The organism is Pseudolysinimonas kribbensis (genome assembly GCF_039531715.1).
In the GTDB taxonomy this organism is placed as follows: domain Bacteria; phylum Actinomycetota; class Actinomycetes; order Actinomycetales; family Microbacteriaceae; genus Pseudolysinimonas; species Pseudolysinimonas kribbensis.
In genome coordinates, this window is record NZ_BAAAQO010000004.1 from 758,669 (window position 1) to 1,146,127 (window position 387,459).

A 387,459-nucleotide genomic window follows, 5' to 3' on the forward strand; every position below is an offset into this window, starting at 1 on the left:
GTCACGCGGCCGGCCCGGCCAGCAGGCGCTCGAGCTCCGGCCGCGGGTCGTCCGAGCCGCGGAACGCCGCGAGCGAGGCCGTGAAGTCGGCGACGAATCCGTCGTCGTCCGGGAGGCCGCCGAACCAGTCCGGGTTGCGGAGGAAGCCGAGCGGATCGCCGGCCATCCGGGCGACGGCATCCCGCACCGCGTCCTCCTGCCGGTCGCGGAACGGCAGCGCTTCGCCCGCGACGACGCGCTCCGCGTACCGGGCCCAGCCCGCCACGATCGACGCCGACAGCGGCGCTCGCCGCCCGGACGCGCGCAGCTCGCGGATCACGGGCACGAGCCACTTCGGGATCCGGTCCGAGGCGTCCGTCGCGAGCCGCCCGAGGGTGTCGCGCACGTACTCGTTCGAGAACCGCTCGATGAGCTTCGACTTGTACGCGTCGAGGTCGACCCCCGGCACCGGCTCGAGCGTCGGCGTGCCCTCGCGATCCATGTACGCCCGCAGGTACCGGGCGATCACCGGATCCCGGGTCGCGTCGTGCGCGAACTCGTACCCGGCCAGGATCCCGGCATAGGCGAGCGCCTGGTGGCTCGCGTTCAGCAGCCGCAGCTTCATGAGCTCGTACGGCCGCACGTCCTCGACCAGCTGCACGCCGGCCCGCTCCCACGGCGGACGCCCGCCGCCCGCCTCCGGGTCGCCGAACTCGTCCTCGAGCACCCACTGCACGAAGTCCTCGCACAGCACGGGCCAGGCATCCTGCACCCCGAACGTCTCGGCGACCCATGCCCGGTCGGCGTCGCTCGTGACCGGGGTGATCCGGTCGACCATGCAGTTGGGGAACCGCACCCCGCGCTCGATCCAGGCGGCCAGCTCCGGGTCGACGAGCCGCGCGAACGCCGCGAACGTGCGCCGCGCGACGTCGCCGTTGCCCTCGATGTTGTCGCACGACATGAGCGTGAACGGCGGGATGCCGCGCTCGCGCCGCCTCGCCAGGCCGGCCACGATGATCCCGAACACGGTCGCCGGAGCGGCGCCGGGGCGCGCGTCGGCGACGATCGCGGGATTCGCGACGTCGAACTCCCCCGTCACGTCGCTGATGTTGTAGCCGCCCTCGGTGATCGTGAGCGAGACGATCCGCGTCGTGGGCGCGGCGAGCAGCTCGAGCACCTCCTCGAGCTGGTCCGGGGCGTACAGGTAGTCGACGAGGGAGCCGATCCGGGTCGCCGGGGCCGTGCCGTCGGGATGCCGCTCCACGAGCGTGTACTCGAAGTCCTGTCCCCCGAGCGCGTCGCGCATCGCGCGGTCGCCCGGCAGCACGCCGATGCCGCAGATGCCCCACGTGCGGGCGGCCTCGAAGGTCGCCGGATCGCGCAGCAGCCGGTCGAGGTACATCGCCTGGTGCGAGCGATGGAAGTTGCCCACCCCGAAGTGCACGATGCCGACCGACACGGCGCTCCGGTCGTAGTCGATCCCGGCGACCGGCGTCACGCTCGCCCCGTTCACGCGAGCACCGGGGCCCGGTTCAGCAGCGGACCGCCCCAGGCATCCACGAGCGCCTGCTCGAGCGCCGCACCGACCGTGTACAGCCGCGCGTCCTGCCGCGCGGGCGCCATGAACTGGATGCCGACCGGCAGTCCGTCCTCGGGCGCGAGCCCCGACGGCAGCGAGATGCCCGGCACGCCGGCGAGGTTCGCGGGGATGGTCGTGAGGTCGTTGAGGTACATCGCCAGCGGGTCGTCGACCTTCTCGCCGATCTTGAACGCCGTGGTCGGCGCCGACGGGGTCGCGAGCACGTCGCAGCGCTCGAACGCGGAGCCGAAGTCGCGCTGGATGAGCGTGCGCACCTTCTGCGCGCTGCCGTAGTAGGCGTCGTAGTAGCCCGCCGACAGGGCGTAGGTGCCGAGGATCACGCGGCGCTTCACCTCGGGGCCGAAGCCGGCCTCGCGGGTGGCCGCCATCACCTCCTCGACCGTGCCGCCGCCGGGCGGGGTCACCCGCATCCCGAAGCGCACCGAGTCGAACTTGGCGAGGTTGCTCGAGGCCTCCGCGGGCAGGATCAGGTAGTACGCCGCGATCGCGTAGCGGAAGTGCGGCGCGTTGACCTCGACGAGCTCCGCGCCCTGGCGTTCCAGCAGCTCGAGCGACTCGCGGAACCGCTGCAGCACGCCCGGCTGGAAGCCCTGCTCCTCCCGCGACATCTCCTCGACCACGCCGATCCGCAGTCCCTTCACGGAGCCCTCGCGGGTGCCGGCGCGCGCCGCCTCGGCGAACGAGGGCCAGGCATCCGGGATGCTGGTCGAGTCACGGGGGTCGTGCCCGCCGATCACGTCGTGCAGCAGGCCCGCGTCGAGCACGGTGCGCGTCACCGGCCCGACCTGGTCGAGTGACGAGGCGAGCGCGATGGCGCCGTAGCGCGACACCCCGCCGTAGGTCGGCTTCACCCCGACGGTTCCCGTCACGGCGCCGGGCTGCCGGATGCTGCCCCCGGTGTCCGAACCGAGCGCGATCGGCGCCTCGAAGGCCGCGACCGCCGCCGCGGACCCGCCGCCGGATCCGCCGGGGATCCGCTCGAGGTCCCACGGGTTGTGCGTGGGGCCCCACGCCGAGTACTCGGTCGAGGAGCCCATCGCGAACTCGTCCATGTTGGTCTTGCCGAGCGGCACCATCCCGGCGGCGCGCACCCGCGCCACCGTGGTCGCGTCGTACGGCGGCACCCAGCCCTCGAGGATCTTCGACCCCGCCGTCGAGGGCATGTCGATCGTGCAGAGCACGTCCTTGATCGCGATCGGCACGCCGGTCAGCGGGTGCACGCCGTCGCCGGCCGCCCGCCGGGCGTCCGCGGCGGCCGCCGCCTCGAGCGCCGCCGCGTTGACGTGCAGGTAGGCGTGCACGTCGCCGTCCACCGCGGCGATCCGGTCGAGGTGCGCCTGGGTCAGCTCGACGCTCGTCACCTCGCCCGCGGCGAGCGCGTCGGCCATGGCCGATGCCGAGGCGGTCAGGCCGACCCCGCTCACTGCTCCTCCCCCAGGATCGAGCTGACCTTGAAGAAGTCGCCGTCGCGCTCGGGGGCGCCCGCCAGCGCCTGCTCGGGCGTCAGCGTCGCGCCGGGCACGTCCTCGCGGGTGACGGTGCCGAGCGGGATCGGATGGCTCGTCGCGGGCACGTCGGGCGTCGCGACCTCGCTGACGGTTGCGACGGCATCCACGATCGCGCCCAGCTGACCGGTCAGCCGCTCGACCTCCTGCTCGTCGAGGCCGATGAGCGCGAGCGACGCCAGATGGCGCACCACGTCGGGGGTGATCTCGGACATGCGTCCAGCCTAGGGAACGCGCGAGGGTCTCTCGTCGCCGTTACTTGGCGCGATCGAGACCGAGCACGAGGTCGGCGCGGTCGATGCCGATCAGCTCGATGTTGCGCAGCGACTCGGTGCCGGGCACGAAGTAGTCGTTGTGGCTCACAGCCGCGGTCAGCCACCCGCCGGTCAGCGGATCGGTCGCGCCCGCCGTGCCGAACAGGTGGGCACCGTAGGCCGGGTCGGTCGGCCGGCTGCCGAACAGGCCGGTCGCGGGCACCGGATCCATGGATGCCGCCTGCCCCACCCACACGTTGCCGTCGGTGACCGACAGCTCGGACGCGCTCTGCGCGGGGCTGCCGGGCGAGCCGACGATCGCGAGCGCATCGACGGAGAGCCCGCCGCTCTGCACCGCGAGCAGCGACGCGGTCGACCCGTACGAGTGCGCCATGACGGAGATGAACGGCTGGTGGGGGCCGCGGATCGCGCGCAGTCCCTGCACCGAGGACGTCAACGCCGCCTCCGCCTGCTTCGCGAGGTCGAGCGTCTCGACGTTCGCCAGCCCCGGAGAGTGGTACCCGAGCCAGGCGACCACCGCCACCGTCGGGGTCGGACGGGTCGCGGTCGCGGGCTCGAGGCGGTCGAGCATCGCCTGCTGGTCGCTCGCGATCTGCTGCGAGCTCGCGGCGAACTTCACGATCTGGGTGTCGACGCTCGAGAACATGCCCGGCACGAGGTAGCCCACGTAGTCGGCCGTGGTGACGTCGCCGACCGTGATCACCGCGGTGCCCTCGCCGCTGGGGTCGAGACCGATGAGCGCGCGCGGCTCGCTCGACGAGCCGTCCTGCAGCGAGGTGCGCACCTGCTCCAGCATGTGCAGCCGGCGGGTCAGGTCGTCGCCCGCCGCACGTCCGGTGCCGGCGCGCATCTGGTCACGGATGCCCCGGATCGAGTCGCTGAGGTACGTGCGGTTCGCGCGGTCGCGCATCGCGTACGGCACACCCTCGAGGTTGCCGACGACCCCGGGGGCGGCCGTCGCGAGGTCGCGCTGCTTCGCGGCGGGGATCCCGGTCCACCACGCGTCGACGACGGTCGCGGCCGGCGGACGGCTCGCCAGGGTCTTCAGAACGCCCGGGTGATCCGACGCGAATCGCGACATGTCGGACCGATCCAGCAGCGCCAGCTGCTGCAGCAGGCTCAGGCCGCGCAGCGAGGGCAGCTCCGACAGCGGCACGCGCTGGGTGACGTGCGTGATCGCGGCCGGCTGGGTGAGCGAGATGGGGCCCGACGTGCCCGGATCGCCGACGCCGCCCGCCATCCGGTCCAGCGTCGCGTGGAAGGCCGTCTGGTCGGCGCTCAGGGTCGCGGGTGCCGAGATCACGGTGCGCGACCCGTTCTCGAGCGCGCCGAAGGCCTCGAGCACCGGATTCGGGTGCGTCGAGGCGAATGCCGTGACGTCCAACAGCACGTGGGGGATCCCGTCGATAGGGCCGTGCGCACCCGGAGCCACCGCCCAGTCGGAGCCTGTCGGGTACGTCCCCCAATATAGGGGCAATTGCGCCCCGAATGGGGGACGTGGTACCCGTGGAGTTCGAATCCCGTATGTTTTCAGGCTTGTGCGTCGCCGATCGCGTCCGGTCCGCCCGCCAGAAGTGCCGCGAATTCTGCCGCGTCGAGGATCCGCAGCCCCAGCTCCTCGGCCTTGGTGAGCTTCGATCCGGCCCCCGGCCCGGCGGCGACGTAGTCGGTCTTCTTGCTCACACTGGATGCCGCCTTGCCCCCCGCCTTCAGGATCGCCTCGAGCGCGCCCTCCCGGCTGAACCCCTCGATCGCACCCGTGACGACGACGGTCAGCCCGGCGAGCGGTCCGCCGGCGGCCGCGGCATGCCCCGGCCCCGGATGCCCCGGCACCGAGAACGGCACTCCCGCCGCGGCCCAGCGCTCCACGATCTCGCGGTGCCAGTCGACCTCGAACCACTCGAGCAGCGCGTCGGCGATGATCGGCCCGACCCCCTCGACGGCGGCGAGCTCGTCCCGGCTCGCGGCGCGGATTGCATCGAGCGATCCGAAGTAGGAGGCGAGCGCCCGCGCGGCGACCGGCCCGACGTGCCGGATGCTGAGCGCGACCAGGAAGCGCCACAGCTCCTTCTGCTTCGCCTTCTCGAGCTCGTCGATGAGCTTCACGGCGACCTCGCTCGGCCCGTACTCCGCGGGCTGCCCCTTGCGCGCCGGACGCACGATCTTACGGAACGGCGCGCGACGATCGGGCGCCCCGTCGGCGCCGATGCGCACCAGGCCGGTCTCGACATCCCGCACCACGACCTCGATCGGCATGAGCTCGTCGAGCGTGAGGTCGAACAGGCCCGCCTCGGTCACGAGCGGCGGCGTCGCGGGCACCTCGGGCGAGGTGAGGGCGGCAGCGCCGACCTCGCCGAGGCCCTCGATGTCGAGCGCGCCGCGCGATCCGATGTGCTCCACGCGCCCCCGCACCTGCGCCGCGCAGGCGCGCGCGTTCGGGCAGCGCAGGTCGATGTCGCCCTCCTTGGCGGGCGCGAGCCGGGTGCCGCACACGGGGCAGAACTCGGGCATCACGAACTCGCGCTCGCTGCCGTCGCGCAGCTCGACGACCGGGCCCAGCACCTCGGGGATCACGTCGCCCGCCTTGCGCAGCACCACCGTGTCGCCGATGAGCACGCCCTTGGCCTTGACCTGGTCCTGGTTGTGCAGGGTCGCCTGGCGCACGGTCGAACCCGCGACGCGCGCCGGCTCCATGACGGCGAAGGGCGTCGCGCGGCCCGTGCGGCCGATCGAGACGACGATGTCGAGCAGCTTCGTGTTGACCTGCTCCGGCGGGTACTTGTACGCGATCGCCCAGCGCGGCGCCCGGCTCGTGGCCCCGAGCTCGGAGTGCAGGGCGAGCTCGTCGACCTTGATCACGATGCCGTCGATCTCGTGCTCCGGCCCGCCCTGCGCGGGCGAGCGGTGCGCGCCGTAGTACTCGATGAACGCCGCCGCGTCCTCGGCGGTCGGCACCACCTTGTAGTACGGGCTCGTCGGCAGACCCCACGACTTCAGCAGCTCGTACACCCCCGACTGCGACGCGGCCGGCGGATCCGCCCACGCGCCGATGCCGTGCACGAGCAGCTGCAGCCGCGCGATGCGGTCGCGCATCCGGGCCAGCGCCTCCGGGCTCTTGCCCTCCTCCTTCTGGCGCAGCGATCCGGATGCCGCATTCCGCGGGTTCGCGAACACGCGGTCGCCCGCCGCCACCTGGCGCTCGTTGAGCTCCTCGAACGCCTTCACGGGGAAGTACACCTCGCCGCGCACCTCGACCAGCGGCGGCGGCGTGCCGCCGGCGGGCACCGCGAGCCGCTGCGGGATCGCGCGGATGAGGCGCACGTTGTTCGTCACGTCCTCGCCGGTGATGCCGTCGCCGCGCGTCGCCGCGCTCACGAGCACGCCGTTCTCGTAGCGCAGGTTCATGGCGAGGCCGTCGATCTTGAGCTCGCACAGGTAATCGACGCGACGACCCGCGTCACGCTCCACCTTCGCCCCCCAGGCGAGGAACTCGTCGCGGCTGAAGACGTTGTCGAGGCTCAGCATCGGCTCGGCGTGCCGCACGGGCGTGAAGAGCGTGTTGCGGGCGGCGCCGACGGTCTGGGTCGGCGAATCCTGGCTCTGCAGCTCGGGGAAGAACCGCTCGAGCTGCTCCAGCCGGTGCATCCAGCCGTCGTATTCGGCGTCGTCGACGATCAGGGTGTCGCGCCCGTAGTAGGCGTCGCGCGCCTCGAGGATGCGCGTGGTCAGCTCGTCGGCCTGGATCTTCGCGGCGGCGAGATCGGGCGGCGTCGACTCGGGCACCTGCTCCGGTTCGGGGGCTGCTGCGCGTCCGCGGGCCATGCGCTCAGTCTAAGAAGCACCTCTGACGCCCTCGGGGGCGAAGGCGGCGCGCCATCTGGCGAGCAGCTCCTCCTCCGAGTCGAGGTGATCCGGCCGGATGATGCGGTCGTCCGCCACGAAGTAGAACGCCGCGTCGATCCGGTCGATCGGGATGCCGGCCCACCGCGCGTAGGCGAGCCGGTACAGCGCCAGCTGCAGCTGCTTGCGCTCGAGGTCGTCGGCATCCCGGGGCGCCTTGCCGGTCTTCCAGTCGACGATCTCGAACCGCTCCGGCTCCCCCGCCGGCACGTCCTGCCGGTACACGGCGTCGATCTTGCAGATGACGATCCGGTCGTCGAACGGCAGGTGGATCTCGCGCTCCACCTCGACGGGACGCCGGCTCGCCCACGGCGACGCCTCGAACGTCGACTGCAACCGCGCGAGCTCCTCCGCGGCCGGCGGCACGCCGATGCTCTGCCCACCCGCACCGGCGGCATCGTCGCCGAGGTCGTCGAGCTCGTCCGCGCTCGCGTCCAGCTCGTCCGCCCCCGCCCCGATCCCGTAGCGCTCCTCGACCCAGGCGTGGAACAGCGTGCCCAGCCGGGTCGCGCGGTAGGGCCGCTCCGGCATCGGCCGCAGCGTCACCGCGGCCACGTCGCCCGGCTCCGACACGAAGTCCTTGAACCGGGAGGCCGCCACCCGCACCGGCAGCGTCACCCGCCCGTGCCCCGCGGCCCGCGCCGCCCGCTCCGCCAGCAGCAGCTGCAGCTCACCGGCCCAGCGCCCCGCGATCCGCGGTGCGGCCGCGCGCACGGCGGCGGCCGCGGCCTCGACTGCGGCGCGACGCCCGCCGAGCGGGTCGCGAGGCCAGGTGAACATCTCGAGGTCCTCGCCGAGCGGGTTGCTCTCGCTCTCGGGCACCTCGGGGGGCGCCGGCACGACCCCGGCGTCCGCGATGTCGGCGACGAACACGCTCGCCGCGCGCGGCTTCTGCGGTGTCGACCAGAACGAGCCCGACAGCATGAGCTCGTGCCGGGCGCGCGTGACCGCGACGTAGGCAAGGCGGCGCTCCTCGTCGTCGAACCGGGCGCCGACCGCGGCGCGGAACTCCTTGCGCGCCGCCGCCACCTCCTTGCGCGTCGTCGCCGAACGCCACGCGAACTCGGGCAGGTCGTCGCGGTCGCCCCGGAACGGCCACGGCAGCTGCCCGAACGCGAGCCAGCCGTTGACGCCGTCGACGGGCTTCATCGGCAGCTCGTCGGCCACCAGCCGGGGCACCGCGACGATGTCCCACTCCAGGCCCTTCGCGCCGTGGATCGTGAGCACCTGCACCGTGCCGGGCTCCGGATCCTCGGGGCGGGGCGCCAGGTCTTCGCGCTCCTCGGCCGCGCGCAGCCAGGCCAGGAATCCGCGCAGGCTCGCGCCGTCGCCGACGCCGGCATCCAGCGCGAGGTAGCCGTCGACCGCGTCGAGCAGCGCCTCCATCGCGGCGCCGCCGAGCGTCCGGCGGTCGTTGGCGACCACCTCGATGTCGAGCCGCAGCTCCTGCTCGACGAGGGTCACGAGGTCGGGCAGCGGCAGGCCGATGCGCGCGCGGAGCCGGCGCACGACCTCGCCCGCGTCGCGCATCCGGGCCAGGCCCGCCTCGGTGAACCGGGCGAGCGCACCGTGCCCCTCCCTGGCCGTCGCGATGAAGTCGAGCGCGTCGACGATCGACCCCGATTCGCCCTCGGTGAGACTCGCGCGGAGCTTCGCGCGCAGCTCCGGGTCGTACTCGTGCTGGGTGTGATCGCGGTCGCGCAGCCACGAGGCGAGCCGGTTGAGCGCGTGCAGGTCCTGGACGCCGATGCGCCAGCGCGATCCGGCCAGCACCCGGATGAGCTCGAGCCCGGCGCCGGCGTCGTCGAGCACGGCGAGCATCGCGACGACGTCCGCGACCTCGGGCTCGGCCATGAGCCCGCCGATGCCGAGCACGTGGTACTTCACGCCGCGCGCGCGCAGCGCCGAGAGGAACACCGACTGCGTCGCCCGCGCCCGGAACAGCAGCGCCGCCGACGGAGACTCCGCGACGGGCCGGTCGGCCGTGCCGACCCGCTCGGCGAACCAGTCGGCGACGCGTGCGGCCTCCTGCTCGATGTCCTGCTCGAACGCCAGCCGCACCGGCCGCGCGCTCGCCACGGGCGAGGGCGTCAACCGTTCGACGGGCACGCGCGAGCGGGCGGTGAGCGGGGCGACGAGCGCGTTGGCGGCGTCCAGGATGCGGTGGCCGTTGCGCCAGCTCGTCGACAGGGCGAAGGGGCGGCCCGTCGCGCCGAACTGGGCCGCGAACTGCTCGAGGTTCGAGGCGGACGCACCGCGCCATCCGTAGATCGACTGGTTCGGGTCGCCGACCGCCATGACCGGATGCCCCGCGAACAGCTCCGCGAGCAGCCAGGTCTGCACGACCGAGGTGTCCTGGTACTCGTCGAGCAGCACGACCTTCGCGCTGGCCCGCAGCTCCTCGCGCACCCGCGGCTGCTTGCGCACGATGCGCAGGGCGAGCGCGACCTGGTCGGAGTACTCGACCGCGCTGCGGGCGAACTTCGCCTGCTCGTACTCGGCGACGAGGTCGACCAGCACGTCGAGAGCGCCGACCTGCCGCGCGAACGCGATGTCGCCCTCCCGGGCATACCGGTCACCGAGGGGCAGGTCTTCGAGGGCGGCGATCCGACGGGCGAGCTCGCGCACCTCCTCGGGCTCGGCGAGGTTCTCGGCCATGGCGCGGCTGAGGTTCAGCACGGCGTTGGTGACCGGGTCGAGGTTCTTGTCGAGGTCGGGCAGCCGCGGGTCGGCCGAGCGCGTCACGACCTGGCGCACCAGCTGCCAGGCCCCGGCCTCCCCCAGCACCGGGCCGTCGCCGTCGCGGCCGACGAGCACGGCGTTGTCGCGGAAGATGCCGTTCGCGAACGAGTTGTAGGTCGCCACCACGGGCGCCTCGAACGAGTCGTGCTCGCCGGGCACGAGTCCCGCCGCCGCGAGCTGGTCGATGCGGGTGCGGATGCGCACCGCGAGCTCGCCGGCCGCCTTGCGCGTGAAGGTCAGCCCGAGCACCTCGCTCGGGCGCACGTGGCCGTTGGCGAGCAGCCAGAGCACCCGGTTCGCCATCGTCTCGGTCTTGCCGCTGCCGGCGCCCGCCACGACGAGGGCGGGCTCCAGGGGGGCCTGGATGACGGCCTCCTGCTGCGCGGTCGGCGGCGGCAGCTGCAGGGCCGCCGCGATGTCGGCAGCGCTCACGGCATCCGAGCGCACGGCATCCCCGCTCACGACGCCCCCTCGTCGCTCGACACCGCGGGCACCCGGTGCAGCCGCAGCCGCGGGATCGTCGGCAACCCGCCGTACTGCTCCAGCTCGAGCCGACCCTCGTACGCGGCGGCCGCGATCAGCACCGCGGCGCGCCGGATCCGCTCACGCACCCCCTCGAGCCCCTCGTCATCGAGCACGGCCTGAACGCCCTCGCGGTAGCGCCGGTCGCCCTTGCCCTCCCGCACGTAGAGCAGCTTCGCGCCGCCCGCGCGGTGCGACGCGACGTCGGCGAGGTGCTCGCCGAAGTGCCCCTCGGCGTACGCCAGCTGGTACGCGCCCAGCTGCGGCAGCGCGTCGATCGCGGACTGCGAGGTGATCGGCCGGCCGGTCTTGAGGTCGACGATGACGACCGAGCCGTCCGGCCCCACCTCGACCCGGTCGATCGAGCCGTGCACCTCGACGCGCGGCCGCGGCGCCGTCTCACCCTCCGCCGGCGGCAGGTCGTCGAGGTCGTCGGCCGAGTACTGCAGCAGGAAGCGCCCCTCGGCCGCGACGAGCGACTTGCCGTCCTGAGCGAAGTCGCCGAGGTAGTCGGCGAGCGCCTGCGTGAACCCGCGCGCCAGCCGCTGCTGCCGCTCGGCGAACCACGGCGACTCGAACACGAGCTCCGCCCAGCGCGCCTCGACCGCCTGCCAGAGCGCCTCGAAGCTGGGTTCGGGGGTGGTCTCCATCGCCCAGTGGATGATCGTGCCCACGTTCGCGACGACGCCCGAGTCGCCGCCCGCCATCTGCTCGAGGAACCAGTCCAGCGGCGACTCCTCGAGCCGCTCGATGCGCGAGGGCGACACCCGGATCGGCTCACCGTCGTAGAGCGGACCGGTCGAGGAGATCGGCTCGAGCCCGTGCCAGTCGGCGGGATCCGCGCCCGGCAGGCCGAGCCGGCCGAGCTCGGCGAGCGATGCCGCCGCCGCCTCCACCTCAGCACGCGGTGCCCGCGTCTCGGTGAGCGTGCGCCGCAGCCGCCCGGTCACCCCGCGGAGGGTGAGCGGCACCGCGCCGGCCGCCTCGACGAGCGGCGTCGACTCGGGCAGCAGGGAGAAGAACACGCTGCGCGCCTCGTCGTCGTTGACGACCGCCGCGAACACCACGCGCTCCCGGGCGCGCGAGACCGCGAGGGCCAGCATCCGGAGCTCGTCGTCGAGCACGAGCTTGCGCTCGTCGAGCGTCTGGACGGCAGAGCCGCCGGTCGCCAGACGCACCAGGTGCTGCGGGCCGAGCAGCGAGCCGCGCGGGCGCAGGTTCGGCCACGCGCCGTCTTGCAGCCCGGCCACCACGACCGTGCGGAACTCGAGCCCCACGACCCCCGACGGCGTCGTCACGAGCACCGCGTCGTCGATCCGGCGCGGGGCCAGAACGTCCTCGGGCACGTCGGGGCGCAGCGTCTCCTCGATGAACGAGGTCGCGATCCCGCGCGCGTCGACGCCCTCCTGGGTTCGTCGTTCGACGTAGTCCTTCGCGGCGGCGAAGAGGGCGACGACCGCGTCCAGGTCGCGGTTGGCCTCCGCCGCCGGGATGCCGCTCCCGAGCGCGAGCTGTCGCCACGGCTGGGCGAGGCGCGAGCGCTCCCACGCGAGCCAGAGCAGCTCCTCGATCGTGGCGTCGGCCGTGCGCAGCTGCGCGAGGGTCTCGGCCAGCCGCGCCGCCGCGCGCGCGGGCGCGCTGTCGATCGTCGCGAAGCCGCCCGGCGCCTGCAGCGCCTCGACGAGCAGCTCACCGCTCGGCCGGATGCCGCCCGCCGCGAGCTCCTCGGCCCGCAGACTCAGCCGCAGCCGGCGCAGCGCGATGATGTCGAGCCCGCCGAACGGGCCGCTCAGCACCTCGACCGCGAGCTCGGGCGTGAGGTCGACGGCGCCGATGCCGACCTCGACGAGGGTCAGCAGGGCGCGCGCCGCCTTCTCGTCGCGCAGGGCCACGCCGCCGCTCGAGGTGCGCGTGGGCACCTCGGCGAGGGCGAGCGCGCGCGAGAGCGCGGGCGCCTGCGCGCCGCTGCGCACGACCACGGCCAGCTCCGACCACGGGACGCCGCGCATCAGATGCTCCTCGCGCAGCTGTCGTGCGACGGCCGCCCACGCCCGTGCGGGCGACGGCGCCTCGATGCGCAGCAGCGGCTCCGCCGGCTCGGACGCCCCGGCGCTCGCCCGGCGCTGCGGCCCGGCGGCGGCCGCCCCGATCCGCTGGGTCGTCGCGACCGTGAGCGCCCGCAGGGCGGCGCCCTGCCGGTGCGCCGTGGAGAGCACGAGCTGCCGCGCGGGCACGCCGAGCTCGGCGCTCAGCCGGCCGAGGGCATCCGGTTCGCCGCCGCGGAACGCGTTCGCCGCCACGTCGGGATCGCCGAACGCGACGACCGCGACGCCGCGCGATGCGATCGCCCGCAGCATCGCGAGCGCGCCCTCGGTCGCCTCCTGCAGGTCGTCGACCACCACGAGACGCAGCCGCGACACCCGGGCCGTGCCGTCGGCCGAGGACCGGTCGGCGTCGATGGCTGTCACGGCGTATCTCGTGAGCTCCGCCGCGTCGTACTGCGCGGGGCGCGCGGAGCTCACGATCCGCAAGTAGCCCTCGATGAAATCGGCCGCCGCGACCCACTCGGGCCGGCCGGTCGCGCGACCCAGCTCCCGCAGCCGCGCGGGCGGGAAGTCGTACTCGGTGGCGCGCGCCATGAGCTCGCGCAGCTCGCTGCGGAAGCCGCGCAGCCGCCGCACCGACGCGTCGAGCGGGTCCGGCCAGTCCGGTCCCGTGCCGTCGGCCTCCTGGCCGGCGAGGATGTCGGCGATGTCGGCGTCCTGCTCGGCACCGGTCAGCAGCCGCGGCGGCGCCGAGCCCGCGACCCGGGCGGCCGAGCGGGCCAGCTCGAACGCGAGCGAGCTGAACGTGCGCGCCAGCGGACCGTCGGTGGGGCGTCCGATCCGGAGGGCGAGCAGGTCGCGCAGCCGGGTCGCCGCCGCGCGGGAGGTGGTCAGCGCGAGCACCTCGTCGGTTCCGTAGCCGCCGCGAAGCACCCGGTCGGCGAGCAGCTCGACGAGCACCGTCGTCTTGCCCGTGCCGGGCGCCCCGATGACCGCCGCCGGCTCGCCCTCGGCGAGCGCGAGCACCGCGCGCTGCGACGGGTCGAGCGCCACGGCCGCGCGCGCAGCGGCGTCCGGGCGCACGAAACCGACGGAGCTCACGCGGCCACGCTATCCACCCGGTCGGACATGCCCATGTCTGCCCTGAGAGAACCGCCCGACGGTGCCGGCACGGCATCGCCTAGCCTCTGTCACGTGGACATTCGCATCGGTATCGTCAACAGCCCGCGCGAGCTGAGCTTCGAGTCGTCGCAGACCGCGGCCCAGATCGAGAAGACGGTGGCCGACGCGCTCGGCTCCGACGCGAAGTTCATCAAGCTCGCCGACGACAAGGGCAAGGTCTACATCGTCCCGGTCGCCTCGTTCGCCTACCTCGAGGTCGGCAGCGAGGAGTCGCGCCGGATCGGCTTCGTCGCCTGACCCGCGGCCGATAGTCTTCACGGCGTGGAGCTGCTGTTCGTCCTCGTGATCGCGGCCGCCATCGGCGGGATCGTGCGGTACGCGCTGCCCGGCCGGCACAGCTACGGCATGCTGCTGCTGCCCGCCGTGGATGTCGTGGCCACCGCGATCCTGTGGGTCGCGTTCACCTGGATCGGCTGGAAGTTCGACGGCGGCTGGATCTGGGTCGTCGCGATCGGCGGCGGCGCCCTCATCACGATCGCGGTCGAGCTGCTGGTCTGGCGCGGCCGGCACCGCGGCGACCGTCACCTGCTGCACGAGCTCAGCGGCGGTCGCGTCTAGCCTCCGCGCCCGCGTGCAGCCACCAGGTGGTCCCCTCGCCGATGCGCGCGAACCCGCGCCGGGCGTAGAGCTCGAACCCCATCGGGGTCGCGTTCAGGACCATCGCCTGGGCGCCCCACCAGCGCGCCGGCCGCTGCGCCGCGGCGAGCAGGGCCGTGCCGATCCCGCGCCGCCGCCACGCCGCATCCACCTCGACGTCGAACAGCCCGGACAGCCTGCCGTGCACGAACGACCACGCGCGACCGACCTCACGAGCGTCGGCCCGGGCCGTCGCGAGGAAGGCGATGCCCGGCATCCGGGTGTGAACCTCGACCTCGACGCCCGGGATGACCTCCGGCGACGCGAGCTCGGGGAGAGCGGCCGTCATCCACCACGGCCGCCACCCGCGCTCGAACCCCGCCTCGGCCAGCGCGGTCGCGTCGACGCCGGGCGAGAGCCACGCGCCGACCGGCCGGTGCTCGAGCTGGGCGATGCCGCGGGTGAGCGCATCGGCGGGGATCGCGGCGGGGAACATGAGGTGGGCGCCGTCGGGGCCGTCCGACCAGTGCAGCGGACCGTCGTCCCAGACCCGACCGGATGCCGCCCACGCCCGGGCGTCGAACCACGCCGACTGCACCCGCTCGCAGTCGCGCACGGTGACCCTCACGCGACCCGGCCCGTCACGCCGTCAGGCCGAGCGCATCCATCCGCCGGGTGTGCGCCCCGATGAGCTCCGTGAACACCGGCTCGATCCGGTCCAGCTGCGGGCCGTCGGCGCCGGGCGCGGCGACGAGGGCCGACCGCGCGACGAGCATGGTGTCGCCGATGAGCCGCCGCCCCCACATCGCGAGCCGCGACGCCATGCGCGGGTTCTGTTCGATGAGCGATCGCAGCTCGCCCTCGAGCACCTGCTCCGCACGGTCGACGTCGAGCAGCAGGGCGACCCGGTCGGCCAGGCCGGGCGGCAGTCCGCCCGCGACCCCGACGAAGAAGTCGGTGAGGAATCCGGTGGTCAGGTAGCAGGTGACCAGGATCTCGGCCCAGTCGTTCCCTTCGATGCGGCGCTGGTACTCGTCCAGCGGCTGCCGGAACGGATCCATCGCCGCGACCGGGTCGGCTCCGCTGGAGAGCAGCTCGGTCACGAGCCCCTCGTGCGCCTCCAGCACCTGCGCCGCGGCGCGACTCAGCGTCGTCTTCGCGGCCGTCGTCGGTGCGAGGGCGACCGCGCGGCCCAGGTTCTCGAACAGCACGAGCAGGAGATAGCCGGCCTGGCCGAGGAAGGGCTCGGCCGCGGGGGTGAGCTCGGCGAGCTCGACCCGAACGGCGGCAAGGCCCTCCGAACGGGGCGTGATCGTGGGAGCTGCCGTCCGGGAGCGCCGACGGCGGCGGCGGAACAGCCTCAGCACCGCGCCAGCCTAGCGGCGCCGCCCCGCGCGGCGGCGGCGGGCCGCCCCGGCTCGGTAGACTGGCCTCCTCTCATATTCCAGACAGGCATTCCTTGACTTTCAGCGATCTCAACATCGACCAGGACATGGTCGACGCGCTCGCGGCGAAGGGCATCATCGAGCCCTTCCCGATCCAGAGCCAGACCATCCCCCTCGGCCTCTCCGGCCAGGACATCATCGGCCAGGCCAAGACCGGCACCGGTAAGACCTTCGGCTTCGGCCTCCCGATCATCCAGCGCCTCGGCCCCGACCCGGAGCCCGGCGTCAAGGTGCTCGTCGTCGTGCCCACGCGCGAGCTGTGCGTGCAGGTCGCCGAGGACCTCGAGCTGGCCACCTCCAACCGCCCCACCAAGGTCACCGCCATCTACGGCGGCAAGGCCTACGAGGGGCAGATCGAGGAGCTCAAGGCGGGCGCGCAGATCGTCGTCGGCACCCCCGGGCGCCTGCTCGACCTCGCCAGCCAGCGGCTGCTCTCGCTCGCGAACGTCAGCGAGATGGTGCTCGACGAGGCCGACAAGATGCTCGACCTGGGCTTCCTGCCGGATGTCGAGAAGCTCTTCGCGCAGACGCCCGCGACCCGGCACACCATGCTGTTCTCGGCCACGATGCCCGGCCCGGTCGTCGCCCTCGCCCGCCGCTTCATGAACCGGCCGATCCACATCCGGGCGACCGACCCCGACGAGGGCCAGGTGCAGGCGAACATCAAGCACCTCGTCTACCGGGCGCACTCGCTCGACAAGGACGAGGTGATCGCCCGCATCCTGCAGGCGGAGGGGCGCGGCAAGACGGTCGTCTTCACGCGCACGAAGCGCGCGGCGGCCAAGCTCGTCGAGGAGCTCAACGACCGCGGCTTCAACGCCGGCTCGGTGCACGGCGACATGAGCCAGGAGGCGCGCGAGCGCTCGATGGCGCGCTTCAAGGCCGGCAAGCTCGACGTGCTCATCGCGACCGACGTCGCGGCCCGCGGCATCGATGTCGACGACGTGACGCACGTCATCAACCACACGATCCCCGAGGACGAGAAGACCTACCTGCACCGCGCGGGCCGCACCGGCCGTGCCGGGAAGACCGGCATCGCGGTGACCTTCGTCGACTGGGACGACATGCACAAGTGGGCCCTCATCAACCGCGCGCTCGAGATGGGCATCCCGGAGCCGGCGGAGACCTACTCGTCGTCGCCGCACCTCTACAGCGACCTCGACATCCCGGAGGGGTCGAAGGGGCGCCTCAAGACGACCCCGGCGGCCCCGCACACCGATCGCCCGCCGCGCGCGGAGGCGTCCGGCGAGGGCGGCAGCCGCCCGCCGCGTCGCCGCAGCCGCGGTCACGGCGGATCGGGCGCACCCGCGACCGACCGGCCCCGTCAGGCGGCGTCCGAGTCGGCACGCGCGGAGGGCGGCGGCACCCACGACGGCGAGACGCCGGCGCGGCGCCGGCGCACCCGTCGCCGTCGCGGCGGCTCCGCCGGCGGCGCCGCGACGCCCCCCGCTCCCACCGCCTGATCGCGGGTCAGTCCTCGCCCGCGTCGGCGAGGAGGCGCCCCAGGTCCTTCACCAGCTCGCGCAGCCGATCCGGCCTCTCCACGATGACCGGACGGCCGAGCGTCGCGAGCACGCCGGGGATCCACTCGAGCGCCTCGGCGCGCAGCCGCACCCGGAAGCTCTCGTCGTCGACCCGCTCCAGCACGGCGACGCCCTCCGCGAACCGCCCCCGGATCGCCTCCTCCGGCGCGGTGATCCGCAGCACGACCTCGTGCGCCCACGGTGTGGCGGCGAGGCTCTCCTGCACGGTGCGGACGGCGTCGACGTCCGCCGGCGGCTCGAACGTGCCGGGCAGCACCCGCGGCAGGCCGATGCGATCCAGCCGGAAGGTGCGGACCTCGCCGCTCAGCGAGTCCGCCGCGGCCAGGTACCAGCGACCGGCCCGCGCCACCACTCCGTAGGGCAGCACGGTGCGACTGCTGCGGCGGCCCGTGCGATCGGCGTAGCGCAGGGCGACCGGATGCCGCTCCCGGGCCGCCTCGGCGAGCATCACGAGCGTGCGGGCGGGCACGTCGCCGGCATCGGCCGCGTCACCATCCGCGGAGTCGCCCGGCACGAACGAGACCGCGCCGAGCAGCGCGTCGATGCGCCGTGCCAGCTCCCGCGGCATCGCGCGGCGCAGCTTCGCCAGGGCGGTCGCGACGGCGGGCTGCGCCGGCTCGTCCCGCGACCGCGACGCGAGGGCCAGCACCGTCGCGACGGCCTCGTCCTCGGTGAGCATGAGGGGCGGCATCCGGTATCCGGGCGCGAGGCGATAGCCGCCGAGCCGGCCGCGCACCGCCTCCACCGGCACGTCGAGCTCGCGCAGGTGATCGACGTAGCGGCGCACGGTGCGCTCGTCCACCCCGAGCAGCTGTGCGAGCCCGGGCACGGGGTGGATGCCGCCCGCCTGCAAGGCCTCGAGCATCGCCAGCACGCGCGCGGTGGGTCGGATCACGGGGCCGCCTCATCGATACCGGACCGTTTCTGTCCGGTATCGACCCTAGCGTGGGCGTCGTCCGTCCACCGCAGGAGACCCTCATGCCGTTCGCGTCCATCCGCATCATCACCGAGGACGTCGCCCGCCTCGCCGACTTCTACGAGCTCGTCACCGGCGCGACCGCCGTGCGCGCGGGCGAGGTGTTCGCGCAGCTGTCCGGCCCCGGCGCGACCCTCGCGATCGGCAGCAGCCGCACGGTCGCCGCGGTGCCCGGAGCCGCGGAGGCCGGCGCGAACCGCAGCGTCATCGTCGAGTTCCGGGTCGACGACGTCGATGCGGAGTTCGAGCGGTTGCGCGACGCCGCGCCCGCGGTGGTGCTGCCGCCCACGGACATGCCGTGGGGCAACCGGTCGGCCCTGCTGCGCGACCCGGACGGCAACCTCGTGAACCTCTTCGCCCCGATCCCCGGGGCGGCGCCCGCGGCGGGATGAGCGCCGCTCCTAGGCTGACCGCATGACGACCGCCGACTCCGGACGCCTCGACCAGCCGCTCTACGGAGCCGGGTTCGTGCAGTCCGTCCAGCGCTTCTACCGCAACTACGCCACCTTCTCGGGGCGGGCGAGCCGCAGCGAGTACTGGTGGACCGTGCTGTTCTTCGCGATCGTCTACGCGGTGCTCTACGTGCTGACGCTCGTGCTGGGGCTCAGCCTCGGGAGCGCGGACCAGACGGCCGCGGTCGTCATCATCAGCGTCTTCGGCGGGATCGCCGGCGTCGTCTTCCTGGGGTCGATCGTGCCCACCATCGCGATCCAGTGGCGCCGGCTGCACGACGCGAACCTCAGCGGCGGCTTCTGGTTCCTGCACCTCATCCCCTGGGTCGGGGCGCTCATCGTGCTGATCCTCACGATCCTGCCGAGCAACCCGTACGGGGTGCGGTTCGACGCGGGAGCGGGCGGGTACGCCCCGTACCCGCCGAGCGCTCCCCTCACGCCGCCGACGAGCGAGGACCGGCGCATCTAGCCGAGGAACGGCGCCGAACCGGTCCCCGCGGCGAGGATCCGCGCGTACGCGGCGGGATCGGTGGTGTTCTCCCCGAGCCGGTTCGGCTTGCCGGCGCCGTGGTAGTCGCTCGACCCCGTCGTGAGCAGGCCGTAGCGCTTCGCGATGCGGGTCAGGCGGGCGCGCGACGCGGGGGGATTGTCGCGGTGCGCGATCTCGAGGCCGGCCAGGCCGGCATCCACCAGCTCCCGCATGCGCGGGCCGTTCAGCACCCGCTCCGGCCCGCGGGCGCCCGGGTGCGCGATCACCGGCACCCCGCCTGCCGCGACGATGAGCCGCACACCCTCGAGCGGCGGGGGTGCGTCGTGCGGGCGGTAGTAGCCGCCCTGCCAGTGCAGGATGCTCTGGAACGCGGCCGAGCGGTTCGGCACGTAGCCGAGCTCGACGAGCGCGTCGGCGATGTGCGGGCGGCCGACCGTGGCATCCGGGGTCGTGTGCTCGAGCACGCGGTCCCAGGTGAGGGTCGGGTAGTCGACGGCGATGCGCTGCACCATCGACTGCGCGCGGCTGAGCCGCTCCGCCCGGATGCGCTCGGTCTCGGCGACGAGGCCGGGATCGTCGGGGTCGACGAGGTAGCCGAGCACGTGCACGCTCGCGTAGTCGAGCTGGGTGCTGAGCTCGAGGCCGGGCACGACCGTGAGACCGGCGCCGCGGGCGGCGTCGAACGCGTGCTGCCATCCGGTGGTCGCGTCGTGGTCGGTGATCCCGACGACCTCGAGGCCGGCGTCGACGGCGGCGGCGACCAGCTCGGCGGGGGTCTCGGTGCCGTCGCTCACGCTCGTGTGGGCGTGCAGATCGATACCGCCGGGCATCCGTTCATCGTAGAGTCAGGCGTCGCGCGGCCGCCGGGCGTGATCGCCGCGTTAGGCTCCCGGGATGCTCGGTCGGGTGCTCGCGGCGATCCTCACCGTGGCCGTCGCGGTCGGCCTGCTCGTCATCGCCTGGCCGCAGCTGTTCGGCCTCGCGCAGACCCCTGTGATCGCCCAGATCGTCTCGCTGCGCGGGATCGCGGTGTGCGTCGCACTGCTCGTGCTCGTGCTGCTGCTGCTCGCGACCGTCATGTCGCCGCGCGCGCGACGGTTCGCCGGCGTGATCGCGGTCGTCGTGCTCGCCTTCGGCGGCGTGCAGCTCGCGGTGCTGGCCACCCGCGGAGCCGCGACCGCGGCGCTGCCGGACGCGGCATCCGGCGACATCACGGTGCTCAGCTGGAACACCCTCGGCGACTCCCCCGGCACCGAGGCGATCGCGAAGCTCGCCGAGGCGCAGCACGCCGACGTCATCGTGCTGGCCGAGACGAGCCTCGCCACCGCGCAGGCCGTCGCGCAGCAGCTCGGCGCGGCGGGCATGCCGATGCAGGTGCTGCACGTCAGCTACGACCAGGTCTCCAAGGCCCGCACGACCGACCTGCTCATCAGCACCCGGCTCGGTGACTACCGCGACGCATCCGGCTTGCACACGACCGACACCCTGCCCACCGTCTATGCCCTGCCGGTCGACGGCTCCGGGCCGACCTTCATCGCGACGCACGTCGTGTCGCCCGTGCCCGGCGAGATGGCCGGATGGCGCCAGGGCCTGCGCTGGGACGCCGACCACTGCGTCGGCGACACCATCGCCGCCGGCGACTTCAACTCGACCCTCGACCACTGGTCGGGGCTCGGCGCGAACGGCGGCGACCTCGGCGCGTGCCACGACGCCGCGAAGGCGACCGGCTCGGCCGCGGTCGGCAGCTGGCCGACGAAGCTGCCGACCCTGCTCGGCGCGCCCATCGACCACGTGCTCGCGACGCCGCAGTGGACGATCGCCGGATTCCGGGTGATCGACACCGAGGACGGCGCGGGCAGCGACCACCGGCCGGTCGTCGCGCGCCTCACCCCTGCCGGCTGACGCCCGAGATCGCGACGCCCGAACCCGGCGCTCAGCGGAGGTACGCGTCGACGAACATCGGCCCCCGGATGTCGCGCAGCGCGTCGAGGATCCGCGGATACAGCCGCCGGGTCACCCCGCTCGCGACGATGTCGTGCGCCCCGAGCGGCAGGAGCCGTCCGGTGCGCACCCGCACGACCTCCCATCCGGCCGACCGCAGGGCGCGGTCCTTGCGGCGGTCGGCCTCCTCGCGCGGCCCGACATGCTCCAGCCCGTGCCGCCCGGTCGAGTCGTACTCGATCGCGACCCGCAGGTCGGGCAGCAGGATGTCGGGCCACGCCTCGAGGTGGTCGAAGAATGCACGCGCGAGGCGCACGGCGTTCGGCGCCGGGTCGAACTCGATCAGCTCCGTGAGCCCGAGACGCAGCTCCGCCTCCACCGCCGACGCGGGAACGGGAGCGCACTCGCTCACGAACGCCTCCCCCGGTGGCAGGTCGGGCGTGCGATCGCACAGCCGCGGCCCGCGCGCCGGGCGGCGGGTCGCCGGCGGGCGCCATCCGGCCGGCCGCGGCGCCCTGAGCACGGCCCCGGTCGCGCACTCGGGGCACCAGGTCGAGCGCCGCCGCTCGCGCCCGGGCCGCCCGCGCTGCTCCCGCGGCGTCGCCGCGAACACGTGGCCGACGTCGCACTGCCAGAGCACCAGCACCTCGGCCACCGGCGGGATCTGGCTGAGCGCGATCCCGGCGTTGAGGTCCGGGTGGTACTGCCGCTGCAGCACCGGATAGCGTGCCCACTCGTCGCGGTAGCGCCCCACCTCGTAGGGCACGGCGTCGCCGGTGACGCGCTGGCGCCGCGACCACCATGCCTGCAGCGACTCGGACACGCGCCAACGCTACGTCCGGCATCCGACACGCCTCGCACCTTCTCGATTCGTGCCGTCCGGTCGGTCGTAGCTGCGGAAGCGACCGGACCGCACGAATCGCGGGCGGGTGGCGACGAGCGTGCGGTGCGACACTGGTCTGATGGCAGACGCGACCTCCAACCGCTCGACGACGCCCGTGTCGGACACGTTCCGCGACTACATCTCGTCGCAGTGGGCCGAGCGCACCGAGCCGACGCCGGCGCCGCGCGCGGCCGCCCCGTACGCGGCCGAGCGTCGTCGGCGGGTCTCGGCGCTGCATCCGGGTGAGCGCCTCATCGTGCCGGCCGGGCCCGCCGCGGTGCGCTCGAACGACACCGAGTACCTGTACCGCGCGCACTCCGCGTTCTCGCATCTCACCGGGTGGGGCTCCGATGCGGTGGCGGGGAGCGTGCTCGTCCTCGAGCCGACCGGCGACGGCCACGACGCGACGCTCTACTTCCGCCCGACGGCCGGGCGCGACTCCGACGAGTTCTACGCGAACCCCGCGATCGGCGAGTTCTGGACGGGTCCCCGCCCCTCCCTCGCCCACGTCGCCGCGGACCTCGGCATCGCCACCCGCGACCTCGCCGAGCTCGATGCCGTGCTCGACGCGGTCGACGCTTCCACGCTCATCGTGCGCGAGGCCGACCGCGAGCTGACCGACCGCGTCGACGGGCGTCGTCTGCTGGATGCCGACCCGTCCGCCGCCGACGTCGACGAGGGCGGCGACGACCAGCTCGCCCGCGACCTGAGCGAGCTGCGGCTGGTCAAGGACCCGTGGGAGGTCGAGCAGCTGCGGGGAGCCGTCGCGGCGACGAAGCAGGGCTTCGACGACGTCATCGCCGAGCGTGACGCGATCCGTGCGCACCACCGCGGCGAGCGCCTCGTCGAGGGCACCTTCAACCGCCGCGCCCGCGCCGAGGGCAACGCGACTGGCTATGAGACGATCGCCGCCAGCGGGCCGCACGCGTGCATCCTGCACTGGACCCGCAACGACGGCGCGGTGCGCGACGGCGACCTCATCCTGATCGACGCCGGCGTCGAGCTCGACAGCCTCTACACCGCCGACATCACGCGCACCCTGCCCGTGAACGGCCGCTTCACCGACGTGCAGCGCCGGGTGTACGAGGCCGTGCGGGAGGCCGCCGACGCGGCGTTCGCGATCGTGCGGCCCGGCATCCGCTTCCGCGAGATCCACGCGACGGCGATGCAGGTCATCGCGGCGAAGACCGCGGAGTGGGGCTTCCTTCCCGGCAGCGCCGAGGAGTCGCTCGAGGAGGGCGCGCAGTACCACCGGCGGTACATGGTGCACGGCACATCGCATCACCTCGGCCTCGACGTGCACGACTGCGCCGCCGCCCGCCGCGAGCTCTACCTGGACGGCGTGCTCGAGCCCGGCATGGTGTTCACGATCGAGCCGGGCCTGTACTTCCAGCCCGACGACCTGACCGTGCCCGAGGAGTACCGCGGCGTCGGCGTGCGGATCGAGGACAACATCCTCGTCACGGCCGACGGCGCCGAGAATCTGTCCATCGGCATCCCGCGTACGGCCGACGACGTCGAGGCCTGGCTCGCCTGATCCAGCCCGCGAGCGGCGCTACTCGGCCCGCTTGCGCGCGCGCTCGCGCGCGTTCTTCAGCTGCTCGCGCTCCCGCTTGCGGGCCTCGCGGAGCGCCTTCTCGGCCTCCCGGCGCGCCTTGACGGCCTCCTTGACCTTGGGATCGCGGCTCGCCGCCTGGTCCGCCGGATCCGGCCGGTGCGGCGCGGCGGCCTCGATCGCGCGTCCCTGCAGCACCGCCTCCACTCCGTCGAGCACGCGGGCGCGGCCGAAACTGAACGGGTCGGGATCGTCGTCCTGGTCGGAGAAGGCGCCCGCCGCGAACGCAGCGTGCACGTGCGGGAACTGCTCCGGCGTCACCAGCTGGGCCATGAGCGCCGCGTCGCGTGACTCGACCTCGCCCGATCCGTCGTAGCCGCGGCTCACGATCCCCTCGAAACGGCCCTGGGCCAGCAGGGCGAGCACGACCGACAGCTTCGCGTTCGGGTGGAGTGGCACGCCGTCGAGGATCGCCAGCGCTGTGTCGAGCCAGGCCAGGTTGTTCGGCGTCACGCCGACGCCCGTGATCGGGATGTCGAGCAGCCACGGGTGCTCGACGTACAGCCCCGCCATCGCCCGGGTCCACGCCTCGAGCCCGGCGCGCCAGTCCCCCGCGTCGGCGCGGTCGTCGGCGCCGGCCAGGTCGTCCGGCGGTACGCCGATCCCGCGCTCCTGCATGAGCAGCACGAGGTCGTCCTTGGCCGACACGTAGCGGTACAGGGACATGGGCGTGAAGCCGAGCCGGGTGGCGACGGCGTTCATCGACACGGCCGCGAGCCCGCCCTCGTCGGCGAGCTCGATCGCGGCGTCGACGATGCGTTCGATGCTCAGCTCGCGCTTGGGTCCGCGGGTGGGATGCGCGGCGACGCCCCAGGCGAGCGCGACGGCGCGTGGCAGATCGCCGTCGGCCTCGACGTCCTCGGTCATGTCGTCCATCCTGCTTGACACCCCTCTGCGTATGGTCTACACAATAACGTATAGGGCATAAACAGTTTACGTCGTATCGGAAAGGAACACCATGACCAGCACCGCCCCTGCCGTCGCCCTGCGCGGCGTGCGCAAGGCGTTCGGCAAGACCGTCGTGCTCGACGGACTCGATCTCGCCGTCGACCGCGGCACGATCGTCGCCCTCCTCGGGCCCAACGGCGCCGGCAAGACCACGACCGTCAACATCCTGAGCACCCTCGTCGCCCCCGACGCCGGCACCGCCACCGTCAACGGCTTCGATGTCGCGCGGCAGCCCGAGCAGGTCAAGGCGAGCATCAGCGTCACCGGCCAGTCGGCCGCCGTCGACGAGGTGCTCTCCGGCGAGGAGAACCTCCGGATGATGGGCCGGCTCTCCGGGCTCACCGCGCACCAGGCGCGGCGCCGGGCCGCCGAGCTGCTCGACCGCTTCGACCTGCGAGCCGCCGGCCGCAAGCGGGTCAAGACGTGGTCGGGCGGCATGCGCCGCAAGCTCGACATCGCGATCAGCCTGCTGCGCACCCCGCCCGTCATCTTCCTCGACGAGCCGACCACCGGCCTCGACACCCGCAGCCGTCAGGACCTGTGGGCCATGATCCGCCGGCTCGCCGACGACGGCACGACCGTCGTGCTCACGACGCAGTACCTCGAGGAGGCCGACGTGCTCGCCGATCGGGTCGCCGTCATCGACCACGGCCGCGTCGTGGCCGAGGGCACGCCGGCCGAGCTCAAGGCGCGGGTGGGCGGCGAGGTGCTGGCCCTGCACGACGCCGACGGGGCCGTCGTGCGCGAGGTGCCGACCGACGGCACCCTCACCGGCCTGCGCCGCGCCCTCGCGCTCGTCGGCGACGACGCGCTCGACGGGGTGAGCCTGCGCGCGCCCAGCCTCGACGACGTCTTCCTCGCCGTCACCGGCTCACCGGCCGCGGCATCCACCCACGACCAGAGCACCGAGAACCAGAAGGAGATCGCATGACCGCCACCCTGCCCATCACCACGGGCCTCGCCGCCACCTCTCCGCGAGTGCGGCAGCGCCCCCTCACCGAGGAGGCCGTCTTCATCCGCCGCAGCATCATCCACTCGCTGCGCACGCCCGACCAGCTGATCATGGCGATCGTGCTGCCCACGATCCTCATGCTGCTGTTCACCTACGTGTTCGGCGGTGCGATCCAGTCCGATGGCGGCTACGTCGACTACGTCGTGCCGGGCATCATCCTGCTCTGCGCCGGGTATGGCGCGGCGTCGACCGCCGTCGATGTGGCGAACGACATGACCGCGGGGATCATCGACCGGTTCCGCACCATGCCGATGCGGGCATCCGCCGTGATCACGGGACACGTCGTGGCCAGCCTGCTGCGCAACCTCGTCGCGACCGCCGTCGTCATCGGTGTCGGCATCGCGGTCGGGTTCCGCCCCGAGGCGAGCCTCGGCGGCTGGATCGGCGTCGCCGGTCTCGTCGCGCTCTACATCCTCGTGATCACGTTCCTGTTCGCCGCGATCGGCCTCGCCGCCTCGAGCCCCGACTCCGCGAACGGGTACGGGTTCATCCTGATGTTCCTTCCGTACGTGTCGAGTGCGTTCGTGCCGGTCGACACGATGCCGACCTGGCTGCGCTGGATCGCCGAGCACCAGCCGCTCACGCCCATCATCGAGACGATCCGCGGCCTGCTGCTCGGGACCGGCATCCACGGCACCGACAGCTGGTGGGCGCTGGGCTGGTGCGCGCTCATCCTGGCGGCCGGCGTCGTGTGGTCGGGATGGCTCTTCCGCCGCAAGGCGGGCCGCCGCTAGCCCCGCGCCCCCCTAGCCGAAAACGCCCAGTGCCACTCCGTTGCACTGGGCGTTTTTGGCTGGTGGACGAGCTACTCGGCGGGCTGGCGGGCGAGCGCGGCCTGGGCGGCGGCCAGCTGACCGTCGGTCACGATCACCTGGTAGTTCGCGGCCAGCATCTGCCGCGTCGAGTCGAAGTCACGGCTGCGCCGGGAGAAGCCGTACGCCCCGATCCGGAACAGCAGGCCGGCCGCCGCGCCGATGAGGATCGCCGCGATGAAGAGCTCCCAGTTCACGCCGCCGGTGCTCGTCGGGAACAGCGTGAACAGCAGCCCGATGAAGAGGCCGAACCAGGCACCGCTCAGTGCACCCTCCAGCGCGGCACGGCTCCACGAGAGCTTGCGCGTCACCCGCTCGACGGTCTTCAGGTCGTTGCCGACGATCGAGACGTTGGCGACGGCGAAGTCCGCCTTGGCGAGACGGTCCACGACGGACTGCGCCTCCGGATAGGTGTCGTAGGTGCCCAGGATGTCGCCGCGCGGCACGCGCTGGAGATCGGCTGCACGGGCGAGAGGGTCGGTCATGCGGGCATCATCCCACGAGAGGCCGCGAGTAGGGTTTCAGCGTGAGCGCCACCAGGGTCTTCGTCGCCCGGTTGGCCGGCTGCAGCGTCTTCGACCCGGCCGGTGACCGGGTCGGCCGCGTGCGCGACGTGCTGGTGGTCTACCGCCGCGGCAAGTCGCCGACCGTCGTGGGGCTCATCGTCGAGATCCCCGGCAAGCGCACCGTCTTCGTGGGGATCGGCCGGGTCACGAGCATCGGCGCGGGCCAGGTCATCACGACCGGCCTCATCAATCTGCGCCGCTTCGTCCAGCGCGGCGGCGAGGTGCGCGTGATCGCCGAGCTCCTGGGTCGCCGTGTCGTCGTGCGGGACGGCTCCGGCGACGCCACGATCGAGGACGTCGCGATCGAGGAGACCGCGCCCGGCGAGTGGGACGTCACCGACCTGTTCCTGCGCCGCCCGAAGACGGGCGCGTTCGGCCGCGGGTCGACCGTCTTCGCGGCCTGGGATGCCGTGCGCGAGAAGACGGAGAAGGGCGAGCCGCAGTCCGCCGAGCAGCTCATCGCCACGTACTCCGATCTGCTGCCCGCCGACCTCGCCTCGACCCTGCTCGAGCTGCCGGAGGGCCGGCGCGCCGAGGTGGCGGCCGAGCTGCCGGACGCCCGGCTCGCCGACGCCCTCGAGGAGATGGACGAGGACGACCAGATCGACCTCATCGGCACCCTGCCCAACGAGCGTGCCGCCGACGTGCTCGACGCCATGCAGCCGGATGACGCGGCCGACCTCATCGCGCAGCTGCCCGAGAAGCAGGGCGAGGCCCTTCTCGACCTCATGGAGCCCGAGGAGGCGGAGGACGTGCGCTTCCTGCTGACCTACGCGCCCGACACGGCGGGCGGACTCATGACGACCGAGCCGATCATCGTGTCGGCCGATGCGACCGTCGCCGAGGGGCTCGCGCTCATCCGGCGTCACGAGCTCGCCCCGGCCCTCGGCGCCGCGGTCTGCGTGACCCTGCCGCCGTACGAGCCGCCGACTGGACGCTTCCTCGGCATGGTGCACTTCCAGCGGATGCTGCGCTACCCGCCGAACGAGCGCCTCGGCACCCTGCTCGACACGAGCCTCGAGCCGGTGCGCGCCGACACGAGCGCGGCCGAGGTGTCGCGCATCCTCGCCAGCTACAACCTGGTCTCGCTCCCCGTCGTGGATGAGAACCATCGACTCGTCGGGGTGGTGACCATTGACGACGTCCTCGACTATCTGCTCCCCGATGATTGGCGAAGTACCGAGAACCGGCGCGGCCCGGTGAGCACCTCGACCGCAGCGATCCCGATCCCACGAAGGAGGACGTCTCATGGCACGCGCCGCTAGCGACTTCGACGCCCCCAAGGGCCTGCGCTCGTCCTTCGTGCCGTTCCGGGCGACCGGCACCGACCGATTCGGCCGGTTCTCCGAGGCGTTCGCCCGCGCGATGGGCACGAGCGCGTTCCTCATCGCGATGACGGTCATCGTCGTCGTCTGGCTGGTGTGGAACACCGCCCTCCCGGCGACCTGGCAGTTCGACTCGCACCTGCACAACTTCACGCTGCTGACGCTGATCCTGTCGCTGCAGGCCTCGTACGCCGCGCCCCTCATCCTGTTGGCACAGAACCGGCAGGACGACCGGGATCGGGTGCAGATCGAGCAGGACCGTCAGCGCGCCGAGCGCAACCTCGCCGACACCGAATACCTGGCCAGGGAGGTCGTGTCGCTGCGGCTCGCGATGCAGGATGTGGCGACGAAGGACTTCATCCGCGCCGAGCTGCGCTCGCTGCTCGAGGAGCTCGACCGGCAGCCCGAGGAGCCGGCCGCCAAGAAGGTGCGCCCGTGACCGATGCCCGCGTCTGATCCGCTCTGGTCCGCGCTCGCGCGGGTGCAGGACCCCGAGATCCGCCGCCCGATCACGGAACTCGACATGGTGCGGGATGCCGTGGTCGACGAGGGCGTCGCCCGCATCGACCTGCGGCTGACGATCGTGGGATGTCCCGCGGCCGACCGCATCGAGCGCGATGTGCGGGCGGCGGCATCCGGTGTCGACGGCGTCACCGCGGTCGACCTCACGATCGGGGTCATGACCCCGGTCGAGCGGGAGGCGCTCGTGACGAGGCTGCGCGGCGTCCGGCCGCAGCAGTTCGGTCCCGACACGCTGACGAAGATCTTCGCGATCACGAGCGGCAAGGGCGGCGTCGGCAAGTCGACGCTCACCGCCAACCTCGCGGTCGCGCTGGCGGCGCCCGCTCCCGGCGGTCCGGGGCTGCGGGTGGGTCTCGTGGATGCCGACGTCTTCGGGTTCTCGATCCCCGGCATCCTGGGGGTCACCGGCGCGGTCCCGACGCGGGTCGGTGACATGATCCTGCCGCCCATCGCGCACGGGGTGAAGGTCATCTCGATCGGGATGTTCGTGGAGCCCTCGACCGCCGTCTCCTGGCGCGGGCCGCTCCTGCACCGCACGCTGCAGCAGTTCCTCACCGACGTGTGGTTCGGCGACCTCGACGTGCTGCTGCTCGATCTGCCGCCCGGCACCGGCGACATCGCGATCTCGCTCGGGCAGCTGCTGCCGCACGCGGAGGTCGTGGTGGTGACGACGCCGCAGCCCGCGGCCGCCGAGGTCGCCGAGCGCAGCGGCCTCGTCGCGCGGCAGACCGGGCAGACCGTGATCGGCGTGGTCGAGAACATGTCGGGCGGGGTGTTCGGGTCGGGCGGCGGCGAACGGCTGGCCGAGCGCCTCGGCGTGCCGATGCTCGCGACCGTGCCGCTGAGCGGCGCGCTGCGCGAGGACGGGGATGCCGGCTCCCCCGCCGTGCTGGCCCACCCGTCCGACCCGGCATCACTGGCGATCGCGCAGCTGGCCGCCTCTCTCGCGACCCGCGCCCGCGGCCTCGCCGGCCGCCCCCTCCCCTTCCGCCCGCGCTGACGGACGCCGCGCGGTCGATCCGACGCACATGCCCTATCGCGCGCGGCGCAGACCGGGCATGTGCGTCAGATCGATGGTTCGACGAGGCGCGCGAGCAGCTCGATGAGCAGGCGCTCGGCGACGGGGACCGGGACCGCTTCGATCAGAGCCAGGAGCGGGGCCTGACGATCCGGGAGGCCCGCGCCCCCGCCCAGACCGAGACCCGCGAGAATTACCGCCGCCGTCGCGCTGTCGAGCGGCGCGTCGAGCAGCGGCAGGGTTCCGAGCAGCGGCGCGGGGTCGAATGGCGCCTCCCCACGCACGGCGTCGGCACCCGCCTCGAGCGCCGGCACCAGCTCGGACAGTCCGCGCTCGGTGACCGGGGTGATCGTGAGGTGCGTCGTCGGCGGCAGCCGCACCCCGTCGTCCTGGGTCAGCCCGGGCTGCAGCTGCAGCACCCAGCCCGAGCCGCGCACGGCGTCCGCCCAGTGGTGGGGGTCGACCCGGCGGTCGACGGGCACGGTCTCGTCGGTCGCGACGGCGAGCAGCGGTCCGGTGGGCTCACCCAGGACCCGCAGCCCCTCGATCCCGTCGACCGTCGCGCGCAGGGTCTCGGTGGAGCGGCGGCACGAATCGGCGAGCTCCGCGAACCCGTCGGCACCCAGCGCGTGGATGATCGCCCAGGCGGCGGCGAGCGGTCCGGCCGACTTCGACCCGAGCACCGTCGGGTTGACGACCGGATACCCCGGCCAGCGCGTCGTCGCGAAGTACTGCGCGCGCTGCCGGTCGCGTCCGCGCTGCAGCAGCACCGAGACGCCCTTGGGCGCGTAGCCGAACTTGTGCAGGTCGGCGCTCACGCTGCTCACCCCGGGCACCGCGAAGTCCCAGTCCGGCAGACCGGCGCCGTCGGGCCGGCGCCAGAACGGCAGCACGAGCCCGCCGATGCACGCGTCGACATGCAGCGCGACGCCGCGGTCCGCGCACGCGGCGGCGACCTCTTCGACCGGGTCGAGCGCCGCGACCGGATACGACGGCGCCGACACCACCACGAGCGCGACGTCGTCGCCCAGCCGCGCAGCGATGGCATCCGGCGACACCCGTCCGTCGCGGTCGACCGGCACCGGGTCGAGCGTCAGGTCGAGGTAGTGCGCGGCCTTCTGAAACGCGGCGTGCACGGTCGTGGGCGCGATCAGGCGCGGGCGTCCGGCATCCGGATGCCCCGCCCGCCACACGTCGCGCGCCGTCTTGACCGCGAGCAGGCAGCTCTCGGTCCCGCCCGTGGTGACCGACCCGACGACGTCGTCGTCTCCGTGCAGCAGCCCGCGCACGAAGCCGACGACCTCGCGCTCGAGCGCGGCGACGGAGGTGAACGTCGTCGGGTCGAGCCCGTTGACCGGCTGCATCTCGCGGATGGCGGCCGCGGCGAGGTCGTCGAGCGCGTCGTCGCCGGGGTCGTAGACGTAGCTGAGCACCCGGCCGCCGTGGGTGGGCGCGTCCGCGGCGCGCAGCGCGCGGAGCCGGTCGAGGATCTCGCCGGGCTCCTCGACGAATCCGAGGCTCACGCGAGCGGACCCGTCTCGAGCGGGGTGCCGTCGACCGCCCCCGCGGCCTCGGCATCGGGCAAGTCGGAGTCGGCGTCGGGCGCGTCGGAGTCGGCTTCGACGTCCGCCCGTCGCAGCGGGTAGCGCGCGAGGGTGAGCAGGCTCAGCGCCACGATCACGGCGGGCACGATGCTGAAGCTCAGCACGATGCCGAGCACGGCGGTGCCCGACTGGGTGGTGTGCTCGCCGGCCACCGACGCCTGGTAGCCGGTGACGGCGAGCACGATGGTGAGCACGGTCGTGCCGAGCGCGAGTCCCGCGGTCTCGCCCGCCGTCCACACCCCGCCGAACGTGCCGGCGCGGTTCTCGCCGTGCCGCCGCGCATCATGGCCGATGACGTCGGGCAGCATCGCGAGCGGCAGGGTCTGCAGTCCCGCGTAGGCGGCGCCCGCGACGGCGACCGACGCGTAGAGCCACGCGCCCGGCGCGAACGCCAGCACGACGAGGGAGAGGGCGGCGAGCCCGAAGAGCGCCGACGCGAACGCGAAGGCGCGTTCCTTGCCCGTGCGCCGTGCGATCACGCCCCAGAGCGGCGCGCACACCAGCGCAGGGGCGATGAGTGCGACGAACAGCAGGTCGACGGCGTTCTCGTCGTGGAGCACCCAGCGTGCGACGTACTGCGCGCCGGCCAGCATCATCCCGGTCGCGAGCGCCTGCAGCACGAACGTGCCGAGCAGGGCGCGGAACGGCGCACTGCGACGCAGCGCCCGCCAGCCTCGCCGGTAGGTCTCGGCCACCGAGGCGCGCGCCTCCTCGAACGGCTCGCCCTTCCCGGCAGCGGTCATCGACACGATGAGCCCGGCGAAGAGCACGACCGCCGCGACGACGCCCATGAGCAGGTAGCCGAGGTGCTCGTCGTCGCCGCCGAGCGAGCGCAGGGCCGGCCCGCCCGCGCCGAACAGCAGGATCGCGAAGGTCAGCACGACCACGCGCGCCGACAGCAGCCGGGTGCGGGCGTCGTAGCCGGATGCCAGCTCGGCCGGCAGCGCGATGTACGGCACCTGGAACAGGCTGAACGCGGTCGCCGCGAGCACGAACGCCACGAACACCCACACGCCCGACAGCAGCGGCGACAGGCCCGCCGGCACCGCGAACGTGATCACGAAGAACAGCGGCAGCAGGATCGCGCCGAGCAGCATGAAGCGCCGCCGCGATCCGGTGCGGGCGAGGCTCCGATCACTTTGGGCGCCGATGAACGGGTCGATGATGACGTCCCACACCTTCGCGAGCGTCACGAGCAGCCCGGCCGCGATGGCGGCGACCCCGAGGGTGTCGGTGAGGAAGTAGACGAGCACGAGCCCGGGCAGCGTCGAGAAGCCGCCGGTGCCGATCGAGCCCACGGCGTAGCGGACGAGGGTGCCGGTGCCGAGAACGCTGGGGGCGGCCGTGACGGGCGGTGGCTGCGCTGCCATGCCGTCACCGTATCCGAAGAACTAGGCTCGCCCCCATGTCCGGATCGATGCTGCAACGGGCCGAGACCGACGCGCTCACGGCGGGGCTCACCGCGACCTCCGGGCGCACGGCGAGCGTCATCGCCCCGTTCACGGGCGATGTGCTGCACGAGCTGCCGCTCTCGAGCGCGCAGGACGTGCAGGACGCCGCGGCCGCCGCCCGCGTCGCGCAGGCCTCGTGGTGGGCGGCCGGCTGGCGGCACCGCCGGGCCGTGCTGCTGCGCGCGCACGACCTGCTGCTGGAGCGGCGCGAGCTGCTGCTCGACGCCGTGCAGACCGAGACCGGCAAGACCCGCGGGCAGGCGTTCGAGGAGGTCTTCAACTCGGCGGGCGCGACGCGCTACAACGCGCTGGCCGCGCGCCGGGTGCTCGCGGGCGGTGCGCGCCGAGCCGGCATCCCGCTCGTGCTGCGCACCCGCGTGCACTATCGGCCGAAGGGCATCGTCGGCGTCATCACGCCGTGGAACTACCCGCTGAGCCTCGCCGTCATGGACATCGCGCCGGCCCTCGCCGCCGGCAACGGCATCGTGCAGAAGGCCGACAACCAGGGCGCGCTGTCGATCCTCGCGGCGCGCCGCTGCTTCACCGACGCGGGCCTGCCGGAGGCCCTGTGGGCCGTCGTCGCGGGTGACGGCGACGAGATCGGCAACGCCGTCGTCGACGCGGGCGACTACGTGAGCTTCACCGGGTCGACCGCCACCGGCGCGCGGGTCGCGCAGCGCGCGGCGGGCCGGCTGATCCCCGCCTCGATGGAACTCGGCGGCAAGAACCCGCTCATCGTGCTCGACGACGTCGACCCCGCGAAGGCGGCCGCGGATGCGGCGTACGCGTGCTTCTCCGCGGCCGGGCAGTTGTGCGTGTCGATGGAGCGCGTCTTCGTGCTGCGCGGCGTCGCCGACCGGTTCATCCCCGCCTTCGCCGAGCGCGTCGCGTCGCTGCGGCTCGGCTCCGACCTCGCGTACACGACCGACGTCGGCTCGCTCGCCACGAAGGCGCAGCTCGAGCGCGTCCTGGCGCACCTCGACGACGCCGTCGCTCACGGCGCGACGGTGCTCGCCGGCGGCCACGCCCGCCCCGAGCTCGGGCCGTACTTCGTCGAACCGACCGTGCTCACCGACGTCACGAGCGAGATGCAGTGCTTCGCCCACGAGACCTTCGGCCCGCTCGTCGCCGTGACCGTCGTCGAGGGCGAGGATGCCGCGATCGCCGCCGCGAACGACTCCGAGTTCGGCCTGAACGCGTCGGTGTTCGCCGGATCCCGCGCACGCGGCCTGCGCGTCGCGGCTCGGCTGAAGGCAGGCAGCGTGAACGTCAACGAGGGCTACCGCGCCACCTTCTCGAGCGTCGACGCGCCGATGGGCGGCGTGAAGCGCTCGGGGCTCGGACGCCGCAACGGGCCCGAGGGGCTGCTGCGCTACGCCGAGTCGACCACCATCGCGAGCGCGACGGGACTGCTGCAGCTGCCGCGCACGGCATCCGAGTTCCGGCGTCTCGCCCCCGCGATGCTGCTCCTGCTGCGCACGCTCAAGGCCGTCCGGCGCCGGTAGAGCCGAGCACCGTCAGTGCGACGCAGGTCGCCTCGACGTAGGTCGCCTCGACGTCAGGTCGCCTCGATGTCGTACGGGGCGGGGAGGGCCTTGTCGGCGGTGCGGCGACGGCGCTCCTTCGCGGGAGTCTCCGCGACCTCCTCCGCGTCGAGCGGCGACGTCACGGCCTTCGCCGCGGCGATCGTCTCGGCCACGGCATCCGAGGTGCCGTCGTCGGTGAGGGCCTCGCGGATGATGCGGCGCGGGTCGTACTGCCGCGGGTCGAGCTTGCGCCAGTCGACCTCGTCGAAGTCCTCGCCCATCTCCTCGCGCATCCGGTCCTTCGCGTTGTCGGCGTAGGAGCGCACCTGCCGCACCAGGTTCGCGAGCTTGCCGGCGTAGGTGGGCAGACGCGTCGGGCCGATCAGGAACACCGCGATGAGCGCGATGATGATCAGCTTGTCGGGCGTCAGTCCGAACGACATGCCCATAGGGTAGCCCCGAGGAGGGCACGGGTGGCCGACAAGGAGCTGAGCTGGCGCTACGCCGAGGACTTCGCGGTGGAGACACCGGCGATCCAGGCGGCTCGACGGCACGCGCTGGAACTCGGCATCGATCCCGTCAGCCCCGGGGTGGGTGCCCAGCTGGCCGTGCTGGCGGCGGCGAGCGGAACGCAGACGATCCTCGAGATCGGCACCGGCACGGGCGTGAGCGGCCTCTGGCTGCTGAGCGGCGCCCCGGATGCCGTGCTCACCTCGATCGATCGCGAGGTCGAGCATCAGCAGCTGGCCCGCGCCGCCTTCGCCGAGGCGGAGGTGCCCGCCAACCGGGTGCGCCTCATCACGGGGCGCGCGGGTGAGGTGCTGCCGCGGATGAACGACGGCGCCTACGACCTGGTGCTCGTCGACGGCGACCCGGCCGACCTGCTCGACCACGTCGAGCACGCCCTGCGGATCGTGCGCCGTGGCGGGCTCGTGCTCGTCGCCCACGCCCTGTGGCGCGGCCGTGTCGCGGACCCCGCGCAGCGCGACGACACCGTCGCCGACTTCCGTGCGCTCCTGCGCACGATCGCCGAGTCGACCGCCGTCACGGCGGCGCTCAGCACCCCCGGCGACGGGCTCCTCCAGCTGGTGAAGACCGCGGAGTAGCCGCGGCTGCTAGGCGCCGGTGCCGACGACTCCCACGAGCGCGTCGCGCAATTCGGCTGCCTCCGCGTCGTTCACCGACACGACGAGGCGTCCGCCTCCCTCGAGAGGAACCCGCACGATGATGAGCCGACCCTCCTTGACAGCCTCCATCGGTCCGTCACCGGTCCTCGGCTTCATGGCCGCCATGCGTGGTCCCCTTTCGCCTGGATCCATTCCATTATCCCGTACGGGGGGAACCGACGAGAAATCAGCGACATCCCAGAGTGCGCGATCGGTGCGCGGAGCCCTCTACGGCGGCGTCCAGTCGTAGCCATCGACCCACCAGGCGATGTAGATCCAGCCCGCCTGGCCGGCGATCCCGAGCACCACGAGCGCGACCCGCCAGACCCGGTTGCGCGGCACGGCGAGCGCCCCGAGCCCCGGCGCCATCGGCACCAGGATGCGGAACGTGCTCGACTGCGGGAAGAACACGGCGAGCACGTACAGCCCGTAGCCGACGATCCACAACCGCAGGTCGACGCCGATCCGACGCGCCCACGGCGACAGCAGGGCGACCGCCACGATCGCGATCAGCAGGACGAGACCGATGCAGCCCAGCACGAGCGACGCGGGCGAGGGCACGCCGATCCAGTGCAGCCACCACTCGGCTCCCTCGATCCATCCCTGGAACGGCACGAGCTCGTCGTAGTGGCCGAGGTAGAGCACCCGCCACGACAGCTCGGTGTCGGTGTAGGCGGTGGCGTCGCCCGTGACGAGCGCCGCGATGACCGGCCACGCGATCCCGGCCGCGAAGGAGGCGATCCCGGCGACCACGACCGCGAGCCGCTCCCGCCACGGGAAGGGGTCGCGCGCGCGGATGACGAACCGGTGGATGAGGTGGAACAGCAGCAGCGCCGCGAACGCGACCCCGCTCGGGCGGGTGAACGACATCACCACGACGACCGGGATCAGCAGCAGGTAGCGCCGATCCAGCAACAGGATCAGCGCCAGGAACAGGAAGAACAGCTGCATCGACTCGGCGTAGGCGACCTGCAGGATCGGCGACAGCGGCGCCGTGCAGAACAGCACGGTCGCGAACAGGGCCGTCCCGGCCGGCAGCACCCGCCGCATGAGCCGGAAGAACAGCAGCGCCGCCCCGCAGGCGAACGCGACCGACACGATCACGGCGACGACGTTCCACGACTCCCATGACGGCATGAGCACCCGCACGAGCGCCGGGTATGCCGGCAGGAACGCCCAGGCGTTCTGCGCGACGTGGCCGTCGGCGCCGATCGGGAGGGTCGTCGGATACCCCGACACCGCGACGATGTAGTACCAGTGGCCGTCCCAGATGCCGGCGAAGTCGACGTAGTCCGGGTGCGCGCCGGTCCAGGAGTTCTGCTGCTGCGCGGCGGCGAACGCGAGCATGATCGCGGTCGTCACGATCCGGGAGGCCGCGAAGACGACCAGCACCTGGGCCCACCACGGCGCGCCCAGGAACCGCCGCCGCAGCGTGGGGCGCTCGGGCGCGGATGCCGCCGTCACACCCCGGTCAGCCACGCTCGCAGTCCCCGCTCGCAGCGCTCGAGCTGCTCGAGCGGCACGCGCTCGTCGTCGGCGTGCGCGAGCGCGGCGTCGCCCGGCCCGTAGTTGACCGCCGGGATGCCCAGGGCCGAGAAGCGCGCGACGTCCGTCCAGCCGTACTTCGGCCTCGCCTCGCCCCCGACCGCCGCGACGAACGCCTGGGCGAGCGGGGCATCCAGACCCGGACGCGCACCCTCGGCGAGGTCAACGAGCGCCACCTCGGCCTGCGGAGCCGCGGTCGCGACGACGTCGCGCACGTGCTGCTCCGCCTCGGCGCCCGAGCGGCTCGGGGCGAATCGGTAGTTGACCTCGATGACGCACTCGTCCGGGATGACGTTGCCCGCGATGCCGCCACGGATCCGCACGGCGTTCAGCGCCTCGCGGTACACCAGCCCGTCCACCTCGATCTGCTGCGGCTCGTAGGCGGCGAGCGCCGCCAGCACGGGCGCCGCCGCGTGGATCGCGTTCGACCCGGCCCAGGCGCGGGCGGAGTGCGCGCGCACTCCGCGCACGGTGACCTCCGCGCGCAGCGTGCCGTTGCATCCGCCCTCGACGCCCGCGTCGGACGGCTCGCAGAGCACCGCGAAGTCGGCCGCGAGCAGCTCCGGTCGGGTGCGGGCGATGCGACCGAGGCCGTTCAGGGCCGAGTCGACCTCCTCGTGGTCGTACCAGACCCACGTGATGTCGACCATCGGGTCGGTCAGCGCCGCCGCGAGCCGCAGCATCACCGCGTCGCCGCCCTTCATGTCCACGGTGCCACGGCCGACCAGTTCGTCGCCGTCGAGCACCGCCGGCACGTTGCCGTTGATCGGCACCGTGTCGAGGTGACCGGCGATCACCACGCGGCGATCGCGACGAAGCGTTGTGCGGGCGAGCACGGCATCCCCGTCGCGGATCACCTCGAGGTGCGCACGCCCCCGCAGCGCCGCCTCGACCGCGTCGGCGATCCCCGCCTCATCGCCGGAGACCGACGGGATGTCGACGAGCGCGCGGGTGAGCGCAGCCACCGGGGACGAGAGGTCGAGGGCGGCCATCGGGCCATGCTATCGGCGCTCCCCCGGTAGCCTGGCGAGCATGACCGCCGCCTGGGGCCACGGCCTCGCCACCGTCGCGTCCGACGGCACCGTGCTCGACACCTGGTACCCGGAGCCGCGCCTCGGCGACGCACCCGACGGCTTCCCCGCCGACCTCGCGGCCGAGACCGGAGCCGACGACCTGCGCGACGTGCGCATCGAGCCCATGACGCTGTCCATCGATCCGGATGCCGCCCCCGCCTCGACCTCCGACACCTACCTGCGCCTGCACCTGCTCTCGCATCGCCTGGTCGCGCCCAACACGATCAACCTCGACGGGATGATGAGCCACCTGCCGATCGTCATCTGGACGAGCCACGGTCCCGTGCTGCCGGCGGTGTTCCGCGCACGGCGCCGGAGGATGCTGCGGGCGGGGGTCGTGGTGCGCGGCTACGACCGGATCCCGTTCATGCTCGACTACGTCGTGCCGGAGCGGGTGCGCATCGCCGACGCGTCGCGCGTGCGGCTGGGTGCGCACCTCGCGCCCGGCACCACGGTCATGCAGGCGGGCTTCGTCAACTTCAATGCGGGCACCCTCGGCACCTCGATGGTCGAGGGGCGCATCTCGGCGGGCGTGGTCGTCGGCGAGGGCTCGGATGTCGGCGGCGGCGCCTCGATCATGGGCACGATGTCCGGCGGCGGCACGCAGCGCGTCGTGATCGGCGAACGCGTCCTGCTCGGCGCCAACTCGGGCGTCGGCATCTCGATCGGCGACGACGGGATCGTGGAGTCGGGTCTCTACGTGACGGCCGGCACCAAGGTCACTCTGCTCGGCGATGGCGCTCCGCGCACGGTCAAGGCGCTCGACCTGAGCGGGGTCCCCGGCCTCCTGTTCCGCCGCAACTCCGCCACCGGCGCCGTGGAGGCCCTCCCCCGCACCGGCGCGCCCGTCACGCTCAACCCCACGCTGCACCCGTAGCGCGCGGCCGCGCTGAGCGGCAACGGCGCCCAGCTCCAGCCCCCGCGCGCACCCTTCCGAAATGCAGGATCGCGCCCTGTCGTTCTCGAGCGGGTAGTAGGAGCGCCCTGGCGACGCCCTCCACCACTCCTGCACTTCGGAAGGGGTGCGTGCGTCATCCACCGTTCCGCGGCCACCGGTTCGATGGGAACCGCAGGCGCGGTGGGATGCCGGCATGCTCGAAGTCGACGGTGTACGACGACGCGGCGGCCTCGCCGCGACCTGGGAACTGCTCCGTGCCGGGAGCACATCGCATCGGCTGACGGCCGCAGTGCGGTCCGGGATGATCGTCCGCATTCGACAGGGCTGGTATGGGCTTCCCGACACCGACGGCGGTCTCGAATCGGCGGTCAGAGTCGGCGGCAGGGCCACGTCGATCACGGCCGCTCGATCGCTGGGCGTGGCGGCGATGCCGGACGGTCGCCTCCACGTGCGTGTCAAGGCGCATGCAGCGCGACTTCGTGACCCCTCAGATCGCACTCGCCGACTTCATTCCGACCCGGACGTGTGCGTCCACTGGCGACCGGGCGGATCCGGCACACGGCACGCGATGTCGGCCATCGACGCGCTCGATGACATGACGATGTGCCAGCCTGTCGAGCGTGTGGTCGCTGCGGCGGACAGCGCGATCCGCCTCGGGTTGGTCTCCGAGGCGAGCTGGTTGCGCCGAATCGCCAGACAGCCTCCTCGGCTACGAGAGCTCCTCGCCGACGTGGACAGACGATCGGAGTCCTACCTCGAGTCGATCATGCGCTTCCGCTTGCGGCGGCTCGGATTCTTCCCGGCGCTGCAGGTGACCATTCCCGCGGTGGGCCGCATCGATCTGCGGCTCGGTCGGCTTGTGATCGAGCTGGACGGCTGGGAGCACCATCGCGACCGCGACGCCTTCGAGCGGGATCGCCGCCGCGACGCGGAATGCCTGCGGCAGGGGCTGATCCCCCTGCGATTCACGTCGCGCCAGCTCTTGCGCGATTGGGCCTGGGTGCGCGGGGTGGTCGAGTCGTGCGCGCGCCTGTAGCGGCCTTCCGAAATGCAGGATCGCAGGCGGCCACGGTCAGGCGCCACCGCGGCATTCGCGTTCGGCGACCCGAGCCGATCCTTCATTTCGGTAGGGGCACGGGAGGCTGGCTCCCGGTGGGCAGTACCCGCCGCGAGAGCGGGCGGTGCGCGAGGGCGCGGAGGTCAGCGGGAGGTGGGCCAGGGGCGGGCCGGAGGACCGGTGTACACCTGCTGCGGGCGGCCGATCTTCGTTCCGGGGTCGGTGTTCGCCTCGCGCCACTGGGCGATCCAGCCGGGAAGCCGGCCGATCGCGAACAGCACCGTGAACATCCGGGTCGGAAAACCCATGGCCTTGTAGATGACGCCCGTGTAGAAGTCGATGTTCGGGTAGAGCTTGCGCTCGACGAAGTAGTCGTCGGCGAGCGCCGCCTGCTCGAGCTCCCGCGCGATGTCGAGCAGCGGGTCGCTCACGCCGAGGTCCTTGAGCACCTCGTCGGCGCTCTCCTTGACCACGCGCGCCCGCGGATCGAAGTTCTTGTACACGCGATGCCCGAAGCCCATGAGCTTCACCCCGCGCTCCTTGTTCTTCACGCGCTCGATGAACTTCTGCACGCTCTCGCCCGACCCGCGGATGTCGCCGAGCATGTTGAGCACCGCCTCGTTGGCGCCGCCGTGCAGCGGTCCCGACAGCGCGTGGATGCCGGCCGAGATCGACGCGAAGATGTTCGCCTCCGTCGATCCCACGAGCCGCACCGTCGAGGTCGACGCGTTCTGCTCGTGGTCCTCGTGCAGGATCAGCAGCCGGTCGAGCGCCTGCACGAGCACGGGGTTGACCTCGTAGGGCTCCGCGAAGGTGCCGAAGTTGAGCTTGAGGAAGTTCTCGACGAACGACAGCGAGTTGTCGGGGAACATGAACGCCTGCCCGATCGCCTTCTTGTGCGCGTAGGCGGCGATCACGGGGAGCTTCGCGAGGAGGCGGATCGTCGAGATCTCGACCGCCTCGGGGTCGTGCGGGTCGAGCGAGTCCTCGTAGTACGTCGACAGCGCCGACACGGCGGCCGAGAGCATCGACATCGGGTGCGCGGTGTGCGGCAGCGCGGAGAAGAACTGCTTGAGGTCTTCGTGCAGCAGCGTGTGACGCCGGATCTTCTCGTCGAACTCCGCGAGCTCCGCCGGCGTCGGCAGCTCACCGTAGATCAGCAGCCATGCGACCTCGAGATAGGTCGAGTTCTTCGCGAGATCGGCGATGTCGTACCCGCGGTAGCGCAGGATGCCCGCATCGCCGTCGATGTAGGTGATCGCGCTCCGGGTCGCCGCGGTGTTCACGAACCCGGGGTCGTAGAAGGTCAGACCTGTCTGCCGGGTGAAGCTCGAGCCGTCGGCGGCGCTCCTGCCGTCGACCGCGGGGATGATCGGGAACTCGGCCGCGGTCTCCTCGTGGGAGAACCTGACCGAGCCGGTGTCTCCGGATTCGCTCACGACTACAGCCTAAAGTGCCTCACAGAACACCGTGGCACCCGCCAAGACCCTCGATCAGCGGTTGGAGGATGCCGACAGCCGCCGGGCCGCCGCCGCGACCCGCTCGTCGGTGCCGGTCAGCGCCATCCGGATGTGCCGCCGCCCCGCCGCCCCGTAGAACGCCCCGGGTGCCACGACGATGCCGAGCCCGGCGAGCCAGCCGACGGTGTCCCAGGAGTCCTCACCGCGGGTCGCCCAGAGGTAGAGACCGGCGGTGCTCTCGTCGATGCGGAATCCGGCCCGCTCGAGTGCCGGCACGAGCAGGGCGCGGCGGGCGCGGTAGCGCTCCTTCTGCGCGGCGACGTCGGCGTCCGACTCGGGCGACAGCGCCGCGACCATCGCGAGCTGCACCGGCAGCGGCGGGATGAGGCCCGCGTGCTTGCGCACCTCGAGCAGCTCGGCGATCAGGTCGCCGCAGCCCGCGACGAACGCCGCGCGGTAGCCGGCGAGGTTGGACTGCTTCGAGAGCGAGTAGACCGAGAGCACGAGGCGGCGCGAGTCGCCGATGACCTCGGCATCCAGGATGCTCGGCACCGGAGCGTCGGACCCCCAGTTCAGCTCGGCGTAGCACTCGTCGTTCGCGATGACGGCGCCGAGCTCACGCGCGCGCTGCACCGCCCGGCGCAGGAACGGGATGCCGAGCACCTGCCCGTCGGGATTGCGCGGGCTGTTGAGCCAGACCAGTCGCGTCGTGTCGGGCCAGGCGTCGGGGTCGTCCGAGGCGAGCGGCGTCGCACGGGCGATGCGGGCGCCGACCTCGTAGGTCGGGTACGCGGCGGTCGGGTGCACGACGACGTCGCCCTCGCCGATCCCGAGGAGCGTCGGCAGCAGCCCGACCAGCTCCTTCGAGCCGATCGTCGGCAGGGTGTTGCGCGCCTCGAGCGCGACGCCGCGGCGCCGGCCGTACCAGTCGGCGATCGCCTGCCGGAGTGCCGGGGTGCCGGATGTCTGCGGGTACGCGGGCGCGTCGGTCGCGACCGCGAGGGCCTGCCTCACGCGCTCCGGCGTCGGATCGACCGGCGAGCCGACGGCCAGGTCGACCACGCCGTCGGGATGCGCGGCGGCGCGTTCGCGGTACGGCTCCAGCCGGTCCCACGGGAAGTCGGGAAGCGTGAGGCCCATGACGCCGGGGCTCAGTGGCTCTGCGGCGGCAGGGCGCTGACGACCGGGTGGTCGCCGGCGATCACACCGATCTTCGCGGCCCCGCCCGGGGAGCCGACGCCGACCTCGTCGAAGAACTCGACGTTGGCCTTGTAGTAGTCGGACCACTGCTCGGGCAGGTCGTCCTCGTAGAAGATCGCCTCGACGGGGCAGACCGGTTCGCATGCACCGCAGTCGACGCACTCGTCGGGGTGGATGTAGAGCATCCGGTCGCCCTCGTAGATGCAGTCGACGGGGCACTCGTCGATGCAGGCGCGGTCCTTGACATCCACGCAGGGGAGGGCGATGACGTAGGTCACGTCATCGATTCTATGGCCGTCTCGTGAGTGTTCCGGGCCAGGGGACGACGATCGCGACGAGCGCCAGCACGGCCGGTCCGAGGGCCCAGACCCACCCGATCGCGTCGGTCAGCGCGAACATCGGCGAGCCGGCGGCGGGGAACGCGAGCAGCACGGTGCCCGCCACGAATCCGAGCCCGGCGGCCGCGCCGACGACGCGGCTGTCGAACACCAGCCGGAGCCCGAGCACCAGCACGAGGGCGACCGCCAGCCCCGCGATGAGGCCCCAGGGTGCCAGCTGGGCGTGGGTGAAGGTCGTCACGACGCCCGCGATCCCGGCGATGACGAGCGCGAAGACGCAGGAGACGATGACCGCACCCGCCCCCGGCGCCGTGCTCCGCACGTGGCCTGCCTGCTCGCTCATCCGACCTCCGCTGGACACCATAGCCGCGGCCGTCTACAGTCGAATTGTTGGTAAGGATAGCCTTACCGAACTCCCGAACCGATCTCAGGACTGCTCCGCGTGCTCGCTACCCTCGTCATCGGCCTGCGTGAGGGCCTCGAGGCGGCGCTCATCGTCGGCATCATCGCCGCGTTCCTGAAGCGCAACGGCAAATCGCTCCTGCCGATGTGGATCGGGGTCGCCGCCGCCCTCGTCGCGAGCGTCGCCGTGGGCGTCGTGCTCACCGTGATCGAGCAGTCGCTCCCCCAGGCCGCGCAGGAGGGGATGGAGTCGATCATCGGCCTCGTCGCCGTCTTCTTCGTCACGTCGATGATCGTGTGGATGGCGCATCACGCCCGCGGCATGAAGAAGGAGCTCGAGGCGGAGGCCGGCCAGGCGCTGCGCGAGGGCACGGCGTGGGCCCTCGCGGGTATGGCGTTCCTGGCCGTGCTCAAGGAGGGCTTCGAGACGAGCGTCTTCCTGCTCGCGACGTTCCAGGCCTCCACCGACGCCTCGCTCGCCGCCGTCGGCGCCGTCATCGGCGTGCTCGTCTCCGCGGGTATCGGCGTCGGCATCTATCAGGGCGGCATCCGGCTCGATCTGGGTCGGTTCTTCCGCTACACGGGCGTCTTCCTCATCCTCGTCGCCGCCGGTCTCGTGCTCACGATGCTGCGCACGGCGCACGAGGCGGGCTGGATCGTCGCCGGTCAGCAGCGCACCCTCGACCTCGGCTGGCTCGCCCCCAACGGGTCGATCCAGGCGGCGCTCATTACCGGGGTGCTCGGCATCCCGGCCGACCCGCGACTCATCGAGGTCGTCGGCTGGGTCGCCTACCTCGTGCCCATGGCGTTGTTCATGTTCTGGCCGGCAGCGCTCCGGCCGCGCAGCGGCGGCGCCCGTCGCCTGCAGCTCGGCATCGCGATCGCGGCGATCGCGATCGCCGCCGGCGCGGCCGTCGTAGCGCCGCTCGCACTCCAGCCTGCGAATCGTCCGCTCGCGCTGGCGCAGGGCGGCGAGGTCCGGATGTCGGGCGACTCGATCGTCGAGACGTCCGGTGGCCACGAGCGACGGGTCACCCTCCCCGCGTCGGCATCGGTCACCCGGGACGGCGTCACCACGTGGACCCTGAGGTCCACCGATCCGGCGGCGGGGCCGGCCACGCTCAGCCGCACCGCCCTCGCGACGCAGAACGGCGGTCGCCTCCCGGTCGGCGTCGACGCGAACCGCGCGCCCGGGCCGTACCGGGCGACCTGGAGCGCCGCGACGACGCGGTCGGTGCGCGCGGCGGACGGCGCCCTGCTCGACGCATCGCAGCAGCAGACCCGCGTCGTGACGCTCTCGGGCGGGGGTCTCAGCACGCCCCGCACGTTCTCGGTCTCCGGCGGCGAGAACTGGCGCGCCTCCGACGCCGCCGTCGCCGCCGCCGGCGCCTCCCGGACCGCCGCGATCGCCGAGCAGCGCCTGTGGGGCGCCCAGGTGCCCGCCGCGCTCGTCGTCGCGGCCCTCGTGCTCGCGGCGTTCGCGCTGCGCTCGTTCCGACGCGACCGGCGCGAGGCCGCGACCCCGGCATCCGGTCGCCCGCCCGCCTCTCCCCTGACCGCCGCACAGAACAGGACCAGCCTCCATGCGACCCACTAAGGCCATCGTCTCGACCGCGGCCGGCATCGTCGGCCTCGCGATCGCCCTGGCCGGCTGTTCGGCCGCCACCCCGGGCGGCGCCTCCAGGTCGCACGGTGCCGCGCAGGTGACGATCACGCTGACCAGCGGCGGGTCGGGCGACGCCTGCATGCTCGACGCGAGCACCGCCGCCGCCGGCCCCGTGACCTTCACGATCAAGAACTCCAGCTCGACGGCGATCACCGAGGTCGAGCTGCTGAGCGATCAGCGCATCATCGGCGAGAAGGAGAACCTCGCCCCGGGTCTCAAGCCCACGAGCCTCACGCTGACCCTCGGTGGCGGCACCTACCAGGTGTACTGCCCCGGCGCGGAGAAGGAGCTGCAGGACTTCCGGGTCACCGGCAAGGCCGCGTCGACCCCCGGCGGCAGCGCCTCCGCGCTGCTCACGAAGGGCACCCAGGGCTACGCGCGGTACGTCGCGGGCGTGCTCTCCGACATGACCACGGCGGTCGCGGCGCTGCAGAAGGCCGTCGATTCGGGCGACGTGGACGCGGCCAAGGCGGCGTACGCCCTGGCGCGCCCGTTCTACGAGAAGGTCGAGTCGGATGTCGACGGCTTCCTGCTGCCCGGCACCGGCCCGACCGACAACACGGGCAACCTCGACTACCTCATCGACATGCGCGCATCGAACCTCGACCCCGCGGTCGGCTGGCACGGATTCCACGCCGTCGAGCGCGACCTCTGGACCACGGGCATCACCGCGAACACGCGGGCGCAGGCCGCGGAGCTCACCGCCAACGTCACGAAGCTCGCCGCGCTCGCCAAGGGTCTCACGTACAAGCCCGAGGACCTCGCCAACGGCGCCGCCGACCTCCTCGACGAGGTGCAGGCGAACAAGATCACGGGCGAGGAGGAGCTCTACAGCCACCTCGACATCGTCGACTTCGCCGCCAACGTCGAGGGCGCGCAGCAGGCGTTCGCCTACCTCCGGCCGGGTCTGACGAAGATCGACGCGGGCCTGACGAAGCAGGTCGCCGCCCAGTTCGACAAGGTGAACGCGGCGCTGGACGCCTACCGCGACCCGGGCCAGGCGGGCGGCTACAAGGTCTACGACGCGGCCACCAGGGCCGCGGATGCGGGGCAGCTGAGCCGGCTGGTGCAGTCGCTGCAGACCCCCCTCTCCAAGATCGCCGAGAAGGTCGCCACCGCGTGACGTCGAGCGATCGCGACCGGTCCTCCGGCCTGTCCCGCCGCGGGCTGCTCCTCGGGGCGGCCGGCGGCGGTCTCGTCGTCGGCGCCGCGGCGGGCGTCGGGGGGATGGCGATCGCGAACGCCGTGCAGAACCACGACGAGGAGGTCATCGACCTCACCCGCAGCTTCCCCTTCTACGACCAGGCGCATCAGGCCGGCATCCAGACGCCGCCGCAGCGCTACACGGTCTTCATGACGTTCGACCTGGCCAGCGACGCGCGCCAGGACCTGCAGGTGCTGCTCGCGCGCTGGTCCGGCGCGATCGCGCAGGTCATGGCGGGGCGCACGGTCGGGGCCGTCGAGCCGGCGCGACCGGATGCCGTGGCACCCGACACCGGCGAGGCCCTCGACCTCGCACCGGCGGGGCTCACGGTGACGGTCGGACTCGGACCGGGCGTCTTCGACGAGCGGTTCGGCCTCGGCGACCGGAGGCCGCGGCATCTGCGGCCGCTGCCCGACCTGCCGAGCGACCGCCTCCAGTCGGGGATCAGCGGGGGCGACCTGAGCGTCCAGGCGTGCGCCGACGACCCGCAGGTGGCGTATCACGCCGTGCGCGACCTCGCGCGGATGGCGCAGCCCACGGCATCCACCCGTTGGACGGTGCTCGGATTCGGGCGCGCGTCGGCGGGCACCGGCCAGAAGACGCCGCGCAACCTCCTGGGCTTCAAGGACGGCACCCGCAACATCACCGACGACCCCGACTTCGAGCGATTCGTCTGGGCCCGCGACGACGAGCCGGGCTGGGCGCGCGGCGGCAGCTACCAGGTGGTGCGCAAGATCCAGATGAACATCGAGAACTGGGACTCCGACGAGATCCGCGACCAGCAGCGCGTCTTCGGCCGCGGGAAGGTCGAGGGACAGCCGCTCACCGGGCACGCCGAGCACGACACGCCCGACTTCGGGAAGAAGGACGCGGCGGGCGAGCTCGTGATCTCCGACACGTCGCACGTGGCGCTCGCGGCGCACGAGAACAACGGGGGGCTGAAGATCCTGCGTCGCGGCTACAACTACACCGACGGCATCAACCAGTTCGGCGTGCTCGACGCCGGCCTGCTGTTCATCTCGTATCAGAACGACCCGGAGCACTTCCTCGCGCTGCAGCGCCGGCTCGGCTCATCGGACCGGCTCAACGAGTACATCGCCCACATCGGCTCGGGGCTGTTCTTCACGCCGGCCGCGCCCCAGCGGGGCGGCTACCTCGCCGAGAAGCTGTTCTGATCAACACCCGTGCCGTCCGAGACGGTCACCGGGATCCCTGCGACTCGGTGACCGTGTAATTCGCGACCCAGCCGGTCTTGTCGTCGGCTTTGGTGACGACGACGAGCACCGCGTCGGGATCCTTGAGGAACGTGCCCGTGCCTCCCTCGGCATCGCCGGGATCCGGCTCGGTGTCGACGGCGAAGCCCGCACCCTTCAGCTGCGACGAGATCTTGCCGTAGTCGCCGGCGCCCGAGACCTTGATCGTCGCGTTCCAGATGCGTCCATCGGTCGTCTTGGCGTTGCCGGCCGCGGCGCCGAAGAGCACGTCGCCGTGGATGACGGGCACCGATGCCGGCCAGTCCGACGGCAGCTTGCCGGTGCCGATCGAGCCGACGCCGGGGATCGAGATGCCGCCGCTCTTGCCGTCGGAACCGGGGAGGGAGCCGCCGCCCGGATGCGGGATGAGGCTGCAGCCGGAGAGGACGAGCGCCGCAAGGACCAGGGCGCCCGCCGCCGCTGGTGTGCGCCCGGTGCGCGAGATGATCGTCATGCGACCAGTGAAGCGACGGCGCGTAATGGCCGCGTAACAGCTATGCCGGCCGGGCGGTCGAGACGACCACCCGCGCAACCGGCGCGAAGGTCAGAAATGACCTTCGCCGCTATGCCGGTTGCGCTCGCTTGGCACGGGCGGTCGCGCGCGCGCGCTGCGACTGGTCGAGCTCCACCTTGCGGATGCGCACCATCTCGGGCGTCACCTCGACGCACTCGTCCTCGCGCGCGAACTCGAGGCACTCCTCGAGCGTCAGCTGACGCGGCGGGGTGAGCTTCTCGAAGTTGTCGGCGGTCGACTGCCGCATGTTGGTGAGCTGCTTCTCCTTGGTGATGTTGACGTCCATGTCGTCGGCGCGCGAGTTCTCGCCCACCACCATGCCCTCGTAGACCTCCTGCGTCGGCTCGACGAAGAAGCTCATGCGCTCCTGCAGTGCGACCATCGCGAACGGGGTCGCGACGCCGGAGCGGTCGGCCACGATCGAGCCGTTGACCCGGGTCGTGATCTGCCCCGCCCACGGACCGTACCCGTGCGAGATCGCGTTGGCGATGCCGGTGCCGCGCGTGACGGTGAGGAATTCGGTGCGGAATCCGATGAGACCGCGCGAGGGCACCGTGAACTCCATCCGCACCCAGCCGGTGCCGTGGTTCGACATGACGCCCATCTGGCCCTTGCGCGCCGCCATGAGCTGCGTGATCGCCCCCAGGAACTCCTCGGGCGCGTCGATCGTCAGGTGCTCGAACGGCTCGTGCAGCTTGCCGTCGATCTGCCGGGTCACGACCTGCGGCTTGCCGACGGTGAGCTCGAAGCCCTCGCGGCGCATGTTCTCGACCAGGATGGCGAGGGCCAGCTCGCCGCGGCCCTGCACCTCCCACGCGTCCGGGCGTCCGATGTCGACCACGCGGATCGACACGTTGCCGACGAGCTCGCGGTCGAGCCGGTCCTTGACCATGCGCGCGGTGAGCTTGTGGCCCTTCACCTTGCCCATGAGGGGCGACGTGTTGGTGCCGATCGTCATCGAGATGGCGGGCTCGTCCACCGAGATCGCCGGCAGCGGCCGGATGTCGTCGGGGTCGGCGATCGTCTCGCCGATCATGATGTCCTCGACGCCCGCGATCGCGACGATGTCGCCCGCGTGCGCCTCCTCGGCCGGGTAGCGCTCCAGCGCGCGGGTCTTCATGAGCTCCGTGATGCGCACGTTGGCGGTGCCGCCGTCGAGATGCACGCGCGCGACGGTCTGGCCCTTCTTGAGCGTGCCGGCGAAGACGCGCAGCAGCGCGATGCGGCCGAGGAACGGCGACGCGTCGAGGTTGGTCACCCACGCCTGCAGCGGAGCCTCGTCGTCGTAGGTGGGAGCGGGCACGTGGGTGAGGATCGCGTCGAACAGCGGCTCGAGATCGTCGTTATCGGGAAGCGACCCGTCGGCGGGGCGGTTCCAGCTCGCGGCGCCGTTGCGGCCCGACGCGTAGATCACGGGCACGTCCAGCAGCGCGTCGACGTCGAGGTCCGGCACGTCGTCGACGAGGTCGCTCGCGATGCCCAGCAGCAGATCGTGGCTCTCCTCCACGACCTCGGCGATGCGCGCATCCGGACGGTCGGTCTTGTTGACCGCCAGGATGACGGGCAGCTTCGCCTCGAGCGCCTTACGCAGCACGAACCGGGTCTGCGGCAGCGGGCCCTCGCTCGCGTCGACGAGCAGCACCACGCCGTCCACCATCGACAGCCCGCGCTCGACCTCGCCGCCGAAGTCGGCGTGGCCGGGGGTGTCGATGACGTTGATCGTCACGGGGCCGTTCTGGGCGTGGACGCCCTTGTACGTGATCGCCGTGTTCTTGGCGAGGATCGTGATGCCCTTCTCGCGCTCGAGATCGTTCGAGTCCATCGCGCGTTCCTCGACGTGCGCATGCTCGCCGAACGATCCGGTCTGGCGGAGCATGGCGTCGACGAGCGTCGTCTTGCCGTGGTCGACGTGGGCGACGATCGCGACGTTGCGCAGGTCGTCACGAGTGGCCTGAGCCATGGCAGCACCTCGGAAGGGAAGATAAGGGGATCGGCGATCGGAAGGCGACGCCGACGGCGATTCTACCGGGAGCGGCGGAGTTCAGCCGGTGCGGGTCGGCTCGGGGCTCGGCGAGGCCGGCTTCCAGGCCCAGGCGTTCCAGAACACGCCGGCCCTCAGCGGCGAGCGGGTCACCCCCGTGACGGTGCCGTCCACGGCCGTCACGATCGGGTAGGCGAAGAGCGGCAGACCGTACGCGGCCGCCCACAGTCGGGTGTCGAGCCGGGCCAGCAGCTTGCGATGCTCGGCCGGATCGTCGCTCGCCCGCGCGGCGTCGATGAGGGCGTCGCTCTGCGGATCGGAGTACCCGCTGAAGTTCGCCAGCTGCGAACCGGTGCGGTAGACGGCGCCGACAGCGGCGGCCCCGAGCCGCGTCGTGTCCCAGGCGAACAGGGAGGCGTCGTAGCTGCCCGGCACCCCGAGGAGGTCGGCCCAATCGCTGCTCGAGCAGTCGGTCACCTGGAACCCCGCCTTCGCGGCGGACGCCCGGATGAGCTGGAACTCCGTGACCCGGCGCGGGTTGGCCGGGTCGTAGAGCACGCACACCGCCGGGTTCGGCGTGCCGGCCTGCGCGAGCAGCGTGCGGGCGGCATCCGGATGCATGGTGCGGTGCTCCTTCGACCCGTTCGTCGCGATCGCCGCGTCGTACCCGTCCGAGCCGGGGCGCAGCACGAAGGAGTCCAGCACCCCCGCGCCCTGCTGCACGGGCGCGACGAGCCGGTCGACGATCTCCTGCCGCGGCACCACGTCGAGGAAGGCCCGGCGCACGCGCTCATCCGCGAACACGCCGTTGCGCGATCCCGCGAGCTGCAGGTCGAGGTGCTCGAAGATCGCCTCGCTGCCCGGCGTGACGGTGACACCCGGCACGTCGAGGAGCGTCTTCAGCACGGATGCCGTCGGCGTCGGCGAGACGATGTCGACCGTTCCGGCCTCCAGCGCCTTCGCCTGCTCGAGCGGATCCGGGATGACGCGCAGCACGATCCGCTGCACCGAGGGCGCTCGGCTGCCGCGGTATCTCGGGTTCGCCTCGAGCGTGATCGCCTGCGCGGCGACGCTGCGCACCCGGTACGGCCCCGACGACACGAGCAGGGCGCGGTCCCGTGGCGTCGCGCCGAGGTCGTACGCGGTGTCCCAGGTGCGCGCGATGCGGGCGAGCCGGTCGACGTCCTTCTTCTGCACGGCCTCGACGACGCGCTTGTCGGCGGAGGCGGCGGAGGTGGAAGCCGGCAGCCCGAGCGCCCGCCGTGCGACCACGTGCGCCGGCAGCCCCGGTGCCAGCAGTGTCCTCCAGTCCGGCGCGAACGCGTCGAACTGCACGGTGATCGAGCGGTGGTCGGAGCCGAGCACCGGCGTGCGCGAGACGCGTTCGAGTCCGGCTCCGACGGCACCGTCGAACCAGACGGTGCCGTCGGGGAACGGCCGGGTGATGCGTCCCGTCGCGGCATCGACGTAGGGCGTCACGTCGAACTTCGGGGTGTTGAGCGCCCCGGAGTTCGCGGCCCAGTCCAGGAGCAGGTCGGCGGGGGTGACCGGGGCGCCATCCGACCAATGGGCATCGGGCGAGATGCTGTAGGTCACGGTGAGCGGATCCCGCTTCACGACGGACGCCGTGCCGAACGAGGTGTCGTCGACCTCGTGGTACGCGTCGTCGGTGTAGCCGAAGCCCGTGCTCGTCAGCGCCGCGACGGCCGCGTTGGTGTCGGACTGCCGCCCGTACGAGGTCTCCGCGTTGAGCGAGGTCAGCGGATCGGTGACCGCGATCGACACGGCCGAGCCGCGCACGAGCGGTGACGGGGTGGCCGTGCAGCCGCCGAGCAGCAGTACCGCCGCAGCGGCGACGACCAGCAGGCCGGATGCGGGCTTGACCACGGGGCTCCACCCTACCGACGGGATCCCGGGATCCCGCGGGGAGCGGCCGGCTCTCAGGCGACGCGACGCGACTCGCGGCGCTCCCGCTGCTCGGTCGGGTCGGGCACCGGCACCGCGGCGATGAGCCGCTGCGTGTACGGGTCCTTCGGGTGCCGCAGGATCTGGTCCGGCGTGCCCACCTCGACGAGGTGCCCCTTGTTCATGACCGCGATGCGGTGCGCGAGCATGTCGACGACCGCCAGGTCGTGACTGATGAACAGGCACGCGAACTGGAGCTCCCGCTGCAGACCCTGCAGCAGGTCCAGGAAGCGCGCCTGCACCGAGACGTCGAGCGCGGAGGTGGGCTCGTCGGCGACGAGCAGTGATGGTTTCAGCGCGAGCGCGCGAGCGATGCCGACGCGCTGCCGCTGCCCGCCGGAGAGTTCGTGCGGGTACCGGTTGCGGAAGCTGCGCGGCAACTCGACCTGGTCGAGCAGCTCCTCGACGCGGTGGGCGAGTTGCGAACCCTCGGCCGTCTTCGACAGCAGCAGCGGCTCGCCGATCGACTGGCCGATCGGGAAGCGCGGGTTGAGCGAGGACCCCGGGTCCTGGAACACGATGCCGATCGAACGCCGGACCTCCCGCAGCTTCGAGCGCGACACCGTCGCCAGGTCGACGCCCTGCACGACGAGCGAGCCCTCCTTGACCGGCAGCAGTCCGACGGATGCCCGCCCGACCGTCGTCTTGCCCGAGCCCGACTCGCCCACCAGCCCGACGACCTCGCCGGGGTGGATGTCGAGGGTGAACCCCTCCACCGCACGGAACGCGGGCACCCGCCCGTGCTTCGGGTACTCGATCGCGACATCGGTGAGCTGCAGCACCGGGGCATCGGACCCACGGCTCAGGGTGACGGCCTCCCGGTCGCTCAGCTGCAGACGCGGCACCGCCGCGAGGAGCTGCTGCGTGTAGGGGTGGGTCGGCCGCGCGAAGATCTGGTCGACCGTGCCGTTCTCGACGATCGCGCCGTCCTTCATGACGATGACCTTGTCGGCCAGGTCGGCGACGACCCCCATGTCGTGCGTGATCAGGATGATCGCGCTGTTCAGCCGCGAACGGAGGTTGCGCATCAGGTCGAGGATCTCGGCCTGCACGGTCACGTCGAGCGCGGTGGTCGGCTCGTCGGCGATGAGCAGCAGCGGGTCGCACGAGATCGCCATCGCGATCATCGCGCGCTGGCGCTGGCCGCCGGAGAGCTGGTGCGGGTACTTCTTGACCGTCGTCTCGGGCGTGGGCATCTCGACCATGGTCAGGAGCTCGATGGCCCGGGCCTCCGCCTCGACCGGTGTCATGTCGAGGTGCGTGCGCAGGCTCTCGCCGATCTGGAACCCGATCGTGTACACGGGGTTCAGGGCCGTCATGGGCTCCTGGAAGATCACCGCGACGTCCTTGCCCCGGATGGAGCGCAGCCGGCCGTCCGGGATGCCGATCAGCTCCTTGCCGCCCAGCTTCGCGCTGCCCGCCACACGGCCGTTCTGCGGGGTCAGGCCGAGCAGCGCCATCGAGCTCGAGCTCTTGCCCGAGCCGGACTCGCCCACGATCGCGAGCACCTCGCCCGCCTTGACGTCGTAGCTGAGGCCCTTCGCCGCGGGATACCAGACGCCGTCGACCCAGAAGTCCAGGTCGAGGCGCTCGACCTGGAGGATCGGCGTCGCGGCGTCCGCGGTCGGGGCCGGGTTCGGCGTGCTCATCGGGTGGTTCCCCTCGGGTGGTCGGGTCGCCGGGTGGCGGGGACGAGAATGTGGGGGTGGCGATCGGACCCCAGGAGACCGTGCTCTATCCCGTCGGCTCCCGCGTCCTCGCGGGGCTCGTGGTGGCGATCTGCGCCGTGGTCGAGGTGTCGCTGGTGGTCTACGGACACGGTGACGTGCTGCTGCGGGGAACGCCCGCGGTCCTGCTCGTCGCCGTCGCGGCCGTCGTGGTGTTCTGGATGCCGCGGCTCGAGCTGGATCCGGCGGAGCTGCGCGTCGTCAATCCGCTGCGCACGCACGACGTGTCGTGGGCCGCGATCCGCGACATCGACTCGCGCTGGTCGCTGACCCTCGACACGGAGCGCGGGCGCATCACGGCGTGGGCGGCGCCCTCCCCCGGCCCGTTCAGTCAGCTCGGACGGGCGCGCCGCAGCCTGCTGTCGCTGTCGCTCAGCCGGCGTCGCGAGGAGGGCGGCGCGGAGCAGTCCCGCTCCCTCGTCGTGCGCCAGTGGAGCAGCTACCGCGACCGGGGACTGCTCGGCGCGGTCGAGGGCCCGGGCGTGCGGACGCGGTGGAACATCGTGCCGGTGAGCGCACTCGCCGTGCTCGTGCTGGCGACGGTCCTCGGCGCGGCCTGGCCCTGATCCGACGCGCTGGCGCGTCGTCACGACGCGACGACGCATCGTCACGAGGCGCTCCCCGCGGCCGCCGCCGTGGCCCGCTCGACCTCCATCGCCCGCTCGCGGCGCGCGCGGCGGGTGAGCCCGCGACGCTGCCGCGGGTCGAACGCGTCGCGCAGCCCGTCGCCGATGAAGTTGATCGTCAGCGCGATGACGACGATGAACAGGCCGGGCCACCAGAACAGCCAGGGCCGGGTCGAGAACGCCGCCTGGTACTGACTGATGATGAGGCCGAGCGAGGTGTCGGGCGACCGGACGCCGAAGCCGAGGAAGCTGATCGCGGCCTCGGTGAGGATCGTCGCCGACATGGTGAGCGTCGCGGAGACGATGATGACGCCGACCGTGTTCGGCAGGATGTGCCGGAAGATGATGCGGGCATCCGACGCTCCGGCGACCTTCGCCGCTTCGACGAACTCGCGCTCGCGCAGGGCGAGCACCTCGCCGCGCACGAGCCGGGCGAGCGTGGTCCAGAGCAGCGCACCGAGGAAGATGCCGAGGAAGGCCGGCCCGGCGCCGCCGACCGTCTGCCCGACGATCGCGGCGATCAGGTAGAACGGCACGATGATCGTGATGTCGGTCAGGCGCATGAGCACAGCGTCGATCCAGCCGCCGAAGTAGCCGGCGATCGACCCGAGCGTGACGCCGATGAACGTCGAGACGATGCCCGCGAGGAAGACGATCATGAGGGACTGCTGGGTTCCCCGCATGACCTGCGCGAACATGTCGTGCCCCACGGTGTCCTGCCCGAGCGGGTGGATGCCGATGTTGAACGGCACGAGCGAGAGCGTCGGCTCGCCGCCGTTGATCACGTCGGGCACCTGGGCGTAGGTCCACATCCACCAGCCGTGGATCTGCACGCCGAACGCATCGATGCCCTGCGACGTGAACGCGAGCACGACGACGATGGCCAGGATGATCAGACAGATCATCGCGGCGCGATGCCGGAAAAAGCGCCGGGTCACGATGCGGCCGAGGCTCAGGCCTTCGACCTCGTGCATCTCGATCGAGGCCTCGTCGTTCTGCTCGAGCAGGCCGTCCGCGCTCTGGAGCGCGAGGTTGCGCGGGTCCTCGCCGCCGGGCGTGCCGACGTCGCTGGAACCGGCGTTGAGCTGTCCGAAGGTCATGCGGTCACCCGGATCCTGGGGTCGAGCGCCGAGTACACGATGTCGGCGAGGAAGTTGAACACGATGACGGTGATCGCGGTCACGAGGAAGAAGCCCATGATCGGGTTCACATCCACCTTGCGCAGCGCCTGAACGAACAGGGCCCCCATGCCCGACCAGGCGAAGACGGTCTCCGTGAGCACGGCGCCGCTGATGAGCGCGCCGAGGTCGAGCGCGATGATCGTCGTGATCGGGATGAGCGCGTTGCGGAACGCGTGCCGCATCACGACGGTGCGCTCCGTGAGGCCCTTGGCCCGCGCCGTTCGGATGTAATCCTGGTTCAGCACGTCGAGCAGGCTGGCCCGCGCGTAGCGGCTGTAGCTCGCGACCGAGATCAGGATGAGCGCGGTCGTCGGCAGGATGAGATGCGAGAACGTGTCGAGCCCGTTGATCCAGAACACCGCGTCGAGGTCGGGGGTGTTCGCCCCGACGGTGGAGATCGGCCGGCCGTTGGTGACCTGATCGGAGTAGATGCCCCACGACTCCATGAACCGGTCGATCAGCACGATGAGGATCGTCGCGAACGCCGTGATGGCGCCGGTGCGGATCTGCGGCCGCCGGTCGTTCCCGCCCCAGAGCCATCCGCCGACACCGCCCAGCACGATCATCACGGCGATGAGCAGCAGCACCGTGCCGATGTTGATGACGCCGAACTGGTTGAACAGCAGGTGCAGGGGGTAGTAGAGCGCGAGGCCGATGCCGAGCGCGACGCTGAGTGCCGTGTACCGGGAGCGCTTGTTCGCCCAGCCGGTGGAGAGCACCGTGACGATGACGGCCGCCCCGATCGCGAGCGCGGGCGTGACGACCGGGCCGAGCGAGGGGGTCTTGAACCAGCCGGTGAGGTTCGTGAAGGTCAGCACGGCGATCGGCGCGAGGACGGCGACGCCGAACACGATGAGCCGCCGGCGCCAGCCGCCCCCGACGATGCCCATCCAGACCACGCCCGAGACCACGGCGATGATGCCGATCCAGAGCGGTGGGATCACTGGACTCGACAGGAAGTCGTTGAAGTTGATGGCCGCGAACTGCTTGAGCATGACCGCGACCCAGAACACCGGGAGCGAGAAGAACAGGAACGCGATGAACGTGGTGATGTAGTCGAACGTCGAGTAGATACGCAGGGCGGTCGCGATGCCGATCGTCACGCCGATGATCAGGCCGATGACGAATGCGGTGGTGACCAGCTGCAGGGTCGCGCCCATCGCGGAGCCGAGCGCGTCGGTCACGTGCTGGCCGTCGATCGTGTCGCCGAGCGTGAACTTGCCGACGAAGCCGGCGAGGATGCCGCCGAACCAGATGAAGTACCGCAGATACGGCGGGATGTCGAGCTGCAGCGCAGCGATGCGCTGCTCCATGAGGGCGTGCTTCTGGGCGGTGGGAAGCGTCGAGCTGCGGAGGTCGGCGAGGGGGTCCGAGGAGTTCGCCGCGAGGTTGTAGACGAGATAGGAGGCGACGAAGAGCACCACGAGGGATGCCAGGATCCGTCGGACGATGAACGAGACCACGGTGGGACTTCCTTGTTCTGGTGAGCGGGACGATACCCGCGACGGGGGGCGGTCGCGAGTCGGGGCCGTGCGTTTGCGGCACGACCCCGACCCGCTGCGACGGCTAGGCCGTCACGCGACTACTTCTTCTCCGTCCACTCCCAGAAGTTCCAGAAGATGTTCGGGCTGTACGGCGCGTCGGAGACGTTGGAGATCTTCGACGACCAGGCCGAGACATCCGGCAGCTGGAACAGCGGCATGGTGACCGCGTTCTTGAAGAGCAGGCCGTCGATCTTCTTGAGGTCCGGGATCGCCGCGGCATCCGTGGTCTGTCCCTCGATCGACTCCCACAGCTTGTCCACGTCGGCGTTCGAGAAGCCCTGGAAGTTGCTGCCGCCCTTGGTCTTGAACGCACCCTCGTTGCCGGTCACGGCGCCGGAGGTCGACTGCCACGCGAACACGGTCGCGTCGTAGTCGTACTTGCCCGAGCCGAGGCCGTTGGCGCCGAAGTACTCGTCACCGGACTTGCCGACATCCACGACCTTGAACCCGGCCTGCGCAGCCGAGGCCTGCGTGAGCTGGAACTCGCTGGCACGACGCGGGTTGTCGTTCGCGTAGGCGAACTTGACGACCGGGTTGGTCACGCCGGCCTTCGCGAGCAGCGCCTTGGCACCCTCCACATCGACCTTGTCGTAGTCCGACGAGCCGTTCGACTTGATGACGTCGTCGTAGCCGGGCTGTCCGGGCAGGAAGAGCGCCGAGTCGTCGAGCTTCGCCGAGGACGAGAGCGGCGTGATGAGGCGGGTCAGCATCTCCTGACGGGGAAGGACCTTCAAGAACGCCTGACGCACCCAGAGCGCCTTCTGCTCGTCGCCGCCGTAGGCCGCGGGCGAGAAGACGCCGTGGTCCATCGTGAGGTCGATGTGCTCGTAGGTGGCCGTCGGGGTGGTCGTGGACTCGATACCCTTCTGCCCCTGAAGCGCCTTCACCGTGTCGGCGGTGGCCTGGCCGTACAGGACGCTGAGCTCGCCGTTCAGGAGGGCCTGCACCTGTGCGGTCTGGTCCGCGATGAAGCGGATCGTGACCTTCGCGATCTTCGGCTTCGGACCCCAGTTGTAGTCCGGGTTCGCCACGAGCGTCACGTACTGCTTGGTGAGCGACTGCACCTTGTACGGACCGAAGGTCGTCAGCAGCTTCTTGTCCTTCGGCGTCGACGTCATGTCGAAGCCGTTCTTCCAGACCTTGGCCAGCTTCTTCAGTGTCGCGGTGTCGTTGTCCTTGATCGCCTTCACGACCGCGTTCTGGGCGTCCTTGCCGGTCTTCTTGTCGATACCGGCCTCCTCCCAGACGACCGCCGAGGGCACGTTCGGCGCGATGGAGGGCAGGATCTCCCAGTCCACCCAGGGGCTGTCGAACGTGATGGTGATCGACCGTCCGTCGTCGCCGATCGTCGGGGTCTTGGTGACCTTGTCGAGACCCGAGCCCGCGGCGACACCGCCGAAGTTCACGCCCTTGGGGTCGTTGTACTTCGAGATGCTCGAGGCCCACGCCAGGATCATGTCCGCGGCGTCGACGGGCGCGCCGTCGGTCCACTTGACGCCGTCGTTGATCGTGTACTTCACCTTGAGCGGGTCGTTCGAGAGCTTCTTGTACGTGCCGAACGCCGTGTTCTTGGTGAGCTTGGTCTGCTCGTAGTAGTTGAACAGGAGCCCCTGGTACAGGTACGCGGGGTTCGAGTTGTACGTCGAGTAGTTGGTCGCGGTGAACGCGTTCATCGTCGTCATGGCCGAGTTCTGAGCCACGCTGATCGAGGTGCCGCTGACGACCTCCGAGCCGCCTCCCGCCGAGCAGCCGGTCAGGACCAGCGCGGCTGCCGCGACGGCCGCTGTGATGGCGGCCAATCGTTTGATATGCAATTTTCCTCCTGTGCAGAAAACCGACGCGGCGCACACCAGTGGTCCGGGGCGTCCGCGCTGACACCATGACCCTAGGTGGGGGCCGACGGTTGCCAAAACCGTAAGGGGAATCGTTACATCTCGGAAATGCAGAGTGCAAATTCTTGCGCGATTAGCGCATTCGTGCAGCGATATGGCGCGCAACGACGGAATCATGCGCGTGGAATCGGCGCCGTGGCGGATATGCGTCCCCGAGGATGCCTACGATCGGTGACGTGACCGCCCCCGTCTTGTCGAGGTCCGACAAGGGGCGTATCTGGTGGCAGATCGTCCTCGTGCTGGGGCTCGGCCTCGGACAGTCGGCGATCTACGCGATCGTGTCGCTGATCGACTACGCCACCCGGCCCGGCGGTCTCGCCGGCCAGACCACGACGCTGAACCCCACCCAGAGCGCACGGCAGTACATCGATCTCACCTATCAGCTGCTCGACATCGCCTTCTCGCTGGCGCCGGTCGTGCTTGCCGGCTACTTCGTGTGGAGCTCGGCCCGGCCGCACCTCGGTCGGCTCGGCGTCGTACGACCGCGCGCATCCGATCCCCTGTGGGCGCTCGGCCTCGCCCTGGTGATCGGCGCGGGCGGGATCGGCGTCTACGTCCTCGCGCGGCAACTCGGCTTCGCGGTGGGCGTCGACGCATCCGGTCTCGCGCCCTACTGGTGGACGGTGCCCGTCCTGCTGCTGTCCGCCCTGCGATCGGGACTGCAGGAGGAGCTCGTGGTGCTGGGCTTCCTCTACGACCGACTCGGCAGCCTCGGCTGGAACCGGTGGGCCATCATCCTGACCGCGGCCCTCGTGCGCGGCAGCTACCACCTGTACCAGGGGTGGGGCGGGTTCGCGGGCAACCTCGTCATGGGCCTGATCTTCGGGTGGCTCTACACGCGGGTGAAGCGGGTGCTGCCGTTCGTCGTCGCGCACTTCCTCATCGACGCGGTGGTCTTCGTGGGTTACGCGTGGGCGGCGACGACGTTCCCATCGCTGTTCGGTGTGAGCGGCCACTGAACGCGCACCGGTCAGCACGTAGGATTTCGGCATGGGGGCCGTGGACATCGGGGACGTCGCGCCCGATTTCGTGCTCCCCGGCATCCAGGTCGTCGACGGCGAGGTGCACCGGATGCCCTTCCGCCTCTCGAAGGAGCGCGGGCATCCGATCGTGCTGGCCTTCTACCCCCTCGACCAGAGCAAGGTCTGCACGGAGCAGCTGTGCAGCTACCAGGACAACTTCTCCGGCTTCGACGCGCTCGGCGCGCAGGTGTGGGGCATCAGCCTGCAGGGCGTCGAGAGCCACGAGGAGTTCGCGCGCAAGCAGGGCCTGACCTTCCCGCTGCTGGCCGACTCCCGTGACGGGGTCGCGAAGACCTACGGCGTCTCGACCCTCGGCGGCATGCTGACGCGCCGCTCCATCTTCATCGTCGATGCGGGCGGCGTGGTGCAGTGGAAGCACGTCGCCATGATGGGGCTGAGCTTCCGCAAGGCCGACGAGATCCGCGAGCAGATCCTCCGACTCTTCCCCGCGCCCTCAGGCGGCGCGTTCGCCCTCCCCGCCCCCGCCTGACCCGCGGCTAAGCGAACGCCTCCACCGGGGGGCAGGCGCAGAACAGGTTGCGGTCGCCGTAGGCCTGGTCGATCCGGCGCACCGGCGGCCAGTACTTGCGATGCACGAGCCCGGGCACCGGGTACACCGCGGTCTCCCGCGCGTACGGGTGGGTCCACTCGGTCGCCACGGCGACCTCCGCCGTATGCGGCGCGTTGACGAGCGGGTTGTCGGAGGCCGGCCACTCCCCCGCGGCCACGGCATCCGCCTCGGCCCGGATGGCGATCATGGCCTCGATGAAGCGGTCGAGCTCCGCGAGGTCCTCGCTCTCGGTCGGCTCCACCATGAGCGTGCCCGCGACCGGGAACGACATCGTGGGCGCGTGGAAGCCGTAGTCGATGAGGCGCTTGGCCACGTCATCCACCGTTACTCCGGAGTTCTCGCGCAGCGGCCGCAGATCCAGGATGCACTCGTGCGCGACGAGGCCGTGTTCTCCGGAGAAGAGGATCGGGTAGTGCTCGCGCAGCCGGGCCGCGACGTAGTTGGCGGCGAGCACCGCGGCGCCGGTCGCGGACTTCAGCCCGTCCGACCCCATCATCCGGATGTACGACCAGGTGATGGGCAGGATGCCGGGGCTGCCGTACGGCGCCGCGCTGACGGGGTTCGCGTGGGGGTCTCGATACGCGGCTCCGCCGCTACTCGACCCGCTCATGCCCGGGAGGTACGGGGCGAGGTGCGCCTTCGCGGCGACGGGGCCCACGCCGGGGCCGCCGCCGCCGTGGGGGATGCAGAACGTCTTGTGCAGGTTGAGGTGCGAGACGTCGCCGCCGAAGTCGCCGAACCGGGCGTAGCCGAGCAGCGCATTGAGGTTGGCGCCGTCGACGTAGACCTGCCCGCCGGCGTCGTGCACGGCATCCGCGATGCGTGCGATCTCGTGCTCGTACACCCCGTGCGTCGACGGGTAGGTGACCATGAGCGCCGCGAGGTCGTCGGCGTGCTCCGCGACCTTCGCCCGCAGGTCGTCGAGGTCGACGTTGCCGAGCTCGTCGGTGGCGACCACGACCACGCGCATGCCGGCCAGCACGGCGCTCGCCGCGTTGGTGCCGTGGGCGCTCTGCGGGATGAGGCACACCGTGCGCCCGTCGTCGCCGTTGGCGCGGTGGTAGCCCCGGATCGCGAGCAGCCCGGCCAGCTCGCCCTGCGATCCGGCGTTCGGCTGCAGCGACACCTCGTCGTAGCCGGTCACCTGGGCGAGCCAGTCCTCGAGCTGGTGGATGAGGTCGAGGTAGCCGCGCGTGGAGTCCTCGGGCGCGAACGGGTGGATGTCGGCGAACTCCGGCCACGTGATCGCGGCCATCTCGGTGGCCGCGTTGAGTTTCATGGTGCAGGAGCCCAGCGGGATCATGCCGCGGTCGAGCGCGTAGTCCTTGTCCGCGAGGTACTTCAGGTAGCGCATCATCGCCGTCTCGGAGCGGTGGGTCTGGAAGACCGGATGCGTCAGGTACGCGCTCGTGCGGGCGAGCTCCGGCGGGATGCCGCGGGCGACCGGCTTGAACCCGAGGCCGTCGGGCGCGTCGTCGCCGAGCACCGCCGCGAGCACGGCGAGCACGTCGTGCTCGGTCGTCGTCTCGTCGAGGGTGACGCCGACCACGTCGCCGTCGACGCGGCGCAGGTCGATGCCGAGCTCCGCCGCATTGGCGACGACGGCGTCGGCATGCCCCGGGACCGCGAGGGTGAGCGTGTCGAAGTAGGCGCCGTGCACGGGCTCGAGGCCGGCGGCGGCGAGCGCGTCGGCGAGCAACCGGGCGAGCCGGTTGACGCGGTGCGCGATCGCCCTGAGGCCCTGCGGGCCGTGGTACACCGCGTACATCGACGCCATCACGGCGAGCAGCACCTGCGCCGTGCAGATGTTGCTCGTCGCCTTCTCGCGCCGGATGTGCTGCTCGCGGGTCTGCAGACTGAGCCGGTATGCCGGATAGCCGTCGGCATCCTGGCTCACGCCGACCAGCCGGCCGGGCAGCTGCCGCTCCAGACCGGCGCGCACGGCCAGGTACCCGGCGTGCGGGCCGCCGAAGCCGAGCGGCACGCCGAAGCGCTGGCTCGTGCCCACGGCGACGTCGGCGCCGAGCTCGCCCGGGCTCGTGAGAAGGGTGAGCGCGAGCAGGTCGGCGGCGACGACCGCGAGGCCGCCCTGGGCGTGCACCGCCTCGATGACGCGTGAGGGATCCCACACCCGCCCCGAGGCGCCGGGGTACTGGATGAAGGCGCCGAACACGTCCAGATCGGCGGGCGGCGGGTCGAGGTCGAAGGGGGTCTCGTGCAGCACGATGCCGACGGCCTCGGCGCGGTGGGCGAGGAGCCGCTTGGTCTGCGGGAGGGCGTCGGCATCGACCAGGAAGACGTTCGAGGCCGAGCCGGACGCGCGGCGGGCCAGCAGCATCCCCTCGACGACCGCGGTCGACTCGTCGAGCATCGAGGCGTTCGCCGTGGCGAGCCCCGTCAGGTCGGCGACCATCGTCTGGAAGTTGAGCAGCGCCTCGAGGCGCCCCTGCGAGATCTCGGGCTGGTACGGCGTGTACGCCGTGTACCAGCTCGGATTCTCGAGCACGCCCCGCTGGATGACGCTCGGCGTGATCGTGCCGTGGTATCCGAGCCCGATCATCGGCGTGCGCACGCGGTTGCGGGAGGCCAGCTCGCGCAGCTCGGCGAGCGTCTCGCGCTCGGTCGCGGCCGGCGGGAGGGTCGTGTCGTCCTCGGTGATCCGGATGCCGGGCGGCACCGCGGCATCCATGAGCGCCTCGATGCTGTCGTACCCGATGGCGGCGAGCATGGTGCGCTGCGCCGCCGCATCCGTTCCGATGTGGCGGTCGGCGAACAAATCAGTCAATCTCTTCTCCCGTTTTCCCGACGCCCGAGACGGGCGTCGGCGCTGGCGTCGCGGCGAAGGCCAGAAATGGCCTTCGCTTTCAGCTCCAGCGCGCGATGTGGCGGTCGGCGAATCCGGTCATTCGGCGGTCAGCTCCGCGTACTGGTCGGCGGAGAGCAGCTCCGGCAGCGACGTGAACCGCACCCGGATGAGCCAGGCCGCGTCGGCATCCGCGTTGATCGAGCCGGGGTCGTCGACGACGGCCTGGTTGGCCTCGACGACCTCACCGTCGACGGGCGCGAAGAGCTCGCCCACCGACTTGGTCGACTCGATCTCGCCCACGACGGTGCTCGCCGTGACGGTCGCGCCCGGCTTCGGCAGGTCGACGTAGACGACATCGCCGAGCTTGTCGGCGGCGTAGCGGGTGATGCCGACGGTCGCGATGTCGCCGTCGACCTCCACCCACTCGTGATCGGAGGTGTACTGGCGGGTCATGCGTGCTCCTTCGGGCGGCGGTAGAACGGCAGGTCGACGACGGTGACGGGCAGCTCCGTACCCCGCACGTCGACGGCGAGGACGGTGCCGGGTTCGGCGAGCGCGGCGTCGACGTAGGCCATCGCGATCGGATGCCCGAGCGTCGGCGACAGCGCGCCCGACGTGATCCCGCCGACGGGATCCCCCTCGCGGACGACGGCGTAGCCCGCACGGGCGGCGCGACGCCCCTCGCCGGTGAGGCCCACGAGCACGCGCCCGTCGCGGACGAGGCGCGCGGCGCGACCGATGCCCTCGCGACGCGTGGTGCGGTCGAGTTCGTGCCCGTACAGCGGCATCCCGGCCTCGAGGCGCAGCGAGTCGCGTGCGGCGAGCCCGGCCGGTTTGAGCCCCGACCCCTCCCCGGTCTCGAGAAGCGCCGTCCACAGCGACTCGGCTGCCTCCGGCGCGAGGTAGAACTCGAAGCCGTCCTCGCCGGTGTAGCCCGTGCGGGCGACGAAGACGCCGTGGCCGAGGAAGTCGCCGGACGTGCTGCGGTAGTAGCCGAGGCCGTCGAGCTCGGGGATCTCGAATCCCTCGACGTTGCGCAGGATCTCCTCCGCGAGCGGCCCCTGCAAGGCGATGAGCGCGACGTCGTCGGTCTCGTCCTCGACCAGCGCCTCCGAGGGCGACGCGTGCGCCCCGATGCGCTCCCGGAGGGCGTCCGCGACGACGTGCCGGTTGCCGGCGTTGGCGACGACGAGGAACCGGTCATCCCCCGTGCGGTAGACGATGAGGTCGTCGAGGATGCCGCCGTCGGCGTCCTCGAGCAGCGTGTACTTCGCGCGGCCGTTCGCGATCCCGGAGACCGGATCGGCGAGCGCCGCATCGAGCGCGGGCGCCGCCTGCGGGCCGAGCACCGCGATCTCGGCCATGTGGCTCAGATCGAACAGGCCGGCCGCCGTGCGGACGGCCGCGTGCTCGGCGAGGTCGGAGCTGTACGACACCGGCATGCGCCATCCGGCGAAGTCGGTGAAGCTCGCGCCGAGCTCGGCGTGCACGGCGTCGAGCGGGCTGCGAAGCGCCGGGCTGTCGGCGTTCTGGGTCATGGGAGTCCTCTCGGAACGAGCGCGGACTCCCCCTCTGTCATGGTGCCTGAGAGCTTCGCGCGACGCGCTTTCACCGTGGGCGGGGTCGACGAACGACCCTCTCTTCAGAGTGGCCTGGCGGTGCGGTACGCGGACCTGAGAGTTTGGCGGGGAGGCTTGCTCCTTCGGTGCCGTCCGGACGGATCCGGAACGGGCTCTCCCGCATCGCCTGCGGCCGATGTTCGGTTGTGCGGCCAGCCTAGCGGGACGGGGGCCGCGATCCAGGTGTATGCCGCATGTGAATCGCGCGCTCTCGCGTCGACGGCGCGCACCGTGGGGTGATGAGTTCCCTCAAGGCAGACACCATGAAGGCCGCGGACCGCGTCAGGCGCGAGGCCAAGAACCGTGCGCAGGCGGCCCAGCAGGCCGGTCTCCAGAACCCCGTCCGAGCCCTCAGCGAGGCCGGATTCCGCAGCGAGTGGGCCTACCTCGGCGGCTTCGCGTCGATCGGCCTGAGCTTCGTCAGCTGGGTGCTGTCGCAGGCGAACCGCAAGACGGACCGCGCCCAGTCCGACCGGTGGGGCATCTTCATCGGGCACTGGGCGCCGACGTTCTTCGTGCTCGGGCTCGCGCTCAAGCACGAGGAGAAGGATCGCGAGTTCGGCCGGTAGCCGCTCGCTAGGACGTCGGCGTCGACGCGGTGGCGACGGCGATGGACGAGGTCGCGAGCGCCTTCGCGGACTCGTGGTGCTGGCGGCGCCCCCGGATGACGACGATGCCCACGCACACGACCCAGACCAGCCACGGGAACGTCGCGAGCAGGGCCGTGCCCCAGCCGCCGACGGCGTGGAAGCTGTCGTCGGTGCCGCCGAACACCGTGGCGACCGCCACCAGATTGGCGCCGGCGACCACGAGGGCGAGCCGGCCGGTCCAGCGCGGCAGCGCGCCCGCGATGATCGTCACATAGCCGGATGCGGCGGCGACGAGCGCGGTCAGCACGCATCCGATCGCGCCGAACAGCAGCGAGTGCCCGAGCGTGAGCGTGCGGATGAGGTGCGGGTCCGGGTGGAGCGCGCCGGCATCCAGGGCCGCTCCCCCTTCGAGCCCGTCGCCGACGAGCGTGATCGCGACCCAGACGATGCCCGCACCGTAGGCGAGCGCGCTGACCCAGTCCAGGTCCGGCCGCACCTGCGTGATGAGCTGCCGGAACGCCGCCAGGAACACGACGAGCGACGCCATCAGGAAGGTGTCGATGAGGATCACCCCGAGGGTGCCCGCGGCCGTGCGCTGCGCGAAGTCGATGAGCGCGGGCGCGTCGTCGAGCGGTGGCCGTGCGCCGACGAAGATCTGACGGATCGTGAACTCGAGCACCGTGAAGACGGCGACCGCGATCGCCGCGACGCCGGTCCAGGCGCCGACGTTGGGGGTGCGGGGGGCATCGACCATCGTCCGATTCTGCCCCTCCCGCTACGTCCCCGGGGGTGGGTCGGCGAGCAGGGCCACCCGATCGCGCAGGTAGTCGGCCAGCGGCACGAGCGTGGCGGGATCGCCCGAGCCGTCCCAGCTCACCTCGCGCGCGTCCGCGACATCCACCGGCTCGGCACCGAGGACGACGGTCTCGCCCGGCGCGATGCCGGCCCGCTGGATCGCGACCCGTAGCGCACGACGGGCGGCAGCGCGATCCGACTGGTGATTGTCGAAGCGCACCGGCTGAGCATGGATGACCTCGCCGGTGCGGTAGAGGCGGCCCTCGACATCCAGGAGGAGCACCCCGAGGCGCCAGACCCGGCCGAGCGGCACGACGACATCCGGGCGGCGAACGGGACCGAACCGCCTGCCGGCACGCACCTCCGCGCGCAGCTCCGTGCGCGCGCCCGTCGCGACGAGCCGGTCGACGGCCTCGGCGATCCCCGCGTGTCCCTGCACCCGACGATTGTGCGCCGAGCCGCGCTCAGCGGGCCGGAGGCCGCCTCCGTTAGCGTGAACCCATGCCCACGACCGTCGCCGCCTACGCCGCCCCCTCCGCCACCGAGCCGCTCGTGCGCACCACGATCGAGCGCCGCGACGTCGGTCCGCACGACGTGCTCATCGAGATCCGGTACGCGGGCATCTGCCACTCCGACATCCACACCGTGCGCGGCGACTGGCGCAGCATCGCCTATCCGCAGGTCGTCGGCCACGAGATCGCCGGGATCGTCACCGAGGTCGGCTCCGCGGTCACGCGGCACGCGGTCGGCGACCGGGTCGGCGTCGGCTGCATGGTGAACTCCTGCGGCGAGTGCGAGAACTGCCGCGCCGGCGAGGAGCAGTACTGCCTGAACGGCAACGTCGGCACGTACGCGTCCGTCGACCGCGACGGCACGATCACGCAGGGCGGGTACTCGACCCACGTCGTTGTGACCGAGGACTTCGTGCTCAGCATCCCCGACGCGCTCGACCTCGCGACGGCAGCGCCGCTGCTCTGCGCCGGCATCACGACCTACTCGCCGCTGCGGCACTGGAACGCCGGACCCGGCATGCGCGTGGCCGTCGTCGGTCTCGGCGGGCTCGGCCACATGGCGGTGAAGTTCGCGCATGCGTTCGGCGCCCACGTCACGGTGCTCTCGCAGAGCCTCTCGAAGAAGGACGACGGCATCGCGATGGGAGCGGACGACTACCGCGCGACGTCCGACGACGCCACCTTCGCCGAGCTGCGCAGCTCGTTCGACCTCATCGTCAACACGGTCTCCGCGGTCATCCCGATGAACCGGTACCTGTCGCTGCTGCGCCTGAACGGCACGTTCGTGAGCGTCGGCGCCCCCGGCGAGCCGCTGCCCGTGCCGGTGTTCTCGCTGTTCAACCAGCGCCGCTCGTTCGCCGGGTCGAGCATCGGCGGCATCCGGGAGACGCAGGAGATGCTCGACTACTGCGCCGAGCACGGCATCGCACCCGAGACCGAGCTCATCCGTGCCGACCGGGTGAACGAGGCGTGGGAGCGGGTGCTCGCCTCCGACGTGCGCTACCGCTTCGTCATCGACGCGTCGACGATCTAGGTCAGCGCGCGACGCGGACCTCGCGGTAGTCGGCGATCCGGGTGAGACCGTTCGTCGAGGCGGCGACGTGCTCGCCGACGACGATGACGCGGGAGCCGGCGGCGATCCCCGCCTTGATGCCGGCCTCGGCATCCTCGAACACGACGCAGCGTGCGGGGTCGGCCCCGAGCCGCCGGGCCGCCTCGAGATACCCGTCGGGGGCCGGCTTGCCGCGGTCGATGTCCTCGGCCGTCACGACGACGTCCGGCACCGGGATGCCCGCCGCACCCAGCCGCGCGAGGGCGAGGTCGCGCGGCGCGGACGTGACGATCGCGACCGGGATGCCGGCATCCGGCAGCGCGCGCAGCACCTCCGCGGCGCCCGGGATCTCCACGATCCCGTCGAGCAGCCCGAGCTCCCGCTCGATCAGCCGCTGCGTCTCGGCCTCCACGCGGTCCGCCGGCAGGTAGCGCGCGATCGAGTCCCCGGCCCGCACCCCGTGGATCGAGGCGAGCACCTCGGCGGTGTCGAGCTCGTGCTCCTTCGCGAAGAGGGTCCACGACGCGACGACCGCGGCGCTCGAATCGAGAAGGGTGCCGTCCATGTCGAAGAGGGCGGCATCCACCCCGCGCGGGTCGAGGGCGAGAGTCACATGCTTGACGCTATCGGCCCCGCGGGCCGAGACCCCGCGGGCCGAGGCCGCGCGGGTCAGCGCGGGCCGAACGGGTGGGAGTCGTCGGCGAGAATGCGACGTAGACCAGCCGTCCCACCCGGAACTTCAGCCGCCCGCCGACCCGGACGGCGTACGAGCGTTCCAGCTCCGAGCCGAGTGCTCGGACATCGTCGACGATCGCCGCGTAGGCGCGGGAGACCTTCGCCCGCGCGACCATGCGCCACGCGTCGACGACGAGGGTGCGCGCCTCGACCTGGTCCAGCGCGGCGAGATCCGCGTGCACCCAGTTGAAGCGCATGTCCGACGCCGAGGGCCGCTGGAACGCCCGGCTCGGTCAGGACCAGCGCCTCCCGTTCCTCCCTCGGGAACGCGAAGCCCATCACGGTCTCGTCCACGGCGACGTCCGGACCGGGGTCCCACTTCAGGTCCTCGATCGTGCCCCAGAAGTCGAACAGCACGTCATACGTTCGCCGGCCGAACAGGAACGCGTCGGCGCGCTGGAAGGTCGCGGCGATGTGGTCGCGGGTGCTGTCGTCACCCGCACCCCTCGCCCAGCCGCCGCGGTCGAATCCGTTCCTCAGATCCTCTTCCGTCGAGCCGCCGTTGCCCTGGGTGACTCCGTCCAGCGTGATCTGGGTGATCGTCGTGAGTTTCATTCGTCGCACTCCTGCCATGGGCGACCATCCGTTGGACGCCTCAGGTATGCAACGAACGGCCCGGCACGAATCGGACGTGAAGGACGACGAACCTGCCGCGATTCGAAGCGACCGCGCGGGCCGCTACCGACGCTGTCGAGAGTTCGGGTCGGCGCTTCGCCCGTTCCGGCGCGCGGTGGCCGTTCCGAGGCCGCCCGCCAGGGCGCATCCGATCGCGACACCGATGGCGATGCCCACCCCCACGTTGCCCATCGCCACGCCGATGGCCACCCCAATCACGATGCCGATCGCGAGGCCCGATCCCCAGCCGGCCGACGACGCGGACCACCGCGACCGATTTGCGCTGCCGTCGGACACCGGATGCTCGTGGTCGTCCATGCCGTCCACGCTACGTCGATCGCGGCGGGTGCGCGACGGGTCCGGGCGTGCCCCGGTCAGTTGTTGAAGCGGAATTCCACGACGTCGCCGTCCTGCATCACGTAGTCCTTGCCCTCGATGCGGGCCTTGCCGTGGGCCCGCGCCTCGGCGATCGAGCCGGTGGCGACGAGGTCGGCGAACGACACGATCTCCGCCTTGATGAAGCCCTTCTCGAAGTCGGTGTGGATCACGCCCGCGGCCTGCGGCGCCTTCCAGCCCTTGCCGATCGTCCAGGCGCGCGACTCCTTCGGGCCCGCCGTCAGGAAGGTCTGCAGGCCGAGCGTGTCGAAGCCGATGCGGGCCAGCTGATCCAGGCCCGACTCCTCCTGGCCGGTGGATGCCAGCAGCTCGGCCGCGTCGGCCGGGTCGAGGTCGATGAGCTCCGACTCGATCTTCGCGTCGAGGAACACGGCCTGAGCCGGCGCGACGAGCGCGGCCAGCTCGGCCTTGCGGGCGGCATCCATCAGCACGCCCTCGTCGACGTTGAAGACGTAGATGATCGGCTTCGCGGTCATCAGCCCCAGCTCGCGCAGCAGCGGCAGCTCGACGCCGGTCGCCCGGGAGAGCGGGACGCCGCGGTTCAACGATTCCTGCGCGGCGAGGGCGGCATCCAGCACCGCCGGGTCGGCCTTCTTGCCCCGCACCTCCTTCTCGAGGCGGGTGATCGCCTTCTCGAGGGTCTGCAGGTCGGCGAGAGCGAGCTCCGCGGTGATGACCTCGAGGTCGGCCTGCGGGTCGACGGCGCCCGCGACGTGGACGACGTCGGCGTCGGCGAACCCCCGCACGACCTGCGCGATCGCGTCGGCCTCGCGGATGTTGGCGAGGAACTGGTTGCCGAGGCCCTCGCCCTCGCTCGCCCCCTTCACGATGCCGGCGATGTCGACGAAGCTCACCGCGGCGGGCACGATGCGCTCGCTGTGGAAGAGGTCGCTCAGCACCTGCAGCCGTGCATCGGGCAGGTCGACGACGCCCACGTTCGGATCGATCGTCGCGAACGGATAGTTGGCGGCGAGGACCGTGTTCTTCGTCAGCGCGTTGAAGAGGGTCGACTTGCCGACGTTCGGGAGTCCGACGATGCCGATGGTGAGAGCCACGGGCGTCGAGCCTATCGGCGAGCGCCGAGCGCCGCCCCGCACGCTCCGGATGTCACGAACGCATCACGACGACGCGCGACACGCCCGGTCGGCTTGCCCGAAGTGGACGGTGTTCACTACGTTCGTTGAGCACCCCGCCGAGACACACAGAAAGGAGTCGGCACGTGGCATTCGCAATGAGCCGCGGAATCGCATTCCGCACCGCCGGCTTCGTCGGCGTCCTCTCCGTCCGGAACGGCTAGCAGCGTCTTCTGCGCCGCCGTCGACGACGGTGGCGACGCTCACGAAGCCCAGGTCCCCGGCCCCGCCCGATCGCGGCGGCATCCGGCGACCGCCACCGCTGTCCACGATCCCGCCCTGCGCGGTGATCGGCACCCCGCCGCCCCGCGCGGCGGCATCGACGTCGCGTCCCGCGCGGACGCGACGCCTCGGCGACGCGTCCGACCGGGCGCGCGCAGCATCCACGGTGAGGACACCAGCATGAACAGCACCCTGACGGCCCCGCGCCGCCACGGCCACCCGCCCGATACGCACGCGGACCTGCGTCCGCTCACCCCCCTCGATCGCGCCGCCCTGCATCTGGGTCTCGCGCTGATCCGCTGGGGGCGGCGATCCGGTCCGCGACCGGAGGCCGAGCGCCGGGCCAACCGCCTGGAGCGCGCCCTCGCGCTGCAGGAGCGCAACCGCCTCGCGCAGGAGGCGCAGCAGACGCTGCTGCCGTACACCTTCTCGCGATGAGCGGGCGAGGCATCACCACCGAGGACCCGCGTCCCCTCCGGGGCGCGGGTCCTCGGCATTCGGCGCGTCCGACCGAGGGATGTCGGAGCCCGGTGCCAGAGTCGGAGACGTGCCCCTCGACTTCACCGCGATCGACTTCGAGACGGCCAACGGCTCCGCGGCGAGCGCCTGCTCCGTCGGACTCGTGAAGGTGCGCGACGGGCAGGTCGTCGATCGCATCGGGTGGTACATCCGGCCGCCGCTCGGGCACGACCACTTCGTCGACTGGAACATCCGCATCCACGGCATCACGCCTGAGATGGTCGCCGACGCTCCGGGCTGGGTCGAGCAGCTCGCCGACCTGGTCGAGTACTGCGACGGCGACATCCTCGTCGCCCACAACGCCGGGTTCGACATGGGCGTCATCAAGGCCGCGTGCCTCGCGACCGGCATCACGGTGCCGCAGTACCGCTACATGTGCAGCCTGCAGCTGGCCCGCAAGACCTACCACCTCGACTCCTACCGCCTGCCGTCGGTCGCGATGGCCGCGGGCTTCGAGGACTTCGCCCACCACGACGCCGTCGCCGACTCCGAGGCGTGCGCCGCGATCATGATCCACGCGGCCGACCGCTACGGCGCGATCGACCTCGTCGAGCTGTCGGAGCTCGCCAGCGTGCGCCTCTCGCTCCTGCAGCATCCGGTCGCGCTCGCGGGCTGAGCACCGCCTACCCTTGACCGGGTGACCGGGCGCTGGGATGTCGTGGTCGTCGGCGCCGGGCCGGCCGGTTCGGCGGCGGCCCGATTCGCCGCCCAGGCCGGCGCCCGCGTGCTCCTGATCGATCGCGCCCGGTTCCCGCGGTACAAGACCTGCGGCGGCGGCATCACCGGGTGGTCGCGGCGCGAGCTGCCGGCGGGCATCGAGTCGACGTTGGAGGACGCGACGACGCGGCTCGGCATCGGGCACGACGACCGCGATCGGCACTGGATCGAGCGCGACGAGCCGTTCCTCGGCATGGTGCGCCGCGCCGACTTCGACCAGGCCCTCGTGGATGCGGCGGTGGAGGCGGGCGCCGAGTTCCGCGACGGCGTCGCCGTGCGCGCGATCGGGGAGGACGCCGACGGCGTGCACCTGCGCACCGACGGCGACGAGCTCCTCGCCGCGACGGTCATCGGCGCCGACGGCACGGGTGGCCGCACGGCGAGCCACGTCGGCGTGCGCTACGGCGGCACCGACCTGGGTCTCGAGCTGGAGCTCGCGGCCCCCGACCACGACTGGGCCGGCCGCGCGCTCTTCGACTGGGGGCCGGATGCGGGCAGCTACGCGTGGCTGTTCCCGAAGCGCGACACGCTCACGGTCGGCGTCATCCAGCGCACGGGCGTGCCGGACCGCACCCGGGCCTACCTCGATCGCTGGGTCGGGCAGCTCGGGCTGGCGGGCGCGGAGCGCATCCACGACTCCGGGCACCTCACCCGCTGGCGCACCAGCTCGTCGCCGCTGCGCCGCGGACGCGTGCTCGTCGCGGGCGACGCCGCCGGCATGCTCGACCCGTGGACGCGGGAGGGCATCTCGTTCGCGCTCCGATCGGGGCGGATGGCCGGGCAGGCGGCGGGCTCCTTCACCACGACCGGGGGCGATCTCGACGCGTACGCGCGCGCGGTGGATGCCGAACTCGCGCCTCAGCAGCGGGCGGGCGCGACGGCCCTTCGGATCTGGGAGCGGATGCCGCGCGCCTACCACTGGAGTCTCGCGCACACGCGTGCGGGACGGCGGCTCTTCCTCGACCTGTGCAGCGCCGACGCCCGTGTCGACCGGATGCTCGAACGGCCGGTGGTGCGCGCGCTCGCCCGGCGCGGTGGCCGGCGCTTCGACGCCGACTGACGGAGCGGCAACCCGGCGATGTCCGCGGCCCTTGCGACACTGACGGCATGGACGTGGTCTGGCTTCTCATCGGTCTCGTGGTCGGCATCGCGCTCGGCGGCGTGATCGGCGCGCTCGTGATGCGCTCCCGGCGGGAGGCCACGGCATCCGGAGCGGACCCCGCCGTGCTCGAGGCGCGGCACCAGGTCGCCCTCGCCGAGGCCCGGCAGGAGCTCGGCACCCGCCTTGCGGCCGCCACCGCCGGGCTCGACGAGCTGCGGGAGCGGCTCGCCGACGCGCAGAGCCAGTACCGCGAGCTGGTCGAGCGCACGCGCGAGGAGGCCGAGCGGCGTGCGGCCGCCGAACGCGAGGAGAGCCGGGTGCTGCAGGCCCTCGCCCCGGTGAAGGAGTCGCTGACCTCGATGCAGTCGAAGGTCGCCGAGCTCGAGACCCAGCGCACGCAGCAGCACACGGAGCTGAGCGAGCAGCTGCGCGCCGCGCAGGCGTCGGAGGAGCGGCTGCGTTCGACCGCCGAGTCGCTGAACGCCGCGCTGCGGAACAACTCGACCCGCGGCGTCTGGGGCGAGACGCAGCTGCGTGCGGTCGTGGAGGCCGCCGGCATGCTCGAGAACGTCAACTTCGACGTGCAGACCAGCATCCGGGTCGAGGAGCGCACGGCCCGGCCCGACATGATCGTGCACCTCCCCGGCGGCAAGAGCATCGCCGTCGACGCGAAGGTGCCGTTCACCTCCTACCTGGAGGCGGCCGCGATCCCGGCGACCGCCGAGCCCGGCGAGCTCGCCCGGCGCGACGCGCTGCTCAAGCAGCACGTCAAGGTCGTGCGCGACCACATCTCGGCGCTCGGCGCCCGCAGCTACTGGGACGGCCTCGACTCGAGCCCGGAGCTCGTCGTCGCCTTCATCCCGAGCGAGTCGCTGCTCTCCGCCGCGGTGGAGGCAGACCCGTCGATCATGGAGTTCGCGTTCGCCAAGAACGTCGTGCTCGGCTCGCCGGTGAACCTGTACCTGCTGCTGAAGACCGTGGCGGTCAGCTGGCGGCACGAGGTCGTGACGCAGGAGGCGCGGGCGCTGTTCGACGTGAGCCGCGAGCTGTACGGCCGCCTCACCAAGCTGGCCGAGCACGTCGACAAGCTGGGCCGCTCGATCGAGCGCAGCGTCAAGGACTACAACAGCTTCGTCGGTTCGCTCGAGCGTCAGGTGCTGCCGAGCGCGCGCCGGCTGAGCCAGCTCGACGAGGCGAAGGTGCTGCCGCCGCTCGGCGAGATCGAGGAGGACACCCGGCAGATCTCGGCGTCGGATCTGACTCAGGAGCTCGCGGCGCTCGACGCGCTCGATGGCGTCGGTCGCCCCGAGCTCGACCTCGGGCTGCCGCACGACGGGTCCGCGGAGGATCGCCGCACCGCCTGAGCGGGTCTACGGCGCCTCGAGGTCGCCCGACTCCGCTGCCTCCTCGAGCCCCTCGCGCACGATCTGCCCGGCGGTCGGCGGGCCGGCGGGAGCTCCGACGAGCGCGGGCACGGGAGCCTGCTCCTCGGCATCCACCGGTGCTGCGAACTGCGCCTCGTAGAGCCGCGCGTACGCGCCGCCCGCGGCGAGCAGCTCGTCGTGCGTGCCCTGCTCGACGATGGCGCCCGCCTCCATGACCAGGATGAGGTCGGCATCCCGGATCGTGGAGAGCCGGTGCGCGATCACGAAGCTGGTCCTGTCCTTGCGCAGCTCGCTCATCGCCCGTTGCACGAGCAGCTCGGTGCGGGTGTCGACCGAGCTGGTCGCCTCATCCAGGATCAGCACGCTCGGCTTGGCGATGAACGCGCGCGCGATCGTGATGAGCTGCTTCTCGCCCGCCGAGACGTTGCCGCCCTCGTCGTCGAGCACCGTGTCGTAGCCGTCGGGCAGCGAGTGCACGAAGCGGTCGACGTAGGCGGCCTCGGCCGCGGCGGTGATCTCGTCGTCGGTGGCACCGGGCTTGCCGTATGCGATGTTCTCCCGGATCGTGCCCTGGAAGAGCCAGGTGTCCTGCAGCACCATGCCGGTGCGTGCGCGCAGGTCGGCCCGGGTCATCGCCGAGGTGTCGACCCCGTCGACCGTGATCCGGCCGCCGTCGAGCTCGTAGAAGCGCATGATGAGATTCACGAGCGTCGTCTTGCCCGCACCGGTCGGGCCGACGACCGCGATCGTGTGCCCCGGCTCGGCCACGAGCGACAGGTCGTCGATGAGCGGCTTCTCCGGCTCGTAGCGGAAGGCGACGTGGTCGAACTCGAGCCGGCCGGTGCGCCCCGCGGGGCTCTGCGCGGGCTCCGGGTCGGGCACCTCCTCGTCGGCGTCGAGCAGCTCGAAAACGCGCTCGGCGCTCGCGACCCCGGACTGCAGCAGGTTGGCCATCGACCCGAGCTGCGCGAGCGGCTGGGTGAACTGCCGGGTGTACTGGATGAAGGCCTGCACGTCGCCGATCTTCATCGAGCCGCTCGCGACGAGAAGCCCGCCGATGACCGCGATCGCGACGTAGATCAGGTTGCCGACGAACATCGTGGCCGGCATGATCAGCCCGCTCACGAACTGACCGCCGAAGCTCGCCCCGTACAGCTCCTGGTTCTTCTGCGCGAAGCGCTCCTCGACCTCCTTGTGACGGCCGAACACCTTGACCAGCGCGTGGCCGGTGTAGCCCTCCTCGATCTGCGCGTTGAGGGCGCCGGTGTGCGCCCACTGGGCCACGAACTGCTTCTGCGCGCGCTTGCCGATCATGGCCGTGATCCCGATCGTGAGCGGGACCGTGATGAGCGCGATGAGCGCGAGCAGCCACGAGATCGTGAACATCATCACGAGCACGCCGATGACGGTCAGCACCGAGATGACGAGCTGGCTGATCGTCTGCTGCAGCGACTGCGAGATGTTGTCGATGTCGTTGGTGACGCGGCTGAGCAGCTCGCCGCGCGGCGTGCGGTCGAAGTAGGTCAGGGGCAGGCGGTGCACCTTGGCCTCCACATCGCGCCGGAGCCGGTACACGGTGCGCTGCGTGACCCCGTTCAGCAGGTAGCCCTGCAGCCAGCTGAAGACGCTCGAGGCGACGTAGAGCACGAGCACGATGCCGAGCGTCATCTCGAGCGCCGGGAAGTCGATCCCGTGGCCCGGGTGGATGCCCGCGCCCCGTAGCACGCCGGCGATCTGGTCGCCGTACTTCTGCCGCGCCGCTTCGACCGCCTGATCCACGGTCATGCCCGCCGGCAGCTTCTTCGACAGGAAGCCGCTGAAGATGATGTTGGTCGCGTTGCCGAGGATCTTCGGCCCCAGCACGCTCAGCACGACGCTCACGACGCCGAGCAGCACGACGCCGGTCAGCCACCCGCGCTCGGACTTCAACCGCCCGAACAGGCGCTTCACCGACGGCCCGAAGTTCTGCGCCTTCTCGCCGCTGCCCATGCCGCCGAAGGGGCCGCCGCCGATCGGACGGCGTGCGCCGGCCGCCTGGAAGCCCTGGGTCTTCTTCTGCTGGGGAGCCGCGGCTCCCGTCCCCGCGCTCACGCGGCCTCCTCGATCGAGAGCTGGCTGGCGACGATCTCCGCGTACTCCTCGGAGGAGTGCAGGAGCTCGTCGTGGGTTCCGATGCCGACGATGCGGCCGTGCTCGAGCACGACGATCTGGTCGGCGTCGAGGATCGTCGACACGCGCTGCGCGACCACGATCCGGGTGGCGTCGCCCACCTCACGGTCGAGCGCGGCACGCAGCCGGGCATCGGTCGCGGTGTCGAGTGCCGAGAACGAGTCGTCGAAGACGTAGATCTCGGGCCGCTTCACGAGCGCCCGGGCGATCGCGATCCGCTGTCGCTGGCCGCCCGAGACGTTGGTGCCGCCCTGCGCGATCGGCGCCTGCAGCTGCTCCGGCATCGCGCGCACGAACTCGGCGCCCTGCGCGATCTCGAGCGCCTCCCAGAGCTCGTCGTCGGTGGCATCCGGATTGCCGTAGCGCAGGTTCGATGCGACCGTGCCCGAGAACAGGTAGGCCTTCTGCGGGATGAGCCCGATCCGGCTCCACAGCAGGTCCGGCTCGATGTCGCGCACGTCCTCGCCGTCGACGAGCACCTCTCCCGCCGTGGCGTCGAAAAGGCGGGGCAGCAGGTTGACGAGGGTCGACTTGCCCGACCCCGTCGAGCCGATGATCGCGGTGACGGTGCCGGGCCGCGCGGTGAACGAGATCGCGTGCAGCACCGGCTGGTCGGCGCCGGGGTAGGAGAAGCCGGCGGCGCGCAGCTCGACCTGGCCGTGCATGCGCAGCGTCGTGACCGGCGCCTGCGGCGGACGCACGCTCGGCTCGGTCTCGAGCACCTCGCCGATGCGATCGGCCGAGACGGAGGCGCGCGGCAGGATCACGGCCATGAAGGTCGCCATCATGACGGCCATCAGGATCTGCGCGAGGTAGAGCAGGAACGCCGTGAGCGATCCCACCTCGAGGTCGCCGTCGTCCACGCGCACCGCGCCGAACCAGAGCACGGCGACGCTCGAGAGGTTGAGCACGAGCATCACGAACGGGAACATGAGCGCGAACAGCCGACCGGCCTTGAGCGCCGTCTCGGTCACCGCGGCGTTCGCGTCATCGAAGCGCGCGACCTCGACCGGCTCGCGCACGAAGGCGCGCACCACCCGGATGCCGGTGAGCTGCTCGCGCAGCACCCGGTTCACCGCGTCGATGCGCTTCTGCATCTTGCGGAACTGGGGCACCATCCGGGTGATGATCAGGCCCACCCCGATGAGCAGCGCGGGCACGGCGACGACGATGATCCACGACAGCGTCGCGTCCTCGTTGACGGCCGCGATGATCCCGCCGATCGAGAGGATGGGCGCCGAGACGAGCAGGGTGCACGTCATCAGCACGAGCATCTGCACCTGCTGCACGTCGTTGGTCGTGCGGGTGATGAGCGACGGGGCGCCGAACTTGGCGACCTCGCGCTCCGAGAACTCGCCGACGCGGTGGAAGATCGCCCCGCGCAGGTCGCGGCCGAACGACATCGCGGTGCGGGCGCCGAAGTACACCGCCATGATCGAGCAGGCCGCCTGGCCGAGCGTGATGAGCAGCATGAGCAGGCCGCGGCCGAGGATGTAGCCGGCGTCGCCCTTCGCCACGCCGTTGTTGATGATGTCGCCGTTGATGTTCGGCAGGAGCAGCGATGCGATCGACTGCAGCACCTGGAACACGACGACGCCGAGCAGCAGCAGCCAGTACGGCCGCAGAAAGCGCGTGAGGATCTTGCGCAGCATGGTCAGCCTTTCGTGCGGGGAGGGTTCGTGCGGGGAGGGACGGGGAGGACTCCCCGGAGGATGAGGTCGGAGAGCTCGTCGGTCGTGAAGGCGTGCGGGCCCGTGAAGGCGGGGATCGCGTTGCCGAAGGCGACGAGGCGCACGAAGAATGCGAACGTCTCCTTCGACACGGCGAGCTCGCCTGGCCGGAAGATCTGGTCGATGAGGCCGTACCAGGCGCTGTTGCGCACGTCCTCGCCGTTCGGCGGCTGCGGCGGCTCGATCGCCATCGCCGACATGAAGCCGACGACGCCCTGGAACCGCTCCAGGAACGTCGAGACGAACTGCCGCACCTTGTCCTCGGTCGGGTCGTCGGGATCGATGCCGCGCAGTCGGTTGCGGAACGGCTCCGGGTCGAAGTACCGCTCGATCGCGGCGGCGATGAGGCTCTCCTTGTCGCCGAAGGCCCGGAACAGGGTACCTTCGGCGATGCCCGCGGCCTCGGCCATCTGCCGCGTCGACACAGTGCGGCCCTGCTCCTTGAGGAGCGGGATGACGGCGTCGAGGATCGCAGCTCGGCGCTCTTCCGGGGCCAACGGCCGGGCGCGTTCGCGCGCCACGACGAAGCCGGTGGGAAGGGTCACCGGGCTACCGTAGTGAGTGAGCACTCACTCAGTCAAGCGCCTCCGCCTCGAAGCCTCCTCCACTGGCCAAAAACGCCCTGTGCGCGCGGAGCGCACTGGGCGTTTTTGGCCAGTGGGAGTGCGGGCGGCGTCAGTCGAGCCACTTCGAGGCGAGGTGATCGGCCGCGATGCGACGGATCGTGCCGGACTTCGCCCGCAGCACGATGCTCTCGGTGCGGATGATCGGGCCCTTGCGCTGCACGCCGCGCACGAGCATCCCGTCGGTCACGCCGGTCGCCACGAAGAACGTGTTGTCGCTCGTGACAAGCTCATCGGCCTCGTAGACGTGGTCGAACTTGAGTCCGGCATCGAGCCCCTTCTGCCGCTCCTCGTCGGTCTTCGGCGCGAGCACCGTCTGGATCAGCCCCCCGAGCGCCTTGATCGCGCACGCCGTGGCGACCCCCTCGGGGCTCCCGCCCGTGCCGACGCACATGTCGAGGCGCCCCTCGTAGCTGGCCGAGTTGATCCCGCCGGCGACGTCGCCGTCGAGCATCAGCCGGGTGCCCGCTCCGGCCGCCCGGATGTCGGCGATCAGCTGCTCGTGACGCGGGCGATCGAGCACCCCGATGAGCATCTCCCCCACCTCCTTGCCCTTCGCCTTCGCGAGCGCGCGGATGTTCTCCCCCACCGGCTTGCGGATGTCGACGACCCCGATGCCCTCCGGTCCGGTGACGATCTTGCGCATGTAGAACACCGTGTGCGCGTCGAGCATCGAACCGCGATCGGAGGCCGCGATCATCGAGATCGCGTTCTGGCGTCCCGCCGCCGTGAGCGAGGTGCCGTCGATCGGGTCGACGGCGATGTCGGTCGCCGGCCCGTGCCCCGTGCCGACGTGCTCGCCGTTGAACAGCATGGGCGCCTTGTCCTTCTCGCCCTCGCCGATCACGATCACGCCGTCGAACTCGACCGTGGCCAGGAACGTGCGCATCGCGTTGACCGCCGCGCCGTCGGCACCGTTCTTGTCGCCGCGGCCGATGAACGGGACGGCCCGGATGGCGGCCGCCTCCGTCGCGCGCACCAGCTCGAGAGCCAGGTTGCGGTCGGGGTTCTGGAAGTGCGTCGCCGCACCGGTGTCGGACGAGGCCATCTCGGCATCCTGTCGATCGTGAGGGAACGGGAGCTGCGACGAGGTGGCGTTCGCGCGCGATCAGCCTATCGAGCGTCCTCGGTAGAATCGCGGGGTTCCCCTCTGGCCCAAGGAGTGTCATGCCTGTCGCAACGCCCGAGCAGTACGCCGAGATGCTCGATACCGCGAAGAAGTCGGGATTCGCCTTCCCCGCCGTCAACGTCTCGTCGTCGCAGACGATCAACGCCGCCCTGCAGGGGCTGGCCGAGGCCGGGTCGGACGGGATCATCCAGGTGTCGACCGGGGGCGCGGACTACTTCGCCGGCCAGACGGTGAAGGCCCGTGCCACCGGCGCGCTCGCCTTCGCGAAGTTCGCGACCGAGGTCGCCAAGAACTACCCGATCACGGTCGCCCTGCACACCGACCACTGCCCCAAGGACGCGCTGCCCGGGTTCGTCGAACCGCTCATCGCGGCCTCCGAGGAGGAGGTCAAGGCCGGGCGCAACCCGATCTTCCAGTCGCACATGTGGGACGGCTCGGCCGTGCCGCTCGCCGAGAACATCGAGATCGCGACCCGGCTGCTGCCGCGCATGAAGGCGATCCACGCCATTCTCGAGGTCGAGATCGGCGTGGTCGGCGGGGAGGAGGACGGTGTCAAGCACGAGGGCACCAACGAGGCCCTCTACACGACCACGGGCGACGTGATCCAGGCCGTCGAGGCCCTCGGCCTCGGCGAGAACGGGCGGTACATCGCGGCCCTCACGTTCGGCAACGTGCACGGCGTCTACAAGCCGGGCAACGTCAAGCTGCGACCCGGGCTGCTGGGCGAGATCCAGCGCGGCGTCGCCGAGCGTTTCGGCACCGCCGAGAAGCCGCTCGACCTGGTCTTCCACGGCGGATCGGGGTCATCGGATGCCGAGATCGCCGAGGCCGTCGCGAACGGCGTCATCAAGATGAACATCGACACCGACACGCAGTACGCGTTCACGCGATCGATCGTCGGCACGATGTTCACCAACTACGACGGCGTGCTCAAGGTGGATGGCGAGGTCGGCAACAAGAAGATCTACGACCCGCGCGCGTGGGGCAAGATCGCCGAGACCGCGATGGCCGCGCGCGTCATCGAGGCGACGCGGCAGCTCGGCTCGGCGGGGCACTCGATCAGCGCGACGTAGCCTCATTCCGGCGGCACCTCGAAACGAAGGTGGCGCACGTCGTCCCAGCGCAGTCCGCGCACCGCCGTGTCCAGCGTCAGGTAGTAGGGCGACAGGTGCATGATGCGCCGGCCTTCGGGCAGGTCGACATCCAGGCTCACCGCCACCGCGGTGGCGCCGTCGGGCTGCCCGCGCAGCTCGACGAGCACCGATCCGGCGTCGGCGCCGGGCGTCTCGAGGATCGCACGCAGCAGCCCGCGCAACGCCGTGCGCTGCGCCGGACGCATCCGGTTCGCCCGTCGCTCCGGGTCGACCACGACGATCGGTTCGGTCTCGGCGACCGAGTCGAGCCAGCTGAGGTTCGAGCGGGCGACGAGGTCGTCGCGCAGCTGGCGGGCGAGTTGCCCGGCGAGTCCGCGATCCCGCAGGGTGACCTCTCCCGTCTCGGCGACGCCCTCCAGGAAGGGGACGACCCGCGCACTCAGCTCGGCGAGCCGGCGACGCTCGGCGCGTTCGACATCCTCGCTGCGGGCCGCGTCGAGCGAGACGAGCAACTGCGAGCGCCGCTCGAGCATCGGCACCATCCGGTGCACCACGACCGCCGAGAAGGTCGCGGCGCCGGCCACGCCCAGCAGCTGCGGTCCCGCGATCATGAGCGCGATCGACACCGGACCCCACAGCGGCACCTGCGGCGCGATCGCGAGATAGGCGAACGGGGTGCCCACGATCGTCGCACCGAGACCGAGCGCGAGGATGCGGCGCACGGAGAGGTAGGGCGCGAGCGACGCGATGACCATCGCGACCCCGATCGGCGCCCACCACGTCTCGATCGTGAACCGCGCCCCGACATATCCGAGAGCCGAGAGCACGAGCCCCGACGCGGCGATGAGCATCGCGATCACCCCCGCGGCCCAGCCGATCTGCGGTCGCATCGGACGGGTCGCCAGGTGCACGAAGAGGCACGCGGCCGCGCAGATGCCCGCCGCGACGAACTGGGCCCCGGGATGCCGCACGTCGGGCAGGGTGATGGCCCCCATCACGGACCCATAGGCGAGCACCAGCAGCCCGAGCACCAGCGGGACGAACGGACCGGAGACCCAGCTGAGCGGGTCGACCTGCTGGGCGGAGAGGGTGCCGCGGGGGCGTTCGAGCAGCGTCATCGCACGTCCCCTCGGTGCGACGACTCCGGCTGCGGCGAGAGCACGGCCTCGATCGGGATGGTCAGCAGCACCGAGGTGCCCTCCCCCGGCGCCGACCAGACGCGGGCCGTGCCGCCGACCGCCGCCAGGCGGTGCTCGACCGACATCCGCAGGCCCAGCCGGTCGGGCGGCACCTCACCGGGGTCGAACCCGTGCCCCTGGTCGGTCACCATGACGGTGAGCGCGTCGGGGCCCTCCACCAGCTCGAGCTCGGCGACCGTGGCGCCCGCGTGCCGCAGCACGTTCTCGAAGCACGCGCGCACGCTCGCGACCAGCGCCCGCGCCGCCTCGGGGCGGAACCGGTAGACGCCCATCGTCGATCCGGTGACCTGCACCGTCAGGCCCCGCCACTGGAATTCGCTCACGAGCACCGACAGCTCGTTGCGCAGGCCGGCATCCTGCCGGTCGACCGACGGCAGACTCTCGCCGGCCGAGAGCCACTCACCGCTGCGCAGCGCGGCGAGGTCGACGCGCAGCCGCTCGCGGGCTCGGGGATCCAGACGGTCGGGAGCGTTCATGACGATCGCGAGGTCGTTCAGCACCGTGTCGTGGACCATGGCGGTCGTGCGCCGGGCGAGGTCGTCGCCCAGCGCCATCCGGCGCGTCTCGCGTTCGAGCTCGTCGAAGTTGGGCAGTCGGCGGCGCTGGGTCGCCTGGATCGCGCCGAACGTCGCGTAGCCGACGGCGGCGACCACGACGACCATCGTCGGCCCGAGACCCGGATCGAAGGGCACCTGCCCGAGGACCGCCACGGCGAGCGCGACGCCGCCGGCCACCGCGTAGCCGAGCAGGACCCACGCCATGCCGACCAGCGGCGAGGTCGCCGTGACGCCGACCGCGACGAGCGCCAGCGTCGGGCGGTTCAGCACGAAGAGCGCGTCCCGCAGGATGCCGGGGTCGCCGTGCAGCAACGCCAGCTCGTAAACGGTGCTAGCGACCGCGCCGAGGGCGAGGTACGTCAGCACCGTCCAGCGCCGTTGCCATCGCGCGACGAGCGCGATGCCCGCCAGCAGCACCGCGAGCATGACGAGCGGCAGCGGCAGCTCGTCGGCCCGGCCCCGGCGCACGAGGGTCTCGATGAGCATCGGCACCGTCACGACGATCGTGGTCGCGCCGATGGCCCAGCCCATCATGGCGATCGTGCCGGTGATGATGCCGCCGGCGATGTCGCGGGGCAGGACGCGCACCCTCATGCCGCCTCCGCTCCCCTGCGCCGAATGGGCTGCTCAGCCCCGATTCTGGGGCACATCGAAGCCCGTGGCGGCGCTCAACACGATCAGGCATGTGATCGAGGCGATCGAGAGCGCGACGACGCCGACGAGCAGCGGCACCCAGAACGCGGTCCGGCCGTGCCGCAGGCGCTGCATCGACCAGACGATCGCGACGACGAACAGCACCGCCCAGACGCCGACCAGGCCGTACCCGATGCCCTGCGCGGGCGCGGGCGCCCGGATGTCGTCCACGCCCGCGGAGCGAGCCGCTTCGGCGATCAGGCCGGGCATGTCGAGGAAGCTCACGATGCCGGCCACGACGTTGTACGCGCCGAAGGCGAGCAGCGCGATCGTGGCGATGCCGTCCCATCCGGCCGCGCGCGTGTGGCCGGGCGGAGGGGGGCCCGGGATCGCACGCCCGGTGGGCGGGGGCGGCGGGAGGGCCGGGGCGGGAGGGGCGGCATCCGGACCCCGGAGCGCGGCCACCTCCTCGGGCGTGGCGTACTCGCCGTACCGGGGCGCCTGCCGGCGGCGGCGCTCCGCCTCGGAATCCGGCGCGTGCGGGTCGGGCGCGGGGGCGGCGTCGGCACTCATGCGCGAACCCGCCCGCCGAGTGCACGCTCGTCCGCCGTGCCGCTCGTGTCGTGACGCAGCTCCTTCGGCAGCGAGAACATCAGGTCCTCCTCCGCGGTGCGGACCTCCTCGATGTCGCGGTAGCCGGCATCGGCGAGCTGCTCGAGCACCTCCTGCACGAGCACCTCCGGCACGCTCGCGCCGCTGGACACCCCGACCGTGCGCACGCCGTCGAGCCAGGCCTGCTGGATCTCGTCGGCGTAGTCGATGCGGTGCGCGGTCCTCGCGCCGCGCTCGAGCGCGACCTCGACGAGCCGGACGCTGTTGGAGCTGTTGGCCGAGCCGACGACGATGACGAGGTCGGCATCCGGCGCGACCTTCTTGATGGCGACCTGGCGGTTCTGGGTGGCGTAGCAGATGTCGTCGGAGGGCGGGTCCTGCAGGTGCGGGAAGCGCTCGCGCAGGCGCCGCACGGTCTCCATCGTCTCGTCCACGCTGAGCGTGGTCTGCGAGATCCAGACCAGGTTCTCGGGGTCGTCGACCTCGAGGAGGTCGACGTCGGCGGGCGAGTTCACGAGGATCGTGCGCTCGGGTGCCTGGCCCATCGTGCCCTCGACCTCCTCGTGGCCGGCGTGGCCGATGAGCAGGATCTGGCGGCCCTGCCCGGCGAACCGGGTCGCCTCCCGGTGCACCTTGGTCACGAGCGGGCAGGTGGCGTCGATCGCCTGCAGGCCGCGGGCCGCGGCGCCGGCGACGACGGCGGGGCTCACGCCGTGCGCGCTGAACACGAGGTGCGCGCCCTCCGGCACCTCGTCGACCTCGTCGACGAAGATCGCGCCGCGCTGCTCGAGCTCGCTCACGACGTGGACGTTGTGGACGATCTGCTTGCGCACGTAGACCGGCTCGCCGAAGTGCTCGAGCGCCTTCTCGACGGCGACGACCGCGCGGTCGACCCCGGCGCAGTATCCGCGCGGCGCGGCGAGCAGCACGCGCTTGGCGCCGGCGACGGGTTCGTCGCGCAGTCGCCCGCGCGCGGGACGCACGCGCGGCGAGGCAATCGGGAGGACCCCGTTGGTGATGCCGGACACCCCTGAATTCTACGGAGGCGCCCCGTGCCCGGGCTGGGCGGCGCGAATGACCACTTTGTGCAGCTCGCCTCGACGCAGAGTGGTCAAAATCGGTCAGTCGGGCGTCCCGTCTAGGGTGCGAACGTGAGGTTGGACCGGGAGACGGCGCGGCGGATCGCGGTGCGCGCGGCGGGGCTCGACGAGCATCGGCCCCCGGATGCCGTGGCCATGGTGCGCGAGCTGGTCTCGCTGCGGGTCGAGCTCACCTCGATCCTGTGCCCGTCGGCCGACCACATCGCCTACACGCGGCTCGGTCCGTCGCACCGGCCGGTGCACCTGGAGCGCGCCCTCACCGACGGCCGCCTGTTCGAGCGCGGCTGGCTGCTGCATCCCATGGAGGACCTGCCGCTGTTCCTCGCCGGGATGCGCACCTGGCTCGACCGCGACGGCGGGCGGCGCTGGGTCGACGCGAACGCGGCGTTCCGGCAGGGCATCCTGGACCGGATCGCCGACGAGGGTCCGCTGACGTCGCGCGAGATCCCCGACGAGGCGATCGTGCCGTGGGAGTCCAGCGGCTGGACCCAGGACCGCAACGTCACCACGATGCTCGACATCATGCACATGACCGGCGATCTCGCCGTGGTGGGCCGGGTCGGGCGGTTCCGCGTGTGGGACCTCGCCGAGCGCGTCTACCCCGCGGACGCGGTCGAGGTGCCGTGGGACGAGGCGCGCCGCCGCCGGGCCGAGCAGGTGCTGCGGGCGAGCGGCGTCATCCGGGACAGCGTCACGAGCGCGCCGGGCGAGCTGCACACGATGCCCACCGTCGGCGAGCCGGTGGAGATCGAGGGCGTGCCCGGACGGTGGCGCGTGGATGCCGAGGCCCTCGCGAGCGCTCACGAGCCGTTCGCGGGGCGCACCGCGATCCTCTCCCCCTTCGACCGGCTGGTCTTCGACCGCACCCGCGCGGAGGCGCTGTGGGGATTCGAGTACGGCGTCGACATGTACAAGCCGGCGTCCCGGCGGCGCTGGGGTCCCTTCGCGCTCGCGGTGCTGCACGAGGAGCGGCTCGTGGGCAAGGTCGACGCGCGGGCCGACCGGGCATCCGGCGAGTTCGTCGTGAACGCCGTGCACGAGGACGAGCCCTTCACCGCGTCGATGACCGAGGCCGTCCACGACGAGCTCGATGGGTTCGCCGCGTGGCTCGGGCTGCGGATAGCGTGACCGGGATGAGCGACAGCACGACCTCCGGCGCGGCACCGGCCGACGGTTCCGTCCCCGCGACGCCGGAGGCGCCGTGGCCGGTCAGCGTGCTCGCCGGCAAGCTCAAGGGCTACATCGACCGGCTCGGCACGGTCTGGGTCGAGGGCGAGCTCACGCAGTGGGGCGAGCGCGCGGGGAACGTCTACGCGAAGCTCCGCGACCTCGAGCAGGACGTCACGCTCGACCTGCGGATCTGGTCGTCGACGCGGGCGCGCTTCACGGAGGAGTTCCGGCAGGGCGACCGGGTGGTCGCGCTCGTCAAGCCCGACTACTGGCTCAAGGGCGGCACGCTGTCGATGCAGGTGTACCAGCTGCGCCACCTCGGCCTCGGCGACATGCTCGAGCGCCTCGAGCGCCTGCGCCGGCAGCTCGCCGAGGAGGGGCTGTTCGATCCGGATCGCAAGGTGCGGCTGCCCTTCCTGCCCGGCTGCATCGGTCTCATCACGGGCAAGGACTCCGACGCCGAGAAGGACGTCGTGCGCAACGCGCAGCTGCGCTGGCCGGAGGTGCGCTTCCGGCTCCGGTACGCGGCCGTGCAGGGAGACCGGGCGGCCGCCGACGTCGCGGCGGGCATCCGGGAGCTGGATGCCGATCCCCAGGTCGACGTCATCATCGTCGCCCGCGGCGGCGGCGACTTCCAGAACCTGCTGCCGTTCAGCGACGACACCCTGCTGCGCACCGCGGCCGCCTGCGTCACCCCGCTCGTGAGCGCGATCGGGCACGAGGCCGACCGGCCGCTGCTCGACGAGATCGCGGATCTGCGCGCCTCGACCCCCACCGACGCCGCCAAGCGGGTGGTGCCGGACGTCGCGGAGGAGCTCGCCCGCGTGCAGCAGGCGCGCGCCCGGATCACCGGTCGCGTCACCGCCCTCGTGACCGGGGAGATCGACCGGATCGCCGTCATCCGGAGCCGGCCGGCGCTCGCCGACTCGGGCTGGCTGGTCGACGCCCGCGCCGAGGAGCTCACGCGGTGGATCGCGCGCGGCTCCGAGCTCATGGACCACTGCGTCGACCGGCACGAGCGGAGAGTCGGCGAGCTGCGCGGTCAGCTACGCGCGCTCTCGCCGCGGCGCACCCTGGAGCGCGGGTACGCCATCGCGCACCGGGCGGACGGTCGCATCCTGCGCTCGGCGACGGATGCCGCGACCGGCGATGCGCTCCTCCTCACCCTGGCCGACGGCGAGGTGTCCACGACGGTCAGCGCCCCCGGCGCCTCGTCAGGGGCCCGCGGTTAGACTGACGGCCGTGTCCGACACCGCCCCGACCGACGTCGCCGACCTCAGCTACGAGCAGGCGCGCGACGAGCTCGTGCGGGTCGTGACCGACCTCGAGCAGGGCTCGGCGACCCTCGAGGAGTCGCTCGCGCTGTGGGAGCGCGGCGAGGCGCTCGCCCGCCGGTGCGAGGAGTGGCTGCTCGGCGCGAAGCAGCGGCTCGACGCCGCGCGCACGGCGGCCGCGAGCGGCGGCTCGGGCGGCGATCAGGGCCTGCCGGGCACCGACTCGTGAGCCCCCGGTTCCGCGCGACCGACGAGCAGGGGCGGCCGATCGTCGCCGAGCTCGGTCGTCCGGAGACGCCGGAGGAGCTCGCCGATCGCCGCGCCGACTCGAGCCGGCGGCATCGGGCGAACCAGACCCTCATCAACCTCGTGATCGCCATCGGCGCGTCGCTCGCGGTCGTCGTGGTGCTCGTGCTCGTCGTCGTGCGGCCCGGCCCGGGCGCCGACGCCAACCGGGTCGACTACCCGCAGACCGCCGCGCAGGCGCAGTCCGCCGTCTCGACGCCGCTGACCGCGCCGGTGCTGCCCGCGAAATGGTGGGCGAACCGCGCGGAGCTCGACCAGCCGAGCGATCAGGTCGCCAGCTGGCAGATCGGCCTCATCAGCCCGGCATCACGCTACGTCGGCGTCGTGCAGGGCATCGACGCCGACGCCACCTGGACGGCCGACCAGGTCGGCAAGCTGCAACCGACCGGGTCGCACCGGTACGGCGGCCTGAGCTGGCGCGTCTACGACCACCGCGAGGCGGGCGGCGACGTCGACTATGCGCTCGTGGCGGCATCCGGCCGCTCGACCATCGTGCTCACCGGGTCGACCGCGACCGACGCCGAGTTCGCGACCGTCGCGACGGCCATCGGAAAGGACCTGACATGACCCCACCCGCGATGACCCCGACGCAGGCCTGGGCGGAGATGGTCAGCGGCAACGAACGGTTCATCGGCGGGGCACCACGGCATCCCCGCCAGGACGTGGAGCGGCGCGAGGAGCTCGCCCTGGGGCAGGCGCCGCACGCGGTGCTCTTCGGATGCAGCGACTCACGGCTCGCCGCGGAGATCATCTTCGACCGCGGGCTCGGCGATCTCTTCGTCGTGCGCAACGCCGGGCAGGTCGTCTCCAGCTCGGTGCTCGGCTCGATCGAGTACGGGGTCGAGGTGCTGAACGCGCCCCTGCTGGTGGTGCTCGGGCACGACTCGTGCGGTGCGGTCGCGGCAGCCATCGACCAGGCGGAGCCGGACGCGGCGCCGCTGCCGCCGCACATCCGGGATCTGATCGCCCCGATCGCGCCGGCCGTCGCGGCGACGCCCATCGTCGAGGGCCATCGCGACCCGGCCGAGGTCGGCAGAGCGCACCTGCGCGACACCGTCAGCGAGCTGCTGGCCGAGTCCGAGCTCATCTCCGACGCCGTCGCCGCCGGTAGGTTGGGGATCGTCGGCGCGAACTACCGCCTCCTCGAAGGCCGCGTGGTCCCCGACGTCCTCCTCGGCCTCACGTCCGACTGACGACCCGACTTCGAAAGGCGATCCGTGGCCACGACCGCGTCCTCCGACAGCACCGAGTACCGCATCGAGCACGACACCATGGGTGAGGTGCGGGTGCCCGCCGCCGCCCTGTACGGCGCGCAGACGCAGCGCGCGGTCGAGAACTTCCCGATCTCCGGCGTCGGCCTCGAGCCGAGCCAGATCATCGCCCTCGCCCGCATCAAGCGCGCGGCGGCGCTGACCAACAAGCAGATCGGCATCCTGCCGGCCGAGATCGCCGACGCGATCGTCGCGGCCGCCGACGAGGTGATCGCCGGATCGCATCACGAGCACTTCCCCATCGACACGTTCCAGACCGGGTCGGGCACGAGTTCGAACATGAACATGAACGAGGTGCTCGCCACCCTGGCGACGCGCTCGCTCGGCTCGCCCGTGCACCCCAATGACCACGTCAACATGTCGCAGTCGTCGAACGACGTCTTCCCGACGTCGGTGCACGTCGCCGTCACGGGCGCCCTCACCCATGACCTCGTGCCGGCGCTGGACCGGCTCGCGATCGCACTGGAGAAGAAGGCGGGAGAGTGGGCCGGCGTCGTCAAATCGGGCCGCACCCACCTCATGGATGCCACCCCCGTGACCCTCGGGCAGGAGTTCGGCGGCTACGCGCGACAGGTGCGCCTCGCGATCGAGCGCATCGAGGCGGCATTGCCCCGCGTGGCCGAGGTGCCGCTCGGCGGAACCGCGACCGGCACGGGCATCAACACGCCGACGGGGTTCTCCGAGCGGGTCATCCAGATCCTCGCCGAGTCGACCGGCCTGCCGATCACCGAGGCGCGCGACCACTTCGAGGCGCAGGGAGCGCGCGACGGCCTCGTCGAGGCGTCGGGCGCCCTGCGCGTGCTCGCCGTGTCGCTCATCAAGATCTGCAACGACATCCGGTGGATGGGCTCGGGCCCCAACACCGGGCTCAACGAGATCCACATCCCCGACCTGCAGCCGGGCTCCTCGATCATGCCGGGCAAGGTCAACCCGGTCATCCCCGAGGCGACGATCATGGTCGCCACCCGTGTCATGGGCAACGACGCCACGATCGCCTGGGCGGGAGCCTCCGGCAACTTCGAACTCAACGTGGCCATCCCGGTCATGGGCACGGCGCTGCTCGAGTCGATCCGGCTGCTCGCGAACGCGACGCGGCTGCTGGCCGACACGACCGTCGACGGCCTCGTGGCCAACGTGGATCGCGACCGCGCGCTGGCGGAGTCGTCGCCGTCGATCGTCACGCCGCTGAACAAGCTCATCGGGTACGAGAACGCCGCCAAGATCGCCAAGCACGCCGTCGCGACCGGCCGCACGATCCGCGAGGCCACCATCGATCTCGGTTTCGTCGAGCGCGGCGAGCTGACCACCGAGCAGCTGGATGCGGCGCTCGACGTGCTGTCGATGACCCACCCGAGCTGATGACGCACCGCGCCGTCCTCGCAGCGACCGTGATCGCGGCGGCCCTGCTGCTGGCGGCCTGCACCGCAGCACCGACCCCGACGTCGACACCCGTGCACACGCCGACCGCGTCGCCGACGCCGACCCTGGCGGCATCCGCCTGCACGTGGACGGGCGTGCGCGAGCCGGTCGACGGGGGCACCCTCGGCCAGTTCGCGGTCGCGCTCACGAACACGAGCACCGGCACCTGTCTTCTGAACGGAGCCCCCGCGGCCTCGCTGACCGGCGGTCGGCGCGGCACCGAGGGCGTCGCGGCCGGCACCTCGAGCAAGTTCCCGGCCGGTCCCGTCGTCGTGCCCGCCGGAGCGACCGCGTACGCGCCGGTCGTGCTGTCGACCACCACCGACGGCGGGATCACCGGCCACTGCACCGACTCGAAGCACACGACGCTGCAGGTGACGCCCGCGGGCTCACCGTCGACGATCGCGCTGGACGTCTCGCTGCTGCACCCCTGCGCGCCGCAGCCGGGGTTCGGATGGGCGGTCTACCCCGTGCAGTCGACGATGCCGACCGTGGACGCCTTCAGCGGCTGACGAGAAGGCTCGCCGCCAGCGCGACGACGTAGCCGGCGAGCAGGAACGGTCCGAACGGGATCCGTGCGCCGCGTCCGTGGCGAACCAGCACCACGGCGCTCACGACGCCGCCCAGCAGGAACGCGGCGAGGGGCGCGAGAACCGCGATGGTCAGCGTCGGCGAGGCGAGACCGAGCACGGCGACGAGCTTGACGTCGCCGAGCCCCATGCCGCCCCCCAGCGCGAGCCCGAGGAACACGACCGTCAGGATCGCCGCCGCGAGGATCGGCCCCCAGGGCACCACGCGCGTCGCGCACCCCTGGATCACGATCGCGACCGCGCCGACCGCGATGCCCGGCAGCGTCATCCGGTCGGGCAGGCGCCGGTGCACGAGATCGAACCGGGCCAGCTCGGGCGCCGTCGCGGCCAGATACAGGCCGGGCAGTGTCGCCGCGGCGGGGCCGATCGCGACGACCGCGAGCACCGCCAGGGCGAGTGCCAGGGGCAGCTGCCATCCCAGGGCACGGGCGTCGGGGGTCGGCACAGCGGGAGGGTAGCGCGGCCGCGTCGGGCGCCGCGGAGACGATCCCCCGGCGGGCCCCGGCCGCTGCGCCCGGTCTGCTACGGTCCGAGCGTCCGCCCGATCGAAGGAGCCCCCGTGCCCGTCGTCACCCTCGCCCGCGCCGAGGCCATCCTCGACGCGGCCCTGGCCGAGGCCGCCCGGCACGACCTCGCCGTGAGCGCGGCCGTGGTCGACGCGGGCGGTCACCTGGTCGCGTTCCGCCGGATGGACGGGGCCGAGATCGCCGGCCCCGCGCTCGCGGTGGACAAGGCCTACACGGCAATCGCACTCAGCGGCTCGACGGCCGACCTCGCCGCGGAGGCGCAGCCGGGGGGTGCGCTGTTCGGCATCCAGAGCACCGGCGGCGGTCGCTTCGTCGTCTTCGGCGGCGGGGTGCCGGTGCGCGACGGCGACCTCATCGTGGGCGGCGTCGGCGTGAGCGGCGCTCCCGATCCTGCCGTCGACGACGCCTGCGCCCGGGCGGGCGCGGCCGCGTTCGGCTGAGCCCGCCGGGCCCTCCCGGCGTCACCGCCGCCACCGGGATGTCGACCGGTCAGCCGAGCTCGTTGGACTCCAGCAGCTCGGTCACGAGCGCCGCGATCGCGGAGCGCTCCGAGCGGGTGAGCGTGATGTGCCCGAACAGCGCGTTGCCCTTGAGCGTCTCGATGACGCTCGCGACGCCGTCGTGCCGGCCGACCCGCAGGTTGTCGCGCTGCGCCACGTCGTGGGTCAGCACCACCCGCGAGTTCTGGCCGATGCGCGAGAGCACCGTCAGCAGCACGTTGCGCTCGAGCGACTGCGCCTCGTCGACGATCACGAACGCGTCGTGCAGCGAGCGGCCGCGGATGTGGGTGAGCGGCAGCACCTCGAGGATGCCGCGCTCCACGACCTCCTCGAGCACGTTCTCGGAGACGAGGGCGCCGAGCGTGTCGAAGACCGCCTGGCCCCAGGGGTTCATCTTCTCGTCCTTGTCGCCGGGCAGGTAGCCGAGCTCCTGCCCGCCGACCGCGTACAGGGGGCGGAAGACCATGATCTTGCGGTGCTGCTGCTTCTCGAGCACGGCCTCGAGGCCGGCGCACAGCGCCAGGGCGCTCTTGCCGGTGCCGGCGCGGCCGCCGAGGGAGACGATCCCGATCTCCGGGTCGAGCAGCATGTCGATGGCGAGACGCTGCTCCGCGCTGCGACCGTGCAGTCCGAAGACGTCGCGGTCGCCGCGGACCACCCGCAGCATCCCGCGATCCACGACCCGGCCGAGCGCCGAGCCGCGGTCGGAGTGGATGACGAGGTTCGTGTTGATCGGCAGCTCGGCCACCGCGCGCGAGGCGATGGTCTCGTTGTCGTAGAGCTCGGCCATCTGCTCGCTCGACAGGTCCAGCTCGGCGACGCCGGTCCAGCCGGAGTCCACGGCGAGCTCGGCGAGGTACTCCTCGGCGGCCAGGCCGATCGACGCGGCCTTCACCCGCAGCGGCAGGTCCTTCGAGACGACGACGACGTCGAGACCGTCGTTGGCGAGGTTCATCGCGACCGCGAGAATGCGCGAGTCGTTGTCGCCCAGCTGCAGGCCGGAGGGCAGCACCGACATGTTGGTGTGGTTGAGCTCGACCCGCAGCGTGCCGCCGTCGTCGCCGATGGCGATCGGGAAGTCGAGACGCTCGTGCTCGACACGCAGGTCGTCGAGCTTGCGCAGCGCCTGCCGTGCGAAGTAGCCGATCTCGGGGTCGTGCCGCTTGCCCTCGAGCTCGGTCACGACCACGACGGGCAGCACCACCGAGTGCTCCGCGAACCGGAACATCGCGCTCGGATCGCTCAGCAGAACGGAGGTGTCGAGCACGTACGTGCGCTCCCCCTGCCGAGGGACCGACCGCGTGTCGCGAGTCTGGGTGGATTCGGGCGAGGGCTTGTCGAGCGCGGGCACTGCCACTCCATCCCCGGGAGCCCTCTCGGCGCTCCCGGACTCTCATCTGCGGAGCGGCCGGGGCTCGCGGAGCGAACGTGTGTGGCCGCCCCGATCGGACGCCGTGTCCGATGGGGCGAACGTAACCCCCGCCCGGCTACCGCCTCCCGCGACACGCGCGCGCGGCGGCTAAGACTGAGCTCAGACGGTCGTCAGGGTCGCGAACGACTGCAGGGCCGAACGCAGCATCGAGAACGTCTCCTCGTCGGTCGACGCGTGCGTCGACACGCGCACGGTGCCCGCCCGGACGGTGACGCTCACCCCGTGGTTGTGCAGGGATGCCGCGAGCGCCGTGAGCTGATCCTCCGCGGGCTGCAGCACCACGATCCCCGCCCGCTCCGACTCGGTGCGCGGGGAGCTCACCGGCACGGCGAACTCGTCGGCGAGCTCGATGATCCGGCTCACGTGCGTCGCGATCCGCGCGTTGATGGATCCCACCCCCACCTCCGCGATCTCCTCGAGGGCCGCCGACAGCCGAGCCTGCGCGATGGGGTCGGGGTTGGTCAGCAGGAACTTCGAGGCGTCGGCCGCCGGCTCGCGCACCTCGTCCATCGGCATGGTCGCGCCGTCGTCGCCTGCGAAGCCCGACCAGACCGGCGTCAGGTGCTCGAGCGCCCGCTCGCTGAGCGCCATGAAGCCGGTGCCCCAACCGGCGCGCGGCCACTTCTGGCCCCCCGCGACCACGACATCCGCGAGCTGCCACGGGGCGTCGACGACGCCGAAGCACTGGGTCGCATCGATCACGAGCAGGCGGTCGCCCACGACCTGGCGCAGGCCCTCGAGGTCGGCGAGGAACCCGGTGCGGAAGTCGACGAGGCTGAGCGCGACGGCGACGATCGACGGTGTGAGCTGGTCGCGCAGGTTACCCGGGGTGACCCGACCGTGGTCGGTCTCGACCCAGGCGGGCACGAGCACGCCCAGGGCGCGCGCCGCCCGGTCGGCCGCGTAGCTGAGCGACGGGAACTCGGCGGGCGAGAGCGCGACGCCGCCCGTGATCCCGAACATCGCGTGCATGAGTCCGGTGCTGGTGTTCGGCTGGAAGACCACCTGGTCCGCGGGGAACCCGGTCAGCGCCGCCACGGCGGAGCGCAGCCGGGCGCCCTGCTCCAGGAAGACCCCGAACCCGCCGAAGCGCGCTCGGGCGAGCGACTCGGTCATGCCGGCGAGCTCGCCGCGCACCGTGCGGCCGATCGGGCCGACGCCGGCGAAGTCGAGATATCCCGGCTCCTCGTCGAACCCGCCGGCGTAGTCGTCGATGTCCATGCGTCGTCCCCCGCTCTATTGCCCGTACCGGCGCTCGCGGCTCGCGAACGCACGGATCGCCCGCAGGAAGTCCACCTCGCGCATGTCGGGGCCCAGCGCCTCGACGAAGTAGAACTCGCTGTGTGCGCTCTGCCAGAGCATGAAGTCCGACAGCCGCTGCTCCCCGGAGGTCCGGATGATCAGGTCGGGGTCGGGCTGACCCTGGGTGTAGAGGTTCTCGGCGATGAGCTCCGGGGTCAGGATGTCGGCGAGATCGTCGATCGTGCCGCCGCCGAGGCCATGGGTGCGCACGATCTTGCGCATGGCATCCGCGATCTCGCGCCGGCCGCCGTAGCCGACCGCGAGGTTGACGTGCAGCCCGGTGTTCTCGGCCGTCATCGTCTGCGCGTTCCGGAGGTCGTCGACGAGACTCTCCGGCAGGCCGTCGACGGTGCCGACGTGCTGGATGCGCCACTCGCCCTCCTCGGCGAGGTCGCGCGCGAGGTCGCCGATGATCACGAACAGCTGCTCGAGCTCGTCCCCGGGACGCCCGGTCAGGTTGTCGGCGGAGAGCAGATACAGGGTGACCACGCGGACGCCCAGGTCGTCGCACCATTCGAGGAACTCGCGCATCTTCGCCGCTCCGGCCCGATGCCCGTGGGCGGCGGTCTCGAGGGCGCGCTGCCGGGCCCAGCGACGGTTGCCGTCGATGATCATCGCGACGTGGTGCGGCAGGGACGCGTCGGTGAGCGAGCGCCGCAGCCGGGCCTGGTACAGGCGGTAGAGGATCCCCCCGCTCGCCAGGTCCGATCGCTCACGCGCCACGACCCATACGCTAGCCGGGGCGGCTGCCAGGTTGCTCCTCCTAGGCTCGGCGCATGCGCTCATCGCTCGACACGCCGGCCGACGGCGGGCGCGTTCTCGACGTGGAGGCCAAGCCGCGCTGGCGGGGATGGATCCACCTCGCGACCACGCCGGTCGCGGTCGTGCTCGGCATCGTGCTGATCGTCGTGGCGCACGGTGCGGCGGCGAAGGCCGGCTCCGCGATCTTCATGGCGACGGCCCTGCTGCTCTTCGGCGTCTCGGCGATCTACCACCTGCTCCCGGCGCCGTACGCCGCGAAGCCGCGGCTGCGCCGCTTCGACCACGCCAACATCTTCCTGCTCATCGCGGGCACCTACACGCCCCTCTCGCTCACCGCCCTGGTCGCGCCGGAGAGCACCATCCTGCTCGTCGTGGTCTGGGGCGGCGCCCTCCTCGGGATCGCATTCCGCGTCTTCTGGCTGAGTGCGCCCCGCTGGCTCTACGTGCCCATCTACCTCGCGCTGGGGTGGGCAGCGGTGCTCTACGCCGGCGACCTGATCGCGTTCGACGCGATCGCGATGCTGCTCGTTCTCGCGGGCGGGGTCGCCTATTCGCTCGGCGCGGTGTTCTACGCGCTCAAGCGGCCGAACCCCGTGCCGGGGGTCTTCGGGTTCCACGAGCTGTTCCACGCCTGCACGAGCGTCGCGTTCCTGGCGCAGTGGGTCGGCATCCTGCTCGTCGTGCAGCACCCGGTCGGTTAGCCGCGCGGGTCGTCGCCCCCGGCCGCGTCGCCCGTCGTGCCGCTCGCCTTCGCGGCTTCCTCCGCCTCGAGCCGTTCGCGGATCTGCGCCCGGTAGTTCACCCGCCGCAGGCGACGGACCATGTCGAGGATCAGCAGGATCACCACGACGCCGATCGCGGCCATCACCGCGAACCCCCAGGGACCGGGCGTGACGGCGTCGGCGTCGAACCCCGGCGACGGCGAGGGAGACGGGGCGGCGCCGAGCACGGCGGCGAGGGTCCAGAGCACGGTCGGCCTCTCAGAGTCGGGCGGATAGCCTCATCTCAGAGTAAGGGAGCCCCGCCGTGTCCATCACCCACCGGCCCGCCGCCGCCGCGGTGGACATCGACGCGCGCTACGGTCGCACCCCCCAGCGTCGACGGCGTGCCGTGGTCGTCGCCGTGCTCGTCGGCGTCGCCGTCGTCGCCACGGCCGTCGTCTGGGTCATCTGGGTGGGGTTGTTCACCCCCGGGGCCGCGATCGACAACCAGGACATCGGCTACCGCCACGTGAACGCCTCGACCCTGCAGGTCACGGAGCAGATCTCGGCGGACCCCGGCACGCGCGTCACCTGCAGCTTCGAGGGCGTGGACGAGAAGTTCGCGATCGTGGGCTGGAAGATCGTCGACATCCCGCCGTCGACGCAGCGCACGTTCCGGCACAGCGTGACCGTGCGTATCTCGCAGCCGGCTGTGAACGGCACCGTGGGCGCTTGCTGGCTGACGAAGCCGTGACCTAGTCTTGACCGACCGCTGAATTGGATGTACCCGAGACCGGCCCCGGCCGGTCTTCTTGTTTATCCGGCGGTGTCCCGATATTCCGAGGAGCATCATGTCCGACACCACGGCCACGACGTGGCTGACCCAGGAGTCCTACGACCGGCTGAAGGCCGAGCTCGAGGAGCTCAGCGGGCCCGGGCGCGCCGGCATCGTCGAGCGGATCGCCGCCGCGCGCGAGGAGGGCGACCTCAAGGAGAACGGCGGCTACCACGCCGCGAAGGACGAGCAGGGCCACATCGAGGCGCGCATCCGCCAGCTCACCGAGCTGCTGCGCCACGCGAGCGTCGGCGAGCCGCCGCAGAGCCACGGCGTCGTCGAGGTCGGCACGGTCGTGACCGCGAAGATCGCGGGCGACGACACCAAGTTCCTGCTCGGCAGCCGTGAGGTCGCGGGCGACACCGAGCTCGACGTCTACCCGGCGACGAGCCCGCTCGGGCAGGCGATCCTCGGCATGAAGGTCGGAGCCAAGGGGACGTACACCGCGCCGAACGGCCGCGAGATCCCCGTCGAGGTCGTCGACGTCGAGACCTACCGCGCCTAGGGCGTCGCGGCCGGCGGCGCCGGCGGGAACACGAAACGAGTCGCGTCGGTGGGGAAGCTGAACCACGCCAGCACGGTGTCCGGTCGGAGCACACGGAGCCCGCCCCCGTCGTCGCCGGCCCAGGCGTCGGCCGCGGGCGCATACCCGGCGGCGTGGTATTTGCCGAAGGCCGCGGCGAGCCGCGCGCCGACGTCGTCCGGCTCGGCGCGGGCCGCCTCGCTGCGTCCCTCGACGATCACCGCCTCGCTGCCGCTCTCGAGCGAGAGCGAGCACGCCGGGTTGCGTTCGAGGTTGCGGGCGTGGCGGGTCTCGGCCGAGCCGTCGTACCAGAACGCGTCGTCGACCCACACGCCCCAGCGCGGGATGAGGTGGGGCCGCCCGTCGGGACGGACCGACGCGAGCCAGTAGTGCTGCGATCGCTCCAGGCGCCCCCGCACGTCGGCCCACGCGAGCAGGCCGGAGTCGTCGTCGGGCAGGCCGTAGCCGGCGGGGAGGATCGGGCGTTCGCGGCGGGGTCCGGTCATTCCCCCGACCGTAGGGCCCACCGCCGACGTCGCGGTGCTCAGCCGCCGACGCGCGGGCGGTAGCCGGCGGCGCGGAGCTGGTCGAGCACGTGCTCCGCGTGAGTGGGGCCGCGGGTCTCCATGTGGATCTCGATCTCGACCTCGGTGATCTGCAGGCCGTTGCCGTGCCGTGTGTGCAGCACCTCGACGACGTTCGCGTTCGCATCGGCGATCAGGTCCGCGATCGTCGCGAGCTGGCCCGGGCGGTCGGGCAGCGGGATGCCGACGATGAGATACCGGCCGGACGCGGCGAGGCCGCGGCTGACGATCCGCTCCATGACCATCGGGTCGATGTTGCCGCCCGAGAGCAGGAACACGGTCGGACCGGTCACCGCGAGCTTGCCGGTGATCGCGGCCGCGACCCCCACAGCCCCGGCGGGCTCGACCACGAGCTTGGTGCGCTCGAGCAGCACGACGAGGGCGGCGGCGGTCTCGTCGTCGGTGACCGTCACGATCTCGTCGACCGTGCGCCGGATGATCTCGAAGTTGAGCGAGCCGGGGCGCCCGACCGCGATGCCGTCCGAGATCGTGGGCGCCGTCGTGATCGACACCGGCTCCCCCGCGGCGAGGGAGGGCGGGTAGGACGCGGCGTTGGCGGCCTGCACGCCGATGATCCGCACCTCGCGCCCGAGTTCCGGCGCGAGCTGGGCGAACGCCGATGCGACCCCCGAGATCAGGCCGCCGCCGCCGACGGGCACGACCACGTTCTCGACATCCGGAACCTGATCGAGGATCTCGAAGGCGAGCGTGCCCTGGCCGGCCACGACATCCGGATGGTCGTACGGCGGGATCATGACGGCCCCGGTGCGCTCGGCGAACTCGAGCGCCGCGAGCAGCGTCTCGTCGAACACGGTGCCGTGCAGCACGACCTCCGCGCCGTAGCCGCTGGTCGCCTCGAGCTTGGGCAGCGCGGCGCCGATCGGCATGTAGATGGTCGCGTGGATGCCGAGCTCCCGCGCCGCGAGCGCGACGCCCTGGGCATGATTGCCGGCGGAGGCCGCCACCACCCCCCGCGCCTTCTCCTCGGGGCTCAGCTGCGAGATCCGGTTGTAGGCGCCGCGGATCTTGTACGAGCCGGTGCGCTGCAGGTTCTCGGCCTTCAGGTGCACCGGATGCGCGAGCAGGTCGGTCAGGAAGCGCGACTCCTCCATGGGCGTCACGGTGGCGACCTCGCGCACCCGCTCCCGTGCGGCGCGGATCTCCTCCAGCGCGGGGCCCGGCATCACATCTGCCGGGCGCGCGCTCGTGTCACTGGACAACGCCGTGCGGTCCTCTCGTCGGTTCGGTGACGTCGCTCTCGTCGGGGTGCGGGTCGATGCGCCACTCGCCTCGGGCGATGTACCCGATCATGACATTCAGCACGGCCACGATCGGCACCGCGAAGAACGCCCCCGGGATGCCGGCGATGAAGCCCGCCGCCGCGACCGAGAGCACGACGGCGACCGGATGCACCTTGACCGCGGTGCCCATGACGAAGGGCTGCAGCACGTGGCCCTCGATCTGCTGCACGAGGATCACGATCGCGAGCATGATCACCGCCGGCAGCGGCCCGAGGTAGACCAGCGCCACGAAGACGGCGAGCACGCCCGTCAGCACCGCGCCGACGACCGGGATGAACGACCCCAGGAACACGGCGATGGCGATCGGCAGCACCAGCGGGAATCCGCCGAACACGAGACCGAGGATCCAGGCGCCCAGCCCGATCCCGACGGCGTCGATGAAGGCCACGAAGATCTGCACCCGCACGAAGCTCGTGAGGGTCGACCATCCCGCCTCCCCCGCACCGCGCACCGCGACCCGCGCCCGCTTCGGGAACAGGCGCACGATCCAGGCGAAGATGCCGCGCCCGTCGATGAGGATGAAGACCGTCGAGAACAGCGTGATCAGCAGGCCGGCGAGCACGTGCCCGAACGTCGAGCCGATCGACAGGGCGCCCGAGAGCACGCCGCTCGAGTCCTTCTGGATCGCGGCCCAGGCGTCCTGGACGTAGCCGTCGATGTCCTTCGCCGACAGGTCGAACGGATCCTGCGCCAGGAACGCCCGGAGGTCGCCGATGCGCTGCATGGTCTGCTTCTGCAGGTCGGGGAACCCGCTGCGCACCTGGAGCACGATGAGCGTCACGAGGCCGCCGACGACCACGATGACCGCGACCAGGCACACGACGACGGCGAGCCATTTGGGCCAGCGGTGGCGCTGGAGGAAGTTCGAGAACGGCACGAGGAGGGCCGAGAGCACGACCGCGACCATGAACGGGATCGCGACGATGTGCAGGGCGACGAAGAGATAGCAGAACAGCGCGACGACGGCCGCGACCACCAGCACCCGCCACGACCAGGCCGCCGCGATGCGCATGCCGGGCGCGACGGTCTCGTCGGCCGTCGCCGACACGACGGGGCGCACGGCCTCGCCTCGCCGGTCGCCGCGCTCGGAGCGCTTGCGGAACACCATCCGGTCAGTCTGCCAGCCCGCCCTGTTCGCTCCGGACCTCGCACCGGGTCCGCGTGCGGCTCACACCCGGCTCGGATGCGACGATCAGCCGTTCCGGTGCGGCCGGGTCATACTGACTCGATGGCAGACGCCCAGCCGGAGCAGCCCCGGCCGACCCGCATCGACATGAACCTCCAGCCGACCGAGGAGGTCGGGGTCTTCGCCGACTTCGCGAACGTCTGGAACACGCCGAACACCTTCGTGCTCGACTTCCTGTCGGTGAAGGAGCCACCGCATCCGGCCATGACACCCGAGGGTCCGGATCCCGACGGCCCGACGGTGGTGGATGCCCGCGTCGCGGCGAGGGTGCGGATCCCCTCGGAGCAGGTCGGGCCGCTGATCCAGGCGCTGCAGACGCAGCTCAACGGCTGGCTGGCCGCGCAGGGGCGCAACGACCCGCCCGACAACTGGCTCGGCGCCTGACCCCGCGACCTGCTCGCCGGTGTCGGCCGCTCCGGCGAGGATGAAGGGATGCCGGACTCGCTCTCGCCCGCGGCCGCGCGCCGCGTGCTCCTCGCGGCACAGGGATTCGGATCGCGTCCGTCGACCACCGGCACGCGCCAGCTGAACCTGCTGCTGACGCGACTGCGTCTGCTGCAGCTGGACTCGGTCAACGTCTACGAGCGCAGCCACTACCAGCCCGCGTTCGCGCGTCTGGGCGCCTACGACCGCGGGCTGCTCGACCGGTTGACGTTCGCCCGGCGTTCGGCCTACACGGAGCAGTGGGCCCACGAGGCCGCGATCGTGCCGATCGAGGACTGGCCGCTGTTCGCCTGGCGGCGCGAGGCGTTCCGCGCCAAGTACGACGAGTGGTTCCGCGAGAACGCCGGCATCGTCGACTGGCTGCGCGCCGAACTGGCCGCCCAGGGGCCGCGCACGTCCGGCGACGTCGAGCACGAGGAGAACGTGCGCGGCGGCCCGTGGTGGGGGTGGTCGTCGACGAAGCGGGGCCTCGAGATGCTCTTCCGCAGCGGCGACGTCGCGATCGCCGGCCGCACCCGCTTTCAGCGCGAATACGCGCTCGCCCCGACCGTCCTGCCGCCGGAGGTCCTCGACGTGCGCATCGCGAAGGCCGACGCGCTTCGCGAACTCGTGCGCCGCGCTGCGGTCGCGCTCGGCATCGGCACGATCGCCGACCTCGCGGACTACTACCGGCTGTACATCGACGACACGAAGCAGGCGGTGCGCGACCTCGTCGACGCGGGCGAGCTGCGGCAGGTGCGCGTCGACGGCTGGAAGCAGGACGCCTACCTGCACCGCGACGCGCGCATCCCGCGGCGCATCGAGGCCGCCGCCCTGCTCTCGCCCTTCGACCCGGTCGTGTGGGATCGCGACCGTGCGCTGCGCATGTTCGGGTTCCACTACCGGATCGAGCTCTACACACCCGCCCCGAAGCGCGTGTACGGCTATTACACGCTGCCCGTGCTGGTCGACGAGGCGATCGTCGGCCGTGTCGACCTGAAGAGCGACCGGCAGCGCGGCGCCCTGCGCGTGCAGTCCGCCTGGACCGAAGAGGGGGCGCCGGCGTCCGCGGTCGAGCGGACCGCCCTCGCCGTGCGCGAGGCGGCCGGATGGCAGGGCCTGCCCGACATCGAGGTGGTCGACCGCGGCGACGCGGCCCGCGCCCTCGCATCGGAGCTGGGCACCTCGCCGGTCAAGTAGCGCCGCAGGGCGGCGGCGCGCCTAGAGGCGCTGGGCGTTCTGCTCGAGGCGGGCGATCCGGTCCGGGATCGGCGGATGGGTCGAGAACAGGCGGGACATGAACCCGGGCTTGTCGGGCTGAGAGATCCACAGGTGCGACATGCTCGAGGTGGTGCGCCGCACGGGCTGGAAGCCGGCCTGCAGCTTCGCCAGCGCCGACTCGAGGCCCTCGGGGTCGCGGGTGGTCAGCGCACTCGACGCGTCGGCGAGGTACTCGCGCTGGCGCGAGATCGCGGCCTGCACCAGCGCCGCGGCGATGGGCGCGAGGATCGCCGCGACGATCCCGATGGCGAGCACGATCAGCAGCGCCGGGCCGCCGAGGTTGTTGTTGCGGCTGCGCCCGCCGCCGAACAGCACGAACCGGAACACGATGTCCGAGATCAGGCCGATCGCGACGACCAGGCCGAACACGATGAGCGAGACCCGGATGTCGTAGTTCTTGACGTGCCCCATCTCGTGGGCCATGACGCCCTCGAGCTCCCGGTCGGTCATCATGTCGAGCAGGCCGGTGGTCGCGGCGACGGATGCGGTCTGCGGGTTGCGACCGGTGGCGAACGCGTTCGGCGCCGGGTCGGCGATCACGTAGACCTTCGGCATCGGCAGCCCCTCGGTGATCGCGAGGTTCTCGACGATCCGGTACAGCCGCGGGTTGTCCGCCTTCTGGATGGGGCGGGCGCCACTGATCATGAGTGCCTGCGCCGACGCGAAGAAGTACTGGAACACCGCGTAGAGCGCCGCGATCACGAACACGACGATCGCGATCGACCAGCTGTTGAGGAGCCACGCGGCGAGCACGCCCAGGCCGCCGATGATCAGCAGGAACACCGCGATGATGAACACGGTGTTGCGCTTGTTGGCGGCGATCGCGGAATACATGCGATCAACCTCTCCGGTGCTGCGGTGTCAGTGTCGGGAAGACGTCGGTCAGAACTGCACGCGCGGCGGCTCGGCGATGGCCGACGGCTCGTCGACCTCGAAGAACTCGCGCTCCGTGAATCCGAGCCCCCGCACGAACAGCGTGTTCGGGAAGACCTTGATCTTGGTGTTGAGCTCGCGCACGCCGCCGTTGTAGAACCGGCGCGAGGCCTGGATCTTGTCCTCGGTGTCGACGAGCTCCGCCTGGAGCTGCAGGAAGTTCTGACTGGCCTGCAGCTGCGGGTACGCCTCGGCGACGGCGAAGATCGACTTCAGGGCCGACTGCATCTGGTTCTCGGCCTTGCCGGCCTCGGCCGGGCCCTGCGCGGAGAGGGTCGCGGCGCGCGCCTCGGTGACCTTCTGGAACACGCCGGACTCGTGCGCGGCGTAGCCCTTCACGGTCTCGATGAGGTTCGGGATCAGGTCGGCTCGGCGCTTGAGCTGCACCGTGATGTCGCTCCACGCCTCGTCGACGCGGACGTTCATCTTGACCAGTCCGTTGTAGGTGGCCCAGAGGTAGATGCCGATGATGAGCACGAGGGCCACGATCACGACGATCAGGATGATGAGTCCGGTGAGCATGGGCTCATGGTAGGGGACGCGACCCCCGGCCGCCTATGAGCGCGCCTAGCCTTGACCGGGTGAGCGCTGCGAGCGAGGCCCTGGATCGACTGATCGCGACCGTGCCCGGCTTCCCCGAGCCCGGCATCCTGTTCCGCGATCTGACGCCGGTGCTGGCCGATCCGGATGCCCTGCGCGCGGTCGCGTCGGAGCTCGCGGCCTCCGCGCACGGACCCTACGACGCGATCGCCGGGGTCGAGGCGCGCGGGTTCGCGCTGGCGGCGGCCGCCGCGGCGGTGAGCGGCACCGGTCTCGTGCTCATCCGCAAGGCGGGCAAGCTCCCGCGCGCGGTGTACCGGCGCGAGTACGCGCTCGAGTACGGCACCGCGGCGCTGGAGCTGCACCGCGACGAGCTGCCGCGCGGCTCGCGCGTGCTGCTGGTGGATGACGTGCTCGCCACCGGCGGCACCCTCGAGGCGGCGCTGGGGCTGCTCGCCGACGCGGGGCTCCAGGTCGCGGGCGTGTCGGTCGCGCTCGAGCTCGCGGCGCTCGGCGGCCGCGCGCGGCTCGCGCGCGACGACGTGCGGGCGATCGCCGTCGTCTAGCTCAGCACGCGGTCGAGGTACGGGTTCGTGAAGACGTGCTCCGGGTCGAGACGCCCGCGCACAGCGAGGAAGTCCGCGAAGCGCGGGTAGCGCGGCTCGAGCTCCGCTCGCCCCAGCGTGTGCATCTTGCCCCAATGGGGCCGGCCGTCGTGCGCGAGGAAGATCCGCTCGGCGGCCGCGAAGTAGGCGGCCGGGTCCTCGCGGATCGAGCGGTGCACCGCGATGTAGCCGGAGTCGCGGCCGTACGAGGTCGACAGCCACGTGTCGTCGCGCGCGGCCACCCGCACCTCCACCGGAAACTCGATGCGCCATCCGGCATCGTCGATCGCCCGCCGCAGCTCGCGCAGCGCCGAGGGCACGGCTGCGCGCGGCAGCGCGTACTCCAGCTCACGGAACCGCACATCGCGCGGCGCCGTGAACACCTCGTGCGAGTGGTCGACGTACTCGCGGTCGCCGTAGACCCGGGTCGCGAGCCGGTTGATCGGCGGCGTGAGCGCCGGCACGACGCGGCCGACCGCGCACTTGGCGGCCAGCACCACGTTGGACAGCAGCCGCTCCTCGATCCAGTTGGCGAGCGGTCCGACGGGGCGGCGCTCGGCATCCGCGGGCAGGCGGGTGTTCTGCTTGGTCATGACGCGCTCGGTGTGCGGCCACCAGTAGAACTCGACGTGGTCGGCGGCGGTCATGCGCGGCTCGAAGTCGTCGAGCACCTCCTCGAGCCCGGCGGGCCGCTCGATCGCGTGCAGCAGGAAAGCGGGCACCGCGCGCACGGTGATGTCGGTCAGGATGCCCAGGGCCCCGAGGCCGAGCTGCACCGCCCCCAGCAGCTCGGCGTTCTCGCGCTCGGAGACGGTCAGGATGCCGCCGCCGGCCGTCACGAGCGTCGCCCCCGCGATCCGGGTCGCCAGCCCGCCGAAGCGCGCACCCGTGCCGTGCGTGCCGGTGCTCGTCGCTCCGGCGAGCGTCTGCCGGTCGATGTCGCCCATGTTCTCGAGCGCGAGGCCGTGCGTGTGGAGCATCCGGGTGAGGTCGTGGAGGCGGGTGCCCGCGCCGATCGTGACGAGGTCGCCGTCGATGCGCCGGATGCCGCCCAGCGCCGAGACGTCGACCTGCACGCCGTCGGCGGCGGCGATCGCGGTGAAGCTGTGGCCGGCGCCGATCGCCTTGACGGTCAGTCCGCGCTCGCGTGCTTCCCGCACGACGGCCGCGACCTCCTCCGCGCTTCCCGGTCGCGCGATCTCCACCGGATGCGCGACCGCCGACCGCCCCCAGTTGCGCCAGGTCGGGCTCACAGGAAGGTCTTCCGCTCTCCGCGGTAGGTGGGCAGGGTGCCGACGACGCGGCCGTCCTCGACGACGGCGAAGGCATCCAGGTGCTCGCTGATCTCGCCCGCCTTGGTGTGCCGCAGCCAGACCCGGTCGCCGACGTGCAGGGTGCGGGCGGCCTCGCCGAGCAGCGGCGTCTGCACCTCGCCGGCGCCCTCGCGCGCGAGCATGGTGAGCCCCTGCGGCCACACCACCTGCGGCAGGCGGTCGGCCGCCGCCGGCCCGGAGGCGATCCAGCCGCCGCCGAGCACCGTCGCGATGTCGATGGTCGGCCGGCGCACGACGTCGAGCGCGAAGGCGGCCGCGGGCGCGGGCGCGAAGCGCGTGTATCCGTCGAACAGGTGCGGGCCGAACAGCCCGGAGCCTGCGGCCACCTCCGTCACAGACTCGTCGAGCCGGGTCGACTCGATCGACCCGGTGCCGCCCCCGTTGACGAACTCCAGCTCGGCGAGGCGGCGCACGCCCGCGACGGCGCGGCCACGGCGCTCCGCGAGCTCCGTCGCCGACGACGCCTGCATGCGGCGGATGACGGGGTGACCCTTGTTCACGACGCCGGCGATCTGCGCCTCGTACGCCATCATCCCGACCAGCCGGAAGCCCGGCCGGCGCACCACCTCGGTCGCGAGCGCGACGACCGCCTCGGGTTCGTGCAGCGGCGAGCGCCGCACGCCGATATGCCCGAGCAGCGGCGCACGGTACGACGCGTCGAGCTCGACCGCGATCCGGAGTTCATTGCGCGCATTCGGGGGTGCCACGGCGTCGACGAGGACCAATTGGGCGATGTCATCGACCATGAGGGTGATGCGGGCGGCGAGCTTCTCGTCGGAGGCGAGGCGTGCGATCGCGGTGCGGTCGGCGGTCGGGTAGCCGACCAGGATGTCCTCGTAGCGCTCGTCGCCCGTGTCGGCGAGCCAGATCGCCTCGGCGAGCGTGTACGCCATGACGCCCCGGAATCCGGGCAGCGCGAGCACGGCATCCAGCACGCCGCGCACGCGAACCGACTTCGACGCGACCCGGATCGGCGTGCCCTGCGCCCGCTCCAGCAGGTCGTGCGCGTTCGACGCGAGCGCCTCGAGCCCGATGACGCCGACGGGCGCCGAGCGCTTCAGGGTGGCCGCGGTCAGCGCGGGCCAATAGGTCTCCGGATGCCGCCACGGCGCCGACTCGGGCCGCGTCTCGAGATTCAGTTTCATCGCACGCTCCTGATCGGGAGGATGGCGAGCGCGCCGAGGATCGTGGCGAGCCCGGAGAGCAGGAACAGCGTCACGAATCCGCCGAGGCTCACGACCACGAAGGCGCCGAGCAGGGGGGCGAGAGCCTGCGGCACGGCGAGCGCGATGTTCATGATGCCGAGGTCCTTGCCGCGGTCGGCGGGATCCGGCAGCACCTGGGTGGCGAGCGCCTGGTCGACGGCGAGGAAGCTGCCGTAGCCGAGGCCGAGCAGCGCCCCGCCGACCATCGCGACCCCGAAGACGGGCACCAGCCCGAGCAGGAGGGCGGCGACCGCCTGCAGGATCGCGGCGACGATCACGAACGGCTTGCGCCGCCCGATCCGGTCGGAGAGCCGCCCGCCGACCAGCGACGCGATCACGATGAACACCATGTAGACGAGCACGAGCTCGAGCAGGGCGTCGTTGGCGTCCGCGGCCTTCAGGTGCAGGCCGAACTCGAGGAAGTACAGCAGCAGCCCGGTGCCGAGGGCGTTGCCGATGTTGACGAGGATGCGGCCGAGCAGCGTCCAGCCGAAGTCCGGATGCGCGCGGGGCGACACCCACATGCCCTCGATGAGGGCGGCGAGCGTGAACGGCGGGCGGTCGGCGCGGGCGAGGCGGGCATCCGGGGCGAGCACCAGGAACGGGATGACGAGCAGCACGAGCAGCACGGCGAGCGCCGTGTAGCCGGCCACGTCGCCCACGAAGACGAACGTGACGAGCACGATGCCGAGGATGATGCCGACCGCCTGCGGCGCCGAGATGAACGCGGCCACCACCCCGCGCTGACCGACCGGCACCTGGTCGGAGATCGTGGCGGTCAGCGCCGCGGTGAGCACGCAGAATCCGACGATCGCGAGGGCCCAGCAGATGCCGAGGCCGACCAGCTCGTTCTGGAAGCCGAGCACGAACACCGCGAGGGCGAACAGCAGCGCTCCCCCGGCGATCCACGGGCGGCGGCGCCCGAATCGCGAGGTCGTGCGGTCGCTCAGCGCGCCGGTGAGCGGGTAGGCGACGATCGCGCACACCCCCGCGATACCGGAGATCACGCCGAACGCGAGCACCGAGTCCTGCCACGGGGTGTCGCCGACTTGTCGCTCGACCTGGAGCGGCAGAAGCTGCTGGAACGGTGCGAGCTGCGCCATCCAGACGCCGAGCCACGCGGCGGCGAACGCGGCGATCCACCTCCCGCCGACGCGGCGCCGTGGTTCGGCGAGGGCGGCGGGGGTTCCGGCGGCGGAAGCGGTCTCGGTCATCGGGTCTCCTTCGATCCGGTGTCGGGTGCTGCGAAGACGGCGAGGGCATCGGCGGCCAGGTCGAGCACGCGCTCGGCGGCCGCATCGTCGCGGTCGGCGAGCCACGCGAGCGTGGCGCCGTCGGTGATCCCGACGACGAGCCGCGCGAGGTCGGCCACGGGGACCGCCCAGCGGATACCGAGCCGGGCCGCGCCGGTCTCGAGCAGCGCCGCCGCGACCGCGTGATAGCGCGCATACTGCTCGGCCGGCAGATCGTGCAAACCGGGCGTGCGGAGCGCGTGCTGGGTCAGCTCGAACATCGCCTGCTCGCGACCGGGATCGCGGCGCACGAGCGCGAGATAGCCGCCGAGGGCGTCGCGCAGCGCGCCGCGCACGTCGGCGGCGTCGCCGAGCAGGGCGCCCGCCGCGTCGCCCTCCTGCGCGACGACGAGCCCCACGACGTCGCGCAGCAGCTCGTCGCGCGACGGGACGGCGTAGTGGAAGCTCGCGAGCGGCATCCCGGCCTCGGCCACGATCGCCCGCGTGGATGCCGCGGCCAGCCCGTCGCGCGCCGCGACCGTCAGCGCCGCCTCGGCGAGACGGGCACGACGGTCGGCGGCGGCGATGCGGGCCATAGTGGGACGAGTGTCCCAGACAGGTGTCCGGTACGCAATGCCCGGCTTCACCGCATCCGATCGCCTGTTTGCCATCCGATCGGCACCGCGGACGGCGCATTGGATGGCAAACGGTGGATCGGACGCGCGGGGCGGGTCAGTCCTTCGTCGAGAACGCCGCGTCGAAGGAGGTGGTCGGCAGCTCCCACAGCAGCGAGCGGATGAAGCCGACGGCCTCGGCCGCGCCGCGCAGGCGGTCCATGCCGGAGTCCTCCCACTCGACCGAGATCGGGCCGGTGTAGCCGATCTTGCGCAGCGCCCGGAAGCAGTCCTCCCACGGCACGTCGCCGTGCCCGGTCGAGACGAAGTCCCAACCGCGCCGCGGGTCGCCCCACGGCAGGTGCGACGACAGCGCGCCGTAGCGACCGTTGCGCGGCTTCAGGCGGGTGTCCTTGCAGTCGACGTGGAAGATCAGGTCGGCGAAGTCGAGGATGAAGGTCACCGGGTCGATGTACTGCCACATCATGTGCGACGGGTCCCAGTTGAACCCGAAGCTCTTCCGGTGGTCGATCGCCTCGAGGGTGCGCAGCGACGTGTAGTAGTCGTACGCGATCTCCGACGGGTGCACCTCGTGCGCGTAGCGCACGCCCTCGGAATCGAACACGTCGAGGATCGGGTTCCAGCGCTTCGCGAAGTCCTCGTAGCCCTTGTCGATCACCTCGCCCGGCACCGGCGGGAACATCGCCACGTACTGCCAGATCGACGAGCCCGTGAAGCCGATCACCGTGTCGACGTCGAGCCGGCGCGCGGCGCGCGCCGTGAGCTTCATCTCCTCGGCCGCACGCTGCCGCACGCCCTCCTGCTCGCCGTCGCCCCACACGCGCTTCGGCACGATCGCCTCGTGCCGGAAGTCGATCGGGTCGTCGCACGTCGCCTGGCCCGACAGGTGGTTCGAGATCGCGAACAGCTTCAGCTCGTGCCGGTCGAGCACGGCACGGAACTCGGCGAGGTACGCGTCGTCCTCGACGGCGCGCTGCACGTCGAGGTGCGACCCGCACGCGACCTCGAGGCCGTCGTAGCCCCACTCCTGCGCGTGCGCCGCCACCTCCTCGAGCGACAGGTCGGCCCACTGGCCGGTGAACAGGGTGACCGGATGCGTGCTCATGGCTTCCTCCTCGAGCTGCGGCTAGAGCGTCCTACAGGGTGGCGACCGTCGGGTCCCAGTCCTCGGGCATGCGCGGCGAGCGCGCGGTGGTGCTGGCGACCTCGACCACGGCCCCGGAGGTCGCGGCCTCGCCGAGCGAGAGCATGACGTCGAGCACGTGGTAGGCCAGCGCTCCGGATGCCCGCTCCGGCACGTCGGCCCGGATGGCGCGGGCGAGCTCCAGCACACCCGTACCGCGGCCGGGCTGCTCGCCGACCTTCTTGGTCACCGGCGTCCCGCCCCACGGGAACACCTCCGTGTCGCCGTGGAACTGGTTCGGATCGGGCAGCACCATGGCGCCCTGGTCGCCGAGCACCTCGAGCACCGGGGTGTAGGCGAACGCGCTGTCGAAGCTGAACTCGACCTGGGCGACCGCCCCCTCCTCGAACTCGAGGATCCCGTACACCTGGGTGTCGACGTCCACCTGCAGCACCGCGCCCTCGCGGGGGCCGGAGCCGATGACGCGCTCCGTGCGCGCCCGGGTGGCCCGGCCCTGCACCCGCGCGACCGGCCCGAGGGCCTGCACGAGCGAGGTGAGGTAGTAGGGCCCCATGTCCAGCAGCGGTCCGCCGCCGGGCTGGTAGTAGAAGTCCGGGTTCGGGTGCCACGGCTCCGGCCCGGAGCTGCGGAACACCGCCCGCGCGGTGACCGGCGTTCCGATCTCGCCCGCGTCGATCGCGCGCAGGGAGGTCTGGATGCCGCGCCCGAGCACGGTGTCCGGCGCGCTCGCGACGCGCAGGCCCTTCTCCCGCCCTCGGGCGAGCAGCTGCTGCCCCGACTCGCGGTCGAGCGCGAACGGCTTCTCGGCCCAGATGTGCTTGCCGGCGTCGAGGATCTGCAGCCCCACCGGCACGTGCGCCGCCGGGATCGTCAGGTTGACGACGATCTCGATGCCGTCATCCGCCAGCAGCTCGTCGACCGTGCCGGAGCCCGCGACGCCGTACTTCTCGGCCTGCTCCTGCGCCCGGTCCAGCGCGATGTCGGCGATGAACCGCACGTCGAGGTCCGGGAACGTCGTCATGTAGTCCAGGTACTGCCTGCTGATGACGCCGGCTCCGATGATGCCGACGCCGACCCTGCCCGTTCCGCTCACGCGCGGTCCCCCTCGGTCTTCGTCACGAATGCGAGGCCCTCGGCGAGGCCCTCGAACAGATCGCCCGCGTAGGCGTCGAACTCCAGCACGCGCACGGCGCCGGGCGCCGCGGCCAGGATGTCGGCCACCGGCACCTTGCCGCTGCCGACCGGCAGCTGCTCGGTCGGGTCCTCGCTGAGCGACCCGTCCTTCACGTGCAGGAACCCGACCCGATCGCCCAGGCGGCGCAGCAGCTCCGGCGCGTCCTGTCCGCCGACCGTCGCCCAGTAGGTGTCGACCTCGAGCACGACCTCGGGCGCGAGCTCGCTCACGAACAGGTCGTACGCGGTGCCCTCGCCGAGCGGCTCGAACTCCCACCAGTGGTTGTGGTAGCCGACCTTGAGGCCGCGGCCGGCGGCCTGTGCGGCGAGGTCGTTGAGGCGGGCGGCGACGCGCTTGACCTCGTCGGCGTCGGTCCAGACGTCGCGCACGGCGGGCTCGATGGCGACCGGGATGCCGAGCAGAGCCGCGGCGTCGAGCGCGGCATCCGCGTCGGCGTCGACGAGCGAGGTGTGCCCCGACGAGACGCCGAGACCGGCGGCCTCCAGGTCGGCGTGCAGCGCGTCCGGGCCGTTCGCGAACCCGAAGGGCTCCACCTGTGTGAAGCCCAGCTCGCGCAGGCGAGCCAGGGTTCCCGGCCGGTCCGCGGCGAGCGCGTCGCGCACGCTGTAGAGCTGGACGGAGATGGGGGCGCTCACTGTTCCTCCTTGGTTGACCGGCTGCCGAGACGGCGGCCGGCGCTGGGGTCGCGGTGAAGGCCAGAAATGGCCTTCACTTACAGCTCCACCGCGCGGGCGGCCCACAGGAGGCCGCGCTCGATGATGGTCTTCACGTTGGGGTCCTGCAGGATCTCGACCCGGTGGCCCGGGGTCGAGACGAAGATGCGGCCCTCGCCCCACAGTCGGGTCCAGATCGCCGGCGAGACGATCGGCCGGTGCCACGGGTGGTAGGGCTGCACCGGGTGGGTCGTCGTGGCGAGCACGTCGTTGAGGTCGTCGTGCAGCACCCAGTACTGCTCGGTCTCGAGCTCGAAGTCGTCGATCCCGGCCATGATCTCGTGCGAGCGGCCGAGGTCGGTCAGGTTCACGGTGTAGCGCAGGTAGTTGTCGTCCATGTCGCCGTGCACCTGGTCCGGGGCCTTCGAGGGATGCACCGCGAACTGCCCGCCGATCATCTGCAGGTACCACTCGCTGTTGCGGTACGAGTCGGCGATGCCGCCGTGCCACCCGGCCATGCCGGTCCCGCCCTGCTCGACGGCGCGACGGAGCCCGGCGAGGGCCTCGCGCGAGATCGTCGACATCGTCACGAGCTGCAGCACGAGGTCGGTCTCGTCCATCACCGCCTCGTCGGTGTAGATCTCGTTGGACTCCTCGATCCGCACCTCGAAGCCGTTCTGCTCGAGGAACGGGATGAACAGGTTGGTCGCCTCGACGGGCTGATGCCCGTCCCAGCCGCCTCGGACGACCAGCGCCTTGCGCTCGCTCACTTCTTCTCCACCTTCGTCAGCCGGCTCTCGTCGCCGGCACTGGTCTCCACCGCCGCGAGCACACGCTGAACCTGCGCGGCGTCGTCGAACGTGGGATGGATCTCGGAACCCGCGTCGATCGCGCGCACCAGGTCGACGACCTCGTGCACGAACGCGTGCTCGTAGCCGAGTCCGTGCCCGGCCGGCCACCAGGCCTCCAGGTACGGGTGCTCCGGCTCGGTGACCTGGATGCGACGGAAGCCCTGCAGGCCCGTCTCGTCGTCGGCGCTGAAGTACTCGAGCTCGTTCATGCGCTCGAAGTCGAACGCGATCGACGCCTTCGAGCCGTTCAGCTCGATGCGGTTCGCGTTCTTGCGGCCGAGCGCCATCCGGGTCGCCTCGAAGACGCCGAGGGCGCCGTTGTCGAAGTCGGCCGTGAACACGGCGGCGTCGTCGACGGTGACCGGCCCGCGCTCCGCGCCCGACGCGCCGCGGCCGCCGAGACCCACGCTCTCGCCCTGCACCGGGCGGGAGGTGACGAAGGTGCGCAGCTGGGCCGAGACGGCCGTGATCAGGGAGGCCGAGATCCACTGCGCCGAGTCGATGATGTGCGCGCCGATGTCGCCGAGCGCGCCGGAGCCCGCCTTCTCCTTGTCGAGGCGCCAGGTGAGCGGGGCGTCGGGGTCGCTGATCCAGTCCTGCAGGTACTGGGCGCGCACGTGCCGGATGTCGCCGAGCCGGCCCTGGGCGACGATGCGCTGCATGAGCGCGACAGCCGGGGTGCGGCGGTAGCTGAAGCCGCACATCGCCAGCACGCCGCGGGTGGCCGCGTCGCGGGCGGCGTCGGCCATGCGCTCGGCCTCGGCGACGGTGTTGGCGAGCGGCTTCTCGCACAGCACGTGCTTGCCCGCCGCGAGCGCGGCGAGCGCGATCTCCTCGTGGCTGTCGCCCGGGGTGCAGATGTCGACGACGTCGATGTCGTCGCGCTCGACGACCTGCTTCCAGTCGGTCGCGGCCTCGTGCCAACCCTGCTGCCGGGCGGCCGCCTCGGTGCGACCGGCGTCGCGCCCGACGATGACCGACATCTCCACGTCGCGGGGCAGCTCGAACATGCGCGGGGCGACCCGCCAGGCCTGGGAGTGCGCGCGTCCCATGAACGCGGTGCCGATCAGGGCGACCCGCAGCGGGGTGGTCGACATGTCTTCTCCTCGTCGAGATCGAAGCGGGGGTGGTGGCGCAGAGAAAAGTCGCGCAGGATCCACAATAGTTTCGCGAACCGGTCGGGCGGAACGCCTCCCGATGACGGATTTCGATGTCTAGGGTCGAAGTATGGCCTCACCGGGACGGCCCGAGGAACCGGAGCCGATCGACCACGAGGGCGCGGCCGCGCGCGAATCGATGAACCGGCGTGCCCACTTCGTCGAGATCAGCATCCAGCAGGCGATGCGCCGGCGTGAATTCGACGACCTTCCGGGCGCCGGCAAGCCCCTCCGGATGCGCCACACGCACGATCCGGACTGGTGGATCCGCAGCAAGATCGAGCGCGAACGCCTGAGCGGACTCGGCCCGCCGGCCCTGACGCTGCGGACCGAGGATGCGCAGCTCGACGAGCGGCTCGACGCCCTCGCCTCCGAGTCGGCGGTGCGCGAGCACCTGGATGACTTCAACCGACGGGTGGTGGAGGCCCGACGCCAGCTGCAGGGCGGTCCCCCGGTCATCACGCCCACGCGTGACCTCGACGCCGAGGTGCAACGCTGGGCGGCTCGCCGCACGACGCGGCTGCGCGAGGCGTCCGAGCGACGAGAACGCGAGGCGGCCGAGGAGGCTGAGTCGCGTCGCGCCCGCGGCTGGCGCCGCTGGCTCGGCGTCCGCTGAGGCGGCGCAGGCACGCGCGACTCACTGCCCGCGGCGGTACCGCTGCGCACGCCGGGGAGCACGCAGCGACCACGGCTCGTCCGCGGCCTCCGCGAGCGCCGCCGAGACCGCACGCACGAGGTCGCGCGAGAACGTCGCAACATCCGGCGACTCGGGCACGATCAGGTCCACGACCCCGGCCTCCTGCAGTCGGGCGACCGCGACGCCCTGGGCCGCGGCCAGTTCCGGCGCGAACGAGATGTCGCCGCCGTGCAGGATCGCGCTCGCGCCCTCGGGCGGGAGCGGCGCGAGCCACGAGTGCTCGGCCGCGACGACCCGATCGGCGGGGAGGAGGGCGAGCGCGGCTCCTCCCGCCCCCTCGCCGAGCAGGAGCGACACGGTCGGCGACGGGAGCCGGAGCAGGTCGCTCAGGCACCGCGCGATCTCCCCCGCCAGACCACCCTCCTCCGCTTCGCGGGAGAGCGCCGCGCCCGGGGTGTCGATGACGGTGACGAGCGGCAGCCGCAGCTCGCTCGCGAGAGCGATGCAGCGTCGCACCTGCCGCAGGGCTCCGGGGCCGATCGGTTCGCGACGACGCTGCGTCGCGCGATCCTGCGCCACCACGACGCAGGCGGTGTCCGCGAGACGCGCGAGGGCGGTCAGCACGCCGGGGTGCTGCTCCCCCTCCGCCGTGCCGGAGAGCGGGAGGACGTTCGAGGCGGCGTATCGCAGCAGCTGCCGGATGCCCGGGCGGCGGGGGTCCCGGGTGCGGAGGACGTCGTCCCACACGGAATCCGCTGGTCGGGCGGCCGGCTCTGTCCGCGTGTCGAGAACACGGCCGGACGAGGACGTGGTTTCGACACGCGCCTGCGGCGCTCCTCGACCACCGATCAGGCGCAGGGCCCGCGCGGCGAGGGCACCGAGCGCCTCCGGCGGCACGACGGCGTCGATGATGCCGTGCGCGGCGAGGTTCTCGGCGCGCTGCACGCCGTCGGGAAAGGCCTCCCCCGTGATCGCCTCGCTCACCCGGGGGCCGAGGAAGCCGATGAGCGCGCCGGGCTCGGCCACGGTCACGTGCCCGAGCGACGCCCACGACGCCAGCACGCCTCCGGTGGTCGGATCACGCAGATAGACGAGATATGGCAGTCCCGCGGTCTTGTGGTCCAGGATCGCCGCCGAGATCCGCACCATCTGCAGGAACGCGATCGTGCCCTCCTGCATCCGGGTGCCGCCGGACGCCGGCGCCGCGAGCAGCGGCAGCGCCTCGCGCGTCGCGCGACGGGCCGCGGCCTCGATGCGGTCCGCACAGGCCACCCCCACCGAGCCGCCCAGGAATCCGAATTCGCTCACCACCACGGCAACGGATACCCCGCCGATGGTTCCGCGGCCGGTCAGCACTGCCTCGTCGAGACCGGTGCGCTCGCGGGCTCGGGCGAGCGAGGCGCGGTAGGCGGGGACGGCATCCACCGGATCCGCGACGGGCACGTCCCATGAGACGAAGCTGTCGGCATCCAGCACCAGATGGAGCAATTCCCGCGCGCTCCGCCGATCGCTCATGACCCTGTGAACTCCTCCCGCACCGCGTCGGTGTGCTGCCCGTACGGCGGCGGCGCCGTGTGCTGCCGCCGCCACTCGGATCCGTCCGCAGCGAAGTGCCGCAGCGGCGGTCCCGGCAGCTCGATGGGGCCGAGCACCGGATGCTCGACCTCGACGACGAGCCCCTGGCTGCGGGTCTGCTCCCACTCGTAGGTCTGCCGGAGGTCGCGCACCCGTCCCGCGGGGATGCCGAGACGGGCGAGCTCGGCGAGCAACTCCTCGGCCCGCCACGATGCGAACGTGGCGTCGACCGCTCGACGGACCTCCGGGGCGTTCCGCACCCGGTCGGCGTTGGTCGCGAAGCCCGGCGCGTCCACCGGCAGGCCGAACGCCGGCGCGAACGCGCGCCACAGGGCTTCCGAGCCGACCGCGATCTGCACAGGCCCGTCGGAGGCGTGGAAGAGGCCGTAGGGGCAGATCGACGGATGGTGAGCACCCTGGGCGACCGGCACCTCGTGCGCGACCGTCCACACCGTGCCCTGGAACGCGTGCACCCCGACGAGTGACGCCAGCAGCGACGTGCGCACGACCGACCCGCGGCCGGTGCGCTCGCGCTCGTGGAGCGCCGCGAGCACGCCGTATGCGCCGTACATGCCGGCGACGACATCCCCGATCGGCACACCGACCTTGGTGGGGTCGCCCGGGCCGGGTCCGGTGACCGACATGATGCCGGCCTCCCCCTGGGCGATCTGGTCGTACCCGGCGCGCGCGCCCTCGGGCCCGTCGTGCCCGAACCCGGAGATCGACAGCGTCACGAGCCGCGGGTTGAGCTCGGCCAGCCGCTCGATCGAGAACCCCAGCCGGTCGAGCACGCCCGGGCGGAAGTTCTCCAGCAGCACATCCGCCCGGCGGATCATCGAGGTCAGCACGGCGAGATCGCTCGGGTCCTTGAGGTCGAGGATCACCGACTCCTTGTTGCGGTTCGCCGAGAGGTAGTACGTGGAGATCGACTCGCCCGGACCCACGAACGGCGGCCCCCACGACCGGGTGTCGTCGCCGCCGCCCGGGTTCTCGATCTTGATGACGCGGGCACCGAGGTCGGCGAGCATCATCGCGGCGTGCGGACCGGCGAGCGCGCGCGTCAGGTCGACGACGAGCAGGTCGTCCAGCGGGCCACCGACTCGCCCCGTCGCCTCGTGGCCGACCCCGGCATCCATCACTTGATCGCGAGTGGGTTCAGCGGCGACGCGACGGCGTTCGTGAACGGCAGGGCCGGACCGACGAAGAAGAACTCGTAGACGCCGTCATCGGCGCAGTCGGCCGCGAGCGCGTCGAGGTCCCAGATCTCCCCCACGAGCAGTCCCATCTGCACGATGAGCACGAGGTGCAGCGGCTGGAACACGTCCGGCGTCTGGTTCGGCAGCACCTCCATGCCCCACGTGTCGGTCGCGACCGCCGCGATCTCGTGACGGGCGATCCAGTCGATGGCCTCGAGGCCGAGACCGGCCGCCGCTCCTCCGGCGTACTCGCCCCACGACCCGCGCGCGCGCACCTCGGTCATGGCACCCGTCCGGATGAGCACGAAGTCGCCCGTCTGCACCGTGATGCCCTGCTTCTCGAGCGCCGCGTCGAGATCGTCGCCGGTGATCGCCGTGCCGCCCTCGAGCCAGTCGACGCCCTTGAGCCGGGCGATGTCGAGCAGGATGCCGCGGCCCGCCGGTTCGACAGCCGCGTGCGTGATGTCGTTGCGCAGGGCGCCCTTGCTTGAGACCTGGTCCGCGCTGTACCCGTTATAGATCTGCCCCTGGTAGATGACGTGGGCGAGCGAGTCCCACTGGGTCCCGGCCTGCAGCGGCAGGATCACGAGGTCGTCGGTCGCGCCGAAGTGGCGGTCGTGGTTGCCGTAGAAGTCGCGGACGAGCGTGCCGGCGATCGCGTCGGCTCCGTCGCGGGTCATGAGATGGATCGGGTTGAACCGGTTGAAGGTGCCGCGCTGCGGCCCGTTCTCGTCGAACGGCAACGCCAGGGAGAACGGCCTGCCGGACTTGACGAGTGACGCCGCGCGCGCCCGGATCTCCGGCGTCACGTGGTTGAGCGTGCCGAGTTCGTCGTCGTCGCCCCAGCGGCCCCAGTTGCTGTACTTCGTCATGTAGTCGCGGACGGTGGAGATATCGGGCACGGAGAGTCCTCTCGTTCGGCGGCCGCAGGTCGGCTTCTTCTATTATGTTGCAACGCTGTCTCGTAATTCGAGCGGAGTGGAAGGCGGTCTCGATGTCCCGAGTGCCCATGGCGAGCCCCCGCGGCGAGGAGGAGCGTGCTCGGCGCGCGCTCGCCGCGGGCGCGATCGCCTTCCAGGTCTGCGAGGAGTGCGGGGCGGCGATCTGGTACCCGCGCACCGTGTGCCCCGCGTGCATGAGCGGCGCGCTGCGATGGGCGCGCTCGGCCGGACGCGGCGCGGTGCACAGCCTCACGACCCTGCACCGCGCGGGGCATCCGGACCGGGAGGCCGAGCTGCCGTACACCGTCGCCCTCGTCGACCTGGACGAGGGCATCCGGATCATCGGCGACCTCGCTGACGGCCTCCGGATCGGCGATCGCGTCGGCGCAGAGGTCGCAGCCGACGGCGTGCGCTTCGTCTCCGCCGACGGCGAGCCGGCCGGCGGGGCGGACGCGCGATGAGCGGGGCGCACCGCCTGCGGGGCGAGATCGCGATCGTCGGCATCGCCGAGCTCGCGGAGCCCGCCGGCGACCGCTCGCCCGCCGGGTTCATGGCCGAGGCCGCCCGGGCCGCCATCCTCGATGCGGGCGTGCGGAAAGACCAGATCGACGGCCTGTTCACGACGACGCCCTATTACTACGCGCCGAGTCTCACCTTCGCCGAGTACTTCGGCCTCACGCCGCGCTACAGCGACTCGACCGTGATCGGCGGATGCTCGTTCGAGGCGTACCTCGGGCATGCGGCGGCGGCGATCACGGCCGGGCTGTGCGATTACGCGCTCATCGCCTATGGCTCGACCCAGCGCACGGACCGGGGTGCCCTCATGAGCGGCTCCGAGTGGCTCGAGTACGAGCGGCCCTACGGCATGCTGCATCCGATCAGCCCGATCGGGCTCATCGCGAACCGCCACATGCACGAGTTCGGCACCACGCCGGAGCAGTTCGCGCAGGTGGCCGTCGCCGCGCGGGAGTGGTCGGCGCGCAATCCCCGGGCGCCGCACCGGGATCGCGTGCTCACCGTCGACGACGTGCTCGGCTCGCCGATGATCTCCACGCCCGTCCATCGCCTCGACTGCTGCCTCGTGACCGACGGCGCCGCGGCCCTGGTCGTGACGAGCGCCGAGCGCGCGCGCGACCTCCCGAACGACCCCGTCTACGTGCTCGGCGCCGGCGAGGCGGCCGATCACCGCAACATCACCGGGATGCCCGACCTCACGACGACCCGGGCCCGCGACAGCGCGCGACGGGCGTACGAGATGGCGGGACTCGGGCCGGACGACATCGACGTCGCCGAGGTGTACGACGCCTTCACGATGAGCCTGCTCGTGCTCCTGGAGGACCTCGGCTTCTGCGCCAAGGGTGAGGGCGGCGCGTTCGTCGAGTCCGGAGCGATCCGTCCCGGGGGGGCGCTGCCGCTCAACACGAACGGCGGCGGTCTGTCGTTCGTGCATCCGGGAATGCTCGGCGCGTTCCTGCTCACGGAGGCGGTGCAGCAGCTGCGCGGCAGCGCCGGGGATCGCCAGGTCGCCGGCGCGCGCACCGCGCTCGCCCACGGCATGGGCTTCACGCTCGGCGGACACGCGAGCGTCGTGCTCGGCGGCGCGGACGCGCTGTAAGGGCTCGCCCGCGCTCGCGACTAATGTTCTGCTAGCGATCAAGGAGGCGGATGACTCTCGAGGAGACCCGCGACGCCGACGAGGCGAGCGCCGTTCGTCGCCGGAACCGCCACAACACCGCGGACAAGGTCGTCATGCTGCTGCGCGCCCTCGCCGATCGCCCCGAGGGCATAGGCGTGCGCGAGCTCGCGCGCGAACTGGGCATCGACAAGAGCGCCGTCTCGCGGCTGTTCGAGCAGCTGGCCGATCTCGACATCGCCCAGCAGGACGAGTTCTCGGGACGGTTCCGGGTCGGGCCCGAGCTCTTCGCGCTGGCGGCCACCATCCACAGCCGTGACACGCTCTGGCAGGCGGCGGAGCCGATCCTGCGCGAACTCGCGGCGACGTTCAACGAGACCTGCTACCTCGCGGTGCGCGAGGGCGACGAGATCATCTTCCGCGACAAGATCGACACGACGCATCCGCTTCGCTACGTCATCGACGCCGGGGAACGGGCCCCGCTGCACGCCGGCGCCGGCGGGCGCGCGGTGCTCATGACGATGTCCGACGAGGAGATCCGCGCGTTCGCGAAGCGCACCGGCCTGCCGGAGATGACCGAGCACACGATCTCGGACCCGGAGGAGCTCGTCGCCGCCGCTCACGCGGATCGCTCACGCGGCTACGCCGTGAGCCACGGGGAGCGCGTGCTCACGGGCGGGGCGATCGCGGCGCCCTTCTTCGACGGCACGGGCGCCTGCCGCGGCACGATCGCGTTCACCTCGCCGGCGCAGCGCTTCGACGCGGCGCAGGAGCCCGACATCGCGGCCGCGGTCATCGCGGCGGCCCACCAGCTCTCGGTGCGGCTCGGTCACGCGTGACCGCGGGGTGAGGAGCGCCGCCGCCGGCGGTCGCTCCTCACCCCGCGTGGTTCGCTAGAGCCTGAGCTCCTGCTTGTGCGTCTCCCGGGCGAAGAGCACCGCGACGAAGGTCAGGATGCACACCGCCGCGACGTACACCGCGACGCCCCAGAACGCACCGCCGCTGGCGGCGACGAGCGCGGTCGCGATGAGCGGCGAGAGCCCGCCGAAGATCGCGGCCGAGATCTCGCGTCCGAGCGCGAACCCGGAGTAGCGGATCTTCGTGGAGAACACCTCGCCGAACAGCGACCCCTGCACGCCGGCCATCATCTGGATGGTGCCGCCGCCGACCAGGCAGACGGCGAACGCCGCGGCGACCGGGTTGCCGGTGTTGATGAGCAGGAAGTACGGCAGCACGAGGATCGCCGAGAGCAGCGCGGCGCCGCCGAACACGACCTTGCGGCCGAGCTTGTCGGAGAGCAGACCCCACAGCGGGGTGCCGATGACCGAGCACACGCCCGCGAGGAACACGAAGAACGTGCTCTCCTGCGGCTGGAAGAACAGCGCGCCGGCCGGGCTCTTGACGCCGTTGAGGTACGACAGGATCCAGGTGAGGAACACGTAGGTGCCCATCTGCACGCCCGCCGCGAGGCAGAACACGAGGATGAGCGAGCGCCACTCGGTGCGGAACACCGTCGCCAGCGGCACCTTCTGCACGAGCTCCTTCTCGACGACCTTCTGGAACAGCGGGGACTCGTTGACCCGGTAGCGGATCCACAGGCCCACGATCACCAGGATCGCGCTGAAGAAGAACGGAATGCGCCAGCCCCATGCGATCAGATCGTCGTGCGGCATGTACTGCAGCAGGAAGAAGACGAGGGTGCCCAGCATGAGGCCCGACGACGATCCGACGGTTCCCACCGAGCCGAACAGCCCGCGACGGTTCCTCGGCGCGTACTCGAGCATGATGATCGACGCGCCCGCGAACTCCGCTCCGGCCCCGAAGCCCTGCGCCACGCGCAGGATGGTGAGCAGGATCGGCGCCGCGACGCCCACGACCGCGTAGGTCGGCAGGAAGCCCATGAGCAGGGTGGAGATGCCCATGAGCAGGAAGGTCGCGACGAGCACCGGCTTGCGGCCGTACTTGTCGCCGAGGTTCCCGAAGATGAGCGCACCGATCGGCCGGGCGAACTGCCCGACCGCGAAGCCGCCGAACGACAGCAGGACGCCGACGATGGGGCTCTGGTTCGGGAAGAAGATCGTCGGGAAGACGAGCGCGGCGGCCTGCGCGTAGATGAAGTAGTCGAACCATTCGATGATGCCGCCGAAGATGCCGCTCACCACGACGCGGCGCAGCGCGCCCCTGTCGACGGTGGGGGTGGGCGCCGTCTCGCCGGTCGCGGCGACGCCTCTGCCGACAGTCGCCGTCTCGGCGGCCTTGTCGGCCTGTGCTCTGGTCTCGGACATATCGGGTCTTCTCCTTTGAATCGATTCCCGGATTGATGCGAGGGGTGCGATGTTGAGTTATCGGACCGTGGCCAGGTCGGCGTCGGTCGCAGGCCCGACGCCGCCCGATGCGGCCCAGCCGCCGTCGATGCGCAGGTCGGATCCCGTGATCCAGGACGCCTCGTCGGACACGAGGAAGAGGACGCCGTTCGCGATGTCCTGCGGACGGCCGATGCGCTGCGGCAGCAGCGCCGGGCGGGTGGCGAGCTCGCGGCGTGGGCTACCCGGATCGCCGTAGGTCCGGCGGGTCGCGGTGGTCTCGACGACACCCGGCGAGATCGTGTTGACCCGAACGCCCGCGGAGCCGAGCTCGTTGGCGAGCGCGACGCTGAGCCGCAGGACGCCTGCCTTGGCGGTGGAGTATGCGACGAGGTTGGTGGTGTTGCCGGGGTAGCCGGTGCCGAACAAGGCGCCCGACACCGACGCGATGAAGACGATCGAGCCCTGCGCCGCGCGGATCGCGGGGATCGCCGCACGGGTCGCGAGCCACGGCATCGTCAGGTTGCGGTCGATGGTGAAGCGCCAGGCGTCGGGCGAGGTGGACTCCCCCGAGCCGGCCCTGGCCGCCTTGGCGTTGTTCACGATCGCGTCGATGCGCCCGTAGCGCTCGAGCGCGAAGCGGGAGAACTCCTGCGCGCCCGCGTCGTCGGAGAGGTCCAGGGCGATGGATGCCGCCTCGCCCCCGGCATTCCGCACCGCCGTCGTGGTGGCCTCCGCCAGCGCGGCGTCGATGTCGGTGCCGACGATCCGCGCCCCTTCGCGGGCGAGCGTGAGCGCCGTCGCCTTCGCGATGTCGCCACCGCTGCCCGTGATGAGCACCACGCGGTCCTGCAGACGGCCGGTCATCTTCGTCGCCCTCTCCTCATCGAGTCGGCTGGGGATCGCTTTATTTGAATACAGTGTCTCGTTCTAGCACATGTGCGCGAGGGCCGACATCATCCCCGCGCGTAATCGAGCACGACGCCGAGCACGTTGGCCGGGTCGCGGTCGACCATGTCGTAGGCGTCGGCCGCATCGTCGAATCCGACGGTGCGGCTCACCATGTCGTCGACCGGCAGGCGTCGCAGCAGCTCGAAGGAGGCCTCGGTGCGGCGCGCCCAGTCCCAGCGCGGCTGGTCGGTCATCTGCGAGCTCGTGATGCGCAGCCGGCGGAAGTGGAACTCCGGCGCCAGGCGCAGCGGCACCAGGTGGCTGCCATAGAGCGAGATCGCCACGATCTCGCCACGATCGGCGGCGATCTCGATCGCCGACTGCAGCGCCGGCGGGGCCCCGCTCGCCTCGTAGACGATGTCGGCGCCACGGCCGTGCGAGAGCTCCGCGACGACGGAGGCGACGTCCTGCGGCTCGACGGCCGCGGCCATCCCGTAGCGGAGGGCCAGCTCGCGGCGCTTCTCGAACCGGTCGACGACGATCGTCGCGGCGGCGCCCAGGTTCGCGATCCGCGCGCACATCATGCCGACGATCCCCTGGCCGAACACGACGGCGGTCTCGCCGGGCTTCACCGGGACGTCGAGCACGCCGGTGAGCGCCACGCGCGTCAGGTTGAGGAATGTCGCCGCCGCGTCGCCGACGCCGTCGGGCACACGCACGACGTACGCGGGGCGCGCGTCGATGGTGAACAGATCCTGATGGGGATGCCGGCAGAACACCCGGTCGCCGACCGCGTACCCGCTCTCCGCCCCCGCGTCGACGACCTCCCCGACGATCTGGTAGCCGTACTTCGTCGGAAAGGGGAGCGTGCCCTCCGAGTTCGGCGGCATCCGGTCGCCCGGCGTGGTGTCGCCGCGGTAGACGAGCATCTCGGTGCCGGCGCTGATGAGCGAACGCGTCGCGCGCACGGTGATCTCGGTGGGACCGGCGCTGCGCACGTCCGTCTCGCGCAACTCGATGTGCCGGGGGCCGGTGAACCAGACCGCGCGGCCCGACCTCCCGGCCATCACCTTTCCCCCTCGGCGCTGAGCGCCGCGTAGACGACCTCGCGGGTGTGCTCGAGATGACGGCGCACGAGGGCCGCGACCGCTTCGGCGTCGCCGAGCCGGCAGGCGTCGGCGATCGCGCGGTGCTCTTCGATGCGCTGCTCCGCCGATCCGCGGATGCCCGTCGACAGGCGCTGGTAGCGCTGGCTGTTCTCCCAGAGCATCGCCTGGATGTCGAGCAGCCAGCGCGATCCGCACTGGTTGTAGATCGAGAAGTGGAAGGCGCGGTGATCGTGGTCGTAGCTCTCGGTGTCGCCCGAGCGGATCGTGTCGGCGAGCGCCTCGAATGCGCGGTCCATGGCGGCGAGCGAGGCCTCGTCCATGAGCGGCACGGCGAGCAGGGCCGCGTGCGGATCGAGCATGAGACGCAGATCGTAGGTCTCGGCGAAGTCGTCGCGATCGGCGGGGCGCACGCGGAAGCCGCGCTGCGGGATCGCTTCCACGAGACCCCGCGACGCGAGAGTTCTCAGCGCCTCGCGCACCGGGATCGCGCTCATCCCGAGCTTCTCGGCCGTCTCGTCCGCGTAGATGCGGACTCCCGGTTGCAGTTCGCCCGAGAAGATCATCTCGCGCAGCACGCTCTCCGCGTGTCCGGCGAGGGTCAGGATCTTCGACGCGTCCTGGCGTCCTCTGGGCATCTTCGCTCCTCAGGTCAGACGGAGCATCTGCTCCTTGACATCAGAACAATAATTTATAGATTTACCCCTATGTCAAGCACTTCCCCGCGGGCGCCGATGAGGGCGGCCCGTCTCTACGGCCCTGGCGACATCCGAATCGACGAGGTTCCGGCTCCCGGCGATCCCGGCCCGCTCCAGGCCATCGTCTCGCCGCTCTGGAGCGGCATTTGCGGGACGGACATCAAGGAGTACACCGGTCACGGCGGCTCCGCGGACAGCAAGCCGCATCCGCTCACCGGGTACGCGGGCCTTCCGATCACGCTCGGCCACGAGTTCTCGGCGCGGGTCGACGCGGTCGGCTCCGGCATCCAGGGCGTCGAGGTCGGAGACGAGGTCGCGGTGTACCCGCTGCTGCACTGCGGGAAGTGCGCGGCGTGCCTGCGCGGCGAATACCAGATCTGCGACATCAAGGCCTGGAACGGACTGAGCTCCCCCTGGGGCGGCTTCGGTCAGCAGGTGCTGGTCGAGCACTACCAACTCGCCCCCCTGCGCGGCATCTCGACCGTCGCGGGCGCCGTGATCGAGCCCGCGGCCGTTGCTCTCAACGCCGTGCAGCACGCTCGCGTCGCCCCGGGCGACACGGTGCTCGTCGTCGGGGCGGGGGCGATCGGGATGCTGTGCATGCTCGCCGCCAAGGCGCTCGGCGCGGCGGCCGTCCACGTCTTCGAGCCCAACCCCTCCCGTGCGGCGCTCATCGAGCGTCTCGGCGGGATCGCGGTGCCGGCCGCGGCTGCGGGCGACATCCCGGGCTACCTCGCCGACCTGACCGACGGTCTCGGCGTCGACGTCGCCATCGACGCGGCCGGCAAGCCCGCTTCGAACGAGGCGGCCATCGCGTCGGTGCGCGCGGGCGGCACCGTCGGCGTGCCGTCGGTGCACCCGGGGCCCATCACCGTCGATGTCCGCCGGCTCACGCGCTTCGACCTCACGATGGTCGGCACCGTCGGCTACACCCGCAAGGCGTGGGACGAGACGGTCGAGCTCACGCGCGCAGGGCAACTGCCGCTCGAGAACATCGTGACGGCGAAGATCGGGCTCGACGATATCGCCGCGCAGGGCTTCGACGTGCTGTCGACCCCAAGCGACCAACTCAAGATCCTCATCCAGGTCAACGAGTAGGGCGCGACCATGACCGATCAGCCGAGATTCGCCGCGAGCGACGGCACCACCTACCACGCGCCCTTCGTCGACGAGCTCGATGCCTACCCCGCCGCGGGCGTGCATGGGCTCGGGCTCTGGGAGTTCAAGCTCGAGGGCGACCGCGACGCCGAGCGCGCCGCGGCCATGAAGGACGCCGGCCTGCACGCGACCTTCTGCTTCCCGCTCACCCCCGGCATCTTCACCGGCAACGCGCACTTCGCCCATCCGAAGGACCCGGACGCCCGGCTGCAGATCCTGCGCGAGTCGGTGCGGCGCTTCGCCGTGTACGAGCCCGAGGCCGTGTGCATCCTCGCGGGCGCGCCGCAGGGCGGCGACGTCGCGGAGTCGCGGCGCCGGGTCGTCGCGGCCTTCACGGAGCTCGTCGAGATCGCACGCGACGCCGGCGTGAAGCTCGCTCTCGAGGTCATCAGCCCCGGCAGCGCGGGGAGCCTGTGCCAGAGCATCCCGGAGGCCGCCGATCTGATCACCGATGCCGGCGGCGAGGGCACGATCGGCATCCTGCTGGACAACTGGCACATCGCCGACGAGCCCCTGCAGAACATCGCCGACTACATCGACGCGATCGCCGGCATCCAGGTGTGCGATCGCGCGGCCGATTCGGGCGGCCGATTCGATCGCGCGCTGCCGGGCAGGGGGGTGCTCGATGTCGAGGGCGTCATCCGAACCGCCCACGCGGCCGGCTACCGCGGCTGGTACGAGCTCGAGATCTTCTCAGACGACGGCACCTTCGGCGAGCCGGTCGCCGACCCGATGTGGCAGTGGCCGACGTCGCGGCTGCTGACCGAGGGCAGGGCCGCGTTCGAGACGGTCTACGCGCGGGCGACCGCCGCGGTGCAGGGATAGGGAGAGCCACGTGCGACTGATCGGATACCGGCACGGCCGCAGCGTCACGGTGGGGCGTGCGCTCGCCGGCGGCCTCGTGCAGCCCATCGCGGACGTCGAGGAGTTCTGGGAGGATCCGTTCCGCTGGGGCGAGGCCCCGAGTGGCGCCGATCCGCTGCCCACGGCGGACCTGGAACTCGCCGTGCCCGTGCGGCCGTCGGCCCGGGTGCTCTGCGTCGGCCTGAACTATGCCGAGCACGCGGAGGAGGGCAACTGGGCGCCGCCCACCTACCCCACCGTGTTCGCCCGCTGGACCGCGTCGCTCGCGTTGCCCGGCAGAGCGGTGACGGTGCCGCCGTCCGAGCAGGGCCTCGACTGGGAAGCCGAGCTCCTGGCCGTCGTCGGACGGCCGGCCTACCGGGTCAAGGCCGCCGACGCCGAGGGGATCGTCTACGGCTACGCCGCGTTCAACGACCTCACGGCGCGCACCCTGCAGAAGCTGACGAGCCAGTGGACGCTCGGCAAGAACGCGGACGGCAGCGGGCCGATCGGCGAGATCGTGACCGCGGCCGAGCTCGGCGACATCAGCGGCGGATTGCGAATCTCGTCCCGGGTCAACGGCGAGGTCGTGCAGTCGGACACGACCGACAACATGATCTTCGGCATCCCGCAGCTGCTCGAGTTCCTCAGCCAGGGCATGACGCTTCAGCCGGGGGACCTCATCGCGACCGGCACGCCCTCGGGCGTCGGCTACGTGCGCACGCCGCCGCGGTTCCTGACACCGGGTGACGTCGTCGAAGTCGAGATCGAGCGCATCGGAACGGTGTCGACCCCCGTCGTCGCTTCGGAGCGGGTCGAGTAGCCGCCTCCGAGCGGCGTATCGAGATCTCACCGTCGTCGGGGGTGAGGTCTCGATATGCGGCCGCTGACCGCTACTCGACCCCCTCCGCCGCGAGCCGCAGTACGAAGAGCCCGTAGTTCTTGTCGGTGCAGAAGATGGTGCCGCGGTCGTCGACGAGCACGTCCTCGAACGAGGTCGTGAGCTGCGCGGGCTTCGGACCGCGCCGCACCGTCGGATCCACCGGCACGTAGAACGCGATCTCCTCCGGCCGCAGGGGCTCGGAGACGTCGTAGACCCGCAATCCGCCGTTGAAGTGGGTGAGATAGACCCGGGTCGGATCGTTCAGGGTTCCCGGCTGCCCCTGGTACTGGTGCTGGTTGTGCGGACCGTGCCGGCCGCCCTTCTGCTGATAAGTGCGATGGCCGGTCTCGGGCGACGGCAGCGGGGTCGGGAACCAGGCCGCGATCCGCGGAGCCGCGGGGTCCCGCACGTCGATCGCGACGGCGTACGGCAGCCCCTCGGAATCGCCCTCGCCGAGCGCCTCGCTGTTGGCCACGACGTAGTCGCCGTAGGAGTATGCCGTGTGGACGCCGAGCGGACTGCCGAAGTCGCCGAAGCCCAGCCGCGACACCAGGCGCGGGGCGCTCGGGTCCGAGACGTCGAGCACGACGAAGCCGTACTGGCCCCAGCTGCAATAGGCGAGGTCGCCGACGACGTGCGCGGGACCGTGCAGGCCCCATTTGGTGGCGCCTTCCTCCCCCGCCGCGACGTTCTGGCCGGGCGCCCACCAGCGGCCCACCTCGGTGACGTTCGCGGGATCGGAGACGTCGACGATCGAGAGGATGTTGCCGGCGAATCCCTCCGCCTCGGTCGCGAGATACGCGTAGCGGCCGCCGGCCCAGTAGTTGCGGTGCGTGCCGCGTCCGCCGGTGTCGTAATGCGAGACGAGAGCCGGGTGCGCGGGATCGGTCGCGACGTCGAACAGCAGGATGCCGACCTCCTCGGCGAGCTCCGGCTCGTAGCCCCAGCCGGGCGTCGGTCGCTCGAGCGCGCCGATCATGAGGCCGTCGGCCACTTGCACCTGATAGCACCAGCTCGTCGCCGCCCCGTCGACCTGACCGACCAGCTCGGGGTTCGCGGGATCGGTGACATCGAGCACGGACCAGCGCGAGACCCAGAAGTGACTGAGATAGAGGTAGTAGCGCTCGCCGACCTTCTGCAACGCGATCTTGAACGCCGGGTCGCCACCGAGGTCGTGGTAGCCGACGAGGTCGATCCCGCGCGACTCGGCGGCGGCGGGTGCGTGGTCGAGCGTCATCGCTCATCCCTTCTGTCGGGCTCCCGGACGATGCGGCCGGCCGGATCGTCGGCATCCATCGCTCTGAGCCTCTCCTTCTGCACCTTCGCAGTCGCGGTCTTCGGCAGCGCGTCGGCGAATCGGAGATAGCGCGGCACCTTGAACGGAGCGAGGTGCTCGGCGGCCCACGCGAAGACGTCGCCCGCGGAGAGCGGCGCGGCGTCCACACCGTCGCGCGGCACGACGAAGACCAGCAGCTCCTCGTCGGAGAGCTCGGCCGGCACGCCGATGACGGCCGCCTCGGCGATCGAGGGATGCCGTGCGATCACCCGCTCGACCTCGAGCGACGACACGTTCTCGCCGCGGCGTCGCACGATGTCCTTCATGCGGTCGACGAAGAAGAAGAACCCGTCGTCGTCCTGGTAGGCGCTGTCACCGGTGTGCAGCCAGCCCTCGACGAGCGTCTCGGCGGTCTTCTCCGCAAGACCGAAGTACCCGCTCATCATCGCGGCGTTCCTCAGGAGCAGCTCCCCCCGCGTGCCGCGCAGCACCTCGGCGCCCGACTCGTCGACGATCTTCGCCTCGGTGGGCGGCACGCTCGGGTCGGGGTGGTGACGCGGCAGCCCCATCGTGCCGGGATGCCGCGGTCCGTCGAGGGGCTCGAGCAGGCCGAACGTCGTCTCGCTCATCCCGAAGCCCGAGATGCAGCGCAGGCCGAAGCGGGCCTCGATCTCGTCGACGACCTCGACGGCGAGCGCGGGCACGCCGTAGGCGATGCGCACGTGGTTGTCGGCGTCGTCGGGGCTCGCCTGCGACTTGGTGAGGATCATCGCCATCGCGCCGATGAAGTTGAAGACGCTCACGCGGTGCCGCCGCACGTCCGGCCAGAACCGGCTCGCGCTGAACCGCGGAGCGAGCACGAGAGCGCCGCGCGCGGCGATCGCCGCCATCGTCGAGTAGGCCTGCGAGTTGATGTGGAACAGCGGCAGGCAGGCGTAGATGCGCTCACCCGGCTCCATGCGCATCCAGTCGATGTAGGCCTGCCCGGTCAGCACGAAGTTGCGATGCGTCTGCATGACGCCCTTCGGATCCCCGGTGGTCCCCGAGGTGTAGATGAGCGAGATGAGGTCATCGCCCGCGAGATCGACGGCCGGCGCCGGGTCAAGGCCGGACCGGGCGGCGAGGGCGCCGAACTCGGCGGGGGTGAGGACGGGACGGCCCGCGGGGGCGAGCATCCCGGCGAATTCATCGTCGGCGAGCGCGATCCGCGCCCCGGAGTCGCGCACGAGGTAGCCGGCCTCGGCCTCCCGGAAGCCGGTGTTGATCGCGACCAGGACACCGCCGATGCGCGCGAGGCCGAGCCACGCCCACAGGAACTCCGGGGTGTTGCCGAGCATGAACGCGACCCGGTCGCCGTGGCGCACGCCGAGCTCGTGCCACGCCGCCGCGGCGCGGTCGATGAACCCGCCCGCCTCGCGGAACGAGTAGGCGCGGTCGTCGGTCGTGAAGATCACGAACGGCGCCTCCGGGGATGCGGCGCGCGCCTCATCGAAGAAGTCGCGGACGTTGAGACGCGCGAGATCGATCACTCCCATATCGTAAGACGCCGTATCGGTATAACGCGACATGGTCGCGGATCGGATGCCACGGATATCGTGACCGGGTGCCTCCCGCCATGCCGCCGCATCCCGCCGACAGCCACGACGTCATCCGGGTGCAGGGCGCCCGGGAGCACAACCTCAAGGACGTGAGCGTCGAGCTGCCGAAGCGCCGGCTCACCGTGTTCACGGGGGTGTCCGGCTCCGGCAAGAGCTCCCTCGTCTTCGGCACGATCGCGGCCGAGTCGCAGCGGATGATCAACGAGACCTACCCCGCGTTCGTGCAGGGCTTCATGCCCTCGCTCGACCGGCCCGACGTCGACGTGCTCGAGGGGCTGACGACGGCGATCATCGTCGACCAGGAGCGGATGGGCGCCAACGCCCGCTCGACCGTCGGCACCGCGACCGACGCGAACGCCATGCTCCGGATCCTGTTCAGCCGGCTCGGTGAACCGCACATCGGATCGCCCCAGGCGTTCTCGTTCAACATCGCGTCGGTCACCGGATCCGGTAGCGCCGCCACCTCGAGCGGCAAGCAGATCGAGCGGGAGTTCTCCCTCCTCGGTGGCATGTGCCCGCGCTGCGAGGGCATGGGCACGGTCTCCGACATCGACCTGACCCAGCTCTACGACGACAGCAGGTCGCTCGCCGGGGGCGCTCTGACGATCCCCGGGTACACGGTCGACGGATGGCAGACCCGCATCTACGCGGAGTCCGGCTTCGTCCCCGCCGACGTGCCGATCCGCGACTTCACCGCGCAGCAGCTCGACGACTTCCTGTACAAGGAGGCGACCAAGGTCAAGATCAACGGCATCAACCTCACCTACGAGGGCTTGATCCCGAAGATCCAGAAGTCGATGCTCTCCAAGGACGTCGACGCGATGCAGCCGCACATCCGCGCATTCGTCGAGCGCGCCGTCGCCTTCGCGCCGTGCCCGGAGTGCGAGGGCACCCGGCTCAGTGCCGCGGCGCGTTCGTCGAAGATCGCCGGCGTCTCGATCGCCGACGCGTGCGCGATGCAGATCAGCGACCTCGCCGCCTGGGTGCACGGGCTGGACGACCCCTCGGTCGCACCGCTGCGGCACAACCTCGGCGCGCTCCTCGACTCCTTCGTGCGGATCGGCCTCGGCTACCTCTCCCTCGACCGGTCGTCGGGCACGCTCTCCGGCGGCGAGGCGCAGCGCACCAAGATGATCCGGCACCTCGGCTCCTCGCTCACCGACGTGACCTACGTCTTCGACGAGCCGACGATCGGGTTGCATCCGCACGACATCCAGCGCATGAACGAGCTGCTGCTGCAGCTGCGCGACAAGGGCAACACGGTGCTCGTCGTCGAGCACAAGCCCGAGGCGATCGCGATCGCCGACCACGTCGTCGATCTCGGGCCGGGCGCCGGCACGGAGGGCGGCCGGATCATGTTCGAGGGCACGGTCGAGGACCTCCGCGCGAGCGGCACGCTGACCGGGCGCCACCTCGACGACCGCGCCCGGCTCAAGGAGACGGTGCGCACGTCGTCGGGGTCGATGCAGGTGCGGGGCGCGCGCGAGCACAACCTGCGGGGCGTCGACATCGACATCCCGCTCGGCGTCCTCACGGTCGTGACGGGCGTGGCCGGGTCGGGCAAGAGCTCGCTCATCCACGGCTCGGTCTCGCCGCGCGAGGGTGTGGTGACCATCGACCAGGGCGGGATCCGCGGGTCGCGGCGCAGCAATCCGGCCACCTACACCGGGCTGCTCGACCCGATCCGCTCGGCGTTCGCCAAGGCGAACGGCGTCAAGCCCGCACTGTTCAGCGCGAACTCCGAGGGCGCCTGCCCGGTGTGCAAGGGCGCCGGCGTGATCTACACCGACCTCGGCCCCATGGCCGGCGTCGCCACCACGTGCGAGGAGTGCGGCGGCATCGGCTTCCGCGCGGCCGTGCTCGAGTACACGCTCGGCGGGCGCGACATCAGCCAGGTGCTCCGGATGCCGGTGACCGATGCGGAGGCCTTCTTCGGCTCGGGCGAGGCGCGTCTGCCCGCCGCGCACGCCATCCTGAACCGGCTCGCCGACGTCGGCCTCGGCTACCTGACGATCGGCCAGCCGCTCACCACCCTCTCCGGCGGCGAGCGCCAGCGGCTGAAGCTCGCGGTGCACATGGGCTCGCCCGGCGAGGTCTATGTGCTCGACGAGCCGACCACCGGCCTGCATCTCGCCGACGTCGAGAACCTGCTCGGCCTGCTCGACCGGCTCGTCGACGCGGGCCGCTCGGTCATCGTGATCGAGCACCACCAGGCCGTGATGGCGCACGCCGACTGGATCATCGACCTCGGCCCGGGCGCCGGGCACGACGGAGGCCGCGTCGTGTTCGAGGGCACGCCCGCCGAGCTGGTGGCGTCGCGCTCGACGCTCACCGGGCAGCATCTGGCGCAATACGTCGGGGCGTGATCGGGTGGAGGCATGAGCATCCACCCGACGGGAGTCACCGCCAATCTGCGCGTGCCGGAGGGCGCCGCGGCCAGGGAGTTCTACACCGGGTTCCTCGGGCTGACCGAGACCGCATTCGACCTCGGCTGGGTCATCAGGCTGCAGTCCCCCGACGGCCGTGCCGAGCTCCAGCTCGTCACGCGGGACGCGGGCTCCCCCGTCGACTCGGTCATCTCGGTGCACGTCGGCGACGAGGTCGAGGCCGCGTACGCCGAGGCCCAGGCGCGCGGGCTCGATATCGTGCATCCGCTGACGCAGGAGGAGTGGGGCGTGCGCCGTTTCATGGTGCGCGCCCCCGACGGGAACGTCGTCAACATCGTCAGCCACGTCGACTAGGGCGAATTCACAGATCCTGCAGTTGACGCAGGAATGCAGACGTGTAATATTGCAGCCGCTGCAAATCACAGCCCGCCAGTGTCGGCGTCCGGCCGTCGGCGTTCTCCGGTGGTTGCGGGCGCCCCGCCCATCCACCGAAGGACATTCGCTTGTCAACTGCCACCGCGCCGGTCGCGACGCAACCGGCCGCACCTGCACCCCAGGCGTCGAAGCCGATCATGTCCCACCGGCAGATCCTGCTGGTCATCTACGGCCTCATGGCCGGCATGTTCCTCTCCTCGCTCGACCAGACCGTCGTGGGCACCGCGATCCGCACGATCGGCGACGACCTCCACGGCCTCGATCAGCAGGCGTGGGTCACGACCGCCTACCTGATCACCTCCACGATCTCGGTGCCGATCTACGGCAAGCTCTCCGACATCTTCGGTCGGCGACCGCTGTTCATCTTCGGCATCGCGGTGTTCCTGCTCGGGTCGCTCGCGTCGTCGTTCTCGACGTCGATGTTCATGCTCGCCGGCTTCCGCGCGATCCAGGGCATCGGGGCCGGCGCGCTCATGTCGCTGCCGCTCGCGATCATGGGCGACATCCTCGCCCCGCGCGAGCGCGCGAAGTACCAGGGCTACTTCTTCGCCGTGTTCGGCGTCTCGTCGGTGGTCGGCCCGCTCGTCGGCGGCCTGTTCGCCGGAGCGGACTCGATCCTGTTCATCTCCGGATGGCGCTGGGTCTTCCTGATCAACGTGCCCATCGGGATCATCGCCCTGCTCATGGTGATCGCGTTCCTGCACCTGCCGAAGTTCGCGCACCACCGGGCGCCGCGCATCGACTGGTGGGGCGCGACGACCGTGATCATCGCCCTGGTGCCGCTGCTGCTGGTGGCGGAGAAGGGCCAGGACTGGGGCTGGACCTCGCCGGGCTCGATCGCCTGCTACATCGTCGGCGGAGTCGGCGTGCTCGCGTTCGTGATCGTGGAGCGCCTCATGAAGGAGGACGCGATCATCCCGCTGCGGCTGTTCCGGTCGCGCGTGTTCTCGATGGCGACGATCCTCGGCGTGCTCGTCGGATTCGGGATGTTCGGCGCCATGCTGACGATCCCGCTCTACCTGCAGATCGTCACGGGTCTCACCCCGACCGAGTCGGGCTTCGCGATGATCCCCATGGTCGTCGGCCTCATGATCGCGTCGATCGGCTCCGGCCAGATCCTCGCGAGGACCGGGCACTACCGGATCTTCCCCATCACCGGCACCTTCGTGACCGCGCTCGGATTCTTCCTGCTGACGTTCATCTCGATCGACAAGCCGCTGTGGTTCCTCATGCTCGCGATGTTCTGCATCGGACTCGGCCTCGGCCAGCTCATGCAGACCCTCACGCTGGCCAGCCAGATGTCCGTCGCCCCGCACCAGATGGGTGTCGCCACCAGCGCGGCGACCTTCTTCCGCCAGATCGGCGGCACACTCGGCGTCGCGATCCTGATCTCGGTGCTGTTCACGACGCTCCCGCTGAACTTCACGCACACGCTCGAGAACAAGGCCACGCTCACCACGACGCTCGACGCGGCCCTGAATCCCGCGGTCGCCGGGGCGAAGAAGAACGCGAAGGTGATGTCGCAGCTCTGGAACCCGATCGTCGACCCGATCAAGTCGAAGGTGCAGGAGCAGCTCGACAGCGCCACGACCGCCGCCCAGAAGGGCGCCGACGCCGCCGTGACGCAGCAGGTGACCGCGGCGGTCCAGGCGCAGGTCGCAGCCGGCGCCATCCCGGCAGCCGCCGCACCGGCGATCGTCGCGCAGAACGTCGAGGCCGCGAAGCCCGCGGCCGAGCAGCAGGCGCTCGAGGCCGTGGCGTCGAAGGCGCACGCGAGCCTGCACGACGGCAGGGTCGCGGTCGACTGGTCGAACGCGGGCCAGCGCACGCACTGGGTCAACCAGCTGGCGCCGGCCATCCAGAAGAAGGTCAAGAACGCCACGAAGTCCTCGAGCGGTTCGGGTGCCTCCGGCAGCGACACCTCGTTCGTCAACGGCGCCGACAAGCGCCTGACGACTCCGTTCCTCACCGGGTTCAACAACGCGGTGGTAACGGTCTACTGGATCGCGCTGGCCGACATCGTGGTGGCGTTCCTGCTCAGCCTCTTCTTCAAGGTGCCGCCGCTGCGCAAGGTGTCGGCCCTGCAGGAGCGCGCCGACGCCAACGGGATGTCCGAGACCGGAACGATCCAGACCCAGCCGGTCTGACCGGATGCCGGGGCGGGCCCGCGAGGACCCGTCCCGGCACCGGTGCGCACCGCACGGAACCGCAGATGACCACGACAACCGATGCCGAGCGCGCCGAGGGCACCCTCCGCGAGCGCAAGAAGAGCCAGACCCGGCACGCGATCCACGCCGCCGCGGTGCGGCTCGTCGACGAGCAGGGGCTCGAGCAGGCGACGGTGGAGCAGATCTGCCGCGACGCCGACATCTCCTCGCGCACCTTCTTCAACTACTTCCCGTCCAAGGCGGCGGCCGCTCTCGGTCTGCCCGACACGATGATCGACGAGGCGGCGGCGGCCGGGTTCCGTGCCGCGGACGGCCTGCTCGTCGACGCGCTCTGCGACGTCTTCGCGGCGACCGCCGACGTGCAGGCTGAGCGGGTGCGCATGAAGGAGCTCATCTCGCGATGCCCCGAGCTCATGCCGGCGCTCACCCAGTGGATGGCGGGCATGCGCGAGCAGGTCCTGGCCCTCGCCGAGGAGCGGGCCGCCGATGCGCGCGAGGCGCAGCTCGCGATGACCCTCGTCATGGCGGCGTTCAGCAGCATCGTCCACGACCGGGAGGCCGACGACGGCCGGCCGATGGCCGAGCGGCTGCGCGAGCGCGTCCGCGATCTCATGACGGTGCGCGCGGCGAAGCTGCACTGAGCTCCGCCGCGCGCCGGCCGCGGGCTACGCGGTCGCGGACTCCTTCTTCGGCAGCTTCCAGTTCGGCCGCACGTAGTGGCACGTGTAGCCGTTCGGGATCTTGCGCAGGTAGTCCTGGTGCTCCTCCTCGGCCTCCCAGAAGTCGCCCGCCGGAACGACCTCGGTGACGACCTTGCCGCGGTGGATGCCGGCGGCGTCGATCTCCGCGATCACCTCGCGGGCCGTGGCCTCCTGCTCCGGGGTCGTGAAGAAGATCGCGGAGCGGTAGCTGCGGCCGACATCGTTGCCCTGTCGGTTCAGCGTGGTCGGGTCGTGCAGCTGGAAGAAGAACTCCAGCAGCTCCCGGTAGCTGAACTTCTCGGGGTCGAAGATGACCTCGACCGACTCGGCGTGGTCGCCGTGGCGGTAGTAGGTGGCGTTCTTCGTGCTGTCGTCGCCCGAATAGCCGGTGCGGGTGGAGATGACGCCCGGGGCGGAGCGGAGGAGCTCCTGGGCTCCCCAGAAGCAGCCGCCCGCGAGGATCGCGCGCTCGGTGGTTGTCATGATGCGACCTCCTGGGTCGTGTCGGTGGTGAAGAGGGATGCGAACTCGCCGTAGCCGGCGGGCTCGAGCTCGTCGACGGGCACGAAGCGCATCGCCGCCGAGTTGATGCAGTAACGCAGGCCGCCCTGGTCGGCGGGGCCGTCGTCGAACACGTGGCCGAGGTGGCTGTCGCCGTGGGCCGAGCGCACCTCGGTGCGCCGCATCCCGTAGCTGTTGTCCGACTTCAGCACCACGTTGGCCGGGTCGACCGGCACGGTGAAGCTCGGCCATCCGGATCGGCTGTCGTACTTGTGGATCGAGGCGAACAGCGGCTCGCCCGACACGATGTCGACGTAGAGCCCGGCGTCGTGGTTGTCGACGTACTCGCCGGTGAACGCGGGCTCGGTCGCGGCGTTCTGCGTCACCGCGAACTGCTCGCGGGTGAGCTTCTGAATGGCTGCGGGGTCCTTGCGGTACTCCGTCATGCTGGCCTCCTGTGGTCCTGGGCTCCGATCGCGGGGCCCGATGAGTACAACACCGGAGCGCCTCGCGACGTTCCCGGATGGCGCGACCCCCTACCGCGGTAGGGGGCGAAGTGCGCTCCGCAGCGGGACGCGCCCCGGCATCCCGAAATCTACCGTCGGAGTATGTCCACCCTCGTCGCCCCCGAACGCCCCGCGGATCGCCCCATCCGCACGACCGGCTCACGCCAGGAGCGCAACGCCAGCGACTACAAGGAGCTGATGGCGCTCGTCAAGGCGGAGGGTCTGCTGAAGCGCCGCCCGATCTGGTACGCCGGCCGGGCCGCACTCATGATCGGCCTGTTCGCTGCCGCCTTCGCGGGGCTCTTCGCCCTGGGCTCCTCGCCGTGGGTGCTGCTGCTCGCCGCCGGCTTCGGCCTGCTCTTCACCCAGTCGGCCTTCTTCGCGCACGACGGCGCGCATCGGCAGATCTTCAGCTCCAACAACCGCAACGAGTGGTTCTCGCGGATCGTCGGCAACGGCGTCGTCGGACTCAGCTACGGCTGGTGGATGAACAAGCACACCAAGCACCACACCAACCCGAACAAGCTGGGCAAGGACGGCGACATCGACTCCAACGCGATCGTCTTCACGCCGGAGGCCGCCGCGGAGCGCGCGGAGCGGGACGGGCTGTCCGCCCTGCTCATGCGCTATCAGCACCTGTTCTTCGTGCCCGTCCTGCTGCTGGCCGGTCTCGAGCTGCACCGCAACGCGATCCTCGGTGTGCTCGGCCGCACCCAGATGAAGCACCGCTGGGTCGAGGGTGCACTCCTGGTGCTGCGCCTCGCCGGCTTCCCGACCATCGTCTTCATCGCCTGCGGCCCCCTCATGGGACTCGCGTTCCTCGGTATCCAGGTCGCCGTGTTCGGGCTGACGATGGGCGGCAGCTTCGCGCCGAATCACAAGGGCATGGCCATCATCCCCGCTGGCCTGGAGATCGACTTCCTCCGCCGTCAGACCCTCACCTCCCGCAACATCACGGGCGGACCCGCCGTCGCGATCGGCATGGGCGGGCTCAACTTCCAGATCGAGCACCACCTGTTCCCGAACATGCCGAGCATCAACCTCGGCCGCGCCCGACGGATCGTGCGCGCCTACTGCGCCGAGAAGAACGTCAGCTACACGGAGACCACGTTCATCGGCTCGTACCGCATCGTGCTGCGCTATCTGAAGCGCGTCGGCATCCGGCACGCCGACCCGTTCGAGTGCCCCCTCGCGGCGCAGCTCCGGTGACCGTCCCGCCGCTCATGCGTATCGTGGTGCGCATGGCGGGAGCCGCGGGAGGCCCTCAGGCCGGCGGCGATCGCGACGGCGGCGCCGTCGGCGAGCGGGTGGCCCGTCGCTCGACGCAGCGCGACGCCTGGATGCGCGTGGGAGCGGTCGCCGCCGGCGTCGCGCTGCTCGTCGTCGGCAGCATTCTGGGCTCCAGCATCTATCGCGGCCCCCTGCTGTTCGTCTTCCTGTTCACCGCGGCGCAGGCCGGAGCGCTCGTGCTCGCGACGGTCCGACCGCGCACGGCGGCCATCGCCGCGCTCGTGGCCTCCGCCGGCATCATGGTCGTCGCGCACGGGGGGTTGTCGCCCTGGCCGTGGTCGGTCACGACCCTGATCACGCAGGCGCTGATCGTGGGCACCATCGCGTACCGCGTCCGCTGGGTCGAGGCCGTGATCGGCGTCGTCGCGAACCTGCTCGTCTCCGGTACGATCGCGATGCTCTTGCCGACGGCTCGCAGCGCCGAGTCGGTCGGCGTCGACCTGGTGGTCTTCACATCGACCGCGGGAACACTGCTCGCAACCGGGATCGTGCTGCAGCAGCGGCGTGCCATCCGCGTCCAGTTGGCTCGCGAGCGGCGGGTCAGCGAAGAGGAACGGGCCAGGCGGCTGGTCGCCGAGGAGAAGACTCGGATCGCGCGCGAGCTGCACGACGTCATCGCCCACAGCATGTCGGTCATCAACGTGCAGGCGTCGAGCGCGCCCTATCGGCTCGCCGACGTCGGGCCCGATGTGCGCCAGGAGTTCGAGCAGATGGCCGCCTCGAGCCGGCGGGCGCTCGCGGAGATGCGGTCGCTGCTGAGCGTGCTGCGCGAGGATGATCGACCGAACGAGCTCGCGCCGCAGCCCGGACTCGCGGCGATCCCCGGCCTGATCGCCGCCGTCGACCGCTCGGGCACCTGGATCAACCTGGAGTGGGTCGGCGAGTTCGGCGATGAGGGGGTCCGCCAGATCGTCGGCCTCGCCGCGTATCGCATCGTGCAGGAGGCGGTGAGCAACGCGCTGCGCCATTCCCCGGGCTCGCACATCGACGTCCGATGCACACGGGAACCCCAGGGGCTCTCGCTTCTGATCACCAACGGGCCCGCTCGACGACGCGGCGTGCCGGTGCCCGGCGGAGCAGGCAACGGCCTGGTCGGCATGCGCGAACGCGCCACGAGTCTCGGCGGCACTCTCGAGCATCACGGGCTGCCGGCCGGCGGATACGTGGTGCGCGCGTGGTTGCCGCTGGACCCGAAGGCGCCCGTCGACCACTCCGACGAGCGGACCGATGCCGCATGAGCATCCGCATCGTCATCGCGGACGACCAGGCCATGGTCCGTGCCGGGTTCAGCGCCCTGCTGCACGCCGACCCCGGCCTCGAGGTCGTCGGCGAGGCGGCCGACGGCGCCGAGGCGGTCGCGATCGTGCGGCAGACGCATCCGGATGTCGTGCTCATGGACGTGCGGATGCCCCACCTCGACGGCATCGCCGCGACCCGCGCCCTCCTGCAGAGCGGCGACCCGGGGATCGCGCCCGTGCCGCGGGTGCTCATGCTGACGACGTTCGACATCGACGAGTACGTCTACGAGGCGGTCCGGGCGGGCGCGAGCGGCTTCCTGCTGAAGGACGCGCTCCCCGAGGAGCTGACCGCGGCGGTGCACGTCGTCGCCCGAGGTGACGCGCTGCTCGCCCCGAGCGTCACGCGTCGCATGATCGAGCATTTCGTCGCCGCAGCGGCACCGCGCTCCGAGCCGCCGGCTCTCGACGAGCTCACGGATCGCGAGCGGGATGTGCTGAGCCTGGTGGCGACAGGCCGCTCCAATCGCGAGATCGCGGCCGACCTCGTCATCGCGGAGCAGACGGTCAAGACCCACGTCAGCCGCATCCTGGGCAAACTGGGCCTGCGGGATCGCGCTCAGGCCGTGATCGCGGCGTACGAGTCGGGCCTCGTGGTCGCGCAACCGCGCGAGGGGCGCGAACCGCCGTGATGGCGCCGCACCGGCTCACGCGCGATGACGCGCGGCGGATCGTCGTGCGTGCGCAGCTGCTCGACGCGGAGCGGCCGGGCGACGTCGTGGAGGTCGCCGAGCAGCTCGGCGCGATCAAGATCGATCCGACGCGGATCATCGCCCCGTGCGAGCACACCGTGCTGTGGAGCCGCATCGGCTACGCCTACGAGCCCGGGCAGCTGAGCAAGGCGGTCGAGCGCGATCGGCTGCTGTTCGAGTTCGACGGCGCGTTCCGCGCGATGAGCCTGCTGCCGCTGATGCTGCCGGCGATGCGCGTCTGGCCTCGGCGCGAGAGCACCCGGCAGTGGCTGGAGGCCAACGACCGGTTCCGCCGGGATGTGCTCGCCCGCCTGCGCGCGGACGGCCCGCTGCTCGCGAGCGAGATCGATGACACTGCGCAGGTGAGCCGGGCGCCGGACGGGTGGTCGGGATCCAACCAGGTGCCGATCATGCTCGACGTCCTCAGCCGTCAGGGCGTGGTCGCGATCGTCGGCCGGGAGGGGCGGCACCGCCGCTGGGATCTCGCCGAACGGGTGTACCCGGGCGACCTGCCGGAGCTCGATCCGGATGAGGCGGCGCGGCAGCTGGCCGAGCGGCGCCTGCAGGCGGCCGGCATCGCGAAGCAGAAGTCGCCGTGGTCGGGTGTCGGCACGGCGGGCGAGGCCGCGACCATCGACGGGCTCGCCGGCACCTGGCGGGTCGACCCCCGCCAGCTCGCCGCGCTCGAGGACGACGCCGGCGGGCGGGTCGCATTCCTGAACCCCTACGACGGGATGCTGTTCGACCGTCCACGGCTGCGTGACGTGTTCGAGTTCGACTACGTGCTCGAGCAGTTCAAGCCCAAGCCGCAGCGCAGGTACGGGCTGTTCGCGCATCCGATCCTGCTCGGCGACCGCTTCGTCGGCATGCTCGAGGCCGAACTCGACCGCGCCGAGGGGCTGCTGCGGGTGCAGGCGGTGCACGAGTTCCTGCCGTTCGAGGTCGAGGAGCTCGACATGGTCCGCGCCGAGATCTCCGAACTCGCGCAGTGGCTGGGCGCCGCGGTCGCCGAGGGGCGCCGCGAGCGCTGACCGCGCAGACTGAACGGGTGGATGCCGAGACCGCCCGCGCGCTCATGGCGCGCCGCCGCGACGACATCCGCGGTCGCCTCGACGAGGTCGACCGCCGCCTCGCCGCGGTGCGCGAGGCCCGCGGCGACTGGACCGACGAGGAGCACGACCCGGAGGGTTTCGCCCTGACCCACGAGTGGTCGCAGGCCGAGGGAGCCCGCGTGCGCCTCGGGGCGACGCTGCGCGAGCTGGAACGCGCCGGGGATCGCGTCAGCGAGGGCAGCTACGGCCGCTGCGCCGTCTGCGACGCCGAGATCCCCACGGCTCAGCTGGAGCTGCAGCCGGAGCGCACGGCGTGCGTCGCGTGCGTCGACCGGCGCCGCCGCTGACGCGCGCTCATCGGTGAGCGCGCCGCCGCGGCGGATCGTGATGAACCGCGGGTCGCGCGGATTCGGGAGGATCGGCACTAATCCGCGACGCGGATGATCGTCTTGCCCGGCACGCGGCGCCCGGCGGCGAAGGCGTCCGGCGCCTCGGCGAGCGGGCGCACCTCGCCCACGATCGGCCTCAGCCGGCCGTCGCGCACCCGCTGGGCGAGATCGGCGAGCCGGGCACGGTCGGGCTCGACGACGAAGAAGATCGCACGGCCGCCGGCCGGCTGCTCGCGCGGGGGCGCCGCGATGGTGACGAACGTGCCGCCGGGGCGCACCAGCGCGAGCGATCGGGATCCGATCTCCCGGCCGATCACGTCGAGCACCACGTCGACCGGGCCGACCGCGTCGAGGTCGTCGCCGTCGAGGTCGACGAATTCGTCGGCACCCAGGCCGAGCACCGTGTCGCGGTCGCGGGCGCGACCCGTGCCGATCACGTACGCCCCGGCGTCGTGCGCGAGCTGCACGGCGATCGAGCCGACCCCGCCGGCCGCACCGTGGATGAGCGCCGACTGCCCGATCTCGAGCCGCCCGTGGTCGAACAGCGCCTGCCACGCCGTCAGCCCCGAGATCGGCAACGCCGCCGCGACGGTGTGGTCGATGCCCGCGGGAAGCGGGGCGAGGTTGCGCGCCTCGACCGCGACGAGCTCGGCCAGCGAGCCGTCGCGCGCCCAGTCGGTGAGGCCGAACACCCGCTGCCCGACGGTCAGGCCGGTCGTGCCGAAGCCCAGCCCGACCACGACGCCCGAGACCTCATGCCCCGGGACGCTCGGCGTGCGGTCGCGTCCGGCGCGATCCGTCCAGGTGGCGGGCCAGTCGAGCTCGCCGGGCGTGAAGCCCGCCGCGTGCACGCACACGACGACATCGTTCTCCGCGGCGTGCGGCTCCGGGAGCTCGGCGAGCGTCAGGCCGGCGACGCCGGCCTCGCGATCGCTGACGGTGACGGCTTTCATCATGCGCTGCGTGTCCATGCCTCCAGGATCCTCCGGAAGCGCGCTCAGAGCACCTTTGACAGGAACGCCTTCGTGCGCTCATGCTGCGGGTTCGCCAGCAGCTCGCGCGGTGCACCCGACTCCACGACGACCCCGCCGTCCAGGAACACCATCGCGTCGCCGACCTCGCGTGCGAACCCCATCTCGTGCGTGACGACCACCATCGTCATGCCCGTGTCCGCGAGCTCGCGCATGACGTCGAGCACCTCCCCCACGAGCTCGGGGTCGAGCGCGCTCGTCGGCTCGTCGAACAGCATGAGCTTCGGATCCATGGCGAGCGCCCGGGCGATCGCCACCCGCTGCTGCTGACCGCCCGAGAGCTGCGACGGATAGTGGCCCGCGTGGGATGCCAACCCCACCCGCGCGAGCAGGTCGCGCCCGCGCTCCAGCGCGTCGCGTCGCGACATCCCCTTCACCGTGGTCGGCGCCTCGGCGATGTTCTCGAGCGCCGTCATGTGCGGGAAGAGGTTGAAGTGCTGGAAGACCATGCCGATGTCGCGCCGCTGCCGCGCCGCCTCCGCCGGCTTGAGCTCGTAGAGCTTGTCGCCCCTCTCGCGGTACCCGACCAGCTCGCCGTCGACGTAGAGCCGCCCGGCGTCGACCACCTCGAGATGGTTGATGCAGCGCAGGAACGTCGACTTGCCCGAGCCGCTCGGCCCGATGACGCACATGACCTGCCCGCGCTCGACCCGCAGCGAGATCGACGTGAGCACCTCGTTGCCACCGAAGCGCTTCGAGACCGCGACCGCCTCGACCATCGGCCGCGCGGCATCCGGGGTCGTCGCGCGCTGGACCGGGGTCATCGCACACCCCCGACGCCGCCGACGATGACGGGGGCATCCGGATCGTTCTCGATCGCCGGGCGGCCGCGCCCGATGCCGCGGGAGAACCGCTTCTCGAGGAAGTACTGCCCGACCATGAGGATCGAGGTGAAGAAGAGGTACCACAGCGACGCGACGATCAGCAGCGGGATCGGCACGAACGTCTCGGCGGAGATGTCGCGCGCGCGCCCGAACAGGTCGAGCGAGAACGGCACCGCCGCGACGAGCGTGGTCGTCTTGAGCATCGAGATGACCTCGTTGCCGGTCGGCGGGATGATCACCCGCATCGACTGCGGGATCACGATGCGGCGCATGGTCTGGCCCCACGACATCCCGAGCGCCTTCGCCGCCTCCTCCTGGCCGGCATCGACCGAGAGCAGTCCGGCGCGCACGATCTCGGCCATGTAGGCCGCCTCGTTGAGCGACAGCCCGACCACCGAGATGAAGAACAGCGGCGGCACCCAGTCGATCTTGATGACGTCCCAGGTGTGCACGAACGGGATGCCGATGATGATCGAGTTGTAGATCAGCGTGATCAGACCCCAGAACACGAGCTGCACGTAGACCGGGGTGCCGCGGAAGATCCACAGGTACACCCACGAGACGGCCTTCACGACCGGGTTCGGCGAGAGCCGCATGATCGCCAGGATCAGGCCGAGCACGATGCCGATGACCATCGAGTAGACGGTCAGCTGCAGCGTGATGAGCGCCGCCTGGCTGATGCGCTGATCGAAGAGGTACTTGCCCACGTCCGGCCAGTCGAACGCCGTGCGCTGCGCGGCGTCGAGCACGAACAGCACGACGAGGAGGATCAGGATCACGGCGACGGTGATCCGCCCGGGATGGCGCAGCCGCACCGCCCGGATCGCCTCGCCCGAGGGGACGGCGCTGTCCCCCCGGGCGCCCTGCGAGTCGGTCATGACCGACTTACTGCTTCGAGGCGGCGTTGACGTCGGCCGCGGTCACGGCTCCGTCGTCGACGCCCCACTTCTGCAGGATCTTCGTGTAGGTGCCGTCGTCGATGAGCGCCTGCAACGCGTTCTTGATCACGTCGGTCAGCTTCGAGCCCTTGTCGACCGCGAACCCGTAGGGCGCCACGTCGAACGTCGTGCCGGCCGCCTGGATCTTGTCCTTCTGCTTGCTGATCGCGTACTCCGTGATCGGCGAGTCGGCGCTCATCGCGTCGACCTGGCCGAGCACGAGCGCGTTGGTCGCCTGGTCCTGGCCGTCGAACTTGAGCACCTGGATGGCGGCCTTGCCGGCATCCGTGCACTTCTTCGACTTCGCGGGCACCTCCTCGGTGTCCTCGTACGTGCCCGCCTCGACGGCGACCTTCAGCCCGCACGCGTTGTCGGGGTCGACGTTCTTGCCCTTGGCCGAGGCCCACAGCACGCCCGCGCTGTAGTAGTTGACGAAGTCGACCTGCTTCTCGCGCTCGGTGGTGTCGGTGAACGACGAGACGCCCAGGTCGTACCGCCCGCCCGTGATGCTCGGGATGATGTTGTCGAACTTGGAGATCGTGTAGTCGGTCGTCACGCCGAGCTTCGCGGCGATCGCATCGGCGAGGTCGACGTCCCAGCCGATGACCTTGCCGTCGCTGTCCTTGTACTCGTTCGGCGCGTACGTGGCGTCGATGCCGATCGTGAGCTTGCCGGCCTTGGCGATGTCGCCGGGCAGGGTCTTGGCGAGAGCCGCGTCCTTCGTGACGCCGTAGGCGTTCTTCTGGCCGGTGTCGCCGCCCGAGCCGCCGCTGCCACCGCCGCTGTTGTCGACGCACCCGGCCAGCAGCAGCGCTGCCGCGACCGCCGCAACCGGGAGAATCAGTGCCTTGCGCATGTGAGGACCTTCCTGATGGGGGATATCTGCCGCGCGTGTGCGCGACCGCTGTCGATTCCGCACGCTCGTGGCATGCGGCACCATGACCACTGAATCTATCCGCCCTGCGATCCCAGCTGGGCGACCAGTCGCCTCGTCGACTCGTCGATCTCGGCCTGCGGGACGCGGCTGTGCGGTCCCGGCACGGCGCGCAGCACCTTGTCGGCGGAGCCGAACGCGTCGAACAGCGCGAACCCCGACTCGCGGTCGATCTCGGGGTCGTCCCACGACAGCACGTACTGCACGGGCACCGTGACCCGTCGCGCCGCCTCGACGAGCCCCGGGCGCGCGAACGCGGCGCCGAACACGGCGGCCGCGATGCGCCGGTCGGCGGCAGCGAGCCGGATGCCGATCTCGGTCGCGAGCGTCATGCCCGTGTAGCCGGCTCCCCCGGTCAGATCGATCCCGGGCATCCGCTCGAGCGCGTCGAGCACCGACCGCCACTCGGGCACCGCGCGCTCCGCGATGGAGGCGTTGAAGTCGGCCACGAGGTCGCCGAGGGGCTGCCCCGCCGCGCGGGCCACCTGCATCCGGTCGACCCAGGCCTCGTCCTCGGGCGAGCGCGCGCGATCGCCGTGGCCGGGCGCGTCGATCGCGACGACGTGGATGCCGTACCCGGCGGCGAGCACGCGGGCACGCGCGACGAGGCCGCCCGCGCTCTTGTGGAGTCCGCCCGGATGACCGGACAGCACCACGGGGGCGGGCTCGCCGACGTGCGCCGGTGACCAGAGGATGCCGGGGACGTCGCCCTGGACGAACCCGCGTTCGATGACGCCGTCGAGCGTCGATTCGGAGATGAGATGCATGAGAGTGCCTTTCGGGAATCACCATTCGGTGCTCCCGGTGACCCTCAGATCACGCGACGGCCCGTGCTGGCGACGGAGCACCCGACTTCTCGTTCATCGGGCATCACCTCCTCGGCCTGCGACACGGACCCGGGAACGTTACCGCATGTCGGTCCGCACCGGGCTCGTCGGACGCTGAGATGGGACATCGACGGACATCGAAATGCGAGGAGGACCTCATGCCGGACCTGACGGACATCGATCGCATCGTGGGCGGCATCCGCTACCTCGTGCTGGCTACCGCCGACGCGGACGGCACCCCGTGGGCCACGCCCGTGTTCTTCGCACCGCTCGGCCGCGACGGCGTGTGCTGGGTCTCGTCGGCCGATGCGCGGCACTCCCGCAACATCGCAAAGCGCACCTCCGTGGCGATCACGGTCTTCGACTCCACCGTGGCGATCGGCCACGCGGAGGCCGCCTACTTCGAGGCGGACGCGGCGGCGCTTCCGGCCGGGGAGACCGGCCAGGCGCTGGAGGCGCTCAACGCCCGGCTCCCCGAACCGAAGCGGATGACGGCCGACGACCTGCTGCCGGTGGGCCCGCTGACTGTCTACCGGGCGACGCTGCGGCGCCGGTACCTGCTCGTGCGCGGCGGGAACCAGGAGTTCCGCAACGTGCTCGACATGACCGTCGAGGTCTGATCGTCGTCCCGACGTGCCGGATCAGGCGTCGCGCACGACCTCGTAGGTGAGTGCGCTGAGGTTGCGGCCGATGGGCCTCGCCCCCTGCAGGCGCAGCGCGGTGGCGGTGCCGGCGTCGTCGAAGAGCCGCTTGCCGGTGCCGATCACGAGCGGGAAGACGATGAGCCGGAACTCGTCGACCAGCCCGTTGTGCAGGAGCGTCTGCACGAGCTGCCGGCTGGCGTAGACGACGATGTCGCCCGCGATCCGCTGCTTGAGCCTCGACGCCTCCTCGACCACGTCGCCGCCCAGCACCGTCGAGTTGACCCAGATCGGGTCGGTGAGGGTCGACGAGACGACGTACTTCGGCAGGGCCCGCAGGCGCTCGGCCCAGTCGCCGGGGGCGACGTTCCAGCGCGGACCGAAGTAGGCATCGGTGCGCCGTCCGATCAGCAGCGCGTCGGCGGCGATGGCCTCGGAGTACTCCAGCTCCGCCCACGCCGCGCGGTCCTCGGCCATGCACCGGTCGAACCAGCCGCCGTATGCGGAGCCCTCCTCGCCGGTGGGGTCCTCGACGACGCCGTCGAGCGTGACGTTCTGGCTGATGACGATCTTTCCCATGGTGTTCTCCCTGTGCGGGTACGCCCTCGTGACGTACAGAGGTGCAGACACCGCGGGTCGGCGGAATCGGGCGCCGGCACCGCCCGATTTCCGCCGCCGGCGGTGTCACCACCGGTGGACACCACTCACGACCGACGAGGAGCGATGCGACAATGACGACGGTGATGCCGGAGGAGCTGCTGTCGCGGGCCCGTGCCGGCGACGATCGGGCCTTCCGTGAGATGACCCAGCCGCATCTGCGTGAGCTGCAGGTGCACTGCTACCGGATGCTGGGCTCGTTCCACGACGCCGAGGACGCGGTGCAGGAGACCCTGCTCACCGCGTGGCGGGGCCTCGGCGGCTTCGAGGGGCGCTCGTCGCTGCGCACCTGGCTGTACGCGATCGCGACCAACCGCTGCCTCAACGTGCGGCGTGCGGCCGGCCGGCGCCGTGCGCGGGAGTGGGACATCCCCGGAGTGCAGCCGCCCGAACCGACGCAGCTGGGAGAGGTGCCCTGGCTCGAGCCCTACCCGGACGCGCTGCTGGACGGCACCGCTCGCGAGCCCGGTCCGGAGGAGAGCTCCGAGCGGACCGAGTCCATCTCGCTCGCCTTCATCACCGCGCTCCAGCTGCTGCCGCCGCGGCAGGTCGCCGTGCTCATCCTGCGCGACGTGCTCGGCTTCCCCGCGAAGCAGGTCGCCGACATGCTCGGCGGCACGGTGGAATCGGTCGCGAGCGCGTTGAAGCGGGCGCGGGCGAACCTGCGGCGCACCCTGCCGGGCGAGGGGGCGCGCGAGGAGCGGGCGGCATCCGCATCGTCCGCCGAGACAGTCGTCGTGTCGAGGTTCGTCGCCGCCTACGAGGCCGGCGACCTCGACGCGCTCGTGGCGCTGCTCACGGACGACGTGTTCATGTCGATGCCGCCCATGGCGCTCGAGTACGTCGGCCGCGAGCTCGTCGGCCGGTTCTGCGCGCTGCTGTTCGCCGCCGGACGCCGCTACCGCCTGATCGCGACCCGCGCCAACGGGCAGCCCGCGTTCGGCATCTACGTGCACACGCCCGACGGCCTCGTCACCTCCGGCCTGATGACGATCACGATCGCCGGCGACCGGATCGCCGCGATGAGCCGCTTCGAGAACACGGTCATTCCCGCGTTCGGGCTCGCGCCCACGCTGCCCGCGTAGCGACCCCGCCCGCTCTTGCGTTTTCGCGGGTTAGGTGGCCTTCCGGGCACCTCGGTAGCGTTGCGCGCCCGACGCACGCCGAGCATCCCGGAGGTCCTCATCCGCACGCTGCCCCATGCCACCCGGCCCCACGCCACCCAGCCCCCCGCCACCCTGCTCCAGGCCACCTACGTCCCCGCCGAGAACGGCCTCGCCTGGTGGGGCGTCGCCGACATCGACGCCGCCCTCGAGCACGCCGGGCTCCCGCCCGGGCGCCGCGCCGCGCTGCGCCTCGCCGGGATCGTCGGTGATCGGGTCGGCCCCATCGATGTCGAGGCCCGCATCACCGCCGTCGCCGAGGCGGCATCCGCCCTCACGGCCACGACCCGGGTCGGTGCGCTCGGGATGTCGGCGCGGGCCTGGCGGCAGGCGAGCCGCATCGTCCTCCGCTCGGCGCGCTCCGGGTCGGAGGAGGACGCCTTCGCCGCCGTGGTCGCGGCGATGCCGCCGGCCGGTCACGCCGTTCTCAACGCCGACGAGTCGGCGATCGCCGCCCCCGGGGCGCTCGTCCGGGAGTACGCGCGTGCGCTGTCGACGCTCAAGGCCCTCCGGGCGGCCAACGTCACGGCGACCCTCCGGCCGTACCAGGTGCACGGGGTCTCCTGGTTGCTGCAGAAGGTCGACGCCGGCCAGGGAGGTGTGCTGGCCGACGAGATGGGGCTCGGCAAGACGCTCCAGGTCATCGCCGTGCTCGCGACCCGGCAGCCCCAGAGCCTGCAGCTCGTGGTGTGCCCGACATCGTTGCTGGCGAATTGGCGACGCGAGATCCAGCACTTCGCACCCGGCCTGAACGTGCTCGAGTACCACGGACCCGACCGGCGCCTGCCGGCTCGCCCGGAACCGCGGACCGTCGTCGTCACCAGCTACGCGCTGCTGCGATCGGACGAGGCGGTGCGGAGCCGGCACTGGGATGTCGCCGTCTTCGATGAGGCCCAGCAGCTCAAGAACACCGACACGCAGGTGACCAGGGCGGCATCCGCGCTCCCGTCCACCAGCAGGATCGCGTTGACGGGGACGCCGGTCGAGAACGACCTCGACGAGCTGTGGTCGATCCTCTCGGTCACCAACCCCGGCGCGCTCGGCGCCCGCGGCCGGTTCCGGCAGCGGTTCGTGAACCCGATCCGGCAACGCCGCTCCGCGTCGGCCGCCGCGACGCTCGCAACCGTCGTCGCGCCCCACCTCCTCCGGCGCAGGAAGGCGGATGTCGCGCAGGACCTGCCGCCTCGCATCGACGCCACGGTCGTCTGCACGCTCAGCCCGGAGCAGGTCGCGCTCTATCGCGAGGCCGTGGAGCGCGCGTTCTCCGCCGGATTGGGCTCGGGATTCGGCCGCAGCGGACGCGTGCTCGCCCTGCTGACGGAGCTCAAGCAGATCTGCAACCATCCCGCCCTCGAGGCCGGGGAGCCCGCACTCGAACCCGGGAGGTCCGGAAAGTTCGACCGCACGTGCGAGATGCTGGGCGAGGTCGTGGCGGACGGGGAGCGCGCCCTCGTGTTCACGCAGTACCGCCGGACGGGCGAGCTCCTGTCGTCCGGGCTCGCGTCGGCGCTCCGGATCGACGCCGTGCCCTTCCTGCACGGTGGGCTCGCGCCGGCGCAGCGTGACGAGCTCATCCGCGCGTTCCAGGAGGACGACCACGCCTCGCCCCTCCTGATCCTGAGCCTGCGCGCCGCCGGGTTCGGGCTGAACCTGACGCGTGCCTCGAACGTCGTGCACTTCGATCGCTGGTGGAATCCCGCCGTCGAGGAGCAGGCGACCGCTCGGGCGCACCGGATCGGACAGCGGCGCACGCTCAACGTCTACAAGCTGGTCACCGAGGGAACCGTGGAGGACTACATCGACCGCATGCACCAGGAGAAGCAGGGTCTCGCCGAGCTGATCTCCGGCGACCCCACGGCGGCGCTCACGAAGTTGCCGGATCGCGAGCTGCGCGAGGTGCTCGACCTCCGGATGCGGCCATGACGGCCCGGCCGAAGCTCGGTGCGACCGCTTGGGGGTACGCGTGGCTGCGCACGGTCGAACCGACCGCGGGGCGGCCCGACCCACGGCTGCCCCGTGCCCGGGCGATCGCGCATCGCCAGGAGAGCGCGCTCGCCGTCGACGCGTCGACGATCACCGCGACGATCGCCGACGGCCGTCGGGAGCACTCCGTGCGGCTGCGCGTGCCCCCGTGGACGGATGCCGAGGCCGCGACCGCCGAGGCCCTCCTCGCGTCGGAGCGCGAGCACCTGACGACGGGCGACATCCCCGACCACGTCCACCGCCGACTGACCGCCGCCGGCCTGACCGTCGCCGTGCCGCCGGACGAGATCGAGGCGATCTGCACCTGCCGCACCCGCGAAGCGCCCTGCATGCACGTCCTGGCGACGCTGTACGGCCTGGTGCTGAGCGTCGACGAGCGCCCCCTGACGGCGTGGGAGCTCCGGATGCCGCACGCCGCATCCGGCCGACGCCGTGATCCGGACTGGCTGGCCCTGTCGGAGTTGGAGCCCGGCACCTTCTTCACCGGCCCGGCCTGAACGCCCGGGCCACCGGTACCCGGGTAGCAGTCGCAGTACCAGGAGAACCGCTGCCTTCTGGAGCCGGGGCGGGCCGCCCTACGGTGAGCTCATCCGTTCCGACCCGGAGGGGGCCGCGTGGACCTGCACCTCGCCGACCGCGTCGCGATCGTCACCGGTGCGGGCCGGGGCATCGGGCTCGCGGCGACCCGCGCCCTCGCCGGGGAGGGCGCCCACGTGGTCGCGGGCTCCCGCACGGTCACGCCGCAGCTGCTGGCCCTCGAGGCGGAGGGCCGGGTGCATCCGGTGCAGGTCGACCTGACCGCCGAGGCGGCCCCGGCGGCCCTCGTGGAGCGGGCCGACGCGCTCGGCGGCGCGACGATCCTCGTCAACAACGTCGGCGGCGTGAAGCTGCGCACCGAGGGCTTCCTGGCGCTCGGCGACGACGAGTGGATGGCGACCCTCACCCTCGATTTCCTCGCGGCGGTGCGCATGACGCGGGCCGCGATCCCGGCGATGGTGCGTGCGCAGGTCGGCAACGTCGTGACGATCGCGTCGGTCAACGCGTTCCTGCCGGACCCGGGCGTGATCGACTACTCGGCGGCCAAGGCGGCGCTCTGGAACGTCTCCAAGGCCCTGTCGAAGGAGTTCGGTCCGGCCGGTCTGCGTTTCAACACGATCAGCCCGGGGCCGGTGGCGACCGACCTCTGGCTCGGCGAGCACGGCGTCGCCGCCACCATCGCCGCGTCGCGGGGCGTCGACGTCGACACGGCGCGGTCCGAGGCCATCGCCGAGCAGGGCGGCTTCTCGACCGGCCGCTTCACCACCGCCGAGGAGGTCGCCGATCTCGTGCTCCTCCTCGCGAGCGACCGAGCGGGCAACGTGACCGGTGCCGACATCCTGATCGACGGCGGATTCGTCAAGACCCTGTAGGCCCCCACCCACCCCCGACGAAAGGGAAAGACATGTCGAAGCCGCACGTGCTGTTCATCCACGGGCTCTGGATCCACTCGAGCGCCTGGGCGCCGTGGGCCGCCCTGTTCGCCGAGCGCGGGTACACCTCGAGTGCGCCGGGCTGGCCGGGCGACCGCGACACGGTGGCCGAGACCCGGGACGACCCGTCGGGCATGAACGACGTCGGCATCGAGGCGATCTGCCGGCACTACGCCGACCTGATCGAGGCGATGCCCGAGAAGCCGTTCGTCGTCGGCCACTCCTTCGGCGGCCTCATCGCGCAGGAGCTGCTCGCCAACAACTACGTGGTCGGCGCCGTCGCGATCGACCCGGCGCCGATCAAGGGCGTGACGAAGCTGCCGTTCTCGCAGCTGCGATCGGGGCTGCCGGTGCTCGGCAATCCCGCCAACCGATCGCGCACGGTCGCCCTCACGGCCAAGCAGTTCCACTACAGCTTCGGCAATGCGATCACGGAGGAGGAGTCGGACGCGCTGTTCGAGCAGTGGACGATCCCCGGCCCCGGCCGGCCGCTGTTCGAGGATGCCACCGCGAACTTCTCGCGCACGTCGCCCGCCGCCGTCGACACCCACGTCGCGGATCGCGGCCCGCTGCTGCTGACATCCGGCACCGAGGACCACACCGTGCCCCTCACGGTCACGCGTGCCGTCGTCGAGCTCTACGCCTCAGGACCGTCGGTCACGGACTTCCACGAGTTCCCGGGCAAGGGTCACTCGCTGACCATGGACGCCGGCTGGCGCGAGGTGGCGGAGGTCTGCCTCGACTGGATGTCGTCCAAGGGGTTCTGAGCGGACGGCAGCGGCGCGCCGAGCCGCGCGAGTTCGCGCAGTGCGGTCTCGCCCGGCGTGCCCGGCGCGGCGTGGTAGATGACGAGCACGGGGTCGTCGCTGCCGGCGAAGCACAACCGCTCGAAACGCAGCTCGAAGTCGCCGACCAGCCGATGGTGGATCCGGTTCACCCCCGAGGACGCCGGTGTGACGTCGTGCCTCGCCCACAGCGCCGCGAAGTCCGGGCTCGCGTCGCTCAGCTCGGCGACGAGGGGCGCCAGCCGTGGATCCTGCGGAGGCGCCGCCGCCTGGAGGCGCAGATAGGCGACCAGCCGCATCCGCATCTCGTCGAGGTTCAGATAGAGCTCGCCGAGCCGGCTGTCGAGGAAGACGGCTCGCATGAGGTTCACCCCGGGCGAGAACACCGGCGACAGGGCCCGCGCGAGCGGATTCGACTCGATCACCTCGAGCACTCGGTCATGCGCGAACGCCGGGGTGCCGGCGAGCGAGCCGACGAGCGCGGCCATGTCGGCGGATGTCGTGAGCGGCCGCCCCTGCGGGTCGCGCGACAGACCGGCGAGCAGGCGCAGGTAGTCCTCCGCCGCGTGGTCGAGGAGCAGCGCACGCGCGAGCGCCGCGACGACCCGCGGCGACGGGCGGCGCTCCCTCCCCTGCTCCAGCCGGATGTAGTACTCGGCGCTGATCCCGGAGCGCAGCGCCACCTCTTCGCGTCGCAGCCCCGGCACCCGGCGACGGCGCACGCCGGTCTCGAGCCCGACGTCGGCGGGATGGACGGCCTCGCGCCGCGCGCGCAGGAACTCTCCCAGCTGGCCATCCACCATGCGCACACAGTAGCGACGGCCGGCGCGACGGGGGGGCCGAGGTCATAGCATCAAGTACTCATCACCTTCCTGATGCTCCGCGCCACGGTGCTGTCCAGCGTCCCCGTCATCCGGGTGCTCGGGGACATCGCGGTCAGTGCGGACGACGGCACGATCTACGGAAGCCCGATCGACGGCTCCGGAACCGTCCTCTCGATCGACCCGACGACCGGCACGGTGACGCGTGCCTTCACCGTCACCGGGCCGGGCGCTTCGGCCAGCTACAACAGCCTGACCGCGCTCCCCGCCGGGGAGCTGCTGCAGGGGGATCTCGACATCCTGAACGACGGCGGCGTGATCGCGCTCGTGGCCGTCTCGGGCGACGACACGATCGGTCACCTCCTGCGGCTGCATCCGGACGGCACGAGCACGACCGTCGGCACCGTGCCCGCGGGGTTCGGGGTGGCGCGCATCGGCGACGCCGTCTACCTGTCGGATGCCGTCACCGGCGTGATCCGGAAGATCGCCGCAGTGCCGGCGACCTCCTCGACCGATCCGCTCCCGACGACCGACGTCGCCGAACTGCAGAACGGCCCGGTCTACGGCCTCGCAGCCGGGGCCGACTCGGGAGCCTGCACGACGACGGCCGACCCGGCCCCGCCGAGCCGCCCCGAGTTGGCCGCAACGGGAATCGATGCGTGGGGCGCGATGCTCACCGCGCTCGGCCTGCTGGCCGCCGGATCGGGACTCGCGTCGATCCGGATGCGCCGGCGGTCCCCCGCCCGCCCCTGATCGGCGCGTCGGCACCAGCCGGCGACACGACGAATCGCCACGAGCCGGCTGCGGCCCGGCGCGCGGGCGTGCCGATAGCGTCATGCCTCAGCACGAGGAGGACGCATGGCGAAGACGCCTGACGCGGGTGACCCGACGCGTACCGCGCGAGCGCTGCTGGCGAGGGTTCCCGTCGTGACGTGGGTCGGCATCGGCGTGATGGGCGTGCTCGCGATCCCGTTCGTCGCGACCGGTGGATTCCCGGGACTGCTCGTGTTCCTCGGGCTCGCCGTGCTCGTCACCGCGATCTACGTCGTCGCGACGCGGCGGAGGTCGTGGCTGCGGCTGCCGACGCGGACGGTCGGCGTGCTCGTGCTCGTCGGCGGCGTCGTGCTCACGTCGATCGGCGCGGTCACGCTTCCGCGTCAGCCGGTGTCGCCGAGTGCGGCGGGGTCGAGCGTGTCGGAGCGGCCCGAGCCGGGCGCGACGCGGCATCCCACGCCCACTCCGTCGGCGACCTTCAGCGACGAATCCCCCGCCGACCCGGATGCCGTCACCACCCCCGCCATGAGCGGCGCCGCCGCCGTCGACCGGTCGGTGACGAGCAACACGACGGCTCTCGCTCTGCTGGCGAAGCTGCCGGTCAAGGGGCGCGCCCCGATGACCGGCTACAACCGTACGGCCGACTTCGGCGCCGCCTGGCTGGATGTCGATCGCAACGGGTGCGACACCCGCAACGACGTGCTCGCGCGCGACCTCGCGGGCATCGCGCGCTCGGGGGCGTGCCGGGTGATGTCGGGCACGCTGGTCTCGCCGTACACGAACGGCATCATCCACTTCGTGCGCGGCGTGACCACGTCGGCCGAGGTGCAGATCGACCACGTCGTCTCGCTCGGGGATGCCTGGCAGACCGGCGCCCAGCAGCTCACCACCGCGCAGCGCACCTCGCTCGCGAACGACCCGCTCAACCTGCTCGCGGTCGACGCCCACTCGAACGAGCAGAAGCGCGACGGCGATGCCGCGACCTGGCTGCCGGCGGCGACGTCGTTCCGCTGCAGCTACGTCGCGCGGCAGATCTCGGTGAAGGTCAGCTACCGCCTGTGGGTGACGCAGGCCGAGCGCGACGCGATGGCCCGCGTCCTGAGCGCATGCCCCGGCGAGGCGGCCGGCACCTCGCCGTTCGCGACCGCGCCGGTGCCGGTGCCGACCCGGGCACCCGCGACGGCGCCGGCGCCCCGGCCCGCGGCGCCCGCTCCCGCCCCGAAACCCGCGGCACCGAAGCCGGCCGCGCCGCGCGTGGTCACCCCGGGGGCGTTCTGCTCCCCCGAGGGAGCGCGCGGAGTCACCAGCAAGGGCACCCCGATGGTCTGCTCCCACAAGGTCGGCGACCCGCGGCTGCGCTGGCGGTCGGCGGGCTGACCCGGCCGTCCGGCGCGGGCCGGGGCGCGGTGCCTACGATCAAGACGTGACTGTCGCCGCCTCGGATGCCCGTGCCGGTCTGGCCGATGACGAAGTCCTGGCGCTGCGCCGGGACTTCCCCCTCCTCGGGAGCGCGGTCAACGGGCATCCGCTCGCCTACCTGGATTCCGGGGCGACCTCCCAGCGCCCGCGTGCGGTGCTGGATGCCGAGCGCGAGTTCCTCGAGACCGAGAACGCGGCCGTGCACCGCGGTGCTCACAAGCTCGCCGCCTTCGCGACGGAGCGCTTCGAGGACGCCCGCGAGACGGTCGCCTCCTTCATCGGCGCCGCGACCGACGAGGTCGTCTGGACCCCGGGGGCGACCGCGGCCGCCAACCTGCTCGCGTACGCCATGGGCAACGCGCGGGCCGGATCCCGATTCGCGCTCGGGCCCGGCGACGAGATCGTCGCGACCGAGGCCGAGCACCACGCGAACCTCATCCCGTGGCAGGAGCTCGCCGCGCGCACCGGCGCGACGTTCCGCTACGTCCCCCTCGACGACCGCGGCGCGCTCGACCTGAGCCGCCTCGACGAGGTCGTCACGCCACGCACCCGCGTGCTCGCGTTCGCGCACGTGTCGAACGTGCTCGGCACCGTGGCGCCCGTGGCGGAGCTGGTGGCCGCCGCGCGTCGGGTGGGCGCGCTGGTCGTGCTCGACGCGTGCCAGTCGGCGCCGCACCTCCCCATGGATGTCACCTCGCTCGACGTGGACTTCCTCTTCTTCTCGGCCCACAAGATGCTCGGGCCGACCGGCGTCGGCGTGCTGTGGGGACGCCGCGAGCTGCTCGCCGACCTGCCGCCGTTCCTCACCGGCGGGTCGATGATCACGACCGTCACCATGGAGCGCGCGGAGTTCCTGGCACCGCCGCAGCGCTTCGAAGCCGGCACGCAACCCGTCTCGCAGGCGATCGGCCTCGCGGCGGCGATCGGCTACCTCAGCGCGATCGGCATGGATCGCATCGCGGCCCGGGAGCGCGAGCTCGGCACCGAGATGGTCGAGCGGCTGTCGGCGATCGACCAGGTGACCGTGCTCGGCTCCGACTCCGGCGCCCCGCGCACGGGGATCGCGTCGTTCGTCGTCGACGGCATCCACGCTCACGACGTGGGCCAGCTCCTCGACGACCGCGGCATCGCCGTGCGGGTCGGCCACCACTGCGCGCAGCCGCTGCACCGCCGCTACGGCGTGACCGCGACGACCCGGGCGAGCGCCTACCTCTACACCACCCGCGACGAGATCGACCGGCTGGTCGACGGCGTGCGCGACGCCGTCGCCTTCTTCGGGGGGACGGCATGAGCACCGAGCTGGAGCAGCTGTACCAGGAGGTCATCCTCGACCACGCGAAGCACCCGCACGGCCGGGGGCTGCGCGGCGGCACCGCGGCCAGCTCGCACCAGATCAACCCCACGTGCGGCGACGAGGTCACCTTCGAGCTGCACCTCGGCACCGACGGCCGCGTCGCGGACGGCCGGTGGGGGGGCCACGGCTGCGCGATCTCGCAGGCCTCCGCCTCGCTGCTCAGCGTCGTCGTGCCGGGTCTGTCGCCGGCGGAGCTGCGCGAGCGCATCGACGGCTTCCGCACCGCGCTGCGCTCCCGCGGCGCGATCGCACCCGACGAGGATCTCGTGGGCGACGCCGCCGCGCTCGCGGGCGTCTCGCGCTACCCGGCGCGCGTCAAGTGCGCGATGCTCGCGTGGGTCGCGGCGGAGGATGCGCTGAACCGCGGGGCGGTCGGCTGACCCCCGGAACGTCACCGCCCGCGCTCATCGGATACCGCACCGCGACATCATCCGGGTCGGGGGCTACTGTGACGGCCATGGGATGGCTGGACAGGCTCCGCGCTAAACAGCACAAGACCGATGCCGAGATCGCGGCTCAACGCGCGGGCGGCCGCTGGGAGAACGAGGGCGGCGCGCTCGCCCCGGATGAGGGGAAGCCTCAGGGCGCATCGGACCCGGACGACGCCCACGACGACAGCGACGGCCGCGCGAAATAGCCGACCTGCGCCGGCGGCGTCAGGCCCGTCGACGCCGCAGCGCCACGAACGCGACGCCGGCACCCATCAGCAACACCGCGAGCGCGAGCAGCGCCGCGACGTCGTCGACGCCCGTTGCGGGCAGGGTCTTCGCACCGGTGCTCGCCGGCTGCACGGCGACGGTGACGGCGAACGGGTCGCTCGTTGCGACGGTCGAACCGCCGACGACGAGCTCGAGCGTGTAGTCGCCCGCCGGAACCGACGGCATCGTGAACGTCACCGTGGCGGGGTCGCCGGCGACGTCGATGGTGCCGGTACCCAGCTGGGCCTGCGTCTGTGCGAGCCGGATTGCGAACTCCGTGCCCGGGGCAAGAGTTCCGACCGTCGTGGTCGCCTTCGACCCCGTCACGACCGTGGTCGAGGGGGCGCTGATCGTCGGTTGAAGCGAGTAGGTGATCGTGATCGACCCGGCGCCCGCGTTCGCGGCGGTCGACACGGCATCCAGCCCCGCGGCTAGGTAGCCCGACCCTCCGCCGCCGGCTCCGGCTTCTTCGTCGGGGTACTGGGCGAGGTTGTTGGAGGATCCGCCGCCACCGCCGCCGGCATAGCCCCCGCCGCCCTGAGCCGCGGGGTAAGCGGCAGACGGGCTGCCGCCGACGCCCGGCGTGATCGTGCCGTCGGACGCGACCGATGCGACAGTGCCCGCGGAGCCCCGGACGATCACGTCGGGAGTCGTGCTGGGCTGACCCGGGGTCGAGCCGACGGCACCGGTGCCGGCCGCGTGGAATCCGGGCGCGTCGGTCCCGTCGAGGCCATTCGCCGAAGCGGTCGAGTATCCGCCTGCGCCGCCCAGCGGCGAGCTGCCTCCGTCGACGGTCGCGCCACCGCCGCCACCACCACCGGCGACTACCACGAACCCGGCAGCCGTTGCGATGTAACTACCGCCACCGCCGCTTCCGATGTCACCGTCGGATCGCTGCCCATGATCACCCGCGAGCAGGTGAAGGGTGTCGCCGTTGTAGAGCGTTCCCAGGTCGACGGTGATCTGCCCTCCGGCGCCCCCGTTGGCTGCGCCCCAGGTGCTGTCACCGCCCGCACCTGCCGCAACGACCACCGACACGTCGGACGCGTTGGCGGGCACGGCCCAGGTCGATTCCGCCCCCGGCGACACGGTCACCGTGCACGAACTCACGCAGGCCGGTGCCGCCGACGCGGGCGCAGACAGCGCCAGCACCCCCACCGCGACCGCTGAGACACCGACCAAGGGGAAAAGCAGAGACTTCAACAAGGGACGGGCTCCAAGCACAAAGGGGGGCGGTCCAAGAACCCTACCGGCGGATCGGAGCCCGTCCGGGCCTTGCCGCGGATCCGCCTGCCCCCCAAGTGGGGGCGATCCGATGTCCGGGCGCGCCCCGCGTCGAGGCTCTACCGGCCCGCGCCGGGACCTGGCGGTTCCTGCGGGATCCCGGCGGCGCGCACCGTGATGTAGAGGCGGTGCGCCGTCACGACGAGAGCGAGCCAGGCGAGCCCGAGCGCCCATCCGGCCAGTACGTCGGTGAACCAGTGATGCCCGAGGTAGACGCGGCTGAGCCCGATCGACACGGCGAACACCGCGGCGACCGCGATCGTCAGAGTCCTCGCGGCGAGTGTCTGCTGCCGCAGCACGAGCAGGTAGGCGACGACGCCCGCGATCACCGTGGCGTTCAGCGTGTGACCGCTCGGAAACGACGGCGAGAACTCGAAGGGCCGCACCGCGTCGATCAGGGGCGGCCGGTCGCGGTCGATGATGTCCTTGCCCCCGATCGTCATCGCGAGCGACCCCAGCCCCGCGGCCGCGATGAGGATCGCCGGAGTCCACGACCTCCGGCGCAGCGACAGCACGAGGATCGCGACGACGGCGATCACCGGCATCCCGATCGGCCCGGCGATGTCGGTGTAGCCCGTCACGATCGAGTTCGCCAGCGGCGATCTCAGGCGGATCGCGACGTCGAGCAGCGGACGATCGAGCCCGGCGACCCCGTCGGACTCGGTGACGGCGTCGTAGATCCGCGACGCGATGAAGCTGAGCAGGATGGCGATGGCGACGCCGATCACCAGGATCGCGACGAGCGCCCGACGCGCACCGATCCCCCGAGCGACCCGGGCAACGAACGCCGCCAGGGCCCTACCGAGCGGCGTGTACCAGTGCGTCAGGTCGAGCGAGCCGACCGTGCGGTCGCGCTGGGGTTCCTCAGCGTCGCCGGCTGATCCGCGGCGCGTTGGGTCGGAACTCCCTCCGCTGCCCGGCCTGTGCACCATCCACTGACCGTAGATGGCGGCCGCTGGGAATCACTTCGGGGTTCGGTTCTGACCCCCGAACGCGGTCTCGACGAAGCAGATCGGCTCCCGGCCCCACCCGAACCGCGTCGCGCGTGCGAAGGCAACGCAATGGCGGCTACCCTCCGAGCAACGCTCAACGACTTGGAGCAACGCATGGCCGAAGAGAAGCCCTAGAACGCCGCCCGCCTCATCCCGACTTCTGGAATCAATGGAGCCGAGGAGCAAGAACGGCGAGGGACGTCGGCACTGCTGGCCGTGATGAACTCCGTTCGCGAATACGGGCGAGCCGTGACCACGCCCTTCGGGGCACCGGCCGGCGCGATGGAGACGTTCATCGAGGTGCCGTTCGAGCTGGGCGGGAAGAAGGTCTTTCCCGACGGCCTGATCCGGGTCAAGTGGGGCAAGAAGGTCTGGGTAGCCCTCGTCGAGGTGAAGACCGGCACCAACGAGCTCCAGCGCGAACAGCTCGAGAACTACCTCGACGTGGCACGTGAACACCACTTCGACGCCCTCATCACGATCTCGAACGAGATCGCGCCCGCGCCCGGCGTGCACCCGACGGTGGTCGATGGCCGCAAGCTCCGGTCCGTTGCGATGTACCACCTTTCGTGGTCCGAGGTGCTCACGCTCGCCGTGATGCAACGGGAGTTCCGCGGGGTGGCCGACCCGGACCAGGCCTGGATCCTCGGCGAACTGATCCGCTATCTCGAGCATCCGAAATCCGGGGCTCTGGAGTTCTCGGACATGGGCGCGAGTTGGGTCCCCGTTCGGGATGCGGTGACCTCGGGCACTCTCCGCAAGGCCGACAAGGACGCGGCCGAGGTCGCGGGCCGATTCGACGCGCTTCTTCGGTTCGCGTCCCTGAAACTCGGGCAGCGCCTCGGCGCGGAGGTCACCCAGGTGCTCTCGCGAGCCGAAACGACGGACCCTGTGCTGCGGACGACGGCGCTGACGAACATGCTCGTAACCGACGGCGTCCTGCGCGGCCAGGTCCGCATCCCGAACACCGTCTCGCCGCTCACCGTGACCGCCGATCTTCGCGCGGGACAGGTGACCTGCTCCTTCGACCTCACAGCACCGACCGACGGGAGGGCGACGACACGGGTCAATTGGATGCTGCGACAGCTGAAGGACTCGCCCGACTCCCTCCGCGTCGAGGCGTTCGTCGCCCGTCAGCGAGCCGGAACTGCGGAATTGCTCGGCGTCGCACGGGCGAACCCTGCGACGCTGATCGCCGACCCGACGAAGGAGCTGAAGTCCTTCACGGTCACCTACCTGGGCAAGATGGGCACCGCACGCTCCTCCGGCCGGAACGGGTTCATCGACTCCGTGGTGGACGCGGTCATGTCGAGCTACGAAATGATCGGTCAACGCCTCAAGGACTGGTCGGCCGCACCGCCCCGGTTGCGTCGACCGGACGAGGTCGAAATCGAGAAGAAGGTCAGGAGCGATCTGCCCTCGGCCGCGCTGTCTTCCCAGGACGAAGGGAACGAGCCGATGGCCACTCGATCAAGCGAGCTGGGGCCGGCCTGACGCCAACTCCTCGTCCGGTTCGCAGCACACGTCGGCCGGCGCGCGGGGGTCGCGGACGTGCCCCCGCTGGGATTCGAACCCAGACTGTGCCGATTTTAAGTCGGCTGCCTCTGCCGGTTGGGCTACGGGGGCGGTCGACGTGACGCTACCGCGCTCGGGAGGCGTGGAATCCCATCGGCACGCGCGAAGCTAGGGCACTCCCCCGGCCGCCACATCCACCTCCGCGTCCGGAGCGGCGGCTCGGCGGCGGCGGCGTGCGGCGCCCACCAGGAGGGCGGCGGCCACGACGGTCAGGCCGCCGGCGACGGCCGTGGTGACGCGCGGTCCGGTCAGCTGCACCGCCGTGCCCGCGCCGATCCCTGCGAGGAGGGAGCCGACCGCGAGGGCGTTCGCGAACGCGGCTGCGGCCGCCGCCACGCGGGGCGCCATCAGTTCGCGCAGGGCCTCGATGCCCGCGACGCCCGTCACGGCGAGTGCGACGCCGCGCAGCAGCTGTGCGGCGACGATCACCCCGATGCTCGGGGTCGCGGCCAGCACCACGAAGTAGAGCGTGAAGAGGAGGGAGCAGGCGACGAGGATCCACGACGTGCCCCGGTTGCGGATCAGCCGGCTGCCGAGGAACGCGGCCGGCACCTCGACGGCGGCGCAGACGCCGAACGTGACGCCGACCCACACCGGATCGGCGTGAGCCGGTCCGGTGAGCAGCAGCGGCAGCGCGAACGACCCCACGAACATCGCGAGGTGGAAGACGGCGACGGCCGCGATCGTCAGGCGCGTTCCCGGTCGGCGGATGGACGCACCGGATGCCGCCCCGCCCACGGCCGGCCGCGCATCCGGGTTCTGCGCAGCGCTCGGACGGCGCAACCTCAGCCCGACCGTCACGAGGGCGCCGACCCCGAGGAGGATGCCGCCGACGATGAACAGCCAGCGGTAGCCGACCGCGGCGACGATGACGCTCGCGGCGAGCGGGCCGAGCGCCCACGCCAGCGACCATCCCGCTCGGAGCGCGCCGGTCGCCATCCCGCTTCCGGGCGAGGTCGCCGACGCGCGCTCGAGGGCGAAGACCTGCGGAAAGCCCACGGCGCTGGCGCCCGCCAGCAGCACCCCGAGCAGCACCGGCACGAAGCCCGATGCTGCGGCCAGCGCGATGAAGCCCGCCGCCGCGATCAGCAGCGCGACGACGAGCGGGACGCGGCTGACGCGGCGGTCGACGATCCGCCCCGCCAGCAGCGTCAGCGCGATCCCGCTCAGGGTCGAGGCCGACGTCGCCACTCCGGTCTCGATCGACGAGAGACCGAGGCCCGACGTGAAGTACAGCACCAGGAACGACGCCGTGACGGAGTCCGCCAGGCCGAGCACGACCAGCAGGCCGACGAACGGCGCCAGCCGGGCGGTCACGCTCTGCGTTCCGGCCATGGTCACCGACGGTACGCACCGCCGGTGACATCGCGCGGGCTACACCTCCGGCAGCCACACCCGCATCGTCGAGGGACCGCGGCGGGCCCAGCGGTAGTACGGGATCAGCTTCACCGACCGGGCGTCCCCGGCCGAGCGTGACGGGGCCGGGTTCGCGTACGGCCAGGGCGCGTCGGCCACGGCCTCCGGCACCACCGTCACCGAGACCTCGCCGTCGAACTGGGCCGGGTGGTCGACGAGCGGCTGGTCCGAGCGGACGATCACGTCGTTGACCGACGTGCCGAGGTCGACCGACTCGAGGGCCATCACGAGCGGACCGCGCTCCACGGCGACGGAGCCGCGGACGGCATCCACGCGCGGGTCGGGGCGCGTCCAGCGCGGCTGCATCGGCAGCTCGAGCTCGACGACGTCGCCGGCGGCCCACGACCGCTCGACGACGTGCGCCCCGGTCGGCACCGCGACCGCGTCCGAGCCGGCGACCGCGACGGTCGCGCCCTCGGCCCACGCCGGCACCCGCAGGGTCAGCGCCCACGGCTCCTCGCGGGTCTCGTCGACGGTCACGCGGATCGATCCCGTGCGCGGGTAGTCCGTGTCGACGTGCAGCGCCACGGCCGAGCCATCGCCGAGGGCGGTCGCGATCATCGCGGGGGCGTACTGGTGCAGCTGGATGCCGTCGTCCGTCACCGAGGCGAGGTACGCGCCGAGCGAGGCGAACGTGCGCGCGACGTTCGTCGGGCAGCACGAGACGTTGAACCACGGAGCCCGGAGGCTCGACGACGCGCGCGGCGACGCGACGTCGGGCGGCGGCACGGCGCCGGGCTCGCGCTGGTGCAGCGTGTTCGTGTAGAAGAACGAGCGGCCGTCCTCGGCGGGCGACGCGGCCACGACGTTGAAGAGCATGCGCTCGACCAGGTCGCCGTAGCCCTCCTCGCCCGTCGCCAGCAGCATCCGGTGATGCACCATGATCGACGCGATGCCGGCGCAGGTCTCGGAGTAGGAGCGGTCCGGCGGCAGCTCGTGGTCGAGGCCGAACGACTCGCCCTCGTGGTGCGCGCCCATGCCGCCCGTCAGGTAGGTGCGGCGGGCGACCGTGGTCGACATCTGGGAGCGCAGGATGTCGAGCAGCTCCGCGTCGTCGTCCTCGACCGCGACATCCACCGCTCCGGCCGTCAGATACAGGGCCCGCACCGCGTGCCCGCGCAGCACGGTCGCCTCCCGCACCGGAACGTCGTCCTGGAAGTAGCTGCGGCCGAACTCGATGTCGCCCAGCACCCCGTGACCGCGGCGCTCGATGAACAGCCGCGCCTGCGCGAGGTACTTCGGGTCGCCCGTGTAGCGCGACCACTCGGCGAGCGCGACCTCGATCTCGGGGTGCCCGTCGACGCTCTGGATGCCGTCCGGCCCGAACGCCTCGCACACGTGATCGGCGACCCGGCGCACGATCTGCACGAACTCGTCCTCGCCGGTGGTGCGGGCGCGCGCGATGCCGGCCTGGATCAGGTGGCCGTAGCTGTAGAGCTCGTGCCCCCACTCGAGGTCGCTGTACCGCGGGGCCTGTCCGGGGCGGCCGAAATTGGTGTTGAGGTAGCCGTCCGGCTCCTGCGCGCGGGCGATGCGGGCGGTCAGCGCGCGGAAGCGGCCGTCCATCTCCGCGTCGCCGGTGCGGCCGATCTCCCAGGCCATGGCCTCCATCAGCTTGTAGACGTCGGAGTCGGCGAACGACTTGCCGGTGTGCGCCCCCGGCATCCGGCCCTCGACGGCCGCGTCGAAGTTGCCCGCCCAGCCGATGCGCTCGACCCACTCCTCGCAGTGCTGGATGAGCGCCGTGCCGTTCACCCGCTGCCGGTCGCCCCAGAAGCCGCCGGTGATCGTCACCTCATCGAGGCCGAGCGGGCGCAGGACGCCGCGCGACGGCGCGATGGGGCGGCCGTGGCCGGCGAGAGTGGTGGCAGAAGTGTCGGTCATTCGCAGTTCTCTGATCGTTCGGGCAGAAGGCGTCGCGGTCAGCGCCGGGTCACTTCACCGCGCCGACCGTGAGCCCCTCGCGGAGCAGGCGGTAGGTGGCGGCGAAGAGGATGAGGATCGGGATCGACGTGATGACCGACAGCGCCATGAGCGCCGGCCAGTCGATGCCGAACGCCGAGACCTGCTGCGCGAGCAGCGCGCTCAGCGGGTAGGTGCCCGGCGAGAGCAGGAAGTTGATCGCGTAGAGGAACTCGCCCCAGCAGATGAGGAACACCAGGGTCGCCGTCGTCGCGACGCCGTTCCGCGCCACCGGCAGCACGATCGAGAAGAACCGGCGCACGATGCCGGCGCCGTCGATGGATGCCGACTCCTCGAGCGCGATCGGCACCGCGCGGAAGAACGGCCGCAGCAGCACGATCGCGAACGGCGTCAGCAGCGCGGCATCCGCGAGCACGAGCCCGGACGTGCTGTCGAGCAGCCCCCACGAGCCGAAGATCTGGAAGAGCGGGATGACGGTGGCGGTCTGCGGCATCATCTGCAGCACGATCAGCAGCGCGAGCGCGATCGTCACCCACCGCCCGCCGACCCGCGCCAGCGCGTACGCGCACGGGATCGCGACGGCCAGCACGAGCACCATCGTGGATGTCGAGATGATGAGCGACTGCGCGAGAGCCGGCCACAGATCCTGACCCTCGAACGCCCGCACGTAGGCGTCGAGCGTGGGCGTGAAGATGATCGAGGCCTGGGTGCCGATGACCTCGTCGGAGCTCTTGATCGAGGTGAGCAGGATCCACAGGATCGGGATGCCGTACATCACGAACAGCAGCACCTGCAGGATGATCGCGACCGGCCCCGAGCGACCCCGCGGGTTGCGCGGCCGGCGACGGGTGGCGGTGGCGGTCTCGGTGACGCGCGACACGGCGACGGCGCTCATGACTCGAGCTCCTCTCGGCGCACACTGCGCGCGTAGACGATGGCCAGAACCAGCACGAAGATCGCCGCGAGCACCGCGGTCGAGGATCCGAGCCCGTAGTCGTTGCGCACGAACGCCTGCAGGTAGCCGAGGAACGGCAGTGTGTTCGTGGCCTTGCCCGGCCCGCCGTAGGTCATGACGTAGATGAAGTCGAAGCTGCGGAACGCGTACACGATCGTCAGCACCGCGAGCACGAGGCTCGTCGGCCGCACGGCGGGCAGCAACACGTAGCGCAGCTCCTGCCACGGGCGGGCGCCGTCGATCTGGGCGGCCTCGAAGATCTCATCCGGGATGCCGAGGATCGAGGCGCGGAACACGAGCGCGTTGAACGGGATGATCGCCCACGAGTTCACGAGCGCGATCGAGACGAGCGCGAAGTGCTCGTCGAACAGGAAGGGGATCGACGGCAGGCCGACCGTGTGCAGCATCGTGTTGAACAGCCCGGCGTCGCCGAGAAGGAACTTCCAGACGCTGCCGTTGACGACCGGCGGCAGGGCCCACACGAAGACCATGAGGCCCAGCAGGATGCCGCCCAGCCTCCCGGAGCGGCGCAGCGCCACCGCCGCGACGAGCCCGCCCACGAGGCCGAGCACGGTGACGATGACGACGAACAGCAGCGTGTTGGTGATGCCGATCTGCAGGTCGCCCTGCTGCCATCCGGTGACGATGTTGCCGAACCCGATAAAAGGCCAGTCGGCGTCGAGCGTCGCCGTCGTCACCGCGCTCACGCTCATCCGCACCAGTTGGCTGAGCGGGTAGAACGAGAGCACCCCGAGCAGGATCACCGCGGGGATGACCCCGAGCCAGCGCCGGTCGAATCGGCGGCGGCGCCTCGGGAGGGGCACGCGACCCCGCGACGGTGTGCGCGCCTGCGCGGCACGCGCATCGATCGTGGTCATGTGCCCCTCCTCGGCCCTACTGTCTGGTGCTGACTAGTGGACGGTCAGTTCACGTAGCCCTTGAGCTTGGCGGCTAGCTGGTCGGCCGCATCCTTCGGGCTCGTCGTGCCGCCGATGACACCGCTCCAGGTCTGCCCGACGGCGAGCTGGAGGTCGGCGATCGAGGCGGGCTTGACCGCGTCGTCGGGGTAGTTGGCCCCGAACTCCTTGATCGAGTCGGCGAACGGCTTCAGCATCGGGTCGGACGCGATCGACGGGTCGGCCGCGGCATCCGCACGCGACGGGATGCTGCCCACGGCCTTCAGCGAGTCGAGCTGACCCTGCTTGGAGAGGAAAGTCTCGGCGAGGTACTTCCACGCCATGTCGGGGTTCTTGCTGTACTTGCCGATCCCCTGACCCTCGCCACCGAGGTAGGTCTTGCCGTGCGCGCCGAGCGGCAGCGGCGCGACGCCGTACTGGAACTTCGCGTCGGTCTTGGCGCCGCCGATCTGCCAGTTGCCGTTCTCGGCGAACAGCGTGCCGCCCGCCTCCCACTTCTGGAAGGGCACGGTCTGATCCCAGGTCACGGCCTCCTTGGAGAGCCAGCCCTTGTTCACCCAGTTCTGCACGGTGGTGAAGGCCTTGGTGAGGTCGGCCGCGCTGGGGTTCTTATAGCTGAACCCGGCGTCGGTCAGCCACGGGTAGGCCTGCCACTCGCCCTGACCCTGCGGCAGGCCGCAGACGGTGATGCCGGCGTAGCCGGCCGCCTTCGCCTTGGCCATGTCGGCCTCGAGCTCGGACATCGACGTCGGCGGGGCGCTGATGCCCACCTTCTTCATGAGGTCGGCGTTGTACCAGAGGCCGAGCAGGTTGACGTAGCCCTGCACGGCGTAGGTGGTGCCGTCGACCTTGTGGATGACGGACTTCGAGATCTGCGACGCGTCTTTGAACTTCGACAGGTACTTGTCGATCGGCAGCAGCGTGTCGCCGAGCGCGTAGGTGCCGGCCTCGGCGCCGTTGAAGACGACGATGTCCGGACCCTTGTGGGCGCGGGCCGCGTTGATGGTCTTCTGCTGGATCTGGTCGTACGGCACGTAGACGTTGTCGACGGTGTACCCGGGGTGGTTCTTCTCGAACGTCTTCGCGTAGGTGCTCATGAGGCCGCGCTGCGCGGTCTCGGCGGCGGAGAAGTAGCTCCAGACCGTGATCGTCTTGCTCGAGCCGCTGCCGGAGCCGCCGGAGCCGCCGCCGGAGCACGCGGCGAGGCCGAGTGCCGCGGTCGCGACCGCCGCGGTGACGGCGACGGTCCGCAGGATCCGGGCGGAACGACGAAGAGACGGCCGGGAGGGCCGCGGTTCTGCGCTGAACTGCATGGTGGACGTCCTTCTGGTTGCGAGGAAGCGCCGTCAGGGCGACGGTGCCCGACCCTCCCGATACGAAAATACCGAAAAGGTTTTCTGTGACTGTAGCCTTCCATGCTCCGACGGGTCAAGCCCCTAGGATGTGCCTACCCGGATCGCGCTGCGGAAGGAGGCGATGCGCAGTGGCCACCAGCAATCCCGGCTTCGACGGGCGACGCGCCGCCACCCTCCGCGACGTCGCCGCCCTCGCCGGGGTGTCGATCGCGACCGCCTCGAAAGCGCTCAACGGCCGCGATCAGGTGCATCCCGAAACACGCGAAAGGGTCATTGCGGCGGCGGCGAAGGTCGCGTTCCGTCCCAACCCGATGGCGCAGGGCCTGCTGCGCGGGCAGACCGGAACCGTCGGCCTGCTCACCGACGACCTCGTCGGCCGATTCAGCCTGCCGATCCTGATGGGCGCCGAAGACGAGTTCGGCAGCGGCAGCGTCTCGGTCTTCCTCGCCGACGCGCGCGGGGACGCGATCCGCCAGCGGCACCACCTGCACGCGTTCCTCGACCGGCGCGTCGACGGCCTCATCGCCGTGGCCTCCAACACCGACCCCCGGGCGACCCTCGGGCGCGAGCTGCCGATCCCGGTCATCTACGCCTACGGCCCCTCACTCGACCCGGACGACACCTCGCTCGTGCCCGACAACGTCAGCGCGGGCGAGATCGCCGTGGAGCACCTGGTGACCACCGGGCGCCGGCACCTGGCGCTGATCTCGGGCGACGAGGCCTACCTCGCGGCGCGCGACCGCACCGAGGGCGTGCAGCGCGCGGTCGCCGCCGCCGGCCTCTCGCTGGTCGAGCAGGTCATGTACGGCTCGTGGAGCGAGGCGTGGGGTCGCACGGCCACCCGCGCGCTCGTCGACCGGGTGCCGGAGCTCGACGGGATCATCTGCGCGAGCGATCAGATCGCGCGCGGCTCGCTCGACGCGCTCCGCGATCTCGGAGTGCCGGTACCGGAGCGCGTGGCGGTGCTCGGCTTCGACAACTGGGAGGCGGTCGTCGCCGACTCGCGCCCGCCGCTCACGAGCGTCGATATGAACTTCGAGGCGCTCGGTCGCGCCGCCGCCCGCCGCCTGACCCAGGCGATGTCGGGCGAGCGGCACGCCGGCGGCGTCGAGAAGCTGCCGGTGCGGCTCGTGGCGCGCGCGTCGACCGCGCGCGTCTGAGCGCGCGCGTCTGAGCGAGGGCGTCCCGCGGCTACGCCTTCGGGCGCGAGGCGAACTCCCGGAAGTACGCGGCCGGAGTGTCGCGCGCCGGAAGACCGACGAGGTCGCGCCGCACCAGGAAGTTGATGATCCAGTTGCCGAACACCCGCGTCTTGCGCTCCCACGACGGGATCGCGAGGCCATGGTATCCGCGGTGCATGAACCAGCCGATGAGGCCCTTGATCGCGAGCCGCCCGCTCTGGAACACCCCGTCGTACAGGCCGATGCCCGCGACCGCGCCGAGACCCTTGTGGTAATAGTCCACCGGGTCCTCACCGCGGATCATGCCGGTGATGTTCTTGGCGAGCCGCTTGGCCTGGCGCACCGCGTGCTGCGCGTTCGGCACGCAGAAGCCGCCGACACCGCCGCCCGTGAGATCCGGGACCGCGCACACGTCGCCCGCGCCCCACGCGTCCTCGACGATGTCGTCGCCGTTCGTGATGCGCAGGTCGGCGCGCACCGTGACGCGACCGCGATCGTCGAGCGGCAGGTCGCTGTTGCGCATGTTCGGCGTGGCCATGACGCCCGCGGTCCACACGATGAGGTCCGACTCGAAGGTCTCGCCCGTCGAGAGCTCGATCTTGCCGCCGACCGCGCTTGCGAGCTGCGTGTTCAGGTGCACCTCGGCACCGCGCTGGGCGAGCCGCTTGACCACCCACTCGGCGGTCTTCAGCGAGACCTCGGGCATGATCCGGCCCATCGCCTCGATGAGGTGGAACTGCGTGTCGTCCATCGAGACCTCGGGGTACGCGCCGACGAGCGAGCTCGCGAAGCTGCGCAGCTCACCGAACAGCTCGATGCCCGCGAAGCCCCCGCCGACCACGACGACGGTCAGCAGCCGGTCGCGCTCGGGGCCGGGCTTCATGGTCGAGGCCTTGATGAAGTTCTCGGTGAGCCGGTCGCGGATCCACATGGCCTCCTCGATCGACTTCAGGCCGATCGCCTGGTCGGCGACGCCCGGGATCGGGAAGGTGCGCGACACGGAGCCCGCGGTGATGACGATCGTGTCGTACTGCTCGGTCCACGCCTCGCCCTCGGCCGGAGTGATCTCGGCGGTCTTGGTCGCGTGATCGATCTTCGTGACGCGCGCCGTGACGATGCGGGTCGACTTGAGGTGGCGCCGGTGGGCGACGACCGCATGCCGGGGCTCGATCGAGCCCGCCGCGACCTCGGGCAGGAAGGGCTGGTAGGTGAGGTACGGCAACGGGTCGACCATGGTCACCTGGGCCTCGCCGCGGCGGAGCCGCTTCTCGAGTTTCCAGGCGGTGTAGAACCCGGCGTAGCCGCCGCCGACGATCAGGATCTTGCGCACAGTGAAGGGGCTCCTCGCAGGAAAAAAGTCGCCTCCGAGCCTACCGGCTGCGCCGACCGCCGAAGTACCGCACGGTTCCCACGACGAACCCGACCGCGACGAACAGCGCGAGAAGCACGACGAGCGCCGGGATGCCGACCAGTCGCAGCGTGGTCGGGCTCGGCAGCAGCACCCCCACCGGGTCGCGCACGTGCGGGGCGGGGGCGGTGCTCGGCATCGGAACGCGCGAGGTCCACACCGGACCGGTGGCGGCATCCGCGGGGCGATGCAGGGCGACCCAGTCCTTCAGGCTGCCGAGCGGATTGGCCTTCACGGTGGGCACGTCGGCGTTGACGGCGGCGTTCGCGTCGAGCAGGCCGTACCCGTAGATCGGGTCGTCGCCGCGCGCGCCGCGGTCCCGCGCGGTGGCGATGATGCGCTGGATGACGTCGGCCGCGCTCAGCTCCGGGTGCGCCGCGCGCACCAGGGCGACGGCACCGGCGACGATGGGAGTCGATCCCGACGTCCCGTCCCACAGGACGTAGCCGCCGCCCGGCACGACGCTCACGAGGTCGACGCTCGGCGCGGCGACGCCGATCGTGACTCCCTGGCTCGACGCGTCGTCGCTCGCGCGACCGCTCTCGTCCACACCGGCGACCGTGAGCACGCCCGGCATCGTCGCGGGGGCGCCGACCTCGTCGGTGCCGCTGCCGCGGTTGCCGGCCGCGGCGACGACGACGACGTCGTGCTGCTCCGCATAGAGGAACGCCTTGTCCCAGCTGGGGGGCCAGCTGAGCGTGTTGCGGGTCAGCGACATGTTGATGACCCGGGCGCCGTGATCGACGGCCCACGTGACGGCGTCGGCGATCTGGTCGTCGGAGTCCGGTGCCTGCGCGCCGAAGCCGATCGAGATCGACAGCAGCGATGCCTGCGGCGCGACGCCGATCGCGCCCGTGCCGGGGCCGGTGCCGCGGCCGGCGAGCAGCGAGGCGACCATCGTGCCGTGGTCGGAGTCCTCTCCGGAGCCGACCGGCGTCTGACCGTTCGACGCCCCGTGGTGAGAGAAGTCCGTGCCGCCGACGACGGCGCCGCGCAGCTCCGGCACCGAGCCGTCGACACCGGTGTCGATGATGGCGACCGTCACGCCCCTGCCCTGCGTCGTGTTCCAGGCCTGCAGGATGCCGTAGGAGCTGAGCCAGTACTCCTTGGAGCGCACGAGGTCGCTCGCCGCGGTCCGGACGGCGGGCGTGCTCGGGGTGCCCGGCGCCGCCGAGGCCGCCACGGGCGCGACGAGCAGGAGCGCGAACGCCGCCCCCGTCACGGCGAGCGTGCGCCTCACGACGCGACGTCCCGTCGTTCCGGGTCCCGGTGCGCCGCGCCCGGATCCGCGCACGCGCAGCGCGCCGGCGACCAGCTCGAGAGGGCGAGCGCGCGATCGCCGATCGGGTTGACGCCCGGACCGGCCGCGAGAGCGTGGGCGGCCAGCGCGTGCAGGCACTTGACGCGCTCCGGCATCCCGCCCGCCGAGAAGCCGGCGATCTCGGGCACGTCGGCGATGGCGGCCCGGTCGGCGAGGTAGCTCTCGTGGGCCGCCCGGTAGGCGGCGGCCGTCGCGGGATCCTCGAGCTCGACGCCCAGCTCGGCCATGACGCCGGTCGCCTCGAGGGTCGAGATGGCCGCCGTCGCGGCCGGGTGGCTGAGGTAATAGAGCGTCGGGAACGGCGTGCCGTCGTCGAGTCGCGGGGCCGTCGCGACGACCACGGGGTTGCCGCAGGCGCAGCGGGCAGCGATCCCGATCACCCCGCGCGCGGGGCGACCGAGCTGCGCGGTGACGACCGCCACCTCGGCGGCGGTCGGCGGCGCGAACGGCGGCGTCGTCACGGCCGGGTCACTTCTGCGTCGGGCTCGGGATCGTGCCCGAGTCGAGCTGGCTCGGGGTGGCGTCGGTCAGTCCGGCGGCGAAGGTCGTCTGCAGCAGCGAATGCACCCAGTCGACGTCGGCGGTCTGGATCCGGTCGCTGACCGGGAGTCCGTCGGGGGTCGTGGGGGTGGTCGGCGTGTTCACGACGAAGTAGCTCACATCGCCCGGCATCACGTAGTAGAGCTTCGTGCGGGCCTGCGCGGCGACGTAGGCGGGGTCCTTCCAGCGATCGACCTGGGCGCGCAGATCCTTCACGTCCTTCTTGCTCTGCGCGACCTCCTGCTGCAGCTGCGCGATCTGCTGGCGCTGCTCGACGAGGGTCTTGAGGTTCGGCGCGAGCACGACGAGCGCCGCGACGATGAGCAGCAGGCTCGAGAGCGCGAAGCCCGAGAGCCGGAATCCGCGCAGCCACGCGGCCGGGCGCGACTCGTCGGGCATGGCGACGGCCACCCTCTCGGTGCGCCCCGGTCGTGCCATGCGACCAGGGTAAGCGGGCGAGTATGCAAAAACGGCTAGTGCCGCGTGCGCGGCACTAGCCGTTTTTGAGCACGGGCGTTCGGCTACTGGAAACGGGGGAACGCGGCGCGGCCCGCGTAGACCGCGGCCTCGCCGAGCTCCTCCTCGATGCGCAGCAGCTGGTTGTACTTCGCGACGCGCTCCGAGCGGGCCGGGGCGCCGGTCTTGATCTGGCCGGCGTCCGTCGCGACCGCGAGGTCGGCGATCGTGGTGTCCTCGGTCTCGCCCGACCGGTGCGACAGGATCGCGGTGTAGCCGTGGCGCTGGGCGAGGCTCACGGCATCCAGGGTCTCGGTCAGCGTGCCGATCTGGTTGACCTTGATCAGGATCGAGTTGGCCGCGCGCACGTCGAGGCCCTTCCGCAGGCGCACCGGGTTGGTCACGAACAGGTCGTCGCCGACGAGCTGCACCCTGTCGCCGAGGTCGGCGTTGAGCGCGGTCCAGGCCTCCCAGTCGTCCTCGGCCAGCGGGTCCTCGATCGTGACGATGGGGTAGTCGGCGACGAGCTTGTCGTAGTACGCGCTCAGCTCGGCGGCCGACATGTCCTTGCCCTCGTAGCGGTAGACGCCGTCGTGGAAGAACTCGGTGGATGCCACATCCATCCCGAGCGCGATCTGCTCGCCGACCGTGAACCCGGCCTTCTCGATCGCCCCGACGATGAAGTCGAGCGCCGCGCGCGCGTTGTCGATCTCGGGCGCGAAGCCGCCCTCGTCGCCGAGGCCGGTGCCGAGGCCCTTCGCATGCAGCTCCGCCTTGAGGGCGTGATAGACCTCGGCGCCCCAGCGGAGGGCCTCCCGGAAGGTCGGCGCCCCGATCGGCAGCACCATGATCTCCTGCGCGTCGAGGCCGTTGTCGGCGTGCGCACCGCCGTTGATGATGTTCATGAGCGGCACCGGCAGGGTGTGCGCGTTGGGGCCGCCGAGGTAGCGGAACAGAGCGAGGTCCGACGAGTCGGCGGCGGCCTTGGCGACGGCGAGGCTCACGCCGAGGATCGCGTTGGCGCCGAGCTTGGACTTGTTGTCGGTGCCGTCGGCGGCGATCAGCTCGGCATCCACGAGGCGCTGGTCGCTGGCCTCGAAGCCCTCGATCGCCGGTCCGAGCACGTCGAGCACGGCATCCACGGCCTTCTCGACGCCCTTGCCGCCGTAGCGGCCCTTGTCGCCGTCGCGCAGCTCGTACGCCTCGAATGCTCCGGTCGACGCGCCCGAGGGCACGGCGGCGCGCGAGACGGTGCCGTCGTCGAGCAGCACCTCGACCTCGACGGTCGGGTTGCCTCGGGAATCGAGGATCTCGCGGGCGCCGACGGCTTCGATATCGGACATGAGGGTGCTCCTTGAAAGATGCGGGTGGTGGCGCCCCCGAGCCTACCGAGCGCGGGGAGGCACATCCGATCGGCCCTTTGCCATCCGTTGTGCGCCGCGCGGGGTGCATCGGATGGCGAATCCCGAATCGGATCGGGGCGCCGCGCGGCGAGCGCGCTGCGAGGCTACGCGAGGGGGCGCAGGTCGAGCGCCTCGGGGGTGGCGGCTCCGGCGGCGACGAACGCGAAGTGGGTGAAGCCGTCGGCCGCGAGCGCATCGAGGGCGGGCTTGACGTTCCTGGGGCGCACGAGCAGCCGAACGCGGGCTCCGGATGCCACGAGCGCCGCCTTGAGCGCCACCAGATCGGCGAGCGGCACGTCCGCGTCGTGCAGCAGCGCGATCGCCCGCTCCCCCGCGGCACCCGAGCGTTCGAGCAGGTCGACGAGCCGCTCGAAGCCGAGCGAGAACCCGGTGGCCGGCACGTCGGTGCCGAGGAACCGGCCGATCATGCCGTCGTAGCGGCCGCCGCCGCCGAGCGAGTACGGCACGCTCGGGTGCGCCAGCTCGAAAATCGGGCCCGTGTAGTAGCCCATGCCGCGCACCAGGAACGGGTCGAACTGCAGGAGCGCGTCGGCGGGATCGGCGCCGCGCGCCCGCGCGACCGCCTCGCCGAGCTCCGCGAGCTCCGCGATGACGGCGTCGTCCGCACCCTCGGGCAGCGCCCGCCGGATCGCGCGCTCGCCGAAGGTCAGGTGCTCCATCGTCTGCGGGCGTCCGAAGAACGCGTCGAGCGCCTCGACGGCGGCGGAGGTGAGACCGCGCTCGCGCAGCTCCTCGACGACGCCGTCCTGCCCGACCTTGTCGAGCTTGTCGATCGTGACGAGCGCCTGCTCGTGCTCGGAGGCCGGGAAGCCGAGCGTCTCGAGCATCCCGATCAGCAGCCGCCGGTCGTTGACGCGCACGAACGCGCCCTCGAGCCCCAGCCGGTCGACCGTGTCGAGCGACGCGACGAGCAGCTCGGCCTCGGCGCGCACCGACGGCTCCCCGATGATGTCGATGTCGCACTGCACGAACTGGCGGTAGCGGCCCTTCTGCGGGCGCTCGGCCCGCCACACCGGAGCGACCTGGATGCTGCGGAACACCGCCGGCAGTTCCGCGCGGTGGCTCGCGTAGAACCGCGCGAGCGGCACGGTCAGGTCGAACCGCAGGCCGAGGTCGACGAGGTCGAGCGGCTCGGCGGCGGCCTGCAGGTCGTCGTGCGTCAACCCGCGCTTCTGGATGCCGAAGGCGAGCTTCTCGTTGTCACCCCCGAGCCCCGCGTGCAGGCGCGCACTGTCCTCCGCGACGGGCGTCTCGATCTCGTCGAAGCCGTGGGCGCGATAGCCGTCCCGGATGATCGCGAGCAGCCGTTCGCGATGCGCCTTCTCCGCCGGCAGGAAGTCGCGCATTCCCCGGGGCGGATTGACGGCGTTCGGCACCCGTCCAGTCTGTCAGGCCGGCTCGCTCACCGGGATCGGGAGCGTGTCGGGTGAGACCGGCAGGTCGGGGCGCTCCGAGCGCACGAAGACGATGCCCGCGAGGATCAGCACACCGCCCACGAGCTGCAGCGGCGACAGCGCCTGCCCCAGCAGGAGCCACGCGAACGCGCACGAGAACAGCACCTCGGCCAGGCCCAGGAACGAGGCGACCCGGGTGCCGAGCCGCCGGGCGCCCGTGACGCCGAGCACGTAGGCGAGCGCCGTGGCCAGCAGGGCGACTCCCGCGGCCGGCAGCCACCACGGCACGTCGCCGCCGAGGAACCGGACGTCGGCGAAACCGACCGTGACCGGCAGCAGCCCGGTCGCCGCCACGCCCGCCAGCAGCACACCGCCGACCAGGAGCGAGAACCCGGCGAACGCGATGGGCGGGATGTCGCCGTCGGGCCGCGCGCCCAGGACGAAGTAGATCCCGAGTCCCACGGCGGCCAGCAGTGCCCAGAGCACGCCGACCGGGTCGAGCGACCCGCCCGCGGCGGTGCCGCCCACGATGCCGATGACGAGCAGCAGGCCGGCCAGCGACAGGGCGCTGCCGACCAGGACGACCGGCTTCGGCATCCGGCGCGTGCGCACCCAGGTGAGACCCACCAGCAGGAGCGGCGCCAGGTACTGGATGAGCAGTGCGAGCCCGACCGGGATCGTGCGGATCGCCGCGAAGTACGCGAGCTGCGTGCCGACGACGCCGAGCCCGCCGTACGCGATCACACGCCACCGCGCCCGCCAGAGCGGGCGGAGGTCGCCGCGTAGGGCGACGAGCGCCGGCGCGAGCAGCACGAGTCCCGCGACGAACGCCCGCAGCAGCACCGCGGCCGTGGGCGACCATCCCGACTCGAGCAGCGGGGTGGCGAGCGTGCCGCTCGTCGAGAAACACAGCGACGACCCCACAGCGATCGCGAGCGAGAGGGCGCCGGAGCGCGGAACGGCCATGCACGCTCCTCTCCCGCCACGGCGTCAGGGTCTATCGGGGGTTATGCTCCTGACGCTAGCGGTCGCCACCGTCAGGAGTCAAAGTGCGTTTCAGTGATGACACGGAGGCCTCGCTCGCGTTCGTCGTGGCGCTGGCCAACACCGTGCCGACGGCCTCCGCGAGCGGCGCCGACGAGCTCGAGACCCCGGAGCAGCTCGCCTGGCTGCTCGACGAGTACGGGTACTCGGGGCGGCACGACGCCGACGAGGCGGAGCTCGAGGAGGTGCGCGCGGCGCGGGCGCAGCTGCGCAGCCTCTGGCGGCTGCGCAAGGACGAGGCGGTGGCCGAGGTCAACCGGATGCTCGTGGATGCCGGCGCCCTCCCCCAGCTCGTGCGGCACGACCACCTCGACTGGCACATCCACGCGACGAGCCTCGACGCGCCGCTCGCCGAGCGCATCCGGGTGGAGGCCGCGATGGGGTTCGTCGACGTCATCCGCGCGGCTGCCACGTCGCAGCTGCGCACGTGCGAGGCGCACGACTGCGAGGGCGTGTTCGTCGACCTCTCGCGCAACGGATCGAAGCGATTCTGCAGCCTGCGCTGCGGCAACCGGATGAACGTCAGCGCCTATCGCGAGCGCCTCGCGGAACAGAGCGACTGAGCCGCTCGATCGCGCGGCTGTACCGCTCCGTGAGCTGCACCATGGCATCCGGGGCATTGCGATCGACGCCGAACACGGTGCCGGGGAAGTCGAGGGGCTCCTGCGCCGCCCAGATCTCGTCGTGGCGATCCGGCGGCAGGATGGGGGCGGGATCCCCGACCGCGACCCAGCCGATCGGCACCGTGGCGCCGGCCTCCAGCCGCGTGCGCACCTGGACGACGCCGTTGACGCGCACCTCGGCGCCACGGCCCAGCACCGCACCCGGGAAGATCGCCGCGTTCGTCGCGACGAACACCTCGTCGTCGATCCAGGCGCCCGACACCGATGCGTGGGGGCCGATGAGCACGTGATCTCCGACGGTCAGCGCGAAGCGTGCGCTGGCGCGCAGCACCGCCTGTTCCATGACGATCACCGATTCGCCCACGGCGAGCACCCCGTCGCCCGCATCGAGGATCGCGCCCGCGAGCACCCGGCTGCGCGCGCCGATCCGCACGTCGCCCCGGACGATCGCGGAGGGATCGACGGAGGCGTCCGGCGCCACCGCGGTCATCCGGCGGCCTCCGCGGCGCGCACCTCGGACTGCAACCCGCGGATCGCGGATCGCAGCGCGCGCTCCGGGTCGAGCCCGGCATCCCGCGCCCCGGTCACGATCGCGAGCAGGTGCGCGCCCAGCTCGTCCTCGGTCGCGGGCACCGGAGCGGCATCCGGCACGACGCCCACCTTCGCCGCACGGCCGACGACCTTCTCGGCGAGCGCCAGCGCGGGCATGCCGGGCGGGATGCCGTCGAGCACCGAGGTGCGGTGCGCCTTCTCGACCGCCTTGAGCTTCTCCCAGGTGACCGCCACTGCCTCCGGGGTGTCGGCCACCACGTCGCCGAACACGTGCGGATGCCGGCCCACCATCTTGCGGGTCATGTGCTCGGCGACGTCGTCGATCGTGAACTCCCCCGCTTCGCGCGCGATGTCCGCGTGGAACAGCACCTGGTAGAGCACGTCGCCGAGCTCCTCGATCCGCTCGTCGCGGTCGCCCGCCTCGATCGCCTCGACGAGCTCGGCGCTCTCCTCGACGAGGTAGCGCACCAGCGACTCGTGGGTCTGCGCGCGGTCCCACGCGCAGCCGCCCGGCGCGCGCAGGCGCTCGAGCGTCGCGATCAGCCCGTCCAGCTGCGGATGCGGGGCGAGCTGCGGATCCGGCGCGGTCATGCGCGCCACGTTACGCGGGCTATGCGGCCGGTTCGATCGTCTGGATCGACCCCGTGATCGGGTCGCGCTTCGGCGGTGGGAGCCGCGGCATCCTGAGCACCGTGGCGATCGTGAGGGCGACGAAGACGGCGACCGCGACGAACACCCACGTCGACGCGACCGTCACGGCGTGCGGGTCGCTCGAACCGCGGCCGGAGATCGCGATCACCGCGTTGGCGACCGCGCCGAGCACCGCCGCACCGACCGCGCTCCCGATCGACCGGCCGAAGGCCTGCACACCGGTCACGACGCCGCGCTCATTCCACATCACGCTGGACTGCGCCGCCACCAGCGCCGGCGAGACGCACCAGCCGAAGCCCCAGCCCGTCACGAAGCAGGCGATCATCACCGCGATCAGCGAGGGCGTCATGCCGACGGCGGCGAGCGTGATCGCACCCGTCGTGGAGACCAGGATGCCGACCAGGCACGTCGTGCGGAATCCGTAGCGAAGGTAGAGCCGCCCGGCGAGCGCGGCGGCGATCGGCCAGCCGAGCGTCAGGGCGGCCACCGCGAGCCCCGAGACGATCGGCGATGTGCCGAGCGTGCGCTGGAGGTAGGTGGGCACGTAGGAGCTGAGTCCGATGGTCGCGGCGCCGACGGCGCCGGCCACGAGCGCCGCGGTCAGCACCACCCGACGACTCAGCACCTCGAGCGAGAGCACCGGTTCGGCCGCGCGGCGTTCGACGAGCACGAACCCGACGAGGGCGAGGATGCCGACGACGAAGACGGCGACGCCCGGCACCGAGAGCCACGGCCATCCCTCGCCGCCCTCGAGCAGTCCGAGGATGACCGAGCTCGACCCGACCGTGAGCAGCACCGCGCCCGGCACGTCGATGCGGTGCCGCCGGTGCGCGACCGTCTCGTGATAGCCGCGCGCGATGAGCACGAGGGCCAGGATGCAGACGGGCACGTTGACGAAGAAGATCCACCGCCAGGTGAGGAACTGCGAGAAGACACCGCCGAGCGCCGGCCCGACCACCGAGGCCATGCCCCAGATGCTCGCCACGTAGCCCTGCACGCGGGCGCGCTCCTCGACCGTGTAGATGTCGCCGATGATCGTCATCGACATCGGCTGCACCGCGCCGGCGCCGAGGCCCTGCACCGCGCGGAAGACGATGAGCGCGGTCATGTTCCAGGCGGCGCCGCACAGCACCGACCCGACCAGGAACAGCAGGATGCCGAAGATCATGATCGGCTTGCGGCCGACCATGTCGGCGAGCTTGGAGTACACCGGCACGAGCACGGCCTGGGCGAGCAGGTAGATCGAGAACAGCCACGGGAACTGCGAGAAGCCGCCGAGGTCCTTCACGACCGACGGGACCGCCGTGGCGAGGATCGTCGAGTCGATGGCGATGAGCGCCGTCGAGGTCATCGCGCCGAGCAGGATGGGGCCGCGCTCCGACCGCAGTCCGACCTCGCTTCGAGCCACCCGCATTCCTTCCGTCGGGCAAGGATCCCCCGGATGCAAGTCGGGCGCCAATCGGCGCATTCCCGCACGGGAGGATGGTGACGTGCGCCTCGCCCTGCTCGCCCTGCTCGTGCTCGTGCTGGCGTTCCTCCTCGCGCGAGCGGTGCGCCGGGAACGGCGGGAGTGGGCCCGGTTCCGGCGACTGCGCGCGACCCGCAGCCGGCAGCGCGTCTATCGGCGCTGGCTGATCGAGTCGGTCGTCGTCATGGGCGGGATGTCGGCCGTCGTGCTGCTGGCGACCTGGACGATCCTGGGCCCCACCCTCCGCGACGCGCAGCGCTGGGCGCCGATGGCCTGGCTGCGCGCGCAGCTCGACTCCGGATTCGGTGCGGGCCTCGCGATCGGACTGCCGATCGCGTTCGTCGTGGGGATCGTGCTGCCGCTGGTGCTGCTGCGCGGGCGGATCGACGAGATCCCGGCGATCGGTGACATCCGGGCGCTGCTGCCGCGCAACCGCGACGAGCTGCCGTACGGGCTCGGCCTCGGGCTGTCGGCGGGGGTGTTCGAGGAGACGATGTTCCGGCTCGCGATGCCGGCACTGATCTTCGGGATCGTGCCGAACGGGCCGGTCGCGTTCCTCGCCGCGTCGCTGGTGTTCGGCCTGCTGCACGTCTATCAGCGGTGGACCGGCGTGCTGTTCGCGACCGTGCTGGGGCTCGTGCTGTCGGCGCTCTATGTGGTGACGGGGCTCATCGTCGTGCCGATCCTGCTGCACGCGCTCATCGACCTGCGCTCGCTCGTGCTGATCCCGGTGCTGCTGGGCACGGCCCGCGAGCGGGTCGAGTAGGCGGTCGAGCGCGCTACTCCCGTTCCAGGTGGGTGCGAAGGGCGTCGAGTGCGGCCTGCAGCTCGTCGGGCGCGCGCAACGCCCGGCGCGCAGCGCCCAGGAGCTTCCGCGCCTCGGCATCGGCTCCGTGGCGACCGAGGTCGACGCAGTCGCGCGTCGTCGCGATCCAGCGCGCGGCGCGCGGACGCCGGGCGCGACGCGCGATCCGCAGCCAGGCGTCGTACGGCTTCGACGCCCTCGCGAGATCGGCCAGCGCGCCGCGCAGGTCGTGGGCGGTCGCGTCGTCCTGCACCGCCATCCGCTCCTGCAGCGCCGCGAGCACCGCCCCGAGCCGGCGCCGGATCGTTCCCTCCGATCGGATCGGCAGCACGAGCCAGGCGACGGCGAGCGCGAGGACCGAGCCGATGAGGATCTCCTCGAGCCGCTCCCCCAGCAGGAACCCGCCGCCCCCGCCGCCCACCGCGCCGCCGAACGCCTGCACGAGCGCGATCGCGAGGGTGAAGAACAGAGCCCACCAGACGTAGGCGAACTCGCGCAGCAGCACCGCGAGGAACACGATCGCGATGAGCGCAGCCGTCGTGCCGACGGTCGGAGGCCCCAGGTGCGCGGCCGGCGCGAGCGCGAGCAGCGTGCCGACCGCGGCGCCGCCCAGGCGCTGGATGCCCTTGTAGAGGACGTCGGCACGCCCGGCGTTGCCGATCGTGACGACGACGACGGTGAGCACGATCCAGGCCCAGCGGTCGCCGAAGAACACGAAACCGATCACGAAGGCCAGGGCGAGCGAGATCCCCATCTGCAGCGCGAGCTTGTCGGTCGGCGTCACCCGCACGCGCGGAGCGTCGGCGGCGCGCGGAGCCGGGTCGGGGCGCTCCCAGGTCGGCTGCCGCGGCGGCAGCAGCCGGATCGCCCGCGCACCCACCTGCAGCAGCGTCACCCACGCGAACGCCACGAGCGCGACGACCGGCGGCACCAGCCACGCCACGCCGGCGAGCGGCCCGACCGGATGCTGCGGCACCGGCACCGGTGTGACCAGCAGGGCGACGAAGGGCAGCACGAGCAGGGCGCCGATCCGGCGCGGAACGGCGCCGAACCGGCGCAGCCAGATCGAGAGCATCATGCCGAGCACGTAGACGACGGCGCCCACGATCGGCGCGCGCAGCAGCAGGGTGCCGATGCCCGCCGCGGCGAGGCCGATGACCGGGAGGGCGACCGCCGCCTCGATGCGGCCGCGGGCATCCTTCTCCAGCTGGCTGCGCGCCAGGGTCAGGGTCAGCATCGCCCCGAGCACCGCGGGGCCGAGCTCCGGCACGAGCGCGAACGTCGACAGCAGCGTGAGCACCATCGCGAGGATCGTCACGACGGCGGTGCCGACGGCGAGCCGGATGCGGGGGCGGTTGGCGTCGAGCCAGGCGCGCACGGTCGTCATGGGCGTCTCGATACGCCGGGCCGCGGCTACTCGACCGGCTCGGTGGCGGGCACGGGGATCGGGAAGATCGCGTCGAGGAGGTCGCCGACCCAGGCGACGAGGGCGGCATCCTCGAGATCCTTCGGCAGCGGCACGCTCAGCGCCTTCGCCTGCCCGAACAGCCGCGCCCCCGGGTAGAGCCGCTGCAGCCGCACCTGGAGGGAGTCGGGCAGCTCGGCCGGGGCGATCCGCAGGTTGCCGCCCATCGCCACGACGTCCGACAGCCCGGCCTTCTGCGCCCGGCGCCGCAGCCGCGAGACGTCGATCAGGTTGGCCACCTGCTCGGGCGGCTCGCCGTACCGGTCGCGCAGCTCCTCGAGCACCGCGTCGATGGCGTCGTCGGCGCTCGTCGCCGCCGCGGCGGTGGACAGCTTCTGATAGGCCTCGAGGCGCAGCCGCTCCGACTCGATGTAGTCCTCGGGCAGGTGCGCGTCGACCGGCAGCTCGAGCCGCAGCTCGGTCTGCCCCTCGACGACGTCGCCGCGGAAGGCGCTCACGGCCTCCCCGATCATCCGCAGGTAGAGGTCGAACCCCACCCCGGCGATGTGCCCGGACTGCTCGCCGCCGAGCAGGTTGCCGGCGCCGCGGATCTCGAGGTCCTTGAGGGCGATCTGCATGCCGCCGCCGAGCTCGTTGTTCGCCGCGATGGTCTCGAGCCGGTCGGTCGCCGTCTCGCTCAGCGGCTTGTCGTCGTCGTAGAGGAAGTACGCGTACGCGCGCTCCCGGCCGCGCCCGACCCGGCCGCGGATCTGGTGCAGCTGGCTGAGGCCGTACTTGTCGGCACGATCGATGATGAGCGTGTTCGCGTTGGCGATGTCGATGCCCGTCTCGATGATCGTCGTCGTCACGAGCACGTCGAACCGGCGCTCCCAGAAGTCGACGATGACCTGCTCGAGCACGTGCTCGCTGAGCTGCCCGTGCGCGACCGCGATGCGCGCCTCGGGCACGAGCTCCGCCAGCTGCGCCGCGACCCGGTTGATCGACGACACCCGGTTGTGCACGAAGAACACCTGCCCCTCGCGCAGCAGCTCGCGCCGGACCGCCGCCGCGACCGTCTTGTCGTTGTAGGCGCCGACATAGGTGAGGATCGGGTGCCGGTCCTCCGGCGGCGTCGCGAGCGTCGACATCTCGCGGATGCCCGTCACCGCCATCTCGAGCGTGCGCGGGATCGGCGTGGCCGACATCGCGAGGATGTCGACGTTGGTCTTGAGCTTCTTCAGGGCGTCCTTGTGCTCCACCCCGAAGCGCTGCTCCTCGTCGATGATGACGAGCCCCAGGTCTTTGAACCGGATGCCGTCCGACAGCAGCCGGTGCGTGCCGATCACGACATCCACCTCGCCCGACGCGAGGCCGGCGATCGTGTCCTTGGCCTCCTTGTCGGTCTGGAACCGGGACAGCGCGCGCAGATGTACCGGGAATCCCGCGAACCGCTCGGCGAAGGTCTCCATGTGCTGGCGCACGAGCAAGGTGGTCGGCACGAGCATCGCGACCTGCTTGCCCTCCTGCACGGCCTTGAACGCGGCACGCACCGCGACCTCGGTCTTGCCGTAGCCGACGTCGCCCGAGATGAGGCGGTCCATCGGGATCGGCCGCTGCATGTCGGCCTTGACCTCGTCGATCGTCTGCAGCTGGTCGGGCGTCTCGACGAACGGGAACGCCTCCTCGAGCTCGCGCTGCCACGGGGTGTCGGGACCGAACGCGTGGCCGACGCTCGCCATCCGGGCGGAGTAGAGCTTGACGAGCTCGACCGCGATGTCGCGCACCGCCTTGCGTGCGCGGCCCTTCGCGGCCGCCCAGTCGGAGCCGCCCATCTTGCTGAGCGTGGGCGCCTCGCCGCCGACGTACCGGGTCAGCAGGTCGAGCTGGTCCATCGGCACGAACAGCCGGTCGCCCGGCATGCCGCGCTTGGACGGCGCGTACTCCAGCACGAGGTACTCGCGCTCCACCTTCGCCGTCGTGACGCTCGTGCCGAGCGGGCCGCGCGCCGTGCGCTCGCCCGAGGCGACCTCGCGCTTGACGAGCTCGACGAACCGCCCGATGCCGTGCGTCTGGTGCACGACGATGTCGCCCGGCCGCAGCTGGAGCGGATCGACGACGTTGCGGCGACGGCTGGCGAGCCGCTTGACCTGGCGCGAGTCGACGCCCGCGGTGCGGCCGTAGAACTCCGCCTCGCTCAGCACCGCGAACCGCGCCTCGGGCAGCTCGAAGCCCGCCTCGAGCGCACCCTTCACCAGGTAGGCGACTCCCGGCTCGGGATCGGCGGGGAAGGTCTCGACCGGACGACCCGCCGCCTCGCGCCCGGCGAGCACGTCGGCCGCGCGCTCGACCAGGCCGGTTCCCGCGGTCGCGACCGCGACGGTCCAGCCGTCGCGCAGCAGCTCGACGACGTGGTCGGCGGCGCCCTCCGCGCGGCCCGCGAACGCCGGGACGGGCTCGGCGTCGACGCGGATGCCCTCCTCGTCGCCCGCGTCGAACGGGCTGAACGTCCACCACGTGCGGTCGCCGGCGGCCGTGCGCAGCCCGTTCACGGAGAGGAAGTCGCCCGCGCCGAGGTCGATCGGCGCCTGCGCACCCGCCGTCGCGGCGCTCCACGCGGCGTCGAGGAACTCGCGGTTGGTCTCGCCGAGATGCAGGGCCCGGGTCGCGACGCGCTCGGGACCGAGCACGGCGATCGCGGCATCCGGAGGCAGGTAGTCGGTGAGCGGCACGAGCCGGTCGAGCAGCGCGGGCGCGAGCGACTCCATGCCCTCGACCGGGATGCCCTCCGCGATCTTCGCGAGCATCTGCTGCAGCGTCGGGAACTCGCTCTGCATCTCGGCCGCCCGTTGGCGCACCGCGTCGGTCAGCAGCAGCTCGCGGGCCGGTCCGAGCTCCGCGTGCCCGACGGTCTCGGGCAGCGAGCGCTGATCCGCGACCGAGAACGCCCGCAGCGCCTCGAGCTCGTCGCCGAAGAACTCGGCTCGCAGCGGGTGCTCGGCCGCGGGCGGGAACACGTCGAGGATGCCGCCGCGCACCGCGAACTCGCCCCGGCGGGTGACGAGGTCGACGCGCGTGTAGGCGATCTCGACGAGCCGGCCCGCGAGCGCCGCGAGGTCGTAGCCGCGGCCGCCGGCGCGCAGCTCGAGCGGCTCGAGGTCCGCCAGGCCGGGGGCGAGCGGCTGCAGCGCGGATCGCACGCTCGCGACGAGCACGAACGGTGCCGCGCGATCCCACTGCTTCGCGGCACGCAACGCGTGCAGCCGGCGCCCGACGGTCTCGGCGCTCGGCGACAGACGCTCGTGCGGCAGCGTCTCCCAGGCGGGCAGTTCGAGCACCGTCGCATCCGGCGCGTAGCAGTGCAGGGCATCGAGCACCGCCTGCGCCTCGCGACTGGTCGCGGTCACCGCGAGCAGCGCGGACGCCGTTCCCCGCGCCCGCAGCAGCGCTGCCAGCAGCGGAACGCGGAGCCCCTCGATGAGCGAGAAGTCGGCGTCGCGATGTGCGGACTCGAGGGCCGCATCCAGCACGTGGGCGCGCTCCAGCGCCGTGATCATCCGCTCGAGTGCCACTCGTTCGATGTTACGGGCGGCCGCCGACCACCGCGTCCACCCGCGGGTGGAGCGCCGCTCAGACGGCCTTCTCGAACCAGAGCCCCGCGTAGGGATTGTCGTTGTAGCGCGGGATCTCCCGATAGCCCGCGCGCCGGTACATGGCGATCGCCTCGGCGAGCACCGGGTTCGTGTCGAGCCGCACGACGTCGAAGCCGTCGGCGGCGGCGGTGCGCTCCAGGTGGGTCAGCAGGCGCGTCGCGATGCCGCGGCCCCGCCAGGCGGGATCGACCCACATCCGCTTGATCTCGGCCACCCGGTCGCCGAGGCGCTGGATGCCGCCGCAGGCGATCGCGACCCCGTCCGAGGCGGCGACGAAGAACCGGCCGTTCGGCGGGGCGTACACGGCCGGATCGGCGGGCGGGCCGGGATCGAATCCGGCGGGGAACCGCTCGGCGAGCTCGGCGAAGTAGGCGTCCATCGCCGCTCGCGCCTGCTGCTGCCCCGCGTCCACCTCCGCGAACCGCACGGTCGCGGCGCGGACCAGTGCGTCGGCGGTGCGCAACGCGTCGGCCAGCCGGGCGCGGCTCGAACCGGACAGCGGCGCCAGGATGTCGTGCGCGACCCGGTCGGAGCGCTCCTCCAGGTCGCGCCACGCCCGCGAGCCCGCCGCGGTGAGCCGGGCGATCCGACGGCGTGCGTCATCCGGATCGGCGGTCGTGGTCACCAGGCCGTCGCCCTCCAGGCGGCGCAGGAGGCGGCTGAGGTGCCCGGCGTCGAGGCCGAGCCGATCGCGCAGCTCACGCACCCCGATGGCCCCGCCCGGCGCGTCGCCGATCTCGAACAGCACGCGCGAGGGGCCGAGCGGTCGCCCGGAGTCGAGGAACGACTCGTCGAGCACGCCGACGCGCTGCGACCACGCCCGGTTGAACCGGCGCAGCACATCCATCTCGTCACGCATTCTCTGACTTTAGTCAGAGAATCGCGAGCGCGTCACGCGACGGCGCGCCAGCCCTCGCGCGCCGACGGATACCGCGGCGTCCAGCCCAGGTCGCGGTGCGCCCGCTCCGACGAGACCCGCAGATCGAGCGAGGTCATGAGCCGTGCCGCGTACGGCGCCACCACCCGACCCGGGCTCCAAACCGATCGCTGGTTCGCCATCCGATCCACGTCGCGCGAGCGCGATCGGATGGCAAAGGCGCGATCGGTTGCTAGCGCGGCGCGTGGAAGCGCTGCTGCGCCGGGAGCAGACCCTCGGCGATGACCTGCTCGACCGCATCCGCGGCATCCGAGAGCAGCGACGGCAGCACCTCGCGCTCGGCCTTCGTGAACGGGGTGAGCACGAAATCCGCGGGATCCTGGCGTCCGGGCGGGCGGCCGATGCCGATCCGCACCCGCGCGAAGTCGGGCGTGCCGATCGCGGCCTGGATGTCGCGCAGCCCGTTGTGGCCGCCGTGGCCGCCGCCGACCTTGAGCTTGATCGTGTCGAACGGGATGTCGAGCTCGTCGTGCAGCACGATCAGCCGGTCGGGAGTCAGCGAGTAGAAGCGCATCAGCTGCGCCACCGGACCGCCCGACAGGTTCATGAACGACGCCGGCTTCGCGAGCACGAGCCGCGCCCCGCCGGGGCCGAGACGGCCCTCGGCGACGGTCGCGTTCGTCTTGTGGCGCTTGAACGGCGCCCCGATGCGGGATGCCAGCTGGTCGAGCGCCATCTGCCCGACGTTGTGACGGTGCGACGCGTAGCCGGGCCCGGGGTTGCCGAGCCCAACGACGAGCCACTGTCCGTCGGCCATCGGGCGAGCGGACTACTCCGCCGACTCTTCGGCGGCGTCGGCCGGGGCCTCCGCCTGCGACTCGCCGGCCTCGGCACCCGCCTCGTCGGCGGCGAGGTCATCCGCCGTCGGCGCGGCCGGCGTGGTCACCGCGAGGATGAGCAGCTCGGGGTCGCCCTGCAGCGTCGCGCCCGCCGGCAGCTCCAGGTCGGCCGCCGTGATGTGCGTGCCCTCCTCGGCGCCCTCGACGTTCACGACGATGCGCTCCGGGATGTGCGTGGCCTCCACCTCGAGCGACACGGTATTCGCGTCCTGCACGACGATCGTGCCCGAGAACGACTCGCCCTCGATGTGCACCGGTACGTCGACGACGACCTTCTCGCCACGGCGCACGACGATGAGGTCGAGGTGCTCGATGACCTGGTGAACCGGGTCCTTCTGCACGTCCTTGACCAGTGCGAGCTGGCTCTTGCCGGCGATGTCGAGGTCGAGCACCTGGTTCGCCTTGCGGATGATGAGGGCGACCTCGTGGCCCGGCAGCGTCACGTGCTGCGGGTCGGTGCCGTGGCCGTAGATGACCGCCGGGATCTTGCCGAGCGCACGGATCTTGCGGGCCGCGCCCTTGCCGAACTGGGTGCGGGGTTCCGCGGTGAGCTTGTTGTCGTCAGCCATGGCCGGTACGTCTCTTCCTTGTGTCTGGGTGTCGGCATTGCGCACGCCGGACGATTCAGATCTGCCAGACCGAAGGCCGCCCACCGCGTCGATCACGGATGCGTCGCATCCCTCGCCGAAGTTCGGTCGCTGAGTCTACACGCGGTCGGGGGGCCGTTCGCCCGGCGGGGTCGCCCGCCCGGTCGACGCGGGCCCCGTGCGGATCGGTCCGGTGGGGGTGTCGTCGCCCGCGGCACCGAACGGGAACAGGCTGCCGACGCCGTCCTCCGGCTGGTATCCGATGCGTTCGTCGACGTCCTCGACCGGCTCCATCGCGCGCCGGCGGCGGGCGCGCACGACGCCGGCGATCCCGGCGACGAGCACGAGCACGCCCAGCACGAGGTAGCCGCCCCCGTCGCCCGCGTAGCGCAGGCCGTCGGTGAGCGCCCGGTTCGACGCGATCGGGCGCAGCACGAGCTGCGGCGACCAGATCAGCAGGCCGCCCAGAGCGCCGAGCAGGACGCCCAGCACGATCGCTCCGAGCGACGAGAACCGCACGCCTGCGATGACGATCACGACGAGCACCGCGGCCGCGAGCACGAGCAGCACGCCGAGCAGCTCGATCCCGCCGGAGCGCTGCTGGATCGACTGGATGAGGCGTGCCCCACCGAGGGCGACCAGCAGCACGGCGCCGGCGCCGAGCACGAGCGAGAGGACCGTGGTGACCACCCGGCCCGCCGCGGTCGAGCGGGGGCGGCGGGCGGCCGTCGCCATCCCCGCGACCAGGAAGAGCAGGCCCACGAGGAGTCCCAGCCCACTCGCCCACCAGGCGAACAGCCCGTCGCCGACGGGTCGGTAGATGCGCTCGGCCGAGATGAGCGTGCCGGCCCAGATCGCGGCCGGGAGGATGATGATGCCGAGCCCGGTGAGCGTCTGCACGAGCCCGATGATGACGACCCCGACCGACGACCACGCCACGGTGAGCATCGCGCCGGCGAGGCAGAGCACCCCCAGGCCGAGCACCACGCTCGGCAGGAGCGCGTCGGCCGTCTGCTCCCGCAGCTGCGCCGAGAGCCGATGCAGCGTCCATCCCCCGCCCCAGACCAGCAGGTGACCGGCGACCGAGAGGACGACTGCGATCACGAGGCTCACGAATGCCCGCATGTCCCGACGCTAGCCAGCGCCGCCGGACGCCGCCAGGGCGTCAGTAGAACTCGTGGGGATCCACGACGTTCAGGAGCGGCTCGCCGTCGAGCAGCCGGCGCGCGTTCTCGGCGAACAGCTCCGCCACGACGCGCGGCTCATGGCCGTCGACGCCGGCGGTGTGCGGCGCGATGACCACCTGCGGCATGTCCCAGAGCGGGCTGTCGGCGGCGAGCGGCTCGGCGGAGAACACGTCGAGGGCGGCGAACCCGACCCGGCCGTCCTGCAGCGCCTCGATCAGCGCGGGCTCGTCGACCGTCGTGCCACGGCCGACGTTGACGACCGTCGCCCCCGGCTTGACGCGGGCGAGCACCTCGCGGCTCAGCAGCTTCTCGGTCGCCGGCGTCCCGGGCAGGGCGAGCACGATCGCGTCGGCCTGCGCGGCGACGTCGGCCAGCCGCTCGACGGGCTCGATGCGCTCGACGCCCTCGGCATCCACCTGTCGGCGGTGCACGCCGACCACGTGGTAGCCGAGCAGGGCGAGCTTCTGCGCGCTCGCCCGGCCGATGCTGCCGAGACCCACCACGGCGACGGTCTGATCGGCGGCCGCGGGCATGACCAGTCGCGGCGCCCACTCGTGCCGGCGCTGCGCGGCCGTCAGGATGCCGAGCCGCCGTCCGCCGGCCAGCACGCCGAACAGCGCGAACTCGGCCAGCGGCTGGGAGTACGCCCCTGCGGAGGTCGTGAAGACGATCCGCTCCCGGGCCTCGTCGGGCAGACGTGCGGCCCGCACGATCTGCCCGCCCCCGGCCTGGATCGTCTGCACCCAGCGGAGCCGGGGATTGGCGGCCACGGTGCGGGCGAGCCCCTTGCCCGACGAGTCGGGCGCCCCGAGCAGCGCATCCGCCGTGTCGACGAGCGCCTCGAAGCGCGCCTGCTCGGCGGGTTCGCGCCGCTTCGCCTGCTGCCATTCCACGCCCGGGGCATGCAGGAGCTCGGGCTCGTACACCAGATCCACGCGCGGCTCCCGGCGACGCAGCTCGGTCAGATCGTCCTCGGGGAAGGGCGCGGCGACCACCACGCGGAGACGGTCGGTCATGCGGCTCACAGTAGCCTGGAGGCATGGCTTCAGTTGACGTCCCCCAGGCCAACATCGGCGTCGTCGGGCTGGCGGTGATGGGCTCCAACCTCGCGCGCAACCTCGCCAGCAGGGAGGGCAACACCGTCGCCGTCTTCAACCGCACGGCGGCGAAGACCGACGAGCTCGTCGCCGAGCACCCGGAGGCCGGATTCATCGCGACGAAGAGCTATCAGGAGTTCGCCGACCGCCTCTCGACGCCGCGCACCGCGATCATCATGGTGCAGGCCGGCCGGGGCACCGACGCGGTCATCGACGAGCTCGTGAAGGTCTTCGAGCCGGGCGACATCATCGTCGACGGCGGCAACGCGAACTTCCGCGACACCATCGCGCGCGAGAAGCGGATCAGCGAGACGGGCATCCACTTCGTCGGCACCGGCATCTCGGGCGGCGAGGAGGGCGCGCTGAACGGTCCGTCGATCATGCCCGGCGGCTCGGACGAGTCGTGGCAGACGCTCGGGCCGATCTTCCGGTCGATCGCGGCGGTCGCCGAGGGCGAGCCGTGCGTGACGCACATCGGCCACGACGGCGCCGGCCACTTCGTGAAGATGGTGCACAACGGCATCGAGTACGCCGACATGCAGCTCATCGCGGAAGGCTACGACCTGATCCGTCGCGGCACCGGCAAGAGCCCGGCCGAGATCGCCGACGTCTTCGACGAGTGGAACAGGGGCGAGCTCGAGAGCTACCTGATCGAGATCACCGCGCAGGTGCTGCGTCAGGTGGATGCGGCCACCGGCAAGCCGCTCGTCGACGTCATCCTCGATCAGGCCGGCGCGAAGGGCACGGGCGCCTGGACCGTGCAGAACGCGCTCGACCTGGGCGTGCCGGTCTCCGGGATCGCCGAGGCCGTCTTCGCGCGCAGCCTCTCGTCGAAGCCCGGCCAGCGGGCGGTCGCGCAGAAGGTGCTCCCCGGCCCGAGCGACCGCTGGACCATCGAGAGCCCGGAGGACTTCATCGAGGACGTGCGCCAGGCGCTCTACGCCTCGAAGGTCATCGCGTACTCGCAGGGTTTCGACGAGATCATCGCGGGCGCCGAGGAGTTCGGCTGGGACATCGACAAGGGCGACATCGCGAAGATCTGGCGCGGCGGCTGCATCATCCGCGCCCGGTTCCTCAACCGGATCACCGACGCCTACGCCGCCGATCCCGACCTGACCTCGCTGGTCACGGCCCCCTTCTTCGTGGATGTCGTGACGGCCGCCCAGGGTCCGTGGCGTCGCGTCGTGTCGATGGCCGCGCACGCGGGCGTGCCCGCCCCGGCGTTCGCGTCGTCGCTCGCCTATTACGACGGGCTGCGCGCCGACCGCCTGCCGGCCGCGCTCATCCAGGGGCAGCGCGACTTCTTCGGCGCGCACACGTACAAGCGCGTCGACAAGGACGGCATCTTCCACACGCTGTGGTCGGGCGACCGCTCCGAGGTCGAGTCGGAGGGCTCGTCGCACTAGAGCCGCTACTCGACCCACTCCGGGGCGTCGCTCCCGAGGGGGCGCGACCCGCGGTCCCAGCGCAGCACCGCCGCGCCCACGGTGAGCGGCGGCGCCACGAGCCGCGCCGCGCCCCATCCCGTCCGAATCGCCGTCGACGCGGGCTCCCCCGCCTCGCCGAGCGGTCCGCGCTCGACGTCGGCCGAGGTGAGCTCGAGCGCCGTGCGGGCGAGCGAGAGCCGCGACGCCGTCCCGACACCGTCGCGCACGCGGCGCGCGAGCCCGTGCAGCACGGCCGCCGCCTCCAGATAGCCGGTCGCGTGGTCCAGCGCCTGCACGGGGAGCGGGGTCGGGCGCGCGTCGGGGTCGGGCTCCGTCGCGGCAGCACCCGGCCACGCGATCCCGCTCGACATCTGCACGACGCTGTCGAAGCCGCGTCGCATCGCCCACGGCCCGGTCCACCCGTACGCGTCGTGGCTCACGTCGACCAGGCCCGGACGCAGCCGCCGTCGCTCCTGCGCACCGAGCCCGAGCCGCTCGAGAGCATCGGCACGGTAGCCGTGCACGAGCACGTCGGCACCCGCGAGCAGCTCGCGCAGCCTCGCGAGGCCGTCGTCGGTGCGCAGGTCGAGCCGCGCGAGCCGCTTGCCGAGAGTGACCTCGAGCTCGGCGCCGGGCTCCGACCAGTCCGGCGGATCGATGCGCAGCACCTCGGCACCGAGGCCGGCCAACAGCCGCGTCGCGACCGGTCCGGCGAGCACGCGTGTCAGGTCGAGCACCCGCAGTCCGGTGAGCGGACGATCCGGCACCGGCCGCCAGCGTCGCGCTTCGGCGGGCCCGGGATCGGTGCTCCGGATGCCGGCGAGCGGCTCGCGCGCGACCGCCGCGCCCTGCGGGTGCCCGGCCCACGCCCCCGGTGAGCGCAACGCGCCCGCCACGCCGCCGGCCGCGACGACCGCGGTCTCGAGCGCCTCCGCATCCCATCCGGCGACGGCCTCCCGCACCGCGGCGGCGGGATCGTTCGCGACGCCGAGCACGGCGAGCGCGGCATCCCGGTGCCGGGGCGCGTTGGTGTGCAGCCGGATCCAGCCGTCGCGCGCACGGTAGTCGCCCGCGATCGCGTCCCACACCTGCGGGCGCTCCCACCCGTCGGGACGCACCGCCCACCCGAACCAGACGTCGGCGAGGCCGCGGTCCACGTGCACGGGCGCGGACGGCATCCCGAGCGCCCGCAGCAGTTCGGCGAGCGCGAGCCCGGCCGTCGCGATCGAGGCGGCGGCGAACTCCGAGACGGGATACCGCGAGCGCAGCACCGCCGTTCCGTCGATGCCGACCTCCGCGTCCGGGATGCCGAGGCCCGTCGTCATCCCGTCGATCAGCCGCCGCTCGAAGGTGGTCGCACCCATGCGCCGAGGGTACGTCTGCGACACTGTTGGCGGCATGACCGACGACGACGAGCACCCCGAGCTCGCGGGCTACGAGCCCGGATCCGGCGCGAGCCTCAGCCGGCCCGGCGTGCGCCGCGTGCTGCGGATCGGCGTTCTGATCGCGGTGGCCGCCCTCATCATCCCGGGCATCATCGCGACCGTTCAGATGCAGATCCGCACGGCGCAGGCGGCGTGCCGCATCGTCGTCCGCACGGTCGACACGAGCGCGATCGGTGCCGTCGCGCGGTTCGAGCCGGCGGGACCGGCGGGCCCGTCGTGGTACTGCTACAGCCGGAGTTTCGACGGGTCGGAGCTGCTGCGCGCGACGCTCGGACTGATCCCGGGGCTCGAGCCGGCGCCGCGGCCGCCGCACCCGGCCGTGCAGAGCTGAGAGCCCGATCCAGCGGGGTTTGCTACCCTGGCCGACGCGTGCCGATCCCCCGGGCACTGAAACGACACCATGCGCCTTCTTCGACGACTGACCCGATTCCCGTCTGCCCGACCCCGTGACCGAGCTCACGGGCGTCGCCGCCAGCCGCACCATCTGCGGCGCTGGGAGCTCGCGCTCGGCGGAACGGTCGGTGTCGGCGCCCTCGCCCTCGCGGGCGCGATCTTCGCGACGCAGCTCGCGGCGCCGAGCAACGCGCAGAAGCTGAGCGCATACATCTCGACGCACGCTCAGAAGCTCGACGTGGCCTCCCAGGCGGCTCCCGCCCCGCTCGTCTCACCGGCGCCCACGTCGACCGGAGCCGCCGCCATCGTCACGCCGGACGCCGGCCCCGCCCCGGATCTCACGCGCGACGGATACGGGGCGACCCCGGGGCTGCAGACCCTCTCGGCCAGCGGCACCAATTACGACTGGGCCAAGATCGTGCTGCTCGACGGCGGCTGGCCGCAGACCGACGCGAACGTGACGGTCATGACCCGCTGGATGCGCCAGGAGAACGGCGTCGACGACTGGTGGAACCGCAACAACCCGCTGAACATGGGCAACGGCGGCTTCGCCTCCTTCCCGAGTCTGCTCGCCTCGGCGCAGGGTGTGGCGCACCTCATCCACTCGAACCCCGGGATGTCGGGGATCGCCGCCGGGCTCGCCGCCGGTGACGACGCCGCGGCCACCGAGTCGGCGATCTGGAACAGCAACTGGGCCGGCGGGCACTACGCGTACGGCGCCCACTGGCACTACACACCGGTCGAGCGCATCAAGGCGCCGGCGGGCGCCTGGTGACCCGGGCGGCCTGAGGCTGTCGCCCTACGCGGCGCCGTCAAACATCGAGGTGACGGACCCGTCGTCGAACACCTCGTGGATCGCGCGCGCGATGAGCGGCGCGATCGGCAGGACCGTCAGGCGATCCCACCGCTTGGCCTCGGGCACCGGAAGGGTGTCCGTGACGACGACGGAGTCGATCATCGTGCTCTGCAGGAGCTCGACGGCGGGATCGGAGAACACCGCGTGCGTCGCCGCCACCACCACGGTGGTGGCCCCTTGCTCCTTGAGCGCCTCGGCGGCCTTGACGATCGTGCGACCGGTGTCGATGAGGTCGTCGACGATGAGGCAGACCCGCCCCTCCACCGGTCCGATGATCTCGTGCACGCTGATCTGGTTCGGCACCAGCGGGTCGCGACGCTTGTGGATGATCGCCAGGGGTGCGCCGAGCTTGTCGCTCCACACGTCGGCGACGCGCACACGGCCCATGTCGGGGCTCACGACCGTCAGTGTCGACGGGTCGAGCTGCTGCTGGAAGTGCTCGAGGAGGACGGGCATGGCGAACAGGTGGTCGACCGGTCCGTCGAAGAAGCCCTGGATCTGGGCGGCGTGCAGGTCGACGCTCATGATGCGGTCGGCTCCGGCCGCCTTGAACAGGTCGGCGACCAGGCGGGCCGAGATCGGCTCGCGACCGCGGCCCTTCTTGTCCTGCCGGGCGTAGGGGTAGAACGGCGCGACGACGGTGATCCGCTTCGCGCTCGCCCGCTTGGCCGCGTCGAGCATGATGAGCTGCTCCATGAGCCACTCGTTGATCGGCGAGGTGTGCGACTGGATGACGAACATGTCCGCACCGCGGACGCTCTCCTGGAACCGGGCGTAGATCTCCCCGTTCGCGAAGGTGCGCGCGTCGGTCGGCAGCAGCTCCGTATCGAGCTCGGTCGCGATGTCCTCGGCCAACTGAGGATGCGCTCGTCCGGAGACCAGGACGAGTCGCTTGCCGCCCGAGGAGGTGATCGCCGACACGTTCCGCCCTTCGCCGCCGCCGGATTGCAGCCTATCGGTTCCGCCGCCGCTCCCGGATGCCGGGACGGGGTCCCCGATCCGCCGGCGCGAGGGGCGAGCGCCCACGTTCGCATCATCCGGGCGCGGTCGACCGCGCCGACGTGATGCAGACGTGGGCGGTCGCGGCGGTCAGGGCGGTCGGGGCGGTCGGGGCGGTCGCGGCGGTCGCGGCGGCGGGGGTCAGTCCGACGCGTCGGTGGCGGCGCGCGCGGCGTCGGTGCCGGCCCGGTTCTTCTCGGTCCACCCTTCGACGTTGCGCTGCGGCGCGACGCTGATCGCGAGTGCGCCGGGCGGCACGTCCTTGCGCACGACGGCGCCGGCGCCGACCTTCGCTCCGTCGCCCACGGTGACGGGCGCGACGAACACGTTGTGCGCCCCGGTGTGCACGTGCGACCCGATCGTCGTCGGGTGCTTGTCGAGGTCGTCGTAGTTCGCAGTGATCGCGCCGGCGCCGATGTTGGTGTGCTCGCCGATCGTCGTGTCGCCGACGTAGCTCAGGTGCGGCACCTTGCTGCCGGCGCCGATCTTCGCGTTCTTGGTCTCGACGTAGGTGCCGATCTTGCCGCCCTCGCCCAGCTCGGTGCCGGGGCGCAGGTACGCGAACGGTCCGACCGAGGCGCCGGGACCGATCAGTGCCAGGGTGGCATCCGCGCGCTTCACGGTCGCGCCCGCGCCGACCTCGCAGTCGACGAGGGTCGTGTCCGGTCCGATCACGGCGTCGCGGTCGATCGTCGTGGCACCCGCGAGGCGGGTGTTGGGCCAGACGACGGTGTCCTCGCCGATGGAGACGTTCAGGTCGATCCAGGTCGTGGCGGGGTCGACGACCGTCACGCCGTTCACCTGATGGCGGTGCACGATCATCGCGTTCAGGCGGGCCGCCTGACGCGCGAGCTGCACGCGATCGTTGACGCCCTCGACGATCCACGGCTCGGCGACCGGGATCGCGGCGACCTCCGCCCCGGATGCGCGCAGCAGCGCGATCACGTCGGTCAGGTACTTCTCGCCCTGGGCGTTGTCACTGCCCAGGCGCGGCAGCTCGTCGCGCAGCCGCGCGGCGGCGAAGACGTAGGTCGCCGAGTTGATCTCGGTGATCGCGCGCTCCTCCGGCGTCGCGTCCTTCTGCTCGACGATGCGGGCCAGCCGCCCATCGGCGTCGCGCACGATGCGGCCGTAGCCCGTCGGATCGTCGACGATGGTGCTGAGCAGGGTGGCGGCCGCGGATGCAGACCGGTGCCCGGCGAGGAGCTGACCCAGCGTCCCCGCGTCGAGCAGCGGCACGTCGGCGCTCACGACGACGATGTCGCCGTCGAACTGGGCGGGCAGCGCGGCCAGCCCGATCTCCGCGGCGCGGCCGGTGCCGGGCACCTCGTCCTGATCGGCGACGATCGCCTCGGGCAGGTACTCGGCGACGGCGGCGGCGACGGCATCCCGCTGATGCCGCAGCACGGTGACGACGTGCGCGGCGCCGAGCTCGCGGGCGGCGGCGAGCACGTGCCCGATCATCGGGATGCCGGCGATCGGATGCAGCACCTTCGCCGTACGCGAGCGCATGCGGGTTCCCTCGCCGGCGGCGAGGACGATGACGGCCAAGCGGGGGTCGGTCATGCCCCCATTCTCCCGGAAGGTCAGGCCTTGAGCGCGTCGATCGTGAGATCGAGCACGCGTCGGCGCTGGCTCTCGTCCTCGTAGGCGACGCCGGCGACGGCGGAGACGAGGCGGACGATGTCGGAGATCGAGGTGTCGGGGCGCACGACGCCGGCATCCTGCCCGCGCTCGACGACCGGGCCGCCTGCGTCGTACAGCATCGTGCGGCAGGCCAGCATGACCTCGCTGTGACGATTGAGCACCTCGATGAGCGCCTTCTTGGTGCCCACGTACTCGATGTAGCGGTCGAGCCAGGTGCGCAGCGCCTGCCACGGCTCGAGCTTCTCGGTCTCGATCGCGGCCTGCTGCAGCGCGACGACCTCGTCGACGTAGACCGCCTCGATGAGCGCCTCGCGCGTCGGGAAGTTGCGGTACAGCGTGCCCACCCCGACGCCGGCGCGGCGAGCGATGTCCTCCAGCGACGCCGAGGCGCCGTGCTGCGTGAACGCCTCCCGCGCGGCCGCCAGCAGTGCGTCGAAGTTGCGGCGGGCATCCGCCCGCTGCGGACGCTGCACGATCGAATCGATCGACATGGCGCCCTCCTTCACGGGCTTGCAAAGCGGAGGCAGCCTCCGCTACACTCTAACCGGAGGCAGCCTCCGAACGGAGACTCCTTCCGATTCTAGCCGCCGATGTCGCGGCGCGCTCCCTCACACCCCAGGAACGGATGCATTCCGCCATGCCTTCATCCACCCCGATGCGCACGTTCGCCGCTCTCGGTCTCAGCGTCGCCTCCTTCTCCACCCTCCAATCGCTCATCGTGCCGGTGCTGCCCGCCATCCAGGCGGACCTGCACACCGGCACCGCGGGCGTCACCTGGGCCATGACCGCGTGGCTCATCTCCGCCGCGGTCGCGACCCCGCTGCTCGGCCGGGTCGGCGACCTCGTCGGGCGCCGACGCACCTTCCTCGTCACCGTGGCCGCCGTCGCACTCGGCTCCCTCATCGCGGCGACCGCGCCGACGCTCGGGGTGCTGCTCATCGCTCGCGTGATCCAGGGCCTCGGCGGCGCGATGTTCCCGCTGGCCTTCGGCCTGCTGCGGGAGGCGTTCCCGGCGCGCCGGGTGCCCTCCGCGATCGGCGGGATGTCGGCGATCCTGGCCATCGGATCCGGGCTCGGCACCGTGCTGGCCGGCCCGCTCGTGGGCGTGCTCGGCTGGCGCGGCCTGTTCCTGGTACCGCTGGTGCTCACCGTGGCGGGGGGCGTGCTCACGGCGCTCACCGTGCCCGAATCGCGCGAACGATCGACGGGCGGCATCAACGTGCCGGCGGCGCTGCTGCTCTCCGGATGGCTGGTCGCGCTGCTCCTGCCGCTCAGCCAGGGCTCGAGCTGGAGCTGGACCTCGCCCGTCATCCTCGGCCTGCTCGCGCTGGCGGTCGTGCTGATCGCCGCCTGGGTCGTGGTCGAGGTGCGCTCCCGCACCCCGCTCGTCGACATGCGCATGATGCGCTCCCCCGCGATCTGGCCGATGAACGCCGCCGCCGTGCTCATGGGCGCCGCGATGTTCGGCACCTTCGCCTTCTTCCCGCGCTTCGTGCAGACGCCGACCTCCACCGGCTGGGGTCTCGGCGCCACCGTCGGCGAGTCGGGGCTGCTCATGCTGCCCATGCTCGTGACGATGGGCGCGGCCGGATTCCTGAGCGGCCCGCTCGCCCGGCTCGTGCCCTTCCGGGTGCAGGTCACCATCGCGAGCGCCGTCATCGCCGCGTCGACGATCGCGATCGCGCTGTTCCACAGCGCCGCCTGGCAGCTGCTGGTCGAGGCGGGCGCGTTCGGGCTCGGGCTCGGCGTCGCCTACGCGGCGATCACGAGTGTCGTCGTGCAGGCCGTGCGCCCCACCGAGACCGGCGTCGCGAGCGGCATGAACGCGAACCTCCGCACGATCGGCGTGACGCTCATGACCGTCATCGTGACGGGCAGCGCGGCACCCGGTCGGCTGCCCGCGGAGTCCGGTTACACCGTCGGGTTCCTCACGGTCGGGATCATCGGCGCGGGCGCGGCTGTCGTGTCGCTGGTCGCGGGCCTCGCCCTGCGCCGTGGGACCCGTCTCGAGCCCGTGCCGACCGGCACCCTCGAGACGACGGCCATCACGCCGTTCGCCGAGGAGCAGGTCGTCGACGCGGCCTGACCGACACCTCCCGCACGCGCCGGCGCGGCGCTGCCCGGATCCCGGAGCAGCGCCGCGTCGGCGTCGCCGGCCGCGGTCAGCGGCCGGTCGAGCGCCGCTTGTTGTAGACGTCGAACGCGACGGCCGCCAGGAGCACGAGGCCCTTGATCAGCTGCTGCACGTCGCTGTCGATGCCGAGGATCGACATCCCGTTGTTGAGCACGCCGATGATGAGGCCGCCGACGATCGCGCCGGGCACTGTGCCGATGCCGCCCGTGACGGCCGCGCCGCCGATGAAGACGGCCGAGATGGCATCCAGCTCGAACCCGTCGCCGGCGCTCGGGCTCGCGAGGTTGAGCCCCGCCGTGAACACGAGGCCGGCGATCGCCGAGATGACGCCCATGTTGATGAACAGCAGGAACGTCACGCGCTGGGTCTTGATGCCCGAGAGGTGGGCGGCCGCGAGGTTGCCCCCGATGGCGTAGATGTGCCGGCCGAAGACCGTGCGGCTCATGACGACCGTGTACCCCACGACGAGCAGGCCCAGGATGATCAGAACGATCGGCGTGCCGTCGTAGCTCGCGAGCAGCACCGTCACGATGAGCACGAGCGCCACCATGAAGACGAGCTTCACGACGAACCACCACAGCGGCTCGTCCTCGAGCTCGTAACGGCGACGCACCACGCGCTGCCGCAGCGACAGCACGAGGATCGCGAGCGCCGTGAGCAGACCGAGCACCATCGTGAGCGGTTCGTACCCCGTCGAGCCGAAGGTGGGCAGGAATCCGGAGCCGATCGCCCGGAAGCCCTTCGGGAAGAAGGAGATCTGCTCGTTGCCGAGCACGATCTCGGCGGCGCCGCGGAATGCGAGCATGCCGGCGAGCGTGACGATGAAGGCCGGGATGCCGAAGTAGGCGATCCAGAACCCCTGCCACGCGCCCACCAGGGCTCCGAGCACGAGGCACAGCACGATCGCCAGGAGCCAGGGCATGTGCCATTTGCCGATCATCACGCCGGCCACGGCGCCGATGAACGCCACGACGCTGCCGACCGACAGGTCGATGTGCCCCGCGATGATCACCATGACCATGCCGACGGCCAGGATCAGGATGTAGCTGTTCTGCACGACCAGGTTCGAGACGTTGATCGGCGCGAGCGTGATCCCGCCGGTCGTGATCTGGAAGAAGACGACGATGACGATGAGCGCGATGAACAGCCCGACCTGACGCAGCTGGCCGGCGAGGTAGTTGATGGCGGATGTCAGCGGCTTCATGCGCGCGTCTTCTCCCGTTCCTTGGTCATGAACTGCATGAGGTGCTCGGCCGTCGCCTCGGCGCGCGGCACGTTGGCGGTGATGCGCCCCGCCGAGAGCGTGTAGATGCGGTCGCAGATGCCGAGCAGCTCGGGCAGTTCGGAGGAGATGACGATGACGCCCTTCCCCTGGTCCGCGAGCCGGTCGATGATCGTGTAGATCTCGTACTTCGCGCCGACGTCGATGCCGCGGGTCGGCTCGTCGAGGATCAGCACGTCGGGGTCGGAGTACATCCACTTCGACAGCACGACCTTCTGCTGGTTGCCGCCGGACAGCTTGCCGGTGAGCACGCCGACGCCGGGCGCCTTGATGTTCATCGTGCGGCGGTAGCCGTCGGCGACGATCCGCTCCTTGGCCTCGCTCACGAACGCGAACCAGGAGACGAGCTTGTCGAGCGCGGCGATCGAGATGTTGCGCTGGATGGTATCGATGAGGTTGAGGCCGTACTTCTTGCGATCCTCCGTCGAGTAGGCGATGCCGTTGGCGATCGCCTTCGGCACCGTGCTCACCGAGATGGGCACGCCCCGCTTGTAGACGCGGCCCGAGATGTTGGTGCCGTAGCTGCGGCCGAACAGGCTCATGGCGAGCTCGGTGCGGCCGGCGCCCATGAGCCCGGCGATGCCGACGATCTCGCCCTCGTTGACCACGATGTTCGCGTCGTCGACGACCTTGCGCTCGCGATCCAGCGGGTGGTGCACGGTCCAGTTCTCGACCCGCAGCAGCTCGCCGCCGATGTGCGACGCGTGGTCGGGGAAGCGGTGGTCGACGTCGCGCCCGACCATGCCCTTGATGATCCGGTCCTCGCTGGCGTCGCGATCGCCCATCTCGAGCGTTTCGATGGTGTGCCCGTCGCGCAGGATCGTCACGCGATCGGCGATCGCCTTGATCTCGTTGAGCTTGTGGCTGATGATGATCGCCGTCATGCCCTGGTCGCGCAGCGACCGGATGAGGTCGAGCAGGTGCTCCGAGTCGCTGTCGTTGAGCGCGGCGGTGGGCTCGTCGAGGATCAGCAGTTTGACGTCCTTGGAGAGCGCTTTCGCGATCTCGACCAGCTGCTGCTTGCCCACGCCGATGTCGGCGATCTTCGTGATCGGGTTCTCCTGCAGCCCCACCTGCTGCAGGAGCTTCGCCGCCTCCAGGTTGGTGGCGTTCCAGTCGATGAATCCGGCCCGCTGCTTCTCGTTGCCGAGGTAGATGTTCTCGGCGATGGAGAGGTACGGGCTGAGCGCGAGCTCCTGGTGGATGATCGCGATCCCCGCGCCCTCCGAGTCGCCGATCGACCGGAACTCCACGGGCTCGCCGTCGAGCAGGATGTCACCCTCGAAGCTCCCGTGCGGGTAGACGCCGGAGAGCACCTTCATGAGCGTGGACTTGCCGGCACCGTTCTCGCCGCAGATCGCGTGCACCGATCCCCGCTCGACGGAGATGGAGACGTCCTGCAGCGCCTTGACGCCGGGGAACTCCTTGTAGATGCTGCGCATCTCGAGGATGGTGTCGGTCATTCGTCCTCCGGATGAGGGGAGCGCGGGGCGGCCGCTGGAAGACCGCCCCGCGCCGTGGGGGGAGGGGGGTCGCGCTATTGCAGGTCGGCGTCGGTGTAGTACCCGCTGTCGACGAGGACCTTCTTGTAGTTGTCCTTGGTGACCACGACGGGCTGGAAGAGGTACGCCGGCACGACCTTGACCTTGTTGTCGTAGCTCTTGGTGTCGTTGACCTTCGGCTTCTGACCCTTCAGCAGCTGGTCGGACATCGTGGCCGCCTCACGGGCGAGCTCACGGGTGTCCTTGTAGATCGTGGAGTACTGCGTGCCCGCGATGATCTGCTTGACGCTCGCGACCTCGGCATCCTGCCCGGTGATGATCGGAAGCGCCTTGCCCGCGCTGCCGTACCCGGCGCCCTGCAGCGCGCTCAGGATGCCGTCCGAGAGCCCGTCGTACGGCGACAGGACGCCCTGGACGCTCGACCCGTCGGAGTACGACTTGGCGATGAGGTTCTGCATGCGCGCCTTGGCGCGCGCCGGGTCCCAGCCCTGGATCGCGACCTGCTTGAAGTCGGTCTGGCCGCTCTTGACGACGAGGGTGCCGTCCTCGATGTAGGGCTTCAGAGTGTCCATGCCGCCGTTGTAGAAGAACGTCGCGTTGTTGTCGTCGGGGCTGCCCGCGAACACCTCGATGTTGAACGGGCCCTTCTTGCCGGTCTTCTTGCCGTCGGCGTCGAGGACGCCGAGGCCGGTAAGCAGCGAGTTCGCCTGGTAGACGCCGACCTTGTAGTTGTCGAACGACACGTAGTAGTCGACGTTCTTGTCCCCGGTGAGCAGGCGGTCGTAGGCGATCACCTTGATGCCGGACTTGGCCGCCGCGTCGAGCTGGTCGCTCAGCGATCCGCCGTTGATCGAGGCGAGGATGAGCACCTTCGCGCCCTTCGTGATCATCGTGTTGATCTGCTGCACCTGGGTCGGGATGTCGTTGTTCGCGTACTCGAGGTCGACCTTGTAGCCGTCCTTCTCGAGGTTCTGCTTCACCGCCGCGCCGTCGCGGATCCAGCGCTGGTCCACCTTGGTGGGCATCGCGACGCCGACCAGGGCGCCCTTGTTGCTGTGAGCCTTCGAGTCGGTCGACGTGTCGCCACGACCGCCCGAGCATGCGGCGAGTGCCACCGCGACGCCGATGGCGGCGGCGGCCATCGCGATCCTTCTGATCTTCACGATGCTTCCTTTCATCGACGTCCACGACGTCGTCGTCATGTGCAAGTGGAGGTGCTCACCCCGCAGGGCGATCGTCGGAAGCCGGATGTCCGCGACGCGCAAGGCCGCCTCCTCGCGCATGCCTCGGCGCGCGATTCCGACCTCGTCGTCGTTCAGACTGTGACCGGTCACAACGAACGCTGCGAAAGTATCGACTTCGTCCGCGTCCGTCAAGTGCATCGCCTACGCGGGCCGGGACGCGCTGGCGCGCACGATGAGCTCCGGCGTCGTCACCATCGGGTATCCCGTGTCGGCGGACCCCTCGATCTCGGCGACCAGGATGCCGATCGCGCGCCGGCCCAGCTCGTCGAAGTCCTGCCGCACGGTCGTCAGCGGCGGCGTGAAGTGCTTGGCCTCGGGGATGTCGTCGAACCCCACGATGCTGAGGTCCTGCGGCACGCGCAGTCCCGCCTCGGCGGCCGCGTGCACGAAGCCCAGCGCCATCTGGTCGTTCGACGAGAACACCGCGCTGAAGTCGCGGAAGCGCAGCAGGCGCCGACCGAGCTCGAACGCCGTGTCGGCGGTCCAGTCCCCCAGCACCGGCGGCATGGGCGTGAGGTCGCGATCGGACATCTCGGCGAGGTAGCCGCGCATACGGTCCTCGGCCTCGCTCCAGTCCTGCGGGCCGGCCAGGTGCAGGATCTCGCGGTGCCCGAGGTCGATCAGGTAACGGGTCGCGGCCCGTGCCCCGGCCTGCTGGTCGAAGGCGACGGAGCGCCCCTCGGGCCCGTCTCGCCACTGCAGCGTGATCGACGGCACGCCGATCGCGACCCGTTGCAGGGCCTCGTGCGCCCGCTCCTGGGGCGCGATGACCACGAGCGCCTCGACGCCCTGACGCACGAGCGCGTCGAGGGCGTCGGCGATCTCCGTCTCGTCGGATCCCGCCATCGTCGCGGAGACGATCGTGTATCCGCGCGCCCGGGCCGCGTCGTCGACCCCGCCCGCCGCGGAGAACGGGCCGTAGTGCGAGCGCGCGGAGACGAGCAGGCCGATCGAGTGGGTGCGCGAGGTCGCCAGGGCACGCGCCATGCTGTTGGGCCGCCAGGCGAGCTGCTCCATCGCGGCCCGCACCCGGCTCTCGGTGCCCGCGCTGATGTTGGGATGCCGGTTGATGACCCGCGATACGGTCTGCCGGGAGACGCCCGCGATGCGGGCGACGTCGCGGATCGAGGGAGGGCGCGCCGATACCGACTCGTCGCCCATGACCCCTCCGTCCCAGCACCGGATTGGGACCGGTCACTCGGGATCATAGCGGCACGATGCGGCGCGCCCGGGGTGTGCCGATCAGCGTTGCAGGATGTCGCGCAGACGCGTCAGGTCGGCCTCGACAGCCGCGGCGTCGGCGTCGAATGCGGCCGCATCCGCGCCGTCGCGGCGGAAGACCGTGAACACCACCTCGCTGCCGTCGCCGTTCGGCATGACCCGGAACGGGTTGTGCACGACGGTGCCGTCGGGCAGCGACACGTCGTGATCGAGCACGCCCAGGTCGTTGCCGGGTGCGAAGCGCACCACGACCTCCCCCATCGGCGAGTCGGCCACCCAGCTCGCGCCGTCGTCGTCCGGCCGGATCCCGGCCGCGAGACCGGCGGCCCACTCGGGCAGTCGGCGGGGGTCTCCGGCATAGCGGACGACCTCCGCGACCGGCCGGTCGATCGAGACGGAGACGTGCCGCGCTTCCCAGATCATGGCGCCACCGTACGCTCGGGGGGGTGACCTCCCTGCCGTCTGCACGTCCGCCGATCATCGTCATGGGCGTCTCCGGCAGCGGCAAGTCGACGATCGGCGAGCTGCTCGCGACGCGGCTCGGCATGCCCTTCGTGGATGCCGACGGCCTGCATCCCGCGGCGAACAAGGCGAAGATGGCGGCCGGCATCCCCCTCGACGACGAGGATCGCTGGCCCTGGCTCGACGCGGTCGGCGCCCGGCTCGCGGGGGCCCCGACCCCCGTCGTGGCGTGCTCGGCGCTGCGCCGCCGCTATCGCGACCGACTGCGCGCCACCGCGCCGGACTCGGTGTTCGTGCACCTCGCCGGCAGCGAGTCGCTCATCGCCCAGCGGCTGGCCCACCGGCACCACGAGTACATGCCCGCATCGCTGCTCGACTCGCAGTACGCCACCCTCGAGCCCCTGGACCCCGACGAACGCGGCTTCGCGGTCGACATCGGCGCGGGCGCGGACGCCCTGGTCGACCGGATCGTGGCCGGCCTGAGCGGCCTCCCCGCCTAGCCTCCGGCGCCCGCCGCCGCGTCGTCGACGGCGCGCTGGATCTCGTGCCGAAGGCCGGCATCGTCCGCGAGCCGCGGATCGATCAGGCGCAGGAGGCCGGCGGTCGATCGGTCCTCGATCCTCGGCAGCGCGGCATCCGGCAGCTCCACGCCGCGCTGCTGCAGGGCGACCCACGCGGCGATCGCCGCCATGCTCGCCGCGCCCGGGCGACCCGCGGCCCGCTCGGCCACGAGCGTGGGCACGATCCGGAGCCGGAGCTTCGTCGAACCGTCGGCGGCGATCCGGACGAGCCGGTCGCCCAGTCGCCGGTTCGAGAAGCGCTCGAGCAGCGCAGCGCGGTATCGGTCGAGCTCGAGCTCGTCCGCCCTCGGGAGATGGCGCTCGGCCTCGTCCCACGCGGCGGCCACGCGGCGGGCGAGCACCTCGTCGGCGATGGCGTCGGGCACCGTCTCGTGCCCGCGCAGCAGGCCGCCGTAGGCGAGCAGGCTGTGCGCGCCGTTCAGCAGGCGCAGCTTGCGCAGCTCGAACGGCTCGATGTCGTCGACGAACCGGGCCCCGGCGCGTTCCCATGCCGGTCGACCGACGGGGAAGTCACCGCTCAGCACCCAGTCGCGGAAGGGCTCCGCGACCACCGTGGCCTCGTCGCGGAGGCCGATCAGCCGGCTCGCGATCTCGCGGTCGTCGTCGGTCGGGGCGGGCGCGATCCGGTCGACCGAGGTGGACACCACGGCGACCGATGCGAGGATCCACGCCGCGAGCCGCGGGTCGACCCGATCGGCGAGTGCGACGAGGGCGTTGCGGACGAGGGCGCCGTTGCCCGGCATGTTGTCGCACGGCACGATCGCGAGCGGACCGGACCCGGCGCGCCGCCGGGCGCGGAGCCCCGCCAGGATCCGGCCGAGCGCCGTGACGGGTGGCAGCTCGGCTTCGGTCTGCGCGGCGAGCGTCGCGAGGTCGGCCGCGACGCCCGGATCCTCGAGGTCGGGGGCGCCGTCGGCACGCAGCCGGTAGCCCGCCTCGGTGATCGTGATGGTGATGAGCGCCGTCGCCGGTGCGGCGACGAGCTCGATGAAGCGCGCGAGGTCGGCGCCGTCCGCGGCCTCGACGATGCTGCGGACCACCGTCGCACGGTCGCCGGCCGCCGAGCGCTCGAGCAGCGTGTACAGGCCGTCCTGCTCGGCCAGCACGGTCGCCTGCCGCGGTCCCCGGCCGGTGAACGCGGCGATCCCCCACTCCCCCGCCGGGTCGGCCTCGTGGGTATACCAGGCCTGGTGCGCGCGGTGGAAGGAGCCGAGCCCGACATGCACGATCCGGATCGGCGCGGTCGGCCTCCCTGGGAGGGTCGCGCGGCTCAGACGGGCCGTCACAGCTTGAACACCCGCCGCGGCTGGTCGCGCACGAGGTCGACGATGATCCGCTCGGCGAGCTCGCGCGGCATCCGGCCCTCCCCGACGAGCCGCGCGAGGTGGGCGGCGTCGAGCCGGCGCGACATGTCGTGCCGCGCGGGGATCGAGAGGAACGCCCGGGTGTCGTCGATGAAACCCGAGCCGCGCGAGAAGCCGGCCGTCTCGGTGACGGCCGCACGGAAGCGCAGCACGGCATCCGGCGCGTCGAGGAACCACCACGGCGCGCCGATGTAGACGCTCGGGTAGTAGCCGGCGAGCGGGGCGAGCTCCCGCGAGAACGTCGACTCGTCGACCGTGAACAGCACGAGATGGAAGCCCGGCTCGTTGCCGTAGCGCTCGAGCAGCGGGCGCAGCGGCTCGACGTAGGAGACCGGCACGGGGATGTCGTGCCCCATGTCGGGCCCGAAGCGCTCGAGCGTGGGTCGGTCGTGGCCGCGCAGGATGCCCGGATGGATCGTCATGACGAGCCCGTCGTCGACGCTCATGCGCGCCATCTGCAGCAGCATGTGCCCGGAGAACACGCGTGCCTCATCGGCCTCCAGCGCCCCCGCGCGACCGCGCTCGAACAGGGCCGCCGCGTCCGCGTCGTCGAGCTGCACCGTCAGCGGCCGCGCGACGCCGTGGTCCGCGGAGACGGCGCCGTGCTCGACGAAGTGGGCTCGGCGGGCCGCGAGCGCCGCGAGGTAGCCCGCGTAGGTCTCGCGCTCGCCGGTGAGCTCGGCGAGCCGGGCCACGCGCTCGGCCCACCCGGGTGCGGTCGGGTCCAGGTACGCGTCGGGACGGAAGGTCGGCACGACGCGGCCCCGGAATCCGGCGTCCGCGGCGAGCGCCGCGTGCGGCGCCAGGTCGTCGAGCGGATCGTCGGTGGTGGCGAGCACCTCGATGCGGAAGCGGTCGAACAGCGCCCGCGGCCGGAACGCGTCCGTCGCGAGGGCGCTGCCGATGAGGTCGAACAGCCGGTCGGCGTCGGCGGCGTCCGGGTGCTCGGTCACCCCGAACACCTCGCCGAGGGTCGTCTGCAGCCAGTAACCGGATGCCGTGCCGGCGAACAGCTCCCAGTGCGCGCAGAACGTGCGCCACACCTCGCGCGGCGCCGCGACCGCACCGCCGCCCGGGATGCCGAGCTCGCCGAACGGCACTCCCGCGGCGTGCAGCAGCCGCGTCACGTAGTGGTCGTACCGGATGAACAGCTCGGCGGCGTCGTCGAAGGGCCGGTCGTCGACGAGGATGCGCGGGTCGACATGCCCGTGCGGCGAGACGATGGGCAGTTCGGCCACGCTCGCGTAGAGCTCCCGCGCCACCGCACGGGTGGCTGGGTCGACGGGGAGCAGCCGGTCGGGGTGGTTCACGAGTCGCACGGTGAGAGCCTCCTCCGGTCCGGTCGGCGGCGCACGTCGACCGCGGCACGCGCTCCGCACGCGGGCACTGATATACTAGTATTGATTTCGTGGCCACCCGCACGCGCTTCGCGATCATCGGCACCGGATTCCGTGCCCGCGCCTTCCTGCGACTCTCGGCCGCCCTCCCCGAGAGCCTCGAGGCGGTCGCGGTGCTGAGCCGGCATCCGGCCGCGGCTCGTCACGACCCGGAGCTCGCCGGCCTCGTGGTCCACGACCTCGACGCCCTGCTCGCACGCGAGCCGGCGTTCGTCCTCACCGCCGTGGCGGCGCAGCACAACGTCGAGACCGCCGCCGCCCTCCTCGAACGCGGCGCGCCCGTGCTCGCGGAGACGCCCGCGTCCCCCGACATCGCCGGCCTGCACCGGCTCTGGCGGCTCCCGGGTGCGGCGCGCATCCAGGTCGCCGAGCAGTACCCGCGCCACCCCATGACGGCGGCCCGGCTCGCGGCGATCCGCGCGGGCCGCATCGGCACGCCCACCTCCGCCGTCGTCTCGATCGCGCAGACCTACCACGCCATCGCCGTGCTGCGCGCTGCGCTCGATGCGGGTTTCGGCGAGGCGGAGGTGTGCGCGCACGTGCAGCACGCTCCCCTCGTGGCGCCGCGCACCCGCGCCGGGTGGACGCACGACGACGCCGAGCACGACACCGCGTCCGTGCTCGCGACGCTCGACTTCGGCGGCGCCGTGGGCGTCTACGACTTCACCGACGGGCAGACCCGCAACCCGCTGCGTTCATCCCGTTTCCTGGCCCGCGGCAGTCGCGGGGAGATCGCCGACGACCGGGTGACCACGCTGGTCGACGCCACCACGGTCGTCGAGTCGACCCTCGTGCGTCGCGTCACCGGGGCCGATCGCGACTTCGAGGCGCCCGACCTCGAGCACATCGCGCTGGACGGGGAGGTCGTCGTGCGCAACGCCGCCTCCGGGGCCCGGCTCTCCGACGACGAGATCGCGATGGCCGAGCTGCTCACGGCGATGGGACGGTTCGCCACGGATGCCGGACCGGCGCCGTACCCGCTCGCCGAGGCGGCGCAGGATCAGCTCCTGGGACTCGCGGTCGAGAGCGCGGCTGCGACCGGCGAGCCCGTGCGGGTCGACCGCGCCCCCTGGGCGAGCTGACCGCCCCGGCCGTTCACCGCACGCGCGTGCGTCCTCCCGCGGCCGCGGTCGTGGGATCGACGAAGCGCAGCGAGATCATCAGCAGGATGAGCGTGGTCAACGCGTAGACCACCGCCATCGTCTCGATCTCCTGCAGCGAGACGATGCCCGATTGGGTCGCCGCCGCATACAGGGCGATGACCAGCGTCTGGCTGTCGGGGCCGGCGACGAGGAACGTGAGCTCGAACTGGCCGACGACCCGCACGAGGATCAGCACGCCCGCGGCGAGGAGTCCCGGCACCATGAGCGGGGCGAGGATCCGGCCGAAGACCTGGATCGTGCCCGCCCCCGACATGCGCGCCGCCTGCTCGACGCGCGGGTCGATCTGCTCGACGAACGGGATGAGCACGAGCACGGCGAACGGGATGCTCGGCACGAGGTTGACGATGATCACCCCGACGAGCGTGTTGTTCAGCTGCAGCGCGTAGACGAGCGTCGCGAGCGGGATCGCGTAGGTGAACGTCGGGATCACCTGCGGGAGCAGGAAGAGACCCAGCAGCAACCGCTTGCCCGCGAACGACTGGCGCGCCAGCACGTACGCGGTCGGGATGCCGATGGCGAGCGAGATCACGACCACCACGATCGCGACGACCACCGTGTTGCCGAGCAGCCCGCCGACGCCGAAGTCCTGCCAGGCGGCCGCGTACCACTTGGCCGTGTACGAGGCCGGCAGCCAGCCGCTGCCCGTGCGATCGGCGAACGAGCCGATGACCACCACGGCGACCGACGCGACGAGCACGACGATGAACAGCCACAGCACCACCCAGGTGAGGCTGCCCATGAGGCTCGCCCGGCGGCGCGGACGGCGATCGTCCGGCGCCGACATGGGCGCCCGGGGCAGGACCGTCGAGGTCGTCATCCCTTGCCTCCTGCGGTCGATCCGCGGTACAGCCGTCCGCGGATGAGGAACACGATCGCGAGCACGATGAGCTGGGCGACCGCCATGATCACGGCCGTCGCCGAGGCGTTGGCGTAGTTGCCGTTCGAGTACTCCTGGTAGGCGACCTTGGAGAGCACGCGCGTCGGACCGGCGTCGTTGCCGAGCAGGGTCGCCGACGGGAACACGGCGAAGGCGAGCACGAACGACAGCGCGAACGTGATCGTGATGCCGGGCAGCAGCAGGGGAAGGTCGATGCGCCAGAACCGCTGCGTCGGCCCCGCGCCGAGGATCGACGCGGCCCGGTCGAGCGACGGGTCGATGCCGGCGGCGAAGCCGAGCATGAGGAGGAAGGAGAACGGGAATCCGGTGAGCACGAGGGCGATGAGCACGCCGGTGAAGTTGCCCGTGAGGCGCAGCGGCTCGTGGATCAGGTTGAGCATCAGCAGCAGCCGGTTGAGCCAGCCGGCCGGGCCGAGCAGGGTGTTGAGCGCCTCGGCGACGAAGACGCTGCCGAGCGTCATCGGGATCATCACGATCGCCGTGAGCACCCGCACCCCGCGCACCCCGCGGCGCAGCCGCCAGGCGATCGGCACCGCGAGCACGAGGCAGATGAGCGCCGAGGGCAGGGCGAGGGCGAGCGTCGTCCAGAGCGTCTGGAAGCTCCCGGAGTCGTGCGGGAACTGGTTCGTGAAGAAGTCGAGGTAGGCCGAGATACCACCGCTTCGCCCCTGGAACGAGAGATTCAGGCCGTAGATCACCGGGTAGATGAAGAAGACCACCATGAAGAGCACGCCCGGCAGCACGAGCCAGACCGTCGGGGTGTAGCCGCGCGCGCGGATCCAGGAGCCGAGATCCCGGCGCTCGGCCGCCGAGGTCGTCACGCCGGCACTCCACTCGCGGCGAGCTCGGCCTCCGCGGCGGCGGCGCGCGCGGCGCCGTGCGGCGCGTCCTCGCCGTAGACCCGGATGCTCTCCGCCGCGATCGAGGCGACCGCGGCGGTGCCCGGCTGCAGCAGGGTCTCGGAGTATCCGAAGACCGTCGTGCCGCCCGCGGTCTGCGCCTCGACCGCGAACACCCTGCCCTGGTACTCGCTCACTCGCACGGTGACCGGGATGGCGTTGGCGCGCGCCTCACCCGGCGCCGCGTCCGCTGCCGCGATGGTCACGTCGTCGGGTCGCACCATCGCGACCGCGTGCGGGGCACCGCCGAGGCGGTCTCCGGCATCCGCGACCACGAGCGAGGCGTCGCCGATGTCGATCCGGCCGTCGCGGCCCACCCTGCCGTCGATCGCGTTGCGGTAGCCCACGAACGCGGCCACGTAGATGTTGTCCGGGCTCTCGTAGACCTCCTGCGGGGCCCCGGTCTGCTGCACGACGCCCTCGCGCATCACGACCAGCCGGTCGGCGAGCGAGAGCGCCTCGGCCTGGTCATGGGTGACGTAGATCGTCGTGAGGCCGAGATCCTGGTGCAGCAGGCGCACCTCGGTGCGCATGTCGATGCGCAGCTTGGCATCGAGGTTCGACAACGGCTCGTCCATGAGCACGAGCCGGGGCTCGGTCACGATCGCGCGGGCGATCGCGACGCGCTGCTGCTGGCCGCCGGAGAGCTGCGAGGGGCGCTTGGCGGCCTGCGATCCGAGCTGCACCATGTCGAGCGCCTTCTGCACGCGCTCACGCCGCTCGGCCTTGCCGACGCGGCGCAACGACAGACCGAACCCCACGTTGTCGGCGACGCTCATGTGCGGGAAGAGGGCGTAGTTCTGGAAGACCATGCCGAAGTCGCGCTTCTCGGGCGGCACGTGGTCGAGGCGGACGTCGTCGAGCCAGATCGAGCCGGCGGTGGGCTCGAGAAGGCCGGCGATGAGGTTCAACGCGGTGGACTTGCCGCACCCGGAGGGGCCGAGGAGGGCGACGAACTCGCCCCCCTCGATAGACAGGTTCAGGTCGTCCAGGGCGGCGAAGTCGCCGAACCGCCGCGACAGCCGCTCGAGCCGCAGCTCGCGGAACCGGCCGCCTCCGGAGCTCACTTCTGCGACCCGATCAGCTGGTTCCACTTGTCGTACATGGCCTGCACCTTGTCGCCGTTGAGCGGCAGGGTGGTCCTGGCCTTGTCGAGCTTGCTGAACAGGCTGAGGCCGTAGTAGCTCTTCGCCGCGGCCTGCACGTCGGGAGCGGCCATGCTGAGCTCGACCCCCTTCGCCGGGAAGACGTTCGACGTGGCGTAGCCCTGGGCGGCGTGCTGCGGCTTCAGCAGCCAGCTCGCGAGCGCCAGGTCGACCGTGATGTGGCTGGCGGGCACCCCCTTGGGCACGGCGATGAAGTGACCATCGCTGCTCAGGATCGGGTGGTCGAACGCGTAGATGCCGTACGAGCTGCCGAGCACCTTGGTGCTGTGCTCCAGCAGGTCCCAGCCGGCCTCGGACGCTGCGAGGTCATAGGTGCCGTCGCCGAGCCCGACGAACGTCGGGCTGGTGCTCGAGGGGTAGCGGGCGATGTACTGGTTGAGCTCCTTGAGGTAGGCCCAGGTCTTGTCCCAGCCGTTGATGGGGTCGCCCGGATCCTTGTCCTTGAGCATGTACGGCAGCGCGTCGATGAACGCGTTCGCCGGTCCGGATCCGCTCGTGGGGTTCGCGTAGACGAACTTGCCGGGGTTCGCCTTCGCCCACGCGAGCAGTGCCTGCGGCGTCTTGGGCGGATCGGTCACCTTCGCCTTGTTGTACGCCCAGATCGGGCCGGCCCATCCGCCGCCGCTGGTGATGACGCCGTAGCCGTTCGCGAGCGTCGAGAAGTCCTTCGCGGCCGGGGTGAGCGTCTTGTCGAGGTCCGGCAGGTGGGAGCTGTAGGTCGGGAGCACCTTCACGAGCTGCTTCTGACCGGCCATCTGCGCGAGCGCGAGCGGGCCGGTGAGGATCATGTCGATGTCGACCCGGCCCGCCTGCTGCTCGGCCTGGACCTTGCCCACGACATCCGGAGCGGAGCCCGTCTCGAACTGGATGCTGTCGACGAGCTTGGGGTTGGCCTTCGCGAACGCCTGGATGATCGGCTTGCTCGTGTTCAGGTCGCCCGAGACGTCGAGGATGTGCAGGGTGATCGGGCTCGAGGGCTTCGGAAGCGAGGTGCTGGTCGGGCCGGCGGCGGTGCGGTGGCTGGGCGCGCTGCAGCCCGCGAGCGCGGTGACGAGGAGCGCTGCTGCCGCGAGGATCGCGGCGGATTTGATCTTCATTGATGGCCTCTTCCTGGGTACTGCGGCGTACGGGGGGTCGGAATCGCGTACTACCATACATGCATATTTGAAGCCGTCAACAAGCAGGGCGACATGACCGCATCAGGCGCGAGGGCGTCGGGCGAGGACGATCGGCGTCTCGCCATCGTCGAACATCTCCGGATGCTCCGTGCGGATGGTCTTGATGTCGCTGAAGACGAGTCGGAGATGATCGCGGAGCGCATCGTCGGCGCCCGACACGTCGTGGGCGGCGAGCCGGTCGATCACCGAGCTGTGCTGATCGATGAGGATCCGCAACTGCTGCGTGAGCGTGAGCGACAGGCGCCGCGCCCGGTCGAGCTGCGACTTCGCCTGACCCACCAGGGGCCACGCCGCCTCGTGCCCGCTGGCTTTCATGAGCGCGGCATGGAAGGCATCGTCGAGCCGGAAGAACGTCTCGTGATCGTTGCCGGCCTCCGCCTGGTTCTGGGCGTCGATCATGCCGCGCAGCTCTCCGAGCGCGGCGGGCGAGATGGCGTCTCCGCCGTTCACGAGGGCGGCCCGCTCGAGCGCCTCGCGGACGAACTGCGCCGAGGCGGTGTCGGACTCGCGGATGCGCGAGACGAACGTGCCGACCTGCGGAACGACATCGACGAGACCCTCCTCCGCGAGGAGGATGAGGCTCTCGCGAACGGGCGTGCGGGACACGCCGAGCTTGCCGGCGAGGTCGCTCTCCGACAGGGGCTCCCCCGGAGCGAACTCGAGCTCGATGATCCGCTGCCGCAGGATCTCGTGGACGATCGCCCGCGCGCTGCGCGAATTCGCGCGCATCGCGTGCACATTTCCGGTGGCCATCATCTCCGGCATTATCCGGGCTCCGTCCGGGTTGGTACAACACTTGGATGGTAGTATGGTGCCTCGCATGAAGATCGTCGACGCCCGCGTCGTCGTCAGTTCTCCGGGCCGCAACTACGTGACGCTCGTGATCGAGACCGCCGACGGCACGATCGGCGTGGGCGACGCGACCCTGAACGGCCGCGAGCTGGCGGTCGCGTCCTACCTGCGCGACCACGTGTGTCCCCTGCTGATCGGGCGCGACGCCCGCCGCATCACCGACACGTGGAGCTACCTGTACCAGGGCGCGTACTGGCGCCGGGGCGGGGTGGGCATGGCCGCGATCTCGGCGGTCGACATCGCCCTGTGGGACCTCAAGGGCAAGGAGGCCGGCCTGCCCGTCTACCAGCTCCTGGGCGGCGCGGCGCGCGACGGCGTCATGGTCTACGGGCACGCGAGCGGCCAGAACCTCGACGACCTCGACGCCTCCATCCAGCTCTTCCTGGACCGCGGCTACCGTGCCGTCCGCGCGCAGGCGGCGGTGCCCGGCCTCGACCACACCTACGGGATCGGCCCCGCGCACGACGGCGCCTACGAACCCGCGAACGCGGAGCTGCCCGAGGAGGAGGTGTGGGACACCGCGCGCTACCTGGAGTTCGCACCGCGGATGCTCGCCCACGTGCGCGAGCAGTTCGGCTTCGGCTTCCACCTGCTGCACGACACCCACCATCGCCTGTCGCCCATCGAGGTGGCGCGACTCGGACGCGATCTCGAGCCCATGCGCCTCTGGTGGCTCGAGGACCCGACCCGCGGTGAGGACCCGACGGCGTTCCGGCTGATCCGCTCCCACACGACGACGCCGATCGCCGTGGGTGAGGTCTTCAACACGATCTGGGACTTCCAGCAGCTGATCACGGAACGGCTCATCGACTACGTGCGCGCCTCGGTCTCGCACGCGGGCGGGATCACGCACCTGCTGCGGATCTTCTCGCTGGCCGACCTGTACGGGGTCCGCACCGGATCGCACGGCCCGACCGACCTGTCGCCGATCTCGCTCTCCGCGGCCCTCCACGTCGACCTCGCGGTGCCGAACTTCGGCATCCAGGAGTACATGCCGTTCCCGTCGCCGGCCGACGAGGTGTTCCGGTGGAGCTACACCTTCGCCGACGGCTACCTGCACCCCGGCGACGCCCCGGGGCTGGGCGTCGAGTTCGACGAGGAAGCCGCCGCACGCCATCCGTACCGCCCGCGCTACCTGCCCGTCAACCGGCTGGCCGACGGCTCGATGCACGACTGGTGACCCGCTCCCCGCAGAAAGGACGACGATGACCCTGTCATCCGGCGCCCCGGTCCGCTTCGCGGCCGTGGGCTTGGACCATGCCCACGTCTTCGCGCAGATCGAGGGGCTCCTCGCGGCGGGCGGCGAGCTCGTCGGGATCGCGAGCGACGACCTCGAGAGCGACGTCTCCCGGGAGGTGCGCCGCCGGCATCCGGAGGTGTCGGTCGCCTCGAGCCCGTCGGAGCTGCTCGCGCGCGACGACGTCGAACTCGTCGTGACGGCCGCCGTGCCGGATCGACGTGCGCCGATCGCGCTCGAGGCCATGCGATCCGGCAAGGACGTCGTCACCGACAAGCCGGGGTGCGTCACGCTCGACGAGCTCGACCGGCTCCGGACCGCGGTGGCGCAGACCGGCCGATTCTGGTCGGTGACGTTCTCGGAGCGCTTTGAGGTGCGCGCGGTCGCCCGTGCCGGCGAGCTCGTGCGCGCCGGACGGATCGGTACGGTCGTGCAGACGCTCGGGCTCGGCCCGCATCGGATCGGCGACCGCGGCCACCTCGCCGGCGGGAGCGGACGACCCGCCTGGTTCTTCGATCCCGCCCGGTACGGCGGCATCATCACCGACATCGCCTCGCACCAGATCGATCAGTTCCTCTGGTTCACGGGATCGACGACGGCCGAGGTCGTGGCGAGCACGGTCGGCAACTTCGGCAGCCCCGAGCACCCGGCGTTCCAGGACTTCGGAGAGGTGCTGCTCCGCAGCGACCACGCGCAGGGCTACGTGCGCGTGGACTGGTTCACGCCGCAGGGGCTGCCGACCTGGGGCGACGGCCGGCTGGTGATCCTCGGAACCGAGGGCTACCTGGAGCTGCGCAAATACGTCGACATCGCCGGTCGCGACGGCGGTGACCACCTGTTCCTGGTCGACGACGAGCAGACCACGCGCGTCGACTGCTCGGACGTCGAGCTGACCTACTATCCCGACCTGCTGCGCGATGTGCGCGATCGCACCGAGACCGCCGCGCCGCAGGAGCACACCTTCGAGACGATGCGTCTCGCCCTGACGGCCCAGGAGCGGGCCGCCGTCCGAGGAGGAGCACGATGACCCCCGAGTCCCGCACCGACCGCCTGCCGGTCGCCGTCGTCGGCGGCGGCGCGATCGGCCCGCGCCACGCGCAGGCCTACGCCGCCACGGGCCGCACCGACCTGGTCGGGGTCGTCGACACCGTCGCCGAGAGGGCGCGCGCCTTCGCCGCCGAGTACGACACGGCCGCCTTCACCTCGGTCGACGAGCTGCTCTCGGCCACCGCGCCACGGCTCGTCTCGGTCGCCACCCCGCCCGGGTCGCATCTCGACGTCGCCCGGGAGCTGCTCGACGCCGGCACGTCGATCATCGTGGAGAAGCCGCCCGTGCTGAGTCTCGCGCAGCTCGACCGGCTCGCGGATCTCGACGAGCGCAGCGCCGGGTCGGTCAGCGTGGTGTTCCAGCACCGGTTCGGCTCGGGTGCCGTGCGGGCACGGGAGCTCCTGCGCGGCGGCGAACTGGGCACCCCGTACTTCGTGCTCTGCGAGACATCGTGGTACCGGGCCCGGAGCTACTTCGACCCGGAGTGGCGCGGCACCTGGAGCGGCGAGGGCGGCGGACCGACGCTCGGCCACGGCATCCACCAGATCGACCTGATGCTGCACCTGCTCGGACCGTGGCGCACGGTCGACGCGAGCACCTTCCGGCTGGACCGCCCGGTCGAGTTCGAGGACGTGTCGCTCGCGACGGTCGTGTTCGAGAACGGGGCCGTGGGATCCGTCATCAACAGCCTGCTCTCACCGCGTGAACTCACCCGGGTGCGCATCGACACCTCGGAGGGCAGCCTCGAGGTGAACCACCTGTACGGGTACTCGGATCGCGACTGGACCTTTTATCCGGTACCCGGGGGCGCGCAGTCGCTCACGCCGGGGGCCGACGCCGGGCGTGACTCGGCGGCGTCCGGCGACCTGTGGTCGCGGACCGCCGGGGAGGACCTGCCCAGCAATCACGAGGCGCAGCTCGCCCGGCTGGTCGACGACGTGCTCGCCGGCCGGACGCACGAGGCGACGGTGGCGAGCAGCCGGCCCACGATGGAGTTCGTGACCGCCCTGTACGCGTCGGCCTTCACGGGACGTCCCGTCGACCGGGCCGAGCTCGTGCCCGGGCATCCGTTCTACGACCGGCTGGACGGCGGACTGGCGCAGCCGGAGATCGACGAGATCGTCGTGAGCGGGCGCCGGCCGAGCTGAGCCCGTCGCCTACCGGAGGACGGAGCTCAGCAGCAGGCTCGTCTCGCTGTTGACGACGCCCTCGATCGACCGGATCCCGCCCAGCACCCGGTCGAACTCCGCGAGATTCGCGACCCGCAGCTCGGCGACGAGGTCCCACCCGCCGTTGGTCGTGTGCAGCGCGGTGATCTCGGGAAAGCCCCTCAGGCGCCGGATGACGGCGTCCGTCGTGCGTCCCTCCACCTCGATGAGCGACATCGCCCGGATCGCGTCGAGCTCGGTCTCGTCGCGCACCTGCACGGTGAAGCCGACGATCACCCCGTCGGCCGTGAGGCGGTCGATGCGCGCGGTGACCGTGGCCCGCGCGACGCCGAGCCGGCGCGCGAGCTCGGCCAGCGGCATCCGGCCGTCCTCGCGGAGCGCGGCGAGGAGGCGGCGATCGAGTTCGGTCAGCGCGGCCATGTGCAGATCGTACAATCTGGATGCGCAGATCGTCATGTCATGCGCGTTCCGGTGCCCGGTGTGGTCGTGGCGGTCGCAGATCGCCCGGCCTACCGTTGATCCATGACCGACTTCGTCGACGTGCGCAGCATGGTGCGCTGGATGCTCGAGAGCGGCGTCGAGCGGCTCATCACGCGGATGTCGGCGTACGTCGAGGACGACTTCCGGCGCTGGGAGACCTTCGACAAGACCCCGCGGATCGCCAGCCACACCCCCTACGGGGTCATCGAGCTCATGCCGACGAGCGACTACGAGACCTACTCGTTCAAGTACGTCAACGGCCATCCTTCGAACCCGGCTCGCGGCTTCCAGACCGTCACCGCGTTCGGCGTGCTCTCGCAGGTGCACAACGGCTACCCCGTGCTGCTGGCCGAGATGACGCTGCTCACGGCGATGCGCACCGCCGCGACCTCGGCGATGGCGGCACGCCACCTGGCGCGGCCCGACGCGAGCCGGATGGCGCTCATCGGCGCCGGCAGCCAGTCCGAGTTCCAGGCGCTCGCCTTCCGGGGCGCCCTCGGCATCGAAGACCTGGCGGTGTGGGACACCGACCCGGATGCCGTGTCGAAGCTCGAGCGCAACCTCGCGCCGCTCGGCTTCCGCATCGAGCGGGCGGCATCCGGACGCGACGCCGTGCGCGGCGCCGATGTCGTGACGACCTGCACGGCCGACAAGGCGCTCGCCCGCGTGCTGGAAGACGCCTGGATCGAGCCGGGCATGCACCTCAACGCGATCGGCGGCGACTGCCCCGGCAAGACCGAGCTCGACCCGGCGATCCTGGAGCGCGGCGACGTCTTCGTCGAGTACACGCCGCAGACGCGGATCGAGGGCGAGATCCAGCAGCTGGGCCCGGACTCCCCCGTGACCGAGCTCTGGGAGGTCGTGGCCGGTCGCCGCCCCGGCCGCACCTCGCGCGATCAGCTGACGATCTTCGACTCGGTGGGCTTCGCGATCGAGGACTTCTCCGCACTGCGGTTCCTGCGCGACGAGGTGACCGGCACCTCCTACACGGCGGCGCTCGACCTCGTCGCGGAGCCCGACGACCCGAAGGACCTGTTCGGCCTCGTCGCCGCGATGGCGCCGGTGGGCTGAGCCGCTCCGCCCGCTAGCGTGGACCCGCCGACGACGACGGGAGACACCGGATGACCAGCACGGCCGAAGATCTGACCGGACGGGTGGCGGTGGTCACCGGCGCCTCACGCGGGATCGGACGCTCCGTCGCGCTCGAGCTCGCCCGACGCGGGGCCGACATCGGACTCGGGCTGCGCGACGCCGCCGACGACAATGGCGTCGCCGACGAGGTCCGGGCGCTGGGGCGGCGGGTGGCGAGCGTCGCGATGGACGTCACCGACCTCGCGCAGAGCCGGGCCGGGCTCGACGCCGTGATCGGCGAGCTGGGCGGCCTCGACATCCTGGTCAACAACGCCGGCGGCGGCGTCATGGGCGACGCGATCGACCTCACCGAGGAGCAGTTCGAGTCGGTCTGGGCGTTCAACACCCGCTCGACGTTCTTCCTCTCCCAGCACGCCGCGCGGCACTTCCGCGACAACGGCGGCGGGGCGATCGTCAACATCGCCTCCCAGGCGGGGCTGGTGGCGCTGCCGGGCGAGTCCGCCTACTGCACCGCGAAGGCGGGCGTGATCCACCTCACCCGGTGCCTCGCGGTCGAGTGGGGCGTGCTCGGCATCCGGGTGAACGCCGTCGCGCCGACGTTCGTCGAGACGGACGGAACCGAGCCCGCGCTCTCCGACCCCCACTTCCGCGCCGATGTCGTCGAGCGCATCGCCGCGCTGCATCGCATCGGCTCGCCCGACGAGGTCGCGACGGCGGTCGCCTTCCTCGCCTCTCCCGCGGCGTCGCTGATCACGGGCGAGACCATCGCCGTCGACGGGGGCTGGACCGCTCGCTGAGCATCCTCGCAAGCGGGGTCAGTGCCGACCCGCGACGAGATCGGCGACCCGCGCGAGCGGCGACGTCGTCGCGCGACCGCGCAGCTCGGCCCGGTCGGCCGCGCCGTACGCCCCGTAGATCGCCTGCACCGCGAGCCAGCGCAGCGGTTCGAACTCCCACCGTCGCGCCCGATGATTCACCCACGGCAGGCGGGTGATCGCGGTGTCACGGCCGGTGATGAGATCCGCGAGGGTGCCCCCCGCGAGGTTGGTCGTCGTGACGCCGGTGCCGACGTACCCGCCGGCCCAGGCGAGCCCCGACGAGCGATCGAAGGAGACCGTCGCGGCCCAGTCCCGGGGCACGCCGAGCACGCCCGACCAGGCGTGCTCGATCCGGGCACCGCGCGTCGCGGGGAAGAACCGGGTGAGGACCTCGGTCAGATGCCGCACCGTGCGCTCGGCCGTGCCGCCGTCGTGGTCGACGCGTGACCCGTAGCGATAGGGAACGCCGCGGCCGCCGATCGCGATCCGGTCATCCGCCGTGCGCTGGGCGTACATGTAGACGTGCGCCATGTCGCCGAGCGTCTCGCGACCCTCCCAGCCGATCTCATCCCAGACCTCGGGGCCGAGCGGCTCGGTCACCACGAGCGACGAGTTCATCGGCAGCCAGGTGCGGTGCTCACGCCGGAGCCCGGCCGTGAACCCCTCGGTCGCGCGCACCACGACCGGTGCCGAGACGGTGCCGCGCGGGGTGACCGCCGTGCCCGGCCGGATCTCGTCGACGCGGGTGCCCTCGTGGATCGTCACGCCGAGGCGTTCGACCGCGGCGGCGAGGCCCCGCGCGAGCTTCGCCGGCTGGATGCGGGCGCAGTGCGGATGCCACCATCCGCCGAGCGTGCCGCTCACCCCGACGCGCGCCGAGCTCTCCGCCGCCGTCAGCAGCACCGAATCGTCGCTGGACCAGGTCTGCGCCTCGCGCGCGGCCGCCACCAGCCGCGCCTGCTGCGCCGGCGTGTACGCGACCTCGAGCTCCCCGCCCTTCTGGATGTCGGCGTCGATCCCCTCGGCCGCCGCGACGCGGATGACCTCGTCCACGGTGACGTCCATCGCCCGCTGGAAGTCCTCGACCGCCGCGCGACCGTGGCTCGCCGCCCACGTCTGGCGACCGCCCGTGATGTCGTGCGTGAGCCATCCGCCGTTGCGCCCCGACGCACCGAATCCCGCGAACCGCGACTCGAGCACCATGATGTCGAGAGAGGGGTCGATCTTCTTGAGCGCGTACGCGGTCCAGAGGCCCGTGTATCCGGCGCCCACGATGCAGACGTCGGCACGGCGCGAACCGTCGAGGGGCGCGCGCTGCGGCCCGGGGCCGCCGATCGACGACCACCAGAACGAGACGCCGCCGTTGACCGGAGTGCTCATGCGTCCACAGTGGACCATGACCCTCGCGTGCGGGTACTCACCCTAGAGTCGGGGCATGCCGTACGAGCTCCCGCACGCCGGCCAGACGCTCCTCCTCGGCCGGCACGCGCGGACCGCGCTGAACGCGGCCGGACGCATCCGGGGGCGGAGCGACCCGGCTCTCGACGAGACCGGGCTCGCGGAGGCGGCGGCCATGGCCGAGCGGCTCTCCGGCAGCGGAGTCGAGGCCGTGGTCACGAGCCCGTTGCAACGCGCGAGGGTCACCGCCGAGACCGTGGCCGCGCGGCTCGCCATCCCGGTCCGTGTGGACGAGCGTTTCACGGACCGCGACTTCGGCGAATGGACCGGGCACCTCATCTCCGAGGTCGAAACGCGGTGGGGATCCCTCGGTGCGGCGCCGGGCGTGGAACCGGAGGCCGACGTGCTCGACCGGACTCTGCCGGCGCTCGACGACGCCCTCCGCTGGAGCGCCCCGATTCTCGTCGTCACGCACGATGTCGTGATCGAGCCCCTGACCGAGCGGCTGACCGAGGGCGGCGGGCGCCTCACGGTGCCGACGGGCGGGTGGGTCGAACTGCGCCGTGCGGACCGCGGGCCCTGGCGTCACATCGCGCGATAGGCGATCGGCGGCATCCGGGACGGACCCGGGCCTGCGAGGATCCCCACGCAGGTCCGGGTCGATCCGGATGCGGTCAGGCCCTCCGGCGACGCAGGACGAGAAGCAGCACGCCGGCCGCGATCCCGAGCAGCGCCAGGTCGCCGAACCCCCAGCCGATCTCCAAGCCGGTGGCGGCCAGAGGCGCCGTCGGCCCGGCGGGCAGCACCTCGGCGATCCGGACCGTCGACGGATCGGACTCGACCGGGTCGCCCCCGGTCAGGGTCGCGGCCGCCGTGGCCGTGTTGCTGAGCGCCTTGCCCGTCAGGTCGGCGTCGACCACCGTGTAGCTCGCGGTGCACACGATCACCTGCCCGGGCAGCAGCTCCGAGGCGCCCGAGGGGCAGTCCGGAGTCGACAGATGCCCGGTGCCGGTGAAGGCGCCCTCCTTGATGGCGGCGTCGAACAGCGTGACGTTGCCGTCGTTGGTCACCGTGAAGGTGTAGACGATCGGCTCCCCCGCGCGGGTGATGGTCGAGACGTCCGCCGTCTTCTTCAGGGTGAGCACCGCGTCGATCGGCTCGGGCACCGAGACGGTCGAGGGGTCGGAGTCGACCGGCGTCTGCGAACCGGGCGGCGTTCCGAAGGCGGTGGCGGTGTTCGAGAGCGAGCCCGCGTCGACGTCCTCCTGGGTGACCGCATAGTCGGTGCTGCAGACGAGCTGCGCCCCGGGTGCCAGCGACGTCGCCGGGCAGGTGGGGGCCGTCAGCGGGTCATGTCCCGTGAAGACGCCCTCCTGGATCCCGATGTCCGACATCGTGACGTTGCCCGTGTTGGTCACCACGAAGTGGTAGTGCACGACCTCGTCGACGGCGGGAGCCGACGGCGGGTCCGCGCTCTTGACCAGTGAGAGCGCGGGGCTCTGCGTCGCGGTCACGGTCGCGCTCGACGGGTCGGAGGCGACCTCGGCGTCGTTCGGGTCGAGGGCCGTCGCGTGAGCCGTGTTGCCGATCGTGCCGTCGTCGATGTTCGCCTGCGACACCGAGTAGGTGGCCGAACACGTCATCTGCGCCGTCGGCGCGAGCGGCGTCGCCGGGCACGACACCGTCGGCGGGGTGGCGGCGCCCGTGAAGGCATCCTCCTGGATGCCGACGCCGTGCATCGTCACGTTGCCGATGTTGACGACGACGAACGAATAGCTCACCGTGTCACCCGCGCGGCTGACGGTGGTGGGCGACGCCGACTTCGTCATGGTGATGGCTGCCGTCTGCGTCGCCGTGACGGTCGCCGTGGCGGGCGCCGACACCAGAGGGCTGCCCGACGTGGGCGTGCCCGACGCGGTCGCCGCATCGGTGATGCTGCCCTTGTCGAGGTCCTTCTGGGTCACGACGTAGGTGGCGGTGCAGTCCTCGCTGGCACCCGGGGCCAGGGTCGGCGACGGACAGGTGGGCCCGCTGGTGAGGGCCCCGGCCGGCGCGGCCTGAGTGTCCTGCACCGTGATGCCGCTCAGCGGGATCGCCGTGCCGTTGGTCACCGTGAAGGTGTACGTCACGGTCTGCCCGACCGTGTCGACCGTGGTCGGCGACGCGACCTTGACCAGCTGCAGGCCCGCCTGCGCCTTGAGCCCGGTGCGCGACGACTCGGCAGCGGTCAGCGCCGGCTGGTCGAGGCCCGGCGTCGCCGTCGTGCCGACCGTGTTCCACGCGGTCTTGCCGGCGATGTCGGCCGGGGTCGACACGGTGTACGGGATCGCGAAGCTGTTGATCCCGTCGGCGTCGGCCACGGAGACGGTGCCGTCGTAAGCGAACCGCAGGGCGGTCACGGAGGCGAGCGACGCGGGCGGGGTCGTACTCCAGTCGTCGACGCAGCCAGCGTTGCCCGCGTTCGGCAGCACCTCCGGACGACAGGGGTCGGTCGCCTGCGAGTAGGAGACCGTGACCCCAGCGGGCACGGGGCCCACGTGGGTCAGGGTGACGCCGAACTCCGATCCACGGGCGGCAGTCGATGTGGTGTTCGTGTCGCCGACGGCCGGGAGCAGGTCGTACATGACCGGGTCGAGGAGATTGGTCTCACCCGTATTGGTGAACGTCACCTTGTACGCGGCGGTGCCGCCATCCGGGCTCACATTGCCGACGCCACCGCCGGTGACCGGATCGGCGTCGAGGTTGCCCTGCACTGATTTGTCCACCGAGAAGCCGGGGTTGATCGGGGCGACGGTGATGTTCTGCGACTCGCCGCAGTAGTTCGTCGCGTCCGGTGCGTTGGTGGTGTTCAGGGCGTCGTTGATGCCGTTCGACGGTGTCGACACGCCACCGGGGTCGTTGCACCCGGTGATGGGTGCACCGTATCCGATCGTGATGTCGTTCTGGTAGCTGCCGGCGCATCCGGCCCCGAGGTCGACGAGCAGGTTGTTCGCGCCGAATTGGTAGTCGCCCGGGACGGTGATGGTGTCGGCGGGGATGACCCACTGCAGCAGCGGGCGTCCGGTGCCGTTGTAGTCGGCCGTCACGGTCGCGTCGATCGTGGCGGTCGTCGCCGAGGCGCCGCCCGGCGTGCTGGGCTGCCCGAAGCTCAGCGGCGTGAAGACGAATGTCTCGGACGTGCCGGATGTCACCGTCGCGCCCGCCGGAGCGAGGTAGGACAGATAGATCGCTCGGGACGGAGCGTCGGCGATCTCGATGTAGTTGGACTGCGGGCCGTTGCCCCCGAATCCTCCGATCGAGACGGTCTCGGTGCAGGTCGCCCCCCCGCTGTAGCGCGGCCAGATCCCCGGCTGGACGACCGTGCCCGACGGTTCGTCGGCCGGCGCGACCATCAGGATCGCGCTCGCCGTCTCCTGCGGCGCGAGCGGCTCGTCCGAGCCGACCAGATAGGCATTCGCGGTCGCGGTGTTGGTCATGATCGAGGGCACCGCGAGGTCCGCCGCCGCGTAGCCCAAGATCGTCAGCTGCATGCGTGCCGCCGAGTTCTGTCCCTCCTCCGCGAACGCGGGGAAGTCGATCTCGGAGACTGCGGGGGCGGCGGGGATCACCCAGCCGGTACCGGACGTGTAGGCGATCGACGCGGTGCTGCCGTCGGCATGGATCACCGTGACCTCGTCCGATACGGTCGGGGTGAATCCGGTGGCCGTGATCACGGTGGGGATGAAGGCGGGATCCGTGCAGAGCGTGCCGGGCGCGTTCGACGCGTAGTTCGGGTTGGCGCTCGTGCCGGGGCTGGCATTGTTCGTTGCGCACGGCAGCGGGTCCTGTACCGCAAAGGATGCGCCGGCCTGCGTGCCGTTCGTGGTCAGGTAGATCGTGTACTGGGCGGACTGGCCGCTCCCGTTCCAGTCACCTGGATAGGTGTACCGATAGGCGCCGTTGTTCGGCGGGTACCGGTACTCGCCGAGGTTGCCGAGCGCCTGACTCGTGGAGCCCTTCACCTCGAACGGCGTCGGAACCACGGCCACGACGTTGCTCGCGGTCGATGCCGGGATCGACCCGCTCGTGCCGTCCAGGTAGTCGAACGTCGCGGTCGCGGTGTTGGAGATGGTCTCGCCGATCCCGTCCGGGACGCCCGCGGTCGAGGCGGTGCCCGTGATCCGGATGTCGCGGCCGGGGCTGTTGTTGGCGCCGGCGCAGATCGTCCCGTCGGGGTCCGAGTACGTGAGCGTGTTGCTCTCGGCGTCGAACGTGATCGTGCCCGGGAACACGCCGACCCCGTAGTTGCCGTTGTTCGCGTTGTACCAGGTCTCGTAGCTCTGGTAGGTGAAGTTCGCCGGGAGCGGGTCGACGACGGTGAACGACGACGTGCCGATCGCACCCGTGAGGTTGTTTGCCGTGCAGTTGAAGTGGAGGTCGTACACGAACTGCCCGCCCTGCCCCACGTTGGAATTCACCAGCGTGGTGGTCTTCGTGAACGTCACCGACGGCGCGGCCGTCGTCGTGATCGTCGCGGCGTCGCCGGTGGAGGACGTGAAGTTCGAGCCATTGATCGTCGGCACGACCGAGAACGCCTGCCCGTTGGGAGTCGTGTAGTTCTTGGTGCCGTAGACGAACGTGCACTGCTGGGTGCCGGTGGCGAGCGTGCCCGCTGGTGTGCCGCCCGTGTAGGTGTAGGTGACCACGGTCGCCGTGACCGTCCTCGTCCACCCGGTGCACGAGAGGACGCCGAACCGGGTGGAGTCGTTCACGGTCGCGCCCGTCAGATCGGTGTAGGACGTGACCGGGAAGGTGAGGGTCGTGTCGGCGCAGCCGCCGGTGACGCTGCAGGAGATGGACAGCGTCATCGTGGTCGACGCGCCCGCCGCCACCGTCGTGGTGGCGGGGCTGATGCTCACACTCGCGGTGCCCGCGGCCGACGCCGCCTGGCTCGGGAGGGTCACGCCGATCGCCACCATGGCCAGGCTCACGAGCGCGACGAGAACGCCCTTCGCCACGCGCCGCCGGCGACGGCGGGGGCCGGACATCTCAGGGCCGAAGGGACTCGGGGACATCGGTGCTCCTCTGCGGTCACGCCACGATTCAGAGGAGAGCAGCACGACCGCAGCGCAGCCGTCGAGACGGCGCCAGGCGCCGACCGCATCGTTCCCCCGAGCCCAGACCCCCCGGGCACGACGTGCATTTCCATCATGCACGGTCGCCTGCTTGTTGTGAAGCATTTTCGAGATGAACAGGCGTGTCGCGTTCGCGCCTTGCCACCCCTCGCCCGCTCCGCCGCCAGGATTCGAACCTGGACCTAACGGCTCCAAAGGCCGTCGTGCTGCCGTTACACCACAGCGGATCGCCGCCCCATCCTCTCAGAGGGTCGGTGAGCGAGCGGCCCGGCTGAGAAGATGGGTGGATGCCAGAGCCCGGTGCCGACGAGGTCGATCGCATCGTCGCCGACTGGTCGCGGGAGCGCCCCGACGTCGACTTCTCTCCGTTGCAGATCCTGTCGCGAGTGGGCCGGCTCTCCAAGCATCTCGACAGGTCGCGGCGGACGGCGTTCACGGCATCCGGTCTCGAGTCATGGGAGTTCGATGTGCTCGCCGCGCTCCGGCGGGCGGGCTCGCCGTATCAGCTGAGCCCGAAGGCGCTGCTGCAGCAGACGCTGGTCTCGAGCGGCACGATGACCAACCGCATCGACCGGCTCGTCGAGCGGCACCTCGTCGAGCGGCGCACCGACCCGCACGACGGCCGCGGCGTGCTGGTCGTCATGACGACGACCGGGCGTGAGCGAGTGGATGCCGCCATCAGCGGCCTGCTCGCCGTCGAGGCGGAGCTGCTCGAGGGTCTCTCGCGCGCCGATCAGGAGCGCCTGGCCATGCTGCTGCGCAAGCTGAGTCTCGACTTCGACGAGCCGCCCGGCGGCTAGTCGACCGCGGCGCCACGCGGGCCGACACGGGTGTCTCCCCGCAGACGCGTCCACGCGATCCCGCCGAGCGAGTTGAACAGCCAGAACCACATCGCCCACGCCGGGTCCACGTCGAGCGCCTGCAGCACATAGGCCAGCGGGATGGACAGCCCGAACACCAGCGGCGAGACGAGGTTGTTGCCGAGGATGTAGAGGAACAGCGGACGATCGATCGTCTCGCTCATGAGGCCCGCGCGGTACGCGTACGACCACGTCGCCGCGCCGAGCAGGCCGAGGATCGCGACCATCCCCGCGTACAGCGTGATGACCTGGGGGTTCGGCGCCCGGTCCGCGAGCAGGCTCGTGGGGAACGGCACGAGCGCGATGAAGAGCAGGAAGACCAGGTTGAGCCACACGAGCGTCGTGTCGTAGCGCACGATGACCCGGAAGCGCCGATGGTGGAACATCCAGTTGATCCCGATGACGAGGAAGCTCAGGGCGTAGGCGAAGAACTGCTCCCAGTCCCGCCCCACCGCCTCGAAGACGTTCTCGCCGGCCTTCACCTCGACGTGGATGTCGAGCACCAGCAGGGTCATGGCGATCGCGATGACGGCATCGCTGAAGTACTCGATCCTGCCGGTGTCGCGGCCGCGCGCGAACAGCCGCCGTTGCTTGTGAGCGACAGTCTCGTCGGCCGGCGCCGCGCGGTCCTCCGGCTCGTCCACGAGGGCACCATACCGAGATCGGGATGTCGGGGGCGCGACGCACGCTGGAGCGATGCGTGTGCGCACCGTCTCGCCCATCGCCGCCATGATCGCCGTCGCGTTCATGGGCAGCGTCGTCGTCACCCCGCTCTATCCGCTCTATGAGAAGGACTTCGGCTTCTCCCCGCTCGTGCTGACGCTCGTCTACGCCGTCTACGCGGTGGGCAACCTGCTCGCACTGCTGATCTTCGGCCAGCTCGCCGATCAGCTCGGGCGCAAGCGGGTCGCGCTGCCCGCGATGGGCGTCGCGGCGCTCGGCGCGGTCTGCTTCCTCCTCGCGAACGGGCCGGCGCTGCTCGCCGTCGGGCGGCTGCTCGTCGGGATCGCGGTCGGCATCCTGTCGAGCGCGGGCACGGCGTGGATCGCGGAGCGCTACGGTCCCCGGCGTCGTGCGAGTGCGAGTGTCGTCTCCGCGAGCGCCAACATGGCGGGCATCGCTCTCGGACCGCTGCTGGGAGGTGTGCTCGCCCAGTACGCGGCGCTGCCGCTCCGGCTGCCGCTCATCGCGTACCTCGTGGTGCTCGCATTGGTCGCGGTGTTCCTCGTGTTCGCGCACGACGACCGGCCCGTGCAGGTGCAGCGGGTCTCGGAGCTGCGGCTGGCGCCCCGGATCGGCCTGCCCCGCGACCGGCTCGGGGCGTTCGCGGCACCCGCCCTCACCGCGTTCATCACCTTCGCGCTCGGCGGGCTGTTCTTCGCGCTGATCCCGGGAATCGTGCGGCACGACCTGCATATCGCCAACGTCGCACTCGCAGGGCTGCCCGTCGTCGAACTCGGGGCGGTCGCGGCGGTGGTCATCGTCGTCGCGCGCCGCCTCGCGCCCGACGCGGCCATGCGCACGGGCCTGGTCCTGCTCATCCCCGCCGTCGTGCTCGTCGTCGTCGCGCAGGGCGTGCGCTCCCTCGTGCTGCTGCTGATCGCCTCAGCCGTCTGCGGCGCGGCGCTCGCCCTCGGCTACCGCGGCGGCCTGCAGGTGGTCAACGACATCGCGGGCGACGAACGCCGCGGTCAGGTGACGTCGAGCTACATGATCTGCTTCTTCGTCGGCAACTCGGTGCCGGTGATCGGGATCGGCCTGCTCACGACCGTCGCCGATCCGCTCGTCGCGAGCATCTCGTTCGCAGTGCTGCTGGTCGTGCTCGCGTCGTCGCGCTGCTGCTGCGCTCTCACCAGTCCTCGGCGCCCGCGAGCGAGGTCGGCGCGGGGCGGTAGTCCAGCAGCTCGCGCGCACGGGCGATGTCGAGGGTGCGCTCGCGGCCGAGCTGGCTCACCGCGTACCGGGTGGTCAGCGGGCGTCCGCGCGCGATCCGGGCGGCGTTCTCGAGCGTGCCGGCGAGCGCGAACGCGGCCGCATACGGGATGCCGAAGATGCGCGCGTCGATGCGCCGCCGCTCCAGCACCTCCCGCAGCACCGCGCTCAGCAGCACGGGCGTGTCGTCGGCGATGTTGAACGTGCCGCGCGGCGTCGACGGATCGAGGGCGCGACGCACCGCCAGCACCAGATTGTCGATGTGAGTGAGCGAATGCCGCACCTCCGCCGCCTCGGGCAGCACGAGCCGACGACCGCGCACCATCGCGATCAGCCGCGGCAGAAGGGCACGGTCGCCCGGCCCGTAGACCGCGTGCGGCCGCAGGATGACGGCGTCGGTACCCGCCAGCTCGAACTCGGCGAACGCCTTGGACTCCGAGTACGTGGAGAGGAACCGCCGGGCGGGACCGTCCTCCTCGCGCACGTCGACGTTCGGCACGAACGCGTCGTAGACGCTCGAGGTCGACAGGTGCACGATGCGCGCGCCCGGGAACGAGCGCACCACCGTGCGGGTGCCGTCGCGGTTGACGGCCATGGCCGCGTCGCGCGGTGCCCAGTCGTCGGCCAGCCCCGCGCAGTGCACCACGGCGTCGAACTCCCGATCGCCGCGCAGCGCGCCCGTCGTGAGATCCCAGACCCGGTAGGCCGCGCGCGGATGCGACCACCCCGGCAGGCTGCGACCGAAGCCGACGACCTCGTGGTCGGCATCCGCGAGCGCGGAGGCGACGGCCCCGCCGACGAAGCCGGTCGCGCCGGTGACCGCGATCCTCACCGCGCGCTCGGCCCGGCGTCGGCCACGCGCAGCTGAGTCACGATGCGATCGTCTCCTATCGCGTCTGGGAGTCGGGCCATCGCGGCATCCGTCACGCTCGATGTTAGGGCTCCCGCGGGTGGGCGACGTGCGGCCGAGGTCGTCGCGCCGGCGTCGCCGCGGCCGGCGCCATGGCGGCCGTCACGGCACGTCGATACGCTGTGCGCCGATGCTCACGACCCGGATCCTGCAGGCCGCCACCGTGCTCGGCACCGCCGCCGTCCTCCTCGGGGCGCCCGCCGCCGCCGCACCGCTCGCGCCGCTCGCCGCGCCGCACGAGACCACCCGCCCCGCCGCGGCGATCGGCGTGCACGGCGACACGAGCGACTTCAGCTTCGACTCGTTCGACGGGCGCTACGTGCTGGGGCGCTCGGACGACAAGCGGTCCACCCTGCGGGTGACCGAGACGCTCGTGGCCGAGTTCCCGGACTTCGACCAGAACCACGGCATCGTGCGCGACATCCCGTCGAGGTACGACGGGCACTCCGTGCACGTGCACATCGTGTCGGTCACCGACGGCGCCGGCATCGCGCGCGACTACGACCAGACCTTCGTCAGCGACGACGACGGCGACTTCCTCGAGCTCAAGATCGGCGATCCGGGCGGCATCGACCGATATCTGCATGGCCGGCAGACGTTCCGGATCGTCTACACCGCCACCGACGTCACGAGGTATTTCGCGGACACCCACGACGACGAGTTCTACTGGGACACCAACGGCACCGGGTGGGACCAGACCTTCGGCAGGGTGTCGGCCCGGGTCGCGCTCCGCGACGGGATCGCGTCCCGGCTGACCGGCACGGCATCCTGCTACCAGGGTGCCGCGGGGTCGACGCAGTCCTGCGCCATCACGGGCGACGCCACCGCCGGCTTCCGCGCCGTCGTGCACGACGTCGGCCCGCGCCAGAACATGACGGTGGCGGTCGGGTTCGCGAAGGGCACCTTCGCGGCCCCGCCGTTCAGCATCTTCGATTACGTGCCGGTGCTGGCGATTCTGGCCGTGCTGGGCGTACTCGCCTCGCTCGTGCTCGCGATCGTCTTCCGCTTCGTGATCTGGCGGCCGCGCACCGGCGATCCGATCATCGCGCAATACACCCCGCCGGACGGCGTGAGCGCGATGCTCGCCGCCAACGTCGTGCGCCGAACCAAGCGCGGCATGGCGGCGTCGATCGTCGACCTCGCCGTGCGCAAGAAGCTCCGGATCGTCGAGCGGCAGCAGGGGAGCTGGATCAAGAGCGAGGTCTACGGCGTCCAGAAGCTCGACGACCAGGGCCTGCTTCCGGACGAGCAGCAGGTCATGGATGCGCTGTTCGGCTTCGCGGAGGGTCCCGTGCGCTGGCTGCAGAAGGGCGACACGGTGCTCGGGCGGTCGGTGCGGCAGATCGTGAAGCAGGTCGACGCCGAGGCGCTCGCGACCGGTGTGCGTCGCGGGCGGCCGCACGGCATCCTGCTCCTGTGCGCCCTGCTCGGCATCGGCGGGCTGGCGTGCTTCCTGCTGCTGGCCTTCACGAGCGGCGACAACGGCGCCGGCACCGCGTGGGGCGTCGTCGGCATCAACGCCGGCATCTGGATCGAGATCTTCGCCCTCGGCGCCGTGGCGAGCATCAAACCGCTCACACCGGCCGGCTCGAAGCTCTGGGATCAGCTCGAGGGGCTCAAGCTCTACATCCGGCTCGCCGAGGCCGACCGGCTCCGGATGCTGCAGTCGGTCACCGGCGCGGAGCGCGTCGACACGAGCGACGGCACGCAGATCGTGAAGATCTACGAGCGGCTGCTGCCCTATGCCGTGCTGTTCGGGCTCGAGAACGAGTGGGCGGCGGAGCTCGCGAAGTACTACGCCGACGCGGCGCCGGACTGGTACGACGGCGACATCGGCACGTTCAGCGCGCTCGGCTTCGCGAGCGCGATCGGCTCGTTCGCGTCGAGCACCTCGAGCTCGCTGTCGGGATCGTCGAGCTCGTCGTCGTCCGGCGGCTCGGGCGGGGGCGGCTCGTCCGGAGGCGGAGGAGGCGGCGGCGGAGGCGGCGGCTTCTAGCCCTCGGAGCGGTTGACACGCCCGCCTCTCGCCCCTAACGTACAACCAAATGGTTGTGCAATCTGAACTCAGTGACGCCGAAGTCGATCGCGTCTTCCACGCGCTCGCCGACGCGACCCGACGCGACATCCTCCGGCGCACGCTGACCGGCAAGGCGACCGTGAGCGACCTCGCCGCCGCCTACGCGATGTCGTTCGCCGCCGTGCAGAAGCACGTCGCCGTGCTGGAGGGGGCCGGGCTCGTGACCAAGGAGCAGCGGGGCCGCGCGCGGATCGTCCGCGGCGATCCGGAGACGATCGCGCGCGCACAGCGGCTGCTCGACGCCTACGCCGACCTGTGGCGCTCGCGCATCGACCGCCTCGGCGAGCTGCTCGATGCCGACTGAACCGACGCCCGCCCTCGACCGCGCTCGAACTCGACCGCCCCGACAGAAGGAGCAGAACCGATGCCCGTGACCTCCGTCACCACCGACCCCGAGGCGCTCACACTGACCCTCGTGGCCGACTTCCCCGCCCCCGTCGAGCGCGTCTGGGACGCCTTCGCCGACCCGCGCAAGCTCGAGCGCTTCTGGGGCCCTCCCGGGTATCCGGCGACGTTCGACCGCTACGACCTGCGCCCCGGCGGCCTGGCGCACTACTGGATGACGAGCCCCGAGGGCGAGCGCTTCCACGGCCGATGGGAGTTCGTCGAGGTCGCGGCACCGCACCGCATCGTCGTGCTCGATTCCTTCGCCGACAGCCGGGGCGAGGTCGACCCGTCGGTGCCGACCGGCCGGATGACGCTGACGATCGAGAGCACCGCCACCGGATCGCGCCTGGCGATCGTCTCCGCCTCCCCCACCGCGGAAGCGCTCGAGCAGGTGCTCGCGATGGGTCAGGCCGAGGGGATGCGGCAGGCGTTCGGGCAGCTCGACGCGGTTCTCGCGGACCTGCGCGAGTACGCCCTCGGCGCCGGAACCCGCACGGAGGTGCTCGACGACACGCACGTGCGCATCACGCGGGCGTTCGAGGCACCGCGCCACCTCCTCTGGCGCGCCCACACCGAGCCGGACCTGATGAAGAAGTGGCTGCTCGGGCCGGACGGCTGGGAGATGACCGTCTGCGAGAACGATCTCGTCGTCGGCGGGTCCTACCGCAACGCCTGGGCGCCGGTCGGCGACACCGCCGGAGAGCCGTTCGGATTCGAGGGTGAGAACCTCGTCATCGAGCCGGAGCGGCGCATCGTGACGACGGAGCGGATGACCGGGGCACCGTTCCCGCCGAACGTCAACGACCTCACGATGGACGAGGACGACGGGGTCACGCTGCTCACGATGATCATCGCCTACCCCGACGTGACCCAGCGCGACATGATCCTCGCCACCGGGATGACCGACGGGATGGAGGCCTCGTACCAGCGGCTCGAGCGCGGGATCCTCGCGGACGCCTGACCCGCGGGCCCACGCTCGCTACGCCTCGAGGGCCTCGCTGAGCTCGAGCCAGCGCTCCTCGAGGCTCGCCGTCTCGGACTCGAGTTCGGCCAGCCGGGACTGCAGGGCGCCGAGGCCGACGTAGTCGCTCTGGTCGTGCTCCGCGAACGCGGTGTGCTGCGCGGCGATCAGCTCGCCGAGCTTCGCGAGCCGGCGGTCGATCGCGGCGCGCTCCTTCTCGGCATCGCGTCGCGCTGCGCCCGCGAGAGCTCCCGATGTCCTGGGTGAGGCGATTTCGGCAGGCTCGATCCCGGGCTCGATACGCCGCTCCGCGGCCCCTCGACCCGCGGACAGACCGAGGTACTCGTCGACCCCGCCCGGCAGGTGCCGCAGGTGCCCGTCGAGCACCGCGTATTGCTGGTCGGTCACCCGCTCGAGCAGGTAACGGTCGTGCGACACCACGAGCAGCGTGCCCGGCCACGAGTCGAGCAGGTCCTCCATCGCGGTGAGCATGTCGGTGTCGAGGTCGTTGGTCGGCTCATCGAGGATCAGCACGTTCGGTTCGTCGAGCAGGATCAGCAGCAGCTGGAGGCGGCGCTTCTGCCCGCCGGAGAGGTCCTTGACCGGGGTCGAGAGCTGCGCGCTCGAGAAGCCGAGCCGCTCGAGCAGCTGGCCGGGCGTCAGCTCCTGCCCGCCGCTCGTGTACGACGCGCGCTGCTGCGCGATGACGGCGCTCACCCGCTCGTCCGCGATCTCGTCGAGATCGGCGAGACGCTGGTCGAGCTGGGCGATGCGCACGGTCTTGCCGCGCTTCACCCGGCCGCTGGTCGGCTGCACCGTGCCGGCGACGAGCCCGAGCAGCGTCGACTTGCCCGCCCCGTTCACGCCCAGGATGCCGGTGCGCTCCCCCGGCGCGATCCGCCACTCGACGTCGCGCAGCACCACCCGCTCGCCGACGGTGCCATCCGCTTCCTGTGCCGGGAACGAGACCCCGGCATCCAGCAGGTCGACGACGTCCTTACCCAGCCGCGCGACCGCGAGCCGCGCGAGCGACACCGAGTCGCGCACCGGCGGCACGTCCTCGATGAGCTGGTTCGCGGCGTCGATGCGGAACTTCGGCTTCGACGTGCGCGCCGGCGGTCCGCGCCGCAGCCAGGCGAGCTCCTTGCGCAGCAGGTTCTGCCGGCGCGCCTCGATGGATGCCGTCTGCCGGTCGCGCTCGACGCGCTGCAGGACGTAGGCCGCGTATCCGCCTTCGAAGGGCTCGATGACGCGGTCGTGCACCTCCCACGTGTCGGTCGACACGGCATCCAGGAACCACCGGTCGTGCGTGACGACCACCAGGCCGCCGCGGTTCTTCGGCCAGCGGCTGGTGAGGTGCTGCGCGAGCCAGGCGACGCCCTCGACGTCGAGGTGGTTGGTCGGCTCGTCGAGCAGCAGCACGTCCCAATCGCGGCTCAGCAGCGCGGCGAGGGCGACCCGGCGGCGCTGGCCGCCGCTCAGCTCGCCGATCGTCGCGGTCCACGGGATCTCGCGCACGAGGCCGGCGAGCACGTCGCGCACCTTCGCGTCGCCGGCCCACTCGTGCTCGGCGCGGTCGCCGACGATGAGGTGCTCGACCGTCTCGTCCTCGGGCAGCAGGTCGCCCTGATCGAGCATCCCGAGCGTGACGCCGCCGCGGCGGGTGACCCGGCCGGAGTCGGGCTGCTGACGGCCGGCGAGCAACCGCAGCAGGGTCGACTTGCCGTCGCCGTTGCGGCCGACCACGCCGATCCGGTCGCCCTCCTCGATGCCGACGGTGACGTCGTCGAAGACGACGCGCGTGGGGTACTCGAGCGCGATGCGCTCGGCGCCGAGGAGGTGGGCCATCCTTCCGAGCCTAGGCGCGCGCGCCGTCGACGAGCCGCGGTGCGCGCGTCAAGAGTTCAGGATGCCGGCGGCGCGTCGGGCTCGAAGGAGGACGGAACGCCGTGCACGTCCTCCACTTTTGACGCGGCTGGGGCGGGTGGGGCGGGTGCGTCGCGGGCGCACGCACGGCGGGTGGGCGCGGGGCGGGCGCACGCGCCGCGGCCTCGCCGCCGGATGCCGGCGCTACTCGATGACGCGGGCGCCGTGTACGGGGCCGGTGGCCCGCACGACGTTGAGCTGGGCGGCCGAGAGGGCGACCTGCAGCTCGAGGGCCGCGTCGAGGTCCGCGGCGAGGAACGCGACCGTCGGGCCCGAACCCGACACGATCCCCGCGAGCGCGCCGCTGGCCTCGCCCAGCTCGAGCGTGCGGGTCAGCTGGGGCGAGAGGTGCAGGGCGGCGGCCTGCAGGTCGTTGCGCATCGCCTCCGCGAGCATGCGAGGGTTGCCGGCCCGCAACGCCTGCAGCACGTCGGCCTCGACGGTCGGTGCGTCGTCGGCGGGCGTGATCTCCGTGGCGTGCCGAGCACGGTGGGCGTCGAGTTCCGCGTACACCTCGGGGGTCGGGAGGCCGAAGTCGGCGAGCGCGAACACCCAGTGGAAGATGCCCTGCGCCAGGGCCGGCGACAGCTCGTCGCCGCGGCCGGTGCCGATCGCCGTGCCGCCGGTGAGCGCGAACGGCACGTCGGCGCCGAGGGCGCGTGCGAGCTCGAGCATCTCGTCGCGCGGCAGGCCGGTCTCCCAGAGCGTGTCGCACGCGAGCAGGGTCGCCGCGGCGTCGGCCGAACCGCCGCCCATGCCGCCGGTCACCGGCACGTGCTTCTCGATCGAGATGCGCGCGCCCCCGCGATAGCCGGTGCGCTCGGCGAGCAGCTTGGCCGCCCGGATCGCGATGTTGCGATCGTCCGACGGCACGCGGCTGAGCTCCACCGAGCCCGTCACCTCGACCGCGAACTCGTCGGCGGGGACGACCCGCACCCGCTCGCACAACGAGACGGCCTGGTAGGCGATCGCGACGTCGTGGTACCCGTCGGCCTGCTGCGAACCGACGCGAAGGAACACGTTGACCTTGCCGGGCGCCTTCACCTGCACCTCGCGGTGCCCGATGCGGCCTCCCATGCGACGAGCCTAGTCACCCGGCTCGCGGGCACCGGGCGGGTGGCGATCTGGATTCAGCCGGCTCGGACGATGCTCAGGAACTGCTCGACGCCGAGCACCTCGCCCCGCGCGGTCGGAGCCACACCGGCACGCTCGAGCCGCTCGGATGCCGGCCCCGCCCCGCCGAGCACCTCGCCGAGCGCCTGCCGCAGCATTTTGCGGCGCTGGCCGAAGGCGGCATCCACGAGCCGGAACACCTCGCGCCGCTCCGCCTCGGTCCCCGGCGCGGGGCGGCGGCGGAAGGCCACCAGGATCGAGTCGACGTTCGGCACCGGCCAGAACACCTGCCGGCTCACCATCCCCGCCGCCGACCACTCGCCGTACCACGCGGCCTTGACGCTCGGCGAGCCGTAGATCTTGCTGCCGGGGGGTGCCACGAGCCGCTGCCCGACCTCGGCCTGCACCATGACGAGCGCCGACTCGAGCCCGTCGAAGCGCTCGAGCAGGTGCAGGAGCACGGGCACCGAGACGTTGTAGGGCAGGTTCGCGACGAGGCGCTTCGGCGGCGTCGGGAGCGCGTCGAGTCGCAGCGCGTCCTCGGTGATCACGGTGAGCGCGGCATCCGGAGCGAACTCGGCCACGGTCTCGGGCAGCCGGGTCGCGAGCCGGGTATCGATCTCGACCGCGGTGACGCGGGCGCCGGTCTCGAGCAGGCCGAGTGTGAGCGACCCGAGCCCGGGACCCACCTCGAGCACCTCGTCGCCGGGCTGCACGCCGGCCGTGCGCACGATGCGTCGCACGGTGTTGGCGTCGATGACGAAGTTCTGGCCGAGCTTCTTCGTGGGCTGCAGGTCGAGCTCGTCGGCGAGCGCGCGGATCTCGGCGGGGCCGAGCAATGCGTTCAGCGCGCTGGAGCTGGGAGCGGAGGCCATTTCTGGCCTCCGCCGCGACGCCAGCGCCGACGGCCGTCTCGGCCGTCGGTCGTCACTCATGCTCGTCGAACGGTCCCGGCGGGGCGTCGACGGGGTCGGAGTCCCACGCGCCGTAGACGAGCTCGGTGTTGGACGAGATCTGCGCCGCGAGCATCGACACGTCGGTGCCGAGCGTGTCGGCCATCGAGCGGAGGGTGTGCGGGATCAGGTACGCCGAGTTCGGCCGGCCGCGGAACGGCATCGGCGTCAGGTACGGCGCGTCGGTCTCCACCAGCAGAGACGAACGCGGCACCGCCTCGAGCGCCTCGCGCAGCGCCGGGGCGTTCTTGAAGGTCACCGTGCCGGCGAAGGAGAGGAACCAGCCGTGCTCGGCGACCAGCTGCGCGAACTCGGCGTCGCCCGAGAAGCAGTGGAACACCGTCCGCTCAGGCGCCCCGACCCGCTCGAGCACCTCGACCACCTCGCGATGGGCGTCGCGGTCGTGGATCTGCAGCGCGAGCCCGCTCTGCTTGGCGATCTCGATGTGCGCCTCGAAGGAGCGGATCTGCGCGGCGCGGCCGTCCTCACCGGTGCGGAAGAAATCCAGCCCCGTCTCGCCGACCGCCCGCACCCGGGGCCGGGATGCCAGCTCCGCGATCCCCGCGAGCTGGTCATCGAGCGCTCCCCGGCGCTCGATCTCGGGCGCCTCGTTCGGATGCAGCGCGACCGCGGCGAGCACGCGCGGCTCGCGCGCCGCGATCTCCGCGCTCCACTGCGATGTCGCCAGGTCGGTGCCGACCTGCACGACGCCGCGCACGCCGACGCTGGAGGCGCGATCGAGCTGCTCGCGGTAATCGAGCCCGTGCTCGCCGTCCCGGATGTCGAGGTGGGTGTGGTTGTCGTACACCGGCACGACGAGCGCCTCGGGCAGAGGCGGGTACTCGGCCGGCTGGTCAGCCGGCCGCTCTCGTGCGCGGAGGAACGCCTCGTCGCCCAGGTTGCTCACGCGGCGCCGGCCTCCTGCTCCTCGATCCGTGGGAAGAGAGCCTCGAGCGCCTGCACGCTCCCGGTCGTCTGCGCCTTCCACTCGGTCGCGTGCTGCAACCGGACGTCCTGTACGGCGCCCTCGCCGCCGAGCGCCGTCCAGAGCTTCGCGGTCGCCTTCGGCATGACCGGCGAGAGCAGCACGGCGAGCGTGCCGAGCCCGTGTGCCGCAGTCGCGAGCACCTGGTCGAGTCGGGCGGACTGCGCCTCGTCCTTCGCGAGCACCCACGGCTCCTGCTCCGTGATGTACAGGTTCAGGGCGTCGACGAGCCGCCAGACGTGCGCGATGGCCTCGTGGATCGCGAGACGGCCGATGGCGTCGTCGGCATCCGCGGTCACCCGCGCGGCGAGTTCGGCGATCTCGACGTCCACCGACGCCTCGGGGAACGCCGAGCCGCGGTACCGGGCGATCATCGCGATGACGCGCGACGCGAGGTTGCCGAAGCCGTTGGCGAGCTCGGCCTGGTACCGGGCCGCGAGGTCCTCCCACGAGAACGAGCCGTCCTGGCCGAAGGTGATCGCGCGCAGGAAGTAGTAGCGGAAGGCGTCGGAGCCGAACACGTCCGTGATCTGCTGGGGCGCGATCCCGGTCAGCTTCGACTTCGACATCTTCTCGCCGCCGACCAGCAGCCAGCCGTGCCCGAAGACGCGCTGCGGCACGGGGAGGCCCGCCGCCATGAGCATGGCGGGCCAGATGACGGCGTGGAAGCGCGCGATGTCCTTGCCGACGAGGTGCACCGCGGGCCAGCGCCGACGGAACTCCCCGGTGCCGGCCGGCCCCGAGCGTTCCGGGTCGCCGTAGCCGACGGCGGTCACGTAGTTCAGCAGCGCGTCGAACCACACGTAGATGACGTGCGACTCGTCCCACGGCACCTTGACGCCCCAGTCGAACGTCGAGCGCGAGATCGAGAGGTCCTCGAGGCCCTGCGAGACGAACGAGATGATCTCGTTGCGCAGGCTCTCCGGCTGGATGAAGTCGGGCTGCGAGCCGTACAGGTTCAGCAGCTCCTGCTGGAAGTCGCTCATGCGGAAGAAGTAGTTCTTCTCCTTGAGCACCTCGACCGGGCGCGAGTGGATGGCGCACACGAGCTCGCCGGCGTAGTCGCCGTCCTTGGTCTCGATCAGCTCGTCGCGGGTCTTGTACTCCTCGCAGCCGACGCAGTAGTAGCCCTCGTAGATGCCCTCGTAGATGTGACCGTCGTCGTAGAGCTGCTGGATGAACGCCTGCACCCCGCGCTCGTGCTCGGGGTCGGTGGTGCGGATGTACTGGTCATTGGCGATGTCGACCGTGTCGAGCAGCGGCTTCCACGCCGACTCGACGAGGCGATCGGCCCATTCCTTCGGGCCGACGCCGTTGGCCGTCGCGGTACGCAGGATCTTCTGGCCGTGCTCGTCGGTGCCGGTGAGCGACCACGTGTCGTCGCCGCGCTGCCGGTGCCAGCGGGCGAGCACGTCAGCCGCGACCTCGGTGTAGGCGTGGCCGATGTGCGGCACGTCGTTGACATAGAAGATCGGCGTCGTGATGAAGAACGACTCGCCGGGCATCCGTGCAGTCTACCGAGCCCCCCTCGGCGGTTACCGGCCGGGGCTCTGCTCGCGAATGACCACTTTTGGCAGGTCGCGCGGCGTCAGACCTGCCAATTTCGGTCATTCGCGCACTGCGAGGTCGTCGAGGGTGGTGTGGATGCCGAAACGGTCGTGGAGGGCGAGGCGCGCCGCGTACCAGCCGTTCATGCCGTGCACGGAGGGGCCGGGCGTCGTCGCGGACGAGCAGAGGTAGAGGCCCTCGATCGGCGTGCGCCACGGCTGCGGCGAGAGCACCGGGCGGCGCACGAGCTGACGCAGTGTCGCGGCGCCGCCGCTGATGTCGCCCCCGACGTCGTTCGGGTTGTCGCGCGCGACCTCGGGCGCCGTGCGCGCGGACACCGCGAGGATCGTGTCGCGGAACCCGGGCGCGAAACGCTCCACCTGGCGCAGCACGAGCTCGGTCGGGTCGATCGTCGAGCCGTTCGGCACGTGGATGTACGCCCACAGCACGTGCCGCCCGGCCGGCGCCCTGCTCGGGTCGGCGATCGTCGGCTGCACGACGAGCACGTAGGGCGCGTCGGAGACGGTGCCGCGCGCGACCGCCCGCTCCGAGGCGATGATCTCGGCACGCGTGCCGCCGAGGTGCACGGTCGGCGACGACGCGACGGCCGGGTCGGCCCACGGCACGGGAGCCGACAGCGCGAGGTCGACCTTCGCCACCCCCGCACCGTGGCGCAGCCCCCGCAGCGCGCGCCGGTATCCCGCGGGCAGGCGATCCCCGCCGAACCGGTCGAGGAACCCCGCCGACGTGTCGAGCAGGGTCACGGTCGAGGGGTCGAGGTCCGCGGGCGACCCGATGTCGGCTCCGGTCTCGATGTCGCCGCCGTGGGCGCGGAGGTCGTCGGCGAGCGCGTCGGCGATCCGCTGCGTGCCGCCGGTCGGCAGGCCCCAGCCGGCGGCGTGTCCATGCGCCGCGAGCAGCAGGCCGGCACCGGCGCCGGCGAGCGAGGGCAGCGGGATGTTCGCGTGCGCGGCGACGCCGAACAGGAGCGCCGGCGCCGCGTCGTCGCGGAACCGCGCCGCGCCCCACGCTCCGCCCTGCTCGAGCGCCCGCAGCCCGTACCGCACGGCGGTGACCGGATGCGGCGGCACGCGGACGAGCGTCGAGCCGGTGAAGTCGGTGACCTCGTCGATCCGGCGCACGAGCGGGCCGAGCAGCCCGCGCCAGGCGCGGCCGTCGCGCCCGAGCCCGTCGACGGTGCGGTCGAGGTCGCGGTACGCGATCGCCGCGGTCCCGCCGTCGAGCGGATGCGCGTATGAGGCCTTCGGGACCACGAACGGCACGCGCTCGGTCAGACCCCAGGCGCGGAAGAACGGCGACGCGAGGGCCGCCGGGTGCACGGCCGAGCAGATGTCGTGCACGAAGCCCGGAAGCGTCAGCGGGGCCGACCGGATGCCGCCCCCGATCGTGTCGTTGCGCTCGAGCAGGCGCACCTTGAGACCCGCGCGCGCGAGCGTCACGGCCGCGGCGAGGCCGTTCGGCCCCGACCCCACCACGGTCGCGTCGATCACGTATGCGACGCTAGCGCGACCTCTGCACGGATCCGATGAGCGTGTCGCCATCCGATGCGGCCCGCGCGGGGACAATCGGATGGCGAAACGTCGATCGGATCCCGGTCTGCGCCCGCGACCTCGAGCAGCACGGCCGCGCCGTCCGGGTCAGATGCCGGTGCCGACCTGCAGCACGATCTTGCCGAGGCCGTGCCGCTCCGCGAGCCGGTCGTAGGCCGTCGCGACGTCGTCGATCGCGTACCGGGCCTTGATCGGCAACGTGATCGCGCCCTCCGCGAGGAGCTGCGCCACGAGCGCGACGGCGGCTCGCGGGTCGGCGACCGACGACATCCCGACGGTGTGCACCCCCCGGCTCGCCGCGGCGAAGTCGGCGATCGTCTCGATCCGCCCCGGGTCGACGCCCAGGTCGAGCGCGAGGTCGACGTTGCCGCGGCCGTGGGTGTCGATGAACGCGTCGACGCCGTCGGTCGCGAGCAGACGGATCCGCCCCTGGGCGCCGTCGCCGTAGGCGACCGGCTCGATGCCGAGCCCGCGCAGCGCCTCGTGATTCTGCTCGGATGCCGTGCCGATCACCCGCGCCCCCGCGCGGGCGGCGAGCTGGGCGGCGAGCACGCCGACCCCTCCCGCGGCACCCGCGACGACGACGCGATCGCCCGGGTGCGGGGCGATCGTGTCGACCGCGGCGACCGCGGTCGTGGCGGCGACGTAGAGGGCGCCCGCGACGTCCCAGCCGAGACCCGCGGGCTTCGGGATCACCCGGTCGGCCGGGAGCACGACGTAGTCGGCCTGCGCGGAACGCTGGTCGGACATCCCGATCACGTCCGACCCGATCCGCCAGCCGGTGACCCCCTCGCCGAGGCCGACGATCTCGCCGGCGAAGTCGCTGCCCTGCCCGAACGGCGGCTCCCCGCCGAATCGGCCCTCGCGGATCGGGATCTCGCCCGGATTGATGCCGGCGTAGCGCACGGCGACCCTGACCTCCCCGGGACCCGGTTCCGGCTCGGGGACCTGCACGAGCTCCAGGACGCTGCTGTCACCGAATCGAGGGATGCGGACCGCGTTCATCACGCCCTCCGGCTTACGCTCCCCGGCGATCCGCCGCACGTGACAGCGGCGGATCGCCGGGGAACTTTCAAGAAGCGCCGGTCAGTGACGACCCTGCGCGAGCAACCCGAGCAGCGTGAACGAGATGCCGCCCAGGCCCGTGACGTCGTCGTAGCGGCGCTGGGTCGTGAGAGTGGTGTCCCTGTCCAGGGTGATCAGGTAGCTGTTGCCGCTCGTCGCGCTGGTGTATGCGAGGGCGCGCGGCGGGTTCTGCGGCACGACGTCACGGTAGGCCGACGGCAGCACGCGGTCGATCGCGTACAGCGTCGGGTTCGCGAACCCGATCGTCGCGCGCGTCTGCTGCTGCACGAGAGCCACCTGCGCCGCGACGATCGGCGAGGCCAGCGACGTGCCGCCCCACGTCTCGTCGACGAAGTCGCCGGTCTCGAGCGTCGTGTCGTCGACGATCGGCCGGTAGCCGATCTGGAACCCGGTGTACGGGTCGGCGAGCGCCGCCACGTCGGGGGCGACCCGCTTGCCCCTGGCGAGCGACCCCGGCACGATGCCCCGCTGGTACGACGGCTGCGCGAACACCGTGCTGGTGCCGCCGCCGGCTCCGCCGAGGAACCGCGGCCCGGGCAGCGGCCCGAGGTAGCCGAGCGATCCGTCGTCGTTCTTCACGATCTGGTCGGCGGTGTCGCCCCAGCCGGTCTCGAACGAGATGCGGTTGCTCTGGTCGATGCCGACCGAGGTGCCGCCGACCGCGGTCACCCACGGACTGGATGCGGGGAACGACGGCTGGATCACGCCGTCGTTGAGGTCGGCGTCATCCCCGTCGTCACCGCTGGAGAAGTAGAGACCGATGCCCTCGGCCGCGGCCTGCAGGTACAGGTTCTGCTCCCCGGTCAGCACATCGGCCGGAAGGGCCTCGGTGCCGTCGCCGTAGCTGTTGCTCACGATGTTCGCGAGCTTGCCGTCGAGGATCTTCGAGAGCGCGAGGTCCAGGCCGCCGCCGCAGTTGTAGCCGCCGACGTAGAGGATGTTCGCGGCGGGCGCGATGCCGTGCACCGCCTCGACGTCGATCGTCTGCTCGGTCTGCCAGCCGCTGGGCTCCTGGCACAGCGCCTGGTCGGAGAACTGCGACGGGGCCGGCACGATCTGCCGGTACTGGCCGGGACGCAGCGTCGGCTCCCCGGCGTCCGTCGCCCAGGTGTTCACGTCCTGTTCGATGGTGGGGGATGCGTAGGCGTCGATGAGGGCGACGGTCTGGCCCGCGCCGGTGATGCCCTTCTGGTTCAGGGTCTGCAGCCCGTACGCGCCCCGCACCTGCGCCGGCGTGTAGCCGCACACATAGGTCGGGTACGAGGTCTGGCCGCGGTAGGCGGGCGGCACCGTGACGACGTGCTCACCGGCGTAGGTCGAGCACGGCGTCGTGATGAGCGGAGTCGTCGCGACCTTCTTGCCGAACGCCTGCGGTGCGGCGGCATCCGGATCCTGCGCCACGTCGGTCGGACGGGTCAGCAGCTTCGACTGGTCGAGTCCGATGCCGGCGACCTTGCCGGCGAGCGCCGCGGGCACCGACGGCGCCGACGACGGGGCCAGCAGCGAGCGTCCGCTGTAGGAGTAGGAGTGCAGCGCCGTGCCGAACGCGTCGCCGAGCTGCTCGGCGGTGCCGCGGAAGATGATGTACAGGCGCGACTGCGGGTACGCCGTGATCGTCAGATCCTGGCTCTTGAGGTAGTCCAGCACGGCGTCGAAGTCCGCCTGCGTCGGCGAGAACCGCGCGATCCACTGCTGCGCCGTGACACCGTGGCGGAAGGTCGTCACGCCGGGGGTCGACACGGTCGACGCGAGTCGCTCGGCGCCCTTCGGGTCGCGCAGCGGCAGGTAGATCTCCGCCTCCTCCGTCGCGTCGTCCGCGGCGGCGCCCTCGTCGTTCGCCGACGTCGCCCAGCTCGGCACCGATCCGCTGAAGGTCTGGCGATCGGCGGCGGATGCCGCACCCGCCCCGGCGATCCCGATCCCGGCCGCCGTCGCGACGGCCGCGATCACCGCGACCGTCCTCCTCGTCCATGCACGCACGTGCATCCCCTCGCTTCCCCGATGAAGTGATTCCGATGCGGAAACATCGGCGCACTGACCGTAAGCGTGCGATGACACCCCCCGCAAGGGGGTCGACAGATCCGTCTATGCCGACGGCGTGCTCCGGGCGGCGAGCGCCGCATCGTAGAGCTCGCGGCGGGGCAGGCCGGTCTCGGCGGCGACCTCCGCGCTCGCGTCCTTGAGGCGCGCGCCCGCGGCCACGAGCTCGAGCACACGAGCGACCGCCTGGGCCGGATCGGCGGCGCGATCCGGCGCCCCCGCGACCACCAGCACGATCTCCCCCCGCACCCCCTGCGATGCCCACACGGCGAGCTCGGCGGCGGTGCCGCGCCGCACCTCCTCGTGCAGCTTGGTGAGCTCGCGGCAGACGACGACGCGGCGACCGTCGCCGAACTCGGCGGCCACGTCGGCGAGCGCGGCCGCGATGCGGTGCGGCGACTCGAAGAACACGAGGGTCCGCCGTTCGGCGGCGAGCGACGCGAGATGCGCGCGACGTCCCGTGCGCGGCAGGAACCCCTCGAAGGCGAACCGGTCGGTCGGCAGGCCGGAGACGGCGAGCGCGGCCAGCACGGCGCTCGGCCCGGGCAGCACCGTGACCCGCACCCCGAGGGCGACGGCCGCCTCGACGAGCCGATATCCCGGGTCGCTCACGGTCGGCATCCCGGCGTCGGTGAGCACGAGCACGTCCTCGTCGCGCGCGTGCTCGGCCAGCTCCGCTGCGCGGCGGGTCTCGTTGTGCTCGTGCAGGGCGATCAACCTCGGCCGGTTCTCGACGCCGAGCGCCCGCATGAGTTGCACGGCGGTGCGGGTGTCCTCCGCGGCGATCACCGTCACGGAGCCGAGCGCCTCCACCAACCGTCGCGTGGCGTCGCCGAGGTTCCCGATCGGTGTGGCGCCCAGGATGATCATGCAACCGAGTCTCCTAGAGTTGCGCCGTGACCGTCGTCGAGCTGACCGGGTCGCGCCTCGACGACTGGTGGCAGGACCTCATGGTGCGCCCGATCGCGCGGCGCATCGCGATCTGGGGCGGGCCGGTGATCGTGCTCGTCGTCGCGACCCTCACGCGTCTCGTCGGGCTCGGTCAGCCGCACGAGCTCGTCTTCGACGAGACCTACTACGTCAAGGACGCCTGGACGATCTGGCACCTCGGCTACGAGGGCAGCTGGCCCTCCGACCCGAACCCCGGGTTCCAGCAGGGACGTGTCGACACGTTCACGAGCGCCCCCGAGTTCATCGCGCACCCGCCGCTCGGCAAGTGGATCATCGCGCTCGGCGAGGTCGCATCCGGCGGGGCGGCCAGCTCGTGGGGGTGGCGGATCTCGACGGCGGTCGTCGGCATCCTGCTCGTCGCGCTCGTCATGGTGCTCGCCCACCTGCTGTTCCGCTCGACGCTGCTGACCACGATCGCGGGCGGCCTCATGGCGATCGACGGCAATGCGATCGTCATGAGCCGCGTCGCGCTGCTCGACGACATCGTCGCGTTCTGGGGGCTCGTGGGCGTCATCCTCGTGCTCCTGGATCGCGGGTGGACCCTGCGACGACTGACGGAGTGGGTCGCGCACCGAGGGGAGGCCGGGCAGCCGACCGACTGGGGACCGATCCTGTGGTGGCGGCCGTGGCTCCTGCTCGCGGCGGTCTCGTTCGGCCTCATGGCGGGCACCAAGTGGAGCGGCTTCTACTTCCTGGCCGGGTTCGGCGTCTTCGTCGTGCTCAGCGAGATCGTGCTGCGCAAGCGCGCGGGCATCGGCTTCTACTCCTCGAGCAGCTTCCTGCAGCAGTCGTGGGCGACCTTCCTGCTCGTGGTGCCGCTCGGCCTCGCGACCTACCTCGCGACCTGGACCGGCTGGTTCGCCACCTCGGGCGGTTACGACCGCACGTGGATCCAGAACGGCGGTTCGCCCGCGACCGGTCTGCTCAGCGGGGTGCCGGTCGCGGTGCAGAACTGGTGGCACTACCAGGGCGAGATCTGGAACTACAACATCCACGAGAGCACGCCGCACGCCTACCAGGCCAACCCCTTCACCTGGCTGTTCCTGGTGCGGCCGACGTCGATGTACTACCACGACAACGGCAACGGCACGGCGGCCGAGATCCTCGAGCTCGCGAACCCGCTCATCTGGTGGGCCGCCACGGCGGCGGCGTTCTTTCTCGTCGTGCGCGTCGTCTGGGGTGCCGTGCGCCGGCGGAGCGTGTGGCGCGAGGCGCTCGTGCTGGCGGGGCTCGGTGCCGGATACCTGCCCTGGCTGCTCTACGTGGACCGCACGATCTTCCAGTTCTATTCGATCGCGTTCGAGCCCTACCTGCTGCTGTGCCTGGTCGCGACGATCCGGGTGCTCGTCGGCACCCGGGACGACCCGGCGCCCCAGCGGGTGCGCGGGCTCGCCCTCGTCGGCGTCTTCCTCGGCCTGTGCGCCGTGTTGAGCGTCTTCTTCTGGCCGCTGTGGATCGGGCAGACCATCCCCCTGGACTATCTCCGGCTGCATTACTGGTTCCCGACCTGGATCTGAGGGGCGCCGCTGGCGCTCTAGGAGATTGCGTCGTCAACCCGTAGAGTCTCAGCAATTCTTCAGGCTCCTCCGGCGAACCCCCCGGCGTCGGCAGCCCTGAGGCGGGAGCACCCGTGCGCAGACCGATCGTCCTCGCCACCGCCCTCGTGGCGGGTCTGGGTGCTGCCCTCGTGCTGGCGGTGCCGGTGAACGCCGCGGGCATCTTCACGTCGCAGATCGACACCGCGGGCACGCTCTACCCGGGCGGCCCGCTGACCTGGAGCGGCCAGCACGACGCCGACGGAACGCTTACGTGGAACGCCATCGCCGACGGCGGCGATCCGGAGGGCATCGACCTCGCGCCGGACTGCGCCCCGACATCCGGAACCGATCCGGTGTCGTACTCGTGCACGCTCGACCCGATCGCGCTCGCGCCGGGCGGCTACACGCTCGTCGGCCAGCTCACCGGCCCGAGCTCGCAGATCGCGAATTATCCGCAGCCGCACTTCACCGTCGCGGAGCCGGCCACGCTCTCGACCGACGCGTCGATCCGCGCCGGCGACGTGCTGCATTTCGGCGGCACCCGGATCGCGACCGGCGGGATGTCGAACTTCCGCGTCGACGGCGACCTCATCGCCCAGGATTCCTGCGTCGGCGCCTTCGACGCCTCGACGAGCTGGTCGTGCATGTGGACGTCACCGGTGACCCTCGGCCTCGGATCGCACGCGCTCACCGTCACCTTCACCGACTCCCGCAGCGAGGAGTCGACCGACCTCGCGACCACGTTCGACGTGGATGCCGCCCCGCCGCCCGCCACGACGCCCCCGACGATCGCGCTGTCGTTCGCGCCCGCCTCGATCACCGCGACCGTGACGCCGACCGACGGTGCGACCGTGGCCGACATCCGGATCGCGCGCCGGAACGGCTCGACGTTCGGGACCGTCGCCGACTGCGCGGCGGCGACCGTGTGCACGGCGAGCGGGCTGGCGCCGGGCCTGTACGCCGTCGAGGCGACGACGCAGGGCACGCACAGCGCCGGCGTCTACGCGGTGGTGCACGACGCCCCGGTCATCACGAGCGCCGACATCACGCAGAGCGAGGGCGTCAACACCGTCGTCAGCGGCACCGGCGAGCCCGGCGACACGATCCTCCTCGGCGACGGCGAGAGCACCTACTGCGACGGCTACTACTCCACGCCCACCGTCGACGACGACGGCCAGTGGATCTGCGACACCGGCGAGGTGGGCGGCCCCCTGACCGCGGTGCAGACCGACGTCGGCGCCGGCGAGCAGGACGGTCAGATCTCCGACGACGGGCTCGTGCTCGGCTACCGCTCGGGAGCGCAGTCGCCTCCGAGCGCGCCCGTCGCTCCGACCGCCGACATCCCGGCGGTGTCGTACCGGCACGCCCCCGGCAGCATCACGGTGACCGCGACCCCCACACACGACCAGCCGCTGGACGCGGTCGGCGTCGTGCTGTACTCGTGGGACGCGACGAACGACTTCTCCGCCCAGGCGCGCTGCGGCAACGCGCTCAGCACGGAGGCGGCGCCCGAGATCCCCGTCGACGTCGCGCAGAGCGACGACGGCGTCGCGCTCACCTGCGTCTTCAGCGGACTGACCCCGGGGATCTGGAACCCCTACTCCGACCAGGGCACGGGCGCCTGGGCCGATGACTACTTCGTGATCCCGGTCGCCCCCACGATCGACTCGGTCACCGATCGCGGCAGCGGAGCCGCGAGCATCGCGGGCGCCGGCACGGACGGCGATCTCATCACGGTGACCGACGGCGGCACCGCGGCGTGCACCGCCACCGTGGCCGCCGGACGATGGAGCTGCGAGGCGCGCCCCGGCGTCGGGTCGCACACCTTCCGCGCGTCCCAGGTCGATCAGGGCGCGGGGCGCGACGACGCGATCCTCGAGACCGACAGCCGGATCGTGTACCGCACCGGCGGCACCTCGGCGCTCAGCACCGCGCGCGCCGTGATCCTCGCCGCACCCGCGACGACGCCCGGCACGACGCTCACCACCCCGGTCTGGACCTTCTCGATCGACGGCATCGACACGTCGAACCTGCACCCGGGCGACACGTTCACCGCGAGCGGATCGGGGCTCCCGGCCGGCTCGACCGTCACGTTCGTGCTGCACTCGACGCCGGTCACCCTCGGCCGGGCGCTCGTCGATCGGACCGGCGCCTTCGCCTTCCAGGGCACCATCCCGCTCGACACGACGCCCGGCGCGCACCAGATCATCGCGACCCTCAGCGGCACGGGCCTGACCTCGACCACGAACGCGAAGGACGTCACGGTCGTCGGCGCCGTGCCGGCCAGCGACGAGCAGCAGGAGTCGTCCGAACAGAGCGAGCAGACCGGCTCGGGCGCGGGATCCGGCTCGGGTGACAAGCGCGACGTCGGCATCGAACCCGACGTCGCGCCCAACGTGCTCACGAACGGCCTGTATTCGATCGGCGACGTCGTCAACCACCCGGAGAAGGTGCCCGCCGCGATCGCGATCGGGCTCGTGCTGCTGGTGCTCGGCATCCTGCCCGCGCACCTTCTCGACGCGACGCTGTCCGAGCAGTGGGAGCACCTCGGCCGGCGCAACCCGCGCCTCGGCCGCAACCCCGGATGGCTCGCACGGCTGCACGCCCTCCTCGCCCGCGCGCCCGCGATCGGCGGCCTGGCGGTGACCGCGGCGACGGCGGTGCTGTTCTGCTTCGCCGACCCGCGCTTCGGGTTCAACCCCGAGTCGCTGCGCCTCGTCATCGCCCTGGCGGTGGCCCTGTTCATCGTGACCTACGTCGTCGATTGGTTCACCAAGCTCATCGTGCGCGGCGCCTGGGGTGCCGAGGTCACCATCCGCCTGCGTCCGCTCGGTCTCGTGCTCGCCCTGCTCGGCGTCATCGCCTCGCGGATGCTGCACTTCTCGCCCGGGTTCCTCATCGGACTGGTGCTCGGGCTCTCCATCGCCGGGCACGCCGTCGGCAGATACGCCTGGCGGGCCGTGCTCGTGCGATCGGGGCTCATCATCGGCCTCGCCATCGCCGCCTGGCTGGGCTTCAGCGCCTTCTCGGGCGAGTCCGCCGAGCACGACTTCACGAGCGCGCTGCTGCTCGAGCTGCTCGTCGCGATCGCGACCGAGGGCATCGTCGCCCTGCTCGTCGAGCTGCTGCCGTTCCACCTGCTCGAGGGCGAGCACGTGTTCCGGCGGTCCAAGGTGCTGTGGGGCCTCGCGTACCTCGTGGCGCTCGTCGTCTTCATCGTCGCCGTCGTGCCGTGGGAGGGCAACTGGGCGACCCTCGGCTCCGGGCTGTGGGGCTGGCTGGCGGTCCTGGCCGGCTTCGCCCTCATCGCCCTCACCGTCTACGTCGTCTTCCGTGTGCGTTCGCGCCGGCACCACGAGGTCGAGGCCGACGAGGAGGCCGACGCGGTCGTCTCGCTCAACGAGGACTGATCGCAACACGGCGAAACACCGCACGGAGCGCGGTTAGCCTCGGACAATGGCCGATCCCGCTCGCCCCGACCGGACCGTCTCCGACCGGCCCGCCTCCGACCGGCACTACGGGTTCCGCACCCGCGCCATCCACGCGGGCAACATCCCGGATGCCGTGACCGGGTCCCGCGCCCTGCCCATCTACCAGACCAGCGCCTTCGTCTTCGACGACACCGCGGATGCCGCCGCCCGCTTCGCCCTGCAGAAGTACGGCAACATCTACTCCCGCCTCGCCAACCCGACCGTGGCGAGCTTCGAGGAGCGCGTCGCCTCGCTCGAGGGCGGCCTCGGGGCGGTGGCCACGGCATCCGGTCTCGGCGCCGAGTTCATCACCTTCGCCGCGCTCGCGGGGGCGGGCGACCACATCGTGGCGTCGTCGCAGCTCTACGGCGGCACGGTCACCCAACTCGACGTGACGCTGCGCCGGTTCGGCGTCGACACGACGTTCGTGGCCGGCACCGACCCGGCCGACTACGCCGCGGCGATCACCGAGAAGACCAAGCTCGTGTTCGCGGAGACGATCGCGAACCCGTCGGGCGAGATCGCCGACATCGAGGGGCTCGCCGGGGTCGCGCACGCCGCGGGGGTGCCTCTGATCATCGACTCGACCGTGGCGACCCCGTACCTCAACCGGCCGATCGAGTGGGGGGCCGACATCGTCATCCACTCGGCCACCAAGTTCCTCGGCGGGCACGGCACCACCCTCGGCGGCGTCGTCGTCGAGTCGGGCCGGTTCCCGTGGGGCAGTCACCGCTTCCCGCTGTTCGAGGCCGGGACGCCGACCTACGGGGGCCTGAGCTGGGAGGGCAACTTCGGCGAGTACGGGTTCCTCACCCGGCTGCGCGCCGAGCAGCTACGCGACATCGGGCCGACGCTCGCGCCGCACTCCGCCTGGCTGCTCGCGCAGGGCGTGGAGACGCTGCCGTTCCGGATGCAGGCGCACGTCGAGAACGCCCGCGCCGTCGCCGAATGGCTGGATGCCGACGACCGCATCGAGTTCGTCAACTGGGCGGGGCTCCCGGGCCACCCGCACCACGCGCGCGCCGCGAAGTACCTGCCGCTCGGCCCGGGATCGGTGTTCAGCTTCGGGGTCGCGGGCGGTCGCGGGGTCGGGCAGCGCTTCATCGAGAGCGTGAACCTGGCCAGCCACCTGGCGAACATCGGCGATGCGAAGACGCTCGTCATCCATCCGGCGTCGACCACCCACGCGCAGCTGAGCGAGCAGCAGCTGCTCGCTGCGGGCGTGCTGCCCGGCCTCGTGCGGATCAGCGTGGGCATCGAGGACGTCGACGACATCATCGACGACCTCGACCGGGCGCTGGCCGCCGCGGTGCGGGGAGAATGAGGCCATGAGCACCGACACCCTCGAGACCGTCGACCTGCAGAACGGGCTCACCTGCTCGATCCCGGCGAGCTCGCCGCTCGCGAAACTGCTGAAGTCGCAGCGCACCTGGCACGGCCCGGATGCCCTGCAGCGTCAGCGGATCCTGCGCGACGCGAAGACGGTCGCCATCGTGGGCGCCTCGCCGAACCCGGCGCGCTCGAGCTACTTCGTGGCCACCTACCTGGCGCAATCGAGCGACTACGAGCTGTACTTCGTGAACCCGAACGCGACCGAGATCCTCGGCCGCCCGGTCTACAAGAGCCTCGCCGACCTGCCGGTCGTGCCCGACATCGTCGACGTGTTCCGCAAGGGCAGCGACATCCCGTCGGTCATCGACGAGGCGCTCGCGATCGGGGCGAAGACCGTCTGGGTGCAGCTCGGCATCTGGAATCAGGAGGCCGCCGAGTACGGCGAGTCGAAGGGCCTCACCGTCGTCATGGACCGCTGCATGAAGGTCGAGCACGCGCGCTTCCACGGGGGTCTGCACCTGCTCGGCTTCGACACCGGCGTCATCTCGTCCCGCAAGGGCGCGCTCCGCTAGCCCTACGGCTGGGCGCCGACCGAGTTGCGCGCCCCCTCGTCATCGATGCGGCCGACGCCCGCCGCGGCCTTGACCGCGTTGTCGTTGCCGACGATGCGCCCCGATCCGATGCGTCCCTGGCCGTCGATCTCGTTGCGATCACCGTGGATCTCGATGCCGCCGACGTCGCCGCCCACGACGATCTGGTCGTCCTGGCCCTCGATCTGCACGCTGGCGCCCGCGTCGGCGAGCACCTGGTTGCGATCGCCGTGGATCTCGATGGCGCCCGCGCGGCCGGCCGTCACGGTGATCCCATCGCCGTTGACGATGAGCGCGGGGCAGTCCGGCGCCTGATACGCGCCCGGCGCGTTGATCGTGCATGAGGCCGCGCCCACCGTCGGCCGCGGCGGCGAGACCGGTGTTCCGGAGGGCCGCGGCGCGGCGGACGACGTCGTCTCGGGGCGCTCGGACGCTCCGCCGCCGAGCGCGGTCGACAGCGGCGTGCACGCCGTCAGCGCCCCGACGAGGAGAACGAGCGGCGCCAGCAGCAGCACGCGGCGGATCACGCGGCGAGCCTATGCGCGCCCGGCGACGAACGTCGAGGGCCCTCGGGAGAAGCAGGACGCGCATCCGATGAGACGGATCTCATCGGACGAGGCTGGCTCGCGACGCGGCTGCGCTGCCATACTCCGCTTACCTGAAATCAAACCGCCTCGGAAGTTGTCCCCCCATGCCTGTCCGAAGGTGGTGGCGCTCGTTGCTGCGCGCCGCCGTGACCCTGGTCGCCGCCCTCGGCCTGGGGCTGTGCCTGGCGTCGCCCGCGCAGGCCGCCGTGTCGCTCGGGATCGGCCCGCAGATGATCCACCCGGGCACCGTCGTCGAGATCGCCGGGGCGAAGAACGCCGACGCGGCGGTCCGGGTCACCGTCCAGCCTCCTGGCCACGTCGTGACCGATGTGAGCACCGCCTGCACCGGAACCGGCTCCGGATCGACGGCCTGGTCGTGCGCGGTCGCACCGCCGGGCGCATGGGCGCTCGGCGACACCCGGGTCGTCGCGATCTCGACGGGTCCGTCCGGCACCGAAGAGGCCATGGGCAGGTTCGTCGTGGTGCCGGATGCGGTGCGCAATGCGCATCCCACACCGACGCCGCCGCTGTCGACGCCGGTCCCGACTCCGACGCCCACCCCCACTCCGACACTCACGCCGACTCCCACCCCGACGCCGACTCGAGGCCCGGGCCCGCCCCCGCGCGTGGTGCCTGCGGCCGTCCCCGCGCCGCGCGCGACCTCGGTTCCCGCGGTCGCCGTCTCGCAGCTCCCGACCCTCGCGCAACCCGTCGAGCCGGCCCCCGCACGGGCGCCGAGCGTGCGTCACGCCGCCGCGAGCCCGCGGACCGCACCGCCCGCACCGCGCGTGGTGCTCGGCGATCGGGTGCCGACCCTCCAGCAGATCCTGGCGCATCCGGAGTCGTTCGCCGCCGCCGGCGGGCTCGGGTCGCTCCTCCTGCTGCTCATCGCGATCCCGGCGCACTTCCTCGACGACACGGTCGGCTCGAACGCATGGCGATTCCACCGCGCGCGGGCCGGCCTCGCCGCCCTGCTCGCGCCGCTCACCGCCGTGCTCGCCCCCGTGCGCACCCTCTGGCGGCGGCTGCCCCACCTGCACATCTCCGTGCCGATCGTCATCGTGCTCGCAAGCGTCGCCTTCGGATTCGCCGACCCCGAGTACGGGGCGGACGCCGACTCCCTGCGGTCCACGCTCTCGCTCATCATCGGCCTCGGCCTCGTCCTGCCGCTGCCGGCGATCCTGACCGCGCGGATCGCCCTGCGGCGCTGGCATGCCCCGGCGCACCTCGTCGCCCAGCCGGCGGCGCTCGCGCTCTCGATCATCGGCGTGCTCGCCTCACGGACCTTCGGCTTCGAACCGGGGCTGCTGATCGGCCTGGTCATGGGACTCGAACTGGCCGTCGGCGCTCGCGAGAGCCACCATCGCTGGGCCACGACGCTGCGCCTCTCGCTGGTCGCCGCGGTCTCCGTGCTCTGCTGGATGGTCTACTCGCTCGTGCATGCCCTCGGCGAGCAGGCCATCGGCTTCGGCTGGGACCTGGCGCGGGAATCCCTCGGCGCCGCAGCCGACGAGGGGCTCACGGGGCTCGTCGTGGCGCTGCTGCCGATCACCTTCATGGAGGGCAAGGAGCTGTTCGGCGGGAGCCGGCGGACCTGGGCGGCGCTCGCCATCCCCTCGGCGTTCCTGTTCGCCCTCATCGTGGTGCCGACGTCGCTCGAGGACACCACGCGCGAGCCCCCGCTCTGGCTGATCGCGACGGTGCTCGCCGGCTTCGGCGTGCTCGCGATGACCGTCTGGCTGATCTTCCGCGAGCTCGCGCGGCACGATCCGGCGCCGGTGGAGGCGCCCGAGGAGGAGCCCGCGGTCACCCGCTAGGCGCCGCGCCGCTCGATCCCGACCCGGCGAGGAGCGTGGCGAGCTCCGCGGCGTCCGAGACCGGGAGTCGGCACACGAACTGCTCGCACCAGTAGGCGGCGGGTCGCCCGTCGCGCGGCGCCCGCCCGGCGAAGAGCTCGAAGCCGGCGTCCTCGAAGGCCACGGCCTGCGAAGCGGTGACGAGCGCGACCGCGTCGGCGACGGCCGTGCGCGCGACACCGGCCAGCGGCGCCCGATCGGCCTCGTCCCCCACCACCACGAGCTGCCGAGCAGGCCGAGCCAGCCGCGCCGCCAGCTCGAGCGCTGCCCCGTACGCGCTCGCGCGGCCCGCGGACTCGGCGATCGCCGGCGCGATCGAGGCCGCCGCGAGCTCGCGATACCCGTCCTCGCCAGTGACCGCCCAGAGCAGCAGGGCGGCGTCGGCGAGCAGCGCAGGGCCGGACGGCGTCGCGCCGTCGGCGAGGTCGGGCGCGAGCGCGAGCCCCTGCGCCGACAGCACCGGATCCGCCCCCTCGGGCGGACCGCTGCCCGCCGCGTCGACGAGCTCCCGGGCGCGGATCGCGTGCCGCACGTCGCCGCTCGCGAGCGCGAGGCGCAGCAGGCCGCCGGCCAGGCCGCCGTAGTCCTCCAGGGTCGCCACGGCATCCGATGCACGTCCATCGAGCGAGGACCGCACCAGCCGCCCGCCGTCGCGCACGGGCAGCGCGTCGGCCGCGACGGCGGCGGCCGCGACCCACTCGGGGCGGTCGAACCGCGCACCGGCCTCGGCGAGCGCCCCGATCGCGAGCCCGTTGAGACCCGTGAGCACCTTGCGGTCGAGCGCCGGCGCCGGATGCCGCGCCCGCTCTCCCGCGTCGAGCCGGTACCAGCCGCCCTCGCTGCGCTGCCCCCCGAGGTCGCTCTCGGAATCCTGCGCCGACGCGAACGCGCGCGACGGCAGCCGCAGCGTGTCGAGCAGGAAGCCCGCGATCCCGGTCGCGATGCGCTCGGCGCCGGGATCGAACGGGGCCAGCCGCGCCGCGAGCGCGAGCAGCTGCGCGTTGTCGCCGAGCATGCGCTCGTAGTGCGGCTCGGTCCAGTCGCGCTGTGTCGCGTAGCGGAAGAAGCCGCCGTCGACCGGATCGCGCAGCGGCGATGCCGCCATGATCGCGAGCGTGCGGCGGGCGAGCTCGCGCGGGCCGTGCTCGGCGAAGAACGCGAGGACGGGGGCGTTGGGGAACTTGGGTCCGCGGCCGAGGCCGCCGAACTCGGGATCGTCGAGGGCCGCGATCGCATCGGCCGCGGCATCCAGGTCGACGGCTTCGGCATCCGGAGCCGGTCGCCGCTCGGCGAGCGCCCCGACGAGCGCCGAGGCGATCGCGCCCACCTCATCGCGCCGCTGGGTCCACGCATCCGTGATCGCCTCGAGCACCTCGCGGAACGCCGGCACACCCTGCCCCGCGCGCGGCGGGAAGTAGGTGCCCGCGTAGAAGGCGCCGCCCTCGGGCGTCGTGAAGACGCTCAGCGGCCACCCGAGGTTCTGCGTGAACGCGCCCGCCTGCGCGAGCATGGCCGCGTCGACATCCGGATGCTCCTCCCGGTCGACCTTGATCGCGACGAACCGCTCGTTGAGGTACGCCGCGAGCTCCGGGTCGGAGAAGCTCTCGCGCGCCATGACGTGGCACCAGTGGCAGGTCGCGTAGCCGACCGACACGAACACCGGCACATCGCGGCGCCGGGCCTCGGCGAAGGCCTCCTCGCCCCACGGCCACCAGTCGACCGGGTTGCCCGCATGGGCGAGCAGGTACGGACTGGTGGAGTCCGCCAGCCTCGAGGAGCCCTGCCGGGAGGCCACGAGGGCCTCAGTTCAGCGTGTCGGGATCCGCACCCGAGCGCACACCGGTGTCCAGGGCGTCGATCGCCGCCATCTCGTCGGCCGTCAGCTCGAAGCCGAAGACGTCGAAATTCTGACGCATGCGGTCGCGGTTGTTCGACTTCGGGATCACGACCAGGCCGTGCTGCAGGTGCCACCGGATGACGACCTGGGCGGGCGCGACGCCGTGCGCGCCGGCGATCTCGGCGAGCGGTCCCGAACCGAGCACGTCGACGACGGCATGGCCGAGCGGGCCCCACGACTCGGTGAGGATGCCGTGCGCGGCGTCGTAGTCGCGCAGCTCCTGCTGCACGAAGAAGGGGTGCAGCTCGATCTGGTTGATCGCGGGCACTGTCCCGGTCTCGGCCGCGAGGCGATCGAGGTCCTGGGTGCGGAAGTTGGAGACGCCGATCGATGTCGCCTTGCCGGCATCCCGGATCTTCTCGAAGGTCTGCCAGGTCTCGACGAACAGGTTCTTGCCCGGCGCCGGCCAGTGGATGAGGTACAGGTCGACGTGGTCGAGTCCGAGCTTGCGCAGGCTGTCGTCGATGCCGGCGAGCGCGGTCGCCTCGCCGTGCTCGGTGTTCCAGAGCTTCGTCGTGATGAAGAGCTCGTCGCGCGGGATGCCGGACTTCGCGATCGCCGCGCCCACGCCCTCCTCGTTGCCGTAGAGGGCGGCCGTGTCGATGTGCCGGTAGCCGACCTCGAGGGCGTCGGTGACGATCCGCTCGGTCTCGGCGGGATCGACCCGGAAGACGCCGAAACCGAGCTGCGGGATGGAGTGGCCGTCGTTGAACTGCAGGCTGGGCACCGTCATGCCTCCAGCCTGGCACGTCGCGACTAGGCTCGCCGACCGTGACCGCGTTGCACGACGTCGCCGAGATCTACGCCCCGGCGATCATCGCCGCCGTGCGCCGCGAGTACCCGAACGGACCGCGGCACACGATGCACGGACCGGACGATCAGGTCACCCCTCGCGGCGCGCATCCGGCCTTCTACGGCTGCTTCGACTGGCACTCCGCGGTCGAGATGCACTGGGCGCTCGCGGTGCTCGTGCGCAGCTTCCCGAGCGCACCGTTCGTCGGCGACGCCCGCGCGGTGCTGGGCGAGCACTTGACCGCGGCGAACCTCCGCGCGGAGGCCGCCTACGTCGAGGCCGCGCCGTCGTGGGAGCGGCCGTACGGCTGGGGATGGGCCCTGCAGCTCGCGGCCGAGCTCGCCGAGTGGGGCGCCGACGGGGAGGCCGACGCGCGGGCCTGGGCGGCGGACCTCGCGCCCCTCGCCGAGCGGCTCGCGGACGGGTTCGTGCGCTGGCTGCCGCTGCTCGCCTACCCCGAGCGGGTCGGGATGCACTCGAACACCGCCTGGGCGCTCACCCGGTCGTTGCCGTACGCGCGCCAGCAGGCCGCCGCGGGCGATCCGGCGCTGTTCGATGCGATCGGCACGGCGGCGCGCCGCCTGTACGCGGCGGACCGCGACTACCCGTTCGGCTATGAGCCGTCGGGCGCCGACTTCCTCTCCGGCGGCCTCGCCGAGGCCGGCCTCATGCGCGAGGTGCTCGGCGACGGGTTCGGGGCGTGGTGGGGCGGGTTCGGCGGGGCGGTGGATGCGATCGCGACGCCCGCGGTCATCCTGAACCCCACCGACGGGCAGGGCGCGCACCTCATCGGCCTCAACCTGCACCGCGCGCACGGCTTCCGCGCGCTCGGCATGACCGCGGCCGCCGACGCGCACCTGACCGCCTCGCTGCCGCTCGTCACGGGCGGCGACTGGATGGCGCAGCATTGGCTGGCCGCGTTCGCGGTGCTCGCCCTGCGCTGAGCGCCGCGGCCCCGGCGCCGTATCCTGAAGGGCTCATGTCCCCGCCGTCCGGCACCGCGCCCCTGCGCATCTCCTACCCGCCCGAGCTGCCCGTCAGCGCCGCTCGGGACGAGCTGGCGCGCGCCATCGCCGGCAACCAGGTGGTCATCGTGGCCGGTGCCACCGGGTCGGGGAAGACGACGCAACTTCCCAAGATCTGCCTCGAGCTGGGGCGCGAGCGCATCGCGCACACCCAGCCGCGCCGGATCGCCGCCCGCTCGATCGCGGAGCGCATCGCCGAGGAGCTCGGGGTCGACCTGGGCGGGGTCGTCGGGTACCAGGTGCGCTTCGACGACCGGTCGGCGCGCGACACCCGCATCAAGCTCATGACCGACGGGGTGCTGCTGGCCGAGATCAACCGCGACCGGGAGCTGCGCCGCTACGACACGATCATCCTCGACGAGGCGCACGAGCGGTCCCTCACGATCGACTTCCTGCTCGGGTACCTGCGCGAGCTGCTGCCGAAGCGGCCCGACCTCAAGGTGATCGTCACGAGCGCGACGATCGACCCGCAGAGCTTCGCGGCGCACTTCGCCGGCCCGGATGGCGTCCCCGCTCCGATCGTCGAGGTGAGCGGGCGCACCTACCCCGTCGACATCCGCTACCGCCCGCTCGTCGCGGAGGCGTCGGAGGACGAGGAGGGGGAGGCGAGCGACGACCGCGACGTGCAGCAGGGGATCGTCGACGCTCTCGCGGAGCTGAGGCGCGAGGCGCCGGGCGACGTGCTCGTGTTCTTGTCGGGCGAGCAGGAGATCCGGGATGCCGCGGACGCCGTGGCGGGACGGTTTCCGGAAACGGAGGTCCTCCCCCTCTACGGCCGGCTGAGCGCGGCCGACCAGCACCGGGTCTTCTCCCGCGGCACGAGACCGCGGGTCGTGCTCGCGACCAACGTGGCCGAGACCTCGCTGACGGTGCCCGGCATCCGGTACGTCGTCGACGCCGGCACCGCCCGCATCTCGCGCTACAGCCCGCGCGCGAAGGTGCAACGGCTGCCGATCGAGGCGATCAGCCAGGCGAGCGCGAACCAGCGCTCCGGGCGCGCGGGTCGCACGGCGCCGGGCATCGCGATCCGGCTGTACGCCGAGGAGGACTTCGAGCGTCGCCCGGAGTACACCGACGCCGAGATCCTGCGCACCAATCTCGCGGCCGTGATCCTGCAGATGATCTCGCTCGGGCTCGGCGACATCGCGTCGTTCCCGTTCCTCACCCCGCCCGACCCGCGCGGCATCCAGGACGGCCTCGACCTCCTCCTCGAGCTCGGCGCGGTCGCACCCTCCCCCATGGCCCCGCCCCCCGTAGCCAAAAACGCCCACTCCGCGGCGCGAGGAGTGGGCGCTTTTGGCAAGGGAACGCAGGCGATGGCCATCACGGCGGTCGGGCGGGAGCTCGCTCGGCTGCCGGTGGACCCGCGGTTCGGGCGCATGCTCGTCGAGGCCAAGCGCAACGGCGTCGCGCGCGAGGTCGCGGCCATCGTCGCGGGACTCTCGATCCAGGACGTGCGCGAGCGGCCGCTCGAGAAGCGCCCGCAGGCGGACCAGGCGCACGCCCGCTTCGCCGACCCGACCTCCGACTTCCTCGGGCTCCTGAAGCTCTGGGATCACCTCGACGAGCAGCGCCGCGAGCTCTCGAGCAGCGCGTTCCGGCGGATGTGCAAGGCCGAGTTCTTGAACTACCTGCGGGTGCGCGAGTGGCAGGACCTGTACCGCCAGATCCTGTCGCAGAGCGGTCTCAAAGCGGGGCCGCCGAAGGTCGACCCGGATGCCGTCCACCGCTCGCTGCTGAGCGGCCTGCTGTCGCGCATCGGCCTCCGCGACGACCGCACGAAGGGTCGCGCCACGGAATTCCTCGGCTCCCGCCAGCAGCGCTTCGCGATCTTCCCGGGGTCATCCCTCGCGAAGAAGCCGCCGGCCGCCGTCATGGCGGGCGAGCTCGTCGAGACCAGCCGCCTGTTCGCCCGGACCGTCGCCGCGATCGATCCGGCGTGGGCCGAGTCCCTCGCGGGCGACCTCGTCGAGCGCACCTATTCCGAGCCGCGCTGGGAGAAGCGGCAGGGCTCGGCCGTCGCCGACGAGCGGGTGACGCTGTTCGGGGTGCCGATCGTGTCGAAGCGCCGCATCCAGCTCGCCCGCATCGAGCCCGAGCGGGCGCGCGAGCTGCTGATCCGGCACGCCCTCGTCGAGGGCGAGTGGCCGTACGACATCCGCCGCAACGCCCTCTACGCCTTCGACCGTGACAACCGGGCGCTGCGGGCCGAGCTCGGCGAGCTGGAGGAGCGCGCCCGGAGGCGCGACATCCTGTCGGGCGACGAGGCGCTCGTCGAGTTCTACGACGCCCGCGTCCCGGCCGACGTCACCGATGTGCGCCGCTTCGAGCGCTGGTGGAAGGCGGCCCGCGCCGAGCAGCCGGACCTCCTCACGATGACCCGTGCCGACCTGCTCGAGCAGGAGCACGACGAGGAGTACCCCGACGAGCTCGGCGGGTTCCGCCTCGACTACCGGTTCGAGCCCGGGGCCGCCGACGACGGGATCACCGTCGAGATCCCGCTGGCACGGCTCCCCGCGGTCGGTCCGGCGGGCTTCGATCGCCTCGTGCCGGCCCTGCGCGAGGAGCTCGTCACCGCCCTCCTGCGCACGCTGCCCAAGGCGATCCGCCGCGACCTCGTGCCGGCCGGCGACTGGGCGCGCCGGCTGCTGCCCACCCTGTCCGGCGATCCCGGGATCCCCCTCACGCAGGCGCTCGCCGACGCCGCCCGCGCGATGGCGCACGTGGTCGTGCGGCCCGAGGACTTCGACCTCGAGCGCCTTCCCCCGCACCTGCGGGTGAACTTCGCCGCCGTCGACGAACGCGGCCGCCGGGTGGGTGCCTCGAAGGACCTCGGTGAGCTGCAGGCGCGGCTCGCGGATCGCACTCGCACCTCGGTCGCGAAAGCCGTCGCGCCGCCGCGCTCGGCCCTCGAACGCGACCGGATCGAGCGCTGGGACCTCGGCGATCTCCCGGCGGTCGTGGAGAACGGCCCGGTGCGCGGCTACCCGGCCCTGACCGTCGAGACCACGCGCGAGGGCGACCACGTCGCGCTGCGGGTGCTAGCGAACGCCGGCGAGCAGGCGGTGGCCCACCGCGCGGGCGTACGCCGCCTCATCGCGCTGACCCTGCCGAGCCCCGCCTCGTACGTGCAGGAGCACCTCACGACGACCGAGAAGCTGCACCTGGCCGCGAGCCCCTACCGGTCGGTCGCGGCGCTCATCGAGGATGCCGTGCTCGCGGTCGTCGACGACGTCGCCGGCGAGCGCGCGCCCTTCGACGCGGCGGGATTCGAGGCGCTCCGGCAGGAGGCGTCGGCGGCGCTGATCGACCGCACCTTCGCGCTCGTCGGCCTCGCCGCCAGGACGCTCGCCGCGGCGCGCGACGCCGACAAGGCGATCTCGGCCGCGTCGGGTCTGGCGCTCATGTCGCCGCTCAGCGACGCCCGCGCCCAGCTCGAGGCGCTCATCCACCCCGGCTTCGTGCGGATCACCGGTGCCGCGCAGCTGCCGCGCGTGCCCGTCTACCTTGCGGGCATCGTGCACCGCGTGCAGCGGATGGCGGAGAACCTGGGGCGCGATCGGGTCTGGCAGAGCGAGACCGAGCAGGCGCTCGCGCTCTATCGCGACGCGGGCGGTCCGCTCCCGCTCGAGCTCGCGACCCCGCAGCGGCTCGTGGAGGTGCGGTGGATGCTCGAGGAGCTCCGCCTGTCGCTGTTCGCCCAGCCGCTCGGTGCGCGCGGTCCGGTGAGCGTGCAGCGCATCCGCAAGGCACTCGCCGGCTGAGCCCCGTCGATACGGCCCCGGACTAGTCCTCCACAGGCGTCGAGAGTGATTGCGCCGTCCCGGTCACCCCGCGTGCGATCCGGAGCGACCCGCTCGCCTCGCTATCGTCCCCGCATGATCGTCGAGTCGGGTTACGACCTGTTCCTGCTGTTGTCGGCGCAGCCGGGAACCGAGTTGGCGATGGTGACCCTCGACGCCGACCTTCGACCGATTCACCGGTCGATCGTGGAACGGGACTACGACGGGGTCCTCGACGAAGGGATCCTCGCCCGGGTCGATGCGCTGGTCGAGAAGGAGGATGGCGCGTGCTTCGCCGTGCTCGGACACCGCGTCAGCGACGCCACGGGATTCCTCCAGCACCTGGATTGGGACGCGGAGAAGGCGTTGCTCGACATCCTCCGCTGCCGGTCGATCGACCTTCTGGGTTACATGGGCTACGACAGCGAGCGGTGGGCGACCACCGGCCCCGTCTATCGGTTCACCGACTATCCGCTCGCCGACCACGTGCCGCGGACTCTCGTGGTGCGCGGTCCGCATCCCTTCCTCGAGTGCCGGTGCATCGCCTGCCAGAACCGGGGTGGATGTACATGATCAAGTACAATCCTGGAATGAAGACGATCTCGTTCTCCGAGTCGCGCGCGAACTACGCCGCCACGCTCGACGCGGTGGTCAACGATCGCGAGGAGGTCGTGGTCACCCGTGCCGGACACGACCCGGTCGTGATCGTCAGCCTCGCCGACTACGAGTCGCTCAAGGAGACGGCGTATCTGCTCCGAAGCCCCCGCAACGCCGCGCGGCTGCTGCGATCCATCGAACGGCTCGAGCACGGCGACGGGCTCGAGCACGACCTCGTCGAGTGAGGCTCGTCTGGGATGAGGATGCCTGGTCCGACTACGTCTTCTGGCAGGGCGCCGATCGCGCCATCGTGCGACGCATCAACGCGCTGCTGCGCGACATCGAGCGCACCGGTCACGAGGGGATCGGCAAGCCCGAGCCCCTGAAGCACGGGTTCCGCGGCTACTGGTCGCGACGCATCACCGACGAGCATCGCCTGGTCTACCGGATCGAGCGCGACGAGATCCGGATCGCGGCCTGCCGATACCACTACTGAGGGCGTCAGTCCTTGACCGACCCCGCCGCCAACCCCGCCGTGATGAAGCGCTGGAAGACGATGAACAGCACGACGATCGGGATCGCGACCACGGTCGACGCCGCCATGAGCGGCCCCCACTGCGTGCCGTACTGCCCGATGAACGAGTTGAGCGCGACCGTCACCGGCTGCGCCTCCTGCCGCGGGTTCAGCGTGATGCCGAGCGTGAACTCGCCCCAGGTCATGACGAAGGTGAAGGCCATGACGGTCACGAGCCCCGGCCGCACCACCGGCAGCACGATCCGCCAGAACGCCTGCCAGCGGTTGCAGCCGTCGACCTCCGCCGCCTCCTCGAGCTCTCGCGGGATCCCGAGGTAGAACGGCCGCAGCACGATGACGGCGAACGGCAGCGCGATGACGGTGTCGCCGAGGATCAGGCCCCAGGGCGAGTTCGTGAGCCCCGCCTGAGCGAACAGGGCGAACATCGGCAGCGCGAGGTTGATCGTCGGCAGCAGCTGCGCGAGCAGGAACGGCAGCAGCAGCAGGCTCGTCCATCGCAGCTTCAGCCGCGCGAAGCCGTACGCGGCGGGCGCGGCGATGACGAGCGTCACGAGTGTCGTGCCGATCGACACGATGAAGCTGTTGCTGAGCGCCCGCAGCATCTGGGCGTTGCCGAAGACCGCCGTCACGTAGTTGCCGAAGTCGAACGACGTCGGGAACCAGGTCGGCGGCGAGGTGAAGAGCTGCGACTGCGGCTTGATCGAGGTCGTGACCATCCAGTACAGCGGGAAGATGTAGATCGCGACCAGGACGACGCCGATGATCGTCAGAACCCAGCGGCGGCGATGCAGCATCACAGCGAAGTCTCCTCACGGCGCCGGAAGAACAGGTAGACGATCGAGAGCAGCAGCGGGATGACGAGCAGCACGTTCGCCGCCGCCGCCCCGTCGCCGAGACGGAAGTACTCGAACGAGAGCTTGTAGACCGCGATGGACAGCACGTTGGTGGCGTTGGCGGGCCCGCCCGACGTCATCACGTAGATGATGTCGAACACCTTGAACGTGTGCACGAAGCCCAGCAGCAACGCCGTGAGGATCACCGGCCGCATGAGCGGGGCGGTGATGCTCCAGAACCGGCGCCAGGCGCTCGCGCCGTCGATCGCCGCGGCCTCGTAGAGCGTCGTCGGGATCGTCTGCAGACCGGCGAACACGAGCATCATGTGGAACGGGATGCCGATCCAGATGTTCGAGATGATCACGGCTGGCAGGGCGGTCGACGGGTCGGTGAGCCAGGCCTGGGTGGTGTGGATGCCGAACAGCCCCAGGAAGGCGTTGATGACGCCGTAGCTGCCGGCGTACATCCACCGCCACAGGCTCGCCGACACGACGGCCGGCAGGACCCAGACGACCATCATGATCGCGCGCAGCAGGCCCGACAGCGGGAAGCCCGTGTTGAAGAACAGCGCGAAGCAGAATCCGATGACGTGCTGGAAGACGAGCGACCCGACGGTGAAGATCAGCGTGATGGCGAGCGAGCTGAGGAAGTCGGGCGACGAGATGAAGTCGAGGTAGTTCTGGAGGCCGACGAACGCGGCCCCACCCCGGAGGAAGTTGCCCGCGTTCACGTCGAACACGCTGAGGTTGAACGTGTACGCCAGCGGATAGAACATCAGCAGCAGCAGGTAGAACAGCGCCGGTGCGACGAAGAGGTAGCGCGCCGAGCGGCGCGCCAGGCGCCGGCCGGCCGTCCCGCGAGGGACGGTCGGCCGGGTCTGGGCGATGGCGGTCATACGGTGGCTGATCTCCGGATCAGGGCAGGAGCGGCTTGACCGTCGCGGCCGCCTTGTCGAGAGCGTCCTTCGCCGTCGCCGAGCCCGAGATGGTCGACTGGATGGCGATCACCACCGCGTCGGCGATCTCGGCGTAGTTCGAGCCGTAGGCCCGCGGTCGCGCGACCTGCAGCTGCTTCGTGAACGTCTTGATCGCATCCGAGTCGCTGAAGGGCTGGGTGTCGGAGCGGGTCGGCAGGCTGCCGTTCTGCTTCGCGAGGTACTCGAGGTTCGCCGGCTGCTGCAGCCACTTCACGAGATCCCACGAGGCCTGCTCGTTGGGCCCATCGGTGATGAGGTAGTTCTCGCCACCGAGCGCCGACGCCGACTCCTTGTCCTTCGGCAGGAGCGCCACCCCGTAGTCGAGGTTCGGCGCGTCCTTCGCGAGCGTCGGGATCTGCCACGGTCCGTTGATCATCATCGCGGCGCGGCCCTGAGCGAACTCCACCTCGGCGGCGGTCTGGTCCCAGTTGAGCGCCTCCTTGGAGACGCTGCCGTCCTTGACGAGGCCGGCCCAGAAGTCGAGGGCACGCACCGAGTCGGGCGAGGTGAGCTTGTTCAGGTCGCCGCCGGCCTGCCACAGCGTCGGCAGCCACTGGAACACCGCCTGCTGGTTGTTGATGGCCGAGAACGAGAGGCCGTACCGGCTGCCCGACTTGAGCTTGAGGGCGTCCTCCTTCAGCTCGTCCCAGGTGGTCGGGGGCTTCAGGCCCGCGTCGGCGAGCGCCTTCTTGTCGTAGAACAGGGCGAGGCAGTTCGCCGTGATCGGCAGGCCGTAGACCTTGCCCTTGTAGGTCGCCGACGCGATGAGGCCCTTGGGGTACTTGGAGAGCTGGCCCCAGTCCTTGAGCTGCTTCGTGAGGTCGGCCGCGATGCCGGTCTCGGCGAACTGCTGGTGGTCCGGGCTGTTGATGATCACGATGTCGGGCACCGAGGCGGCGCCCGCCGACTGCAGGAGCGTCTGCTTGAGCTGGTCGTAGGCGACGTACTGCCGGTCGACGGTGACGTTCGGGTGCGACTTCTCGTACTTCTTGATCATCGTGTCCAGCCCGTCGCTGGCCGTGGTGCCCGGCTGGTAGTAGTCCCACCAGGTGAGCTTGACAGGACCGTCCGAGTGGCTCGGCTTCGCGGCGCCGCCGCCGCCGGGTGCGCAGGCTGCGAGGCCGGTGACGGCGACGGCCGCCACCGCCAGCGCCGCGAGCCGCGACCGCATGCGGCCGTGTCGTGATGCGGACATCTGTTCTCTCCTTCGTCGTTGAATGCGAGTGGTGCGGGGCCCGGCCGGAGCCGGGACGTCAGGTACGTGCGGGTGGGTGGGAGTCCAGCCAGTCGCGGGACACGCGCAGGCCGTCCTCGAGCGACGCCGATGACTCCTCGTCGACGCAGATCCAGCCCGGATAGCCCACGTCGCGCAGGGCGCTCAGGATGCCGACGAGATCGAGGTCGCCCTGGCCGAACAGCCGCCACTGGCCGTCGGCGTAGTCCTTCAGGTGGATGTTGTCGATGACGCCCGCGAACTCAGCGATGAAGCCCGGGATGTCCTCGACGCCCGACTTGGCCAGGTGCGCCGTGTCGACCGTGAGCCCCACGAGCGGCGACCCGTCGGCCGTCTGCACCGCGCCGAAGAACGCGCGCACGTCATCCGGGGTCATGACGGGCTGGTCGAAATGGTGGTGCAACGAGAGCGCGACGCCCAGCTCGCGGGCGCGGCGGCCGTGCCCCGAGAGGCTCGTCGCGTATGCCTCGAGCAGCGCGCGGTCCACGCCCTCGTGGGTGCGGTTCTGGCAGTAGACGACGCGTTCGGACCCGACCGCGCCGGCGAACTCGATGACCCGCGCGAGGCGTTCCTCGCCGGCGGCATCCGGCACGTCGAAGAAGATCACGGCCGAGGCGACGCCGGGCTCCGGGTAGCGCGCTCGGAAGGCGCCGGCGTCATCAAGCCACGGCGTGAACTGGTTCATCTTGAGCTGCAGGCCGTCGTAACCGGCCGCGCGGAATCCGCCGAGCAGGGCCTCGGTGTCGGCGTCGGTGCGGGTGGGCTTGCTGAAGGCGATCCGGTTGCCGGCGCTCACGGCAGGAGCCCGTTCTCGAGTGCGACCGGCTGCTCGGTCCGCGCCGACTCGTAGGCAGCGAACAGGAGGGAGAGCGTCTTGAGGTTGTCCTCACCCGAGTTGCCGGGCTGCGTGCCGCTGTCGAGGGCGTCGAGCAGGCGCTCCAGACTGCGGTAGGCCGAGATCGGCTTGCCGTCGCCGGCGCACGGGTTCGAGGTGGTCTCCACGCCGTCGGCGGTGTGGACCTCCAGGGCGTCGTAGGTGAGTCGCAGCGTGCCGGTCTCGCCCAGCACGATCGTCTCGACGCGGTTCACCCGGGAGGCGAAGCTCTGCGTGTAGTTCACCGGGATGCCGCCGAAGTGCACCTGGATGAAGGCGTCGGTCTCCCCCGCGGTGTGCATCGCCGGGTGGGTGAAGGTGCGCGCGACGATCCAGTCGGCGTCGCGGCGGTCCGCGGCGTCCGGCTGGGCGTCGATGAGGTAGCGGAACCCGTCGAACCAGTGCACCCCCATGACCGCGAGCGCGTGGTGCCGCGCCTCGGCGCGCCAGCCGACGACCTCGCGCCACATGAGCTCGCTCTGGTCGATGCCGAGCACCCGGCCGATGCGTCCGGCGGCGATCGCGTCGCGGGCGAGCCCGAAGGCGTAGTGGTCGCGGAAGTTCTGGTCGACGGCCAGCAGCACGCCGGCGTCCCCGGCGGTGCGGACGATCTCCCGCGCCTCCGTCATGTCGTCGGCCATCGGCTTCTCGACCAGCAGGTGCTTGCCGCCCTCGGCGAGCTCCCGCACGGCCTCCAGCCGCACCGTGCTGGGGGTGCACACCGACGCGACCTCGAAGTCGGCACCGGCCAGCAGCTCACCGATGCTCGCGTAGGTGTCGGTCACGCCGAAGTTCTCGGCCGCCCAGGCGCGGCGCGCCGGGTCCGGGTCGACCGCCGCGACGATCTCGACGCGGTCCGGCCGATCGAGGTAGCCGCGGAAGTGCATGTCGCTGACGTTGCCGCAGCCGACGATGGCGACACGATGACGGCTCATTCGCCGACCACCTGCCGCTTCGCGTTCGGATAGCAGATGGCGAGCTCGGCGACCTCGTCGCCGATGTTCTCGGCGTTGTGCACCGCGCCCTGCGGGATCGAGATCGTGTCTCCCGGCCCCATCTGCACGTACTCGTCGTCGACCCGGTGCCGGATCGTGCCGCGCACGACCCGCAGCACCTCGTCGCAGTTCGGGTGGTGGTGCACCGGGTTCTGCTGGCCCGGGTCGATGAAGCAGGTGCCGACCGTCATCGTGTCGGAGTTGCCGATGGCATCGGAGACGGCCCACTCGAGCCGGCCCCAGGACTGCGGCTCGACGACGACCTCGCTCGCGCGGGTGAGGCCGCCGCGGCCGCGGGAGATGGGGGTGTCGGGCATGGGGAACGCGCCTCTCGCTGGATCGGTCGGGCCGGCGCGTGCCGACCCCGCTGTCGGGTGGCGATCAGCAGTCGCCACCCGAACATCCTGAAGGGAGCGCGAGGACAGGGAGAGGGCCAATTCCGGTCAGGTGGCACCCGCTCGCTGAGCAGCGGTCACGACCGCGGGTCAGCCGAACTCGCTCCACACCTGCGCGAGCAGGTCGATGCCGCGCGCGACGGCCCCCTGATCGGCGGCGTAGGAGAGCCGCACGTGGTCGTCGAGCCGGTCCTCCGCCGAGAAGGTGGGACCCGGGAGGATCTGCACGCCGACGCGCTCCGCGCGCTGCGCGAACGCCGTGGCACCCGGACCGGGGAGCCGGATCCAGAGGGATCCCCCGCCGGCCGGCACCTGCGGCGTCCAGTCCGGCAGTTGCTCGGCCAGTTGCTCGAGCGCGAGTCGGCGCCCCTCGGTCAGCGTGCGGAACCGCTCGTCGCGAGCCCGCTCGATCTGCGGCAGCAGCTGCGCGGCGAGCAGTTGCGCGAGCACCGACGTGCCGAGGTCCTCGCCGCCCTTGACCGCGATGAGCTCGTCGATCGTCTCGGGCTGCGCGCGCACCCAGCCCAGCCGCAGCCCGCCCCAGAACGACTTGCTCATCGACCCGACGGTCAGCACCAGGTCGCTTCCCGCGGCGAGCGGAATCGGCCGGCGCTCGCCATCGATGATGGTGTCGGAGAGGGTCGCGTCGTCGATGACCGGCACGCCCGAGCGTTCCGCGATGGCCGTGATCCTGCTGCGGTGGAACCGGTCGAGGACGGACCCGGTCGGGTTGTGCACCGTCGACTGCAGCACGATGAGCGCGGGCTTGCGGGCCGCGACGGCCGCCGCGAGCTCGTCGACGTCGATGCCGTCGCCGCCCGAGGACACGCCCACGAGTCGCGCGCCGAGAGCCTGGAGCGACTCGATGGCGCCGCGGAACGACGGCTCCTCGATCAGCACCGTCGCCCCGGGGGTGATGAACGACGACGCGACGAGCCGCAGCGCCTGCTGCGCCCCGGAGCACACCAGGATGTGCTCCGGCCCGGTGGGCAGCCCGAGACCCCGGTAGTACGCGGCGATCGCCTCGCGCAGCTCGGGCAGGCCCGAGGGGATGTAGCCGTGGCTCGCGACGAGCTCGCGCATGCGCGAGCCGTCGAGCAGGTTGACCTCGTCGGCGACCATGGCCAGCCCCGGCATCGCAGCGCTGCGCAGGTCGATCCGGTCCAGCTGCACCGGATCCTCCGCCACGAAGGAGCGCAACCGGTCGTCGCCGCGGACCGGCCCGCTGTGCCGTCGGCTCACGGTCACGTAGGTGCCGTCGCCCTGCCGGCTCGAGAGCAGCCCCTCGCCGCGCAGCAGGTCCAGCGACTTCGTCACGGTGTTGCGACTGAGGTTCAGGGCGAGCCCCAGCGATCGCTCGGAGGGCAGTCGGGTGCCCGAGGTCATGGCCCCGGTGCGGATCAGATGCCGCATCTGGTCGGCGAGCTGCTCGTGCAACGGGCCGTCGCCGCGGGCCCAGTCCCCGAGCAGACGCACGAGCCGGCTCGCGCCGATCGCAGCCAATCGGAACGAATTGGCACTCGCCCTCTCCAACGTCATCCGCACATCATGTGAGCGACGCAGCGTCGCGGTCAACCGGGGCGCGGAAGGGACGGTCCCCCGATGCCGCACACGGTGGCCCTGGTCGGGGCGCTCGACACCAAGTCGGACGAGTACGCCTTCGTGCGCGATCGGCTGCGGGATGCCGGGGTCGACACGCTCGTCGTCGACACCGGCGTGCTCGGCGAGCCCGGGTTCACCCCGGACATCGCACGGGACCGCGTCGCCGCCGCCGGTGGAGGCGACATCGAGGCCCTCGTGCGCGCCGGCGACCGCGGTGCCGCGATGGCGATCATGGCGGCCGGAGCGACGCGGGTCGTCGCCGACCTGCAGGAGCGGGGCGAGATCCAGGGCGCCATGGCGCTCGGCGGCACCGGGGGCACATCGCTCGCCGCGACCGCGTTCCGTCCGCTCCCGCTCGGGTTCCCCAAGCTGATCGTCTCGACCGCGGCATCCGGCAACACCGAGATGTACATCGAGGAGACCGACCTCATCCTCGTGCCGAGCATCGTCGACATCGCGGGGCTGAACCGCATCTCGATCCGCATCCTCGCCAATGCCGCCGCGGCCATGGCGGGCATGGTCGGCGCTCCGGCACCGCAGGAGTCCGGCGGCAAGCCCATGGTGGCGGCCTCGATGTTCGGCGTGACCACCCCGTGCGTGACGCGCGCCCGGGCACGGCTCGAGGCGCTCGGCTACGAGGTGCTCGTCTTCCACATGACCGGCTCCGGCGGCCGTTCGCTCGAGTCGCTGTGCCGGCAGGGCTTCTTCGCCGGCGTGCTCGACGTCACCACCACCGAGCTCGCCGACCACCTCGTCGGCGGCGTCTTCGACGCGGGCGAGGACCGCCTCACCGCCGCCGGCGCGACGGGCACACCGCAGGTGATCTCGGTCGGCGCGCTCGACATGGTCAACTTCGGGCCGATGGACACGGTGCCCCCGCAGTTCCGCGGGCGCACCCTGTACGAGCACAACTCGAGCGTGACGCTCATGCGCACGACGCCCGACGAGTGCGCGCAGCTCGGCGCCGAGGTCGCCCGCAAGGCCGCCGCCGCGACCGGGCCGACCACGGTCTTCCTCCCCGTGCGCGGCGTCTCCGCCATCGCGGTGGAGGGCGGCCCGTTCTTCGACGCCGAGGCCGACGAGCGGTTGTTCGGCGCCATCCGAGAGGGCCTCGCCGGATCGAGCATCCCCCTCGTCGAGCTCGAGCTCGACGTCAACGACCCGGCCTTCGCCGACGCGATGGTCGACACCCTGCACGCCGCGATCGCCGCCGCCCACTGAACCCCGCCCGCCCCACGACACCCAGGACTCACCCATGCCGTTCATCCCGCGAGCCGAGCTGCTCGCCCGCTTCACCCGCAAGATCGCCGAGCGCCGACCGATCGTCGGCGCCGGGGCCGGCACCGGTCTCTCGGCGAAATGCGAGGAGGACGGCGGCGCCGACCTCATCGTGATCTACAACTCGGGCCGGTTCCGGATGGCCGGCCGCGGTTCGCTCTCCGGCCTCCTGGCGTACGGCAACGCCAACGATCTCGTGGTCGAGATGGGGCGCGAGGTGCTCCCGGTGCCGAAGCACACGCCCGTGCTCGCCGGCGTCAACGGAACCGATCCGTTCCTGAACCCCGACCACTTCCTGAAGCAGCTGAAGGAGCTCGGCTTCTCCGGCATCCAGAACTTCCCCACGGTGGGTCTCATCGACGGCGTCTTCCGCGCCAACCTCGAGGAGACCGGCATGAGCTACCAGCTCGAGGTCGACATCGTGCGTCGTGCCCACGACCACGACCTGCTGACCACGCCCTACGTGTTCTCGGTCGAGGACGCCGAGGCGATGACGCGGGCCGGTGCCGACATCGTGGTGTGCCACATGGGACTGACCACCGGCGGCAGCATCGGCGCGGAGACCGCCAAGACCCTCGACGACTGCGTCGCGCTGGCCAGCGAGTGGGCGGCCGCCGCGAAGGCGGTCCGCGACGACGTCGTCGTGCTCGTGCACGGCGGTCCGGTCGCCGAACCGTCCGACGCGCAGTACGTGCTCGCGAATGCGACCGGCCTGCACGGCTTCTACGGCGCGTCCTCGATGGAGCGGCTGCCCACCGAGCGGGCGCTCACCGAGACGGTGCGCAGCTTCACCCGGATGACCTTCTAGGCGGCCACCGCCGGCTCGGAGACCTCCGCCCGCTCCGCCTCGTGGATCGCCTCCGCGGTCGCGCCGCCCGTCTGCCGGAAGTGCCCGACCAGCCCGAGCAGCGCACCGGCCGCCGCCCATCCTGCGAGCACGAGCCAGGGGAACGTCGTGTCCGCGTGCGGGAAGTACGAGGCGTCGCGCAGCAGCGTCGCGGCCGCGCCCGGCGGGAACCACTGGCCGACCGCTCCCCACGGGGCCGGGAGGAACTCGAGCGGCTGCGCCGCCGCCGAGATCGGATTGGCGATCAGGAGGAAGGTCGCGGGGCCGATCGCGACGCCGATCCGGCCGACGAGCGCGGCGAACCCGATGATGGGCGCACCGATCCCCAGGAGAGCCAGGGTGAAGATGCTCGCGTTGAGCGGGAAGGACCCCTGCAGCACGCCGAACCATCCCTGCAGCACGCTCGTGAGCGCGATGCCTCCCACGACCGCGTAGACGGCGAGGGCGGCGAGCCGACGGACCGAACCGACGAGCGCGATCGTGAGGGCGACACCGCCGATCAGTCCGCCGATCACGAGCGGCAGCGCCGCCGCGATGAGCCCCGTGCCGCGCGCGTCGGCCTCGGCGAGCGGCACCACATCGGCGACCTCGACGCTGATGGCCGGTACTGGAGCTCCCGCCGGCAGCTGCGCGGCGACGGCCTTCTGCAGCTGCGCCTGCAGCACGGGTGCGATCGCCGCCAGCTGCTGGGCGACGATCGGCGACGCGGCGGATGAGGTGAGCACGGCGGGGCGGTCGCCGAGGAGGATGGCGCCGTAGTCCGCGCGGCGCTCGATCGCCCGCACGGCAGCGGTGCGACCGGCGACCGGATGGACGTCGAACGCATCACCCGCCTGCTGACGCAGGGCGGTCTCGAACCGGCCCACCGCGGCATCCGGGCCCGCCACGGCGATCGGGACGCCCTTCGGAGCCGACGTGACGCTCGGCCATGCGAAGGCCAGGACGACGATCGTGACGAGGGCGGCCAGGGCGACGCCGATCCCGATGGCGCGACGCCACGGCGAATGCGGCTCGGGTGCCGATGTCGGCATGAGGGGCTCCGATCTATTAAAAACGAACGCTCGTTCTTTATACTCTCCATGCCAGGATGAGGTCAAGATGCCCAAGGTCAGCGACGCGCACCGCGAATCCCGCCGCGCTCGGATCGTCGCCGCTGCGCTGGAGTGCTTCGGCGAGAAGGGCTTTCAGCGCACCTCGATGGCGGACATCATCGCCCGCTCCGGGTTGTCGGCCGGCGCGATCTACCTGCACTTCTCCGGCAAGCAGGAGATCGCGCTGAGCGTGGGGCGCGACGTGCTCTCCCGACGGCTCGGAGAGCTGGGCACATCGGACGACGGGCGGCTCAGCGATCCGGTCGAGACGATGCGCGGCCTGCTCGGCGGGATGGTCGACGACATCATCGACACCCGCGTGCTCGTACAGCTCTGGGGCGAGGCGACCGCCGACTCCGAGATGAGCGGCCTCGTGGGCGAGATCTTCGCCGTGCTGCAGAAGGCCTGGCTCGACTATCTGACCACCTGGGCGACGCATCGCGGGATGCCCGATCCCGGCGCCTGGGCGACCGGCGCGTGGCCCGCGGTGCTCGCGCTCGCCCAGGGCTACTTCGTGCAGCGGGCGCTCGTGCCCGCGTTCGACGGCGACGCGTACTTCGCCGCCGTGCGCCTCATCGCCGGGCCGGGGCTGCTCCTGCCGAAAGCGCCGGCTCAGCGGCCTGGGCGGGCGCCGGGGGACGATGGTCTGGTGACACCGGCGACATGATCGCGTGCCCCCTGTATTGGGGGCAAGGACCGCGCGGCCGGAGTAGGGTGTGTCGTTGTGCGCACGCCTCCGATACTGGAGACGATGCGCTGGTGCACGCGCGTACTCGGGGGTTTCCTTCCGATGTCGTGGAGCACGCCGGTGGCCGGCTCGCCGGGGGGTGATGCCCGGCCACCGGCACAGTCACCCGCAGGTCGCCGCGCCTAGCTGGACGCCTTCGCGTTCGACTCGTACGAGGTGTTGGTCGACTCGAAGAAGTTCACCAGCTCGAGTGTGTCGTTCGCCGTCGCCATCCACTTCGCCGGGTTGGTCACGTTGTACTCGGTGCCGAAGCCGAGCTCCTCGAGCCGGCGGTCGGCGAGATACTTCACGTACTGGTTGATGTATCCGGCGTTCAGGCCCAGGATGCCGCCCGGCAGGAGATCGTTGTTGTACGCCTCCTCCATCTCCACGGCATCCGTGATCATCTTCTTGATCTCGGCCGCGAACTCCGGCGTCTGCAGATCGGGGTTCTCGTCGAGCACCGTGAGGATCAGGTTGATCCCGAACTTCAGGTGCAGCGACTCGTCGCGCACGATCCAGTCCATGAGCGAGCCGAAGTTGCGCAGCAGGTTCCGCTGGCGGAACGACAGGGCCACCATGAACCCCGAGTAGAACCAGATGCCCTCGAGGATGATGTTGTAGGCCACGAGGTTGCGGATGAAGTCCTGCTTGCCCGCGGTCGTCGTGATGTCGAGGGTCTCCTCCGTCATGCGACGGATGAAGTTGACCTCGAACTCCTCCTTGCGCCGCATCGACGGGATGTCGACGTGCGAGTTGTAGGCCTCGTTGCGGTCGATCGGGAACGTCTCGAGCACGTACTCGAACGACATGCAGTGGTTGGCCTCCTCCCACATCTGCTTCGCGAGGTAGAGGTGGGTCTCCGGTGCGTTGACGTACGGGTAGACACCGAAGGCGAGCGCCTTGTTGACGAGCAGCTCGTTGGGGTTGAAGTAGCTGATCAGGAAGGTGACCGCGTGGCGCTCCTCGTCGGTCATCTTCTTGAAGTCGGCCAGGTCCTCGCCGAGCTGGATCTCGTTGGGGAACCAGGTGTTCGCGACGGCCTGGTCGTAGAGCTCCATCGCCCACGGGTAGGTGACGGGCTTGAGGAGGAGTCCCTCTTGGACTCCGGTACCGAGAAGAGGCATGTGCTTACTGGCAGCTTTCGCATTGGAGGTCGTCCATGGGATCGACCGGGACTTCGTAGGCTCCGACGGTCTCGGTGTCCATGATCAGGCCAGCCCCCCGAATCCGCGACGGGCGGGTGCCGCGGGCGCAGCCGACTCGGAGGATGCCGCGATCGGCGCCGCAGCCGCCTTGCTCGCCGCGATCTCCTCGGCCTTGTTGACCTTGACCGTCGACTGCTCGGCCTGGTGACGCGGCTTCATGTGCAGGTAGTACGTGGTCTTCACCCCGCGCTCCCACGCCGCGTAGTAGATGTCCATCATGTCGCCGAGGTCGCGCGTCTCGAGGTAGATGTTGCGGCTGATCGACTGGTCGATCCACTTCTGCGCGCGCGCCGCGACCTCCAGGAAGGAGTACGGCGAGAGCTGGAAGCTGGTCTTGTAGACCTTCTTGATGTCCTCCGGGATCGCGTCGATCCCCTGGATGTCGCCCTGCGAGCGCAGGATCGCCTCCTTGACCTCGCCCCAGATCCCGAGCCGCTGCAGGTCGGCGACCAGGTTGCGGTTCACCTCGAGGAACTTGCCGTTCGAGGTCGAGCGGCTGAAGATCTGCGTGAACTGCGGGTCGAGTCCCGGCGTGGTGCCGGCGACCAGGCCGATGGATGCCGTGGGCGCGATCGCCATGAGCGTCGCGTTGCGTATCCCGCCCTTCACCTTGGCGCGCAGCGCATCCCAGTCGAGCCGCGTCGTGCGGTCGACCTTGATCGGGGTGCCGCGATCGGCCTCGGTGAGCGCGATCGAGTCGAACGGCACCAACCCCTGCGACCACCGGCTGCCGGCGAAGTTCGAGTAGGAGCCGCGCTCGCGCGCGAGATCCGCCGACTCGTCGATCGCGGCGTAGGAGACGTGCTCCATGACCTCGTCGATCACGGTGGCGGCCTCCTCGGACTCGTAGCTGAGGCCGAGCTTCTCGACGATGTCGGTGAAGCCCATGACCCCGAGGCCGATCGCCCGGTTGCTGATGTTGGCGTGATCCGCCTCCGGAACGGACGACACCGTGATGTCGATGAGGTTGTCGAGCTGGCGCACGGCGCTGCGAGCCGATGCCTCGATGAGGTCCCAGTCGAAGCCCAGGGTGCCGTTCGCGTCCACGCGCAGATGGGTCGAGAGGTTGATCGAGGCGAGGTTGCACACCGCGATGTTCTCGAGGTCCTGCGGGAGGCAGATCTCGGTGCAGAGGTTGGAGAGGTGGATCGTGCCGGTGTTGTTGTTCAGCGCCCGGTTGTTGATCGTGTCCTTCCAGGTCAGCCACGGGTGGGCCGTCGTCTGGAGGGACATCAGGATGTCCTTGAACTGCGCGCGCGCGGCGATCTTCTTGAACATCCGGACGCGCCCGGCCTCGGCCTCGGCGACGTAGTGCGCGTACCGCTCGCTGAACGCCTTGCCGTACAGCTCGTTGAGGTCGCCGACCTCGAGCGGGTCGAAGAGGTACCAGTCCTCGTCGTTCTGCACGCGCTTCATGAACTCGTCGGAGATCCACACGGCGGTGTTCGCGGTGCGGGTGCGGCGGTACGGGTCGCCGGAGTTCTGGCGCAGGTCGAGGAACTCGGGGAAGTCGAGGTGCCAGTTCTCCATGTAGAACGCGAGCGCACCGAACTTCTTGCCGCCGCGACTGACCGCGCGCAGCACCGAGTCGATCGTGTGCATGAACGGGATCGGCCCGGTCGAGGTCGTGTTGTTGGAGCGGATCGGGGAGCCCTGGGCGCGCAGCTTGGTGACCGAGAGGCCGATGCCGCCGGTGCCCTTGGTGAGCCACATCACGTCGCGCACGCTCTTGGCGATGTGCTCGATGTCGTCGTGCATCTCCATGACGAAGCAGTTGCTGAGCTGGGGGTACGCGGTGCCCGCGTTGACGAGGGTCGAGCCGGCGGCGATGTACTCGAGCTTCGACATCTTCTCGTAGAAGCCGAGCGCGACGCCGGTCGGATCGGCCTCGTTGAGGGCGAGACCCATCGCGATCCGCATCCAGAAGAACTGCGGCACCTCGAGCGGCTCGCCGTTGCGGGCCTTGATGCCGTAGCGGTTGTTGAGCGTGACCACGCCGATGTACTTGAGCAGACCGTCGCGGCTCGGCTCGAGCGCCGTCGCCATCCGGTCGAGGTCGTAGAGGTCGAGGAACCGGGGATCGAAGAGCTGTTCCGCCACGCCCCGTTCGACCGCGGCGCGGAAGTGCCGGGCGTGGAGCGCCTTCAGCTCCTCGTCGGTCTCGTAGTCGCCGAGCACGCGCTTGTAGATCGTCTTCAGCAGCAGCCGCGCGGCGACCGTGTCGAACTGCGGGTCGTCCTTGACGTTCTGCAGCGCGACCTGGATCACGGCCTCGTCGAGCTGCTGGGTCGTGATGCCGTCGAACAGCGTGAGCTCGAGCTCGCTCGCGATCTGCGTGACCCACGTGATGCTCTCGTCGAGACCGCGGCTCGCGTGCTCGATCGCGAGGTTGATCTTGTTGGCGTCGTAGGGCTCCTGCGCCCCGTCGCGCTTGACGACCGTGATGGTCACGTGGACTCCTCTTCCTGCTGCTCCTGCGGCGGCTGTTCTGCGACGCTCGTCGGCTCCCGGGGATGCCCGGAGAGCCGTTCGCGGGCCCCCGCCCGCCCTGCGGCTCGATCACTATATATCCGGCCACTGACCGGGGCACCACCACTACATGTTGTGGGCGTGTCGTCCCCAGGTTGGGGATAAGTTCGCGGACTTATCCCCCGATTCCACAGGCTTGCACGCGCCGCCGACAGCGCTGCGCACCGTCGCCACCGGGCAATACGCTGGTCCCACCGTGAACGCCTACGCCCAGCTCCTTCGCACGCCGGGCGTCGCGCGCATCATCGCCGCCCAGCTCGTCGCCCGGTTCCCGGGCGGGATGATCTCCCTGGGGTTCCTGCTGCATCTCGAGCGCATCTTCCACAGCTACGGCTCGGCCGGGCTGGTGCTCGCCGCGACGAGCGTCGGGCAGGCGGTCTCCGGTCCGCTCACGAGCAGGTGGATGGGGCGCTGGGGCATGCGGCCGGTGCTGCTGCTGACCGTCGGGGTGTGCGCGATCGCCCTCACGACCATCGCCCTCGCGCCTCTGCCCCTGTGGGGCTACATGGCCGCCGGTCTGGTCGCCGGCCTCAGCTACCCGCCCATCCAGCCTGCCGTGCGCACGATCTATCCCAAACTCGTGAACTCGCGCCAGCTCACCCCGCTCTTCTCGCTCGACGCGTCCGCGCAGGAGCTCATCTGGATCGCCGGACCCGTCATCGTCACATTCGTCGCGACCCAGATCTCGACGACCATCGGCATCCTGCTCTCGGTGGTCTTCCTCGTGGGCGGCGGCGCCTGGTTCATCTTCTCGCCCGAGGTCGGGCGGGTGCGCATCCCCCGCAGCAAGCGGCGGTTCGGATCGGTGCTCACGCGCCCGCCGGTGCTGCTCTCGACCGCCGTGGGCTTCCTGCTGGTCGGCGCCTGCGCGGCGACCGAGGCGGCCGTGATCGCGACCTTCGGGGAGGGCGACTCCCGCTCGGGAGTGGTGCTCGCGATCTGGGCGCTCGCGTCGCTGTCCGGCGGGCTCGCGCTCGGCCGCCTGCCGGTCGGACCGTGGGCGCTCGCCTGGCGCATGGCGGTCGTGCTGATCGGATCGGCGCTCTCCGTCGTCGCCTGGGAGTTCTGGAGCCTCAACGCCGCGCTGATCATCGCGGGGCTGTGCATCGCTCCGGCACTCGCCGTCATCTTCGCGCTGGTCTCGTCGAGCGTGAAGTTCAGCGACACGGCCGAGGCGTACGGATGGGTCGGCACGGGACAGCTCATCGGCGCCGCGGCCGGCTCGGCCGTCGCCGGATTCCTCATCGACGCGGGCGGCGCCGACGGCGGATTCTGGGCGGCCGTCGCCTTCGCGGCGGTCGGGACCCTCGTGCCGGTTCTCTTCCGGAGAGCGCACCCCGACCTGCGCGGACGCGACGCGAGCCCGCTGCCGGATACCGAGCCGGTTCCGGTGCAGCCCAGCTGAGCCGCGCCTACGCCATCACGACGACGGGCCGCAGGTCATCGACGCGACGTCGCACGAGCGCCAGCACGTCGGCCGAGACGCCCACGTCGGCGAGGCTCTCGATGAGCACGCAGGTGATCCGTTCGAACTCGGCGTCCTCGACCCCGTGCGGTCGCCGGTCCCGGTCGAGAGCGCGGTACAACTCCGGACCGCCGAGCGCCTCGATCACGAACATCCGCGCGCGGGGACGCAGGCTGCCCACGTCGATCTTGGCCCGGAACCCCTCCAGGGCCGGGTCGGTCAGCACCCGGTCGATGAAGTGCTCCACGGCCGCTTGAATAGCGGTGGCATCCGCCGTCGTCTGCATCGTGCAAGCCCCCCCGGCCTTGTCGCGAATTCAGGGGACCAGCATATCGCGCCTGTCCTCCGAATGGAGGACCGATCCGGTCAGCGCAGCGGAGCGAGGGCGGGCGCGAGCGTCTCGATCTCGTCGAGCAGGTGGCCCAGGATCGCGACCTCCTTCTCGGTGGGCGAGAACACGCCGTCGTGCACCTGCTGGCCGGCGAAGTTGATCTCGACGGCGGCTCCGGTGCGCACCATCCCCAGACCGGAGGTGACGACGGTGAGCGCGACGACGCCGCGCGTGCCCGCCGACACGCCGCCGTAGCTGACGAAGCCCACCGGCTTGCGCCACCACTCGCGGTGCAGGTAGTCGAGCGCGTTCTTGAGCGCCGGTGAATAGCTGTGGTTGTACTCCGGCGTCACGAGGATGACGGCGTCGGCCGCCTGGACGCGTTCGCTCCACGCGCGCGTGTGCGGCTGGGTGTACCGCTGCAGACGCGGGTGATGGGGCTCATCCATGAACGGGAGGCCGAGCTCGACGAGGTCGACGAAGTCGATCTCCATCCCCGGGCGCTCGCGGGCGATCGATTCGACCCAGCGGGCGATCGGCAGTCCGATCCGACCCGGCCGGACACTGCCCGCGATGATCATGACCCGCATGGATGACGCTCCCGTCGATAGATGACGTGTCAATCATTCCACTCCGTCGACCCCCTCGCACGAGGGAGGGCCGGTGGCTCGTCCACCGACCCTCCGGTCCTCTCGCCCTGCGGCGGTCAGTCGTCGCCGCGGATCTTCTCCTTGGCGTCGTTCTTGGCGTGCACGGCGTCGCGCTCGCGCTCGGCGCGCTTCACGTCCGAATCCGCCTGCATCTCGTCGACCTTGTCGCCGACGCGGTCCTTCGCATCCTCGGCGGCGTCGCCGAGCTTGCGGCCGGCCGTCTCGGCGGTGTCGCGGGCGTCATCCATGAGTCCCATGTCGTGACCTCCTGTTCGCGGCTTCGTGAGCCGACGCCAGCAGGCTAGATCTGCGGCCGGCCGGGACCGGTGTGCTCGGAGGCGACGCCCAGGCCGCTTCTCACGATTGCGCAACGGTCTGCGGCGTCCGGGTCTCCTGTTCTCTACGGTGACCCCATGAGGCGTTCTGCACTTCTCGTCGGCGTCGCGCTCGCCGCGGCCCTCGCCCTCGGCGGCTGCTCGGCGGGCGCCGGCGCCGGCTCGACCGGCACCTCCGACTCGGGCGCGGCGGGCCACGGCGCGCCGCTCGCGAACGACGCACCGGCGACGACGGGTTCGGGGAGTGAGAAGGCGGCGAGCGCCGACCGGTCGATCGTGGTCACGGGCGAGCTCGTGGTCACCGCATCCGACCCGCTGCGTGCGGCCGACCGTGCCGCATCGATCGTGAGGTCGGCGGGGGGCCGGGTGGACGGCCGGAGCGAACGCGCCGGGTCGCAGGGTCACGCGGGAACCGCCTCGCTCACCCTGCGCATCCCGGCCGCGAAGCTCGACACCACGCTCGCGGCGCTCAAGGGCCTGGGCCGCACCGACCGGGTCTCGACCAGCTCGACCGACGTGACCAGCCGCACCCAGGATCTGGACGCACGCATCACGGCGCTCCGGGCGACGATCCAGCGCCTCATCGAGCTGGAGAAGCGCGCGACCGACACCTCCGACCTCGTCGAGATCGAGACCGCCATCGGAGACCGGCAGGGCGACCTCGAGAGCCTCGAGGCGCAGCAGCGCGGGCTCGCCGATCAGGTCGCGATGTCGACCATCACGATGACGTTGCAGCCCACCGGGACCGTCGTGGAGTCCACCCCGGCCGGCTTCGGCGACGGCCTCGCCACCGGCTGGAGCGCCTTCGTCGCCTTCTGGGGCGCGACACTCGTGGCCCTCGGGATGGCGCTGCCGTGGCTCCTGCTGCTGGCCCTGCTCGGCGCAATCGCGCTGGGGGTCGTCGCCATCGTTCGGCGACGCGCGCGGAACGCGGTGGTCAGGCCGACGCGCGGATGAGATCCAGCAGCGCGAGAGCGTAGGCCTCGGCGGGATCGTCGCTGACGTACACGTGCTCGCCTCCTGCCCGTTCCACGCGCACCCGGTACTCGATGCCGTGCGGCGCCTCGATCCGGTCGAGGCCCCGGAACGTGCTCTGCAGCCGATCGCGCAGCTGGTCCTCCCGTGGCAGCCAGAGCGCATCCTCGAGCGCGACGGAGTCGAGCGCCCACTCGGTCGTGCCGTTGAATCCGAGGATGGTGCCGGTGGGATAGACGTGCGCCTCGATCGTCATGTCGCTCACCGTGAACAGGTCGCCCTCGAGCTCGCCGTCCTCCCCCGCCCCGGACCCGGGGGCGAGCTGGAACACGTCGCCCGAGACGGGCGCCCAGTGCAGGCCGGACTCCCGGAGGCTCCGGGCGAGGTCGGTGGAGATCATCCGCCCATTCTCACCGCCACGAGCGCTCCGCGCCGGGGGCGTAGCCTGCCGACATGGCGCACGAAGTCGCCGGCAATCCGATCGACGCCGGCACGGTCGTCGATCACCCGCCGCGTCGACGACTGCTGCCCGCCCTGCCGTGGATCGCCATCGTCGCGATCACCTCGGCCGTGCAGTTCGTGCGGGAGGCGCTCTTCGACGGGGTCGTGTTCGGCGTCGTCGGCCTCGCGCTGCTGATCGATGCGCTGCGACTGGTGCCGCAGGTCGGCCGGCTGTCGCGGCCGGCGCTGGTCCCGACCCTGGTCGGAGCCGTCGCGGTCGGCGCACTCCTCGCATTCACGCCCCGGCACGGCATCGTCGACGGGATCGTGCTGGCCGGTCTCGGCGCCGTCGTGCTGCCGTTCGCGTGGTCGGGGGTGCGCTCGCGCACCGGCGCGCGCGAGCAGCGCGCCGCCGATTCCCTCGCGATCCGCCGCACCGCCGTCGCGTGGGCGGTCACGGGGGTCGCGACCTGTGCCTGGGAGCTGACCTCCTGGATCCTTGGACGGATGCTGCCCCCCGAGGCGGCGCTGCAGCATCCGGCGATCTCCGACATCCTCGACCCGGCACTGGACCAGCTGTGGTTCCGCACGCTCTTCGTGGCGGCATGGATCGCGCTGGGTCTGGCCCTGGTGACACGGGGACGGCGCGACTGATGTACCTCGTCACAGAACTGGTCTTCGCCGCGTGCGGGGTCGTGGGCGTGCTGCTCTGGGTGACCGGGCGACGCGACGCGCTCGGGCTCACCTCGACGGGGGCGCTGTTCGACAGGGTGCTCGCCGACCGGGCGGCGCGGATGGTGATCCTGCTGTTCTGGTGGTGGATCGGGTGGCACTTCCTGTTCGCGCGGACGGTCGACCCGCACCCGTGAATCCGCGTTGCGGCATTTTGTATGACGGTCATATATTCGAGGTGACCCGTCTCGAGGAGGAGCCGCCATGCCGTTGAGCGACCAGCAGGAGAACATCAAGGCCCGTGCCCTGGAGGCGTACGGCGAGGAGGCGTGGAGCGAGGGCTGGGAGGCGGCGCTGCGCATCGACCCGGACTTCGTGGCCGCCTCGATCGCGTTGCGGCAGGTGCCCACCCTCAAGCGCCACCTGTCGGCGAAGTTCCATGCGCTGTGCCGCATCTCGGTCAACGCCGCGGCGACCCACCTCAACGTCCCGCGGATCCTGCCTCACGTGCGGGCGGCACTCGACGAGGGCGCAACCCCGCACGAGATCCTCGAGGTGCTCGAGCTCGCCTCCACGCTCGGAATCCACACCATGAACATCGGGGTCCCGCTGCTCGTCGAGGTACTCGAGGAGCGCGGTCGCACCGGACCGTCGCCGCTGACCGCCCGCCAGGAGGAGCTCAAGGCCGAGTTCACACGCGTGCGCGGGTACTGGCACGACTTCTGGAACGAGATGCTCGAACTCGACCCCGAGATGTTCGCGGCCTACACCGACTTCTCCACGGTGCCGTGGCGGACCGGTCCCCTCACTCCCGCCGAGAAGGAGCTGATCTACATCAGCTACGACATCGCCGCGACCCATCTCTACGTGCCCGGCACGAAGCTCCACATCCGCAACGCGCTGAACCACGGCGCCACGGTCGAGCAGATCCTCGAGGTCATGGAGATCTCGTCCGCCCTGGGCCTGGACGCGGTCGAGACGGCGATGCCGATCGTCGCGCAGGAGCTCCGCGAGCGCGGCATCGCCCTCTGAACCGCCCCTAGTCGTCGCCGGCGAGCGCCGCGATCTCCTCCAGCAGGATCGGAGCGCCCATCGCGACCGAGTGGATGCCGATCACGCTCGCGACCTCCATGACCTCGAGGACCTCGCCGATCGTCGCGCCATAGCCGAGGGCGTTCTCGATATGCAGCTTGAGGCCCACCTTGTAGAGATGCGTGGCAGAGGTGTCGAACGCCATGTAGATGAACTCCCGCACCTTGGGCGAGAGCGTGCCGTGGGTCCAGGGGTGGGAGGAGAACGCGGTGTAGGCGTCGAAGAGCTCCGGGTCGAGCTCGAGCATCTCGTCCCACGTGGGGTTCCAGTAGCCGCGCTTCTGCGTGAACTCCGCTTTGAGCCGTTCCTGATACTCGTTCAGGGGCGCGGCGTCGGTGCGGATGCCCCTCTCAGCCAGCACCTCGGTGAGCACCGGGACGCCGACGTTCATGGCGTGGATGCTGAGGGTGGCGGTGCACTCGAGCACCTCCATGATCTCCTGCGGTGTCGCACCCGCGGCGAGCGCCGCCTTGATGTGCTGGCGCACCCCCGGCGCGTACATGTGGGTCGCCGCGGCATCCACGACGATGTAGATGAACTCCCTCGTCTTGGTGTCGAGGTGGCCCTTGCGCCATGGCACGGCCGAGAAGTCCAGATAGGCGAGCAGGAACTCCGGGTCGAGTCGGAGCATGGCCTCCCACGTGTCGCCCCAGGTGCCGCGCACCTGGATGAACCGATCCTTGACCTCCTGCTGACGGGCGGTGAGCTCCATCGTGTTTCCTTTCCTCGTCTTCACATGCGGAATGAGAGGAGAGATCGTGCGGGCCTAGACCGCTTCGGCCTCGCGCAGACTGTGCAGCGCGGTGACCGACGCCTTGCGGATGTGCTCCGCCGTGAGCTTCGAGGCCAGCGGGGCGTCGCGCGCCGCGATCGCGTCGACGATGGCCTCGAGCTCGGCCACCATCTCGTGCGGCCGTCCCTGCTCCGAGAGGGAGGTGGCGCGCAGCACCTGCACGCGCGCCTGGATCCCCTCGATGAGCTGCTGCAGCGCGGCACTGCGTGCGCCGGCGATCAGCACGAGATAGAAGGCATCCTTGGCGCCGAGGATCTCACGCGTGTCGGCGGTCTTCTCGGCGACCTTGGCCACGTCGCGCACGGTCTCGCGCAGCTTGTCGATCTCCTCGTCGCTCGCGCGCTCCACGAAATGCTGCACCACGAGCGACTCGAGCGAGGCACGCACCTCGTACAGGTCGATCGCCTCCTCGAGCGATGGTGCGCTCACCATGGCCCCGCGCTGCGGCACCACGGTGACCAACCCCTCCGACGTCAGCTCACGCAGCGCTTCGCGGATCGTGGTCCGGCTCACGCCGAGCTGCTCGATCAGCTCGCGCTCGACCAGACGCTGGCCGGGCTTGAGCTGGAAGTCGAGGATGGCCTGCCGCAGGGCGGCGATCACCTGCTCGCGAAGAGGCGCCGCAACGCGGCCCATGGGCTCTGCGGTCCATGAGCCTGCGAGGGAGTTGGTGGATGGCATGGCTCTCACTATAAGGACGGGTCTTGCTGCATCGTCATACGATCTCTCCGGGAGTGTCAGCGCGTCATCCGGCTCCTTCGTCGGCGATCCAGCGCGCGACCTCGGTGTGGTCCGCGGTGGCCGGCAGCCCGTCGGCGGCCTCTGCCCAGAGATCGACCGCGTCGGCGCCCAGCCGACTGGGGGCCCCGGACTGCTGGGCGAGCTGGACCGCGATCCGCATGTCCTTCAGCATGAGCCGGAGCCCGAATCCCGAGTCGAACGTGCCCGGCAGGATGAAGTTGGGCCACTTGTTCTCGGTCGACCCACTGCGGCCGCTCGAGCCGTTGAAGACGGCGAGCATGACCTCCGGGTCGAGACCGAAGCGCCGGCCGGCCTCGATCGCCTCGCTCGTGACCCACAGGTGGGTCGCCGACAGCAGATTGTTGAGGGCCTTCACGGCATGGCCCGATCCGATCGCCCCTGCGTGCACCGGTCGGCCGAGGGTCTCGAGCACGGGCATCACGCGCGCGACGTCCGCGTCATCGCCGCCGACCATGATCGTGAGCGCGCCCCTCTCGGCGCCCTTCACCCCGCCCGAGACGGGCGCGTCGACCATGCGGATGCCGCGCTCGGCCAACCGCGCCGCCAGCGCACGGGTGCGCAACGGCTCCGATGAGCTCATGTCGATCACCGTGGTGCCGGGCGACAGCGCCTGGGCGAAGCCCGGATCCGTGACGACCTGCTCGACGATGTCGGAGTTGGGCAGCATCAGGACGACCAGGTCCGCGTCGTCCGCCGCGGCCGCGAGCGTGGCGGCCTCGACGGCCCCGGCCTCGACCGCCCTCGCGCGTGCCGCTTCGGCGACGTCGTAGGCCCGGACGCGATGTCCGGCTCCGACCAGCCGCGAGGTCATCGGGTGCCCCATGTTCCCGAGGCCGACGAACCCGATCTGCTCAGGCATTCGCGTGGAACTCCTTGATGACCTTCTCGGCGACGCGGAAGGACTCGAGCGCCGCCGGAACGCCGACGTAGACGGCGGTCTGCAGGAGGACCTGCTGGATCTCGGCTTCGGTGACTCCGTTGTTGAGGGCGCCGCGCACGTGCACTCCGAGCTCGTGCGAGCGGTTGAGGGCGGTCAGCATGGCGAGGTTGAGCATGCTCCGCGTCTTCGGCTCGAGGCCGTCGTCGCTCCAGACCACCCCCCAGCAGTATTCGGTGACGAATTCCTGAATGGGGCGCGAGAAGTCGCTGACGTTGGCCATCGAGCGCTCCACGTGATCGGCGCCCAGCACCTGACGGCGCATGTCCATACCGCGTTCGAAGAGGTCGTCGCGCGTCGTGTCGTCGGTCATCGTCAGTCCTGGGTGTCCGGGGCGCGGTCGTAGTCCTCGTCCGACACGGGGTCGGACCAGTCGGTCGTGCCGAGCGAGATGGCGGTGTGGATGAGGTAGGAGTCCGGGGCGGCACCGTGCCAGTGGCGTTCGCCGGCGGGGACCCAGACGGTGTCGCCGGCGCGGATCACCGCGACGGGGTCGCCCTCCGACTGGATGAGACCCCGGCCGGCCAGCACCTGCAGGATCTGACCGCGCTCGTGGCGGTGCCAGTAGGTGCGGGCGCCCGGCGTGAAGTTCACGGTGTTGATCACGACGCCATCGGTCGACGGCATGGTGACGTACGGATACACGTCGCCGGTGAACTGGGACCCCGGCTTGCCGGCGGTCCCGGATGCCCGGGAGGGCGGGACGATGATCATCGGGATTCCTTCCGCTCGCCGTCGTGCAGGCGGACGCCGCCCGAGATGTCGCCGATCGCGTCGACCACGGTGTTGCTGATGTCGTCGGCATAGCCGAGGGCACGCGCGAGCCCGAATGCCGCGAGCGGGCCCGAGGCATTGAGGCTGGCGACGCCGAGCCGCGCGACCAGGTCGGCGTACAGCGTGACGTCCTTGAGCATGAGGGTGTTCGTCAGACCCCCCTTGAGGTAGTCGCCCGTGATGATCTTGGGGAACCGGTTGATCGTCGCGAAGTTGACACCGGAACTCTTGTTGAAGACATCGAGGACGGTCGCGAGGTCGAGTCCCGCCTTCTTGGCGGCCACCATCACCTCGGCCGTCGCGGAGAGGGCGACGGCGTTGAGGAAGTTGTTCAGGAGCTTCGTCGTGTGCCCGGCGCCGCTCTCGCCGATGTGGAAGATGTTCGAGGCGAAGTACCCGAGCACGTCGTCGACGGAGGCGAGGGCGTCGGCATCGCCGCCGACCATGAGCGTGAGCTGTCCCTTCTCGGCCGCGGCGGCACCGCCCGAGATGCCGGCGTCGAGGAATCGCACGCCCCGCGCGGCGAAGTCCGCGGCGATCGCCCGCGTCGAGTCGGGCGCCGAGGTGCTGAGATCGATCACGACCTGTCCCTCGCGGGCCGCCGCGAGGATGCCGCTGTCGCCGTACACCACCGCCTCGACGACGCGGCTGTCGGGCAGCGACAGCAGCACGACGTCCGCGCCCGCCATGACGGCGGCGGCGGAGTCGGCGGGTGTCGCGCCGGCCGCGGCGATGTTCTCGGTCTTCGCGTCGTACCCGAGAACGGCCTGCCCGGCGCGCACGATGCAGCCGGTCATCCGGCCGCCCATGTTGCCGAGACCGATGAACCCGATGTTCTTGCTCATGACTGCTGCTTCTCTCCCGCTGTCGTGTACATGGCGGCGTCGATCCCGGCGGGGTCCCACGCGCCCGCGCCGCCGGCGGGCCGCACGGTGTTGACGACGGTCGCTCCCCCGTCGGCCGACACGATCTGGCCGGTGACGTACGCGCTGTCCTCGCTGAGCAGGAAGGCGACGACGCCCGCGATCTCCTCCGGACTGCCCGCACGGCGCAGCGGCGTCGTCGACGCGCGCTGCTCCATGTCGTTCTTGCCGCCCGTCGCCGTCGCGGCGCGGGCGAACAGCTCGGTCGGCACGATGCCGGGCGCCACCGCGTTCACCCGCACGCCGATCGGACCTCCGTAGACGGCGGCGGCATGGACGAGGCCGTGCACGGCGTGCTTGGAGACGTGGTACGGCAGCAGGTCCGCCGATCCGGTCAGACCGGCGATCGAGCCCGTGACCGCGATGGTCCCGATGGCGCCCTGGGAGGGCCGGCTCTGCCCGCGGTACTGCCGGAAAGCCGCGCGGACGCCGAGGAACTGACCGCGCACGTTGACCGCCATCACGCGATCGAATTCGTCGACGCTGAGGTCGGGGAGATGGTCGAAGGATCCGAAGATGCCGGCGTTGAGGTGGTGCAGGTCGATCCGGCCGAACGCCTCCACGCCCGCGTCGATGTAGCGGGCGACCGCTGCCTCCTCGCTGATGTCGGCAGCAACGGCGATGGACGGCGTCGCGAGCGATCCGGCGACCTCGTGCGCCGCGTCGGCGTCGATGTCCACGACGACGATGTGGGCGCCCTCAGAGGCGAGGCGCTGCGCCGAGGCACGACCGAGGCCCCCTGCGGCACCGGTCACCACGGCGACCTTGCCCTCGAATCGCCCGGTCATGCCGCCGCCCCGATCGTCGCGACCAATCCGGTGAGCTCGCCGTCCGCCGGGGTGAAGCGTTGGAGCGTACCCGGGTCGTGCCCCGAGACGATGTGCTGCACCTCGCCGCGCTGCACCATGCCGCGCACCGTCTCGAACGAGTCGTACATGCCGACCAGGTCGGCCACCGACGTGAAGGGCATCGCCCGCTCGTACTCCTCGTAGTAATGGATGGCGTCGCTCGCGAGCAGCACCACGCCCTCGCTCGTCGGCACCGTGACCACGCTCTGCCCGGGCGTGTGGCCCCCGACCTCGATGATCTCGATCCCGGGGGCGAGCTCACGGCGTTCGCGGAAGAGCTCGACCCGGCCCTGGTCGACGAGAAAGCGCAGCCCGGCGAGCTCGTCATCCTCGACCGAGTGGTGGAAGAGCGGGCGTCCCGCGTGCGGACCGGTCCAGAAGTCGTATTCCGACCGCGCCAGCACGATCGGCGCGCTCGGGAACACGCCGAGGTTGCCGATGTGGTCGTAGTGCGCATGGGTGATCGCGACCACCTCGACGCCCGACGGGTCGACGCCGAGACGGCGGTACAGCTCGGGGACCTCGACGAGGATCTCGCGTCCGCGCTTGCGCCCGCCGGCACCGGAGAACCCGGTGTCGATCACGACGGTGCGGTCGGCATTGCGCGCGATCCAGACGAAGTAGTCCATGCCGATCGGATCGTCCGGCTCGCCGTACAGGGCGTAGTTGAGGAACACGTCGGAGCGGACCGTGCGGCGCGTGCCGTGTTTGGCGATCACCACCTGGTACTGGTCGGCCATCGTGCTCCTCTGTCTGAATTCCGAACGATCCCGCCGGCGGCGGGTGATCCCCGGGCCGCACCACCACGGCCCGGGGACTCGGGCGCGACCCTATGCCAGGACGGTCGCGATCTCTCCCGCAGCGCCCGGGGCCGCCGGGAAGCGATCCCGCACTCGAGCGTCGTGGCCCGGGACGATCGTCGACCCGGTCTCCGCCGCGAGCCGGTTGATGAAGCTCAGCCCCGCCGTCATCTCATCGAGGTCGGTGAAGGCGAAGAACGGCCACTCGTGCTCGATCTGCTCGTAGAAGTGCGCAGCGTCGACGGTCATGATGTACGACCCGGATCCGGTCTCGATCCTCGTCAGCAGTTCGCCGGGGCAGTGGCCGCCGATCGGGTAGACGGTGATCCCCGGCACCACCTCGGTCGGTTCGGAGATCAGCCGCAGCCGCCCCTCGGCGTGCGCCTTCTCGACGGGCTCGAGGTCGTCCGTCGTCGCGAACTCGCCCTCGAGCTCGTTCGCGTTCTTCTTGCCGATCCAGTAGTCCCATTCCCGCTGTCCTGAGACCACCGTCGCGTTCTCGAACAGTCCGAGGTAGCCGATGTGGTCGTAGTGGAAGTGGCTCGTGATGACGAGGGTGACGTCCTTCGGGTCGATCCCGAGGATCTCGAGGCCCTTCGGCGTCGGCGTCACGCTGATCTCGCCGAGCCAGTCCTTCTTCGGGATGTCATAGCCGGTGTCGAGAAGCATGATCTCGTCGCCGCGACGCAGCACCCAGAAGTTGTAGTCCATGTCGAGGTCGCCGTCGGGCAACCCGTACTGCCCGTAGTCGTGGAACACGTCGCTCTTGCGAACCACGCGCTCGCCGTACTTGACCTGCCAGATCGAGATGGCGTCATCGGCCATGGGAATCTCCTTCGTTTCCACGATCCTTGCGCTGGGAGCCGCTTTGCCCGACTATATGATCGTCAGACAAAACAAGCAAGCACTTCGTCTGACAATCGTACAGACCCGGCGCGAGCTGGGACCTCATCAAAGGAGATGCGACCGATGGGCAGAGTCGACGGCAAAGTCGCCCTGATCACGGGGGGAGCGCGCGGTCAGGGACGAGCCATGGCGGAGCTCCTCGCCCGAGAAGGAGCCACCGTCTACGCGGGCGATGTGCTGGACGCCGATGACGCGGAGAGCAGTCCGGTCACCTTCCTGCGGCTCGACGTCACGCTCGCCGACTCGTGGCAGCAGGCGGTGGACCGCGTCGTCTCCGAGGCCGGGCGCCTCGACATCCTCGTGAACAACGCGGGGATCATCGACTACACACCGATCCTCGAGACCACCGAGGAGATCTGGGAGCGGGTGCACGGCGTCGACTCCAAGGGGCTGTTCCTCGGGATGCGCACCGCCCTGCCGCACCTCATCGCCACCGGGAACTCGTCGATCGTGAACATCTCGTCGATCTGGGGATTGGCCGGAGTGCCGTCCGCCCACGCCTACCAGGCGGCCAAGGGCTCGATCCTGAACATGTCGCGCAACGTGGCCGCCGCGCACGGCCGTGACGGAGTCCGCGTCAACTCGATCCACCCCGGCTACATCGTCTCGCCCATGACCGAGAATCAGGATCCGGCGATCAGTCAGTCGATCGTCGACGGCACCCTGCTCGGCCGGCCCGGGCAGCCTGAGGAGGTGGCCAACGCCGTGCTGTTCCTGGCCAGCGACGAGGCGAGCTACATCACCGGGACGTCGCTCGTCATCGACGGCGGCTTCCTCTCGCTCTGACCGGAGCCGTCCTCCGGGCGTCCTTGACAAGAAGCGCGGCCTGCTCGCACAATGAGCAGGATTGTCCGACAGTCATATCGTATGAAACTTCATATGCCGCGATCGGCCGGCTCATCGGACCCGACCGCCCCGGCGACAACTCGAAGAAGAGGTGCAAGTGCCATGAAGCGAATCCTTGCGGCGGCGGCGGCGGTCGTGATCGCCGTCGGCCTGGCTGCGTGCAGCAGCGGCGGCTCCGGAGGCGGTTCGTCCGACGCCGGGTCCGGATCCGGTCAGCAGAAGACCCTCGGAATCGTCGCGCTCGTCGCGACGGACGCCCTCAACAAGGCCGTGATCGACGGGGCGACCGAGGTCGCCAAGAAGGACGGCTGGAAGGTCGTCGTCACCGACACGCAGGGATCCGTCGACAAGGCGAACGCCGCCATGACGACCTTCTCGACCACCCAGAAGGTCGACGCGATCGCCGTCATGGCGTTCCTCTCCAGCGCCCTGGGATCCGGCCTCGCCTCGGCCAAGGCCGCCGACATCCCCGTGGTGAGCTGGGGCGGCGAGCTCGTGCCCGGCATCGCCGCCACCACGAGCGCGGAGGCCGTCGGCAAGCAGTCCGTCGATGACCTGATCAAGGACTTCGGCGACAAGGGCAGTGTGCTGGCGCTCACGTATCACACCGGTGTCCTGTGCCTCTACCGTGGCAAGGCGTTCGACGCGGCCATGGCGAAGGAGTCCGGGATCAAGGTGACCCGCAACGAGGTCGCGATCCCCGGCCAGGTCAACGACGGCACGAACTTCACCAGTGCGTGGCTCGCCAACCATCCGGCCGGCAGCGGCCCGCTGGCGATCTGGGGCTCCTGGGACGAGCCGGCCATGGGCGCCATCGCGGCGCTGAAGCAGGCCGGCCGCACCGATGTGAAGGTCTACGCCATCAACGGCGGCCCGCAGGCGCTGCAGGCGGTCAAGGACGGCACTCTCGAGCAGGTCGTCTGGCAGGACGGCGTGAGCGAGGGCAAGCAGCTCATGGAGTCGGCGGCCGGAGCGCTCAAGGCCGGCACGAAGTGGAAGCAGAAGACGATCAACGTCCCGGGTGTCACGGTCACCAAGGACAACATCGACCAGTTCCTCGCCGATCACCCGGACGCGCTCAAGTAGCGATCGCCCGCCCCACCAGAAGGGATCTGCACCGGTGCAGTCGGAGAACGGTGCCTGGCTTCGCGTCAGGAGCCTGAGCAAGCAGTTCGGCGGGGCGCGTGCCCTCGCCGCGGTGGACATCGACATCCATCGCGGCGAGGTCCACGGCCTGGTCGGTGCCAACGGCGCCGGCAAGTCGACGCTCATCCGCTGCCTCGCCGGGGTGACCGCGCCCGATGAGGGCGTCGTCACCCTGGACGGTGCGGAGACCCGGATCGCGAACCCGCGCGACGCCGAGCAGGCCGGGTTCGCCTTCATCCACCAGGAGCTGAACCTGGTGCCGCACTTCACCTCGGTCCAGAACATCGTGCTCGGCACGGGACTGGCGACGCGTGCCGGTTTCGTCGACCGCAAGCGCGCCCGCCGTGCCGCCGCCGAGGCTGCCGCCCGCGTCGGCATCACCTTCCCGCTCGACCGTCGAGTCGATGAGCTGAGCGTCGCCGAGCGATGGCTCGTCATGATCTGCAAGGCCCTCGTGCGCAACGCGTCGATGATCGCGATGGACGAGCCGACCGCGTCGCTCTCCGACAACGAGAGCCAGAACCTCTTCAAGGTCATCCGCGACCTCGCCGACGACGGCGTCGCGATCCTGTACGTGTCGCACCGCCTCGACGAGGTGCTCGACCTCTCCGACCGGATCACGGTGTTCCGGGACGGACGGGTCACCGACCACGCCGAACGCGGCAGCCTCGACAAGCGCGGCCTGATCCGCGCCATCGTCGGCGCCGAGGTCGCGGATGCCGTCCGGCCCCCTGCGGTCGACATCGACCGCAGCACGACCCCGCTGTTCGCCGCGCGCAACGTGCGGCGCGGCCGCTGGGTGCGCGGCGTCTCGTTCGAGCTCCACCGCGGGGAGGTGCTCGGGCTCGGCGGCCTCGTCGGCGCGGGGCGCAGCGAGCTCGCCCGGCTCGCCTTCGGGGCCGACCGGCTGGATGACGGCCGCTTCGAGCTCGACGGCACTCCCCTGCGCTCGGGCTCCGTGCCCCGAGCGGTCCGCAACGGCATCGGACTCGTTCCGGAGGAGCGTCGCGCCGAGGGACTCATGCTCGAGAAGTCCGTCGCCTACAACATGAACATCGCCGTGCTGCGCAACCTGCTGACCACCCCCTGGCTCCCGTTCGTCAGCGGCAGCAAGTCGAAGTCCCGGGCGGCCGACCTGATCGAGCGACTGAGCATCAAGACGCCAGGGGGCTCGACGCCCATCGGCGGGCTCTCCGGGGGCAATCAGCAGAAGGCGCTCATCGCCCGCTGGCTCAGCCCCGGCATCAAGGTGCTGTTCCTCGACGAGCCCTCGCGCGGAGTCGACATCGGCGCCCGCGGCCAGATCCACCAGGCGATCCGCGAACTCGCCGACAACGGCGTCGGGACCATCGTCATCTCGTCCGATGTCGAGGAGCTCGCGCTCCTGTGCGACCGCATCGTCGTGATGCGCGAGGGCGAGGTGAGCGGCGAGCTGATCGGCGACGAGATCAGCGAGGCCCGCATCATCGAGCTCTCCTACGCGACCGACGACCTCCCGACCCCGCAGCCCGAAGGAGCAGCATGACGCCCTCGACCACGCCCGCTCCCGCGGGCGCCCCGGATCTCGACACCCCCGACATCAGCGTCCGCGGGAGGGACACCGCGGCCGAGGTCGCGCCCGTGCAGCGCAGCGTGCGCCGCATCGCGCTGCTGATCCTGTCGCGCTACGGCACCCTCATCGGGCTGCTGATCATGCTGATCGTCTTCACGATCAAGTCGCCGACCGGATTCCTCAGCCTGGCCAACTTCTACAACGTGCTCAGTCAGGGCTCCCTGACGGCGATCATCGCCGCCGGGCTGACCATGACCCTCGTGGTCGGCGAGTTCGACCTCAGCATCGGCTACGCGGCGAGCTTCGCCGGCCTGCTGTCGGTCGGGTTCATGGCGCACAACCACCTCCCGGTGGTGATCGCGATCGTCCTTATGCTGGCGATCGGAGCCGGGATCGGCACGGTCAACGGCCTGCTCGTCACCAAGGTGCGCATCAACGCGGTCATCGCCACCCTCGGCATCGGCACGATCCTGACCGGCGTGGGTTTCGCCTACAGCCAGTTCCCGATCGCGTCCGGGATCCCGGCCGACTTCACGCAGATCGCGCTCGGCCGCCTGATCTTCGGCATCCCGAACCTGATCTTCATCATGCTCATCGTGCTCGCGGTGCTCTGGGTCGTGCTGAACAAGACCGCCCTCGGCCAGAAGATGCAGGCGGTGGGCGGCAACATCGAGGCCGCGCGCCTGTCGGGCATCCGCGTCGACCGCGTGAAGACGTTCGCGTTCGCGGTCAGCGGGATCTGCGCGGCCGGGACCGGCATCCTGCTCTCCTCGCTGCTCGGCTCCGGCACGCTCGCGGCGGCCGACGGCTACCTGCTCGACGCGTTCGCGGCCGTGTTCCTCGGTTCGGCGACGCTGCGCGACGGCGAGTTCCACATCGTCGGGACGCTCGTCGGCGTCCTCATCATCGCGGTCGCCTTCAACGGACTGAGCGTCTTCGGAGCACCGACCTGGTTCCAGCCGATCTTCAAGGGCGGCATCCTCGTGCTGGCCGTCGGGCTGTCGACCCTCGCCCGGCGGTACGCCAAGGCGTCCTGACGCATCCCCCGCACGACACGAGAGAACGGAGACACACGACATGGTCGATCGTCTGAAAGGCAAGATCGCCCTCATCACCGGCGGCGCCCGTGGGCAGGGCCGCGAGATGGCGGAGCTGTTCATGCGCGAAGGCGCGACCGCGGTGATCGCGGCCGACGTCCTCGACGCGGAGGGCGCCGAGACCAGCCCCGTCACCTTCGTGAAGCTCGACATCACGAAGAAGGACGAGTGGAAGAGCGTGATCGACGCGATCATCGCGGAGCACGGACGGCTCGACATCCTCATCAACAACGCGGCGATCTGCCTCTACGAGCCCATCCTCGAGACGACCGACGAGATCTACGACCGGGTGCTCGATGTCGACCTCAAGAGCATCTTCTACGGGATGCGCGAGGTGCTGCCGCACATGATCGCGCAGAAGGCCGGCTCCATCGTCAACGTCTCCTCGATCTGGGGCCTGGCGGGTGTCGACAGCTCGTACGCCTATCAGGCCGCCAAGGGCGCGATCCTCAACGTCAGCAAGAACGTCGCGATCACGCACGGTCAGGACGGGGTGCGCTGCAACTCCCTGCACCCGGGCTACATCCTGTCGCCGATGAACGAGCACCAGGCTCCGGAGATCAACGCCGCGCTCATCGCGGGCACGGCCGTGAAGCGCCCGGGCATCCCGATCGAGACCGCCTATGCCGCCCTGTTCCTCGCCAGTGACGAGGCCAGCTACGTCACCGGGACCTCGCTGGTCGTCGACGGCGGGTACCTCGCGCCCTGAACCACCGCTCCACCCCCCGCAATCCATGACACAGAGAGGTGTGCATCACATGAAGAAGTCCCTGCTCCTCACCGGAGCCCTCGCCGCTGCGGCGGCACTCGTCCTCGCCGGCTGTTCCGGCGGCGGCGGCTCGTCCTCCGGCGGAGGAACGATCCTGATCGGCGGCATCGCCGGCACCACGGGCGCCTACGGCACGACCGGACAGGCCGTGTTCAACGGAACCCAGATGGCGATCGACGAGATCAACAAGAAGGGCGGCGTGCTCGGCAAGAAGCTCAAGTTCGACGGCCACGACGACGGCGCCTCGGCGACCACGTCATCCACGCTGTTCAACAAGCTGCTCAGCGAGGGCGCCGTCGCGATCGTCGGCTCCCCCGACACGGGTCCGACCACCGCCTCGCTCTCGAGCCAGAAGAAGATCCCGGTGATCGGCGCCGTCGACGACGGCGGTCTGACCGTCTACCCGAAGGGACCGGACCAGCCGCCCTACCCGTACGCGTTCTCGACGAGTCTGAACACCTTCGCCTGGGGCGGTGCGATCGCCGAGTACGCCCTGAAGAACTGCAAGGGCGGCCTCGCCGTACTGCACGACCCCTCGAGCTACGGCCTCGGCGGCCTGGCCGGGATCAAGATGGTCTACGACGCGAAGGGCAAGAAGCTCGCGCTCGAGGACTCGATCACCGAGAACTGGTCGACCGGAGCGACCGTCGGCCTGAAGTCCGAGATCGACAAGATCACGGCGTCGGGCGCCGATTGCGTCGACATCTGGCTCACGCCGCAGGACCAGGCGTCGTTCGTGCAGGAGGCCCACGCGCTCGGCGCGAAGTTCACCTTCCTCGGCAATGACGAGACCAACGCGGACGCGACCTTCTCCGACCTCGCGAAGGACCAGGCGGCCGGCATGATCTCGGCGACCATCACGAGCGGGCTGAACCCCGACGCCAAGCTGACGAAGTTCCGCGCCGACTACAAGGCCAAGTTCAACACCGAGTCGACGCCGTTCGCGGAGCTCAGCTACGACGCGATCTACATGCTCAAGCAGGCCATCGAGCAGGGCAAGTCCACGGAGGCGCCGAGCCTGCAGAAGCAGCTGAACAGCATCACGGACTTCGACGGGCTGACCGGCAAGCTGACCTTCACGCCGCAGCAGCACACGACCATCAACAAGGAGCAGCTGACCATGGTCTCGTTCGACCCGGCCAGCAAGTCCTGGAAGCCCCTGACGTAGTCACCCCGGCGCGCCCGGTCCGTACCCTGACGGGAGGACCGGGCGCGCCGAGCGTCGCGACCACGACTCACCGCAGAGAAGAGAAGGCTGGGATGCTGCTGCAGGTGCTCCTGAGCGGGCTCGCCATCGGCGCCGTCTACGGGCTGATGGCGATGGCGTTCGCCATCGTGTTCTACGTCACCCGGGTGATCAACTTCGCGACGGGGCAGCTGCTCATGGTCTCGATCATGATCACCGCCGCCCTGTCGCGAGCCGGTCTGCCCGACATCGTCTCGGTCGTCGTCGGCGTGCTCGCCTCGACCGTGGCGGGCGTCCTCATCTACCTGCTCGCGGTGCGCCCGGTGCTGCGCTTCGACCGGTTCAGCTTCGCCTGGCTGGTCTCCACCCTCGGCGTCGCGATCGTGCTCCAGTCGCTCGCGGCGATCATCTGGGGTCCCACCTCGCGGGGATTCCCCGCCCTCCTCAACCGCGACAACCTGCACATCGGCGGCGCGGGCATCAGCGTGCAGGAGCTCCTCACGATCATCGTGGCGATCGTCGTGCTCGTCGGCTTCGAGCTCGTGCGGCGCCGGACGCTGTTCGGCAAACTCGGACAGGCCATCTCGGCCGACCCCGAGATGGCCTCGGCGATCGGCGCCCGGGTCACCGGATTCGCGATCGCGGCCTTCGCGATCGGCGGGTTGCTCGCGGGCGTCGCGGGCATCCTGGTCGGTCCGATCACCTTCTCGAACCCGTACCTCGGCGACACCTACGGGATCTTCGGCTTCATCGCGCTCATGATCGGCGGGATCGAGAGGCCGGCGGCCGCGATGGGGGGCGGGCTCGTGCTCGGCATCCTGTCCGTCGGTGCGAACACGTTCATCGGCTCGCAGGCGTCCGACTGGTTCCCGTTCGTCGTCGTCGTGGCCGTGCTGCTGATCGCGCCGAACGGCCTGTTCGCCTCCGGCGACTCGGTCCGCACGCTCTGGGCCGCGATCGCCCACCGGAACGACCGAGCAGGAGCGAAGGCATGACCGCCGGCATCGACATGGCCGCGGGCCGGACCGAGCGGGCGCGCTCCCGGTCGCGGTTCATCGGGCTCGGCGCGGTCGCCCTCGTGGTCGTGTACCTCGCCGCGAACCTGGGCGTGGCGCACGGCTCGTACTACGTGCAGAACCTCGCCGAGGTCGGGGCGGTCTTCGCCATCCTCGCGCTCAGCCTCGACCTCGTGGCCGGCATGACCGGGCTGTACTCGCTCGGGCACGCGGGTCTCTTCGCGCTCGGCGCGTACGCGACCACCCTCCTGAACGCGAACCTCGGCTGGAACGTCTTCATCCTGCTGCCGCTCAGCGTCGTCGGGGTCGGGATCGTCGGGGTCGTGCTCGGGGCGCTCTCGCTTCGGGTCAGCGGGCTCTACTTCGCGATCATGACGTTCATCTTCACGCTCGTCGTGACGGTGCTGATCTCCGATCTCGACTTCACCGGCGGGTTGCAGGGCATCGCGGGTCCGACCTTCCCCGATTTCCCGGAGGGCCTGTCCTTCCTCGGGTCCTCCGTCGCCTGGTGCGTCGGGATCGCGTTCCTCGTCACCGTGGTGATCGTCTGGAGCATTCGCTCATCGGCGTTCTACCCGGTGCTGCTGGCGATCCGCGACGCGGAGCCGTTCGCCGCGTCGGCGGGCGTGCGCACCGGAGTCGTGCGGGTCATGATGTTCGGTCTGTCCGCGGCGCTCGCAGGCCTCGCGGGCTGGGCGTTCTCGTTCCTGGGGTTCGTGTCGCCCGGTCAGTTCAATTGGACGGTCTCGGTCAACATCCTCGTCATGGTGATCCTCGGCGGCATCAACACGCGGCTCGGGCCCATCATCGGCGCCATCTTCATCAGCGCGTTCCCCGTCGTCATCTCGATCGACCCCCTGGTGCAGGAGGTGATCTTCGGCGCGATCTTCGTGCTCGTCATCGTGTTCTTCCCGCGCGGCATCGTGGGGATCGTGACGAGCCTGGCTCGCCGCATCCGGCGTCGACCGCTTCCCGCCACGGAGCCGAGCGCCCCCGACACGGCGCCGATCGCCGAGGCCGAGCTGGCCGCCGCGGGCGAGGAGCCGCAGGTCTCGGACGAGATCGCCCTGGAGGTGCGCGACGTGCGCTTCGGCTACGTGCGCGGCACCACGGTGCTCGACGGCATCGACATGCGCGTTCGGCGCGGCAGCATCCACGGCCTCATCGGCCCGAACGGCTCCGGCAAGAGCACGCTGGTCAACCTCATCTCCGGCGCCCTGCGTCCGACGACCGGCACGATCGAGGCCAACGGCCACCGCATCGAACGGCTCGGAGCGGCCGGACGCCCGGCGCGCGGCATCATGCGCACGTTCCAGACGGCCGTGCTGGTGCGCGAGCTGTCCGTTCGCCAGAACGCAGGGATCGGGCTGTACAGCCGCGTGCCCCGCATCTCGGGCCGGTCGCTCGCATGGCCGCTGTTCCCGAGTGCGCACCGGGACGATCGCGCCATCCGCACGCGGGCGACCGCCGCGCTCGCCCGGGTCGGCCTCGGCTCGGGCTGGGCGACGGCGCGCGTCGCCGACGTACCGCACGGCGTCGAGCAGCTGACCCAGCTCGCGGCCGCGACCGTCGGCGAGCCGAGCATCCTGATCCTCGACGAGCCGCTCGCGGGACTCTCCTCCGGCGAGGTGGAACAGGTGTCGGAGATCCTGCGCCAGCTCAAGCGCGACGGGGTCACGGTGATCGTCGTGGAGCACCAGACCCGCTTCATCTTCGAGATGTGCGACGAGGTCACGGTGCTCGCGGCGGGTGAGCTGGTGACCTCGGGCAGCGCGGCGGCCGTGCGCGCCGACGAACGAGTGCGAGAGGTGTACCTGGGACAATGAGCGCCGAATCCACGACTCCGGTGATCGCGCCGGCGCTCCGGCTCGAGGGCCTGTACGCCGGCTACGGCCGCTTCGACGTGCTGCACGACATCGCCCTGCACGTCGAGCGCGGCGAGGCGGTCGCGCTGCTCGGGCCCAACGGCGCGGGCAAGACGACCCTCTTGCGCGCGATCATGGGAATGGTCAAGCAGCGGCGCGGCGTGATCGAGGTCGCCGGAACGGATGTCTCCCGGCTGCCCACCCATCGGATCGCTCGCGGCCTGGTCGGAATCGTGCCGGAAGGTCGACGCCTGTTCCTCGGGCAATCGGTCGAGGACAACCTGCGCCTCGGCGGTCTGCATCTGCGTCACGACCACGCGCGCACGGCGCAGCTGCTGCGCTCCGTCTTCGACCTGTTCCCCGTGGTCGAGCGCTACCGGGCGCGGCCGGCGACCGCGCTCTCGGGCGGGGAGCAGCAGATGGTCGCGATCGGCCGCATGATGATGAGCGATCCCGAGCTCATGCTCCTGGACGAGCCGTCGCTCGGTCTCGCGCCGCTCGCGATCCAGAGCATGGCCGACGCGCTCCTCGCGCTGCGTGAGCGCGGCCGCAGCATCCTGCTCGTCGAGCAACGCGTCGATCTCGCGCTGCAGGTCTGCGATCGGATCTACGTGCTGAGCGGCGGCCGCATCGTGGAGCAGGGGGCGGCTGACGACATCGACGGCCGAGGCCGGGCCCTCATCGACGCCTATCTGGGCTGACCGCGATCCGGGAAATCATCCCAGCGGAGTACAGCCAACGACCGGGAACCGGACGTAGCCTGCCTGCGACGCCACGTTCTCCGGCGTCGTCGAGGTGATCCCCATGCATGCATCCTTCCGTACCCTCCCGGCCCTGGCTCTCGGGGTCGCGATCCCCGCCGTCGTGCTCGCGAGCGCGCTCGCCCTCCCGGCGCAGGCCGAACCTGCGAGCACGCCGACCGCGCACCAACTGCTGGAGAGGGTCGCCAAGAGCGTCGACCAGCACTACTCCGGCACGCTGACGCAGACCTCGGATCTCGGACTCCCCCAGCTGCCGAGCGTCGGTCCGGGCTCGGTGCACTCCGACGAGTCGGCCATCCTCGACCTCGTCACGGCCGCGCACCGGGCGAAGGTCTACGTCGACGGTCGCAGCAAGCAGCGCGTCCAGGTGCTCGACCAGCTCGCCGAACGCGACATCGTGCGCAACGGCTCCTCGGTGTGGATCTGGGATTCGAAGCACAAGACCGCGCAGCACGTCACGCTCCCCTCGCGGCACTCCGCGTCGCCGGCGCCGGTGACGCCGTCCGAGCTCGCGACGCGACTCCTGGCCTCGGTCCGCTCGAGCAGCAAGGTCACAGTCGCGACCGGTTCGAGCGTGGCGGGCCGTTCGGTCGACCGCCTCGTCCTCACCCCGCGCACCGACCGGACGCTCGTCTCGCGCGTCGTCGTGTCCGTCGACCACGCGACCGGCGTGCCGCTCAAGATCGCGGTCGACGCCCGCGGCCAGTCCGGTGACGCGGTCGCGATCGGGTTCACCGACGTCTCGTTCTCGACCCCGGGCGCCGGCCTGTTCTCCTTCAGTCCGCCGAAGGGCGCGCACGTGACGACCAAGGACCTCTCGCACGTCCGCCCGCATGCGAAGGCCGACCATGTGGCGCCCGACCCGGACGCCTCGGCGTCGCCGAAGGCGCAGCCGGGATCGGAGCCGACCGTCACCGGTGCCGGGTGGGCGAGCGTCGTGACCGTGCCGTCCGGCCAGCTGCCGGCCGGCGTCACCGGCGACCCCCTGTTCCGTCAGCTCACGACGGCGGTCGACGGCGGTCGCGCCCTGCAGACCACGCTCGTCTCCGTCCTCATCACGGACGACGGCCGGGTGCTCGCGGGCGCGGTGCCGATCGCGACGCTCGAGGCCGCCGCCCGGTGAGCCCGCGGTGAGCGGGACGGTCGCGCCCGCGGACGCGGCCATCCGCACCCGGGGCCTCGGCAAGCGGTTCGGACGCCAGCGTGCGGTCGCCGACCTCGACCTCGAGGTGCCGCGGGGCGCCGTGTTCGGCTTTCTCGGCCCCAACGGCTCGGGAAAGACGACGACGATCCGGATGCTGCTGGGCCTCGCGCGGCCCTCGAGTGGCGACATCCACGTGCTCGGCGAGCCCATGCCGCACGCCCTGCGCTCGGTGCTGCCGCGCGTCGGCGCCCTCGTCGAGGGCCCGTCGATCTATCCGTTCCTCTCCGGACGCGCCAATCTGCACCGCCTCGACGCGGCGGACCCCGGCAGCGCCGCCCGCTCCCGCCCCGCCCGGGTCGACGGCGCGCTCGAGCGGGTCGGCCTGACCGCGGCCGCCGGGAAGCGGGCCGGCGCGTATTCGCTCGGCATGAAGCAGCGCCTCGGCCTCGCCGCCGCCCTGCTCGCGCCGCGCGAGCTGCTCGTGCTCGACGAACCGACCAACGGCCTCGACCCCCAGGGCACCCGCGAGGTGCGCGGACTCATCCGGTCGCTCGCGGCCGACGGCACGACCGTGTTCGTCTCGAGTCACCTGCTCGCCGAGATCGAGCAGGTGTGCACCCACGCCGCGGTCATGCGCGCCGGACGGCTCGTGGCGCAGGGCTCGCTCGACGATCTGCGCCGCGCAGCTCGTGCGCGGATCGTCGTGCGTACCCCGGATGCCGCCGACGCCGCGACGGTCCTCGGGATCCACCGCATCACAGCCGCGATCGCGGGCGACTCCATCACGGGCGAGCTGCCCGAGGAGGCCGTCGTCGAGGACCTCGTGCGCGCGCTCGTGGAGGCCGGGGTGCGCGTGCGCGGCGTGAGCGTCGAGGGCGACTCCCTCGAGGACCGCTTCGTCGCCCTGACCGGGGAGGGCTTCGATGTCGCCGGCTGACGGCTCCTCCCCCGCGCTCACCTCGAGTCGTGCCGAATCGCACGATGCAGGCGACGTTCGTGCCGATCGGCACGACTCGAGCACGCGGACCGAGGCGCGCAGCACCGTGCCGCGTCCCTTCGCGCTGCTCGGGTCGGAGCTCGCGACCCTGTTCCGGCGGCGGCGCACGATCGCCATGCTCGCCGCGCTCGCGCTCGTGCCGATCCTCATCGCCGTCGCCGTGCGGGTGACCGGTGCCGGATCCGGGGGTGGCCCGGCGTTCCTCGGCGACATCACGCAGAACGGCTTGTTCGTCGCCTTCACCGCGCTGACCGTCTCGATCCCGCTGTTCCTGCCGCTCACCATCGGCGTCGTCGCCGGCGACACCATCGCAGGCGAGGCGTCGCTCGGCACACTGCGTGCGCTGCTCATCGCCCCGGCAGGACGGCTCCGGCTGCTCATCGTGAAGTACGTCGGCGCGCTCGCGTTCGCCGCAGCCGCGACCGGCGTCATCGTGCTCGCGGGGGTCGGCGTCGGCGCGCTGCTGTTCCCGGTCGGCCGGGTGACCCTGCTGTCCGGCGACACCGTCGACGCCGGCGGGTTCGCCGCCCGCGCCGCCCTGCTCGCGCTCTACGTCGTGCTGTCGCTGTCGGGGCTGTGCGCGATCGGACTGTTCATCTCGACGCTCACGACCATCCCCGTCGGGGCGATGGCCGCGACGGTCGTGGTCGCGGGGGCCTCGCAGATCGCGGATGCGCTGCCGCAGCTCGACGCCATCCACGCCTGGCTGCCGACCCACTACTGGTTCGGCTTCGGCGACCTGCTGCGCGATCCGCTGGTCTGGGACTCGTTCGGCGTGAACGGCTGGCTGCAGCTCGGCTATGTGGTGGTGTTCGGCGGGCTCGCGATCTGGCGGTTCCTGACGAAGGACGCGCTGTCGTAGCTCAGGCCGACGGCAGGGCGGCCACGACGTCGATCTCGACGAGGATGTCGGCCAGGTCGGACCCGACCGTCGTGCGCACCGGGTGGGGCGTGGGCACGATCGCGCCGTAGGCCTCGTTGAAGCCGGCGAAGTCGCGCTTCAGGTGCTGCAGATGCGCCGTGACCTTGACCACGTCGGCCCAGCTCGCGCCCGCCGCCTCGAGCACGGCCCCGACGTTGCGCAGCACCTGCGTCGTCTGCGCCGCGATGCCCTCGGGCACCTCGCCCGTCTCGGGCACCTGCGGCCCGAACCCGGCCGTGAACAGCAGGCCGCCGGCGATGACGCCGTGGCTGTAGGGACCGGCCGGCTTCGGGGCGTTCGGGGCGGTGAGGGGTGTCTTGGTGGTCACGATCGGTCTCCTTCGTCGGGGTGGATGTCGGGGTGGATGCTGAGGGCGTGCTCGAGGGCTGCGGCCACGACGCGCTCGTCGCCGGGTGCGAGCTGGTCGGCGCCGAGCCAGAAGCCGCGTGGCGACCCCTGCACCCGGTAGGGCAGGACGGCCACGCGAGGGCGGAAGCCGTCGAACGCGGCGAGCGCCGCGGCGGCGCGCTCCGGGTCGTCGAGTTCGATGCGCAGCCGCGGCACGGGCTGGCCGGCCTCGTTGGCATCCTCGAGCTCCGCGTGCACCCCCTCGGCGCCGAGCGCGATCCCGCGCCAGTCCTCGAGCACGGCGCGCTGCTCGCGCTCGAGCCACGCCTCGTCGCGGGCGACGAAGAGCTCGACCGCGCGCACGAGCCCGGCGATCTCCTCCTTGCCGGCCTTCAGCGCACGGCCCCAGCTCTGGAAGGGGGCGCCGGATCGCCGGGCGGCCTCGACGAGGTCGGCGCGCCCGAGCAGGAGGCCGGAGGCCTGCGGCCCCCGGAGCGCCTTTCCGCCGGAGAAGGCGACCAGGTCGGCGCCGAGCTCGCGCGTGAAGCGCCAGAGGTTGGAGGCCGGCGGCAGCTGGGCCGCGGCATCCACGAGCACGGGAACGCCCCGCTCGCGCGCGATGCGCACGACGGTCGGCAGCGGCAGCGCCACGTCGGGCAGGTGCGATCCGGCGACGTAGAGCACGGCGGCCGTGCGCTCGGTGATCGCGGCCTCCAGCTCCCACTCGAAGGTCTGGATGACGTTGCCGATCTGCCGCACCCGGATGCCGGCCAGCGCGAGCGTCGTGTCGTACGGGATCCGGTGCGCGGCGTGCATCACGACCTCGTAGGGCGCCTCGTCGCGCCCCGGCAGCTGGGAGAGCCCGTCCGGTCGGCCCCCGGTGCGGATGCCGAGCAGCGCGAGCACCATGGCCGCGGCGCAGCCCGGAGCGACGTACCCGGCCTCGTTGCGGGTGAGCTCGGCAAGGCGGCGCCCGGCCGCGAGGTGCAGCTCGTGCATGTCGACGAACGAGCCGGCAGCGTCGCGCATCGCGTCGAGCACCTCCGGCGGCATGAGCGAGCCGCCGATCGCCGTGAAGGTCGTGGCCGCGTTGATGAGCGGCCGCACGCCGAGTCGTTCGTAGAAACCCATGACCTACCCCAGTTGCCGTGCGATGTCCGCGGCGCAGGTCTGCAGCCGGCCGAGCTCGCCGCGGAGCTCGGTCAGGGGCCGGACGGCGCGGATCGCGCTGATCGAGACCGCCCCGTGGATGCGTCCCCCCGACGACACCACCGGCACGGCCACGCAGTTCACGAACTCCTCGAACTCGCCGTCGTCGGCCGACCAGCCGCGTCGGCGGATGTCGCCCAGGCGCCGCTCGAGGGCCGCGCGGTCGTGCGATGCGCTGGTGCCCCGCGCGTCCTCGGCATCCAGGAGCCGGGTGCGCTCGGGCGCGGGGAGGTGCGCGAGGATCGCCGTGCCGACGCCGGTGCGGGCGGCATCCACCTGACCGCCGACGCGGGAGGACATGCGCACGCCGTCGGTGTCCTCGACCTTGTCGACGTAGTAGACGCCGTCGCCGATGAGCTGCGCGAGATGAACGGTGCTGCCGACGTGGCGGTGCAGTTCTCGCAGCGCGGGATGCGCGATCCGGCGCAGGTCGAGCTCGTCGACCGCCTGCTGTCCGATCGCCACCAGGCGCATGCCGATCGCCCAGGTGCCGTCGTCGCGATGCACGAGGAATCCGGCGCTCTCGAGCGTCTTGAGCTGGCGGAAGACGGTGGAGCGGTGCACCTCGAAGTGCTCGGAGATCTCGCGCAGGGTGCGGGAACCGGAGGCCACGAGCTCAATGAGCTCGGTGGCCCTGCGCACGGTCTCCGACATGAGCCGAGGATAATGCACAGGGTGTTGCATTCAGCGCAATCGGGCGAGCGCGTGGTCCTGCGCGGCGGGATTCTGGTCGACGGCACGGGCGCCCCGCGACGCGCCGCGGACGTCGAGCTCGACGGTGACCGGATCTCCCGCATCCTGGAGCCCGGGGCGCCGAGCGACGCCGCCGATGACGACGTGAGCGGCGCGATCGTCGCGCCGGGGTTCATCGACATGCACGCCCACTCCGACCTGGCGGTGCTCGCCGACCCCGCGCACGCCGCGAAGCTCGAGCAGGGCGTCACGCTCGAGGTCCTCGCTCAGGACGGCCTCGGCTACGCGCCGGTGGACGACCGCGGAATGCGCACCATGCGCGAGCGGCTCGCGGCGTTCAACGGCTCGCCCGATCTCGACTTCACGTGGCGCAGTGTCGCCGACTACCTCGCCCGGATCGACCGGGGGGCGCCGCTCAACGTCGCGGTGCTCGTGCCGCACGGCACGGTGCGCCAGGCGGTGATGGGCGACCGGGCGGCGCCCGCGACGCCGGCCGAACTGGCCGGGATGCGCGAGCTGGTCGACCAGGGCATGCGCGACGGGGCCGTCGGGCTCTCGGCCGGCCTCAGCTACACCCCCGCGGCTTTCGCGACGGACGACGAGCTGGTGGCGCTGCTGGAGCCGGTCCGAGACCACGGCGGGTTCTACGCTCCGCACCACCGCAACTACGGCACGCACGCGATGGAGTCGTACGCGTCGTGCATCGCGATCGCCGAGGCCGCGGGCGTCGCCCTGCATCTCGCGCACTGCCACCTCAACTTCCCCGTCAACCGCGGGCGCGCCCCCGAGCTGCTCGCCCTCATCGATGCCGCGATCGACCGGGGCGTCGACGTCACGCTCGACGCCTACCCGTACTCGCGCAGCGCGACCTCGCTGGTGTCCCTGCTGCCGAGCGCGGCGGCCGTCGACGGACCGGCGGGCGTCCTCCGGCGTCTGGAGGATCCGGCCGCGAGCGAGGAGCTGCGCCGCGCGGTCGAGCAGACCGGCTCGGACGGCAACCACGGCGTGCCGGCCGACTGGGAGGCGATCTCGATCTCGTCGGTCGTCGCGCCCGGCAACGCCGGGGCCGTCGGGATGCCGGTGGCGGCCTGGGCGCGGGCGCGCGGCGTGACCGCGTGGCGGGCGGTGGTCGAGCTGCTGGTCGCCGACGATCTCGCGACCGGATGCGTGCTCGACGTCGGCGACGAACACAACATGCGCGCGATCATGCGTCACAGCGCGCACACGGTGGGCAGCGACGGGATCCTCGTCGGCGCCCACCCGCATCCGCGCGAGTGGGGCACCTTCCCCCGGTTCCTGGGTGCGTACGCCCGCGATGAGGGGCTCATGACGCTCGAGGACGCCGTGCACCACCTGACGGGGCGCCCCGCGCGGCGTCTCGGCCTGCGCGATCGCGGCATCGTGCGCGCGGGCGGGTTCGCCGACCTCGTCGTGTTCGACGCGGAGCGCGTGGGATCGCCCGCGACGTACGAGGACCCGCGGCGCCGACCCGAGGGCATCCGGCAGGTACGGGTCAACGGCGTGCGGGTCGTCGAGGGCGGCCGCCGGAACGCCGCGATCGCGGGCCGCGCCGTGCGGGGCGCCGAGTCGTTGCGCTGAGTGCAACCGACTGTGCACCCGGTGAGATGACGACTATCCTCGGCCCCATGCCGGCACCCCGAGTCGCCTGTCTGGGCGAAGCGCTCATCGTGCTCGTCGCCGGGCGCCCCGGTCCGCTCGAGGAGTCCGCGGACTTCGAGCGATCGATCGGAGGCGCCGAGCTCAACACGGCGATCGGCCTGGTCGCCGCCGGCATCCCGTCGGCCCTGCTCACCGCGGTGGGCGACGACGGTTTCGGCCGCCATCTCGTGGCGCGGGCGTCACAGCTCGGCGTGGACACCTCCGCGGTGCGCGTCGATCCGGCGCGGGCCACCGGCATGTACGTCAAGGAGCGCGGCGGGGGCACCGGCGCGGCGACGGATCTGCCGCTCGGCGCCAGCCGCATGCACTACTACCGCGCGGGATCCGCAGCCAGCGCACTCGGCCCCGAGTACCTGGACGAGGCGTCCGTGCGGGCGATCCTCGACGGCGTGCAGGCCGTGCACGTCACGGGGATCACCCCGGCGCTGTCGCCGACGACGCTCGAGCTGACGCGGGCGCTGCGCTCCGCCGCCCCTCGCGCCCTCCTCGCCTTCGACGCCAACTGGCGTCCCGCGCTCTGGCGCGGGCGGGAGCGGGAGGGCGCCGACGTCCTGCGCGAGCTGGCCGCGGGCTCCGACCTCGTGCTGCTCGGCGAGGAGGAGGCCCGCATCATCGTCGGCTCCGACGATCCGGATGCCGTGCGCCGCGCCCTGCCCGCGCCCCGGCGTCTGGTGCTCAAGCACGACGGCGGCGCCGTGACCGCGTTCGATGGACCGGTGTCGCGCCGCCTGCGCCCGGACGCGGTCACGATCACGGAGGCGATCGGCGCGGGCGACGCCTTCGCCGCCGGATACCTCGCGGCGATCCTCGACGACGGCGACCTCGACGCCGCCCTCGCCGGCGGGCATCGCCTCGCCGAGCGCGTGCTGCGCTCGACCCACGACCACGCCGCCCACGACCCGGCAGGAGCCGTCATCCCATGAGCACCCACCCCGAGCGCCCCGATCACGACGTCCTCGAGCGGATCCGCGCCGATCGCGTCATCGCGACCCTGCGCGCTCCGGACGCCGACCTCGCCCTCATCGCGGTCGAGGCCCTGGTCGAGGCGGGCGCGACCTCGATCGAGGTGACCTACACGGTCCCGGATGCCGGGCGCGTGATCGCCGAGGCCGTGCATCGGTACGGCGACCGTGCGCTCGTGGGTGCCGGCACCCTCACGACGCCCGAGCAGGTCGCCGGTGCCCGCGACGCGGGTGCCGCGTTCTTCGTGTCGCCCGGATTCGACGCGGATGTGGTGGCGGCGATCCGGGCCGGCGACGGTCCCGCCATCATCGGCGCCTACACGGCGACCGAGGTGCAGCAGGTCGTCGCGAACGGGGTCGAGCTGGTCAAGCTGTTCCCGGCGTCGATCGGCGGCCCGGCGCTGCTGCGCGCGCTGCGCGGTCCGTTCCCCGACGTCGCGTTCGTGCCGACCGGCGGCATCCGGGGCGACGCGGTCGCCGAGTGGATCGCCGCCGGAGCCGTCGCGGTGGGCGCCGGCAGCGAGCTCATCTCCTCCGAGGCGCTGCGGGGCGGCGATCGCGGTGCGCTCGTCGCGCACGCGCGCGCCTACCTCGCGGCCGCCGCCGCTCCCGCCTGACCCGCGCGCCGCCGGGGCTCAGACGTCGCTGAGGGCCTGCGCGGGATCCACCGTCTCGGTCGACTCGGTGCCCGGCCCGACGGTGCGCACCGGCTCGGTCTCGTGGATGTACTTGCCGCCCATGACGACCGAGGCGAGCGCGCCGATGACCGACATGATGGCGGCCGCGATGAAGACGATCACGAGACCCGAGTGGAACGGATCGGAGATGAGCGCCGGGAAGAACTGGTGCCCGGTCAGCGCCTTCAGGTCGGCGGCGGGGATGGCATCCCGGGCGATGGTGCCCGCGGCGGTCAGCTGCTGCAGGAGCGCGTCGATCGGGTTGATTCCCAGGAACGCCGCGAACAGGTTGCCGACCGGCGGGATCTGCGCGGCCGCCGCGACGCCCGCGGCCGGCACGTGGTGTGCCGTGAGTCCGGCGGTCAGCGCCTTGGGCAGCGTGCTCGCCAGGCCGCCGATCATGAGCGAGAAGAAGATGCCGATCGAGAGCGAGTTGCCGGCGTTCTGGAACGTGCCCGTCATCCCGGATGCCGCCCCGCGTTGCGCCGCCGGAACGGAGTTCATGATCGCCGTGCGGTTCGGCGCCGCGAACATGCCCGACCCGATCCCGTTCACGAAGATGATCACGGCGAAGAGCCAGTAGGGGAAGTCCACCGGGATCACCAGCAGGAGCAGGAAGGTACCCGCCACGATCATCAGGCCCGCCGTCGCGAACGTGCGGGCGCCGAACCGGTCGGAGAGCGTGCCCGACAGCGGTCCCGAGACGAGGAACCCGACGGTCAGCGGCAGCAGGTAGATGCCCGCCCAGAACGGCGTCGACTCGTAGGAGTAGCCGTGCAGCGGCAGCCAGATGCCCTGGAGCCAGATGATGAGCATGAACTGGAGACCGCCGCGGCCGACCGAGGCGAGCAGTCCCGCGAGGTTGCCGAACGTGAACGCGCGGATCTTGAAGAGCCGCAGGTTGAACATCGGGTCCTTCACGAAGTACTCGAGCACGACGAACGCGGCGAGGATCACCACCCCGCCGATGATGCCGCCGAGCACCCACGGGTTGCCCCACCCGGTGGAGGAGTCGCCGTAGGGCTGGATGCCGTAGGTGATCCCGATGAGCAGCGCGAACAGGCCGACCGCGAAGAGCAGGTTGCCCCACCAGTCGATGCGCCCGGTGCCGCGCGCGCCGACCTCGTGCAGCGACACGAACGACCAGACGGTGCCGAGGATCCCGAACGGCACGCTCACGATGAAGACCGCGTGCCAGTCGACGACGGCGAGCACGCCGCCGAGGATCAGGCCGAGGAAGGTGCCGGCGATCGCGGCGATCTGGTTGATGCCGAGCGCGAAGCCGCGGCGGGTCGCCGGAAAGGCGTCGGTCAGGATGGCGGTCGAGTTCGCGAAGATCATCGCGCCGCCGACGGCCTGCAGCACGCGCAGCAGGATGAGCCACATCGCTCCGGCGCCGCCCGTGAACGGGTCGAAGACGAGCGCGATCGAGGCGACCGTGAAGACCGCGAAGCCGATGTTGTAGATGCGCACCCGGCCGTAGATGTCGCCGAGGCGGCCGAAGCTCACGACCAGCACGGCGGTCACGAGGATGAAGCCCATGAGCATCCACAGCAGGTAGCTCGTGCTGTTCGGGTCGAGCGGATCGAGGTCGATGCCCTTGAAGATCGCGGGCAGCGAGATGAGCACGATCGAGCCGTTGATCGTCGCCATCAGCATCCCCAGCGTCGTGTTGCTGAGCGCGATCCATTTGTAGCGCGGGTGGTCCTGGTGGAACATGCCCGAGCGCTCTCGGGTTGCGGGGGTGGTCAACGCACGCCTTCCGGTGGGGGTGATTCGGGTCTCACCGTCGAGGCCGGGATCGTTAGCTGAAGCAATGATGCTAGTCGATCCGGAGGGTGACTCCGCACGCCGGCGAGGGCATCCGGCTGCTCCACAATGGAGCCATGACCGGCTCGCTCGCCCTCGTGCCCGCCCTGCGCCATCCGGAGCTGCTCGCTCCCCCCGTCGTGGCGGCGCTCGACGCGCTCGGCGACGCGGCGGCGGAGGTCGACGTCGCGCCCATCGATGCCGCGCTCGCCGACACCGCCGCGTTCTGCGCGACGTACGGCGTCGGCCTCGACATCTCGGCCAACTGCGTCGTCATCGCCGGCCGCCGCGGGGAGGAGACCCGCTACGCCGCGTGCGTCGTGCTCGCGACCACGCGCGCGGATGTCAACGGCGTTGTGCGCAGGCTGCTCGACGCGCGCAAGGCGAGCTTCGCCCCCATGGACGACGCGGTCGCCCTGACCGGCATGGAGTACGGCGGCATCACGCCCATCGGCCTGCCCGACGACTGGGCGCTGTACATCGACGTGCGCATCCCGGCGCTGCCGCGCGCGATCGTCGGGTCGGGCATCCGCGGCAGCAAGGTCGAGCTGCCGGGCGCGGTGCTCGCGGCGCTGCCGCACGCGCAGGTGATCGAGGGCCTGGCCCGCGAGGTGGTCGAGTAGCGGCCGGAGACCGCGTATCCAACCCGCTAGATCGACTGGGCGAGGCGGTAGTACGCCGCGTTCCAGCGCACGGTCTGCTCGAAGGCGTCGATCGTGGTCGCGTCGTCGATGACCAGCAGCTCGATGCCCGACATCTTCGCGAAGTCGCGGAACACGTCGACGCCGACCTGGGTCGACATGACCGTGTGGTGGGCGGCGCCCGCCGTGAGCCACGCGGTCGCGGAGGTGCGGAAATCCGGCTGCGGCTTCCAGATCGCCCGGCCGACCGGGAGCTTCGGCATCGGCTGCGGCAGGTCGACGTTCTCGACGACGTTCGCCACGAGCCGGAACCGATCGCGCATGTCGCTGAGCGCCACGACGACCGCGGGTCCGGGGTCGGCGGTGAAGACCAGCCGCACCGGGTCGTCCTTGCCGCCGATGCCGAGCGGGTGGATCTCGAGGCTCGGCTTGGCCGTCGTCAGGGTCGGGGAGACCTCGAGCATGTGCGCGCCGAGGATGAGCTCGTGCCCCGGCTCGAGGTGGTACGTGTAGTCCTCCATGAGGCTCGCGCCGCCCGGCAGGCCGGCGCCCATCACGGCGGCGGTGCGCACGAGCACCGCGGTCTTCCAATCGCCCTCCGCGCCGAAGCCGTACCCGTCGGCCATGAGCCGCTGCACCGCGAGGCCGGGCAGCTGCTTCAGGTCGCCGAGGTCCTCGAACGAGTCGGTGAAGGCGTGGAAGCCCCCCGCCTCGAGGAACGAGCGCAGCCCGAGCTCGATGCGCGCGCCCTCCCGCAGCGACTCGTGCCGCTCGGCGCCCGGTCGCAGTCCGGGCTGCACGTCGTAGAGCGAGAGGTACTCGTCCACGAGCGCGTCGACGTCCTGTGTCGTGGACGCCGCCACGGCCTCCACGAGCTCGTTGACGCCCCAGGTGTTGACCTGCACGCCGAGCCGCAGCTCCGCCTCCGTCTTGTCGCCCTCGGTGACGGCCACGTAGCGCATGTTGTCGCCGAATCGCGCGACCTTCATCTCGCGGGTGGCGGCACGGCCGGCGGCGGCGCGGGTCCAGACACCGACCCGCCCGGTGACGGCCGGATCGGAGACGTGCCCGACGACGGTGGTGCGCGGCACGTTCAGGCGCGACTCGATGTAGCCGAACTCGCGGTCGCCGTGCGCGGCCTGGTTGAGGTTCATGAAGTCGAAGTCGATCTCGCCCCACGGCAGGTCGACGTTCGCCTGGGTATGCAGGTGCAGCAGCGGCTTCTGCAGCGCGTCGAGACCGGCGATCCACATCTTCGCCGGGCTGAAGGTGTGCATCCACGCGATGACGCCGATGACCGAGTCGTCGGCGTTCGCCTCGAGCATCGCCCGCCGGATCGCGGCGGAGTCGGTCAGCACCGGCTTCCACTCGACCGTGACCGGGATGTCGGGCGAGCCCGCCAGTCCGGCCGCGACCGCCTGCGACTGCTCGGCCACCTGGCGCAGCGTCTCCTCGCCGTACAGCCCCTGGCTGCCGGTGAGGAACCAGACGGTGAAGGTCTTGAGGTCGGGCACGATGGAGCGGCTCACGGGATGTCCTTTCGAGGATCTAGAGGCTGTCGACCGCGGCGCGCTCGACGGCGAGGCCGGCGCGGTAGCGGTCGAGGTAGGCGGAGAACCCCGCGACGTCGGCCGGGTCGGGTTCGGCGGTGACCGGCGCGGGGCCGGCGAACACGCGATCGGTCAGGTAGCTCGCGAGGTCGGCGGTGCTGCCGGCGCGCACGGCCGCCCGGAACGCGGCGAGCACGGCCATGCCCCACGCGCCGCCCTCGGAGGCGGTCTCGGCGACGCTCACGGGTGCCCCCAGCGCCCCGGCGAGGAAGCGCTGCGCAACCCCGGCAGTGCGGAACATGCCGCCGTGCGCATACATCCGGTCGAGGCCGACGCCCTCGTCGTCGAGCACGCGCATGCCCAGGGCCAGGGTGCCGAAGACGCCGTACAGCTGAGCGCGGAAGACATTGGCGAGCGTGAGCCGGCTCTCGGGGGTGCGCACGAACAGCGGACGGCCCTCGTCGAGCCCCGCGATCGGCTCGCCGGCGAGGTGGTTGTAGGCGAGCAGCCCGCCCGCGTCGGGCTCGCCCTCGAGCGCCTCGCGGAACAGCGTCTCGTACACGGCGTCGGCCTCGAGCGGCGATCCCGCGGCGGCCGCGAACCGGGTGAAGAGACCGACCCAGCCCGCGAGCTCGCTCGCCCCGTTGTTGCAGTGCACCATCGCCACCGGATCGCCGACTGGCGTCGTCACGACGTCGAGCTCGTGGTGGACCTCGCGCAGCGGCCGCTCGAGCACGACCATCGCGAAGATGCTCGTGCCGGCGCTCACGTTGCCGGTGCGCGGCGCGATCGCGTTCGTCGCGACCATGCCCGTGCCCGCGTCGCCCTCGGGCGGGGCGAGCGGGATGCCGGCCGCCAGCCCGCCCGTCGGGTCGAGCAGCGCCGCCCCCTCGGCGGTGAGCTCCCCCGCGTCCTCGCCCGCCGAGAGCACCTGCGGCAGGAGGTCGCGCAGCGGCGCGGCCAGCGTCGTGCCCGCGGCGAGCTCGTCGTAGCGCGCGACCATCGCCGCGTCGTAGTCGCCGGTGGCGGGGTCGATGGGGAACATCCCCGACGCATCGCCGACGCCGAGCACGCGGCGACCCGTGAGCGCGGCGTGCACGTAGCCCGCCAGCGTCGTCACCCAACGGATCGACGGCACGTGGGGTTCGGCATCCCGCACCGCCTGCTGCAGGTGGGCGATCGACCACCGGAGCGGGATGTTGACCCCGAGCAGCTCGGTGAGCTCGGCCGCCGCGGGGCCCGTGTTGGTGTTGCGCCACGTGCGGAAGTGCGCAAGCAGCTCGCCCGCTTCGTCGAACGCGAGGTAGCCGTGCATCATCGCCGAGACGCCGATGGCCGCGGGGCGGGTCGGCCGGGAGCCGTGCCGCGCCTCGGCGTCGGCGACCAGGTCGGCGTACGCGGCCCGCAATCCGGACCACACCTCGTCGAGCGCGTAGGTCCACAGCCCGTCGACGAGCTGGTTCTCCCACTCGTACGAGCCGGCCGCGAGCACCGTGGCGTCGGGTGCGATGAGGCATGCCTTGATGCGGGTCGATCCGAGCTCGATGCCCAGCGCGGCGTCGTCGAAGACCGTCATCGCCGCGCGTCGCCGGCCTGCCCGTACACGTTCTGGTACCGCGCGTAGAGGCTGTCGATCTTCTCCTGCGGGATGGGCACCACCGGCCCGGCCTGCATGGCGAGGTGCACCGACCGTGCCACGTCCTCGCACATGACCGCCGCCTTGACCGCGTCGTTCGCGTTCGCGCCGATCGTGAACGGACCGTGGTTCTGCATGAGCACGGCGCGCGAGCGGTGCCCGCGCAGGGTCTCGACGATGCCGCGGCCGATCGAGTCGTCGCCGATCACGGCGAACGGGCCGACCGGGATCGGCCCGCCGAACTCGTCGGCCATCCCGGTGATGACGCACGGGATCTCCTCGCCGCGCGCGGCCCAGGCGACGGCGTAGGTCGAGTGGGTGTGCACGACGCCGCCGACCTCCGGCATCTCGCGGTAGACGTAGGCGTGCGCGGCGGTGTCGCTCGAGGGGCTGCGCTCGCTGCCGGCGGTGCCGGGCACGACCTCGCCGTCGAGGGTGCAGAGGATCATGTTGTCGGGCGCCAGGTCGTCGTACGCCACGCCCGACGGCTTGATGACGAAGTAGTCGGTGCCGGGCACCCGGCCCGAGACGTTGCCGCCGGTCCAGATCACGAGGCCGTAGCGCACGAGTTCGCCGTGCAGTCGCGCGACCTCCTCCCGCACGCGGGCGATCTCGGCCTCGACGTCGGGGGTCATGTCCTCGATGTTAGCGTTCACATCGTCTCCTCTGCACCGCGGGGCGCCGTCGATCCCCGCACCACCAACCACGGTTCCACCCTCGAATCTTTCCGTGAGGTGGCAGCTTCTGTCGCATCAGACCGGGTCGACCCGACGGAAGGTGCCACCTCACCCTCGAGGAGGGCGAGGAGGCGGGCCACCGCGCGGCGGCCGACCTCCACGAAATCCTGGTGCACGGTCGTGAGCGGCGGCAGGCTGTGCGCCGATTCCGGGATGTCGTCGAAGCCGACGACGCTGACCTCCTCCGGCACGCGGCGGCCGCGATCCGCGAGCGCGTGGACGAGCCCCAGCGCCATCTGGTCGTTGCCGCACAGCACAGCGGTCGCGCGCGGGTCGAGCGCGGCGGCGGCCGCATACCCGGAGTCGGCCGTCCAATCGCCCCGGAGGTCCGGCAGCGGCTCCAGGCCGGCGGCCGCGAGCACCTCGGCCGCGGCATCGCGCCGCACCCCGGCCTCGACGAAGTCGTCCGGCCCGACGAGCTGCTGCACCCACCGGTGACCGAGCTCGACGAGATGGCGCGCCGCGAGACGGGCGCCCGCGACCTGGTCGACGGTCACGCCGTCGGCGGGATCGCCGGTCTGCAGCGCGACGACGGGCGGTGGATCCGCGACCTCGGCGAGCGCGTCGAGCACGACCCGGTAGGGCGCGATCACCACGAGCGCCTCGACCGACCGGCCGAGCAGGAACTCGAGGCTCGCGCGGACGGCCTCGGCATCCACCGGCGTGCTCGTGATGAGCGACTGGTAGCCGGCCTCGCGCACCGCCCGCTCGATCGCGTGCAGGCTGCTCGTCGGGCCGAAGTCGGCCGTCGCCGGCGTCAGCACCCCGATCGCGCGGGTGCGACTGGTCGCGAGGGTGCGCGCGGCGAGGTTGCGCCGGTAGCCGAGCTCCGCGATCGCGCCGAGCACGCGGTCCCGGGTCGCCGGCAGCACCCCGTGCGACCCGTTGAGCACGCGCGACACGGTCTGGTGCGACACACCGGCGCGCGTGGCGACGTCGTACATGTTCGGCGCACGACGCGACTCGACCATGTGCGCACGCTAGCCGACGGGCGCGGACTACCGGAGGTCGGCCGTGCCGCTCTCGCCGAGGTCCGGCTCGGATTTCGTCACGACGCCCTTCAGCACCTCGAAGAGCTGCGCGACGGCGGGCTTGCGCAGATCCCAGTACTCGAGCGTCTCGACGCGCACCTCGAGGATCGCCGCAGTCGGGTCGCCGCGTCCGCCGTCGAAATAGGAGTCTGCCCACGCGTTCCAGTACCGGTCCAGCAGCCCGGGGTCGTGCGTCACGCTCGCCGTGCCGGCCAGCGACACCCAGCCCTTGCCGTCGCCGATCGACACGTTGACCTCGGGATGCGTCGCGATCTCGGCGGTCTTCGCGCTCGGGTCCTGCGTGAAGAAGTGCAGCGTGCCATCGAACTCGTCGTCGAGCACGGCCAGGGGCCTGCTGTGCAATGCCCCGCCCGCGGTCCGGGTCGTGACGGCGGCGGTCCGCCCGGCGGCGACAATCGCGCGGACCGCCTCCAGCTCCGGCTCCGCGGCGGACATCATGCGCCCTTCGGCCGGCGGTGCTCCGCGGAGATCATCCAGGCGAACTGCTCGAGCTTCTGGATGATCTCGTGCAGCAGGTCGGCGCTCGTCGGGTCCTCGTCGTCGACCGTGTCGTGCACCCGGCGGCAGGTTCCGACGGCCGATTCGATGCGGGCCGTGACCATGTCAGCGGTGTCGATGGTGAGGACCTCGCCGCCGGGGAACTCCTCGAGCGTCGTCTGGGCCGACACGACGCCGCTGCGTCCGTCGGGGGTCGCGTGCAGGGCGCGCATCCGCTCGGCGACCTCGTCGGCGAACAGACGGGCCGCCTCGATGACCTCGTCGAGCTGCAGATGCAGGTCGCGGAAGTTGGGTCCGACCAGGTTCCAGTGCGCCTGCTTGCCCTGGTTCGCGAGCTCGATGAGGTCGACGAGCACCTCCTGCAGCGAGTCGGTGAGGGCACGGGAGGCCACGAAGCCGTGCTCCGCGTTCTCCCGCCGCGTGCGCTCGACGTCGGGCTTGGTCTCGGTGGTCGTGCTCATGCGCCTGACGCTACGCGGCGTCCGCATGCCGGCCGTCGACTCTCAGGAGGTGCCCACCCCGCGCCGGCCCCAGCGCCGCGGCACGATCAGCAGCAGCACGATCGCGATCAGCAGGGCCAGCACGCCCGCGGTGATGCCGGCGACCCGTCCGAAGACGACGTCGAAGATGAGCAGCACGACGCCGACCGAGAGGATCGCGACCGCCACGAGCATCACCCGCAGCATCCGGTTGGAGGCCGTCACGATGGCGGGCTTGTCGTGCTGGCGGAACCGGGTGCGATGCAGGGCGACGATCGAGAGCCCGAGGATAGTGCTCACCGCGGCGAGCCCGACCAGCACCCCGTAGATCGCCCGGTCGACGGGGTCGAGCTCCGGGAACTGCTGCTGGAACGCGACCGTGAGCAGGAAGCCGCTGATCAGCTGCGTGCCCGTCTGGATCACGCGCAGCTCCTGCAGCAGCTCGTTCCAGTTGCGGTCGGCGCGCTGATCCGCGGTCTCGTTCCGCCCGTCGCGGGGATCGACGTCGGCGGTCATGACAGCGACGGGATCAGGGAGACCTTCACCGACCGGCCCGCCGAGTCGCCGACGAGGTCGAGCGCCTCCTGGAACCGCTCGAGCGGGAACTGGTGGGTGCAGATCTCGTCCATGGGCAGGGTCTGCGCCTCGAGCAGCTTGATGGCGGCCGGCCAGGTGTGCGGGCCGAGGTGGGCGCCCCGGATGTCGAGCTCCTTGTCGTCGGAGATGATCGACCAGTCGACGGTCACCGGGTCCTTGAACACCGAGTACTCGACGAAGCGGCCGAGTTTGCGCAGCAGGTCGAGCCCCTGCGGGACGGCCGAGGGATGCCCGGTCGCCTCGATGTAGACGTCGGCGCCGTCGCCGCCGGTCAGCTCCTTCACACGGGCGACCGCGTCGTCGGTCGTGATGTTGATCGCGATGTCGGCGCCGACCTTCTTCGCGAGCTCGAGCTTCTCGTCGAGCACGTCGAGGGCGATGAGCTGCAGCGGATTCTTCTGTCGCGCACCCGCGATGGCCGACAAGCCGATCGGGCCGGCTCCGGCGACGACGACGGTGTCGTCGAAGCGGATCTCCGCCCGCTCGACCGCGTGGAAGGCGCAGGAGAGCGGCTCGGCGAAGGCCGCGACCTGCGGCGGCAGCTCGCGGCTGACCGGATGCGTAAGCGCCTGGCGCGGCACGAGCACGTACTCGGCCATCGCCCCGTCCCAGCCCTTGAAGCCGAACATGTCGTGCACGGCGCACATCCAGTACGCCCCGTCGAGGCAGTACCGGCACTCCCAGCACGGCACGATCTGCTCGCACGCGATCCGATCGCCCTCCGCCAGCCCGCGCCGCTCGAGCGCCGCCGGATCACCCGCGACCACCGTGCCGACGAACTCGTGACCGGGGATGCGGTCGCGCTCGGCCCAGGCGGGCCGGTGCTCGTCGCCCCAGAACTTGGCCGCGCCGTGATAGCACTTGAGATCGCTCGCGCAGATGCCCACGGCATCCACCCGGATGAGCAGATCGCCGTCCCCGGGAACCGGCACCGGGCGCTCCTCGAGGCGGTAATCCTCGGGGCCGTGAACCACCACGGCGTGCATGGTCTTCGGGATCGCGGCGGCCATGGGTCTCCTCGTCGGACGGTCGAGCGGTCTCGAGCCTACGCAGTCCGATTACTCCGCGGAGCTGCGGCTGGTCATGGCCTTGACGCCATCGATGGTGGAGACATGCTCCACGAACTCCCGGAGCGGGCCGGCGCCTCGGATCCGGAGCTGCGCCTCGACCCGCGCGGATCCGTGCTTCGATTCCACGACGCGCATGTCGGACAGCGTCGCCTCGAACCCCTGGTGGGCGGCCTCCGCGAGGACGGTGCGAAGCACGCCTTTTCCCTCCCGATAGGTGAGCACCCACAGCTCGCCGGAGTCCGCGGCGCGTACCCGCCTCCCGACGACGCTGAGCAGGCTCACTGTCACGAGGTAGAGCAGCGTACCGGTCGCCGCCAGGACCGGCATGCCCGCTCCGCACGCCATCCCGATCGCCGCCGTGAACCAGATCGAAGCCGCGGTCGTCAGACCGCTGACGGTGCTGCGCCGCACGAAGATGACCCCCGCCCCGAGGAAGCCGATGCCGGAGACGATCTGCGCCGCGATCCGAGAAGGGTCGAGGACCACGTCGTGGCCGATCACGGCGCTGAACCCGTAGGCGGAGACGAGGGTGAAGACGGTGGCACCGATCCCGACGAGCGTGTGCGTGCGCAGACCGGCGCTCTTCAGGCGACGCTGTCGTTCCATGCCGATGACGGCCGAGAGCACGAAGGAGAGCAGCAGCAGGACCAGTTCGGTGCCGGTCGTCGGGGAGAAGAGGTCGATGCCGAGAAGCGTCACGCGGGGGTCCTTTCGTCTGCCGACCGGCGGGCCGATGACGTCGGTAGGGTTTCAAACATGAGCAGCGGCGGCCGGTCCCCCGCGACGACGAGCGCCTACACCGAGCTCCTCGCCCGCCTCACCGCCGGGATGTTCAAACCGGGCAGCCGGTTGCCGGGCGAGCGCGCCCTCGCCGAGTCGCTGGGGGTCAGTCGCGCGACCCTGCGCATCGGCCTGAACCGGCTGGCGGAGGAGGACTGGCTGGTGCCCTCCAGTAAGCGCGGCTGGTACGTCCGCGCCAACGTGGTCGGCGAGCCGCCGAACACCCTGCAGAGCTTCACCGAGATGGCTCTCGAACGCGGCATGACGCCGCGCAGTCACGTGCTGGAGAAGACCCTGCGACCGATCACGTTCGATGAGGCGAAGTCGCTGCAGACCGCCCCGGACGCGCAAGCGGTGGAGCTGGTCCGCGTGCGCTATCTCGACGACGTTCCGATCTGCTACGACCGTACGGTGCTTGTTCTGGCACGCGCACGCGGCATCGACACGGCCGACATGGAGGACCGCTCCCTCTACGAGTTCCTGAGCACGGTGTCCGGTGTGGAGATCGGGCGCAGCCTGTACAGCGTCCGGTCCGACCTCATGGGGAGCACGCTGGCGCCGGTGCTGAACGTGGAGGCGACCGATCCGGCGCTGATCGCGGAGGAGTTGACCTTCGACCGAGCCGGCGTGCCGATCCTCCGTGCCACCCTGACGTACCGCGCCGACTCCTACCGCTTCCAAGCCGATCTTCTCCGTCCGATCAGCGCGAGCTGACGGCGCGCGCGGGCCGCGGGGTCTCGGGCAGCGTCTCGGCGACGCGCTCGATCGTGCCGCTCGTGACCGGTGCGCCGTGCTCGGCGATCGCGTCCAGGACGGCGCCGCACACCGCGGGAAGGAACGCGATCGCGACGTGCGTGCCCGGCCGGGCCGCCGCGATCCGGTCGGTGACGCGCCGGGCGAGCGGAGATTCCGGGGCGCTCAGCACGGTGCCCGCCAGCACGATCGGCAACGACTCGTCGCCGGCCCGGCGCGCCGTGGCCAGCGCGTAGTCGGCGAGCAGCGCTGCCTGCTCATCCACGATGCGGTGCGCCACCGGGTCATGGGAGGCCGCGGCCGTGACCAGCGGCGCGGTGCGTGCCAGGGAGGCCTTGACGGGAAGGTGCTCGCGGGCGGTGAACAGGTGGACGAGGCGATCCACCGTCGGGACGGCGAAGAACTCGAGGTACCGCTCGGCGAGCGCGGTCGGCTCCGCCAGGCCCAGTTCCGCCAGGACCACCGCACGATAGCCTGCGATCCCCAGCCCTTTCGCCCCGAAGTCGTCCTGGCCCCACATATCCAGGCTCGACTCGCGGCCGTCGGAAGCCCGGGCGGCGAAGGCCGCCCCCGTGCCTCCGGTGATCGCCAGACCGACCCCCGACGGGAAGCCGAGCCGGATGGCGGCGAAGCCGTCGTTCTTCAGGCTGCGGGTTCCGCCGAGACGCCACTCCTGCGCGATCACGGCATCCCAGAGCCGGACGTCCTCCGACCAGTCGATGCCCGCGAGCCGGAACGCGATGTGGTCGGGCCGCTCGTCGCCGAGCGCCGCGTCGACCGCGGCACGGACCTCGGTGATCGCCGCCGCCGATCCAGCTGCGCTGTAGATGTCGCCCACGCCCGAGCGCGCCCATGCGAGGACCGTGCCGTCCGTCGCCGCGAGCACCGCATCGGTCTTGGTGTTGCCGGCGTCGACGCCGAGGACGAACCGCGAACTGCTCATCGCGCTTCCCGGACGCCGGCGCTCATGGCGCCCGCGGCTGCCTCATCGAGATACAGGGACGGGTTCCGACATTCGGCGACGACGGTCGCCGGCCAGGCGGGCTGATACGACGTCGCGGCGGCGATCGTGGTCGCCGCGGTTCGCTTGCCCTCGCCGATGAGCAGCATGACGGCCCGGCGGGTCGCGCGCAGAATGGTTCCGACCCCGACCGTGATGCCGTAGCTGGGCACGTCGTCGAGGGTGCGGAAGTGGGGGGCGAAGGTGTCCATGTTGTCCCGGCGCGTCTCCGGCGAGAGCTCCACCACGCGGGTGAGGCTGTCGGCCGGCGAGCCGGACGGGTTGAAGGCGACGTGACCGTCGGTCGCCCCACTGGCCAGGATGAACAGGTCCACGCCGCCGAGCGACGCGATCAGGTCGTCGTAGGCGCCCGGATCGGCCGCGTCCGGCAGATGGAGGTTCGCCTCGGGGATGCCGGAACCCGTGACGGCCGCGATCGGCGCCAGGATCTCATCGCGGCCGAAGCGCTCGCAGGAGTACGGGAGCGCGGCATCCACTCGCGAGAACGCGCCGCCGGCGGTGCGGACGACGTAGTCGTCCATCATCACGATGTGCAGGAGTCCGAGGTCGAGATCGCGACGGCTCGCCAGCAGCCGGGCGAGGGCGCGGTAGGTCGTGCGGGGGGTGCGGCCGCTGGGCGCCCCGAGGGCGTACGGTCGGCCGGCGGCGCTCGCCTCGGCCAGTCCGGCGACGATCTCGTCGGCCACGGCGCTGCCGATTGCGTCCTCGGTGGCGAAGATCTGGGGTTGCTGCACGACTCTCCTCAAACTGGTCTAGCTGGTTTTCGCCGACGCTACACGCTGGATACGGAGCGCTCATCCTGAGTTTTCCAGATGACTGTACCAGTTAGACCAGATTGTGAGTATGCTCGTCTTCACGTCCCTGCACGGATCGACCTCGCGGAGGTCAGCGGATCCGATCCATTCGAAAGGTAAGACGAGATGCACACGAAACACACGATGAAGTGGTCGGCCGCGCTGGCGGCGGTCGCGGCGACGGCGATGCTGCTCGCCGGGTGCACACCGGGGAGCGGGCAGTCGTCGTCGGGCTCGACGGACAAGCCGACCAAGATCACCACCGATGTCGCCTCGCTCGGCAAGCTCACCCTCACGGTGTGGGACCAGGAGACCACGCCCGGTATCAGCACCTCGCTCGACGATCTGAACAAGCAGTTCGAGGCCAAGTACCCTAACGTCCACATCGATCGCGTCGTCCGCTCCGGAAGCGACCTGCGGACCACGCTGAAGCTCGCCCTGAGCTCCTCGACCCCGCCCGACGTCATCCAGGCCAACCAGGGCTTCGCAGACATGGCCGCCTACGTGAAGGCGGGCCTGCTCACCGATCTCGGACCGTACGCGAGCCGGTACGGCTGGACCAAGCGTTTCCCGTCGAGCCAGCGCGCCCTCGACTCCGTCACGCCGGACGGGTCCAAGCTCGGCTCCGGCAACCTCTACGGCCTCTCGATCACCGGCGAGATGGTGGGCACCTTCTACAACAAGAAGGTTCTCGACAGCGTCGGGCTGCCCGTTCCGAAGAGCATGGAGGAGCTCGAGGCGGACCTCCCGAAGATCAAGGCGAAGGGCATCCTCCCGATCGCGTTCGGCGACCAGGACAAGTCGCCGGCTGTGCACCTCCTCGGGATCGCGCTCATGCCGCAGCTCGGGCAGAAGGCCGCGTCCCAGCTGATCTTCCACCAGGCCGGCACGTTCGACTCGCCCAGCGTCCACACCGCCGCCGACCTGCTCGCCGGCTGGGCGACGAAGGGCTACGTGACGCCCGGTTTCAACGGCGTCAACTCCAACACCGCCGCCACGGCCTTCGGTCAGGGCAAGGCCGCCTTCTTCCTCGGCGGAGTGTGGAACCAGGATGCCATCCAGAAGGCGGGTGCCGGAGACTCGGGTGCCGGCTTCACGGTGCTCCCCCAGAAGGCGGGCGACCCGCTCGTCGCGATGGGCGGCGTCGGCATGGGATGGGCGATCCCGGCCCGGTCGAAGAAGAAGGACGCTGCGGCGGCTTACATCGACTTCATCTCGAGCGCGAAGGGCATGACGACGCTGGAGAAGAACAACCAGCTGCCCGCCGTCCCGTCGGCCGACGCGAAGGCGGAGGAGGGCACGCTGACGAACGACATCCTGTCGACGTGGTCGCGGCTGACCAAGGACAACGGACTCGTCGCCTACATGGACTGGTCGACCCCGACCTTCTACGACACGATCGTCTCGAACGTGCAGTCCCTCATGGGCGGCACGGAGAACACGGCCGCGTTCACGAAGGCGCTGCAGGCCGACTACTCCGGCTTCGGCGGAGGCAACTGATCGACGCATGACCGACCAGGCACGCGCCGCGCAGGCGCACACCTCACCGGGTCCTGACGGGGACGGCGTCGCGGCAACGCGGCGCCGTCCCCGGCGTCGGGACCACCGGGCGTATCTCTACGTCGCGCCCGCGTTCGTGTTCGTCGCGGCCTTCGTGCTCTACCCGGTCGGGCAGGCGATCTGGATCTCCTTCTTCCGATGGGACGGCATCAGCCTCGCCACCTGGGTCGGCATCGGGAACTACGTCGCGGCGGTCACCGACCCGGCCCTCACCCAGTCGTTCGCTCATGTGGCCGTGCTCGTGTTCTTCTACGCGGTGCTGCCGATCGTGATCGCGCTCGTGCTCGCCGCCCTCCTGCAGCGGGCTGCGCGGCTGCGGGGTGCCGGCATCCTGCAGACCCTCATCTTCCTGCCGCAGGTGATCGCCGCCGTGGTCATCGGCGTCATCTGGGTGTCGATCTACGCGCCGGACGGCCTGCTGAACACCGTGCTGCGGATCTTCGGGCTCGGCGTCGCGACCCGCACCTGGCTCGGCGACTTCTCCACGGCGCTGCCAGCGGTGGGGCTGATCGGCACGTGGGTCGAGATCGGCCTGTGCCTCGTGCTGTTCCTCACCGGCATCTCGCAGATCCCGCGCGAGCTGTTCGAGGCGGCCCGGGTGGACGGGGCCGGCTTCTGGCGTGAGCTGTTCTCCGTCACGCTTCCCGCTCTGCGCGCGCCGCTGTCGGTCGCCCTGACCCTGACGGTGGTCGCCGCCCTCAAGACCTTCGACGTTGTGTTCGTGACGACGGGCGGAGGACCGGGCACCAGCACCACCGTGCCGGCCTTCCAGGTGTACAACCTCGCCTTCAACCAGGGGCGGGTCGGTATGGCCACGACGATCGGGATCATCCTGACGGTCCTGGTGCTGCTCATCACGATGCTCATCCGCCGGATCGCGCCGAAGGACGACCTATGAGACTGTCCCGCCCCGAGGCCATCGTGAACTACGCGGTCCTCGGCCTGTTCGCGCTCATCTCGCTCATCCCGATCGTCGGGGTCGTCCTCACCGCGCTGACGCCGGCGGACCAGGCGACCGCGTCCTTCGCGATCCCCCGCTCGCTCGACTTCGGCAACTTCGTGCAGGCCTGGAATCAGGGCCGGTTCTCGCAGTACATGCTCTCCAGCGTCATCGTGACCGTCACGACGGTCGTCGTCGCCGCGGTCTTCTCGATCCTCGCCGGCTTCGCCTTCGCGCGCATGCGCTTCGCGGGACGCAACGTGCTGTTCTACCTGATGCTCATCGGGATGTTCATCCCGCTCGAGGCGTACATCATCCCGCTCTACTTCGAGATGCGCGACGTCGGCCTGACCGACACCTACGCCGCCCTGATCCTGCCCCAGATCGCGCAGAGCGTCGCGTTCGGGATCTTCTGGATGCGCGGCTTCTTCGCCGCCATCCCGTCCAGCCTGATCGAGGCCGCCCGTCTCGACGGGGCCGGCGACATGCGGACCCTGTGGCAGGTGCTGGTGCCGGTGGTCCGGCCCGCGGTGATCACGATGGTGATGCTCACGTTCATGTGGACGTGGAACGACTTCCTGCTCTCGCTCGTGATGATCACGAGCGAGTCGTTCCGGACGGCGCCGCTGGCCCTGAGCTTCTTCCAGAGCCAGTTCGTCACGCAGTACGCGCTGCTCTCGGCCGCCGCCACGATCGTGGCGCTGCCCCTCATCATCCTGTACGCGATCCTCCAGCGGTACTTCATCCGCGGGATGCTGGCTGGGGCCATCAAGGAATGACGCCGGATCGACCGCTCGTCATCGGGCATCGGGGCGCCAGCGGCTACCGGCCCGAGCACACGTCGGCGGCTTACGAACTCGCCTTCGCCCAGGGTGCGGATGCCGTGGAGCCGGATCTCGTGCTCTCCGGCGACGGGGTGCTCGTGCTGCGCCACGAGAACGAGATCTCGGGGACCACCGACGTGGCCGACCGACGCGAGTTCGCCGACCGCCGCCGCACGGCGACGGTCGACGGTCAGGAGGTCACGGGCTGGTTCACGGAGGACTTCGCCTGGGCGGAGTTGCGCACCCTGCGTGCCCGGGAGCGCCGCCCGGGGGTCCGCCCGGCCAACGCCGCGTTCGACGACCGCTTCGGCCTGCTGTCCTTCCCCGACCTGATCGAGCTGGTGGAGCGCGAATCCCTCCGCAGCGGTCGCCGGCTGGGCATCGTGGCCGAGCTCAAGCATGTGGAACACTTCGCCTCCCTCGGCCTCTCGATGACCGAGGCGTACCGTCGCGACCTCGCCCGGCGCGGCTGGGCGGGACGCGACCCGCGCCTCGTCACCGAGAGCTTCGAGTCGGAGCCCCTCCACGAACTGGCCGCCGAGGGCGACGGAGGGCGCCTGATCCGGCTCCTGGAGGACGAGGCGGCCGTCGATGAGCTCGACGACCCGAAGCTGCAGTGGATCGCGCGGGACCTCGATGGGATCAGCCTGGAGCGACCGCTCGTGCTGGCGTCCGCGGAACGTCCCGACGGCATCGTGACCCGGGCGCACGCGGCCGGACTCGAGGTCTTCTGCTGGACCCTGCGGCCCGAGAACCGCTACCTGACGCCGCCATTCCGGATGCCCGGACCGGACGCGGCCTGGGGCGACTGGCGGGGTGAGTGGCGCCGCATTCTCGACGCGGGCGTCGATGGGGTCTTCGTCGATCACCCGGACCTGATGGCGTCCCTCCTCGAGCTCCCGGCCGACGCAGGCGCTACCCGGCGATGATCATCCGCGCGATGAGGTCACCGTCGAGACGGAACCGGATCTCGCTCGTGCCGTTGTAGCCGCCGCCCGTCGAGACGAGGGTGACGACCCAGTCGTCGCCGTCGCGACGGGCGGCGTCGACCTCGAAGTGCATGTGCACGCCGATGTTGTCGGTCCGGTCCCACGCCGCCACGCCCTCCCGACCGTGGAAGCCCCGCCCCCAGTCCTCGAGGTAGGCGTCCGGCGCGAAGCAGGCCACGAACGCGTCGCTGTCGGCGGCGTTGGTCGCCTCGACCATGCGCTGCACGGGGGCGGGGGCGTCGGTCATGCTCCGATCCTCGCCGCCCGCCGCGACGGCGGCAAGATGCTCAGAGCACCGGCTCGACGAACTCCCGGTAGGCGGCGGCGCAGCGCCGCGCGACCTCGGCGGGGTCGGCGTCCCACACCTCCTGCCGGAACACCTCGCATTCCACGTCGCCCGTGTAGCCTGCGTCGCGCAGCAGGGCGGTCACGGCGGTGAAGTCGATGTGGCCGTCGCCCGGGATGCCGCGGGACAGGAGAGCGTCCGGCGCGATGGGCGTCACCCAGTCGCACACCTGATAGGAGGCGATGCGGCCCTCGCGGCCGGCGCGCGCGACCTGCGCGGCGAGCTCGGGATCCCACCAGACGTGGAAGGTGTCGACGACGACGCCGACGGCGGCGGGCTCGAACGGCGCGGCGAGGTCGAGCGCCTGACCGAGCGTCGAGACGACAGCGCGATCGGCCGCGTACATGGGATGCAGCGGCTCGATCGAGAGCTGCACGCCCCTCGCCGTGGCGTCGGGCGCGAGCTCGGCCAGCGCGTCGGCGACCCGGGAGCGCGCGCCGACGAGGTCGGTCGAGCCGGCGGGCAGACCGCCCACGACGAGCACGAGGGTCGGGGCGCCGAGCGCCTCGGCCTCGTCGAGGGCCCGGCGGTTGTCGTCGAGCGCGGCGCGGCGCTCCGGTCTCTCGGGAGTCGTGAAGAAGCCGCCCCGGCACAGGCTCGAGACGCGCAGCCCCGACCCCCGCACGAGGTCCGCGGCCCGGGCGAGGCCGACCTCCTGCACGGGCTCGCGCCACAGCCCGATCGCCGGGATGCCGGCCTCGGCGGTCACGCGCAGCGCCGTCGCGAGGTCGGCCTTCTTGATGGTCGCCTGGTTGAGCGAGAAGCGGTTCATGCCTCGATGCCGTTCACCCGCAGCAGGGCACCCCAGCGCTCGGCGGCGAGGTCGGGACTCTCGAGCGCGGCGGCCGCGTCGGCAAGCCGCACGAGTTCGCTCAGGTGCACGAGGCCGCGGCCGGCGTGCAGTCCGCCCACGAGCTGGAACGCGCTCTGATGTCCGTTCAGCCAGCTGAGGAATGCGACGCCCGTCTTGTAATAGGGAGTGGGCGCCGCGAACACCTGCCGGGCGAGCGCCTCGGTGGGCGCGAGAACGGCGCGGTAGCGGGCGGTGTCGCCGTCATCGAGCGCGGCGAGCGCCACGGCGGCGCGCGGCGCGACCGCGGCGAAGGCGCCGAGCAGGGCGTCGGAGTGGCGCTGCACGCCGTCGACGTCTCGCCCGCCCTCGATGAGCTCGACGTAGTGGTAGTCGTCGCCCGTGTAGAGCCGCGCGGGCGCGGGCAGTCCGGCGCGCACCACGCGCTCCGCCTCGGCGTCGAGCAGCGACATCTTGATGCCGCGGACCTTCGCGAGGTTCTCGCCGATGATCCGCTGCACGGTCTCCGCGGCCGCCCGCCAGTCGGCGCCCGTCGAGCCGGCGGGGCCGAAGTAGCCGGCCAGCTGCGCGTCGAACGCGTCGCCGAGCCAGTGCAGCACGACGGGGGCGCCGGCCCGGTCGAGAACGGCGCGGTACACGCGCTCGTAGTCGGCGGCGGACTCCGCGGCGCGCGCGAGGTGCCGGGATGCCATGAGCACGACACCCGCGCCGGCGTCCTCCGCGACCTCGAGCTGCGTGAGGTACGCGTCGATGACCGCGTCGAGCGGAATGACGGGCTCGGCCACGTGGTCGGTGTTGACGCCGACCACGAGCGGGCCCCCGACCTCCCGGGCCGCCGCGGCGCTGCGCCGGATCAGCTCGGTGGTCGCGGCCCAGTCCAGGCCCATGTTGCGCTGCGCGGTGTCCATCGCGTCGGCGACGCCGAGACCCCACGACCAGACGTGACGGCGGAACGCGAGGGTGGCGTCCCAGTCGAGCTCCGCCGGGGCGCCGGGCGTGTTGTCGGCCCAGGCCCGCGGCACGACGTGCGCCGCGGCGAACACCTCGCGGGTGCGCGGGGCGTGCGCCGGTCGCGGGTCCGGCGGCGGGGGTGCGAGCTCGAGCCGCGTCGACGTGCCGTCGGCGCCGAGCAGCGCGACCGAGCTCACAGGGTCACCGGCGCGAGATCGACGCGGCGCCCCTCGGCTGAGCTGCGCAGGCCCTCCTCGCTCAGCCGCACACCGCGAGCGCCCGCGAGCAGATCGAACGTGTACGGCGCGTCCTCCGCGACATGCCGGATGAACTGCTCCCACTGGGTCTTGAACCCGTTCTCGAAGACGTCGTTCTCGGGCAGCTCGTGCCAGTCGCCCAGGTAGTCGCGCGGGTCGGGCACGTCGGGGTTCCAGACCGGTTTCGGGGTGGCGTTGCGCGGCTGGATCTCGGCGCCGAACAGGCCGACGACCGCTGATCCGAGGGTGCCGTCCACCTGGAACTCGACGAGCTCCTTGCGGTGCACCCGCACCGCCCAGCTCGAGTTCAGCTGCACGACGGCGCCGTTCGCGAGCTCGAAGATCGCGTAGGCCGCGTCGTCGGCCGTGGCCGGGTACGTCACGCCGTGCTCGTCGACGCGCTGCGGGATGTGGGTGACCGCCCGCGCGTACACCGACGAGATCGATCCGAAGAGGTTCTCGATCACGTAGTTCCAGTGGGCGAACATGTCGGAGGTGATGCCGCCGCCGTCCTCGGCGCGGTAGTTCCAGCTCGGCCGCTGGGCGGTCTGCCAGTCGCCCTCGAACACCCAGTAGCCGAACTCGCCGCGCACGCTGAGGATGCGGCCGAAGAAGCCCGAGTCGATGAGCCGGCGCAGCTTCTGCAACCCGGGCAGGTAGAGCTTGTCGTGCACCACGCCGCTCTTGACGCCCGCCTCGCGCGCGCGGCGGGCGAGGTCGAGGGCGTCGGCGAACGACTCGGCGGTGGGCTTCTCGGTGTAGATGTCCTTGCCGGCGGCGATGGCGCGGCGGATCGCGTCGACGCGCTTGGTCGTGACGAGGAAGTCGGCGTAGAGCGGGTACTCGGGATCGGCCAGGACCGCATCGAGATCGGTCGTCCAGTGCTCGAGGCCGTGTCGCTCGGCCAGCACCCGCAGCTTGTCCTCGTCGCGGCCGACGAGCACGGGGTCGGGCATGACGCGGGAGCCGTCGGAGAGCAGCACGCCGCCCTCCTCGCGGATCGCCAGGATCGAGCGCACGAGGTGCTGCCGGTACCCCATGCGTCCGGAGACGCCGTTCATGATCACGCCGAGTCGGGTGGTGCGGGTCATGCGGTTCTCCTCGCGTACGGAAAGTGCTTTCCGTAGCATAGCGGCAGTGTCCCGCCGCGTCGAGGAGTGCGAGCCCGCGGCTCAGGCGGCCGTGCTCGCGCGCATCAGCACCGTCGTGCCGAGCCGCACCCGCGGGTGGACCTCGTCGCCGAGGGCGAGCTCGATCGCGTGCTCCCCCGCCTCCTCGAGCGGCAGCCGCACCGTCGTGAGCGCAGGGGCGGCGTCTCGCGACGGCGCGATGTCGTCGAAGCCCGCCACGCCCATCCGGTCGGGCACCCCGACCCCGGCCTCGCGCAAAGCCGCGAGCGCCCCGATGGCCATGACGTCGTTGACCGCCACCACGAGGTCGGCCTCGACGCCGGCCCGCAGCAGGTCCCGCATCGTCGCCTCGCCGTCATCGCGCCCGAAGCCGCCGGAGACCACGCGATCGCCGGACAGCGGGATGCCCGCGGTCTCGAAGCCGTCGGCCAGACCGCGCACCCGCTCGCGCGCGATCTGCAGTTCGGCCGGGCCCGCCAGCACGAGCGGGCGGCGATATCCGAGGCCGGCCACGGCCGCCGCGAGATCGCGCCCCGAGCCGGCGTGATCGAACGAGACCCGCGCGTACGGCAGGGAGTCCTGACCGATCGCGACCACCCGGCCGCCTCCCGCCTCGAACGCGTCCAGCTCGCCGAGGAGGGCGGCGCGCGTGCGGTCCGGATGCCGGCGGCTTCCGGCGAGCACGATCGCCGCCGGCCGCTGCCGCCGCGCCGTGCGCACCATGTCGAGCTCGCGGGCCGGATCGCGCTCCGTGACCCCCATGAGCACGAGCCGGCCGTCCGATCCCGCGCGCCGCATCGCCCCGGCCGCGATCGCCGCGAAGAAGGGGTCGGTGATGTCGCTCACGACGAGGAAGATGCTCGTCGATCCTCCGCGCGCGAACGCCTGGGCGGGCGCGTTGGTGGAGTAGCCGAGCCGCTCGGCGGCGGCGAGCACCTTCACCCGGGAGTCCTCGCGGACCCGCCGGGCGCTGCCGTTGAGCGCACGCGAGGCGGTCGCCAACGACACCCCGGCCTCGCGGGCGACGTCGTAGAGCGTCGGAGTCGCGGGGCGGGCGGGCACGATTCGCAGCATAGGGCTCGAGCCCGCGTCACTGCCGCTCCGGGGCGACCGGCATCGAGTTGACGCAGATGACCGGTCGGAGCGTCGCCGCACCGGGCATCTGGGTCAGGTCGATGAGGACGAGCGGGTCATCACGGCGCGGTGAGAGCCAGCAGCGGCATCGCGACGAGGGACAGCGCCGTGGCGGCCGCGAGCGCGCGATCCGCACGGGTGCGAGTGGACGGCAGGCGCGCCACCGCCCAGGCGATCACGACCGCGACCTCGGCCAGGGCGCCCGCGCCACCGCCGTGCGCGTGCCCGGCATGCACGGCGGTCGCCGGCGTCGTCGCGATCATGGCGAGCACCATGGCGCCCATCGCGGCGAGGTCGACCAGCGCGGCGACGAGATGCGGCCGGCTGCGCGCGAACGGCGCGAGGGCGAGCCCGAGCGCCACCAGCACGGCGAGTGCCGCGAGCTGGTCGGTCGGCGATCCGCCCGGCAGCATCGCGAGCGCCATGGCACCGAGCATCCCCGCGTGCACGACGACCGGCCAACCGATCGACCGGCGGGGAGCGGGCGCCACCACGTCACCCGATCCCACACCGGCCGTCGTCATCAGGCCTCCCAGACCGTCTTCGTGTTGACGAACTCGCGGATGCCGAACCTGCCGAGCTCGCGCCCGTAGCCCGAGTCCTTGACACCGCCGAACGGCAGCCCGAAGAACGAGGCGGTGTTGCCGTTGGCGAAGACGGCGCCGAACTCGAGCCCCTCCTGCAGCCGCGCGAGCTCCGCCGGGTCGGTCGTCCACACGGACGCCGCGAGGCCGAAGTCGGAGTCGTTGGAGCGCTCGATCGCCTCCTCGACGCTCGAGACCCGGTAGACGCAGGCGACGGGGCCGAAGCACTCCTCGCGGTAGATCCGCATCTCGGGGGTCACGTCGGTGAACACCGTCGAGGGATAGAACCAGCCGGGGCCGCTCGGCAGCTCACCGCCCGTGTGCACCGTGACGCCCTTCGCCTTGGCGTCCTCGACGAGCTCGTGGGCCTCGGCCCGCACCTGCTCGGTCGCCATCGGCCCGAAACCGGTCGCGGGATCGAACGGGTCGCCGCCCGTGGTCGCCTCCATCTTGGCCAGGAACGCCGCGAACCACTCGTCGTAGACGTCCTCGTGCACGTAGAACCGCTTGGCGCAGATGCAGCTCTGCCCGCTGTTCTGCGTGCGCGAGTTCGCCCCGAACTCGGCCGACTTCGCGACATCCGCCGAGGGCATGACGACGAAGACGTCGGTGCCGCCGAGCTCGAGCACGCTCTTCTTGACGTTGCGCCCCGCGGCCTCGGCCACCGCCGAACCCGCGCCGACCGAGCCGGTGAGGGTCACGCCCTTGATCCGGCGATCGTCGATGAGCTTCGAGGCGGCGGCGCCCTCGACCAGCAGCGTCTGGAACGCGCCCGCCGGGAATCCGGCCCTCTCGAACAACTCGCCCAGATACAGCGCGGTCTGCGGCACGCTCGACGCGTGCTTGAGCAGCCCGGTGTTGCCGGCCATGAGCGCGGGCGCCGCGAACCGGATCACCTGCCAGAACGGGTAGTTCCAGGGCATGACCGCGAGGATCGTGCCGATCGGCTGGAAGACGACGCGCGCAGCGCTCGCCCCGACCGTCGACGCCTCGACGGGCGTCTCGTCGGCGAGGTACTCCTCGGCATGATCCGCGTAGTGCCGCATGCCGTTGGCCGACTTCGTGACCTCGTACTTCGCGGTGCCGATCGTCTTGCCCATCTCGGTGGATGCCAGGCCCGCCACGCGGTCGAGCTCGGCATCCATGAGGTCGGCGGCCGCGTGCATCCACGCCGAGCGCTGGGCGAACGTGGTGGCGCGCATGAGCGCGTTGGCCGCGTCGGCACGCGCGAGGATCTCCTCGATCTGCGCCGCGCTGTGCGGCTCGAAGGTCTTCAGCGTCTCGCCGGTGGCGGGGTTGATGGTGGCGATGGCCATGAGTGCGACTCCTTCTTCGTCAGTCGATGCGTCGATCAGGACGCCAGGCGGCGCGCAATGGCGAGCGCGCCGACGACAGGGGGCTCGGTGAGCAGGCGCACGCGGAATGCGGGATGGCGCTCTCCGACGATCCGCGCGAGCCCGTCGGCGAGCCGGGGCTGGTTCACGATCACGCTGCCGGCCGCGACGACGTCGGAGCCGACCGCTCCGCGCCGCACGAGCTGGTCGACGAGCCGGGCCAGGTGCCGTGCGGCGTCGTCGACCACGCGGGCGGCCCCGGCCGATCCGGCGTCGGCGGCGGCGAAGACGGCCGGCGCGGCCGGACCCCAGTTGTCCATCGTCGCCTCGTCGTTCACGGCCCGGGCGAGGCGCTCGGCGTCCGCGACGCCGAAGGCGCCGAGCAGGGCCGCGAGCAGGCCGTCGTCGGGCTCGCCGTCGTCGTGGGCGAGCAGCGCCGCACGGGTCGCCTCGCGCACGATCCCGGCGGAGCCCGCTTCGTCGCCGATGATCCAGCCCCAGCCGCCGGTGATGAGCGGGCGGCCGTCGGCGGCGGTCGAGACGCCGATCGCGCCCGTGCCCGCGATGACGCCGATGCCGGTCTCGAGCCCGGCGGCGGGCACGAGCAGGGCGGCGTCGTTGACGCAGCGCGCCCGGATGCCCGCGGCGCCGAGCGCGGCCGCGAACTCCTCGGCGATCTCCGCGGTGTCCAGGCCCTGAGCGCCGATCCCGACGGCGCGCGGCTCGAGACCCGCCGGCAGGGCGCGCTCCAGCAGGCGGCGTACCCACGCCACCCCGTGCGGGATGGGCTCGGCACTCCAGCCCTCGGCCGCGACGGTCGTGTCGACCACGCGCGTGCCATCGGGGGTCGCGGCGAGCACCGCCGCCTTCGTGCCGCCCAGGTCGAGCCCGACATCCACGGCGGTCATGCGTCCTCCGCGCGGACCGGGGCGACCTTGATGTCGTCGGCGTGGAACACGAACTCCTCGATCGGCACGCCGCGCGCCTGCGCGACGCCCCCGGCGAGGGACTGCACGACCGCGGCCTCGAGGATCGCGCGCTGGGCCGCGGGCATGCGCGGCAGCCGGATCACGGCGAGCCCCGGCTCGTCGGCGACCTCCTGCCGGGTCACGAAGACGACGCGGTTGCCGGCGTCGAGCAGGGTGCGGGCGAGGCCGGCCTCGCGGCGATCGCCGAACACGACGTGTACGCCGCCCCCCGCGGACTCCATCGACCCGTGCAGGTACTGCCGTGTGCTCATGGCGGTCGCCGGGATCCGCGCCACCTCGCGCAGCAGCAGGGCCCCCTCCTCGGCCGAGCCGACGGCGGGCGCCGAACCGACGAAGTCCGCCCACGGCACGCCGTCGAACAGCCCGACGGCGCGGTCGATCGTCGTGGCGATTCCCTCGTCGAAGCGGGCGAACGCGGCCGGCAGCTCGTCCCAGCCGGGGTCGATCCCGCCGCCGTCCCAGCGGTCGGCCAGCATGCCGAGCGCCGCGAGGGTGGCGGTGTAGCCGATCGTCGATGCATAGCTGTCGCGCAGGCTCCCGAGCGTGAGGCTGTCGGTCACGAGCTCGGTGATCGGCGAGGGGGCGCTGTTGACGACGGCCAGCCGGCGCTCGGGCGGCACCGATGCGAGCGCGTCGAGCGTCTCGGCGCTGCGTCCGCTCTGCGACACCCCGATGATGCGGTGCTCGGTGAGGGGGTACGGCACGGGCACGTCGCCGGCGCTGATGCGCCAGGCGGCGATCCCGCGCTTGCGCAGCGCCCACACCGGTGCGCACGATGCCGCGTGGCTCGCGCCGATGCCGACCATGACGGGGCCGGGACCGCGGAGCGCGCCCTCGGCCTTCCATCGGTCGAGCTGCTCCCGGATGCGCGCGATGGCGACCCCGAGCTGCTCGGCCTGGCCGCGCCGGGCCTGCTCGTACGCGATGTACTCGGGTGGGGCGTACAGGGTCACGACGAGCTCCCCGCGTCGGGCAGCGTCGCTGCGGTGGGATCCCAGTCCGTGGGAAGCGGTTCGACACGCGGGGCGCGGGTGGCGAGCGCGACGGTGCGGCCTCCGGCGTCGGCGGACTCCTCGATCGCGAGCATGACGTCGAGCGCGTGCAGCGCGAGCTCGCCGCTGGCACGCGGACGCACGCCGGCGCGGATCGCCCTGGCCATCTCGACGACGCCGGTGCCGCGGGCGCGCGGCGTTCCGGGCGGCGGGCTCTCGCGCCAGCCGGCGCCGCGGGTGCCCGCGGCGGCGATCCGGGTGGGGCCGTCGAACCCGCTCACGGGCACCTCGAGGGTGCCGGCATCGCCGGTGACATCGAAGAGCTGACGCTCCACCCAGGAGTCGAAGCTGTAGACCGACGTGCCGACGACGCCGGATTCGAACCGCAGCAGCGCGCTCACGTGGGTCCACACCTCGACGGGGAACTCCGTGCCGGCATCCGGTCCCGACCCGACGACGCGCGTCGCGCGCGGCCGGCTGCCGAGCGCCTCGACCTCGACGATCGAGCCGAGCAGCTGCACCATCGTCGACACGTAGTACGGGCCGATGTCGAAAAGCGGCCCGGCGCCGCGGGCGAACAGGAACTGCGGTCGCGGGTGCCACGAGTCGGGCCCCGGCCCCTGCATGAGCGTGAGCAGGGTGCGCGGCGCCCCGATCTCGCCGTCGTCGAGCAGGTGCTGGGAGTGCTGGATGCCCTCGCCGAGGATCGTGTCGGGCGCGTTCCCGACGACCAGGCCCGCGGCGCCGGCCGCCTCGAGCAGTCGCCGGGCGTCGTCGCGGCGAAGCGCCATCGGCTTCTCGGCCCAGACGTGCTTGCCGGCCTCGATCGCGGCGAGGCCGACCTCGGCGTGCGCCGCCGGGATCGTCAGGTTCACGATCAGCTCCACGTCGTCGCGGGCCAGCAGCGCCTCGGGCGTCGCGGCGTGCGCGATGCCGTAGGCGTCGGCCTGCGCGGCCGCGCGCGCGGCGTCGAGGTCGGCGATCGCGATCACCCGCAGGTCGGCCGCCGCGGTCATCGCCCGCAGGTACTCGTCGGAGATGTTGCCGGCGCCGATGACGCCGATCCCGACCGGTCCGGTGTTCATGTCGCCTCCAGCAGCTCGGCGAAGAACCGGCGGTTGCGCTCGAGCACCGCGAAGACGTCGCCGTCGACGACCACCTCCACGACCGCGAGCTCGAGCGCAGGCGCGGCGAGCGCCACGACCTCGTCCATGCGCCCGGTGATGTCGACGCGCGCGGGCGGGTCGTCGGCATCCGGCGGCTCGTTCTTCACGTGCAGCATCCGGATGCGGTCGAGGTGCGCGGGGATGAGCGCGAACACGTCCGCCCCGCCCACGCTCGCCCAGTAGGTGTCGACCTGCAGCACGATGGCCGGGTCGAGCGCCTCGACGAGCAGCTCCCACGCGTGCCGGCCGTCGATCATCGACGAGAACTCGAAGTCGTGGTTGTGATACCCGGTGCGGATGCCGTGATCGGCGTAGAACGCGGCGGCCTCGTTGATCTCCGTGGCGAGCGCGTGCACGTCGTCCGCGGTCGCGAACCGCGCCTTGTCGACCCACGGCACGACGACCGTGCCGATGCCGAGCCGGCGCGCGGCGGCGAGCACGGCATCCCGGTCGAGGTCGGTGATCTTGACGTGCGCAGTGCGGGCCTCGAGTCCCGTCTCGGCGAGACCGGCGGCGAGCTCGTCGGTCTGCCCGAGCACGTCGTACGGCTCGACGTCGGTGTAGCCGAGCTCGGCGAGCCGGCGCAGGGTGCCGCGCAGCTCGGGGCCGAGGTGGTCCTTGGTGCTGTACAGCTGCACCCCGACGCGCGGGGACGGGCCGCGGGCCTCGGTCCGGTCAGTGCTCATGGTGCGCCCCTCCGTGCGCCGGGTGGCAGTGCTCGCTCGTCGACTCGGGGATGTCGAGCGCGGGGTTGCGGCCGAAGAAGCCGTGCGGGCGCAGCACGAAGCCGCAGGTGTCCACCGGCATGACCGGCCAGTCCTCGACGCGCGGGAAGTGCGTGAGGCCGAACGTGTGCCACAGCACGATGTCGGCCCCGTCGACCGGCCGGTCGGCCTTCGTCCAGCTCGGCAGTCCCGCGCCGCCCGCGTGCAGGTTGACCAGGTCGCCCGCCGGGTAGAGCTCGTCACGGTCGTACGCCGTGACCCAGAGGTGCTTGGTCGCGAAGGTGGCGCGCTTGTGGATGTCGGACTCGGCATCCGCGAGCAGCACCGGCTTGCCCTCGGGCAGCAGCACCCAGCCGACGTCGCGGCCGAGCCGGTTCTGGGACGAGGGGTTGCCGATGAACCACAGGCGGTTGCGCAGGTTGTCGGCCAGCCGCTGGGCGTCGCTCTCCCGCCGCAGCCGCGTCACGGTCTGGGTGAATCCCGTTCCGGTGGGATTGCGCTCGCCACGCGGCACGAGGGCGGCCTCCAGCTCGTCCACGTAGTTGTCGACACCGTCGACCGCCATGTCGAGGCGCGCGCTGAACAGGTGCTGGTGGTGCGGAGCCCCGAGCCCCGGGGCGATCTCCGTCGCGAACTCGTAGCCGTCCCGCGGGTAGGCCGAGGTGAAGACCACGCCGGTCGCCTTCACCTCGAATTCGATCGATCCGTCGAGGCCGAAGTACCAGTAGAACCCGTAGTCGTAGTTGCCGACCGTGACGAAGAAGCTCACGACGAGGCGCCGGTTGCGGCGCGAGTCGCTCGAGCCGTTCCAGTTGTCGAAGTGCTTCCAGAGGATGCCCGCGTCCTCCTCGTGGATGCAGATCGCCTGCGGGATCACCCGGGCGCTGCCGTCGTTCGCGGCGACGACCGCGTCGAGGTAGGTGATGTCGCCGACGCAGTCGCAGCCGAGCTCGAGGGAGTTGGCGAACCCGCCGAGCAGGTACTCGCCGCAGTCGAAGAAGTTCTGGAACCAGCGCTGCGGGCTCGGGTCGCCGTACGGCACCATCATCTCCGCGATCGAGGCGCGGTAGATCACGGGGCGCTGCTCGCCCTCGTCGGCGATCGAGATGTTGTGCAGCACGAGCCCCTCGCGCTGGTCGAAGCCGACCTGCAGCTCCCAGCCGGCCCAGGACAGCACGCCGTCGTCGTCGATCGTGAAGCTCGGACCCTCGGGCTGGGTGATCTCGATCGGGCGAAGGCCCGTGCGGTCCGGTCCGCGCCACGATGCGAGATGGAAGTTGCCGTCCTCCTGGGGCACGGGCAGGTCGACGTAGTCGATGACGTCGAGCACGTCGCCCGTCACGACGTCGACCATGACGGTCACGCCATCGACCGGATGCGCCCAGCCGAGATCCTCCGGGGTCTTCTGCACGAAGGTGAAGCAGCGCTGGATGCGCCGGCCGGCCTCGTCGACCGAGAGCACGCCGGCGCTCAGCGGGTTGACCCGCAGGGTCGACAGGTCGGTCAGGCCGCGCTTGCGCATCGCGGCGAGCCAGCGCTCGTCCCGATGCACGACCTCCTCGACGTAGGCGAACTCGCGCAGCACGACCGGCACGGCGCCGTCGACGGACGTGTCGAGCAGGCGCTGCGACACGAGTCGGCCGCTCGCGGGCGCCACGACCACGTCGTGGGATGCGCCGGTGCGCATGTCGATGAGGAAGCCGCGCAGCTCGCGCTCCCCCGGGGCGCCGGCGAGCACGTCGCGTTTGTCGGGCTCGCGCAGACCGAGGTACGACACATGCGTGTCGGGGCCCGCGAGCCCCTCGCGGCGCAGCACCTCCATCGCCTGGTCGATCTCGTCGGCGGTCATGGTCGTGAGCGCGGCGGCGGTCGTCATCGGGATCCCCCGTTCGTCAGGCGGTCGAAGGCGGCGTCGAGCACGGGGTCGACGCGCTGCAGCTCGGGATGCGCGTCGTACCACGCGAGCACCTCGCGGGCGCCGTGCGAGAAGTCGACGGCGGGGGCGAAGCCCGGGACGAGCCGCGAGAGCTTGGTGGTGTCGAAGATCATGGAGTGCCGGAAGTCGTGCTCGAGCACCTCGGCCCAGGGCGGATGCGCCGCTCCGACGTCCTCGCTGGAGCGATGCACGAGCACGGGGTCGCGCACCCCGGCGGCCTCGGCGAGGACCCGGTGGATCTGATCCCAGGTGAGCAGGTCGCCGCTGACGAGGTTGACCGACTCCCCCACAGCGTGATGGTTGCCGAGCAGCGGCACGAACGCCCGCGCGAGGTCGCTCGAGTGCATGAGGGTCCAGATCGAGGTGCCGTCGCCGGGCACGACCACGGCGCGGCCGGAGCGCATCCGCTGGATCGCCGTCCATCCGGGGAGGATCGGGATGACGCCCCGGTCGTAGGTGTGGAACGGCCGCACGATCGTGAGCGGCAGGCCCCGCTCGCGATAGGCCTCCTCGAGGGCGAGCTCGGTCGCCACCTTGTCGCGGGCGTAGCCGAAGACCGGCTGGCGGCGCGGGCTCGACTCGGTGATCGGCAGCAGCGGCACCGGCCGCGCGTAGACGCTGCACGTGCTGATGAAGACGTACTGCCCGGTGGAGGCGACGACGGCGTCGAGGCCGTCGCGCACGTGGTCGGGGTGGAATCCGATCCAGTTGACGATCGCGTCGTACTCGTGACCGCGCAGCACCCCGGCGACCGCGCCGGGCTCGCGCAGGTCGGCTCGCACGTGCCGCACGGCGTCCGGCAGCTCGCGGCGGGGCTCGCCGCGGGTGACGACCGTGAGCTCGGCCCCTCGCCGGGCGAGCTCCGCGGCGACCGCGGAGCCGATCATCCCGGCCCCGCCGAGGAAGAGGACGCGCAGGCTCATCGGCTGCCCCGGGACAGCCCGCGCCCGACGAGGTAGTCGTAGCTCTGCTCGACGGCCTCGAACGTGGGCACGCTCAGCCGCTCGAGCTCGAGCAGGTGCCAGTCGAGGCCGGGGTTGGCGGCCAGCGCCGCATCCCAGTCGATCGATCCCTCGCCGATCGGCACCATGACGTCGTGCTCGTAGCTGATCGCCGGGCCGTCCTTGATGTGCACGTACTCGACGCGATCGCCGAGCGCGGCGACGACGGCGGCCGGGTCGGCCCCACCCATCCGGGTCCAGTACATGTCGAGCTCGATGACGACCCGCGGGTCGAGCTGCTCGAGCAGCAGGTCGTAGGCCTGACGGCCGTCGAAGACCTGACTGAACTCGGCGAAGTGGTTGTGGTACGCGATGCGCATGCCGTAGCCGGCGGCGTTCTCGGCGCCGTCGTTGACCCGCACGAGACCCGCGGTGATCGCCTCGGGGCTCTCGAACTCCTCGCGCTCGAGGCTCCAGACCAGTGTCGTCGCGCCGAGTTCGGCGTTCTCGTCGAGGATGCGGGTCGCATCCGATCCGCTCGGGAACGGCGCGTGGGCGCTCGTCAGCTCGAGCCCCGCCGCGTCGATGGCGCGGCGCAGGCGGGCCGGGGTGAAGTGCTCGAGGAGCCCATAGGTCTCGACGCCGAGGAAGCCGAGCTCGGCGATCCGGGCGAGGGTGCCCTCGAGGTCCCGCCGCGCCAGGTCGAGGACCGTGTACATCATGACCCCGATGCGCGGGAGGTCGTTCTGCGCGGCGTTCACGAGCGGTGCGCCACCCAGTTCAACGCCTGCCGCACGAGCCGCTGGAACGAGGGGTCGCCCCAGACGCGCATGTCGTGCCCGAGCGCGAGATAGACGACGCGTCCGGCGCCGAGCTCGCGGGTGTAGAGCACGGGGATGATCTCGCCGTCCTGGTCGCGCCGGCGCTGCGCGAGGATCTCGTGGTCGCCGTCGGCGAACTCGAACTCGTAGAACTCGTCGTAGAGCTCGAAGTCGCTCACGCCCTCGGTGATGGGATGCTGCGCGACGACCTCGATCCGCTGCATCCCCTTGTGGTATCCGGGGCCGTGCGAGAGGTAGTGGTTGCCGAGCACGCCGAACCAGGTCGCGAAGCTGTTCGCGGCATCCGGCTCGACCGATCCCATGACGTTGGAGCAGTGCAGGGCGACGACGCCGCCACCGTTCCGGATGCGCTCGGCGAACGCCTCCTGCTGCGCGGGCGTGAACTCGCCCCCTGCCTTGTAGAGCAGGAAGACGTCCTGGTTGGCGGTCGACTCGAACGGGTCGACGAAGCGCTGCATCCCGGCCGCCGGGGTCGTGATGAAGCCGGCGTCGGAGGCGATGCGCGAGAGTGCGGGGGCGGCCTGCAGCAGGTCGTGGTCCACGTCGTCGCCGGCCACGAGGACCATGGCGCGCTGGGGGGTGGTGTCGGTCACGTTCTCTCCTCGGGAGGGGGTGGTGGGGCGGCGCTCGCGGCGCCGCCCCACCGGTGTCACTTGCCGGTCGGCTTCAGCTGCAGTGCGACGACCGGGTTCGGGTCGCCTCGCCAGTACGGATTCGCATCCGTCGGGAAGCCCTTCACCTTGGTGTCGTTCCAGTCGGCGTAGCCCTGGTAGTAGCTGAGGATCAGCCACGGCTGGCCCTCGACGAAGCGGCCCTCGAGCCCCTCGATGGCGGCGTTGCGCTGCGCATCGGTGGTGGCGTTCTCGTAGTCCGCGAAGAACTTCGCGGTCTGCGGGTCGTTCCAGCGCTCGATGTTCTGCTTCGTCTGGTCGACGGTGCCGACGGGCGCGTAGTACTTCGGGTTCATCCAGGCGTTGTAGAGCCCGTAGACCGTCGTGTACTCGTCGATCGGGTAGCCGATCGTCGCGTCGTAGTCGCCCTTGCTGGTCAGCGGGTCGATCGCGTCGACGGACACGCCGTTGACCGCGACCTTCATGCCGGCCTGCTTGAGGTTCGCCTGGATGATCTGCGCCGCCGCCACCTGCTCGGTGTACGCCGACGGGATCGTGATGGTGAACCCGAGCGTCTTGCCGCCCTTGGCGTAGTAGCCGTCGGAGCCCATCGTGTAGCCCTGCTGCTCGATGAGCTTCTTGGCGCCGGCGACGTCGTACGAGTACGTGGCGTCCTTGTACTTGTCGGCGATCGCGTTGTCGAACAGCGGCAGCGGCAGGCCGACCTTGTTGGTCGCCGCGGGGCGGTTCGCCGAGTCGGCGACCTGCTTGCGGTTGATCGCCAGGCTGGTGGCCTCACGGATGGCCTGGTCGTCGAACGGGAACGCCGCGTTGTTGGTGATGAGGCCGTCCGAGCCGATGACCGGCCAGAAGTGCTTGAACTGCGGCCCCTTCGCGGTGAAGGTCTGGTCGATGTTGGCGATGTAGGCGCTCGACCAGTCGACGTCGCCCTGGATGAGGGCGGCCGCGACGGCGGTGTTGTCCTTGTAGCCGATGACCCGGATGCCACCGATGTACGGCTTGCCCTTCTGCCAGTAGTCGTCGTTCTTCATGAGCGTGTAGCTCTGCGGGCTGAACTTCGCCTTGTCGAAGACGAAGGGTCCGGTGCCGATCGGGCTCGGGTCCTCGAACTTGGTGAGGTCGCCCTTCTTGGAGTAGATGTGCTTCGGCACGATCTCCGTGTTCGCCGTCTTCGGGAAGGACGGGCGCCCGTTGTTCTCGAACGTCATGACGACCGTGAGCGGACCGTCGGCCTTGACGGAGTCGTACTCGAGGCCGTTCAGGTTCAGGGCCGGGGTGTCCTTGAGCATCTGGTACGTGTAGACCACGTCATCGCTCGTGAACGGCTTGCCGTCGCTCCACTTCACGTTCGCACGCAGGTGGAAGGTCAGCGTCTTCGAGTCGGACGACCAGTCCCACTTCGTGGCGAGCCACGGCTTGTAGTCCTCGGACTTGATCTTGTTCACCTGCACCAGCGGCTCGTAGATCATGAACCGGTTGGCCTGCGTGCCGCTCGTGGGCAGGTAGGGGTTGAAGACGTCCTGGAAGTCGCCGCCGGTGATGGCGGTGTTCAGGATCAGTCCGTCCTTGGAGTCGGATCCGCCCGACGAGCAGGCGGACATGGTCGCAGCCATCGCGACCACGGCGACGGCCGCGATCGCGGCACGCCATCTCGTGCTTCGTGACATCGTGTGCTTCCTCTCAATGCGGTGTTGCGGTGGGATCGGCGACGGGCTGCTCCGCCCGCCGGATGGGGGGCGAGCTGGGCCCCCCGGGTTCATGCAGCCAGCAGCGCGCCCAGTGCTCCTCGCCCAGCGCGAAGGCGGGGGGCGAATCGGTGAGGCAGCGCTCCATGGCGAAGGGGCAGCGGGGGTGGAATCGGCATCCCGACGGCGGGTCGATCAGGCTCGGCGGCTGACCGGTGTCCTGGATCCGCTGCACGCCCTCCGGCCGATCGGGGTCGGGTGCCGAGTCGATGAGCAGCCGGGTGTACGGATGCCCGGGATGCTGGGTGACCGACTCGGCCGGCCCGCCCTCGATGAGCTCGCCCGCGTACATGACCGAGGCGGTGGTCGCGAAGTAGCGCGCCGAGGCGATGTCGTGGGTGATGTACAGCAGCGCCAGGTTGCGCTCGCGCGCCAGCTCGTCGAGCAGGTTCAGGATGCCGAGGCGGATCGACACGTCGAGCATCGAGACCGGCTCGTCGGCGAGCAGCACCTTCGGGTTCGCGGCGAGCGCCCGGGCGATCGAGATGCGCTGCCGCTGGCCGCCCGAGAGCTCGTGCGGGAACTTGTCGGCGAACTGCTGCGCCGGCGTGAGGTTCACCTCGGCCAGCACATGCGCCATGCGGGCATCGATCTCGGTGAGCGAGAGACCGCGATGGTGGATCCGCAGCACCCGTCGCAGGTGGTACGCGATCGTGTGCACCGGGTTGAACGACCCGAACGGGTCCTGCAGGATCAGCTGCACCTGGCCGACGTAGCGGCGCAGGGCCCGTCCCCCGCGCACCCGCACCGGTGCCCCGTCCAGCGAGATCTCGCCGGCCGTCGGCGTGTAGAGCTGCGCGATGAGGCGCGCCACGGTCGACTTGCCCGACCCCGACTCGCCGATGATCGCCGTGACCTCGCCGGGGCGCAGGTCGAGGTCGACCCCCTCCACCGCGTGCACCACCTTGCCGCGGCGCGCGAACAGGCCGCCGCGCACGGGGAAGCGCTTCGTCAGTCCCCGCACGCTGAGCACCGGGGCGGGTCGCGCCGGCGTTCCCGGTGTCGTGGTCATGCGCTCGGCGCTCATACCGCTGCCCCTTCCGCGAGCGCGGCCTGCTGGGCCGTGTAGAGGTGGCAGGCGACCGCGCGCGGTGCCGGGGCGTCGCCGTCGGCATCCCGCACGGTCGGGATCGGCAGCAGCGGAGGATCCTCGACCGGGCACGGCTCGAAGGCGTGCGGGCAGCGGGTGCGGAACGGGCATCCACTCGGCAGCGCCCGTAGATCGGGCGGCGAGCCGACGATGCCGGTCAGCGTCTTCTTGGGTCCGCTGAGGGTCGGGAACGACCCGAGCAGGCCCTGGCTGTACGGGTGCTGGGGCGAGCTGTAGAAGTCGCGCGCCGCGCCCGTCTCGACGACCCGGCCCGCGTACATGATCGCGATCTCGTCGGAGAGCTCGATGAGCATCGAGAGGTCGTGGGTGATGAAGATGACCGAGAAGCCGAGCCGGTCCTTCAGCTCCATGATCTTCTCGACGATCTGGCGCTGGATGACCACGTCGAGGGCCGTCGTCGGCTCGTCCATGATGATGATCTCGGGATCAAGGGCGAGCGCGATCGCGATCATGACGCGCTGGCGCATGCCGCCGGAGAGCTCGTGCGGGTAGGCGCCGACGCGGTCCGCGCTGATGCCCACGAGCCGCATGAGCTCCCGCACCCGCTCGGCGCGCTCCTCGCCCGACATCCCGGGACGGTGCGCCTCGATGGCATCCTCGATCTGCGCCCCGACCCGCAGGATCGGGTTCAGGGCGTTCATCGCCGACTGGAAGACGATCGACAGCTCCTCCCACCGGAAGTCGGTGAGCTCGCGGTCGTCGAGCGCCAGCACGTCCACCGTCTCGCCGTCGCGGCCGGTGTACAGCAGCTGGCCGGCGGTGATCTGCGCCGGCGGCTGGTGCAACCGCGTGATCGCGTAGGCCAGGGTCGACTTGCCCGAGCCGGACTCGCCCGCGATGCCGAGCACCTGCCCGCGACGCAGGGTCAGCGAGACGCCGTCGACCGCGCGCACCGGCTGGTCGGCCGAGCCGTAGTCGACCACGAGATCGTTGATCTGCAGGATCACGTCACCCCGGGTGAACGCGGCGTCGGTGCGCCGCAGGGCACGGCGCGGGGTGCGTCCCGTCGCGCGCCGGATGCCAGCCGCCGACGCGCGCGCGGCACGCTTCGCGCCCTTCCGGGTCGCGATCCCGGCCGAGCGCAGCCGCGGGTTGATGAACTCGTCGATGCCGAAGTTGATGAGCGACAACGCCGTGCCGAGCAGCGCGATGCACAGTCCCGGCGGCACGAACCACCACCACGCGCCGAACGCGAGGGCCGAGCTGTTCTGCGCCCAGTACAGGATCCCGCCCCACGACCACTCGGTCACGTCGGTCAGGCCGAGGAAGGCGAGGGAGGCCTGAGTGAGGATCGCCCCGATCACCGTGGAGAGGAACGTGGCCGCGACGATCGCCCACTGGTTCGGCAGGATCTCGCGGAAGATGATGCGGAAGGTGCTCTCGCCCGTGGCACGGGCGGCCTCGACGAAGTCACGCTTGCGCAGCGAGAGCGTCTGCGCCCGCAGCACCCGTGCGCCCCATGCCCACGCGGTGATCGAGATCACGATCGTGATGGCCAGCGACCCCGTCGAGGGCAGGGCACCGGCCAGGATCACGACCAGCGGCAGGCTCGGGATGACCAGGAAGATGTTGCTGATGACCGACAGGACCTCGTCCCAGAACCCGCCGAGGTAGCCGGAGGCGAGTCCGAAGAGCATCGACAGGAGGGTCGCGAAGACCGCGGCGACGAATCCGATCAGCAGCGAGATGCGCGAGCCGTCGACGACCTGCGTGAACACGTCCTGCCCGGTGTGCGTGGTGCCGAGCAGATGCTGCGGCGAGGGCGGCAGCAGCACCTCGTTGCTCACGGCGGAGGGGTCGGTGTGGATCACGAGCGGCCCGATGACGGCGACCAGCACGAAGAACAGGAGCAGCACGACGCCCGTGACGGTCTTGGCCGAGCGGAATCCGCGGATCCAGGCGAAGCGCCTCCCGCGCTCGCGCGTGATGGTCTCGTTCGGGTCGACCGAGGCCTCCGCCAAGGTGGTCGTCGACATTCAGGCCCCCTGCCGTGTGCGGGGGTCGAGGATCACGTAGAGCAGATCCGCGACCAGGTTCGCCGCGAGCACGGCGATCGTGATGATGAAGAAGATCCCCTGCATGAGCGGGTAGTCCTGCCCCTGCACGGCCTGGAACAGCGCGTAGCCGATGCCGGGGTAGTTGAAGACGACCTCGGTGATGATCGATCCGCCGACGATGAACCCGAGCGACAACGCGAAGCCGGCGAGCGAGGGCAGTAGGGCGTTGCGCCCGGCATACGTGGAGAGGATCCGGCGGGCCGACAGTCCCTTCGCGCGGGCCAGCAGCACGTAGTCCTCGGAGAGGGTCGTGATCATCATGTTGCGCATGCCGAGGAGCCAGTAGCCGATCGACGACACGATGATCGCGATCGAGGGCAGCAGCGCGTGCAGCACGACGCTGCCGATGAAGTCCGTGTTGAACCCCGGAGTCAGGCCCGGGGTGTAACCGCCGGAGAGCGGGAACCAGCGCAGCACGACCGCGAAGACGTAGACCACGATCAGGCCGAACCAGAAGTAGGGGATCGAGGTCAGGAACGTGGTGACGGGGATGAACCCGTCGACCCAGGTGCCGCGCTTCCAGCCCACGAACGCCCCGAGGCCGGTGCCGATGATGAAGCTCAGCACCGTGCAGACACCGATGAGGCCGAGCGTCCACGGCAGGCCCTGGCCGATGATGGTCGTCACGGGCGTCGGGTAGCTGGTGAACGAGACGCCGAAGTCGCCGTGCAGCAGCCGGGTCCAGTAGTCGACGTACTGATCCCAGATGTTGTCGCTGGTCTGGCCGAACAGCTTGCGCAGCGCGAACACCGCGTTCGGACCGAGCTGACCGTGGAAGCGGTCGAGCATGCGGGTGACGGGGTCGCCCGGGATCAGTCGCGGCAGCAGGAAGTTGAGCGTGATCGCGGCCCAGGCCGTGATCAGGTAGAAGGCCACGCGGCGCAGGAACCCCTTCATCAGAAGGTCCCCGTCGTCTCGCCGACCGGCGTCCAGTACCCCTGGGCGATGCCGCGCAGCAGGGCGTTGTCGTCGGTCTGCAGCGGCAGCCGCACCGAGCCGCGGCGCGCGCTGCTCTCGTAGGTCGCGAAGATGAGCTCGGCCGCCGCGACGCCGTGCCGGGCGTCGAGCGCGGGCTCACGGCCCTCGCGCAGCGCCTCGACGAGATCGGCGATCGCCTCGGTCGTGGCCTGGATGATCGTGGCGTCGGCGCCACCCAGATCGACGCGATTGCGTTCCTCGATCCGGCTCCGGAACTCACGGGACGCGCCGTCGAACGAGCGCACGACCGCGTGGCTGTCGGCGATCTCGATCCGGCCCTGCGTGCCGTGCAGCACGATCCCGGTGTCGGGGCCGACCGCCCGATGCTCGGGCCCGCGACCCGTGAAGACGACGGCGTTGCGGCCATCGGACCAGTGCAGGTGGGTGACCGATCCGGTCTCGGCGGTCGCACCGTAGATGCGGCGGATCGTGTCGACGTCGATCTGGCCGTACACGGTCTCGGGCGCGTCGTCGCCGCTCAGGAAGAGCAGCAGGTCGAGCACGTGCGAGCCCCAGTCGAACAGGTTCGCGCAGTACCCCTCGAGCATCGTCAGGCGTCCGATGCCGCCGGCGGCCACGAGGTCGCGCACGTCGCGGTACACCGTCTCGAACCGGCGCTGGTGGTTGATCGTGAGCTGCACGCCGCGCTCGCGGCACAGGTCGCGCATCCCGCGCACGTCGCCGAAGGTCAGCGCCACGGGCTTCTCGCAATGGATCGCCCGCACGCCGGCCGCGACCGCGTCCTCGACGATGGCCCGATGCAGGCCGGGCGGCGTGCAGATACTCAGGATGTCGATCCGTTCGGCGGCGAGCAGCTCACGGTGATCGGCGTAGACGGCCGGGACTCCCGCGTCGGCGGCGACGCTCTCCGCCAGCTCGCGGTCCGGGTCGGCGATCGCGACGACGGCGACGTCGGGGCGCTGCCGGTAGCCGTGCAGGTGCACGCGTCCCTGCGATCCCACGGCGATCACCGCTGCGGTCTGAGGCTGCATCGCGTCCGTTCCCATTGGTGCGATACCTCTGTATCCCACCTATTTACCAGTTGGCTTTTGCGAAAGTACACTGATACCAGTCGCGGCACAAGACGCAGACCATCCATTCCACCCAGAGGGAACCATGCGCATCAGTCAGGTGACCGGGCCGCGTCGCTCGGAGATCGTCGAGTCCCCGGATCCGGTGCCGACGGCGGACCAGGTGCTCGTCGACGTGCTGGCGTGCGGCGTGTGCACGTCGGATCGTGCGCCGTGGCGCTCCGGCCCGGGCGACGGCGATCCGATCCGGCTCGGCCACGAGATGGTGGGCCGCATCGTCGCCCTCGGATCCCCGGACAGCGTCTGGCGGGTCGGCGACGTCGTGACCGGCCTCGGGGGTCCGGGCTTCGCCGAACGTGCGGTGATGAACCGGGACGCGATCCTGCGGGTGCCCGACGACGCCGATCCCGCGCTCTGGATCGGCGAGCCGCTGGCCTGCCTCGAGGAGGCGCTCGGCCGCTGCACGCCGCTTCCGGGTGCCCGGGTGGCGGTGGTCGGGCTCGGCTTCATGGGCCTCGGGCTCGTGCAGCTGCTGCGCCGGCACTCCCCCGCGATCATCGTGGGCGTCGACCCGAGCGCGGCCGCGCGTGAGCACGGGCTGCGCAACGGCGCCGACGAGGTCTACGACCCGGCCGCGCTGCCGGAGGGCTACGGCGACGGCGCCGAGGGCGCGGCCGATCGCCGCATGGACCTCGTGCTCGAGGCCACCGGCGTCACCCCGGGGCTGGAGACGGCCGGCTCGCTCGTGCGCCCGTACGGCACCCTGTGCGTCGTCGGCTACCACCACGCCGGCACGGCCACGTTCGACATGCGGCTCTGGTACAAGGCCGTGACGGTGGTCAACGGGTTCTCGCCCGACCGGCGGCGGACGATGCGCGCCATGGCGCGCGCCCTCGACCTGCTGCGCGAGGGCGCCATCGACTCCGGACGCCTCATCACGCACCGCGTCGGCCTCGACGGCGTCGACGCCGCCTATGAGCTCATGGAGGCGCCGACCCCCGACTTCGTGAAGTCGGTCGTGCTGCCCTGACCGGCGCCGCCGCCGGCGGACGGCCTCAGCGCGCCCGGCCGCCCGGCGCCGACCGGGTGAAGACGGTGCGCAGCCGGTACCGGTCGCCCGCGTAGCGCACCGTGCTCACGAGCACGGGGCGCTCATCGGCGCTGCGCACCAGCTGGCGCAGCACCAGCACCGGGCTGCCGGGATCGACGCCGACATGGGCGGCGAGGTCGGCGTCGGCGCCCCGCGACTCGATCGTGGTCTCGGCGAAGGCCGGGTCGTGCCCCGCCGTCCCGAGGAGTTCGTACAGGCTCTCCCGGGCGAAGTCGACGCCGTCGATCGGCGGCAGCAGCGCGGTCGGCAGGCACGAGGCGTCGATCGCGATCGGCATGCCGCCCAGCATCCGCACCCGCTCGAGCCGCAGCACCGGACTCGCGGGCGCGATCCCGAGCTGTTCCGCCTCGTCGATGGTCGCGGGCCCGACCTCCGAGCGCAGCACGAGCGACGACGAGCTGAGCCCGAGCCGCGTCGCGGTCTCGCTGAACGACTCGAGGGTCGTCGGCCATTCGCCGCGGGCGGCCACCGCGTCTCCCCCGCGGCCGACGTACCAGCCGCGGCCGTGGCTCGAGGTCAGCAGACCGTCGGCGACGAGCTTCTGCAGCGCCTTGCGCAGGGTCACGCGACTGATCTCGAGCCGCTGGCAGAGCTCGCGTTCGGCGGGCAGGCGGGCGCCATCCGGCAATCTGCCGTCGGCGATCTCGCGCGCGATCGTGTCGGCGGCCCGCACCCAGAGCGGCTGTGCGGTATCCGGCCGGAAGATGGGGTCGGAGCGGACGTTCGTCACGCGGGATACCGCACCGGCTCCCAGTGACCCGACCGCATGGCGCGGTAGCAGGCATCCAGGATGGTGTTGACGATGACGCCGTCGTGGAAGGTCTCCGACGGCTCGGTGCCCGCCTCGTAGTGATCGACGAAGTGGCGCATCTGCTGCGAGAAGCCGTAGGCACGGGTCTCCTCCGGGACCGGATGCACCCACCCCGTCTCGGAGTCCGCCTTCTCGACGAGGTAGCCGACCGGCTGCCCGATGAATCCCCAGACGGGCGAGACGGAGGTGTCGGTCACGAGCCGCCCCTCGCTTCCGACGAACTCGTGCCGCAGCTGCATGCCGCCCTTCTCGATCCACGACGACTCGATCGTCGCGAGCTGTCCTCCGGCGAACTTCAGGAGCGCGACCGCGGTGTCCTCGCCGGTCGTCTTGTCGCCGTGCGCGAGGGTGGCCCCCCACGCGAAGACCTCGGTGACGTGGTTGTCCTTGCCGAAGAAGTGCCGGGCGCTCTCGACCGTGTGGCATCCCATGTCGAGAAGCGCCCCGCCGCCGGCGGTCTCGGCGTCCCAGAAGTGCGCGGCGTGCGGCCCCGAGTGCCCCTCGCGGGCGCGCATCGTGAGCACCTCGCCGATGCCGCCGGCGCGCACCATCTCGTGCGCCTTCGCGATGTTCGGCGAGAACACGGAGCTCTCCGCGTAGCCGTGCCAGACACCGGCGGCGGTGACGATGTCGAGCATCTCCTGCGCCTCGGCCGCCGTGCGGGCCAGCGGCTTGGTGCACACAACCGCCTTGCCGGCCGCGGCGATCTCGCGAACCGCCTCGACGTGCGCCTCGTTGGGCAGGGCCACGACGACCAGGTCGACGGATTCATCGGCGCACAGCTCGGCGATCGAGCCGGAGGCGGAGGGGCTCGACCATCGCTCGGCGAACGCCGCGGCCCGCTCGGGATCGCGCGAGAAGTTCGCCACGAGGCGAGCCGTGCGCACATCCAGAAGGGCGTCCGCATAGGAGTCCGCGATGAAACCGGACCCGAGGATGCCGACACCGATCACGAGACCTCCCGAAGCTGAGTGAACCAGATGATACCTCTGGCGGAGCACATGTCTACCAGATCACGCGGCTTTCCCGAAAAGGCGGGGATGACCAAAATACCTCTTGCTACCTCTTGTATGCCTGTATAGGCTCCGGCAGCAACGGGCAGCCGCCCGTCGACCCCTCGAGCTCCCCGCTCGACCGAGATCGGAGGCCCACCCGATGCGTTCGAAGATCGCACCGCTCGCCCTCGCCGTCGTCATCGCCGTCACCGGCGCGATCCTCGCCGGATGCGCATCCGGCGACACCGGCGGGTCCGGCGACCGCGCCACCACCACCATCACCTTCGGCAACTGGCGCACCGAGGACGCCAAGCTGTGGGAGAAGGACGTCATCCCCGCGTTCGAGAAGGCCCACCCCGACATCGTCGTTGACTACCGGGCCACCGACACCAACGACTACAACGCGACCATCCAGTCGCAGGTCGAGAGCGGCACCGGTCCGGACGTGATCATGTGCCGCCCGTTCGACGTGAACCGCGCATGGATCGAGAAGGGCTACTTCGACGACCTGAAGACCCTGAAGGGCATCGACGGCTTCACCGACACCGCGCTCGCGGCGTGGACCGGCGCCGACGGCGATCCGTACTGCGTGCCGATCGCCTCCGTGCTCGCCGGCTTCTATTACAACAAGGCGATCTTCCAGGAGCTCGGCCTCACGGCCCCCAAGACCATGGACCAGTTCATGGACGTGCTGGGGAAGATCAAGTCCAACGGGAAGTACACCCCGCTCGCCCTCGGCTCGGCCGACGGCTGGCAGCTCTCGTACAACGTGCTCGACAGCATCGGACCGAACTACTGGAGGGGCGAGGAGGGCCGGCTCGGCCTCATCGACGGCAGCAAGAAGCTGACCGAGCCGGAGTTCGTCGATGCCTTCCAGGCGGTCGCGGCGCTCAAGCCCTACCTGCCCAGCGGCTACTCGTCGCTGAAGTACGAGGACATGATGCAGCTGTTCACCCTCGGCAAGGCGGCGATCCTGCCCGACGGCTCGTGGGACATCTCGGCCGCGACCCAGACCGGGCTCGACGTCGGGGTCTTCGCCCCGCCGGTCGTCTCGCGCGGCGACCAGCGCTATCTCCAGGAGATGCCGGACCAGGGCGTCGGCCTCAATGCGAAGAGCAAGCACAAGGCCGCCGCGAAGGTGTTCCTGCAGTGGCTGACGACGACCGACTTCCAGAGCGTCTACGTCAACAAGGTGCCGGGCTTCTTCTCGATGGGGCAGGCATCCGTCAGCTACGACAACAAGCTCGCGCAGGCGTTCGCCGATCTGAAGAAGGGCGCGAAGCTCACCCCGCGCCTGCAGCTGGATCGGCTGAGCGCCGGGACCCCGCCGCTCGACGACGACACCTGGGCGGTGCTCCAGACGGTGCTGAACGACGGCGTCAGCGCACGGTCGGCGACCTCGAAGCTCCAGACCGACCTGGACTCCTGGTACAAGCCGGCCAGCTGAGACCCTGGGCGGGCGGGTCGCCCAGCTCGCGACCCGCCCGCCCGTTCGGAGCATCGATGATCCGCACCGCCACCCGCTATCGCCTGCTGTTGCTGTTCGCGCTGCCGGCCTTCGTGGTCTACGTCCTGTTCTCCGTCTACCCGCTGCTGAGCTCCGTCGTGCTGAGCCTGTTCAGTTCGAAGCCCGGCGCCGCCGGATTCGTCGGGCTCGGCAACTACGTGCACCTGTTCACGGACCGCTACACGAGCGAGCGGTTCTGGAACGCGCTGCTGAACAACGTCGAGTTCTTCGCGATCCACCTGATCGTGGAGCTGCCGATCGGGCTGCTCATGGCGGCGCTGCTGACCTCCGCCGCCGTGCGGCGCTCACGGGGCGTCTACCGCACGCTCCTGTTCGTGCCCGCGACGCTCTCCGTCGTCATCGTCGGGTTCCTCTGGCGGCTGATCATCAACCCGCTGTGGGGGTTCGTGAAGTTCCCCCTGCTGGGCGATCAGCACACCGCGCTGCCGACCATCTCGCTCATGTCCGTGTGGGAGTACGTCGGCATCCCGATGATCTTCCTGTACACCGCGCTCATCGCCGTGCCGCACGACATGGTCGAGGCGGCCCGCATCGACGGCGCGCGCTCCTGGAGCCTGTTCTGGCGGATCAAGTTCCCGCTCATCGCGCCGCAGTTCGCGCTCATCGTGATCCTCACCTACATCTGGACCTTCAACGGCTTCGACATCGTGTACGCGCTCAACGGATCGGCGCCCGGGCCGAACTACTCGACCGACATCCTCGGCACGCTCTTCTACCGCACCTTCTTCGGCTCGAGCGGCCAGGTCGCCGACCTCGATCTCGGCGCGACCATCGCGTCGGTGATCTTCCTCATCATCCTCATCACCACCGCCGCGTACGTCGTCGTGCTGCAGCGCCGCATCCGGACCTATCAGCTGTGAGCACCGCCGCCGCCCCTCGCGCGCAGCGCCCGCGCCGTCCCGCCCGCCCGCGCACGGAGGCCCTGTCGACGCTCGGCGTGCACGCGCTGCTGGTGGTGTTTGCGATCGTCGCGATCGCCCCCGTGCTCGTCGTCGTCGTGAACTCGTTCAAGTCGACGATGGGCATCTTCGGGGCGCCCTTCGCTCCCCCGGTCGGCGCGACGTTCAGCCTGCAGGGCTGGAACGACGTGCTCAGCGAGGGCGACTTCCTGCTGAACTACCGCAACAGCGTCATCGTCACGGTCGCGACGATCGTGCTGACCGTCGTGCTCGGCACCCTCGCGGCGTGGGCCCTCGTGGAGTACCAGGTGCGGATCAGCGCGCTCCTCACCGGGTTCTTCTTCGTGGGCATCATGGTGCCGATCCGGCTCGGCACCGTGCCGCTGCTGAAGACGATGATCGCGTGGCACCTCGTCGACACCCTCGTCGCGCTCGTGCTGGTCTACACCGCGATGCAGCTGCCGCTCGCGATCGCCCTCATGACGACCTACTTCCGCTCGGTGCCGGTCGAGCTCAAGGAGGCGGCGCGGATGGACGGCGCCCGCGAGCTGCGCGTGCTCGGCATCGCGATCCCGATCGTGCGACCCGGAATCGCCGCGGTCGCCTCGGTCACCATGCTGCCGGTCTGGAACGACCTCTGGTTCCCCCTCATCCTCGCGCCCGCACCGCAGAATCAGACCGTCACCCTCGGCGTGCAGCAGTTCGTGGGACAGTTCCAGAGCAACTACCCGGCGCTGCTCGCGTCGCTCACCCTCGGCGCCGTGCCGCTCATCGTGCTGTTCGCGGTGTTCTCCCGGCAGTTCATCCAGGGCCTGAGCGCCGGATACGGCAAGTGAGGCTGCGGCCCGTGAGGCGCGGGATCAGCGGCGCGGCGCCGTGCGCGAGAACTGGGTGCGCAACCGGTAGCGGTCGCCGCTGTACCGGATGACGGACGAGAGCACCGGACGGTCGGCCGGATCGAACACGAGCTGGGTCATGACGAGCACGGGAGACCCGGGCTCGACCTCCAGGTGGCCCGCGAGCTCGTCGTCGGCGGCCTTCGCCTCGATCGTCGAGTCGGCGTGGGCGAGAACGAGGCCCGACTGCTCGAGGCGCTCGTAGATCGAGCCGTGCGCGAAGTCGACGTCGGCGGCGCCCGGCACCACCGCCTCCGGCACCCGCGTCGAGTCGACGGCGATCGGCACTCCGCCCAGCAGCCGGACGCGGTCGAGGACGAAGAGCGGCGTGCCGGGGGCGACGACCAGCAGTTCCGACTCGTCGAGGGTGGCCGACCGCACCTCGGCGCGCAGGACGATCGACGACGCGGGCAGCCCCATCCGGGCGGCCGTCTCGGTGAACGACTCGAGGTTGTTGGGCCAGTCGCGCGCCTGCGTCGCCCCGCTCGCGCCGGCGACGTACCAGCCGCGGCCGTGCGAGGGGCGCAGCGCCCCGTGCCCCACCAGCTCGTTGAGCGCCTTGCGCAGCGTCACCCGCGAGATGCCGAGCTGGAGGCACAGCTCCCGCTCCGGAGGCAGGCGCATGCCGGGCTTGAGCGCACCGCTCTCGATCTCGTGCGAGATGAGCTCCACCGCCTGCACCCACAACGGCTGCGGGTAGTCGGCGCGGATGAGTGTCGACGATGCGTCACCCTGACCCATGAGAACCCCTCGCGCTCGGCCGCCGGCCCTAGCGAGACCTTATCCGCGTCGGCGCCGGAACGGCACACACGCGCCGAAGTCGCGGCGGGCTCACGAGAAGACGGGCAGGAGGAGCGTGAGCGCCACCACGACCATGACCGCCGCGATGACGACGTCGAGCACCCGCCACGCGAGGGGCCTCGCGAACAGCGGGGCCAGAGCCCGCGCTCCGAGGCCGAGCAGCGTGAACCAGATCGCGCTCGCCACGGCGGCCCCGGCCCCGAACGCCCAGCGCAGCTCACCGTGGGTGCTCGCGACCGATCCGAGCAGCACGAGGGTGTCCAGATAGACGTGCGGGTTGAGCCAGGTGAGGGCCAGGCAGGTGAGCGCGACGCCGCGCGCGGTCGCGGCCGGGCGGGCCGACCGGTCCACGGACAGCACCGCCGGCCGGATCGCGCGGCGGGCCGCGAGCACGGCGTAGAACAGGAGGAACGCGGCCCCGGCCCAGCGAGCGACCTCGACGAGCCACGGCACGGCGGTGAACAGCGCGCCCGCCCCGGCGACGCCGAGCCCGATGAGCACCACGTCCGATGCGATGCAGATCGCGATGACGATGCCGATGTGCTCGCGGCGCACGCCCTGCCGCAGCACGAACGCGTTCTGCGCGCCGATGGCGATAATCAGCGATGCGCCGAGCCCCAGTCCGGCGAGCCCGGCCGCGACCGCGGCGGCGGTGTTCATCTGGTGGACCCTAGGGGATTCGAACCCCTGACCTTCTCATTGCGAACGAGACGCGCTACCAACTGCGCCAAGGGCCCGGATGCCGCCCGGCTGTCCGGACAACTCAGCAAGATTAGCAGGTCGCCCGGGGGCATCGCGCCCGCGGTCAGCCCGCCCAGCGGCGTCGGCGCAGCACCTCGTCGAGGTCGGTCGCGGCGGTGTCGGCGGGGTCGAGCAGGCCCATGCGGGCGAAGCGCGACGACGCGCCGGGCCGCGCGCCGCCGGCCGACACGGTGGACGTCGCCGCGGACGCCGGTGTCGCCCGCGGGCGGAACGGCACGACCTCCGGCTCGTCGTGGGCGGCGCGGCGGGCGCGCTCGGCCTCCGCGGCCGCGGCGCGCAGCAGGGCGGCGGCATCGATGCGCGGGGCCGTCGGCGACGCGACGGGGTGCTCGAGGTAGCGCGGGCGCGGGAGCGGCACCGGGGTCCATGCCCGGGGAGCGTCCGCGGCGGCGGCGGGCGCTTCGGCGGGAACCGACGCCGCCGGCGACGCCGGACGACCCGTCGCGCGCGGCGCGGTGAGGGCATCCAGGCGCCGTTGCACCCCGACCGCCGCGCACGCGCCCGCCGCCGCGGCGACGAGCACGACCCACGATCCGGTCACGGCGCCCGTCGTCGCGATCAGCACGACCTGCGCGGCGCCTACGACGGTCGCCGCGACCATGAGCATGGAGGCCAGCACCCGTGTGCGTCGCATGCGCCGGCGACGCAACTCGGGGCCGGATGCCACGCGCGCGGTCCGCAGGTCGGAGCGGTCGAGAGCGCGCTCGGCGACCTCGTCGCGGCGCAGCTGCTCGGCGAGCCGTCGGCGCTCGGCGCGCTCCTGCGCCTGGAGCACGCGCTCCTGCTTGGCCGCCTCCCGCACGGTCGCCTCGACCCGCACCGGCTCGGGGACCTCGGCGGTCTCGGCCATCACCCGCAGGGTCTGCTGCAGCCGGGTCGCGGTGCGCTCGGTCGCGAGGTACTCGCGGCGCCGCAGCCAGGTCGGCACCAGGTAGAGGAACCACAGGCCGGCGGCGAGGGCGAGCATGATCGCCGTGCCGATTCCCGTGGCTTCCATATCGCGAGGGTAAGAACTTCAACCTCGGATCGAAGGTAGGCGCGCGCGCTGGAGCTGAAAGCGAAGGCCATTTCCGGCCTTCGCCGCGACGCCAGCGCCGAGGCCCGTCCCGGGCCTCGGAATCGCACCCGAGCTACCCCTACGCCCCTACCCCAACCGCAGCGGAACCGTCGCCGCGCGCCGATCGGCATCCGGCACCGAGCCCACCCCCGCGGGCACCCGTCCGTCCTTCCACCGCCGCAGCACGCCCACCGGCAGCTCCTCGACCGTGAGGGCGAAGCAGAAGTGGTCGCGCCAGTCGCCGTTGATGTGGATGAAGCGCCGCCGCAATCCCTCGTAGCGGAACCCGAGCTTCTCGACGACGCGCAGCGAGGGACCGTTCTCCGGGCGGATGCAGATCTCCATGCGGTGCAGGCCCATGCCGAACATGCAGTGGTCGGTCGCGAGGGCGACGGCGGTCGGCATGATGTTCTTGCCCGCGAAGCGCTCCGCGATCCAGTAGCCGGTGGATGCCGACGACAGCGACCCGTACGAGATCCCCGAGACGTTGAGCTGGCCCGCGAACTCGCCCTCGTACTCGATGATGAAGGGCACCCCCGTGCCGGCGCGCGCGCTCGCGAGCAGCGAGCGGATGCTGGCACGGGTGTCGAAGCTGATGGGCCCGTGCGGGTTGGTCGCCTCCCACGTGCGCAGCCAGGAGCGGTTGGCGGCCAGCTCGCGGTCGAGGGCGCGGGCATCCCGCATCGCGACGGGTCGGATGGTCACCGGCCCGTCCTGCAAGGTCGGTGCGGTCACGACCGGTCGTCGAGCTCCGCCGCGAACTCGACGAGCCACGGCCGGAACTCGGGGCCGAGGTCGACGCGGTCGACGGCGAGCTGCACGATCGCCTTGAGGTAGTCGAGCCGGTCGCCCGTGTCGTAGCGGCGTCCGCGGAAGATGACGCCGTGCACCCCGCCGGCCCACTCCGGCCCGGTGGCGAGCGCCTGCAGCGCATCGGTGAGCTGGATCTCGCCGCCCTTGCCGGGGGGCGTCGACTCGAGGATCTCGAAGATCTCCGGCCGCAGCACGTAGCGCCCGATCACGGCGAGGTTCGAGGGGGCGTCGCCCGGCGCGGGCTTCTCGACCATGCCGGTGACGCGCACGACGTCGTCATCGCCGGTGGGTTCGACCGTCGCGATGCCGTAGAGGTGGGTCTGCGACGGATCCACCTCGAGCAGGGCGACCACCGTCGTGTTGCGCTTCTGCTGCACCTTGAGCATGCGCTTCAGCAGCACATCGCGCTCGTCGATGATGTCGTCGCCGAGCAGCACGGCGAACGGCTCCCGCCCGACGTGCATCTTGGACCGGAGCACCGCGTGACCGAGCCCCATCGGATCGCCCTGGCGCACGTAGTGCACGTCGGCGAGGTCGGTCGAGAACTTGACCTTCTCGAGCTTCTCGGCATCGCCCTTGCTGAGCAGCGCCTGCTCGAGCTCGCCGACCTTGTCGAAGTGGTTCTCGAGCGCCGTCTTGTTGCGGCCGGTGATCATCAGCACATCCGAGAGCCCGGCCGCGACCGCTTCCTCGACGACGTACTGGATGGCCGGCTTGTCGACCACCGGCAGCATCTCCTTCGGCATCGCCTTCGTCGCCGGGAGGAATCGCGTGCCGAGTCCCGCCACGGGGATCACGGCCTTGGTGATCGGGGTCGCCATCCCAGCAGAGTATCCGTTCCACCCCCGGCCCCTAGACTGCGGGTGTGACCGATGAGGTCGATTCGCAGAAGCGTGCGCTGCGCGCGGAGGTCCGCGAACGTCGCAGGACCCGCACCTCGACCCGTCGCGATCACGACGCCGAGGCGATCACGCAGCGGCTCGAGGAGCTCACCGAGCGGCTGGGTGCCACCACCGTGGCCGCGTACCTCTCGCTGCCCGACGAGCCGCCCACGCGCGAGTTCGTGCACTGGGCGCACGAGCGCGGCATCCGGGTGCTGCTGCCGGTCTCGCGCGAGGACGGCCTGCTCGACTGGGCGCCCTACGACGGCGACGACGAGGTGGAGGACGTGGTCGGGATGCCGACCCCCATGACCGAGCTGCTCGGCCCGATCGCGATCAACGACGCCGACCTCATCGTGGTGCCCGCGGCGAGCGTCGACCGCGGCGGCATGCGGATCGGGTGGGGGCGCGGGTACTTCGACAAGACGCTCGGCTCCATGGACCGCTGCCCGCCCGTCTATGCTGTGATCTTCGACGACGAGCTGGTCGACTCCGTTCCACGGGAGCGCCACGACATGCCGGTGAACGGCGTCGTGACCCCCGGCGGCGTCATCGACCTCGACACCTCTCGCCCCTGAGGGACATGCCCACCTACTCCTACCGCTGCACCGAGTGCGGCACCGCCTTCGACATCCAGCAGGCCTTCACCGACGATGCGCTCACCGAGTGCCCGAACTGCGGCGGCCGGCTGCGCAAGCAGTACGGCAGCGTCGGCGTGACGTTCAACGGCTCCGGGTTCTATCGCACCGACAGCCGCGCGAAGCCCGTTGACGGGTCGAAGAAGGACGGCGCGAAGAAGAGCGAGGGCACCGCCGCGGCCACGTCCGGGAGCGCGTCGGGCGGCAGTGGCGGCAGTTCCTCCGGTTCCTCCGGCACCAGCAGTTCCAGCAGCAGCACCTCCACGGCATCGGGATCAGGATCCGGTTCGTCCAGTTAGGAAGTGATCATGCTCAAGGGATTCCGTGAGTTTGTCCTCCGCGGCAATGTCATCGATCTCGCGGTCGCGGTCGTCATCGGCGCCGCGTTCACTGCGATCGTCACCGGTCTCGTCACCGGTATCTTCAACCCGCTCATCTCGCTCATCTTCGACTCGAGCGATGTGGCCAAGGCGGGCATCGTGCTGCGCGCCGCGTCGCCCGGGCACGAGGCCGTCGTGCTCGCCTGGGGCGCCGTCATCTCGGCGATCATCCAGTTCGTCCTGATCGCGGCGGCCGTCTACTTCGGCCTGATCGTGCCGATGAACTATCTCAAGAAGGTCCAGCTGCGCAAGAAGCCCGCGGAGGAGGCGCCGGCCACCCCGGCGCTCACCGAGACCGAGCTGCTGGTGCAGATCCGCGACCTCCTGAAGGAACGCGACCCGGGCACACCCGCTCAGTAGTGCGGGGGCTTGTCCTGCCGCATGCGCTCGTCGTTCTCGCCCTCGTCGTGACGCTCCGGTTCGCGCGCGGGCGCGGGATCCGACCCGGGAGGCGGGGGCGTCGTCGCCCGCCGCGAGCGGCGACGCGGCAGGCGTGCGGAGTGCGGCGGGTCCGGTTCCGCCGCGCGGTCCTCAGCCACGGGTCGTGACGACCGGGATCTCCTGCGTCAGGAGGCCGCCCGCGAGCCCGGCGGCCGTCGCGATCCGGTCGGCCACGGCATCCGGGTCGGCGAACAGCTCGAACGCGTGCACGCGCGCATAGTGCCATCCGAGCCGGCGCAGCACCTCGGGACGCAACCGGATCGACTCGCGCAGCGACCGGCCGAACAGGGCCTGATCGGTCTCGACGACGAAGCACATGCCGCCGTTCGCGGCGACGAGGCCGAGCTTGCCGCGGTGGCCGAGCGCGGTGCGCAGGCCCCGCGCCTCGAGACGGCGGGCCAGGTCGACGAGCATCGGGTCGGAGTCATCGGGCAGCGGCGGCTCCGCGCGGCGCGCCGCGACCTCGTCGAGGATCTCCGCGAGCGCGACCGCGCCGTGCCGGATGCGGCCGTCCTCGACATCGGCGGGCCGGAAGCAGGTGACGATCACCATCGAGCGCCGGGCCCGGGTCATCGCGACGGCGAGCAGGCGCTCCCCGCCCGGGCGACCCAGCGCGCCGAAGTCGCTGAGGACGCGGCCGTGCGGGGTGCGGCCGTAGCCGAGCGAGAAGATCACCCGGTCGCGGCTCTCGGCGGCGGCGCGATCGATCGGCAGCACCGTGAACGGCTCGGCACCGTCGCGCAGCACGAAGTCGGTCAGCTCCGGCCTGCCCGCCATCGACGCGAGCACCGCCTGCAGCACCCGAACGGCGTGCTTCTCGCTGGCCGTCACCACCATGAGCGTCTCGTGCGGGCGCGCGGCCGCATGCTCCTCGACGAGGGTGAGCACGCGATCCACCTCGGCGTCGACGCTCTCCACTCCGCCGGAGGGGTCGGGCATGCCGGTGCCGTTCTCGACGTAGTCGAGCACGAGGCTGCCGTGGCCGAGGAAGGACCCGGCCCAGGGCAGCGAGTCGATGCGGCCGCCGTAGAAGCGGCGGTTGACGAGCTCGGCGAGGTCCTCCCCGCCCGCCCGGTAGCTGCGGGTGAGCGAGAGGGTGGGCAGGATGCCGGCCAGCTGCGCCAGCGCCGAGCGGCCGTGCAGCTCATCCAGCGTTCGCGCATCGAGCTCGACCGGCAGTTCCTGGGCGGTTCCGAGCCGCAGCGCGAACGCGGACGGCGTCTGCGTCACCGGATCGCCGAACGCGACCACCTGGCGGGCCCGCCGGATGGCGCCCACGTTCTCGGAGATCGTGGTCGCCCCCGCATCGAGGATCACGACTGTGTCGAACGTCATCGTGTCGGAGATGCGGTCCAGCTCGTACGGCGAGGCGAGCCAGACGGGGGCGACGGTGCGCGCGAGGTGCGGCGCGAGGTGCTGCAGCGTGGCCGCGCTCGCCCGATCGGTCTTGAGCAGCTCCCGCAGCGCGGTCGCCTCGTCGGGCCAGTCGACGAGGCCGATCTTCCAGTTCTCGGCGAGCTGCCACGCGAGCTGCTGGGCGCTGCCGGCGGCATGCGCCTCGTCGACCAGACGGAAGTCGGCCTCCAGCCGCTCGAGCACATCGGCCTTGGCCCCGAGCAGAGCCCGGTCGGCCGCGAGCAGGGCGTCGAGCGCGGAACGCCACCAGGCGAGCTCGAGCTCGGCCGCGACCTGGTGCTCGGGCACGTGGCGCGCGGCGAGATCGGTGAGCAGCGGGTCGAGGTCGCGGAGCTTGTCGAGCAGCGCGCTGCGCTCCTGCAGGTTCTGCAGCACGTCGCTCGGCTCCGCCAGCGAGGCCAGCAGGGCGCCGAGGCGCGGCAGCGGCAGATTCTCGAGCTGCTGGTCGCGGGCGGTGTGCCGTAGCGGCGCGTCGAGGGTCGCGAGATCGGCCGCGACCTGCTGCCAGGCGACCGCGACATCCGAGATCCCGGTCGGCACCTCGGGCACGACGCCGGCGGCGACGAAGCGCTGCCACAGGATGCGCTGCTGCTGCACGCGCGTGAGCGCCTCGTGCAGGTCGCCCACGTGCATGCCCGGCCGCACGTACTCGCGGGCGAGCTTGCGCAGCCGCCGGCGGTCGCCCGACGACATCTCCGGGTGCTCGCGCTTCGCGCCGGTGGCGACGATGAGCTCGCTCACCGAGCGGTCGAACACGGAGGGCAGGAAGCGATCCAGGGTGTCGCGGATGTCGGTGAGCAGGCGCAGGTAGACGCCCAGCTCCGCGACCGTCTCGAAGGGCCGCATCCGGGTCGACCCGATCAGTTCCTGGGCGCGGGCGAGCAGGCGCGGCAGCTCCGTGCCCGAGAGCCGCTGAGCGAGGGCGTGGGCCTGATGGGCGGCCTCGCCGCTCGCGAACTGCGCGCCGTACCAGGGCGAGTCGCCCGGCCCGTAGCGGAACTGGCCGAGCTGGGCCGCCTCGATCATCGTGCGCGCGATATCTCCGCGGTCGCCGGCGATGCGCTCGACGGTCGCCCGGTCCAGCCGCGCGCTCGTCGAGGGCGGGGTCGGCAGCAGCGCGAGCCGTGAGAGCTCGGTGACGCAGTCGAACACCGAGATCCCGAGCACGTCGTCGGCGCGGGAGAGCGCGGCGCGGTAGTCCAGCAGCACACCGCGCAGGCGCACGAGCGCGTCGTCGACGTCGCCGAGCTGCGGGAGGGCGGCACGCTCGTGGCGCGAGATGGCGCGCACGAGGTCCTTGCGCAGGCCGGCGGGCGTCACGGCGAGGGAGCCGAGCCCGATGTCGGCGAAGCGCTGCGCGATGCCGCGCAGGCTCGCCCGGCGCGGTCCGACGACGAGCACGCGCTTGTTCTGGCTCACGAGGGCGCCGAGCGCGTTGACGACGGTCTGCGTGGCGCCGGTGCCGGGCATGGTCTTGACGACGAGCGAGTTGCCGGCCGCGATCTGGGCGACGACGTTCTCCTGCTCGGCGTCGGCGTCGAGCAGCAGCCGGTCGGTCGAGGGGTCGCGGTGGTCGGGATCGACCGGCTCGACCGCCGAGTACGCCTGCTGAGTGGCCCAGCCGGCCGAGCCGCTGCCCGCGAGCGCGTCGAGCAGCGGGTGATCCAGCGGCGCGGCGTCGGCGACGAGGCGCGGCGCGACCTCGGCGAACGGCGCCACGACGAGGCGCGGCGCCACCGCGAAGCCGGCCAGGTGCCCGGTGAGCGCGCGGAGCTGGTCGATGACGGCGTTCGGCTTGAACGCGCCGTCGGCGTCGGTGAGCGCGACGAAGGCGGCCGGGTCGAGGGTGATGCCGAACTGCTTCTGCAGGGCGGCCGCGAGAGCCGGGTTGAGGGCCGCCGGCCCGCGGAGCCGGATCTCGAAGTCGCGGCCGAGGCGCCGGATGGCGAGCGGGCGCAGCAGGACGGGAGCCGTGAAGTCCTCGCCCTCGTGCTCCCACTCGGCGATCCCGATGCCGAGCTGCACGGCATCGATGCCGCGGGTGCTGGCGAGCTCCAGATTCTTGGCGGCGATCCGGTCGGCCGCGATGCGGGCGGCGCGCAGGGCGATCTCGTCGCGGATCAGCTGCGACAGCAGCGTCGCCTGACCCGTGATGAATCGGGCGAGGCCGCCGGGGTGCGTCGTCGAGAGCTCGATGCGCGCGGCGGGGTCGTCGACCAGGTGCAGCAGCGGCGAGGTGCCGCCGACCCGCTCGAGCTCGGCGCGCCAGGCCGCGCGCGAGGACTCCAGCTCCGCCGTGCCGCGCAGGCGCGTCGGGCTCGGTCTGCCGCGGACCTCGACGCGCATCCCGTCGATCTCGTCGATGCGGTCGACGCCATCGAGAGTGCCTGTCGCGTCCGGGTCGGGCGCGTCGACATCGGTCATGTCGATCTCATCCCGTCGATTGGCCGGCCACACACCGCCACGATAGGGCGGTCGCCCCGTATTTCCGGGGAGCGGGCCGGGGTTTCGCGCGATGCCGCTCAGTACGCGACGACCCCGGGATCCCCGCCGCCGGCGGCGATCGCGTCTCCCGTGATGGCGATGCTGCGCGGCGAGGCGAGGAACGCGATGACATCGGCCACCTCGCTCGCGTCGACGAGGCGGTGGATGCTGTTGTGCGCCATGCGCGCACCCATCTCGTCGTCGCTCAGGCCCTCGGCCCGTGCCCGCTCCGCCACGAGGTCGGCGACGGCGTCGGTGCGGGTCATCCCGGGGTGCACGACGGTCACGTTGATGCCGTGCTGCCCCAGATCGTCGGCGAGGTTCTTGGTGATGGCCGAGACGGCGACGTTGCGCACGGTCTGCACGGCCGAACCGGCGTGCCGCGCGCCGAGTCCGCTGACGTTGATGATGCGGCCCCAGCCGGCGTCGATCATGTGCGGGGCGGCCGCCCGGGCCATCCGGAGGTAGCCGAGGGCCTTGACCTCGAAGTGCTCGCGCATCTGCTCGTCGGTCACCTCGATGGTGGAGGTGCGCTGGCCCGGCTTCCAGGGCGCGGCGGCGGTGTTGACCAGGATGTCGACCCCGCCGAGCTGCGCCACCACCTCGGCGACGGCGGCCCGCACCGAGGCGTCGTCGTGGGTGTCGGCGCGCACGCCGATGACGCGGCCGCCGGTCTCGGCTGCGAGCGCGGCCGCGACCTCGGTGACGCCCTCCCCGCGCGCGGAGAGCGCGACCGCGACCCCCTCGGCGACGAGGGCGCGCGCCACCGCGAGCCCGATGCCCTTGCCGCCGCCCGAGATGAGCGCGCGCTTGCCGGTGAGCTGGAGATCCATGTCCTCGACGCTACGCGGTGCTGCATATGCATCTGACGCGAATGCCGCATCTGACGCCGAGACACGGGGCATTCGCGTCAGATGGATTCAGGCGCGCGGGATCGCGGAGCCGACGTCCGCGTAGTCCTCCGCCGTGAGCTCCACCGAGCCGCCGTCGATCCAGCCGTCGATCTGCGCGGGCGTGCGCGCCCCGACGATCGCCGCGGTCACGCCACGGAAGCCGAGCGTCCACGCGACCGCCGCCGACGCCTGCGAGACGCCGTGTCGCTCGGCGACCCGTGCGAGGGCCGCGCCCGTCGCGAGGTTGCGATCGAGGTGGGTGGTGAACTCCGGGCTGCGCCGGCGCCAGTCGTCGTCGGGCATCGCCGCGACCCGCTCGGCGGTCATCGCGCCGGTCAGGAGGCCGGAGCCCATCGGGCTGTAGACGATGACGCCGGTCTCGTGGTCGGCGCACCAGTCGAGCAGGCCGTCCGTCGCGGCGTCGGGGCGGATCGCCGAGAACGGGGGCTGCAGGCTGTCGACGTGCGCGATCGCCTCGGCGCGCTCGAGGGCCGGGATGCCGTGGTTCGACAGCCCGATCGCCCGGAGCTTGCCCGCCTCCTTCAGCTGCGCGAACATGTTCCAGTAGTCCTCGACCTCCGAGCCGTCGTCGGCGGGCCAGTGCATCTGGAACAGGTCGATGCGCTCGACCCCGAGCCGGCGCAGCGAGTCCTCCACGTCCTGCCGGATCGACGCCGGATCCCCTCGGCGCCTCGACGCCTCCATGTGGTCCTCGTCGTTCCAGCCGAGGCCGCCCTTGGTGAAGACCAGCGGACGGTCGGCCTCCGGGATGTCCTTGAGCGCCCGGGCGGTCATATCCTCGGAGTGGCCGTGCCCGTAGATCGCAGCCGTGTCGATCCAGTTGACGCCGCGCTCGACCGCATGCCGGATGGCGGCGACCGACTCGTCGTCGTCCTGCGCGCCCCAGGCGTTGGCCCAGCCGCCGCCCCCGATCGCCCACGCGCCGAAGCCGACGCGCGTGATCTCCATGTCGGTGCGGCCGAGCCGCGCCCTCCTCGGCTCGCTCATGCGGACAGCTCCTTCATCTCCTCGGCGGTGAGCTCGAGCTCGGCCGCCTGCACGGAATCCTGGATCGAGGCGGGCCGCGACGCACCCGGGATCGGGATGACGACGGGCGCGAGCGCGAGCTCCCAGGCGAGCGCGACGCGCTGCGGGCTCACCCCGCGCGCCTCGGCGACCTTCTCGAACGCCGCGCCGCTGCCGCCGAGGTCCGCTGCGCGGGCGATGCCGCCGAGCGGGCTCCACGGCAGGAATGCGATGCCGAGCTCGGCGCACAGTTCGAGCTCGGGCAGGCTCGAGCGGAACTTCGGCGAGAACTGGTTCTGCACCGAGACGAGGCGGCCGCCGAGCACCTCCTGCGCGAGGCGGATCTGCTGCGGGTCGGCGTTCGAGATGCCGGCCATCCGGATGACGCCCTCATCGAGCAGGTCGGCGAGCGCCCCGACCGAGTCGGCATACGGCACGGTCTCGTCGGGCCGGTGGAACTGGTACAGCCCGATCGCCTCGACGCCGAGCCGCTTCGCCGAGGCCTTCGCGGCCTGCTTCAGGTAGTCGGGGTCGCCGTTCTTCGCCCACGGTCCGGGCTCGGGCCGAAGGTGGCCGCCCTTCGTGGCGACGAGCACCCCCGAGGTGTCGCCGCCATACTCGCGCAGCGCCTTCGCGATGAGCTCCTCGTTGTGTCCCTGCTCGTCGCCGGCGAGCGTGTAGGCGTCCGCCGTGTCGATGAGGGTCACGCCCGCGTCGAGGGCCGCGTGAATCGTCTCGATGGACCGCGTCTCGTCGGGGCGTCCCTCGATCGACATCGGCATGCCGCCGAGGCCGATCGCGCCGACGGCGACCTGACCGATGTTCCGTGTCTGCATATCCTGACTCTAGGTATTTGGGGTGGGCGACAACAAAACGCCCGAGCAGTACCCAGCCGATACAGTCGGCGCATGACCACTCGCCACCGCGGGCTGCGGCGGCTGGGCTGGACGCTCGGGGGAGTCGCCGCGGTCGCGGCGATCGTTTCGATCGTGACCACGTCCACGCCGTGGCCGTCGGCCCTGCTCATCCGATCCGTCTTCGAGAAGGGCGCGGATGCCACCGTCGCCGAACTCAACCGGCACCAGTCGTCCACCCCGGTCACGGCCACGCTCGACGTGCAGTACGGCGACGGGTCGGCCGGCGGCAACACGACGCTCGACGCGTTCAGCCCCCAGGGCGGGGGCGGCGCGCTGCCGACCGTCGTCTGGGTTCACGGCGGCGCGTGGATCTCCGGGGCGAAGGAGAACGTCGACCCGTACCTGCGCATCCTGGCGGCGCACGGCTACACGACCATCGGCCTCAACTACACGATCGCGCCGGAGGCCGTCTACCCGACCGCGGTCGGCCAGCTCAACGACGCCCTGGCCTACATCCAGCGGCACGCGGCCGAGCTGCGCGTCGATCCCGACCGCATCGTGCTCGCGGGCGACTCGGCGGGCGCGCAGCTCGCCAGCCAGCTCGACGTGCTCACCACCAATCCCGACTACGCGCACCTGCTCGGCATCACGCCGGCGCTGCAGCCCCATCAGCTCGTCGGCACGGTGCTGCAGTGCGGCGTCTACGACCTGCGCCGGATGGCGGACCTCGATGGCATCGCCGCCTGGGGCTTCAAAGTGGCGCTCTGGGCGTACACCGGCACTAAGAGCTGGTCGTCGAGCTACGAGGGCACGACGATGTCGACCATCGACTTCGTCACCTCCGACTTCCCGGCGACGTACATCTCGGGCGGCAACGGCGACGGGCTCACCTGGATCGAGTCGATCCCGATGTCGCAGACGCTGCAGCGGGCGGGCGTCGACGTGACGACCCGGTTCTACCCCGCGTCGCACACCCCGGCGCTGCCGCACGAGTACCAGTTCCAGCTCGACTCCCCCGAGGCGCAGACCTCGCTCGACGACACCCTGGCGTTCCTCGCCCGGGTCACCGGCTGACGTTCCGCGCGAACGCCACGGCCTGCGATCGGTCCCCGCGCGATCGGTTGTGTTCCGAAATGCAGGAGCCGCGCGCGGGTGCGCCCGTGACCCCGGATGCCGCGGGCACCGAAGAGCGCCGATCTCCTGCATTTCGGAAGTCGGTCGGGGCGAGGGCGCGGCCGGCGGACGCGCGGCCGTCAGGCGTCGGGCTCGCGGGTCGCGCCGTCGGAGGGGCGCACCACGAAGGCGTCCGGCTGGCCGTAGCCGTGCTCGGCGAACGCGCCGTCGACGGCGACCCGCACCTGGGAGAGCAGTTCGTCGGGCACGAGCGCGATCGCGGATCCGCCGAAGCCGCCGCCCGTCATCCGGGCACCGAGGGCCCCCGCGTCGCGGGCCGTCTCGACCGCGAGGTCGAGCTGCGGCGTCGTGATCTCGAAGTCGTCGCGCATCGACGCGTGGGAGGCGTCGAGGGCCGCCCCGATCGAGCGCGGACCCTCCTCGCGCAGCAGCCGCACCGTCTCGAGCACCCGGGCGTCCTCGGTGACGACGTGCCGCACCCGGCGGAACGTCACGTCGTCGAGCACCGATCGCGCGCGGTCGAGGTCGCCGACGCCGACGTCGCGCAGGGCCACGACGCCCAGCTCGCGCGCGCCCCGTTCGCAGGCCTCGCGCCGGTCGCGGTAGTCGCCGTTCGCGTGCTCGTGCGCCTGCCCGGTGTCGATCACGAGCACGCTGAGGCCCGCCTGCTCGAACCCGAGCGGCACGATCTCCACCTGCAGCGAGCGGCAGTCGAGGAACACCGCGTGGTCGCGCCGGCCGAGCATCGACGCCGACTGGTCCAGGATGCCGGTGGGCGCGCCGACGAAGTCGTTCTCCGAGCGCTGCCCGGCCTTCGCGAGCGCCGGCCGATCGAGCCCCAGCCGCCACAGGTCGTTCAGCGCGACCGCGACGGCGCACTCGATGGCGGCCGACGAGGAGAGTCCCGCACCGCTCGGCACGGTCGAGTCGATGAGGATGTCCACGCCGGGGACCGCCCGGAGGTCGGCGCCCCGCGGCCCGGCGACGTCCTGGCCGAGCGCCCACGCGATCCCGAGCGGATACCGCGCCCAGTCGCCCTCGTCGCCGGCCGCTCGCACGGCATCCAGGTCCGGGAGCGACGACTCGATCCACGGCTCGTCGGGCGCGAAGGTGCTCGCCACCCGGATGCGGTCGTCGTCGCGCACGCCGACCGCGGCCACGGTGCGCCGGTCGATCGCGAACGGCAGCACGAAGCCGCCGTTGTAGTCGGTGTGCTCGCCGATCAGGTTGACCCGCCCCGGCGCCGACCAGAGGCCGTCGACCTCGCGGCCGGTCAGGGCGCGGAACAGCTCCCGCACGTCGTCGCGCATGTCGCTCATACGGTCTGGATCGCCTTCCGGATCAGCTCGGCCTGCCGCTCCGGTACGACGTCGCCGATCCACGCGCCCATCGCCGACTCGGAGCCGGCGAGGTACTTGAGCTTGTCGGCGGCGCGGCGCGGCGAGGTGAGTTCGAGGTGCAGCCGGATGGCGTCCCTCCCGTCATGCACCGGTGCCTGGTGCCAGCCGGCGATGTACGGCGTGGGGGTGTCGTAGAGCGCGTCGATGCCGCGCAGCAGGCGCAGGTACAGGTGGGCGAGCTCGTCGCGCTCGTCGTCGGTGGTCGCGGCGAAGTCGGGCACGTGACGATGCGGCAGCAGGTGGACCTCGAGGGGCCAGCGAGCGGCGAAGGGCACGAAGGCGGTCCAGTGCTCCCCCGCCAGCACGACCCGCTCCCCCGCGCGCTCGTGCTCGAGCACGCCGCCGAACAGGTCGCCGCCCGCCGCCGCGGCGGCCGCGAGCGTGCGCTGCATGCGCGGGGTGACATAGGGATAGGCGTAGATCTGCCCGTGCGGATGGTGCAGGGTGACGCCGATCGCCTCCCCGCGGTTCTCGAACGGGAAGACCTGCTCGACGCCCTCCAGTGCCGACAGCGCGGCCGTGCGCTCGGCCCACGCCTCGATGACGGTGCGCGCGCGACTCGGGGTCTGCGTCGCGAACGACCCCGTCGTCTCGGGGCTGAAGCACACGACCTCGCAGCGTCCGTACGCGGGTGCGGTGCGCTCGAAGCCGACGCCCGCGAGGTCGGCGACCCCGAGGTCCGGGCCGAACGACGGCGAGCGGTTCTCGAACACGGCGACGTCGTAGCGATCGGGGATCTCGCTGGGATTGGTGGGCGTCTGCGGGGCGAGCGGATCGGCCTCCGCCGGCGGCAGGACCACGCGGTTCTGCCGGGCGGCGGCGATCGAGATCCAGTCGCCGGTCAGCACGTCCTGCCGCATGGTCGCGGTCGCCGGTCGCGGATCGAGCAGGCGCTCGTCGATGCGTCGCTCGGGGCCGAGAACGGTGTCCGCGTCGTCGAAGTAGATCAGCTCGCGCCCGTCGGCGAGACGAGCGGCGCGCTGCAGGATGCCGGTGGCCACTCCCCGACGATAGCGGGTACGTGACCGGTCACGTCACCCCCGCACCCGTGCGACGTGCGACGGCCCGGGTCTAGGTGCTGAGGCCCGGCAGGCTCGTGAGCTGCGACGTGAGCTGAGCGGTGAGCACGATGCCCCAGACGACCCCGATGACGATGTTGAGCACGATGACGCCGATCGTCACCCAGATCGGCGCGAGACCACGCGGCCGCGCGACCTGATGCACGACGACCGACCGCCCGATCGTGTACACGACGCCGAGGAACGCGAACGCCCAATGGAACGGACGCACGACGCCCGCGCGCACGAGGGCCCGGTGGTCGAGGGCCGCGAACACGATGGCCAGCGCGTAGATGAGCATGCCGATGAGGAGGATGGCGACGTAGCCCGGCGTGAAGATCGAACCCGGGTCCACCGTCTGAACCCCGCCGATCTCCGTCAGCCGGAAGCTCGGCCGGTACAGGAACAGCGTGAGGCTCGACAGCACCGGCAGGAAGACGATCAGCCAGATGAACGGCGTGTACACGGGCGTCGTCGACGGCAGTGCCGGCCGTGGCGCGGCGGTCGCTGCGGCACCTCCCGGATGCGGCGCGGAGTACGAGGTCCACTGCGCCCCGTCCCACCAGCGGACGCCCGCCTGGCCGGTCGGATCCGCGTACCACCCCGGAGCCGGGGTCCCCTGTCCCTGCTGATCGGTCACCGCCCCAACCTAGCCCGATCATCCACGAGGATTGCTGCATGACGACCGTCGAGCTGACCCGGTTCCGGACCCATCCCGACCGCGCCGACGAGCTGCTTGCCGCACGCCCCGGCATGCTGGCATCGTTCGCCGCGCACCGGCCGGGATTCGTGCGCGCCGACCTCGTGCGGATCGGCGATGACGAGTGGCTCGACATCGTGCTCTGGGCGAGCCCGGACGACTTCGCCGCGTCGCGCGCGCGGGGCGGCGACACCCCGGAGGTGGCGGCGTTCTTCGCGCCGATCGCGGAGCTGGTCAGCGCCGAGGAGGGCACGCTCGCGGGCTGAGGATCAGGTCTTCGACACCCCGAGATCCTGCTGGATCTGCTCCAGGCTGCGCCCGCGGGCCTCGGGCACCTTCCACAGGAAGAAGAGGAACGCGACGACGGCGATCCCGGTGTAGACGAAGAACGTGCCCTGCCGCGTGATGGCCGAACTGAGCGTGAGGAACGTGCCGGCGACGATGAAGTTCGCGCCCCAGTTGACCATCGTCGAGACCGCCATCGACTTGCTCCGCACGCCGATCGGGTAGATCTCCGAGATCATGAGCCAGAACACGGGGCCGAGCCCGATCGCGAAGGAGGCGATGTAGAGCAGCAGGCCGCCGAGCGCGAGGAAGCCGGCATGGTGCTGCAACCACGGCGACGTGAAGTACACGCCGAGCAGGGCGAGGGCGATCGTCAGGCCGACCGTGCCGATGAGCAGCAGCTTGCGCCGGCCGATGCGATCCAGCAGCAGCACGGCGACGATCGTGAAGACCACGTTCGTGACGCCGACGAACACCGTCTGCGTCACCGACGAGCTCTTGGTCAGCCCCGTGTCGGTGAGGATCGTCGGCGCGTAGTAGATCACGGTGTTGACCCCCACGAACTGCTGGAAGAACGCGAGCGCGAGCCCGACCAGCACCAGCGGCCGGAGCGACTTGCGGAACACGTCGCGGATGCGGCTGTCTCCCTCGCGCTTGTTCTCCTCCTCGATGCCCTTCAGCTCGCCCGGGATGTCGGCCTTCGGATCACTGTCGCGCAGCCGTTCGAGCACGCCCTTCGCCTCGTCCTTGCGCGAGTGCTGCACGAGCCAGCGCGGGGTGTGCGGCACCGTGAGCATGCCGATCGCGAGGGCCGCACCGGGGAGCGCGGCGATGCCGAGCATCCACCGCCAGTCGCCGGGCACGTCCTTGAACAGGAAGTTGACGATGTAGGAGAGCAGGATGCCGGTGGTCACGGCGAGCTGGTTGAACGACACCAGGCCTCCGCGCGCCTTCGGCGGCGCGACCTCCGAGATGTACAGCGGCGACACGAACGACGCGGTGCCGACCGAGATGCCCAGCAGGAAGCGGAACCCGATGAGCATGGGGACGCTCACCGAGAAGGCGCACCCGAGCGCGGCGATCACGTAGACGCATCCGGAGACGACCTTCGTCCACTTGCGACTGAAGATGTCGGCCGAGAACGCGCTGATCGCCGCGCCCACGATCGCCCCGAGCAGCAGCACCGAGACGATCCACTCCTGCGCCGACGAGTTCGCGTGCAGGTCGCCCTTGATGTACAGCAGCGCACCGGAGATCACCCCCGTGTCGTACCCGAAGAGCAACCCGCCGATCGCGGCGATGATCGAGATGCGGACGAGGAGACCGTTGCCGCTGGTGCGCATTTCGTGGATGAAACCGGCCATAGGCCGATCGTGCGCGCCGGATCCGACGAGATGTCGAGTATCGAGCGGACTCACAAGCAGGGCCGTCCCGGTGCGACTCGACGGTCCGATAAGGAGGCATGGAGAGCGACCGACCCTGCAACGTGATCAGCCTCGGGGATGACGCATCGCGCCGTGGGCGGCGAATACCGTCGTCGGCGTGACGTCGTCGGCCCGGAGCCCGTGGCTCGCCGCATTCGGCGTGGCCGCGATCGCGCAACTGGCCCTCATCGTCTTCCGGCTCCCTCCCCTGTTCGCCGTCGTCTCGACCTGGCTCGTGGCACCCCTGCTCGCGATGTGGGTCTGGCGTGCGCGGGGGCCGAAGCTCCTGATCCTCGCCCTCGCGATGTTCTGGGCGGGCGACGTGCTGGGTAACCCCCGCCTGATCGGGCTGGGTCCCGGCGCCCTGTTCGTGAGCGTCGCGGCGTACGCGACGGCCGGTGTACTGTTGATCGTCGTGCTCGCACGGTGGGGTGCGATCGCCGCGATGCGCGAGACCGGCCGACGGTGGCGCGCGGGCTGGGGGGCGCTCATCCTCGCCGCTGCGGCGACCGCCCTGGCGATCTCGTGGTCCGACCTCGCTCCCGCGCTGCGGGCGTTCGGCGTCGCCTACCTGCTGATCGTGGTCGTCGTGGCGACGACCGCCTTCGTCGCGGATCTGTGGGCCGGCCTCGGCGCCACGCTCCTGTCGGCCTCCCAGTTGCTCGTCGTCCTCGAGATCGGGGGACGGATCGACGGGACGACGTCCGCGTTCCGGCTGGCGTACTGGGTGCTGTACCTGCTGGGCTTGTTCACGATCGCGATGCGCGTCGTGCGGCTGCGTGCCCCCGAGGTCAGCGGCCGGGAGACCTGACGGGGCGATCACGAGGGCGTTCTGGTGCCTGTTCGCGAACGCGGTGGCGCCTGAATCACGGCTCGCCGGCTTCAAGTACCCTGCTGGCGAACCCGCGGATCCGTGGCCCGTGAGAAGGCGATGCGGATGCCGACCGGACGAGCTGTGCCCCTGGAGGGACTCGAACCCCCAACCCTTTCCTTAGGACGGAACTGCTCTTCCATTGAGCTACAGAGGCGGGCCGGTCGAGTCTACCGGCGGCGCCGTCGCAGCAGCGTGGCCGCGGCGAGCGCCGCGATCGGGATCGGCATCCAGAACTGCACGAGCCGCCACGCCGTGACGGCGAGCACCGCGCGACCGCCGGGTACGCCGAGCCCGACCAGCACGGGCACGAGCACCCCCTCGACGATGCCCACGCCGCCGGGCGTGAGCGGCACGGCGTTCAGGATGGCGGCGAGCCCATAGGCGAAGAACAGCGACGCGATCGGCAGTCGCTCCCCGAACGCGGCGAGCAGCACGCCGAGCGCGGCGGCATCCGCGAGCCAGTTCACGCTCGCCCACAGCGCGACCGCACCGAGCCGCCGTCGGTCGGCCGAAGCGGCGGCGATGACCGTCAGGGTCGAGTCGACGAACTCGACGACCGCTGCCGACCGCGCCGCACCGAGCGGGCGGGTGATGCGGGCGAGCAGCACGAGCGCCGGGCGGCGCAGCAACGTGAGACCGATCAGGCCGACCGCGCAGCCGACCAGGGCGGCGCAGCCGATCAGGCCGACCGTCCAGGTCAGGCCATGGGGCGCGCCCGCGGCGACCGCTCCGCGGTCCAGGCCCGACAGCAGGCCGGAGGAGCCCAGCATCCCCGCGCCGAAGATCGCGGCCAGCGCCTGGTTCGAGACGACGCCCTCGACGACGATCGCCCCCGTCGCGGCCGCCGCCGGCGCTCCGGCGAGGACGAAGAGCCGCACCCGCGCGGCCAGCGCCGGCGCCGCACCGAACGGCAGGGTGTTGCCGATGCCGACGCTGATCAGGTCGGCCCGCAGCACCGTGCCGAATCGCGGCCGCACCGCGAACGGGAACGCGTGCCGGGTCAGCAGCGCGAACGCCGCGAGCGAGATCAGCTCGAGCACGACGCCCGCCGTCACGAGCGGCGGCGACACCGTTCCGACGGCGCGCAGCGCCCGCGCCGCCTCGCCGAACTGCGGCACGATGACCGTCGCGATGAGCACACCGGCGACCGGCACGAGCGCGATCCGGATGCCGGCCAGCGCGACCCGACGTCGCCGGCGCCCGGCGTGAGGCGCGGTCGTGGCCGCGGGGATCGAGGTGGCGTTCGTGCGGTCAGGTTACGGTGCGCACCCGCGCCGCGTCACCTCACGGGCCGAGCCGCGCCGGACTACCGCGGAGGCGCGTAGAGGAACTCGACGGTCGACGGGCTGATCACGCGCTGGTCGTACTCGTGACGACCGCCCATGTTGTACTCGTCGATCACGATCTCGCCGCTCTGCAGGATGCCGGAGACGTACGCGACGTGATTCTGGCCGGGGAACCAGGCCACCGCGCCCACCTGCGGGGTCGTGCCGGTCGCCCAGCCGTGATTCAGCCACGCGGCCTTCCACTGGCTGGCGTTGCCGCCGCTCGGGGTGAGCTGGCTCCAGGTCCACACCCACGGGCCGTTGGCGCCGGCTCCGGCATCGCGGTTGAGCCGCCATGCGACGAAGTCGACGCACTCGCGGTAGTAGTAGCCGAGCGGCGACAGGCCGCCGCCCTGGTTGCGCGAGAGCTCCGACGGCCACGGGTAGTCGTTGCCCTTGGAGGCGGAGCCGGAGGCGAGGAACGCCCCGAGGTTCTGCTGCCGAAGGGCGCTTGCGTAGAGGGCGCGCAGATCCTCGGCGCTCGTCGCGCTGTAGGAGTCGCGCTTCACGGCGCTGGCCTTGTCGAACGAGGTGCCGCTGACACCGAGTGCCTGAGCACCGTGCGCATGCGGCGCGACCACGGCGACGCCGCCCGATCCGCTGTCGGCGTAGGCCGGGAGCGCGACACCGGCGAAGAGTCCGCCGACGAGCACCATGACCCCGGCGGCTGTCAGGCGCTCGCGCAGCTTCTTGCCCTGGCCACCGGGGGCGGCCTCGAGCCGCGCCTTCTCGGGCCGGCTCGCGCGCGCGGGGCGATCGCGCGGCGCGCGGTTCGCGTTCACGGAGGCCTGCGCCTCGCGCAGGGCACGACGCGAGGTCGGCGCCTCGACGGCCGGCAGCGTGAAATCGGGTGCTTCGTAGTCGGCGGGAGGCACCGGCACCGCGGGGACCGCGATCACTGCCGGGACGACCGCGGCGGACGCGGCCTCGGTGGACGAGGGCGCGGCGTCGAAGAGGGCCGCGAACGCATCGACCACCGGGATGGACGCGGTCGACGCGGCCACCGCATCCGGAGCCGTCGCGGGCGTGGGCTGGGCCACCGCCTGCAGGTAGCCGCCGGCGGCACGCATCTCGCGACGCGAGCGGTACACCGCAGCGGCGGGCTCGGTGACCGGCACCGGGCTCGCGGCCGCACCGGCGAAGGGGTGCACAGACTCGGTGGAGCCGGACGTCATCGAGTTCTCGTCCGTCGATCCACCGAAGAGAAAGGCCAAAGGATCTGGCGTCTCACGGTCCGTCAAAACATAGCCTCCGGGTTGGCGACTCGACCGAGGCTACGCGACGCGGAGGCGATTGTCACGTTGAGATAACGGGATGTCGCCCCGTCGGGCGCATGCGGATGCATAGTCGAGCGAGGCTCGTCTCGTCAGGCCGCCGGAGCGAGGAATTCCTCCCACTGCGGCAGCGACCGCTCGACCCCGCGCACGAGCCAGGCGGTGCCGTACGGGGCGTGCGGCTGGTGCCGCAGCGTCCACCCCATCTCCTGCGGTGTCCGGTCGCCCTTGACGTTGTTGCAGCGCAGGCAGCACGCGACGAGGTTCTCCCAGCTGTCGGCGCCGCCGCGGGAGCGCGGCATGACGTGATCGATCGTGGATGCCGAGGCGGCGCAGTACGCACAGCGCTGCCCGTCGCGGCGCAGCACCCCGCGCCGCGACACCGGAACGGCCCGTCCGGTGGGCACCCGCACGTAGCGCCGCAGCAGGATGACCGACGGCCGGTCCCACTCCCCCGCCGCGCTCAGCACGGGATGGGCCTCGTCGCGCGCCAGCAGCGTCGCCTTGCCCTCGAGCACGAGCACCAGCGCTCGCTTGAACGACACGACGGCGAGCGGCTCGTAGCCGGCATTGAGAACCAGGGTGCGCATGCGGTGCTCCTCTCGAAAGCGCCCGCACGGCTTGCGGGCATTCGATGCCCCGACTCGCCGGATGCCGGGAGGAGCACACAGAAAAGGCGCCGTCGCGAACGACAGCGCCTACCTGTTCCGGACGTGACAGTGCACGACCGGCTGGATGCTGTGCCATATGCGGAAGCACGCGCGGGCATCCGTGGTGCGGATGCTGCTCGTGGACCGCATGGGCTCTCCTGGTTTCCTCGTCGCCGAGGTCACCAGGCTAGCCGCTCCTTGTTAACCAGAGGGAGAACGACATGCGCGCGCTCCGCCGTCGCGCTCAGATGCCGGCGCGGACGAAGTAGTGGTTCGTCGTGTAGATCGCCTGGATCGACACCGTGCGGCCCGGGTACGGGGCGTGGATCATCATGTTGCCGCCGAGATAGATGCCGACGTGGCTGCCGGTGTCGAACACGACGATGTCGCCAGGCACGGCCGCGCTCGGCGCGATCCGCGGCAGGGCGCCCTGCGCGCGCGACGAGTGCGGGAGTGCGACACCGAACTGCGCGTAGACGTACTCCACGAATCCGGAGCAGTCGAAGCCGGCGGGCGTGGCCCCGCCGTAGACATAGGGCACGCCCTGATACTTCTGGGCGACCGCCGCGACGGCGGCGAGGCTGAAGCCGGGGTACGGCGGGTGCGCGAGCAGCTGGCTCACGGACGGCCCGTTGTAGAGGCGGGCGCGGGCGGCCATCTGCGCCTTCAGCTCGGCGCGACGCAGCTCCGCCGCCGAGGTGGCCGAATAGGCGTCGCGCGCACCGACGCTCAGGGCCGCGGCATCGACGACGGTCGTCTGGGCGCCTGCCTCCTTGAGCTTCTCGAGCTGGGCGGAGGCGGCGGCACCGGCGGACGACGCCGGGGGCTTCGTCGCGGCGTACGCGGGCAGCGCGACCGTGCAGAAGATCGCCGGAACGGCGACCGCGACGACGGCCAGGTTGAGCCATCCCGGACGGACCCGGGTGCGGGTGGATGCCGGGGTACGGGAGGCGAGGGCGGTCGTGGGGTTCGAATCGGCGGCTCGGGTGCCGCTGTTTCCAGAAAGCAAGGAGGTCTCCTCGCGTCTCGGCCGCTCTCGGGTCCGGCCCCATCCCTGTCGTATGTCACGTCGCGCTGCAGAGGATGGGTGAACGAGACGCCCTGCAGTGCGGCCTCCGACCGGCATGCGTGGCCGAGAGGACCCGTCGAGCCTAAGGGAGGTGCCACCCCTTGTCACATCGACGCGGCGGGATGAGGAGAATCTCATCCCAGATGTAGGGGTGGAGGGCCCATGGAGGCCCCAGATCTGGGGTGGTGCCGCGAGGGCTCAGGCCGCGATGTAGACGTGCTGCGCGACTTCGGACGGCAGCTCCAGCCCGTCGCCGAAGCCCTCCACCTGCACGAGCACGTAGGAGCCCGCGGCCGAGACCTGCGCCGTGGCACCGGGCACGACTCCCGCCGATTGCAGCTGCGCCAGCAGCTCGGGCTCGAACTGCACCGGCTCGCCGAGACGCTTGATCGTGCCGGTGACCGTCGCGGGGCTGCCCGCGGTGCGGTCGACGATGTTGACGACGCCCTCGAGGAAGCGGCCGGCGGGCGCATCCCCGAGCTCGTCGAGGGCGGGGATCGGGTTGCCGTAGGGCGACTCGGTCGGGTGATCGAGCAGCTCGAGCAGGCGGCGCTCCACCTGCTCGCTCATCACGTGCTCCCAACGGCAGGCCTCGTCGTGCACATAAGCCCAGTCCAGGCCGATGACGTCGGCGAGAAGCCGCTCCGCGAGCCGGTGCTTGCGCATGACGTGCAGCGCGCGGGTGCGGCCCTCGGGCGTGAGCTCGAGGTGACGGTCGCCCTCGACCCGCACGAGGCCGTCGCGCTCCATGCGCGCGATCGTCTGCGAGACGGTCGGGCCGGAGTGACCGAGGCGCTCCGAGATGCGCGCGCGCAGGGCGGTGATGCCCTCCTCCTCGAGGTCGAGGATCGTGCGGAGGTACATCTCCGTCGTGTCGACGAGATCGGTCATGCGTGCTCCCGGCGCCCGAGGGTGGAGCCCGGACGGATCAACCCTAATCGCCTTCTAGACTCGACACGTGGCGCTCGAGATCCCCGCAGACCTCCTCCCCGCCGACGGCCGATTCGGATGCGGCCCCTCCAAGATCCGGCCGGAGCAGCTCTCCCACCTGCAGACGCACGCGGGCCTTCTCGGCACCTCGCATCGCCAGGCCCCCGTCAAGGATCTCGTCGGCCGGGTGCGCACCCGCCTCGCCGAGCTCTACGCCCTCCCGGACGGATACGAGGTCGTGCTGGGCGACGGCGGCTCGACCGCGTTCTGGGACGCCGCGGCCTTCTCGCTCATCGAGCACCGCAGCGAGAACCTGACTTTCGGTGAATTCGGATCGAAGTTCGCCGCCGCAGCGGCCGCGCCGCATCTCGAGGCGCCGCACGTGGTCACGGCACCCGCCGGGTCACGGGCGGACGTCGAGGTGCTGCCGGGCATCGACGTCTACGCGTGGCCGCACAACGAGACCTCGACCGGCGTCATGGCCCCGGTGCGCCGGGTGCACGGCGACCCGGGAGCGCTCACCGTGGTCGACGCGACGAGCGCGGCGGGCGGCGTCGCGATCGACACGAGCCAGGCCGACGTCTACTACTTCGCGCCGCAGAAGAACTTCGCCAGCGACGGCGGGCTGTGGTTCGCCCTGGTCTCGCCGGCCGCGGTCGAGCGGATCGAGCGGATCGCGGCATCCGGGCGCTGGATCCCCGAGTTCCTGAGCCTCAAGAACGCTCTCGACAACTCGCGCCTGAACCAGACGCTCAACACCCCGGCGATCGCGACCCTGCTGCTGATGGAGGGCCAGCTCGACTGGATCGCCGCGAACGGCGCTCTGGCCTGGGCCGACGCCCGCACGAGGGAGTCCTCGGGCGTCCTCTACGACTGGGCCGAGGCATCGCCTGCCGCCACGCCGTTCGTCGCCGATCCGGCTCACCGTTCGCAGGTGGTCGTCACGATCGACTTCGACGAGTCGATCGACGCGGCGGCGGTCGCGAAGACCCTCCGCGCCAACGGCGTCGTCGACACCGAGCCGTACCGCAAGCTCGGCCGCAATCAGCTGCGGATCGCGACCTTCACCGCCATCGAGCCGGACGACGTGCGCGCCCTCACCCGCTGCATCGACTTCGTGCTCGAGCACGCCGAGGCGCCGACCGCATGAGGCTCTGGGTGCGCGCGGAGGATCGCCGGCCGACGCCGGAACCCGTCCGCACCGACGACCGCAAGGCCGTGCTGAGCGGGATGGTCGTCTGGATCCTGGCGCTCGGCGGCCTACTGCTGTTTCTTCCGGCGCTGCTGGCGGCGCACGGCGCGTGGTGGCTGTGGACCGTCCTCGTCGGGCTCGGGATCGGCGTCGTGCTGCTGATCGTCACCCACCTCCGCCAGCCCTAGATCGGGCTCGCCGAGATCGAGTTCGAGCTCGACGGCGTCGCCCTCGCCGACCTCCGGGTCGGCCAGGTGGCTCTCGAAGTCGATGCCGTCGTCGGGGTCGTCGCCCAGGTCGTCGAGCTCATCGAGGTCGTCGACGTCATCGTCATCGTCGACGTCGTCATCGTCTGCGGCGTCGTCACCGGATGCCGCGGCCACGTCCGTCTCGCCGCCCTCGGTCTGCGCCGCGCGGTACTCCTCGAGCCGCGCCGACCACGGCACCCACTCCGGCGCGAGCAGCGCCCCGTCGCCGGGCAGCAGCTCGACCTCGAGCACCGTGGGCTCCAGGCCGTCGACCTCGGCAAGGCTGACGGTCCAGTGCCATCCGGGGTAGCCGAGCATCGTCGCCGCGAACGTCAGCGTCACCACGCCGTCATCGGCCTGCGACCGACCGGTCGCATCGCCGACCGTGGCCGCCGGCGTGATCTCCAGCAGCGCCTCGCGCGCGAGCCGCTCGTCCCGCTGCTCGCGCGTCATGATGTCGATCACGAGTCCAGGTCGTCCGCGACCTTGCGCAGCACGGCCGCGATCTTGGCACCGTGGGCGCGGTCGGGGTACTTGCCGCGACGGAGCCCGTTGCCGATCCCGTCGAGCAGCGTGACGAGGTCGCCGATCACCACCGCCATGTCGTCGGCCGAGCGGCGGTTGATCTTGCTGAGGCTCGTGGGGGTGTCGAGCACGCGCACCGAGAGCGCCTGCGCGCCGCGCTTGCCCTGGGCGACGCCGAACTCGAGGCGCGAACCCGATCGCACGGTGGTGCCGGCGGGCAGCGCGGAGGCGTGCAGGAAGACCTCCTCGCCGTCATCGGATGCGATGAAGCCGAAGCCCTTGTCCTCGTCGTAGAACTTGACCTTGCCGGTGGGCATCGCCCGACCTCTTCCTCGATCTCGGCCGCAGCCCGGGCCCTATCCTGGTGCGATGGCCAAAAGCACCGCGGTACCGCTCAATCGTACCGAACGTGTGCTGGCTTTCGTCCTCGCCGCCGTGACCGGGCTGACCATCGTCGCGATCGTCGCCCTGCTCGTCGCCCGAGCGGCGCACGTCGCCGACCTCGGCTCCGGCGTCTGGCCGGTGGTGGCGATCCTGCCGCTTGTCGGATTGCCGGCGGCGCTCGTGCTCGCCATCGTCCTCATCGTCGTCATGAACACCCGCAGGCGCCGACTCGATGCCGGCCAGTAGCGGCTCGGCGCTCGGCCTCGCCGCGCGACTGCGCGGGCTCGACGACGCGGCCCTCGCTCGGCTCGTGGCGGCGCGCGGTGTGCGCGCGCACGGCATCGACGACTTCTTCGACCTGGCCGAGGCGCTGCTCGATCGCGGGTCGGTCCAGGCCGCCCTGCAGCGGCTCGACCGTCCCGTGCTCGCCCTGCTCGCCACCGCCGGCGAGCTCGCCGCGACCGAGGGGGCTCCGACGGCCGTCCGCCTCGCCGAGGAGCTCGGCGCGACGGTCGACGAGGTGGAGCAGCGGGCGCGCGTCGCCGAGGACGTCGCGCTGCTCGGGGTCGAATCCGGCCGATACGCGCCCTGGGATGCCGTGGTCGAGCAGCTGCGCGCGTGGCCGGCGTTCGGCCTGCCGACGCGTGAGCACCTGATCGCCGATCCGCCGCCCGCCGCGCTCGAGCCGGTGAGCGAGACCGACGCCCGCTTCGTCGACCGCGGCGCGGCCGAGCGTGCGTTCGCCACGACCACCACGGTGAGCGAACTCCTCCGCGCCCTCGACGCGCAGCCGGCACGGCAGCTGTCCCGCGGCGGGGTCGCCCTGCCCGACGGCCGCCGTCTCGCGGCCGCCGCCGGCATCGAGGGCGACACCGTCGACCGGCTGCTCGACGTCGCCTCCCGCGCCGGACTCGCTCGGCTCGACGGCGGCAGCTGGATCCCGGATGTCGATGCGGCCGGGTGGCTGCGGCGACCCCGCCTCGAGCGCTGGGCCCGGCTCGCCGGCGCGTGGCTCGAGCGACTGCCCGACGACCTGCTCGTCCTGCTGCGCAGCCGGGCCCACGCCCAGTGGGGCGAGGGCCTTCTCGACTTCGTCGCGTGGCTGTTCCCGGCCGGCGGCGACTGGGTGCGCGATCGCGTCATGGTCGTCGCGCGGGAGGCGGAGCTGCTGGGCCTGCTGAGCGGGGCGACGCCGTCGACCGCGGGGGCCGCGCTGCTCGTCGACGGGGAGGAGGCGGCATCCGAGGCGATGCGCGCGCTGTTCCCGACCGAGGTCGACCGCATCTACCTGCAGCCGGATCTGTCCGCCATCGCGCCCGGTCCGCTCGTGGCGGAGGTCGACGACCGCATGCGCCGCATCGCCGACGTGGAGACGCTCGAGCTCGCCTCCACGTACCGCGTGAGCGAGGCGAGCATCACCCGGGCGCTCGTCGCCGGCGAGACGGTCGACGGCATCCGGGACTTCCTCGCGGCGACCTCGCTCACGGGTGTGCCGCAGCCGGTCGAGTACCTGCTCGACGACACGGCGCAGCGGTTCGGGAGCCTGCGGGTCGGCGCGCTCGACCCCGGTGTCGTGCAGGGGTCGCTCTCGTACGTGCGCGCCTCCGACGCGGCGCTGCTCGAGCCGCTCGCCGTCGACCCCGCGCTCGCGGCGCTCGACCTCGTCCGCGACGGGAACCGGCTGCTGTGCCGCTACACCGAGGAGGTGCTCTACGACGCGCTCGTCGAGGCCCGGTACGCGGTCGTCACCGAGGATGCCGTGGGCACGATCGTCCCGCCCCCGCGTCACCGTCGCGCGGCCGGTGAGCGGGTCACGAGCGACGACACCGCGGTGCTGCTCGTGCAGCACGTGCGCAGCGGTGCCGCCGCCGAGCCCGCCGACACCGGACGCGCGTGGCTCGAGCGGCAGCTCGAGCTCGCGGTCAAGAACCGGATGACCGTGGTCGTGAGCGTGCGGCTGCCCGACGGCAGCGACGTGGAGTACCTGGTCGAACCGGCATCCCTCGCGGGTGGACGGCTGCGAGCACGGGATCGCCGCGCCGACATCGAGCGCACCCTGCCCGTGTCGTCGATCACCGCCGTCACGCCGCGCTGAGCGGGTGGGAGCGGCCGAGGAGCCGGATCCGCCGCGGTCTCGAGGCCTAACGCCGGCCCTACCCCGCCTTCCCAAGACCGTACGTGTAGCTACCGCTGGACCAGTTCATCGTCGCGTTGAAGTAGTACCCACTGAAAGTTCCATCGCCGTTGTCCTTGTTCGCAACGAAGCAGTTGAACGTGGTCGTCTGATCCGTGAGGTCGTCGGTTGAGCCGCTGACGGGATCACACGTCGCGCTAATGATTGGGCCATCCAGGACGCCCTCCGTCACGTCCTTTTGGGCCATCTCCTTCACCGAGTTCTCAATCTCCGTAACTGATTCCTTCCGACTTTCGCGCTCAGCATCGTCCTTAGCTTTCTGATCAGCGGCTTTCTGCTCCGCGAGCTCCCGCTTATGTTTGGCCGCGCTCGCCGCCACGGCTGCGGCTGCTTGAGCGTCGTGGACCACTACTGCGGTCGTAATTCCTCCAGCGACCAGGATCAGGAGAACGATCCCAAGGGCGATCGCGGCACGAAGATGTTTGGATAGCCAATTCCGTGGTGCAGCGGTCACCGATTCCCTTGGCGTGGTGTCGACAGCCGTGGGCTCCAGAGGCGGCGCGAGATCGGCGACAAGTCGCGGTTTCGTCGCAGACTCGAGGACCTGTGCTTCAGACTCAGCGTCACGCGCTAGATGTACCGGGTCAGCACTTTGGTGTCAGTCGGCTGATCGGGGGTTGGCCGTTGAGGGCTGAGT

The 387,459-nt window shown here is 71.5% G+C and carries 368 protein-coding genes, 4 tRNA genes, 1 pseudogene and 2 riboswitches (1 of these 375 running past the window's edge); of the genes and pseudogenes, 143 read left to right on the plus strand and 230 right to left on the minus strand.

All coding sequences use genetic code 11. The features are described 5' to 3' along the window. The 8 genes from ABD285_RS14380 to ABD285_RS14415 form a co-directional block, all read right to left on the minus strand. Positions 1-5, minus strand: the 5' portion of a protein-coding gene (locus ABD285_RS14380) for a PfkB family carbohydrate kinase (RefSeq protein ID WP_344203149.1). Its footprint begins 919 nt before the window's first position; only the first 5 of its 924 coding nucleotides appear in the window; its start codon is at positions 3-5; its stop codon lies off the left edge, out of view. Then, the gene (locus ABD285_RS14385) at positions 2-1,477 is read right to left on the minus strand and encodes a mannitol dehydrogenase family protein (RefSeq protein WP_344203151.1); all 1,476 of its coding nucleotides are present in this window, start codon (positions 1,475-1,477) and stop codon (positions 2-4) included. Before ABD285_RS14385 ends, ABD285_RS14380 begins: the two co-directional genes overlap by 4 nt. A gap of 11 nt (positions 1,478-1,488) precedes the next feature. Continuing rightward, entirely contained in the window at positions 1,489-2,967 is a 1,479-nt protein-coding gene (gene gatA / locus ABD285_RS14390) for an Asp-tRNA(Asn)/Glu-tRNA(Gln) amidotransferase subunit GatA (protein WP_284255725.1), read from the minus strand. A gap of 32 nt (positions 2,968-2,999) precedes the next feature. Then, complete coding sequence (gatC, locus tag ABD285_RS14395; RefSeq protein ID WP_344203153.1) at positions 3,000-3,299, minus strand: Asp-tRNA(Asn)/Glu-tRNA(Gln) amidotransferase subunit GatC; 300 nt, start codon at positions 3,297-3,299, stop codon at positions 3,000-3,002. A gap of 40 nt (positions 3,300-3,339) precedes the next feature. Then, the gene (locus ABD285_RS14400) at positions 3,340-4,749 is read right to left on the minus strand and encodes an alpha/beta hydrolase (protein ID WP_284254931.1); all 1,410 of its coding nucleotides are present in this window, start codon (positions 4,747-4,749) and stop codon (positions 3,340-3,342) included. Positions 4,750-4,889: 140 nt separating this feature from the next. Then, positions 4,890-7,181, minus strand: coding sequence for an NAD-dependent DNA ligase LigA (gene ligA, locus ABD285_RS14405; protein WP_344203155.1), 2,292 nt, complete (start codon positions 7,179-7,181; stop codon positions 4,890-4,892). Between the two features lie 9 nt (positions 7,182-7,190). Further along, complete coding sequence (locus ABD285_RS14410) at positions 7,191-10,463, minus strand: ATP-dependent helicase (protein ID WP_344203157.1); 3,273 nt, start codon at positions 10,461-10,463, stop codon at positions 7,191-7,193. Further along, complete coding sequence (locus tag ABD285_RS14415; protein WP_284254928.1) at positions 10,460-13,669, minus strand: ATP-dependent helicase; 3,210 nt, start codon at positions 13,667-13,669, stop codon at positions 10,460-10,462. The genes ABD285_RS14410 and ABD285_RS14415 overlap by 4 nt, the downstream gene beginning before the upstream one ends. Before the next feature lie 93 nt (positions 13,670-13,762). Here ABD285_RS14415 and ABD285_RS14420 point away from each other — a divergent pair, with 93 nt between their 5' ends. Together ABD285_RS14420 and ABD285_RS14425 are read left to right on the plus strand one after the other, a co-directional pair. Next, positions 13,763-13,987, plus strand: coding sequence for a DUF3107 domain-containing protein (locus ABD285_RS14420; RefSeq protein ID WP_284254927.1), 225 nt, complete (start codon positions 13,763-13,765; stop codon positions 13,985-13,987). Positions 13,988-14,011: 24 nt separating this feature from the next. Next, on the plus strand, positions 14,012-14,308 hold the full coding sequence (locus tag ABD285_RS14425; protein ID WP_284254926.1) for a hypothetical protein: 297 nt from the start codon (positions 14,012-14,014) through the stop codon (positions 14,306-14,308). On the opposite strand, the gene ABD285_RS14430 is transcribed toward ABD285_RS14425, so the two are convergent. Together ABD285_RS14430 and ABD285_RS14435 are read right to left on the minus strand one after the other, a co-directional pair. Then, entirely contained in the window at positions 14,289-14,954 is a 666-nt protein-coding gene (locus tag ABD285_RS14430; protein WP_284254925.1) for a GNAT family N-acetyltransferase, read from the minus strand. The two genes, ABD285_RS14425 and ABD285_RS14430, sit on opposite strands and share 20 nt — an antisense overlap. Positions 14,955-14,967: 13 nt before the next feature. After that, positions 14,968-15,693: a ferritin-like fold-containing protein gene (locus tag ABD285_RS14435; RefSeq protein ID WP_284254923.1), complete on the minus strand. Its 726-nt coding sequence runs from the start codon at positions 15,691-15,693 to the stop codon at positions 14,968-14,970. Positions 15,694-15,818: 125 nt separating this feature from the next. Between ABD285_RS14435 and ABD285_RS14440 the strand changes: the two genes are divergently transcribed. Continuing rightward, positions 15,819-17,234, plus strand: coding sequence for a DEAD/DEAH box helicase (locus tag ABD285_RS14440; protein ID WP_425565071.1), 1,416 nt, complete (start codon positions 15,819-15,821; stop codon positions 17,232-17,234). Positions 17,235-17,241: 7 nt separating this feature from the next. Here the strand turns inward: ABD285_RS14440 and ABD285_RS14445 are convergent, their stop codons facing one another. Continuing rightward, entirely contained in the window at positions 17,242-18,210 is a 969-nt protein-coding gene (locus tag ABD285_RS14445) for a helix-turn-helix transcriptional regulator (RefSeq protein WP_284254922.1), read from the minus strand. A gap of 83 nt (positions 18,211-18,293) precedes the next feature. Here ABD285_RS14445 and ABD285_RS14450 point away from each other — a divergent pair, with 83 nt between their 5' ends. Both ABD285_RS14450 and ABD285_RS14455 read left to right on the plus strand, forming a co-directional pair. After that, the gene (locus tag ABD285_RS14450; RefSeq protein ID WP_284254921.1) at positions 18,294-18,683 is read left to right on the plus strand and encodes a VOC family protein; all 390 of its coding nucleotides are present in this window, start codon (positions 18,294-18,296) and stop codon (positions 18,681-18,683) included. 22 nt (positions 18,684-18,705) lie between these two features. Beyond that, positions 18,706-19,212 (plus strand): DUF805 domain-containing protein, encoded by a 507-nt coding sequence (locus ABD285_RS14455; RefSeq protein WP_284254920.1) that lies wholly within the window; start codon positions 18,706-18,708, stop codon positions 19,210-19,212. Here ABD285_RS14455 and ABD285_RS14460 read toward each other — a convergent pair. Further along, entirely contained in the window at positions 19,209-20,063 is an 855-nt protein-coding gene (locus ABD285_RS14460; protein WP_344203163.1) for a PHP domain-containing protein, read from the minus strand. The two genes, ABD285_RS14455 and ABD285_RS14460, sit on opposite strands and share 4 nt — an antisense overlap. A gap of 64 nt (positions 20,064-20,127) precedes the next feature. Between ABD285_RS14460 and ABD285_RS14465 the strand changes: the two genes are divergently transcribed. Beyond that, on the plus strand, positions 20,128-21,135 hold the full coding sequence (locus tag ABD285_RS14465) for an endonuclease/exonuclease/phosphatase family protein (RefSeq protein ID WP_284254919.1): 1,008 nt from the start codon (positions 20,128-20,130) through the stop codon (positions 21,133-21,135). A 31-nt stretch (positions 21,136-21,166) separates the two neighbouring features. Here ABD285_RS14465 and ABD285_RS14470 read toward each other — a convergent pair whose 3' ends face one another. Then, entirely contained in the window at positions 21,167-21,997 is an 831-nt protein-coding gene (locus ABD285_RS14470; protein WP_284254918.1) for a zinc-ribbon domain-containing protein, read from the minus strand. 139 nt (positions 21,998-22,136) lie between these two features. On the opposite strand from ABD285_RS14470, the gene ABD285_RS14475 reads away from it, so the two are divergent. After that, complete coding sequence (locus ABD285_RS14475) at positions 22,137-23,594, plus strand: aminopeptidase P family protein (protein ID WP_284254917.1); 1,458 nt, start codon at positions 22,137-22,139, stop codon at positions 23,592-23,594. A gap of 18 nt (positions 23,595-23,612) precedes the next feature. Here ABD285_RS14475 and ABD285_RS14480 read toward each other — a convergent pair whose 3' ends face one another. After that, positions 23,613-24,539, minus strand: a complete 927-nt coding sequence (locus ABD285_RS14480; protein ID WP_284254916.1) for a TetR/AcrR family transcriptional regulator — start codon at positions 24,537-24,539, stop codon at positions 23,613-23,615. Between the two features lie 91 nt (positions 24,540-24,630). Between ABD285_RS14480 and ABD285_RS14485 the strand changes: the two genes are divergently transcribed. After that, on the plus strand, positions 24,631-25,551 hold the full coding sequence (locus ABD285_RS14485) for an ATP-binding cassette domain-containing protein (protein ID WP_284254915.1): 921 nt from the start codon (positions 24,631-24,633) through the stop codon (positions 25,549-25,551). Then, positions 25,548-26,366: an ABC transporter permease gene (locus tag ABD285_RS14490; RefSeq protein ID WP_344203166.1), complete on the plus strand. Its 819-nt coding sequence runs from the start codon at positions 25,548-25,550 to the stop codon at positions 26,364-26,366. The genes ABD285_RS14485 and ABD285_RS14490 overlap by 4 nt, the downstream gene beginning before the upstream one ends. 71 nt (positions 26,367-26,437) lie before the next feature. Here the strand turns inward: ABD285_RS14490 and ABD285_RS14495 are convergent, their stop codons facing one another. Further along, positions 26,438-26,929 carry a YflT domain-containing protein gene (locus tag ABD285_RS14495; protein WP_284254913.1) on the minus strand — a complete coding sequence of 164 codons (492 nt, stop codon included), beginning with the start codon at positions 26,927-26,929 and terminating at the stop codon, positions 26,438-26,440. 41 nt (positions 26,930-26,970) lie between these two features. On the opposite strand from ABD285_RS14495, the gene ABD285_RS14500 reads away from it, so the two are divergent. From ABD285_RS14500 to ABD285_RS14510, 3 genes are read left to right on the plus strand one after another with little or no spacing between them, the layout of a single operon-like run. Further along, on the plus strand, positions 26,971-28,275 hold the full coding sequence (locus ABD285_RS14500) for a magnesium transporter MgtE N-terminal domain-containing protein (RefSeq protein WP_284254912.1): 1,305 nt from the start codon (positions 26,971-26,973) through the stop codon (positions 28,273-28,275). Continuing rightward, positions 28,259-28,774, plus strand: coding sequence for a DUF1003 domain-containing protein (locus ABD285_RS14505; protein WP_284254911.1), 516 nt, complete (start codon positions 28,259-28,261; stop codon positions 28,772-28,774). Before ABD285_RS14500 ends, ABD285_RS14505 begins: the two co-directional genes overlap by 17 nt. Positions 28,775-28,777: 3 nt before the next feature. Beyond that, positions 28,778-29,857 (plus strand): P-loop NTPase, encoded by a 1,080-nt coding sequence (locus ABD285_RS14510; protein ID WP_284254910.1) that lies wholly within the window; start codon positions 28,778-28,780, stop codon positions 29,855-29,857. A gap of 65 nt (positions 29,858-29,922) precedes the next feature. On the opposite strand, the gene ABD285_RS14515 is transcribed toward ABD285_RS14510, so the two are convergent. Then, complete coding sequence (locus ABD285_RS14515; protein ID WP_284254908.1) at positions 29,923-31,398, minus strand: pyridoxal phosphate-dependent decarboxylase family protein; 1,476 nt, start codon at positions 31,396-31,398, stop codon at positions 29,923-29,925. Continuing rightward, complete coding sequence (locus ABD285_RS14520) at positions 31,395-32,849, minus strand: MFS transporter (protein ID WP_284254907.1); 1,455 nt, start codon at positions 32,847-32,849, stop codon at positions 31,395-31,397. Before ABD285_RS14520 ends, ABD285_RS14515 begins: the two co-directional genes overlap by 4 nt. Positions 32,850-32,884: 35 nt before the next feature. Here ABD285_RS14520 and ABD285_RS14525 point away from each other — a divergent pair, with 35 nt between their 5' ends. After that, the gene (locus ABD285_RS14525; RefSeq protein WP_284254906.1) at positions 32,885-34,435 is read left to right on the plus strand and encodes a succinic semialdehyde dehydrogenase; all 1,551 of its coding nucleotides are present in this window, start codon (positions 32,885-32,887) and stop codon (positions 34,433-34,435) included. Between the two features lie 53 nt (positions 34,436-34,488). Here the strand turns inward: ABD285_RS14525 and ABD285_RS14530 are convergent, their stop codons facing one another. After that, entirely contained in the window at positions 34,489-34,899 is a 411-nt protein-coding gene (locus ABD285_RS14530; protein WP_284254905.1) for a twin-arginine translocase TatA/TatE family subunit, read from the minus strand. 30 nt (positions 34,900-34,929) lie between these two features. Between ABD285_RS14530 and ABD285_RS14535 the strand changes: the two genes are divergently transcribed. Continuing rightward, on the plus strand, positions 34,930-35,562 hold the full coding sequence (locus tag ABD285_RS14535) for an O-methyltransferase (protein WP_284254904.1): 633 nt from the start codon (positions 34,930-34,932) through the stop codon (positions 35,560-35,562). Between the two features lie 9 nt (positions 35,563-35,571). Here the strand turns inward: ABD285_RS14535 and ABD285_RS14540 are convergent, their stop codons facing one another. The 3 genes from ABD285_RS14540 to dapE all read right to left on the minus strand — a co-directional run bounded on the left by ABD285_RS14540 (position 35,572) and on the right by dapE (position 38,159). Further along, the gene (locus tag ABD285_RS14540; protein WP_284254903.1) at positions 35,572-35,748 is read right to left on the minus strand and encodes a DUF3117 domain-containing protein; all 177 of its coding nucleotides are present in this window, start codon (positions 35,746-35,748) and stop codon (positions 35,572-35,574) included. Between the two features lie 102 nt (positions 35,749-35,850). After that, entirely contained in the window at positions 35,851-37,101 is a 1,251-nt protein-coding gene (locus tag ABD285_RS14545) for a hypothetical protein (protein WP_344203171.1), read from the minus strand. After that, entirely contained in the window at positions 37,083-38,159 is a 1,077-nt protein-coding gene (dapE, locus tag ABD285_RS14550; RefSeq protein WP_284254900.1) for a succinyl-diaminopimelate desuccinylase, read from the minus strand. Before dapE ends, ABD285_RS14545 begins: the two co-directional genes overlap by 19 nt. 40 nt (positions 38,160-38,199) lie before the next feature. Between dapE and ABD285_RS14555 the strand changes: the two genes are divergently transcribed. Next, on the plus strand, positions 38,200-39,117 hold the full coding sequence (locus tag ABD285_RS14555; RefSeq protein WP_344203173.1) for a DapH/DapD/GlmU-related protein: 918 nt from the start codon (positions 38,200-38,202) through the stop codon (positions 39,115-39,117). Positions 39,118-39,331: 214 nt separating this feature from the next. Further along, positions 39,332-40,174, plus strand: coding sequence for an endonuclease domain-containing protein (locus tag ABD285_RS14560; RefSeq protein ID WP_284254899.1), 843 nt, complete (start codon positions 39,332-39,334; stop codon positions 40,172-40,174). 164 nt (positions 40,175-40,338) lie between these two features. On the opposite strand, the gene ABD285_RS14565 is transcribed toward ABD285_RS14560, so the two are convergent. From ABD285_RS14565 to ABD285_RS14580, 4 genes are read right to left on the minus strand one after another with little or no spacing between them, the layout of a single operon-like run. Further along, positions 40,339-41,634, minus strand: coding sequence for a citrate synthase (locus ABD285_RS14565; RefSeq protein ID WP_284254898.1), 1,296 nt, complete (start codon positions 41,632-41,634; stop codon positions 40,339-40,341). A 54-nt stretch (positions 41,635-41,688) separates the two neighbouring features. Next, complete coding sequence (gene dapC, locus ABD285_RS14570) at positions 41,689-42,795, minus strand: succinyldiaminopimelate transaminase (protein ID WP_284254897.1); 1,107 nt, start codon at positions 42,793-42,795, stop codon at positions 41,689-41,691. Between the two features lie 11 nt (positions 42,796-42,806). Continuing rightward, complete coding sequence (fdxA, locus tag ABD285_RS14575; RefSeq protein WP_284254896.1) at positions 42,807-43,133, minus strand: ferredoxin; 327 nt, start codon at positions 43,131-43,133, stop codon at positions 42,807-42,809. Between the two features lie 10 nt (positions 43,134-43,143). Beyond that, the gene (locus tag ABD285_RS14580) at positions 43,144-43,536 is read right to left on the minus strand and encodes a hypothetical protein (RefSeq protein ID WP_284254895.1); all 393 of its coding nucleotides are present in this window, start codon (positions 43,534-43,536) and stop codon (positions 43,144-43,146) included. Positions 43,537-43,635: 99 nt separating this feature from the next. Here ABD285_RS14580 and efeU point away from each other — a divergent pair, with 99 nt between their 5' ends. From efeU to efeB, 3 genes are read left to right on the plus strand one after another with little or no spacing between them, the layout of a single operon-like run. After that, positions 43,636-45,192 carry an iron uptake transporter permease EfeU gene (gene efeU / locus ABD285_RS14585; protein ID WP_284254894.1) on the plus strand — a complete coding sequence of 519 codons (1,557 nt, stop codon included), beginning with the start codon at positions 43,636-43,638 and terminating at the stop codon, positions 45,190-45,192. After that, positions 45,179-46,384: an iron uptake system protein EfeO gene (gene efeO / locus ABD285_RS14590; protein ID WP_344203178.1), complete on the plus strand. Its 1,206-nt coding sequence runs from the start codon at positions 45,179-45,181 to the stop codon at positions 46,382-46,384. The genes efeU and efeO overlap by 14 nt, the downstream gene beginning before the upstream one ends. Then, positions 46,381-47,640 carry an iron uptake transporter deferrochelatase/peroxidase subunit gene (gene efeB, locus ABD285_RS14595; protein ID WP_344203180.1) on the plus strand — a complete coding sequence of 420 codons (1,260 nt, stop codon included), beginning with the start codon at positions 46,381-46,383 and terminating at the stop codon, positions 47,638-47,640. Before efeO ends, efeB begins: the two co-directional genes overlap by 4 nt. A gap of 25 nt (positions 47,641-47,665) precedes the next feature. Here the strand turns inward: efeB and ABD285_RS14600 are convergent, their stop codons facing one another. From ABD285_RS14600 to ABD285_RS14615, 4 genes are all read right to left on the minus strand, one after another. Beyond that, a complete protein-coding gene (locus ABD285_RS14600) occupies positions 47,666-48,172 on the minus strand; it encodes a hypothetical protein (protein ID WP_344203182.1) in 507 nt (168 codons plus the stop codon). A gap of 109 nt (positions 48,173-48,281) precedes the next feature. Further along, entirely contained in the window at positions 48,282-50,192 is a 1,911-nt protein-coding gene (typA, locus tag ABD285_RS14605; protein ID WP_344203184.1) for a translational GTPase TypA, read from the minus strand. Positions 50,193-50,273: 81 nt separating this feature from the next. Further along, positions 50,274-52,100 (minus strand): ABC transporter family substrate-binding protein, encoded by a 1,827-nt coding sequence (locus tag ABD285_RS14610; RefSeq protein ID WP_284254889.1) that lies wholly within the window; start codon positions 52,098-52,100, stop codon positions 50,274-50,276. Positions 52,101-52,153: 53 nt separating this feature from the next. After that, a complete protein-coding gene (locus tag ABD285_RS14615) occupies positions 52,154-53,827 on the minus strand; it encodes a dipeptide ABC transporter ATP-binding protein (RefSeq protein WP_284254888.1) in 1,674 nt (557 codons plus the stop codon). A gap of 56 nt (positions 53,828-53,883) precedes the next feature. On the opposite strand from ABD285_RS14615, the gene ABD285_RS14620 reads away from it, so the two are divergent. Then, positions 53,884-54,471 carry a PH domain-containing protein gene (locus ABD285_RS14620; RefSeq protein WP_344203187.1) on the plus strand — a complete coding sequence of 196 codons (588 nt, stop codon included), beginning with the start codon at positions 53,884-53,886 and terminating at the stop codon, positions 54,469-54,471. A 41-nt stretch (positions 54,472-54,512) separates the two neighbouring features. On the opposite strand, the gene ABD285_RS14625 is transcribed toward ABD285_RS14620, so the two are convergent. From ABD285_RS14625 to ABD285_RS14635, 3 genes are all read right to left on the minus strand, one after another. After that, complete coding sequence (locus tag ABD285_RS14625) at positions 54,513-55,631, minus strand: ABC transporter permease (protein ID WP_284254885.1); 1,119 nt, start codon at positions 55,629-55,631, stop codon at positions 54,513-54,515. Next, the gene (locus tag ABD285_RS14630) at positions 55,628-57,175 is read right to left on the minus strand and encodes an ABC transporter permease (RefSeq protein WP_344203189.1); all 1,548 of its coding nucleotides are present in this window, start codon (positions 57,173-57,175) and stop codon (positions 55,628-55,630) included. The genes ABD285_RS14625 and ABD285_RS14630 overlap by 4 nt, the downstream gene beginning before the upstream one ends. A gap of 119 nt (positions 57,176-57,294) precedes the next feature. Continuing rightward, positions 57,295-59,055, minus strand: coding sequence for an ABC transporter family substrate-binding protein (locus ABD285_RS14635; RefSeq protein WP_284254884.1), 1,761 nt, complete (start codon positions 59,053-59,055; stop codon positions 57,295-57,297). A gap of 269 nt (positions 59,056-59,324) precedes the next feature. Between ABD285_RS14635 and ABD285_RS14640 the strand changes: the two genes are divergently transcribed. Both ABD285_RS14640 and ABD285_RS14645 read left to right on the plus strand, forming a co-directional pair. Beyond that, positions 59,325-60,107 carry a CPBP family intramembrane glutamic endopeptidase gene (locus tag ABD285_RS14640; RefSeq protein ID WP_284254883.1) on the plus strand — a complete coding sequence of 261 codons (783 nt, stop codon included), beginning with the start codon at positions 59,325-59,327 and terminating at the stop codon, positions 60,105-60,107. A 31-nt stretch (positions 60,108-60,138) separates the two neighbouring features. Beyond that, positions 60,139-60,660 (plus strand): peroxiredoxin, encoded by a 522-nt coding sequence (locus ABD285_RS14645; protein ID WP_284254882.1) that lies wholly within the window; start codon positions 60,139-60,141, stop codon positions 60,658-60,660. Between the two features lie 7 nt (positions 60,661-60,667). Here ABD285_RS14645 and gcvP read toward each other — a convergent pair whose 3' ends face one another. From gcvP to gcvT, 3 genes are all read right to left on the minus strand, one after another. After that, positions 60,668-63,469, minus strand: a complete 2,802-nt coding sequence (gcvP, locus tag ABD285_RS14650) for an aminomethyl-transferring glycine dehydrogenase (protein WP_425565072.1) — start codon at positions 63,467-63,469, stop codon at positions 60,668-60,670. A 174-nt stretch (positions 63,470-63,643) separates the two neighbouring features. Continuing rightward, positions 63,644-64,000 (minus strand): glycine cleavage system protein GcvH, encoded by a 357-nt coding sequence (gene gcvH, locus ABD285_RS14655; RefSeq protein WP_284254881.1) that lies wholly within the window; start codon positions 63,998-64,000, stop codon positions 63,644-63,646. Further along, positions 63,997-65,085, minus strand: coding sequence for a glycine cleavage system aminomethyltransferase GcvT (gene gcvT, locus ABD285_RS14660; protein WP_344203194.1), 1,089 nt, complete (start codon positions 65,083-65,085; stop codon positions 63,997-63,999). Before gcvT ends, gcvH begins: the two co-directional genes overlap by 4 nt. Positions 65,086-65,112: 27 nt before the next feature. After that, a riboswitch (glycine riboswitch) is annotated at positions 65,113-65,198 on the minus strand. Continuing rightward, positions 65,199-65,297, minus strand: a riboswitch (glycine riboswitch). Positions 65,298-65,405: 108 nt separating this feature from the next. On the opposite strand from gcvT, the gene ABD285_RS14665 reads away from it, so the two are divergent. Continuing rightward, positions 65,406-65,735, plus strand: a complete 330-nt coding sequence (locus tag ABD285_RS14665; protein ID WP_284254880.1) for a hypothetical protein — start codon at positions 65,406-65,408, stop codon at positions 65,733-65,735. Positions 65,736-65,742: 7 nt separating this feature from the next. Here the strand turns inward: ABD285_RS14665 and ABD285_RS14670 are convergent, their stop codons facing one another. After that, positions 65,743-66,510, minus strand: a complete 768-nt coding sequence (locus ABD285_RS14670) for a hypothetical protein (protein ID WP_344203196.1) — start codon at positions 66,508-66,510, stop codon at positions 65,743-65,745. Between the two features lie 21 nt (positions 66,511-66,531). Further along, complete coding sequence (locus tag ABD285_RS14675; RefSeq protein WP_284254877.1) at positions 66,532-66,990, minus strand: hypothetical protein; 459 nt, start codon at positions 66,988-66,990, stop codon at positions 66,532-66,534. A 62-nt stretch (positions 66,991-67,052) separates the two neighbouring features. Here ABD285_RS14675 and ABD285_RS14680 point away from each other — a divergent pair, with 62 nt between their 5' ends. After that, on the plus strand, positions 67,053-68,096 hold the full coding sequence (locus ABD285_RS14680; RefSeq protein WP_284254876.1) for an NAD(P)-dependent alcohol dehydrogenase: 1,044 nt from the start codon (positions 67,053-67,055) through the stop codon (positions 68,094-68,096). 1 nt (position 68,097) lies between these two features. On the opposite strand, the gene ABD285_RS14685 is transcribed toward ABD285_RS14680, so the two are convergent. The 4 genes from ABD285_RS14685 to ychF form a co-directional block, all read right to left on the minus strand. Beyond that, entirely contained in the window at positions 68,098-68,727 is a 630-nt protein-coding gene (locus tag ABD285_RS14685) for an HAD-IA family hydrolase (RefSeq protein WP_284254875.1), read from the minus strand. Between the two features lie 10 nt (positions 68,728-68,737). Then, positions 68,738-69,046 carry a hypothetical protein gene (locus ABD285_RS14690; RefSeq protein WP_284254874.1) on the minus strand — a complete coding sequence of 103 codons (309 nt, stop codon included), beginning with the start codon at positions 69,044-69,046 and terminating at the stop codon, positions 68,738-68,740. A gap of 481 nt (positions 69,047-69,527) precedes the next feature. Continuing rightward, complete coding sequence (locus tag ABD285_RS14695) at positions 69,528-69,782, minus strand: hypothetical protein (protein WP_344203198.1); 255 nt, start codon at positions 69,780-69,782, stop codon at positions 69,528-69,530. A gap of 56 nt (positions 69,783-69,838) precedes the next feature. Then, positions 69,839-70,915, minus strand: a complete 1,077-nt coding sequence (ychF, locus tag ABD285_RS14700; RefSeq protein WP_344203200.1) for a redox-regulated ATPase YchF — start codon at positions 70,913-70,915, stop codon at positions 69,839-69,841. A 480-nt stretch (positions 70,916-71,395) separates the two neighbouring features. On the opposite strand from ychF, the gene ABD285_RS14705 reads away from it, so the two are divergent. From ABD285_RS14705 to ABD285_RS14720, 4 genes are all read left to right on the plus strand, one after another. Next, a complete protein-coding gene (locus ABD285_RS14705) occupies positions 71,396-71,653 on the plus strand; it encodes a hypothetical protein (RefSeq protein ID WP_344203202.1) in 258 nt (85 codons plus the stop codon). Between the two features lie 109 nt (positions 71,654-71,762). Next, positions 71,763-72,350 carry a 3'-5' exonuclease gene (locus tag ABD285_RS14710; RefSeq protein WP_284254872.1) on the plus strand — a complete coding sequence of 196 codons (588 nt, stop codon included), beginning with the start codon at positions 71,763-71,765 and terminating at the stop codon, positions 72,348-72,350. 21 nt (positions 72,351-72,371) lie between these two features. Continuing rightward, on the plus strand, positions 72,372-73,511 hold the full coding sequence (locus tag ABD285_RS14715) for a geranylgeranyl reductase family protein (protein WP_284254871.1): 1,140 nt from the start codon (positions 72,372-72,374) through the stop codon (positions 73,509-73,511). Positions 73,512-73,558: 47 nt separating this feature from the next. Next, positions 73,559-74,917 carry a DNA recombination protein RmuC gene (locus ABD285_RS14720; RefSeq protein ID WP_284254870.1) on the plus strand — a complete coding sequence of 453 codons (1,359 nt, stop codon included), beginning with the start codon at positions 73,559-73,561 and terminating at the stop codon, positions 74,915-74,917. A gap of 6 nt (positions 74,918-74,923) precedes the next feature. Here the strand turns inward: ABD285_RS14720 and ABD285_RS14725 are convergent, their stop codons facing one another. From ABD285_RS14725 to glpX, 4 genes are all read right to left on the minus strand, one after another. Continuing rightward, positions 74,924-76,927, minus strand: a complete 2,004-nt coding sequence (locus tag ABD285_RS14725) for an ABC transporter ATP-binding protein (RefSeq protein WP_284255722.1) — start codon at positions 76,925-76,927, stop codon at positions 74,924-74,926. Positions 76,928-77,025: 98 nt separating this feature from the next. After that, positions 77,026-78,759, minus strand: coding sequence for an ABC transporter ATP-binding protein (locus ABD285_RS14730; RefSeq protein ID WP_284254869.1), 1,734 nt, complete (start codon positions 78,757-78,759; stop codon positions 77,026-77,028). Positions 78,760-78,761: 2 nt separating this feature from the next. Then, complete coding sequence (locus ABD285_RS14735) at positions 78,762-79,382, minus strand: TetR/AcrR family transcriptional regulator (protein WP_284254868.1); 621 nt, start codon at positions 79,380-79,382, stop codon at positions 78,762-78,764. A gap of 130 nt (positions 79,383-79,512) precedes the next feature. Then, positions 79,513-80,508, minus strand: a complete 996-nt coding sequence (glpX, locus tag ABD285_RS14740) for a class II fructose-bisphosphatase (RefSeq protein WP_344203205.1) — start codon at positions 80,506-80,508, stop codon at positions 79,513-79,515. Positions 80,509-80,627: 119 nt separating this feature from the next. Between glpX and fbaA the strand changes: the two genes are divergently transcribed. Continuing rightward, the gene (gene fbaA / locus ABD285_RS14745; RefSeq protein WP_284254867.1) at positions 80,628-81,662 is read left to right on the plus strand and encodes a class II fructose-bisphosphate aldolase; all 1,035 of its coding nucleotides are present in this window, start codon (positions 80,628-80,630) and stop codon (positions 81,660-81,662) included. A gap of 2 nt (positions 81,663-81,664) precedes the next feature. Here the strand turns inward: fbaA and ABD285_RS14750 are convergent, their stop codons facing one another. From ABD285_RS14750 to ABD285_RS14765, 4 genes are read right to left on the minus strand one after another with little or no spacing between them, the layout of a single operon-like run. Then, a complete protein-coding gene (locus tag ABD285_RS14750; protein WP_284254866.1) occupies positions 81,665-82,801 on the minus strand; it encodes a hypothetical protein in 1,137 nt (378 codons plus the stop codon). Next, positions 82,798-84,033 carry a sensor histidine kinase gene (locus tag ABD285_RS14755; protein ID WP_344203208.1) on the minus strand — a complete coding sequence of 412 codons (1,236 nt, stop codon included), beginning with the start codon at positions 84,031-84,033 and terminating at the stop codon, positions 82,798-82,800. Before ABD285_RS14755 ends, ABD285_RS14750 begins: the two co-directional genes overlap by 4 nt. Before the next feature lie 33 nt (positions 84,034-84,066). After that, a complete protein-coding gene (locus ABD285_RS14760; protein ID WP_344203210.1) occupies positions 84,067-84,645 on the minus strand; it encodes a DUF6264 family protein in 579 nt (192 codons plus the stop codon). Further along, positions 84,642-85,703: a 4-hydroxy-3-methylbut-2-enyl diphosphate reductase gene (locus tag ABD285_RS14765; RefSeq protein WP_284255721.1), complete on the minus strand. Its 1,062-nt coding sequence runs from the start codon at positions 85,701-85,703 to the stop codon at positions 84,642-84,644. The genes ABD285_RS14760 and ABD285_RS14765 overlap by 4 nt, the downstream gene beginning before the upstream one ends. A gap of 132 nt (positions 85,704-85,835) precedes the next feature. Between ABD285_RS14765 and ABD285_RS14770 the strand changes: the two genes are divergently transcribed. The 7 genes from ABD285_RS14770 to ABD285_RS14800 are packed head-to-tail and all read left to right on the plus strand — an operon-like array spanning position 85,836 to position 91,736. After that, positions 85,836-86,912 (plus strand): DNA glycosylase AlkZ-like family protein, encoded by a 1,077-nt coding sequence (locus ABD285_RS14770; RefSeq protein ID WP_344203212.1) that lies wholly within the window; start codon positions 85,836-85,838, stop codon positions 86,910-86,912. Positions 86,913-86,917: 5 nt separating this feature from the next. Further along, entirely contained in the window at positions 86,918-88,186 is a 1,269-nt protein-coding gene (gene xseA / locus ABD285_RS14775) for an exodeoxyribonuclease VII large subunit (RefSeq protein WP_344203214.1), read from the plus strand. 10 nt (positions 88,187-88,196) lie between these two features. Further along, positions 88,197-88,457 carry an exodeoxyribonuclease VII small subunit gene (locus ABD285_RS14780; protein WP_284254860.1) on the plus strand — a complete coding sequence of 87 codons (261 nt, stop codon included), beginning with the start codon at positions 88,197-88,199 and terminating at the stop codon, positions 88,455-88,457. Beyond that, positions 88,454-89,101, plus strand: a complete 648-nt coding sequence (locus ABD285_RS14785) for a DUF4245 domain-containing protein (RefSeq protein WP_284254859.1) — start codon at positions 88,454-88,456, stop codon at positions 89,099-89,101. Before ABD285_RS14780 ends, ABD285_RS14785 begins: the two co-directional genes overlap by 4 nt. Continuing rightward, positions 89,098-89,727 (plus strand): carbonic anhydrase, encoded by a 630-nt coding sequence (locus tag ABD285_RS14790; protein ID WP_284254858.1) that lies wholly within the window; start codon positions 89,098-89,100, stop codon positions 89,725-89,727. Before ABD285_RS14785 ends, ABD285_RS14790 begins: the two co-directional genes overlap by 4 nt. A gap of 24 nt (positions 89,728-89,751) precedes the next feature. Continuing rightward, entirely contained in the window at positions 89,752-91,164 is a 1,413-nt protein-coding gene (locus ABD285_RS14795) for a class II fumarate hydratase (RefSeq protein ID WP_284254857.1), read from the plus strand. Continuing rightward, entirely contained in the window at positions 91,164-91,736 is a 573-nt protein-coding gene (locus ABD285_RS14800) for a DUF4232 domain-containing protein (protein ID WP_344203217.1), read from the plus strand. Before ABD285_RS14795 ends, ABD285_RS14800 begins: the two co-directional genes overlap by 1 nt. On the opposite strand, the gene ABD285_RS14805 is transcribed toward ABD285_RS14800, so the two are convergent. Further along, positions 91,726-92,259, minus strand: coding sequence for a prepilin peptidase (locus ABD285_RS14805; protein WP_284254856.1), 534 nt, complete (start codon positions 92,257-92,259; stop codon positions 91,726-91,728). The genes ABD285_RS14800 and ABD285_RS14805 overlap by 11 nt on opposite strands. Before the next feature lie 114 nt (positions 92,260-92,373). On the opposite strand from ABD285_RS14805, the gene ABD285_RS14810 reads away from it, so the two are divergent. Next, a complete protein-coding gene (locus tag ABD285_RS14810) occupies positions 92,374-92,781 on the plus strand; it encodes a GlcG/HbpS family heme-binding protein (RefSeq protein WP_344203219.1) in 408 nt (135 codons plus the stop codon). A 49-nt stretch (positions 92,782-92,830) separates the two neighbouring features. Here ABD285_RS14810 and phoH2 read toward each other — a convergent pair whose 3' ends face one another. From phoH2 to ABD285_RS14825, 3 genes are all read right to left on the minus strand, one after another. Beyond that, positions 92,831-94,198, minus strand: a complete 1,368-nt coding sequence (gene phoH2 / locus ABD285_RS14815) for an RNA 5'-3' helicase PhoH2 (protein WP_344203221.1) — start codon at positions 94,196-94,198, stop codon at positions 92,831-92,833. 174 nt (positions 94,199-94,372) lie between these two features. Beyond that, positions 94,373-95,494: an aminotransferase class V-fold PLP-dependent enzyme gene (locus ABD285_RS14820; protein ID WP_344203223.1), complete on the minus strand. Its 1,122-nt coding sequence runs from the start codon at positions 95,492-95,494 to the stop codon at positions 94,373-94,375. A gap of 15 nt (positions 95,495-95,509) precedes the next feature. Continuing rightward, positions 95,510-96,298, minus strand: a complete 789-nt coding sequence (locus ABD285_RS14825) for an isoprenyl transferase (RefSeq protein WP_344203225.1) — start codon at positions 96,296-96,298, stop codon at positions 95,510-95,512. A 53-nt stretch (positions 96,299-96,351) separates the two neighbouring features. On the opposite strand from ABD285_RS14825, the gene trhA reads away from it, so the two are divergent. Continuing rightward, the gene (trhA, locus tag ABD285_RS14830; RefSeq protein ID WP_284254852.1) at positions 96,352-97,038 is read left to right on the plus strand and encodes a PAQR family membrane homeostasis protein TrhA; all 687 of its coding nucleotides are present in this window, start codon (positions 96,352-96,354) and stop codon (positions 97,036-97,038) included. Here the strand turns inward: trhA and ABD285_RS14835 are convergent. Next, complete coding sequence (locus ABD285_RS14835; RefSeq protein ID WP_284254851.1) at positions 97,035-97,307, minus strand: hypothetical protein; 273 nt, start codon at positions 97,305-97,307, stop codon at positions 97,035-97,037. The two genes, trhA and ABD285_RS14835, sit on opposite strands and share 4 nt — an antisense overlap. A gap of 56 nt (positions 97,308-97,363) precedes the next feature. Here ABD285_RS14835 and ABD285_RS14840 point away from each other — a divergent pair, with 56 nt between their 5' ends. Together ABD285_RS14840 and greA are read left to right on the plus strand one after the other, a co-directional pair. Further along, positions 97,364-97,792, plus strand: coding sequence for a DUF4307 domain-containing protein (locus tag ABD285_RS14840; RefSeq protein WP_344203227.1), 429 nt, complete (start codon positions 97,364-97,366; stop codon positions 97,790-97,792). Positions 97,793-97,889: 97 nt separating this feature from the next. Further along, positions 97,890-98,378, plus strand: coding sequence for a transcription elongation factor GreA (greA, locus tag ABD285_RS14845; RefSeq protein WP_284254849.1), 489 nt, complete (start codon positions 97,890-97,892; stop codon positions 98,376-98,378). On the opposite strand, the gene ABD285_RS14850 is transcribed toward greA, so the two are convergent. Genes ABD285_RS14850 through ABD285_RS14860 form a run of 3 tightly spaced genes read right to left on the minus strand, consistent with a single transcriptional unit; the run spans position 98,375 to position 101,389 of the window. Continuing rightward, positions 98,375-98,902: a pyridoxamine 5'-phosphate oxidase family protein gene (locus ABD285_RS14850; RefSeq protein WP_284254848.1), complete on the minus strand. Its 528-nt coding sequence runs from the start codon at positions 98,900-98,902 to the stop codon at positions 98,375-98,377. The two genes, greA and ABD285_RS14850, sit on opposite strands and share 4 nt — an antisense overlap. A gap of 38 nt (positions 98,903-98,940) precedes the next feature. Further along, positions 98,941-100,164 (minus strand): threonine ammonia-lyase, encoded by a 1,224-nt coding sequence (gene ilvA / locus ABD285_RS14855; RefSeq protein WP_344203229.1) that lies wholly within the window; start codon positions 100,162-100,164, stop codon positions 98,941-98,943. Between the two features lie 25 nt (positions 100,165-100,189). After that, positions 100,190-101,389, minus strand: a complete 1,200-nt coding sequence (locus ABD285_RS14860) for an AI-2E family transporter (protein WP_284254847.1) — start codon at positions 101,387-101,389, stop codon at positions 100,190-100,192. A 120-nt stretch (positions 101,390-101,509) separates the two neighbouring features. Here ABD285_RS14860 and ABD285_RS14865 point away from each other — a divergent pair, with 120 nt between their 5' ends. Both ABD285_RS14865 and ABD285_RS14870 read left to right on the plus strand, forming a co-directional pair. Beyond that, positions 101,510-101,851, plus strand: a complete 342-nt coding sequence (locus tag ABD285_RS14865) for a DUF3467 domain-containing protein (protein WP_284254846.1) — start codon at positions 101,510-101,512, stop codon at positions 101,849-101,851. Between the two features lie 48 nt (positions 101,852-101,899). Continuing rightward, positions 101,900-103,090: a winged helix-turn-helix domain-containing protein gene (locus tag ABD285_RS14870; RefSeq protein ID WP_284254845.1), complete on the plus strand. Its 1,191-nt coding sequence runs from the start codon at positions 101,900-101,902 to the stop codon at positions 103,088-103,090. Positions 103,091-103,111: 21 nt separating this feature from the next. Here ABD285_RS14870 and ABD285_RS14875 read toward each other — a convergent pair whose 3' ends face one another. Together ABD285_RS14875 and ABD285_RS14880 are read right to left on the minus strand one after the other, a co-directional pair. Further along, entirely contained in the window at positions 103,112-104,005 is an 894-nt protein-coding gene (locus tag ABD285_RS14875) for a M48 family metalloprotease (RefSeq protein ID WP_284254844.1), read from the minus strand. A gap of 48 nt (positions 104,006-104,053) precedes the next feature. Continuing rightward, on the minus strand, positions 104,054-104,626 hold the full coding sequence (locus ABD285_RS14880; protein WP_284254843.1) for a LemA family protein: 573 nt from the start codon (positions 104,624-104,626) through the stop codon (positions 104,054-104,056). 35 nt (positions 104,627-104,661) lie between these two features. Between ABD285_RS14880 and ABD285_RS14885 the strand changes: the two genes are divergently transcribed. Continuing rightward, on the plus strand, positions 104,662-105,210 hold the full coding sequence (locus tag ABD285_RS14885) for an adenine phosphoribosyltransferase (RefSeq protein WP_284254842.1): 549 nt from the start codon (positions 104,662-104,664) through the stop codon (positions 105,208-105,210). On the opposite strand, the gene ABD285_RS14890 is transcribed toward ABD285_RS14885, so the two are convergent. The 9 genes from ABD285_RS14890 to ABD285_RS14930 form a co-directional block, all read right to left on the minus strand. Continuing rightward, entirely contained in the window at positions 105,207-106,502 is a 1,296-nt protein-coding gene (locus ABD285_RS14890) for a D-arabinono-1,4-lactone oxidase (RefSeq protein WP_284254841.1), read from the minus strand. The two genes, ABD285_RS14885 and ABD285_RS14890, sit on opposite strands and share 4 nt — an antisense overlap. Next, entirely contained in the window at positions 106,499-107,728 is a 1,230-nt protein-coding gene (locus tag ABD285_RS14895; protein WP_344203234.1) for an alanine racemase, read from the minus strand. Before ABD285_RS14895 ends, ABD285_RS14890 begins: the two co-directional genes overlap by 4 nt. Then, positions 107,725-109,002 carry an MFS transporter gene (locus tag ABD285_RS14900; protein ID WP_344203236.1) on the minus strand — a complete coding sequence of 426 codons (1,278 nt, stop codon included), beginning with the start codon at positions 109,000-109,002 and terminating at the stop codon, positions 107,725-107,727. The genes ABD285_RS14895 and ABD285_RS14900 overlap by 4 nt, the downstream gene beginning before the upstream one ends. Then, complete coding sequence (locus tag ABD285_RS14905) at positions 108,999-109,616, minus strand: TetR/AcrR family transcriptional regulator (RefSeq protein WP_284254839.1); 618 nt, start codon at positions 109,614-109,616, stop codon at positions 108,999-109,001. The genes ABD285_RS14900 and ABD285_RS14905 overlap by 4 nt, the downstream gene beginning before the upstream one ends. A 136-nt stretch (positions 109,617-109,752) precedes the next feature. After that, positions 109,753-110,760 (minus strand): sugar phosphate isomerase/epimerase family protein, encoded by a 1,008-nt coding sequence (locus ABD285_RS14910; RefSeq protein ID WP_284254838.1) that lies wholly within the window; start codon positions 110,758-110,760, stop codon positions 109,753-109,755. Positions 110,761-110,791: 31 nt separating this feature from the next. Further along, complete coding sequence (locus ABD285_RS14915) at positions 110,792-111,892, minus strand: Gfo/Idh/MocA family protein (protein WP_284254837.1); 1,101 nt, start codon at positions 111,890-111,892, stop codon at positions 110,792-110,794. After that, positions 111,889-112,629, minus strand: coding sequence for a sugar phosphate isomerase/epimerase family protein (locus ABD285_RS14920; RefSeq protein ID WP_284254836.1), 741 nt, complete (start codon positions 112,627-112,629; stop codon positions 111,889-111,891). Before ABD285_RS14920 ends, ABD285_RS14915 begins: the two co-directional genes overlap by 4 nt. Positions 112,630-112,706: 77 nt before the next feature. Then, positions 112,707-113,417 carry a ThuA domain-containing protein gene (locus ABD285_RS14925; RefSeq protein ID WP_284254835.1) on the minus strand — a complete coding sequence of 237 codons (711 nt, stop codon included), beginning with the start codon at positions 113,415-113,417 and terminating at the stop codon, positions 112,707-112,709. Then, a complete protein-coding gene (locus tag ABD285_RS14930) occupies positions 113,414-114,595 on the minus strand; it encodes a Gfo/Idh/MocA family protein (protein ID WP_284254834.1) in 1,182 nt (393 codons plus the stop codon). Before ABD285_RS14930 ends, ABD285_RS14925 begins: the two co-directional genes overlap by 4 nt. Before the next feature lie 130 nt (positions 114,596-114,725). Between ABD285_RS14930 and ABD285_RS14935 the strand changes: the two genes are divergently transcribed. Then, complete coding sequence (locus tag ABD285_RS14935; RefSeq protein WP_344203248.1) at positions 114,726-115,271, plus strand: DnaJ family domain-containing protein; 546 nt, start codon at positions 114,726-114,728, stop codon at positions 115,269-115,271. Positions 115,272-115,292: 21 nt separating this feature from the next. Here ABD285_RS14935 and ABD285_RS14940 read toward each other — a convergent pair whose 3' ends face one another. From ABD285_RS14940 to ABD285_RS14950, 3 genes are read right to left on the minus strand one after another with little or no spacing between them, the layout of a single operon-like run. Beyond that, positions 115,293-116,807, minus strand: a complete 1,515-nt coding sequence (locus ABD285_RS14940) for a carboxyl transferase domain-containing protein (protein ID WP_344203250.1) — start codon at positions 116,805-116,807, stop codon at positions 115,293-115,295. Beyond that, positions 116,804-118,003, minus strand: a complete 1,200-nt coding sequence (locus ABD285_RS14945) for a CaiB/BaiF CoA transferase family protein (protein WP_344203252.1) — start codon at positions 118,001-118,003, stop codon at positions 116,804-116,806. The genes ABD285_RS14940 and ABD285_RS14945 overlap by 4 nt, the downstream gene beginning before the upstream one ends. Beyond that, positions 118,003-118,965 carry a cyclase family protein gene (locus ABD285_RS14950; RefSeq protein WP_284254832.1) on the minus strand — a complete coding sequence of 321 codons (963 nt, stop codon included), beginning with the start codon at positions 118,963-118,965 and terminating at the stop codon, positions 118,003-118,005. Before ABD285_RS14950 ends, ABD285_RS14945 begins: the two co-directional genes overlap by 1 nt. A 92-nt stretch (positions 118,966-119,057) precedes the next feature. Between ABD285_RS14950 and ABD285_RS14955 the strand changes: the two genes are divergently transcribed. From ABD285_RS14955 to ABD285_RS14965, 3 genes are read left to right on the plus strand one after another with little or no spacing between them, the layout of a single operon-like run. Continuing rightward, the gene (locus ABD285_RS14955) at positions 119,058-119,465 is read left to right on the plus strand and encodes a Zn-ribbon domain-containing OB-fold protein (protein WP_284254831.1); all 408 of its coding nucleotides are present in this window, start codon (positions 119,058-119,060) and stop codon (positions 119,463-119,465) included. Continuing rightward, the gene (locus ABD285_RS14960; protein WP_344203255.1) at positions 119,462-120,619 is read left to right on the plus strand and encodes an acetyl-CoA acetyltransferase; all 1,158 of its coding nucleotides are present in this window, start codon (positions 119,462-119,464) and stop codon (positions 120,617-120,619) included. Before ABD285_RS14955 ends, ABD285_RS14960 begins: the two co-directional genes overlap by 4 nt. Positions 120,620-120,669: 50 nt before the next feature. Further along, complete coding sequence (locus ABD285_RS14965) at positions 120,670-121,476, plus strand: IclR family transcriptional regulator (protein ID WP_284254828.1); 807 nt, start codon at positions 120,670-120,672, stop codon at positions 121,474-121,476. A 54-nt stretch (positions 121,477-121,530) separates the two neighbouring features. On the opposite strand, the gene ABD285_RS14970 is transcribed toward ABD285_RS14965, so the two are convergent. The 4 genes from ABD285_RS14970 to ABD285_RS14985 all read right to left on the minus strand — a co-directional run bounded on the left by ABD285_RS14970 (position 121,531) and on the right by ABD285_RS14985 (position 125,575). Further along, positions 121,531-122,922, minus strand: coding sequence for an MFS transporter (locus ABD285_RS14970; protein WP_284254827.1), 1,392 nt, complete (start codon positions 122,920-122,922; stop codon positions 121,531-121,533). A gap of 57 nt (positions 122,923-122,979) precedes the next feature. Further along, on the minus strand, positions 122,980-123,807 hold the full coding sequence (locus tag ABD285_RS14975) for an SDR family NAD(P)-dependent oxidoreductase (protein ID WP_344203257.1): 828 nt from the start codon (positions 123,805-123,807) through the stop codon (positions 122,980-122,982). A gap of 89 nt (positions 123,808-123,896) precedes the next feature. After that, complete coding sequence (locus ABD285_RS14980) at positions 123,897-124,898, minus strand: zinc-dependent alcohol dehydrogenase (RefSeq protein WP_284255719.1); 1,002 nt, start codon at positions 124,896-124,898, stop codon at positions 123,897-123,899. After that, positions 124,898-125,575 carry a GntR family transcriptional regulator gene (locus ABD285_RS14985; protein ID WP_284254824.1) on the minus strand — a complete coding sequence of 226 codons (678 nt, stop codon included), beginning with the start codon at positions 125,573-125,575 and terminating at the stop codon, positions 124,898-124,900. The genes ABD285_RS14980 and ABD285_RS14985 overlap by 1 nt, the downstream gene beginning before the upstream one ends. A 69-nt stretch (positions 125,576-125,644) precedes the next feature. Between ABD285_RS14985 and ABD285_RS14990 the strand changes: the two genes are divergently transcribed. The 3 genes from ABD285_RS14990 to ABD285_RS15000 are packed head-to-tail and all read left to right on the plus strand — an operon-like array spanning position 125,645 to position 128,459. Then, entirely contained in the window at positions 125,645-126,733 is a 1,089-nt protein-coding gene (locus ABD285_RS14990) for an alcohol dehydrogenase catalytic domain-containing protein (protein WP_344203260.1), read from the plus strand. Positions 126,734-126,742: 9 nt separating this feature from the next. Further along, positions 126,743-127,618 carry a sugar phosphate isomerase/epimerase family protein gene (locus ABD285_RS14995; RefSeq protein WP_344203262.1) on the plus strand — a complete coding sequence of 292 codons (876 nt, stop codon included), beginning with the start codon at positions 126,743-126,745 and terminating at the stop codon, positions 127,616-127,618. A 10-nt stretch (positions 127,619-127,628) separates the two neighbouring features. Then, entirely contained in the window at positions 127,629-128,459 is an 831-nt protein-coding gene (locus tag ABD285_RS15000; protein WP_344203264.1) for a fumarylacetoacetate hydrolase family protein, read from the plus strand. Between the two features lie 70 nt (positions 128,460-128,529). Here the strand turns inward: ABD285_RS15000 and ABD285_RS15005 are convergent, their stop codons facing one another. Next, on the minus strand, positions 128,530-129,756 hold the full coding sequence (locus tag ABD285_RS15005) for an LVIVD repeat-containing protein (protein ID WP_284254818.1): 1,227 nt from the start codon (positions 129,754-129,756) through the stop codon (positions 128,530-128,532). Further along, positions 129,753-131,324, minus strand: coding sequence for an AMP-binding protein (locus tag ABD285_RS15010; RefSeq protein ID WP_344203267.1), 1,572 nt, complete (start codon positions 131,322-131,324; stop codon positions 129,753-129,755). The genes ABD285_RS15005 and ABD285_RS15010 overlap by 4 nt, the downstream gene beginning before the upstream one ends. 86 nt (positions 131,325-131,410) lie before the next feature. Here ABD285_RS15010 and ABD285_RS15015 point away from each other — a divergent pair, with 86 nt between their 5' ends. Both ABD285_RS15015 and ABD285_RS15020 read left to right on the plus strand, forming a co-directional pair. Continuing rightward, positions 131,411-133,759 carry an ATP-binding cassette domain-containing protein gene (locus ABD285_RS15015; RefSeq protein WP_284255718.1) on the plus strand — a complete coding sequence of 783 codons (2,349 nt, stop codon included), beginning with the start codon at positions 131,411-131,413 and terminating at the stop codon, positions 133,757-133,759. A 12-nt stretch (positions 133,760-133,771) separates the two neighbouring features. Continuing rightward, a complete protein-coding gene (locus ABD285_RS15020; RefSeq protein ID WP_344203269.1) occupies positions 133,772-134,134 on the plus strand; it encodes a VOC family protein in 363 nt (120 codons plus the stop codon). Positions 134,135-134,141: 7 nt separating this feature from the next. Here the strand turns inward: ABD285_RS15020 and ABD285_RS15025 are convergent, their stop codons facing one another. Further along, positions 134,142-134,354 (minus strand): hypothetical protein, encoded by a 213-nt coding sequence (locus ABD285_RS15025; RefSeq protein WP_284254815.1) that lies wholly within the window; start codon positions 134,352-134,354, stop codon positions 134,142-134,144. Between ABD285_RS15025 and ABD285_RS15030 the strand changes: the two genes are divergently transcribed. Together ABD285_RS15030 and ABD285_RS15035 are read left to right on the plus strand one after the other, a co-directional pair. Beyond that, positions 134,353-136,362 (plus strand): MDR family MFS transporter, encoded by a 2,010-nt coding sequence (locus ABD285_RS15030; protein WP_284254814.1) that lies wholly within the window; start codon positions 134,353-134,355, stop codon positions 136,360-136,362. The genes ABD285_RS15025 and ABD285_RS15030 overlap by 2 nt on opposite strands. Positions 136,363-136,427: 65 nt before the next feature. Beyond that, entirely contained in the window at positions 136,428-137,024 is a 597-nt protein-coding gene (locus ABD285_RS15035; protein WP_284254813.1) for a TetR family transcriptional regulator, read from the plus strand. Positions 137,025-137,048: 24 nt separating this feature from the next. Here ABD285_RS15035 and msrA read toward each other — a convergent pair whose 3' ends face one another. Together msrA and msrB are read right to left on the minus strand one after the other, a co-directional pair. Beyond that, a complete protein-coding gene (msrA, locus tag ABD285_RS15040; protein WP_284254812.1) occupies positions 137,049-137,567 on the minus strand; it encodes a peptide-methionine (S)-S-oxide reductase MsrA in 519 nt (172 codons plus the stop codon). After that, positions 137,564-138,031, minus strand: coding sequence for a peptide-methionine (R)-S-oxide reductase MsrB (gene msrB / locus ABD285_RS15045; protein ID WP_344203272.1), 468 nt, complete (start codon positions 138,029-138,031; stop codon positions 137,564-137,566). The genes msrA and msrB overlap by 4 nt, the downstream gene beginning before the upstream one ends. Positions 138,032-138,193: 162 nt before the next feature. Between msrB and ABD285_RS15050 the strand changes: the two genes are divergently transcribed. From ABD285_RS15050 to ABD285_RS15070, 5 genes are read left to right on the plus strand one after another with little or no spacing between them, the layout of a single operon-like run. After that, positions 138,194-139,300, plus strand: a complete 1,107-nt coding sequence (locus ABD285_RS15050) for a fatty acid desaturase family protein (protein ID WP_284254811.1) — start codon at positions 138,194-138,196, stop codon at positions 139,298-139,300. A 32-nt stretch (positions 139,301-139,332) separates the two neighbouring features. Then, positions 139,333-140,619, plus strand: coding sequence for a sensor histidine kinase (locus ABD285_RS15055; RefSeq protein ID WP_344203274.1), 1,287 nt, complete (start codon positions 139,333-139,335; stop codon positions 140,617-140,619). Beyond that, positions 140,616-141,308, plus strand: coding sequence for a response regulator (locus tag ABD285_RS15060; protein ID WP_284254808.1), 693 nt, complete (start codon positions 140,616-140,618; stop codon positions 141,306-141,308). The genes ABD285_RS15055 and ABD285_RS15060 overlap by 4 nt, the downstream gene beginning before the upstream one ends. Further along, positions 141,308-142,399, plus strand: coding sequence for a DNA glycosylase AlkZ-like family protein (locus tag ABD285_RS15065; RefSeq protein WP_284255717.1), 1,092 nt, complete (start codon positions 141,308-141,310; stop codon positions 142,397-142,399). The genes ABD285_RS15060 and ABD285_RS15065 overlap by 1 nt, the downstream gene beginning before the upstream one ends. Positions 142,400-142,416: 17 nt before the next feature. Next, entirely contained in the window at positions 142,417-142,767 is a 351-nt protein-coding gene (locus ABD285_RS15070) for a TraR/DksA family transcriptional regulator (RefSeq protein WP_344203276.1), read from the plus strand. Between the two features lie 77 nt (positions 142,768-142,844). Here the strand turns inward: ABD285_RS15070 and ABD285_RS15075 are convergent, their stop codons facing one another. The 5 genes from ABD285_RS15075 to ABD285_RS15095 all read right to left on the minus strand — a co-directional run bounded on the left by ABD285_RS15075 (position 142,845) and on the right by ABD285_RS15095 (position 147,303). After that, on the minus strand, positions 142,845-143,780 hold the full coding sequence (locus ABD285_RS15075) for an NADP-dependent oxidoreductase (RefSeq protein WP_284254806.1): 936 nt from the start codon (positions 143,778-143,780) through the stop codon (positions 142,845-142,847). Between the two features lie 26 nt (positions 143,781-143,806). Further along, positions 143,807-144,604, minus strand: coding sequence for an amino acid ABC transporter ATP-binding protein (locus tag ABD285_RS15080; RefSeq protein WP_284254805.1), 798 nt, complete (start codon positions 144,602-144,604; stop codon positions 143,807-143,809). Next, complete coding sequence (locus tag ABD285_RS15085) at positions 144,601-145,542, minus strand: amino acid ABC transporter permease (RefSeq protein ID WP_344203278.1); 942 nt, start codon at positions 145,540-145,542, stop codon at positions 144,601-144,603. The genes ABD285_RS15080 and ABD285_RS15085 overlap by 4 nt, the downstream gene beginning before the upstream one ends. 7 nt (positions 145,543-145,549) lie before the next feature. Continuing rightward, positions 145,550-146,458, minus strand: a complete 909-nt coding sequence (locus ABD285_RS15090; RefSeq protein WP_284254803.1) for an ABC transporter substrate-binding protein — start codon at positions 146,456-146,458, stop codon at positions 145,550-145,552. Between the two features lie 95 nt (positions 146,459-146,553). Beyond that, positions 146,554-147,303, minus strand: coding sequence for an alpha/beta hydrolase family protein (locus ABD285_RS15095; RefSeq protein WP_284254802.1), 750 nt, complete (start codon positions 147,301-147,303; stop codon positions 146,554-146,556). A gap of 218 nt (positions 147,304-147,521) precedes the next feature. Here ABD285_RS15095 and ABD285_RS15100 point away from each other — a divergent pair, with 218 nt between their 5' ends. Beyond that, positions 147,522-147,983, plus strand: coding sequence for a pyridoxamine 5'-phosphate oxidase family protein (locus ABD285_RS15100; protein WP_284254800.1), 462 nt, complete (start codon positions 147,522-147,524; stop codon positions 147,981-147,983). Positions 147,984-148,004: 21 nt separating this feature from the next. Here ABD285_RS15100 and ABD285_RS15105 read toward each other — a convergent pair whose 3' ends face one another. Continuing rightward, complete coding sequence (locus tag ABD285_RS15105) at positions 148,005-148,583, minus strand: dihydrofolate reductase family protein (RefSeq protein ID WP_284254799.1); 579 nt, start codon at positions 148,581-148,583, stop codon at positions 148,005-148,007. 152 nt (positions 148,584-148,735) lie between these two features. On the opposite strand from ABD285_RS15105, the gene ABD285_RS15110 reads away from it, so the two are divergent. From ABD285_RS15110 to ABD285_RS15130, 5 genes are all read left to right on the plus strand, one after another. Further along, complete coding sequence (locus tag ABD285_RS15110) at positions 148,736-149,746, plus strand: RNA polymerase subunit sigma-70 (protein WP_284254798.1); 1,011 nt, start codon at positions 148,736-148,738, stop codon at positions 149,744-149,746. Between the two features lie 60 nt (positions 149,747-149,806). Next, positions 149,807-151,747, plus strand: a complete 1,941-nt coding sequence (locus ABD285_RS15115; RefSeq protein WP_344203281.1) for a DEAD/DEAH box helicase — start codon at positions 149,807-149,809, stop codon at positions 151,745-151,747. Further along, complete coding sequence (locus tag ABD285_RS15120; RefSeq protein ID WP_284254796.1) at positions 151,744-152,304, plus strand: hypothetical protein; 561 nt, start codon at positions 151,744-151,746, stop codon at positions 152,302-152,304. The genes ABD285_RS15115 and ABD285_RS15120 overlap by 4 nt, the downstream gene beginning before the upstream one ends. Before the next feature lie 117 nt (positions 152,305-152,421). Then, complete coding sequence (locus ABD285_RS15125; protein ID WP_284254795.1) at positions 152,422-153,216, plus strand: SDR family NAD(P)-dependent oxidoreductase; 795 nt, start codon at positions 152,422-152,424, stop codon at positions 153,214-153,216. A 32-nt stretch (positions 153,217-153,248) separates the two neighbouring features. Beyond that, positions 153,249-154,043 carry an alpha/beta hydrolase gene (locus tag ABD285_RS15130; protein ID WP_284254793.1) on the plus strand — a complete coding sequence of 265 codons (795 nt, stop codon included), beginning with the start codon at positions 153,249-153,251 and terminating at the stop codon, positions 154,041-154,043. Here the strand turns inward: ABD285_RS15130 and ABD285_RS15135 are convergent. Further along, positions 153,965-154,864, minus strand: coding sequence for a helix-turn-helix transcriptional regulator (locus ABD285_RS15135; protein WP_344203284.1), 900 nt, complete (start codon positions 154,862-154,864; stop codon positions 153,965-153,967). The two genes, ABD285_RS15130 and ABD285_RS15135, sit on opposite strands and share 79 nt — an antisense overlap. 72 nt (positions 154,865-154,936) lie before the next feature. On the opposite strand from ABD285_RS15135, the gene ABD285_RS15140 reads away from it, so the two are divergent. From ABD285_RS15140 to ABD285_RS15160, 5 genes are all read left to right on the plus strand, one after another. After that, the gene (locus tag ABD285_RS15140) at positions 154,937-155,635 is read left to right on the plus strand and encodes a hypothetical protein (protein WP_344203286.1); all 699 of its coding nucleotides are present in this window, start codon (positions 154,937-154,939) and stop codon (positions 155,633-155,635) included. Positions 155,636-155,740: 105 nt separating this feature from the next. Next, positions 155,741-157,033, plus strand: a complete 1,293-nt coding sequence (locus ABD285_RS15145) for an HNH endonuclease family protein (RefSeq protein ID WP_344203288.1) — start codon at positions 155,741-155,743, stop codon at positions 157,031-157,033. Between the two features lie 46 nt (positions 157,034-157,079). After that, positions 157,080-158,366, plus strand: a complete 1,287-nt coding sequence (locus tag ABD285_RS15150; protein ID WP_344203290.1) for a SufS family cysteine desulfurase — start codon at positions 157,080-157,082, stop codon at positions 158,364-158,366. Then, positions 158,363-158,809: a Fe-S cluster assembly sulfur transfer protein SufU gene (gene sufU, locus ABD285_RS15155; RefSeq protein WP_344203292.1), complete on the plus strand. Its 447-nt coding sequence runs from the start codon at positions 158,363-158,365 to the stop codon at positions 158,807-158,809. Before ABD285_RS15150 ends, sufU begins: the two co-directional genes overlap by 4 nt. Before the next feature lie 77 nt (positions 158,810-158,886). Continuing rightward, on the plus strand, positions 158,887-159,066 hold the full coding sequence (locus tag ABD285_RS15160; RefSeq protein WP_284254788.1) for a hypothetical protein: 180 nt from the start codon (positions 158,887-158,889) through the stop codon (positions 159,064-159,066). A 19-nt stretch (positions 159,067-159,085) separates the two neighbouring features. Here the strand turns inward: ABD285_RS15160 and ABD285_RS15165 are convergent, their stop codons facing one another. Then, positions 159,086-160,237: an LPXTG cell wall anchor domain-containing protein gene (locus ABD285_RS15165; protein WP_344203294.1), complete on the minus strand. Its 1,152-nt coding sequence runs from the start codon at positions 160,235-160,237 to the stop codon at positions 159,086-159,088. A 233-nt stretch (positions 160,238-160,470) separates the two neighbouring features. After that, positions 160,471-161,343 carry a phosphatase PAP2 family protein gene (locus ABD285_RS15170; protein ID WP_284254786.1) on the minus strand — a complete coding sequence of 291 codons (873 nt, stop codon included), beginning with the start codon at positions 161,341-161,343 and terminating at the stop codon, positions 160,471-160,473. Positions 161,344-161,652: 309 nt separating this feature from the next. Here ABD285_RS15170 and ABD285_RS15175 point away from each other — a divergent pair, with 309 nt between their 5' ends. Further along, complete coding sequence (locus ABD285_RS15175) at positions 161,653-162,897, plus strand: hypothetical protein (RefSeq protein ID WP_344203296.1); 1,245 nt, start codon at positions 161,653-161,655, stop codon at positions 162,895-162,897. Positions 162,898-162,955: 58 nt separating this feature from the next. On the opposite strand, the gene ABD285_RS15180 is transcribed toward ABD285_RS15175, so the two are convergent. From ABD285_RS15180 to ABD285_RS15205, 6 genes are all read right to left on the minus strand, one after another. Further along, a tRNA-Leu gene (locus tag ABD285_RS15180) sits at positions 162,956-163,029 on the minus strand. A 57-nt stretch (positions 163,030-163,086) separates the two neighbouring features. Next, positions 163,087-164,313, minus strand: coding sequence for an MFS transporter (locus ABD285_RS15185; protein WP_344203298.1), 1,227 nt, complete (start codon positions 164,311-164,313; stop codon positions 163,087-163,089). 39 nt (positions 164,314-164,352) lie between these two features. After that, positions 164,353-166,278 carry a glycoside hydrolase family 127 protein gene (locus tag ABD285_RS15190; protein ID WP_344203300.1) on the minus strand — a complete coding sequence of 642 codons (1,926 nt, stop codon included), beginning with the start codon at positions 166,276-166,278 and terminating at the stop codon, positions 164,353-164,355. Positions 166,279-166,327: 49 nt separating this feature from the next. Further along, positions 166,328-167,212, minus strand: coding sequence for a carbohydrate ABC transporter permease (locus ABD285_RS15195; protein ID WP_344203302.1), 885 nt, complete (start codon positions 167,210-167,212; stop codon positions 166,328-166,330). Then, positions 167,209-168,150 (minus strand): carbohydrate ABC transporter permease, encoded by a 942-nt coding sequence (locus ABD285_RS15200; protein ID WP_344203304.1) that lies wholly within the window; start codon positions 168,148-168,150, stop codon positions 167,209-167,211. The genes ABD285_RS15195 and ABD285_RS15200 overlap by 4 nt, the downstream gene beginning before the upstream one ends. Before the next feature lie 44 nt (positions 168,151-168,194). Then, positions 168,195-169,502 carry a sugar ABC transporter substrate-binding protein gene (locus ABD285_RS15205; protein WP_284254779.1) on the minus strand — a complete coding sequence of 436 codons (1,308 nt, stop codon included), beginning with the start codon at positions 169,500-169,502 and terminating at the stop codon, positions 168,195-168,197. 170 nt (positions 169,503-169,672) lie between these two features. Here ABD285_RS15205 and ABD285_RS15210 point away from each other — a divergent pair, with 170 nt between their 5' ends. Beyond that, positions 169,673-170,704 (plus strand): LacI family DNA-binding transcriptional regulator, encoded by a 1,032-nt coding sequence (locus tag ABD285_RS15210; RefSeq protein WP_284254778.1) that lies wholly within the window; start codon positions 169,673-169,675, stop codon positions 170,702-170,704. Positions 170,705-170,735: 31 nt separating this feature from the next. Here ABD285_RS15210 and ABD285_RS15215 read toward each other — a convergent pair whose 3' ends face one another. The 7 genes from ABD285_RS15215 to ABD285_RS15245 all read right to left on the minus strand — a co-directional run bounded on the left by ABD285_RS15215 (position 170,736) and on the right by ABD285_RS15245 (position 178,234). After that, complete coding sequence (locus ABD285_RS15215; RefSeq protein ID WP_284254777.1) at positions 170,736-172,055, minus strand: NAD(P)/FAD-dependent oxidoreductase; 1,320 nt, start codon at positions 172,053-172,055, stop codon at positions 170,736-170,738. 40 nt (positions 172,056-172,095) lie between these two features. Further along, complete coding sequence (locus ABD285_RS15220) at positions 172,096-173,373, minus strand: S8 family peptidase (RefSeq protein WP_344203307.1); 1,278 nt, start codon at positions 173,371-173,373, stop codon at positions 172,096-172,098. After that, the gene (locus ABD285_RS15225) at positions 173,370-173,915 is read right to left on the minus strand and encodes a DUF501 domain-containing protein (RefSeq protein WP_284254776.1); all 546 of its coding nucleotides are present in this window, start codon (positions 173,913-173,915) and stop codon (positions 173,370-173,372) included. The genes ABD285_RS15220 and ABD285_RS15225 overlap by 4 nt, the downstream gene beginning before the upstream one ends. 7 nt (positions 173,916-173,922) lie before the next feature. After that, entirely contained in the window at positions 173,923-174,432 is a 510-nt protein-coding gene (locus tag ABD285_RS15230) for an FtsB family cell division protein (RefSeq protein ID WP_284254775.1), read from the minus strand. 83 nt (positions 174,433-174,515) lie between these two features. Further along, positions 174,516-175,793: a phosphopyruvate hydratase gene (eno, locus tag ABD285_RS15235; protein WP_284254774.1), complete on the minus strand. Its 1,278-nt coding sequence runs from the start codon at positions 175,791-175,793 to the stop codon at positions 174,516-174,518. 164 nt (positions 175,794-175,957) lie between these two features. Beyond that, complete coding sequence (locus ABD285_RS15240) at positions 175,958-177,220, minus strand: histidine--tRNA ligase (RefSeq protein ID WP_344203569.1); 1,263 nt, start codon at positions 177,218-177,220, stop codon at positions 175,958-175,960. A 42-nt stretch (positions 177,221-177,262) separates the two neighbouring features. Then, positions 177,263-178,234, minus strand: coding sequence for an EamA family transporter (locus ABD285_RS15245; protein WP_284254773.1), 972 nt, complete (start codon positions 178,232-178,234; stop codon positions 177,263-177,265). Positions 178,235-178,317: 83 nt separating this feature from the next. Between ABD285_RS15245 and ABD285_RS15250 the strand changes: the two genes are divergently transcribed. Then, a complete protein-coding gene (locus ABD285_RS15250) occupies positions 178,318-178,875 on the plus strand; it encodes a CGNR zinc finger domain-containing protein (RefSeq protein WP_284254772.1) in 558 nt (185 codons plus the stop codon). Here ABD285_RS15250 and ABD285_RS15255 read toward each other — a convergent pair. Genes ABD285_RS15255 through ABD285_RS15265 form a run of 3 tightly spaced genes read right to left on the minus strand, consistent with a single transcriptional unit; the run spans position 178,835 to position 181,552 of the window. After that, positions 178,835-179,425: a gamma carbonic anhydrase family protein gene (locus ABD285_RS15255; RefSeq protein WP_344203313.1), complete on the minus strand. Its 591-nt coding sequence runs from the start codon at positions 179,423-179,425 to the stop codon at positions 178,835-178,837. The two genes, ABD285_RS15250 and ABD285_RS15255, sit on opposite strands and share 41 nt — an antisense overlap. Continuing rightward, the gene (mazG, locus tag ABD285_RS15260; protein WP_344203315.1) at positions 179,422-180,078 is read right to left on the minus strand and encodes a nucleoside triphosphate pyrophosphohydrolase; all 657 of its coding nucleotides are present in this window, start codon (positions 180,076-180,078) and stop codon (positions 179,422-179,424) included. Before mazG ends, ABD285_RS15255 begins: the two co-directional genes overlap by 4 nt. A gap of 19 nt (positions 180,079-180,097) precedes the next feature. Further along, the gene (locus ABD285_RS15265; RefSeq protein ID WP_425565050.1) at positions 180,098-181,552 is read right to left on the minus strand and encodes an MDR family MFS transporter; all 1,455 of its coding nucleotides are present in this window, start codon (positions 181,550-181,552) and stop codon (positions 180,098-180,100) included. A 76-nt stretch (positions 181,553-181,628) separates the two neighbouring features. Between ABD285_RS15265 and ABD285_RS15270 the strand changes: the two genes are divergently transcribed. Further along, positions 181,629-182,372 (plus strand): CPBP family intramembrane glutamic endopeptidase, encoded by a 744-nt coding sequence (locus ABD285_RS15270; protein ID WP_284254770.1) that lies wholly within the window; start codon positions 181,629-181,631, stop codon positions 182,370-182,372. A gap of 13 nt (positions 182,373-182,385) precedes the next feature. Here the strand turns inward: ABD285_RS15270 and ABD285_RS15275 are convergent, their stop codons facing one another. The 7 genes from ABD285_RS15275 to ABD285_RS15305 all read right to left on the minus strand — a co-directional run bounded on the left by ABD285_RS15275 (position 182,386) and on the right by ABD285_RS15305 (position 192,032). Further along, positions 182,386-183,798: an FUSC family protein gene (locus ABD285_RS15275; protein ID WP_284254769.1), complete on the minus strand. Its 1,413-nt coding sequence runs from the start codon at positions 183,796-183,798 to the stop codon at positions 182,386-182,388. 26 nt (positions 183,799-183,824) lie between these two features. Beyond that, entirely contained in the window at positions 183,825-187,385 is a 3,561-nt protein-coding gene (gene mfd / locus ABD285_RS15280) for a transcription-repair coupling factor (RefSeq protein WP_344203320.1), read from the minus strand. 58 nt (positions 187,386-187,443) lie between these two features. Further along, a complete protein-coding gene (locus ABD285_RS15285; RefSeq protein ID WP_284254768.1) occupies positions 187,444-188,325 on the minus strand; it encodes a bifunctional helix-turn-helix transcriptional regulator/GNAT family N-acetyltransferase in 882 nt (293 codons plus the stop codon). 250 nt (positions 188,326-188,575) lie between these two features. Beyond that, positions 188,576-189,160, minus strand: coding sequence for an aminoacyl-tRNA hydrolase (pth, locus tag ABD285_RS15290; protein ID WP_284254766.1), 585 nt, complete (start codon positions 189,158-189,160; stop codon positions 188,576-188,578). A gap of 12 nt (positions 189,161-189,172) precedes the next feature. Beyond that, the gene (locus tag ABD285_RS15295) at positions 189,173-189,811 is read right to left on the minus strand and encodes a 50S ribosomal protein L25/general stress protein Ctc (RefSeq protein ID WP_284254764.1); all 639 of its coding nucleotides are present in this window, start codon (positions 189,809-189,811) and stop codon (positions 189,173-189,175) included. Positions 189,812-189,946: 135 nt separating this feature from the next. Beyond that, positions 189,947-190,954, minus strand: coding sequence for a hypothetical protein (locus ABD285_RS15300; RefSeq protein ID WP_344203324.1), 1,008 nt, complete (start codon positions 190,952-190,954; stop codon positions 189,947-189,949). A 40-nt stretch (positions 190,955-190,994) separates the two neighbouring features. Further along, complete coding sequence (locus tag ABD285_RS15305; RefSeq protein WP_284254762.1) at positions 190,995-192,032, minus strand: D-2-hydroxyacid dehydrogenase; 1,038 nt, start codon at positions 192,030-192,032, stop codon at positions 190,995-190,997. 23 nt (positions 192,033-192,055) lie between these two features. On the opposite strand from ABD285_RS15305, the gene gndA reads away from it, so the two are divergent. After that, positions 192,056-193,519, plus strand: a complete 1,464-nt coding sequence (gene gndA, locus ABD285_RS15310) for an NADP-dependent phosphogluconate dehydrogenase (protein ID WP_284254761.1) — start codon at positions 192,056-192,058, stop codon at positions 193,517-193,519. A gap of 5 nt (positions 193,520-193,524) precedes the next feature. Here gndA and ABD285_RS15315 read toward each other — a convergent pair whose 3' ends face one another. Beyond that, positions 193,525-194,904, minus strand: coding sequence for a CoA transferase (locus tag ABD285_RS15315; protein WP_344203327.1), 1,380 nt, complete (start codon positions 194,902-194,904; stop codon positions 193,525-193,527). A gap of 34 nt (positions 194,905-194,938) precedes the next feature. Here ABD285_RS15315 and ABD285_RS15320 point away from each other — a divergent pair, with 34 nt between their 5' ends. Both ABD285_RS15320 and ABD285_RS15325 read left to right on the plus strand, forming a co-directional pair. Next, positions 194,939-195,316 carry a hypothetical protein gene (locus ABD285_RS15320; RefSeq protein ID WP_284254760.1) on the plus strand — a complete coding sequence of 126 codons (378 nt, stop codon included), beginning with the start codon at positions 194,939-194,941 and terminating at the stop codon, positions 195,314-195,316. Positions 195,317-195,385: 69 nt separating this feature from the next. Continuing rightward, positions 195,386-196,153: a hypothetical protein gene (locus ABD285_RS15325; RefSeq protein ID WP_284254759.1), complete on the plus strand. Its 768-nt coding sequence runs from the start codon at positions 195,386-195,388 to the stop codon at positions 196,151-196,153. Between the two features lie 24 nt (positions 196,154-196,177). Here ABD285_RS15325 and ABD285_RS15330 read toward each other — a convergent pair whose 3' ends face one another. The 3 genes from ABD285_RS15330 to ABD285_RS15340 all read right to left on the minus strand — a co-directional run bounded on the left by ABD285_RS15330 (position 196,178) and on the right by ABD285_RS15340 (position 199,371). Continuing rightward, positions 196,178-197,155, minus strand: coding sequence for a ribose-phosphate diphosphokinase (locus ABD285_RS15330; protein ID WP_284254757.1), 978 nt, complete (start codon positions 197,153-197,155; stop codon positions 196,178-196,180). 219 nt (positions 197,156-197,374) lie between these two features. Next, positions 197,375-198,799, minus strand: coding sequence for a bifunctional UDP-N-acetylglucosamine diphosphorylase/glucosamine-1-phosphate N-acetyltransferase GlmU (glmU, locus tag ABD285_RS15335; RefSeq protein WP_344203330.1), 1,425 nt, complete (start codon positions 198,797-198,799; stop codon positions 197,375-197,377). A 20-nt stretch (positions 198,800-198,819) separates the two neighbouring features. Then, positions 198,820-199,371: a TetR/AcrR family transcriptional regulator gene (locus ABD285_RS15340; protein WP_284254756.1), complete on the minus strand. Its 552-nt coding sequence runs from the start codon at positions 199,369-199,371 to the stop codon at positions 198,820-198,822. A gap of 146 nt (positions 199,372-199,517) precedes the next feature. Here ABD285_RS15340 and ABD285_RS15345 point away from each other — a divergent pair, with 146 nt between their 5' ends. Then, positions 199,518-200,966 carry an MFS transporter gene (locus ABD285_RS15345; protein WP_344203333.1) on the plus strand — a complete coding sequence of 483 codons (1,449 nt, stop codon included), beginning with the start codon at positions 199,518-199,520 and terminating at the stop codon, positions 200,964-200,966. Between the two features lie 76 nt (positions 200,967-201,042). Here the strand turns inward: ABD285_RS15345 and mmsB are convergent, their stop codons facing one another. From mmsB to ABD285_RS15370, 5 genes are all read right to left on the minus strand, one after another. Further along, a complete protein-coding gene (mmsB, locus tag ABD285_RS15350; protein ID WP_284254753.1) occupies positions 201,043-202,218 on the minus strand; it encodes a multiple monosaccharide ABC transporter permease in 1,176 nt (391 codons plus the stop codon). Further along, complete coding sequence (mmsA, locus tag ABD285_RS15355) at positions 202,215-203,759, minus strand: multiple monosaccharide ABC transporter ATP-binding protein (RefSeq protein ID WP_284254752.1); 1,545 nt, start codon at positions 203,757-203,759, stop codon at positions 202,215-202,217. The genes mmsB and mmsA overlap by 4 nt, the downstream gene beginning before the upstream one ends. A 74-nt stretch (positions 203,760-203,833) precedes the next feature. Further along, positions 203,834-204,961 (minus strand): multiple monosaccharide ABC transporter substrate-binding protein, encoded by a 1,128-nt coding sequence (gene chvE, locus ABD285_RS15360; RefSeq protein WP_348534953.1) that lies wholly within the window; start codon positions 204,959-204,961, stop codon positions 203,834-203,836. A 222-nt stretch (positions 204,962-205,183) separates the two neighbouring features. Beyond that, entirely contained in the window at positions 205,184-206,203 is a 1,020-nt protein-coding gene (locus ABD285_RS15365) for a LacI family DNA-binding transcriptional regulator (protein WP_344203336.1), read from the minus strand. Between the two features lie 81 nt (positions 206,204-206,284). Continuing rightward, positions 206,285-206,686: an SRPBCC family protein gene (locus ABD285_RS15370; RefSeq protein WP_344203339.1), complete on the minus strand. Its 402-nt coding sequence runs from the start codon at positions 206,684-206,686 to the stop codon at positions 206,285-206,287. Between the two features lie 23 nt (positions 206,687-206,709). Between ABD285_RS15370 and ABD285_RS15375 the strand changes: the two genes are divergently transcribed. Beyond that, positions 206,710-207,225 carry a gluconokinase gene (locus ABD285_RS15375; RefSeq protein ID WP_284254750.1) on the plus strand — a complete coding sequence of 172 codons (516 nt, stop codon included), beginning with the start codon at positions 206,710-206,712 and terminating at the stop codon, positions 207,223-207,225. Here the strand turns inward: ABD285_RS15375 and ABD285_RS15380 are convergent. Both ABD285_RS15380 and uxaC read right to left on the minus strand, forming a co-directional pair. Continuing rightward, positions 207,222-208,532: a mannitol dehydrogenase family protein gene (locus ABD285_RS15380; protein WP_344203342.1), complete on the minus strand. Its 1,311-nt coding sequence runs from the start codon at positions 208,530-208,532 to the stop codon at positions 207,222-207,224. The two genes, ABD285_RS15375 and ABD285_RS15380, sit on opposite strands and share 4 nt — an antisense overlap. Positions 208,533-208,588: 56 nt before the next feature. After that, complete coding sequence (gene uxaC / locus ABD285_RS15385) at positions 208,589-209,989, minus strand: glucuronate isomerase (RefSeq protein ID WP_284254748.1); 1,401 nt, start codon at positions 209,987-209,989, stop codon at positions 208,589-208,591. 89 nt (positions 209,990-210,078) lie between these two features. On the opposite strand from uxaC, the gene ABD285_RS15390 reads away from it, so the two are divergent. Further along, complete coding sequence (locus tag ABD285_RS15390) at positions 210,079-211,149, plus strand: Gfo/Idh/MocA family oxidoreductase (RefSeq protein WP_344203345.1); 1,071 nt, start codon at positions 210,079-210,081, stop codon at positions 211,147-211,149. A 13-nt stretch (positions 211,150-211,162) separates the two neighbouring features. On the opposite strand, the gene ABD285_RS15395 is transcribed toward ABD285_RS15390, so the two are convergent. The 5 genes from ABD285_RS15395 to ABD285_RS15415 all read right to left on the minus strand — a co-directional run bounded on the left by ABD285_RS15395 (position 211,163) and on the right by ABD285_RS15415 (position 216,127). After that, on the minus strand, positions 211,163-212,047 hold the full coding sequence (locus ABD285_RS15395) for an ABC transporter permease (protein WP_284254745.1): 885 nt from the start codon (positions 212,045-212,047) through the stop codon (positions 211,163-211,165). Further along, positions 212,044-212,949, minus strand: a complete 906-nt coding sequence (locus ABD285_RS15400; protein WP_284254744.1) for an ABC transporter permease — start codon at positions 212,947-212,949, stop codon at positions 212,044-212,046. The genes ABD285_RS15395 and ABD285_RS15400 overlap by 4 nt, the downstream gene beginning before the upstream one ends. Then, on the minus strand, positions 212,946-214,094 hold the full coding sequence (locus ABD285_RS15405) for an ABC transporter ATP-binding protein (protein ID WP_344203349.1): 1,149 nt from the start codon (positions 214,092-214,094) through the stop codon (positions 212,946-212,948). Before ABD285_RS15405 ends, ABD285_RS15400 begins: the two co-directional genes overlap by 4 nt. Continuing rightward, entirely contained in the window at positions 214,091-215,290 is a 1,200-nt protein-coding gene (locus ABD285_RS15410; protein ID WP_344203352.1) for an extracellular solute-binding protein, read from the minus strand. The genes ABD285_RS15405 and ABD285_RS15410 overlap by 4 nt, the downstream gene beginning before the upstream one ends. Before the next feature lie 102 nt (positions 215,291-215,392). Further along, positions 215,393-216,127 carry a GntR family transcriptional regulator gene (locus ABD285_RS15415; RefSeq protein ID WP_344203355.1) on the minus strand — a complete coding sequence of 245 codons (735 nt, stop codon included), beginning with the start codon at positions 216,125-216,127 and terminating at the stop codon, positions 215,393-215,395. 64 nt (positions 216,128-216,191) lie between these two features. Between ABD285_RS15415 and manD the strand changes: the two genes are divergently transcribed. Genes manD through ABD285_RS15430 form a run of 3 tightly spaced genes read left to right on the plus strand, consistent with a single transcriptional unit; the run spans position 216,192 to position 219,656 of the window. Further along, positions 216,192-217,403: a D-mannonate dehydratase ManD gene (gene manD, locus ABD285_RS15420; protein ID WP_284254739.1), complete on the plus strand. Its 1,212-nt coding sequence runs from the start codon at positions 216,192-216,194 to the stop codon at positions 217,401-217,403. Positions 217,404-217,428: 25 nt separating this feature from the next. Beyond that, the gene (locus ABD285_RS15425) at positions 217,429-218,487 is read left to right on the plus strand and encodes a Gfo/Idh/MocA family protein (RefSeq protein ID WP_284254738.1); all 1,059 of its coding nucleotides are present in this window, start codon (positions 217,429-217,431) and stop codon (positions 218,485-218,487) included. Beyond that, the gene (locus ABD285_RS15430; protein ID WP_284254737.1) at positions 218,484-219,656 is read left to right on the plus strand and encodes a Gfo/Idh/MocA family protein; all 1,173 of its coding nucleotides are present in this window, start codon (positions 218,484-218,486) and stop codon (positions 219,654-219,656) included. Before ABD285_RS15425 ends, ABD285_RS15430 begins: the two co-directional genes overlap by 4 nt. Positions 219,657-219,665: 9 nt before the next feature. On the opposite strand, the gene ABD285_RS15435 is transcribed toward ABD285_RS15430, so the two are convergent. Then, positions 219,666-220,097, minus strand: a complete 432-nt coding sequence (locus tag ABD285_RS15435) for an Lrp/AsnC family transcriptional regulator (RefSeq protein ID WP_344203361.1) — start codon at positions 220,095-220,097, stop codon at positions 219,666-219,668. Positions 220,098-220,199: 102 nt separating this feature from the next. Here ABD285_RS15435 and ABD285_RS15440 point away from each other — a divergent pair, with 102 nt between their 5' ends. Together ABD285_RS15440 and ABD285_RS15445 are read left to right on the plus strand one after the other, a co-directional pair. Further along, positions 220,200-221,228: an ornithine cyclodeaminase gene (locus ABD285_RS15440; protein WP_344203363.1), complete on the plus strand. Its 1,029-nt coding sequence runs from the start codon at positions 220,200-220,202 to the stop codon at positions 221,226-221,228. 50 nt (positions 221,229-221,278) lie between these two features. Then, positions 221,279-222,046 carry an SDR family NAD(P)-dependent oxidoreductase gene (locus tag ABD285_RS15445; RefSeq protein WP_284254736.1) on the plus strand — a complete coding sequence of 256 codons (768 nt, stop codon included), beginning with the start codon at positions 221,279-221,281 and terminating at the stop codon, positions 222,044-222,046. An 18-nt stretch (positions 222,047-222,064) separates the two neighbouring features. On the opposite strand, the gene ABD285_RS15450 is transcribed toward ABD285_RS15445, so the two are convergent. Next, positions 222,065-223,447: an NAD(P)/FAD-dependent oxidoreductase gene (locus ABD285_RS15450; RefSeq protein WP_344203365.1), complete on the minus strand. Its 1,383-nt coding sequence runs from the start codon at positions 223,445-223,447 to the stop codon at positions 222,065-222,067. Positions 223,448-223,502: 55 nt separating this feature from the next. Between ABD285_RS15450 and ABD285_RS15455 the strand changes: the two genes are divergently transcribed. After that, on the plus strand, positions 223,503-224,066 hold the full coding sequence (locus tag ABD285_RS15455) for a histidine phosphatase family protein (RefSeq protein ID WP_284254735.1): 564 nt from the start codon (positions 223,503-223,505) through the stop codon (positions 224,064-224,066). A 73-nt stretch (positions 224,067-224,139) separates the two neighbouring features. Here ABD285_RS15455 and ABD285_RS15460 read toward each other — a convergent pair whose 3' ends face one another. Both ABD285_RS15460 and ABD285_RS15465 read right to left on the minus strand, forming a co-directional pair. Further along, positions 224,140-228,519 (minus strand): DUF7507 domain-containing protein, encoded by a 4,380-nt coding sequence (locus ABD285_RS15460; protein ID WP_344203367.1) that lies wholly within the window; start codon positions 228,517-228,519, stop codon positions 224,140-224,142. Between the two features lie 215 nt (positions 228,520-228,734). After that, positions 228,735-228,806 (minus strand) — tRNA-Gln (locus tag ABD285_RS15465). 60 nt (positions 228,807-228,866) lie between these two features. Here ABD285_RS15465 and ABD285_RS15470 point away from each other — a divergent pair. Beyond that, the gene (locus tag ABD285_RS15470; protein ID WP_284254733.1) at positions 228,867-229,379 is read left to right on the plus strand and encodes a MarR family winged helix-turn-helix transcriptional regulator; all 513 of its coding nucleotides are present in this window, start codon (positions 228,867-228,869) and stop codon (positions 229,377-229,379) included. Here the strand turns inward: ABD285_RS15470 and ABD285_RS15475 are convergent. Beyond that, on the minus strand, positions 229,376-230,083 hold the full coding sequence (locus ABD285_RS15475; RefSeq protein ID WP_284254732.1) for a TMEM175 family protein: 708 nt from the start codon (positions 230,081-230,083) through the stop codon (positions 229,376-229,378). The genes ABD285_RS15470 and ABD285_RS15475 overlap by 4 nt on opposite strands. An 85-nt stretch (positions 230,084-230,168) precedes the next feature. On the opposite strand from ABD285_RS15475, the pseudogene ABD285_RS15480 reads away from it, so the two are divergent. Beyond that, positions 230,169-231,164, plus strand: a pseudogene (locus tag ABD285_RS15480) (MFS transporter); the annotation flags it as partial. A gap of 124 nt (positions 231,165-231,288) precedes the next feature. Here ABD285_RS15480 and ABD285_RS15485 read toward each other — a convergent pair. After that, complete coding sequence (locus tag ABD285_RS15485) at positions 231,289-232,203, minus strand: NAD-dependent epimerase/dehydratase family protein (protein ID WP_284254728.1); 915 nt, start codon at positions 232,201-232,203, stop codon at positions 231,289-231,291. 208 nt (positions 232,204-232,411) lie between these two features. Between ABD285_RS15485 and ABD285_RS15490 the strand changes: the two genes are divergently transcribed. Genes ABD285_RS15490 through ABD285_RS15500 form a run of 3 tightly spaced genes read left to right on the plus strand, consistent with a single transcriptional unit; the run spans position 232,412 to position 235,706 of the window. After that, positions 232,412-234,277 carry a DUF2207 domain-containing protein gene (locus ABD285_RS15490; RefSeq protein ID WP_284254727.1) on the plus strand — a complete coding sequence of 622 codons (1,866 nt, stop codon included), beginning with the start codon at positions 232,412-232,414 and terminating at the stop codon, positions 234,275-234,277. Positions 234,278-234,326: 49 nt separating this feature from the next. Next, complete coding sequence (locus ABD285_RS15495) at positions 234,327-234,662, plus strand: ArsR/SmtB family transcription factor (protein ID WP_344203370.1); 336 nt, start codon at positions 234,327-234,329, stop codon at positions 234,660-234,662. A 60-nt stretch (positions 234,663-234,722) separates the two neighbouring features. Further along, the gene (locus ABD285_RS15500) at positions 234,723-235,706 is read left to right on the plus strand and encodes an SRPBCC family protein (RefSeq protein WP_284254726.1); all 984 of its coding nucleotides are present in this window, start codon (positions 234,723-234,725) and stop codon (positions 235,704-235,706) included. Between the two features lie 18 nt (positions 235,707-235,724). Here the strand turns inward: ABD285_RS15500 and ABD285_RS15505 are convergent, their stop codons facing one another. From ABD285_RS15505 to rsmI, 9 genes are all read right to left on the minus strand, one after another. Further along, a complete protein-coding gene (locus ABD285_RS15505) occupies positions 235,725-237,554 on the minus strand; it encodes an ABC-F family ATP-binding cassette domain-containing protein (protein WP_344203373.1) in 1,830 nt (609 codons plus the stop codon). Positions 237,555-237,776: 222 nt separating this feature from the next. Beyond that, positions 237,777-238,709 (minus strand): 4-(cytidine 5'-diphospho)-2-C-methyl-D-erythritol kinase, encoded by a 933-nt coding sequence (locus tag ABD285_RS15510; RefSeq protein WP_284254725.1) that lies wholly within the window; start codon positions 238,707-238,709, stop codon positions 237,777-237,779. 53 nt (positions 238,710-238,762) lie between these two features. Beyond that, positions 238,763-239,620 (minus strand): 16S rRNA (adenine(1518)-N(6)/adenine(1519)-N(6))-dimethyltransferase RsmA, encoded by an 858-nt coding sequence (rsmA, locus tag ABD285_RS15515; RefSeq protein WP_344203375.1) that lies wholly within the window; start codon positions 239,618-239,620, stop codon positions 238,763-238,765. Between the two features lie 52 nt (positions 239,621-239,672). Next, entirely contained in the window at positions 239,673-240,596 is a 924-nt protein-coding gene (locus ABD285_RS15520; protein WP_284255712.1) for a TatD family hydrolase, read from the minus strand. A gap of 5 nt (positions 240,597-240,601) precedes the next feature. Further along, the gene (gene metG, locus ABD285_RS15525) at positions 240,602-242,188 is read right to left on the minus strand and encodes a methionine--tRNA ligase (protein ID WP_344203378.1); all 1,587 of its coding nucleotides are present in this window, start codon (positions 242,186-242,188) and stop codon (positions 240,602-240,604) included. Between the two features lie 102 nt (positions 242,189-242,290). Beyond that, complete coding sequence (locus tag ABD285_RS15530) at positions 242,291-243,742, minus strand: phytoene desaturase family protein (RefSeq protein WP_344203380.1); 1,452 nt, start codon at positions 243,740-243,742, stop codon at positions 242,291-242,293. A gap of 147 nt (positions 243,743-243,889) precedes the next feature. Continuing rightward, positions 243,890-244,807 carry an NADP-dependent oxidoreductase gene (locus tag ABD285_RS15535; RefSeq protein ID WP_344203573.1) on the minus strand — a complete coding sequence of 306 codons (918 nt, stop codon included), beginning with the start codon at positions 244,805-244,807 and terminating at the stop codon, positions 243,890-243,892. An 81-nt stretch (positions 244,808-244,888) separates the two neighbouring features. Beyond that, positions 244,889-246,868 (minus strand): S53 family peptidase, encoded by a 1,980-nt coding sequence (locus ABD285_RS15540; RefSeq protein ID WP_284254724.1) that lies wholly within the window; start codon positions 246,866-246,868, stop codon positions 244,889-244,891. A 105-nt stretch (positions 246,869-246,973) separates the two neighbouring features. Further along, positions 246,974-247,798 carry a 16S rRNA (cytidine(1402)-2'-O)-methyltransferase gene (gene rsmI, locus ABD285_RS15545; RefSeq protein ID WP_344203382.1) on the minus strand — a complete coding sequence of 275 codons (825 nt, stop codon included), beginning with the start codon at positions 247,796-247,798 and terminating at the stop codon, positions 246,974-246,976. A gap of 26 nt (positions 247,799-247,824) precedes the next feature. On the opposite strand from rsmI, the gene ABD285_RS15550 reads away from it, so the two are divergent. The 4 genes from ABD285_RS15550 to ABD285_RS15565 all read left to right on the plus strand — a co-directional run bounded on the left by ABD285_RS15550 (position 247,825) and on the right by ABD285_RS15565 (position 254,791). Beyond that, the gene (locus ABD285_RS15550; protein WP_284254723.1) at positions 247,825-249,396 is read left to right on the plus strand and encodes a dolichyl-phosphate-mannose--protein mannosyltransferase; all 1,572 of its coding nucleotides are present in this window, start codon (positions 247,825-247,827) and stop codon (positions 249,394-249,396) included. Positions 249,397-249,509: 113 nt separating this feature from the next. Then, entirely contained in the window at positions 249,510-252,827 is a 3,318-nt protein-coding gene (locus ABD285_RS15555; protein WP_284254722.1) for a hypothetical protein, read from the plus strand. A gap of 46 nt (positions 252,828-252,873) precedes the next feature. After that, a complete protein-coding gene (locus ABD285_RS15560; RefSeq protein ID WP_344203386.1) occupies positions 252,874-254,211 on the plus strand; it encodes an O-acetylhomoserine aminocarboxypropyltransferase/cysteine synthase family protein in 1,338 nt (445 codons plus the stop codon). A gap of 4 nt (positions 254,212-254,215) precedes the next feature. Next, a complete protein-coding gene (locus tag ABD285_RS15565) occupies positions 254,216-254,791 on the plus strand; it encodes a CoA-binding protein (protein WP_284254721.1) in 576 nt (191 codons plus the stop codon). A gap of 2 nt (positions 254,792-254,793) precedes the next feature. On the opposite strand, the gene ABD285_RS15570 is transcribed toward ABD285_RS15565, so the two are convergent. Then, positions 254,794-255,336 (minus strand): hypothetical protein, encoded by a 543-nt coding sequence (locus ABD285_RS15570; protein ID WP_284254720.1) that lies wholly within the window; start codon positions 255,334-255,336, stop codon positions 254,794-254,796. A 164-nt stretch (positions 255,337-255,500) separates the two neighbouring features. Here ABD285_RS15570 and ABD285_RS15575 point away from each other — a divergent pair, with 164 nt between their 5' ends. Beyond that, a complete protein-coding gene (locus tag ABD285_RS15575; protein WP_284254719.1) occupies positions 255,501-257,213 on the plus strand; it encodes a hypothetical protein in 1,713 nt (570 codons plus the stop codon). On the opposite strand, the gene ABD285_RS15580 is transcribed toward ABD285_RS15575, so the two are convergent. Together ABD285_RS15580 and ABD285_RS15585 are read right to left on the minus strand one after the other, a co-directional pair. Beyond that, a complete protein-coding gene (locus ABD285_RS15580; protein WP_344203388.1) occupies positions 257,203-259,047 on the minus strand; it encodes a thioredoxin domain-containing protein in 1,845 nt (614 codons plus the stop codon). The genes ABD285_RS15575 and ABD285_RS15580 overlap by 11 nt on opposite strands. A gap of 7 nt (positions 259,048-259,054) precedes the next feature. Beyond that, positions 259,055-259,882: an aldo/keto reductase gene (locus tag ABD285_RS15585; protein WP_284254718.1), complete on the minus strand. Its 828-nt coding sequence runs from the start codon at positions 259,880-259,882 to the stop codon at positions 259,055-259,057. Positions 259,883-259,920: 38 nt separating this feature from the next. Between ABD285_RS15585 and ABD285_RS15590 the strand changes: the two genes are divergently transcribed. From ABD285_RS15590 to ABD285_RS15610, 5 genes are all read left to right on the plus strand, one after another. Further along, on the plus strand, positions 259,921-260,886 hold the full coding sequence (locus ABD285_RS15590) for a DUF2891 family protein (RefSeq protein ID WP_344203390.1): 966 nt from the start codon (positions 259,921-259,923) through the stop codon (positions 260,884-260,886). A 35-nt stretch (positions 260,887-260,921) separates the two neighbouring features. Then, the gene (gene hrpA / locus ABD285_RS15595; protein WP_344203392.1) at positions 260,922-264,731 is read left to right on the plus strand and encodes an ATP-dependent RNA helicase HrpA; all 3,810 of its coding nucleotides are present in this window, start codon (positions 260,922-260,924) and stop codon (positions 264,729-264,731) included. A 114-nt stretch (positions 264,732-264,845) separates the two neighbouring features. Continuing rightward, positions 264,846-265,322 carry a hypothetical protein gene (locus ABD285_RS15600; RefSeq protein ID WP_284254716.1) on the plus strand — a complete coding sequence of 159 codons (477 nt, stop codon included), beginning with the start codon at positions 264,846-264,848 and terminating at the stop codon, positions 265,320-265,322. Between the two features lie 17 nt (positions 265,323-265,339). Beyond that, on the plus strand, positions 265,340-265,591 hold the full coding sequence (locus ABD285_RS15605; RefSeq protein ID WP_284254715.1) for a type II toxin-antitoxin system Phd/YefM family antitoxin: 252 nt from the start codon (positions 265,340-265,342) through the stop codon (positions 265,589-265,591). Next, complete coding sequence (locus ABD285_RS15610; protein WP_284254714.1) at positions 265,588-265,842, plus strand: Txe/YoeB family addiction module toxin; 255 nt, start codon at positions 265,588-265,590, stop codon at positions 265,840-265,842. Before ABD285_RS15605 ends, ABD285_RS15610 begins: the two co-directional genes overlap by 4 nt. A 5-nt stretch (positions 265,843-265,847) precedes the next feature. Here ABD285_RS15610 and ABD285_RS15615 read toward each other — a convergent pair whose 3' ends face one another. From ABD285_RS15615 to ABD285_RS15645, 7 genes are all read right to left on the minus strand, one after another. Further along, complete coding sequence (locus ABD285_RS15615) at positions 265,848-266,675, minus strand: carbohydrate ABC transporter permease (protein ID WP_284255710.1); 828 nt, start codon at positions 266,673-266,675, stop codon at positions 265,848-265,850. Next, positions 266,675-267,610, minus strand: a complete 936-nt coding sequence (locus ABD285_RS15620) for a carbohydrate ABC transporter permease (RefSeq protein WP_284254713.1) — start codon at positions 267,608-267,610, stop codon at positions 266,675-266,677. Before ABD285_RS15620 ends, ABD285_RS15615 begins: the two co-directional genes overlap by 1 nt. A 19-nt stretch (positions 267,611-267,629) precedes the next feature. After that, positions 267,630-268,886: an ABC transporter substrate-binding protein gene (locus tag ABD285_RS15625; protein WP_284254712.1), complete on the minus strand. Its 1,257-nt coding sequence runs from the start codon at positions 268,884-268,886 to the stop codon at positions 267,630-267,632. 58 nt (positions 268,887-268,944) lie between these two features. Then, positions 268,945-269,721 (minus strand): sugar phosphate isomerase/epimerase family protein, encoded by a 777-nt coding sequence (locus tag ABD285_RS15630; protein WP_284254711.1) that lies wholly within the window; start codon positions 269,719-269,721, stop codon positions 268,945-268,947. Further along, positions 269,718-270,734: a Gfo/Idh/MocA family protein gene (locus tag ABD285_RS15635; protein ID WP_344203396.1), complete on the minus strand. Its 1,017-nt coding sequence runs from the start codon at positions 270,732-270,734 to the stop codon at positions 269,718-269,720. The genes ABD285_RS15630 and ABD285_RS15635 overlap by 4 nt, the downstream gene beginning before the upstream one ends. Further along, positions 270,731-271,111, minus strand: coding sequence for a cupin domain-containing protein (locus ABD285_RS15640; protein ID WP_284254709.1), 381 nt, complete (start codon positions 271,109-271,111; stop codon positions 270,731-270,733). The genes ABD285_RS15635 and ABD285_RS15640 overlap by 4 nt, the downstream gene beginning before the upstream one ends. Positions 271,112-271,279: 168 nt before the next feature. Next, complete coding sequence (locus ABD285_RS15645; RefSeq protein ID WP_344203398.1) at positions 271,280-272,728, minus strand: aminotransferase-like domain-containing protein; 1,449 nt, start codon at positions 272,726-272,728, stop codon at positions 271,280-271,282. Between the two features lie 63 nt (positions 272,729-272,791). On the opposite strand from ABD285_RS15645, the gene ABD285_RS15650 reads away from it, so the two are divergent. Both ABD285_RS15650 and ABD285_RS15655 read left to right on the plus strand, forming a co-directional pair. Next, entirely contained in the window at positions 272,792-274,012 is a 1,221-nt protein-coding gene (locus ABD285_RS15650; protein WP_284254707.1) for a Tm-1-like ATP-binding domain-containing protein, read from the plus strand. Between the two features lie 34 nt (positions 274,013-274,046). Then, complete coding sequence (locus ABD285_RS15655; protein ID WP_284254706.1) at positions 274,047-274,877, plus strand: phosphoenolpyruvate hydrolase family protein; 831 nt, start codon at positions 274,047-274,049, stop codon at positions 274,875-274,877. On the opposite strand, the gene ABD285_RS15660 is transcribed toward ABD285_RS15655, so the two are convergent. After that, complete coding sequence (locus ABD285_RS15660) at positions 274,874-275,947, minus strand: ABC transporter permease (RefSeq protein ID WP_284254705.1); 1,074 nt, start codon at positions 275,945-275,947, stop codon at positions 274,874-274,876. The genes ABD285_RS15655 and ABD285_RS15660 overlap by 4 nt on opposite strands. Positions 275,948-276,014: 67 nt before the next feature. Between ABD285_RS15660 and ABD285_RS15665 the strand changes: the two genes are divergently transcribed. After that, positions 276,015-276,674 carry a TetR/AcrR family transcriptional regulator gene (locus ABD285_RS15665; RefSeq protein ID WP_284254704.1) on the plus strand — a complete coding sequence of 220 codons (660 nt, stop codon included), beginning with the start codon at positions 276,015-276,017 and terminating at the stop codon, positions 276,672-276,674. 203 nt (positions 276,675-276,877) lie between these two features. Here the strand turns inward: ABD285_RS15665 and ABD285_RS15670 are convergent, their stop codons facing one another. Together ABD285_RS15670 and ABD285_RS15675 are read right to left on the minus strand one after the other, a co-directional pair. Continuing rightward, positions 276,878-277,861 carry a ribonucleotide-diphosphate reductase subunit beta gene (locus ABD285_RS15670; protein ID WP_344203400.1) on the minus strand — a complete coding sequence of 328 codons (984 nt, stop codon included), beginning with the start codon at positions 277,859-277,861 and terminating at the stop codon, positions 276,878-276,880. An 84-nt stretch (positions 277,862-277,945) separates the two neighbouring features. Then, entirely contained in the window at positions 277,946-280,393 is a 2,448-nt protein-coding gene (locus ABD285_RS15675) for a ribonucleoside-diphosphate reductase subunit alpha (protein ID WP_344203402.1), read from the minus strand. Positions 280,394-280,667: 274 nt separating this feature from the next. Here ABD285_RS15675 and ABD285_RS15680 point away from each other — a divergent pair, with 274 nt between their 5' ends. After that, the gene (locus ABD285_RS15680; RefSeq protein WP_344203405.1) at positions 280,668-281,876 is read left to right on the plus strand and encodes an MFS transporter; all 1,209 of its coding nucleotides are present in this window, start codon (positions 280,668-280,670) and stop codon (positions 281,874-281,876) included. A gap of 7 nt (positions 281,877-281,883) precedes the next feature. Here ABD285_RS15680 and ABD285_RS15685 read toward each other — a convergent pair whose 3' ends face one another. From ABD285_RS15685 to ABD285_RS15695, 3 genes are all read right to left on the minus strand, one after another. Then, positions 281,884-282,222, minus strand: a complete 339-nt coding sequence (locus tag ABD285_RS15685; RefSeq protein ID WP_284254701.1) for a globin domain-containing protein — start codon at positions 282,220-282,222, stop codon at positions 281,884-281,886. Positions 282,223-282,302: 80 nt separating this feature from the next. Further along, on the minus strand, positions 282,303-282,857 hold the full coding sequence (locus tag ABD285_RS15690; RefSeq protein ID WP_284254700.1) for an NADPH-dependent FMN reductase: 555 nt from the start codon (positions 282,855-282,857) through the stop codon (positions 282,303-282,305). A 116-nt stretch (positions 282,858-282,973) separates the two neighbouring features. Then, entirely contained in the window at positions 282,974-283,174 is a 201-nt protein-coding gene (locus ABD285_RS15695; protein ID WP_284254699.1) for a hypothetical protein, read from the minus strand. Positions 283,175-283,330: 156 nt separating this feature from the next. On the opposite strand from ABD285_RS15695, the gene ABD285_RS15700 reads away from it, so the two are divergent. Then, complete coding sequence (locus ABD285_RS15700; protein ID WP_344203409.1) at positions 283,331-284,209, plus strand: DUF4349 domain-containing protein; 879 nt, start codon at positions 283,331-283,333, stop codon at positions 284,207-284,209. Here the strand turns inward: ABD285_RS15700 and ABD285_RS15705 are convergent. Further along, a complete protein-coding gene (locus ABD285_RS15705; protein WP_284254696.1) occupies positions 284,190-284,627 on the minus strand; it encodes a pilus assembly protein CpaE in 438 nt (145 codons plus the stop codon). The genes ABD285_RS15700 and ABD285_RS15705 overlap by 20 nt on opposite strands. A gap of 53 nt (positions 284,628-284,680) precedes the next feature. Here ABD285_RS15705 and ABD285_RS15710 point away from each other — a divergent pair, with 53 nt between their 5' ends. The 3 genes from ABD285_RS15710 (at position 284,681) to ABD285_RS15720 (ending at position 286,372) form a co-directional block, all read left to right on the plus strand. Then, positions 284,681-285,322 (plus strand): hypothetical protein, encoded by a 642-nt coding sequence (locus ABD285_RS15710; RefSeq protein ID WP_344203412.1) that lies wholly within the window; start codon positions 284,681-284,683, stop codon positions 285,320-285,322. Then, positions 285,322-285,537 carry a DUF6186 family protein gene (locus ABD285_RS15715; protein ID WP_284254694.1) on the plus strand — a complete coding sequence of 72 codons (216 nt, stop codon included), beginning with the start codon at positions 285,322-285,324 and terminating at the stop codon, positions 285,535-285,537. The genes ABD285_RS15710 and ABD285_RS15715 overlap by 1 nt, the downstream gene beginning before the upstream one ends. A gap of 67 nt (positions 285,538-285,604) precedes the next feature. Continuing rightward, a complete protein-coding gene (locus tag ABD285_RS15720) occupies positions 285,605-286,372 on the plus strand; it encodes a carboxymuconolactone decarboxylase family protein (protein WP_284254693.1) in 768 nt (255 codons plus the stop codon). A gap of 7 nt (positions 286,373-286,379) precedes the next feature. Here ABD285_RS15720 and ABD285_RS15725 read toward each other — a convergent pair whose 3' ends face one another. From ABD285_RS15725 to ABD285_RS15765, 9 genes are all read right to left on the minus strand, one after another. Then, complete coding sequence (locus tag ABD285_RS15725; RefSeq protein ID WP_344203416.1) at positions 286,380-287,144, minus strand: carboxymuconolactone decarboxylase family protein; 765 nt, start codon at positions 287,142-287,144, stop codon at positions 286,380-286,382. 54 nt (positions 287,145-287,198) lie between these two features. After that, positions 287,199-287,906, minus strand: coding sequence for a GntR family transcriptional regulator (locus ABD285_RS15730; RefSeq protein WP_344203418.1), 708 nt, complete (start codon positions 287,904-287,906; stop codon positions 287,199-287,201). Between the two features lie 64 nt (positions 287,907-287,970). Further along, positions 287,971-288,846, minus strand: a complete 876-nt coding sequence (locus ABD285_RS15735) for an NAD(P)-dependent oxidoreductase (RefSeq protein ID WP_284254690.1) — start codon at positions 288,844-288,846, stop codon at positions 287,971-287,973. Next, complete coding sequence (locus ABD285_RS15740) at positions 288,839-289,237, minus strand: carboxymuconolactone decarboxylase family protein (protein WP_344203420.1); 399 nt, start codon at positions 289,235-289,237, stop codon at positions 288,839-288,841. The genes ABD285_RS15735 and ABD285_RS15740 overlap by 8 nt, the downstream gene beginning before the upstream one ends. Before the next feature lie 2 nt (positions 289,238-289,239). Further along, positions 289,240-289,638 (minus strand): cupin domain-containing protein, encoded by a 399-nt coding sequence (locus ABD285_RS15745; protein WP_284254688.1) that lies wholly within the window; start codon positions 289,636-289,638, stop codon positions 289,240-289,242. Next, on the minus strand, positions 289,635-290,543 hold the full coding sequence (locus ABD285_RS15750; RefSeq protein ID WP_344203423.1) for an NAD(P)-dependent oxidoreductase: 909 nt from the start codon (positions 290,541-290,543) through the stop codon (positions 289,635-289,637). The genes ABD285_RS15745 and ABD285_RS15750 overlap by 4 nt, the downstream gene beginning before the upstream one ends. Further along, positions 290,540-291,409, minus strand: coding sequence for an SDR family NAD(P)-dependent oxidoreductase (locus ABD285_RS15755; protein WP_344203426.1), 870 nt, complete (start codon positions 291,407-291,409; stop codon positions 290,540-290,542). The genes ABD285_RS15750 and ABD285_RS15755 overlap by 4 nt, the downstream gene beginning before the upstream one ends. Further along, a complete protein-coding gene (locus tag ABD285_RS15760; RefSeq protein ID WP_284254685.1) occupies positions 291,406-292,209 on the minus strand; it encodes an N-acyl homoserine lactonase family protein in 804 nt (267 codons plus the stop codon). The genes ABD285_RS15755 and ABD285_RS15760 overlap by 4 nt, the downstream gene beginning before the upstream one ends. Positions 292,210-292,299: 90 nt before the next feature. Continuing rightward, the gene (locus ABD285_RS15765; RefSeq protein ID WP_284254684.1) at positions 292,300-293,094 is read right to left on the minus strand and encodes an N-acyl homoserine lactonase family protein; all 795 of its coding nucleotides are present in this window, start codon (positions 293,092-293,094) and stop codon (positions 292,300-292,302) included. Between the two features lie 144 nt (positions 293,095-293,238). Here ABD285_RS15765 and ABD285_RS15770 point away from each other — a divergent pair, with 144 nt between their 5' ends. The 12 genes from ABD285_RS15770 to ABD285_RS15825 all read left to right on the plus strand — a co-directional run bounded on the left by ABD285_RS15770 (position 293,239) and on the right by ABD285_RS15825 (position 306,416). Continuing rightward, positions 293,239-293,961, plus strand: a complete 723-nt coding sequence (locus ABD285_RS15770) for an SDR family NAD(P)-dependent oxidoreductase (RefSeq protein ID WP_344203428.1) — start codon at positions 293,239-293,241, stop codon at positions 293,959-293,961. Between the two features lie 162 nt (positions 293,962-294,123). Beyond that, entirely contained in the window at positions 294,124-295,107 is a 984-nt protein-coding gene (locus tag ABD285_RS15775) for a sugar ABC transporter substrate-binding protein (protein WP_284254683.1), read from the plus strand. Positions 295,108-295,141: 34 nt separating this feature from the next. Continuing rightward, positions 295,142-296,692, plus strand: a complete 1,551-nt coding sequence (locus ABD285_RS15780) for a sugar ABC transporter ATP-binding protein (protein WP_344203430.1) — start codon at positions 295,142-295,144, stop codon at positions 296,690-296,692. Further along, positions 296,689-297,756, plus strand: coding sequence for an ABC transporter permease (locus ABD285_RS15785; RefSeq protein ID WP_284254680.1), 1,068 nt, complete (start codon positions 296,689-296,691; stop codon positions 297,754-297,756). Before ABD285_RS15780 ends, ABD285_RS15785 begins: the two co-directional genes overlap by 4 nt. A 40-nt stretch (positions 297,757-297,796) precedes the next feature. Next, positions 297,797-298,525, plus strand: coding sequence for an SDR family NAD(P)-dependent oxidoreductase (locus tag ABD285_RS15790; RefSeq protein WP_284254679.1), 729 nt, complete (start codon positions 297,797-297,799; stop codon positions 298,523-298,525). A gap of 49 nt (positions 298,526-298,574) precedes the next feature. Further along, positions 298,575-299,753: an ABC transporter substrate-binding protein gene (locus ABD285_RS15795; protein WP_284254678.1), complete on the plus strand. Its 1,179-nt coding sequence runs from the start codon at positions 298,575-298,577 to the stop codon at positions 299,751-299,753. Positions 299,754-299,845: 92 nt separating this feature from the next. After that, complete coding sequence (locus ABD285_RS15800; RefSeq protein WP_344203433.1) at positions 299,846-300,766, plus strand: branched-chain amino acid ABC transporter permease; 921 nt, start codon at positions 299,846-299,848, stop codon at positions 300,764-300,766. After that, positions 300,763-302,613 (plus strand): branched-chain amino acid ABC transporter ATP-binding protein/permease, encoded by a 1,851-nt coding sequence (locus ABD285_RS15805; RefSeq protein ID WP_284254676.1) that lies wholly within the window; start codon positions 300,763-300,765, stop codon positions 302,611-302,613. Before ABD285_RS15800 ends, ABD285_RS15805 begins: the two co-directional genes overlap by 4 nt. Further along, positions 302,610-303,353 carry an ABC transporter ATP-binding protein gene (locus tag ABD285_RS15810; protein ID WP_284254675.1) on the plus strand — a complete coding sequence of 248 codons (744 nt, stop codon included), beginning with the start codon at positions 302,610-302,612 and terminating at the stop codon, positions 303,351-303,353. The genes ABD285_RS15805 and ABD285_RS15810 overlap by 4 nt, the downstream gene beginning before the upstream one ends. 103 nt (positions 303,354-303,456) lie before the next feature. Then, entirely contained in the window at positions 303,457-304,536 is a 1,080-nt protein-coding gene (locus ABD285_RS15815) for a LolA family protein (protein ID WP_344203436.1), read from the plus strand. 7 nt (positions 304,537-304,543) lie between these two features. Further along, positions 304,544-305,494, plus strand: coding sequence for an ABC transporter ATP-binding protein (locus ABD285_RS15820; RefSeq protein ID WP_284254673.1), 951 nt, complete (start codon positions 304,544-304,546; stop codon positions 305,492-305,494). After that, on the plus strand, positions 305,481-306,416 hold the full coding sequence (locus ABD285_RS15825) for an ABC transporter permease (protein ID WP_425565058.1): 936 nt from the start codon (positions 305,481-305,483) through the stop codon (positions 306,414-306,416). The genes ABD285_RS15820 and ABD285_RS15825 overlap by 14 nt, the downstream gene beginning before the upstream one ends. Before the next feature lies 1 nt (position 306,417). Here ABD285_RS15825 and ABD285_RS15830 read toward each other — a convergent pair whose 3' ends face one another. The 3 genes from ABD285_RS15830 to ABD285_RS15840 are packed head-to-tail and all read right to left on the minus strand — an operon-like array spanning position 306,418 to position 308,687. Continuing rightward, entirely contained in the window at positions 306,418-306,804 is a 387-nt protein-coding gene (locus tag ABD285_RS15830; protein WP_284254672.1) for a RidA family protein, read from the minus strand. Further along, positions 306,801-307,955, minus strand: a complete 1,155-nt coding sequence (locus ABD285_RS15835; RefSeq protein WP_344203440.1) for an aminotransferase class V-fold PLP-dependent enzyme — start codon at positions 307,953-307,955, stop codon at positions 306,801-306,803. The genes ABD285_RS15830 and ABD285_RS15835 overlap by 4 nt, the downstream gene beginning before the upstream one ends. Positions 307,956-307,958: 3 nt before the next feature. Continuing rightward, complete coding sequence (locus ABD285_RS15840) at positions 307,959-308,687, minus strand: IclR family transcriptional regulator (RefSeq protein WP_344203442.1); 729 nt, start codon at positions 308,685-308,687, stop codon at positions 307,959-307,961. 21 nt (positions 308,688-308,708) lie between these two features. Here ABD285_RS15840 and ABD285_RS15845 point away from each other — a divergent pair, with 21 nt between their 5' ends. From ABD285_RS15845 to ABD285_RS15855, 3 genes are read left to right on the plus strand one after another with little or no spacing between them, the layout of a single operon-like run. After that, positions 308,709-310,325: an N-acyl-D-amino-acid deacylase family protein gene (locus ABD285_RS15845; RefSeq protein WP_344203445.1), complete on the plus strand. Its 1,617-nt coding sequence runs from the start codon at positions 308,709-308,711 to the stop codon at positions 310,323-310,325. A 47-nt stretch (positions 310,326-310,372) separates the two neighbouring features. After that, positions 310,373-311,329, plus strand: coding sequence for a sugar kinase (locus tag ABD285_RS15850; protein WP_284254663.1), 957 nt, complete (start codon positions 310,373-310,375; stop codon positions 311,327-311,329). After that, positions 311,326-311,985, plus strand: a complete 660-nt coding sequence (locus tag ABD285_RS15855; RefSeq protein WP_284254662.1) for a bifunctional 4-hydroxy-2-oxoglutarate aldolase/2-dehydro-3-deoxy-phosphogluconate aldolase — start codon at positions 311,326-311,328, stop codon at positions 311,983-311,985. The genes ABD285_RS15850 and ABD285_RS15855 overlap by 4 nt, the downstream gene beginning before the upstream one ends. 18 nt (positions 311,986-312,003) lie before the next feature. Here ABD285_RS15855 and ABD285_RS15860 read toward each other — a convergent pair whose 3' ends face one another. Beyond that, on the minus strand, positions 312,004-313,797 hold the full coding sequence (locus ABD285_RS15860; protein ID WP_284254661.1) for an MFS transporter: 1,794 nt from the start codon (positions 313,795-313,797) through the stop codon (positions 312,004-312,006). Positions 313,798-313,931: 134 nt separating this feature from the next. On the opposite strand from ABD285_RS15860, the gene ABD285_RS15865 reads away from it, so the two are divergent. Next, positions 313,932-314,477, plus strand: coding sequence for a YbaK/EbsC family protein (locus ABD285_RS15865; RefSeq protein WP_344203449.1), 546 nt, complete (start codon positions 313,932-313,934; stop codon positions 314,475-314,477). Positions 314,478-314,503: 26 nt separating this feature from the next. On the opposite strand, the gene araA is transcribed toward ABD285_RS15865, so the two are convergent. Genes araA through ABD285_RS15910 form a run of 9 tightly spaced genes read right to left on the minus strand, consistent with a single transcriptional unit; the run spans position 314,504 to position 322,813 of the window. Next, positions 314,504-316,012, minus strand: a complete 1,509-nt coding sequence (araA, locus tag ABD285_RS15870) for an L-arabinose isomerase (protein WP_425565073.1) — start codon at positions 316,010-316,012, stop codon at positions 314,504-314,506. Positions 316,013-316,043: 31 nt separating this feature from the next. Beyond that, a complete protein-coding gene (locus ABD285_RS15875; RefSeq protein WP_344203454.1) occupies positions 316,044-317,621 on the minus strand; it encodes a xylulokinase in 1,578 nt (525 codons plus the stop codon). Then, complete coding sequence (locus ABD285_RS15880; RefSeq protein WP_284254660.1) at positions 317,618-318,316, minus strand: L-ribulose-5-phosphate 4-epimerase; 699 nt, start codon at positions 318,314-318,316, stop codon at positions 317,618-317,620. Before ABD285_RS15880 ends, ABD285_RS15875 begins: the two co-directional genes overlap by 4 nt. A 17-nt stretch (positions 318,317-318,333) precedes the next feature. Continuing rightward, complete coding sequence (locus ABD285_RS15885; RefSeq protein ID WP_284254659.1) at positions 318,334-319,389, minus strand: LacI family DNA-binding transcriptional regulator; 1,056 nt, start codon at positions 319,387-319,389, stop codon at positions 318,334-318,336. Between the two features lie 27 nt (positions 319,390-319,416). Then, positions 319,417-319,905: a pyridoxamine 5'-phosphate oxidase family protein gene (locus ABD285_RS15890; protein WP_344203458.1), complete on the minus strand. Its 489-nt coding sequence runs from the start codon at positions 319,903-319,905 to the stop codon at positions 319,417-319,419. Next, complete coding sequence (locus tag ABD285_RS15895) at positions 319,905-320,429, minus strand: Dps family protein (RefSeq protein WP_284254657.1); 525 nt, start codon at positions 320,427-320,429, stop codon at positions 319,905-319,907. Before ABD285_RS15895 ends, ABD285_RS15890 begins: the two co-directional genes overlap by 1 nt. A 42-nt stretch (positions 320,430-320,471) precedes the next feature. After that, on the minus strand, positions 320,472-320,963 hold the full coding sequence (locus ABD285_RS15900) for a DUF6328 family protein (RefSeq protein WP_284254656.1): 492 nt from the start codon (positions 320,961-320,963) through the stop codon (positions 320,472-320,474). Beyond that, a complete protein-coding gene (locus tag ABD285_RS15905) occupies positions 320,960-322,054 on the minus strand; it encodes a zinc-binding dehydrogenase (RefSeq protein WP_344203461.1) in 1,095 nt (364 codons plus the stop codon). The genes ABD285_RS15900 and ABD285_RS15905 overlap by 4 nt, the downstream gene beginning before the upstream one ends. Positions 322,055-322,102: 48 nt before the next feature. Then, positions 322,103-322,813, minus strand: coding sequence for an MgtC/SapB family protein (locus ABD285_RS15910; protein WP_284254653.1), 711 nt, complete (start codon positions 322,811-322,813; stop codon positions 322,103-322,105). Positions 322,814-322,870: 57 nt separating this feature from the next. Here ABD285_RS15910 and ABD285_RS15915 point away from each other — a divergent pair, with 57 nt between their 5' ends. After that, a complete protein-coding gene (locus ABD285_RS15915) occupies positions 322,871-323,608 on the plus strand; it encodes a GntR family transcriptional regulator (RefSeq protein WP_344203463.1) in 738 nt (245 codons plus the stop codon). Here the strand turns inward: ABD285_RS15915 and ABD285_RS15920 are convergent. Together ABD285_RS15920 and ABD285_RS15925 are read right to left on the minus strand one after the other, a co-directional pair. Continuing rightward, positions 323,595-324,590: an N-acetylglucosamine kinase gene (locus ABD285_RS15920; protein ID WP_284254650.1), complete on the minus strand. Its 996-nt coding sequence runs from the start codon at positions 324,588-324,590 to the stop codon at positions 323,595-323,597. The genes ABD285_RS15915 and ABD285_RS15920 overlap by 14 nt on opposite strands. Beyond that, positions 324,587-325,402 carry a 6-phosphogluconolactonase gene (locus ABD285_RS15925; RefSeq protein ID WP_344203466.1) on the minus strand — a complete coding sequence of 272 codons (816 nt, stop codon included), beginning with the start codon at positions 325,400-325,402 and terminating at the stop codon, positions 324,587-324,589. Before ABD285_RS15925 ends, ABD285_RS15920 begins: the two co-directional genes overlap by 4 nt. A gap of 186 nt (positions 325,403-325,588) precedes the next feature. Here ABD285_RS15925 and ABD285_RS15930 point away from each other — a divergent pair, with 186 nt between their 5' ends. Genes ABD285_RS15930 through ABD285_RS15945 form a run of 4 tightly spaced genes read left to right on the plus strand, consistent with a single transcriptional unit; the run spans position 325,589 to position 329,715 of the window. Continuing rightward, positions 325,589-326,962 carry an extracellular solute-binding protein gene (locus ABD285_RS15930; RefSeq protein WP_284254647.1) on the plus strand — a complete coding sequence of 458 codons (1,374 nt, stop codon included), beginning with the start codon at positions 325,589-325,591 and terminating at the stop codon, positions 326,960-326,962. A gap of 7 nt (positions 326,963-326,969) precedes the next feature. Further along, complete coding sequence (locus ABD285_RS15935; protein ID WP_284254646.1) at positions 326,970-327,920, plus strand: carbohydrate ABC transporter permease; 951 nt, start codon at positions 326,970-326,972, stop codon at positions 327,918-327,920. After that, positions 327,917-328,741 (plus strand): carbohydrate ABC transporter permease, encoded by an 825-nt coding sequence (locus ABD285_RS15940; protein WP_284254645.1) that lies wholly within the window; start codon positions 327,917-327,919, stop codon positions 328,739-328,741. The genes ABD285_RS15935 and ABD285_RS15940 overlap by 4 nt, the downstream gene beginning before the upstream one ends. Then, positions 328,738-329,715 (plus strand): glycerophosphodiester phosphodiesterase family protein, encoded by a 978-nt coding sequence (locus ABD285_RS15945; RefSeq protein ID WP_344203469.1) that lies wholly within the window; start codon positions 328,738-328,740, stop codon positions 329,713-329,715. Before ABD285_RS15940 ends, ABD285_RS15945 begins: the two co-directional genes overlap by 4 nt. On the opposite strand, the gene ABD285_RS15950 is transcribed toward ABD285_RS15945, so the two are convergent. The 20 genes from ABD285_RS15950 to ABD285_RS16045 form a co-directional block, all read right to left on the minus strand. Continuing rightward, on the minus strand, positions 329,702-330,022 hold the full coding sequence (locus ABD285_RS15950; protein WP_284254644.1) for a nuclear transport factor 2 family protein: 321 nt from the start codon (positions 330,020-330,022) through the stop codon (positions 329,702-329,704). The genes ABD285_RS15945 and ABD285_RS15950 overlap by 14 nt on opposite strands. 40 nt (positions 330,023-330,062) lie before the next feature. Continuing rightward, a complete protein-coding gene (locus ABD285_RS15955) occupies positions 330,063-330,893 on the minus strand; it encodes a sugar phosphate isomerase/epimerase family protein (protein WP_284254643.1) in 831 nt (276 codons plus the stop codon). Further along, positions 330,890-332,080 carry a DUF993 family protein gene (locus ABD285_RS15960; protein ID WP_284254642.1) on the minus strand — a complete coding sequence of 397 codons (1,191 nt, stop codon included), beginning with the start codon at positions 332,078-332,080 and terminating at the stop codon, positions 330,890-330,892. Before ABD285_RS15960 ends, ABD285_RS15955 begins: the two co-directional genes overlap by 4 nt. Continuing rightward, the gene (locus ABD285_RS15965; RefSeq protein WP_344203472.1) at positions 332,077-333,231 is read right to left on the minus strand and encodes a Gfo/Idh/MocA family protein; all 1,155 of its coding nucleotides are present in this window, start codon (positions 333,229-333,231) and stop codon (positions 332,077-332,079) included. The genes ABD285_RS15960 and ABD285_RS15965 overlap by 4 nt, the downstream gene beginning before the upstream one ends. A gap of 81 nt (positions 333,232-333,312) precedes the next feature. After that, positions 333,313-334,332 carry a LacI family DNA-binding transcriptional regulator gene (locus ABD285_RS15970; RefSeq protein WP_344203475.1) on the minus strand — a complete coding sequence of 340 codons (1,020 nt, stop codon included), beginning with the start codon at positions 334,330-334,332 and terminating at the stop codon, positions 333,313-333,315. 131 nt (positions 334,333-334,463) lie between these two features. Next, positions 334,464-334,928, minus strand: a complete 465-nt coding sequence (locus ABD285_RS15975; protein WP_284254639.1) for a hypothetical protein — start codon at positions 334,926-334,928, stop codon at positions 334,464-334,466. Then, positions 334,928-336,304 carry an aldehyde dehydrogenase family protein gene (locus ABD285_RS15980; protein WP_284254638.1) on the minus strand — a complete coding sequence of 459 codons (1,377 nt, stop codon included), beginning with the start codon at positions 336,302-336,304 and terminating at the stop codon, positions 334,928-334,930. The genes ABD285_RS15975 and ABD285_RS15980 overlap by 1 nt, the downstream gene beginning before the upstream one ends. A gap of 35 nt (positions 336,305-336,339) precedes the next feature. Beyond that, a complete protein-coding gene (locus ABD285_RS15985; RefSeq protein ID WP_284254637.1) occupies positions 336,340-337,230 on the minus strand; it encodes a BadF/BadG/BcrA/BcrD ATPase family protein in 891 nt (296 codons plus the stop codon). Beyond that, positions 337,227-338,264, minus strand: a complete 1,038-nt coding sequence (locus tag ABD285_RS15990; protein WP_344203479.1) for an SIS domain-containing protein — start codon at positions 338,262-338,264, stop codon at positions 337,227-337,229. Before ABD285_RS15990 ends, ABD285_RS15985 begins: the two co-directional genes overlap by 4 nt. Next, a complete protein-coding gene (locus tag ABD285_RS15995; protein ID WP_284254634.1) occupies positions 338,261-339,388 on the minus strand; it encodes a Gfo/Idh/MocA family protein in 1,128 nt (375 codons plus the stop codon). Before ABD285_RS15995 ends, ABD285_RS15990 begins: the two co-directional genes overlap by 4 nt. Continuing rightward, positions 339,385-340,155, minus strand: a complete 771-nt coding sequence (locus tag ABD285_RS16000; protein WP_284254633.1) for a sugar phosphate isomerase/epimerase family protein — start codon at positions 340,153-340,155, stop codon at positions 339,385-339,387. The genes ABD285_RS15995 and ABD285_RS16000 overlap by 4 nt, the downstream gene beginning before the upstream one ends. Continuing rightward, positions 340,145-342,070, minus strand: a complete 1,926-nt coding sequence (locus ABD285_RS16005) for a primary-amine oxidase (protein WP_344203482.1) — start codon at positions 342,068-342,070, stop codon at positions 340,145-340,147. The genes ABD285_RS16000 and ABD285_RS16005 overlap by 11 nt, the downstream gene beginning before the upstream one ends. Continuing rightward, positions 342,067-343,053, minus strand: coding sequence for an NAD-dependent epimerase/dehydratase family protein (locus ABD285_RS16010; protein WP_344203485.1), 987 nt, complete (start codon positions 343,051-343,053; stop codon positions 342,067-342,069). The genes ABD285_RS16005 and ABD285_RS16010 overlap by 4 nt, the downstream gene beginning before the upstream one ends. Next, positions 343,050-343,832, minus strand: coding sequence for a sugar phosphate isomerase/epimerase family protein (locus tag ABD285_RS16015; RefSeq protein ID WP_284254632.1), 783 nt, complete (start codon positions 343,830-343,832; stop codon positions 343,050-343,052). The genes ABD285_RS16010 and ABD285_RS16015 overlap by 4 nt, the downstream gene beginning before the upstream one ends. Further along, positions 343,829-344,506 carry a ThuA domain-containing protein gene (locus tag ABD285_RS16020; RefSeq protein ID WP_344203487.1) on the minus strand — a complete coding sequence of 226 codons (678 nt, stop codon included), beginning with the start codon at positions 344,504-344,506 and terminating at the stop codon, positions 343,829-343,831. Before ABD285_RS16020 ends, ABD285_RS16015 begins: the two co-directional genes overlap by 4 nt. 56 nt (positions 344,507-344,562) lie before the next feature. Next, positions 344,563-346,212 (minus strand): ABC transporter substrate-binding protein, encoded by a 1,650-nt coding sequence (locus ABD285_RS16025; protein WP_284254630.1) that lies wholly within the window; start codon positions 346,210-346,212, stop codon positions 344,563-344,565. A gap of 13 nt (positions 346,213-346,225) precedes the next feature. Then, a complete protein-coding gene (locus tag ABD285_RS16030; protein ID WP_344203489.1) occupies positions 346,226-347,317 on the minus strand; it encodes an ABC transporter ATP-binding protein in 1,092 nt (363 codons plus the stop codon). After that, on the minus strand, positions 347,314-349,377 hold the full coding sequence (locus tag ABD285_RS16035; RefSeq protein ID WP_344203491.1) for a dipeptide/oligopeptide/nickel ABC transporter permease/ATP-binding protein: 2,064 nt from the start codon (positions 349,375-349,377) through the stop codon (positions 347,314-347,316). The genes ABD285_RS16030 and ABD285_RS16035 overlap by 4 nt, the downstream gene beginning before the upstream one ends. After that, a complete protein-coding gene (locus ABD285_RS16040; protein ID WP_284254626.1) occupies positions 349,378-350,355 on the minus strand; it encodes an ABC transporter permease in 978 nt (325 codons plus the stop codon). Continuing rightward, positions 350,355-351,428 carry a Gfo/Idh/MocA family protein gene (locus tag ABD285_RS16045; protein ID WP_344203493.1) on the minus strand — a complete coding sequence of 358 codons (1,074 nt, stop codon included), beginning with the start codon at positions 351,426-351,428 and terminating at the stop codon, positions 350,355-350,357. Before ABD285_RS16045 ends, ABD285_RS16040 begins: the two co-directional genes overlap by 1 nt. Before the next feature lie 124 nt (positions 351,429-351,552). Here ABD285_RS16045 and ABD285_RS16050 point away from each other — a divergent pair, with 124 nt between their 5' ends. Next, the gene (locus ABD285_RS16050; RefSeq protein WP_344203495.1) at positions 351,553-352,497 is read left to right on the plus strand and encodes a zinc-dependent alcohol dehydrogenase; all 945 of its coding nucleotides are present in this window, start codon (positions 351,553-351,555) and stop codon (positions 352,495-352,497) included. 25 nt (positions 352,498-352,522) lie between these two features. Here the strand turns inward: ABD285_RS16050 and ABD285_RS16055 are convergent, their stop codons facing one another. Together ABD285_RS16055 and ABD285_RS16060 are read right to left on the minus strand one after the other, a co-directional pair. Continuing rightward, positions 352,523-353,308: a GntR family transcriptional regulator gene (locus ABD285_RS16055; protein ID WP_344203497.1), complete on the minus strand. Its 786-nt coding sequence runs from the start codon at positions 353,306-353,308 to the stop codon at positions 352,523-352,525. Continuing rightward, positions 353,305-354,342, minus strand: a complete 1,038-nt coding sequence (locus ABD285_RS16060; protein WP_344203499.1) for a Gfo/Idh/MocA family protein — start codon at positions 354,340-354,342, stop codon at positions 353,305-353,307. The genes ABD285_RS16055 and ABD285_RS16060 overlap by 4 nt, the downstream gene beginning before the upstream one ends. A gap of 202 nt (positions 354,343-354,544) precedes the next feature. Between ABD285_RS16060 and ABD285_RS16065 the strand changes: the two genes are divergently transcribed. Genes ABD285_RS16065 through ABD285_RS16075 form a run of 3 tightly spaced genes read left to right on the plus strand, consistent with a single transcriptional unit; the run spans position 354,545 to position 357,647 of the window. Further along, the gene (locus ABD285_RS16065; protein ID WP_284254621.1) at positions 354,545-355,831 is read left to right on the plus strand and encodes an ABC transporter substrate-binding protein; all 1,287 of its coding nucleotides are present in this window, start codon (positions 354,545-354,547) and stop codon (positions 355,829-355,831) included. 56 nt (positions 355,832-355,887) lie between these two features. Then, complete coding sequence (locus tag ABD285_RS16070) at positions 355,888-356,772, plus strand: carbohydrate ABC transporter permease (RefSeq protein WP_344203502.1); 885 nt, start codon at positions 355,888-355,890, stop codon at positions 356,770-356,772. Then, positions 356,769-357,647 carry a carbohydrate ABC transporter permease gene (locus ABD285_RS16075; RefSeq protein WP_344203505.1) on the plus strand — a complete coding sequence of 293 codons (879 nt, stop codon included), beginning with the start codon at positions 356,769-356,771 and terminating at the stop codon, positions 357,645-357,647. Before ABD285_RS16070 ends, ABD285_RS16075 begins: the two co-directional genes overlap by 4 nt. 24 nt (positions 357,648-357,671) lie before the next feature. Here the strand turns inward: ABD285_RS16075 and ABD285_RS16080 are convergent, their stop codons facing one another. From ABD285_RS16080 to galU, 6 genes are all read right to left on the minus strand, one after another. Continuing rightward, positions 357,672-358,448 carry a GntR family transcriptional regulator gene (locus ABD285_RS16080; protein ID WP_284254615.1) on the minus strand — a complete coding sequence of 259 codons (777 nt, stop codon included), beginning with the start codon at positions 358,446-358,448 and terminating at the stop codon, positions 357,672-357,674. Positions 358,449-358,538: 90 nt separating this feature from the next. Continuing rightward, the gene (locus ABD285_RS16085) at positions 358,539-359,168 is read right to left on the minus strand and encodes a LysE/ArgO family amino acid transporter (protein ID WP_284254614.1); all 630 of its coding nucleotides are present in this window, start codon (positions 359,166-359,168) and stop codon (positions 358,539-358,541) included. A gap of 1 nt (position 359,169) precedes the next feature. Then, positions 359,170-359,245: transfer RNA gene (locus ABD285_RS16090), tRNA-Ala, on the minus strand. 68 nt (positions 359,246-359,313) lie between these two features. Beyond that, positions 359,314-360,267: a hypothetical protein gene (locus ABD285_RS16095; RefSeq protein WP_284254613.1), complete on the minus strand. Its 954-nt coding sequence runs from the start codon at positions 360,265-360,267 to the stop codon at positions 359,314-359,316. A 147-nt stretch (positions 360,268-360,414) separates the two neighbouring features. Then, positions 360,415-361,032 (minus strand): GNAT family N-acetyltransferase, encoded by a 618-nt coding sequence (locus ABD285_RS16100; protein WP_284254612.1) that lies wholly within the window; start codon positions 361,030-361,032, stop codon positions 360,415-360,417. Positions 361,033-361,058: 26 nt separating this feature from the next. After that, positions 361,059-361,961, minus strand: coding sequence for a UTP--glucose-1-phosphate uridylyltransferase GalU (gene galU, locus ABD285_RS16105; RefSeq protein WP_344203509.1), 903 nt, complete (start codon positions 361,959-361,961; stop codon positions 361,059-361,061). 44 nt (positions 361,962-362,005) lie between these two features. Between galU and ABD285_RS16110 the strand changes: the two genes are divergently transcribed. From ABD285_RS16110 to mscL, 3 genes are read left to right on the plus strand one after another with little or no spacing between them, the layout of a single operon-like run. Beyond that, a complete protein-coding gene (locus ABD285_RS16110; RefSeq protein ID WP_284254611.1) occupies positions 362,006-362,599 on the plus strand; it encodes a 5-formyltetrahydrofolate cyclo-ligase in 594 nt (197 codons plus the stop codon). A 5-nt stretch (positions 362,600-362,604) separates the two neighbouring features. Further along, the gene (locus ABD285_RS16115) at positions 362,605-362,958 is read left to right on the plus strand and encodes an FmdB family zinc ribbon protein (RefSeq protein WP_284254610.1); all 354 of its coding nucleotides are present in this window, start codon (positions 362,605-362,607) and stop codon (positions 362,956-362,958) included. 9 nt (positions 362,959-362,967) lie between these two features. After that, positions 362,968-363,399, plus strand: a complete 432-nt coding sequence (mscL, locus tag ABD285_RS16120) for a large conductance mechanosensitive channel protein MscL (protein WP_284254609.1) — start codon at positions 362,968-362,970, stop codon at positions 363,397-363,399. Here mscL and ABD285_RS16125 read toward each other — a convergent pair. From ABD285_RS16125 to ABD285_RS16145, 5 genes are all read right to left on the minus strand, one after another. Next, positions 363,393-363,578: a hypothetical protein gene (locus ABD285_RS16125; protein WP_284254608.1), complete on the minus strand. Its 186-nt coding sequence runs from the start codon at positions 363,576-363,578 to the stop codon at positions 363,393-363,395. The two genes, mscL and ABD285_RS16125, sit on opposite strands and share 7 nt — an antisense overlap. After that, a complete protein-coding gene (locus tag ABD285_RS16130) occupies positions 363,571-367,320 on the minus strand; it encodes an AAA family ATPase (protein ID WP_284254607.1) in 3,750 nt (1,249 codons plus the stop codon). The genes ABD285_RS16125 and ABD285_RS16130 overlap by 8 nt, the downstream gene beginning before the upstream one ends. Positions 367,321-367,418: 98 nt before the next feature. Next, the gene (locus tag ABD285_RS16135) at positions 367,419-368,213 is read right to left on the minus strand and encodes an SDR family NAD(P)-dependent oxidoreductase (RefSeq protein WP_344203514.1); all 795 of its coding nucleotides are present in this window, start codon (positions 368,211-368,213) and stop codon (positions 367,419-367,421) included. Positions 368,214-368,300: 87 nt separating this feature from the next. Beyond that, the gene (locus ABD285_RS16140) at positions 368,301-369,281 is read right to left on the minus strand and encodes an aldo/keto reductase (RefSeq protein ID WP_284254606.1); all 981 of its coding nucleotides are present in this window, start codon (positions 369,279-369,281) and stop codon (positions 368,301-368,303) included. Continuing rightward, a complete protein-coding gene (locus ABD285_RS16145) occupies positions 369,278-370,135 on the minus strand; it encodes an aldo/keto reductase (RefSeq protein ID WP_284254605.1) in 858 nt (285 codons plus the stop codon). The genes ABD285_RS16140 and ABD285_RS16145 overlap by 4 nt, the downstream gene beginning before the upstream one ends. A 72-nt stretch (positions 370,136-370,207) precedes the next feature. Here ABD285_RS16145 and ABD285_RS16150 point away from each other — a divergent pair, with 72 nt between their 5' ends. Then, complete coding sequence (locus ABD285_RS16150) at positions 370,208-371,230, plus strand: alpha/beta hydrolase (RefSeq protein WP_344203516.1); 1,023 nt, start codon at positions 370,208-370,210, stop codon at positions 371,228-371,230. 179 nt (positions 371,231-371,409) lie between these two features. Here the strand turns inward: ABD285_RS16150 and galK are convergent, their stop codons facing one another. From galK to ABD285_RS16165, 3 genes are all read right to left on the minus strand, one after another. After that, complete coding sequence (gene galK / locus ABD285_RS16155; RefSeq protein ID WP_284254604.1) at positions 371,410-372,609, minus strand: galactokinase; 1,200 nt, start codon at positions 372,607-372,609, stop codon at positions 371,410-371,412. After that, positions 372,606-373,691 (minus strand): galactose-1-phosphate uridylyltransferase, encoded by a 1,086-nt coding sequence (gene galT, locus ABD285_RS16160; RefSeq protein WP_344203519.1) that lies wholly within the window; start codon positions 373,689-373,691, stop codon positions 372,606-372,608. Before galT ends, galK begins: the two co-directional genes overlap by 4 nt. Positions 373,692-373,761: 70 nt before the next feature. Then, the gene (locus ABD285_RS16165) at positions 373,762-374,388 is read right to left on the minus strand and encodes a DUF2510 domain-containing protein (RefSeq protein ID WP_284254603.1); all 627 of its coding nucleotides are present in this window, start codon (positions 374,386-374,388) and stop codon (positions 373,762-373,764) included. A gap of 38 nt (positions 374,389-374,426) precedes the next feature. Between ABD285_RS16165 and ABD285_RS16170 the strand changes: the two genes are divergently transcribed. Further along, a complete protein-coding gene (locus tag ABD285_RS16170; protein ID WP_284254602.1) occupies positions 374,427-374,714 on the plus strand; it encodes an antibiotic biosynthesis monooxygenase in 288 nt (95 codons plus the stop codon). Between the two features lie 3 nt (positions 374,715-374,717). Here ABD285_RS16170 and ABD285_RS16175 read toward each other — a convergent pair whose 3' ends face one another. Next, the gene (locus ABD285_RS16175) at positions 374,718-376,097 is read right to left on the minus strand and encodes a sugar porter family MFS transporter (protein ID WP_284254601.1); all 1,380 of its coding nucleotides are present in this window, start codon (positions 376,095-376,097) and stop codon (positions 374,718-374,720) included. A gap of 178 nt (positions 376,098-376,275) precedes the next feature. Here ABD285_RS16175 and ABD285_RS16180 point away from each other — a divergent pair, with 178 nt between their 5' ends. Beyond that, positions 376,276-376,968 (plus strand): hypothetical protein, encoded by a 693-nt coding sequence (locus tag ABD285_RS16180; RefSeq protein ID WP_344203525.1) that lies wholly within the window; start codon positions 376,276-376,278, stop codon positions 376,966-376,968. A 145-nt stretch (positions 376,969-377,113) separates the two neighbouring features. Here ABD285_RS16180 and ABD285_RS16185 read toward each other — a convergent pair. The 6 genes from ABD285_RS16185 to ABD285_RS16210 all read right to left on the minus strand — a co-directional run bounded on the left by ABD285_RS16185 (position 377,114) and on the right by ABD285_RS16210 (position 382,240). Continuing rightward, positions 377,114-377,185 (minus strand) — tRNA-Arg (locus ABD285_RS16185). Between the two features lie 13 nt (positions 377,186-377,198). Beyond that, positions 377,199-378,185, minus strand: a complete 987-nt coding sequence (locus ABD285_RS16190) for a lysylphosphatidylglycerol synthase transmembrane domain-containing protein (RefSeq protein ID WP_284254599.1) — start codon at positions 378,183-378,185, stop codon at positions 377,199-377,201. 152 nt (positions 378,186-378,337) lie between these two features. Beyond that, the gene (locus ABD285_RS16195) at positions 378,338-379,531 is read right to left on the minus strand and encodes a CHAP domain-containing protein (RefSeq protein ID WP_284254598.1); all 1,194 of its coding nucleotides are present in this window, start codon (positions 379,529-379,531) and stop codon (positions 378,338-378,340) included. Positions 379,532-379,722: 191 nt separating this feature from the next. Beyond that, on the minus strand, positions 379,723-380,220 hold the full coding sequence (locus ABD285_RS16200) for an HNH endonuclease (protein WP_284254597.1): 498 nt from the start codon (positions 380,218-380,220) through the stop codon (positions 379,723-379,725). A gap of 304 nt (positions 380,221-380,524) precedes the next feature. After that, positions 380,525-381,289 (minus strand): C40 family peptidase, encoded by a 765-nt coding sequence (locus ABD285_RS16205; RefSeq protein ID WP_284254596.1) that lies wholly within the window; start codon positions 381,287-381,289, stop codon positions 380,525-380,527. A 258-nt stretch (positions 381,290-381,547) separates the two neighbouring features. After that, positions 381,548-382,240 (minus strand): iron-dependent transcriptional repressor DtxR, encoded by a 693-nt coding sequence (locus ABD285_RS16210; protein WP_284254595.1) that lies wholly within the window; start codon positions 382,238-382,240, stop codon positions 381,548-381,550. Positions 382,241-382,307: 67 nt separating this feature from the next. On the opposite strand from ABD285_RS16210, the gene serC reads away from it, so the two are divergent. Then, on the plus strand, positions 382,308-383,429 hold the full coding sequence (gene serC / locus ABD285_RS16215; RefSeq protein WP_344203528.1) for a phosphoserine transaminase: 1,122 nt from the start codon (positions 382,308-382,310) through the stop codon (positions 383,427-383,429). A gap of 110 nt (positions 383,430-383,539) precedes the next feature. Here serC and ABD285_RS16220 read toward each other — a convergent pair whose 3' ends face one another. Next, positions 383,540-384,184: a DUF3027 domain-containing protein gene (locus ABD285_RS16220; protein WP_344203531.1), complete on the minus strand. Its 645-nt coding sequence runs from the start codon at positions 384,182-384,184 to the stop codon at positions 383,540-383,542. Further along, entirely contained in the window at positions 384,181-384,561 is a 381-nt protein-coding gene (locus ABD285_RS16225) for a cold-shock protein (RefSeq protein WP_284254592.1), read from the minus strand. The genes ABD285_RS16220 and ABD285_RS16225 overlap by 4 nt, the downstream gene beginning before the upstream one ends. Positions 384,562-384,613: 52 nt before the next feature. On the opposite strand from ABD285_RS16225, the gene ABD285_RS16230 reads away from it, so the two are divergent. Together ABD285_RS16230 and ABD285_RS16235 are read left to right on the plus strand one after the other, a co-directional pair. Then, positions 384,614-384,874 (plus strand): hypothetical protein, encoded by a 261-nt coding sequence (locus ABD285_RS16230; RefSeq protein WP_284254591.1) that lies wholly within the window; start codon positions 384,614-384,616, stop codon positions 384,872-384,874. Beyond that, positions 384,861-386,723 carry a helicase-associated domain-containing protein gene (locus tag ABD285_RS16235; protein ID WP_344203533.1) on the plus strand — a complete coding sequence of 621 codons (1,863 nt, stop codon included), beginning with the start codon at positions 384,861-384,863 and terminating at the stop codon, positions 386,721-386,723. The genes ABD285_RS16230 and ABD285_RS16235 overlap by 14 nt, the downstream gene beginning before the upstream one ends. A gap of 58 nt (positions 386,724-386,781) precedes the next feature. Here ABD285_RS16235 and ABD285_RS16240 read toward each other — a convergent pair whose 3' ends face one another. After that, the gene (locus tag ABD285_RS16240; protein WP_344203536.1) at positions 386,782-387,276 is read right to left on the minus strand and encodes a DUF2510 domain-containing protein; all 495 of its coding nucleotides are present in this window, start codon (positions 387,274-387,276) and stop codon (positions 386,782-386,784) included. Positions 387,277-387,459: the final 183 nt, after the last annotated feature.

Bases quoted from the DNA above. Each gene is read 5' to 3' on its own strand.
- ABD285_RS15060 (WP_284254808.1), top strand. From the start codon at position 140,616: ATGAGCATCCGCATCGTCATCGCGGACGACCAGGCCATGGTCCGTGCC.
- gndA (WP_284254761.1), top strand. From the start codon at position 192,056: ATGGCTTCAGTTGACGTCCCCCAGGCCAACATCGGCGTCGTCGGGCTG.
- ABD285_RS15020 (WP_344203269.1), top strand. From the start codon at position 133,772: ATGAGCATCCACCCGACGGGAGTCACCGCCAATCTGCGCGTGCCGGAG.
- ABD285_RS14895 (WP_344203234.1), bottom strand. From the start codon at position 107,728: ATGAAACTGAATCTCGAGACGCGGCCCGAGTCGGCGCCGTGGCGGCAT.
- msrB (WP_344203272.1), bottom strand. From the start codon at position 138,031: ATGACGGAGTACCGCAAGGACCCCGCAGCCATTCAGAAGCTCACCCGC.
- ABD285_RS14980 (WP_284255719.1), bottom strand. From the start codon at position 124,898: ATGGCCGGGAGGTCGGGCCGCGCGGTCTGGTTCACCGGCCCCCGGCAC.
- ABD285_RS16115 (WP_284254610.1), top strand. From the start codon at position 362,605: ATGCCCACCTACTCCTACCGCTGCACCGAGTGCGGCACCGCCTTCGAC.
- ABD285_RS15015 (WP_284255718.1), top strand. From the start codon at position 131,411: ATGCCGCCGCATCCCGCCGACAGCCACGACGTCATCCGGGTGCAGGGC.
- ABD285_RS15825 (WP_425565058.1), top strand. From the start codon at position 305,481: ATGTCGCCGGCTGACGGCTCCTCCCCCGCGCTCACCTCGAGTCGTGCC.
- gcvH (WP_284254881.1), bottom strand. From the start codon at position 64,000: ATGACCCGCCAGTACACCTCCGATCACGAGTGGGTGGAGGTCGACGGC.
- ABD285_RS15720 (WP_284254693.1), top strand. From the start codon at position 285,605: ATGCCGTTGAGCGACCAGCAGGAGAACATCAAGGCCCGTGCCCTGGAG.
- ABD285_RS14930 (WP_284254834.1), bottom strand. From the start codon at position 114,595: ATGTCGACCACCCCGCTGCGGGTCGCCCTGATCGGCACCGCGTTCATG.
- ABD285_RS15770 (WP_344203428.1), top strand. From the start codon at position 293,239: ATGGGCAGAGTCGACGGCAAAGTCGCCCTGATCACGGGGGGAGCGCGC.
- ABD285_RS15560 (WP_344203386.1), top strand. From the start codon at position 252,874: ATGGCCGATCCCGCTCGCCCCGACCGGACCGTCTCCGACCGGCCCGCC.
- ABD285_RS14965 (WP_284254828.1), top strand. From the start codon at position 120,670: ATGACTCTCGAGGAGACCCGCGACGCCGACGAGGCGAGCGCCGTTCGT.
- ABD285_RS14910 (WP_284254838.1), bottom strand. From the start codon at position 110,760: ATGAGCACGCATCCGGTCACCCTGTTCACCGGCCAGTGGGCCGACCTG.
- ABD285_RS14560 (WP_284254899.1), top strand. From the start codon at position 39,332: ATGCTCGAAGTCGACGGTGTACGACGACGCGGCGGCCTCGCCGCGACC.
- eno (WP_284254774.1), bottom strand. From the start codon at position 175,793: ATGTCCGATATCGAAGCCGTCGGCGCCCGCGAGATCCTCGATTCCCGA.
- ABD285_RS15975 (WP_284254639.1), bottom strand. From the start codon at position 334,928: ATGACGACGGCCGGTGTGGGATCGGGTGACGTGGTGGCGCCCGCTCCC.
- ABD285_RS15605 (WP_284254715.1), top strand. From the start codon at position 265,340: ATGAAGACGATCTCGTTCTCCGAGTCGCGCGCGAACTACGCCGCCACG.
- ABD285_RS15205 (WP_284254779.1), bottom strand. From the start codon at position 169,502: ATGCAGTTCAGCGCAGAACCGCGGCCCTCCCGGCCGTCTCTTCGTCGT.
- ABD285_RS15450 (WP_344203365.1), bottom strand. From the start codon at position 223,447: ATGAGCACTCCGGTCAACGGCGGCGTCTCGTTCTGGTGGTCGTCGATC.
- ABD285_RS15430 (WP_284254737.1), top strand. From the start codon at position 218,484: ATGACCCCCGAGTCCCGCACCGACCGCCTGCCGGTCGCCGTCGTCGGC.
- rsmI (WP_344203382.1), bottom strand. From the start codon at position 247,798: ATGATCATCCTGGGCGCCACACCGATCGGGAACCTCGGCGACGCCACG.
- ABD285_RS15735 (WP_284254690.1), bottom strand. From the start codon at position 288,846: ATGCCTGAGCAGATCGGGTTCGTCGGCCTCGGGAACATGGGGCACCCG.
- ABD285_RS16150 (WP_344203516.1), top strand. From the start codon at position 370,208: ATGACCACTCGCCACCGCGGGCTGCGGCGGCTGGGCTGGACGCTCGGG.
- ABD285_RS15795 (WP_284254678.1), top strand. From the start codon at position 298,575: ATGAAGAAGTCCCTGCTCCTCACCGGAGCCCTCGCCGCTGCGGCGGCA.
- ABD285_RS15955 (WP_284254643.1), bottom strand. From the start codon at position 330,893: ATGAACCGCTTCTCGCTCAACCAGGCGACCATCAAGAAGGCCGACCTC.
- ABD285_RS14505 (WP_284254911.1), top strand. From the start codon at position 28,259: ATGGCACGCGCCGCTAGCGACTTCGACGCCCCCAAGGGCCTGCGCTCG.
- ABD285_RS15255 (WP_344203313.1), bottom strand. From the start codon at position 179,425: ATGACCGCGGTGGCGCCGGACGCCTCCGTCGATCCCTCCGCGATCGTC.
- ABD285_RS15455 (WP_284254735.1), top strand. From the start codon at position 223,503: ATGCCGTACGAGCTCCCGCACGCCGGCCAGACGCTCCTCCTCGGCCGG.
- ABD285_RS14760 (WP_344203210.1), bottom strand. From the start codon at position 84,645: ATGAGTGCCGACGCCGCCCCCGCGCCCGACCCGCACGCGCCGGATTCC.
- ABD285_RS15460 (WP_344203367.1), bottom strand. From the start codon at position 228,519: ATGTCCCCGAGTCCCTTCGGCCCTGAGATGTCCGGCCCCCGCCGTCGC.
- dapE (WP_284254900.1), bottom strand. From the start codon at position 38,159: ATGGCCGCCCTCGACCTCTCGTCCCCGGTGGCTGCGCTCACCCGCGCG.
- ABD285_RS15425 (WP_284254738.1), top strand. From the start codon at position 217,429: ATGACCCTGTCATCCGGCGCCCCGGTCCGCTTCGCGGCCGTGGGCTTG.
- ABD285_RS15950 (WP_284254644.1), bottom strand. From the start codon at position 330,022: ATGACCGACGCCCCCGCCCCCGTGCAGCGCATGGTCGAGGCGACCAAC.
- ABD285_RS15510 (WP_284254725.1), bottom strand. From the start codon at position 238,709: ATGGGAGGCCGCATCGGGCACCGCGAGGTGCAGGTGAAGGCGCCCGGC.
- ABD285_RS14790 (WP_284254858.1), top strand. From the start codon at position 89,098: ATGACCCCACCCGCGATGACCCCGACGCAGGCCTGGGCGGAGATGGTC.
- ABD285_RS15625 (WP_284254712.1), bottom strand. From the start codon at position 268,886: ATGTCCGCATCACGACACGGCCGCATGCGGTCGCGGCTCGCGGCGCTG.
- ABD285_RS16195 (WP_284254598.1), bottom strand. From the start codon at position 379,531: ATGACGTCCGGCTCCACCGAGTCTGTGCACCCCTTCGCCGGTGCGGCC.
- ABD285_RS16030 (WP_344203489.1), bottom strand. From the start codon at position 347,317: ATGAGCGCCGAGCGCATGACCACGACACCGGGAACGCCGGCGCGACCC.
- ABD285_RS15005 (WP_284254818.1), bottom strand. From the start codon at position 129,756: ATGACGCTCGACCACGCACCCGCCGCCGCCGAGTCGCGCGGGATCGAC.
- fbaA (WP_284254867.1), top strand. From the start codon at position 80,628: ATGCCTGTCGCAACGCCCGAGCAGTACGCCGAGATGCTCGATACCGCG.
- mmsB (WP_284254753.1), bottom strand. From the start codon at position 202,218: ATGAAGCCGCTGACATCCGCCATCAACTACCTCGCCGGCCAGCTGCGT.
- ABD285_RS15620 (WP_284254713.1), bottom strand. From the start codon at position 267,610: ATGACCGCCATCGCCCAGACCCGGCCGACCGTCCCTCGCGGGACGGCC.
- ABD285_RS16135 (WP_344203514.1), bottom strand. From the start codon at position 368,213: ATGGATCTCCAGCTCACCGGCAAGCGCGCGCTCATCTCGGGCGGCGGC.
- ABD285_RS14440 (WP_425565071.1), top strand. From the start codon at position 15,819: ATGGTCGACGCGCTCGCGGCGAAGGGCATCATCGAGCCCTTCCCGATC.
- ABD285_RS14945 (WP_344203252.1), bottom strand. From the start codon at position 118,003: ATGGATGCCGGGGTCGGCCACGAGGCGACGGGGCGAGTCGGTGGCCCG.
- ABD285_RS14800 (WP_344203217.1), top strand. From the start codon at position 91,164: ATGACGCACCGCGCCGTCCTCGCAGCGACCGTGATCGCGGCGGCCCTG.
- ABD285_RS15075 (WP_284254806.1), bottom strand. From the start codon at position 143,780: ATGGACACGCAGCGCATGATGAAAGCCGTCACCGTCAGCGATCGCGAG.
- ABD285_RS14885 (WP_284254842.1), top strand. From the start codon at position 104,662: ATGAGCGCGCCTAGCCTTGACCGGGTGAGCGCTGCGAGCGAGGCCCTG.
- ABD285_RS15640 (WP_284254709.1), bottom strand. From the start codon at position 271,111: ATGCCCGACACCCCCATCTCCCGCGGCCGCGGCGGCCTCACCCGCGCG.
- ABD285_RS16170 (WP_284254602.1), top strand. From the start codon at position 374,427: ATGACGACCGTCGAGCTGACCCGGTTCCGGACCCATCCCGACCGCGCC.
- ABD285_RS15200 (WP_344203304.1), bottom strand. From the start codon at position 168,150: ATGACCACGATCGATGCGCGTGCCGCGCAGGCGCGCACACCGTCGCGG.
- ABD285_RS15035 (WP_284254813.1), top strand. From the start codon at position 136,428: ATGACCACGACAACCGATGCCGAGCGCGCCGAGGGCACCCTCCGCGAG.
- ABD285_RS14490 (WP_344203166.1), top strand. From the start codon at position 25,548: ATGACCGCCACCCTGCCCATCACCACGGGCCTCGCCGCCACCTCTCCG.
- ABD285_RS15880 (WP_284254660.1), bottom strand. From the start codon at position 318,316: ATGACCCCCGACGTCGAGGCCGAGATCGCCCGCGTGCGGGAGGAGGTC.
- ABD285_RS15985 (WP_284254637.1), bottom strand. From the start codon at position 337,230: ATGACCGCCGTGGATGTCGGGCTCGACCTGGGCGGCACGAAGGCGGCG.
- ABD285_RS16035 (WP_344203491.1), bottom strand. From the start codon at position 349,377: ATGTCGACGACCACCTTGGCGGAGGCCTCGGTCGACCCGAACGAGACC.
- ABD285_RS15145 (WP_344203288.1), top strand. From the start codon at position 155,741: ATGGCGAAGACGCCTGACGCGGGTGACCCGACGCGTACCGCGCGAGCG.
- ABD285_RS15490 (WP_284254727.1), top strand. From the start codon at position 232,412: ATGCTCACGACCCGGATCCTGCAGGCCGCCACCGTGCTCGGCACCGCC.
- ABD285_RS14680 (WP_284254876.1), top strand. From the start codon at position 67,053: ATGCCCACGACCGTCGCCGCCTACGCCGCCCCCTCCGCCACCGAGCCG.
- ABD285_RS15025 (WP_284254815.1), bottom strand. From the start codon at position 134,354: ATGATCGGCTTCGACGCCTGGGGTGCAGGTGCGGCCGGTTGCGTCGCG.
- ABD285_RS15655 (WP_284254706.1), top strand. From the start codon at position 274,047: ATGCCGTTCATCCCGCGAGCCGAGCTGCTCGCCCGCTTCACCCGCAAG.
- ABD285_RS16050 (WP_344203495.1), top strand. From the start codon at position 351,553: ATGCGCATCAGTCAGGTGACCGGGCCGCGTCGCTCGGAGATCGTCGAG.
- ABD285_RS14720 (WP_284254870.1), top strand. From the start codon at position 73,559: ATGGACGTGGTCTGGCTTCTCATCGGTCTCGTGGTCGGCATCGCGCTC.
- ABD285_RS14970 (WP_284254827.1), bottom strand. From the start codon at position 122,922: ATGTCCGAGACCAGAGCACAGGCCGACAAGGCCGCCGAGACGGCGACT.
- gcvT (WP_344203194.1), bottom strand. From the start codon at position 65,085: ATGACCCAGAACGCCGACAGCCCGGCGCTTCGCAGCCCGCTCGACGCC.
- ABD285_RS15980 (WP_284254638.1), bottom strand. From the start codon at position 336,304: ATGGCCATCGCCACCATCAACCCCGCCACCGGCGAGACGCTGAAGACC.
- ABD285_RS15905 (WP_344203461.1), bottom strand. From the start codon at position 322,054: ATGGCCGCCGCGATCCCGAAGACCATGCACGCCGTGGTGGTTCACGGC.
- ABD285_RS15030 (WP_284254814.1), top strand. From the start codon at position 134,353: ATGTCCCACCGGCAGATCCTGCTGGTCATCTACGGCCTCATGGCCGGC.
- ABD285_RS14820 (WP_344203223.1), bottom strand. From the start codon at position 95,494: ATGGACATCGACGACTACGCCGGCGGGTTCGACGAGGAGCCGGGATAT.
- ABD285_RS15900 (WP_284254656.1), bottom strand. From the start codon at position 320,963: ATGACCGCCGACGTCGATCCCCGCGACGGGCGGAACGAGACCGCGGAT.
- ABD285_RS15810 (WP_284254675.1), top strand. From the start codon at position 302,610: ATGAGCGCCGAATCCACGACTCCGGTGATCGCGCCGGCGCTCCGGCTC.
- ABD285_RS16080 (WP_284254615.1), bottom strand. From the start codon at position 358,448: ATGGGTCAGGGTGACGCATCGTCGACACTCATCCGCGCCGACTACCCG.
- ABD285_RS15930 (WP_284254647.1), top strand. From the start codon at position 325,589: ATGCACACGAAACACACGATGAAGTGGTCGGCCGCGCTGGCGGCGGTC.
- ABD285_RS15500 (WP_284254726.1), top strand. From the start codon at position 234,723: ATGCCCGTGACCTCCGTCACCACCGACCCCGAGGCGCTCACACTGACC.
- ABD285_RS15135 (WP_344203284.1), bottom strand. From the start codon at position 154,864: ATGGTGGATGGCCAGCTGGGAGAGTTCCTGCGCGCGCGGCGCGAGGCC.
- ABD285_RS15370 (WP_344203339.1), bottom strand. From the start codon at position 206,686: ATGATCTGGGAAGCGCGGCACGTCTCCGTCTCGATCGACCGGCCGGTC.
- rsmA (WP_344203375.1), bottom strand. From the start codon at position 239,620: ATGGCCTCCGCTCCCAGCTCCAGCGCGCTGAACGCATTGCTCGGCCCC.
- ABD285_RS15160 (WP_284254788.1), top strand. From the start codon at position 158,887: ATGGGATGGCTGGACAGGCTCCGCGCTAAACAGCACAAGACCGATGCC.
- ABD285_RS15765 (WP_284254684.1), bottom strand. From the start codon at position 293,094: ATGGCCGATGACGCCATCTCGATCTGGCAGGTCAAGTACGGCGAGCGC.
- ABD285_RS14875 (WP_284254844.1), bottom strand. From the start codon at position 104,005: ATGTATTCCGCGATCGCCGCCAACAAGCGCAACACCGTGTTCATCATC.
- efeO (WP_344203178.1), top strand. From the start codon at position 45,179: ATGCGACCCACTAAGGCCATCGTCTCGACCGCGGCCGGCATCGTCGGC.
- ABD285_RS15740 (WP_344203420.1), bottom strand. From the start codon at position 289,237: ATGACCGACGACACGACGCGCGACGACCTCTTCGAACGCGGTATGGAC.
- ABD285_RS15750 (WP_344203423.1), bottom strand. From the start codon at position 290,543: ATGAGCAAGAACATCGGGTTCATCGGTCTCGGCAACATGGGCGGCCGG.
- ABD285_RS15140 (WP_344203286.1), top strand. From the start codon at position 154,937: ATGCTCCGCGCCACGGTGCTGTCCAGCGTCCCCGTCATCCGGGTGCTC.
- typA (WP_344203184.1), bottom strand. From the start codon at position 50,192: ATGGCTCAGGCCACTCGTGACGACCTGCGCAACGTCGCGATCGTCGCC.
- gatC (WP_344203153.1), bottom strand. From the start codon at position 3,299: ATGTCCGAGATCACCCCCGACGTGGTGCGCCATCTGGCGTCGCTCGCG.
- ABD285_RS15660 (WP_284254705.1), bottom strand. From the start codon at position 275,947: ATGCCGACATCGGCACCCGAGCCGCATTCGCCGTGGCGTCGCGCCATC.
- ABD285_RS15575 (WP_284254719.1), top strand. From the start codon at position 255,501: ATGCCTGTCCGAAGGTGGTGGCGCTCGTTGCTGCGCGCCGCCGTGACC.
- ABD285_RS14705 (WP_344203202.1), top strand. From the start codon at position 71,396: ATGAACAGCACCCTGACGGCCCCGCGCCGCCACGGCCACCCGCCCGAT.
- ABD285_RS15600 (WP_284254716.1), top strand. From the start codon at position 264,846: ATGATCGTCGAGTCGGGTTACGACCTGTTCCTGCTGTTGTCGGCGCAG.
- metG (WP_344203378.1), bottom strand. From the start codon at position 242,188: ATGCCCGGCGAGTCGTTCTTCATCACGACGCCGATCTTCTATGTCAAC.
- ABD285_RS15685 (WP_284254701.1), bottom strand. From the start codon at position 282,222: ATGCAGACGACGGCGGATGCCACCGCTATTCAAGCGGCCGTGGAGCAC.
- ABD285_RS15230 (WP_284254775.1), bottom strand. From the start codon at position 174,432: ATGGCACGACCGGGGCGCACCGAGAGGGTGGCCGTCGCCATGCCCGAC.
- ABD285_RS14865 (WP_284254846.1), top strand. From the start codon at position 101,510: ATGGCAGACGCCCAGCCGGAGCAGCCCCGGCCGACCCGCATCGACATG.
- ABD285_RS15185 (WP_344203298.1), bottom strand. From the start codon at position 164,313: ATGGCCGGAACGCAGAGCGTGACCGCCCGGCTGGCGCCGTTCGTCGGC.
- ABD285_RS16070 (WP_344203502.1), top strand. From the start codon at position 355,888: ATGATCCGCACCGCCACCCGCTATCGCCTGCTGTTGCTGTTCGCGCTG.
- ABD285_RS16235 (WP_344203533.1), top strand. From the start codon at position 384,861: ATGCCGGCCAGTAGCGGCTCGGCGCTCGGCCTCGCCGCGCGACTGCGC.
- ABD285_RS15495 (WP_344203370.1), top strand. From the start codon at position 234,327: ATGGTTGTGCAATCTGAACTCAGTGACGCCGAAGTCGATCGCGTCTTC.
- ABD285_RS15710 (WP_344203412.1), top strand. From the start codon at position 284,681: ATGGCGCACGAAGTCGCCGGCAATCCGATCGACGCCGGCACGGTCGTC.
- ABD285_RS14480 (WP_284254916.1), bottom strand. From the start codon at position 24,539: ATGACCGAGGACGTCGAGGCCGACGGCGATCTGCCACGCGCCGTCGCG.
- ABD285_RS14880 (WP_284254843.1), bottom strand. From the start codon at position 104,626: ATGCTCACCGGACTCATCATCCTGATCGTCGTGATCGTGGCCCTCGTG.
- ABD285_RS15615 (WP_284255710.1), bottom strand. From the start codon at position 266,675: ATGCTGCATCGCCGCCGCTGGGTTCTGACGATCATCGGCGTCGTCCTG.
- ABD285_RS15275 (WP_284254769.1), bottom strand. From the start codon at position 183,798: ATGACGACCGTGCGCGCCTGGCTCGACGCCAACCGCCCCCGCATCCGG.
- ABD285_RS16145 (WP_284254605.1), bottom strand. From the start codon at position 370,135: ATGCAGACACGGAACATCGGTCAGGTCGCCGTCGGCGCGATCGGCCTC.
- ABD285_RS15130 (WP_284254793.1), top strand. From the start codon at position 153,249: ATGTCGAAGCCGCACGTGCTGTTCATCCACGGGCTCTGGATCCACTCG.
- ABD285_RS14625 (WP_284254885.1), bottom strand. From the start codon at position 55,631: ATGACCTTCGGACAGCTCAACGCCGGTTCCAGCGACGTCGGCACGCCC.
- ABD285_RS15470 (WP_284254733.1), top strand. From the start codon at position 228,867: ATGCCAGAGCCCGGTGCCGACGAGGTCGATCGCATCGTCGCCGACTGG.
- ABD285_RS15775 (WP_284254683.1), top strand. From the start codon at position 294,124: ATGAAGCGAATCCTTGCGGCGGCGGCGGCGGTCGTGATCGCCGTCGGC.
- ABD285_RS16065 (WP_284254621.1), top strand. From the start codon at position 354,545: ATGCGTTCGAAGATCGCACCGCTCGCCCTCGCCGTCGTCATCGCCGTC.
- ABD285_RS15745 (WP_284254688.1), bottom strand. From the start codon at position 289,638: ATGATCATCGTCCCGCCCTCCCGGGCATCCGGGACCGCCGGCAAGCCG.
- ABD285_RS15650 (WP_284254707.1), top strand. From the start codon at position 272,792: ATGCCGCACACGGTGGCCCTGGTCGGGGCGCTCGACACCAAGTCGGAC.
- ABD285_RS14665 (WP_284254880.1), top strand. From the start codon at position 65,406: ATGAGTTCCCTCAAGGCAGACACCATGAAGGCCGCGGACCGCGTCAGG.
- ABD285_RS15395 (WP_284254745.1), bottom strand. From the start codon at position 212,047: ATGACGACCTCGACGGTCCTGCCCCGGGCGCCCATGTCGGCGCCGGAC.
- mmsA (WP_284254752.1), bottom strand. From the start codon at position 203,759: ATGACCGACACCATCCTCGAGATGCGCAGCATCTACAAGGAGTTCCCC.
- ABD285_RS15695 (WP_284254699.1), bottom strand. From the start codon at position 283,174: ATGGGACTCATGGATGACGCCCGCGACACCGCCGAGACGGCCGGCCGC.
- ABD285_RS14755 (WP_344203208.1), bottom strand. From the start codon at position 84,033: ATGAGGGTGCGCGTCCTGCCCCGCGACATCGCCGGCGGCATCATCACC.
- galK (WP_284254604.1), bottom strand. From the start codon at position 372,609: ATGAGCGACATGCGCGACGACGTGCGGGAGCTGTTCCGCGCCCTGACC.
- ABD285_RS16095 (WP_284254613.1), bottom strand. From the start codon at position 360,267: ATGGAAGCCACGGGAATCGGCACGGCGATCATGCTCGCCCTCGCCGCC.
- ABD285_RS14900 (WP_344203236.1), bottom strand. From the start codon at position 109,002: ATGACCGAGACCGCTTCCGCCGCCGGAACCCCCGCCGCCCTCGCCGAA.
- ABD285_RS15935 (WP_284254646.1), top strand. From the start codon at position 326,970: ATGACCGACCAGGCACGCGCCGCGCAGGCGCACACCTCACCGGGTCCT.
- ABD285_RS15100 (WP_284254800.1), top strand. From the start codon at position 147,522: ATGCCGGACCTGACGGACATCGATCGCATCGTGGGCGGCATCCGCTAC.
- ABD285_RS15875 (WP_344203454.1), bottom strand. From the start codon at position 317,621: ATGACGGTCTTCGACGACGCCGCGCTGGGCATCGAGCTCGGATCGACC.
- ABD285_RS15805 (WP_284254676.1), top strand. From the start codon at position 300,763: ATGACCGCCGGCATCGACATGGCCGCGGGCCGGACCGAGCGGGCGCGC.
- ABD285_RS14905 (WP_284254839.1), bottom strand. From the start codon at position 109,616: ATGGCCCGCATCGCCGCCGCCGACCGTCGTGCCCGTCTCGCCGAGGCG.
- ABD285_RS15410 (WP_344203352.1), bottom strand. From the start codon at position 215,290: ATGAAGATCAAATCCGCCGCGATCCTCGCGGCAGCAGCGCTCCTCGTC.
- ABD285_RS14530 (WP_284254905.1), bottom strand. From the start codon at position 34,899: ATGTCGTTCGGACTGACGCCCGACAAGCTGATCATCATCGCGCTCATC.
- ABD285_RS16010 (WP_344203485.1), bottom strand. From the start codon at position 343,053: ATGAGCCTGCGCGTCCTCTTCCTCGGCGGGGCCGGGATGATCGGCTCC.
- ABD285_RS15715 (WP_284254694.1), top strand. From the start codon at position 285,322: ATGTACCTCGTCACAGAACTGGTCTTCGCCGCGTGCGGGGTCGTGGGC.
- hrpA (WP_344203392.1), top strand. From the start codon at position 260,922: ATGTCCCCGCCGTCCGGCACCGCGCCCCTGCGCATCTCCTACCCGCCC.
- ABD285_RS14960 (WP_344203255.1), top strand. From the start codon at position 119,462: ATGAGCGGGGCGCACCGCCTGCGGGGCGAGATCGCGATCGTCGGCATC.
- ABD285_RS15170 (WP_284254786.1), bottom strand. From the start codon at position 161,343: ATGGTGCACAGGCCGGGCAGCGGAGGGAGTTCCGACCCAACGCGCCGC.
- ABD285_RS15635 (WP_344203396.1), bottom strand. From the start codon at position 270,734: ATGAGCCGTCATCGTGTCGCCATCGTCGGCTGCGGCAACGTCAGCGAC.
- ABD285_RS14690 (WP_284254874.1), bottom strand. From the start codon at position 69,046: ATGCGCTTCAACTGGGTGCACGCGGATCTCGCCGCGCTGGACCAGGTC.
- ABD285_RS15890 (WP_344203458.1), bottom strand. From the start codon at position 319,905: ATGTCCGCCGCGGAGCCGGAGCTGGAGGCGGTCCGCGCGATTGTCGCC.
- ABD285_RS15565 (WP_284254721.1), top strand. From the start codon at position 254,216: ATGAGCACCGACACCCTCGAGACCGTCGACCTGCAGAACGGGCTCACC.
- ABD285_RS15080 (WP_284254805.1), bottom strand. From the start codon at position 144,604: ATGACCCCGGTCCAGCGCGCGACGACCCCGGATGCCGCGCGGCCGATG.
- ABD285_RS15690 (WP_284254700.1), bottom strand. From the start codon at position 282,857: ATGCGGGTCATGATCATCGCGGGCAGTGTCCGGCCGGGTCGGATCGGA.
- ABD285_RS15725 (WP_344203416.1), bottom strand. From the start codon at position 287,144: ATGGAGCTCACCGCCCGTCAGCAGGAGGTCAAGGATCGGTTCATCCAG.
- ABD285_RS15325 (WP_284254759.1), top strand. From the start codon at position 195,386: ATGCGCCTTCTTCGACGACTGACCCGATTCCCGTCTGCCCGACCCCGT.
- ABD285_RS14460 (WP_344203163.1), bottom strand. From the start codon at position 20,063: ATGCCCGGCGGTATCGATCTGCACGCCCACACGAGCGTGAGCGACGGC.
- ABD285_RS15300 (WP_344203324.1), bottom strand. From the start codon at position 190,954: ATGCGGGCATTCGTGAGCCTCGTGATCGCAGTCGTCCTCTCGGTCGCC.
- ABD285_RS14580 (WP_284254895.1), bottom strand. From the start codon at position 43,536: ATGAGCGAGCAGGCAGGCCACGTGCGGAGCACGGCGCCGGGGGCGGGT.
- ABD285_RS14955 (WP_284254831.1), top strand. From the start codon at position 119,058: ATGTCCCGAGTGCCCATGGCGAGCCCCCGCGGCGAGGAGGAGCGTGCT.
- ABD285_RS16005 (WP_344203482.1), bottom strand. From the start codon at position 342,070: ATGACGACCGCCGCCGCGCTCACGACCATGACCGCCGACGAGATCGAC.
- ABD285_RS15315 (WP_344203327.1), bottom strand. From the start codon at position 194,904: ATGGGTGCGACCACCTTCGAGCGGCGGCTGATCGACGGGATGACGACG.
- ABD285_RS15915 (WP_344203463.1), top strand. From the start codon at position 322,871: ATGAGCAGCGGCGGCCGGTCCCCCGCGACGACGAGCGCCTACACCGAG.
- ABD285_RS16000 (WP_284254633.1), bottom strand. From the start codon at position 340,155: ATGAGCACTGACCGGACCGAGGCCCGCGGCCCGTCCCCGCGCGTCGGG.
- ABD285_RS15120 (WP_284254796.1), top strand. From the start codon at position 151,744: ATGACGGCCCGGCCGAAGCTCGGTGCGACCGCTTGGGGGTACGCGTGG.
- ABD285_RS15785 (WP_284254680.1), top strand. From the start codon at position 296,689: ATGACGCCCTCGACCACGCCCGCTCCCGCGGGCGCCCCGGATCTCGAC.
- gatA (WP_284255725.1), bottom strand. From the start codon at position 2,967: ATGGCCGACGCGCTCGCCGCGGGCGAGGTGACGAGCGTCGAGCTGACC.
- ABD285_RS15320 (WP_284254760.1), top strand. From the start codon at position 194,939: ATGACCGACGACGACGAGCACCCCGAGCTCGCGGGCTACGAGCCCGGA.
- pth (WP_284254766.1), bottom strand. From the start codon at position 189,160: ATGGCCGACGGACAGTGGCTCGTCGTTGGGCTCGGCAACCCCGGGCCC.
- ABD285_RS14510 (WP_284254910.1), top strand. From the start codon at position 28,778: ATGCCCGCGTCTGATCCGCTCTGGTCCGCGCTCGCGCGGGTGCAGGAC.
- ABD285_RS14525 (WP_284254906.1), top strand. From the start codon at position 32,885: ATGTCCGGATCGATGCTGCAACGGGCCGAGACCGACGCGCTCACGGCG.
- ABD285_RS16140 (WP_284254606.1), bottom strand. From the start codon at position 369,281: ATGAGCGAGCCGAGGAGGGCGCGGCTCGGCCGCACCGACATGGAGATC.
- glmU (WP_344203330.1), bottom strand. From the start codon at position 198,799: ATGACCGACCCCCGCTTGGCCGTCATCGTCCTCGCCGCCGGCGAGGGA.
- ABD285_RS14670 (WP_344203196.1), bottom strand. From the start codon at position 66,510: ATGGTCGATGCCCCCCGCACCCCCAACGTCGGCGCCTGGACCGGCGTC.
- ABD285_RS14615 (WP_284254888.1), bottom strand. From the start codon at position 53,827: ATGAGCACGCCGAACCCGGCCCCGACCGCGGACGCCGCGACGCCGATC.
- ABD285_RS14940 (WP_344203250.1), bottom strand. From the start codon at position 116,807: ATGAGCGATCGGCGGAGCGCGCGGGAATTGCTCCATCTGGTGCTGGAT.
- ABD285_RS15440 (WP_344203363.1), top strand. From the start codon at position 220,200: ATGACCGACTTCGTCGACGTGCGCAGCATGGTGCGCTGGATGCTCGAG.
- ABD285_RS14465 (WP_284254919.1), top strand. From the start codon at position 20,128: ATGCTCGGTCGGGTGCTCGCGGCGATCCTCACCGTGGCCGTCGCGGTC.
- greA (WP_284254849.1), top strand. From the start codon at position 97,890: ATGTCCGACACCACGGCCACGACGTGGCTGACCCAGGAGTCCTACGAC.
- ABD285_RS16200 (WP_284254597.1), bottom strand. From the start codon at position 380,220: ATGCGCACCCTGGTTCTCAATGCCGGCTACGAGCCGCTCGCCGTCGTG.
- ABD285_RS14450 (WP_284254921.1), top strand. From the start codon at position 18,294: ATGCCGTTCGCGTCCATCCGCATCATCACCGAGGACGTCGCCCGCCTC.
- ABD285_RS14985 (WP_284254824.1), bottom strand. From the start codon at position 125,575: ATGCCCAGAGGACGCCAGGACGCGTCGAAGATCCTGACCCTCGCCGGA.
- ABD285_RS15920 (WP_284254650.1), bottom strand. From the start codon at position 324,590: ATGAGCAGTTCGCGGTTCGTCCTCGGCGTCGACGCCGGCAACACCAAG.
- ABD285_RS14600 (WP_344203182.1), bottom strand. From the start codon at position 48,172: ATGACGATCATCTCGCGCACCGGGCGCACACCAGCGGCGGCGGGCGCC.
- ABD285_RS15055 (WP_344203274.1), top strand. From the start codon at position 139,333: ATGGCGGGAGCCGCGGGAGGCCCTCAGGCCGGCGGCGATCGCGACGGC.
- ABD285_RS14645 (WP_284254882.1), top strand. From the start codon at position 60,139: ATGGGGGCCGTGGACATCGGGGACGTCGCGCCCGATTTCGTGCTCCCC.
- ABD285_RS15965 (WP_344203472.1), bottom strand. From the start codon at position 333,231: ATGACCCGCACCACCCGACTCGGCGTGATCATGAACGGCGTCTCCGGA.
- ABD285_RS15700 (WP_344203409.1), top strand. From the start codon at position 283,331: ATGAGGCGTTCTGCACTTCTCGTCGGCGTCGCGCTCGCCGCGGCCCTC.
- ABD285_RS15835 (WP_344203440.1), bottom strand. From the start codon at position 307,955: ATGGGTTTCTACGAACGACTCGGCGTGCGGCCGCTCATCAACGCGGCC.
- ABD285_RS15535 (WP_344203573.1), bottom strand. From the start codon at position 244,807: ATGAACGCGGTCCGCATCCCTCGATTCGGTGACAGCAGCGTCCTGGAG.
- ABD285_RS15195 (WP_344203302.1), bottom strand. From the start codon at position 167,212: ATGAGCGCCGTCGCCGTGTCGCGCGTCACCGAGACCGCCACCGCCACC.
- galU (WP_344203509.1), bottom strand. From the start codon at position 361,961: ATGGCGACCCCGATCACCAAGGCCGTGATCCCCGTGGCGGGACTCGGC.
- ABD285_RS15730 (WP_344203418.1), bottom strand. From the start codon at position 287,906: ATGCCATCCACCAACTCCCTCGCAGGCTCATGGACCGCAGAGCCCATG.
- ABD285_RS14520 (WP_284254907.1), bottom strand. From the start codon at position 32,849: ATGGCAGCGCAGCCACCGCCCGTCACGGCCGCCCCCAGCGTTCTCGGC.
- trhA (WP_284254852.1), top strand. From the start codon at position 96,352: ATGCGCTCATCGCTCGACACGCCGGCCGACGGCGGGCGCGTTCTCGAC.
- ABD285_RS15850 (WP_284254663.1), top strand. From the start codon at position 310,373: ATGCCGGCACCCCGAGTCGCCTGTCTGGGCGAAGCGCTCATCGTGCTC.
- ABD285_RS15345 (WP_344203333.1), top strand. From the start codon at position 199,518: ATGCCTTCATCCACCCCGATGCGCACGTTCGCCGCTCTCGGTCTCAGC.
- ABD285_RS14995 (WP_344203262.1), top strand. From the start codon at position 126,743: ATGACCGATCAGCCGAGATTCGCCGCGAGCGACGGCACCACCTACCAC.
- ABD285_RS15090 (WP_284254803.1), bottom strand. From the start codon at position 146,458: ATGCGCAAGGCACTGATTCTCCCGGTTGCGGCGGTCGCGGCAGCGCTG.
- ABD285_RS15940 (WP_284254645.1), top strand. From the start codon at position 327,917: ATGAGACTGTCCCGCCCCGAGGCCATCGTGAACTACGCGGTCCTCGGC.
- ABD285_RS14495 (WP_284254913.1), bottom strand. From the start codon at position 26,929: ATGACCGACCCTCTCGCCCGTGCAGCCGATCTCCAGCGCGTGCCGCGC.
- ABD285_RS15585 (WP_284254718.1), bottom strand. From the start codon at position 259,882: ATGACGGTGCCCAGCCTGCAGTTCAACGACGGCCACTCCATCCCGCAG.
- ABD285_RS15085 (WP_344203278.1), bottom strand. From the start codon at position 145,542: ATGACCGACTCGCAGGGCGCCCGGGGGGACAGCGCCGTCCCCTCGGGC.
- glpX (WP_344203205.1), bottom strand. From the start codon at position 80,508: ATGGCCTCGTCCGACACCGGTGCGGCGACGCACTTCCAGAACCCCGAC.
- ABD285_RS15665 (WP_284254704.1), top strand. From the start codon at position 276,015: ATGCCCAAGGTCAGCGACGCGCACCGCGAATCCCGCCGCGCTCGGATC.
- ABD285_RS14935 (WP_344203248.1), top strand. From the start codon at position 114,726: ATGGCCTCACCGGGACGGCCCGAGGAACCGGAGCCGATCGACCACGAG.
- gcvP (WP_425565072.1), bottom strand. From the start codon at position 63,469: ATGCTCGCCGCCATCGGGTACGACAGCATCGAGGCGCTCATGGATGCC.
- ABD285_RS15505 (WP_344203373.1), bottom strand. From the start codon at position 237,554: ATGGCCCACCTCCTCGGCGCCGAGCGCATCGCGCTCGAGTACCCCACG.
- ABD285_RS15865 (WP_344203449.1), top strand. From the start codon at position 313,932: ATGACCGGCTCGCTCGCCCTCGTGCCCGCCCTGCGCCATCCGGAGCTG.
- ABD285_RS15240 (WP_344203569.1), bottom strand. From the start codon at position 177,220: ATGCGCGACTTCCTGCCGGCGGAGAAGGCGCATCGCGAACGGCTGCTC.
- ABD285_RS15445 (WP_284254736.1), top strand. From the start codon at position 221,279: ATGACCAGCACGGCCGAAGATCTGACCGGACGGGTGGCGGTGGTCACC.
- ABD285_RS14695 (WP_344203198.1), bottom strand. From the start codon at position 69,782: ATGGACGACCACGAGCATCCGGTGTCCGACGGCAGCGCAAATCGGTCG.
- ABD285_RS15095 (WP_284254802.1), bottom strand. From the start codon at position 147,303: ATGCATCTCATCTCCGAATCGACGCTCGACGGCGTCATCGAACGCGGG.
- ABD285_RS15885 (WP_284254659.1), bottom strand. From the start codon at position 319,389: ATGGTCGAGTCGCGTCGTGCGCCGAACATGTACGACGTCGCCACGCGC.
- ABD285_RS15800 (WP_344203433.1), top strand. From the start codon at position 299,846: ATGCTGCTGCAGGTGCTCCTGAGCGGGCTCGCCATCGGCGCCGTCTAC.
- ABD285_RS15190 (WP_344203300.1), bottom strand. From the start codon at position 166,278: ATGACCGACACTTCTGCCACCACTCTCGCCGGCCACGGCCGCCCCATC.
- ABD285_RS16225 (WP_284254592.1), bottom strand. From the start codon at position 384,561: ATGCCCACCGGCAAGGTCAAGTTCTACGACGAGGACAAGGGCTTCGGC.
- ABD285_RS16085 (WP_284254614.1), bottom strand. From the start codon at position 359,168: ATGAACACCGCCGCCGCGGTCGCGGCCGGGCTCGCCGGACTGGGGCTC.
- msrA (WP_284254812.1), bottom strand. From the start codon at position 137,567: ATGACAACCACCGAGCGCGCGATCCTCGCGGGCGGCTGCTTCTGGGGA.
- ABD285_RS15285 (WP_284254768.1), bottom strand. From the start codon at position 188,325: ATGCGTGACGAGATGGATGTGCTGCGCCGGTTCAACCGGGCGTGGTCG.
- ABD285_RS15110 (WP_284254798.1), top strand. From the start codon at position 148,736: ATGACGACGGTGATGCCGGAGGAGCTGCTGTCGCGGGCCCGTGCCGGC.
- ABD285_RS15670 (WP_344203400.1), bottom strand. From the start codon at position 277,861: ATGCCTCTTCTCGGTACCGGAGTCCAAGAGGGACTCCTCCTCAAGCCC.
- mscL (WP_284254609.1), top strand. From the start codon at position 362,968: ATGCTCAAGGGATTCCGTGAGTTTGTCCTCCGCGGCAATGTCATCGAT.
- ABD285_RS14870 (WP_284254845.1), top strand. From the start codon at position 101,900: ATGCCGGACTCGCTCTCGCCCGCGGCCGCGCGCCGCGTGCTCCTCGCG.
- ABD285_RS15755 (WP_344203426.1), bottom strand. From the start codon at position 291,409: ATGACCGGGCGATTCGAGGGCAAGGTCGCCGTGGTGACCGGTGCCGCA.
- xseA (WP_344203214.1), top strand. From the start codon at position 86,918: ATGAGCGACAGCACGACCTCCGGCGCGGCACCGGCCGACGGTTCCGTC.
- ABD285_RS14725 (WP_284255722.1), bottom strand. From the start codon at position 76,927: ATGGGCAGCGGCGAGAAGGCGCAGAACTTCGGGCCGTCGGTGAAGCGC.
- ABD285_RS14730 (WP_284254869.1), bottom strand. From the start codon at position 78,759: ATGCTGCGCAAGATCCTCACGCGCTTTCTGCGGCCGTACTGGCTGCTG.
- ABD285_RS15265 (WP_425565050.1), bottom strand. From the start codon at position 181,552: ATGCGGGTGGCTCGAAGCGAGGTCGGACTGCGGTCGGAGCGCGGCCCC.
- ABD285_RS15760 (WP_284254685.1), bottom strand. From the start codon at position 292,209: ATGGCCGACCAGTACCAGGTGGTGATCGCCAAACACGGCACGCGCCGC.
- sufU (WP_344203292.1), top strand. From the start codon at position 158,363: ATGAGCACCGAGCTGGAGCAGCTGTACCAGGAGGTCATCCTCGACCAC.
- ABD285_RS15365 (WP_344203336.1), bottom strand. From the start codon at position 206,203: ATGGGCGACGAGTCGGTATCGGCGCGCCCTCCCTCGATCCGCGACGTC.
- ABD285_RS15855 (WP_284254662.1), top strand. From the start codon at position 311,326: ATGAGCACCCACCCCGAGCGCCCCGATCACGACGTCCTCGAGCGGATC.
- ABD285_RS15415 (WP_344203355.1), bottom strand. From the start codon at position 216,127: ATGATGGCCACCGGAAATGTGCACGCGATGCGCGCGAATTCGCGCAGC.
- ABD285_RS14540 (WP_284254903.1), bottom strand. From the start codon at position 35,748: ATGGCGGCCATGAAGCCGAGGACCGGTGACGGACCGATGGAGGCTGTC.
- ABD285_RS16045 (WP_344203493.1), bottom strand. From the start codon at position 351,428: ATGCAGCCTCAGACCGCAGCGGTGATCGCCGTGGGATCGCAGGGACGC.
- ABD285_RS15790 (WP_284254679.1), top strand. From the start codon at position 297,797: ATGGTCGATCGTCTGAAAGGCAAGATCGCCCTCATCACCGGCGGCGCC.
- ABD285_RS14850 (WP_284254848.1), bottom strand. From the start codon at position 98,902: ATGACCGGACCCCGCCGCGAACGCCCGATCCTCCCCGCCGGCTACGGC.
- ABD285_RS15945 (WP_344203469.1), top strand. From the start codon at position 328,738: ATGACGCCGGATCGACCGCTCGTCATCGGGCATCGGGGCGCCAGCGGC.
- ABD285_RS14555 (WP_344203173.1), top strand. From the start codon at position 38,200: ATGACCGCCGCCTGGGGCCACGGCCTCGCCACCGTCGCGTCCGACGGC.
- ABD285_RS16175 (WP_284254601.1), bottom strand. From the start codon at position 376,097: ATGGCCGGTTTCATCCACGAAATGCGCACCAGCGGCAACGGTCTCCTC.
- mazG (WP_344203315.1), bottom strand. From the start codon at position 180,078: ATGACCGCGCCGGATCCGCAGCTCGCCCCGCATCCGCAGCTGGACGGG.
- ABD285_RS15105 (WP_284254799.1), bottom strand. From the start codon at position 148,583: ATGGGAAAGATCGTCATCAGCCAGAACGTCACGCTCGACGGCGTCGTC.
- ABD285_RS15895 (WP_284254657.1), bottom strand. From the start codon at position 320,429: ATGAGCACGACCACCGAGACCAAGCCCGACGTCGAGCGCACGCGGCGG.
- ABD285_RS15645 (WP_344203398.1), bottom strand. From the start codon at position 272,728: ATGACGTTGGAGAGGGCGAGTGCCAATTCGTTCCGATTGGCTGCGATC.
- ABD285_RS16210 (WP_284254595.1), bottom strand. From the start codon at position 382,240: ATGACCGATCTCGTCGACACGACGGAGATGTACCTCCGCACGATCCTC.
- ABD285_RS14455 (WP_284254920.1), top strand. From the start codon at position 18,706: ATGACGACCGCCGACTCCGGACGCCTCGACCAGCCGCTCTACGGAGCC.
- ABD285_RS16130 (WP_284254607.1), bottom strand. From the start codon at position 367,320: ATGACCGATGTCGACGCGCCCGACCCGGACGCGACAGGCACTCTCGAT.
- ABD285_RS15295 (WP_284254764.1), bottom strand. From the start codon at position 189,811: ATGGCTGACGACAACAAGCTCACCGCGGAACCCCGCACCCAGTTCGGC.
- ABD285_RS15245 (WP_284254773.1), bottom strand. From the start codon at position 178,234: ATGGCCGTTCCGCGCTCCGGCGCCCTCTCGCTCGCGATCGCTGTGGGG.
- ilvA (WP_344203229.1), bottom strand. From the start codon at position 100,164: ATGCCGGGCCCCGCGCTGGAGGAGATCCGCGCCGCACGGGAGCGGGTG.
- ABD285_RS15050 (WP_284254811.1), top strand. From the start codon at position 138,194: ATGTCCACCCTCGTCGCCCCCGAACGCCCCGCGGATCGCCCCATCCGC.
- ABD285_RS15435 (WP_344203361.1), bottom strand. From the start codon at position 220,097: ATGGCCGCGCTGACCGAACTCGATCGCCGCCTCCTCGCCGCGCTCCGC.
- ABD285_RS14750 (WP_284254866.1), bottom strand. From the start codon at position 82,801: ATGACGCTGCTCGAACGCCCCCGCGGCACCCTCTCCGCCCAGCAGGTC.
- ABD285_RS14990 (WP_344203260.1), top strand. From the start codon at position 125,645: ATGTCAAGCACTTCCCCGCGGGCGCCGATGAGGGCGGCCCGTCTCTAC.
- ligA (WP_344203155.1), bottom strand. From the start codon at position 7,181: ATGGCCCGCGGACGCGCAGCAGCCCCCGAACCGGAGCAGGTGCCCGAG.
- ABD285_RS16025 (WP_284254630.1), bottom strand. From the start codon at position 346,212: ATGTCACGAAGCACGAGATGGCGTGCCGCGATCGCGGCCGTCGCCGTG.
- ABD285_RS14975 (WP_344203257.1), bottom strand. From the start codon at position 123,807: ATGACCGGCCGTCTGCAGGACCGCGTGGTGCTCATCACGGGCAGCGGT.
- ABD285_RS15995 (WP_284254634.1), bottom strand. From the start codon at position 339,388: ATGAACACCGGACCGGTCGGGATCGGCGTCATCGGCGCCGGCAACATC.
- ABD285_RS15065 (WP_284255717.1), top strand. From the start codon at position 141,308: ATGGCGCCGCACCGGCTCACGCGCGATGACGCGCGGCGGATCGTCGTG.
- ABD285_RS15305 (WP_284254762.1), bottom strand. From the start codon at position 192,032: ATGACCGACCGTCTCCGCGTGGTGGTCGCCGCGCCCTTCCCCGAGGAC.
- ABD285_RS14485 (WP_284254915.1), top strand. From the start codon at position 24,631: ATGACCAGCACCGCCCCTGCCGTCGCCCTGCGCGGCGTGCGCAAGGCG.
- ABD285_RS16230 (WP_284254591.1), top strand. From the start codon at position 384,614: ATGGCCAAAAGCACCGCGGTACCGCTCAATCGTACCGAACGTGTGCTG.
- ABD285_RS15340 (WP_284254756.1), bottom strand. From the start codon at position 199,371: ATGTCGATCGATTCGATCGTGCAGCGTCCGCAGCGGGCGGATGCCCGC.
- ABD285_RS14860 (WP_284254847.1), bottom strand. From the start codon at position 101,389: ATGGTGTTCCGCAAGCGCTCCGAGCGCGGCGACCGGCGAGGCGAGGCC.
- ABD285_RS15815 (WP_344203436.1), top strand. From the start codon at position 303,457: ATGCATGCATCCTTCCGTACCCTCCCGGCCCTGGCTCTCGGGGTCGCG.
- ABD285_RS16040 (WP_284254626.1), bottom strand. From the start codon at position 350,355: ATGAAGGGGTTCCTGCGCCGCGTGGCCTTCTACCTGATCACGGCCTGG.
- manD (WP_284254739.1), top strand. From the start codon at position 216,192: ATGAAGATCGTCGACGCCCGCGTCGTCGTCAGTTCTCCGGGCCGCAAC.
- dapC (WP_284254897.1), bottom strand. From the start codon at position 42,795: ATGGGCCTCACGCTTCCCGACTTCCCGTGGGACCGGCTGGAGCCGTAC.
- ABD285_RS15705 (WP_284254696.1), bottom strand. From the start codon at position 284,627: ATGATCTCCACCGACCTCGCCCGGAGCCTCCGGGAGTCCGGCCTGCAC.
- ABD285_RS14475 (WP_284254917.1), top strand. From the start codon at position 22,137: ATGGCAGACGCGACCTCCAACCGCTCGACGACGCCCGTGTCGGACACG.
- ABD285_RS15840 (WP_344203442.1), bottom strand. From the start codon at position 308,687: ATGTCGGAGACCGTGCGCAGGGCCACCGAGCTCATTGAGCTCGTGGCC.